Genomic DNA, 340,252 nt, shown 5'->3' with positions numbered 1-340,252 from the left:
CCCATTCGTTCAGGGTGATCTGCTGCGCGCCGATGCCCGCGGCGCACCAGGGCGCGTCCGCGCCGAACAGCCGATGGACCGTGTGGATGTAGTAATCGAAGACATCCCGATCGACCGGCATCGCGTTTTTCACCCCCATCACGAACTGGATGTAGGGCGTGCCGGACAGCTGCCCGCGATCGGCCATGTCCCGCGCCTTGAGGATGTGGCTCAGGTCAAAGGCCTCGATCTCGGGCTTGACGTCATGGGCCAGCATCTCGGCGGCCAGCCAATCGACCAGATCAGGCGGGTTTTCGTAGACACGGGTCGGAAAGTTGTTCGACCCCACCGACAAAGAGGCCATGTCCGGCCGCAGCGGCAGCATGCCGCCGCGTGTCTGCCCGGCCCCCGAGCGCCCGCCGGTCGAGAACTGAAGGATCATGCCCGGACAATGCTTTTCCAGACCCTCCTTCAGACGGGCGAATTTCTCCGGGTCAGAAGAGGGCGTCTCGTCTTCGTTGCGCACATGCGCATGCACGATGGTGGCCCCGGCCTCGAAGGCCTCGTGGGTCGATTCCACCTGTTCCGACACCGAAATCGGAACCGCCGGATTGTTCGCCTTCGTCGGCAAACTACCCGTAATCGCAACACAGATGATGCAGGGGTTTGTCATTGCATGGTTTCCGTGATCAAGGCGCGACCGGGGTCGCGGCACGTCTGGGTCTGTCGTCGTTCAAGTGGCCGTGTGGCCGTTGCTCGGGATCACTTCAGCCTTCGCCGCCCGTTCGATGGCGCTGCGCTCGTCAGCGGTAAAGAACATCCAGGCGGCGTCCGTAGCCTTGTGTTTCTTGCACCCCGGACAGGGGTTTTCTGGGTTCTTGCACATGGCTCCTCCTCCCGTGCATTGGTTTCCCTCAGGCCGCTTTGGCCTCCGAAACAGGCATCTTCTCCAGGGCGTCCGCAAAGAAGGGCCGGAACCCTTCAGGGTGTTCGCTCATCGGGAAATGCCCGAGTTCGTCCATCACCGCCAAGGTCGCGCCCGGGATCGCCTGTGCGGTCCGCGCGGCATCTTCCGGCGTGCAGGTCAGGTCATAGGCGCCGACGATGATATGCACCGGCGTCCGTGTGGTATCGATAGCCCCAAGGCGGGCGATCAGGCTGTCGTCCTTGGTGTAGAAGCTCAGGTCGCCCCGGAACACGCCCGGACCGCTTTGCATGAACATCCACAGCGTATTCCAGCGTTCGGAATTCGGCGCGTAGGGCGAGATATTGGCCGACACGAGCGCCGCGCCCATTTCCCCGCCATGGGCATCCGGACGGTGGAACCAGTCGATGTCATACCAGGCGGGCTGGAAATCCGACGCTTCGATGGCGATGAAGCCGCTGAATTTGTCGGGGTGCAGCGCCGCCAGTTGCAGGGCGATCCGCCCCCCCATCGAACAGCCCGCCAGCACCGGGCGATCCAGCCCCAGCCCGTCGATCACCGCAAGAACGGTTTCGATATAGGCCTCGGTCGTCAGCAGGTATTCCTGCGTCTCGAACCCTTCGGGCGGCAGGGATTTCCCGTGCCACGGCATGTCGAAGGCGATCAGACGGTTCGACGCGGTGATCTTCGCATCGTTCATCAGGTGGCGCCACTGGCGGGTATCGGCCCCGGCAGTGTGCAGGCAAAGAACGGGACGCCCCTGCCCGGCCTCTTCAAAATAGATGCGGCGCGGCGCGCCTGCGATGTCGACGGTCACGTAGCGACCGGTGATTGGCTCGATGCTCATGCTGCCAGCTCCTGTTCTGCGCGGGCGAGGCCAAGAACCTCTTTGATGAACCGCAGGTTCTTGACGAGGCTCAGGATGTCGCCGTCGATGCGGCCCCGACCGATCTTCACCAGCCCAAAGATGTCGTGAAATCCGGGTTCCGGCCGGGCCTGCCAGAATTTCCCGAGCGCCTCGGCATCGGTCCGCAGGGCAAACCGCCACGGTGTCTTGCGGCTGGGTCCCTCGGCCACAGACAGGATGCGGCCCTTTTCGAAGGTCAGGTAGTATTCGTCGCCGCCGATTTCGATCAGCACTGTCTCGGAAAACAGTCGGCCAAGTCGGATCAGATGCGGGGTCGCATCAAGGCGGGTCTGAATCTGCTTGAATGTTTCGAGCACGCTGGCCTCCCAATGCGGTCAAGTGTTGACGCTTTGGTGGCACGAACATTTGGCAAAGCGCCATGCCGATAGGGGTATGGGGCAATACCCATTCCTGTCGCCCGGCACGAACCCCTACGAAAACTGGCTAAATCAAGGTGTTCCCGACCTCGTGTCACTATCGGTATCACCCGATACCGGCACAGGCATTGGGCGACGGCCAGTCTTGGGCAAAGGCTGTGTCACGACGAGAGGCACCCGCGTCTCGGAACAGATACCAGACTGCCAGGAGGAGGATTTACTTATGGGCATCGTCAACCAAGACAACATCACTGAGGTCGTGATCGACAGCCTCGGCAAACATGGCGACATCACCGACCGCCAACGCGAGCTTGCGACCGGCCTGATCAAGCACATGCACGCCTTCATCAAGGACGTGAAACTGCAACACAGCGAATTCCTGGCCGCCTGCGACTACCTCGCACGTGCCGGCAAGCTGTGCAACGACAACCGCCAGGAATTCATCCTGCTGGGCGATATTCTGGGCATCGAGGTTCTGGTCGACATGATGACCAACCCGGTCGAAGGCAACGAAAGCGAATCCACCGTGCTCGGGCCGTTCTACCGCGAAAACCCGCCGGTCCTGCCCAAGGGCGCCTCGACCATCCAAAAGCACTTCGACAACGAAGAAACCGCCTATTACGAAGGCTTCATCAAGGATGAAAACGGCAACGGCATTGCCGGAGTGACCTTGGATGTCTGGGAAGACGCCCCGAACGGCATCTACGAAAACCTCGACCCCGATCAGCCGGAATACAACCTGCGTGGCCGGTTCGAAACCGACGAGAACGGCCATTACGCCTTTGTCGCCGTGCGCCCGGTGCCCTACCCGATCCCGGACGATGAAACCGCAGGCGAACTGCTGCGCTTCATGGGCCACCACCCGAACCGCCCCGGCCACATGCACTTTGTCATCTCCAAGGACGGTTTCCGCCCGCTGATCAGCCAGATCTACGACGCCGACAGCGCATGGCTGGAAGAGGACAGCGTGTTCGCCGTCAAGGAAAGCCTGATCGGCAAGTTCAAACCCGCAGCCGCTGAACTGGGCACCGACCTGCACTTCGAATTCGACTTTACCCTGAAGTCCGAAGCCGTCGCCCAGTCGGTCGCCGCCGAGTAAGACCAGAAATCTCCCTGAGGACTGGCCCCCGTGAAAACGGGGGCCTTTCTTTTTCAAGAGTATTGCATAGGGTTCGATCAGGGAGAGCGGGAAATGAACTTCAAGCAGCTGACCTATTTCATCGCAGTCGCTGAGGAACTGCACTTTGGCCGCGCCGCCGAAAGGCTGGACATGGCGCAGCCGCCGCTCAGCCGCCAGATCAAGCAGCTCGAGGAAGATCTTGGCGCGATCCTGTTCAACCGTGGCCGCAGCGCGATTACACTCACGCAGGCCGGGCAGCGGCTTCTGGAGCGCGGAAAGTCGATCCTGAACCAGCTCGAAGATACCCAATTGGAGGTGCGCCGCCTTGGACAGGGGGCCGAGGGGCGGCTGCGCATCGGTTTCGTCGGGTCTGCCACCTTTGGCATCCTGCCCAACATCATCCGGTCCTACCGCGCGAATTACCCGGAGGTGAACCTGAGCCTGAACCCGATGAACAACGCGGACCTGCACCGGGCGTTGGTGTCGCGCGAAATCGACGTGGTCTTTGCCCGGCCCACCCTCAAGGACCCTGAATTCCTGTCAAAACATCTGGTCGAGGAGAAGCTGATCCTCGCGCTGCCCGATATCGTGGATACGGGCGGGCGCACGGTGGCCAAGCTGGAACGGCTGATGACCCACAACCTGATCCTATATCCCGAACGGCCGCGGCCCAGCTATGCTGACATGGTTCTGAAGGCGGTCGAGGACGCGGGCTTTGAGGCGCCGATGCGGATCTGGTGTATGGACCTGCAAACGGCTCTGGGGCTGGTCGCAGTCGGCGAAGGGGTCTGCATCGTGCCCGAATCCGTTGCCAATGCCCCGCGCAAGGGCATGAAATTCCTAAAGATCGAACCCGAAATCGCGCGCACCGAGCTTTCGGTGAACTACCGCCTTGATGAACAGGGCGTCCATGTGAAGAACTTCGTCAACATCGCGCAAAAAGTGGCCCGCAAGCTGCTATAGCCTGCGGGCCTCCAATCAGACACCCAGCCAGGTGTGCTGCGCCTCGGTGTCGGCCTTGATGGCTTCGGGCGTGCCGGTCCAGACGACCTGCCCCTTGCTGACCACCACGACGTCATCCGCAAGCGATGTAGCAAAGCCGAAATTCTGCTCAACAATGATCATCGACAATCCAGCGGATTTGAGATCCTGAAGCTTGTCGTGGATCAGCTTGACGATGATCGGCGCAAGCCCCTCAGTCGGTTCATCGAGGATCAAAAGACGCGGGTTCATCAACAGCCCCCGTGCGATTGCCAGCATCTGCTGTTCGCCGCCAGACAATTGGGTGCCGCCGTTGTCCATCCGCTCGGCAAGCCGGGGAAAGACGTCCAGCACCCGCTCCATCGTCCAATCCGGGTCGGTCCCGCCAAACCGCTTGGCCGCGATTTCAAGGTTTTCGCGCACGGTAAGCGACGGGAATATGTCGCGGGTTTCGGGGACATAGGCGATCCCGCTTTTGGCGATGTCATAGGGCTGGGTGGCGATCGGTTTGCCGTCGAACAGGATCTCTCCCGCCCGGCGCGGCAGCAGCCCCATGATGGTTTTCAGCGTCGTGGATTTGCCGGCGCCGTTGCGGCCAAGGATGGCAAGCACCCGCCCCGCCTGTGCCGCAAGCGTCAGACCATAGAGGACCTGAGTTTCGCCGTATCCGGACTCGATATCCTTCAGGTCAAGCATCTTCCCAACTCCCCAGATAGATTTCCCGAAGCAGGCTTGATCCGCGGGCCTCGTTCGGGGCTCCGTCAAAGACGACCTCGCCATAATTGAGGACCGTGATCGTATCAGCCACGTCAAAGGCCAGGTCCATGTCATGTTCGATGATCAACATGGTCAGGTCGCGCGGCAGATTGTTCAGAAGGTCGTGAAACGCCTTCGACATCTCCGGCCCGACGCCGCTGGTGGGTTCGTCCATCAAAAGGACCAGCGGCCGGGTCGCAAGCGCCACGCCGACCTCAAGCTGGCGCCGGACGCCATAGCTGATCTCGGACACCTTGGCGTGGATAAAGGGCATCAGGTTGACCTGTTCGGCCACCTCTTGCACGATCTCGCGCACCTCGGGCCGGGCAAGGCTGTCCCCCCAAAGCCGGGTGGCGTGGCCGGTGTGAACGGCCGCCGCGAGGCCAAGGTTCTCCTCGACCGTCAGACCATCGAACAGCGTGTTCTTCTGATAGCTGCGCGACAGGCCGCGCCGCGCACGTTGCGCCACTGTCAGTGATGTCACGTCCTCTCCCGCCAGATGCACGGATCCGCTGTCGGGAGTCAATTCACCGACCAGCTGGTTGAACAGCGTGGTCTTGCCCGCCCCATTGGGTCCAAGGATCACGCGGCGCTCTCCGCGCTCCAGCTTGAGCGACACCTGGCGGGTGACGTGTACCGCGCCGAATTTCTTGTCCAGTTCCCGGGTTTTAAGCATCGGTCGTGACCTCCTTCTGGTCCTGTGAACGGGTCGCATCGGCTAGGCGGCGGTCCAGCCGCGCACCCCAGCGCTTTTCGATCCAGCCGAAAATGCCGTTGGACCGGCTCATGACGACACCGATTAAGATCAGCCCGACGGCAAGGTGCCAATAAGGGGTGATCCCGCTGATTTCATGTTTGAGAACCACAAAGGCGGCGGCGCCGACCAGCGGGCCGACCAGCGTGCCCAGCCCCCCAAGGATGACGACCACAAGCGCCTCGCCGGACACGGTCCATGTCAGCAAACCCGGCGAGATATACATGATATGCTGGGCGGCAAGCGTTCCCGCCAACCCTGCGATCATTCCCGACAGGCCAAAGACATCAGCCTTGACGCGCCAAACGGTCAGGCCAAGCGCGCGCATCCGCTGTTCGTTGTGCATGACACCCGAGAATGAGCGCCCAAGACCGGAGCGCAGGATCAGCACCGCCGCGCCATAGACCGCGCCCAGCAGGACAAGGCAGAACAGCGCAAAGGTCCGGCTGTCATTCAGGTTCAACCCGATGAGGCTGAGATCCAGGCGCCGGATGCCGCTAAGCCCGTCATCGCCCCCAAAGATCGGCGCCTCGAATACATAGGAATAGGCCATCTGGCCAAAAGCCAGTGTCGCCATGATGAAATAGATCCCGTGGCTGCGCGAACAAATCGCGCCGATGATCCAGGCAATCGCGCCCGACAGGGCAACGGCCCCGCCCATGGCAATCGGCGGCGCGATACCGGCCGAGGTCGACAGAATGGTGAAGGCATAGGCGCCGACCCCCATCAGGGCGCCGTGGCACAGCGAGACCATCCCCCCGAACCCGGCCACGATGTCCAGTGCCAGAACCAGCATGGCAAGGATCAGGATCTCGGTCAGGATTTCCAGCCCGAAGTACCCGGCCGTCAGCGCCTGAAACAGCGCCCCGGCCAAAAGCAGGGCCAGCGTGGCATAGCGAAGTGTCGTGTGGCGGAACATCGGATTATCCTTTCGCGGGGAACAGGCCGACAGGCTTGATCACGAGGACCGCTGCCAGAAGTGCGTAGATGAGGACCGAGGCCAGCTGTGGCGCAAGCACCGCCCCGAAGGTCTGGACAAAGCCGTAGATCAGCGATCCGGCGATCGCGCCCCGAAGCGACCCAAGACCCCCGATCACGATAACGATCAGCGTCGGGATCAGGATCTGGAGGCCCATGTCGGGCGTGACGCTCAGAAGTGGAGCGGCAACCGCACCCGACAGCCCGGCCAGCCCGCAGCCGACACAGAAGACGATGAAGAACAGGCGTTCGACATTGATGCCGAGACAGGCCGCCATGCAGTCATTGTCCACCCCGGCCCGGATCATGGCCCCGATCTGCGTGCGCCCGAGGACGAATGCGAGCGTGGCAAAGATCGCCACTCCGAGGGCGATGATGAACAGCCGATAGACGGGGTACTCGATACCGAGAAGTGTCAGTCGCCCGGACAGACTCGCCGGTACATCAATGGCCAGCGCAAGGTCGCCCCAGATGATCCGGGTCAGGTCCAGCAGCGCGAAGATCAATCCGAAAGTCACCAGGACCTGCGCCATCGGCCCCGCACGGCGCATCCGCCGGATCAGACCCGAGTAGAGCAAGACCCCCACCCCTGCCACGGCGACCGGGGCAAGGAAGAACCCCATCCAATAGCCGCCGACCGCAGCCAGAGAGGCCGCAACATAAGCCCCCATCGCATAGAGCGAGCCATGGGCAAGGTTGACGAAATGCATCAGGCCAAAAATCACGGTCAGGCCGATCGAAAGCAGGAACAGTAGCATGGACAGCTGGAGCGCATTGAGCGCTTGCAGCACCCAGAACCCAAGATCATGTGCCATTTGGCGTCCTCCGGAAAATTGGATGGCCCGACCGGGTGGAACCGGCCGGGCCATGGGATCAGTTGGAGACCGGCGCCATCACGCAGCCATTGACAGGGTCTGCTTCGGCGGGAAGCTGGGCAATCACCCGTTGGGTCAGCCCATTCTCACCGGCAACCGTTTCATAGACATAGATCGGCTGGATGACGTTGTTGGTGGCGGGATCGATGCGCAGCGCACCGCGCGGCCCGTCAAAGTTGACCTGACGCAGGGCATTGGCCAGAGAGTCGCGATCAGTCGCGCCGGATTGAACGGCCTCGACCAGGGCCCGGGCAGCGTCATAACCCTGAACGGCGAATTCGGACGGGACACGTCCGGTTTCGGCGACATAGGCGGCGACGAAGGCCTGGTTCGCGTCACTTTCAATGGTCGGTGCATAGTGCAGCGCGGTGATCACACCTTCGGCGGCTTCCCCCTGTGCATTGACGTAAAGCGGAGAAGTCAGGAAGCCCGAGCCATAGAGGGGAAGGGTCTCGTTCAGGCCGAAGCTGTCGTATTGCTTGACGAATGCGATAGCCTCGCCCCCGGCATAGAACACGAACACCGCGTCGGCGCCGCTGGCGCTTGCCTGTGCCAGATAGGGCCCAAAGTCCTGGGTCTTCTGGAATGGCGTATATTCCTGGCCGACGATCTCGCCTCCGGCGGCGGTGTAGGTTTCGGCAAATGCCTCGATCATCTGGCGACCGGCGGCGTAGTCGGGCGCAAGGGTGAACACCTTGCCGATACCCTGCTCGGCCATCCAGGTGCCCATCGGGCGGTTCACCTGCCCGTTCGAGAACGACATGCGGGTGATATAGGGGGAACAGGCGACGCCGGTCGCCTCGTCATTGCCCGCGTTTGCGACGATCAGCGGAACACCCGCGCCGTCGACGAAATCGCGCACGGCACCCAGAACGCCCGAGCTGACGATGCCTACCAAGACGTCAACCTCGTCTTGCAAGATCAGCTTGCGGGTCTTGGCAAGGCCGACCGGGGGACTGACCTCGGTGTCCTCGCGCACGATTTCGAAAGTGACACCGGCGTCGGTCGCGAAGTCCGCAAGGCCTAGATTGAACCCGGTTTCGATTTCTCCGCCCAGCGAGGCGTAGACACCCGAGAAGGGCAGCAATAGCCCAACCTTGATGTCTTCAGCAGCGGCAGGCAAAGCAAGGCCAGTGGCAAGCCCGAGGGCCGCCAGGATTGAACGTTTCATTTGTTGGATCTCCTCCAGTTGGTTATCGGCCCCTCCTCAGGGCCTATCCAAGATCGCCCCCACCGACCGGCACTGTGACGCCGGTGATGTAAGAGGCATCGTCCGAGGCGAGAAACAGGATCGGGCCTGCTTGCTCGTCGAGCGTTCCGTAGCGTTTCATGAAAGACGACTGGATCGTCTGATCGACGATGGTCTGATACCAGTCCTCCCGCTGTTCCTGTTCGGCGTTGGGGTTGCGGGGCACAACGCGGGGCGGTGCCTCGGTCCCACCGGGGGCGGTTGCGACGACGCGGATGCCGCGGTCTGCGACTTCCCAGGCAAGGCTCGCTGTGATCGCGTTCACCCCGCCTTTGGCCGCCGCATAGGGCACCCGGTTCAGACCGCGCGTGGCGATAGAGGACACGTTCACGATCACCCCCGCCCCTTTGGGCAGCATGTGTGTCAGCGCGGCCCGGCAACAATAAAGGGTCGGGAACAGCGAACGGCGCACCTCTGCGTCGATCTGGTCCGGCTCGTAGTGTTCGTAGGGCTTTGCCCAGATCGTCCCACCGACGTTGTTGACCAGGATGTCGATCTTGCCCCAGTGGTCCACGGCGGCCTGCATCGCGGCCTCGCATCCTGCCCAGGTTTCAAGATCGACCGATACCGCCTCGGCCATGCCGCCTGCGTCACGGATCGCGGTTGCGACCTCGTCCCGGGCGGGCGACCGGTCGACGATCAGAACCCGCGCGCCTTCGGCGGCGGCGCGCTCGGCGACGTGGCGGCCAATGCCCTGCGCTGCCCCCGTCACCACCATGACCTTGTCCTTGAAACGGGCGGTCATGCTGCGGCCACCGCTGCCTCGGTCGGGTTGAACTTTTCGAAGTAGAAGTTCGCGGGCTCGACGCCCAGGTTCCCGAAATGGTTGCGCACGGCATCCACCATCGGCGGCGGACCGCACAGGTAGACGTCACAGTCGCCTGCGTTCAGATCATCCGCCGTGACGTGATCGGTGACAAAGCCCTTGCGGTCGTGATCGTCCTCGGCCGCGGCAAGGATGGTGATGACGGTCACGGTGCTGATCTTGTCGGCAAGGGCGCGGACGCGGTCGAGTTCAACAAGATCCGCCGCCCGTGTCACCGCATAGAAAAGGGTAATCGGATGGTCGCTGCCCTGCTCTGCGGTCTGTTCGAGCATGGACAGGAAGGGCGCAAGCCCCGTGCCACCAGCCAGCCAGACCTGCGGGCGTTCGATCGGGCGCAGGTAGAAGGCGCCCATCGGCCCGGTCAGCGTGACAGCATCACCCGGCTTGGCGCGCTCGCCCAGATAGGTGCTCATGACACCGCCCGGCAGGTTGCGGATCAGAAAGCTGGCCTCTGTCTCTCCGGGCGCGGAGGAAAAGGAATAGGACCGGTGCACACCGGCGCCGGGCACAGAGATGTTCACATATTGCCCAGGAAGAAAGGCCAGCGGCCGTTCCAGGGAGACATGCAGCCCGAAAGAGGTTTCCGACAGGGCCTCTACCGCTGTCACCGCGCCGTCGACTGCCTCGGGCGCGGTCTTGCACAGGGCGGAAGACGCGGGCACCCGCAGGACACAATCGCTTTCGGGGATCATCTGGCAGGTCAGGACATAGCCCTCCTCTGCCTCCTCGTCGCTCATGGATTCGTCCATGTAGAATTCCAGCTCATACTCGCCTTTCTCGGCAAAGCACTTGCAGGTGCCACAGACGCCATCGCGGCAATCCATCGGCAAGTTGATCTTCTGACGAAAGGCAGCGTCGGTCACTTTCTCATCGTCATCACACTGGATGACTCGGGTGACGCCATCTTCGAAATTCAGGGCAATGTTAAAGGTCGTCATAGGCCAAGCTCCTCCCTTGACCGCGCAGCCAGCATCGGCTGCGCGGAGGTTTCTTCCTCCCGCTGGGGGTGGATCAGATGTGGTAGACGTCGATCACGTGATGGATGTGATCGTTCTTCAGGACCACCTTCTTGTCGGTGATCAGGGGCCGTCCCGACGCCATGTCGATGGTGTAGAACGAGGTGCCCCAGTGCTGGTCCGTTGCGCCATAGCGATAGCTGAGCGTCTGCCAGTTGAACCGCAATTTGATCTGGGTGCCGTCGCGGCCAAGGATTTCGATCCCGGACAGGTAGTGGTTGGTCCGGGGTTCCGGCAGCGAGGTGGCCGAGGACCGGTCGGTCTTGATGCGGAACACGCGGTCCTCGATCCCCTGCTTGTTGGGATAATACATCAATGACATCTCGTTCTGCGGGTCTTCGGTCAGCGTGTCATAGTCATCCCAGGCCGGCATCCAGAACGGACAGTCCTTGTGATAGAAGGTCAGCCAGGTATCCCAGTCGCGGTCGTCCAGCGCGCGCGCCTCGGCAAACAGGAAGGCCTGGATCTCTTCAAAGCTGATCGTGCTGGCGGCGGGGCGTTCAAGCATTGCGGTTGTCATTGTCTTTCCTCCTCATTCGGCCGCGACGGCGCTGCCGGGCGCGGTTTCACGCTCGCGGGCAATCGCGTCGGCCATACGTTGCGACCAGTTGGTGTGCTGAATGACGAACAGGCCTTCGTCCTCGGTCCGGGCACCCGACAGGACCGGGTTGATCCCAAGCGCCTTGGCATCCTCGTCCGGGCCTTCGATCCATTGGGTGGCACCGCGGGTCAGGTCGTTCCACTTGGCGTGGGCCGCCCCGGCATAGCCACGCTGGGTCGCGCGGAATTCCTCGGTGTCGTCCGGCGTCGCCATTCCGCTCGCATTGAAGAAGTCTTCATATTGGCGTATGCGGCGGGCGCGGGCCTCTTGGCTTTCGCCTTTCGGCGCGATGCAGTAGATCGTGACCTCGGTCTTGTCCACGCTGACCGGGCGGAACACGCGGATCTGGCTGGAAAACTGGTCCATCAGGAACACGTTCGGATAGAGGCACAGGTTGCGCAGGACGCCAACCATCCAATCGGCCTTGGTCTTGCCGTAGTTCTCGGTCCATTCGTCCTTGCGCGGATAGTTGGGGCGGTTGGTCGGATCGGCCCATTCGGTCCACAGCAGGATGTGCCCGTTCTCATAGGCATGGAAGCCGCCGCGCTGCTTGGCCCATTTGGACGCATCAGTCGCCTTGATGTTGTCTTCCTTGCCATCGTCGGTGCGGTGCGCGGTGGTGGCGACATAGTTCCAGTGCACGGCCGAGACGTGATAGCCATCGGCGCCGTTTTCGGCCTGAAGCTTCCAGTTGCCATCGTAGGTGTAGGTGGACGAGCCACGCAGCACCTCAAGCCCCTCATCAGCCTGATCGACGATCATGTCGATCATCTTGCGGGCCTCGCCAAGATACTCTTCCAGCGGCTTCACATCCGCGTTCAGCGATCCGAACAGGAAGCCCCGGTAGTTTTCGAACCGGGCGACCTTGGTCAGGTCGTGGCTGCCGTCCTGATTGAACTGTTCGGGATAGCCCGCGCCCTTGGGGTCCTTGACCTTCAGAAGCTTGCCGGTGTTCGAGAAGGTCCAGCCGTGGAACGGGCAGGTAAAGGTCTTCTGGTTGCGGCGCTTGAAGCGGCACAGCTGCGCGCCCCGGTGCGAACAGGCGTTGACCAGCGCGTGCAGCTCGCCGTCCTTGTCGCGGGTGATGACAACGGGTGTCCGGCCCATGGTCAGGGTGAAGTAATCGCCGGGGTTCGGGAACTGGCTTTCATGGGCCATATAGATCCAGTTGCCTTCAAAGATGTGCTTGATCTCAAGTTCGAACAGTTCTTCGTCGGTGAAGATGTCCCGGCGGCAGCGGAATACGCCGTTTTCCGGGTCGTCCTGAATGGCACCGTCAAGACGGGCCTCGAATTCATCGAGATTGGATTGGGTGAACATGGACGCTCCTCCTCCTGATTGCCTCGACGCTTCCTCTTGCGCCGCGGCTGGGTTTCCTTGAGCCGCGGGCTATGCGCCAGCGGCGGCTTTCATGGTCTTGCCGGTGTCGCGGCTGAAAAATGCGATCTTGTCGGGGTCCAGCGCTGCGCCGATGCCGGGCCCGTTGGGAACCTCGACGCAGAAATCGCGGTAGACGATCGGTTCGGCGAGAATGTCTTCGGTCAGCAGCAGCGGGCCGAACAATTCGGTGCCCCAGGCCAGAGTCTCGACCGTCGAGAAGAGCTGAAGCGCCGCCGCAGTGCTGAGCCCGGTTTCCAGCATGGTCCCGGCATAAAGCCCCAGACCAGCAGCCTGCCCGATGGCGATCACCTCGCTCGCGCGCTTCAACCCGCCGGACTGGCCGATCTTGACGGCGAAAACATCTGCCGCACGGGCGTTGGCGACCGACAGGGCGTCTTCGGGACCGTTCAGGGCCTCATCCGCCATCACCGCAATTTCGTAGCCCTGCGTCAGTTCCGCCATCGCGCGGCGATAGCGAGCCGGAACCGGCTGTTCGACCAACTCGCATCCTGCCTCTTGCAGGCCCTTCAGACCCCAGCGCGCATCTTGCAGCGACCAGGCGGTGTTCACGTCGACGCGGACACTGGCGGCATCGCCGACGGCCTGCTTGATACGAGCAACATGCGCCACATCCTCGCGCACCGACCGCTTGCCGATCTTCAGTTTGAAGATGTTGTGGCGGCGGGTTTCAATCATCTGCTGCGCCTCGGCGATGTCCGTGTCCGAATTGCCCGAGGCCAGCGTCCACGCCACCGGCAGACGCCCGTGCACGGCGCCGCCAAAAAGCTGCGAGACCGGCACGTCCAGCCGCTTGCCCAGCCCGTCCCAAAGGGCGATCTCGACCGCCGTCTTGGCGATACGGTTGCCCTTGACCAGCTTGTCGATCAGTTGGATCGCGCCGTTCACATCGTCGCCATTCCGGCCGATCAGCGCTGGCACAATATAGGTGTCGATTGCAGAGCGGATGCTTTCCGGGCTTTCCGGGCCATAGCTGAGGCCACCAATCGTGGTGCCTTCGCCGATGCCGACGGAGCCATCCGAAAACCGGATCGTGACCAGCACGGCGGTTTGGGTCCGCATCGTGGCCATGGAAAGGACATGGCCCCGGATGGTCGGGATATCGAGGATCATCGTCTCGATCTGGTCAATCTTGGTCACCGGGGTTCACCATGTGTCTGCATTTCGTTGATCTGCAGATTGCCCGTCGTGGCCGGAGTCTGTCGATGATGCCTGGGGTCTCGGGTGATACCTTAAGACGACGCCACAATGGGCGAGCTGATGCCTGTTGGCAAAATGCAATCGGGCGCCGGTGTTGCGGCGCCCAAAAAGCTGTTGGTCGATCTGGTCTGGAGGTCGGAAGGGCCTAGACCGCCCCTTGCACAGCGACGATCCCTGATGGCTCAAAAGACGCCCTGCCCGGCCGGTTCACCGCCTTTGACATCAATACTTTCTGGGCAACCATCTCCGCCGTGACCGCCGACAGGGTCCAGCCCAGATGCCCGTGCCCCGTGTTGTAGAACACCCGGTCGCGAACCCCCTGCCCCACCTTTGGCATCATATTTGGCATCATTGGCCGCAGCCCGGCCCAGGGGATCGAATGTTCGGTGCTGACCCCCGGGAAGAAGCGTTCGCACCATTTGACGAGGGGCCGAATCCGATCATCTCGGATATCAAGGTTGTAACCGTTGAATTCCGCCGTGCCGGCGATCCGGAACCGGTCCTTGCCAAGGCGGCTTGTCACGACCTTCGCCTCGTCATCCAGCAGGCTGATCCAGGGGGCCGCACTCTGGCTCTCCTCATCATCCAGCCGCACGGTGATCGAATACCCTTTGACCGGGTAGACATTCACCCGATCTCCCAGCTGCGCCGCAATGGCCCGGCTTTCGACGCCCGCGCAGACAACAACCGCATCAAAGGTTTCGATCTGACTTTCCGTGTTGCGGCTCCATGTGATACGGACCGCGTCCCGGTCAACCTTCAGCACGTCAACATCCGTCCCGAACCGCAGGACGGCCCCGGCCCGTTCGATCGATCTGGCAAGCCCCGTGGTGTAACGGTGAATATCGCCGGTAAAATCGCTTTCGGTGTAGTAGCCACCATAGAACTCTCCGCGAAGCGCAGGTTCGATTTCCCGCACTTCGTCAGGCGTGACCGCCCGCCGCTGCAACCCGCCTTCCGCCAAAAGTTTTGTGACGCGCGTCGCGTGATCGAATTCGGATCTATTCGTGTAGATGTGAAGAATGCCCCGGTCTTCACAGTCGAAATCGAACCCGTGCCGGTCCGCCTTTTCCCGAAGCAACCCGCGCGCTGCGATGGCCATGCGGGTGGTTTCGACCGTGTTCGCCCGATACTGCGGGATCGCGGCGATGAATTCCGCCATCCAGCTGTACTTGTGCCAGCTGGGCTTGGGGTTGACGAGCAGCGGAGCGCCGCGCGTCATCATCCACTTCATCCCCTTAAAGACGGTGGACCAGCGGTTCCAGGTTTCCGCATTCGAGGCGGACAGCTGGCCACCATTGGCAAAGGATGTCTGCATCGCCGCATAGCGGTTGCGATCGAACAGGGTGACGTCATAGCCCCGGTCCATCAGGCTCGAGGCGGTGGTAACGCCGGTGATCCCGGCGCCGATAACGGCAATTCTGGTCATGGTGTCCTCCCGCGACCCAAGGTTCGTCCTGCCGGATGACAGGTCCAATCCCCTCTGTTGCACGCGTCCTGGCCAGAGCCCTTCGCACACTTCAGATCGCCGCGCCGATCACAGTCCTTTTGCCTGAGAGGTTCCGGGGGGTTGCTCCTTCGGCGCCGAGATGCGGCCTCTCCTGTGATGGCTTCGCAGGCTGGTGTTGTTCTATTTGAAACTTAGTCTCATCGCAAGACTATTTTAACCTGCGATATTTTTGACCTGATCCTCCAGCGCCACGCGGTATTCTTCCGACGTCACCCATGCGCCCAGACGCGCAAGGACTTCGTTGAACGCCCGCAGTTCCTGTGCGGACAGGGGATCTGTCAGGGTGATCTCTAGACGGTCCGACAGCCGCCGCGCGATCTGGCGAATGTCCTTGCCCTTGGGGGTGGTCGACAAAAGGAACACCCGCGCATCCGAGGTCGAGTTTGTCCGCTCGATCAATCCGCCGCCAATAAGGTTTTGAATGATTCTCGAGGTCAGACTGCGTTCAAAACCAGTTATTTTCGCGATCTCCGCAAAGGTTGTGCCGGGCATGTCGTCAATAAGCCGGAGGACGCGCAGATCCCTGATCCGGCATCCGGTCTGGCTCAGGAAGATCTCGTCGTTGGCCTGGATTGCTTCCTGCGCCACGATGTTCAACCTGTAGGTCAGGCGTTCGTTCTTGAAGGTTCTTTCGCTTTGCATCGCTAGCACACCATTTTCCGATACCGACTTGGTATCACGTCATACCCTGATTTCCATCCAAATTAGTCTTAACAAGAAACTATCTTGCATGACAAGTATTTCCATGCAATATTCTCATGGTGAGACTAACCGGAGACCCTCGGACATGTTCGCGACCTGGTACCAGACGCAAAGCGAAACCTCTCAAGACTGGCTGCATCACCTGCACCGCCATCCCGAAACGGGGTTTGAAGAGGTCCGGACTGCGCAGTTCGTCGCGGACCGGTTGCGCGACTTTGGCTATCAGGTCGCAACCGGAATTGGCGGAACCGGCGTTGTCGGAACCCTGCATGGCGCCCAGTCCACCCCAGAAGAACCGGGCCGCTGCATCGGCTTCCGGGCAGAACTGGACGCCCTGCCAATGACGGAAAAGGCGCAGGTCTCCTATGCGTCCAACGACCCGGCCAAGTTTCATGGCTGCGGTCACGACGGCCATATGGTCACGGCGCTGACAGCTGCGGCCTATCTTGCGGAGAACCGCGATTTTGACGGCACGGTTCGGTTTATCTTTCAACCCGCCGAAGAGCTTCTGACCGGGGCGCGGGCGATGCTGGCCGATGGTCTGTTCGACCGCTTCCCCTGCGATGAAATCTACGCCTTGCACAACTCGCCCGATCTGCCGTCCGGGCAGGTGGGCGTGCCGTCCACGGCGGCGCTGTCTTCGGCGGACGACATAGACATCATCTTTCACGCAAATGGCGCCCACGGGTCCATGCCGCACACCGGCGAAGATGCCATCAACGCCGCCGCGCATCTCGTCACGTCTGTCCAGCAGGCAGCGACCCGCTTGGTCGACTCCCGCGCAGCCGGTGTAATCTCTTTCGGGGTCTTCCACGGCGGCACGGCACGCAACATCCTGCCTGAAACGGTCCGTCTTGAAGGAACGATGCGCACAACATCGGCCAAGGTCCGCGATCGTCTTGCGCAGCTTCTGGAGGATGCAGCGCGGGCCACGGAAGTGCTGTTCGGCGTCCGCATTGACGTCACTGTCAAGAAGGTCGCGCCGGTGACCCTGAACGACCCGGCCTGCGTCGCTGCCGTCGTCGCCTCAGCCAACCGCGTCCACGGTGTCGCGCGGGTAGTAGAGAACGCCCGCAGCCTTATGGCGTCCGAGGATTTCTCGGAACTTTCGTCAGTCGTTCCCGGTGCCTACTTCTTTGTCGGTCAGGACGGCCCCGCCCCACATCACCCCGAATTCGTGTTCGACACCGGCATTATACCGATCGGTGCCGAGATCTTTGCGGATCTGGCCAAACACAGAACCAGCCAGACCGCAAATTCCTATCAATTCCAGTAGACCCAACATATCATCCCAGGGAGGATCCAGATGATCACCGTTACCACCAAAATGCTCAAAGGCGCCGTTTCCGCCGCCGCCATGCTTGTCGCGACAACGCAGGCCGGCAATGCCGAGGTTCTGACCATGTCGTCCTGGGTGCCGCCGACCCACTTCATCCACACCGACATTCTGGTGCCCTTCACCGAGCGCGTGGCCGAAGTGACCGATGGCCGCGTCACCGTGATGATCCTGCCCGCCCCGCTGGCCAGCCCGCCGCAGCACTGGGAGCTTGCCCGCAATGGCGTGGCCGACATCACTTGGGGCAACTTCACCTATGAACCCGAACGGTTCGTCTCCGTGTGGTTCGCAGAATTCCCCAACGCCGGCACAAATGGCGAGGCCCAAAGCCGCGCACTCTGGCGGACCTATGAATCCTATCTCGCCGACAACGCGGCCTTCGACGGGGTCAAGCTTTTGGGTGTCGGCACGCTGGGCGGCGGGCAGTTGCACCATGCCAACGCCGACATGACCTCGCCCGCGGATGTGGCGAACCAGAAATTCCGCATGGGCGGGCCGATCCAGGAACAGCTCTTGACCGCGATGGGGTCCGTTCCCGTCGCCGCGCCGGCCACCAAAGCCTATGAAATGCTGGAAAGTGGCGTCGTGGATGGCTCGCTCCACTCGATGGAATCTGTCGTGAACTTCCGTCTGGAAGACAGCCTGACCCACCACACCCTGTTCCCGAACGGGTTCTACGATGCCACGTTCTTCGTCGCTATGAACCAGGGCAAATGGGACGGGCTGAGCGATCAGGACAAGGCCGCGATCGACGCGATCATCGGCGAAGAGCTGTCCGCCGTCTGGGGCGCCAACTTCGACGCCCAGAACGCTGCCGCGATGGAAACCCTCGGCGCGGCCGGTCACCAGATTGTCGAGGCTTCGCCCGAGTTGATCTCGGCGGTCGACACGATCTATGGCCAGATGATCGACGAATGGATCGAAGCCAGCAAGGCGGCCGGTGTCGCAGACCCCGAGGCAATGCTGGGCTTCTACAACGAGACCTACACCACGCTTTCGGCACAGTGATGGTCCGTTAAGATCGCAAGGGCCGGGAAACCGGCCTTTGCCCCTGAGGGAGGAGGAGGACGATCATGTTGACCCTGGCCTGGAAAATTCGCCGCGGTGTGGAGACAGTGATGGCGCTGTTTCTTCTCTCCATGGTCGCGCTGACATTCGCCGACGTGATCGGGCGACGCCTGATCGGCAAGCCGATCTATGGCGCGAATGACATCACCGAACACCTGATGGCGCTTGTGGTTTTTGCGGGACTTCCGCTGGTCACCGCCGCCGGGGCGCATCTGACCATCGACATCCTCGACAAGCTTGTCAGCAAGCCCTGGATGATCTGGTGGCGGGCCTTGATCGCGGTGCTTGTCACAGTGGTTCTGGCCACCATCGCCTGGCTGTTCGTCAAGCACGGCATGAATGCCGCACAAATCTCCGAAGTCAGTCAGGCCCTGCGCGTTCCGCGTGGCCCCTTGTACTTCTTCATGGCCGCCAGCTGCGGACTGTCCGCACTTGCCGCCCTGTCCATCAGCATCGTCGGCCCGATGATCGATCCCGAAGACACCCACGAGGAGGACGCGCTATGATCGTCGGCTCAATCGCCATGGCCACGGCCATTCTGCTGGCCTTCCTGCGGGTACCGCTCGCCTTTGCCCTGCTTGGGGTTTCGGTCGCCGGGATTGGCTTTGCCATCAACTGGAACATTGCCTTTCAACTGCTTCCGCTGACCATCTCCGACGCCGTGCTGTCCTATGACCTTGCGGTTGTGCCGATGTTCATCCTGATGGGGAACATTATCTCGCGGACCGGGATCGCGGCGGATCTTTTTCGCGCGGCCTATGCCTTTGTCGGTCACGTCCGCGGTGGGCTGGCTCTGTCGACCATGGTCGCCTGCTCCGGGTTCTCGGCTGTCTGCGGGTCCAGCTATGCGACAGCGGCAACGATGGCTAAAGTCGCCTATCCCAGCATGAAGAAATACAAGTATTCGGACGAACTGGCCTCTGGCACGATCGCCGCTGGGGGGACGCTGGGCATTCTCATCCCGCCGTCGATCATCATGGTCGTCTACGGGATTTTGACACAGACCAATATCGGTGACCTGTTCATCGCGGGCGTTGTGCCGGGCCTTCTGGGGCTGGGGCTCTATATGCTTGCGATCCGCGCCGTCGCCGCACGCAACCCCGATCACGCCCCGCAAGGCGAACGGACCCCTTGGGCTGAAAAGCTGCAGGCCCTGTCGGGCATCTGGCCCTTCGTGCTGCTGTTCGGGATGATCATCGGCGGTCTTTATGCCAAGCTATTTACCCCGACCGAGGCTGCGGGCATGGGTGCGGGTCTGGCGATCCTGATCGCGACCCTTCACGGGCGTCTAACCTGGCGGGTCCTGCGCAGCGTCATTGTTGACACGGCCTATACGTCGGTTTCACTCTACACCGTCTTGTTCGGCGCGCTGATGCTGTCAAAGCTTCTGACGCTCTCCGGGCTTGCCGCTGGCACTCTTGCCCTGGTTCAGTCAACTGGCCTCGAAGGCTATGCCCTGATCTTCGCCATTCTGTGCGTCTTCCTTGTGTTGGGATGCGTGATGGACTCCATGGCGATCATCCTGATCTTCGTGCCGCTGTTCTCGCCGATTGTCGTGGCGCAGGGGTTCGATCTGGTCTGGTTCGGGATCGTCGTCATCGTGGTCACCGAAATCGCGCTGATCACGCCGCCCGTTGGGATGAATGTGTTCGTCTTGAAGGCCGTCCTGCCGGAGGTTCCGATCGTGCGGATCTTCAAGGGCCTGATCCCCTTCATCGCGGTAGACGTGGTCCGCCTTGTCGCGCTCGTCGCTTTTCCGGCCATCACGCTTTGGCTGGGAAGCACGGTCGGCTAGCGACAATATTCGGAGCGAAGGGAAATCAAAAAGGGCGATCGAACGCGATAGGAAATAGGAAGCGGGCGCCGGTGGCTGCATGAAGACTTGGATGGAGAGAAATCCGGTTGATAAATCGGAGTTCCGTATGCCGGGCGCCTGCCACTGAACTGCTCGCATCGATTATGGGCAAAGTGGATCCGATGAACCCTAGGGCGGGTCACAACTTTGCGACGGGCGATCGCGCAGAACTTTGCAAAGTCGGCTCTTGGGCGTTGCAGCCTTAGGAGTTGCGTGCAACTTCCGGGGCGATGAAGCCAACACCATGAATGGCCGCTTCCAACGATCCGACCGGATATCCATGCAGGCGCAGCGAAATTCCGCTTCCCGCCCATAGAATCCTTTCACGGTTCGCCGATTCTGGGCTGGCGGTGTCATGGTTCCTCGCCGGTCTTGCGGAATTGATATCGCATCTGGGTTTTTGCGCGCAGGTTCTGGAACTCCGCCTTCGCCATTTTGTAATCGGGATGGTCTTCGTCGATGAGATGTAGATCGTAGGCGAGTGCACGAATTACGGATTCTTCAACCGCCATCAAGTCCTGTCGGTCTTCGATCCCCTCCATCACCTCGAACCTTTGCGCGTCGTTCAACTTGCCATAGTGCGCCTCTGTGGTCGTCATGGACTCGTGCCCGAAGTTTGCTGACAGGGCCTTGCGCTGTTCGGTGGTCAGGGGCCATCGATCCATTTCTGCCGCCATGCAGTGACGCGCCGAATGGGGCGCAAAGGTCTTGCCGATTGCCGTGCTGGCGCGGTTGAAGGCCTCCCTGAGAGCGGTCTCGGTTGCCATCGGCTCCCTCGAGCCAGGTGTCCTCCGGTGCCGGTCGAGGTCCTTTTCAGCCGGGAAGACGGCATCCTCCGGGCCAAATCCAAGGGCCCTCGTTTCCTCGGCCCAGATAAGAAAGACCTCTTGCAGCGGTTCCGTCCAGGGGAACCACTGCACCACAAAGGACTTGCCGTTCTTCGCCCGCATGGTCCGGGCGTCCTGTGTCACCCGCTTGTTCACCAGATCGACGTGCTGCCACCGCAGGGTGGTCAAGGCGGCAGCCCGCAGACAACTGATAAAGGCAAAAGCGACCATGGCCCGATCTCGGCGTTGAAGCAGCGTGGCAGAGGGCATCGACTGGACCATCTCGTTGGCCTCGTCGAGGGTCGGGTAGGGACGGGCGGCATTTATCGGCGCCTGTCCAAAGGCCTTGGGCAATGCGCAACCGTCTGCCAGACTTCCGCTTAGCCGGCGATAGCCCTTTTGACCACGCAGCCAGACCAGGAACATGTGCAGATAGGACATCTTGTGTCGCACCGTTCCGACAGACAGGGGCGGCCCGACATCTTCCCTGGCCCGCACGACCTGCCGATCCCGGAACCGCGCGACATCTTTGTCGGTGAGTTTGTCAAAGGGCTTGGCCTCCAGAAACGCCTCGAACTCCCGGATAGTGCACAGGTGCGCATCCGCGGTCTTGCCGTCATAGCGGCCGGCGTGAAGCTGCCAGTCATAGAGGATAGCGTCATTGACTGTGCCCCGAGGGCAAGACTCGATTTGCGGAATTGTCCCAATATCATCAGGGATCGGCCCCGCTTCTTTGACGATGTGATACAGGCTCGTATTGCGTTCACAGGCAATCCGGAGCTTGTTGCATTCCGTTTCGCTTACAATCTTGGTGGTACGCCCATCGCAGTCCGGACAGGTTGCAAGGGCCACACACCCGACCGTTTTGCCGGGCCAAAGCTCGAGATCGCTGGGCTCTGGAACGACCACCGCCTTGCAGTGAAGACACTTGAACTCCCCATGGCGCAAGGATGTCTTTGACCGGGCCTTCCTTTCCAGGTGGAACCGCGCGAGTTCACTGCCGCGAAACAGCTGCGGCCCCGGCCCCGACCCCGGGGACGGACGCAGGCCATCGCGGACCCAATTCGACAAGGTGTTCCGGCAGATTCCATAGAGCTTCAGGACATCATCGACCGAATAGACACGGTTCTGCTTGGGGCGCACCCCGCGATAGGCCCGACTCATTGCCGGCCCTCCGCCACTCGCGCCAGGAAGGCGCGGATCTCATCGATATGCCAACGCCGTGTCCGGCCGGTGAACCGGCGGGCTTCTGGCAGAATGCCGTCCTTCTCCCAGCGCCAGACTGTCGTCCGGCAGACACTGAGAACCTGCATCACCTGCCGGACGGTCAGATACGTGACCCCTTCGGGCAGCCCATGGAGCGCCGCGGGCCGCTCGCGCACTGGTTCGTCAGACACGTCAGCACTGCTGGCCGCCGGCGCAGCCTGAAAGTTCAGTTCAAATTGGGAAGTCTTCTTCTTGCACGACATGCTTGATCCCTCTCAGGAAGATCAAGCGCATCATGCGCTTTATGTATCTTGGCCGACTCCACGACGCATTCTCACAAACACCTCGCGCCAACCTGAACAAAAGAGAAACAACTTGAGCGGACACGTCAAGGGCCAATTTCACATCGACCAAGAAATGTGGGGCCACATGTGGGTCTGTCAAAATCACCCAGTGAAAAACCGAAACCAATCAATAAGTTAAAGGAAATAATGGCGGACCCAAGAGGATTCGAACCTCTGGCCTCTGCCTTCGGAGGGCAGCGCTCTATCCAGCTGAGCTATGGGTCCGCGTGCGCTGTCGTATAGGACAAGCCGCAGCAGGCCGCAATCGCAAAAACGGCGGGCATGGCAGGCAATTTCCTGTTGCCAGACACCGTGGCCGCACCACAATTGCCGTAACCTGACAAAGAGGTTTTCATGTCGTCATCGTCTTCGACCCGGCCCGTGCCCCTTTGGCTTCTGGTCGCCCTGCAAACTGCCGTCTCTGCGGCCTCGCTGACGGTCGAGATCGTGGCGGGGCGGGTTTTGGCGCCCCATGTGGGCATGTCGCTTTATACCTGGACCAGCGTAATCGCGGTGGTTCTGGCCGGGTTTTCGGCAGGTCACTGGTGGGGTGGACGGCTGGCCGAACGCCCGGCGCCCGACTCGCTGCGGGCGACGGGCTGGGCGCTAGTCTGGGCGGCGCTGACCACGGCGGTGGCGATCAGCCTGTTGCAGGTCGTTGCGGCGCCGGTTCTGGGTGTCGTCGGACACCCGGTCTGGGGGATCGCGATCCTTTGCACCCTTGTGTTCTTCCTGCCGTCCTATTTCGCCGGGGTCCCTGCCCCGGTGCTGGCACAGATCGCGGTTGCAGGAAATGACCGGTCCGGTCAGGCGCTGGGGGCGATTTTCGCGGCGGGCGCGATCGGGGCCATCGCGGGCACGCTGCTGGCTGGGTTCCTGTTCATCAGCTGGCTGGGGTCGGCCGGAACGCTGGCTGCCGTCACCGTCACCTATCTTGTCACGGCGGCCTTGTGTTTCCGGCTGGCCGGACGCGGGGCATGGACCTTGCCCGCGCTGGCGGGGATCGGCGCGGTGGTGCTGGCCGGAGTGGCGCTGGCGGCCCCTGCCCCCTGCGACCGGGAAAGCCGGTATTTCTGCATCCGGGTTCTGGATATGTCGGCCAGCCCGGACCGCCCCGTGAACCTGATGGTGATTGACCACCTGGGGCACGGGATGGGCGCGCGCGATCTTCCTCAGGTGATGTTCACGGAACATGCGGCCATGCTGAAGGCACTTGCCACCTTGCGCGCCCCGCGTGACGCCTTTACCAGCTTTCATATCGGCGGGGGCAGCTATTCTGTCCCCCGTGCCCTGGCCGATATGGGCGCCGGAGAGATCACCGTGGCCGAGATCGACCCCGAGGTGACCGAGGTCGCGGCCGAGGCCTTCTGGTTCGATCCTTCCAGCGCCACCATCTTTCACGAAGACGCCCGCCGCGCGCTTCTGACCCGGCCGGACCGGCACTACGACGTGATCCTTGGCGATGCCTTCACCGACGTGGCCGTCCCCGCCCATCTGGTCACGCGCGAATTCTTTGAACTGGTGCGGGACCGGCTGACCCCGGACGGGATCTACCTGATGAATGTCATCGACTACGAGGACCGGCTGGATGCGCTCGCCAGTATCGTCGCGACCCTTCAGGAGGTGTTCCCGGTGGTCGAGGTCTGGACCCATGCCGCCCAGCCCGATCCCGGCGCCCGGATGGTCTTTGTGGTCGTGGCGGGCCAAACCCCGACCGAGGCTGGCAGCTTCCGTGCACCGGCCCCGGACCAGATGGTCTTTGCCGCGCTCGACCCTGTCTTCCTGGCCGAGATTCTGAATGGCAAGGGGCTGGTCCTGACCGATGACTACGCGCCGATTGACCGCCTTGTCGGCCGGCCCGACTGATCCGGTAAGGTGGGTCAAGACCCACCTTACCCGGGGGCGCTTCGCCCCCCACCTGAAAGCTCATGGCCCCCAGAGGATATTTGGAACCCAATGAAGAATGGACTCTCATTTTGCCCCAAATACTCCGGGGTGAATGGCCCGAAAGGGCCAGAGGGGCAGCGCCCCTGAAACGTAAGGTGGGTTTTAACCCACCGCCCCCTAGCCGAACAACTCGTGGCACAGCTCCAGCGCGTCGATCAGCACATCCACCTCGGCCCGCGTGTTATAGAGCCCAAAGGACGCCCGGCAGGTCGCGCCGACCCCGAGGTGATCCATCAGCGGCATGGCGCAATGGGTGCCCGCGCGGACCGCGACTCCCTTCTTGTCCAGCACGGTCGAGATGTCATGCGCATGTGCTGCCCCGTCGAGCGTGAAGGAAAAGATCGCGGCCTTGTCTTCAGCCTGCCCCTGAATGTTCAGCCAGTTCAACCCCTTGAAGCGGTCTTCGGCATAGGCGCGCAGATCGGCCTCGTGCCGGGCGATGTTGTCCATCCCCAGCCCCATCAGGTAGTCCAGCGCCACGCCAAAGCCGATCTGGTTGACGATCGACGGGGTCCCGGCCTCGAACTTCATCGGCGGATCATTGTAGGTGACGGCATCGCGGCTGACCTCGCGGATCATGTCGCCGCCGCCAAGGAAGGGGCGCATTTCGGCCATCCGGTCGGGATGGACCCAGATCGCGCCGGAGCCGGAGGGGCCATAGAGCTTGTGCCCGGTGATCGGGTAAAAGTCGCATCCGATATCCTGGACGTCCACCGGCCCGTGCACCGCGCCCTGCGACCCGTCCACCAGAACCGGCACGCCCTTGTCCCGGGCGCCCGCGCAGATGGTTTTCACATCGACAATGGTTCCAAGCACGTTGGAACACTGTGTTACCGCGATCAGCCGGGTTTTCGGCCCGATGGCGTCCAGCACCTTTTGCGGGTCAAGGCTTCCGTCAGGCTCGGTCTCGACCCACTTCAGAACCACCCCCTGCCGTTCCCGCAGGAAATGCCAGGGCACGATATTGGCGTGGTGTTCCATCACCGACAGGATGATCTCGTCCCCGGCCTGAAGGCGCGGCGCGGCCCAGCTGTAGGCCACCATGTTGATGCCTTCGGTGGTGCCGGAATTGAGGATGATCTCGTCCTCGGACCGCGCGTTGAGGAATTTGGCGATCACCCCCCGGACGCTTTCGTATTTGTCGGTCGCAAGGTTCGACAGGAAATGCAGGCCCCGGTGGACGTTGGAATATTCCGCCTCGTAGGCATGGCGCACCGCGTCGATCACCACCTGCGGTTTCTGGGCCGAGGCCCCGTTGTCGAGGTAGACAAGCGGCTTGCCATTCACCTGCCGTGACAGGATCGGGAAATCGGCGCGGATCTTTGCGACGTCATACATGGAAAGTGCCTATTCGGTCGCCGCTTCGCGCAGGGACTGGATGAGAATGAAAAGAAAGCCCAGCGCCCAGACGACGCCGACCAGCGTGGCCTCTGGCCCCTGCCCGATGAAACCGCGCACCAGCCCGTACAGAAGCATCGCCGGCGCGCTGGCGAGGATCGACCAGAACAGCGCCAGCCGAACGCGGAAGGCCGGTACCTGCAATCCAAAGGCCCGCATCCCGCCCCACAGCGCGATCGCGACCAGATAGTAGAACAGCGGCCCAACGATCATCGTGCCCACCAGCAGCGGGCCGATCCCTTCGCCCATGTCGGTGCCGGTCAGATGCGCCTCTCGCGACAGGCGCGGCCATTGCGACACGAAGGCGATGAAGGACCCGGCCATGAGAAAGGCCAGCGCCCGGTCTTCCCGTTGCCCCATATCCAGAAGCCGGCGCATGACCACGCGGGGTCTGCGCCAACTTTGGAAGATGTCGGTGGAAACCGCCATGCTAGCGCCGCCGCGATAGCCAGCCGGACAGCCGGTCCAGCATGTCTTGGGCCAGACGCTCGTCTTCGATTTCCTCCAGCGCCTCGCCCAGGAACGACAGGGTCAGAAGGTCTGTCGCCTCGGCCACCGGTACCCCGCGCGACCGCAGGTAGAACAGCGCTTCTTCGTCGATCGCGCCGCTGGTGGACCCATGCGAACAGGCCACGTCATCGGCGTAGATTTCCAGTTCGGGCTTGGCAAGGAACTGGCTGTCCTCGTCCAGAAGCAGGGATTGCGAAATCTGGTAGCCATCGGTCTTCTGGGCGCCGGGCTGGACAAGGATCTTGGCCTGGAAGACACCCGTCGCGCCGTTGCGCAGCACCTTCTTGAACACCTGACGGCTTTCGCAATTCACCGCGTCATGGGTCACAAAGACCGTATCATCGTGGTGGAAATCCTTGCCGTCGCCGACACAGGCCCCGGCCACATGGGCCACGGCATCATCGCCGGTCAGTTCGACGAGGGTTTCGTTGCGGGTCAGCACACCGTTGAAGGTCATGGTAAAGGATTTGAACGTGCTTTCCTTGCCCAGCCGGGCATAGGTGCCGGTCACGGCGCGGCGTTCATGGTCCCGCCCCTGCGCCCGGACGTGGTGGAAGGCGCCGCCGTCGGCCACATCGACCTCCATCACCTTGGAAAACCGCGCCGCCGCCGGGCCGGTTTCCAGCAGGGTCAGATCGGCCCCCACCTCGACCCGGACGAGATGGTGAAGCATCGCGTCCGAGGATTCGGATTTATGCAGGTAGATCAGGTTGATCGGTTTCGACGCCTTGCCGGTGGCCCGGATCACCACACCATCCGCCGCAAAGGCCGTGTTCAGCGCGGCCAGCGGACGGTCGACCTTGGATTGGGCGTTGCGGGCTTCCAGCACGCCGTAGATATCCTTGGCCCAGTGAATGTCCTTGGTGCAGGCATCCGACAGACGTTCAATCTCGACCCCGGTCAGCGTCAGATCATCCGAGGCGGCGGCATCGAACACGCCATCGACAAAGACAATCTTCACCCGGTCGATCGCATCGAACAGCGGGCCTTCGTCGTTGTGAAACAGCGCGGCCTTGGGGGCCTCTGCCGCGACCAGCGACGCCGGGTCGGTGTATTTCCAATATTCGTCACGCCGGTGCGGCAGGCCCATGGCGGCCACGCGGGACAGCGCGGCCTTGCGCGCCTCGGTCGCCCAGCCTGCCCCTTCGGGCAGGGTCAGGGCGGCCAGCCGCGCCTCGGCCGCTTCGACCTTCAGCGGTTGCAGCTTGGTGGCGGACATCACGCCACCTCCGACAGAATATCGGCATAGCCGTTGTTTTCGACCTCAAGCGCCAGCTCGGGCCCGCCGGTTTTGACGATCCGGCCATTGGCCATGATGTGCACCACGTCGGGTTTGATGTGGTCCAGAAGCCGCTGGTAGTGGGTGATGACAAGGAAACCCCGGCCTTCGTTCCGCAGGGCGTTGACGCCATCGGCCACCAGTTTCATCGCGTCCACGTCAAGGCCCGAGTCCGTTTCGTCCAGAATGCACATCTTGGGCGCCAGCATGGCCATCTGAAGGATCTCGTTGCGCTTCTTTTCGCCGCCCGAAAAGCCGACGTTGACCGGACGCTTCAGCATCTCGGCGTCGATCTTCAGGGTCTTGGCGGTTTCGCGCACCAGCTTCAGGAAGTCGGCGGCGCTGATCTCTTCCTCGCCACGGGCCTTGCGCTGCGCGTTCACGGCGGTGCGCAGGAAGGTCATGTTGCCGACACCGGGGATCTCAACCGGATACTGGAAGGCCAGGAAAAGGCCCGCGGCGGCGCGCTCCTCGGGCTCCATCTCCAGCAGGTCGACGCCTTCAAGGGTGGCCGACCCATCCGTGACCTCGTAGCCGTCCTTGCCGGACAGGACGTAGGACAGGGTCGATTTGCCCGACCCGTTCGGCCCCATGATCGCGTGCACCTTGCCCGCCTCGACGGTCAGGTCCACACCTTTGAGGATCTGCTTGTCCTCTTCCTCAAGCTTGACGTGCAGGTTCTTGATTTGCAGCATTTTATTCTCCAGCGACTGGACGAAGGGCCGCGGCGCGGCCCGTGGTTTCGGAAAACGCCAAAAGGCCCGCCCGGACAGACCGGGCAGGCGCAGAAGGCAAAGGACGATAGGCGGCGCGTGCCGTCAGAAGACGAAGTAGTCGCCGCGATAGTGGAAGGAATTCGGTTCGGCCGTGGCCCAGATCTGGCGCACGTAGTCCTTGTCGAACAGGATTTCCAACTGGTCCGGGAACCAGAAGAAGAAGTTGTGATAGAAGGTGTACATCGCGAAGATGCCCACCGCCTGCGCCATGGTCAATTCCTTGCTGTCGAGGCTGAACAGCATCCGCAGCGCAAAGACGACGACCCCGGCGATCAAGAGGTCGTAGACGACGCTGGTCAGGTCCATGTCGGTAAAGCCCATGGTCCCGATCTGAAAGGTGGCGTAGCGGGCGAAGGCATAGGCGAAGACGCCCAGCGCGAAAGCCCAGACAAAGCTCATCGGATAGGCGAGCCGTTCGCCGAAGCTGTCCTTCGGGATCGCGCTCGTGACCTGCTTGCGCGCCTGTTTCGGTGTCGCAAGCCCGCCGCCCGGAACGGTCATGGTGCTGGTCTGGCCGGAATTGATCCGTGCCAGCCGGTCGTTGAAGGTGTCCTGCCCAGCCATTGGCATACCCCGCCTGTTGTTCGGTGCTACTCGCCCATAGCGGTAGCGGCCGAACCGGGCGGGAATGCGGCGACAACCGGGAAATTTCCGGCGCGGGCAATCGCGGCCCAAGGGGATATGTGGCGGTGTGGGTCACGGGATCAGGACAGACGCACGGCAGTGCCCGAGGCGGACACCATCAGCATGTTGTTGATCACCTCGTAATCGAGGTCGACGCCGATCACCGCATCCGCCCCAAGGCGGCGGGCCTCGTCCTCCATCTCGGCCAATGCGGTTTTTCGGGCCTTGCCCAACTCCTGCTCATAGGCCGCCGACCGGCCACCAACGATGTCGCGGACCTGTGCGAAGAGATCGCGGAAGATGTTCGCGCCCAGAATGGCCTCTCCGGTGACGATGCCCAGATAATCCCTGGCCGGACGGCCTTCGACGGTGGATGTGGTGGTGATGATCATGTTTTCATTCCAGCCAATAATAGAAGATACCGGCCGCGATCCCGGCCCAGACGAGGCAAAACCCCAGCCCGTAAATCTCGATCTCGCCCGGCGCGTAACGGTCCTTGGAGGCATTCGGAACCAACAGGCGCAGCACGAGGATCCGGCCCAGATAGAACAGCGCAATGAACGGGGCCAGGATCATGCCCAGAACGAACAGGATGATGCCGCCTTCGTCCATCACGCTTTCCTTCTGAAGATATTTGCAGTCATCGGCCCAACCCCTTTTCAAAACGGTCCTTTTGCATGGCCTTCAACTGCCGTTCTGTTTCCGCGTCCCGCAGCGCCTGTTGTTCAGCCTGCGCGACCGTGGCGCGCTGGCTCCGGCGCGCTGCCAGAAGTCGCGCCAAAGCGACGGAAGCCCCAAACCCCGCGAACATGCCCGCGACAATCACCAAGGGGGAGGACACTGGCAGGCCCGCCAGTTTGACAAGCACATAAAGCGCCGCGCCCGCGCCAAGGACAAAGGCAACGCCATAGAAAACCAGATCGCTGGACGCGGTATCCGTCCCGATCCGATTGTCGCGCTTCATGTTGCTGTCACGATGATACATTGCCATTGCCTAATAGGGTTCAGATGCCATCCAGAGTCGGTCTGTTCCCCGGTTCATGCCGACGAAGATACATATGGAGGGCGGCCTTCGTTAGTGTGAGTGGTGATGTTGATCATGCTAGAGTACCAACGCTATTGAAAAACCATCAACAACGTGACCGCGAGTACCAGTAGCGGCACGGCTGTCCACCAACCCGACACTTGGTCGAGTCCGACAAGGCGCCGACACCACTGAAAAGCGTCTATCAATCTCTGAAAGAACCATTCGAACACCACGTGAAAGATAACTTCCAAGACCCATCGCACCACGCGGCCCAATAGCCGGAAAATGACGTCGAGGCCGTCTGCGTCGATCAACCAACACTCCCCTCCAGCGAAATCGCCACCAGCTGCTGTGCCTCCAGCGCGAATTCCATGGGCAGCGCCTGCAGCACTTCCTTGGCAAAGCCGTTGACGATCAGGGCCACGGCCTCTTCCTCGTCCATGCCCCGCTGGCGGCAATAGAACATCTGTTCGTCATCCACCTTCGACGTGGTCGCCTCGTGCTCGACGCGGGAGGAGTTGTTCTTCACCTCGATATAGGGGACCGTATGCGCCCCGCATTTGTCACCGATCAACAGGCTGTCGCACTGGGTATAGTTGCGGCTGTTCTTCGCCTTCGGGTGCATCGACACGAGGCCCCGATAGGTGTTTTGCGCCACGCCCGCGCTGATCCCCTTGGACACGATCCGCGACTTGGTGTTGCGGCCAAGGTGGATCATCTTGGTGCCGGTGTCGGCCTGCTGGTGGTTGTTGGCGATGGCGATCGAATAGAACTCGCCCTGGCTGTCGTTGCCGCGCAGGATGCAGGATGGGTATTTCCACGTCACGGCAGAGCCGGTTTCCACCTGCGTCCACATCACCTTGGCCCGGTCGCCCCGGCAATCGGCGCGCTTGGTGACAAAGTTGTAGATGCCGCCCTTGCCGTTTTCATCGCCGGGGAACCAGTTCTGAACGGTGGAATATTTCACCTCGGCGTCTTCTTCGACGATGATCTCGACCACGGCGGCGTGCAACTGTGCGGTGTCCCGCTTGGGCGCGGTGCAGCCTTCAAGGTAGGACACATAGGACCCCTTGTCGGCGATGATCAGCGTGCGTTCGAACTGGCCGGTGTTTTCCGCGTTGATCCGGAAATAGGTGGACAGTTCCATCGGGCAGCGGACGCCGGGCGGCACATAGACGAACGATCCGTCGGAAAAGACGGCGCTGTTCAGCGTGGCGTAGAAGTTGTCCGACGGCGGCACGACCGAGCCGAGGTATTTCTTCACCAGTTCGGGGTGTTCGCGGATCGCTTCGGAGATCGAACAGAAGATCACCCCGGCCTTTTTCAGTTCGGCCTGAAAGGTGGTGCCGACCGACACAGAGTCGAACACCGCGTCGACGGCGACCTTGCGGCCCTCGACCGGCGCGTTCTCGGCCCCTTCGACCCCGGCGAGGATCATCTGTTCCTTCAGCGGGATGCCCAGCTTTTCATAGGTGGCCAGCAGCTTGGGATCGACCTCGTCCAGCGACTTGGGCTTGGTCTCCATGCTTTTGGGACGGGCGTAGTAATACAGGTCCTGAAAGTCGATCTCGGGATAGCTGACCATGGCCCATTTGGGTTCTTCCATGCCGGTCCAGCGCTCGAAGGCCGACAGGCGCCAGTCGGTCATCCATTCGGGTTCTTCGTTCTTGCCGGAAATCAGCCGGACGATATCGGGGTTCACGCCCTTGGGGGCGTAGTCCATCTCGATCTCGGTTTCCCAGCCGTACTTGTATTTGCCTGACAGCTTGGCGACGGCATCGACCGTTTCCTGATCGACGCCTTCCTTGACCTGGGTTTCGTCCATTGCAGCCATGTCGTCCCCTATTCACGCGGCGCGGGCGCGCCACTTTCCATATGCTTTGGTCCATGCGTCTGCGAAACGCAGGACATCTTCCTGTTTCGTGTCGATCCCCAGCGACAGGCGCAGGGCGCTGGCCGCTTCGGTCTCCGAGTATCCGAGGGTGCGCAGCACCCGGCTTTCCTTCACCTTGCCGCTGGAACAGGCCGACCCCGCCGAAACGGCAATGCCCGCAAGATCCATCGACATGACCTGCGTTTCGCCCTTCCATCCGGGGGTGATCGCACAGGTCGTGTTGGGAAGGCGGCTCGCGCCTTTCCCGACAAAAATAGTATGTTTCGCGGCAGCCTCAATGGCCATTTCTAGAATATTTCTAAGTTCCGCGATTTTCTCCCAGCGTCCGGCGGCCAGATCGGCTTGCGCGGCCTTGGCCGCCGCCGCCATCCCGATGATCCCGATCAGGTTTTCGGTCCCGGCCCGACGGCCCATCTCTTGCCCGCCGCCTTTCAGATGGGCGGCAAGATCGTGCCCACGCGGAATGACCAGCGCGCCGACGCCCTTGGGCCCGCCGAACTTATGAGCCGAAAGAAACACCATCTGCACCCCGGCCCAGCTGTAGGAAAACGGAACCCGGCCAAACCCTTGGGTGACGTCCGATACGGCCAGCCCCTGCGGCAATTTCTGCAAGACCCCGGTCTCAGAGTTCGCCAGTTGCAGCGCCGCGCCGCCCGGATCGGCCACCTCGACCCGGCCGCTGTGCTCCACGTTCAGTACCGGGTCGATCCAGCTGTAGACCGCGTCATGTTCGATGCCCGCGCCCTTCAGTCCCCGGCCCGCGCAGGCCAGCGCCGCCGCCTCGGTCGCGCCAGAGGTAAAGACGATATCGGCCTCGCCCGCGCCCAGCGCCTCGGCCAGATCGGACCGGGCCTTTTCCAGCGCGCCCTTGGCGGCCCGGCCTTCGGCATGGACGGATGACGGGTTACCGACGATATCCATCGCCGCGATCATCGCGGTGCGCGCCTCGGTCCGCAGGGGGGCCGTTGCATTATGGTCCAGATAGACCCGGGTCATTCGTCCACCACTTCGAACAGGGCGGGCACGGCGGGACAGGGGGCCAACTGGTTGCTGATCACATCCGACAGGCGGGCCTGATGCAGGAACACATAGACATGGGCCGACAGCCCTTCCCACAGGCGGTTGGTCAGTGACTGCGCCCGGCTTCCGGATGCCGCGCCGGACGCGCCCGCGCCCTTGTGCATGGCGCTGACGGTTTCATCGACCGCGCCCAGAATTTCGGACACCCGGATGTCAGAGGCGGGACGCGCCAGCTTGTATCCGCCGCCCGGACCGCGCACGCTGTCGACCAGCCCTTCACGGCGCAGTTTGACGAACAATTGTTCCAGATAGGGCAGCGAAATATCCTGCCGCTTTGAAATCTCGGCGAGGGTGACCAGCGACCCATCCGGTTGCAACGCAAGATCGGCCAGCGCAACCATGGCATAGCGACCCTTGGTACTTAGCTTCATTCCGACATCCCCCAGAGGGCCGAACCGGGCCCAAACCTTTGCAAAACGGCCCAAACCGGGCCAATTCCATTGACCTTCGGGCCGGGGCTGATTAACTCCGGTCGCAGACAGGGCGAGCTTCCGCCCGCGCCATAAATTAGAATCTTTCTAAGGTATCCGAGGATTTCCGTCAAGAATTCCCGGCCACCTGGAACCGCAAAGCAGGGACGCCCATGCCCGAAGTTATCTTCCCCGGCCCCGAAGGCCGGCTTGAAGGCCGCTACCATCCGCAAAAGGACCGCGACGCCCCGATCGCCATCGTGCTGCACCCGCACCCGCAATTCGGCGGCACGATGAACAACCGCGTGGTCTACAACCTGCATTACGCCTTTCACAAAATGGGCTTTACGGTGCTGCGGTTCAACTTCCGTGGGGTCGGGCGCAGCCAGGGCGAATACGATCAGGGTATCGGCGAATTGTCCGATGCCGCCTCGGCGCTCGACTACCTGCAGTCGATGAACACCAATTCCAAGCATTGCTGGGTTGCAGGCTTCTCGTTCGGGGCCTGGATCGGGATGCAACTGTTGATGCGCCGCCCCGAGATCACCGGTTTCATTTCGGTCGCACCGCCGGCCAACATGTATGACTTCAGCTTCCTTGCCCCCTGCCCCGCCTCCGGCCTGATCATCAACGGGACCGCCGACCGGGTCGCACCGCCTGCCGACACCGAAAGCCTTGTCGGCAAGCTGCACGAGCAGAAGGGCATCACCATCACCCATGAACAGATCGAGGGGGCGGGCCATTTCTTTGAAGATCCGCACATGGACACCATGATCGATCACGTTCAGGGCTACGTGCGCCGCCGCCTGACCGAAAACACACGCTAGGGGGCCGCGATGGGGCTTCTTGACGATATGGCCGACGACATCGCCCAGCTTGCGCTGGCCGATGAGGCAAAGACCGGCGACGACAAGATCGTTGACGAAATCGCGGCGATCCTGGGCACCTCGTCCCAGACGCTGGAAGAGGCCTACAAGACCGCGATCCGGGTCCGCCGCGCCGAAAAACGCGCGCGGGAACTGCTGGCGGACCGGGCCCGCAAGCGCAAGGCCGCGCAGGCAGAGGCCGATGGCTGACCGGGGCCGAATCGACGCGCAGCTGGCCTTCCTGACCGAGGCGGACCTGCTGAAAAGCGTCGACCGGGCCAATTTTCTGACCTGCGGCACGCGGTTGGAAAACAGCGCCGAACACAGCTGGCATCTTGCACTTTGGGCGCTGGTGTTTGGGGCCGACGCCCCGGCGGGCGTCGATGTGACCCGCGCGATCCTCATGCTTTTACTGCATGATCTGGTCGAGATCGACGCGGGCGACCATCCGATCAACATTGCCTTCGATCCGGCAGAGGTCGCCGCCAAGGAACGGGCCGCGGCGGACCGGCTGTTCGGCCTTCTGCCCGCCGATCAGGGCGCAGCGCTGCGCGGGGCTTGGGACGAATTCGAGGCCGCCCAGACCCCAACGGCACAATTCGCCAAGGCTCTGGACCTGTCGCAACCCATTTTCCAGATCATCCATGGGGTCAACGCCCCGGCCGACCACCCGCAGATCGCGCGGGACAACCTTGCCACCGGCCGCGCCGCGATCCTCCGCGATCGCTGGCCCGAGATGCACGCCCATGCCAGCGGCCTTCTGTCTGGCGCGGGCAGCCCGCTGCCGGACGACCACCCCCTTCCCGCCCGTCTACGCTTTCTGATCGAGGCGGACCGGCTGAAAACCGTCATCCGCGCGACCCGAAACTATCGCGGCGGACGGCGCGAGAATTCCGGCGAACACAGTTGGCACGTGGCACTGTTCGCCCATGTTCTGGCCGAACATGCCGCCCACCCCGTCGATCCGGGCCGGGCCGTGGCGATGATGCTGATCCACGATCTGGTCGAGATCGACACCGGCGATGTCCCGATCCATTCGGCAAACGGCAATGCCCACGGCGGGGCCGTTGTGATGGCCGCCGAGCAGGCCGCCGCCGATCGTATCTTTGGCCTGCTGCCTGACGCACAAGGCGCGGCCCTGCGTGCGCTTTGGGACGAATTCGAAGCAGCCGAAACGCCCGACGCCATCTTTGCCAAGGCCATCGACCGGGTGCAGCCCGTCATCGCCAATCTTGAAACCGGCGGCGGCACCTGGCCCGAATACAATGTCACCCCGGCGCAGCTTCAGTCGCGCGTCGGCGTCAAGGTGGACCGGGGCGCACCGGCCATCTGGGCCGCCCTGCGCGACCGGATCGACGCATGGTTTTCAATGGCGGCGGAATAGACATGGCCCCAACTTCCCTCGACCGCGCGGTCACCGCGCGGCTTCGCGCCCTGCTGGAGGGCGAGCCGGACAAGGATCACCTGAATGCGGCGCTGCGTCTTCTGGCGAAGTGGCGGGCGCAGCTTGTGTCGAACACGATCATCGGGCGCGATGGGCGCACCGTCCAGACCGGCCCGTTCAAGGGGATGGACTATGCCGTTGCTGCGTCAGAAGGCGGATTGGCCCCCCGGATGATCGGCTGCTACGAGGCCGGGATCGCGCCGGTTCTGGAACAGATCATCGCCGCCGCGCCCGCCCGGATCATCGACGTCGGCAGCGCCGAAGGCTATTACGCCGTGGGCCTTGCCCGCCGCCTGCCCGACACCGAAATCTGGGCCCGCGATGCCGACCCGAAAGCACGCGAGAAATGCGCAGCACTGGCACAGGCGAACGAGGTGGCTGACAGGGTTCTGATCGGCGCGGAAATCGGCGGTGCAGAGTTCGACATCTGCACCGCGGCCCCCACGGTCGTCATCTGCGACATCGAAGGGGCAGAGGATGAGGTGCTTGATCCCACCAAGGCCCCGGGCCTTCTGGCCGCCGATATTCTGGTCGAGGTGCACGAGGGCATGAAACCCGGCCTGTTGGACCGGATCGCCGCCCGGTTCCGGGACACCCATTCGATCACCCGGCTGGACCGGGCCGAAGATGCCGCCGCCCTGCCCGACTGGATGCAGGCCCTGTCCGATATGGACCGGTTGATCGCGCTGTGGGAATGGCGGGCGGGGCCGACCCCCTGGCTGTGGATGACGGCGAAGGACCGCGCCTGAAACAGGCTTGCCAAAGCCGCCGCGCTGGCCGACCCTGCGGGGCATGAGACTTCAGGGAAAAACAGCGATTGTCACCGGAGGCGGGTCCGGCTTTGGCGCCGGGATCGCCCGGAAATTTGCCGCCGGGGGGGCGCGGGTCATGGTGGCCGACATCAACCTGGATGCCGCCCGCGCCGTCGCCACTGAAATCGGCGGGCTGGCACGGGCGGTGGACGTGGCCGACAATGCCTCGGTCGCGATGTTGGCCTACGCGGCGGCGGACCATCTGGGCGATCTCGATATCCTTGTGAACAATGCCGGCGTCACCCATCTGCCGCAACCGATGGAGGAGGTCAGCGAAGCAGAGTTTGACCGCGTACTGGCCGTGAACGCCAAGTCTGTCTACCTGACGGCCCGCCATTTTGTCCCGGCGATGAAAACCCGCCGGGCTGGGGCAATCCTGAACGTTGCCTCGACCGCCGGGGTCAGCCCCCGGCCGAACCTGAACTGGTACAACGCCTCAAAGGGCTGGATGATCACCGCGACCAAGGCGATGGCCGTGGAACTTGCCCCCCACGGGGTGCGGGTCAACGCGATCAACCCGGTGGCGGGCGAAACCCCGTTGCTACCGTCCTTCATGGGGGGCGACTCGCCCGAGCTGCGGGCGAAATTCCTGTCGACCATTCCGCTGGGCCGGTTCTCCACGCCCGAGGATATGGGCAGCGCCGCCGCCTTCCTGTGTTCCGACGAGGCCAGCATGATCACCGGTGTCGCACTGGAAGTGGACGGGGGCCGCTGCATATGAGCCTCTGGTCCCGGCTGCGCGATATCTTCGCCCCGATTGGCGACGACCCCGAACTGCCCCCGCCCCCGGCGCCGGGCATGATGCGGCTTCATCTTTTCGCGGGCGATTTCGAAAGCGGCGACGCCGCCCGCGCCTATTGCTTCATGGCCCCCGACAAGGATCATCCCGAACCGCTGACCAATGACCTGCCGGGTGCCTTCGTCGATATCCGCTTCGTGACTGTTGCCCATGGCCCAGCGGCGGGGGACTTCATCCGCCACCGGTTCCCGCCCGATACTGCCGGAACTGTGCGCGACCGACTTGGGGCGGCCCGGACGCTGGTGGTTCTGGACGAGGCCGCCTTTGGCGGCTTCCCCTACGAGTTGAACGACACGCCGAAACTGGCCTACCTCGGTGCGTGGGAGGTGCCGGAATGATCCCCGGCCCCCGCAACCTGATCACCGATGTGGCGGGCCTGCGGGTCGGCAATGCGCAGGACATGGATCTGCGATCCGGGGTCACGGTCCTGACGGCCAATGCGCCCTTCACCGCCGGGGTCTGTATCATGGGGGGCGCGCCGGGCACCCGCGAAACGGATCTTCTGGCGCCAGACAGGACGGTGGAACAGGTGGATGCGCTGGTCCTGTCGGGCGGATCGGCCTTTGGACTGGCCGCCGCCGACGGGGTGATGGGCGCGCTCAAGGCGCAGAGGCGCGGCTTTGCCGTCGGGCCGCACCGGGTGCCCATCGTACCGGCGGCGATCCTGTTCGACCTGATGGGCGGCGGCGACCATGGCTGGTCAACATCGCCCTACCCCGCGTTGGGGGCAGCGGCCCTTGCCAATGCCGGGTCGAATTTCGGCCTTGGCACGACAGGCGCGGGCACCGGCTGCACCACAGCGACGCTCAAAGGGGGGCTTGGGTCTGCGTCGGCCATTGGCCCCGGCGGGGTGACGGTCGGGGCGCTTGTGGCGGTCAATGCGCTGGGGTCGGCCACCGTAGGTGGCGGGCGGCATTTCTGGGCCGCACCCTTTGAACAGGGGGATGAATTCGGCGGGCTTGGCCCGGCGGCAACCTATCCGGACGAGGTGCGGACCAAACTGGGCAGCCATCGCAATACCACCATCGCCATCGTTGCGACCGATGCGGCGCTGACGCAGGCGCAATGCACCCGGATGGCGACCGCCGCCCATGATGGGATGGCGCGGGCGCTGGTCCCCAGTCACACGCCGATGGACGGCGACCTTGTCTTCGCGGTCTCCACCGGAGCGCAGGAGGTGTCCGACCCGGTGAGTGATCCGCTGATGCTCGGGCATCTTGCCGCGACCTGCCTTGCACGGGCCATCGCGCGCGGGGTGCACGCGGCCCGGCCCCTGCCCGGCGATCCGCTGCCCACATGGTCCGGCCTGTCCCCTTCTTTGGGTGGGTAAATATCCCGGGGTGAATGGCCCGGAAAGGGCCAGAGGGGCAGCGCCTCTGAACCGTCACCATGGGTCTTGACCCATGGCTAGCCGAGGATTGCCTCGGTCAAGAGGCTGTCGGGGTCGGCCAGCGGTTCGATCACGTCGAAATGGTGCCGTCCGGGGTCGATCACACAGTCGCAGCCCCAATGCGCCGCCAGCCGTTGGGCCTGTTCCACGAACACCGGGCGTTCCGCCGACCCAACCCAGACCGTTGCCCGGATATCCGCCCGGTCCTGCCGGGTCAGGCTTTCGGGGTCCGCCGGTTCAATCTGCAGCTCCGCGTTCATCGAGGTGCGCCGCAGCGGGTCAAGGTCCGCCACCGGCGAGATCGGAACCACATGTTCCACCCGGTCGCGCCAGACCGGCGCGCGGTCGGTGCAGATCATCCGGCCGACAAGGTGCCCACCCGCGGAATGGCCCGCCAGCCGGATCGGCCCATCGATACGTCCCGCCACCAGCCCGATCGCCGCCTCCACATCCTGTGTGATCTGTCCGATGCGCACCTTGGGAGCCAGCCGGTAGGACGGCATCGCCACCACCCAGCCACGCGCCAGCGGCCCGGTCGCCAGATGCGACCAGAAGCTCTTGTCGAACCGCAGCCAATAGCCGCCGTGGACAAAGACCAACAACCCCTTCGCCGGGCCTTCCGGATGGAACAGATCAACTCGCTGGCGCGGATGATCGCCATAACTCAGGTCCAGTTCGGACCGGGCATGGCTGGCCCGGAACTCCGCTGCCAGCCCCCCCCATTTGTCGGGATAGTCCATGCCCCCCGGAATATAGGTCGCGTTTGCATATGCATCATCCAGCTCTGCCATTAGTCTTCCCCTCGTATTCCTCTGCGCGCCCGAATCTCTGGACCTTGGTCCGGTGACGTGCAAGAGATATGATCAAATTTTTCCGGAGGACAGAATGCTTGATCAGAAGACCGACCTCTCGTCGCTATTGAAAAACCCCGGCCTCCTGCGTGACAAGGCTTTCCTTGGCGGGGAATGGGTTTCCGCGGCATCCGGCAAGACCTTTGGCGTCACCAACCCGGCCCGCGGCGATGTCATCGCCGAGGTTGCGGACCTGTCGCGGGACGAAGTGGCGCAGGCCATCGACGCGGCGTATGTCGCGCAAAAGGACTGGGCCAAGCGGACGGGCAAGGAACGCGCCCAGATCCTGCGCCGCTGGTTCGACCTGATGATGGCCAATCAGGATGACCTTGCCACCATCATGACCGCCGAACAGGGCAAGCCGCTGGCCGAGGCCAAGGGCGAGATCGCCTATGCCGCGTCTTTCGTGGAATGGTTCGGGGAAGAGGCCAAGCGGATCTATGGCGAAACCATCCCCGGCCATATGGCCGACAAGCGGATTACCGTCATCAAGCAGCCCATCGGGGTTGCCGCCGGGATCACGCCGTGGAACTTCCCCTCGGCCATGATCACCCGCAAGGCGGCGCCTGCGCTGGCCGCCGGCTGCGCCTTCGTGCTGCGCCCCGCGTCCCAGACCCCGCTCTCGGCGCTGGCGCTGGCGGCTCTGGCCGAAGAAGCGGGCCTGCCCAAGGGCCTCTTGTCCATCGTCACCTCGAACGATGCGTCCGGAACCGGCAAGGAGTTCTGCGAAAACCACAAGGTGCGCAAGCTGACCTTCACCGGGTCCACCGAAGTGGGCCGCATCTTGCTGCGTCAGGCCGCCGATCAGGTGATGAAATGTTCGATGGAACTTGGCGGCAACGCCCCCTTCATCGTGTTCGATGACGCCGACATCGACGAAGCGGTGGCCGGGGCCATCGCCTGCAAATTCCGCAACAACGGCCAAACCTGCGTCTGCGCCAACCGGATCTATGTGCAGAAGGGCGTTTATGACGAATTCGCGGCCAAGCTGAAGGTCGCGGTCGAGGCGTTGAAGGTGGGTGATGGCCTGACCGAGGGCACCGCCCTTGGCCCGCTGATCGAAGCCGCCGCCGTGGAAAAGGTGCGCCAGCATCTGAAAGACGCGCTGGACAAGGGCGGCCAGATCCTGACAGGCGGCAAGGAGCACGAACTGGGCGGGCAATTCTTTGAACCCACCATCGTGACCAACGCCACCAAGGACATGATGGTTGCCAATGACGAAACCTTTGGCCCCTTCGCGCCCCTGTTCATGTTCGAGGATGAGGATGACGTGATCGCGCAGGCCAATGACACGATCTTTGGCCTTGCCTCCTACTTCTTCGCCAAGGACATCAGCCGAGTGACAAAGGTGTCCGAAGCGCTGGAATACGGGATCGTGGGCGTCAATACAGGCATCATCTCGACCGAGGTTGCACCGTTTGGCGGGGTTAAACAGTCCGGTCTTGGCCGTGAAGGCAGCCACCACGGGATCGAGGATTACCTTGAAATGAAATACATCTGCACCGGCATCTAGGCCTTCGCAGACCGATCATCTCGGGCGCGCCTTCGGGGGCGCCCGTTTTCGTTTCAGGTGGCGGGCCGTTGCCCCTGTTTACCGAATAGTAACCAAGTGCTTGGCCTGTGGCAGATGCGTTGCTAACCTGCCCCTTGGAACACCTGTCGGAAGCCGATGCGCCATACCCTGCCTCTTGCGCCCCAGTTCTATGTGACGGCGCCGCAACCCTGCCCCTACCTTGAGGGCCGGATGGAGCGGAAGTTGTTTACAGCGCTACAGGGGGAGCAGGCCGAACGGCTGAACGATCACTTGTCGAAACAGGGGTTCCGGCGGTCGCAGAACGTGTTGTACCGCCCGTCTTGCGCCGATTGCGCCGCCTGCCTCTCGGCCCGGATCCGGGTGGCCGATTTCGTGCCCAACAAGGGGCAGCGGCGCGTCGCCCGCCGCAACGCTTACCTTGCCCGCCGGGCCCGGTCGCCCTGGGCCTCGGACGAACAATACGATCTGTTCCGGCGATATCTGGACAGCCGGCACGCCGATGGCGGCATGGCGGACATGGATATGTTCGAATTCGCAGCCATGGTCGAAGAGACCCCGATCCGGTCCCGGCTGATCGAATATTCGGACCCCGCATCCGGCAACCCCGACGATCTGACTGCCGTCTGCCTGACCGATATCCTCGATGACGGGCTGAGCATGGTCTATTCGTTCTTCGACCCCGAGAAGGACAAGGACAGTCTTGGCACCTATGTGATCCTAGACCACGTGCAGATCGCGCGGGAGTTGGGCCTGCCTTACGTTTACCTTGGCTATTGGGTGCCGGGCAGCCCGAAGATGGGCTACAAGGCCAAGTTTTCCGCGCTTGAGGTCTTTCGCCGCGGGACGTGGCAACGGATGACCGACCCGGCCGATTTCGCCGATGAAACCCACCCGCTGTCCGTCGATCCGATTGCCGAACAAGTGGCAAAAATCACCCTGCCCGACACGCGGACGGTGCGCTAGCGGCGGCCCCCGACCCGCAGGCAACAAAGCGCCCCAAGCGCAGGTGTCGGCGTCGTCTTGATTTGCTGCAATTAGAAAGCGGGATTGTCTGAACAAAACTACGAAAGTCGGCTTTGGGCCCAAGTCCGACCTTTGGCAGGAGGCCCATCGGCAGACCGCGGGATGGCGATCAACGCCGGTGCTTTGCGCTTTATCTCTGCCACGTCCGCGCTCCGCATGAGCGATGCACCCAGTCAGGCAAAATCGCCAGCCCCGTGGGCGGTCTGGCGATGGGCCGGCACCTTCGGCGCTATTCGGCCCGGACTACAAAATGACCGTTTCGTCCTGAAAGGCCGTCAACTTGTTGCACTAGCCGAACGTTCCGCCCCAGAGGCGATCAGGCGTCGGAGCCGCCGTCGTCCCCGTCCGCGGCATCGTCAGACACGACATCCGTCGCCCCGTAGATCGATTCCGGGCTGACGATGGTTGGCGGCAGTTCCACCCCGCGCGGGCTGTAGGCCGGGCCAAGCAGGCGCAGGGAATCCTCTTCGGTGCGGATGTTCACCGTCGTCGGAACTTCGACCCGGTCGAACAGGTCGATGATGTCGTGGTTGAACAGCCGGATACAGCCCGCCGACCCCGAATTGCCAATCGACGGCAGGTCATTCGTTCCGTGGATGCGGTAGTGGGTGTCGCGGTTGCCGCGATAGAGATAGAGCGCCCGCGCACCCAGGGGGCTGGCCAACCCGCCTTCGACGCCACGGCGGAAGGGTCCATAGACCTCGGGCTGGCGGCGCAGCATGTTCGCGGTCGGGGTCCAGCCCGGCCATTCCTTCTTGACCCGGATCACAGTCGTCCCGCGCAGCGACAGACCGGCGCGTCCCACGGCGATGGGGTAACGCCATGCGGTGCCATCCTCGAGGATGAAGTAAAGGAACTTGGCCCATGGGTCGATTTCGATGCTGCCCGGCTCGCGCTCGCCTTCGTAGAAGACCAGTTGCCGCCGGTTGGGCCATTCCAGAAAACTGGGCGGGATCGGCGGCAGGCTGAAGCCGCCATCCTCGATCGGGCCGTAACCTTCCACCGGGATGAAACCGAACAGGTCCATCGCCTGCTGCGCCGACATCGGGCCCTCGCCGTCGGGGCCGACGACATCCTCGGGCACCGGGGTACAGGCGGTGGCGGCGGCAGATCCGGCAAGGGCAATGAAGGCGCGGCGGGTGGGTGTCAAAAACGGCATTAGATTCCCGGCAATAAGCAACGTTGAACGATCCTTAGCACCCTGAACGCCGGTTGCAAAACACTCCTGTCCCGCCGCGTCACAATGGCGTTATCCGACCACGTTGAATTCCGGCCCGTAGGGATACTTGGTGATATCCTCGTTGCCGTCTTCGGTGATGATCATGATGTCATGTTCGCGGTAGCCACCGGCCCCCGGCTGGCCTTCGGGGATGGTCAGCATCGGCTCCATGCTGATTACCATGCCCGGTTCCAGAACCGTGTCGATGTCTTCGCGCAGTTCCAGCCCGGCCTCGCGTCCGTAGTAGTGGGACAGCACACCGAAGGAATGGCCATAGCCGAAGGTCCGGTATTGCAGAAGCTGCCGTTCGGCGAAGAAATCGTTGATCTGCGCCGTGATGTCCGAACATTTCGCACCGGGCTTCAGCAGGCTGATCCCCAGTTCGTGGGCGGCGACGTTGGCCTCCCAGATCTTCAGGCTGGCCTCGTCCACCTCGCGCACGAACATGGTTCGTTCCAGCGCGGTGTAATAGCCCGAGATCATCGGGAAGGTGTTCAGCGACAGGATATCGCCGACTTGCAACTGCCGTGCGGTCACGGGGTTATGCGCCCCATCGGTGTTGATGCCCGACTGGAACCAGACCCAGGTGTCGCGGTATTCGGCCTCGGGGAAGCGTTTGGCGATCTCCAGTTCCATCGCGTCGCGGCCCGCCATGGCCACGTCAATCTCGCGCGCGCCGACGCTGATCGCGTCGCGAATGGCAAAGCCACCAACATCCGCCGTGGCCGCGCCCGCGCGGATCATCTCCAGTTCGGCCGCGGATTTGTGCATCCGCTGCACCATGGTCGCGGCGGCAATGTCGCGGGTTTCCGACGGCGACAGGAACTCATCCAGCAGCGCCTTTTGCGCAAGGCTGATGTGGTCGCCCTCGTAGCCGATGACCTTGCCGGTGCCGGTGACCGAGCGGATCGCCCGCCAGTAGTTGTTCCGCTTCCAGTCGGTATAGGTGATGTTGTCGCCGTGGCAGCGCCGCCAGGGCTGGGCCGCGTCGATGCCCGCGCTGATGGTCACGCTGTCGGTTGCGGTCACGACCAGCCCGTAGGGCCGCCCGAACGAACAGTACAGGAACCCCGAGTAATAGGCGATGTTGTGCATCGAGGTGAACACGGCGGCGTCGACCCCGGCGTCGGCCATGATCTTGCGCAGCCCGGCAAGGCGGGCATCATATTCGGATGCGGCGAACGGCAGGATCCGGTCGCCCTGGTGAAAACGGTAGAATTCGGGACGGTCCATGTTTGGCCCCCTTCTTAGCAAAGAGGTCCCGGCGTTCAGGACGGACATGCGTGGAATCACGGGGCGACGCCATCGCCCCACGCGCTGAAACCGTTAGCGTGGGCGAAACCGTTTTTCCAGTGTCTTGTTGCCATCGGACAAGGCCGCAAAGTAAGACCGGCTGGACCCCCGGCTATATGGTGCCTGTGACAGCTTGGTCACTGGCGTCCCGGGAAATTGTATACTATTGTATGCCAAACTTGATTCTGGCGAGGACATCATGGACGCGAACACCACCCCCGACATCATCTACACCAAGGTCGACGAAGCACCGGAACTGGCCTCGGCCTCGCTTCTGCCGATCATCCAGAGCTTTGCGAGCGCCGCAGGCGTGAGCGTGGGCACCAAGGACATCTCGCTTGCGGGTCGTATCCTTGCGACCTTCCCGGAGTATCTGACCGAAGAGCAGCGGATCAGCGACGATCTGGCCGAACTGGGCGAGCTGGTGAAGACGCCCGAGGCGAATGTGATCAAGCTGCCCAACATTTCGGCCTCGGTGCCGCAGCTGGTCGCGGCGGTCAAGGAATTGCAGGGTCAGGGATATGCCCTGCCCGATTATCCCGAAACCCCGGCCACCGACGAAGAAAAGGCCGTGCGCGCCAAGTATGACACCATCAAGGGGTCGGCGGTGAACCCGGTTCTGCGCGAAGGCAACTCTGACCGCCGCGCTGCCGCCGCCGTGAAGAAATTCGCCCAGGCCAACCCGCACCGGATGGGCGACTGGTCGGCTGACAGCAAGACGCGGGTCGCTGCGATGTCGGGCGGCGATTTCTACTCGAACGAGGAATCGGCCACCCTGCCCGCCGCCGCCACTGCGAAGATCGTGCTGGAAACGACGGACGGCGAAACCGTCCTGAAGGATGCGGTCAGCTACCCGGCCGGGACCGTGGTCGACGCGACCTATATGTCGGCGAAGGCGCTGGATGCCTTCCTTGCCGAAGAGATCGAAAAGACCAAGGCCGAAGGTGTGTTGTTCTCGCTGCACATGAAGGCCACGATGATGAAGGTCTCTGACCCGATCATCTTTGGCCACGCGGTCAAGGCCTGGCTGGCCCCCGTCTTCGAAAAATACGGCGACCGGCTGGCGGAACTCGGCGTGTCCGGCAACGCGGGCCTTGGCACCCTCTTGGAGAAGGTCAAAGACGAGCCGGAAATCCTCGCCGCGATTGAGGCGGTCAACGCCACCCGCCCGCCGATGTATATGGTCGACAGCGACCGGGGCATCACCAACCTGCACGTCCCGTCGGACGTGATCATCGACGCTTCGATGCCGGCGCTGATCCGCGCAGGGGGCAAGGGCTGGGGCCCGGACGGCAAGGAACACGATGCAGTCTGTGTCATCCCCGACAATTCCTATGCGCCGGTCTACGACGCCGCGATCGAATTCTTCAAAGCCAATGGCAAACTGAACCCGGCCACCGCCGGGACAGTGCAGAACCTTGGCCTGATGGCCCAGAAGGCCGAGGAATACGGCAGCCACCCGACCACCTTTGAAATCCCCGCCGACGGCGTGGTGAAGATGATCCTGGATGACGGGACCGTCCTGCACCAGCAAAGCGTCGAGGCCGGTGATATCTGGCGGTCGGCCAGCGCCCGCAAGGCACCGATCGAAGACTGGGTCAACCTTGCCATCGAACGGCAGCGGCTGACCGGCTACCGGTCGATCTTCTGGCTGGATGAAAACCGCGCCCACGACGCCGAGCTGATCGCCTATGTGAAACCGATCCTCGAAGCCAAGGGCGTGGCCGACAAGTTCGAAATCATGGCACCGCGCGAGGCGACCATCGCCAGCCTCGAAACCATCACCAAGGGCGAAAACACCATCGCGATCACCGGCAACGTGCTGCGCGACTACCTGACCGACCTGTTCCCGATCCTCGAACTGGCCACCTCGGCCAAGATGCTGTCGATCGTGAAACTGATGCAGGGCGGCGGGCTGTTCGAAACCGGTGCCGGCGGCTCCGCGCCCAAGCACGTGCAGCAGCTGCATGGCGAAAACCACCTGCGCTGGGACAGCCTTGGGGAATTCTGCGCCCTTGGCGAAAGCTTCAAGTTCCTGGCCGAGGCCAAGGGCAACCGCAAAGCCGCCGTTCTGGGCGACGCGGTCGAGGCTGCCACGCAGGGCGTGCTGGACCATGGCCGCAGCCCGGGCCGCAAGGTGGGCCAGCCCGACAACCGCGACAGCCACTACTGGTTCGCCCGCTATTGGGCCGAGGCGCTGGCCGCACAGTCCGACGACGCAGAGCTTGCCGCCCATTTCGCCCCGATCGCCACAGCCCTTGCCGAGAACGAGGCGACGATCATCGCCGAATTGCAGGCAGGCCGGGGACAGGCCGTGGATCAAGGCGGATATTACCACCCGGACGCGGCCAAGACCGCGGCGATCATGCGGCCGTCGGCCACGATGAACGCGATCATCGACTGATCCAACCGGACAATGACAAAGTCGGGGGCGCCTTCGGGCGCCCTTTCCCCTTCGCGGATGGTGGGTCAAGACCCACCTTACCCGGGGGCGCTTCGCCCCCCACCAGAAAATTCATGGCCCCCAGAGGATATTTGGAACCCAAAGAAGAATGGACCTCAGTCTAGCCCGCTTCTTTGGGTCTGAAATATCCCGGGGTGAATGGCCCGGAACGGGCCAGAGGGGCAGCGCCCCTGAACGTAAGGTGGGTTTTAACCCACCACCCCCCGCACCTTGCGCATTTCACGGGCCAAGGGCAGTCTGCCCCGACCAAAGCCAGAAGGTGTTCAGATGATTCCAGTGCGCGGTGTCGCGGGACAGAAAATCGGTGTTCTCGGGCTGGGCCGGTCGGGCCGGGCCACAGCGCGCGCGCTGATCGCGGGTGGGGCCGAGCCGATCTGCTGGGACGACAGCCAGACCGCCCGCGACGCGGCAGAGGCCGAAGGGCTGACCCTTGCCGACCTGAGCAAGGACAAGACCCTGTCGGGCCTCGCCGCGCTCGTCACCTCGCCCGGCATTCCGCATCTTTACCCCGCCCCGCATCCCGCGATTGCCGCAGCCCTGGTGGCGGGCGTGCCTGTGGACAATGACATCGGCTTGTTCTTTCGGTCCTTCGGGGGCGACGACTGGGACAGTTTCGACCAGACGCCCCGGATCGTGGCGATCACCGGGTCGAACGGCAAATCCACCACCTCGGCACTCTTGCACCACATCCTGTCAGAGGCGGGCCGCCCGACCCAACTTGCCGGCAATATCGGCCGTGGGGTGCTGGATCTTGACCCCGCCCGCGATGGCGAGGTGATCGTTCTGGAACTGTCCAGCTACCAGACAGACCTTGCCCGCGCCCTGACCCCGGATGTGGCCGTCTTCACAAACCTGTCTCCCGATCACCTTGACCGGCACGGCGGACCGGGCGGCTATTTCGCGGCCAAACGGCGTCTGTTTGCCGAAGGCGGACCGGACCGGGCCGTGATCGGCGTGGATGAGGCCGAAGGCCGCTATCTCGCAAACCAGCTTTCCGAGGGGCCGGGCGATGATCGGGTGATCCGCATCTCTTCGGGGCAAAAGCTGGCCGGAGAAGGCTGGACCGTCTTTGCCCGCAAAGGGTTCCTGTCGGAATACCGCAAGGGGCGGCAGGTGGCCTCAATCGACCTGCGGGCAGTGTCGGGCCTGCCGGGCGCCCATAACCACCAGAACGCCTGTGCCGCCTATGCCGCCGCGCGGACGCTGGGCATCGGACCGCGCCAGATCGAGGCGGCGATGAAAACCTATCCGGGCCTGCCGCACCGGTCACAACTGGTGGCCGAGGCCCGCGGGGTGCGTTACGTCAACGACAGCAAGGCCACCAATGTGGACAGCGCGGCCAAGGCGCTTGGCGCCTTTGACCGGATCCGCTGGATCTGCGGCGGCTTGCAGAAAGAGGGCGGTCTGTCCGGCCTTCTGCCCGCCACCGGTTCGGTCCTGAAGGCCTATGTCATCGGGCGTGAGGCAGAGGATTTCGCCCGCCAACTGACCGGTGTCGAGGCCGAGGTCTGCACCACGATGGACACCGCCGTCACCCGCGCCATGGCCGAGGCCGAAGCGGGCGATACGGTCCTTCTGGCCCCCGCCTGCGCCAGTTTCGACCAATACGACAACTTCGAACTGCGGGGCGAGGATTTCACCGCCCGCGTCCGGGCGGGCCTGTCCTGACCCGCCCGCGCTTTGGCTTGCCCCTGTCGGGGCCAACGGGATAGAGGGGGCCATGACCCTGACCAACACCCCCGACGTGACGCCCGCCCCCGCGCCCCAGACCGTGCGGGCGCTTTTGGCGTGGCTCTGGAGGGGGTTCCTGCATCGGCACAAGGGCACGCTGGGCGCGGCGCTGGTGTTCATGGTCATCGAAGGGTCGATGCTCGGGCTGATCAGCTATCTGATCAAGCCGATGTTCGACGATGTCTTCGTCGCCGGCAATATCGGGATGCTTTGGACCGTCGGCGGCGGAATTCTGGTGATCTTCGCGGTCCGCGCGGTCACCTCTGTCCTGCAACGGGTGCTGATGACGCGGGTGCAACAGCGCATGGCCGCCGACCTGAGGACTGGTCTGGTGGACAAGCTGATGCGGCTCGACAGCGCGTTTCATCAAAAGAACCCGCCGGGCTACCTGATCGAACGGGTGCAGGGGGATGTGGAATCCATCGGGCTGGTGTGGAACCAGCTCGCCACCGGGCTGGGGCGGGACGTGGTTTCGGTCATCGCGCTGTTCGGGGTGGCGCTTTGGATAGACTGGCTCTGGACCGTATTGGCGCTTCTAGGCATTCCGCTGCTGATCCTGCCCTCGCTGCTGGCGCAGGGCTTTGTCCGGCGGCGGGCGCGGGCGGCGCGGGAAGTGGCGGGCCGCATGTCGATCCGGCTGGACGAGATCTTTCACGGGATTGCCCCGATCAAGCTGAACCGGCTGGAACGCTACCAGTCCGACCGCTACCGCAGCCTTACCGAAGAGCGGGTCCGGTCCGAGGTTGGATCCGCCTTCGGGCAGGCGCTGATCCCGGCGCTGATCGACATCATGACCGGGATCGGGTTCCTGTGCGTGCTTTATTTCGGGGGGCTTCAGATCATCTCTGGCGACAAGACCGTCGGGGATTTCATGGCCTTCTTTACCGCAATGGCGCTGTCCTTCGACCCGCTGCGGCGACTGGGCAACCTGTCGGGGCAGATGCAGGCGGCCTCGGCCTCGATCGAGCGGATCAACGGGGTCTTTGCCGAACCGGTCGCGCTGAAAGACCCGGCGCGCGCCCTGCCCGCGCCCGTCGGCGCGCCCGAGATCGCGTTGCGCGATGTGACCCTGTCTTATGGCGACCAGACCGTGCTGCGGGGTGTGACCGTGACCGCCGGGGGCGGGCAGACCGTGGCGCTGGTGGGCGCGTCGGGGGCGGGGAAAAGCACCGTCTTCAACCTGCTGACCCGGCTTGTGGATGCGGACAGCGGCGCCGTCACGATTGGCGGGGTGGATACGACCGACCTGACGCTGTCCGACCTGCGCGGGCTGTTTTCGGTGGTCAGTCAGGATGCGGCCCTGTTCGACGATACCTTGCGCGAAAACATCCTGCTGGGTCGCACCGATATCACCGAGGAGCGGCTGCAGCAGGTGCTGGACGCAGCCCATGTCACGGAATTCCTGCCCAAGCTGCCCAAGGGCCTCGACAGCCCGGCCGGGCCGCGCGGGTCGAACCTTTCGGGCGGGCAGCGGCAGCGGATCGCCATCGCCCGCGCCCTGCTGCGCGACACGCCCGTGCTGTTGCTGGACGAGGCGACCAGCGCGCTGGACACCAGGTCTGAGGCGGTGGTGCAGGAGGCACTGGAAACCCTGTCCAAGGGCCGCACCACGCTGGTGATCGCGCACCGCCTGTCGACCGTGCGGGACGCCGACAAGATCGTGGTCATGGATCGGGGCCGCGTGGTGGACGAAGGCACCCATGACGCGCTTCTGGCCCGTGGCGGCCATTACGCGGACCTTTACCGGATGCAGTTCCGAGACGACGCCTAGGGGATGGTGGGTCAAGACCCACCTTACCCGGGGGCGCTTCGCCCCCCACCCGACAATTCACGGCCCCCAGAGGATATTTCTAACCCAAAGAAGAATGGACTCTCATTTTGCCCCAAATACTCCGGGGTGAATGGCCCGAAAGGGCCAGAGGGGCAGAGCCCCTCACGTAAGGTGGGTTTTAACCCACCATCCCGGGGCTGACAGGCGCCTGCGTCCACCCTATATCCCGATCAACGCGAAGGGAGCTGCCCCATGTCCGACACCCGCACCATTCTGGCGATCACCGGCGAGGATCGCGCCCATTTCCTTCAAGGTCTGGTCACCAATGACGTCGACAAGACCCGTGACGGCGGGATCGTCTACGCGGCCCTTCTGACGCCGCAGGGAAAGTATCTGGCCGATTTCTTCCTCAAGGGCGACGGAGACCGCATTCTGCTGGACGTCGATACGGCGCTTGCACCGGCGCTGGCGCAGCGTTTGTCGATGTACAAGCTGCGCGCCAAGGTCGGGATCGAGGAGACAGCGATGCAGGTTCGTCGCGGCACCGGCCCCGCACCCGAAGGAGCGGTCATGGACCCGCGCGACCCAGCCCTTGGCTGGCGTCTTTACGGTGCGGAAGGCGGGGACGACGGCACCGACTGGACCGCCCTGCGCGTGACCCGGATGGTGCCCGAAACGGGCGCCGAGCTGACACCCGACAGCTATATCCTTGAAATGGGCTTTGAACGGCTGCACGGGGTGGATTTCCGCAAGGGATGCTATGTCGGGCAAGAGGTCACCGCCCGGATGAAACACAAGACCGAGCTGAAAAAGGGGCTGGCCCAGGTTAGGGTCAGCGGCGAGGTCACCCCCGGCACCCCGATCATGGCAGGTGATCGCGATGCGGGCATTCTGCACAGCGTTGCGGGGGATCAGGCCCTTGCCTACCTGCGGTTCGACCGGGCCGGCGGCGCGATGACCGCCGGGGAGGCACAAGTGGTCTGGGAAAAGGACTAGCCCGACAGGATCGGCCGCAGGATTGCGGCCACGGCCTGCCAGCCTTGCTCCGATCCGGCCACCAGAAGCGGCCCGTGCCGATGTGCGGCGGTATAGTCCTCGCCGCTCAGCAGCCACGCCACGCCCCCGGCCCGACGCGCCGCATGCGCGCCCGCCAGATGGTCCCAGGGGTTCAGCATGGCGGACAGGACGAACTCAACCCGTCCCTGCGCCAAGAGCCGGTATTCATGGGCCGAACAGCGCAATGACTGCACCCGGCCGAACCGTGCAAATGCCGCGCCAAAGGCCGGTTGGACCTGTTTGGGGAACAGGAACAGGGGGATGAAGCCTGTCATCTCTTCGGCCCGCGCGGTGGTGGAGGTTGTCAGGGGCGTCCGGGTGCCATCGTCGGACAGGAACCATGCGTCGCCCCCCGCCTCGACCCAGTCGTCCATCAGCGGGTCATAGATCGCCCCCCAGACGGTTTGGCCCCGATATTGCACCGCGACGATGACCCCAAAGGTGGCCAACCCATTGGCAAAGTTCCATGTGCCGTCAACCGGATCGACCACCACGGCCCAGTCTGCCCGGTCCATCCGGTCCAAGAGTGCAGGGTCGGCCGAGACTGCCTCTTCCCCCACCACCAGCGCCTCGGGCCAGTCGGCCGCGATGCGGGCGGTGATCCGGGCCTCGGCCTCGCGGTCGGCAATGGTGACAATATCGGCTGGGCCGGACTTGGTCCCGATCTGGTCGGCAGTCAGGCGACGAAACCGGGGCAGGATGTCCTGCGCTGCCGCGTCGCGCACCGCAGACAGCAAAAGGGCGCGGCGAGCCTCTGTCAGCATCTCCGCGCCCTCCCTTGTCCGGTCCGAAGCCTTAGGCCCGTTCGGAATATTCCATCGATTCCGTGTTCACGATGATCTTTTCGTCCTGCGCGATGAAGGGCGGGACCATGATCCGCACGCCGTTATCAAGGATCGCGGGCTTGTAGCTGTTGGCGGCGGTCTGCCCTTTCACGACCGGCTCGGTCTCGGTCACGGTGCAGGTCACTTTCTGCGGCAGGGTCGCGTTCAGCGCCTCCTCCTCGTGGTATTCGATGACAACGGTCATGCCATCCTGAAGGAAGGGACGACGTTCGCCCAGAAGGTCAGCGGGCAGTTCGATCTGTTCGTAGGTGTCGGTGTCCATGAACACCAGCATCCCATCGGTTTCATACAGGAACTGCTGGTCCTTTTGTTCCAGCCGCACACGTTCGACCTTGTCGGCGCTGCGGAAGCGTTCGTTCAGCTTGGAGCCGCTGCGCAGGTTCTTCATCTCGACCTGGGCAAAGGCGCCGCCCTTACCAGGTTTGACGTGATCGACCTTCACGGCGACCCAGAGGCCCCCGTCGTGTTCAAGGATGTTTCCGGGACGAATTTCGTTTCCGTTGATCTTGGGCATGTTCGGACCTGTGGCAAAATTATGGCAAATTGGTTGTTTCGAGGGGTTTGAGACCTATATCTGGAGGCGTAGCAACCTGGGGCGACCCCAAATATGCCAAAAACGCCGGTTCAGCCATGCACTAGACGCATGGCTGCCATTCCAAAAGAGGCCCCCCGAATCGGATCAAAATAGGCATATTGCGCCTCACGCCTGAACCACAAGAGCAAAAACAACAAAGGACGCCAGATGAAGGATTTCGTTGACGGCACCGCGTTCAACAACGAACAAGGCAACCGCGCCCGCAAACTGTTTGCGGCCGTTGTGCTTGCCGCGCTTGATGACGCCATCGCCGACGACAAGAAGTACGGCAACGGCCCCGAACAGATCGCCCGCTGGGCGCGGTCGCGGGACGGTCGTGAAGTCTTGTCTTGTGCCGGGATCGACCCGAACGAGCGGGTTGTGAAGGGCCTTATGGAGTTTGTTTCCAAGGGCGTGCGCACCTCTGTTGCGCTGTCGCGTGAGGAAAGCGAGCGCCGCCACGCCGCCGAGCAGGCCGCGGAAGCCGCGTAAGTAGCGCTGCCCCGGCCCTTTTGTGGTGCCGGACCGAAGACGGGCCCCGATGGGGCCCTTTTTCGTTGGGCCGATGCCCTATCCCTTGCTGTAGAGGATATAGAGATCAGTGCGCCGGATTTCGGCCAGACCGTCAGTGCCCTCGGCCTCGATCGCCTTTAGAACCTGCGCCTGAACGTCCTGCACCACCGGGCAGATCGGGATCAGCAGGTAGTCGGCCGAAGCATATCCCGGCAGCCCGCCGTAGTACCAAGGCGCCCCGCCGACCAGCGGTTCGAAATCCCCGAACAGCCAGTATGACGAAAACAGGTCGGCCGCGAAGATCCGCTTGCCCCCGGCCAGCCCCGCCTCTTCCAAGTCGCGCGAGATGGCGTCGAAAACGGTCGGAAGCCCCAGTTCGACGTTGCAGGTGGCAAATGTCTCTCCCATGAACTGGGGCGGGTCTTCGCGGTGCTCGGCATTGGCGTAGGCGGCCAGCGCCATCCCCGGCGCGTCCAGCGCGACCCGGCCATCGACCCGTTCGACCCGCAGGGCCGCGCCTTGCAGGTCTTCGTGGATGCCGCCACGCGGCAACAGCGGCGCATAGGTCGACACATCCACGTTGAAATGCCGGAACGGGCTATAGGCAAGATTGAAGAAACTGGGCGCCCCAAGGGCAAGTGCCATGGCCGCGCAGATGTTCAGCGCCCCGCGCATGTTCCAGCCCATGGCGTTGGTCACCTCGCCCTGTGGGCGCAGGGCCAGCAGCAGAACCGCCAACAGCAAGGTCCACTGCGGGTCGTTCCCGAAGTTCTGGTAGGTCACATAGAAGAACCCCGGCAGAAGCGTCAGCAGGACCAGCCCGCCCACATCGGCTCGCGCCTGTCGCAGCAGGATCACCCCCATGATCGCCACAAGCGACCCGCCCAGATAGGCCGGCGCACCGACGACCGCCGAGAGCGGCTCGCCCGGCTGGGGCCGCACCTCGGACCGGGCCACGGTCAGCAGATCGCCCAGATAGGCCAGCCAGAAATCGGGCCCAAGCCAAAGGGTGATCGCCACGGCCGCCACCGCCCCGGTCAGAAGCGCCACGATCAGGGCGCGGGTCTGCTTCGTCAGGATCAGGGCAAGGACGACAGGAAGGGCGAAGGCCGCGAAATAGGTGACCTTGATCAGGACCATGACGCTGGCCATCAACCCGATGATAATCCCGTCGACCAAGGCGCTGCGCGGATGCACCGGCGGCACCAGCGCGGCAAGGATCGCGATGAACGCAGCCCCCCAGGCCCAGCGGTTGTAATGCATGGAGATCGACACGCTTCGCTGTGCCTCGCCATGAACCAGCGCCAGCATCAGCACCATGACAACGATCCCGAAGAAGGCGGCAAGGTAGGGCGACAGCCGCGACATGGCCACCCACCAGACCGCAGGCAGGAACAGGGCCGCCATCAGCACCTGCGACCAAAGCGTCGCCATCCCGATGCCCATCCCGGATTTCACGAACAGGGCGATAGGGGCAAAGGCCAGCCCCCCGATCGGAGTCATGAAATCGCGGTGCGGCACCTGACCCTCGGCCATCCGGAACACGATCTGCATCATGTGCAACGTGTCGCCTTCGTGTTTGCCGATGTAGAAGCCACCCTTCAGCACCGCCGCCCCGCCCAAAAGGACGAGGGTCGCCACAAGGATGCCCATCAAAACCGCGGGATTTGGTCTGCTCATGCCTGCCTCTTGGAACGTTTTGTCCATTTTTTCGCCACAATAACCGGGCAGAGACGGATTGTGTAAAGGAATACCGCCGCGGGTCCGAAAACCTCTTCGGGCGCGGCGGATGTGTCACAAGGGCCGAAGACACGGGCAGGAACGAGCAAACCGATGAACATGCAAACCTCGAACGTCATTGCACCGCCAGCACCGAAATCGCTGGAACAGATGCAATTGCCACTGGTCATGATGCGGGACATCCTGATCAAGACCATCTTCCGCAAGAACATCGATCAGGTCAGCGAACTTGCCCGCGCGATCTGTCTGCCGATCCCGGTGACGCAGGAACTGGTCGATCTGGCCCGCAGCCAGAAACTGGTCGAGGCGACGGGCACATTGCACGCCAATTCGGGCGGGGAAATGGGCTATCAGCTGACCGATGGCGGCAAGGCGCGTGCGCTCGACGCATTGGCACAGTCGGAATATTACGGCGCGATGCCGGTCCCGCTCGAGGTTTATGCCGAACAGGTCAAGCGCCAGTCGATCAAGAATATCCAGGTCACCCGTGACCAGTTGACAAGCGCGATGGGCCATCTCGTCCTGCCGCCGGAACTGCTCGACAACCTTGGGCCGGCGGTCTCGGCCGGTCGGTCGATCCTGATGTACGGCCCGCCGGGCAACGGGAAATCCTCGATCTCGAACGGGATCCGGGACTCGTTGGGCGACAAGATCTATATCCCGCGCGCCATCGAATACGCTGGTCAGGTGATCACGGTCTATGACCCGATCGTGCATTCGGCGGCCGAAGAACAGACAGACGACCCAAATTCGCTGCGTCGCACCGGCAACCGCTATGACACCCGCTATGTCCGCTGTGAACGGCCCACGGTGATCACCGGCGGTGAACTGTCGCTGTCGATGCTGGACCTTGTCTATAACCCGGTCGCCCGGACCTATCAGGCGCCACTGCAGCTGAAATCGACCGGCGGCATTTTCATCATCGACGACCTTGGCCGTCAGGAAGAACCGCCGCAGAAGATCGTCAACCGCTGGATCGTGCCGCTGGAAGAAGGGCGGGATATCCTTGCGCTGCAATCGGGCGAGAAATTCGAAGTGCCCTTCGACACGCTGGTGATCTTCTCGACCAACTTCCACCCGAACGAGATCTTCGACAAGGCCGCGCTGCGCCGGATCTTCTACAAGATCAAGATCGACGGGCCGTCGCAGCAGGATTTCCTGAAAATCTTCGCCATGGTCGCGCGCAAGAAGAAGATGCCGCTGGACGAGGCGACGCTGGTCCACCTTCTCAAGAAGAAGTACCCGACCATCGACAATATCTACGCCAACTACCAGCCGGTGTTCCTGATCGACCAAATGATTTCGATCTGCGAATTTGAAGGCATCCCCTATCAGATGTCGCCGGAATTGATCGACCGGGCCTGGGCCAACATGTTCGTCAAGGAAGAGACGATCGTTCACTAAGGAGGGTGGGTTAAAACCCACCTTACGTTGGAGGGGCTCTGCCCCTCTGGCCCTTTCGGGCCATTCACCCCGGAGTATTTGGGGCAAAATGAGAGTGCAGGCGTAAGGTGGGTTTCAACCCACCATCCCCCTTGCCCGGTCCAGGTCCGCGCCCCATAAACGCCCCATGACCGCCCTGCCCATCGACGCTGCCCTGCCCGAGCTGATCGCCGCCCTGAGGGGCGAAGGCCGTGCCGTGTTGCAGGCCCCGCCGGGGGCGGGGAAGACCACCCGTGTTCCCTTGGCCATGTTGGAGGCCGGGCTGGTGACGGGCCGCATTCTGATGCTGGAACCCCGCCGCCTTGCCGCCCGCGCCGCGGCCGAGCGGATGGCGGAAACGCTGGGCGAGCCTGTTGGTCAGACCGTTGGCTACCGGATGCGGGGCGAGGCGAAGACCAGTACCGCGACCCGGATCGAAGTGGTGACCGAGGGCATCCTGACCCGCATGATTCAGTCCGACCCCGAATTGCCCGGCATCGGCGCGGTCATATTCGACGAATTCCACGAACGGTCCCTGAACGCCGATCTGGGCCTTGCCCTGACATGGGAGATCCGGCAGGCGCTTCGCGACGACCTGATCCTTCTTGTCATGTCCGCGACCCTTGACGCCGCCCCGGTGGCAGAACTGCTGGACGGGGCCCCGATCGTCACCTCGGAAGGGCGCAGTTTCCCGGTCTCTGTCCACCACCTCGATACGCCCCTCCCCAAGACCCGCCGCTATGAAGAGGCCGTCGCCGAGCTTGTCGCCGATGCGGTCGGCCGGACCGAAGGCGGCGTTCTGGTTTTCCTGCCCGGAGAGGGCGAGATCCGCCAGGTTGAGGCGCTTTTGTCTGGTCGCCTGCCGCCCGACTGCCATCTGCGCCCCCTGTTCGGCGCCCTGCCCTTTGCCCAGCAACGCGCCGCCATCGGGCCGGTCTCCTCGGGTCGCAAGGTGGTCCTGTCGACGTCGATCGCGGAAACATCGTTGACCATTTCCGACATCCGCGTGGTGGTTGACGGCGGTCGCGCCCGCCGCGCCCGCTATGACCCCGGGTCGGGCATGTCCCGGCTGGTCACGGAACGGGTCAGCCGGGCCGAGGCAACGCAGCGGGCGGGCCGCGCGGGTCGGGTCGCGCCCGGCGATTGTTTCCGCCTGTGGACCAAGGGCGAGGACGGCGCCCTGCCCGCCTTTCCCCCGGCCGAGATCGAGGCGGCGGACCTTGCCGGCCTTGCACTGGAACTGGCGCTATGGGGGGCGGACGACCTTGCCTTCCTGACACCGCCGCCCGAGGGCGCGCTGGCCGAGGCGCGGTCGCTCTTGCGTGCGTTGGGGGCGTTGGACGGGCAGAACCGGATCACCGCGCATGGCCGGGCACTGGCCGCCCTGCCCCTGCACCCCCGCCTTGGCCATATGCTGCAGACAGCGGGCGCGCAGGCTGCCCCGGTTGCGGCGCTACTGGCCGAACGCGACCCGCTGCGCGGCGCGCCGGTGGACCTGTCCCTGCGGATGGCCGCGCTACGGGGGCGATATGACGGGCCGGGCACCGCCCATCCCCCGACTGTGGACCGCATCCGGGCCGAGGCGAAGCGTCTGGCCCGCGGCCTGCCCGAGGCCGCGCCCCTGACGCTGGCCGAACAGGTGGCGCTGGCCTACCCGGACCGGATCGGGTTGCGCCGCAAAGGCGACGCGCCACGCTATGTGCTGTCCGGCGGCAAGGGCGCGGTGATGGAGGAGGCCGACCCACTGGCAGGGCAACGCCTGATCGTGGCGACCGATCTGGATGGCAACCCGCGCGAGGCCCGAATCCGGCAAGCGGTGGCGATCACCGAGGCCGAGGTACGGGGGCTGTTCGCCGATCAGATCCACTGGGCCGAGGTCTGCGACTGGTCCCGCCGCGACCGCCGTGTCTTGACCCGGCGGCAGGAACGGCTGGGGGCGCTGGTGTTGGACGACCGGACATGGCCGGACGCCCCGGACGCGGCCATTGCCCGCGCCATGTGCGCCGGTGTGCGCGACCTTGGGCTGCGTCTGCCCCCGGCGGCCATGCGGTTCCGCGCCCGGGTGGAACTGGTCCGGGCTGGTGGGGCCGAGCTGCCCGCGATGGACGACGCCACGCTGCTGGCGGGGGTGGAGGACTGGCTTGCCCCCTATCTTGCCGGGGTCCGCACCGCCGAAGACTGGAAACGGTTCGACCCGCTGCCGGCCCTGCGCGCGATGCTGGACTGGGGCCAGATGCAGGCGCTGGATGCTGCCGCACCTGCCCATTTCGAAACCCCGCTGGGCCGAAAGATTCCCATCGATTATGACAGCGACCCGCCGCAGATCAGCCTGCGCCTGCAAGAGATGTTCGGCGTCACCCGGCATCCGACCGTTGGGCGGACCCCGTTGAAGGTGACGCTTTTGTCGCCGGGGCAGAAGCCCATTCAGGTCACGTCGGACATCCCCGGTTTCTGGGCGACCTCCTATGCGGATGTGCGCAAGGACATGCGGGGCCGATACCCCAAGCACCCCTGGCCCGAAGACCCGACCGAGGCCGATCCGACCCTGCGGGCGAAACCGCGCGGGACATAGGGACATCCCAACGAAAAAGGCGCGCCACAGATGCGACGCGCCTTCTCAATTCTGTCCGGTTGGATCAGCCCTTTTTCAGGCAGCGCTGGCCCAGAACCTCGGCAATTTGCACGGCGTTCAGCGCCGCGCCCTTGCGCAGGTTGTCCGAGACGCACCACAGGTTGATCCCGTTTTCGATGGTGCTGTCCTGACGGATGCGGCTGATGAAGGTGGCATAATCGCCGACACATTCGACCGGGGTGACGTAGCCACCGGCCTCGCGCTTGTCGATGACCATGATCCCCGGTGCTTCGCGCAGGATGTCGCGGGCCTCGTCCTCGTCCAGAAAATCCTCGAACTCGATGTTGATCGCTTCCGAATGGCCGACGAACACCGGCACCCGCACGCAGGTCGCGGTCAGTTTGATCGACGGATCGAGGATCTTCTTGGTCTCGGCGACCATCTTCCACTCTTCCTTGGTCGACCCGTCGTCAAGGAACACGTCGATATGCGGGATGACGTTGAAGGCGATCTGCTTGGGATAGACCGACGGGGCCACCTCCTGACCGGGGACATACATGCCCTTGGTCTGGTTCCACAACTCGTCAATCGCGTCCTTGCCGGTGCCCGACACGGATTGATAGGTCGACACGACCACCCGCTTGATCTTGGCCCGGTCGTGCAGCGGCTTCAGCGCCACGACCATCTGGGCGGTCGAACAGTTGGGGTTCGCGATGATGTTCTTCTTGGCATAGCCCTCGACCGCCTCGGCGTTCACTTCGGGAACGATCAGCGGCACGTCCGGGTCGTAGCGATACAGCGACGAGTTGTCGATCACCACGCAGCCCTGCCCTGCGGCCTTGGGCGCGTATTTCTTGGTCGCGTCCGAACCGATGGCGAACAGCGCGATATCCCAGCCGGTGAAATCGAAGGTGTCCAGATCCTGGGTCTTCAAAGTTCGGTCGCCAAAGCTGACTTCGGTGCCCAGAGATTTTCGGCTCGCGAGGGCCGCGATCTCATCGACGGGGAACTCGCGCTCGGCGAGGATGTTCAGCATTTCGTGGCCCACGTTGCCCGTGGCGCCAACGACGACGACTTTATAGCCCATTGGCATGGCTCCTTGGTTGAGAGACGCGCGGGCTATAGCCCGCCTTCGCGTCAAGGAAAAGGGCCAAAGGGGGTTCTGGGCCTAGTCTGTCCGGTCCTGCGACAAAAGGTAGACAGCCAGCCCGACAATCAGCGCCAGCCCGGCAAACAGGAACAGCGCCGCATAGGGTTCGGCCGCCGTCTGGGCACTGTCGGCACTGGTGGCATAGATCGGGCGGGTTACGAATTGAAACAGGCCGACGCCCCCAACCCCGAACAGGTTGATCAGCGTCACCCCGCGCCCGGTCAGATGCGCCGGGAAGAAGGCCTTGGCATGGGCAACCAGCATCGGGAAGGATGCCCCCGCAAAGCCGACAAGCGCCAGCAGCGCGACCGACACCCAAAGCCCCCGGTCCGGCATGGCATAAAGCGCGAGGCAAGCGACCGCGCCCAGCGCGTTGCCAGCGAAGATCACCCACTTTCGGGTGCCGAAGATCCGGTCCATCGGCCCATAGGCGAAGTTGCCCGCGATCATCGCCAGACCCATGATCAGGGTCACGGTCCCGATGGTGCCGACATCCGCCGCAAAGACATCCCGCGCATAGGGCGCGACCCACAGGCCCCGCAACCCCGCCGACGGGGCGTAGTTGACCAACATCATGATGAAGATCGGCCAAAGCGCGGGCATGGCCAGCAGGGTCAGGACCGACCCTTTCGCCGTGCTGACCACCTTTTCCGGGTCTTTCACAGTGACCCAGATGATCAGCGCGACCAGAAGTGTCAGCGCGGCGATGCCCATGACGGTTTCGCGCCATCCGAACAGGCCCACCGCCCAGGCCATCGGGGCTGCGGAAAAGATATTGCCAAGGCTGCCGATCCCGATGGTCATCCCCGCAAGCGTCGCGAAGACGGCAGGGGAATAGACACGGGCGAAAATGAAATAGGACGCCATCAGGACCGGCGAACAGCCGATCCCGATCAGCGCCATCGCAAGGCTGATGTGCAGGGGCGACTGGGCCATGGCGAACAGAACCGCCCCGCCCGCGCCGCCAATCGCCAGAAGAACCGTCGCGGTCATCCGGGGCCCAACCCGGTCCAGCGCGGCACCGACAGGGATCTGGAAGCCCGCGAAGATCAGGAACCAAAGGCCCGAGGCAAAGGCCAGATCTTCCGGCGTCGCGCCGATATCCGCCTCAAGCGCCGGGGCAAGCACGGCCAGAAAGGCACGATAAAACTGGCTGAGCACATAGCCCGCAATCAGCGACGCGATTCCGATTTTCATGTCTGGACCTCTTCCCTGCTCGTGGAACATGCATTGATGACCGGGAAAGGCAAGTGACAGTTCTTGCGGTCGGGCTGGCCGGGTTACTTCGCGTCGCGGTCCATGATCCACTGGACGGCGGGGTCGGCTTTGAACCGCCATTTGCGCAGGGGGCCGGCCATGACGTTGAGGTAGTACATCTCGAACCCGTAGGGGGCGCCGCAGGGGTGGTGTCCGCGCGGGACAAGCACCACGTCGCCATCCTTGACCGCCATGGTCTCGTCTAGCGTCCCGTCCTCGGTATAGACCCGCTGGATGCCGAAGCCGTCGCCGGGATTCAGCCGGTGGTAATAGGTTTCTTCAAGATAGGTGATGTCGGGATAATCGTCTTCGTCATGCCGGTGGCTGGGGTAGGACGACCAATGCCCGTCGGGGGTGAAGACCTCGGTCACCAGAAGGCTGTCGCAGTAGTCCTCGGCCTCCATCGCGATGTTGTTGATGTAGCGGGTATTCACGCCGGTCCCCCGCTGGGTCAGGGTAATCCCCTCGGGCCCGATCCTGCGCGCGGGGTGTCCGCCGTGGCCCGGGGCCGAACAGACCGCGACGGTGCAGTCGGTCTCGGCCACCAGCGACCAATCGCTGTCATTCGGGACATAAAGGCAATGCGGCGGGGTCTTTTCGAACACGTTCATCCGGTCGCCCAGCACGCCCCATTCGGTGCCCGCTGCAGTGATCCGCGCCTTTCCCTCGACCATCACAAGGATCACCTCGCGGTCGCCCGTCGCCTCTGCCGCCGTCTCGCCCGCGCGCAGCCGGTAGAGCGAGAAGCCAACATAGCGCCAGCCCGCGCTTTCAGGGGTGATCTGATGCACCTTGCCGTGGGTGCCGAAGGGCTTTTTCAGTAGGTCGGGCATGGTCGGGTCCTTGGGTGTTGATTGTCGGTTGCGGTGGGACGCCTTTGCACAAAGGTTTGAGCGCCCGCCCTCCGGGCCGGTCGGGCGATCATACCCGCCCCATGCAGCTTTCGCTGACGCTCAAGCCGGGCGGGTTTGACCCCATGATGTGACTACTGCGACGAAAACTGATTATCCCGCAATCTCCAGCCCCGCCTGGCCACAGACCTTGAGGATATGCTCGTATCCCATCTTTGAATAGTCGTAGGGCGGTGCCTTGGCCGGGTCCTGTTCCGCCTCGACCACGATCCAGCCGTGATAGTCGATGGATTTCAGGTGGTTGGCCACCGCCTGGAAGTCGATGCAGCCATCCCCCGGCACGGTGAAAGCCCCGGCGATCACCGCGTCAAGGAAGCTGCGGTCGTTGGCCCGCACGTCCGCCACCACATCGGGCCGGATGTCCTTGAAGTGGACGTGGTGCACCCGGTCGCCCCAGCGGTTCAGCGTGGCCATCACATCGCCGCCGCCGAACAGCAGGTGGCCGGTGTCGAAGCACAGGTTCACCTCGTCCCCCGACCCTTCCATCAGCCAGTTCACGTCGTCTTCGCTTTCGATGATCGAGCCCATGTGATGGTGATAGGCAAAGGGCATCCCCCTGTCTGTCATCCACTTGGCCACCTCGGTGATCTTGGCTGCATAAGCCAGAACCTCGTCCCGCGTCAGGCGAGGGCGGTTGTTGACCGGCACATCCTGCATCCCCTGCACGGTGTTGGAACATTCGGCATAGACGATGCAGGGGGCGTTCAGCGCGATGAACTGGTCCACCTGCTGGGTGATCGCGGCAATCTCGGTGGCGGTGTCATTGACCAGCGACGCGCCCGAACACCAGCCGCCGCACAGCGCGATGTCGTATTTCTCCAGATAGGCCCGCAGCCCTTCGGTGTCATGCGGCATACGCTGGCCGCGCTCCACCCCGGTATAGCCGATCTCGCGGGCCTCTTTCAGGGCCTGCTCCATCGTATAGGCGGCGGTGATGTCCGGCAGATCGTCGTTCTGCCACGCAATTGGGGATATCCCGATCTTTACGCTCATCTCTGGCGCCCTTCTACACTCTGTTCTGCGACTTGCGCTTGGTTTCAAAATTGGCCCGGGCCGCGTTGACCTGGGGTCGGACCGAGACTTCCGGCACGCCCACTTCCCACCATGTTCCGCCATGCGGGGTCGAGGGGTACGGGTCGGTATCCAGCACGATCGCATAGACCCCGTCGTGGTCCTTTGCCAGCGCCAGATGCTCCTCCAGTTCGGCAATCGACGCGGCCTTGACCGCCTTGGCCCCCATGGCGCCCGCATGGGCGACAAAGTCTATGTTCGACGGGTTTTCGTGAACCGTGTGATCCAGCAGGCAGTTGAACTCGGCCCCGCCGGTGCCCATTTGCAGCCGGTTGATGCAGCCAAAGCCCCGGTTGTCGGTGATCACCAGGGTGAACTTGATCCCCATCATCACCGCCGTCGCCAGTTCCGAGTTGGCCATCATATAGGTGCCGTCGCCGGTAAAGCAGACCACGTCGCGGTCCGGCTCGGCCATCTTGATCCCGATGGCGCCAGCAATCTCATAGCCCATGCAGCTAAAGCCGTATTCCATGTGATAGCTGCCCGGGCGGCCCGCTTTCCACAGCTTGTGCAATTCGCCCGGCATGGTGCCCGCCGCGCACATCACTACGGTGTCGGGCCCTGCCGACCGCTGCACCGCGCCCACGACCTGCATGTCGGTCGGCAGGGCGTTGGCGTCTTCGTCCGGCGCATCGGTCAGCGGATCGACCTTGGCGAACCAGTCCGCCTTGAGCGATGCATCGGGCGCCGTGAATGTCGTGCCCGCAATCTCTGCCGACAGCGCCTCCAACCCCGCCTTTGCATCACAGCAAAGCGGCTCCGCCCCGTGTTTCATCGCGTCATAGGCCTGCACGTTCAGGCTGACCAGCTTGCGCCCCAGGTTGGCGAACAGCGACCACGACCCGGTGGTGAAGTCCTGAAACCGAGTGCCGACGCCGATCACAAGATCGGCCGCCGCGCAGACGGTGTTGGCACTTTCCGCGCCCGTGACCCCGATTGGGCCAAGGTTCAGCGGGTGATCCCAGGGCAGTGCCGATTTGCCGGCCTGGGTTTCCACCACCGGGATCTGATGCGCCTCGGCAAAGGCGCGCAGGGCGTCGGTGGCGTGCCCGTAATGGGTGCCGCCTCCGGCGACGATCACCGGCGATTTCGCGGCCTTCAACAGGCCCGCCACCCGTGCCACCTCGGCCGGGTCGGGGCGCTGTTCCCGGCGGTGCCAGACCCGCTCGTCAAAGAAGGCTTCAGGCCAGTCGAAGGCCTCGGCCTGAACGTCCTGACAGAAGGCCAGCGTCGCCGGGCCGCACTCGGCCGGGTCGGTCATCACCCGCATCGCGCGCGGCAGCGCCGTCAGCAACTGTTCGGGCCGGGTGATCCGGTCAAAATAGCGGCTGACGGGGCGGAAGGTGTCGGTCGCCGTGACCGTGCCATCGGCAAAGTTCTCGGGCTGTTGCAGCACCGGGTCGGGGCCGCGATGGGCAAAGACATCGCCGGGCACAAACAGCACCGGCAGGCGATTCACATAGGCCAGCGCGCAGGCCGTCACCATGTTCGTCGCCCCCGGCCCGATCGACGAGGTCACCATCATCGCCCGGTCCCGGCGCAGCTGCTTTGCATAGGCAATTGCCGTATGCGCCATCGTCTGTTCATTGTGACCCCGGTAGGTCGGAAGCACATCGCGCATGCCGTGCAGCGCCTCGCCCAACCCCGCCACGTTGCCATGGCCGAAAATCGCCCAGCACCCGGCGATAAAGCTGTCGCCTTGCGGCGTCTTTTGCGCGGCAAGGTATTTCACCATCGCCTGCGCGGCTGTCAGCCGGATTGTCTTGCCCATTGCTGCTACTCCTTGTTCACCCCGGCGTCCGCCCGGGCCTTGTCCCAAATCTCGCACAGGCGCGCGAAGCGGCCCGCCATCTGTTCAACCGCCGCGGCGTCATCCATCGCGCCCGTCATCCAGGCGCGCGCCGCATCGCCAAAGATCGTCCGCCCCACGGCAAAGCCCTTCACCAAGGGCTGTTTGGCCGCCAGCGCAAAGCTTTGCGCCAGCTCCGCCTCGGGGGCGTCGAGCCCCAGAACCACGATGCCGCGCGTGTGCCTGTCATGCGCCTCGATCGCCGCCACCGCATTCTGCCAGGCGGCCTCGGTCTTGAATGGCTCCAGCTTCCACCAGTCGGGATAAACCCCGGCGGCGTAGAATTGTTCGATCAGGGTTGCCGTGGTCATGTCATCCACCGGGCCGACCTTCGACGGGATCACCTCCAGCAGGAACTCAAGCCCGTTGCGCCGCGCCGCCGTGAACAGCCGCTTGACCCGCGCCTCTTGCGTGGCCCGCGTCTCGGCATCGTCGTCGGGGTGGCAAAAGACCAGAAGCTTCACCACGTTTTCCCGCGCCCATTCGCGGAACTGGCCAAGATCGTCGCCCAGCTCAGGCTCGAACGCGATGGGGCGCGATCCGGGCAGTTCCGTCGGCCGCCCGATCCACAACCCCGTCCCCGAGGCCCGGTGCAACGCCCGCCGCCCGATCCGGTTGTCGCACAGGATGCCAAAGCCGCCCTGCCCGTCCTGCACCCGCAGGGCCGCCTCTAGGCACAGCTCCTTGAAGGCCGCGCCTTTAGCTGGGGTATAGCCCGCCATCTCTTCCAGCTGCAGGCGGTGGTCGAAGGCAAAGGTCTTGACGCTGTCCCAACGTCCCTTGCGGGTGGTGGACCAATGGATTTGCTCCAGGTCCGGGTCGTTGCGCAGGTCCGGGCGGACAACGCCGCGGTCCAGAAAGAACTCCAGCTCGGCCAAGGACGGATAGGCGGGCGTGCAGCCGTGGCGCGACACCGCGAAGGCCCCGCAGGCATTGGCGTATTTCAGCGCCGTTGGCCAATCCGCCCCGTCCAGCCAGCCCTTCAGAAGGCCCGACATGAACCCGTCGCCCGCGCCCAACACGTTGAACACCTCGATCGGAAAGCCCGGTCCGGTCTGCCCGTCATCAAGGCTGTCGGGGATCGCGCCCTCAAAGGCAACAGCCCCCGCCGCACCGCGCTTGCAGACCAGCACCGCCCCGGTGACGGCCCGCACCGCGCGCAGGGCCGCGATTGTGTCCGTGGTGCCGCCGGCGATGTGGAACTCCTCTTCCGTGCCGACGATCAGGTCGAACAGGTGCAGGGTCGATTGCAGCTTGGCCGTCACTTTGGCGCTTTCGACAAAGCGGCTTTCGCCGTCGCCATGACCCGCCACGCCCCAAAGGTTCGGGCGGTAATCGATATCCAGCGCGGTCTGCATCCCCGCCGCCCGCGCGATCCGCAGCGCCTTCAGCGTCGCCGCCTCCACCTTGGGGTTCGACAGATGGGTGCCCGTGGCCACAACCGACCGCGCCTCGCGGATGAAATCCTTCTCGATATCGTCTTCCGACAGGGCCATATCTGCGCAATTCTCGCGATAGAAGATCAGCGGGAACTGGTCCTCGTCCCGGATGCCCAGAAGGACCAGCGCGGTCAGACGGTCAGGGTCGGTCTTTACCCCCCGCACGTCCACCCCTTCGGCGGCCAGCTGCGACCGGATGAACCGGCCCATGTGTTCATCCCCTACACGGGTGATCAGCGCCGACCGCAACCCCAGACGCGCCGTCCCCGCCGCGATGTTCGTCGGGCTGCCGCCGATATACTTCTCGAAACTCCCCATATCCTCCAACAGCCCGCCGATCTGCGACCCGTAAAGGTCCACAGAGGAACGGCCGATCGTGATAACGTCGAGGGGTTTGGTCGCGTCGGTCATGTCGTTTCAGCCAGTGATTTCCGAAAGTTTCACCGCCCGGCCTTCGGCCACGGATTTCACGGCGGCATCGGCCAGCGCCAGCGCCATCATCCCGTCGTGCCCGGTGGTCGGCGTCGCCGCCCCATCGGCCACGGCAGCGACAAAAGCCGCGATTTCATTGGCATAGGCCGCGGTGTAGCGGGTCATGAAGAAGTTCAGCAGCGGCGGGCGGGCAAAGCCTGCGGTGCCCGCAAAGTCGATGTTCGCCTCGTGCTGGTTGCGCGCCGCCACCATCCCGTCAGACCCCAGAACCTCGATCCGCTGGTCATAGCCATAGGCGGCACGGCGCGAGTTGGTGATGATGGCCTGGCGGCCGCTGGCCGTCCGCAGGATCACGTTGACGCTGTCAAAATCACCCGCCGCGCCAATCGCGGGATCGGTCAGGACCGAAGCCGCTGCCATGACGGTGTCCACCTCTTCGCCCAGAAGCCAGCGGGCCATGTCGAAGTCATGGATCGTCATGTCGCGGAAGATGCCGCCGGACCGCTTGATGTAATCCACCGGTGGCGCGCCGGGATCGCGGCTGGTGATGGTAACCATTTCGACGGTGCCAACGCGGCCTTCGTCGATGGCGGCCTTCACGGCCATGAAATCCGGATCGAAGCGGCGGTTGAAGCCGACCATCAGCGTGGCGCCTTCGGCCTCGACCGTTTTCAGGCAGGCCTGCACGCGGGCCAGCGACAGATCGACCGGCTTTTCGCAGAACACCGCCTTGCCCGCCTTCGAGAACTGTTCGATCAGGTCGGCGTGGGTATCGGTGGGGGTGCAGATGATCACCGCATCCACGTCATCGCTGGCGGCGATATCGTCGATACTGCGGATATCGCAGCCATATTTGTCTTGCATGGCCTGCGCCGCGGCCGCGACCGGATCGGCGATCGCCACAAGGGTCGCCCCCGGAACGGTTGCAATTGCGCCCGCGTGAACCTGCCCGATGCGGCCCGCGCCCAGAACACCAAACCTGACTGTCATGTTGCTTTCCTTCATTCGGGCCTTCATTCGGGATAGGCCCCGGGGACAAATTGATCGAAGTCGATGACCGTGCCGGTCATGACCCCGGATTGAGAGCCGAGGAGATAGCTGGCCAGCCCGGCAAGATGGGCGGGCTTGACCAGCATCCCCATGGGTTGCGCGGCCTCGGCCTGTGCCAGCCAATCGTCGTCCGCGCCGTGCCATTTCTTCTGAACCGCGTCTTCGCCTTCGGTATCCATCCAACCCGGCGCGATGGCGTTTACCCGGATCCTGTCGGCCCGCAAGGCCATGGCGGCGTTCTTGGTGACATTGGCCATGGCCGCCTTGGATGCCGAATAGGGCGCAAGAAAGCTCTGGCCGACATGGGCGGCACTGGACAGGATGCTGACGCAGGTGGCCGGATGTCCGGCGGCGCGCGCCCGCTGCGCAAAGCGTTGGATTGCAAAGAAGGGCCCGCGGGCGTTTACGTTCATCAACTTGTCCCACAGGTCGGGCGTCGCATCGAGAACCCCGCCCCGGTCGGACAGTCCGGCAGCAAGGGCCAGCGCGTCCAGCTTGCCAAAGGTATCGGCGGCGAAATCCACCATCGCCTGCGCGGCCTCGGCATCGGCCATGTCGGCGCGAAAGAACCGGACATCGGCCCCACCCTTTGACATAGTCGCGGCGGCGGCTTCACCCTTGGCCGCGTCCCGGCCCACGATCACCACCTTTCGGCAGCCGTCGGCGATCAGGCGATCGGCGATGGCCCGGCCGACGCCCTGCGCCCCGCCGGTGACAAGGGCAACCGTATTGGCATGGGGAAGTTCGGTTTCGTTCGTCACTTGGACATCCTTTCAGGGACCGCCAAGACGGCGGAGATCACGGTCCTTCGACAAAGGCCCGAAGGAAAGCTTGGTCAGCCGGTCGAAGGGGTCAGGTGACCCCTTCGATATCGTATTCCGGTTGGGTCTTGGCCCCGGTGATATAGGCCACCACATCCTGCCCATCGGTTTCCGACTTGTTCAGGTTGGCCACGATCCGGCCCCGGCGGAAGACGATGATCCGGTCCACAAGATCCATGACCTGCCGCATGTTGTGGCTGATCAGGATCAGCGGCTCGCCCTGTTCCTTGAGCGTGCGGATGATGTTTTCCACCTGCGCGGTTTCCTGCACCCCAAGCGCGGCGGTGGGTTCGTCCATGATGGTCAGCTTCGAATGGAAACTGGCCGTCCGGGCAATGGCCACACATTGCCGTTGCCCCCCCGACATCCGTTCGATGGTATTGTTGATGTTGGGGATCTTCACGCCGGTCTTTTCAAGCGCCGCAAGGGTATCGGCGCGCATCGCCTTGTAGTCCAGCAGCCGGAACGGACCCAGCCAGTCCCACTTGGTCTTTTCGCGGCCAAGGAACAGGTTGTCGGGCACGTCCAGGTGGTCGGCCAGCGCAAGGGTCTGGAACACCGCCTCGATCCCGGCACGGCGGGCATCAAGCGGCCCGTCGAAATGCACCGGCTTGCCGTCAAAGATGATCTCGCCCCGGGTGCGTTGTTCCACGCCGGTGATCTGGCGCACGAAGGTGGATTTGCCCGCCCCGTTGTCGCCCATGATCGCCACGTGTTCGCCCTTGCGCAGGATGAAATCGGCCCCTTCCAGCGCGTGGACCCCACCGTAGTGCTTGGTCAGGTCACGTGTCTCAAGGATGATGTCGCCCATGTCGTGAAGTTCGATACCACTCATGTCTTTCTCCTCCCCGATCAGGACCGCGACGCGGCGCGTTGTTGCCGCCACTGGTCAAGAACCACCGCACCGATGATGATCCCGCCCATGGCCATGAGCTGGAAATAGGCGTCCAGTTTCACGTAGGTAAACCCGGACTGGATGACACCGAACACCATGGCCCCCAGGACGGTGCCGATGATCGACCCGCGCCCGCCGGTCAGGCTGATGCCACCGATGACCGCCATGGCGATGGCGAACAATTCGTAGAACAGGCCCATCCCGGATTGCGCCGTCAGGTTCTTGGAGCTCAGGACGATGGCCGCTATGGCCGCCAGCATGGAGGCGATCATGTAGACCAAGATCTTGTGCCGCTTGACATTGATCCCGGACATGCGCGCGGCATCTTCGTTCGACCCGATCGCATAGGTGTGCTTGCCATAGACGGTATAGCGCAGCAGGAAATGGCACAGCACTGCAAGAAGGGCGAACCAGATCACCGGCATCATTCCCGACCCGAGCCAGGCATAGCTTTCGGTGGGGAAGGAGACCGGCTGCCCCCGGGTCCACCACTGCGCGATACCACGACAGATCAGGAACATGCCCAGCGTGGCGATGAAGGGCGGGATGCGGGTGAAGGCGATGAACGCCCCGTTGATTGCCCCGATCATGGCGCCAAAACACAGGCCCACAATGATCGGCACGATGACCGGAAGGTCAAAGGCCCATGGTCCGAAAACCGCCTTGGGGTTGGGGTTGCCGTTCACCAGTTCGGTCTGGGCGAAGGACATCACGATCATCGCGGTCGCGGCCACCAATGGCCCCGACGACAGGTCGATCCCGCCCGAGATGATCACCTGCGTGACCCCCAGCGAAATGATCCCGATGATCGACACCTGAAGGATGATAATCTTCAGTCGTGCGATGTTCAGGATGGTTCCGTCCCGGTCGGTATTGAAATCGAACAGGAAGCTTTGGTTGTTCATGTAGGGCAGCACCTGCCCCATGAGTTCGAAAATAAGAACGATGATCACCAACGCCATGAAGATGTTGATCTCGTTTGGCCACGCCCGCTTGGACTTGTCGTAGGTCAGTCCGCCGACCCCGTGCGCTTGATCCGCCATTTTCGGCTCCCCTGAAGTCTTCATCCCTGCCCGGCCCTGATCCGCCGGAAGATTGCGGCAGGGCGCAGAAAACGCCCCGCCGCCAGTTCGTGCGGTTGCCCGCTTAGTTGCGCGACAGGAAGTCGGCGACGTTGGCCGGGGTCACCAGCTGGAACGGGATGTAGACCTTCTGGTCCACGTCCTCGCCACGGGCCAGCGCCAATGCTGCGTCAACCGAACCTTCGCCCTGACCGAAGGCGTCCTGGAACACGGTGGCATCCAGATCGCCGGCCTGCATGGCAACCAGCGCGTCCTGGGTGGCGTCGACGCCGACCACGATCACATCTTCCATGCTCACGCCCGAAGCCTTCATCGCCTGAATGGCGCCGATGGCCATTTCGTCGTTGTTGGCAAAGACGATGTCGAAGGATTCACCGGAAGACATCCAGTTGGTCATCAGGTCCTGCGCTTCGTCACGCGACCAGTTGGCGGTCTGACGGTCGATGATGTTGATGAAGTTGCACATGTCCATGCCGACGACATCGTCAACGTCCTTGGTCCGCTGCACAGCGGCCTGGTTCGACAGCTGACCCATCATCAGGTAGGCGTTTGCGCCACCCCCCAGACCGGCAGCACGGGCCAGTTTGCAGGCCTCGAACGCGGCAAGCGTGCCGGATTCGATTTCGTTCGACGCAACGAAAGCCTGGTTGTCGGGCAGCGTATCGACGTTCACCGGCTGACGGTTGACATAGACCAGCGGAATGCCAGCGGCTTCGGCAGCGGCGGTCATGGCTTCGGTGGCCGAGGTGTCCACGGCGTTGACGATGATCGCATCCACGCCCGAGGCGATGAAGTTGTTGATCTGGTCAAGCTGTTTGGCCACGTCGTCAGTCGCGTCTTCGACCTGCAGGTCGACACCGTCCAGACCGGCGGCATATTCGACCATGCCGTTGCGCATGACGGTCAGGAAGTTGTCATCGAAACGTGCGATCGACGCGCCGATGGTTTCTGCAAAGCTGGCGGTTCCAAGCACAGAGGCGAGGGCCGTCGCGGCGATAAGGGTCTTCTTCATTGGGTTCCTCCCATAAGCGGTGTCCGGCGCACCGTTTCCCAAGCCGGATGTCCCCGTTTCCCGGGGCTGAAACATCCCCGTCAGGCGTCCTCTGCGACCTGCGCGGAAATGAATTCGAAAGATCGCTTCAGGGCCGAATACGGGTCCGTCAGCGCATGTGTTTCAGGCGAAAAGCATTCGTAAGAGATCGGGCCCGCATAGCCCGCGGCCAGCAACGCCCCGATCTGTTCGATATTCCCAAGCCGGTCGTTTTCATCGACCAGCACCCGGTGTTCGTCTTCCATCTGGTCAACGGGCAGCGCCGGATCGACCACGCCCGATATATGCACGATCCCCGTTTCCGCCGGAAACAGCGGGCTTCCCCCAGCCAAGGTGTGGTGAAAGGTGTCATGAACGATCTTGAAGACATGACCGGCGTCCAGCGCATGGATCGTCTCGACCGTTTCCTGCTTGGACCGCAGCGACGACCGGCCAAAACCCAAGGGTTCGACCAGCGCGACAAGGCCCGCGTCTTCCAGCATCGGGCGGATCGCCTTGAGCGCGATGCGCAGGTTGGCGTGGCGTTCGCCGTTTCCGGTCTGAGTGCCGTCGTTGCGAGGGATCAGACTGATGGTTTCCGCGCCGCAGGCCTGTGCCGTCGCGATCAGTGCGCGCACTTCGGCGGCGATCGCATCGGACCAGCTGTTGAAGGGATAAACCTGGCTCAAGCCGACCAGACGCAGGCCCCGGTCCCGCGCCATCGCCCCGGCCGTGGCTGGATCGGCGCCATCGAACAGGGGACGGTCCAGATCGTTGCGCACCTCGACGCCGATGCACTCCAGCCGCGCCGCGAGGTCCAGAAAGGCGTCATAGGACAGCCCCGGAACGGTCATGTGGTTCAGCGCGGTGGTCAGCACCCGGGTCATCCTCCCCCGTGACGTGGCGTAACAAGCAAGGCAAATCAGTGCGCGCAGTCACCGATTCCGTCAATCACCGGTCCGGTCGATTCCCTCAAGCATGATGTTTTTCTGCGCATGCAAAATGATGTTTTTACATCATCAGATGATTTCCGGCAGGACGATGCGGGGATCAAGGAAATGCTGTTCGAAGGCAGTTTCGTTCGGCTCTGCCCGCGCCTTGATCGCCAGGTCGATGGTGCTTTGGCAAAGTTCCTGCAGGGGCGTGACAAGGACCATCTGGATATATCCGTCCAGCAGCGCCGCGCGGCTGTCAGGGGTTACCTCGTTCACCACAAGGCGCACTTTGCCCGGGGGTCGCGCCTCGCGCAGCGCGGCGATTGCCCCCTCCATGCCGCCGCCCGCCACATAGATCCCGCGCAGGTCAGGGTGACGATCCAACAGGTTCAACGTCGCCTCATAGGTCAGCTGTCTGGTCTCAAGGTTGACCAGCGCCTCGAGCGTTTCATAGCCCGGCGCATTCTCCCGCATGAAGGCACGGAACCCGACCTCGCGCAGATCATGGCCATGCCAGCGATTGCCGCCAACGAAGATCGCCACCTTGCCGGGCGAGGCTGTCTGGGTCAGCATCCAGGCCGCCTGCCTGCCGACCTTGATATTGTTCAACCCTATGTAACTTCTGCGAATTCCTTGCGCAAAATCATTCAAAAGCGAAAAGGTCGGCACCCCTTTCGACTTCAGGTCACCGACGGCCTTGTCCAGCGCCGGATGGTTCACCGCGATCCCGGCCACGGCATCCGATACCCGGCCAAGCTCTGACAAAAGCTCGGCAAATTCGGCGGGGGATTGTGACTGGGCAAACCGGATCGTGACAGACCCGCGAATGTCGGTCCGTGCCGCGATGGCCCGTTCCGCCTCTGCCCGGAAGGCCTTGTAGAAGGGTTGCTTTTCCTTCAAGAGCAGCAGCCCCAATCGCAGTTCCGGGACCGAGGCATCAAGACGGTAATTGAGCACCCCCCGCGCGTGATAACCCACCTCGCGCGCGGCTTCTGCGATCTTGCGCAGCGTTTCTTCGCGCACTTTGGTCCGGCCGTTCAGCGCCCGGTCTATCGTTGCCGTGCTCAGCCCGGATGCGCGGGCAACATCCTTGATCGTCGCGCGGCGTGCCATGTCATCCCCCTTGGGTTACCTAATTTCATCTGACCACGAATGATGTATTTTCGGCAAGTCACATTCAATTTGCCGCATCTTGTTGCAACGGGTTGCAAAATGGGCGAGGCCGCAGTCAGATGGCGCACCGCTGACAATGGAGCCCGGATGCCAGTTACCCTTCAGGATGTTGCACTGCGCGCCGGTGTGTCGAAATCCGCCGTGTCGCGCACCTTTACGCCGGGCGCCTCCGTTTCGGCCAAGACCCGCGCCAAGGTCGAGGCGGCGGCCACCGAACTGGGCTATTCCCCGAACGTCCTTGCCTCCAGCCTGACGACGGGAAGGACCAAGCTGATCGGGCTGATTTCCAACAACTTCGCCAACCCCTTTTTCCTTGAGATTTTCGACAGGTTCACCCGTGCGCTGCAGGCGGCCGAACTGCGCCCGCTTCTGGTCAACCTCAGTGACGAAGGCGATGCGGAACGCTCCTTGAACATGCTCCGGCAATACAATGTGGACGGGGTGATTGTCGCGTCGTCCAGCCTGCCGCCGGAGTTCGCGAATATGTTCCAGAAGGCCGGTCTTCCGGTCGTTCATGCCTTTGGCTGGTCGTCGCCCACCCGCCGCGCCGACCTTGTCAGTATCGACAATACCGAAGCCGGCCGGCTTGCCGCCCGAACCCTGATCGACCGCGGCTATGCCCGAGCAGGGTTTCTGGGCGGCCCGCGCACGGCGGCCACGACCGGCGACCGTTTGCAGGGCTTTACCGAAGGTCTGGCACAGGCCGGGATCACGCCGGTTGTGCGCTATGCCGGGGCCTATTCCTATGGATCGGGCCGCGCGGCAATGGCCGAGGCGCTGACCGATGCCGCCGGGGTCGAGGCGTGGTTTTGCGGCGATGACGTGATCGCCGTGGGGGCGATGGATGCGGTCCGGCAAGCGGGCAAATCCATCCCGGGCGATGTCGGACTGCTTGGGTTGAACGATATGGCCATGGCGGGGTGGGATCACGTGTCCCTGACCACCATCCGGCAACCGACCGAGGATATCGTCACCACGGCGGTCGGCCTGATCCGGGACCGGATCGCCGACCCGGACAGGGCGCCGCAGCGGCGGCTTTTGCCCTGCACCTTGGTCGAAAGGGCGACCTTGCGGGCCGCCCCCACCCGTCCCTAGCGGAACATCGGCGGCCGCGCGTCGACCCAGGTGCCGTCCGCCTTGCCGCTTTCCGCCACCGCAAAGACAGCCGCCATAGACCGCAGCCCGTCTTCGGCGCGCGGGTAAAGATCGGCGGCGGGGTCCATCGCCCGGCCTTCCTTCTCGGCCCGGATCGCCTCGGCCAGATCGGCATAGATGTTGGCGAAGGCCAGAGGCATCCCTTCGGCATGGCCGACGGTGACCCGGCTGGTGCGGTCGGCTTCGGGCGACAGCCCGCCCTCGCCCCGTTCGATCACCTGCAACCGCCCACCCAAGGGCATCCAATACAGTTGGTTCGGCTGTTCCTGCGCCCAGCGCAGCCCACCTTTTTCCCCGAAGACCTGAAGCGTCAGACCGTGCTGGCGGCCCAGCGCGATGGAGGATGTCCAGACCCGCCCAACGGCGCCCCCGTCAAACCGCAGGTTGACCATGGCATCGTCTTCCAGCTCGCGGCTGGCGATGCAGGACACGGTGTCGGCGCTCAGTTTTTCGGCCTCTTGCCCGATCACGAAGGACGCCATGTGCAGCGCGTGAATGCCGCAATCGGCGAACTGCGCGCTGACCCCGGCCTGCGCCGGGTCATACCGCCAACGGACGCGCGGGTTATCGGCATCCGCCGCATCGGCGTGGTGGCCGTGGGCGAATTCCGCCTTCACCAGCCGGATCGCCCCAAGATCGCCACGCGCCACCATCGCCCGCATGTGCCGGACAAGGCTGTAGCCCGTATACCCGTAGTTGACCGCGCAGATGCGCCCGGCGGATTTCGCCAGCTTCACGATCTCCTCGCCTTCTTCGACGGTCATCGTCATCGGCTTTTCGCACAGGACGTGGAACCCGGCCTCGAGATAGGCCTTGGTGATTTCGAAATGGGTCGCGTTCGGCGTGGCGACGGTGACAAGGTCGATCCGGTCGTCACGGCCCTTTTCGCCCTCCAGCATTTCGCGCCAGTCGCCATAGGCGCGGTCGGCGGCAAGGCCAAGCCGCTGGCCATAGTCGCGGCCCGCCTCGGGGCGGTGATCCAGCGCGCCTGCGTTGAATTCAAAATGCCCGTCAAGGCCCGCGCCCAGACGGTGTGCCGGACCAATTTGGCTGCCTTCGCCGCCGCCGATCATGCCCCAACGCAGTCTTGCCATTGCTGTCGTCTCCTGTGGTTGTCGGGGCCGGGCCTGTGTGCCGGGCACCCGGATTAGAGGGTTGTCTGAAACTCGCTGACGTCGACCCAGGCCTCGCGCGATTTAGACGCTTCGGCGGCGGCGATCACCTCGGCCACGGCAAGCCCGTCGCGGAAGGTCGGCCAGACCGGCGCGCCGGTTTCGATCGCGGTCAGGAAATCCTTGGCTTCGATGATGATCTGATCCTGATAGCCGGTGCCGTGCCCGGGCCCCTGACAGAACGGCAGGTAATCGGGATGGGCCGGACCGGTCAGGATTTTTCGGAACCCGCGCGTGGCCTCGGGCCCCTCGGCCAGATACAGCCAGACCGCGTTCTGGTCTTCCTGATCGAAGCGGATCGCGCCCTTGGTCCCACTGATTTCATAGGCATAGCCCATCTTGCGCCCGGTCGCGACGCGGCTGGAAAAGATATGCCCCATCACCCCGTTTTCGAACCGGCACATCAGCTGGGCCTGATCGTCGTTGTCGACGGTGCCGCCGGGCCGGTCCACATGGACGGTTTCATAATCCGCAAAGACCCGCGCAATCGGCCCCATCAGGGCCAGCGCGGCGTTGATCGGGTGCGGGGCCAGATCGCCCAGATTGCCGTTTGCCATGCCCCGGCATCGCCAGCTGAACGGTTCGTCCGGGTCCGACAGGAAATCCTCGGTGTGTTCCATGCGGAACCAAGTGACCCGCCCGATTGCGCCGTCGGCCAGCAATTGACGCACGAACTGGCTGGCCGGGGTGCGGATGTAGTTGAAGCCGATCATGTTCGGCACGCCTGCCGCCTCGGCCGCGGCAACCATGGCCCGCGAATCCTGGATCGTGTCGGCAAGGGGCTTTTCGCACAGCACCGGTTTGCCCAGCGCAAGGGCTGCCTCGGCAATGGCGCGGTGGGTTTCCTGTGGCGAGGCGATGACCACCGCCTCGACCGCCGGGTCATTGATCAGCGTCTGCCAATCGGCGGCCGCCCGGGCAAAGCCAAAGGCCGCCCGATAACGTTCGGCGCTTTCCAGCGATGAGGCCGCGATCATTTCCAGCCTTGGCCGCAGATGGGTGCCGAAGATCGCCCCGACCGAGGCCATGGCCACCGAATGGGCCTTGCCCATGTAACCGCCTCCGACGATCCCAATTCCGATTTCAGGCATGGCACCCTCCCCACTATTGCAACCGGTTGCAAAATATGTATCGTCGGCGCAATTCCAGTGCAACTCCAAACGAGCGTGCCCATGAAAGAATTGAAACGTCTCGCCGGAAAGGGCTTCCTTGTCATCGGACGGGCGGGGATGGACCTCTATGCCGATCCACCGGGAACGCCGTTGGAACAGGCGACGGCCTATACTACGGCCCTTGGCGGATCGTCGGCCAATATCGCGGCAGGGCTGTGCCGTCTGGGCTGCGATGCCGCGCTTGTCACCTGCGTGTCCGACGATGCGATCGGCCGATTCTGTCTGGCCCAGTTGGAGGCCTACGGTGTGAACCGCCGCTTTGTCCGGACGGTCGGGGGCGAGGCACGCAACTCTCTGGCGCTGGCCGAAACCCGCTGGGATGGGTTCCAATCGGTCCTCTACCGTAACAATGCCGCCGATTTCACGATGGACGACCGCGATGTGACCGGCCTGCCCTACGCGGGGTTTTCGGCCCTGGTGACCACAGGCACCGTCCTTGCCGCAGAGCCGTCACGCGGCGCGACCTTCCGGGCCTTCGATCTGGCCAAGGCCGCGGGCCTGCCGCTGATCTTCGACGTGGACTACCGCCCCTATTCCTGGCCCTCGGCCGAGGTCGCGGCAGAGGTCTATTCCCGCGCGGCCAGCCTGTGCGACATCATCATCGGCAATGATGTAGAGTTCAGCTTCATGGCCGGACCGGGTGGCGACGGGTTGGAAAAAGCCCGGTCTCTGGTGCAGGACGGGGCGCTGATCGTCATCTACAAGATGGGCGAAAAAGGCGCGATCACGATCACCCCCGAAGGCGAGACCCGCACCGGTATCTACGAGACGAAAGCCATCAAGCCCATCGGCGCGGGCGACAGTTTCATGGCCGGCTTCCTTGCCGGTCTGGCCGAAGGCGACAGCGTGGCCGGTGCGGTTCAGGCCGGGTCTGCCGCCGCTGCGCTGGTGGTGTCCCGCGTCGGCTGCGCCCCGGCCAGCCCGACCCGCGCCGAACTGACAGAATTCATGGCGCGCGCCCAGATGCGCCCCGCCGGATAGGAGAGAGACATGCATATCCCCCCCTTCGACAACGCCAACCAGCCGATCGTCGACACGGGTCACCCGCTGGTTCCGCTGAACTACTTCAACATCGTCAAGTTGCAGCCGGGCGAGACCTATGACTACCGCCTGCCCGGCTATGAAACCTGCATCGTGCCCGCGACCGGGACGGTGGACGTGGAAACCGGCGGCGAGGTCTTTGCCGAGATCGGCAACCGGGGCGCGGATGTCTGGGACGGCGAACCGGAAGGGGTCTATGTGCCCACCGACACCGGCGCCCGGATCACCGCCCGGACCGCGACAGAGGTCTTCATCGCCGGTGCGAAATTCGCCGAGACGCTGAAGCCTTTCGCTGTGCGCAAGCATCAGTTGGACGTGGTGCAATACGGGTCCGACGACACCAAGACCCACCGCAAGATCAAGCACATTCTTGGGGCGTCCTACCACGACCGGGTGGGCCGCCTGCTGGTGTCCGAACTGTTCACCGTGGGCGCGGGTGGCTGGTCCGGCTTTCCGTCGCACAAGCATGATACTGACCGCCTGCCGGATGAAACCCGCCACGACGAGACCTATAACTTCCGGTTCAAGCCCGACTATGGATCGGGCCTGCAGATGTTGCAGCGCGAAGACAATGAACCGGGCGACGCCTATCACGTCATGAACGGGTCCACCGTGCTGATCGACAAGGGCTATCACCCCTGCTGCGTCCTGCCCGGGTATGAAATGTACTATTTCACCATCCTTGGCGGTCTCAGCCAGCGGTCGCTGAAGCAGTATTTCCAGCCGACCCATGCTGAACAGCTGCACACCATTCCCGGCATCATGGACATGGTGGCCAAGTTCAAATGACGCGCGCGACGCTGGCAGAGGTGCTGCAACCGGCCCTGCGCGACGGTTACGCCGTTGCGGGCCTCGTCTGCCTTGGGTGGGAAGACGCCCGCGCCTATGTGGCGGCGGCAGAGGCCGAAGGCGCGCCGGTGATCCTTCAGGCCGGGCCGGGGGCACGGGCCCATATGCCCCTGCCCGTCTGGGCCGCGATGTTCCACGCGCTGGCGGATGCGGCGACGGTGCCGGTCGTGTCCCACCTTGACCACGGCAAATCGGCGGCGGAATGCCATGAGGCGATCGCGCTTGGCTTCACCTCGGTCATGTTCGACGGATCGGCCCTGCCGCTGGAGGACAATATCGCCCAGACCCGCGCCATCGTGCAGGCCGCCCATGCGGCGGGCGTGTCCTGCGAGGGCGAGATCGGGTTCGTCGGCTATGACAACGGCGCGGAGTCGCTGGGGACAGACCCGGCAGAGGCCGCGCGCTTCGCGGCGGAAACCGGGGTGGACGCGATGGCGATCTCCATCGGGAACGTGCATTTGCAGACCAGTCAGGCCGCCCGGATCGACCGTGCCCGGCTGGCCGGGATCGAGGCCGGAACCGATGTGCCGCTGGTGATCCACGGCGGGTCGGGCCTGCCCCACGACCTGCGCCGCACCCTCGCCCGCGACAGCGCGATCTGCAAATTCAACATCGGCACGGAATTGCGGATGACCTTTGGTCAGGCGCTGCGCGACACGCTGGCCGCCCACCCTGACCGCTTCGACCGGATCGGTATCCTGTCCGCTGTCGAAGAGCCGCTGACCGCGCGGGCGCGTGAGGTGATCCGGGGGCTGCAATAGAAGGGCGGAGCCAAGGACATCAAAGGTGGCTGTCGGTTTGCCGTCGGGACAGCGATGCCACTTATCGCGCCCCCGTTTCCCTTCGGTTCAGGCGGTCGCGACGACCACGTGCGACGTATGCGGGAACAGCATCGCGCCGTTCTGAACAAAGGGATCAAGCCCCGCGACAAAGGCTTCGATCGCGCGTTCGATCTGATCATTGCCCAGCCCTGATAGCTTGTCCCCGGTATGCATGCCACCCAAGGCTCCCCTCGTGAACGCCTGCACATCTGGATGGGACAACATCAAGGTTACGGATTCAATCTGAACACCCTCGAAACCGGCGTTTTCGAACAGCGCCCGCAGATCTTCACGATCTGGCAGACTGCAAATCGCACGCACGGCATCGGCGGCCGCTTTGCCGACATGCGCATCCAACGCCTCTGCCTGTGCCTTCAGCAATGGGTTTACCGCAAGTTCGCGCTGCACGCAGAAAGCAACAGGTGCTTTGGGTTTGAGCACACGCCTCAATTCGCTCAGCGCTTTGGGACGGTCCGGGAAGAACTGCAGGGCCTGCTGACAATAGGCCAGATCGAAACGGTTTTCGGAAAACGGCAGATTGGCGGCGTCGGCTTCAATCCAATCGACATCACCCGACAGCCCCTGGCTTTGAGACCGCGCAACGCCAAGCATCCCCGAACTGTGATCCGCGGCAACGATCTTGGCGACGTCTGGGGTTTGTTTGGCAACCTCTCGGGTGACGGCACCCGTTCCACAGGCCAGATCAAGGACATGGTCCCCCGGACGCGGCCCGACCCGGGCAACCAACTCTCTTGCCCATGGCTCGAATATGACTGGAACCAGAACCGACTGATATCTCTTGGCGAAACTGTCAGAGGTGCTCATCGTCGCCCCCATTGGAGGAAATGCCCAAAGAGGCCGCAGCCGACTGATGGACATTTTGGAAAGACCAACAACGTCTATGCTATACGAATAGGGGCCTCTTGTCCATTTTGGCCCTGCGCTGGCGCGGCCCGGGCTGGCCGCCGAAGACGCGATTGCCGCGCGGGCGCGCGGGGTGAACCGGGGCGGTGCGGGAGGAGGGCACGGACAGAAGGAAGGATGTAAGAAATCCAATCCGACTAGCGATTGGCTCGGTGCGGATCGCCTGATTTGATGAAGTTGTCGACATAGAACTGTGCGGGCCGAGCTGTTCCGAGAACATGAAGTCTGCCCGTTTCCCGCTCGACCAGAAAAGGTGCATTTCCGAACAAAGCGTCAGAAAAGCTGCCGCTTTCTATGAATTTCGCGCTTTGGTATCCAAAAACCCATCCAAAAGCGCCTTCGGCAATCGGCTCTTCAAGAAGAACGCAATCGAAACCTTCGATCTCGTTTCTAACCAGTTGTGCCGCTTCACTTCGGGAAATCATTTCTCGCTCGTCTTACTCCGGCAAGTATCGATCAAGTTGCCAATCAGCAGGGCACTTGTCATCGGTGTTGTGGCATTGCAGGTCTATTTCATTGCAACTTCCCGAACGACTCCACCGGCGTCCCGGCCGGGTCGGCATCAGGGTTTGTGTTGCCGGGCGGAGTCAAAGCGAAAACCATCTAGATCTTCGCGATCGACGCCGTGAAGGCTTCGAATTCCGCATCCGCGATGGGCACCAGATGCTCCTGCGCCGGGTAGGCGCCGCTGGCCACGTCCGCCTTGAACTCCGCAAAGGCAGCGATCCGTTCCTGTTGCAGCCGCGCGAATTCGGCGGCGAAGTTGCGGTAGGTCTTGGCGTGGCGCGGTGTCTTGTTGGTGCCGTGGCCCAGGACATCCTCGGCAAACAGGTATTGCGCGTCCGCATGCGCCCCGGCCCCCATCCCCAGCATCAACAACGGCGTGTTCTTGGCGATCACCTCCGCCACCCGGTCGGGGACAACCTCCAGCTCGGCCCCGAAACAGCCGATCTCTTCCAGCCGTTTGACATGGTCCCAGACGGCGCGGGCACTGTCGGCGGTCTTGCCCACGGCCTTGAACCCGCCGGTCCAGGTGCATTGGCTGGGGATCAGGCCCACATGGGCCACCACGGGAATACCGTTATCGCACAACGCCTTCTGGATATCAGTCGCGGCGGAACAATAAACACAATCCCCGCCAATATTCATCGCCCGGAAGGCGGCGCGCAGATAGTCCTCCGCCGTCACAAGCTCTCCGTAAAGCAGTCCAACCTGCACAAAGCAGTTCCCCGCCGCCTCGCGCATCTCCGGGGACCAGAGCGGGTCGATGATCGACAGCATGTCGATCCCGGCGGCGGCGGCGGCGCGGGCCTCCTCCGGGGTTTCGACGAACAGCATCGTCAGCTTGTCACCCCGCGCCTTGCGGGCGCGCAGATCGGCGACGGTGGGGCGGTTGTGATAAAGGCCCATTGTTCAGACCTCGATCCAGACGCGGCCACCTTCGACCTTGGTCTTGTAGGTGTTCAGGTTCACGCAGGCGGGCGCGCGCATCGCTTCTCCGGTCCGGTAGTCGAAGGTCGCGTTATGCTTGGGGCATTCGATTTCGTATTCCATGACCAGACCGTCCTCCAGATGCACATGTTCGTGGGTGCACAGGCCGTCGGTGCAGAAGAAGTCCCCGTCCGGGCTGTGATAGATCGCAAAGGTCCGCCCGGCGTGGTCGAACCGGATCAGGTCTTCTTCCTCGATGTCGTCGGTGGAACAGGCATCAATCCATTGGGCCATCTATGCGGTCTCCTTCTATTCGGCGGGCTGACCAAGGGCTTCGACATGGAAGTCCTCGCGGTAGGGTTTGGCGGTGGGCGGCAGCTCGCGCTTTAGGAAATAATCCTCGTTCAGAAGCTGGCGTTTGATGGCGGGCCACATCTCGCGGTAGGCGTCCAGAAACGACCGGTTGGGCGCGGGCAGGTCATGTTTGATCGCCGCGTGCAGGTCGGGCAGCCGGTGGTAGGGCACCATCGGGAACATGTGGTGTTCCACGTGGTAATTCATGTTCCAGTAGATGAAGCGGCTGATGGGATTCAGGTAGACCGTGCGGCTGTTCAGCCGGTGGTCGATCACGTTCTCGGCCAGCCCGCCATGCTGCATCAGCCCGGTCAGAACATGGTGCCACGCCCCGTAAAGCCGCGGCAGGCCGATCACCATCAGCGGCAGGATCGACCCCATCCAGAGCGCCAAACCGATCACCGCAAGGTAGACCGCCAGCCAGATCCGGGCCACGCGGATGACCTTGGGCTGTTCGGTCTCGGGGATCCATGTCGCCTCTTCGGGGTGAATTTTTCCGGCGGCATTCAACAGCATCCGACGCACCCCGTTGATGGTGTCGAAGATGCCGAAGAAATTGGCGAATATCCGGGCCAGTTCGGGGGGGCGCATAAAGACGATCTCGGGGTCGCGCCCGACGATGATCGTATCGGTGTGGTGCCGGGTATGGGACCAGCGCCACGTCACCGGATTGCGGATCATGCAGAAGCTGGCGATTTGGTACATCCAGTCATTGTAGTGGCGGGTCTTGAAGGCCGTGCCGTGGCCGCATTCGTGCCAACGGCTGTCCATGGCAGACCCGAAGAGCACGCCATAGGCCAGCCAGAATGGCGCCGACCACCAAGACGGCCAAAGCGCGATGCCGACCCCCGCAAAGAGGATCATGGCCCCGAACAGGATAATCGTATCGCGGATCGCAGGCCCGTCAGACCGTTGCATCAGCGCCTTCATCTCCTTGCGTGGCACATCCGTGTGATACCACTCCGCCGCCGCCAGCCCGGTTTCCACCGCCCGCCGCGCGTCCGGCCCCAACATGGAATAATCGCGTTTCGCCATCGTCCCGCCCCTTCGCGTTCGTCGGACAGAACCTAGCCACGGGTCGGCAACCCGATAAAGAAATTGCCGGGGCAATCACATCAGTTTACATCAATCTCACGCCGTCACCATGACGCGAAACCATCACGCAAGGATCGGCCGCCCATGCCCCAACGCCCGACGATCCAGGACCTTGCCCGCGCCGCCGGGGTGGGCACCGCCACCGTGGACCGGGTGCTGAACGGCCGCTCCAATGTCTCTGCCCGGTCCCGCGCCGCCGTGGCCGAGGCGGCAGAGCGGATCGGCTTTGTCCCCGCCAACGGGGCGCTGCCCAACCTGTCGGTTCGGCCCGTCACGCTGTCATTCGTGCTGCACAAGGGGTCGCAGGATTTCTACAAGGGCTTTGCCGCGACCATCGAAAAGACCTGTGCCGCCTGGCCCGGGGGCGGGGTACTGCCAGTGATCCGGTTTTCCCCCTCGCAATCGCCCGAAGATTTCACCCGAACCATTCGCGACGCGGCCAAGGACAGCGCGGCCATTGCCGCCACCGCGATCAACCACCCCTCCCTTCTGGACCTGACCCGGGAGTTGATGGCGAAGGGCACAGCTGTTTTCCCACTGTTGAACGATTTCGGGGGGCAGGCCTCTGCCGGGTATTTCGGAATGGACAACCGGCAGGTCGGGCGGCTGGCCGGCTGGATGATGGCGCGGGGGCTGCGTGGCCCGTCCCGGGTCGCGGTCTTTGTCGGCGGGGGGCGCTGGCACGGTCAGGCGCTGCGCGACACCGGATTCCGAGAGGTTTTGGGCAGAGAGGCGCCCGGGCTCACGCTGGCCGACACGGTGGTGAACCTTGAGACCCGGCAGCTGACCTATCAGGCGACGCTGGACCTTTTACACCGGCACCCGGACCTTGCCGGGCTTTATGTCGCCGGGGGCGGGATGGAAGGGGCCATTGCCGCCCTGCGCGAGGCACGCGCGCCCGGCGCGGTATCGCTGATCGTGAACGAACTGACCCCGGACAGCCGGGCAGCCCTGTCCGACGGATACGCCACCATGGTGGTCGCAACCCCGCTGGACCAGCTGTGCCAAGCGTTGATCGAACGCATGGTCACAGCGGCGCGCGGCAAGAAGGCTACAAAAACCGGCCCCAGGATCTTCGACCCACAGCTTTACCTGCCCGTCTCTTTCGAGGCGGGAAAGCGGTTCTAGAAAGGGGAAATGCTCTTGGAGGCGAGTACCGGAATCGAACCGGTGTACACGGATTTGCAATCCGCTGCGTCACCACTCCGCCAACTCGCCTCGGAGCAGGGGTGGGATAGCGTGGTTCGCGGGGCGGTGCAAGCGCCGTTTCGCTGGAAAATGCGGCCCTTTCCCCCGTTGCCCAGACCGCCCGAATATGGCATCACCGTTCCAAGCTAACTGAACGAAAGAGTTTAGACGTGGCCGATTATTCCACTCGCCGGACCATGATGGTCGACACACAGGTCCGCCCTTCGGACGTAACCAAGTTTCCCATCATCGACGCGATGCTCTCTGTCCCGCGTGAACTTTACGTTCCCGCCGACAAGCGCGAGGCGGCCTATGTGGGCGAAAACCTGTCGCTGGGCGGCAACCGCGTGGTCCTTGAACCCCGCACTTTCGCCAAGATGCTGGACGCGCTGGATATTCAGCCCGACGAGGTGGTTCTCGATCTTGGCTGCGGCCTTGGCTATTCCACGGCCGTTCTGGCTCGGATCGCCGAATTCGTTGTCGCCGTGGAAGAGGACGAGACCCGCGCGGACGAGGCGCAGACCGCCCTGTCGGAAAACGGAGTGGACAATGCCGCCGTCACCACTGGCCCGCTGACCGAAGGCGCGGCCAAGTCCGGTCCCTATGACGTGATCATCGTCGAAGGCGCGGTCGAACATCTTCCCCCTGCCCTGCTGGACCAGCTTCAGGATGGCGGCCGGATCTGCGTGCCCTTCGCCGAAGGCGCGCTGGGCACCGTTCGGGTCGGCTACAAGATCGATGGCCGGGTGAACTGGCGTTATTCCTTCAACGCGGGCGCCCCGGTCCTGCCCGGCTTTGAAAAGCACAGCGCCTTTACGCTTTGAACCGAAATCCGTTTCGACGGAACCAGCGTATCAGGGCGTAGCACACAAGCGACGGGCCGAAGAACAAGGGGACGGGAATGAGAATTGGACGCGGATTGACCCGGCTGGGTCTTGTTCTTGGCCTTGCACTTGCCGCCCCCCTTGCCCGGGCCGACAGTTTTGCCGCGGCCCTGACCGACGCCTACAACAACTCGGGCCTTTTGGATCAGAACCGCGCCCTTCTGCGTGTCGCGGACGAGGATGTGGCGATCGCCGAAGCGGCCTTGCGCCCGATCGTGTCCTGGGCCGCCTCTGCGACGCACAGCTGGCCTGCCCAGTCGCCGGACGCGGATGAAATCACCTTCAACTTGGGGATTTCCGCCGGCCTGACCCTCTATGACGGCGGGGCGTCGCAACTGGCCATCCGGGCACAGCAGGAAAATGTTCTCGCCACCCGGCAGGCGCTGATCAATGTGGAACAGCAGGTTCTGCTGCGGGCGGCCACGGCCTATCTTAATGTCCAGCGCGACAGCGAATTCGTCAACCTGCGCCGCAGCAACGTCCGCGTCCTGACCGAAGAATTCCGCGCCGCGCAGGACCGGTTTGATGTGGGCGAGGTGACCCGCACGGACGTGTCACTGGCCGAGGCCCGGCTTGCCGCCGCGCGCAGCCTGTTGGCAGCCGCCGAGGGCAACCTTGCCCGCTCGGTCGAGGAATTCCGCGCCGCCGTGGGCCGCCGCCCCGGCACGCTGTCGACAGCGCCTCGGGTGCCCCTGTCCCGGTCGGTGGAAGAGGCGAAGGCCTATGCGGTCCAGCGCCACCCCCAGATCCTTCAGGCCCAGCATGCGGTCACCGGGGCCGAGCTGAACATCCAGCGGGCCGAAGCCGCACTGCAACCCTCGCTCGACCTGAGCGGACGGTTGAATTTCGATCAGGATTTCAATGACAGCGGGTCGGTGTCGCTGACGCTGGGTGGACCGATCTATTCCGGTGGCGCGATCGAGGCGTCCATCCGGCAGGCCCGTGCCCGCCGCGATGCCAGCCGCGCGCAGCTTCACGTGACCGGCGCCGCGATCCAGCAGGGCGTCGGCAATGCCTATGCCATCTATTCTGTCGCCCGCGCTGGCCGCGAAGCCTATGAACGGCAGGTCCGCGCCGCCCGCGTTGCCTTTGAAGGCGTCCGGGAAGAGGCCAACCTTGGCGCCCGCACCACGCTGGATGTGTTGAACGCGGAACAGGAACTTCTGGACGCGCAGGCCAACCTTGTGTCGGCGCAGATTGATGAAATCCTTGCCGGCTATTCGATCCTGTCGGCCATGGGGCTTCTGACCGCCGAACAGCTGCGGCTGAACGTGCAGACCTACGACCCTGAGGCCTATTACAATCTGGTCAAGGACGCCCCGGCGGGTCTGTCGGCGCAGGGCCGCGCGCTGGACCGTGTGCTGGAATCGATCGGCGACTGATCGCCCAACCGGCTGCTTGCCGTCGACTGTGTTGTTCAAATTGCCCCTATCTGTTGTCTGGCCATGATGTTGCGGCTACACTTCGGGTCGAGGCCAAGCAGGTAATTCAATGTCCGATCCCGTCACCAACCTCGAAATCGAGGATGTTCTGTCTTCCATCCGCCGTCTTGTTGAAGACGGGGACTGGCAACGGCAGGAAGCGGAACGCCTTAAGGCTGAGGCCGCCGCGGCAAATCCCGATCCCGACGCGCAAGAGACCGCGGCGGAACGGTTTGTCCTGACGCCCTCGCTGCGGGTGTCAACCCGCGGGGCCGACGAACCCGAATCGGACGAACAGGATCAGGGTGGTGACGCCGACAGCGTGGAAGAGCCGGAGGAAGCCACCTATCAGCCCGAAGCGGAGATATCGGAAGCGGTCGATGACCGGACCGAAGGGTATGAAGCGGTCGAGGATGCCGGGGACACCAGCGCCGAGACCAATCACCGCGACATTGATTTCGCCGAGATCAACTGGGACGCCGACCCGGAACCCGAGGACGTCGACCAGATGGACGCGGAGCAGGAGCAGGACGACGATAGCGCCCTCCTGACCGAGGCCGAACCGGACCCGGCAGAGGATGGCCTGTCCGCCCGGCACCGTCTGATGGCCACCGTCGTCGAACTGGAGGCCGCCGTCAGCGGCCAGGTGGACGAGTGGGAACCTGATGGGTCGGAAGAAGACCGACCGGTCTGGACCACTGCCCCGCAGGAAACCCGGTTTCGCACCGTCGAGGAGACAGAAGCCCCCGTGCTGTCGCAGGAACCGGAGGTCATGTTCCACCATGTCGGCCCCGATCATGTGACCGAGGAACAGCTGTCCGACCTTGCCGAGGATCTTGGCGGCGACATGAACCCCGACCGGTCCCCCGGTGGCGGTCATGCCTTTGCCGGCGAAATGGACGAAGACCTTGACGCCTATGTGGCCGACAGCAACGTGATCGACGAAGACACATTGCGCCGGATCGTGGCCGAGATTGTCCGCGAAGAGCTTCAGGGCACCCTGGGTGAACGGATCACCCGCAACGTCCGCAAACTGGTCCGGCGCGAGATTTACCGCGCCCTTGCCAGCCAGGAATTCGAATAGCCCCCTGCCAACTGTGCCTGAAACATCAGTCCCATCTGCGTGAGCGCGCGGAAATGCCCCTCGTATCCCCGCGCCGAGAGGTCCATATTTCCTGTCGAACGGCTGTTGGCCCCTTGAACCGGGCCGGTAGCGCCACCATATCCATGTTAAACCCTTAAACATTGGGAGGGGACAGAACATGAGCAACTATGCAAATCTTCCGGCACCGTCGCCGGAACAGGGCCTGAACCGCTATCTTCAGGAAATTCGGAAGTTCCCGATGTTGGAACCCGAAGAAGAATACATGCTGGCCAAGCGCTGGGTGGACCATGAAGACAGCGGCGCGGCGCATCGTCTGGTCACCAGCCACCTGCGGCTCGCGGCCAAGATCGCCATGGGCTATCGCGGCTATGGCCTGCCTCAGGCCGAGGTGATCTCCGAGGCCAACGTCGGCCTGATGCAGGCGGTCAAACGCTTTGACCCGGAAAAGGGGTTCCGGCTGGCGACCTATGCCATGTGGTGGATTCGCGCCTCGATCCAGGAATATATCCTGCGGTCGTGGAGCCTTGTGAAACTTGGCACCACCAGCGCCCAGAAGAAACTTTTCTTCAACCTGCGCAAGGCGAAGGCCCGGATCGGTGCGCTGGAAGAAGGCGACCTGCGCCCGGAAAACGTGGCCCAGATCGCCCATGACCTTGGCGTGACCGAGGATGAGGTGATCAGCATGAACCGGCGCATGTCCGGCTCTGACGCCTCGCTCAACGCGATGGTGGGCAGCGACGGCGAAAGCGCGACCCAATGGCAGGACTGGCTGGAGGACGAAAGCGCCAATCAGGCCGAGGACTATGCCGAGCATGACGAGCTGGAGGCCCGCCGCGCCCTTCTGGCCGAGGCCATGGATGTGCTGAACGATCGTGAAAAGGACATTCTGGTCCAGCGCCGTCTGGCCGAGGAAACCGTCACGCTGGAAGACCTGTCCGCGCAATACGACGTCAGCCGCGAACGGATCCGACAGATCGAGGTGCGAGCCTTCGAAAAGCTGCAAAAACGGATGCAGGATCTAGCCCGCGAAAAGGGCATGCTGACCACGGCCTGATCCGCCTTTAGTTCTTGGAACCGCGGCCGCACCCAAACAGGGTGCGGCCGTTTTCTTTGGAGTTGCGTGCAATCTTTTGCAGGATCGGCCCTACGCGCCTGAGAACGCCGCGCCCGAACCGAGGGGCGGGAAGCAAAGCGCCCGCCCCGTGGGGGCGGTTCGGGCGCTGCCAAATCATAGATTTGGCTTTGCATTGGGCAAGTTCCGCGATCTGCGGCGGACCTCAATCCTGTTCCGCGCGGACTCTTGCAGCCATGGGATCTCCTCTCCCCAGAAATTGCCCCTCGCCACCCCCCTTTCCCCGGCCCGATGTCACCGCTAACCTGTCCGCAACAAGGGAGACATGCATGGAGCCGATCCGCTGGGGCATTCTGGGGGCCGCCAAATTTGCCCGCGACCATATGGCGCCGGCCATTCACGCCGCCCGCTGGGCGGATTTTGCCGCGCTGGCCACATCTGACCCGGCCAAGGCCGCACCTTTTGCCGCCTTCCGCCCCGGCCTGCGGGTTCACGGCAGCTATGACGCGCTGCTGGCCGACCCCGACATCGACGCGGTCTATATCCCCCTGCCCAACCACCTGCATCAGGAATGGGCGCTAAAGGCGCTGGACGCGGGCAAGCATGTGCTGGTGGAAAAGCCGCTTGGTATGGCAGCCAGCGACTTTGACCCGGTGATTGCCAAGCGGGACGCAACCGGGCTTCTGGCGGCAGAGGCCTATATGATCGTCCATCACCCGCAATGGCAACGCGCCCGCGATCTGGTGCAGGGCGGGGCCGTCGGACGGCTGGTCCATGTGGATGCGGCGTTTTCCTACAACAATGCCGCCGACACCGGAAACATCCGCAACAAGCCCGAAACCGGCGGCGGCGCCCTGCCCGATATCGGCGTCTATACTTTCGGCTCGGTCCGGTTTGTCACCGGGCAAGAGCCTACCGCGGTGCCGCACGCCCATATCCGGTTTGAAAACGGGGTGGATGTGTTCAACCGGATCGCCGCCGATTTCCCCGGTTTCACCTATTCGGCCATGGTTTCCATGCGCGCCTTCAACCGGCAAGAGGTGGTGTTTCACGGCGAAACCGGCGTGCTGCGGGTCGCCTGCCCATTCAACGCGAATGTCTTCGATCAGGCGGAACTGGTGCTGGAAACCGCCGGAAACACCCGCACGGTCGAACGATTCCCGGGTGTGAACCACTATGTCTTGCAGGTTGAAAACTTCGCCCGCACAGTGCGCGAAGGGGCCGCCTACCCCTGCCCGCTTGAATTCAGCCGGGGCACACAGGTGATGATCGACATGGTCTTTGACGCAGCACGGAATGGGGGCTGAGATGACGGAAGATGACAAGTTCGAAGGACGGATGAACGGGCCGCAGTTTGAGCCCGGCGAAAAGGACGGCCTGCTGATGCGGCTTGTCTACATGATCCTGATCGCGATCATGATTTCCTTGGCCCAGACGATCCTTGGGGTCGTGACCCTGATCCAGTTCGTCCTGATGGTGATCAACAACGGCAAGCCCAATGACCAACTGGCGGAATTCGGGACCTCTCTGGGGATCTGGATCGCCAAGTCGGCACGGTATCAGACGGCCGCGTCCGAGGTGAAACCCTGGCCCTGGACTGAGTTGGACTGACCAAGACCGCTTGACCTTGGGCACGGGCCGCGCGAAACCACGGCCATGCTGATTTACAAGATCCTGACCGCCGACCAGTGGACGGCGCTATGTGACACCGGCCGGTTCGACGGGGCCCCCGTCGATCTGGCAGATGGCTATATCCATACCTCAACCGCTGAACAGGCGCAGGAAACGGCGGACAAGCATTTCGCCGGTCAATCCGGTCTGGTGCTGGCCGCGCTGCGCGCCGATACCTACGGCGAGGATCTGGTCTGGGAGCCCTCGCGTGGCGGGGCGCTGTTTCCACATATCTACAACCGCCCGCTTCTGCGGTCAGAGGTGGTCTGGTTCCGCTTCGTGGCGCAGGACCTGTCGGGCCGCAACATCCTGAACCTGACATGAGTGTCTTGGAACGCCTCGGACTGGGGCTGATGCACCGGATGGACCCTGAAAGGGCGCATGGGTTGGCAATTTCCGCCCTGCGCGCGGGATTGGGACCGAAGGCCGGGCCGTTTACCAGCGACCGCCTGAAATGCCGCCTTGCGGGGCTGGACCTGCCCAACCCTGTCGGGCTTGCCGCTGGGTTTGACAAGAACGCCACCGCGCTCGCCCCGCTGTATCGCTGCGGCTTTGGCTTTATCGAGGTGGGCGCCGCAACCCCGCGCCCGCAGCCCGGCAACCCGCGCCCGCGCCTGTTCCGGCTGAGCGAAGACCGCGCCGCGATCAACCGGTTCGGGTTCAACAACGACGGGATGGAGGTGATCGGCGCGCGGCTGGCCGCCCATCCCCATGGTCGGACCGGGTTGAACCTTGGCGCCAACAAGGACAGCGACGACCGGGCGGCGGATTTCGCGCGGGTGCTTTCCCATTGCGGCCCGTATGTGGACTTCGCCACGGTCAACGTCTCCTCGCCCAACACCGAAAAACTGCGCGACCTTCAGGGCAAGGCCGCCCTGTCCGCGCTTTTGGCCGGGGTGATGGAGGCGAACGCGAAACTCGCCAAACCGCTGCCAATTTTGCTGAAAATCGCCCCCGATCTGGAGGTCGCGGATCTTGAGGATATCGCCGATGTGGCCAGCACCTCGGGCCTGTCTGCGATCATTGCCACCAACACCACCCTGTCGCGCGAAGGTTTGAAATCTGCAAGCCGGGACGAAAAAGGTGGCCTTTCCGGTGCGCCCTTGTTCGAAAAGTCCACGCGTGTTCTGGCCCGTCTGGCCGGGATGACCGACCTGCCGCTGGTTGGCGTGGGCGGTGTCGGCACAGCCGAACAGGCCTATCAAAAGATCCGGGCAGGCGCGTCGGCGGTGCAGCTTTACACCGCGCTGGTCTATGGCGGGATCAGCCTTGTGGACGAGATTACCCGCGGGCTGGACGCGCTTCTGGCGCGCGATGGATTCGCCAATGTGGCCGAGGCGGTCGGCACCGGCCGGAGTGACTGGACATGACCGAGATCTGGCACAACCCCCGCTGTTCTAAATCCCGCGAGACGCTGGCGCTTCTGGAAGATCGGGGCCTGACCCCGACCCAGCGCCGCTATCTGGAGGATGCCCCGACCGAAGCGGAACTGCGCGCGGTTCTAGAGATGTTGAGCCTGCCGCCCTCCGGCCTGCTGCGCAAGGGCGAGGCCATCGCGAAGGAGTTGGGCCTGAAGGACGCGGCGGAAGACGCGATCCTTTCCGCGATGGTCGCCCATCCGGTCCTGATCGAACGACCCGTGGTCATTCACGAAGGCCGCGCCCGGATCGGCCGCCCGCCCGAGGCGGTGCTGGAACTATTCTGAAAGGGCAGAATCAGGCCGGACGCTCGGCCACGCTCCGCTCGAGTGCGGGGTAGCGCGCGCCAAGCGTCGCGCCGCGCAGGGCAAAGCTGACGATCAGCCCGGCCCACAACCCGTGATTGCCCCACAGCGCCATCAACGGGATGACCGCCGCGAAATAGCCCAGCGCCGACAGGGCCATCATGTTGCGCATGTCCCGCGTGCGCGTTGCCCCGATGAAGATCCCGTCCAGCATCCACGGAACCAACCCGATCAACGGGGCGGCGACCATCCATGGCAGATAGTCGCGGGCAGCGGCCTGCACCTCGGGCGCGGTTGTCATGACATCGATCAGCCCGCCGCCTTGCATGGCAAAGACCGCGGCCATCCCAAGGCAGACCAGCCCGCCCCACAGGCCAGTCAGCAATGCACCCCGCCGTAGGCGCGCGCGGCTGCCCGCGCCCAGCGCCTGCCCGACAAGGGTTTCGGCGGCAAAGGCAAAGCCGTCCAGCCCGTAGGCGGTGATATGCAGGAATTGCAGAAGCACCTGATTTGCGGCCAGTTGTACATCGCCAAAGTCCGAACCGAAGAACAGGAAGCTGACAAAGATCGCCTGCAACAGGACCGACCGGATCAGGATGTCGCTGTTGACCTGCCCCATCCGCCGCAGTCGCGCCCGGTCAAAGACCCGGCCCCACGCCCGCCATTCCGGCGCCCGCAACAGATCGCGACACAACCAAAGGCCAAGCACCACGCCGCCCCATTCGGCCAGAACGGTCGCGCTGGCCACCCCTTCCACGCCCCAGCCCAGGCCCAGCACGAACCAGAGGTCCAGAAGGATGTTGATCCCGTTCATGCCGATCTGGATCACGAGAACCCCGCGCGTACGTTCCATCGCGATCAGCCAACCGGTGATCCCGTAAAGCGCGATCGCGGCGGGGGCGGACCAGACCCGGATGCCCATGTAGGACCGGGCCAGAGCCTCGACTTCCGGGCTGGCGGGGGAGACAGCGAAGCCAAGCCAGAAGATTGGCCCTTGCAGCAGGATCATCATCAGGCCCGCCGCCCCGCCGATCATCAGCGCACGGGTGAACAGGGCCGCAACCTCATCCCCGTCCCCGGCGCCGTTCGCCTGCGCGGTCAGCCCGGCGGTGCCCATCCGCAGGAATCCGAAGATCCAGTAGAAGGCGGTCAGGATAATCGCCCCGATCCCGACCGCGCCGATGGGTGCGGCCTGCCCCAATTGACCCACAACGCCGGTATCCACCGCGCCCAAGATCGGCACGGTTGCGTTGGAAATCACGATGGGGACGGCAATCGACAGAACCCGCCGGTGGGTGACGGGCCGGTATCCGACGCGGGCGGCCTTCACGGGTCTATCCGCGCGGCGGCATCAGGAAATGCCCGGTGGCCTGCGCGAAAAGGCGGCTCCGGTTGTCTTGCCAACCTTCGACATGGACGCTGGCATAGCGGCGGCCAGACCGGTTAATCCGCGCCCGCGCATAGGCATCGCGCGGCAGGCCAGACCGCAAGTAATCAACAGTAAAGTCGATGGTCTTGGGCAGACGCGGCAGGCTGTCTTCCAGTTGAAAATCCGCCCCATGCGACGAGGGGTTTTCCATATCCTCCCACATGATCGACCAGGCCAGTTCGATGATCGCGGTGATCTCAAGAAAGGCCGCAGTGACCCCGCCATGCAGCGCGGGCAGCATCGGGTTTCCGATCAGGTCGTCCTTGAACGGCAGGATCGCGGTCAACTCGTCCCCGCGCCGATCAAACTGGGCCCCAAGAAAGCCGATATAGGGCACCCCCTGCACCAGCCGCAGCAGCGCCGCGTCGCGCCGCTGCTTGACCACCTGAACGGGTTCGGGACGGCGGCTCATGTGCGGGGTCCTTTCGGTCGTTCCACGGTAAAGGCCCCGGTGGCGGTGGCCACGGGCCGGGATTCGTCGTCGTCCATCGCGACCGCCCGGACAAAGGCCACGGTGCGGGTGACATGATAGCAATCGGCGCGGGTCTTGATGGTCTGGCCCGGCGTGGCGGGGCGCATATAGTCGATCCGCAGGTCAAGCGTGGCCGTTCCCACCGCTGCCGCCGGATGCGCCATCACCGCGGCGCCACAGCAGGTATCCATCAGGGCGGACACCGCCCCGCCGTGCACGACGCCAGTTTCCGGATCACCGATCAGCCGGTCGTCATAGGGCATGGCGATTGTGGCGGTCCCCTCTCCGACCTCGGAGAGGGTCATGCCCAGTGCCCGGCTGTGCGGGATCGCTTCGATGAATTGCCGGGCCAGCCGTTCGCGGCGGGTGGTCATGTCGTCGGGTTCCGTGGTCATCTGCCCCTCTTCCATTGTCCCGCGCAAACTTGCCCCTTGAACCGCCTTCTGCAAGTGCTATAACTGCACTTGCGAATTATTCTCATTTTCAGGAGCGCAGGATGACCGACATGACAACCGGAATGACCAGCACGGGCGGGCGGATTGCCGTAGGCCGTATCGGTCCGTTCCGGCCATGGCGCATGGTTGTGGCCGCGATCCTGCTGGCGCTGGCCGTCGCCCCCGGAACGCTGGGCGAGCTGACCCGTAGCCTGATGGTGGATGCCTATGTGCAGGTGTCGGCTTTTGTCGCGGCGACGCTCTTGCTGTTCTACGGGGCGGAACGGGTGTTCCGGTTCGACATCGGCGAAAGCCTCAAGGGCGCGCGTGGCTGGCAGGTTCCGCTGGCTGCCTTGTTGGGCGCAACGCCCGGATGCGGCGGCGCAGTTGTGGTTGTTGCGGCCTATTCCTCGGGCAATGTGGGCTTTGGCGCGGTGGTTGCCACGCTGACAGCGACGATGGGCGACGCGGCCTTCCTGCTGCTGGCGACCCGGCCCGATGCGGCGCTGGTCGTTCTGCCCCTGTCCTTTACCGTCGGGATCCTCTCTGGCTGGCTGATCGATGCCTTCGCCCCCGACAAGCTGACCCCGCAATCCGGCACGGCCTGCGATCTGGCCCCCCGGATCGGGCAGGTCCGGCTGCGCGACTATGGCTATCTTCTGGTCGCCATTCCGGGCCTTGGCCTTGGCATTTCGCAACTGGCACAGGTCGATCTTTACGCGACCTTTGGCGCGCTGCCCCTGTGGATCGGCCTTGCCGGAACCGTGGTCGGCCTTGCGCTTTGGTCCACCTCGCCGGTCAATGCGATGACCCACAGCGCCGACAACCCGCTGACGCGCATGGCCGAGGAGACATCGTTCATCTCGGTCTGGGTGATCGGCGCCTATCTGGCCTATGACTATGTCGCCACTTTTGCCGGGCTGGACCTTGCCGCACTGTTCCAGTCGATCGGGCCGGTCCTGCCGTTGATGGGGATCGTCATCGGTCTGATCCCCGGATGCGGACCGCAGGTTCTTGTCGCCACCCTTTATATCAACGGGGTGATCCCCTTCGCGGCCCTGATCGGCAACGCGATTTCCAACGACGGCGACGCCCTGTTCCCCGCCATCGCGCTCAATCCCCGTGCCGCGGTCTGGGCGACGCTCTATTCCACGATCCCTGCCCTGATTGTTGCCTATGGGTTCTACCTTCTTGCGCCGGACTTCATGAACTGACCACGCATTGCGGTTGCCCCCTGCCCGGCTGGGCGCTAGATTTTCCCCAGCCGGAGGAGCGCGATGTCTGATACCCGTTTGTCGTTCAAGGAAATGTGTGCCCGGTTCGACGTGACCCCGCGCACGTTACGGTACTACGAATACATCGAACTTCTGGCGCCAGACCGCGAAGGCCGGTCCCGGTTCTATGGCCCGCGCGAGGTTGCCCGGATGACCCTGATCCTGCGGGGCCGCCGCTGGGGATTCAGCCTTGAGGACATCCGCCAGTGGCTTTTGATCTATGAACACGAAGGCACGCAGGTCCAGATGCGCACCTTCGTCGACATGGCCGACCGGCAACTTGCCGACCTGGCAGAGCAGAAGAAGAACCTTGAAGACATGATGGACGAGTTAAAGACCCTGCGGGATGACACCGCAAAGGGCATCGTCTGACGGCATCCGGGTCTGCCACCGCCCCCCGATCCACGACAAACAGCGACTGACCCCGGGTCAGCAGATTTCTGACGTCACGTTACGTTTACGTTAACGTCATCTGATCTTGTATGGTCGTCGGTGACTCATCACCTTCTGATCAATCAAACCCTCTGACCGTTAACCGGACACTTGATATGTCGACTGATGAAATGATGACTATCCGCGAGATGTGCGAGGCCTTCGAGGTCACGCCGCGCACACTGCGGTTCTACGAGGCGAAGGAACTGATCTTTCCGCTGCGGGAAGGCCAGAAGCGCCTGTATTCCAAACGCGACCGCGCCCGCCTGAAACTGATCCTGCGGGGCAAGCGGTTCGGCTTCAGCCTCGAGGAGATCCGGCAACTGCTGGACCTTTATCACATGGGCGACAGCCAGCAGACCCAGCTGGAACGCACCTATGACCTTGCCCGCCAGCACCTTGCCGACATGGAGGCCCAGAAGGCCGAACTGGAACAGGCAATCGGCGAATTGAAAGAACAGATGGCCTGGGGCGAACGCGAAATCGCCCGCCGCCGGACATCCGGCGCCGCCTGAACGACGACCAACGGAGAGACAACCGATGCCCAGCTACACCGCACCGACGAAAGACTACCAGTTCCTGCTGCACGATCTTCTCAAGGTCAGCGAACAGGATATTCCGGGGTTCGAAGACCTTGACCGCGATTTCACCAGTGCCGTTCTGGAAGAGGCCGGCAAGGTCGCGTCCGAGGTGCTTGCCCCGCTGAACGCGGTCGGCGACACCGAAGGCTGCACCCTTGAAAACGGCGTGGTGCGCACGCCCACCGGCTTCAAGGACGCGTTCAAGGCAATGAAGGACGGCGGCTGGACCGCCATCGACTGCGACCCGGAATATGGCGGTCAGGGCCTTCCCTACGTTATCCATACCGCCGCGCAGGAACCCTTCGTGTCGGCCAACATGGCCTTCAACATGTATCAGGGCCTGACCCACGGCGCCTATTCCGCGATCTTCCATCACGGGACGGATGCGCAGAAACAGACCTATCTGCCGAAAATGGTGACCTGCGAATGGACCGGCACCATGAACCTGACCGAACCGCATTGCGGCACCGATCTGGGTCTGATGCGCACCAAGGCCGAACCGCAGGGCGACGGCACCTACCACGTGACCGGGCAGAAGATTTTCATCTCGGCCGGTGAACACGACATGGCCGACAACATCATCCACCTTGTCCTTGCGAAGATTCCCGGCGGCCCCGAGGGGATCAAGGGCGTGTCCCTGTTCATCGTGCCGAAGTTCCTTGTGAACGAGGACGGCAGCCTTGGTGATCGCAACGGCGTGTCCGTCGGCAAGATCGAAGAGAAGATGGGCATCCACGGCAACGCGACCTGCGTCATGAACTATGACGGCGCTGTGGGCTATCTTCTGGGCGAAGAACACAAGGGCATGCGCGCCATGTTCACGATGATGAACGAAGCGCGCCTTGGCGTGGCCCTTCAGGGCTATGCACAGGCCGAAGCTGCCTATCAGAATGCGCTGGCCTATGCGAAGGACCGGCTTCAGGGCCGCGACGTCACCGGCGTGAAAAACCCCGATGGCCCCGCCGACCCGCTGATCGTGCACCCGGATATCCGCCGCAGCCTGATGGATCAGAAAAGCTTTGTCGAAGGGGCCCGGGCGCTGACCTTCTGGGGCGCAATGCTGATCGACCGGGCGCATAAGAACAAGGATGCCGAGGCCGATGGTCTGATTTCGCTGCTGACCCCGGTGCTGAAAGGGTTCCAGACCGACAAAGGGTTCGAGATGGCCATTCAGGCGCAGCAGGTCTATGGCGGCCACGGCTATATCGAAGAATGGGGCATGTCCCAGTTCGCCCGCGATGCGCGGATCGCCATGATCTACGAAGGTGCGAACGGCATTCAGGCGCTGGACCTTGTCGGTCGCAAACTGGCCCAGGATGGCGGCAAGCACGTCATGGCCTTCTTCGAGATGGTCAAGAACGAATGCAAGGCCCATGCGGATGATCCGCGCATGACGGACTTCGTCGAGCCGCTGAAGGCCGCATCGAAGCAATTGCAGCAGGCCGGCATGTTCTTCATGCAGAACGGCGTGAAAAACCCGAACGAAGCGCTGTCCGGGTCCTATGATTTCATGCACATGATGGGCCATGTCTGCCTTGGGCTGATGTGGACCCGTATGGCCAAGGCCGCCCATGACGCGCTGGACGCGGGCGCAGAGGACGTAACGTTCTACGAGACCAAGATCGCCACCGGGCGCTACTACATGGCCCGCCAACTGCCCGCCTGCGCCATGCATCTGGCCAAGATCGAAAGCGGCGCGGAAACGGTCATGGCCCTGAGCGCCGACCAGTTCTAGGCTGGCCCGGACGGGGGCGCATCCGCGCCCCTGCCCACCCCGGAGGAGGACAAGATGCCCAAACGCTTTCGCCTGACCCGCCGGTTCCCGGTCGCCATGACCGAGGACGGCTATCGCCGATTAAAGCGGTTCGCCGCCGAGGCCGGACTGGACGAGGGCGAGGCGCTGTCCTTCCTGTTCGAGAACTTCGACAGTGTCATCGACGCGGAGAAATTCGTGACGCGGTTGCGGATTTTCAATTCTGATCTGGAGGCACGAAAGCGATGAAACTCTACTGCTTCGGCGAAAGCGGCAATGCCTATAAGGCGGCGCTGACCCTTGAACTGGCGGGCGAAGACTGGGCCCCGGAATTCGTGGATTTCTTCCACGGCGCCACCCGCAGCCCCGAATTTCGGGCAATCAACGTCATGGGCGAGGTTCCGGTGCTGGTCGATGGTGACGCGGTCCTGACCCAATCGGGGGTCATTCAGGACTACATCAGCTCCAAGACCGGCAAGCTGGGTGGCAAATCGGCCGCCGAACGGCGCGAGGTTCTGCGCTGGATGTTCTTTGACAATCACAAGGTGTCGGGCGTTGCGGGCACGTTGCGGTTCAACATGAACTTCCTGCCCGAAGACAAGCGCAACACCGATGTGAACGGGTTCCTGTCGATGCGGCTGCATTCGGCCCTGAAGGTGCTGGACGCCCATCTGGACGGGCGCGACTGGGTCGCCTCCGATGACGTGACCATCGCCGATCTCGCGCTGTGCGGATACCTGTTCTACCCCGAAGCCTTCACATTCGACCGGGTGCAATACCCGGCAATCGACGCATGGCTGGGCCGGATCGAAGCCCTGCCCGGCTGGAAACACCCCTACGACCTGATGACCCGCGCCTTTCCCGGCGCGTGATGGAGGATACGATGTCTGAAGCCTATATCTATGACGCCGTGCGCACCCCGCGTGGCAAGGGACGCGCCGATGGCAGCCTGCACGAGGTGACCTCGCTGCGGCTGTCGGCCGGTGTGCTGAACGCCCTGAAAGACCGCAACGGGCTGGAGGGCCACGCGGTTGAAGACGTGATCTGGGGCAACGTGACCCAGGTCGGCGAACAGGGCGGCTGTCTGGCGCGCTCCGCCGTTCTGGCCTCGGACCTTGATCAGTCGATCCCCGGCCTTGCGATCAACCGCTTCTGCGCCTCTGGCATGGAGGCGGTGAACCTTGCCGCCAACCAGGTCAAGGGTGGCGCAGGCGAGGCCTATATCGCGGGCGGCGTGGAAATGATGGGCCGGGTGGCCATGGGCAGCGACGGCGCCGCGATTGCCGTGGACCCGTCGATCGCGATGGAAACCTATTTCGTACCGCAGGGCATTTCGGCCGACATCATCGCCACCGAATACGGGTTCTCCCGCGATGACGCCGACGCGCTGGCGGTCGAAAGCCAGAAACGCGCCGCCGCCGCATGGGCCGACCGCCGGTTCGACAAATCCATCGTCCCGGTGCGTGACATCAATGGCCTGACCATTCTGGACCACGACGAATACATGCGCCCCAGCACCGACATGCAAAGCCTTGGCGCACTGAAGGCCAGCTTCAAGGACATGGGCGAGGTGATGCCCGGTTTCGACAAGGTCGCGCTGATGAAATACCCGCACCTTGAGCGGATCAACCACATCCACCACGCCGGCAATTCCAGCGGGATCGTGGACGGCTCTGCCGGGGTGCTGATCGGCAACAAGGAATTCGGCGAGAAATGGGGCTTGAAACCCCGCGCCCGCATCCGCGCCACCGCCAAGATCGGCACCGACCCAACCATCATGCTGACCGGTCCGGTTCCGGTGACCGAGAAGATCCTCGCCGACAGCGGCATGTCGATTTCCGATATCGACCTGTTCGAGGTGAATGAGGCCTTCGCCTCGGTCGTTTTGCGCTTCATGCAGGCCTTCGATGTCGACCCGTCGGTCGTGAACGTCAACGGCGGCTCCATCGCCATGGGCCACCCGCTGGGCGCCACCGGGGCGATCATCATCGGCACCCTGCTGGACGAACTGGAACGCACCGGCAAGGGCACCGGCCTTGCCACCCTCTGCATCGCGTCCGGCATGGGCGCGGCCACTATCATCGAACGGGTCTAGAATGATCCTCCGAAGAGATAGCGTGCCTGAAACTGTCAGCAAGGCCAGCTACCCCGCCCCCTACACCCTGAAGGCGGGACGGATGTCTTGGCGCGCGCTTGGTGACGCTGGCGGACTCACACAATTTGGCATCTCGTTGGAAACGCTCAACCCGGGCGAGCAAAGCTCGCAAATGCATTGGGAAGATCGCGAGGACGAATTCCTCTATATGCTTGAGGGCGCAGTGACCGTGGTCGAGGATGGGGTCGAAACTATCATCGGGCCGGGCGACGCCTGTGCGTGGAAGGCCGGGACCAAGATCGCGCACATGCTTCGCAACGACTCCGACGCGCCAGCGATCTACCTGATCATGGGTACACGTGACCCGCAGAATACTTGCACCTACCCGGGCCTCGACCTGCTGGCTACGCCGACAGGATTCACGCACCTGGATGGAACCCCCTACCCCACGAAGGGAGAAAAAGAATGACCGATTTCACAATGGCAACCGACGCCGATGGCGTCGCCACGATCACATGGGACACCAAGGGCAAATCCATGAACGTCATGACGCTTGAGGCGTGGGACGATCTGGAGGCGCTGATTGATCAGGCACTGGCCGACGATGCGATCAAGGGCGTGATCCTGACCAGCGGCAAGCCCGGCAGCTTTGCCGGCGGGATGGACCTGAAGGTCATCGCCAAGATGAAGGAAATGGCCGGAGACGACCCGGCGCAGGGCCTGTTCGACGGGATCATGAATGCCCACCGCATCATGCGCAAAATCGAACGCGCCGGGATGGACCCGAAGACCCTGAAGGGCGGCAAGCCCATCGTCGCTGCCCTGCCCGGCACGGCGCTGGGGATCGGGCTGGAAATTCCGCTGTCGTGCCACCGGATCATCGCCGCGGACAACCCCAAGGCCAAGATCGGCCTGCCCGAAATCATGGTCGGCATCTTCCCCGGCGCGGGCGGCACCACCCGCCTGTCGCGAAAGATGGGCGCAATGGCAGCATCGCCACTGCTGCTGGAGGGCAAGCTGAATTCGCCCGAGGCCGCGAAACGCGCGGGCGTCGTGGATGAGGTTGTTGCACCCGTGAATCTGCTTCCACGGGCAAAACAGTGGGTTCTAGCGACCGCCGGTGAAATTCCAAACGGGAAGGTCGAAGTCTATCCTCGCACGCTTTCCGATCCGAGCGATCCCGAGTCTGACCCTGTCATGATGCCAATGGGCAGTGATTCCATCGTCAAGCCGTGGGACCAGAAGGGCTACAAGATGCCCGGCGGCGCGCCGTATCACCCGGCGGGATTCATGACCTTTGTCGGCGCATCGGCCATGGTCAACGGCAAGACCCAAGGGGTCTACCCGGCGGCCAAGGCGCTGTTGTCGGCGGTTTATGAAGGGGCGATGGTGCCCTTCGACACCGCCCTGAAGATCGAAGCACGCTGGTTCACCCATGTGCTGATGAACCCGTCCTCCTCTGCCATGATCCGTAGCCTGTTCGTGAACAAGGAAGCGCTGGAAAAAGGGGCCAACCGCCCTGCCGTGGACGACCAGAAGGTCACCAAGGTCGGTGTTCTGGGCGCAGGCATGATGGGCGCGGGCATCGCGCTTGTCTCGGCGCTGGCCGGGATCGAAGTGGTGCTGATCGATCAGGCGCAGGCCTCTGCCGACAAGGGCAAGGCCTATACCGAGGCCTATCTGGACAAGGGTATCGCCCGGAAAAAGGTGACGGCGGAGAAGAAGGATGCCGTGCTGGGCCTGATCACCGCCACCACCGACCTTGAGGCGCTGAAAGGCGCCGACCTGATCGTCGAGGCCGTGTTCGAAGACCCCGCCGTCAAGGCCGAGATCACCAAGAAGGTCGAGGCGATCGTTGGCGAAGACTGCATTTTCGCCACCAATACCTCGACCCTGCCGATCAGCGATCTGGCCAAGGCCAGCGTCCGGCCGGAACAGTTCATCGGCATCCACTTCTTCAGCCCCGTTGAAAAGATGATGCTGGTCGAGATCATCAAGGGCCGCGAAACCGGCGAGCGGGCGGTGGCCAAGGCGCTGGACTACGTCCGCCAGATCCGCAAGACGCCTATCGTGGTGAACGACGCGCGGTTCTTCTATGCCAACCGCTGCATCATTCCCTACATCAACGAAGGCATCCGCATGGTCGCCGAAGGGGTCGCCCCCGCGCTGATCGAAAACGCGGCCAAGATGGTTGGGATGCCGCTGGGGCCGCTGCAACTGGTCGATGAAACCTCGATCGACCTTGGCGTGAAGATCGCCAAGGCGACGAAGGCCGCGATGGGCGATGCCTATCCGGACGGGGCGGTGGACGAGGTGATTTTCTGGATGGCCGACGAGGGCCGTCTGGGGCGGAAATCCAGCGCGGGCTTCTACAGCTATGACGACAAGGGCAAGCGCACCGGCCTTTGGGACGGTCTGGCCGCGAAATACCCCGTGGCCGATGACCAGCCGGACCTGATCGAGGTGCAGGAGCGTTTGCTGTTCGCACAGGTGCTCGAGGCCGTGCGGGCGCTGGAAGAGGGCGTGTTGGAAGACATCCGCGAAGGCGATGTCGGCGCGATCCTTGGTTGGGGCTTTGCCCCGTGGTCGGGCGGCCCGTTCAGCTGGCTGGACATCATCGGCGCACCCTATGCGGCCGAACGCTGCGACCAACTGGCCGAAAAGTTCGGTCCCCGCTTTGCCACGCCCGCGCTGTTGCGCAACATGGCCGACGAGGGCGAGGAGTTTTACGCCCGGTTCGGTGCAGGCAAGCAAGCGGCCTGAGCGTCCTGAAACAAGAAAGGGCGGCACCCGCAAGGTGCCGCCCTTTTCATTTCTGCTATCTACGTCGGGCTACATATTTCCCGGCACCACAAGGTCCGGCGGCCGGTGCCCATCGTCGAAGGTCTTGATATTGATCAGAACCTTCTCACCCATCTCAAGCCGCCCCTCGACCGTGGCCGACCCCATATGCGGCAACAGGACCACGTTAGGCAGTTCCCGAAGGCGCGGATTGATCTCGGCCCCGCGTTCGAACACATCCAGCCCCGCGCCCGCGATCTCGCCCGTGCGCAGCATCCGGGTCAGGGCGTTTTCGTCGATCACCTCCCCGCGCGAGGTGTTCACGATCACCGCGTCGGGCTTCATCAGCTTAAGCCGCCGGGCGTTCATCAGGTGGAAGGTTGCCGGCGTATGCGGGCAGTTGATCGAAATGATGTCCATCCGCGACACCATCTGATCAAGGCTTTCCCACCATGTGGCTTCCAGCGCCTCTTCGATCTCGGGGCGCAGGCGGCGGCGGTTGTGGTAGTGGACCGACATGCCAAAGGCGCGGGCGCGGCGGGCCACTGCCTGACCGATCCGGCCCATCCCAAGGATGCCCAGACGCCGCCCTGCGATCCGCCCGCCCAGCATGGCGGTCGGCGACCAGCCTTCCCAGTCACCCGATTGCATGAGGGCCAGCCCTTCGGGAATGCGCCGCGTGACGGCAAGGATCAGCGCAAGGGTCATATCGGCAGTGTCGTCGGTGACTACACCGGGGGTGTTGGACACAAGGATGCCCCGCTGCCGCGCCGTATGCACGTCGATATGGTCAATCCCCGACCCATAGTTCGCGATCAGCTTGAGCCGGTCGCCCGCCTGCCCCAACAGGCCCGCGTCGATCCTGTCCGTCACCGTCGGAACCAGCACGTCAGCCGATTGCATCGCCGCAACAAGAGCATCACGCGACATCGGCGTGTCGTCCTCGCTCAGCCGCACGTCGAACAGTTCCTTCATGCGGGTCTCGACCGTCTCCGGCAACCGTCGCGTGACAACAACACTCAGGCGCTTCCCAGCCATTTCGCCTCACTCCCGCTTTGCAAGTCCTGCCTTCGGTGGCAGATTGCCTGCCAAGAACGCCCGGCACAAGAGCAGGCCGCACATCACGGGCGCATCAGACAGGACCTAGGGTGATATGACGCAGATTCGGGGCAAGTTCCGGCGCCTTTCCCGCGTGTTGGCGGTCAGTCTTGGGCTGTGCGCCCTGCTGACCCATGCGCAGGCACAGGACATCGACCTGCCGGCGAACGCTGTGATTGCCCCCGATGGCACCGCACGGGGACCGGAAACCAACCTGCCGCTGCCCCGGTTTGTATCTCTGAAAGCGTCGGAGGCGAACATCCGCCGGGGCCCGTCCCTGTCGCACCGGATCGACTGGATTTTCACCCGGCGCGACATGCCGCTGCAGATTGTCGCCGAATACGGCCACTGGCGCCGCGTGATCGACCGCGAGGGGATCGGCGGTTGGGTGCATTATTCGCTTCTGTCCGGGGTCCGCACGGTGATCGTGGATCAGGACCTGCTCCCGATCCTGAGCCGCGCCGAATCCGGCGCTCCCATCGTCGCACAGCTGGAGGCCGGGGTGATTGCCCGGATCGACGAATGCACCATCGACTGGTGCGACATCAGCGCAGGCGGCTATGATGGCTGGGCCCCGAAAACCGCGCTGTGGGGCGTCGCGGCCGACGAAATTCTTGACTGATCCGGAACCGGAATGAGCACCCCAGACGAAAACCGACTGAACCTGTCCGCCGGGGCGTTTTCCGTCACCGTGGCACTGGCGCTGGTGATCGCAAAGATCTGGGCGCTGCGCGAAACCGGGTCGCTGTCGGTGGCGGCGACGCTGGCGGACAGTGCCCTTGACCTGATGATGAGCCTTGGCGGGCTGGCGGCGATCATCTACGCGGCCAAGCCCGCGGACGATGACCACACGTTCGGCCATACCTCGGCAGAAGATCTGGCCGCGCTGGCGCAATCCCTGTTCATCCTCGGGTCGGCCGGGGTGATCGCCGCGGTGGCCGTCAGCCGACTACTGGCCGGGGACGTCCCCCTGCCCCGGCAAGAGGAGAAGGGCATCGCAGTGGTCGTCTTTTCGATCGTTGTGACGCTGGCGCTGGTCGCCTGGCAGCGCCGGGTGGCACGGACGACCGGGAACAAGGTCGTGGCCGCCGATAGTCTGCATTACATCGGCGACCTTGTGCCCAATGTCGGTGCCATCGTGGCGCTGTTCGCCTCGGCCCGGTTCGGGCTGGGGCAGGTGGACAGCGTCGTGGCGCTTGGGGCCGCGCTGTTTCTGGCGGTGGGCGCCCTGCGGATCGGGAAAGAGGCATGGGACGCGCTGATGGACCGCGCCGCGCCGCCCGAGATCATCACCGGGATCGAGAAGATCGCCGCCGATTTCCCCGGCGTGCACGGGTTTCACGACCTCAAGACCCGCCGCGCGGGCAGCCGGTTCTTCGTGAACATGCATATTGAATTGGACGGCGCGCAGAGCCTGACCGAGGCCCATGCCATCGGTGCCGCGCTGCGCCGCGCCATCGTGGCCGAATACCCGCAGGCCGATGTCCTGATCCACAAGGATCCCGTCGGCGTGGAACCCCACCCCGACGATCCCCGGCACCGGCAATAGATCCGGCCCTCAGGCCACGTCCAGCAGCCCCCGACCCTTCAGCAGCGGCTCCACCCCCGGCATCCGCCCCCGGAACCGGGTGTAGAGCTCTGCCGCGTCCTCGGACCCGCCGACAGACAGGATGTTCGCCTCCAGACTTTGGGCAAGACCCGCGTCAAAGGCGTTGCCAACCTCTTCGAAGGCGGCAAAGGCATCGGCATCCATCACTTCCGACCACATATAGCTGTAGTAGCCACTGGAGTAGCCGTCGCCGGTGAACACATGGGCGAAATGCGGGGTGGCGTGGCGCATCCGTATGGCGCGGGGCATCCCGATCATTTCCAGAACTTCGGCCTGTTTCTGCATCGGATCGGCAGGCGCGGGGCCGTTGTGAAACGCGAGATCGACAAGGGCCGAGGCGAGGTATTCGACCGTCTGGAACCCCATGTCATAGGTCGTGGCGGCCAGCAGCCGGTCCAGCAGATCGCGGGGCATCGCCGCGCCCGTTTCGGCGTGGGTCGCGAACTCTTCCAGCACCTCCGGCACCTCCAGCCAATGTTCATATAGCTGGCTGGGCAATTCCACGAAATCGCGCGCGACCGAGGTGCCGCTGACCGATTGGTAGGTCACGTTCGACAGCATCTGGTGCAGCGCATGGCCGAATTCGTGGAACAGGGTGCGGGCATCGTCATAGGACAAAAGCGCCGGGTCACCCGCTGGGGGTTTGGCAAAGTTGCAGACGTTCACGACGATGGGCCGGATATCGCCCGCCAACCGCTGTTGCGACCGCATCGCGCTGCACCATGCGCCCGACCGTTTCGATCCGCGCGCGAAATAGTCCCCGATGAATAGCGCCACATGGGTGCCGTTGCGGCTGACCTCCCAGGCGCGGGCGTCGGGGTGGTAGTGGGGCACATCGACCGGCGAAAACTCCAGCCCGAACAGGCGGTTGGCACAGGAAAAGGCCGCGTCGATCATCCGATCCAGTTGCAGGTAGGGTTTGATCTCGGCCTCGTTCAGGTCATGTTCGGCCACCCGCCGCTTTTCGGAATAATAGTGCCAGTCCCAGGGCTCCAGCGGGCCTGCGATACCGTCGGCGTGCAGCATCGCCTCGAGCACCTTGGCGTCCGCCTCTGCCGCCGCTTTTGCCGGGGTCCAGACCCGCATCAGCAGGTCTTCAACCGCCTCGGGCGTGCCCGCCATTTCCGGTTCCAGCTTGTAGGCGGCGAAACTGTCGTAACCCAAAAGGCGGGCCCGTTCCTCGCGCAGGGACAGGATTTCGGCGGCGATGGCGCGGTTGTCGGTGGCACCGCCCATAGCGCCCCGCGCGGTCCACGCCTCGTAGGCGCGGCGGCGCAGATCGCGGTTGGGGGAAAACTGCAGGAACGGCACGATAAGCGAGCGCGAGGTGGTCACAACCGGACCCTTGCCCTGGTCCGTGCCCGCCGCGCGGGCGGCCTGCTGGACAAAGCCGGGCAGCGGGGCAAGGTCGTCCTCTGACAGCTCCATGAACCAGCCGCGTTCATCCGCCAGAAGGTTCTGGCCGAATTGCGTGCCCAGTTCTGCCAACCGCCCTTTAATCGCGGTCAGCCGCTCTGCCTCTGCCCCTTCCAACAGGGCTCCGGACCGGACAAAGCTGCGCCGGGTCAGCATGAGAACCCGGGCCTGTTCCGGGGTCAGGTCCAGCGTATCCCGATCCTGCCACAGGGTTTCGATCCGGGCGAAGAGATCGCGGTTCGACGCGATCTCGGACGAATAGGCGGACAGTTTCGGGGCGAAGTCGCGCATCAGCGCCTCGCGCGCGTCGTTCGAATCCGCGCCCGCCTGCGCGTAGAAGGCCCCCAGCACCCGGTCCAGCATCCCGTCGGCAAGGTCAAGCGCCTCGACCGTGTTGGCGAAGCTGGGCGCGTCCGGATTGGCGGTGATGGCGGCGATCTTCTTGCGCGCTTCGGCCAGCGCGATATCCAGCGCCGGGGCGTAATCGGCATCAGTGATCCGGTCGAACGGGGGGAAGCCGAAGGGGGTGTCCCAGTCGGCGACAAGCGGGTTGGTCATGCGCGGGTCTCCTTTCCCTGAAACCTAGGGAGCCGCGCGCCAAAGAACCAGCCCTAGCCCGCCTTCTGGCGCAGATGTTTTTCCAGCCGCCGCAGGGCCAGCGACAGGCAGATCGTCATCATCAGGTAGATCAGCGCCACGACGTTATAGGTTTCGAAATAGCGGAAATTGCCCGCCGCCGTGACCTTGCCCAGTTGCGTCACATCGGTGACCCCAAGGACCGACACAAGCGAACTGTCCTTGACCATGGCCACGAAGTCATTGCCAAGCGGCGGGAGGATGCGGCGGAAGGCCTGCGGGAAGACGATCAGCCGGAACCGGTGCCACGGGCCAAGGCCCAGCGCCTCTGCCGCTTCGATCTGGCCCTTTTCGATGGATTGCAGGCCGGCGCGGAACACCTCGGCGATAAAGGCGGAATAGCCGATGGTCAGGGCTATGATCGCCCGCCACATCAGGCTGAAATCACGCGGCCGGATCGGATCCAGCCCGATTGCGTCACGGACCCCGTTCCAGCCCGCGACCAGCATCGGCGCAAGGACAAAGGCCACATAGAGAAGAAGGACGATGATCGGCACGCCCCGCACGATTTCGATATAGAACCGGGCGACCTGCCGCAGCACGAGGAACCGCGACAGCGACATGACCGCCAGCATCAGGCCCAGCGCCGAGGCCAGCGTGAAGCCGACCAGCGTCACGAAGATCGTGACCCGCACCCCCTTGCCCAGAGTTTGCAGAACCTGCGTGTAGACATCATCGGTCAGAACCTGCCACAGCATCCAGCCGCCAATGGCCACGGCCACCAGCAACCACCATGGAAAATCCTTGTCCTGCGGGGATTGGGGGATCATGCGGAATAGAGGGCGGACCGTGGCCCGCCCCGTCTGGCCCTACTGGCCCAGCTTGTATTCAAGGAACCACTTGACGTTGAGCGCCTCAAGCGTGCCATCCTCGGCCATCGAGGCGATGGCGGCGTTCATCGGTTCGACCAGATCAGAGCCTTTCGGGAAGATGAACCCGAAATCCTCGGTCCCAAGCGGCCCGCCGATGATTTTCAGCCCGCCGTCCGAGGCATCGACATAGCCGTTCCCGGCGGTGCCATCGGTCAGGACAAGGTCTACGTCGCCCGCACGCAGGGCCTGCACGGTCGCGCCGAAGGTTTCCATCAGCTTGATGCGCGGGTTGGCCTCGTCCCCGTCCAGCACGTCATAGACGCCGACGTAGAAGGGCGTGGTGCCCGGCTGGGCGGCCATCAGCAGATCGGGGTCGGCGGCAAAGGATGCGGCATCGGTGAACCGGTCCTCGTCGCCGCGCACCATCATGACCATCTGGCTGGTCATATAGCTGTCCGAGAAATCCACCACCTCGGCCCGGTCTTCACGGATGGTGATCCCGGTCATGCCCATGTCGTATTGGCCTTCGGACACGGCGGGGATCATCGCGTCCCAACTGATGTTTTCATAGGTGACGGTGATGTTCAGACGCTCGGCGATTTCGGCCATGGCGTCGTATTCCCAGCCGATGGCGTTCCCGTCGGCATCAAGGAACTGAAGCGGCGGATAGGCGTTTTCGGTCACAACAACCACTTCACGTCCGCCAAGATCGGGCAGGTGTCCGGCGGCAGAGCCGACAGTGGCAAGGCAGGCGAGGCCCGCAGCAAGGGCAGCAATGGATTTCATGGAACAGACTCCCTGTTGGTTTTGCGGGGAGTATGGCGCAGGCCACGCGAAAAGAAAGCCCCCCGCGCGGGGAGTTTCGGGGGCCGGCGAACCGGCCCCCGATCACGCGGTCATTCGGCCGCGTCGAGGTAGTCTTCCAGCGGCGGACAGGTGCAGACAAGGTTCCGGTCGCCATAGACGTTGTCCACCCGGTTGACCGGGGACCAGTATTTGTCCACGCGGAACGACCCTGCCGGGAAACAGCCGGTCTTGCGGTCGTAGGGACGGTCCCATTCGCTCACCAGATCTTCGACGGTGTGGGGCGCGTTGCACAGCGGATTATTGTCCTGCGGCCATTCGCCGTTTTCGACCCGTTCGATCTCGGACCGGATGTCCAGCATCGCCGCGATGAAGCGGTCCAGCTCGGCCTTGGTCTCGGATTCGGTCGGTTCGACCATCAGCGTGCCCGCCACCGGCCAGCTCATCGTCGGGGCGTGGAACCCGTTGTCGACCAGACGCTTGGCGATGTCGTCCACAGTGACATGGGCGCTGTCGGCAAAGGGGCGCGTGTCAAGGATGCATTCATGGGCCACCCGGCCCTGTTTGCCCTTGAACAGCACGTCATAGGCGCCTTCCAGCCGCTTGGCGATGTAGTTGGCGTTCAGGATCGCCACCTTCGTCGCTTGCGTCAGCCCCTGCCCGCCCATCATCAGCACATAGGCCCAGGAAATCAGCAGGATCGACGCCGAGCCCCACGGCGCGGCGCTGACCGGGCCGGTCTGACCGCCGGTTTCCGGGTGGCCCGGCAGGTAGGGCGCAAGATGCGCCTTGACCCCAATCGGTCCCATGCCGGGGCCGCCGCCGCCATGCGGAATGGCAAAGGTCTTGTGCAGGTTCAGGTGGGACACGTCGCCGCCGATCTCACCGGGTTTGGCAAGGCCAACCATGGCGTTCAAGTTCGCCCCGTCGATATAGACCTGTCCGCCGTGCGCATGGGTGATCTCGCAGACCGCGCGCACGGTGTCTTCGAACACGCCGTGGGTCGAAGGGTAGGTAATCATGCAGGCGGCCAGACGGTCGCCCGCCGCTTCGGCCTTGGCAGCGAAATCATCAAGGTCAATGTCGCCGTTGTCGGCAGACTTGACCACGACGACCTCCATCCCGCACATCTGGGCGCTGGCGGGGTTGGTGCCATGGGCCGACACCGGGATCAGGCAGATCTTGCGCTGATCGTCGCCATTGGCCGCGTGATAGGCCATGATCGTCAGAAGACCCGCATATTCGCCCTGTGCGCCCGAATTGGGCTGCATCGACATGGCGTCATAGCCGGTCGCGACACAAAGCTTGTCCGACAGATCCGCGATCATCTGCTGGTAGCCTTCGGCCTGATCCAGCGGCACGAAGGGATGCATGAAGGCAAACTCGGGCCATGTGATCGGCATCATCTCGACCGCGGCGTTCAGCTTCATGGTGCAAGACCCCAGTGGGATCATCGCCCGATCCAGAGCCAGGTCACGATCCGACAGTCGGCGCATGTAGCGCATCATCTCGGTCTCGGCCCGGTTCATGTGGAAGATCGGGTGGGTCAGGTAATCCGACGCGCGCTGAAGCTCTTCCGGGATCCGGTATTCGTGGACAAGGTTGTCATCCTTGGCGCCGATTCCGAAGGCGCGCCAGACCGCTTCGATGGTGCTGCGGCGGGTGCGCTCATCAAGGCTGATCCCGACCTTGGTGGTGCCGACCTTGCGCAGGTTCACCCCATTTTCGACGGCCAGTTGCATGACCGCGCCCTGCAGCGGGCCAACCTCGACCGTGATGGTGTCGAAGAAATGATCGGGTTCGACAGTGAATCCGGCGGCTTCTAGACCGCGCACAAGGCGGACGGTCTTGCGGTGGACCCGCTGGGCAATCGCCTTGAGCCCCTTCGGCCCATGGAACACCGCATACATCGACGCCATGACCGCCAGCAGCGCCTGCGCGGTGCAGACGTTCGACGTCGCCTTTTCGCGGCGGATATGCTGTTCGCGGGTTTGCAGCGACAGGCGATAGGCCGGGTGGCCGTGGCTGTCGACCGACACGCCGACGATCCGGCCGGGCATGTTGCGCTTGTAGGCGTCCTTGCAGGCGAAATAGGCGGCGTGCGGGCCACCATAGCCAAGCGGCACGCCAAACCGCTGGGTCGATCCAACGGCGATATCGGCCCCCATCGCGCCCGGTTCTTTCAGCAGCGTCAGCGCCAGCGGGTCGGCAATGACGATGCCAATCGCCTTGGCCGCGTGCAGCTTTTCGATATGGGCGGTGAAATCGCGGACATGGCCGTAGGTGCCGGGATATTGGAACACCGCGCCAAAGACCGCCTCGGCATCCATCTCATCGGGGTTGCCGACAATCACTTCGATCCCCAGCGGCGCGGCGCGGGTCTTGATCACCTCGATGTTCTGCGGGTGGCAATCCTGATCGACGAAGAAGGCCTTGGCCTTCGATTTGGCAACGCGTTCGGCCATGGTCATGGCTTCCGCCGCCGCCGTTGCCTCGTCCAGAAGCGAGGCGTTCGCGATCTCAAGCCCGGTCAGGTCGGTGATCATGGTCTGGTAGTTCAGCAAGGCCTCGAGCCGGCCCTGCGAGATCTCGGGCTGATACGGGGTGTAGGCGGTGTACCAGGCCGGGTTTTCCAGGATATTGCGCTGGATCGCGGGCGGGGTGACGGTACCGTAGTACCCCTGCCCTATCAGGCTGGTCAGCACCTTGTTCTTCTTGGCCACCTGACCGAGGAAGTGCAGCAATTCGCCTTCGGACTTCGGTTTGCCGAAATCCAGCGGTTCGGCCTGTCGCAGGCTTTTCGGGATCGTCTGGTCGATCAGGTCATCCAGGCTATCAGCGCCGACGACCTTCAGCATCTCGGCCATTTCCTCGGGCGAGGGGCCGATATGGCGGCGGTTGGCAAAATCGTAGGGAAGGTAGTCGGTCGGGGTGAAAGGCATCTGCGTCTCCATGATCCCAAGGGAAAGGGGAGCGGGCGCGGGCATCGCTCCCCCCGTGTCGGTGCAACTGTTGGCGGGGCTGACCTAGGCGATGAACTCTTTGTAGGCGGCCTCGTCCATCAGGTCGTCCAGCGCCGACATGTCTTCGATCTTCATCTTGAAGAACCAGCCATCGCCGGTCGGGTCTTCGTTCACCAGCGCGGGGTTGTCGGCCAGTGCTTCGTTCACCTCGACGATCTCGCCGTCCAGCGGGGCAAGAATGTCCGACGCCGCCTTGACGGATTCGATCACCACGACCTCGTCATCCTTGGCAACGGTGGTCTCGGCCTCGGGCAGTTCGACAAAGACGATATCGCCCAGCTGCTCGCTGGCATGGTCGGAAATTCCGACGACGACCAGATCGCCCTCGACGCGGAGCCATTCGTGTTCTTCAGTGTATTTCATTGGACTACTCTCCAGTTGGACAAATCAGCGTTTATAGGTGGCGGCGCGGAACGGCATGTCCGCGACGGTAACGGGAAGGCGCTTGCCGCGCACCTCGCCAAACAGGCGGGTGCCGGTGGCCGAATGGCTGGTCGCGACATAGCCCATGGCCATGGGCCGTTCGATCGAGGGGCCAAAGGCGCCCGAGGTGACAGTGCCGATCGGCGCGCCGCCCTCTTCCTCGGCGAATAGCTCGACCCCGGCCCGCATCGGCGCGCGGCCTTCGGGCAGCAGCCCCACGCGCAGGCGGGACGGGCCATCGGCCAGTTCTTTCAGGATACGCTCTGCGCCCGGAAACCCGCCTTCACGGGCGCCACCGGCACGGCGGGCCTTTTGCATGGCCCAGTTCAGGTTCGCCTCGACCGGGCTGGTGGTCGGGTCAAGGTCATTGCCGTAGAGGCACAGCCCCGCCTCCAGCCGCAGGCTATCGCGCGCGCCAAGGCCGATCAGTTCGACAGCCTCGTCCGCGATCAGGGCGCGGGTGATCTCCTCGGCCCGGTCGTTCGGGATCGACACCTCGTATCCGTCTTCGCCGGAATAGCCCGACCGGCTGACCCAGCAGTCGGCGCCCATGATGTCGACCGTCGCCACATCCATGAATTTCATCTCGGCCACGGCAGGGGCCAGCACGGCGAGCGCACGCTCCGCCTCGGGCCCTTGCAGGGCGATCAGGGCGCGATCGGTGATCGGGGTCACGTCGCAGGTGTCGGACAGATTGGCCTGCATATGGGCGATGTCGGCGTCCTTGCAGGCAGCGTTGACCACAACGAACAGGTGATCGCCCCGGTTGGCGACCATCAGGTCATCGTCGATCCCGCCGGCGTCATTGGTGAACAGGGCATAGCGCTGGCGGCCTTCCTTGAGTTCCAGCAGGGCCACGGGCACAAGCGTTTCAAGCGCCAGCGCGGCATCGGCCACATCGCCCGACTTCGGGCGCAGGATCACCTGCCCCATGTGGCTGACATCGAACAGGCCCGCCTTGGCGCGGGTGTGCAGATGTTCCTGCATCACGCCCAGCTTGTATTGCACCGGCATGTCATAGCCCGCGAAAGGCACCATCTTGGCACCCATGTCGCGGTGCAGCGCGTTCAGCACGGTTTGTTTCAGATCAGCCCCGGTCGTATCGGCCATGTCGCCCCTTCCCTTGGTTCAGCCGGGGCGGAATGCGACCGGCATCGGTTGCGGGCCAATGGCCCGGCGTTCGATGCCCCCTCTGTCCTTTCGCCTGAGATCGTTATCCCTTCGGCGGACGCGTCACACGCGCCTCTCTCCAGAGTTTGTCCTTCGCAGCACGGTCCTGTTGCCTGAGAGTTTACCGGGGCGGTTGCTCCTTCGGCACTGGTGATCCAGTTCTCCCATACTGCCCGTTCCGATTACGGGATTCGCCGGGCGTCCGTCCAGCGTTTTTTGCATACGATGGGATGCCGCCCGGAAAACCGGGAAAAATGGCGGTCAAGCGGGTGACTGACACACGATTTTCCCAGTAGGCAGACCAGCCCTGAATGATATAAACAAATAGCAATTCATGCATGGGAGGACGGACCGATGATCGTGACACGCCGTAGATTGCTGCAAACCGGTGGGGCCGCCATGGCCGCGGCGGGTGGGCTGGTGCCGGTTTGGGCACATGCCAGCACCCAGGTTGGGGCGATGCAGATCGACACCTTGTCGGACGGAAACCTTGTCCTGCCGCGCAACTTCATCCTTGGCGCGGTGCCCGAAGAGGAAGCCACGGCAATCCTCGATAGTTTTGACATCGCGGGCGACAGTTTCACCCCAGATTGTAACCTGACCCTGATGCGGGACGGGACCAACACGGTGATCTTCGACGCGGGATCGGGGCCGAATTTCATGCCCTCGGCGGGCAAGCTGATGGATGCTCTGGACGCGCTGGGGGTGGACCCGGCGGAGGTTACCCATGTGTTGTTCACCCATGCCCATCCTGACCACCTGTGGGGCGCGCTGGACGACTTCGACGAGCCCTTCTTTATGAACGCGTCCCATCTGATCGGCGCGGAAGAGCTGGCCTATTGGATGGACCCCGCGACCGTCGACACCATCGGAACCGAGCGGCAGGCCTTTGCCGCCGGGGCATCCCGCATTCTGGCCGCACTGGACGACTACGGTGTGATGGAAACCTTTGACGACGGGGCCGAGGTCCTGCCGGGGATCACCGCGCGGCAGTTTGGCGGGCATACACCGGGGCATATGGTGTTTGACCTGAATTCGGATGGCGCGGGGCTGACCGTGGTCGGCGATGTGATCGGCAATCACCACCTCGCCTTTGCCCGGCCCGGCTGGCCGTCGGGGTCGGATCAGGACCCGGAGGCCGGGATCGTGTCGCGCAGCGCGCTTTTGGCGGAACTGGCCGGCAGCGGGCGCAGCCTGATCGGCTACCACCTGCCCTTCCCCGGCATCGGCACCGCCGTGGCCGATGGGGACGGCTACCGCTTCGTCGCCGCCTAGGAGCCGGTCTTCATCTGACTGTTGAACTGTTCGTAGCTGGCCAGAAAGCTGCGGACCTGCTTACGCACGTCTTCATCCTCGCCGCGTCGCTGGGAATTCGGCGGGATCAGATCGTAGATGGAAAACGCAGCGCTGCGGGCCATGGTGGGCAGCTCATCGACCTCTGCATATCCCATGGACCAGCCGGGAAAGGCCCGCGCCTCTGCGGGTCCGGCCGTTAGGATCGCCACCGAGGTGTGTCGCGGGTCCATCATGATCTTGCTGAAACAGGCCATGACCTGCGCCATGTCCCCTTCCAGAACCTGGAAAAACCGCCCCTCGTGATACAGCAGAAGCCCGGTCAGGCCCTTGCTTGGATTGTTGCGCCGGGCCTTCTCAAGGATCGCCGTCAAATCCGCCTTTGACAGCCCCGGTTTTCCGTCACTCAGATAGACCAATCGGTGAATTGACGCAGGTTGTTTCATCTTCAGGTCCTTGGTCTTCATCCTGTTTCGTCATCCCGTGTCGCGACCCGCGTCCCGACAGTTCGCCCAGTCACGCACAAGACCGTTGAGAAATCGCTAATGGGGCCGCTTTGGCGGGCAACCTGCCTGCCCGCCTTGTGCTTTGGCGCCAAGGTGTCACAGTGTGCCGAAACAACCCGGAGCCCGCCAATGACCGCCCCGATCGACCTCTATTTCTGGCCCACACCGAACGGCTGGAAGATCTCAATCGCGCTGGAAGAAATGGGCCTGCCCTACACCACCCATCTGGTCAACATCGGCAATGGCGACCAGTTCGCGCCCGAATTCCTTGCCATTTCCCCCAATAACAAGATGCCCGCGATTGCCGACCCCGACGGGCCGGATGGCACGCCGATCTCGATCTTCGAGAGCGGGGCGATCCTGCAATACCTCGCCCGCAAGACCGGACAATTCTACGGCGAAACGGAGCGGGACCGCATCGCGGTGGACCAATGGCTGATGTGGCAGATGGGCGGGCTTGGGCCGATGGCCGGTCAGGCACATCACTTCCTGAAATACGCCCCCGCAATGGACCCGCCCAATGACCTGCCCTACGCCAAGGACCGCTATCGCGCGGAAACCGCCCGGCTTTATGGCGTGATGGACCGGCAGTTGGCGAACCACGAGTTCCTAGCCGGAGATTTCTTTTCCATCGCCGATATCGCCTGCTGGGGCTGGGCGTCGCTGTGGGAGGGGCAGGAACAGAGCCTGGACGACAAACCCCGGCTTGCCCGCTGGCTGGACACCGTCAGCGCCCGGCCCGGCGTGCAGCGCGGCCGCGCCCTTCATGCAGAGCTGCGATCGGACTTTCGCAAGGACAGATCCGGCCACGGCCACCTGTTCAAGCGCTGATCAGGCGTCCTTGTCGCCCTCTTCCGCGATCCCGTGATCTTCGAAAATCCGGTATTGCGACATGACAAAGGCGAAAAGCGCGATGGGCAGGCCAAAGGTCTTGACCGAAACCCAGACCGCATCTGACAGCGCAAAGGCAATGACCGTGTTCAACACCGCCAGCGCCACAAAGAAATGCGCAAATCGGCGGGTGAGGATGGTCCAGCCCTCGGGCGTCATCGGCAGGAATTCCTCCATCACATAGGCAAGATAGGATTTCCCGCGCCACAGCCCGACATAGAGGATGCCGGCAAAGGCAGCATAAAGGATGGTGGGTTTCAGTTTCAGGAACAGCTCGTCGTTCAGAAGCACCGTCAGCCCGCCCATGACCACGACGAGCACAAGGGTCATCACCTGCATCCGCGACAGCCGTCCGGTCAGCGCCCAAAGCGCGCCCATGCAGATGACAAGCAGCGGGACAAAACCCGCAGTGATCAGGATGAAGGGTTTCACCTCGCGCCCGAACAGGGGATAACTGTCCTCTTTCAACAGGAAGAAGGCCGCGAAGAAGGCCAACACGGGGCCGAAATCGAGCGCGGTTTTCAACCATCCCGGCACTTTGCGTTCCGCCATGACTACCGTCCTCCCAATTCGACCATCACCGCGCCCAGCGCGATCATTCCCATCAGCGCGAGCCTGCGCGGCCCGACCTTTTCGCCCAGAATGAACCAACCGATCAGGGCGGCGAAAACGGGCGATGTTTCGCGCAGCACCGCCGCCTCGCCCACCTTGTCCAGCCGGGTCGCCAGAAGCACCCCGCCAAAGCTGGCCCAAGCGATAACAGCCCCGATGGCCCCGCGCCAGACCAGTGTCCGTGCCGATCCGGCCATACCGAACCGCCGCACGTGATAGGCCGCGATCAGCGGCATATCGAGCGAGGTGATCACGAAGAACCACGCCAAAAAGGTGAAGGGGTTCGCCGCCAGCCGGATGCCCCATGCGTCATAGACCGTGTAAAGGGCCACCATCAGCCCCCCGGCCAATGCCCAGACCAGACCGATCCGCAGGCCGCGTCCATCAAGCTTTTCCTCGGACAGGTTGCGCAGCGCCAAAAGCAGCATCGCGCCCGACAGACAGGCCACCCCGGCCCATTGCAGGGCGGTGAAATGTTCGTGGAAGATTGCCGCTGCGGCCAGAACGGTCACAACCGGCCCGGTTCCCCGGATCACCGGATAGACCACCGTATAGGCCGCCCGTTCATAGGCCAGCGCGACAGTCATCTTGTAGAAGAAATGCAAAACGGCCGCGCCCAGCAGGATCAGGAATCCCTGCGCCGTCGGCCATGGCACCAGAAACAGCGCGATGGGCAGCGACAGACCCAAAAGCCAGACGTCGATCACCCCCCGGATGACGAAGGGATGATACCGCCCCTTTTGCAGGGCCCCAAACGCCGCGTGAAACAGCGCCGACGACAGGGCCAGCACAAGCGCCAGCTGCGCCCCTTGCGGGGTTCCGGCGATGGACAGGATCCAGTCGCCCATCCGCTAGCGCCCTGTCACAGGTTGCGCCCGACAAGGGCGTTGGCAAAGTCCTCGGGGTCGAAGGGCGCCAGATCGTCGATCTGTTCGCCCACCCCGATGGCGTGGATCGGCAGGCCGAATTTATCGGCCAGTGCCACAAGGACACCGCCCTTTGCCGTCCCGTCCAGCTTGGTCATGATCAGGCCCGACACATCCGCAAGTTCCTGAAACACCTTGACCTGGCTCAGGGCGTTCTGGCCGGTCGTCGCGTCCAGCACCAAGAGGGTGTTATGCGGCGCTTCGGGATCTTTCTTGCGGATCACGCGGACGATTTTCGCCAGTTCCTCCATCAGATCGGCGCGGTTTTGCAGCCGCCCGGCGGTGTCGATCATCAAAAGGTCGGCGCCGTCACGCTGCGCCTGATCCATCGCGTCAAAGGCAAGGCTGGCGGGGTCGGACCCTTCGGGCGCGGTCAACACCGGCACACCGGCCCGATCGCCCCAGACCTGAAGCTGTTCAACCGCCGCCGCGCGGAAGGTGTCGCCAGCAGCGATCACCACCTTCTTTCCCGCCGCCCGGAACTGGCTGGCCAGCTTGCCGATGGTCGTGGTCTTGCCGGAGCCGTTGACCCCGACCACCAGAACGACCTGCGGCGTCTTGGGGTAAATCGGCAGCGGGCGGGCCACGGGTTCCATGATCCGGCTGATTTCAGAGGCCATCAGCCCCTTGATCTCGTCCACGCTCAGCCGTTTTCCCAATCGGCCTTCGGCCATGTTGGCAGTGACGCGAAGGGCCGTATCAACGCCCATATCGGCGGTGATCAGAAGCTCTTCGAGCTGTTCGAGCATGTCGTCGTCCAGCGCCCGGCGGACAACGGTCTTTTTCTCGCCCCGGCCCAGAAGGCGGCCCAGAAGGCCCGGCTTTGCCGCCGGTTCCTCGGGTGCGTCGGCCAGCAGATCGGCGCGCGCGGGTTCCGGTTCCGGTTCCGGTTCCGGTTCCGGTTCCGGTTCCGGTTCCGGTTCCGGTTCCGGTTCCGGTTCCGGTTCCGGTTCCGGTTCCGGTTCCGGTTCCGGTGAAAGGCTTTGCATGATGGGGGCCGGGTCAAGCACGATGACGCCCGGCGACGGACCCTCATCGTCAATTTCGGGCTCGGGCTCGGGCTCGGGCTCGGGCTCGGGCTCGGGCTCGGGCTCGGGCTCGGGCTCGGGCTCGGGCTCGGGCTCGGGCTCGGGCTCGGGCTCGGGCTCGGGCTCGGGCTCGGGCTCGGGCTCGGGAAGGGGTGCGGCTGCCGGGGCGGCCGTGTCAACCACCTCCTCGGTGACGTCCTCTTCCTCGCCCCCGTCCGAAACGATTGCCTCCAGCCCTTCGTCGATCTTCGACGAGGACTTGAACAACCGCTCTTTCATCTTCTTGAAAAACGACATCCGCGCGCCCGTGTCCCATTGGTTTCCTTCCACCTAATCCGCAACGCGGCGCATTGGAAGGGTCAGGCGGCGACCGAGTGCGCGAAAACCCAGGCAAAACCCGCCTGCGCGCCCCAATAAAGCGACCAGACCGCATAGGGTGTCCAGCGGCGGGCCGGGTGGGCGGCGGTCAGAACAAACAACTCGAACGACAGGATCGTGTCGGACGCCATGAAGGCCAGCGCCGACAGGGCGACGGGCCACGGCAGCGAAAGCGCGAGCAAGCCCATCACCCCGATGATCGCGACATAGCCCATGACCGGCCAGCGCATCGGCCCGGTGCGCGACCACAAAAGCCCCGCCATCGCGGCGGAAAACAGACCCACGGCCGCGCCCGCGCCTGCCCCGGGCCAGCCGCCCCCGGCCTCGACCATCAGCCAGACATAGGCAAGATGGGCGAGGGCGAAGGCCACAAGCCCCGCCAGAAACGCACGCTCTCCGGGCCGGGACAGGAAGAAATCCCCGACCGCGCCCAGCGCGAGAGCCGCGACAAGCGCCACCGGCCCGCCCGCCAGACCGGCGGCAAGGGACAGGCCCGCGACCGACCCGGTCTTGACCACGGATTTCGGCCAGCTGTGCCCGGCAGCGCAATAGCGCATCAGGAACAGGGCCGATAACAGCGCGGAGGCGGCGAACACGAACATGCGGCAATCAGACACCACGGGGACAGTTCCGGCAATTGCAGACGCCGCGTCAGCCTGCCAGACTGCGCCCATGATCTTGTTCTCTGTTGCCAGCCTGACCCCTGCCGCCCTGATCGCCCTCGCCACGTTGTCGGGCGGCGGATGGGCCCTTGCCCTTCTGGCCTATATGGCGGTTTTCGTGCCCCTGCTGGACCTTCTGGTGGCCGGGGTCACCCCCCCGGCAGAGGCAGAGGAGTTCCCGGCGGCCAACGCGCTGTCGGTCGCGCTGGCGCTGGCGCATTTCGCGGGGCTGGCACTGGCGGTCTGGGCGCTTTCGGGGCCAATGCTGACGCTGTTGGAAAAGGTCGCGCTGTTTGCCGGTGCCGGGCTGTGGTTCGGGCAGGTCAGCAATTCCAACGCGCATGAGTTGATCCACAGGGGTGGCCGGGCGCTGCACCGGCTGGGCGTGGCGGTCTATGTCTCGCTGCTGTTCGGGCACCACGCCTCGGCCCATGTTCTGGTGCATCACGTCCGGGTGGCCACCCCGGACGACCCGAATTCGGCGCGGCTGGGCGAAGGATTCTATCGGTTTGCGCTGCGGGCCTGGATCGGGTCGTTTCGCGATGGGCGGCGGGCCGAAACCGCGCGGATGGCGCGTGCCGGACGCTCGATGTGGCGGCATCCCTATCTTGTCTATATCGGTGGGGCGCTTGCCACCTGTGCAATCGCGATTGCCATCGGCGGGGTCGGGGGGCTTCTGGCCCTGCTGTGTCTTGCCGGATATGCGCAGATGCAATTGCTTATGTCCGACTATGTGCAGCATTATGGCCTGTCCCGCGTGCCGCGCGCCGATGGCAAACCTGAACCGGTCGGCGACCGGCACAGCTGGAACAGCCCGCATTGGTATTCCTCGGCCCTGATGCTGAACGCACCGCGCCATTCCGATCACCACGCCCGGCCCGCGCGGCCCTACCCCGCGCTTGAACTGACAGATGGGCCACAACTGCCCCGGTCCCTCCCAGTCATGGCCGTGCTGGCCCTGTGGCCACGGAAATGGCGGCAGGTCATGGACCGGCGCGTTGCCCAACTCTCTGCCCATTCGGAAAGCTGACCCTATGATCCGTGCCACCCTTGCCGCCCTTCTTCTATTTGGAGTGCCCGCAGCGGCCCAAACCGCGCTGACCGCCGAAGAATTCGAGGCGATCAGCGAAGGCGAAACCTTCTACTTCGGGGTCGAGGGCGACGGGATCTACGGCATGGAGACCTATTATCCGGACCGCCGGGTGATCTGGACGTTTCTGGATGGGCGGTGCGAGGAAGGCATCTGGTACGACGACGCCGGAAACATCTGTTTTTCCTACGGTTTCGACCCGGAACCGCAATGCTGGCGGATGTTCAAGGTTGATGAGGGACTGATGGCGGTGTTCATGAACCGGCCCGAATCCGACACGCTGTATACCGTGACGCCAGCCCCCAACGCCGTGGTCTGTCAGGGGCCGGGGGTCTGATCGGTCAGAACAGCGTTCCCTGTTCCGGGGGCTTGGACGGGCTGGATTTCTTCGCAGGCGACGCCCCGCTGCCAACGGTGATCTTCCCATCCGCGAATTGGATTTCCAGCACCTTTGCCGCGCCCGCGGCCTTGGTGTCCTTCACCACCGCCCCGTCACCGCGCACCACGGCATAGCCGCGCTCCAGCGTGCGTTCATAGCCAAGGCTCTGGCGCAGACGGTCCAGCGCCTCCAGCCGGTCGCGATGTCGGGTACGGGTGGCGGCAATCGCCGCCCCGGCCCGGTCCATCAGATCGGCGGCCTTGCGGCGGGTCTCGTCAATCTCTTTGCGGCTGTCGCGCAATTGCCGTTGCAGGGCGGGGGCAAGCCGGCCCGACAGGCGATCCAGAACCCGCCGTTCCTGTGTGATCCGCCCCTGCAGGACTGAAGGACGCAAACTGCCCGCGACCCGACCCAGCAGGATCGCCTTTTGCGCGGTCGCCGCCCGAAGCGCATTCGGCAGCCGGTCCGAGGCCCGGTCCAACCGCTGGCGCGGGGTGTCCAAGAGGGCGTCGGCCCGTGGCAAGGCGCGGGACAGATCGCGCAGACGCTGGCCGCGCAACTGCACCCCCTGCCCCACCGCGCGGGTCAGCCGCGCGCCCATCTGGTCAACCGCCGCCGCAAGTTCGACCCGAACCGGCACGGCAAGTTCCGCCGCCGCTGTCGGCGTGGGCGCGCGCCTGTCCGAGACAAAGTCGATCAGGGTGGTGTCGGTTTCATGGCCCACCGCCGAAATCAGCGGAATCTCTGACGCCGCCGCCGCGCGGGCGACGATTTCCTCATTAAAGCCCCACAAATCCTCGATCGAGCCGCCACCGCGCGCCACGATCAGCAGGTCCGGGCGCGGCAGGGGGCCGCCGGGGGTCAGCCGGTTGAACCCTTCGATCGCCGCCGCGACCTGCGCCGCGCATTGCTGGCCCTGCACAGCCACGGGCCAAACCAGAACCTTGCGCGGAAACCTGTCACGCAGACGGTGCAGGATATCGCGGATCACCGCGCCGGTGGGCGAGGTGACAACCCCGATCACTTCCGGCAGGAAAGGGATGGGTTTCTTACGCTCTTCGGCAAACAGCCCTTCTGCGGCCAGCATGGCCTTGCGCTTTTCCAGCATCGCCATGAGTGCGCCCGCGCCGGCCGGGGTCACATCCTCGACGTTCAGCTGGTATTTCGACTGGGGACCGTAGGTGGTCAGTCGGCCTGTGGCGATGACCTCCATCCCCTCTTCCGGGCGATGCGACAGGCGGGCGACCTGCCCCTTCCAGCTGACACTGGCAATGACATTCCGGTCGTCCTTCAGATCGAAATACATATGGCCGGTGCGAGCCACGACGACACGTCCAACCTCACCGCGCACGCGGACATGGCTGAACTCGCCCTCAAGGGTGCGTTTTACCGCGCCTGTGATCTCGGACACGGTCAATTCCGGGCTGTTCGATCCACCGGGGCCTCCCGGGCCATCATCGTCAAGCAGGTCCATGCGCCACCCTTGTTATCCTTGCCCGCCGACCTTATGACGCGGGGCAACAAAGGCCAAGCGGGGGACGCCATGAACATTCTCATTCTCGGCAGCGGCGGGCGGGAACATGCGCTGGCCTGGGCCGTCCTGCAAAATCCGAAATGTGACAAGCTGATCGTTGCACCGGGAAATGCCGGGATCGCACAGATCGCCGACTGCGCGGACATCGACATCCTTGACGGGGACGTGGTGGCGCAATTCGCGGCCGAAAACGCGGTGGATTTCGTGATCGTCGGGCCAGAGGCCCCCCTTGCGGCGGGCGTGGCGGACCGGTGCCGGGCCGCAGGACTTTCCGTTTTCGGACCTTCGGCAGCCGCAGCGCGGCTTGAAGCGTCCAAATCTTTCACAAAAGCGATCTGCGACGCATCGAACGCCCCCACCGCCGCCTATGCCCGCTTTGACAGCGCCGACCCCGCCCGCGCCTATATCCGGCAACAGGGTGCGCCCATCGTGGTCAAGGCCGACGGGCTGGCCGCGGGCAAAGGCGTGATCGTCGCCATGACCGAGGACGAGGCGCTCGCCGCCATCGACGACATGTTCGGCGGCGAATTCGGCGCGGCCGGGGCCGAAGTGGTGATTGAGGAATTCATGGAGGGCGAGGAAGGCTCGCTCTTCGTCCTGGTGGACGGGGAAACCGTGCTGCCCATCGGCACCGCACAAGACCACAAACGGGTCGGCGAAGGCGATATCGGGCCCAACACCGGCGGCATGGGCGCTTATTCCCCCGCGCCGGTCCTGTCGGACGCGGTGGTGGACAAGGCGATGTCGGAGATTGTGAAACCGACGATGGCGGAAATGGCGCGGCAGGGGATGCCCTATCAGGGGGTGCTCTACGTCGGGCTGATGATCAAGGACGGGCAACCGCGGCTGGTGGAATACAACGTCCGCTTCGGCGATCCGGAATGCCAGGTGCTGATGATGCGGCTTGGCGCGCAGGCGCTGGACCTGATGCAGGCCACGGCCGAGGGGCGGCTGGCCGAAGCACAGGTCAGCTGGGCCAATGACCATGCGATCACCGTGGTCATGGCCGCCAACGGATACCCCGGCGCCTATGAAAAAGGCTCTGTCATCAAGGGGTTGGACGCCTTGCCTGAGGACAGCATGAACGTGGTCTTCCACGCGGGCACCACGGCGAAAGACGGGCAGATCACCGCCACCGGCGGTCGGGTTCTGAACGTCACCGCACGCGGCGCCACCCTGACAGAGGCGCGGGACCGGGCCTATACGATGGTCGACCAGATCGACTGGCCGGATGGGTTCTGCCGACGCGACATCGGTTGGCGGGCGCTTTAGAGCATTTCATCTTAACCTTGGATCGGTCGTTTGCTGCCTTTCGCCTGGGGCGCAAACGCGAACGCCGATATTGGGTGCTTCGATAATAAGTCGAAACGACTTAACCCCTTCTTTGGGTTGATAAATATCCCGGGGTGAATGGCCCGAAAGGGCCAGAGGGGCAGCGCCCCTGCCCCGTCCCCATGGGTCTTGACCCATGGGCAAAAGAATATGCCGCGCCCGGACGGGGCGCGGCATTCATTTTGACAACCCTTTGAATATCAGGCGGCGCGGCTGGTCAGCACGCTGTCGATTTCCTTGGCGGCGGCGGTTTCATCGTTTCCGGCCACCGCGGCAATCTCGCGGGTCAGACGTTCCAGCGCGGCCTCGTACAGCTGCCGCTCGGAATAGGACTGTTCGCGCTGGTCGTCGGCGCGGTGCAGGTCACGGACCACCTCGGCAATCGCGATCAGATCGCCCGAGTTGATCTTCTGTTCGTATTCCTGCGCCCGGCGGGACCACATGGCCTTTTTCACCTTGGCCTTGCCCTTCAGGGTCTTCATCGCATGGGCGACGACATCGGGCGACGACAGGCCACGCATCCCCACTTCGGTCGCCTTGTTGGTCGGCACCCGCAGGGTCATCTTGTCCTTCTCGAAGGAGATCACAAAGAGTTCCAGTTCGAACCCGGCGACTTCCTGCTTTTCGATCGACACGATCTTGCCCACGCCATGGGCGGGGTAGACCACGAAATCATTCGGGCTGTAATCGAACTTCTTCGACTTGCTCATATTCGTCCTTCCTATGGCGACCGGACAGGTATCGGCGACAAAATAACCGGCGGAGACAAATGACATCTCCGTCGGTTTCGCGCCTTATTGGTCAGGTCATGAATCCAGCAGCATTACCGGCATCATACCACAAAAATGGCACATCCGAAAGCGCCGCAGCGCAGCACCGGAAATACCCCATATATTGCGGGGGGTTAGGTCCGATTCCAAAATCTGGGGTGCGGCAGACCGCGAAACCCGCCGAATCGCTTAGCCACCTTCGCCGGGTTTTTCCGAGAAGATATCCAGTTTTCCCGGCTTACCGTCCATCTCGTCGGCATTGGGAAGCGGGTCTTTCTTGGTCACGATGACCGGCCACATTTCCGAATACTTGCGGTTGAATTCCACCCATTTTTCCATCTCCGGCTCGGTATCGGGCCGGATCGCATCGGCGGGGCATTCGGGTTCGCACACGCCGCAATCGATGCATTCATCGGGGTGAATCACCAGCATGTTCTCGCCTTCGTAGAAGCAGTCCACGGGGCAGACTTCCACGCAGTCGGTGTATTTGCAGGCAATGCAGTTGTCGTTGACGATATAGGTCATTCGGGGCCACCGGTTTCGTCCGTTTCGCGCCTAGCTAGGCCAAGCGCGGGCGTCATTCAAGATCGAAAGCCCCTTTCGCCCCCAACTGCGACGCCATGTTCCGCCGTTCTTTCTTTCCCGGGCGGCCCGTTCCATCGAACCCCGGATTGTGCGGAGATTTTTCCGCAGGCGGCGGCGACAGGTCCTCGTAAAGCGCCTGCGCCTCGCTTGCGGGGCCGCGCCGGACCCCGATTCCCGTAATCCGGACGACCTTGATGTCGTCTTCCTTGGCGAAGGTCAGCACATCGCCCGGGCCCACGGCCCGCGCCGGTTTCGACACCGGGGTACCATCCACCCGCACCTTTCCGGCCGAAACGATCGAGGCGGCCAGCGTGCGCGTCTTGAAGAAACGCGCATGCCAAAGCCACTTGTCGATGCGGATCGTGTCCCGCGGGCTGTCCGTCACGTCAGGCCGTCACTTCGTCTTGAAGCCTGACAGGGCAGCGGCGAAGGGGTTGTCCGGGTCGATCCGGGCCTCGCGCTTGGGCTTGGCCGCGAAGGTCTGGGGCTTCTGGTCGCCACGCGGGCCACCTTTGCCCTGCGGCTTGCCGCCCTTGCGCCCTTTCGGCCCGCCTTTCGGACGGTCGCCGCCACGCGCCTCTTGCGGGCGTCCGCCGGTCTTGCGCTGGCCGCGTCCGGCCCAGGTGAAGGTATAGAACACCTCCATCTCGGGTGCGGCATCTTCGGTCGGCACTTCGGCTGGGGCCTCTTGCGGGGCTTCCTGCGGGACTTCGACCGGCGCTTCCTGCGGCTGGTCCGCGGGCACCTCAACCGGGGTCTCGGCGGGGGTTTCGTCGGGCTGGCCCGGCAATTCCGGTTCGCCTGCGACGACCGGTTTCGCCTTTTCACGTTCGCCCTTTTCCGCCTTGTATCCAAGGCCTTGCATCAGATCGGCGAATTGTTCCAGCGTCATGCCGGTGATCGACAGCATGTCGGGGTTGGCTTCGAACCCGCCCTTGCTGTCCTTGTCGCGCAGCATGTCGGCCAGCCGTTCCAGCATGTCGATGCGGATCGCCCGTTCGCCCGCGGCGCGATAGCCTGCCATGGCGTAATACCCCGGCTCTGCCCCTTTCTGGGCGGGCACGGTCACAAGGCCCGGCGGCGGGGCTTCGGGGAAGTCCTGCAACCCCTTGGCCAGCGACCACAGCACAAGGCGCAGACGAGTCGGCGCGGGTTTCAGCAGCAGCGGCATGAAGACGGTGAACTGGCCAAAGCGGACGCCATGCTTGCGCAGCGCGCCGCGGGCATCCTGATCCAGATCGCGAACCTCGTTCGCCACCTCGCCACGGGGAATGATCCCGAACCCTTCGGACAGGCGGAAGGCAAAGCCACGGGCCAAGCCGGTCAGCGCCTCGTCACCCAGCATCGCCAGCATGGGTTCATAGAGGGCGGCAACCTTGCGGTCGATGAAGTGTTGCAGACGGCGGGTGACCTTTTGGGCCACGTCATCGCCGGCTTCCTCGTCGACAAAGGCCTGCACCTGCGGCTTCATCGGTTCCGGCCCGGCCACGAGCTTGCCCACGGCCTGATCGCCCCACATCAACCCACCCTGTTCGGTAAAGTCGATTTCCGTATCGGGGGCGTTGTAGAACCGGTCGGCCCGCAGGCTGAAATGCGGCGCAAGCGCCTGTACCGACGCCTGACGCAGGGTCTTTGCCTCGTCCGGGCTTCCGGTTTTGTCCATCCGGAAACGGAACCCTTCCAACCGCCCGACGAATTCGCCGTCGACGGTCACTTCACCCTGTTCGTTCACCTCGGCCACAAGGCCCTCCTTCTGTTTGAGCCGGCGAAGCAAGACAGATGTCCGCCGGTCCACAAATCTTTGCGTCAATGCCGCGTGCAGCGCATCTGACAAGCGGTCTTCTACCGCGCGCGTGGCCCCGCGCCAATGGGATTCGTCCGCAAGCCAGCCACGCCGTTGCGCCACATAGGTCCATGTCCGCACATAGGCCAGCCGTTTGGACAGCGTGTCGATGTCGCCATCGGGCCGGTCCACACGTTTGACCTGCCGGGCGAACCAGTCGCGCGGGATCTCTCCGTGCTGGTGCAGGAAGGTAAAGATGTCCCGCACAAGGTTGGCATGTTCGCCCCGGCTGATCCCCCGGAAATCGGGCACCCGGCAGACATCCCACAAGAGTTTCACCGACGGTCCGTCGCTGGCCCGGGCCATCACCTCGATATCCGCCGACATGGCCCTGAGCGCGGCAAGGTCATCGGATTCGCGCACCCGCGTGAACCATTCATTGTCGGTCTTCTGTTCCAGCGCGCCCAAAAGCTGGTTCACCGATCCAAACCGCAGCGAGGAATTGCGCCATTGCAGTTTCTTCACCGGGCGGAACTGGTGGTTCTCGATCGCCTCGACCACCGCCGGGTCAAGATCCGGCGCCTCTCCGGTCACGCCGAAGGAGCCGTGGGTCATGTGCCGCCCCGCCCGACCGGCGATCTGGGCCAGTTCGTCAACCGCAAGAGGCCGCATCCGCCGCCCGTCGAATTTGTCCAGCGCGGAAAAGGCGACGTGATTCACGTCCAGGTTGAGGCCCATCCCGATGGCATCGGTCGCGACAAGGAAGTCCACGTCGCCATTTTGATACATCTCGACCTGGGCATTGCGGGTCCGGGGGCTGAGCGCGCCCATGACCACCGCCGCGCCGCCCTTGGTCCGGCGCAGCAGTTCGGCGATGCCATACAGATTATCAACCGAAAACCCCACAATTGCCGATCTTCCGGGCATCCGGCTTATCTTTTTCGAACCTGCGTAGGTCAGGGTCGAAAACCGCTCCCGATGCAGGAACTGCACCTTGGGGACCAGTGCGGCGATGGCGGGGCGCATGGTCTCGGACCCCATGAACAGGGTCTCATGCAGGCCCCGGGCGTGCAAAAGCCGGTCGGTAAACACATGGCCGCGTTCGGCGTCGGCACACAGCTGAATCTCATCGACGGCCAGAAAATCGCAGCCCATGCCCTCGGGCATCGCTTCGACCGTACAGACCCAATATTGGGCGCGGTCGGGAACGATCCGTTCCTCACCCGTGACCAGCGCGACCACCGACGGGCCGCGCAGGGCGACGATCCGGTCATAGACCTCGCGCGCAAGAAGCCGCAGCGGCAGGCCGATCACCCCGGTCCGATGCGCAAGCATCCGTTCGATGGCGTAATGGGTCTTGCCGGTGTTGGTCGGCCCAAGCACGGCCGTGATCCGGGGGGCAGCAGGCATGAATGTATCCCGGACTGGCGGGGGGCAAACGGGCTAGAGCGCCCGCCCCTCGAACTGAAGTTTCAAACGATCCGCGGCCTCCTGGGCCAGCGCATTCGCCGGGTAGATATCCAGCACCCGGCCATAAACCTCAAGCGCCTCTTCGGGGCGCTCCAATTCTTCCAGCATGACCGCGAAGCCGCGCATCGCGTCGAAATGCCGGGGGTTGAGCGCGAGGGTCTGGCGCAGGTCATCCAGCGCCGGGCCGGGCAGGTCGAGAAGGTAGTAAGCGATGGCGCGGCAGGAATAGCCTTCGGCGAAATCCGGCGCATGGTCGATCACGGCGGTGCAATGTTCGGACGCGGCCAGCGGGTCGCCCGCGTCAATCGCCTCTTCCCCGCGACGCAGCAGCAGGTCGATGGCGGCGGATCCGCTCTTGCTCCACTCCGCCCGAATCTGATCCCCGATCCGGTCCGCATCGGCCCCTTGGGCCGCCTGCAAATCGTCGAACAACGCATCTAACGCAGCGTCATCCGCCATGGCGGGTAGGGAAAACCCGACTGCGACAACGGATGCCGCAACGATAGATTTGAAGTGATCGGTCAGAGTGCCCATAACGTCAATGTAACCTATGCCGCGCAGGGTTCCAGTACCCCAGCGGTCAAATCATCGAAAGGACGATACGGGATGAGCGAAATTCTGACTGCGGCAGTTGCTGCCCTGAACGACAAGATGGGCGGCGCGGGCTTTGACGGCTCTGCCAAGTTCAAGATCGAAGGCGAAGGCGCGATCATCATCGACGGCTCCGGCGCCCATGTCAGCGACGATGACGCCGACGTGACCCTGTCGGCCAGCGCCGAAACCTTTCAGGCGATCCTTGAAGGGGAAGAAAACCCGACGGCCGCCTTCATGACCGGTAAACTGACGGTGGATGGCGACATGGGCATGGCGATGAAACTGGCCGGGGTTCTGTCCTGATGCTGGCGGGCGCACCCCTGTTCGATACCGTGGCGGACGGGCCGGCCGGTGGTCACACCGACTGGCTGCGCACGTCTGACGGGGTGCGCATTCGCGTCGGCCATTGGACCGGGCCAGAGGCGCGGGGCACCGTCCTGCTGTTCCCGGGCCGCACCGAATACATCGAAAAATATGGGCGCGCCGCGCGCGATCTGCTGGATCGTGGCTTTGCGACGGTCGCTGTCGACTGGCGGGGTCAGGGATTGGCCGACCGGCCGGATCACAACCCGATGCAGGGGCATGTGCATCACTTCCTAGACTACCAAAAGGACGTCGCGGCGGTGCTGCGCTACGCCCGCGATCAGGGTCTGCCCGAACCCTTCTACCTGATTGCCCATTCCATGGGCGGCTGCATTGGCCTGCGCGCCCTTTATGACGGGCTGCCCGTCAAGGCCGCGGCCTTCTCGGCCCCGATGTGGGGGATCGGCATCGCGCCGGCCCTGCGCCCCTTTGCCTGGGTCGTGTCGGCCCTGTCCAAGCCGCTGGGGTTCAGCCATATGTTCCCGCCGGGCCAGAACGCCGACAGCTACGTCAACACCGCCGATTTCAACGAAAATTCCCTGACCACCGATCGCGAGATGTTCGACTACATGCTCGACCAGCTTCGGGCGCACCCGGACCTTGCTCTTGGCGGCCCGTCCCTGCGCTGGCTGGGTGAGGCTTTGGTGGAAATGCGGGCGCTGGCACGGAAACCCTCGCCCGATGTGCCGACGATCACCTTTCTTGGCTCGGCCGAGGATATCGTGGACCGAAGTCGCATCCGCGACCGGATGGGCCGTTGGCCAAATGGCACGCTGGTCGAAATCGACGGCGCCCGTCACGAGGTGATGATGGAAGGGCCCGAGATCCGGAAGATGGTGTTTGACCGGATCGCCAGCCATTTCAACGCCGCGCCCTGACCGCACCCCGAAACGACCGCATTTCCGCCATTGCGCGTGAGGGTGTTCGGCACCCTCATCCTCCCCACTCTCATTTTGCCCAAAATACTCCGGGGTGAATGGCCCAACGGGCCAGAGGGGCAGCGCCCCTCAAACGTAAGGTGGGTTTCAACCCACCCTCCCCGCCCCCCGGGGGTTTCATGTCGCCGGGCAAAGCACTATCTCTGACGTCAAACGTCATGACGAGGTATTCCATGCGCACCCCTACCCCCAATTTCGACAAAGACAGCCGCGGCGCCAACGCTTTGGGCCAATTGCCGGATTGGGACCTGACCGACCTATATGCCGATCCCGATGCGCCGGAACTGGCGCGCGATCTGGACTGGCTCGAAACCGCCTGTGCCAGTTTCGCCGCCGACTACGAAGGCAAGCTGGCCGATCTGGACGGCGCCGGGCTGGCCGAGGCGGTGAAGCGATACGAGGAGATCGACATCATCGCCGGGCGGATCATGTCCTATGCCGGCCTGCGCTATTACCAGATGACGATGGATGGCGAGCGGGCCAAGTTCATGTCCGACTGTCAGGACAAGGTGACCACTTTCACCACGCCGCTTGTCTTCTACAGCCTTGAATTCAATCGCCTACCGGACGAGGCGCTGGACGCGGCCTATGCCGCAAGCGCCGATCTGGCCCGCTATCGCCCGGTGCTGGACCGGATGCGGGCGATGAAGCCCTACCAGCTGTCGGACGAGCTGGAGAAGTTCCTGCACGACCAATCCACCGTCGGCGCCAGCGCCTGGAACAAGTTGTTCGATGAAACCATGGCCGGGCTGATGTTCACCGTCGACGGCGAGGAACAGAACCTTGAGGCGACGTTGAACCTTCTGACCGAACAGGATCGCGCCACGCGCGAGGCGGCGGCCCGCGAACTGGCCCGCGTCTTTGGGCAGAACGTGAAGCTGTTCGCCCGCGTTCACAACACTCTGGCCAAGGAAAAGCAGATCGAGGACCGTTGGCGCGGCTTCCCCACCCCGCAGACCGGCCGCCACCTGTCCAACCATGTGGAACCCGAGGTGGTCGAGGCGCTGCGCAACGCGGTGGTCGCCGCCTACCCGCGCCTGTCGCATCGCTATTACGCGCTGAAGGCGAAGTGGATGGGGCTGGACCGGATGCAGGTCTGGGACCGCAACGCGCCCCTGCCGATGGAATCCGACCGGATCGTGAATTGGGACGAGGCCCACAAGACCGTGATGGAGGCCTATGCCGGGTTCGATCCGCGCATGGCCGATCTGGCCGCGCCCTTCTTTGACAAGGGCTGGATCGACGCGGGCGTGAAACCGGGCAAGGCCCCCGGTGCCTTTGCGCACCCCACCGTGACCACCGTGCACCCCTATGTGATGCTCAACTACATGGGCAAGCCGCGCGATGTGATGACCCTGGCGCATGAACTGGGCCATGGCGTCCATCAGGTGCTGGCCGCCGGTCAGGGCGAACTGCTGTCCTCCACCCCGCTGACGCTGGCCGAAACCGCCTCGGTCTTTGGCGAGATGCTGACCTTCCGCAAGCTTCTGGCCGACGCCAAGGACGACGCGGAACGCAAGGTTCTTCTGGCGGGCAAGGTCGAAGACATGATCAACACGGTCGTGCGCCAGATCGCCTTTTACGATTTCGAATGCAAATTGCACGCCGCCCGCGCCGAAGGCGAATTGACGCCCGAGGATATCAACGCTCTGTGGATGTCCGTGCAGGCCCAAAGCCTTGGGCCGGTCTTCGATTTCATGGAAGGCTATGAGACCTTCTGGTCCTACATCCCCCACTTCGTCCATTCGCCCTTCTACGTCTACGCCTATGCCTTTGGCGACGGGCTGGTGAACGCGCTGTATGCCGCCTACGAGGAAAGCGACGGGGACTTCCAGGAGAAGTATTTCGACATGCTGAAGGCAGGTGGATCGAAGCACCACAAGGAATTGCTGGCCCCCTTCGGCCTTGATGCCAGCGACCCGGCCTTCTGGGACAAGGGCCTGTCGATGATCGAAGGGTTCATCGACGAGTTGGAGGCCATGGGCTGAGACCGGGGCAAGGTGGGTTTAAACCCACCTTACTTGGCCTCGCGCGGGTGGATCGGTCAGTCGTAGCAGACCACCTCGATCTCGACCCCGTTGTTTTCGTCGAAATAAAAGCGGCGGCCGGGTTCGTAGTCCGCATGGGAATGCGGCTCGAACCCTTCGGCACGAACGGCCGCCTCGGCCGCGGCCAGGTCGTCCACGACCACCCCGATATGGTTCAGCCCGCCCCGCATGAGATAGCTGTTGTCCGCTGGGGTCTGCGCCGCGCCGCCGTCCGGGCCGGTATAAAGCGCCAGATACTGGTCGCCGGTTCCGACATGGACGGTAAAGCCACCATTGATCGCGGTTCCTTCCCAGCGGGTTTCCCAACCGAACAGCCGATGCAGCACGGCCGCCGTGGCGCGTGGGTCGGCGACGGTCACGTTCACATGTTCAAGCCTTGCCATTGCGGTCCCCCTTTCGATCAAGCCCAAAGCGGACACAGCCAGCGGTCAGGTCGTGCCCCCACCCCAGCCCATCCCGTTCAAGATGGCGGACCACCGCAGGCGGCAGACATACCCGTTCCGAATTCCGTTTCCATGGCATGGTTCATTCCTTTCTTGCCTTGTGTTCAACCTTCGACTCAGGTGTAATTTCTAAAGTCCACTTTAGATCAAGGGGTTTTTCATGCAGGGCGGATTGACGATCGGCGATCTGGCGGAACGGACCGGGCTGGCCGTGTCGGCAATCCGGTTCTACGAAACCCACGGCATCGTGCAGCCTGTGCGCAACGCGGGCGGGCACCGCAGATACGGGCGGCCCGACATCCGGCGTCTGTCCTTTGCGATGATCGCGCAGAAACTGGGGTTCTCCCTGTCCGAGATCGCCGCGGAAATGGCCGACCTGCCCGCGCATCAGGCCCCCAGCAAGGCCGATTGGACCCGGGTGTCCGAACGGATGCGCGACGGGATCAACGACCGCATCGCCCAGCTTGAAAGGCTGCGCGACCGGTTGGACGGTTGCATCGGCTGTGGGTGCCTGTCGCTGGACACCTGCGCCCTTTACAATCCCGACGACACGCTTGCAGGCGAAGGTTCCGGCCCGCGCAAGCTGATCCGGGATTGACACCGGCCGAATGGGCTGGTCCCGTCCGCCCATGAAACTATCGAACCGTATCACTTCCATCAGCCCCGGCGGGTCCGACGGCTGGGGCGTCTTCTACCGCGCGCGGGCTATGCTGGCGGCGGGCACTCCCGTAACCGAACTGACCATCGGCGAACATGACGTGCGCACCGCGCCGGATATCCTTGACGCGATGAACCGGGCCGCGACGGGCGGGCACACCGGTTATGCCATCGTGCCGGGCACCCCGGCGCTGCGGCGGGCGGCGGCCGATCGGGTCACCCGCATGACAGGCGTGCCCACGGGCCCCGAAAACATCCTAATCACGGCGGGGGGGCAGGCCGCGCTGTTTGCCGCCCATCTGGCGACCTGCGGGGATGGCCAAGAGGGGCTGTTCATCGACCCCTATTACGCCACCTACCCCGGCACCATCCGGGCGGCGGGCGGCGTGGCCGTGCCGGTTCAGGCGCTGGCCGAGGACGGGTTTCAGCCCCGGCCCGACGCCATCGCGGCGCAGGCAGAGGGGGCCGCCAGCCTTCTGGTCAATTCGCCGAACAACCCGACCGGCGTCGTTTATTCCCGCGAAACGCTCGACGGGATCGCGGCGGTCTGCCGGGATCATGACCTCTGGCTGATCTCGGACGAAGTCTATGATTGCCAGGTCTGGGAGGGCGAACATATCTCTCCGCGTGCTCTGCCCGGAATGGCAGAGCGCACCATCCTTGTCGGGTCGATGTCGAAGAGCCATGCGATGACCGGCAGCCGGATCGGCTGGATCTGCGCCCCGGTCGAGGTCATCGACCATCTGATCAATCTGTCCACCAACACCAACTATGGGGTGGCAGGGTTTGTGCAGGATGCCGCCACCTATGCGCTGGGCCTGGGACCGCAGGCAGAGGCGCGGGTTGCGGCCCCCTTTGCCCGGCGGCGCGATATGACACTGGCGCTGATCGCGGGCCAAACCACCGTCCGTGCAGTCCCGCCGCAGGGCGCGATGTACACGATGCTGGATATCCGCGCGACGGGCCTGTCGGGCGAGGAGTTCGCCAACCGCCTGCTGGACGACGAAAAGATCGCTGTCATGCCGGGCGAAAGTTTCGGCACCGCGGCGGCGGGGCACATCCGGGTCGCCATGACCATCCCCGATTTGGCCTATGAAGATGCGCTGCGGCGGGTTCTGGCCTTCGCGGCGCGGCTGGCAGGGTGATTGCGCAGGATTCGGGCCGCGCCCAGTGATAGGGTCGGGGGATGGATGAAGATGCCCTTTATGACGCCTTTCTGGCCCGCGACGCCGCCCATAACGGGACGGTCTGGGCCGGTGTGACCTCGACCGGGATCTACTGCCGCTTCACCTGCACCGCGCGAAAGCCGCTGCGCAAGAACACGCGGTTCTTCAACAGTCCAGAGGCAGCCCGCGCGGCGGGGCTGCGGGCCTGCAAACGCTGTGATCCCGATAGTGCCTGAAGGTCAGGCGACCGAGGCGCGGATGGCGCGCATGTTGTCGCCGTAGACGCCGGGGTTATCCACGGACCCGCCCTTGAACACCGCCGACCCGGCAACCAGCACATCGGCGCCCGCCTCGACCACCAGCGGGGCGGTCTTCGGATCGACCCCACCGTCGATTTCGATATGCACCGGACGGTCACCGATCATCTGGCGCAGGGTCCGGATCTTGGCGGTCATGTCGATGAACTTTTGCCCGCCAAAGCCGGGGTTCACGGTCATCACGCAGATAAGGTCGGTCAGGTCCAGAAGATGCGCCACCGCCTCGGCCGGGGTGCCGGGGTTCAGGGCGACGCCCGCCTTCATCCCCGCGCCTCGGATCGCCTGCAGCGTTCGGTGGATATGAGGGCCTGCCTCGATATGCGCGGTCAGGATATCGGCCCCGGCTTCGGCATAGGCGTCGATATAGGGGTCCACCGGGGTGATCATCAGGTGCACATCCATCACCGTCTTCACATGCGGGCGGAACGCCTTCACGGCGGGCGGGCCGAAGGTCAGGTTGGGGACGAAATGGCCATCCATCACGTCCACATGGACCCAATCCGCACCCTCGGCCTCGATCGCGCGAATCTCGGCGCCGAAGTTGGCAAAATCGGCGGACAGGATGGACGGGGCGATTTTCACGGAACGATCGAAGGACATGGGCCATAGCCTCCCTTGGCAGCAGTTGCCGCCCCTCTAGCCCGAAAAACGGGCAAGGTCACGCATTCTTCGCACCTGCGGCAGAATGCCGGGCGCGGGTCGCGGGGAATATGCTATTTTGATCCCATGACCATACAGCTTTTGAAGACACAGGATATTTTCGGCCCCTCCGCCCGCTATCACCTGGCGCGGGCCGAGTTGGGCAAGGGCCGCCCAAGACACCTGCACGGGCATGATTTCCACGAACTTCTTTGGGTGCAGAACGGGGTGGTGCGGCACCATTTGCCAGATGGCCGCGAGGACCTGACCGAAGGCGCATTGGTCTTTGCGGGCCCCTTGCACCGGCATGGGCTGGAGGGCCGGGCAGAGGCGACATTGGTCGTGTCCCTGTCGCTGCACCCCGAGGTGATCGCCGATATCGGGCGGCGGCACCCGGATGTGTCCGGGCAATTCTTCTGGTCCGATGCACCCACCCCGATCCGCGCCCATCTCGACAGCCGACAGCTGGCCGACCTGAACCATGCCGCGCTACGTCTTGAGCGGGCGCAGGCACGCAGCGCGCTGGAACTGGAAACGTTTCTGCTGCCCCTGCTGGCCCGGCTTCTGGACGAGGTGCGCGCCCTGCCCCCTGACCTGCCGCTCTGGCTGGCGCAGGCCTGCGCGGCGGTTCAGGATCCGGCGGTGTTCCGCGACGGGGCGGCCGGGCTGGTCGCCCGCACTGGCAAGGTCCACGCCCATGTCAGCCGCACCATGCGGCGGCTGTTGAACCTGTCACCCTCGGAATATGTGAACCGGCTGCGTATGGAATTTGCCGCCCGCCGCCTTGCCGGCAGCACCGACCCCCTGCCCGAGATCGCCACGGATTGCGGCATCCCGAACATGAGCCATTTTCACAAGCTGTTCCGCGACCACCACGGGTTGACGCCCGCGGGCTATCGGCGCCGGTTCCAGCGCGATCTGATCCAGCCCTGACCCGTTACTTCCGCCGCCAAGTGTCCAGCCAGCGGCGCAGGCGCGACCGCCGTTCCGACAGCCCGGCGTTGACCTCGTCCATCTGGTGGCTGGCCTTGTCCATCATCGGGTCAAGACTGCGTTCGCGGAACTGCGCCCAGGCGGCCCGCAGGAACAGCCAGGCCACGATTAGGAAGATGAAGAAGCTGATGTTGAACCACGGGATCACCCGCACGTCCGGCCCTTCGACCGGGCGAATGCCAACCGCGTTGGGGTAGATGGAAAAGAACCGGTTGCGCCAACCATAGTGGGTGACGACGACCCATTGCGGTTCCGCCGCGGTGCTGACCAGCGATGCGGCCTCTGCCTGAAGGTCGGAGCTGTCGAATTTGAAATAGGGCGGCCAGATCCAGCCCGAATCTTCGTTGCGATAGACCATCACCCCGGTGGCATCACGCGGGATGAACCCCAAAAGGAACGTCTTTTGCCGGTCCGTGTTGATCAGGCGCAGATCGCGGGTGGACAGTTCGGTATTGCCGCTGTCGGCCTGCGCATAGAACCAACGGTTGAAACCGCTGAAATCGGTCCGGATCACCTCGGTCGAGGTGACGCGGGCGATATCGTGCTGTGGCAGGACATAGTGCAGCAAGCTGCCCAGAAGGATGACCGTGACAATCCGGAAAGTCATTCGAACATAGCGCATCGGTCGCCCTTTCAGTTGGCGTTGGTCAGGTAGAGGATCGCGACGATCGCGACCGTCGGCACGATATAGACCAAGACGATCAGCTTCTTGCGAAAGCCGCTTTCATATTTGGCCATGCCCTGTTCTACATAGGTATCCCGGTCGGCCTGTTCACCCCCGGGGTTGTCTGCATCCCACTGTTTTTCCAGCTTTTCACGCCGGACCGAGCGGGAATAGACCGAGATCGACAGGTAGATCACCGACAGGAACAGAAATCCGAAGACGACCAGTTTCACCAGTCCCATATCACGTCCTCCTTACCGCGCCCCATGGGCCGACCCGTTCAATGATATCCTCGCGCCGGGGTTTCGGCGGTTCCGGGTCTTGCATCGGGGCGTCATGCCCGAACAGTGCCGCCCGCGTGCCCGCCTTGTCCACCTGGTATTCCCGGTCGAGGAAATCGGCGACATAGGCCTGTTTTTCTTCCGGCCAGCGGGCATAGGCGGCATAGAACGCCTCTTTGTGACAGATGAACAATTGCCGGATATCCAGCGGGCACATCTCGGCCAGGAGCATGTTCACAAGGTCGGCGTCGGCGTGGCGGCTGGCGCGCAGGGTATAGAAATAGGCCGGGTGATCCGATGTGATCCGGGGCCAGGGCGCATCCTCTTCGGCCCAACGGGCAAGGGCGGCCAGACCCTGCCATTCCTCGGGCAGTTGGTCGGCGTATTTCCGGCCCAGCCGCCGCAGGTCGCGCCGGGTAGCGCCGGTCAGGTCCTCGCCCAGTTGCGCGGCCACTTCGGCGACAACGAAATCCATCTTTTGGTGCAGGATCGCGGCCACGTCGATGCCGCGCCCTTCGACGATAGGTTCGGCCAGCCGGTTCAGCGTCAGGAACTTGGCGATCCGGGCCCGGTCCGTGAAATCAAAGACGTAGGGCACCGGCAGGTCGCCCAGCGCGGATTTCTTGCCCGAGGTGATGACGGCGGGGTGGTCCACCCCCCGAAACACGTAGAGCCCGCCAAAATGCGAGGTCCAGAAATTGTCCTGTCGGAACTCTGCCACATCCAGATCGACCGGGTATCGGGACACGTCCCCGGTTTCCTTGGCCAGCTCGATCATATCGGCGATCAGGACATCGTCCCACCATGCGTCCTTGTCCGCCTTGAACCGGTCGATCAGCCGGCGCAGCTTGCGGGCGGTGGCAACGGTTCCGGCGGTCGTGTCCGCCTCGACCCGGATGGTGCGGATGTCGAACAGTTTCGCGGGGCTGTCCACGCGATAGACGGAATTGACCAGCTCGCCCGCCACCGCATCACGGGCGGTCAGCGCGAACAGTTGCGCGGCGTTGTCTTCGATGAACTGACGCAGGATGCCCCGCGCGGTCGAAAATTTCGCGTTCAGCAAGGGCGCGGTTTTCTGGTCCGTGGTCAGCAGGATGAACTGCCGGTTCACCCCATCGTGGTTCAGGTAAAGGTCGTCGCCCAACTCATCCGCCACCTCGGGCGAAAAGCCCGAAATGTCGATGTGAAAATCGGTCAGCGCCGTGGTCTTACCCGTCAGATGTTTCAGGGCACGGTTGTAGCGGTCCACCCAGACCGGGCTGTCCACCACGATCAGGTTGCCAAACATCAGGCCCTTTTCGATGAGACGTTTCAATAGAACACCACGTAAATTGGAGGCGCGACAGAACGTGCCGCAAGCAAGCAGGTTCCAGTTGCAGCGAGCAATGGCCAGCCGATATGCTGGCCCCTGCTAATGAACATGTCAAAGACCCCGGCCACAAGAAATCCGACGCCAAAGATCCCAAGTATTGCCATTGTCGGATCGACCCTCACGGTACCAACCGTGAGTAGGAGGATCGCTATCATCACCCATGTAAGGCTGGTCAGATGCCATGCGAACCGGATGACGATCCGGGCCAGCCAGTGTTCCAGAACCGCGTTGCCCCGCAATCGAAGCATCGGTGTAATCAGAAAGCGTTCTCCGGCAACTGAATGTGTGACGCTCGTCAACACGAGAAAGACAGCTCCGGCCAAAGTCCAAGATTGATATGCGGATGGGTCCGTCATCTTACCACGTCTCCTTGATCCAGTTCTTGGGCAGCCCGGCGATGGACAGCACCATGATCGGCCCCCATAGGAGGGCCGAGATCAGCGAGAGCCGCCCGAAATGCACGACGCCTGCGGCAAGCCCGGCCTCGAACAGGGCCGCCATGGGCATCCCCTGCCAGACATAAAGCCCCGCGAAGAACAGCGCGCCGAAGACCCCCATGACAATTGTGGACAGAAGCGCGATCAGCATCAGCGGTCGCAACCCTTCGGGGATCACCAGCGCCAGCAGGCGCGGCACGGCCCAGCCCAAGAGGGCCAGCACAGCCGCCGGGACAATCAGGCCAGAGGCGAAGGCGTCGGAGAGGTTGGTCACAAGTCTAGCCTCGCCCGGTCTTCGATGAATGATGTTCTTCGAAAGCTAGAACCGAGCCATATGCATCGACAACTCTGGCTTGGACCGCCAGCATCATTTTCGAACCTCGTTCGGGCCAGCCATGAGCCTCAAACATATACTTCATTCCGCCATAGCAGTCATTCGCAACTCTCGCGATTACTTTAGCATCCCAGCCGGGTTTGCGCTCGCTCACCCTTTCCCCTCCAGATACCGCCGTTTCGCTTCCTCCTGCCGCCCGAAGTCGCGCACCATGTTTTCAATCGCCACCTCGTCCGACTTGTCGGCATAGCGGAATTCGCTGTCGGCGTAGCGGTTCACCTCTTGCAGCACCATGTCGATGGTGATCGGCTGGCGCAGGTCTTCGATCATCGCCCTCTTGGTGTCGTAGTCGCGGAACAGGAACAGGTCGGGGTTTTCCATCCATTCGTCGGGCAGTTCGAAATCCATCGCCCGGACCTTGACCGCATCGGTGATGTTCTTGATCGCGCGGCCGGTGAAGCGTTCGTCGGCTTCCTGAATGGCTTTCAGATAGGTGCCCATCTTGGCGATCGTGTCCAGATCGCCGATCTGCGCCTGCACCCGTTCAAAGACCTTCGCCAGCCCTTCCTCGTGCGGGCGCGCGTGGCTTTCGAAACTGGCGGCGACGGCCTTCTTGATTTCCTGCGCGGCGAACAGCTCGTGATCGCCCAGCGGGATATCGTGTTTCTTGCCCATCAGAAGGGCAAGGATGTCGATGTAATCCTCGCGCGTCTGCGGCCCGTCCACAAGGAACCGGGCACCCGCCCGCTGGCGCAGGGCGTCGTCGACGTTCTCGGGGTAGTTCGAGAACATGCCGAAGGTGCAATTGCCCCTCACCACGGTATTGGCCCCGGCGAAGGCCTCCATGAATACGGCTGTCACCTCTTGCTGGCCGGCGCTGGACTGCCGGTCGCCCCGCTTGCCCGCGATCTGGTCGATATCGTCGATGGTGCCGAACCCGATGACGCCCGGGTCCAGCACGTTCTGGACAAAGGCCTTGGCGTTCTGGCCCGATTTGCCCTGATAGCTGTCGATATTGTCGATGCCAAAGTTCTGGTAGCGGAAGGCATAGCCCGCCACCTTGCAATAGTCGTTGATCAGCCCGGCCATCATTTGGATCAGGGTGGTCTTGCCCGTGCCCGGCTTGCCATCCCCCATGAAGGTAAAGATGAACCCGCCCAGTTCGGCAAAGGGGTTCAGCCGCCTGTCGAAGTCGTAGGCCATCAGCATCTTGGACAGCTTCATCGCCTGATATTTGGCGATGTGGTTGCCCACCACCTCGTTCGGCTTCTTGAAGGTCATGGTCAGGGTCGTGCCCTTGGCCTTGCGGGCGGGGGTGAAGCCCTGAATCGTCAGACCGTCGTCTTCGACCTTCCAGCTTGCGCCGGTAAAGGCGGCAAGGCCGTTCGCGGTGCTGGCCCGGGCGGCGACCTTTCCCATGACCTGTTCGGCGAAGGCCAGAACGGTTGCGGCGGTCTTCACGTCATCGGCCCCGTGGGTCGCGACGTCCTGATCCAATTCCCACAACACTCCGTGCAGGGCCAGTTGGGCGTTCTCGGTCAGGATCTCATCGACCTCGCCCACTTCGACCGTATCCTCGCCCGCGTGATCGGCCAGCAGGAAGGATGTCGCATTGGCGAATGTATACAAGACGGCCAGCGCCTCGGCGCTCAGGCCTTCCGAAAACTCCGCCTTCTTGCCTGCAGGCAGCGCGCCTTCAAGGTTCTGGCGCTTGAGGTCCGACAGACCGGTGCGGTCGGAATACTGTTCGCCGATGGCCAGCGCGATGGCCAGGGCCCGGCGCAGCCCCTGTAAAACATGGGCCTGAACCGGGCTGGTCAGGGCATCGCCCCCATCCGCCCCTTCGATCCGGGCGATCAGTTGGACACCTTCGCTGCGGGCGGTTCGGCGGGTGACAAGGCCGGGGGTGGTGGACCGGAAGGCGCGACGGCTGCCGATCCCGGACGACCGTTCCGGGGCGGCGGCCGCCTCGGCCGGTTTGGCGATGCGGGGCGCATGATCGAAGCCTTCCAGCATCGACAGGGCCGCCGGGTAATGCTTGCGGATATCGTCCTCGCGCAGTTCCATCTGGTCGCTCGTCTGGCTCATCTTTCCTCCGTCAGGGTGGGTTGAAACCCACCTTACCTTTCCGCCACTTGCGTAAGGTGGGTCTCGACCCACCCAGTTCCGATACCCATTCGTAAGGTGGGTCTTGACCCACCTTACCTGTAGCTCAGCACCCTGCCCTGCGGGTTCACCACGAATTTGCGCACATCCCGAAACCCCGGCGGGTTCCGTTCGGCCAGGGCCTGAAACGGACGCTGCGGCATGATCAGGGCCCGCTCCATCGCCGTGGCCCCGGTTTCCGCCCCCTTCCCGACAAAGGGGTCCAGCGCGAAGATCTCGCGCTCGGAGGTGCTGAACCAGCCGTCCTTGACCCGCTCCACGCTTTGGCTCAGCAGGTCTTCCTCGGTCCAGACCAGCGCCCAATCCTCGCCCTCGGGCGCGCGGGCGGCTTCCAGCACCTCGCGGATCGGGCCCGCCTGCCGGGTGAAGGCATGGGAATACATCGGGCCAAGGTGGATGCGGCGCAGACGTTTGGGGTGCAGGTCGTGGAAATCCTCGTCAAATCCGCGGGCAATGGTCAACAGCTTCAGCGAGGTCAGCGACTGCGCCATCAGATGCGCCTGTGCCTCGGGCCAGCGGCGTTCGTCCTTGGGCAGGCCGATCCGACCCGTATCCTCGACCTCCATCAGATAAAGCGTCGGCAGGTTGTTGGTGGCATCATAGACCGCCCAATGGATCAGGAACCGGCGGCGGCCCTCGGAAAGGTTTTCCAGCCAGACGACATCCGGATCGTTGCGGGCAAGGAATTGCCCGCCCTTGGCCAGTTCCTGATAATAAAGCCGCTGCGACAGGGCATATTGCAACTTTACCGGAACCGCCTGTTCGCCGGTGATGACCCGGACCATCTGGTCCTTCAGCGCCTCTTCGCCCGGCATTTCGGACAGATGCTTTTTCGCCTGAAGCGCGTCATTGGCCATTTCCAGAAGTTCGGTGAAGACCGGAAAGCCGCTTTCGACACGGTCAAAGGTCAGGGCGCCCGCATGGGCGAAGCGGCCCGCGAAATGGTATTTATGCGCCAGCGTCCGAAAGGTCAGGTTCAGGCCGACAAGATAGCGGGCAATCGCCGCGATCTCGGGCTTGGAAAACCGCCCCTCGCTGTCCAGCACCGCCGCCACCCGGCCCAGATAGCCGGTGATCTTTTCGAACTTCCCGAAATAGCGCCGGGTAACGCGGGTGTCTTCAAGGCGGAAATGATCGTCGGCGAGGTCAGTCAAAGTCATAAACCTCACGGAACCTGAACCAAGCTACGCTCAAACCCAGCCACAGGAGCACCGTCAGCCCCAATACAAACGGCATTGGTAGAAATTGCTGAAAACTCAGCGGGATAACAACAGGCCAGACGGCTGAAAAATATGGAAGTTTTGCAAACCAAAGCATTCCCAAAGTTCAGGCCCCATAGATATTCTTGTCGTGTTTCTCGACGATCTTCTGGAACCTGCGGACGAAGCGTTCGTCAGCCTTGGCCTTTTCTTCCAGCACCTTGCGGGCAAAGACCATCTGGTCTTCGTGGGCTTCCAGCATGTCGGCCATGCGGGCGTTGGTGGCCGATCCGATCGCGGCCATGGCGGTTTGCGCCTCCTGGTCGGTCTTGACCCCGATCTCGTTGATCCGGTGGGCCACGTCCTGCTGCTGCGCCGTTTTCAGCGACTTGGTCAGCGCGTCATACAGAACCACCCGCTGCTTGGTGTCAGTGTTCAGCTTGTTGATCAGCACCATCTGGGTCGCCGCCTGATTCTGAAGGCTGTCGATCCAGGTCTTGCCCTTCTCGATATAGCGTTCCAGCGTCTGCGACTTGGCCAGATGCACCTGTTCGGCCTGCACCAGCTCGTTGTATTTCGCGTTCAGGGCGGCCAGTTCGCTTTCCAGCTTGGTGCGGGCGGCGGCGTCCTGTTCGACGGAAATCTTGTTTTCCAGTTCGATGATCTTCGGGTCCATACCCAGAATCTCGGCGCGGACGGCCTCCAGCTCTCCGACCACGGCCTCGCGCTCTTCCAGCGTGCCGGTCAGGTTGCCTTCAACCTTGGTCTTCTGTTCGTTCAGCACCGCCAATTGCCCCTCCAGCAATTGCTGGATCACGTTGGACTTGGAAATCAGGTCCTGCAGCTTGTCATCCACGCTTGCGGCGCGGATGCGTTCCTGCCGCATGCTGTCGGCCTTGGCGCCGGAAAAGATCCCGACAAAGGTTTCCCAGCCGGTCTTGGTCCGCATCTCGTCAAAATCTTTCGAGAACCCGGCGGTGACATCGTCCAGACCCATGATCAACTCGGCGATATTGGCATTCATCGCTTCGGTGTGGGCGTGCACCTCTTCCAGCGTGGCGTTTTCGATATCCACGGAAATATCGGTCCCCGCTTCCATCTTCTGGCGGGCCACTTCGATCCGGCTGGTCATTTCGGCAATCTTGGCCTGTGCATCCTGCACCTGAGCCTGGCTGTCGCGGATCTGGGCATCGAAATCGGACATCTGGAAAACTCCCTCAAAGCATCACTGTTACCGACGTCAGATAGGTAATGTTAAATGAATTTACATACCCGGCGCGGCGGTTTCGACCAAGTGTTGCAAATGCACACATGCTTGGGAAGAGGGGAAGCGCCCTTGCCTCCCCTCAAGGTCGAAACGACCCGACAAAAGGTCAGGCGGCGGTGGCCGGATGCAGCGCCCGCCGCGTGGCCGTGATCGACAACGCCGCCTCGGCCGCCTCACGCCCCTTTTTCACAAAATGATCGCGGTAGATGGCGATGTGATGGGGCGTTTCCTGAAAATGGTGCGGGGTCAGCGACACCGACAGAACCGGCACCCCGGTCTCTAGTCCCGCCTGCATCAGCCCGGAAACCACGGCCTGCGCCACGAAGTCGTGCCGGTAGATGCCGCCGTCGACCACCAGTGCCGCACAGGCCACGGCGGCGTAGCGGCCGCTGCGGGCAAGGTCACGGGCCAGAAGCGGCATCTCGAAGGCGCCGGGCACGTCGAAGACATCGACCGGCGTGTCCTTTGGCAGCGCGTCGCGGAAGCCGACAAGGGCCTGATCCACGATCTCGGCGTGCCAGTTTGCCTTGATGAAGGCATATCGGGTGTGTGTCATTTGGCAGATCTCCTTTCGCAACAGACACGTCACCCAAGGCGATCCCATGGGGCAGCCCTCCGCGGGCGCGGCGGGGCTGTCCATGCTCTCTTTCATCCGGACTATGACCGTCGGCTCAGGCCTCTCACCTGATCTGCTGACCCTCCGGCGAACCGAAGGCGCTCGCGGGCTCGTGGCCTTGCGCCACATACCGCCGGTGGGGAATTCCGCCCCGCCCTGAGAACACCGGCAATCTAGAAGAACGTCCCGGTCAGGCAAGTGAAATCGTGCTATCCTCGCCCCTAGCCAAGGGGGTGCTTCATGACTTTTGACAGAGAGCTCATTTCGAACGGCAATCCGATGGAAGCGATTGTCGGCTTCTCGCGCGCGGTCCGGGTTGGTCCATTCGTGTCCGTCGGGGGCACGGCACCGGTGGGGGAGGACGGCAAGACTGTGGGCATAGGTGACGTCGCCGCCCAGACCCGACGATGCATCGAGATCATCAAGGCGGCGCTTGAACAGGCCGGGTCGGGTCTGCACCACGTGATCCGCACACGGGTCATCCTGACCGACATCAACGATTGGAAAGCCGCCATAGACGTGCGCAAGGAATATTTCAGGGACGTCCGCCCGGTCGATACGATCATGGCAATTGACCGTTTCGTGAATCCTGAATGGCTGGTCGAGTTCGAGGCGGACGCGATCATCAGCGACTGGACCGCCTAGGCCACCGGCGTCAGCACTACCCAGTTTTGGGCGTCAGCTATGCTCTTCGGCAGCGGTCGCCGCCAAGGCCCGGTTGTAGGCCCGTAGCGCATCGACCTGGAACAGGGCGCCCCAAAGCTCCGGCGCCTCGCCCTGCCCGCCCAGTTTGACCACCGGCAGGAAGGGCACACCGACCTCCTCGAACAGCGGCATCGCCTTTTCCAGTGTCGCGCCCGCGTCAAGGTATTGGCCCTGTTCAATCATCGCCCAGCAGGTGCCCTCATCCGCGCCGCGCGGGGCGTCCTTGGCCCGCATGACGCTGGCCACCTGGAAGGTCGCCAGAAGATAGGCCTGCGGCCCGGCGGCCAGATGCACGCCGCGCCGTTCCAGCTGGGTCAGGAAGAAGGACCGGTCCACCAGCCGCGACGACAGGGCCGTCGACAGGGACACCGCGACCATGACCGCAAGGCCGGTCTGCCAGTCGCCGGTCAGTTCGAAAACGATCAGCGTGGTGGAGATCGGCGCCCCAAGGACCGCCGCCGCGACCGCGCCCATCCCGGCAAGGGCATAAAGCGTGGGCGAGCCGGAGAAATCCGGGAAGATCGCCGTGGCCACCATGCCAAAGGCAAGCCCTGTCAGCGCCCCGACCATCAGGGAGGGCGAGAATACCCCGCCCCCCATGCGACCGCCCATGGTGATTGCCGTGGCGATGATCTTGATGATGACAAAGACGATCGCCTGCCAGAACAGCAACCGCCCCGACAGGGCCTCGGACGTGGTGCCATAACCGACACCAATGATATGCGGGAAGGCAATCGCGATGGTCCCCAGAAGCACCCCGGCGATCATCGGGCGCAGGTAGCGCGGCAGGCGCAGCCGGGCCTGAACCGCGCTGGCGAAATCCTCGGCCCAGAAAATCGACAGCATCATGATCGTCGCCACCAACCCGCAGACCAGCCCAAGGATCAGAAAGGCCGGAAGTTCGACGTAGAACGACAGGGTCGTCATTTCCAGCAGGTAGTATTCGGTCACATCCCCCATGATCAGGCGGCTGATGACCGTGGCGGCCACGGCCGCGATCACGATGGGGGCGAAGGCGTGCACGGCGAAATGGCGCAACACCACCTCGAGCGCGAAAAGCGCCCCGGCGATCGGGGCGTTGAAACTGGCGGCCACCGCGCCGGCGACGGCACAGCCTAACAGATCGCGCCCGGTGATCGCGTCGGCCCGCATCCATCTCATCACCTTGGTCGACACCACGGCGGCAAGGTGGACGACCGGGCCTTCCCGCCCGCTCGACCCGCCGGTGGAGAGGGTGATGAAACTGGCCGCGGCAGAGGCAAGACCCGCCTTTACCTCGACCCGACCTTCGTTCAGGGCCGCACCTTCGATCACATCCGCAACCGCCCTGACCCGCGCCTCTGGCGTGAACCGGTCAAGGATCAGCCCGACGATCAGCCCGCCCGTGGCGGGGATCAGGATCAGCCAATACCAGTCGATCTGGGCCGCGACCCGGTGGATGCGGGCGGTGTTTTCGGTGCCGTAGACAACGGACTGAAGCTGATCGACCCCAAGGCGGAACACCAGCGCGGCGAAGCCGGCGGCAATGCCGACCGCAAGGGCGATAAACCAGAATTGCACCTGGCTTGGCCCCTTCTGACGCAGCACGCGCAATGCGTGGGCCAGCGTGGCCTGCGCCCGCCCGGCAACCGCCCGTATCTCTGCGACAATCGGCTCTGCCATCGCCTCCCGCCTTCCCCGCAGGGTCCGGCTGGCCTATGGTCCGGCCAGCCAAAGGGACTTTCCGCCATGACACTCGACGCCGCCCTTCCCGCCTTGTCTTCCCTCTTAGGGGATCGGTTGTGCCGGTCCAAGTCCGAACTGGACCACCACGGCCAATCCGAAAGCCACTTTCCCCCGACCCCACCCGAGGCGGTCGCCTATCCCGAGACAACCGAAGAGGTCGCGGCGCTGGTGAAAATCTGCGCCAACCATGGCGTCCCGGTGATCGGCTGGGGCGCGGGCACGTCGCTGGAAGGACACGCGTTGGCGGTACAGGGCGGGATCGTTGTGGACTTTGCCCGGATGGACCGGATCATCGCGGTGAATGCCGAGGATATGGATGTGCGGGTCCAGCCGGGCATCACCCGCGAGGCCCTGAACGAGGCGCTTCGGGCCACCGGCCTGTTCTTCCCGGTCGATCCCGGCGCCAATGCCTCGATCGGGGGGATGGCCTCGACCCGGGCGTCGGGGACGACCGCCGTGCGCTATGGAACCATGCGCGACAATGTCATGGGGCTGGAGGTGGTTCTGGCGGATGGGCGGGTCATTCGCACCGGCACGCGGGCGCGGAAATCCTCGTCCGGCTATGACCTGACCGGGCTGTTCGTGGGGGCCGAGGGGACGCTGGGGCTGATCACCGAATTGACCCTGAAACTTCGTGGCCAACCCAGTGCGATTTCCGCCGCCGTCTGCGCCTTCGGTGAAATGGACCGGGCCGTGGCAGCGGTGATCGAAACCATCCAGTCCGGCGTGCCCATGGCCCGGATCGAATTCGTCGATGCGGCGACGGCACGGGCGGTGAATGCCTATTCCGGGGCGGACTTCCCGGAAAAACCTCACCTGCTGGTCGAATTTCACGGGTCCGAGATCGGGGTGGGCGAAGACGCCGAAATCTTCCGTGCCATCGCCGAAGACAACGGCGCCGAAGGGTTTGAATGGGCGCGGCAGACCGAAGACCGCACCCGACTGTGGAAAATGCGACACGAAGCCTATCGGGCGATCCTTGCTTCGCGCCCCGGTGCGCGGGCAATCGTCACGGACGTCTGTGTGCCGATCTCGGCGCTGGCCCAGGCGGTGTCGGAAACCCAGGCGGATATCGAAGCCTCGCCGGTCGAGGCCCCGATCCTGGGCCATGTGGGCGACGGGAATTTTCACGCGATCCTGCTGATCGACCCCGACGACACGGCCGAGGTTCACGCGGCCGAAACCCTATCGGCCCGGATGGCGCAGCGGGCGCTGCGGCTGGGCGGGACCGTGACTGGGGAACATGGCATCGGTATGGGAAAACTAGGTTACATGGCGGCCGAACATGGCGAGGGTTGGCAGGTGATGGGCAGCATCAAAGCCGCACTGGACCCCGGTAACATCATGAACCCCGGCAAGCTTGTTCCCCCAAATAACGGCGCGGTGGGTTAAGACCCACCTTACGTTCAGGGGCGCTGCCCCTCTGGCCCGTTCCGGGCCATTCACCCCGGGATATTTGTTGTCCCAAAGAAGGGGCTGGACTCAGCGTCCCTTTTTCTTTGGGTTAGAAATACCCTCGGGGGGTTCGGGGGGCGAAGCGCCCCCGGGTAAGGTGGGTTTTAACCCACCATCCCCCTAGACAGCGCGAAGCAGGGCCTTGGCGGCGGCTTTCGCCTCTGTCGTGATCTGGTCCCCAGACAGCATCCGGGCGATTTCCTCGATCCGGTCCGTCGGACCAAGCGGCACGACGGTGGACAGGGTTTCAACCTCGGTCTGCTGCTTTTCGACCCGCCAGTGATGCCCGCCAAGGGCCGCCACCTGCGGGCTGTGCGTGACCACCAGAACCTGACCGTCCCGCGCAAGCTCCGCCAGCCGCCGCCCGACCGCATCTGCCGTGGCCCCTCCGACGCCCCTGTCAATCTCGTCAAAGATCAGGGTCAGGCCCGACGCCCCCTGTGTCAGACAGACCTTGAGTGCCAGAAGGAAGCGGCTGAGTTCCCCGCCAGACGCGATCTTGTTCAGGGGACCGGCGGGCGCGCCGGGGTTGGTGGCCACGGTAAAGGCAACTTCGTCACGGCCCTCTGGCCCGGCCTGCCCCGGTGTGATCACGGTGGCGAAAACCGCCCGTTCCATTTTCAACGGGGCCAGTTCGGCGGCCATCTCGGCGTCAAGCCTTGCGGCGGCCTCGATCCGCGCGTCATGCAGGCGGGTGGCGGCGGCGTCATAGGTTGCCTGCGCCCTGGCCACCGCTTCGGCCAGCGCCCGCAGATCGCCTGCGCCGCCGTCGATCACGGCAAGGCGGGCGCGCAGGTCATCCGCGAAGCCCGCAAGATCATCGGGCAGGACCCCATGCTTACGCGCCAGCCCACGGATGGCGAACAGCCGCTCTTCTGCGTGCTCCAGTTCGGACGGGTCGAATGCCAGTTGATCGAGGAACCGCTCAACCCCGGACTGCGCCTCGCCCAATTCGACCATCGCCCGATCGAGGGCCGCCAGCGCGGGGTCAAGCTGCCCCTCTGCTTCGGCCACGGCGCCGTCCAACCAGCGGCTGGCGTCGCCCAGCATCCCCTCGGCCCCATCCAACCCAAGCGCCTGATATGCCTTCTGAATATCCTCGCGGATCTTCTCGGCCCCTTGCATCAGGCGGCGGCGGGCATCCAGATCTGCCTCCTCCCCCGGTTGGGGATCGAGCTTGTCCAGTTCGGCCACCGAATGGCGCAGGAAATCCTCTTCAGCCTTGACCTCGGCCAGCCGGCCCTCGGCCGCCGCAAGCGCCCTTTGCGCCTCGGACAATGCCCGCCAGGCTGCGCGGGTCTGCGCAATCTGTGGCTCGGTCCCGGCGAAGGCGTCCAGCAGGTTCCGGTGGCCCCGCGGGTTCAGCAGGCCCCGGTCGTCATGCTGACCGTGCAGTTCGACCAACACATCGGACAGTTGGCGCAGCACCTCGCCGGTTGCACGAATCCCGTTGACCCATGCCGTCTTGCGTCCGTCGCGGCTGTTGACCCGGCGCAGGATCACCTCGCCCTCCTCGGCACTGATCCCGGCCTCGTCCAGTACCGCCATCGCGGGGTGCCCCGGCCCAAGGTCGAACACCGCTGTCACCTCGCCCTGATCGGCACCGGCGCGGACCAGTTCGGCCCGCCCGCGCCAGCCCAGCACGAACCCCAGAGAGTCCAGAAGGATTGATTTCCCGGCCCCGGTTTCACCGGTCAAGACGTTCAGGCCCGGCTGGAATTCAAGCTCCAGCCGGTCGATGATCAGCATGTCCCGGATATCCAGGGTGCGCAGCACGAAAGCCTCCGGTCCGCAAATCTCGCGCCTTGTGTTTTGGATCAAGCGATGGGCACTTGCAAGGCACCTTGGCCCCGCCTGTCTAGCTGCCGGTGGTGGGCCCGACCCGCCAGTAGGAATAGCGGCTGCCATCCGAATAGGTACGGTCCGCCCGCATCACAAAGCCGCCATCGTCCAGTACGACAACGCTGCGCAGGTAGGGCAAAAGTACCCCATCGGGTCCGAAATAGGCGAGTTCGGCGATATAGCCCTTTTCGGTCGGCGTGTTGCGCCGCACCAGCCGGGTGCCCAGTTCCTCGGGCTGGTCGCCGACGATCTGAACGTATTCGCAGGTGCCTTCGACCCGGCGGCAATCATGAGGGATGAAGCGGATAATCGCGCCGTCCGGTCCATCGGCCTGAAGCACATTGCCGTCGGCATTGGTGATCATCCGATCAGTGACAACGACATCACCGCCCTGCACCTCTGTCCGTTCCTCGCGCCAGGTTCCATCCCCAAGCGCGAACAGCCGCTGCTGTATGATCAGCCCGCTGGAATTTTCGAACTCAAGAACATGGGTGGCGCCGACGCTGGTCATCTGCATCCGGATGTCTTGCGCCGCCACCGGACCCGCAAGACCCACAACCACGGCTGCGAGGAAGATTGCCCGGGTGGCCCGGATCAAAGCCACTCGCCCCGGACCATCTGCCGGTAAATCGCGGAAAGCCAGTTGTTGCCCAACGACCGCGGTTCCAGCCCCTCGCCAGTCAGAAGCGCATAGCTGTCCTGATACCATTCGGTCGACTGGAAGTTGTGACCAAGGATCGCGCCAGCGGTCTGCGCCTCGTCCGTCAGGCCAAGCGACAGGTAAGATTCCACGAGGCGATGCAGCGCTTCGGGGGTGTGGCTGGTGGTCTGGAAATCTTCGACCACGACGCGGAACCGGTTGATCGCCGCCGTGTAGTGGCCGCGCTTCAGGTAGTAGCGCCCGATTTCCATTTCCTTGGCGGCCAGATGGTCAAAGGCCAGGTCGAACTTGAGGATCGCCGAGCGGGCATATTCGCTGTCGGGATAGCGTTCGATCACAACGCGCAGCGCCTGAAGCGCCTGGAAGGTCAGGCCCTGATCGCGGCCGACCTCGTCAATCTGGTCATAGTAGGACAGCGCCAGAAGATACTGGGCATAGGCCGCGTCCTCATCCGCCGGATAGAAGTCCAGGAACCGCTGTGCCGCGCCACGGGCACTGGGGTAGTCTCCGTCCCGGTGGTAGGAATAGGCCTGCATGATCAAACCGCGCTTGGCCCATTCCGAATAGGGATAAAGCCGTTCGATCTCGCCAAAGTAGAAGGCGGCGTCATCCGCCTGCCCCTTCTCCAATTCGTATTCGCCGCGCTGATAGATTTCTTCGGCGGAATAGGCGTCAATCGCTCCTTCGCGGCGCGTATCGAATCCCGAACAGGCGGCGGTCAGTGTAAGCGAAAGTAGGGCCGCGCCCAGAATCGCCTTGCCTCCTGCATTTCCGATCCGGCTCGACATGCGCTTGCCCCCGACACACTTCCTTTGTTCCCGAAACGCGCACACGCCCCGGATTGCCCTTGGTCTAGCACAGAAAAATGGGGGGCAAAATGCCTTTTGGCACCCATCGGCACGACGCGGCCAGCGGGGCCACGACAGCAAGGGTCAGGCGACGTGCCCGAGGTCCGAGAAATGCACGCCGACACCCGGCAAACGGGCGGCGATGCGGGCATCGCAGGTGACCCAATCCCAGGCTTCGGGATGGTCGAACAGGGCGCGCAGCAGCTTGTTGGTCAGGGCGTGCCCGGCCCGGCTTCCGGTGTAGCGGCCAAGGATCGGCGCACCTGCGGTGTAAAGATCGCCGAGCGCGTCAAGCATCTTGTGGCGCACTGCCTCGTCCCGGTGGCGCAGCCCGCCAGGCGACAGAACCTCGGCCCCGTCAACCACAACCGCATTGTCCAGCGACCCGCCAAGGGCCAGCCCGGCCGCATGCATGGCATCGACGTCCGACTGGCGGCAGAAGGTCCGGCTGTCGCAGAGTTCACGAACGAAGGCCCCGTTGGCCATGTTCAGGGTCTTTTCCTGACGGCCGATCGCGGCGTCGGCAAAATCAATCCGGAAGTCGATCTCAAGGCTGTCGGAGGGCGACAGGCGCGCAACGGCGTCGCCATTCGATACTTCGATCGTCAACAGCACGCGGATCGCACGCAGCGGTGCAGCAAGCGACGTGGTGCCGGCGGCGACAAGGCCACGCACGAATTCGGCGGACGATCCATCAAGGATCGGAACCTCTGGCCCGTCAATGTCGATCAGCACGTTGTGCAACCCGCTTCCAGCCAGCGCCGCCATCAGATGTTCGATGGTTGCCACGGACACACCCGCCTCGTTCACAACGCGGGTGTTGAGCGGTTCCTGCGACACGAAATCCCAACGGGCCCGAACCAGCGCATCGGCGCCAACCACATCCGTACGCCGGAAGACAATTCCGTGGTGGGCGGGGGCGGGGCAGACACGCAGCCGCGCAGGCTGGCCACTATGAAGGCCAATGCCTTCAAAGGTGACAGGCTGGGAGATGGTGGTTTGCAAGGGTCGCCCCGGATTCGTTTCGGTTGCCCATGACCTAAGCAAGTGGGGCCGGTCGCTCAACTCACTCTTTATAACGGGATGAAACATTCGAAACGAATTTGTTGCAATGGGCGTGATCACCCCGTCAACCCACTGACTTAAAACGAAAAAGGGCCGCACGTTGGCGGCCCTTCGTCGATCTGACGTTGCGTTCCTAGTTGGCCTGACGGCGCAGGAAGGCGGGAATCTCGATCTTTTCCTGCTCCGGATCAACCTCGGGTTCGTCCCGGAAGGCGTGAACCTGCGGCTGCGACCGTTGCGGCTGTTGGGGGGCCTGTTCGGTGCCATGCCCGGTCATCCGGTTGATCAGCGAGTTAATCCCGAAGCGCGGCTTTTCCGGTTCGGCCCGCTGTTCGGCAACGGGGCTGCGGGGCGCGGCAGAGGGGGCCTTGTGAACCGCTGCCTGAAGACGCGCCAGCGCCTCGGGCGAGGGCGTGCCGGGCGCCGGGGCGCGCGGCGCGACAAAGCTGTCGGCGGTGCGGTCCATCGACGGTTCCGGACGCGGGCGATAGGCCGGCGGCGGCAGGTCGTCTTCGGCCACGTCCTCAGCCTCAAGCTCTGCGGTCAGCTGTTCTTCGAATTCGTCGAACATGTCCTCCGGTTCCGGTGCCTTGGCGACCAGTTCCTGCGCGTCATCGAACAGGCTGGGTTCTTCCATCACCGGGGCAGCAGCCGCGGCGACCGGCGCCGGTGCCGGAGCGGGGGCAGCGGCCTTCGGCGCTTCGCTCGAGACGGTCTGGGTCAGCGGCTCGGACATCTTGCGGCGGGGAACCGGGATTTCCTGACGCACTTCGCTGGCGTCAATGCCGGTGGCAACGACGGACACGCGCATGCAGCCTTCCATATCCGGGTCAAGCGTGGAGCCAACGATGATGTTGGCATCCTGATCGACCTTTTCGCGGATCTTGTTCGCGGCTTCGTCCAGTTCGAACAGGGTCAGGTCGTAGCCGCCGGTGATGTTGATCAGAACGCCCTTCGCCCCTTCAAGGCTGATTTCGTCCAGAAGCGGGTTGGCGATCGCCTTTTCGGCGGCGTCGATGGCGCGGTTTTCGCCCTGCGCTTCGCCGGTGCCCATCATCGCCTTGCCCATCTCGTCCATCACCGCGCGGACGTCGGCAAAGTCGAGGTTGATCAGGCCCGGACGGACCATCAGGTCGGTCACGCCCTTCACACCCTGGTACAGCACATCGTCGGCAAGGGCGAAGGCTTCGGTGAAGGTGGTGTTTTCGTTGGCCAGACGGAACAGGTTCTGGTTCGGAATGATGATCAGCGTGTCCACGACCTTCTGAAGGGCATCAACGCCCTCTTCGGCCTGGCGCATCCGCTTGACGCCTTCGAACTGGAACGGCTTGGTCACAACGCCGACGGTCAGAACGCCCAGTTCACGGGCGGCCTGCGCGATGATCGGGGCCGCGCCGGTGCCGGTGCCGCCCCCCATACCAGCGGTGATAAAGCACATATGCGCGCCCGCCAGATGGTCGACGATCTGTTCGATGCTTTCCTCGGCGGCGGCTGCGCCAACCGTGGCCCGTGCGCCCGCGCCAAGGCCCTCGGTCACCTTCACACCCATCTGGATGCGGGCCTGTGCCTTGGATTGCTGAAGGGCCTGCGCGTCGGTGTTGGCCACCACGAACTCCACGCCGTCGAGTTGTTTCTCGATCATGTTGTTCACTGCGTTGCCGCCAGCGCCGCCAACGCCAAACACGGTGATCCGGGGCTTGAGTTCCTCTTGCCCGGGCATGGAGAGATTCAGTGTCATGCTCTGTCCGCCTGTCTGTTTCGGGCCCGTCCCATCGGGCGTTCTTGCCTAAATTGCTGCGATCCTAACGGCTTGTTGGACCGAGGTCACGAAAAAATGCGCCAAAACCTACCAAATATGGCGGTTTTCAGCGTCCTTTTCGCCGGATTTCGGGCAATCGGCAAGATGTTGCGTATTACCAGTTGTCCTTAAACCAACGAACGGCGCGCCGAAGCGACCGGGCCGGGTAGTTTTCGGTCGGAATCTCGAAGTCCCACCACTCGTCCTGAGGGTGCGCGGCAAAGAGCGTCAGGCCAACGGCGGCGGCAAATGCGGGGCCGGTCGCGGCCTGCGGAAGCCCCTGAACACGCAGCGGACGGCCAAGGCGGACGCGCTGGCCAAGGATGCGGCTGGCCAACCCGTCAAGGCCGGGGATCTGACTGGCCCCGCCGGTCAGCACGATCTGCTGGCTGGGCAGGTATTCGAACCCGGCGGCATCCAGACGGGCACGCACCTCCTCCAGGATCTCTTCGACCCGGGGGCGCATGATGCCGATCAGTTCGGCCCGGCTGACGGTGCGCCGGTCGCGTTCCCAATCGCCGGTATCGCCGCCGATCTCGATCATTTCGCGGTCGTCCATGCCGGTGGCCACTACGCCGCCGTAGAAGGTCTTGATCCGCTCTGCGGTTGCCAGCGGAACCTGAAGGCCCATGGAAATATCGCTGGTCACATGATCGCCGCCCATGCGGACGCTGTCGGCATAGATCATGTGCTTCTTGATGAAGATCGACAGCGACGTCGCGCCGCCACCCATGTCGATACAGGCCGCGCCCAGTTCCTGTTCATCCTCAACGAGCGACGAAATGCCGGACACATAGGCCGAACTGGCCAGTCCGGCGAGTTCGAGATCGCAGCGTTTGATGCAATACAGAAGGTTCTGGATCACCGTAGCGTCAACCGACAGAAGATGCAGATCGGTCGCCAGCTGGTTGCCGATCTGGCCGCGCGGATCCCCAAGTCCCGACCGGTGATCCAGCGCAAAGTTGATGGGCTGGGCGTGGAGCACCTCGCGTCCCGCACCGATGTCGGGCACGTCGCAGGCGGCCAGTACCCGGCCGATATCGGCGTCGGTGACAACGGTGCCCTCAACCGAAACCTCGCCCTCGAGCCCGTAGGACCGGGGCCGCGCGCCCGAGAAACAGGCGATGACATGGTCGACCTTCACGTTGGCCATCTTCTGGGCCGCGTGAACCGCGGTGCGGATCGCCCGCTCCGTTTCCTGCATCGCGTCCACTTCTCCAAAGCGGACCCCGCGCGACCGCGTGGTCGCCGCGCCAATCACCCGGAACGACGATTGCCCGGCCATGGAGCCGACCCCGTCACTGTCGCGGAACCGTTCCGGCCCGTCGAAGCGCAGCACAAGGCAGGCGATCTTGGATGTCCCCACATCCAGAATCGCGACCACGCCGCGCTGCATCGCCGCCTTGCGCATATTCCGCATGGCCCGTTGGGTTTCGTATAGCTGCCTCATCAGTTTCCTGCCCCCGATACCGAAGCATTTAGCCGTCGCATTTCGACGGTTGCCTGTTCTCCCAGCCTTATGGTCGGCCGGTCCTCGTTACGCATGTCCACGACCAGAACGTCGCGATCCAGCAAATCCTGTGTCTGGGCCATCAGCACGACCCGTTCGAATGCCTGCAACGGGCGGTCCGCGGGCAGCAGAACCCGCTGATCCCGGTCCAGAACCACGTCCCAGCGCCGTTCGCCCATCCGCACCAGCCCGCGCACACGGGGGGCCACGGGGCCCGCCGCGTCGATCAGGGCCAGGGCCTCGGTCACGTTCTGCCGCGCGCCATCGCCCGCGATCAGCGGCAGGTCGGCCCGGTCGGCCCGCTGCGCCAGCGGCCCGATGATCGCGCCACCCGCGTCGATCAGGTCCAGCCCGTCGTTGCGCCGCCAGACGGCGACCGGCACGCGCGGGGTCACATCGACCTGAAGAATGCCGCCGGGTTTCACCCGCAGTGTGGCCCGTTCAACCGCACCTACGGCCTCGACGGTGTCGCGCATCTCTTCCAGGTCCAGCTCAAAAGACGACAGCGGAAAATCGACCGGTAGAACCGTGCGGATCTCCAGTTCCAGCGCTTCGCTCGCCCCGTCGATGGCCATGGCGTTGACCATGAATTCGGGGCGCGTTTCTATTGAGGTCCGGATGTCCTGATAGGTCGTCGCGACCAAGTCCCGGTTTTCGGCCTTGCCGAACCAGGCCGCCGCGATGACGGCCAGCACCGCCATCGGAACACCGATCCGCAGCGACCGGCGAACGCCCGGCGTCAGCATCAGCCGCTGATAGCGGTAGCCCCAGCGGGACGGCGCCGGGTCGCGGCGCGGGGTCTGCTGGCCTAGCGGTCGCATGAGGCATCCTCTACCAGCCAGGCGCAGAGCGTCGGAAAGTCGATGCCGCAGTGGGCCGCCTGTTCGGGGGCAAGCGAGGTGGGTGTCATCCCCGGCTGGGTGTTGGTCTCCAGCAGGATCAGCCCGTCCAGCCCGCGCGTGTCGTCCCAGCGGAAATCGGTCCGCGACAACCCGCGCAGGCCCAACGCCTGATGCGCCCGCAGGGCATAGTCCATGCAGGCATCGAAAATCTCGGTCGGAACATCGGCGGGCACCACGTGGCGCGATCCGCCGTCGGCGTATTTCGCGTGATAGTCATACCAGCCATCGGTGATGATATCGGTCACCGTCAGTGCCCGGTCGCCCATCACCGATGCGGTCAGCTCGCGCCCCGGTGCATAGGTTTCGACCATCAGGCTGGCGGGCAGATCGGGGGCAAGCGTCGGCGGGCCGTTGGCGGCCTCGCGCACGATATAGACCCCGACAGACGACCCTTCGGCATTGGGCTTGACCACATAGGGCGGGGCCATGACATGGGCGGCTTCAATCTGGTCGCGGGTCGACAGAATGCTGTCAACGACCGGCAGGCCAGCGGCGCGGTAGGCCGCCTTGGATTTCTGCTTGTCCATCGCAAGGGCAGAGGCCAGCACGCCCGAATGGGTATAGGGAATGCGCAGCCATTCAAGGATGCCCTGAACGCAGCCATCTTCGCCCCAGCGCCCATGCAGCGCGTTGAACACCACATCAGGGCGGTCGGCGCGCAGCCGTTCGGCAAGGTCGGGGCCCGCGTCAATCTCGGTCACGGTGAAGCCCGCGGCACGCAGCGCGACGGCACATTCCCGGCCCGAGCTGAGGGAGACCTCGCGCTCGGCCGATGGGCCGCCCATCAAAACTGCAACCTTGCGGGTCTCGCTGCCCGACATGCCCTACTGCCTCGCCACGCGGACCGTTTTGCCGGTCCGTCATTGAAAATTGCCGCATTGTCGCGCGGCGGATCATTCGATCTTTTGCAACGGGGAAGTGGCCCCGCCTGTTATTCTGCCTCTGGGGCCGGTTCGCCGACCCTCATGATTTCCCATTCTAGCGTGATACCGCTTGAATCGTAAACCTTTTTCCGCACGTCTTCGCCCAATCCTTCCAGATCAGCCGCCGTCGCGCCGCCCGCGTTGGTCAGGAAGTTGGAATGCTTGGTGTTCATCACCGCCCCGCCCCGCGTGGCGCCCCGCATCCCGGCATCGTCAATCACTTTCCACGCTTTCAGGTCATGCGTGTCATCCGCCCTGCCGGTGCTGGAAAACCCGGCCGGGTTGCGGAACGTGGACCCGGCGGTGCGGTCTTTCGTCGGCTGGGTCGCATCGCGCTTGGCCAACTGGTCGTCCATCCGCGCGGCCAGTTCTGCCGGATCGCCGGCAGGTGCGTCAAAGACCGCGCCGATAACAACCGCCCCGTCGGGCAGGTCCGATTGCCGGTAGCGCAGGTTCAGGGCGGCGGCGGGAAGGGTCAGGCGCTGGCCTTGCCGGGTGATCACATCAACCTCGCGCAGCACATCCGCGACATAGTCGCCATAACAGCCCGCGTTCATCCGCACCGCGCCGCCGATGGACCCCGGGATGGTGCGCAGGAAGGTCAGGTTCAGCCCCGCCTCTGCCGCCTTGCGGGCGACATGGGCGTCGAGTGCTGCCGCCCCGGCCCGCACGGTGGCGCCTTCAATGTCGATCCCGTTGAACCCACGGCCCAGCCGGATCACCACGCCACGAATACCGCCATCGCGCACGATCAGGTTGGACCCGACCCCCATCGGGAAGACCGGCACCGCCGGGTCAAGCGCGGCAAGGAAATCGGCCAGATCATCCGCATCGGCAGGCTGAAACAGCACATCCGCAGGCCCGCCCACCCGCATCCACGTCAGGCTGGCAAGGTCGCGGTCGCGGGTCAGGGTGCCGCGCACGGGCGGAAGATCGAAAGTCACGGGGTGGGCCTGCTACTCGTCATGGTTTCGGGCGGAATAACGGTTCGCCCCCCGGCAGGCAAGCTAGCGCGCGACCTTCCGCCGAAGCCAGCGGCCCAGATAGATCACCGGCCAGCGCAGGACACTTGCCCCGGCGGCCAGAACGACCAGCCCGATGAACGGCCCGTTTTCATAGGTGACCCAGCCCAGGATCGGCACACCCACGGCGATCAGCACGTAGGCCCTGCTCCAGTGGTTGTCGCGGCTGGGGACCAGTGCGGCGACATTGGCAAGGATGAACCAGAGGAAGGCGGCGATCAGGGAATAGGTCATCTGCGAAGCTCTGGCGGTAGTTGCGGATTGCGGCCCCGAACCCGGGCCCAGAGATAACGAAGCGGGTTTCGGAACATGGAAACGAAACCTGCCGCCCCCAATGCCCCGATCCAAAGCCCATGGTCAACCGATAACCAGACCAAAATGACAGGCGCTAACACCAGTAGGGTCAATCCGGGCCACATTTGCCGCCGCAGCGGCAAAAGCGCGGTGATCGTGCCTAGGATGACCCAAAAGGCGGCGGCGATCAGGGAATAGCTCATGCCAGCGCCCCCCACAGCCAAAGGATCAGCGCGCCCAGCGCCATCAGCAGCCCTGCCACCGGCACCCATGCCCCCACCCGGAACCGTGCGGCGGGCGTGTGCCGCTTGATCAGGATCAGCGACAGGTTGACGAGGACAAAGACCGACAACAGGACAAGCGATGTCATACCGGCCAGTTGCCCCACCGGCAGGACAAGCGCCGCGCCGATCACGCCACCGCCGATCAGTATCGTGGCAAGATGCGGCGTTCCGAACCGCGCGCCAACGCCCGAGAAGACCCGCAGGCTTCCGTGCCTGCGCCCCAGACCGTACAAGACCCGCGCCGCCATGACGATCTGCGCCAACACCCCGTTCACCGCCGCCGCGACCGCGATGGCCGACAGGAAGGCCGCCGGGTTGCCGGTTCCGACCTGCCAGACCAGCGCCAGCGGCTGTTGACTGGCCGACAACGCCTCGATCGGCACTGCCCGAACGGCGGCGTAGGACACCGCCGCGTAGAGGACAGCGGTGATCGCCAGCGCCCAAAGGATCGCGCGCGGCATCGTGCGGTCCGGGTCGCGGGTTTCTTCGGCCAGGTTCACGATATCCTCGAACCCGATGAAGGCGAAGAAACACAGGGTGACCGCAGCGAAGATACCGGGCCAATAGGGCGCGGGGGCCGCCGCCCAATCGACCGAGACGGGATCGGCCCCCAGCCCCGCCCAGATGACAAGAGCCAGCCCCAGCACCTCGGCCAGAGTAAAGACCGCCGCGACGGCAAGGCTTTCCAACACGCCGACGATGGCAACGGCGGCGATCAGGACGCCCCCGGCGATGATCGCCATTTCGGGCGAGATCCCGACGATAGATGTCAAATACCCTGCCCCGCCCCGCAGGACCGCCGCCGCTGACAGCATCCCGGACAGCACGATGGCCAGCCCGACGATCAGCCCCAGCCAGCGCAGCCCTGTTCCCGCCTCGACAAAGGCGACCTCGCCTGCGGCTTCGGGCATCCGGACCGAAAGTTCGGCATAGGACAGGGCCGAGGGCAGCGCGACAAGCCCTGCCAGCAGGAAGGCGACCGGCGCATAGATGCCCGACAGTCCCGCGACCTCGCCCACAAGCACATAAATGCCCGCGCCCACCATCACGCCCACGCCATAGGCCGTCAGCAGCCCGGGGCCGATCCGGCGTTTCAGGGTGGCGTCTGGCATGGCTGTCCCTTTCGTTGTGCGTGTCCTAGAACGATATCCGGGCGACGATCCGTCGAAGTGGTCGCATCATCGCCAGCCCCCCGCCCAAAGAGCCGAGACCCAGCATCGCCTCGCCCGGATGGGATTGGAAATGCAATAACATCAGCCCCGCGAAGGCAATTGCGAAGAAGATGAGCCCGCGCCGGATGTGTCGGGCGATGGACATGGCCGAGATCAGAACGATGACCGCGGCGATGATCCAGACCCAGTTCATTTTTCCAGACGGGCGGGCAGGTTGTTTGCCCAGGCGCTGATTGTCCCGGCCCCAAGGCAGACCACCATGTCGCCGGGACGGGCCTGTTCGCGGACCAGCCGTTCCAGATCGTCCTCAGACAGGATTGCGCGGGCATGCCGGTGCCCGTGCCGCACTAGACCTGACACCAGATCGTCCCGCGACGCGCCGGGGATCGGGTCTTCACCCGCAGCATAGACCTCGGCGATGCCGACCACATCGGCCTCGTTGAAGCAGCCGCAGAAATCTTCGAAAAGCGACGACAGGCGGGAATAGCGGTGCGGCTGGTGCACGGCGATGACCCGCGCGGCACTGTCCACGCCCACGGCCTGCCGCGCGGCCTTCAGCACGGCGGCGATTTCAACCGGGTGGTGACCATAGTCGTCAATGATGGTCACGCCGCCCACCTCGCCCACGCGGGTAAAGCGGCGGTTGACCCCGCCGAAATTTGCCAGCGCCGTGCGGATTTCATCCTTCTTCATCCCAAGGTGCCGGGCCACGGCCACCGCCGACAGGGCGTTAGACACGTTGTGGTCACCGGGCATCGGCAGGGTGCAGCCCTCGATCACCGCGTCTTCGCCCTGAAGCGCGATGTCGAAATGGGCGATCCCCTTCTGATAGGTCAGGTTCACCGCCCTCACGTCTGCCTGCGCGTTGAACCCATAGGTGACGACGCGGCGGTCGGTGATCTTGCCGACCAGCGATTGCACTTCGGGGTGGTCGGTGCAGCAGACGGCCAACCCGTAGAACGGGATGTTCGACACGAAGTCGTAGAAGCCCTTGCGCAGGTTATCGAGGCTGCCCCAATGCTCCATATGTTCGGGGTCGATGTTGGTCACGATGGCGATGGTCGCCGGAAGGCGGTTGAAGGTGCCGTCGCTTTCGTCGGCTTCGACCACCATCCATTCGCCTTCGCCCACGCGGGCGTTCGATCCGTAGGCATGAATGATGCCGCCATTGATCACGGTCGGGTCGAAATTCCCGGCGTCCAGAAGGGCCGATACCATCGTCGTGGTCGTGGTTTTGCCGTGCGTCCCGGCCACGGCCACGTTGGATTTCAGGCGCATCAGTTCGGCCAGCATCTCGGCCCGGCGGACGACGGGAAGGCCCTTGCGGCGGGCCTCGTCCAGTTCGGGGTTGCCCGGTTTGATGGCGGATGAGATCACGACGACCTCGGCCCCTTCAAGGTTCTCGGCCCGCTGGCCTTCGAAGATCAGCGCGCCCATCTTTTCCAGCCGGTCGGTGATCTTGGACCGTTTCAGGTCCGACCCCTGCACCACGTATCCGTGGTTCAGCAGAACCTCGGCGATGCCGGACATGCCGATCCCGCCGATGCCCACGAAATGGATCGGACCCACGTCAAGCGGAAGTTTGGTGGCGGCGGCGTTCATGTCAGGCGTCTTTCGTCTGTCCGGCCAGCCCTTCGACAAGGGCAACCAGCCGGTCGGTTGCATCGGGAATGCCGCAGGACAGGGCGGCGGCGGCCATCTGGTTGGCCGCAGCGGGCTGACCAAGGATCAGCGCGATCTGCGCCGAAAGGCTTGCCGCGTCAAGGCGGCTTTCGGGGATCAGGATCGCCGCGCCCGCGTCTGTCAACTGCTGGGCGTTGGCGGTCTGGTGATCGGCGGTTGCGGCGGCGAACGGGATCAGGATCGATGGGCGCCCGATGACCGAGATATCGGCGACCGAGGAGGCCCCTGCCCGGCTGATGACCAGCTGCGCCTCGGCCATGCGTTCGGGGATATCGGTGAAGAAACTTTGCACGTCAGCCCGAATGCCCGCATCGGCATAGGCGGCGGTCACGCGGTCCATATCCTCGGGCCGGGCCTGATGGCTGACCCGCAGCTGGCTGCGAATGCTGTCGGGAAGGGCCGTGATCGCAGCGGGCACCACATCGGACAGGATGCGCGCGCCCTGACTGCCGCCCATGACCAGCATCGACATCGGATAATCGCCGGGCGCGATATAGGGGGCACCCGCGCGGGACAGGATCGCGCCACGGACCGGGTTGCCCGTATGGGTGCCCCCGATCCCGTTGGGCAGGACTGTCGGCCATGTGCCGCAGGCCACCAGATCGACCCGCTTCGCGAAGACCTGATTGACGCGGCCCAGAACCCCGTTCTGTTCGTGGATCATCCGTGGCGTCCGGGTGATCCATGCCGCCGCCACCGCCGGGATCGACGGGTAGCCGCCAAAGCCCACGACGACCGCAGGCCGGTCCCGCAGGGTGCGGAAGGTCGCGCCAAGGATGCCGCCAAGGATGCGAAGCGGTGCCAGCGCCTTTGCCGCGATCCCGCCGCGCGCAAAGGTGGCGCTGGCGACCTGGGTGATCTCGACCCCTGCCGGGAACCCGCCGGTATAGCGCGCGCCGCGCGCGTCCGTGGACAGACGCACCCGCCACCCCTTGGCCAGCATCGCCTCGGCCAGGGCCTGCGCCGGGAACATATGTCCGCCGGTGCCGCCCGCCGCGATAACCAGTAAAGGGGCCGCCATGTGTGATCCTTTCAGATATCTCCCCGGCCGGTCCGGCCGGAAACCCTAGTGCCTGCGCGACAGCAGATCGCCCATCTGCCCTTGCGGCCGTGTGCGGGTAAAGGCCAGAAGCATCCCGACCGCAACCCCACCCGCGATCAGCGACGACCCGCCGTAGCTGACGAAGGGCAGGGTCATCCCCTTGGCCGGCAGAAGCCGCACCGCGACGCCCATGTTGATCATCGCCTGAACGCCAAAGGCACAGGCCAGCCCGGTGCCCGCCAGCCGGATAAAGGGATCGCGCTCCTTCATCAGCCGCAGAAGCGACCGGAAGACGATCACGGTGTAAAGCGCGATGATCGCGATGACGCAGATCAGCCCGTATTCTTCAGCCGCGACCGCGATGATGAAATCCGTATGCGCATCAGGCAGCGACCATTTCACCTGCCCCTCGCCCACGCCGACTCCGAAAAACCCGCCTTCGCGGATCGCATTCGTCGCATAACCGATCTGGGTGGTCGGGTCGATCTCCGGGTTCAGGAACCCGTCGATCCGGCGGGCGAAATGCTCCGAGTTGGAATAGGCAAAGCTGCCCGCAAGAATGACCATCCCCGCGATCCCGAACAGCAGCAGCATTGGCGCCCCGGCCACGAAATACATCACGCCCCAGGCAAACAGCACCAGTGCCGCCTGACCAAAGTCCGGTTGCAGCGCAAGGATCGTCACGATGATGACCGTGATCGCAAAGGAATAGGCCTTGCCCGGCGGGCCGCCCAATTCAAAGCTGGCCGCCATGAACCATGCAGCGACCACGACAAAGACGGGTTTCAGGAACTCGGACGGCTGGAAGCTGGCAAAGCCCAGCGAATACCAGCGCACCGCGCCCTTGCCGAAATCGGTTCCGAAGGCGGGCAGCAGGGCCAGCGCCGCAAAGGCCGCGATGAACCCCAGGACGGCAAGCCGACGCACCATCAGCGGCGACATCATCGAGGTGATCATCATCACAAGGATCGCCGCGCCGCCGAACACCGCCTGACGGGTCACGTAATAGAAGGGTTCCAGCCCGTTGCGGGCCGCCAACGGCGGGGAAGACGCCAGCCCCAGCAGCAATCCGATCCCGAACAGCGCAAGGACGCAGGACATTGTCCATTTGTCGATCGTCCGCCACCAGCGTGGAAGAATGGGTTCGCCCGCCTGCACGGGGATCGTGCCATGAACCATTTCCGTCATGGGAATACCGCCTTGGGTGTCTCTGCCTCTGCCTGCCCGGGTTTTCCCCGGATCTGGCGCAAGGGTAACGGCAAGTGATTCGGATTTCCAGCGAAATGAATGAACAGGCGATTCCCCGCGAATCGATTTTCGGCCCTGCCCCCCTTGCCAGCCTCTCGCCGCCGTGGTCTTGGACGGGGATGAAGGTGAACACGCTGATCCTTGGGGCCGGGGCCGCCGGCCTGTTCTGCGCCGCCCATGCCGGGCCGGGGGCGCTGGTGATCGACCATGCGAAACGTCCGGGCGACAAGATCCGCATCTCAGGCGGCGGGCGCTGCAACTTCACCAATCTTGACGTGACAGCCGCGAATTTCATCTCGGACAACCCGCATTTCGCCAAATCCGCACTGGCCCGATACAGCCAGTGGGATTTCATCGACCTCGTGTCGAACGCCGGAATCGCCTGGCATGAAAAGACGCTGGGACAGCTGTTTTGCGCTGGCAAATCGCAGGCGATCATCGACCTGCTCTTGTCCATGGTTGACCGCGCGAATGCCGACCTGTGGCTGGAAACGGGGATCGAAAGGGTCGAGCGCACCGATACAGGGTTTCGCGCCCTCCTGACCCGCGGGCGCGACGGGGTGGTGGTCGAGGCCGCGAACCTTGTCGTGGCCACGGGCGGCAAGTCCATCCCCAAGATGGGGGCGACCGGGCTGGCCTATCAGATCGCCCGCGACTTCGGCGTGCCGGTCACGGACACGCGGCCCGCGCTGGTGCCCTATACATTTTCCGACGGACGCTTTGCCGGGATCTCGGGCGTCGCCCTGCCGGTGACGGCCCGCGCCAACCGGGGCCCCACCTTCCCCGAGGCGATGCTGTGCACCCATCGCGGCCTGTCCGGCCCCGCGATGCTGCAAACCTCCTCCTACTGGCGCGAGGGCGAGGCGGTGACCATCGACCTGAGCCCCGGCACCGATCTGGCCGCCGCGTTGAAGGCCCGCAAGGCCGCCGCCGGGGGGAAGCCGGTCGGGACCATCCTGGCCGATCACCTGCCCGCACGCTTTGCCGATCTTCTGGCGGGAGAACTGGGGCTGACCGACAATCTTGCCGATTGGTCCGACGCAAGGATCGACGATCTGGCCGCCCGGCTGCACGGCTGGCAGGTGGTGCCCACCGGGACCGAAGGCTACCGCACGGCCGAGGTGACCCTAGGCGGCGTGTCGACCGAGGCGCTGTCATCCAAGACCATGGGTGCGACGGATATCCACGGCCTTTATTTCATCGGCGAATGCGTGGATGTGACAGGATGGCTGGGCGGGTATAACTTTCAATGGGCGTGGTCGTCGGCCCATGCGGCGGGCACCGCGATCGCGCAATCCTGACGGGGGCGAACACATGACAGCATTCGTGGCACTTCTGCGCGGGGTCAACGTCGGCGGCGGCAACAAGGTGCCCATGGCCGATCTGCGCGATCTCTGCGCCGAACTGGGCTGGACCAGGGCGCGGACCTACATCGCCTCCGGCAATCTGGTGTTCGAGGCCGAGGGCGATCCGGCGACGCTGGCCGAAGACCTGCGGCGCACGATGGTGGAACGGATGGGGGTCGATGTGCCGATCATGGTGCTGCCGGGTGCGGCCCTGCGATTGGTGCTGGACGATTGCCCGATTGCGCCTGCGGCGGGGAACCAGTTGCACGGGGCCTTCCTCTGGGCCGACCCGCACTTCGATGACGCGCTCTATGCCCAGCTTCGCACACCGACCGAGGAGATCCGCCTGCAGGGCCGCGTCGCCTGGGTCCATACGCCCGACGGGTTCGGGCGGTCGAAACTGGCGGAGAAGCTGCCCAAGGTTCTGGGCGTCGATTTCACCGCCCGCAACCTCAACACCATCCGCAAGCTTGTCGAAATGCTGGACGGGTAGCCGCCCCGGTGCTATGACCCATCTCATGAAGAGCACCTGCATCATCATTTGCTGCATTATTCCCTGCTGACACCAGTCACGCGGGCCGCTCTTTCACGTTTCACTTCTGACGGTAAGTTGCTAAGCCCGCGGGCGAAAACCGCGCGTGAGTGAGACATGACGACGATCAAACTGCACAACACCAAGACCCGCAAGAAAGAGGTCTTTGCCCCGATCGACCCGGACAATGTGCGGATGTATGTCTGCGGGCCGACGGTCTATGACCGGGCGCATCTGGGCAACGCGCGGCCGGTTCTGGTGTTCGACGTGCTGTTCCGGCTGCTGCGCCATGTCTATGGCACGGACCGCGTGACCTATGTCCGCAACTTCACGGATGTGGACGACAAGATCAACGACACCGCCCGCAAGCGCAAAGAAGTCGGAGCCAAGGGCACGCTGGAAGAGCTGATTGCCGAGCGGACCGAGGAAACCATAAGTTGGTATCACGCCGACATGGACGCGCTGGGGGCGCTGCGGCCCACGCAGGAGCCCCGCGCGACCGACTGGATCGGCGCGATGATCGCGATGATCGAAGATCTGATCGCCAAGGGCCATGCCTATGCCGCCGAAGGCCATGTGCTGTTCGCGGTGGACAGCTATGCCAACTACGGCGCGCTGTCGGGCCGGTCGGTCGACGACATGATCGCGGGCGCGCGGGTCGAGGTTGCGCCCTACAAGCGCAACCCGATGGATTTCGTCCTCTGGAAACCGTCGGACGCCGAAACCCCCGGCTGGGACAGCCCCTGGGGCCGTGGGCGGCCGGGGTGGCACATCGAATGCTCGGCCATGTCATTTGAACTTCTGGGCGCGTCCTTCGACATCCACGGCGGCGGCAACGACCTGCAATTCCCGCACCACGAAAACGAGATCGCCCAGTCGAAATGCGCCCACCCCGAGGGCGATTTCGCGAATGTCTGGATGCACAACGAGATGCTTCAGGTCGAGGGCAAGAAGATGTCCAAGTCCCTGGGCAATTTCTTTACCGTGCGCGACCTGCTGGATCAGGGGGTGCCGGGCGAGGTGATCCGCTTCGTGATGCTGGGCACGCACTACCGCAAGCCGATGGACTGGACGGAGAAGAAGCGGGACGAGGCGGAGAGGACGCTGCGACTATGGCGGAATTTGGCGAATACTGCGCAGCCCGGAGGGAGAGTATCTCCCGAAGTATTGGCGGCTCTTGCCGAAGACCTCAACACTTCGGGCGCAATCTCCGTCCTACACAAGCTGGCCAAAGGAATTAACTCGCGTCAGCGCCATGATGTGGACCAAGCCGAACTAGACGATTTTGCAGCATCGGCGGGCCTTCTAGGTCTACTTGAAGATAGTTATTCAATGGGTTCTTGGGTCTTCGGCAAGGAGATCGGGACAGTCCTGTCAGATATGAATCTCTCGCGAATGGCTGGGATGATGACCGAAGTCCGAGCCAGAGCCATGCAAACCAAAGACTTCTCGGAGGTAGACCGCCTCAAGACTGCACTCCTCGACGCGGGCGTCGAGGTCCGCATGTCCAAGGAGGGGGTCGAACTCGTCCCGGGCCCCGGCTTCGACCCCGCCAAACTGGAGGGCCTCCTATGACCCGCATCCCGACACAGGACAGCCCCCGACCGCGGGTGGGGGTGAAGCCCCCGCCCGGGGGGGCGGTCGGGGGCTGTCCGGTCCGCTGCGCGACCCGGACGAGACCGATTGAACCGACGGGACTGGGCATTGGGGCAAAGACACAGGCCGAAGGAGCAGGGAAATGACCAAGGATCGGCTGTATATCTACGACACCACCCTGCGCGACGGGCAGCAGACGCAGGGCGTGCAATTCTCGACCGCCGAAAAGACCCGCATCGCGCAGGCGCTTGACGGGTTGGGCGTGGACTATATCGAAGGTGGCTGGCCCGGGGCGAACCCCACCGACAGCGACTTTTTCGCCGATGCCCCCAAGACCCGCGCCACCATGACCGCCTTTGGCATGACCAAGCGGGCAGGCCGGTCGGCGGCCAATGACGAGGTGCTGTCGGCGGTGATGAACGCCGGCACCCCCGCGGTCTGCCTTGTGGGCAAGACCCATGATTTCCACGTGACCGCTGCCCTTGGCATCACGCTGGAGGAAAACATCGACAACATCCGCGCCTCTGTCGCCCATCTGGTGGCCGAGGGGCGCGAGGCGCTGTTTGACGCCGAACATTTCTTCGATGGCTACAAGGCGAACCCCGACTATGCGCTCGACTGTCTGCGGGCGGCGCTGGACGCGGGCGCCCGCTGGATCGTTCTGTGCGACACCAACGGCGGCGCCCTGCCGACCGAGGTAGGCCGGATCGTGGGTGCGGTGATCGCGGCAGGCCTCCCCGGCGACAGGCTGGGCATTCACACCCATGACGACACCGGAAATGCCGTGGCCAATTCGCTGGCCGCGATCGAGGCGGGCGCGCGGCAGGTGCAGGGCACGTTGAACGGGCTGGGCGAACGCTGCGGCAACGCCAACCTGACCAGCCTGATCCCGACGCTTCTGCTGAAGGAGCCCTTTGCCAGCACGCTGGATACCGGGATCGACGCCGATGCGCTGATGGACCTGCGCCGGGTCAGCCTTATGCTGGATGACATCCTGAACCGGGTACCGGTGAAGCAGGCCCCCTATGTCGGCGCCTCGGCCTTTGCGCATAAGGCCGGGCTGCACGCCAGCGCGATCCTGAAGGACCCGACCACCTATGAACACGTTGACCCGGCCTTGGTCGGCAACACGCGGATCATCCCCATGTCCAATCAGGCCGGGCAGTCGAACCTGCGCAAGCGGCTGTCGGACGCCGGGTTGACCGTGGACAAGGACGAAGCCGCCCTGCCCCGCATCCTTGACGCCATCAAGATGAAAGAGGCACTTGGTTACAGCTATGACACCGCGCAGGCGTCGTTCGAACTGCTGGCGCGGGAAGAACTGGCGCTTCTGCCGCATTTCTTCGAGGTGGAACGCTACCGCGTGATTTCGGAACGCCGCCGCAACGCCAAGGGCAAACTGGTGGTGGAGTCAGAGGCCGTGGTGACCGTCCAGATCGACGGGGAAACCCGGACGAGCTTCTTCAAGAACGAACATGCCAGCGACCTGTCGGACGACGGGCCGGTGAACGCCCTGTGGCAGGCGCTGAAGTCCGACCTTGGCCGGTATCAGGAACAGATCGACGATATGCGCCTCGTGGACTTCAAGGTGCGCATCACCAACGGCGGGACCGAGGCGGTGACGCGCGTCATCATTGATTTTCAGGACGGCGCCGGCCGCCGCTGGGCCACGGTGGGCGTCAGCGCGAATATCGTCGACGCGGCCTTTGATGCGCTGCTGGACGGGATCAATTGGAAGCTGGTGCAGGGCGGGGCTGCCGCGTGAGCCTGAACGCCTGCGCCGCGCTGGTCGAACGGGGCGATCCGGACCGGTTCCTTGCCGCGATGGCGGCACCGCCTGCCGCGCGGCGCGTGCTGTTTCCGCTTTATGCCTTCAACCTCGAGGTCGCCCGCGCGCCCTGGGTGACCGAAGAACCGATGATCGCAGAGATGCGCCTGCAATGGTGGCGCGACGCGCTGGAAGAAATCCGCGACGGCAAAAAGCCCCGCGCGCATGAGGTCGTGGGGCCATTGGCCCAGATCCTGACCCCGGAAACCGCTGCCGTTCTGGACCGGATGGTCGTGGCCCGCCGTTGGGACATCTACAAGGAAGCCTTCGAGGATCAGGCCCATTTCGACGAATACCTTGACCATACCGGCGGGGCGTTGATGTGGGTGGCGGCGCGCTGTCTTGGGGCGCATGTCACGGCGGCACCTGCGGTCACCGAACTGGGCAAGGCAACCGCGCTGGTGCGGTTCCTTCAGGCCGTCCCCGACCTGGAATCCCGCAAACGCATCCCGCTGGTCGATGGCCGGGCCGAGGCGATTGCAGACTTGGCACGAAAGGCACTGGACGCGGCATTCGCCCGGAACATCCGCCATCATGCGGGAATTCCGAAACCCGCCCGCGCCGCCCTGAAAGAAGCATGGCAAACCCGGCCCCTGCTTGAGCAGATAATCCAAAGTCCCGAGCGGGTTGCCCAGGGCGCGGTGGGCCTGAGCCCATTTTCCAAGAAACTTCGATTGCTCTTGGCACAGTGACCGTCTCGGGGCGGTGGGTTGAAACCCACCTTACGGTCAGGGGCTCTGCCCCTCTGGCCCGTTCCGGGCCATTCACCCCGGGATATTTATTGACCCAAAGAAGGGGGCTGGGCTCACTGTCCACTCTTCTTTGGGTTGGAAATATCCTCTGGGGGTCATGAGTTTTCAGGATGGGGGGCGAAGCGCCCCCGGGTAAGGTGGGTCTTGACCCACCGTCCCCGAATGGTCAGGCGACCGACTTCGGTTTCATCACCAGCCAGATAAGCGCCCCGCCCGCCAGTGCAAGGAACGGCGCCATGGCGAGGTTCACGGCCGTCCAGCCTTCGATCGGGCTGCCGCCGGAACAGTTCATCAGCCCGCCCGACGCCATCGAGGCCACGGTGACCCCGCCGAAGACGAACAGATCGTTGAACCCCTGAATCACCCCGCGTTCATGCGGGGCGTGGGATTTGGTCAGCAGGGTCGTCGCCCCGATGAACCCAAAGTTCCAGCCGATGCCAAGAAGGACCAGCGCGACAAAGAAGTTCTCAAGCGTTACCCCGGTCAGCGCCACCGCCCCGGCCCCGGCAAGGATCACAAGGCCCAGCGCCATGATCCGGGTGGTGCCGAACCGCGCGATCAGATGGCCGGTGAAGAACGACGGGATATACATCGCCAGCACGTGGGCGGTGACCACATCCGCCGCATCGCCGGTCTCGAACCCGCATCCGACCACCGCCAACGGGGTCGATGTCATGACAAGGTTCATCAGCGCGTAGGACACCATACCCACGACCATGGCCACCACAATATGGGGATCGCGCAGCATCTGGCCACGGGTGCGGCTGGCGGGTGCGTCTGCCTGTATCGGCTGGCCCCGCGTGCCCTTGGGCAGTCGCAGGCCGAAAAACAAAAGCGACCCGAACAGGTTCAGCGCCACAACCGCAAGGTAGGACCCGAGGTAGAGGACGACAAAGCTTTCGGCCACCAGCTTGTTCAACTGCGGCCCGATGATCGCTGCCGCCAGCCCGCCTGCCATGACGTAGGAAATCGCCTTTGGCTTATAGGCGTCCGAGGCCATATCGGTCGCGGCAAAGCGATAGAAGCCCTGCGCCGACATGTAGATGCCGATGAAATAGGACCCGATCAGCAAGGTGACGAACGACCCTGTGTAGAGGCCCAGCGCCGACACCGCCGCGCCAAAGGCCGCCGCCAGCGCGCCAAGCACAAAACCGAACCGGCGGCCCCGCGCCTGCATCAGCGGCGACAGCCAGGGCGCGGTCGTCATCGACCCGAAGACGATCAGCGAGATCGGCAAGGTCGCAAGGCAGGCAATCGCCGTGCCCTGCACCATCTGCTGCCCGGCAAGTCCACCGATGGTGAAGATCATGGGCATCTGCGCGCCAAGGATGGCCTGCGCCAGAACCAGAACGATCACGTTGCGTTTCGCGATCCGGTCCGTGTCGGGGATATGGGTCATGTCCGTCATGGCGAAATCGGTAGTCCCCGGCGCCGGGAATGGCAATGGACATATTCGCGCGGGCGCATGGGTGATTGCGCCGCCGCACAGCCCATGCCACAGACGATCCATGACTGTCGGACGGATCATCGAAACGGGGGCCTGCGTGGCCGAGGGCGCCGACTGGCTGGCAGCGCAAGTGCCGGAATTCGCCCGCATCCTGCCGCTGTGCACCCCCCTGCCCCTGCGCCGGTCGCCTGCCGGATTTGGCGCGCTCTTGTCGGCCATCGTGGGCCAGCAGGTCTCGACCGCCTCTGCCGCCGCGATCTGGGGACGGCTGGACGGCGCGGGGCTGACAACGGAACCTGCTGTCCTTGCGGTGACCGAGGAAGACCTGCGCGCGCTTGGCTTGTCCCGCCCAAAGGCCCGCTATGCCAAGGCGCTGGCCGAGGCGGGCGTGGATTGGGACGGGTTGGCCCATCTGCCTGACGATCAGGTGATCGCCACCCTGACCGCGATCACCGGGATCGGGCGTTGGACGGCCGAGATATACGCCATGTTCGCGCTGGGCCGGGCCGATGTCTTTGCCGCGGGCGATCTGGCGCTGCAGGAATCCGCGCGGATCGTCTTTGACCTGCCCGACCGCCCCTCGGAAAAGGCCCTGCGCGGCATGGCCGCCGACTGGTCCCCTTGGGCGGCAGTTGCGGCCCGGCTTCTCTGGGCCTACTACAGGGTCGCGAAACAAAGGGAAGGCATTCGATGACACGGGCACTGACAGCGGGCCGCCGCGACCCCATTTCCGGAGAGATGCGCAGCGCGGTCATCTTCCTGCACGGCTATGGCGCCAATGGCGCGGACCTTCTCGGGCTGGCCGACCCTCTGGGCGAACATATGCCCGACACCCTGTTTCTGGCCCCCGACGCGCCCGAGGCCTGCGCCGGGGCGCCCTTCGGGTTCCAATGGTTTCCGATCCCGTGGATTGATGGTTCGTCCGAGGAAGAGGCAGAGGCCGGATTGCGCCGCGCCGCCGAAGATCTGAACGCCTTTCTGGACGGGGTGATGGTCGACGAAGACCTGCTGCCCGAACAGGTCATGCTGTTCGGCTTTTCCCAAGGCACGATGATGTCGCTGCACGTCGCCCCGCGCCGTGAAGACCCGGTGGCGGGCATCTGCGCCTTTTCCGGGCGGCTGTTGCAGCCCGAGCTTCTGGCGGACGAGGCGACCTGCCGCCCGCCCGTTCTGCTGGTTCATGGCGATCAGGACGATGTTGTGCCGGTGCAGTCCCTGCCCGAGGCGGCAGAGGCCCTGCAAGGCGCGGGCTGGGAAGAGGTCTATGCCCATGTGATGAAGGGCACCGCGCACGGGATCGCGCCGGACGGGCTGTCTGTCGCGCTGGCCTTCATGCGCGACCGGCTGGGATACTGAACACGGCAGGGCATGTCGCGGATGGGCTTGACCGGGCGGATCGCCCGGCCCCTCATGCGCCCATGACATTGCATTTCACCCCGGCCGAATATGCCGCCCGCCAAGCCCGCGCCACCGAAGCCCTTCAGGCCGAAGGGCTGGACGCGATCCTGATGTTTGCCCCGGAAAGCCATTTCTGGATCAGCGGCTATGACACCTTCGGCTTTGCCATGTTCCAATGCATGGTGCTGACCGCGCGGGGCGATCTGCATCTGCTGACACGGATGCCGGACCTGCGGCAGGCGCGGCTGACCTCGACCCTGACGGACGATCAGATCCACATCTGGACCGAGGTCGAAGGCGCGAACCCCGCCGACGATCTGGCCCGGCTCTTGGCCGATCTTGGCGTGTCGGGGCAGATCGGGTTCGAAAGCCAGACGGCGGGGCTGACCGACTACAACGGCCAACGGCTGCGCGCGGTCCTTCCCGGCCTGACCGACGCCTCCGACCTGATCCGGGGCCTGCGCCGCCACAAATCCCGGGCCGAGATCGACATGCACCGCCGCGCCGCCGCCCTCTCGGACGATGCGCTGGACGCCGCACTGGAGATTACCCGCGCAGGCGCCTTTGAAGGGGACATTCTGGCCGCGATGCAGGGGGCCGTGTTCAAGGGCGGCGGCGATTATGCGGGGAACGAGTTCATCATCGGGTCCGGTCCCGGCGCGCTTTTGTGCCGTTACTATTCCGGACGGCGACATCTGGATCCGCAGGACCAGCTGACGCTGGAATGGTCGGGCACCTATGCCCGCTATCACGCGGCCATGATGCGGACCATCGTGGTCGGAGAGGTCTCGGAGGCGCATCGCCGGATGCACGCAGCCACGGTCGAGGCGATCGAGGCCTGCGAGGCCGCGATCCGGCCCGGCGCGCCCATGGGCGATGTGTTCGACGCCCATGCGCGGGTCTTCGATGCGCACGGGCTGCATCACGCCCGGCTTCAGGCCTGCGGCTATGGGATGGGGGCGGTCTATAACCCGATCTGGGTGGACTTCCCGATGTTCTACGAAGGCAACCCGCTGCCGATGCTGGAGGGGCAGGTCTTTTTCCTGCACATGATCCTGATGGACAGCCACAGCGGCGCGGCGATGACCCTTGGCCATTCGGTGCTGGTGGGGGATAAGGGGGTCGAACGGCTCTCGCGCCACGATCTTGGACTTCTGATGTGCTGACCCGGCTGCGCCACCTCTGGACCCACCACCGTTTGCTGACCCTGCTGTTTGCCGCCGCCCTCGCGGCCACGGCGTTTTTCGGAGTGCGAACGGTGCGGCAGGCGATCTATTGGGCGGACCCGGCGCATCTGGACCAACCGCTCGAACCCTGGATGCCGCCCAATTATGTCGGCATGTCCTACGGGCTGCCGCCAGAGGTGTTGATCCCGATTTTGGGTCTGGACGCAGACGGCCCGCGCCAAAGGATCACCATGGGCGAGGTCGCGGCGGCGCAGGGGATCACCCTGAGAGAGCTTCAGTCCCGGATCGAGGCCGCGGCACAGGCGCACCGGGCCGCGCGGGGCGACTGATGGAAACGGTCCTGTCGTTGATCACCACCTATGGGGTGGCCGCGCTGTTTCTTGGAACGTTCCTCAGTTGTCTTGCCTTGCCGGTTCCATCCTCGCTGATGATGCTGGCGGGCGGGGCCTTTGCTGCGTCCGGCGATCTGGACCTTTACACCGTGACCGGGGCGGCCTGGGTCGGGGCGGTGCTGGGGGATCAGGTCGGTTACGGGATCGGGCGGATCGGCGGGCGGCACCTGTCGGGCTGGATGGCGCGGCACCCGAAACGCGGCGCGATCCTGCAAAAGGCGCAGGACAAGACCCGCGAATGGGGCGGTATCGGTGTTTACTTGTCGCGCTGGCTCTTCTCACCGCTTGGTCCTTACGTGAACCTAGCCGCCGGGATCGCCGGGATGCGCTGGCCCCGGTTCTTCGGCTGGGACATGGCCGGAGAGGCGACATGGGTCGCCGTCTATGTAGGTCTGGGGTTCGTTTTCGCCGGTCAGATCAGCGCCATCGCCGATATCGCCGGAAACCTGTCCGGGCTTCTGGCCGCCGGGGCCGTTACAATCGGGCTGGGGATATGGCTGTGGCGGAGGGCCGATCACGCCCAATCCCAGCGCACCCGCTAGCTCGCCCCCCCTGCGCCGATCCGCCAACTTTGGGCATTTGGCCCGATATGGTATGATGGCCCCAATCAGTCGGAGGGGGACAGATGCGCACGATCACAGCAATTTTCCTGAGCCTGGCGCTGTTTGTCGCCCCGGCCGTTGCGCAGGACTGGCCCGCCGAGGCCCGGCAGGCCATGGAAAACGCGGGCGCACGGCTGTCGGCGGCGACCACCACCGCCGAACGGGCAGCGGCGCTGCGCGAGATCGAGAGGATCGCCGCCGCCCACCCGGACGCCCCCGACGCGCGGATCACGGCCTCGCTTCTTGGGCAGCAAGCGACGATCGAGGCCGGCCCCGCCGCCATGCTTGAGGCGCTTGGAACCTTGGCCGCCTCGGGCGAGATCACCGATGTTCAGGCCTATGGCGACATCCTTGCACCGCTTCTGGAAACCGTGGGGGCCATGCAGGAGGACGGAACCCTTCTTCCCTCTGCCGCCATTGCCTTAGACGACGCGATTTCCAACCTGAACAGCGCGGCGTCTAAGGCCGGACTGCCCAGCGTCGCCGACGCAATTTCCGAGGCAAGCGGGCTTGAGGGGCTGGGCGGAACCGCGACCGATATCCTCAGCAAACTGGCCGCGGCCGCCAAGGTCGCCCGCGACGCGCCGAACCTTGCCGAAATGGACGCCGCCGCGACAAAGGATTTCCTGAAAACCATGGTCAGCATCGCCCCGCCGATCCCGGCGTTCGGCGTCAATCAGCTTGGCTACGAGATGTTCATCGACACACTGGCCTGGAACAACGAAATGTACGGGGAATCGACTAAGGCGATGAACCTCGTCGCCAATGCGATCGAAACGGGCCAGTTCGATCACGCGGCCTATCAGCAGATCAGCGACAACCTGAACCGTCTGTCGAAAGGGCCTTGGGACAGCAACCTCGCCAAGGGCGTGCTGCAAAACATCTGCGAAGCGATCCCGGTTCTGGGGGCATGGTGCGGCGATGCCTTCAAACTCGCCGAAGAGCTGGTCGCCGGGACGACCGACTGCAGCGCCATCACCTGCGATTGCCAGAACGTCGGGGGCGGGTTGCTGAGCGGTCCGCTGATCGTGCAATGCGAGATCCATCAAGCCGATCTGATCAGCCAATGCCAGGCGGACCCAACCGCGCCGCTGTCCTGCCTTGCCGATGCGAAGGGACCGGGCGCAAGTCACTAGCGGAATGCGCGTCCGGGGATGGCCAGATGGGCAATGCCGCCCTTGCGGCGGCAGGCCCGCGCCCCATATCTGACCCATGGTAAAATTTCTGCCCATCCTTCTTGCCGTCCTCTATGGCGTCGTGATGTACCGGTTCTCCGCCTGGCGGCTTCGGGCCGAGCTGGACGCGCGGTCGACGGAATTGGTGGACCCGGCCCTGAAGCCGGTGATCGACCGGATGGCGCGAGCGCTGGACCTGCCCCGGATCAAGGTTCACATCTATGAAATCGACCCGGTCAACGGGCTGGCCGCCCCCGATGGGCGCATCTTCATCACCCGGGGGTTCTACGAGAAATTCCGCAAGGGCGAGGTCAGCGCCGAAGAGATGGCCAGCGTCATCGCCCATGAGCTTGGCCATACCGCGCTTGGCCACACCCGCCGCCGGATGATCGACTTTTCCGGCCAGAACGCGCTGCGCACCGCGCTTGCCGTGGTGCTGAACCGGTTTCTGCCGGGGCTGGGGCCGATGGTGGCGGGGTTCGTGATGTCACTGGTGATGGCGCGGCTGTCCCAGTCGGATGAGTTCGAGGCCGACGCCTATGCCTCTGCCCTGATGACCAAGGCCGGCCTTGGGACCGCGCCACAGAAATCCCTGTTCCGCAAGTTGGAGACGCTGACCGGCGCGCGCGGCGCGGCAATGCCTGCCTGGCTTTTGTCGCACCCCAAGTCTGACAAGCGGATCGCCGCGATCGAAGCGAACGAGGCCAAGTGGGGCGTCTGACCGAGGGGTGGTGGGTTAAAACCCACCTTACAATTCAGGGGCGCCGGGCAAGAAGAGCGATGAAAAAGTAAGGTGGGTTTTAACCCACCACCCCCTGCCCGAGGGCCTTTCCAAGACGCGGCAGGCGGGCCTTTTTCATCAGCGCCCGGATCGTCCAGTCTTCGCCCGAAAGCCGCCTTGCCGTGGCCAGAACCCCTGCCCCGACCTGCCGCAGGACCGGTTCATGATCCGGCCAGAGGTGCATCAGAAACTCGTCCGGGGCCCGCCGGGCCAGCCCTTCCTCGGCCAGGGTGGCGCGGGGGAAGTCGGCGGCGTTCAGTGTCAGGATCATGTCACAACTGCCCGCCACGGCGGCGGCCAGAACGTGCACATCGTTTGGATCGGGTAACCAGAACCGCCGCTCCATCCCGTCAGGCACGCGAACGGCGGCCTCGGGGAAGCGGGCGGTCAGGCTGGCGATTTCGCCCCGCGCGATCTCCTCGGCCCCGGGGCCAAGCTTGATCGTGGCCCGCGCCCATTCTTCAAGGATGCGGTCCGACCAGCGCGGCTGATAGACGCCCGTCTCTGCCACCCCGATCAGCACCTCGCGCATCACCGTCGGATACAGTACGCAGGCGTCCAGCAGCACCCTCATAGCCGGAAGAACACAGCCTTGAGATAACCGCTTTCGGCCAGTTGCGGCAAAAGCGGGTGGTCCGGCCCGGCAAACCCGGTGTGGACGATGGTGCCGCGCCGCCCGGCCTTGCCAATGCCGCGGGCACTGGCGTTGCGGAACTTGGTCAGGTCGGCGGCGTGGGAACAAGAACACAGCCCCAGATAGCCGCCCTCGGCCACCAAAGGCGCGGCCAGTTTCGCCACCCGTTCATAGGCCCGCAGACCGGCCTCCAGCGCCTTCTTGGACGGTGCAAACGCGGGTGGGTCGCAGATGACCACGTCAAAGGTCTGCCCTTCGTCGGCCAGCGCGGTCAGCGTATCGAAGGCATCGCCCTGCCGGGTCTGAAACCGGTCCGCGACGCCAGAGGCGGCGGCCCCCTGCGCGGCAAGGTCGAGCGCCGGAGCCGATCCGTCGACCGCAAGGGCGCTGTCCGCGCCATTGGCCAGCGCGGCAAGGGAGAACCCGCCGACGTGGCTGAACACATCCAGCACCCGCGCCCCGCGCGACAGGCTGGCGGCAAAAGCGTGATTGGGCCGCTGGTCGAAGAACAGGCCGGTTTTCTGGCCGCCCATCACATCGGCCATATAGGTGGCCCCGTTCATCGGCACCGGGATTGGGGCGTCGGGCGCAGTGCCCAGCGCGACACGGGTTTCCTCGGGCAGGCCTTCCAGCGCGCGGGCGCGGCCGGTGCCGTTCAGGACCACGGTCGTTACTCCGGCCACCCGTGCAAGCGCCGCGACCAGCAGATCGGCCCGCGCGTCGGCCCAGGCGGCGTTGGGTTGGACCACTGCCACATCCCCGAACCGGTCGATGATCACGCCGGGCAGGCCATCGGCCTCGGCATGGACCAGACGATAGAAGGGCGCGTCATAGATCCGGTCCCGATGCGCCAGCGCCCGCGCAATGCGGGCGGCGAACCAGTCTTCGTCGATTACGGCCTGCGGATCGCGGTCCAGCATCCGGGCGATGATCTTGCTTTCGGGCGTTACGGCGACCAGCCCCATGGGCTGCCGGTCCGCCGATTCCAGAACGGCAACAGACCCGGGCGCAAGCGCGCGGGTCCGGCGATCGGTCATCAGTTCATTGGCGTAGACCCAAGGGAACCCGTGCCGGATGGCGCGGGCATCTGCCTTGGGCATGAGACGGATGGTGGGATAGGAGGGGTGCGTCATGGCCCCCTCCTAATGGGTTTCCGGGACTAGCGGAAGACGCCTGTTTGCAGCATCGCCTGCGAGACGATCAAGTCGTCGTCGCCGGGCACCGGGACCGGGGCAACCTCGGCCGGGCCAGCGCCAAGTTCGCGGGCAAGAACGGTGGTCAGGAAGTCGGTCATCCGGACCTTTTCGGTCTGGCCTGCGTGTTCCAGCGCAAGGGCGGCTTCGCCACCGGGTGCGGGAAGATTGGCCACGACCTGACGCGGCCCTTCGATGATCGCCCCGGTTTCCGCATGGCGGACCGTCAGCGTGAAGACAACGTTATAGACACCGCCCACCGAGAACCGGGTCCGCTCGGTCACGCCGTGGAACCGGTTCAGCACCACTTCGGCCACGACCGGGATATCGCCTTGCAGGGTTTCGGCATGACGCGCGGCGGCCGTTTCGAAAAGCTGGGCCAGCTGCATGTGCCGGTTGCCGATCGGATCACCGCGCCAGACAATATCGGCCATCGGGTAATACCCGTTGCGTTCCGATGCCTTCAGGTTCGACGGGACCATGGCGACCACATTGGTCACGGTATAGGACCGTTCAATGTCCGCAGGCGCCGCAAGCGGTTCGCTGACAGGCTGGTTTCGTGTTACAGTATCGACCGAGGAACAGCCGGCCACGCCAAGGCCAAGGGCTGCGAGTGCAACGATGCGCAGAAGTTTCATTTCTGTCCTCCGGGGCTTCTGCCCCAAGTTGTTGGCCCCCCAATCGGCTGACTTCATCCTTCCGCTTGGAACGGGGCAGGAATGTGGCCAAGCCGGTCCAATTTGATGAAAAGGCAGGGAATGTGAGTCTTTTGGGCAACGATTCAGCCCCACCCCTGCGGCAAAACTGACCGGCCCCAAGACGAAATCACGGGTTGTTAGCGCTAACAAGACCTGCTAGACCCGGCCCGAATTGACCCGAAGGACCTATGAAATGCCGCTGAATGCCACCATCGCCGCCGTGACCGACAGGATCCGCGCCCGCAGTGAACGCACGCGGAAAACCTATCTCGACACCATGGCCCGCGCTGCCGCCGAAGGCCCGCGCCGGGCGCATCTGTCCTGTGGCAACCTTGCCCATGCCTATGCCGCGATGGGCGATGACAAGCCGACCCTGAGCGCCGACAAGGCTCCGAATATCGGGATCATCACCGCCTATAACGACATGCTGTCGGCGCATCAGCCCTATGAACGTTATCCCGACCTGATCCGGGCCGCTGCCCGGGCCGCTGGGGCGACCGCGCAGGTCGCGGGCGGGGTGCCTGCGATGTGTGACGGGGTCACGCAGGGGCAAACGGGGATGGAGCTGTCGCTGTTTTCCCGCGACGTGATCGCGCTGTCCGCCGGGGTGGGCCTGTCGCACAATGTGTTTGACGCCGCCCTCTACCTTGGGGTCTGCGACAAGATCGTGCCGGGGCTGATCATTGCCGCCGCGACCTTCGGCTATATCCCCTCGGTGTTCCTGCCTGCGGGGCCGATGCCGTCGGGCCTGCCGAACGACGAAAAGGCCAAGATCCGCCAGAAGTTCGCGACCGGAGAAATCGGCCGCGAAGAGCTGATGAAGGCGGAAATGGCCAGTTATCACGGGCCGGGCACCTGCACCTTCTACGGCACCGCCAACACCAACCAGATGCTGATGGAATTCATGGGGCTCCACCTGCCGGGGTCGTCCTTTGTCAACCCGAACACGCCGCTGCGCGATGCGCTGACGGTGGCGGGCGCCGAGCGGGCGCTGGAGATCACCGCGTTGGGCAACGACTTCCGCCCGGTTAGCGACATTCTGGACGAAAAGGCATTCGTGAACGGGATTGTCGGGCTGATGGCGACCGGCGGCTCGACGAACCTTGTTCTGCACCTGCCCGCCATGGCCCGGGCCGCCGGTGTGATCCTTGACCTTGAGGATTTCCATGACCTGTCCGAGGTCACACCGCTGATGGCAAAGGTCTATCCCAACGGGCTGGCCGACGTGAACCATTTCCACGCCGCTGGCGGCCTGGGTTATATGATCGGCGATCTGCTGAACGCCGGTCTGTTGCATCCCGACACCAAGACCGTGGTCGGCGACGGGCTGGAACATTACACGCAAGAGCCGCAGTTGAAGGACGGGCGCGTGACCTATGTGCCGGGCACAAAGGTCAGCCTGAATGACAAGATCCTGCGCCCCGCGTCGGACCCGTTCCATGCCCATGGCGGCCTGACCCAACTGTCGGGCAACCTTGGGCGCGGGGTCATCAAGACTTCTGCCGTGGCCGAGGAACGCCATATTGTCGAGGCAAAGGCCCGCGTGTTCCACGATCAGGCCGACGTAAAGACCGCCTTCAAGAACGGCGAGTTTACCGAGGACACCATCGTGGTGGTCCGCTACCAGGGCCCGAAATCCAACGGGATGCCGGAACTGCATTCGCTGACGCCGACGCTTGCCGTGTTGCAGGACCGGGGGCTGAAGGTCGCACTGGTGACCGACGGGCGGATGTCGGGCGCGTCCGGCAAGGTGCCCGCCGCGATCCATGTCTGCCCTGAGGCCGCCGATGGCGGGCCGCTGGCGCTGGTGCAGGATGGCGACGTGATCCGGCTTGATGCCACCAAGGGCACGCTGGACGTACTGGCCGACCTGACCGGGCGGACCCCGGCCCCCGCCGATCTGACCGGAAATGGCAACGGCGTCGGGCGCGAACTGTTTGAAACCTTCCGCCGGAACGTCGGGCTTGCCGCCGACGGCGCCTGCACGATCCTTTGACATTGGAGACCGAGATATGACAACTCAACAGGCATCTGAACTGGCCCGCAAAGTCTGCGAACTGGCCCCGGTCGTTCCGGTCCTTGTGATCGACGATGCAGGTCAGGCCGAAGGGCTGGCGCGCGCGCTGGTCGCGGGCGGGCTTCCGGCGCTGGAAGTGACCCTGCGCACCCCCGCCGCGCTGGAGGCGATTGCAGAGATGGCAAAAGTCGAGGGCGGCGTTGTCGGCGCGGGCACCCTTCTGACCTCCGCAGATGTGGAAGCCGCGAAGCGAGCCGGGGCCAGCTTTGGCGTCTCGCCGGGCGCGACCGACCGTCTGCTGGACGCCTGCGAAGCGAATGAATTGCCGCTGCTGCCCGGCGCGGCGACCTCGTCCGAGGTGATGCGTCTTCTGGAACGCGGCTACACCGTGCAGAAATTCTTTCCGGCCGAGGCCAACGGCGGCGCACCGGCGCTCAAGGCCATTGGCGCCCCGCTGCCGCAGGTCAAGTTCTGCCCGACCGGCGGGATCAGCCTGAAGAATGCGGGCGATTACCTTGGGTTGTCGAACACGCTCTGCGTCGGCGGCAGCTGGGTCGCCCCGAAAGACATGGTCACGGCAGGCGACTGGGACGGGATCACCGCACTGGCCGCCGAGGCGGCCCGCCTGCCCCGCTGAATGATCGGTCAAGGTGGGTCAGGACCCACCTTGCGCCCACCGTTCGCGACGTTCTGCCTTATATCCTAATCCCGGGCCCGCGCGGCCCGTCCACCCCTGCGGCGTGGCGCGTTGGCTTTGTCCAGCGCGGCCTTCAGGGTTTCGGTCATCGGGTGGTCCGCCGGTTCGTCGGCATAGCGTGCCAGAAGCGCACGGACCATCTCGTCCGTATTGGAATCCACCGGGATGCCCAGCGCCCAGTCGAAGAAGATCGACCGGCATTCCGGCGCGCTGATCCCTTCGATCCGGTAGGCTTCGCGGATCAGGCCCCGCGGATCAATCGGATCCTTGGCTCTTGTCATCATTCGTCTCCCGCGCGACCCCAGACAGGAGCCGCGAAATGACCGCGTCCGCCGTTTCTGCGACCGTCCCCATTGCGGCCAGCAAGCGATCCGTTGTCTCATACCCTGTCTCCCGCAAGATAAGCCTGCGCCCAGCTTCGCCAAGCTCTTCCGGTTTTAATTCCCCGCCCGTCAGCAATCTTGCAGAGGCTTGCAGCTGCCAGAAAAGCCCTGCCGCGGTCGAAAGCGCCTCTGCATCCGCGTCACTCAGGCGTCCAGAACCGACACCAGCGGCCAATTGGGCCCTTATTTCACGGGCCGGGCTGCCGGATTGCAGGGTAACAGTCTGGGCGGCCAGTTCCACGTCCTGCAGCCGCCCCGGCCCGATCTTGGCGTCCCAGTCCCCCTGTGGCGGTTTCGCGGCGGCAATCCGCGCCCGCATATCGGCCACATCGGCCAGCACGGTTTCCCCGCCAGCCTTGTCCTGCAGCAGGGCCTGCCGGAAGGTTTCGACCTCGGCCCCGAGGTCCATATTACCCGCGATCGGGCGGGCGCGGGTCAGGGCAAGGTGTTCCCATGTCCAGGCCTCTGTGCGCTGGTAGTCCTGAAAGCTTGCAAAGGATGTGGCAACCGGCCCCTGCCGCCCGGACGGGCGCAGCCGCATGTCGACCTCGTACAATCGTCCGTCCGACATCGGCGCGGTAACCGCCGTCACCAAGGCTTGTGTCAGTCGGGCATAGTAGGGCCGGGTCGCCAGCGGGCGGCGCCCCTCTGATCCTTCCACGCCGTCGGCATCATAGATCATGATCAGGTCAAGGTCCGACCCGGCGTTCAGCCGCGCGGCCCCCAGCGACCCCATCCCAAGCATGACCCCGCCCCGCCCCGGAGGCGCACCATGCTTGGCGCTGAAATCCTCGACCACGACCGGCCAAAGTCCGGCAATCGTCGCCTCGGCGATATCGGCGTATTGGCGCCCGGCCTCGGTCGCGTCGATCAGACCTCGCAGGTGATGAACCCCGACCCGGAAATGCCATTCCTTCATCCAGCGGCGGGCCATGTTCAGCCGGTCTTCGTAATCCGCCGCCTCTGACATGGCGCGGGTCAGGCTGGCCACCAGCCCGTCGGCCCCCGGCCAGTCGGAAAAGAATCCGCCGCCGATCACCATGTCGAAGACATCGGCGTTGCGCGACAGATAGGCCGCCAGCGCGGGCGCGGTGGCGCAGACATCGACTACCAGCCGGGTCAGTTGCGGGTTTGCCTCGAACAGGGAAAACAGCTGCACCCCGGCGGGCAGGCCCGCAAGGAACCCGTCGAAATTCAGAAGCGCCTCTTCCGGCTTTGCCGCCTCGGACAGCGCGCCCATGATCTCGGGCCGAAGGCGATTGAAAATCTCGACCGCGCGGGCGGACCGCAACGCCGGGTAGTTGGGCCAGCGGGCGGTAATCTCGGCTCCGAAGTCCTCTTTCGGGGTGCGGGCATGGCCGGGGGCGAAGAAGCCTTCGGTCAGGGCGTGCACATCCTCGATGCGGTCGGTCAGTTCGCGGCGCAGCCCGCTGACATCCCGGCCCATGAAGGCTGCAAGCCGCGCCCAGCCTTCCTCGTTCGCGGGAAGGTGATGGGTCTGTTGATCGGCGACCATCTGGACCCGGTGTTCGACCTCGCGGTGGAACCGATAGTGGTCATAGAGCTTGGCCGCGTGATCTTCGGGCACCCAACCGGACGCCGCGAGCTTCTCAAGCCCCGCCTTCGTCCCCCGAACGCGCAGCTTGGGGTCGCGGCCACCTGCGATCAACTGCCGGGTCTGGGTGAAGAACTCGATCTCGCGGATGCCGCCGCGGCCAAGTTTCATATTGTGCCCGTCCAGCGACAGCGGACCGTGCAGCCCCTTGTGATCGCGGATGCGCAGACGCATGTCGTGGGCATCCTGAATCGCTGCGAAATCAAGGTGTTTGCGCCAGATGAAAGGCCGCAGGGTTTCGATGAACCCCGCGCCCGCGTGGATATCGCCCGCACAGGGACGGGCCTTGATATAGGCCGCCCGTTCCCACGTCCGGCCAACCCCTTCGTAGTAGCTTTCCGCCGCCCCCATCGACAGGCAGACCGGCGTGACAGAGGCGTCGGGCCGCAGCCGCAGGTCGGTGCGGAAGACATAGCCCTCGGCCGTCACATCGGCCAGAATCCCCGTCATCAGCCGGGTGATCTTGACGAAGCCCATCCGCGCCTCGTCATAGGTGTCTTCGGTCAGCCGGTCCTGATCGAACAGCATGATCAGGTCGATGTCGGAAGAGTAATTCAACTCTCCCGCGCCCATCTTGCCCATTGCCAGCGCGACCATGCCACAGGCGGTCTCGGCGTCGTCTTCGCTGAAACCGGGCAGTTTCTTGCGCCGGATATGGGCGGCGGTCAGGCGCCGCAGACAGACATCGACCGCAGCATCAGCAAAGTCCGTCAGGGCCTGCGTGACCTGTTCCAATGGCCAGACCCCGCCAAGATCCGCCAGCCCCGCCAGAAGCGCGACCCGGCGCTTGGCGCGGCGCAGATCGGGGGCGAGGCTGTCGTATGGGGTCGCGGCGACCTCTGCCAGCAGGGCGTCCATCGCCCCCTCGGGGTCGTCGAAGGCGGGGCGAATCCAGTCCCCCTCGCGCGAGAGCAGACCAGACAGATAGGGGCTGCACCCGGCCGCCCCGTCGATCAGCCCCTGAACCGGAGCCGAAAGGTCGGAAAACTGCGCCCGCGCCTCTGCGCCACGGTCGGTGTCAAAAGGATCGGGGCTGCGGGTCAGGCGGGATTCGAATGTCATGGGCACAGGATGGAACGCGGCTCGGGGGGCGTCAATCTGGCTTGAGTTCGTCGGGCCGCTGGGGTTCAGTCGGGGCAAGATTGAAAGAGGCTGTGATGAGCAAGAGTTTGAAACGGGTGCGGGCGGCATTGCGCGACGCCGGGCTGGCGGCGGAGCCGGTCGAAATGGCCGATACGACCCGCACGGCGGAAGACGCCGCGGCGGCGGTCGGCTGCGCGCTGGACCAGATCGTCAAATCCATCGTCTTCCGGGGCGAGACCAGTGGGCAGGTCGTTCTGTTCCTGACTGCGGGCGGCAACCGGGTCGATCCGGCGAAGGTGGGTGCGGTCGCGGGCGAACCGCTGGGCCGCGCGGATGCGGATTTCGTGCGGGCGACAACCGGCTTTGCCATCGGCGGGGTCAGCCCGGTCGGGCACCTGACACCACCCCGCATCTACATGGATCCGCGCCTGTTCGACTTCGATCAGGTCTGGGCCGCGGCGGGCACCCCACGCCATGTTTTTCCCATCGATCCGGCGGATTTGCCCCGGATCACGGGTGCGGAACAGGCCGATTTCACGGTGTGACGGAAGATTTTATTCGCGCCTTTACAAAGGCTTGAGTTGCCTTCACCCTGCTTATGTTAAAAACTTTTACATCAACCCTTGCAGGCTGGGGGTATGGTTCCGATATGCTGTAATGTGAAAGCCATTCACATAAACCCATAACCCGCAAGGAGCCCCCGATGTCTGACGCCTCTCTCCACCCGCCGTCCCGGCCCTACGCCCCCGCGCAGGATGCCCCCGGATTCTTTACCCGCGCCGAACGCTGGCTGGATGACCGTGGCAAGGGCGCCTGGATCGCCGCCATGGTGCTTGGCTTCATCTTCTTCTGGCCTGTCGGCCTTGCCCTTCTTGCCTACATGATCTGGAGCAAACGCATGTTTTCCCGCAGCTGTGCCCATTCCCGCAACCACATGACCAAGACGCATTTCCGCGCCGCTTTCAAATCCTCGGGCAACACCGCCTTTGACGCCTACAAGTCCGACACCCTTCGCCGGCTGGAAGACGAGCAGCGCAGCTTCGAAGAATTCCTGGAGCGCCTGCGCGAAGCCAAGGACAAGTCCGAGTTCGACCAGTTCATGAACGACCGGGCCAAGCGGTCGACCGCCGATGTCGACGATATCGACGACGCCGCAGGCGAACCCAAGTGATCCCTCTGGGCGCCCCCCGCATGGGGCGCCCGCCGTTCTGACGCATTTCAAGGACCACACCCATGTCTGCCGCTGATTACTCTGCTTCCCTTGGCCTTCCCGACCCCGCGCACCAGCCAGAGGTCTACGCCGGCGTCCTGTCCAAGCGCCTGATCGCCTGGATCGTCGATGCGACCATCGTTGCCATTCTCGCCGGTCTCGCCCTGCCCTTCACTGCCTTTGTCGGGGTACTGTTTTTCCCGGCGATGATGCTGGTGATCGGGTTCTTCTACCGCTGGTGGACGATCGCCGGAACCGGCGCAACATGGGGGATGCGGCTGATGGCGGTCGAGTTGCGCAACACCAACCGCCAGAAGCTCGATAGCGGCGAGGCGTTTCTGCACACGCTGGGTTTCACGGTGTCGATCACGGTCGCGCCGCTGCAACTCGTGTCCATCGTGCTGATGCTCTTGTCGGATCGCCGTCAGGGTCTGACCGACATGGTGATGAACACCGCGATGGTGAACCGGCTGGCCCGCTGACCCCTTTGCATCCCCGAAATGGCCCGGTCCTTGCGCCGGGCCATTTTCGCGCGTGGCGAATCTGTTTCCCGGCCCCTAGTATGCCGACATGACAGACACCCCAGATATTGCGCGCGCACCGGCCTTTCTTGGCGTTGAAACCTCGGCCACCGGACGGCGCTGGATCGGCCCCGGCATCGAGGATGACCGCCAGTCAGAGGCGATGGCCCAGCAAACCGGCCTGCCCCTGCCCCTGTGCCGGACCCTCGTCCGGCGCGGGGTTTTGGCGCAGGAGGCGGACAGCTATCTTTCGCCCACCCTGCGGGATCTCTTGCCCGATCCGCTGACGCTGAAGGACATGGGCAAAGCGACAGAGCGGTTCCTGCACGCCGTAGATACCCGCGAGAAGATCGCCATCTTCGCCGATTATGACGTCGATGGCGGCACATCCGCAGCGCTGCTGATTTCCTGGCTGCGGGACATGGGGCGGCAGGCGACCCTTTATATCCCCGACCGGATCGACGAAGGCTATGGCCCGAACGAACCGGCGATGGAGGATCTTGCCCGCACCCATCCCCTGATTGTCTGCGTGGACTGCGGGACGCTGTCGCACGGGCCGATTGCCGCGGCCAAGGGGGCGGATGTGGTTGTTCTGGACCACCACCTTGGCGGCGAAACCCTGCCCCCTGCCGTGGCCGTGGTGAACCCCAACCGGCAGGACGAAAGCGGCGATCTTGGCCATCTCTGCGCCGCGGGGGTCGTGTTCCTGATGTTGGTCGAGGCGAACCGGCAATTGCGGGCCAAGGGTGTGACCGGGCCGAACCTGATGGACCTGCTGGACCTCGTGGCGCTGGGCACCGTTGCCGATGTCGCGCCCCTGATCGGGGTGAACCGGGCCTTTGTCCGGCAGGGGCTGGCCGTGATGGGCCGCAGGCAGCGGCCCGGCATCGTGGCCCTGTCGGACGTGGCGGGGATGGATACGGCGCCCAACAGCTATCACCTCGGGTTCCTGCTGGGACCGCGGGTGAACGCGGGCGGGCGGATCGGCAAGGCGGACCTTGGCGCGCGACTTCTGGCCACCGCCGACCGGGCCGAGGCACAGGCGCTGGCCGAAATTCTGGACGGGTTGAACAAGGACCGGCGCGAGATCGAAAACACCGTGCGCGACCTGGCCCTTGAACAGGCCGAGGCACGGGGCATGGATGGCCCGCTGGTCTGGGCCGCGGGCGATGGGTGGCACCCCGGTGTCGTGGGCATTGTCGCCAGCCGGTTGAAAGAGGCCACCAACCGGCCCGCCATCGTGATCGGGTTCGACGGGGACGAAGGCAAGGGATCGGGCCGGTCCGTCTCGGGGATCGACCTTGGGGCCGCCATTCACCGGCTTGCGGCCGAGGGGCTGCTGATCAAAGGCGGCGGCCACCGGATGGCAGCGGGGCTGACCGTGGCACGGGACAAGCTGGAGGCGGCGATGGACCGGTTGGGCGACTTGCTGGCACGGCAGGGCGCGGACCGGATCGGCCCGGCGGACCTGCGGCTGGACGGGCTGTTGATGCCGGGCGCGGCGACCGTGGACCTTGTCGAACAGATTGAACAGGCTGGGCCCTTCGGCGCGGGCGCCCCTGCCCCACGCTTTGCCTTTGCCGACATGCAGATCAGCTTTGCCAAGCGGGTCGGCGCCAACCACCTGAAATTCAGTTTCACCGACGGGCTGGGCACGCGGATCGACAGCATCGCCTTCGGCGCCTTTGACGGACCGCTTGGGCCCATGATCGAAGGGCACAACGGGGCGCGGTTCCACCTTGCCGGTCGGCTGGAGATCAACCACTGGCAGGGCCGGTCGTCGGTGCAGTTGCGGCTGGAAGATGCGGCCCCGGCGGGCTGATCCGAAAAAGTTTCGGCGGGTCGGATTTTTCTGTCCGAATCCTCTTGCGCGGGTCGCCGGGTTTAATTAGAAGCCGCCTCACCACAGAGTGGCCCGTTCGTCTATCGGTTAGGACGCCAGGTTTTCAACCTGGAAAGAGGGGTTCGATTCCCCTACGGGCTGCCACTTTTCCCGAAATCACCGACCAGATCGTACCCGGCGACCCGCCGCTTGTTGCCTGTTGCCCTGTCAGCGGGGCGATTGCATGGGTCGCGGCTTCTTGGCATACTCGGACCAAGAAGACCGGGCACGGCCCGGCGATGTCCGAGCAGCAGAAAGTTATGCAAGATGCGGTTTTCCCTGGCAATTCTGGCAATCGCGGTCCTGTCGTCCTGTGGTGGCGGAAGGCCCGGAACCCCCAGTGCAACCGGCGAAATCAGTCAGGCCTGCATGGCGGGCGGGCGGTCGGCGGCGAACCGCCAGCTGTGTTCCTGCGTGCAGGCTGCTGCCAACCAGACCCTGTCGACCCGGGAACAGTCCCGCGCGGCGGAATTCTTTGGCGACCCGGATAAGGCACAGGACACCCGCACCGCCGACGGCCCGTCGGCAGAGGCGTTCTGGGCCCGCTACCGCAACTTTGTCACGACTGCCGAGGCGATGTGCCGTAGCTGAGGATCAGCCCGTCGGCGCAGGTCTCGATCAGGTTCAGGCAGCCTTCGAAATCGCGGGTGTAATAGGGATCGGGAACGATGTCCCCTGCCCCCTCTGGCCCGAAATCGGTGAAAAGCTTCACAGGGGTCGTCCGACCCATCGGGCGTTGCCGTTCGACAGCTTCAAGGTTTTCGCGGTCCATCACAACGATCAGGTCGAACCGGTCGAAATCACCGGGACGGAATTGTCGCGCGCGCAGATCCGAAATATCGATCCCCCGCGCGAGCGCCGCCTTCTGCATCGGCGGGTAAGGGGTTTCGCCCACATGCCAATTGCCGGTTCCGGCGCTGTCGGTGTCCCAGTCGGGCGCGCGGGTCCGCACCACCCCTTCGGCAGCAGGCGACCGGCAGATATTCCCAAGACAGACAAACAAGACCCGCATTCGTCTCCCTCCAAGATTGCGCCCCGACCATGGCCGGATCGTCCCCAGATCACTTATTGACCGATGGACGACACGTCAAAGGTAGCACGGCGCCGCCCCGCCCGCGACTGATTTGCTGTCGAAGGCGGGGCGGTGGGTGGTCTAGTTTCCGTGGTTCATCGTCCCGCCGTGCCCCATCGGCATGCGATTGTTATCGACGACCGGGGTAACGGCAATCTCCTCTCCGGTGTCGAGGACAAGAATGATCTCGATCTCTTCCCCATCGATGAACGGGGTGCTGACGCCCATGAACATGACGTGATTGCCGCCGCGTTCCAGCACCAGTTCGCTGCCGGCGGGAAGGTCGAACCCTTCTTCGACGTGCCGCATACGCATCACACCGTTGCCTTCGTCGACATGGGTGTGCAGTTCGGTCCGCGCCGCAAGGTCAGAGCGGACACCGACGACCCGCAGGTCGGTTTCGCCAGTGTTTTCAATGACCATGAAGGCCGCGCCGTTTGGCCCGCCAGAGGAGATGGCATAGGCATCGTGCACTTCGACGTCAGCGGCAAAGGCGGGGAGTGCCAGAAGGGTGGCGCTGACCGCGCCAATTAGGGTGGATTTGAAGGACATCGCTGTCTCCTGTCTGTTGTCTGAAATCTTGGAAGGGAAGTCAGACAAAAACAGGCGGGCCGCGGGCCGACGGGCACGGTGCCACAACAGGGGCGGCAAGGGTGGCGACGTCGCCGCCAAACCGGAACGGCCGCAGTGTCAGATCGACCGCGCCGGTTGCGGGTGGGTGCTGCGTGTCGGTGAAATGAAGGATGCAATCGGGACAGAAATGCGCGGCGGCGCCCTGTTCGACGGGTTGCCCATTGGCGTCCAGCGCCACGGTCACCGCCTGTCCGCCGATGCACAGAACCGCCTCGCCCACGGCGGGGGCCTGCCCACGCGCCGCCGCCATCTGCTGGGTCGTCACCAGCAGGGCAAGGGCCATCAGGACAGCCACGAAGGGGCGCATCAGTTTCATGGGCTAACCGCTAGCACCTGCACAGGGCGGGGAAAAGCGCCAGAAGGTCGCGGCGGCGGAAATGCGAACGCCCGGCGCGGGGGCCGGGCGGTGCAATTCGATCTGTCGATGATCGGATCAGTTGGCGGCGGCGGCCGCGATCATCTTCTTGACCTTCAGGGCCTGGGTCGACAGCTGGTCATCCTTGGCTTTGGCAAGGAAGGCGTCCAGACCACCCCGGTGGTCAACGGTGCGCAGCGCGGCCGAGGACACGCGGAACCGGAACGACCGGCCCAGAGCATCGGATTGCAGGGTTACGTCCTGCAGGTTCGGCAGAAAGCGGCGGCGGGTCTTGTTGTTGGCGTGGCTGACATTGTTGCCAGTCATCGGGCCTTTACCGGTCAGTTCGCACTTGCGCGACATGGGTCTATTCCTTTGTTGTTGTCCCGGCCCCCGGGGCCGGCTTTGTGTTGGCGGGCAATGCCCATCAGGGGCCAGCACATGCAGGCCCCGTCACAAGGGCGGGGCAATAGGCAGATTCCTCTGGTCCGTCAAGCGGGAAAGGCGTTTGGTCTGGTGTTCGGCACCTGACGATGGATACTCACCTTTCCTCTGACACGGCCTCGATTACGCGTCGGGTCCGGGAGGCCGGGCTGCGAGACGAAACGTCGTTCGCGCCAAAAGGGTCAATCTCCGCTCAAGAAAGGACCACACCCGCTGACGACATCCGCTTTTCAGCAACATTCGTCGATGCGGCTGCGAGAGTTCCGTCCTTCACAACGGTAACGTCATAGCCTCGGCTTCTGGCCGCCAGCGCCGTCTTCTGTACACAATAGTTAAAGTCCAAACCAACGAGGCGCAGTTTGCCGATGTTGAGGCGCTCCAAAAGAGCATCCAGTTCGCCGGTTTCAAAGGCATCCTGCACACGCTTTACAACGACATGTTCGGGAAATGACGAGAATTGCTCGGCAAGTTCGGTCCCTTCACTGCCTTCTATGGCCTGACCTTTCATCGTGAGGGTCGCCAGAGCCTTCGTGGAGGGGATCGACCATTCCTGGCGAACGGCAATAACGGGATGGCCTTGGGCCCTTGCAGAATTTACTTCCTCAAGAATGGTGCTTGCAGCGGCTTCTTTTGCAGCGTCAGAGTAAGGACCGCGTTCCCAGAATACGGACTGTAAATCAATCAGCAGAAGCGCCGATCCTGTTCGTTCCGGTATCGGTGTTCCGACGCTGACCGAACCGATGCGCCGAATACCGTTGCCGAGCCAGAGTATGATGAAAAGGACTACGGCACCCAAACCAATTCCGAACGTCATTCGCTCTCTCCCGCTCGTTTTTTCAAGCTGTCCGTCACTGCGGATACGACCGCAAGCGCTGTAGCAACGTCTTCATTGCTTAGATTTTCACCTAGCTCCTCCACGAGTTTCATTTCCTTTGAGATGATCTCTTCGATGACAGCGCTGCCGCGATCGGTCAAAGCAAGGATAGGTGAGCGCTTGTGGCGAGGATTTGAGCGTTGCTCGATGAAACCTGAAGCCAGCGTCTCGTTGCACATGATCTGGACGTATTGCCGTTTGATTTCGAGCCTTGCCGCAAGCTCTGGGACTGTCTGGTCTCCGTACTTGTCCAGTATCTCCAGCACGGCCCGCATCCGGACGGACAGGTTGGTTCCGATCAGACCGGCTTCAACGCAGGCTTCTGCCGCCTGCATCAAGGGGCGCGACATCCAAATCAGTCGGTGAAGGTGTTCTGCTTTCATGTTGACATTATACATGTCATTTTGACAAGCTCAATGTCAATTTTTACGAAAGCTGACATTGGTGCACCTTGAAGCATCTGGCAGACCGGGCTCAAAGCCGCGATCGGACTGTTTCTCTCAAGTCTCCTGTGCGCGTGTTCGACACCCTGCCATTCTCAGACATGTTGTGCCCGAAGGTGACCCCTAGCTGTCACTTGCCAGAACGGCGGCGGCGGCGCGGGCGGGGCTCAGTTCTCCACGCAGGACGGCGGCTTCGGCGTCGCGCATCCGGGCGGCCAGCGCCCCGTCCCCGGCGATCCGGGCCAGAAGCTGCAGGCGCACCTCCTCCTCGAACCAGTGGCGGGCCTGTTCCGTGCGGCGGCGGGCAAAATGCCCCTGATCGCGGCGCCAATCGGTCAGCGCTTGCATCTCGGCCCAGGCGTCGGACAGACCCGTGCCTTCGACGGCAGAAACGGTCAGCGCCTTGGGGAACCCGTCCGGGTCTTGCGGCCGTTTGCGCAGAAGACGCAGGGCACCGGCATAATCGGCGCAGGTGCGCATCGCTTGCGGTTTCAGATCGCCATCGGCCTTGTTCACCAAGATCATGTCGGCGATTTCCATGATCCCGCGCTTGACCCCCTGCAATTCGTCGCCGCCCGCCGGGGCCAGCAGCAGCAGGAACAGGTCGCACATCTCGGCCACCATGGTTTCCGACTGGCCCACGCCCACGGTTTCGATCAGCACCACGTCGAACCCTGCCGCCTCGCACAGGGCCACCGCCTCGCGGGTGCGGCGGGCCACCCCGCCCAGCTGGCTTTGCGATGGCGAGGGGCGGATAAAGGCATTCGGGTCGCGCGACAGGCGTTCCATCCGGGTCTTGTCGCCAAGGATCGACCCGCCGGTGCGGGCGCTGGACGGATCAACGGCCAGAACCGCGACCCGCAGCCCCTGCCCCGTCAGATGCAGTCCGAAGGCTTCGATAAAGGTCGATTTCCCGACCCCCGGCGTGCCCGACAGGCCGATCCGCAGCGCCTGCCGGTCATGGCCCACGGCCTCCAGCAGGGCCATGGCCTGATCGCGGTGGTCGGCGCGGCCGCTTTCAACAAGGGTGATCGCGCGGGCAAGGGCGCGACGGTCCCCGGCGCGCAGCCGGTCAGCAAGGTCTTGGATATCCGGGGTCTTGGTCATGTGCCCTTCTTAAGGGCTGGGTCGTCCCTGTCCAGTGGCGGCATCACCTCAGGCAGAAAGACCCGCCTGCGCCATCAGTGCCGCCGCCTCTGCCTCTTCCAGACGTTCGCGGCCCCGGCCCATGACCGGCACCTTTCCCACCTCCAGCAGCAGGGGCGCGGCAAGCGGGGTGACGCGCCCGGCCCGGATATGGTCGACCCGGCCCGCCGTCCGCGCGAGCATCTCCTCGATCCGGCCAAAATCGACCAGCCCGCGCATCGCCTCTTCTTGCGTGATCCGCATCATCAGGTGGTCGGGATCGTAGCGGCGCAGGGTGTCATACAGGATATCGCTGGAAAACGTCGCCTGTTTTCCCGATTTGCGGTTCTGCGGCAGGTTCCGTTCGATCAGCCCCGCGATCGTCGCCACCCCGCGAAAGGTCCGCTTCATCACGGCGTTGCCGCCCAGCCATGTGTCCAGCCCGTCGCGCAGCCCCTCGGCCCGGAACAGGGGCGCGGGGTCGTCCACCGGGTCCAGCCCCCAGATCAGAGTGGCATAGTCGCTCGACACGAAGCCAAGCGGTCCAAGCCCCAACTCCTCCATCCTCTGGGTCAGCAAGAGGCCAAGGGTCTGCTGAGCGTTCTTGCCGGCAAATCCGTAGACACAGGTATGCGCCCGCCCGTCATGCGGGAAACTTTCGACAAGGATACGGTCGGCTTCGGGCATCCGGCTGACCTGCCGTTGCAGTGACAGCCATTCCGCAGTGTGACGCGGCAGGTCGGGCCAGCTGTCCTGCGCCAAAAGATCAAGGATGCGGGCCGAAAGCTGTGTGGTGGTCGCGAATTTCGTACCGCTGAAGACCGCCAGCCGGGGTTTCTTGGCCGAAGACCGGCTGACCTCGACCACCATCTCGCGCAATGCGTCATAGCGCACGATTTGCCCGCCGATCAGGAAGGTGTCGCCGGGCGAAAGGCTGGCGGCGAAACTTTCCTCGACCTCGCCCAGCGGCTTGCCCGCGCCGCGCATCCGCACCTTGAGCGTTTCGGTGTCCTGAATGGTGCCAAGGTTCATGCGGATCCGCTGGGCCGCGCGCGGGTCGCGCAATTGCCACATGTTGTCGGGTCGCTGCTTCAGCCGCTGCCAGCGGTCATAGGCCCGCAGCGCATAGCCCCCTGTCGCCACGAAATCGAGGCAATCGTCGAACTCTGCCCGGGTCAGCCCGGCATAGGCCCCGACCGTGCGGACCTCGGCCAGCAGGTCGGCCTCGTCAAAGGGTCCGGCACAGGCCCGGATCAGGATATGCTGGCAGAGCACGTCGCGCGGCCCCGGCCCTTTGGGATCGCCGTCCAGATCGCCATCGCGGGCGGCCTCGAGCGCGGCACGGCATTCAACCACCTCGAACCGGTTGGCGGGCACCAGCCGCGCCTTGGACGGCGCGTTGTAGCGGTGATTGGCCCGCCCGATCCGCTGGATCAGCCGTTTGACGTTCTTGGGCGCACCGACCTGCACCACAAGGTCCACATCGCCCCAATCGATCCCAAGATCCAGCGACCCGGTGCAGACGATGGCCCGCAACGCGCCCGCGACCATCGCGGCCTCGACCGCCTCGCGCTGGTCGCGGCTGAGGCTGCCGTGGTGGATGCCGATGGGCAGGCCGTCGTCATTGGCCAGCCAGAGATTGTGAAAGAAGATTTCGGCCTGGGCGCGGGTGTTGTGAAAGATCAGCGTCGTCTTGTGTTGCCGCACCAGATCAAGGATCGCCGGGATCGCATAGGCCCCACCACCCCCGGCCCAGGGCGGCGGGTCGTCGGTTTCCAACATGGCGATATCGGGCGGCGGGCCGGGGTCGGCCTGAATGATCTCGCAGGGGTCCGGGTGACGGGCAAGTTGCGCCGCAAGGCCCGCCGGGTCTTCGACAGTGGCCGAAAGGCCCACCCGGCGCAGCCCCGGCGACAGGGTTTCAAGCCGCGACAGCGCCAGCATCAGCTGATCTCCGCGTTTGGATTCCGCCAAGGCGTGAATCTCGTCCACGATGACCCGCTTCAGCCCGGCAAAGATCCGGTGCGCGTCTTCGTAGGAGGTGAGCAGCGCAAGGCTTTCCGGGGTAGTCAGAAGGATATGGGGCGGATCGGCGCGCTGCCGCTTTTTCTGGGTGGCGCTGGTGTCGCCGGTCCGGTCCTCGATCCGGATGGGCAGGCCCATATCCTCGACCGGAGTGCGCAGGTTGCGGCGGATATCAGCGGCCAGAGCCTTGAGCGGTGAGACATAGAGCGTGTGAAGGCCCTGATGCGCCCCGTCCGCCAGTTCCACCAGCGAGGGCAGGAACCCGGCCAGCGTCTTGCCCCCGCCCGTCGGCGCGATCAGCATCAGCGCCGGGGCGGCGGCGCGGTCCAACATGGCCTGCTGATGCGGGTGGATGGCCCAGCCCCGGCGGGCGAACCACGACTGGAAGAGGGGCGGAAGGGCGGTCATGCCCCTGAAAGTGACCGGGCGGGCGGCAAGGTCAAGGGCGGATCGACCTGCCCCCTTGCCTGCGCCGCGCCGGGCGGGCATCACCGGGGCATGGCCCATGCATTCACCCTTGCCGGAACCCCGCTTCACGCCCTGCCCAGCGGGGCGCTTTGGCTGCCGGATCATGCGGGCTTGTGCGTGTCGGACCTGCACCTTGGGAAATCCGAACGGATCGCGCGGCGCACCGGCGGGCTGTTGCCCCCGTATGAGGTGCAGGCCACGCTAGACAAGCTGGAGGCGGACATCGCGGCCCGCGACCCCGAAACGGTGATCTGCCTTGGCGACAGTTTCGACGATCTGTCCTCGGCCGACGCGCTGGAACAGGATGCCGTGGATCGCTTGGCGACGCTACAGGCGGGGCGGCGCTGGGTCTGGATCGAAGGCAACCATGATCCGGGGCCCGTGGCATTGGGCGGCACACACCTGAATGAACTGACCCTGGCCGGGTTGACCTTTCGGCACATTGCCCTGCCCCATGCGGCCCCGGGCGAGGTGTCAGGCCATTATCACCCCAAGCACCGGATCAGCGGCGGTTGGCGGCCTGCGTTCCTTTTTGACCGCATGCGGCTGATCCTGCCGGCCTATGGCACCTATACCGGCGGGCTGCGGTCATCCGACCGGGCCTTTGCAGGGTTGTTTCATTCCCCCGCCGTGGCGGTCATGACCGGGCCCCGTGCCTTGGCCGTGCCCTTCTCTCCGCCCGTTTCCGGATGATCCACCGGTTCAGCTGAAAGATTGAACAACCCACTCTCGACAAGCTCGGGCTTGTATTTGCGGCTAACCGGGATTTCCGTGCCGTCGGTCAGCATCAGGAAATCCCGTCCGGATCGGCGAAACGCCCCCGATACGGCCGCGTCGGCCACCCAATGGGACCGGTGCGTGCAATGACCGGGTATGCCTTCCATCTCGGCGATGGCGTCGGCAAAGCGCATCAACAGCCGATGATAGGCGCCGTCTTCCATGAAGACCTCGACATAATGGTCATCGACCGACAGCCGTTGGATCTTGCCTGTGACCCCTTCGGGCAGACGATCGGCCAGACGTGGCCGGAACGGCGGTTCCGGCGCGCCGATGCCAAGGATGAAATATCCCAGAACCGACATGATCGCGCAGACCGCACCGATCAGGATGAACAGTTCAAGGACCACCATACTCGGGGCCATGTTAACCCCGATCATCGCGTCCGTTACATAATAGATGATCGGCGCATAGAGCGCCGCGAAGCCAAGAATCCGGATCGCTTCAAGACGCGCGAAGCCAACCTCGGCGCCGAACGCCCGATCCGTTGCGCGGCGCACCCAGTAGCCCAAGGCCACCGATATCGCGATCAGCCCAAACCAATAGACGGCGCGGGTCCAAAACGGCATCGACGTATAGGTGTCGAATGGGCCGGTAACAGTCGCGGCGATGGACGCCGCAAGCCATGCGATGACCACCCTACGCGCACTCAGACATTGCCAAACTGGCGAAAGCAACGAAAACAAGAACTCCTCCATCCGGTCTGCGCCGGTTGGAGGGGTCGATATCAACTCGACCGCGGCCTGAAAACCTGCCGAGGTCGAAACAGTTCCCAGCGTTGCACGAATGTGTCACGCGGCATCACCCCGGCAACTCTGTGCCGGGAGGACGCATGGTTGCGTTTCATATCAGGCAGTTAGCCCTTCAGGCTCGGCCAGCCCATGGGCCCGGCAGCAGGCGGTCAGGGTGTTGGCCAGAAGGCAGGCAATCGTCATCGGACCGACCCCGCCGGGCACTGGCGTGATTGCCCCGGCCACCTCGGCGCAGCTGTCATAATGGCAGTCGCCGACAAGACGGGCCTTGCCCCCTTCTGCGGCAGGCGGCAGGCGGTTGATGCCCACGTCAATCACGGTCGCGCCCGGCTTGATCCAGTCGCCCGGCACCATTTCCGGGCGGCCCACGGCGGCCACGACGATATCGGCACCACGCACCACATCGGCGATGTCCTTGGTGCGGCTATGGGCGATGGTCACGGTGCAGCTGTCGCCCAGCAGAAGCTGGGCCATCGGCTTGCCCACGATGTTCGAGCGGCCGATCACCACCGCGTTCATCCCCGACAGCGACCCGTGATGGTCGCGCAGCATCATCAGACAGCCCAGCGGCGTGCAGGGCACCATGGATTTCTGTCCAGTGCCCAGAAGGCCCACATTGGAAATATGGAACCCGTCCACGTCCTTCGCCGGGTTGATCGAGTTGATCACCAGATCCGAATCCAGATGGCCGGGCAGCGGCAGCTGCACAAGGATGCCATGCACCGCCGGATCGTTGTTCAGGGTGTCGATCAGCGCCAGCAGGTCCGCCTCGGATGTATCGGCGTCCAGCTTGTGTTCGTAAGAGTTCATCCCGACTTCGACGGTCTGCTTGCCCTTGGACCGGACATAGACCTCGCTGGCCGGGTCTTCGCCCACCAGAACCACGGCAAGGCCGGGGGTGATCCCGTTTTCTTCTTTCAGGCGCGCCACATGGGCGGCGACGCGGGCGCGGACATCGGCCGCAAAGGCCTTTCCGTCGATGATTTTGGCAGACATTCCCTTGCCTCCTCTTTCTTCTGGCGGATGCCACGGGGCACCCTGAAATTGGTCGCCCGAACTGAAAAGGGGCATGGCACCTTTTGCGCCATGCCCCCTGTTCAGATCAAGCCGATCGTCAGAACAGACCTTCGATCAGGCCTTCGTCATTCAGCCGGATATTTTCGGCCGACGGGACGCGCGGCAGGCCCGGCATGGTCATGATCTCGCCGCAGATGACGACAACGAAACCGGCCCCGGCGGACAGGCGCACCTCGCGGATCGGAACGGTGTGGCCGGTGGGGGCACCGCGCCAGTTCGGATCGGTCGAGAAGCTGTACTGCGTCTTGGCCATACAGATCGGCAGGTTGCCATAGCCCTGTGCTTCCCATTCCTTGAGCTGGTCACGGATCTTCTTGTCCGCAATTACCTCGTCGGCGTGGTAGATGCGCTTGGCGATGGTGTCGATCTTCTGGAACAGCGGCATGTCGTCGGGGTAGAGCGGGGCAAAGTTCGCCATGCCCGCATCGGCCACTTCGGCCACGCGCTTGGCCAGCTCCTCGGTCCCTTCCGAGCCCTTGGCCCAGTGCTGGCACAGGATCGCTTCGGACCCCTGTTCCTTCACATAGGCTTTGACGGCTTCGATTTCGGCATCGGTGTCGGTGACGAAATGGTTGATCGCAACGATCACCGGCACACCGAAGGATTTGACGTTGGCGATGTGACGGCCAAGGTTCGGGCAGCCCTTCTTGACGGCATCGACGTTTTCCCCGCCCAGGTCAGCCTTGGCAACGCCGCCGTTCATCTTCATCGCGCGGACAGTGGCCACGACGACGACCGCATCGGGGGCAAGCCCGGCCTTGCGGCACTTGATGTTCATGAACTTCTCGGCGCCAAGGTCGGCCCCGAAGCCGGCTTCGGTCACGACGTAGTCGGCGATCTTCAGCGCGGTGGTGGTCGCGATGACAGAGTTACAGCCGTGCGCGATGTTGGCGAAGGGGCCGCCATGCACGAAGGCCGGGTTGTTTTCCAGCGTCTGCACAAGGTTCGGCTGCATCGCATCCTTCAGAAGGACGGTCATCGCGCCATCGGCCTTGATGTCGCGGCAGTAGACCGGCGACTTGTCGCGGCGGTAGGCAACGATCATGTCGCCCAGACGGCGCTGCAGGTCTTCCAGCGAGGTTGCAAGGCAGAGGATCGCCATGACCTCGGAGGCCACGGTGATGTCGAACCCGGCTTCGCGGGGGAAACCGTTGGACACGCCGCCAAGGCTGGCGGTGATCTGACGCAGGGCGCGATCGTTCATGTCGACAACGCGGCGCCATGCGACCCGGCGGATGTCGATATCAAGCTCGTTGCCCCAGTAGATGTGGTTGTCGATCATCGCCGACAGCAGGTTGTGGGCGCTGGTGATCGCGTGGAAGTCGCCGGTGAAGTGAAGGTTCATGTCCTCCATCGGGACAACCTGCGCATAGCCACCGCCAGCGGCCCCGCCCTTCATCCCGAAGTTCGGCCCGAGGGACGCTTCGCGGATGCAGACGGCGGCTTTCTTGCCGATCCGGTTCAGACCGTCGCCAAGACCCACGGTGGTGGTGGTCTTGCCTTCGCCCGCCGGGGTCGGGTTGATCGCGGTCACAAGGATCAGTTTGCCGTTGGGCCGGTCCTGAACACTGTTTATGAAATCCTGGCTGACCTTGGCCTTGTCGTGGCCGTAGGGCAGAAGGTCGTCCGAGCCGATACCCAGCTTGGCGCCGATTTCCTGAATCGGGCGCTTCTTGGCCTCGCGGGCGATTTCGATGTCGGTCTTGTAGCTCATGATGGTCGTATCCCTGTGTCCGCAGACAGTTGCGTCGCCCATTGCATACAAAGAAAGCGACGCCCCCTGCACCGCGATTGCGACATTTCTACGCTGGGAATCGGCGGTTCCCGCCCTGTCTGTTGCCGAAAGGAAACCGTCAGGAGGGAATGAACTGATAGATTTTTTCTATTGAAGGCTGTGGATGCCCCCGCGCGGTTCAAAACCGAAAAGGGCGAAGAATCAGCCGGGCATCCAGCCGCGCTGATCGGGGATATGCAGGCGCAGCTGATCGCCCAGCCGCAGCAGTCCGGGCCGTTCGACCCAGGCCGTCACACCTCGCTTGCCTTCGGCCGCGGGCTTGAACGCCTTGCCGTGTCCGGGGGCGGCCTTTTCGATGGTCAGGGCCGGGAACTGGCAGGGCCGGTTCTGCATATCCACGGTCAGGGTTGCGCCGCTGTCGGCCTGAAGCCGCGAGGACGGGGGCAGGTGCGAAAAGTCCGGCAGACCTTCGACGACGATCGAAGCGCCGACAAGCGCCGGGTCGATTTGGTCCAGCCCGAGTGTTGCGGCGATTTCCGCCAGTTCCTCGGCGCTGACGACAGACAATTGCCGGGTGTTCCGGATCTCGGTTCCCTTGGGGTATTGCGACTTGACCCGGCTGCACGAGGGTCGGGTTTCACCCGCGTGCACATCGTCCGGGTTCCCCGCCCAGGTCAGCGCCATTTCGGTCAGCGGGTGGCTGTCCAGTTCCGGCGCGTCGCGGTGGTGCATCACCCCCAGCCAGGTGATCGTTCCATAGTGGTCGGTCGGGACGAGGGCGGGCATCGGCGGCTCCTGTTTGGTTTCGCGAAAGCAGACGAAAGCCGGGCAAAGGTGTCAACCCGGATCACGCGCCTCGACGACCGACACTTAAAGCCTTTCGAGTCTGCATTGCATTGCTTGTTCGCTGCCTTTCGCTGCGCTCATACGGGAAAGGCGATTCCGTGTGTTTCAACGAAATCTCGAAACGCTGTGGAACAGCCGCCAGGCGCAAACGGAAACCCCGAAACCTTGCGTAGGTTTCGGGGTTCCAATCGTTCCGGACCGGCTCGCTTATGCGGTGGGTTCCGGCTCCATCCCGCCATCGCCGTCCTTGGGCTTGGACTTCTTGCGGGACTTCGCTTTGGGGATCGCGACGACCGACGGCTTCTCTTCGGCCTCGGCGGCATTGCCGCCATCGCTGTCGTCGGGGTGCGGGGGTTCGCCGCGCATCACCCGTTCGATCTCTTCGCCGGTCAGGGTTTCATATTCCAGAAGGCCCTGCGCCAGACGGTCCCATTCGTCCTTCTTTTCGGTCAGGATCTGGAAGGCGCGATCGTAGGCTTCGCCGATGAAGCGCTTCACCTCTTCCTCGATCATTTCCTTGGTATGGGCCGAGACCGAGAAACCTGCGGTGTTCCCCTGATAGCCTTCATGGGCTTCGGCATAGTCGATGTTGCCGACCTTGTCGGACATGCCCCAGCGCAACACCATGGCCCGGGCCAGCGCGCTGGCCTGCTGGATGTCACCGGCGGGCCCGTTCGACACGTCGTCTTCGCCGTATTTCAGGATTTCCGCAGCCTTGCCGGCCATGGTCATCGCCAGCTTCTGTTCGCATTCGGATTTGTGCCAGTTCAGGCGGTCAATCTCGGGCAGGGACACCACCATGCCCAGCGCGCCACCGCGCGGGATGATCGTGGCCTTATAGACCGGATCGCACTTGGGTAGGGTCAGACCGACTACGGCGTGGCCTGCCTCGTGATAGGCGGTCTTTTCCTTCTGGTCCTGTGTCAGCACCATGGACCGCCGTTCGGCGCCCATCATCACCTTGTCCTTGGCGTTTTCGAAATCGACCATGGTGACAAAGTTGCGGCCGATGCGGGCGGCCATCAGCGCCGCCTCGTTCACGAGGTTGGCAAGGTCGGCGCCGGAAAAGCCGGGCGTGCCGCGGGCGATGATCCGCAGGTCCACATTCGGGCCAAGCGGCACCTTGCGGGCGTGCACGTTAAGGATCTTTTCGCGGCCCTTGATATCCGGGTTCGGCACCGTGACCTGACGGTCGAACCGGCCCGGACGCAGCAGCGCGGGGTCCAGAACGTCACGGCGGTTGGTGGCGGCGATGATGATCACACCCTCGTTCGCCTCGAACCCGTCCATTTCGACCAGAAGCTGGTTCAATGTCTGTTCGCGTTCGTCATTGCCGCCGCCATAGCCGGCCCCACGGGCGCGGCCCACGGCGTCGATCTCGTCGATGAAGACGATGCAGGGGGCGTTCTTCTTGGCCTGTTCGAACATGTCGCGGACGCGGGACGCGCCGACACCGACGAACATTTCCACGAAGTCAGAGCCCGAGATGGTGAAGAAGGGCACGCCCGCCTCGCCCGCGATGGCACGGGCCAGCAGCGTCTTACCGGTGCCCGGAGGGCCAACCAGGAGCGCCCCTTTGGGGATCTTGCCGCCAAGGCGCGAAAACTTCTGCGGGTTGCGCAGGAATTCGACGATCTCTTCCAGTTCTTCCTTGGCCTCGTCGATCCCGGCCACGTCGTCAAAGGTGACGCGCCCGTGCCGTTCGGTCAGCAGCTTGGCTTTGGACTTGCCAAAGCCCATGGCGCCGCCCCGGCCACCGCCCTGCATCCGGTTCATGAAGTAGATCCAGACGCCGATGAGCAGAAGGAAGGGCAGAAGCGACAGAAGGAAGGTCTGGAACGTGCTTTGTTCCTGGCTTTCCGCCGAGAAGGGCACGCCACGGTCGGTCAGTTCGGCGATCAGGATACCGGTGGTTTCCTGCGACGCGGGCATGATCGTGGTGAATTTGCCGGAGGCCGTGGTATACACCACCTGCTCTCCGTCGATCGTGACATTGGTCACGCTGCCATCACGCACTTCGGACAGGAACTCCGAATAGGCGGGCATCCGGCTTTGGACGGTATTGTTGTCGCCGCTGAATACGCTGAACAGGGCGAGGATCATCAGAAACAAGACGACCCAGAAGACAAGATTGCGCGCGTTGCCCAAGGGGGAACTCCTTTGAAATCCGCTTTTCCGGGGCGAGAGTCGCGCCCCGTGCTTGCGACTTAAAATAGGGATCGCGCGGGGTTGTTCAATGCGAATGCAGAAATGACATGAAATCCGCGACAATCCGCACCGACCATTCGGGATTGAAACCCGCCAGCGGGGCGGCGATCAGGGTCTCTTTGTCCCAGATCGCGGGGCTGGACAGCAGGCTGTCGCGCGGCCGGCCGGTGTCGCGCCAATCCGGGCAATCCCTGACGGCCTCGCCCAGCGCCCGAACCTCCAACCCCGGCGCATGGGGACCATCAACCGCCCAGCGGCCATCCCAGACCCCTGTTGTCGGGCAGGTGGTGGCCCGCACGGCGTTCCATTCCCGGCTGATACGGATCACCCCGTCGCGTTCGGTCACAAGACAGCCCGCCAGCGTATGCTTGCCCACCAGCGACAGCCCGGCGGACAGCTCCACCAGTGCCGACCAGCGCGGCGGGTAATCGCCGCGCCCGACCCAGCGCAGCCCGGCGACCAGCAGCCGGTTGATGATCTCGGGGTGGATCGGCGGGCGGGACCGGCGCGGGATCAGGACGTCGCCCCCGTCGATGGTCACGTGGGCACGCGCGGCCTCGGACGTGTAATGGGTCAGCGCGGACCGCGCCCCGCGCAGGGCATCGGCGGAATGGAACAGCTCCTCCACCCCGATCCCCAACTCTGTCAGGGCCGACAAGGCCTTGCGCGTCCGGGCCCGGTCGAACCGGTCGTCTTCATTGGTCGGATCGTCGATCCACGGCACCTCGTGCCGGCGCAGGTAGTTCCGCAGGTCCGCGCGGCTTTGCTGCCACAAGGGCCGCGCCCAGCGCATCCCGTCCCGTTCGAACTGCACGTCCATCGCTGCCAACCCGTCCAGTCCCGATTTCCGGGCCAGCCGCATCAGGAAGGTTTCGGCGATGTCGTCGGCGGTATGGCCCAAAAGGACTCCGCCAATCCCCCTGCCCTTCGCCCAAGCGCCGATAAGGCGGATGCGGGCACGGCGGGCGGCGTCCATCACATTGCCGCGCCCGTCCCAATCGTCCCAGCGCAGGATCGCGTGATTGATCCCCAGCCCTTCGCAATAGGCAGCAACAGCGCGGGCCTCGTCCGCACTGTCAGACCGCAATCCGTGGTCGACGGTCACCGCCTCCAGCACCTTGTCGGTGCCGTGCAAGACCTCGTAGGCAACGTGCAGCAGCGCCATGGAATCGCCGCCGCCCGAAACCGCGACGGCAATCCGTTCCGGCATTGTTGGAAAGAGGGCGGTGCCGACGAAATGGCGCAACTGGGCGTCAAATGCGGCGGTGTCGTCGGCTGTAGCGGTCACTGGCACCCAAAGGTGCGGCGGGCGGTATCCGCGTCAAAGCTTGCCTCGCTTCCGGGGAAGCGTGTGCCGACCTCTGCCAGGGTAATGCAGGCATCCTGCACCTGCCCGATCGCACCAAGCGCAAAGCCCAGCTTGAACAGGGCGTCTGGCGCGGTGTCCCCGGCCTGATCGGTCGAGAAACTTTCCAGATAGGCGCGGGCGGCGTTGGTCATCTCGCCCATGCTTTCCAGCGCCTCGCCCCGCAGGTAGTGGGCGCGGGCGTTCAGCGGTCCGCCCGGGTAGGTCTGGACAAAGGCCGCAAACTGGTCAGCGGCGCCGCGAAAGTCACCCGCCGAAAGGGCGGCCTCCGCCCGTTCGAAATCCGACTGTTCGTTGATCGCCAAAACCGGGCCACCATTGTCAGGTTGGGCCGTGGGCACCGACACCGCGTTGTCGATGCCGCCAAGGCTGGGCGTGTCGCCCAGCGCGCCGATATCGCAGCCCTCTTCCAACTCACACAGCCGGAATTCAAGGTCGCCGATCCGGTTGGTCCCATCGGCGGTGATCCGGTTGATCCGGAATTCCAGCTCTTCGGTTTTCGAGGTCAGCAATTGCAACTGCGCCTCGATACTGTCGAGCCGTTCCAGCGGGGTATTGCCGCCGATCTGGGTGGTGGGGGCGCCGGTGGTGGACAGTTCGACTTTCAACCGCTGGATTTCGACATAAAGCACCGAAAGCTCTTGCCGGATATCGGCAAGGGTCTGGTCCTGCGCGGCGACCGGGGCTGGCAGGGCCAGCCCGGTCATGATGGCGATTGCGGCTGCGGTGGAACGGAACATGGCGGCCCCCTTTACGAAACGATCAGCTTAGCGACCCGATCGAGATCACTGTCACGGCCCGACGGTTCTGGGTGTAGCAGCTTTCGTCCGAACAGACAGCAATCGGGCGTTCCTTGCCGTAAGACACGGTGCGGATGCGGGACGCCGGGACGCCCTGCGAAATCAGGTATTCGCGGACCGCGTTCGCGCGGCGTGCGCCAAGGGCAAGGTTATATTCGCGGGTGCCCTGTTCGTCAGCGTGGCCCTCGATCACGGCAAGGTAGTCAGAGTTGGTCAGCAGCCACTGGGCCTGACCGTTCAGGGTGACCATCGCTTCGGGCGTCAGGGTCGACTGGTCAACGGCGAACAGCACGCGGTCGCCGACGGTCTGGCTGAAATAGGCCGGGCTGGTCGGGTCATTCACGCCGCCCATGGCCCCGTCGGCGCCATTGGCGTTCAGGTCAACGGTATTGCCTCCGCCAAAGCGGTTGGGATTGGTACAGGCTGCGGTGGAGAGGGCCACAAGAAGCAGGGCCGCTTTCATCAGGGTGCGCATGGGTAAAGTCCTTTTGGGTCTTATTGGTGCTCGATTGGCGGAAAGATAGCACGGGCCGCCCCCCATGGGAATGCGGCCCGACGATGGCTAGCGTTGCAGCGGGCCCCAGCTGGGGTCAGAGGCGAAAGACGGGGTCGCGACCTGCCGCAGGTTCCGCCCGGAGATATCGACCGAATACAGCGACGGCGCCCCGCTGGCCCCCTGGGTTTCGCGGAAGAACATGATGACCCGTCCGTTCGGCGCCCAGGTCGGCCCTTCGTCAAGGAAAGAGGACGTCAGCAGACGCTCTTCCGACCCGTCAGTGCGCACGACACCGATGTGGAACCGTCCGGCGTTCTGCTTGGTAAAGGCAATCAGGTCGCCGCGCGGGGACCAGACCGGCGTGCCATAGCGGCCGTCGCCAAAGGAAATGCGCCGCGCCTCGCCGCCATCGGCGGACATGATATAAAGCTGCGGGCTGCCGGACCGGTCACTTTCGAAGACGATCTGGCTGCCATCGGGCGAAAAGCTGGGGGCGGTTTCGATCGACGGTGCGCTGGTCAGGCGGGTGTTCTGGCCCGTTGCCAGATCGGTGCGCCAGATATCGGTATTGCCGCCGTTGGACAGGCTGTAGATCACCTGCCGGCCATCGCGGCTGAACCGGGGCGAGAAAGACATCTCGCCCGGCGCGGTCGTGATTTGCTGCCGCCCGACATTGGCCACGTCCAGCACGTTGATCCGGGGAAAGCCGCTTTCAAAACTGGTGTACAACACACGGTCGCCCGTGGGCGAGAACCGGGGCGCAAGAACAAGGGCCGCGCTGTCAGTCAGGTATTGGATATTGGCCCCGTCATAGTCCATGATCGCTAGCCGTTTCTGCCGGTCGCCCTTGGGCCCGGATTCAGACACAAAGACCACGCGGCTGTCGAAATAGGCCCCTTCGCCGGTGACCCGGGTGTAGACCGTATCGGCCACCTTATGGGCCATCCGGCGCCAGCCATCGACAGACCCCACGAATTGCAGACCGTCGCCCATCTCGGTCCCCGAGAAGACATCATAAAGCCGGAACTTCACCACCACCTGATTGCCCGAAACGGACACCGCCCCGGTGATCAGCGCCTGCGCGTTGATCGCGCGCCAGTCGGCGTAGGACACCGATTGGGCAAAACTGGAATGCTGGCTGATGAAGGCAGAGGCCGGGATCTGCCGGAACAGCGCCGTGTTGACCAGATCGTCGGCCACCACCTGGCTGATCTGCGCCGCCATCTGTTCAGAACCGGCGGTTTCAGCCTGAAACACCGGCAGGGCAAAGGGCAAGGGTTCGATCACCCCATCGGTGATGGTCAGCCGCAGGGGGCCGTTCTGCGCCATGACGGGCGCGGCAAGGGGGCCTGCAAGCATAAGGGCAAGAAACAGGGCCAGTAGTCGTTTCATCATTTCGGTCCTCGGGTCCGGGATCGGGTCCAGTCAAAGCCTGTGTCGGCATTGACATTCAATAACAACGCACCTGTCGGTGCAGGGGGAAAATGCGCGGAAGCTTGCCGTATCCGCATCAGCGTAGCCTCATGCCGGTGGGGTCAAAGGTGATTTCCACCTCTTTCCAGTGGTCGTATTTGTCGGCGGGCAGGTCATAGCCGCCGCTGCCCTGACAGCGCAGAATGGCGCGGCGGGCGGTCTGATAGGCGGTTTCGGCCTGCGCCGCTGTCCCACCGGTTGACGACAAAAGCCGCACAGTGTTGCCGACGACCTTGCCGTCCTGCCCCAGATCAAAGCCGACCGTCACCGTCACCCGCGCCCATTCGGCACCCGGATCGACGTTCCAGCACCCGTTGACGGCGACGCGGAACGCCTCGCGCTCTGATCCGGTCATCGGTGGGCCTGCGGGGGCCGAGGTCGGCTGCGGGGCACTGGCCAGCGCATCGGCAAGGGCCGCCGCGACGGCATCCTCCTGCGGCGCTTCGTTCGCCGGGGCCGGGGCCTCGGCGGTCCGGGTTTCGGGTTCCGCCGGTTGCGGGGCGGGCCGGTTCGGGCGGCTGCGCGGCCGGACCGAGGTTTCGACCGCACCGGACGGGGTTTCCGCCTCGGTCACGATTTCGGGGGCGGCCTCTTGCGGGGCGGTTGCCTCTTGCGCTTCCTCTGCCACCTCGGGGGTTTCCTGCGCGTCCGGCGCAACCTCGACCTGCACCTCGGGCGCGGTTTCGGCCTCGGGTGGCGGCGGCGGGGCGGGCGTGTCGGCGATGCGCGGCGATGGGCGGGGGACCGGACGCGGGCTTTCGGTCAGATCAGCGGCAGAGGGCGGCTCGACCGGCTGTACAAGGTCGGGCACGTTTTCCTGCACCTCGGCCGGGGGTGTCGGCGGGGCAGGCGGCGCGGGCGGCGGCGCCTCCTCTGCCGGGGCCTCGGTAGGGGATGGTGTATCCTGCGCCGGGGCGACATCGGGTTCGGTCGCGGGGGGGGTCGGCGTCTCTTCGATCGCCGGCACGGCGGGGGCATCGGGCGCGTCGGGCAGCGGGTTGGGCGTGGTGGCCCGCACCAGTTGGTCATACTCCTCGCCCGACACCATGGCGACCTCGATCACCTCGAAGTCCAGCGGCTCATGATTCAGCCCCCAACCGATCAGCAGCCAGCTGATCAGCGCGACATGGCTGACGCCCGAGATATACTGACCGGGTGACACGGCGCGGCCGCCCTATCCGTCCGACCCCGTACGGGTCGCGGCATCGGTGACAAGCCCGATGTTGGTGAAGCCGGCGGCATTCAGAAGGCCCATGACATGGGCCACCCTGTCCCAGCTGTTGGCGGCATCAGCCCGGACGAAGACCCGGTCGCTGTCGCGTTCGGCCAGTACCGCCTGCAACTTCGCGACCAATTCGGCCTCGGCCGTTTCCGTGGTCTGGATGGCAAGGGTGCCATCGGCGGCAATGGACACGGTCAGCGGTTCTTCCTGATCGGGCGGCAAGGCGGCGGCCTGGGTGTCAGGCATGTTCACCTCGATCCCAACGACCGACAGGGGGGCTGCCACCATGAAGATGATCAGAAGCACCAGCATCACGTCGACGAAGGGCGTGACGTTAATCTCGGACATGGGCCGGTTGCGGCGGCGACGGCGGCGGTGATTGCCCCCGTCATCCTGCTGGTTCTGTATCGCGGCGCCCATCGGTCAGCTGTCCAGCTGGCGCGACAGGATGGTAGCGAATTCGTCGGCAAAGGCCTCGTAGCCCGCGACGATGCGGTCCTGATCGGCGCTCAGTTTGTTATAGAAGATCGCCGCCGGGATCGCTGCCAGAAGCCCAAGGCCCGTTGCCAGCAGCGCCTCGGAGATACCGGGAGCGACGACCGCAAGGTTGGTGTTCTGCTGTTCGGCGATTTCGATGAAGGAATTCATGATCCCCCAGACGGTCCCGAACAGGCCCACGAAAGGCGCGGTCGAGGCGACGGTCGCCAACACCGGCAGGCCCTTTTGCAGGCGTTCGCTTTCCTTGGCGATGGCCACGTCCATGCTGCGGTCAATCCGGCCCTGTGCCCCCGCAATCAGCCCGCCATCCTGCCGGTGGCTGCGGCGCCATTCCAACATGCCCGAGGCAAATATCTTCTGGCTTTGCCCGGTGGGGCTCGTCCCGATCTGGTCGAACAATTCGTCCAGCGGCTCGCCCGACCAGAAGGACCGGTCGAAGACCGCCGCCTCGGCCCGGGCCTTGCGATACTGGATGATCTTGTCGATCACCACGGCCCAGCACCAGACAGAGGCGAGAACCAGAAGGATCATCACCAGTTTGACGATAAGGGTCGCGCGGGCAAAAAGCGCCCACATGGTATAGTCGGTTGCAACGTCCATAAGCCTGCTCGCTCGATTGTGTCCGGTGCTTTGACGTGCGCCGGTTCGTGTTTCTTGGCAGATTTACAGCATTTCGCCGCACAAAGCCAATAGAGCCGCGTTCACGTCCGCGTTTCAGCAGGTTTCAACCGGCGGGGCTTCGGCGGAATGCCGCCGGATCAGTGCAGCGGCTGGCGCAGGATGGCCGGAATGCGGGCGGGTGCCCCGGTCGGGCCGATGGCCACAAGGGTGACGATGGCCGCAAACAGGCGCTCTCCGTCGCGCAGGACGGTCTGGCGCAGCACCATGCGCGCGCCGGTCATCTGCTCCAGCTCCGTCTCGACCACCAGTTCGTCGTCGAACCGCGCGGGGTGAAGATAATCCGCCTCGACCCGCCGGACGGCGAAAACGATCCCCTCTTCCGCCTTCAGCCGTGCCTGATTCACCCCCAGTTCCCGCACCCATTCGGTTCGGGCCCGTTCGATGAATTTCAGGTAATTCGCGTAATAGACGATGCCCGCAAGGTCGGTGTCTTCATAGTAGACGCGAACAGGGAAACGGTGGGTCATGCGCTGGCCTTCGGTTGCAGTTCCCCGACGCTAGGGGCCGGGGGTCAGCCCGTCAACGGATAGCTGGCCAGCGGGGTATAGAGGGGGGCATCGTCCCGCAGGGTCGACTGGAACAGCGTCAGTTCATGCACATCGAAGGGCGGCAGCCGCACCCCGGCGTTGCGGGCGATAAACGCCTCCAGCCGTGTGCGCTCGGCCGGGTCGACCCGGCCCGGCAGGCGCGACAGGGTGATATGGGGGCGGAATTTCTCGTGTCGCAGGTCGATCCCGGACATGCGCACCATACGGCGCACCCGGTCCCGCAGGGCAACCAGCGCCGGGTCCGGGTCGATGGCGGCGAACAGGACGCGCGGCTTGTCGCCACCGAACAGGTCCACCCCCTGCCCCGTCAGGGTCAGCGGGCCGGTGCCGATCCCCTCCAGCCGCAGGTGCAGTTCCTCCAGCTTGTCCTCGGGCTGTTGGCCCAGATAGGCCAGCGTGATGTGATAGTTTTCGGGCGGCACGACGCGGCCGATGTCCAGCCTGTCGGCCATGCGGGTCACGGCGGCGATAGTCGCATCCGGCAACGGCAGGGCAAGGAACGCGCGGATCATGCCGCCCCCCCGGTCAGCGTCCGGGCATACAGGCGCAGGGCCAGCGACGGATCATTGCTGGCCGCAGGCAGGGTCGGGTCATAGGCCGCGCGGATCACCGCGCCCACCTCGGGTTTCAGCACCGCGACCCCCTTGGCCAGTGCCAGCGGCGATGTTTCGGCAAAGGCCCGGTCGCCCCACAGAAGGATCATCTGCGCCGCCTGGCTCAGGCACAGCGCATCGGCAGGCATATCCGCCACTGCCCCGGCCACGCGAATGAAGACCACGCAGACCTTGATCGCGCCCGCCTCGTCCATGCGGAAGGTGCGGTATTGGGTGGCTTCGGCTGCGATCAACCGATCCACCAGCCCGTCCAGCCCCGGCACCAGATCGCCAAGGTTCGGAACCCCTGACAGCTCTGCCCAGTCGCGGCAGAAGAACACCATCAGGTTCGCGCCCAGTTCGGGATCTGTCTCGGCCATCTTGTGGCCGGCAAGGGTGACGACGGCCTCAACCGCGCCCTTGAAAACCTCCAGCGTCTGGTCCTCGACCCCGAAGACCACGGGAACGATCGGGCGACCCCAGCGGGCGAAACGAAAGGCACCGTCGGCACCGGTGAACAGGGCCGCGACGGCCTCGGGGGTCAACAACTCTTCAGACATGGGACGGGTGCTAGCAAAGCGGACGGCGAGTCGCCAGATGGTCCGCGTCTAAACAGGGCGGTAGCAAGAGCGCGCCCGCGCCATCTTTGCTACTCAAACAACCCCGCCTGCCCCTTTGGCGCGTCCAGCCCAAGGTGCCGCCACGCGGCCTGTGCCAGCATTCGCCCGCGCGGCGTCCGCTGGATCAGCCCTTGTTGCAGCAGGTAGGGTTCGATCACCTCTTCCAGCGCGTCGCGGCTTTCCGACAAGGCGGCGGACAGGGTTTCGATCCCGACCGGGCCGCCGCCGTAGCTTTCGGCGATCAGGCGCAGATACCGGCGGTCGGCCCCATCAAGGCCAAGCTTGTCCACCCCCAGCCGGGTCAGCGCCCGGTCGGCGATTGCGCGGGTCACCCGCCCGTCCCCTTCGACCAGCGCGAAATCCACCACCCGGCGCAACAGCCGCCCGGCGATCCGGGGCGTGCCCCGTGCCCGTGCCGCGATTTCATGGGCGCCGTCCGGGTCCGCGGGCGACCCCAAGAGGCGGGCACCGCGGGTGACGATCTCGTGCAGTTCATCCACCGAATAGAATTGCAGCCGGGTCGGGATGCCAAACCGGTCGCGCAGCGGGGTGGTCAGCAGGCCCAGCCGGGTCGTGGCCCCGACAAGGGTGAAGGGCTGCAATTCAATGCGCACCGTCCGCGCGGCCGGCCCTTCGCCGATCACAAGATCCAGTTCAAAATCTTCCAGCGCGGGATAAAGAACCTCTTCGACCGCCGGGTTCAGCCGGTGAATTTCGTCGATGAACAGGACATCCCGCGCCTCAAGGTTGGTCAGGATCGCCGCCAGGTCGCCCGCCTTGGCCAAAACCGGCCCCGATGTCATCCGAAAGTTCACGCCCAGTTCGCGCGCCATGATCTGCGCCAGTGTGGTCTTGCCCAGTCCGGGCGGCCCGTGGAACAGCGTGTGGTCCATCGCCTCGCCGCGCATCTTGGCGCTTTCGATGAAAACGCGCAGGTTCGCCCGCGCCTCGGCCTGTCCGATGAATTCCTCAAGCGCCTGCGGACGCAGGGCGCGGTCGGTCTCGGGCGGGCCGTCTTCGGGGCGGCGTTCGGGGCGCAGGGTCGGGTCCGGGTCGGTCATATCCATGCCCTACCCCTTCGGCGCCAGCAGCTTCAAGGCCGCGCGGATCAGCGCCGATGTATCGGCGTCCGGGTTGTCACCCAAGGCCTGCGCCACCGCGCCCGCCGCGTCGGACGGGCCGTAGCCAAGGTTTTGCAGGGCCGACAGCGCCTCGGGCTGGGCCATGCTGGCAGGGGAAGGCTTTGTGGCGGGTTTCGCGGCGGACCTTGGGGCGGAAGCGCTGGGTTCGATCACCGCGTCATCCGCCGTTGCCTCGGCCAATGACCCGCTCATGGCCATGACCGATGGGGCCTTGTCTTTCAGTTCCAGAATGACCTTCTGGGCGGTCTTGGGGCCAACCCCCTTGGCCTTGGAAATCGCCGACCAGTCGCCCAGCGCAATGGCGCGGCTTACCCCGTCGGGGCCTAGCGTGCCAAGGATGGCCAGCGACGCCTTCGGGCCGATCCCCTGCACCCCGGTCAGCAGACGATGCCATTCCTTTTCCACGAGACTCGGAAATCCAAACAGCTGCATCAGGTCTTCGCGCACCAGAAGATCGGTATACAGCGCCACCGCCTCGCCCGCGCGGGGCAACCCGGCCATTGTCCGGTCCGAGACATAGACGATATAGCCCACGCCGCGCACGTCGATCAGGACGTGATCGGTGGCCCGATACTCCAGACGGCCCGAAACCTTGCCGATCATGCGCTGGCCCTTTGGATGGCGCGGGAGAGGTGGCCCGCCGATTGGCAATGGTGCGCGTGACAAATGGCGATGGCAAGCGCGTCCGCCGCATCCGGTCCGGCGATCTGCACCCCGGGCAATTGCAGCCGCACCATGTGGTCGATCTGGCGCTTGTCGGCATGGCCCACCCCGACGACCGCCTTCTTCACGGCGTTGGGCAGGTATTCTCCGACACTCAGCCCAGCCTGCGCGGGGACCAGCATGGCGATCCCGCGCGCCTGACCCAGTTTCAGCGTGGCCACGGCATCCTTGTTCACAAAGGTCTGTTCCACGGCGGCAAGATCGGGCGAATAGGTCCCAAACACCTCGGTCAATTGGGAATGAAGCGACAAAAGACGACTTGCCAGATCGGCCTTGCCATCAGACGTGCAGGTGCCGTTTGCCACATGCGACAGCCGCGATCCGGCCACGTCGATGATTCCCCAGCCAAGGTTTCGTAACCCCGGATCGATCCCGATCACCCGCATCCCTGCCCGCCCTTGTTGTCCTTCTTGCAACACCGATAGCACAAAAGGCGAACAAACGCCAAGACAGATAAAATTGTCCGAACCCCTTGCCGATCGGAAAAGCGACACAATCGAGGTCGAAAATCGCCATCCGAAATGACGGAAACGACATTTTCGCCCCCGGCGAAGCCCCTTTATTTATTGGACTTTATGGCAATTCAGAGGAATGCGCGCATTGCATGGCACATATGCAAAACGATCTCTGGTTTTTCGAAATCTGCCCGCCTATTTGCCGCTCATCGAACAAATCGCGCTGCAGTGCAGCAGCGCCCCGCTTAAAGGATTAAGAAATGGTCGCTATCGACACGAACCGCTCCGCCGCCCCGCAGATGGTCAACCGCGCCATCGCTGGTCTTTACAATGCCGCCGAAACCCTGCGCGCCTGGAACGACGCCCGCGTCACCCGCAAGGCCCTGTCGCAGCTGTCCAACCGTGAACTGGACGATATCGGCCTGTGCCGCGGCGACATCGAAGACATCGCCCAGAAGGGCCTGCGCTTCTAATCGCAGATATCTATCCCTGTCCCAGGACAGGGAATAGCGAAAAGGCCGCATCCAACAGGATGCGGCCTTTTTCGTTTAGTACGGTCGTGGACTGGCCCGCGAACCGGGCCAGTTGGTCAGAGGAAGGATTTGATCTGTTCGGCCATCCAGAGGGTCGCCGGGTCGGCCTGCATGATCCAGGCGCCTGCCTGCTCAAGGATCGAACCCTGCTGAAGCTCGGCTACGCGCTCGCTATAGGTGATGCCGCCAAGGTTCACGTAAAGGAACGCTTTGAACAGCATTGCCGCGCCGGCGAGGATCATCAGGCCACGAAGCGGGAAACTGGGGGTGCGGCGACGGGCCTTCGCGACGACGAGCCCATCCGGACCCACGACATAACGAACCCCATTGCGCTGGCGACCAGCGGTTTTCTCAAGGCGACGAATACGTCTATCGAACTGGAGCTGGGATTGTCCCATGGCAGCCTCCGTATGAGGCCCCCACCTCATGTTGTCCAAAATCCTGCCTGAATGTGTCAAAACTAAGGCGCGGGCCCAAAAGCCCCCTTGGTTTCAAACCATTTTAGGAGATTTTGAGGAGTGTCAGGGTCGTCCAGTCAACAATCTCTTCCCGATGGGCAGGATTGAAACCGTGGCGTGAATAAACCTCGATTACCTCGTCCGCCTGTTCGTTCAAAATGCCGGACAGAATCGCGTGACCACCGATTCCCGTGTTCCGTCCCATGTCCGGGGCGATGGCGATCAGCGGACCTTTCAGGATATTCGCGAAGACAAGATCATAGGGGGCCGCGTCCGTGATCTCGGCCGCGTCAAATCCGGGCGCCACGACACAGGCCAGCCGTCCGTCCAGCCCGTTTGCCCGCGCATTGGCAAGCGCCACATCGACCGCGACCGGGTCGATATCGCTGGCGATAACCTGTTCGGGCCAGATCCGCGCGGCGGCCATCGCCAGAACGGCGGTGCCACAGCCGATGTCGGCGACCCGGTGCTTCACCTGTCCCGCCGCAATCAGCCGGTCCAGCGCCCGCAGACAGCCGAGCGTGGTGCCATGGTGCCCGGTGCCAAAGGCCATCGCGGCGTCGATCAGCAGGGGCACCGCATCGGCGGGCACCTTGTCGGCGTCATGGCTGCCATAGACAAAGAACCGCCCGGCCTCGACCGGGGCCAGTTCACGGCGCACCTTAGCGACCCAATCCTGATCCGGGACATCGGACACCACCCAATCTTTTGCCCCGTGGACCGCGGCAAGCAGGGCAAGCCCGGCCAGGTCCGGCGCTTCGACGAAATAGGCGGCGACCTCATATTGGCCCGACCCGTCTTCGATCTCGAAGGTGCCGACGCCGGTCGGTTCCGGCATCAAGGCCTCGCAGGCTTCGGCAAGGGCTTCGGCGGCATCCAGTCCGGCAACGGTGGTCAGGGCAGTAAAGGTCGACATGGGAAAGCTTTCGGTCAGGCCGCCGCCGCGGGCGCGGGACGGGTCAGGATGGTTTCAAAGCCCGGTTCGGGATGGCGCGGGATCAGCAACGCCAGAAGCAGGGACACAATCGCCATGCCCGCCGCCGCCACGAAGACCGCCACGGGTGAAACAAGCCAGAGGTAGCCGAGCATCGCCGGCAGGAACACCGCCGCGATATGATTGATGGTGAAGGCCACGGCGGCGGTTGGCGCGATGTCACCCGGATCGGCGATCTTCTGGAAATAGGTCTTCAGCGCCAGCGCCAATGCAAAGTACAGATGGTCCAGAACATACAGCGTCGCCGCCACGACCACCCCCCAGCCGAACCAATAGACCCCGCCATAGGCAAGGAACACCGTTGCCAGCCCGACATATTCAAAGACCAGCGCCCGCCGCTCGCCCCAAAGGGTCACGACCCGCCCCATCAGCGGCGCAAAGATCATGTTGGCGACAAGGTTGATGAGATAGAGCGCGGTCACCTCGTGGACCTTGAAGCCGAATTTCTCGACCATCATGAAGCCCGCGAAGACCACGAAGATTTGCCGCCGCGCGCCCGACATGAATTGAAGCGCATAATAAAGCCAGTACCGCCGCCGCAGGATCATCTTCTTCACCTGCGGGTTCGGGGCCTCGAACTGCGGATAGGCGAGGTAGCAGAAGATCGCGACCAGCGCGGTGAAGCCGCCGGAAATCATGTAGACGGTGTTATAGGTCAGCCCCAGCGCGTCCCAGGTCAGGACGATCAGCCCGTAGGCCACGAGGGTCGCCCCCGATCCGGCAGCGAGTATCCAGCCCAACATCTGCGGCGCGCGCAGCTTGTCGATCCATTGAAGTTGCAGCGACTGGTTGACGGTTTCGAAATAGTGGAACCCGATCGACGACAGCATGGTGATGGTCAGGATACCGCCCATCGAGGGAAACCACGCCGTGATCCCCGTCGCCACCCCAAGAAGCAGCAGGGCGACGGTGCCCAGAACCTGTTCGCGCATCACCATGATGATCGCAATCACGCCGATCGCAAAGAAACCGGGGATTTCGCGCACCGTATGCAACCAGCCGATATCTGACCCGTCGAAATCCGCAACTTCGATGACAAAGTTGTTTAAAAGCGCCGACCATGTCGAAAAGGCCACCGGCATGGCCATGGCCATCAGGAACAATAGCGTCACCGGCCGTCGCCAGAACGGCAATTCACGGGCATCAGCAAGTTTCACGATCCGGGCCATGGCGGGGGATTACGTTGTTTTTGCCTGCTTGGCGAGCGTGAATGCGTGACACCGCCGGCAATTTCATCAACACATTCTGATTTATATCAAAGACCAGTTCGAAGGACAGGCAGATAGCTTCGCGCGGAACCGATTGACCGGAGGCGCGCCATGGACCTGATTGCATTGACCGACTGGCTGGGAGAGTCCCCCGTTGCCGCCCTGTTCGGCCTTGCCACGGGGCTGACCTTTGGGGTGGCCGCACAGAGGTCGCGGTTCTGCCTGCGGGCGGCGACCGTGTCCTTTGCGCGGGGCAGGCTGGATGACAAGGTCGCGGTCTGGCTGCTGACCTTTTCAACCGCGGTGGTCTGGGTGCAGGGGGCCTATCTGCTGGGGCTGATCAACGTGCCAGAGGCGCGGATGATGGCCGTCACCGGCAGCTGGTCTGGCGCGATCATCGGCGGGCTTATGTTCGGTGTGGGCATGGTCTTGGCGCGGGGCTGTTCCGGACGGCTGCTGGTTCTGGCAGCAACGGGAAACCTGCGGTCGGTGGTCTCGGGGCTTGTTTTCGCGGTGGTGGCGCAGATGACGATGGGGGGCTGGCTGAAACCCGTCCGGGACAAAATCGCCGGCCTATGGATCACCGACGGGGGGCGCAACCTTGACCTTCTGGCCGCGCTTCACCTGCCGAACTGGGGCGGGTTGGCATTCGGGGTGGCGACTGCGCTGCTTGCGCTTGAAATCTCGCGCCGGAACCGGATCGGCGCGTCGCGGCTGATCTTCGGGGCCGGTGTGGGCTTTGCCGTGGCCCTGGGATGGGTCCTGACCTCGGCGCTGGCCCGGATATCCTTTGACCCGATGCCGATCGAAAGTGCCACCTTTACCGGTCCCTCGGCCAATACGCTGATGTTCTTTCTGGATCGTAATGCCGTGCTGGAGTTCGATATCGGGCTGGTCCCCGGCGTCTTCATCGGGGCCTTTCTTGCCTCGCTCTGGGCGCGGGAATTCCGGTTTCAGGGGTTCGAGGGAGAGGCGAACATGCGCCGCGCGCTGACCGGGGCCGCCCTGATGGGGTTCGGCGGGATGCTGGCGGGTGGCTGCGCCATTGGCGCGGGCGTCACCGGCGGGTCGATCTTTGCGGGCACGGCCTGGGCCGCGCTGACCGCCTTCTGGATTGGCGGGATGATCACCGATTTCGTGGTCGACCAGAAGGGCGGGGCCGCCGTCAGCCGCCCAGCCTGAGGATCGCATCGGCAATGTCCTGCGCCTCGATCCCCATCTGCGCGAGCTGACCCGAGGGCGAGACATGGTAGGAACAAAACCACAGCCCCGGCAGGCCTGAGGGCCCGCCACTGACCAGCGGGCGGCCGTCGAAATCCAACGCCTCTGGCAGGGCGCCCAGGATCGGGCGCAGGTCCTGCCGGTATCCGGTGGCCAGCAGGATCGCGTCATAGTCCTGCGCGGACCCATCGGCAAAGGTCACCCGCCCGCCGTCAATCCCGGTTATCCCCGGCCGAACGCCAATGTGTCCCGCCTTGATCGCCGCAAGCGTGCCCATGTCGATCAGGGGGATCTTTCCCTCCTCGATGATCTGCGACAGCGGCCCTTTCGGCGGATCTTGCAACCCATAGTCCGAAGGCCGCCCGATCTTCATCCGCACGACAGGCTGGGTCAGCGCATCTGCCACCGTGTAGGGAAAGATCTTGCGCAGGATGCCAAAGCTGGTGATCGGAATGCCGAACAGCTCTTTCGGCAGAATATTCACCGGCCCGCGCACCGACATCTCCACGCTGGCGCCGCCTTCGGCCAGATCAACCGCGATATCCCCGGCTGAATTGCCAAACCCCACGACCAGAACCCGCTTGCCCGCAAAGCCATCGGCATTGCGATAGTCCGAGGAATGCAAAGCCGGGCCGGGAAAGCCGTCTATTCCCGGCAGGGGTGGCCGCTCAGGGATCATGGCGATCCCGGTGGCGAAGATCAGGTGGGGGGTCTCGATCACCTCGTCGCCCAGATGCACCGCCCAAGCCCGCCCGCACCGGTCCGCCCGCGTGACCTCGGCCCCCAATCGGGGGCCAATGCGGAACTTGGCGGCATAGCCTTCAAGATAGTCGATGACCTGCGCGCGGGTGGGATAGCGGGGGTAATGGGCGGGCATCGCCATCCCCGGCAGCCCGGACCGCCCGCGCGAGGTATGCAGGACCAGCCGGTCGTAGTGATGCCGCCAGCCGCCGCCCAGCCGGGGGGCTTTGTCCAACACCAGCGGGTCCAGCCCGCCCTGTTTCAGGCAGGCCGCGACCGCCAGACCGGCGGCCCCTGCGCCGACGATGATAGGTTGCCGTGTCATACGGCCCATCCTGACCAGATCGCGCCGAAACCCCTAGTAGAAACTTTGCGGGTCGATATCGATTTGCAGGCGCAGGTTGTTGGGCAGCCGGAACTGCCCGGCCCATTCGGCCAATGCGGACTGCAATGGCGCGCCCTTTTCGGCCTTTACCAGAAGCCGGACCCGGTGCCGCCCCCTTATCCGGGCGATCGGCGCGGGCGCGGGGCCAAAGACCTGCGCCCCGATCCGGCGCAGCGGGCCATCGCGCCGGGCCATTTCGCCGCCCAGATCGAACACCGCCTGCACATCGGGCGAGGACAGGACGATCCCCGCCATCCGGCCATAGGGGGGCACGCCCGCAGCCTTGCGCTCTGCCGCCTCTGCCGCCCAGAAGTCCTCTTCGTCGCCCGACAGGATGGCGCGGATCACCGGGTGATCGGGCTGATAGGTCTGCAACAGCGCCTCGCCCGGGGTTTCGGCACGACCCGCACGGCCCGCCACCTGACGCATCAGCTGGAAGGTGCGTTCGGCGGCGCGCAGGTCGGACCCCTGAAGGCCAAGGTCAGCGTCGATCACCCCCACCAGTGTCAACAGGGGAAAGTTGTGCCCCTTGGCCACCAGTTGAGTGCCGATGATGATATCGGCCTCGCCCTTTGCGATCTCTTCGATCTTTTCCTTCAGGGCGCGGCCCGATCCGAACAGGTCCGACGACAGGACCGCGATCCGGGCATCAGGGAACAGGGCCGCAACCTCTTCCGATATCCGTTCCACCCCCGGACCGACCGGGGCCAGCTTGCCCACCGCCTCGCAGGACGGGCAGGCCTCGGGCATGGGTTTGGTTTCGCCGCATTGGTGGCACATCAACCGTTTCAGGAACCGGTGTTCCACCATCCGGGCGTCGCAGTGATCGCAGCCGATCTGGTGACCGCAGGCCCGGCAGATGGTCACCGGCGCATAGCCGCGCCGGTTCAGGAATACCAAGGCCTGTTCCCCCCGCGCGATCCGCGCAGCGATCCCGTCCTGCAGGGTTGGCGAAATCCAGCGGCCCTGCGGCACGTCTTCGACCCGCATGTCGATGGCCCGCATGTCGGGCATCACGGCGGCGCCAAAACGACTGGTCAGATCAAGGCGGCGGTATTTCCCTGCCTCGACATTGGCCCAGCTTTCCAGACTGGGCGTGGCCGAGGCCAGAACCACCTGCGCCTCGTTCAGGCTGGCCCGCAGCACGGCCATGTCGCGGGCGTTATACACCACCCCGTCTTCCTGTTTGTACGAGGTGTCGTGTTCTTCATCCACGACGATCAGGCCCAGATTGCGGAACGGCAGATAGAGGGCCGACCGCGCGCCCACGACCATCTGCGCCGCGCCCTGCCCCACCATCTTCCAGCAGCGGCGGCGTTCGGTCAGGGTCACACCGGAATGCCATTCGGCGGGCTTCATGCCAAAGCGGGCCTCGACCCTTGTTATGAATTCCGAGGTGAGCGCGATTTCCGGCAACAACACCAACGCCTGCCGCCCCTGCCGCAGGCATTCGGCCACCGCTTCCAGATAAACCTCGGTCTTGCCCGACCCGGTGACCCCTTTCAGCAGGGTCGTCCCGTAGCGGCCCGACCGGACCCCATCGCGCAGAACGGCGGCCCCGGCGGCCTGATCCTCGGTCAGCGTCTTGCCGCCATAGTCCGGGTCCAGCGCCGGATAGGGGGTGTCGCGGGGGGTGTCTTCCTCTGACACCGCGCCCTGTTTGACCAATCCTTTGACCACGCTGGTCGAGACGCCCGCCATTTCGGCCAATTCGCCAAGGGTAAAGGACAGCCCACCGTAGTCGCGCAGAACCTCAAGCACCTTGGCGCGGGCATCGGTCAGCCGGTCGGGGTCGGCGTCGCCCAACCGGTAGACCTTGCGCATCGACGGCGCGTCGCCCAGCCCCGGCGCGCGGGTCGCAAGGCGCAGCATGGCGGACATCGGCGTCAGCGTGTAATCGGCCACCTTGCCCAGAAACAGGCGCATCTCTTCGCGCATCGGGGCCACGTCCAGCACCCGGATCACGCTGCGGACCTTGGCGATATCGAAGTTGCCCTGCCCCGGTCCCCAGACGACGCCCAACACCTTGCGCGGGCCAAGCGGCACCTCGACAAACGCCCCCAGCCAACAGCCGCCTTCGGGGGCCTTGTAGTCCAAAAGCCGGTCCAGCGGCTGCGCGGTCAGCACGCCGACAAGATCGCCTTCATGGAAAAAGTCCTGCGACATGGGATCGGTTCCTTGGGCGCGAAACGCGCGCGGGCCGGGTTTTGGCCCAATAAGCCGGGGGCGGGTCCGGGTGTAAAGGCCCCCATAGCCGCTTTCATCGCCCGTCCGTTTGCGCTAAAGGACCGACGAACCGTTGCCCTACAGGAGACTGCCATGAAATTCTTTGTAGATACCGCCGATATTGATGCCATTCGCGAGCTTAACGACCTTGGCATGGTCGATGGCGTGACCACCAACCCCTCGATCATCGCGAAATCGGGCCGCAATATCCTCGAAGTGACCAAGGAAATCTGCGACATGGTCGACGGTCCGGTTTCGGCCGAGGTTGTTTCGCTGAAGGCGGACGACATGATCGCCGAAGGCCGCAAGCTGGCCAAGATCGCGCCGAACATCGCCGTCAAGGTGCCGCTGACCTGGGACGGTCTGAAGGCCTGCAAGGTGCTGTCGGACGAAGGCAACATGGTCAATGTGACCCTGTGTTTCTCGGCCAATCAGGCGCTTCTTGCCGCCAAGGCCGGCGCGACCTTCATTTCGCCCTTCATTGGCCGGATGGACGATATCAACCTTGATGGTCTCGACCTGATCGAAGACATCCGCACCATCTATGACAACTACGGGTTCGACACGCAGATCCTTGCCGCGTCGATCCGGTCGGCCAACCACATGTCGGAATGCGCCAAGATCGGCGCCGATGTGGCCACCGCCCCGCCGTCGGTGATCAAGGCCATGGCCAACCACGTTCTGACCGACAAGGGTCTTGCCGGCTTCATGGCCGATATCGAAAAGGCCGGAATCAAGATCCTGTAAGCCAAATATCACTTTTCGAACCATCGGCTGGCAGATGCCTGCAATAAGGTCGAAAAAGTTGAGGAAATCCGAGGCGGGGCCTGTTATGGTCCCGCCAATTCTTTTGCGAGTCACCGAATGAACACCAAGCCGAACATCGACGAAACCCTTCGCCGCCGCATCATCGAAGAGCCGGAAACCCTGCTGGACGATGCCGATATCATGCGCGCGCTGGTCAGCGCGAACGAGAAATCGCTGGGCGGCAACATCGTCGACCTGCGCGGCATTGCGATGTCGCGGCTTGAATCGCGGCTCGACCGGCTGGAAGACACCCATCGCAGCGTGATCGCCGCCGCCTATGAGAACCTTGCCGGAACGAACCAGATCCACCGCGCCGTGCTGCGGCTGATGGATGCCACCCGGTTCGAGGTGTTCCTGCGCGATCTGGGCGGTGACGTGGCCGATATCCTGCGCGTCGATTCGATGAAGCTGGTTCTCGAATCGGCGGCCAATACCGATGACCCGGCCGTGAAACGGTTCGAAGGGGTCCTGTCGATGGCCGCGCCGGGTTTTGTCGAAACCTACCTGACCGCCGGGCGGCCCGTGGGCACCCGACAGGTGACGCTGCGCCAGATCGCATCGGACGATGTCGCGCTTTATGGCGACAAGGCCGGGTTCATCCATTCCGAGGCCTGCCTGAAGCTGGACCTTGGGCGGGGTCGCCTGCCGGGGATGCTTGTCATGGGGGCCGAAGACCCCCATCAGTTCACGCCGCAACAGGGCACCGATCTTCTGGCGTTCTTCGCCGGGGTCTTTGAACGGGCCATGCGGCGGTGGCTGTCCTGATCCGGTGATCTCCCCGGCGCTCAGTTCCGCGCTTGACGATTGGCTGGATCACGCGCGCGCGCTGAACGACGCCTCTGACAACACGATCAAGGCCTATCAGTCCGACGTTCTGGGCTTTCTCGCCTTCATGCAGTCGCATCATGGCGAAACACAGGGCCTTGGCCCGATTTCCAGAATCAAGGTCAGTGACATGCGGGCCTGGATGGCCTCGGAACGGGGGCGCGGCGTTGCGGCCCGGTCGCTGGCCCGGTCCCTGTCGGCGGTCAAATCCTTCTATCGCTGGCTGTCGGACCGGGAAGGCTTTGAACCCACCGCCGTTCTGTCCACGCGGTCGCCAAAGTTCCAGCGCAAGCTGCCCCGCCCGCTGTCGGAAGACGCCGCCCGAACGATGATCGACACGGTCGAATTGCAAGCGCGTGACCCATGGGTCGCGGCGCGGGATATGGCCGTGGTGACGCTGCTGTATGGCTGCGGGCTGCGGATATCCGAGGCGCTGTCGCTGACCGGGGCCGACGCCCCCCTGCCCGAAGTGCTGCGGATCACCGGTAAGGGCGGCAAGGAACGGATTGTCCCGGTCCTGCCCGCCGCACGGGCGGCTGTGGACAGCTATGTCGCCGCCTGCCCGTTTGAGGCAGAGCCGGGGGCACCCCTGTTCCGGGGGGTGCGCGGCAAGGGGTTGAACCCACGCGCGGTGCAAAAGGTGATGGAACAGGCGCGGCTGCAACTGGGCCTGCCCGCCACGGCGACGCCGCACGCGATGCGGCACAGTTTCGCCACCCATCTGCTGAACGCGGGCGGCGACCTTCGGGCCATTCAGGAACTTTTGGGGCACGCGTCCCTGTCCACCACACAGGCCTATACGGCGGTGGATACAGCGCGTCTGATGGAAGTCTACGAACGCGCCCACCCCAAGGGGTGACCCCGGCGACCAGGCGCCAGGGCCGGTTCCTTAGGCCATCAACGCGCGGGCCTCGTCCGGGGACAGGGCTTCGGGCCGGGTGCAGGTCGTGGTCATGGTCACCCATTCGCGGGTTTCCCCCGACTTCAGGATCGCGGTCATCACCTCGACCACATGCACGGCAAGGTCGATGTTGCAGCGGTGTTCGCGCCCTTCGTCGATGGCCGCAGCCATATCGGCCAGACCGGCACAGCGGTAGTTCGCCCGCATCTCGCCATTGCCCATTTCCATGTTGGGCACGCCGAAAGGATGGTCCCACGCGTCCAGCGGCGCGGTCTTTCCATCCGGGCCGGTAAATTCCACATCGCCGCCGAAGAAATTCGGATCGGGTACGTAGAGCGACCCTTCGGCACCGTATAGCTCCATCTCGGCATGGCGGTGGGCCCATACGTCCCAGCTCATCCCAAGGGTGACGATGGCGCCGTTTTCAAACTCCAGCAGGGCATGGATGTTCGTGGGGGTATCGACGGGGACGGTTTCGCCGTTGCGCGGGCCATTGGAAATGGTCCGCGTGGGGAAACTGGCGGCCGTCATGCCCGACACGGCCCGCACCGGCCCGATCATCTGGACAAGGTTGGTGATGTAATAAGGGCCCATGTCCAGAACCGGCCCGGCACCGGGCTGAAAGAAGAAGTCCGGGTTCGGGTGCCAGTTTTCCATCCCATGGTTCATGAAATGGCAGGTGCCGCCGACGATGCGGCCGGTCTTGCCACTGTCCACGGCGGCGCGACCCAATTGGTGTGCCCCGCCAAGGAAGGTATCCGGGGCAGAACCGACCCGCAGCCCCTTCTCGGTGGCCAGCGCGCGCAGGTCTTCCGCCTCTTCCAGCGTCAGAACCAGCGGCTTTTCCGAATAGGCGTGTTTGCCCGCCTCAAGAATTTGCCGCGTGACCTGATAGTGCACCGCCGGAATCGTCAGGTTCACCACCATGTCGATGTCATCGGCGGCCAGCAGCCCCTCGACCGTTTCGGCGCGGACGTTGAACGCCTTGGCCTGCGCCTTTGCGGCCTCTGTGTTGATGTCTGCCACGGCCCGCACTTCAAGCGATTTGAAGGTCGGCGCCAGTTTCAGATAGGCGGTAGAGATATTGCCGCAGCCAATAATCCCGATCCCAAGTCTTGCCATCTCAGCCCCCTAGAATTTGGATACGGTTTCGAACGACCGGCTGGCAAAGCGCTGCTGGTCGGACGGGTTGTCATGCTCAAGAACCCAGCGCGTCACGCCGGTTTCCTTGAGCGCCGGAACGATGCGGGAATAGTCGATGACCCCGTGGCCCAGATCGGCCCAGCCGTCTTCGTCCGCGTTGTCGCCAGCGGCGGCGCGGTCCTTTACATGGGCAACCACCACGCGACCCTTGTAGCGGTTCAGCCAGTCCACCGGGTCCTGCCCCGCGACGTGAATCCACGCGAGATCAAGTTCGAACATGATGTCGTCCGAGGCGGCGGCGATCTCTTCGATCGGAAGGCAGCCATCGGCGGTCGGCAGGAATTCAAAGTCGTGATTGTGCCAGCCATAGGTCAGACCGGCGGCAACGATCGGCTTGCCCGCTTCGGCCAGACGGGCGGCGAAAGCCTGCCATCCGGCGCGATCCGTCGGGCGGTCGTCGGGCATCAGGTAGGGCACGATCACCGTGTGGGCGCCAAGCGTGTTGGCAATGTCGATCACCTTGGCCGGGTCACTTTCGACCAGATCAAACCCGAAGTGCGCGGTGGGCATCGACAGCCCGTATTGATCCATCAGGGCACGGGTTGCGGCCGGGTTTTCGAACAGGGGGCCGAACCCCTCTACCTCTTTGATGCCCAGTTCGGACAACATGGCGAAGGTCTCTTCTACCGGCCAATTGCGGGTGGAAAACATCTGGAATGAGATCGAAGGCATCATGCGTCCTTTGCTGGTTGCGCCATCGTGGCAGAGTGAAGATCGCGCAGGCTGAACCGCGCGATAGCATCCGGATCGTCGGGGGTGAAGGTCACCACGGCCGGGTGTCCAGGAAACAGGGTGAAGGCATTGGTCGAAAACCGGCCGGGGACATCGGCCTCGACCGTGACGAACAGGGCCAGCGCCTGGGCCGAGACGGTCACGGTGTTGCCGTCCTGCGACAGCGAAAGCCGGGGATCCTGCAGGTCATAGGATTTGAGGGGCTTCGGCGCAAAGATGTCGCCGCCCCGATGACCAGCGTCGGTGTCCCAGACGAAGGTCAGCAGTTCGTCCGGTCCCAGCGCGTCCCGGTCAAGGTCCAGCAGCAGTTCCGCCGCGCCGCCGACACTTGCCCGCCCGGTCCCGATCTCGCGCGTGGTTCCATCCAGCGCGGCGGCATATGCGGTGACGGTCACCTGCACATCAGTGCCGGTGTCATTCACGCCCCGCAGCAGGATCCGCCCGCCTTCCGGCATCGCGACGACATTGACGGGCGCATAGAACCGCTGCGCGTAGTAATGCAGCATCTTCCAGCCGCCGCCGTAGTCGAGCGAGGACCAGGAACAAACCGGCCATGTATCGTTCAGCTGCCAATAGAGCGTGCCCATGCAATAGGGTTTCAGGCCACGCCACTGGGTCACGGCGGTCTTGATCGCCTCGGCCTGTTGGATCTGGCTCAGCCAGACGAAATCGGAAAACCGCTCCGGCCAGCGGAAATAGCGGAACATGGTTTCAGCAATCCGCGCATTGCCGCCTGCGTTCTTCTGGTGGCTTTCGAACACGGGGCTGGCGATATTGCGGTCCTTCGGGTCGGTGAAGGTTTCGATCACCGGCATCGACGGGTAGGACTGGAACCCGAATTCAGAGCAGAACCGCGGTTTCACATCGCGGTAATGGTCGAAGTCCCGGCCCTCGTGCCAGACCGACCAGAAATGCATGTCCCCCTGCCCGTCCACATGCCAGCCGTCGCGGAAATCCATCACCCCCAGCGATGGCGACGACGGCCACCAATTGGCGGAAGGGTCAACGGCGCGCAGCCCGGTTTCAATGGTCCGGTTCAGGCGGTCATAGTTGACGATGTAGCGGTCCCGGTTTTCCCGCGCCTCGGGATACCAGTCGAGCGCGCCGACCAGTTCATTGTCGCCGCACCATAGGGCCAGACAGGTCCGGTGTTGCAGGCGGGCGACCTGTTCGGCCACCTCGGCCCGGACCTCGGACAGGAAATCGTCGGTCGAGGGATAAAGCGAACAGGCAAACATGAAATCCTGCCAGACCAGCAGACCCAGTTCATCGCAGGCATCATAGAAGTCTTCGGCCTCGTATCGGCCGCCGCCCCAAACCCGGATCATGTTCATATGCGCGTCGCTGGCGGATTGCAGCAGGGCGCGGGTTTTGTCCGGGGTGATCCGCCCATGCAGCGCATCGGCAGGGATCCAGTTGGCCCCCTTGGCAAAGACGTCCCGGCCATTGACCCGGAACCTGAACGACGCCCCGTCGCTGTCCGGTTCAGTGACCAGTTCGATCTTGCGCAGGCCGATCCGGCGGGTGGCTGCGACCGCGCCGATGACCACGGTCAGGTCGTGCAACACCTGCGCGCCCTGCCCGTTCGGCCACCACAAAACCGGGTCGGGGATGGTCAGCGTCGCCTCTGCCACGCCGCCCGCGATGGTGGCTTTGGCCGTCTGGCCGCACAGGATGATTTCGGCCTCTTGGTCGTCACAGCCCGTGGCCTGCACCTTGACCGTCACCGTGGCCGCGCCCTCTGCGTGGTCTTGCCAGACCAGAACCCCGTCAATTCGGGGGGCGGCGGCGGGCTCCAACCGGATGTCCCCGGAAATGCCAAAGGACGCGAGCGCGATATTCCAGTCCCAGCCGAAATCGCACTGCACCTTGCGCAGGGCATTGCCATAGGGGATCTGGTTGTTGTTCTTGCTCCACGGCACCGGGAACGGCAGCAGGTCGTGCCGGGCTTTCCCTTCGCGCAAGGCCGATTTGAACGTGATCTCGACCTCGTTTTCGCCGGCCCGGGCCGCGCCGGTCAGGTCCACGCGATAGGTTCGGTGCACGTTTTCCGCCGAAAGGACCAGCTGGCCGTTCCAGCGCACCTCGGCCACCGTATCCAGCCCCGAGATCACAAGATCGACCGCCGGATCGGCAAGCACCACCTGCCGCCGCGCGGTCCAGTCCCGTTCGCAGATCCAGCGCAGGTCGTATTCGTTCCGGCCCCAATAGGGATCGGGGATCAGCCCGGCCCGTTCCAGCCCGGAAATCCCGTCGCCGGGCAGGTCGATGTCACAGGCGTGGTCGCCCGTGTCATCGGCCAGGGTCCAGCGCCCGGCAAGTTGGGTGATATTGGTCATGGGGCCGGGTCCGGGTCTTAGAGACGCAGTTCGCTGTCGGGATCGAACAGGGATGCGTCCTTGGGGTTGATGCCGATCTCCACCGTGTCGCCCTTGCGGACCACGGCCTGCCCATCCATGCGGATATGCACCGGGGTGCCCGCAATCGAGGAATAGATCAGCGTGTCGGCCCCCATAGGTTCGACCAGATCGACGGTGACCTGCGTCCGGATCGGGGCAGAGGCCAGCGCGTCGCCCGTGGCGATATGTTCAGGACGAACACCAAAGATCGCCGCGCCCTCGCGCTTGGTCCCTTCGGCGAAGTCGTAGCCGTCAACCGGGATCACCATATCACCGGCGCGGAAGGTGCCGCCGGACAGGTCCCCCTTGATGAAGTTCATCGACGGCGAGCCGATGAAATCGGCGACGTAAAGGTTCTGCGGCCTGTTGTAGATTTCATGCGGGCTGCCCAGCTGCATGATCTTGCCGCCTTTCATGATCGCGATCCGGTCGGCAAGGGTCATCGCCTCGATCTGGTCATGGGTGACATAGATCATCGTGTTCTGAAGCTGGCCGTGCAGGCGCTTGATCTCGACCCGAAGATCGGCGCGCAGTTTGGCGTCGAGGTTCGACAGGGGTTCATCGAACAGGAAGACATCAACGTCCCGCACCAGCGCCCGGCCGATGGCGACCCGCTGCCGCTGACCACCCGAAAGCGCGCCCGGCTTGCGGTTCAACAGCGGTTGGATTTGCAGGATCTCGGCAGCGCGGGCAACGCGCGCGTCGATTTCGTCCTTCGGCATCTTGGCGTTACGCAGCCCGAAGGACAGGTTTTTTTCCACAGTCATTTGCGGGTAAAGCGCGTAGGACTGGAACACCATGCCGATGCCGCGTTCCGACGGTTCGGCCCAGGTGACGTTCTTGCCATTGATGTGGATCTGGCCGCCGGTCACGTCCAACAGGCCCGCGATGCAGTTCAGAAGCGTGGATTTGCCACAACCCGACGACCCGAGCAGCACGATGAATTCGCCCTGCCCAATGTCCAGGTTCAGGTTTTGCAGCACCTTCACGCTACCGAAGCTGAGGTCCAGGTTCTTGATTTCAACAGAGTTCATGAGTTCAGCCTTTCACGGCGCCGGCAGCGATGCCGCGGACGAAAAGTTTGCCAGACACGAAGTAGATGATCAGGGGGACAAGCCCCGTCAGCAATGTCGCGGCCATATTGACGTTGTATTCCTTGATGCCCTGCACCGAGTTGACGATGTTGTTCAGCTGAACGGTCATCGGGTAGGTTTCGGGCTTGGTGTAGATCACACCAAACAGGAAATCGTTCCAGATACCTGTCACCTGAAGGATCATTGCCACAACAAAGATCGGCAGGGACATGGGCACCATGATCCGCAGGTAGATGCCCCAGAACCCGGCCCCATCGACGCGGGCGGCCTTGAACAACTCCTCGGGGATCGAGGTGAAATAGTTGCGGAACAGAAGTGTCAGGATCGGCATCCCAAAGACCGTGTGCACCAGCACCAGCCCCCAGATCGACCCCATCAGCCCGATCTCGCGCAGCATGATCACAATGGGATACAGCATGGTCTGATAGGGGATGAAGGCCCCGATGATCAGGATGGTGAAGAACACCTCGGACCCTTTGAACCGCCAGTTGGCCAGCGCGTAGCCGTTGACGCTTGCGATCGCGATCGACAGGACGACCGAGGGGACAAGGATCTGCACCGAATTCATGAACCCGCGGCTAAGACCGTCGCAGTTGATCCCGGTGCAGGCCTCGGCCCATGCCTTGACCCAGGGTTCATAGGTGATTTCCATCGGTGGGCTAAAGATGTTGCCCAACCGGATTTCCGGCATCCCCTTCAGCGAGGTCACGACCATCACGTAAAGCGGCAGCAGGTAATACATCGAAACGACGATCAGCGTGCCGTAGAGGAAGATGTTGCGGCGCGAAAAGCGGCGGCGCGGTTTCGGGCCGCTCGGCCCTTCGAGGACGGGTGCGTTTGCGGTCATGTCAGCCACGCTTCTTTCCTCCGAATTCAAGGTAGGCCCAGGGGACAAGGATGATGATCACCGACACCAGCATCATGGTGGAGGCGGCAAAGCCCTGCGCGAGGTTCTGGGCGCGGAACATATATTCGATCACGTATTTGGCGGGCACTTCCGACGACAGGCCGGGGCCACCGTTGGTTTGCGCGACCACAAGATCGTAAAGCTTGATGATGCCAGAGGCGATCAGCACCAGCGCAGTCACGAAGACCGGGCGCATCATCGGAATGATGACCTGAATATAGGTCTTCCAGGCAGGGATGCCTTCGACACGGGTGGCTTTCCAGATGTCTTCGTCGATCCCGCGCAGACCGGCCAGCATAATCACCATGATAAAGCCGGACCCCTGCCAGATCCCGGCGATCAGGATCCCGAAGATCACGATATCGGGGTTGTTCAGCGGGTCGAAGACAAAGCCTTCCCAGCCCCAGTCGCGCACAACGCCCTGAATGCCGAAATCGGGGTTCAGGATCCACTGCCAGGCAAGGCCGGTGACGACGAAGGAGAGGGCAAAGGGATAGAGGAAGATCGTGCGGAAGGCCCCTTCGAACCGGATCTTGCGGTCCAGAAGTGCCGCCAGCGTAAAGCCGATCAGCAGCGACAGGATCATCGAACAAGCGCCGTAAATCGCCAGATTCTCGATCGAGATCATCCAGCGACTGGACGACCAAAGCCGTTCGTATTGGTCGAGCCCAACGAAATTCAGTTTCGGCAGCAGCCGCGAGTTGGTGAAGGAATGGACCACGGTCCATGTCGTTCCGCCCACGAAGACCACTAGCGCGGTCACGATCATGGGGATCGACGCCAGTTTGGCATTCAGATTGCGGAATAGCTGGTTCGGCCGCCTGGACGCGTCCATGTCAAAGCCCCCCGATGTTAATGAAGTGAATGGAAGGGCCCGGCGCGCGGCCGGACCCTTCGGATGTCGGCGCCGGATCAGTCGGCGTCGGCGATGATGGCGGCGTAACGGGCCTGAGCGTCTTCCGCGCTCATGTCCGAGGACCAGAATTCGGCCATCAGTTCTTCGATCTGGGTCGAGGTGTCGGGGCTGAGGTTCATGTCACCCGACGGCAGCACGCCGCCGCTGGCGAGGATGTTCAGACCCTTCTGCATGCAGTCGTTGGCCGACGACATGTCGATATCGCCACGCACCGGCAGCGAACCCTTGGCGAGGTTGAAGGACACCTGCACTTCCGGCGAGATCAGCAGCGAGGCCAGTTCCAGCTGGGCCGCGCGCACTTCCGGATCGTCGATGGCCGGGAAGTAGAAGGCGTCGCCGCCGGTATCCAGAACCTCGTTGAAGCCAAGGCCCGGCAGACAGCTGTAGTCTTCGCCAGCAACTTCACCGGCGACCTGGAATTCACCCTGTGCCCAGTCACCCATGATCTGGCCACCGGCGGTGTCGGTGATCACCATATTGGTGGCAAGGTTCCAGTCCTGAACGTTGCTGTCACGGGCCAGTTCACGGGCATCCGCTGCCGCAGCGAAGACGCGGGCGTATTCGGGGCCAGCGGCTACTTCGGCGTTCTTGTCGCGGTTCACGGCCAGCCAGGTATCGACACCGGCCAGACCAACGGCCAGCGCGCCAAAAGCGATGGACTGCTGCCAGCCCTGCTGACCCATGGCCAGCGGGACGATCCCGGCTTCTTGCAGCGCGGGGGCGCCGGCAACGAATTCATCCCAGTTGGTCGGGACCGGGACACCGGCCTTTTCAAACGCGCCGTGGCTGATCCAGATCCACTGGGCCGAGTGGATGTTCACCGGCACGCAGTAGATGCGGCCTTCGAAGGTGCAGGCATCCAGAAGCGACGGCGGGTTCACGATGTCGGCCCAGCCTTCCGCCTCGGCCACTTCGGTCAGGTCGGTCATCAGACCGGCTTCGATCAGTTCTTCTGCCTGACGGCCGTGGTTCAACTGGGTTGCGGCCATCGGGTCACCACCAAGGATGCGGCTGATGATGATCGGGCGGGCGGTGCCGCCGGACCCGGCGATCGCGCCGTCGATCCAGTTGTGCTCGGTCCGGGTGTTCAGCGCTTCGGCGAACTTGGACACCGCAGCAGCTTCGCCGCCAGAAGTCCACCAATGGGTGACTTCAAGGTCCACCGCAGAAGCGCTGGTTGCGCTAACAATCGCGGTCGCAGCAAGCAGTTTGGTAGTGAGTTTCACGATTCTATCCTCCCTGATCTAAATCGTTACAGAAATTCCTATAACGTTTTAGTTTCGCAAATCAAGACTGTTTGACACTCGCTATCCTGATAAAGTTCAGTATCCGAAATCGCTGTATCGCCCCCTGTTTTTCCGGGCTATCCAGCGACAAACAAAGGACTTCCACCCGCGCAACCCGCCTTGAGGAGAGGCGTCGCCGGGGGGAACAGGAAGGAAGAAGACGCGTGGCACGCGAATCGAAAGCATCAGGAGGACACGCGGTCGCGGTCGCCGATTCGGGCGCGAAACCCACCCTCAAGACGATCTCGCAGATCAGCGGGCTTGCCGTCGCGACCGTGTCCCGCGCCCTGAGCGATGCGCCCGACATCAAGGAAGACACCAAGGTTCTGGTGCGGCGGATTGCCCGCGAGATTGGCTATGTCCCCAACCGGGCGGGCGTGCGCCTGCGCACCGGGCGGACAAACGTGATCAGCCTTGTCCTGCCCACGGAACGGGCGGTGATGAGCCACGCCGCAGAGCTGATCGCCTCGCTGGCCGCTGAATTGCGGGGAACCCAGTTTCACCTGACCATCACCCCCTACTTCAACGATCAGGATCCGCTGGAGCCCGTCCGCTATGTGGTCGAAAACCACACCGCCGACGCGGTTATCCTGAACCAGATCACGCCCGAGGATCCGCGCGTCCGCTATCTGGTGGACAACAAATTTCCCTTTGCCACCCACGGGCGGTGCAACCTGTCGGGCAGCCACCCCTATTTCGACTTCGACAACGGAGAATGGGCACGGATCGGTGTGCGGCAGCTCAAGGCGCGCGGATGCCGACAGATCGCCCTTATGGCGCCGCCGACGGATCAGACCTATTCCCAGCTGATGATTTCGGCGGCAAAGGACGAGGCCGCCAAAGTTGGAATTCCGCTGCATGTTGCCGTCAACGCGACGTCGGACAGCTCGATCGAAGAGATCCGCGTCAGTGTCCACCAGCGGCTTCAATTGTCGCCGGACGTGGGCGGCTATATCTGTGCGTCGATGCGCGCTGCCATGTCGGTTGTCGCCGCGGCAGAGGAATTGGGCCGCACCGTCGGCGAGGACATCCAGATCTTCGCCAAGGAAGCTGCCCCTGTCCTGCGGCTGTTCCGCAAGAACATGATCGTCACGACAGAGCACGTCGGGCAGGCCGGCCAATTCCTTGCCCGCGCCGCCATGCAGGCGATCCGTGAACCGGACAAGCCACCAATGCAGGGGCTGGAAGTTCCCACCGAAGACGAACTTGCCACCTGACAGGCTGAAACACGGTTGCGGGGCTGGCCGGTTTCCGCCATGACGGATTCATGACACTTGCCCACAAAGCCCTCGCCGTTCACCTGCTTACCGCGACAGGTGCCGTTTTCGCCATGCTGGCAATGCTGGCCGCCGTCGACGAAAAATGGAGCCTGATGTTCCTTTGGCTGGTCGTCGCCTTCTTCGTCGACGGGATCGACGGACCGCTGGCACGCAAATATGACGTCAAGACCAATGCGCCGATCTTTGATGGCGTCCTTCTGGACCTGATCATCGACTATCTGACCTATGTCTTCGTCCCGGCCTATGCGTTGTTCAAATCCGGGCTTCTGCCCGGCTGGACCGGCTGGTTCGCGATCATCGTGATCACCTTTGCAAGTGCGATGTATTTTGCCGACAGCCGCATGAAGACAAAGGATTATTCCTTCTCCGGCTTTCCGGGGTGCTGGAATCAGGTGGTGCTGGTTCTGTTCGCGCTTAGCCCGTCGTTCTGGGTCATCCTTGCGCTTGTGGCGCTGTTGGCCGTCGCGATGTTCCTGCCGATCAAATTCGTCCACCCGACCCGCACGGCCCGCTGGCGCACCATTACCCTGCCGATGGCGCTGGCCTGGACCTTCTTTGCGGGCTGGGCGGCCTGGGTCGATTTCCACCCCGAAAGCTGGGCGCATTGGGGGCTTGTGATCACCTCGGTATATCTGGTGGGCGCGGGCGCGATGCAGCAAGTCATCTACGGCAAGGAAGGCTAGATCCGGGTCAGGATCACCCCGATCAGGATCAGGGCCCCGGCGGCAATCTTGCCAAGGTTCAGCCGTTCCCGGAACAGCAAGACCCCAATGACCATCGCAAACAGGATCGAGGTTTCGCGCAACGCCGTGACCAGCGCGATCGGCGCCTGCGTCATGGCCCAGACGGCAATGGCATAGGCCCCGTAGGACCCCGCTGCCGCCACCCCGCCGATCATCCAGCCCCGGGCCGTGACCCGCGCGATACCCGGCCCCCGCAGGGCAATGCTGATTGGCGTGAAGAACAGCATATCCAGCGCGAACATCCAGCCGACAAAGGCCACCGGGTCGCCCCCGATCCGTGCGCCCATCCCGTCGATCAGGGAATAGCCCGCCGTCGCCACGGCCGAGGCCAGCGCGAAGGGCAATAGCCGCCTGCTTTCGCCCGAGGTGAACACCCCGCGCGCCATCAAGGCAATCCCGCCGCCAAGGATGAGAATCCCGAGAAGTTCCGCGCCCGTCAGCGCGTCGATACCCCAGGTCGCCGAGACCAGAAGAACCATCATCGGGGCCGCACCGCGGGCGATGGGGTAAACCCGGCTCAGGTCGCCCTGTTCATAGGCAAAACCAAGGAACAGCTTGTAAGCCGCGTGCAGCACGCCCGAGGCCAACAACCACGGCCAGACCTCGGACCCCGGAAAGGGCCGCGTCAGCGCGATGATCAGCCCGGCACTGCCCTGTATCACCGTCATGACAAGCACGCCCGAAATCTTCGACGCGCCGAATTTGATTACCGCGTTCCAGCTTGCATGCAGCAGGGCGGCGGCCAGAACGGCAAAGAATACGGTCGGGGTCATCACGGGGTCCAGATCAGGAATGGACAAGCGATAGGGGGCAATTCCGGTCAGATCAACAGGCCCGCCGCGCCTTCAAGTTGCAAAAGGGCAACCTTGGCCTCGATTCCGCCGCCACCCGAAAACCCGCCCGGACCGTTTTCTCCGGCAGTCAGAAGACCGTCACGTGGCGCAACTTTCAACGTTCGGGTTTGGCGTTCTTTCGCCGCACCGGTTCGGATCAAGCCAGATCGCCGATACGACCTTCGATCGCGGCGGCGACGAAATCATCGGGGTCAGCGGTGAATGCCGACCAGAGCCGAAAATGATCTGTGTCGCGGAAGTGTATCCGCTGCAGACCCCGATGAGAGATCTGGATGATATCGGCTTCTGGCACTGCCATCAGAATGGGAGAATGCGTTGCCAGGATTACCTGCGAGGTTGCTTCCGACTGGATTTCGCTCAGGAAACGCAGAAGCTCGGCCTGTTTGCGCGGAGACAAAGCTGCCTCGGGCTCATCAAAAAGGAAAACGCCCTGTTCGCTCATCCGGTCAAGGATCATCTCGACGAACCCTTCACCATGTGAAAACCCAAGGTAGTTCTTCGCTGTCAAACTACCGACAGCAGCAAAACCCTGCGCCTTGAGAAACCATCCCCGGCCTACCTTTGGCAGCCACCCAGCGCGAAGATGCGCGGCCAGTGCTTCGGCGTCTTCGGCGTCTTCCGACAGATCGTTGCCTTTCCATGCCCCTCCGCCTGATGCCCCAAACCCGGACAGCGCGGCAATGGCTTCAAGCACGGTTGACTTTCCAGATCCGTTTTCACCCACAATGATCGTAACCGGTTGTTCGAAAAGGAGTTCGAAGTCGGGATCAAGCCAAGGGAGCGTGAACGGATATCGCTCCGGCAGCGGCACCTCAGGCTCCCGCAGCCGGATTGATCGCAAGAAAGGCGCGGGCAAGCGCGTTTCGCGTCGCCCGCGCACCATGACCTAGCCCAATGCCTCGTCGCAGCGGGCGCAGGTGCCCGCGTGGCTGTGGCGGCCCACGTCGGGCAGGATCTTCCAGCAGCGCTGGCATTTCTCGCCCTCGGCCTTTTCAAAGACCACGCCGATCCCGTCGACTTCCGGCAAGCGGAAGGCTTCGGCGGGGGCCGGGTCGGTGGTGACCGAAATGGCCGAGGTGATGCAGAGATCGTCAAAGGCGACGGTCTTCAGCACCTCGACCGTTTCCGCGTCCACATGGACCACCGGGGCCGCTTCCAGCGAAGCGCCGATGACCTTTTCGGTCCGCTGCACCTCGAGCGCGCCGGTGACAACCCGGCGGGCGCGACGCACCTTGGCCCATTTCGCGGCCAGCGGTTCGTCCAGCCAGTCGGCGGGGGTGTCCGGGATATCCACAAGGTGGACCGAGCTGTCGTCACCCGGGAACCGTTCCAGCCAGACCTCTTCCATGGTGAAGGTCAGGATCGGGGCGAGCCAGGTCGTCAGCCGGTGGAACAGGATGTCCAGAACCGTCCGCGCGGCGCGGCGGCGCGGCGTGTCCCCATCGCAGTAAAGTGCATCTTTGCGGATGTCGAAGTAGAAGGCCGACAGGTCCACGGTCGCAAAAGTGAAAACCGCCTGGAACACGCCCTGGAAGTCATAGGCGGCGTAGCCGCTGCGAACCTTGTGGTCCAGTTCGGCCAGACGGTGCAGCACCCAGCGTTCCAGTTCCGGCATCTCCGCCGGGTCGATCCGGTCGCTTTCGGAGAAGTCGGCAAGGCTGCCCAGCATATAACGCATGGTGTTGCGCAACCGGCGATAGCTGTCGGCGACCCCTTTCAGGATCTCCGGCCCGATCCGCAGGTCGGCGGTATAGTCCGACTGCGCCACCCAAAGACGCAGGATATCGGCGCCATATTGTTTGACGACCTGTTCCGGCGCGATGGTATTGCCCAGCGACTTGGACATCTTCATGCCCTTTTCATCGAGCGTGAAGCCATGGGTCAGCACGCCGCGATAGGGCGCGCGCCCCTTGGTGCCGCAGGCCTGCAGCATCGAGGAATGGAACCAGCCCCGGTGCTGGTCGGTCCCTTCCAGATACAGGTCGGCCAGCCCGTCGTCAGACCCGTCTTCCCGATCGCGCAGGACAAAGGCGTGGGTCGAGCCGGAGTCGAACCAAACGTCAAGGATATCAAAGACCTGTTCAAAGTCATCGGGGTTGACGATACCGGACAGGAACCTGTCCTTCGCCCCGTCGGCATACCAGCAATCGGCGCCTTCGGCCTCGAACGCCTCGGCGATGCGGGCATTCACCGCCGGATCGCGCAGCAGGAACTCCGCGTCCGTGGGCAATGCCCCCTTCTTGGTGAAACAGGTCAGCGGCACGCCCCAGGCCCGCTGCCGCGACAGCACCCAGTCGGGCCGCGCCTCGATCATGGAATAGAGGCGGTTGCGCCCGGTCTGCGGCGTCCATTGCACCAGCTTGTCGATGCTGGTCAGCGCCCGCTCCCGGATCGTGGTGCCATAGTCGTCCTGCCCATCGCCGACGGGCCGGTCGATCGCGGCGAACCATTGCGGCGTGTTGCGGAAGATGACCGGGGCCTTCGACCGCCAGGAATGCGGATAGCTGTGGGTCACGCGGCCACGTGCGATGATACCCCCCGCCTCGACCAGCTTGTCGATGACGGCGGGGTTGGCCTTGCCCTCTTTGCCCTTGGCATCAAAGACCTGAAGCCCGGCAAAGAACGGCACATGCGGCAGGAACTCGGATTCCTCGCCGACGTTGTGGGTCATCCGGTCCATCCAGCCCCGCTTGACGAAGCAGTCATAGTCGTCGGCACCGTGGCTGGGGGCCGTGTGGACAAAGCCGGTGCCCGCGTCGTCGGTGACATGGTCGCCGTCGATCATCGGAACATCGTAGTCCCAAAAGCCGTTCGCGCCCTCCATCCCTCGGAAGGGGTGGGCCAGCGTCAGTGCGCCCAGCTCGTCGGCGGTCACATCGCGGACGCGGGTAAACTCGGTGACGCGCGATTTCGTCAGCGCATCCTCGGCCAGCGCGTCGGCAAAGACATAGAGGTCGCCCGGCGCGGTCCAGCTTTCGTCCTGCGTGCCATCCACCCGATACAGCCCGTAGGCGATGGAGGGGTTATAGGCCACAGCCTTGTTCGACGGGATGGTCCAAGGGGTGGTGGTCCAGATCACGACACGGGCCTGAAGCAAGTCCGTATCAAGACAGGCGCCCGTGTTCGGGAAGTCCGCCGCAGAGGCGACCCGGAACGGCACCCAGATCGTGTGCGACTTGTGATCGTGGTATTCGATCTCGGCCTCGGCCAGCGCGGTCTTTTCGACCGGCGACCACATTACGGGCTTGGAGCCCTGATAAAGCGTGCCGTTCATCAGGAACTTCATGAATTCCTCGGCGATGACGCGCTCGGCGTGGAAATCCATCGTCAGGTAAGGCCGATCCCACGTGCCGGTGACGCCCAGACGTTTGAATTCCTCGCGCTGCACGTCGATCCAGCCCTCGGCGAACTTGCGGCATTCCTGCCGGAAGTCGATCACCGGAACCTCGTCCTTGTTCTTGCCCTTGGCGCGATACTGTTCCTCGATCTTCCATTCGATGGGCAGGCCGTGGCAATCCCAGCCGGGGATATAGCGGGCATCGCGGCCCATCATCTGCTGCGACCGGACGACCATGTCTTTGAGGATCTTGTTCAGCGCGTGCCCGATGTGCAGATGCCCGTTGGCATAGGGGGGGCCGTCGTGCAGGGTGAAGGGCTTGCGCGACCCGTCCTTGGCCTTCTCGCGCAGCTTTTCATAGATGCCGATCTGCGCCCAGCGCTCCAGCCAGCCGGGTTCGCGGTTCGGCAGGCCCGCGCGCATCGGGAAATCGGTTTTCGGAAGGTTCAGCGTGTCTTTGTAGTCGGGGGTATCGGCGCACATGGGTGGCGTCCTTTGTCCTTGATCGGAAAGGGTCTGGTTGGGGCGGTGCGAGGTCTCAGACACCTTTGCCCGGCGTCTCTGGCTGTCAGAGCGCCGGGTGAATAATTCGAATGATGATCGGGGTCCGTTGCATCATGGGCAGGCTTATAGGCGCGGCGGGCCAAGGGGACAAGGGGCGCGGGCCTGCGTCAGCCTGTCGTGTTGCCGCGCCCGGAAAAGAGGCAGAGCCTGCCCCGCGAAAGGACCTGTGATGACCGCAACACTCCCCCCGAGGTTCGATGTGACGCCCGACCAGATCAACCAGGTCGTCGCCACGTTCTATGACAGCGTCCGCCGCCATCCGGGCCTTGGCCCCGTCTTTGCCGCCCATGTCACCGACTGGCCCACGCATGAGGCCAAGATCGCCCGGTTCTGGCGCAACGCGATCCTGTTCGAACGGTCCTATGACGGCAACCCGATGCAGGTGCACCGGGCCGCCGGAAACGTCCGCCCGCCGATGTTCGATGTCTGGCTTGGCCTGTTCGACAGCGTGCTTCGGCTGGAACTGCCCGAAGACACCGCCGCCGCATGGTCGGCCCTTGCCCACCGGATCGGGCGCGGGTTGCGACTGGGGCTGGAGGCCGATCTGCCGGGCGCCGTGCCGCGCCTGAAATAGTGCCTTTGCGTGAACCAAGCCGCCCGCTAGGGTTGCACGAAAAGGGGTGAGCGATTGAACAGGTTATCCATTGGCATTGCGGGCGGGGGGATTGGCGGACTGGCCGCTGCCGCACTTCTGTCCGACCTTGGCCATCGCGTCACCCTGCTGGACCAGTTCGATACCCCCGCGCCCGTCGGATCGGGTCTTGTGATCCAGCCTGTCGGTCAGGCGGTGCTGGACATCGTCGGGGCCGGACCCGCCGCGCGCGGCTGGGGCCGCGCCGTGCACCGGATGCTGGGACATGAAGGCGAGGCCGGGCGCATTGTTCTGGATGTGTCTTATGACCGGTCGGGCAAGGGCTGGCACGGGTTGGCCATTCACCGGGCCGCGCTGTTTAAGGCCCTGTTCGATGCCGCGATGGCGCGGCCCCTGACCCTTGTGACCGGGGTGCGGATCGCCGGACGAGATGAAAAGAGCTTGCTGGACACCTCGGGTCGCCGACACGGCCCGTTCGACCTGATCGTCGATGCAACCGGTGCTGGGTCGGCCCTATCCCCGCTGCGGTCGCGCCCCCTGCCCTACGGCGCGATTTGGGGCGTCGTGGACTGGCCCGCGACCAACCTGCCAAGCGACGAATTGCGGCAATGCTACCGCCGCGCCAGCCGGATGATCGGGGTTCTGCCGATTGGCTTGCTGCCGGGGGACACAACGCGAAAGGCCGCCGTCTTCTGGTCGCTGCCCGCGGGTGGCCATGCCGATTGGCTGGTCGGCGGGATCGACAGCTGGAAGGCCGAGGCGATCGGGCTTTGGCCCGAGGTCGCGCCCTTCCTTGGCCAGATCACCGACCCGGCCCAGATGACCATGGCCCGCTATTCCCATGGCACCCTGCGACAACCCTTTGCTGACGGGATCGCCCATATCGGCGACGCGGCGCACCGCACCTCGCCGCAGCTTGGGCAGGGGGCGAATATGGCGCTCTTGGACGCGCTGGCCCTTGCGCGGGCGCTGGAGCGGCACCGCCATTGCCTTCCCGACGCGCTGCGGGCCTATGGACGGGGGCGGCGCTGGCATGTGGCCACCTATCAGGGGATGAGCGCGGCCTTCACCCCGCAATACCAATCTGACAGTCGCAGCCTGCCCGTGCTGCGCGATCACCTGTTGGCGCCGCTGTCGCGCGTCTGGCCGATCCCGCCGGTTCTGTCGGCGCTGGTGCGGGGCACGATGCTGCCCGCGCTGGGAAGCCTTGGCCCGGTCAGCCCGACCGCCCGAACAACCCAGTCAACGCCCGCTTCACCACCCCGCTGACCGAGGGGCGCTTGCCCGCTGAAAACGGCAGCGGACGGCAGACCTCCATCGCGGCAACGCCGACGCGGGCGGTCAGGGCGCCGTTGATCACCCCCTCGCCAAAGCGGCGCGAGACCTTGGACAATACCCCGCCCCCGGCGACCGACCCGATCAGGTCGTCGCCCACGGCCACAGCCCCGGTCGCCACAAGATGGGCAAAGACCGCGCGGGTCAGTCTCCAGCTGCCCAAGGTGCCGGACCGACCGCCGTAGATCTCGGCGATCCGGCGGATCATGCGCAGGTTCGCCGTCAGCGCCGCGAACAGGTCGGCCAACGCCAGTGGCACAATGGCCGTGACCGTGGCGACCTGACGGGCGGCGGCCTCCACCTCGGCCCTTGCGCGGGCATCAAGTGGCTCCAGAACCGTATCTTCCGCCAGCCGCAAAAGCCCGTCGGCATCCAGAACATCCCCCTGCCGCTCTGCCAGTCGGGCGCGGCCCCAGTCTGTGTCGGGCCGCCGGTCGTAAAGGCGGGTCAGATCACCCACCACCCCACGCGCCGCGGCAAGCTGGCCGCTGGCAAGCGCCGCATCGGCGGCCTTTTGAATGCGGTCCACTCGGCGCAACCGCCCAAAGGCCGCCAGTTCGCGCAGGGCGACCAGCGCAAGGATCGCCAGCACCACGACCAGAAGCACCGTCGCGATCCCGCCAAGGATCGGCGACCGCGCGATCAACCCGGTGACATAGTCATAGGCGGCCAGCGAGGCGGCGAATGTCAAAAGCGACAGAAGGCTGCCCCAGAACCACCGGACCAGCCGCGACGGCCTGCGCCCGGCAAGGGCGGCAACCTGTTGCATCGCAACCCCCTGCGGCACATCGGTCAGATCGGGCACCGGCGCGGCTTCTTCCACCTTCGGCGCGGGCGCACCCTCCTCCATTTCGATCAGGACCGGCCCCTTTGCGGCCTCGCGCGTCTTTGTCATAGCCGATCTCCGATCAGGAACTGGGCTGCCTTATCAAGCCGGATATGTGGCGGGCCATCGCCCGGTTTCAGGGTCAGGGGCTGGGGCGCGAATTGCATCACGGCATAGTCCTCGTCCAGCCACGCCTTGGCCCCGTCACGCGCCGGAGACAAAAGATGGGCCGGGTCTTCAGGCAGTGCGCCGGGGTGGAAGGCCGCGACCTTGCCGCTGTCAAGCAGACGGCCCCGGACCACATCCAAGGGGGCGCCGCCGTGATCCACCCGATCCTCGACTGTGGTGCGCAGGGCCGCGATGGACATTGCGGCGGTGTCAGCGCCGGCGAAATCGGCGCGGTCCTTCGCCTCGCGCAGCAGCGCCTCGGTGATGGCGGTCAGCTGCGGGTGTTGGGCGTGGTGCAGATGGTCTGCCTTGGTCGCAGCGAACAGGACCTTTTCAACCCGTCGCCCGCGCAGCAGCCGGGTCAGCCATGCGTTCCGCCCCGGCCGGAATGCCGAGAGGATTTCAGCCATGGCGTGGCGCAGGTCTTCGACCGCGCGCGGCCCGGCGTGGACCGCCCCCAGCACGTCCACCAGAACGATCTGCCGGTCGATCCGGGCAAAATGATCGCGGAAGAAAGGTTTGACCACGTTCTTCTTGTAGCTTTCAAACCGCCGTTCGAATTCGCGATACAGGCTGCGCCGCCCGGTCCCCGGCGTGGCCGGCAGGGGCGCAAAGGTCAGCACCGGTGACCCTTCCAGATCACCGGGCAACAAAAACCGCCCGGGCGAGCAATCCGAATATCCCGCATCCCGCGCGACATGAAGGTGCGCGGTGAAGGCATCGGCCAGCGATTGGGCCACGGGTTCATCAAGGTTGGCGGCGGGATCTATTGCCGCCAGCGCGGCGCTGACCTCCGCCCCGCCGGGCCGGTCGCCGATCCGGGACAGAACCCCGGCGGACCAATCGGCAAAGCTTTTGTCCAGAAGGGACAGGTCCAGAAGCCATTCACCGGGGTAGTCGACGATATCCAGATGCACGGTCCGCGGCCCGGACAGGCCGGACAAAAGCCCGGTCGGCTGAACCCGCAGCGACAGGCGCAGTTCGCTGATCCGGCGGGTGCCGTCGGGCCAGCGCGGCTCTGGCGCGGTGAGCCGGGCAAGGTGGTCTTCATAAGGAAAACGCGGGATCGTGTCGTCCGGTTGCGGCTGAAGATAGGCTGTGCGGATCGCGCCGTTGGCGGCGGCGACAAGCTGCGGCATCCGGCCCCGGTTCATCAGGTTGGCGACCAGCGAGGTGATGAACACCGTCTTACCCGCCCGCGACAAGCCAGTGACGCCCAGCCGGATAACAGGGTCCGAAAAGGGGGCTGTCAGGGTCTCGGCCACGGCGTCCACCGTCCGGCTGATCCCGTCTGCAATCGTGCCAAGTGCCAAGTTGCGCCCCTTTCGGCCTGTGTTCCGCCCAAGATAGGCATCTCCCCCGACCCTGTGTAGGGATTGATTTCGCGCCCACCTCCCCCTATGGCGCAGAAATGCCCCGCTATGCCCTTAAAATCGAATACCACGGCGCGCCCTTTGCGGGCTGGCAGCGTCAGGCCGACCAGCCATCGGTTCAGGGCGCGGTCGAGGCCGCGCTGGCGCGGCTGGAGCCGGGTGAGCATACCATCGCCGCTGCTGGCCGGACCGATGCAGGCGTTCACGCCACCGGGCAGGTCGCCCATTGCGATCTGGCCCGCGACTGGGACCCGTTCCGCCTGTCCGAGGCGCTGAATTTTCACCTCAAGCCCGCCCCGGTCGCCATCGTGGCCTGCGCCCCCGTGGCCGATGACTGGCACGCCCGGTTTTCCGCGGTCGAGCGGCGCTATCAGTTCCGGCTGGTCGCCCGCCGCGCGCCATTGGTGCACGAGGCCGGGCTGGTCTGGCAGGTCAAAAACCGGCTGGACCGGGCGGCGATGCAGTCCGGGGCCGACCGGCTGATCGGGCTGCATGATTTCACCACATTCCGGTCGTCGATCTGTCAGGCGGCAAGCCCTGTGAAGACGCTGGATGAATTGCGGGTCGAGGAAATTGCGCGGTCCGATGGCGGGCAGGAGTTTCAGTTCCATCTGCGCGCCCGGTCGTTCCTGCACAATCAGGTCCGCAGCTTCGTCGGCACGCTGGAACGGGTCGGCGCGGGGGCATGGACGCCCGACGATGTCACCGCCGCGCTTGACGCCCGGGACCGCGCGGCCTGCGGCCCTGTCTGCCCACCGGAGGGCCTGTATCTTGCCGGGGTGTCCTACCCCGTTGATCCCTTCGCCGCCTGAACTGACAGCCGCCGATCTTCACCATTTTGTGGTCGGCAAAGCCTTGCCGATGGGGGTTTCCCCATTTTCTTCGGCTCTACATAGGGTATCAAGGCCACAAGGGTCCGAAAGTGGCCCAAGGCACCGGACGGAGCGGAATATTTGGCACGATTTGCCCCCATGCTTGCACTTGCCGCGGGTCTGATGACCGCGGCCCCCCTGCCCGCGCAGGATGTGCAGTTTCGTCTGACCACCGAAGATGCGGGTCTAAGGGGCACCTTGCGGCTGGCGTCGCTGACCGCGGAACTGGCGGCAGAGGGCACGGGAACGCCGCAGGACATCGTGGCGGCGGCGCAGGCCGATTATCGGCGGATGCTGACCGGTCTTTATGCCGAAGGCTATTATGGCGGCGCGGTGTCGATCCTGATCGACGGGCGCGAGGCGGCGGGGCTTGCCCCGCTGGATGCGCCCGCCACCATTGGATCGGTCGAAATTCGGGTGACGCCGGGACCGCGCTTTCGCTTTGGTCAGGCGGAAATTGGCCCGCTTGCGCCGGGCACCACCCTGCCCGAAGGCTTCCGGCCCGGCGCGGTTGCCCGGTCCGACATGGCCCGCGCGGCAGCGATTGCCGCCGTCGATGGCTGGCGCGACGCGGGTCATGCCAAGGCAACCCCGGACAGTCAGGACATCACGGCGGTCCATGCCGAAAACCGGCTGGATGTGTCTATCGGGATCGACCCCGGCCCGCGCCTGACCTTCGGCCCGCTGATCCCATCAGGCAATGTCGCCGTCCGGTCGGAGCGGATCGTCGAAATCGCGGGCCTACCCGAAGGCACCGTTTTTTCGCCCGAGGAAGTCTCGCTTGCCGCCCAGCGGTTGCGCCGCACCGGCGCGTTCAGCGCCGTCACCCTGACCGAGGCGGAAAACTACACCGCCGACTACTCCCTTCCGATCACCGCGCAACTGGCCGAGGAAAAACCGCGCCGGTTCGGATTTGGCTTGGAATATTCCACGGTCGAGGGGCTGGGCCTGTCCGGCTACTGGATGCACCGCAACCTGTTTGGCGGGGCGGAAAACCTGCGGGTCGAGGCCGATATCTCGGGTCTGGGCGGGGAAACCGGCGGCACCGACTACCGGCTTTCTGCGGATTTTCGGCGTCCCGGCACGCTGCACCCCGACAACGATCTCCTCATCGGGGCCAGCATTGAACGGCTGGACGAACCCGACTTCTTCCTTGACCAGATCGCGCTGGAGGCCGGGTTTGCCCGCCGGGTCAGTGCCCAGCGCACGGCCAGCGGGGCCATCGGCTTTGTCGCGGCCACGGTCGAGGATGATCTGGGCAGCCGCAGCTACCAGCTTTTGACGCTACCTCTGACCGGCACCGAAGACCGGCGCGACGATCCGCTTGATCCCGCTTCGGGCTTTTACCTGTCGTTGGATATCACCCCCTTCCTTGGCTTTGGCGACGCAGGCAGCGGCGCGCGGATCTATGCGGACGGGCGGGCCTACCGTAGTTTCGGGGCCGACGACCGGGTGACATTGGCGTTTCGCGGGCAGTTGGGCTCGGTCCTTGGCACCGGCCTGTCCGACAGCCCTTCGGACTACCTGTTCTATTCCGGCGGCGGCGACACCGTGCGCGGCCAGCCCTATCAATCGCTCGCCATCGACCTTGGTGGCGGCAATGAAATCGGCGGCCTGTCCTTTGCCGCCGCCTCGGTCGAGGCGCGGGTCAGCGTGACTGACAGGATCGGTCTTGTCGGCTTCTACGACGCGGGCTTTGTCGGCGACACGGCGACCCCGTTCGACAGTGGAGACTGGCACGCGGGCGCGGGCGTGGGGATCCGATACAACACCGGGTTGGGTCCGATCCGGGTGGACCTTGCCACCCCGGTCACCGGGCCAGACGCGGGCGACAGCCTGTCGTTCTACGTTGGCATCGGGCAGGCCTTCTGATGCGGCGCGCGGTATTTGCCCTTTGCGTGGTGGCCAGCCCCGCCCTGTCGCAGGATACGGCAGAGGCGGACAAGGGCTATATCACCACCTTCCTTGAAGAAAACCTGTCCGGCGCGGGCCGCGTCATCACCATCGACGGGTTCGAAGGCGCGCTGAGCGCCGAGGCCACGATTGCCAGCCTGACCATCGCCGACGATGTCGGGGTCTGGCTGCGGATGGAGGACCTGACGCTGGACTGGTCCCGTTCGGCGCTTCTGGCGGGACGGGTGGATATCACCGAACTGTCCGCCGGGCTGATCGCGATTGACCGGCTGCCCAACACGGACCCCGACGGCCCAACGCCCGAGGCAACCCCCTTTGCCCTGCCGGACCTGCCTGTCTCTATCGACATCGAAACCCTTGCCGCCACCCGGATCGAACTGGGCGCCCCCATTCTGGGTGAGGCGGTGGCGGTGGGGTTGAACGGCGCTGTTTCCCTTGATGGCGGCGCCGGCAGCGCGCAGGTGAGCGCCGCGCGGCTGGACGATGGGCAAACCGGGCAGTTTGACATCGACGCGGCCTTTTCCAATGAAACCCGCCAGCTTGACCTGTCGCTGATCCTGAACGAAGGCCCCGGCGGCATCGCGGCGCGGCTTCTGGACCTGCCGGGGCTGCCCTCGGTGGGGCTGGAAATCGTGGGCAGCGGACCCCTTGCCGGGTTCGGCGCGGACCTACGGCTGCAAACCGATGGGGCGCCGCGCCTGACCGGCCGGTTCGACATGACGACCGGTGCCGCAGATGCTGAAACGCCGAATGCGCAGACCTTCGCATTGGACCTGTCGGGGGATGTGACGGCGCTGTTCCTGCCCGATTATCGTGATTTCTTTGGGCCAGAGGTCAGCCTTGAAACCCATGTGACCCGGTTTCCGTCCGGGGCGGTGGACCTTGAACGGCTGCACCTGTCGGCCCGAACGCTGGACCTGACCGGCACCGCCCAAATCGGCGCTGAAGGCTGGCCCAGCGCCTTTGATCTCTCCGGCACCCTGGGCGATGGAACCGGCGCGCCGGTCCGTCTGCCCCTCTCGGGCGACCCAACAACCGTGACCGGCGGCACGCTGTCCCTGTTCTTTGACGCGGCGCGAGGTGACGAATGGGGCCTGACCGCGGACCTGAGAGGGCTGTCGCGCCCCACCCTGTCCGTTGACACTGTCCGGCTGTCTGGCGGCGGCATCATCGAAACCGGAGAGGGCACGGCATTGGGCCGCCTGACCGCCGATCTGGCCTATGACGCACAGGGCGTGTCCCTTGCCGATCAGGGGATGCAACAGGCGCTGGGCGATGGTCTTTCGGGGGTTCTGTCGCTGCGCCATGCAGAAGGCGAACCAACTTTCATCGACGAATTGACCCTTGACGGCCCCGGCATCGCCCTTTCCGCGCGGGCCGAGATCGCGGGCGCCGATGAGGATTTCGCCATCGACAGTTCGGTCAACCTTGCCGCCCGCGACATGGGGCGGTTCGCCTCTCTGCTGGGGCAGGACATTGGCGGGGCAGCGGACGTGACAATCGTGTCGCGCGTGATCCCGACATCGGGTGCGATCCGGGCCTTTGTGACCGGGGATACCGCAGACCTTCGGGTTGGATTTGCGCAGGTCGATCCCCTGCTGGACGGGGCCGGGCAACTGTCGGTCATGGCGGTGCGGGACGCCGATGGTGTGCGGCTGGACGGGCTTTCGATCACGACCCCTCGGGCCGAGATCACCGGTTCCCTGTCGCTGACCAGCGCCGAGACCAACGCCGATATCCGCATGGCACTGGCCGACATCGCCGATATCGACGCGCGGCTGGAAGGACCTGCCGTTCTGACCGCGACCGCCCGGCGCGCGGCCAGCGGTCTGGGCCGGATCGAGGCGGAGCTGCAATCGGGTGCTGACCGGGTCACAGTTCTGGCCGACCTGCCGGACACCGAAACCGGGGCGCCGATCCGTGCCGACATCGCGGCCAGCCTGACCGATCTGAGACGACTGGCCGGGGTCACGGGGCAAGACCTTTCTGGCGCGATAACTGCCACGCTCTCAGGCACGCTGTCCGAAGATTTCAGCACCTTCGACATGGCGCTTTCTGCAGAAACCCGATCCCTGCAAAGCGGGATCGCTGTGATCGACCCGCTGCTGCGCGGCGCGGGCCGGGTTTCGACCCGGATCAGCCGGGCGGCCTCGGGGCGGATCGACCTGCCCGAGATCGAGATCGTGACCCCGGCGGCCAGCCTGTCGGCCACCCTGTCAACCTCGGCCGAGGGCGCGGGAACGGGCCGGTTCGACGCACGACTTGCCGATGTGGCACTTCTGGCCCCGGATTTTAGTGGCCCGGCCAGCGCAACAGGCAGCGCCCAACGCGGGGCCGACGGGGTCTGGACGATCACCGCCGATGGCACCGGGCCGGGGGGCACGACCATGGCCCTGTCCGGCACCGCGACCGAAGACCCGGTCCTGAACCTGTCAGCGACGGGATCGGCCCCGCTCGGCCTGTTGAACGGGATGCTGGCCCCGCGCCGGCTTGGCGGGATCGCCCGCTATGACCTGCGGCTGTCCGGCCCGCCGGCATTGGCCTCCCTGTCAGGCACCGTCACCACCGACGCCGCCCAGTTGTCGGCCCCGACCCTTGGCCAATCCATCAACCAGATCGCGGCCACGGTCGACCTGTCGAACGGGTCGGCCCGCATCGACCTAGCCGCCGCGCCGGAGACCGGCGGCCAGCTTGCCCTGCGCGGGACGGTGGGCCTGTCCGCGCCGTTCAACGCTGCCCTGACGGCGGAGGCAGTGAATTTCGTCCAGCGCGACCGGCAGCTTTACGAAACCACGATCAGCGGGGCACTTGGAATCAACGGCCCGCTGGCAGGCGGCGCACGGATCGACGGTCGGCTGACCCTTGGGGAAACCAACCTGCGGGTGCCCTCGTCCGACTTTGGCACCTTGGGTGCCCTGCCAGAAGTGGCGCATGTGGGGGCACCGGCGGCGGTGCGGCAGACGCTGGACCGGGCCGGGCTGACCCTTCAGGGCACGGAACCAGCAACGGGCGGCAGCGGTGGCCCCGCCTATCCCCTTGATATCGTGGTCGAAGCGCCGTCGCGCATCTTTATTCGGGGCCGGGGGCTGGACGCGGAATTGGGTGGCAGCCTGCGGCTGACCGGAACCACCGCGCTGGTCATCCCGCAGGGTCAGTTCAACCTGATCCGGGGGCGGCTGTCGATCCTGCAACAGCGGTTCGACCTGACCGAAGGCTACGCCGCAATCCAGGGCGATTTCGTACCCTATGTCCGGCTTTTGGCCAGCACCCGGGCGGCGACGGGCACCTTGATCAATGTCATCATCGAAGGGGTGGTGACTGAACCGGAGGTCAGCTTTACCTCTTCCCCGGAAATGCCGCAGGATGAAATTCTGGCTCAGCTGATCTTTGGCCGCGACCTGAGCGAGATTTCCCCGTTTCAGGCGGTGCAACTGGCCGGTGCAATCAGCACGCTGGCCGGGCGCGGCGGCGCGGGGTTCGTGGACAATCTGCGGGCCGGCATCGGGCTGGATGATCTGGACGTCACCACCGATGCGGACGGCAATGCCGCCGTGCGGGCGGGGAAATATATCTCGGAAAACGTCTATACCGACCTGACCGTGACCGGCACGGGCGAAACCCGGATCGACCTGAACCTTGACCTGACGCCCGACATCACGGCCAAGGGCGGCGTGTCGAGCGACGGGGAAACCTCGCTCGGGATCTTCTTCGAACGGGATTACTAGGCAGCAAGACCGGGCCGCGCCCGTCCCGGGGTGGGCGCTTTGTTACGTTGGGCCTATGCAGTTCATGGTGCCATCCACCGCCAACGCTGGTGCAATTCGGAACCCCGCAATGCGCCCGCCCTGGGGGCGGGACGGGCGCAGCCCGGGCTGGTCGCCCGGGCCAGAGGGCCGCTCCAATCAGGCCCGCGACACTGCCTTGATCTCAAGGAAATCCTCGATCCCGAACAGACCGCCTTCGCGGCCCTGCCCGCTCATCTTGTAGCCGCCGAAGGGGCTGCCCCAGCTGATGTCGCTATCGTTGACATGCACATCCCCGGCCCGAAGCGCGCGAACCAGCCTGTCGGCGCGGGCGGTATCGCCCGTCTGGACATAGGCGGCCAGACCATAGGGGGTGTCATTGGCGATGCGCACCGCCTCTTCCTCGGTCTCGAACCGCAACATGGCAAGGACAGGGCCGAACACTTCTTCTCGGGCAATGGTCATGTCGTTGGTTACATCGGCAAAAACGGTCGGACGGCAATAGTAGCCCGCGTTCAGCCCATCGGGCTTGCCCGTGCCGCCCGCGATCAGCCGCGCGCCTTCGTCGATCCCGGCCTGGATCAGCCCTTGCACCTTGTCCCAATGCATCTGCGAAATCAGCGGGCCGATGTGATCCCCCGGCTGGGTCGGATCACCGACCTTCTGGGCCAGCGCGGTTTCGCGGGCCACCTCGACCGCGCGGTCATAGACCGAGGCCTCGACCAGCATCCGGGTCGGCGCATTGCAGGACTGGCCGGTATTCTGAAAACAATGGCGCACGCCTCGGGCCACGGCCTCGTCCACATCGGTATCGGCGAACACGAGGTTCGGGGATTTGCCGCCCAGTTCCAGCGTGACCCGCTTTACCGTGTCGGCGGCATCCTTGATGATCGCGGTGCCCGCGCGGGTGGACCCGGTGAAGGACATCATCTGCACGTCCGGGTGGCGGGACATGGCCGCGCCCACCTCGGGTCCTTCGCCGTTCACAAGGTTGAAGACACCGGCGGGCACCCCGGCCTCGTGCAGGATCTCGGCATAGATCATCGCGTCCCACGGGGTCAGTTCGGAGGGCTTAAGCACCATGGTGCAGCCCGCCGCCAACGCCGGAAGAACCTTCAGCACGACCTGATTGACGGGCCAGTTCCACGGGGTGATCAGCCCGCAGACCCCGATCGGTTCACGCAGGATCTGGTCACCGTTCAGGTAGGTGCTGTCGAACTTCAGGGCCTTGAGGGCCTCGACCACCCCGTCCAGATGGCCCTTGCCCACAGCCGCCTGCGCGCCCCAGGACAGGTCCCGCGGGGCGCCCATTTCCTGCATCACCGCATCTGCGATTTCATCATAGCGGGCGACATAGGCGGCGCGGATATCGGCCAGAAGGCCCAGACGGTCGTCCTTGGTCGTCTGCGAAAACGCGGGGAAGGCGGCGTTGGCGGCGGCCACCGCGCGGTCCACATCGGCGGCGGACCCAAGGCTGATCACGGCGATCTGTTCCTCGGTCGCCGGGTTCAGGACCGGAAAATCGTTCGGGGTGATCGGATCCACCCATTCGCCGTTGATATAGAACTTGCGCAGGTCTTTCATGGCGCACCTCCCTGGGGCGTTTGGAATTAGAGTTTGTCCCGAAGCGAGAACCAGACCATCGCCAGCACCAGAAGCGGCCAGCGCATCAGAACCCCGCCCGGGAACGGCGTTGTGGGCACCTGTGCCATAAGGTCGAACCCTTCCGCTTGTCCGGCAACGGCATCGGCTGCCAGTTTCCCGCCCATCGTCGCCATGGCGACCCCGTGCCCGGAATAGCCAGACGCCGACAGGATGTTGCCGCGCAGTCGTTCAAAATGCGGCATCCGGTTCATGGTGATCCCCAGCGTTCCGCCCCAGGCATGGCTGATCCCGACACCCCTTAGCTGGGGATAAATCTCCTCCATCGGGCGGCGGACCTTGGCGGCGATATCCTTGGGAAACCGGTAGCCATAGCTTTCCGTGCCGCCAAACAGCATCCGGTTGTCTTCGGACAGGCGGAAATAGTTGATCACGAATTTGCTGTCGGCCACGGCGAGCCGGTCCGGCAGGATCGTCGCGACAAGATCATCGGGCAGCGGATCGGTCGCCACGATGAAGTTGTTGATCGGCATCACCCGCGACGCTACCCGGCCCTGAAGGTTGCCCAGATAGCCGTTGCAGCCAAGGATCACATGATCGGCGGTGATTTTCGCCTGTTCCGTGGAGACGGTCGCGGGCGCGGCCTCGGTCAGGTCGGTCACGCGGGACATTTCGAAAATGCGAACCCCGGCGGACCGGCAGGCGCGGGCAAGCCCAAAGGCAAACCGCAATGGGTGGATATGCCCCGCGCCCATGTCCAGCGTGCCGCCGTGGTAGGCCTCGCTTCCGACCAGCTTGCAGGTTTCTGCCCTGTCGAGGGTGCGGATGGCCGAATAGCCGTAGTCGTCTTGCAGTTTTCGCGCATAGGCGTGGGAATGGGCGACAAAGCGTTCTTTGTGGTCGGCGTGGATGATTCCGGGGACAAAGGTCGCGTTGGCATCATGCCGCGCGTCCAGATCGCGGATCAGCTGGACCGACTCCTGCGCGATGTCCCACAGGCCCCGCGCCACTTCGCGCCCGACCATGGCTTCCAATTCATCCTGATCCAGCCTTTGACCGCCCGACACCTGCCCGCCGTTGCGGCCAGAGGCCCCCCAGCCAACCCGATGCGCCTCCAGCAGGATCACGTCATAGCCACGTTCGGCCAGATGCAGGGCTGCGGACAGGCCGGTGAACCCACCGCCAACGACGCAGACATCGCAGGCCAGATCCCCCACCGCCACGGGTTGCGGCGCGGGCTGTTCTGCGGTGTCTGCGTACCAGGACCGGGGAAATTCCCCGGTCCGGTCGTTGGCGGTCAGGATATCCATTGCTGGTCTCAGGCGGCGGGCTTGAGCATATCGTCCGCCTTGAGCCCTTCGTAGGTTTCGTCCAGCGCCTTGCGGGCGCGGGCCGCAAGGATATCGACCTCTTCGTGGGACAGGGTCAGCGGCGGCGACACGATCATCCGGTCGCCCACATGGCGCATGATCAGGTCATTGCCAAAGCAGCGTTCGCGGCAGCGCCAGCCGACCGTTCCGGCATCATAGGCGAAGGGCGCGCGGCTGCCCTTGACCGGCACCAGCGCGAGCGAGGCCATCATGCCGACGATCTTGGTTTCGCCCACCAGCGGGTGATCGCCGAGGCTGTGCCACGCCTTGGCCAGATACGGACCGATGTCGTCACGGACCCGCTCGACGATGCCTTCATCTTCGATAATCCGCAGGTTTTCCAGCGCGACGGCGGCGGCAACGGGGTGGCCGGAATAGGTATAGCCGTGGTTGAAATCCCCGGCAGAGCCGATCACGCCCGCGACCTCGTCCGACACGACAGACCCACCAATGGGCAGGTAGCCGGACGACAGGCCCTTGGCGATGGTCATGATGTCCGGGCGCAGATTGTAGGTCTGGGAGCCGAACCAGTTGCCGGTGCGACCGAACCCGCAGATCACCTCGTCCACGATCAGCAGGATCTCGTACTTGTCGCAGATGCGCTGAATTTCGGGCCAGTAGGTTTCCGGCGGGATGATCACGCCGCCGGCGCCCTGCACCGGTTCGCCGATAAAGGCGGCAACGCGGTCTTCGCCCAGTTCAAGAATGGCCTTTTCCAGTTCCTGTGCGCGGGCAAGGCCGAAATCTTCGGGGGTCATGTCGCCGCCTTCGGACCACCAGTTGGGCTGGTTGATGTGGTGGATGCCCTGAATGACGCCACCCTGCTTGTGCATCCCGGCCATGCCGCCAAGGCTCATCCCGGCCATGGTCGACCCGTGGTAGGCGTTTTTGCGGCTGATGACGATCTGTTTTTCCGGCTTGCCTTTGGCCGCCCAGTAATGGCGCACCATCCGCAGGTTGGTGTCGTTGGCTTCCGATCCCGACCCGGCAAAGAAGACGTGGTTCAGGTCGCCCGGGGCAAGCTGGGCGATCTTCTCGGCCAATTGGATTGCGGGGACGTGGGTCGTCTGGAAGAAGGTGTTGTAATAGGGCAGATCCATCATCTGCCGGGCGGCGACCTCGGCCAGTTCCTTGCGACCATAGCCGATGTTGACGCACCACAGACCGGCCATCGCGTCCAGAATGCGGTGGCCTTCGCTGTCGGTCAGCCAGTTGCCTTCGGCGCGGGTGATGACGCGGGCGCCCTTCTTGGCCAGATCCGCATTGGCGGTAAACGGGTGCATATGGTGGGCGGCATCCAGCGCCTGCAACTCGGCAGTGGGAGAGTTGATGGAAATCGTCGTCATGGGCTGGTCCTCGCCTCGTCTTGCGGGAAATGTGCCGTCTTGGTCAGGCACGTCCGTCGGTGTCAGAAAGTCCGGCGGCCTGTCGCGCACCGGGATCGAGCACAGAATATCGGGGTCCGTGGGGGAGTCAATATTTTTGATCAAATTATTCACCCAGAAGGTTCAACCCGGGCCGGAACCCAGCTGAACCGCAGTGCAATCCGTAGTGATTTCGCCGAAATACCGAATCTCCGCACCGCGCGATCAATGGCGATCCCAGCCTTGAACCGACACCGATTCGGCTGCGCGGCAAAGGACGCGGACGCCATCTATCAATTAATTGAACACAACGCGCGATTTCCGGGCGGTCTTGGCATAAGCCCCCGGCCTCGCAGCAGTTTTCGGGTTCCCCTCTTGCAAATCGCCTGCGGTCATGGCCCGATGATTTCCGGATGATCCGAAGATAAATGTTGCCAAACAGACAACGTTTGATCAAATTTACCGGCAGGACGCCAAGAAACCACTCACAAAGATCACCAGGGAGACCCAATATGAAGATGACATGGCTGCCGATGGCCGCGGCCCTTGCCGCTGTCGCTGGCGCGACCACCGCGGAAGAGGTGCGCGTCTACAACTGGTCCGACTACATCGACGAAGAGCTGCTGACCAAATTCGAAGAAGAAACCGGGATCGACCTGATCTACGACGTCTTCGACAGCAACGAGCTTCTGGAAACGAAAATGCTGGCCGGCGGGTCGGGCTATGACGTTGTGGTTCCCTCGGGCACCTTCCTTCAGCGCCAGATCGAAGCCGGCGCGTTCCAGCCGCTGGACCCCGCCAAGCTGCCGAACCTTGGCAACATGTGGGACGTGATCGAGGAACGCACCGAACAGTACGATCCCGACAACGCCTATTCGGTCAACTACATGTGGGGCACCACCGGCATCGGCTATAACATCGGCATGGTGCAAGAGGCGCTTGGCGAAGATGCGCCGCTGAACAGCTGGTCGCTGGTCTTTGATCCGGCCAACATGGAAAAGCTGGCGGATTGCGGCGTCTACTTCCTTGACGCCCCGGCCGAGATGATCCCGGCGGCACTGCTGTATATCGGCGAAGACCCGGACAGCCACGACCCGGACGTGATCGCCAAGGCCGAAGAGGTCTATGCGGCGGTGCGCCCCTACATCCGCAAGTTCCACAGCTCCGAATACATCAACGCGCTGGCCAACGGCGAGATCTGCGTGGCCGTCGGCTGGTCCGGCGATGTGTTCCAGGCGCAATATGCCGCCTCCGAGGCCGAGAACGGCCACGAGATCGACTATTCGATCCCGGTGGAAGGCGCACAGATGTGGTTTGACCAGATGGCGATCCCGGTCGATGCGCCGAACCCGGATGCGGCCCATGTGTTCATCAACTTCATCATGGACGCCCAGAACTCTGCCGCCGCCACCAACTATGTCTGGTATGCCAGCGGCAACGAGGCCGCGCAGGAATTCATCGATGCGGAGATCCTTGAATACCCGGCCGTTTACCCGGACGCCGAAACGCTCGGCAAACTGTTCACCACCACGCCCTATGACGCAGGCGTGCAGCGGGTTGTCACCCGCCTGTGGACCCGGATCAAGTCGGGCACCTGATCCGACCTGACCAACAGCGCCCCGTGCCGGTTCCGGCGCGGGGCTTTTCATTCCTCCGGACCCGAGATTTCCATGGCCCAGCCCGCGAAAAACCAGACCGTCTTTGCCCCCTGGCTGGACGACAGCCAGAAACCGTTGATCGAATTCTCCAATGTGACCAAGCGGTTCGGGGATTTCACCGCGATCGATCACCTGAACCTTTCGATCTACGAGAAAGAGTTCTTCGCCCTGCTTGGCCCGTCGGGCTGCGGCAAGACCACGCTGATGCGAATGCTGGCAGGGTTCGAAACGCCCTCGGACGGCACGATCCGGCTGGGTGGCGAAGACATCGCCGCGGTGCCGCCGAACAAGCGCCCGGTGAACATGATGTTCCAGTCCTACGCGCTGTTTCCGCACCTGTCGGTCTGGGACAACATCGCCTTTGGCCTGCGCCGGTCCACGATGCCGAAAGACCAGATCGGCGCCCGCGTCGAAGAGATGCTGCGCCTGACCCGGCTGGAGAAGTTCGCCCGCCGCAAGCCACACCAGATTTCCGGCGGCCAGCGCCAGCGCGTGGCGCTGGCCCGGTCGCTTGCCAAGGCCCCGAAACTGCTTTTGCTGGATGAACCGCTTGGCGCGCTGGACAAGAAGCTGCGCACGGAAACCCAGTTCGAGCTGATGGACATTCAGGAAAAGACCGGCACCACATTCGTGATCGTGACCCACGATCAGGAAGAGGCGATGACCGTCGCCAGCCGCGTTGCCGTCATGGACCACGGGCAACTGATCCAGGTCGCGACCCCGGCGGATATCTATGAATATCCGAATTCAGTCTATGTTGCCGACTTCATTGGCGATGTGAACCTGATCGAAGGCACCGTGACCGCCGTCAACGAAGGCACCTGCGAGGTCAGCTATGCCGAAGGCGCGGCCCCGATCAAGGCGGCCACCCCCGAAAGCGGCGTGCTGGGAACCAAGGTCGCCTTTGCGATCCGGCCCGAGAAGATCGTCGTCGGCACCGAACCCGACCCGACCCGCGCCAACGCGGTGAAGGGCAAGATCGAGGATATCGGCTATCTCGGCAATATCTCGACCTACCACGTCCGGCTGGACAGCGGGCAGCTGATCTCGGCGCAGATGACCAACTCGCGCCGCTTGGCGCGCCGGGATTTCACATGGGAAGACGAAGTGTGGCTGTCGTGGACCGACACCGCCGGCCTCGTCCTGACGCGGTAGGGGGATCATGCAATGAACCTGCGCCGTTTTTCACTGATCGGGGTTCCCTACCTCTGGCTTGTGCTGTTCTTCCTCGCGCCGTTCCTGATCGTGCTGAAGATCTCGCTGTCGGACTATGCGGTGTCGATCCCGCCCTACACACCGACGCTGGATGTTTTCGGGGGATGGGCGTCGATTTCGGACTTCTTTTCGAAGCTGGATTTCGACACGTTCAAGTTTCTGACGACCGATGATCTGTATTGGAAGGCCTATCTGTCCAGCCTTCAGATCGCCGTCGTCGCCACCCTGATCACGCTGTCCGTCGGGTTTCCCATCGCCTATGGCATGGCCCGCGCCCCGGAAGAATGGCGCGCGACCCTGATGATGTTGGTGATCCTGCCGTTCTGGACCTCGTTCCTGATCCGCGTCTATTCGTGGATGGGCATCCTTGGCAAAGAGGGGTTCCTGAACGGGGCGCTGCTGTGGCTGGGGATCATCGACGACCCGCTGACGATCCTGAACACCAATGTCGCCGTCTATATCGGCATCGTTTACACCTACCTGCCCTTCATGATCCTGCCGATCTACGCGACGCTGGACAAGCTGGACGTGTCGCTGCTGGAAGCCGCCGAGGATCTGGGCTGCACCCGCACCTCGGCCTTCTGGCTGGTGACCGCGCCCATGTCCCGGCCGGGCATCATCGCGGGCTGTTTCCTTGTCTTCATCCCCGCGCTTGGGGAATTCGTCATCCCCTCGCTTCTGGGCGGGTCGGGGACGCTGATGATCGGCAAGGTTCTGTGGGAAGAGTTCAGCTCCAACCGTGACTGGCCGGTGGCCAGCGCCGTGGCGATCATCCTGCTGCTGATCCTGATCATCCCCATCATCCTGTTCCAGAAAAACCAGGAACGTCAGGCGGAGGCAGACCAATGAGACGGTTCAGCTGGTTCAACGCGACCTCGCTCACGCTTGGGTTTGCCTTCCTCTACATCCCGATGATCCTGTTGGTGATCTACAGCTTTAACGGGGGCCGCAACGTGGCCGTCTGGGGCGGGTTTTCGACCAAGTGGTATGGCGAGTTGGTCAAGAACGAGGCGTTTCTGGATGCCGCTCTGGTCACGCTGAAGGTCGGGCTGATGTCGTCGACGCTGGCAACGATCCTCGGGACGATGGCAGCCTATGTTCTGGTACGGGGCGGCAAGTTCTATGGCCGGACCCTGTTCTCCGGAGCGATCTACGCGCCGCTGGTCATGCCCGAGGTCATCACCGGCCTGTCGCTGCTTCTGCTGTTCATCGCGGTGGGGTTGGATCGCAGCGTGACCACCATCGTGCTGGCGCATACGACCTTCTCCATGTGCTATGTCTCGGTCGTGGTGTCGTCGCGTCTGGTGTCCTTTGACCAGTCCCTTGAGGAGGCGGCGCTGGATCTTGGCTGTACCCCCTTCGATGCCTTCAAATCCGTCACCCTGCCGATCATCGCACCCGCGGTGATCTCGGGCTGGCTTCTGGCCTTTACCCTGTCGCTGGATGACCTTGTGATCGCGTCCTTCGTGTCCGGCCCATCGTCCACCACCCTGCCGATCAAGATCTGGTCGGCCGTGCGTCTGGGCGTCAGCCCCGAGATCAACGCCCTGTCCACCATCATGATCGGGATCGTGACGGTCGGGGTGCTGATCGCCGCCTTCATGAACAAGCGGGCGGTGGTGCAGCGCCAGAAGGACGAACAAAAGGCCGCCGCTGCATGACACCTTTCGACGCCGAATGGGCCGCCCATGTCGCGGCCCACGGCACCCCGGACCGGATCGAAGCGATCCTGCCCGACATCAACTGTATCCCGCGCGGCAAATGGCTTCCGGGAACCGAGGCTGGGAAACTGGCCAAGGGCGGGCTGCGCCTGCCGGAATCCACCTATGCGCCGAACATCTTCGGGGAAGAGGTGGACGACAGCGGCCTTGGCAGCGTGAAGGGCGACCCGGATGGGGTGCTTCTGCCCATTCCCGGCACGCTGCTGCCGGTGCCCTGGTCGGATGGAAACGTCGCGCAGATGCTGGTCGAGATGGTGGATGACACGGGCGCGCCGTCTGCCCTGTCGGCCCGTGGGCACCTTGCGCGCATGGTCGGCCGGTTCGCGGCGCGGGGCCTGCATCCGGTCGTCGCGACCGAGTTGGAATTCTACGTCTGCCGGCCGCGCGAAGAAACCAGCGACGCGCCCGAGCCGCCCTCTGGCCTTGGCCGGGCGCGCAACTATGACATGGGCGCATTGGACCGCACCGAAGACCTGATGGCCGAGATCATCGCCGCCGCGCAGGCGCAGGGGCTGCCGACCGATACGCTGACCGCCGAATACGGGCCGGGACAGTTCGAGATCAATTTCCTGCATACCGCCGATGTGCTGGCCGCCGCCGACATGGCGGTTCTGTTTCGCAGGCTGGTGGCTGGTGTGGTCGGGTCGCATGGGCTCGAGGCGACGTTCATGGCCAAACCCTATGCCGATCATCCCGGCAATGGGATGCATGCGCATGTGTCGGTCCTGAACGATGCGGGCGACAATGTGTTTGCCGCCGATGACGGGGTCGGCCCCCTACTGGGCCATGCCGTGGCCGGGGTTTTGGCCACCATGCGCGACCTGCAACTGGTCTTTGCCCCGCACCTGAATTCATTCCGCCGGTTCCAGCCCAACAGCTTTGCCCCGACCAGCCCCGACTGGGGGATCGACCACCGGGGCGTCGCCGTGCGCCTGCCCGAAACAACGGGCAAGGCCGCGCGTCTGGAACACCGGATCTGTGGCGCGGATGTGAACCCCTACCTTGCGCTGACCGGAATTCTGGGCGGGATGCTACATGGGATCGAACAGGGGCTGGTGCCCCCTGCCCCGCTTGGCGCGGGTGAGGTTTCGGACAAGCCGCCGCTGTCCCATGACTGGCTGGACACGATCGCCGCCTTCCGCACCTCGCCCATCGCCCGCGACATCTGGGGGGAAGAGTTCCACAGCGTGTTATGCGCGGTCAAAGCGGACGAGGCGGCACAGCTGACCCGCATCATCCCGCCCGCGGAATACCGCACCTATTTGGGGCGCATTTGACATGACCGTCATCGCGGGGATTGCCAAGGACCGGATCGACAGCTTTGCCCGGGCCGAAACGCAGGCCTATCTTGCCGCGCGGCCCAAAACACAGGCCGCCCATGCGGCGGGCGCGTCCGGCTTTCTTGACCGGGTGCCGATGCATTGGATGACCGACTGGCCACAGCCCGTGCCGATGCTTGTCGAGGTGGCAAAGGGCGCGCGGCTGACCGATATCGACGGCAATCGGGTCGATGACTTCTGCCTAGGCGACACCGGGTCGATGTTTGGCCATTCCCCCGCCCCCGTGGCCCGCGCAATCCGGGCGCAGGCGGGGCACGGTCTGACCTACATGCTGCCGACCGAGGCCGCCTATGAGGCCGCGCGTCTGTTGTCAGAGACCTTTGGCGATATGCGCTGGCAAATCGCCCTGACGGCGACAGATGCCAACCGCTTTGCTCTGCGGGTCGCGCGTGCCGTCACGGGCAGGGCAAAGGTTCTGGTTTTTAACGGCTGCTACCACGGCACCGTGGACGACGCGATGGTCGAACTGCGGGACGGGCAGACCGTCAACCGGCCCGGCCTGATGGGGCAGGTCGAAGACCTGACCGCCAAGGCCGCGGCCTGCGAATTCAACGACCTTGCCGGGGTGGAAGACGCGCTCAAGTCCGGCGACATCGCAGCGATCCTAACCGAACCTGTGATGACCAATTCCTGCATGGTGCTGCCCGATCCAGGGTTCCACGACGGATTGCGCGAACTGGCCGACCGCCATGGCGCGGTGCTGATCATCGACGAAACCCATACGATTTCCAGCGGTTGGGGCGGATATACCCGGGTGCACGGGCTGCGCCCGGATATCTTTGTCGCGGGCAAATGCGTGGCTGGCGGGATGCCGACGGCAGTCTGGGGGCTGACACCCACACTGGCCGATCGCTATGCAAAGGCGAACGCGGCCCGCGCTCCCGGCCACAGTGGCATGGGCACGACCCTGTCGGCCAACCCGATGCAATTCGCCTGCCTGTCCGCCAATCTGGCCGAGGTCATGACCCCCGCCAATTACGCTCGGATGGAACGGGGCGCTGCGCGTCTTGACCGGGGCCTGTCACGGGTGATCGCGGCGCATGGGCTGCCCTGGCATGTTGTCCGGGTTGGCGCGCGTGTGGAATTCATCTGCGCACCCGGCCCCCTGCGCAACGGGACCGAGGCCGCCGCCGCCCACCAGCCCCGGCTGGAGGCCGCGCTGCACATGGGCCTTCTGAACCGGGGCTGCCTGATCGCGCCCTTCCACAACATGATGCTAATCTCCCCCGTCACAACGGCTGCGCAGATCGACCGGCTGGTCGCTGCCTTCGCCGATGTGGTGGACCAACTGACGAAAGACTGACCGATGACCTGCCCCTCTGGCGCCACCCTGTCCGAAGCCCAGACGTTTCTGGGCGCCCACCCCGAGATCGAAGCGGTGGACCTGATCCTGACCGACAGCAACGGGATCGCGCGAGGCAAGATCATCCGGCGGCACGAACTTGAAAGTCTCTATACCTCGGGCCGTCATATGCCGATTTCGATCCTGGGTCTGGATATCGTGGGCGAGGACGTGCACGAAACCGGGCTGATCTGGGATCAGGGCGATGGCGACCTGCGGGCATGGCCCATCCCCGGCTCGCTGGTCCCGCTGCACGGAACCATGCCGCCCCGGGCCGAAGTTCTGATGTCGCTCTACGATCTCGACGGCACGCCGATGACGTCCGACCCGCGCCACGCGCTGGCCCGGCAGGTGGCGGCAATGGCGCAGGAGGGCCTGCATCCGGCCGGCGCGTTCGAGTTGGAGTTCTTCCTGCTGGCCAATGAGCCCGACGCCGATGGCCGCCCCCGCCCGGCGGGCGACGTTCTGGACGGGCGACGGGGCAGCCGCAAGACCGAGGTCTATTCCGTCGACCACCTGCACGGCATGTGGCCGCTGTTTTCCGATATCTACGCGGGGGCCGAAAAGGCCGGGATCACGGCCGAAACCGCGATTTCGGAATATGCGCCGGGGCAATACGAACTGACCCTGAATTACCGCAAGGACGTGATGCAGGCCGCCGACGACCTGATCCGGCTGAAACGGATCGTGCGGGCGCAGGCCCGGGCGCATGGCGTCACCGCCTGCTTCATGGCCAAGCCGAACGAGGATTACGCCGGATCCGGCATGCATTTTCACGTCAGCCTGCTGGACGACGCCGGGCGCAATGTCTTTGTCGAAGAGGTCGAAGGGAATTGGACCGACACGATCCGCCACGCCATCGGCGGGCTGCGGCAGACAATGGGGGAATCGATGCTGGTCTTCGCCCCGCATGGCAACAGCTGGCGCCGGTTTTCCTCGCAAAGCTATGCGCCTGTGTCGACGACCTGGGGGGTGAACAACCGCTCTGTCGCGCTGCGCATTCCCGCAGGGTCCAAATCCGCCCGCCGGATCGAACACCGCCCATCCGGGGTAGACGCCAACCCCTATCTTGTGGCCGCGACCGTGCTGGCGGGCATCCGCAAGGGGCTGGCCGAACGGATCGACCCCGGCCCCGAAACCACCGGCAACGGATACGAGGAAGATGGCGGCCTGCCCATGCCCCGCGACTGGGCCGAAGCAATCCGCGCGGCGCAGGGATCGGCCTTTTTGAAGGACGCCTTGGGCGAAGAGATGCACCGCACCTTCACCGCCGTGAAGGCCGCCGAATATGCGCGGGTGCAGCGGACGATTTCGAACGTGGACTACGACCTGTATCTGCATACCGTTTAGGCAACGAAGCCCGCGCAGGGTCGCCCTAGCTGGCCGCGCCCCCGGCTGTGACCCAATCCATCAGCGCGTCGCTATCAGGCAATAGGTCCTCGGCCAGCCCCTGCGCGAAAGCGTCAAAGGCGGGCCGGTTTTCATCCGCAACGGCGGTCAGTACGGGGATCCCCTCGGCCAGTGCCGCGCCGATCAGGGGGCGAAATCCGCGCCCCTCCGCCTCTTCCTTGCCGAATTTGTTGACCACGATCAGCCCCGGCCTCTTGGCGATCTGCCCCTCGACATAGGCCACTGCCTCGGCCAGACCGGCGGGGTCGAGCCTGCATCCGCCAGCCCCCGGCCCAAGGTTCTGACTGATCCGCACCCGGCCACCGCCGGGCAGAAGGGTCAGGTCCATGTCCCGATGCGCCGTGTCCGCGCCGGCCGTATTCACCTGCACCGCGCCCGCGACGGAAATCCCCCGCGTGCCCAGCCCGTCGGCCACAGCGGCAAGCAACGGGTCGGCCCCGTCCGCTGTCGCCTCTATCCTGATGACGCCCAACCGCATGGCCGGTCCCCTTGCAACCTGTCCCTTCGGCTTACAGTATGCGCAAGGACTGGCAAAGCGACAGGATGTCCCCCTTGGGAAATGACAGGAATCTGCGGGTCGGCGGGGTGATCCTTGCAGGCGGGCGCGGCACCCGGATGGGCGGCGCCGACAAGGGCCTTCTGGCTCTGGCCGGGCGGTCGCTGCTGGCTCATGTGGCGGACCGTCTGGCCCCGCAATGCGCGGCGCTGGCAATCAACGCCAATGGCGACCCAGCGCGGTTCGCGGCGTTCGACTTGCCGGTTCTGCCCGACACGATCGACGGGTTCGCGGGCCCGCTGGCCGGGGTTCTGGCCGGTCTGGACTGGGCAACGGCAATGGGGGTCGACGGTATCCTGACCGCTGCGGCGGACAGCCCCTTCCTTCCGTCCGACCTTGGCGCGCGGCTGGTCGGCGACGGGGTCGCCCTTGCCGCCGATGCAGAGGGCAATTTGCATCCGACCTTTGGCTATTGGCCGACTTCTGCGCGGGACGGGCTTCGCGACTTGCTGAAGACGGGCGAGCGCAAGGTCCGGCTGGTCGCGGACCGGCTGGGCGCGGTGACTGTCCCCTTCCCCGCCGCCGACCCGGACCCGTTCTTCAACATCAACACGCCCGAGGATCTGGCCAGCGCCGAAAGGATGATCCAGCGATGAAGGTCTATGGGATCACCGGCCGCAAGAACTCGGGCAAGACCGGTCTTGTCGAACGGCTCGTCGCGCATTTCACCGCGCAGGGGCTGCGGGTATCGACGGTCAAGCACGCCCACCACGAGATCGACATCGACCATCCCGGCCGCGACAGTTTCCGTCACCGCGCGGCGGGCGCGGCGGAGGTGATTGTCGCCTCCCCACACCGATGGGCCCTGATGGGAGAACTGCGCAGGGCGTCGGAACCGCCGCTGGACGCGCTTCTGTCCAAACTGTCGCCGGTGGATCTGGTTCTGATCGAGGGCTACAAGGTCGCGCCCCATCCGAAGATCGAATGCCACCGGGCCGAGACCGGGCAGCCGCTCTTGTCGCCGGAAAACCCGACGATCCGGGCCGTGGCAAGCGACAGTGGCGTTGCATCCGCCCTGCCCCGGTTCGACCTGGACGACACAGCCGGGATCGCAGGGTTCATCGCGGCAGAGCTGGGCCTGTGACCCCCGACCGCGTCGCCATCGTCGATTGGTCGGCGGCGGGCGTGCCGAAACGGGGCAAGGACTCGATCTGGATCGGCGTCGCGGACCACAAGGGCGTAACCGCCACCAACATCCCGACCCGGATCGCGGCTGAACAGACCCTCGCCCACCTGATTGCAGAGAGCCGGGCCGATGGGGTGGGACTCTTGATCGGGGTCGATTTCAACCTTGGCGCCCCGGCGGGGCTGGCCCGGCATCTGACAGGACAGCCGAGCGCGCTGGCGCTCTGGGATTGGCTGGCGGCCCGCGTGACCGACACGGACCGGAACCAGACCAACTATCGCGCTGTTGCGGCGGCGATCAACGCGACCTTGCCGGGGGATGGGCCGTTCTGGGGAAATGGCGCCAAGGCGGAGGTGCCGGGCCTGCCGCGTCGCAAACCCGCCCTGCCTACGGGATTGGCCGAGCACCGGGAAACCGACCTGCGCGGAAGGGTCAAGGGGCTGTCCCCGAAACCGATCTGGCAACTGGCCGGGGCCGGGGCGGTTGGGGCGCAATCCCTGACCGGCATTCCGATGCTCGCCCGGCTGCGCCGCCTGCCCGGCGTCGCGGTCTGGCCGTTCGAGGATTGGGCCGACGCCCCGGTTGTTCTGGCAGAGGTCTACGCCAGTCACCTGATGGAGCACGTCCGGCCGATGGTCGCCGGGGGGATGGTCGCGGATGCAGCGCAGGTGCAGGTCATGGCGCGCGCGTTCCTTGGGGCGGCGCGGGCCGGGAATTTGCCCGCGATGATGCGGCCTGAGGCGCCGCGCGACAACCTGCTGGACGAAGGCTGGACGCTGGGGGTCGGCCATATCGGGGCGCTGGAGGACGGGTTTCGGAGAGGTGTTTCGGTGCCGCTTCGACCCTAGCCGACCGCGGGTGGCGCGGAACGCGCCGCCCATGGGGGCGGTCGGCGCGTGGCCAATCTGGCGATTGGCCGGGCCTTTCAATTCGGCCTAAGGGATACCGCGCCGGATCAGATGCACTTGCGCGCCCTCTTCCTCGGTCATGCCCAGATACTCGTGCCCGGCCTGCCCGCAGAAATGCGGCATGTCCACCACGGCCACCGGATCGGTCGCCAGAACCCGCAGCACTTGCCCCGGCTGTATGCGTTCCAACCCCTTGCGGGCCTTCAGCACCGGCAGCGGGCAAAGCAGGTCACGGGCGTCGATTTCGGCGTCATGGGTCATGGCTGCCGCGATACCGGAAGCCCCCGGCAAAGCGCAAATGAAAAGGACCGCGCGGACGTCCCGCACGGCCCCGCGTTGATCCGTCCGGGGGTCAGGCCGCGGCGACCGCCCGCTTGGTCATCACCTTGACCAGATGCGCCCGGTAGTCCGGGGTGCCGTGGACATCGCCCATCATCCCGTTGGAGGACACAGACAGCCCGGCGACCGCATCGGCCGAGAAATCGGCCGACAGCGCCGCCTCTGCCTCGGTCCAGCGGAACACGCCGCCCTCGGAGGCACCGGTCACGGCCACCCGAACCCCGTCCGCGTATTTCGCGACGAAAACGCCGGTCAGCGCGAAGCGCGACGCGGGCTGCTGGAACTTCATATAGGCCGCGCGGTCCGGCACCGGAAAGCGAACCTCGGTGATGATCTCGCCTTCATCGAGGGCGGTGGTGAACAGCCCCTGAAAGTAGTCATCCGCCGCCATTTGCCGGGCATTGGTGACGATGGTCGCCCCCGATGCCAGCGCCGCCGCCGGGTAGCAGGCCGCCGGATCGTTGTTGGCAAGGCTGCCGCCGATGGTGCCCCGGTTGCGCACCGCCGGATCGCCGATACCGCCCGCAAGGGCGGCAAGCGCCGGGTAATGCGCCGCCGCCTGGGCCGCGACAGTGGCGTGGGTGGTGCCCCCGCCGATGCACAGTGCCCCGTCATCCGCCACGCAGACCCCCTTCAACTCCGGGATCGCCGTCAGGCTGACCAGCTTTGACGGCATTGCCAGCCGTTGTTTCAGCGTCGGAATCAGGGTCTGCCCGCCGCCCAGCGCCTGCGCGTCCTCCGCGCCAAGGGCGGCGACGGCATCGGCGATGGTGGTGGGCCGTTCAATGTCAAATGCATACATGGGTGGTCCCTCCTTCTCAGGCGTTGTTCATCGCAGCCCAGACGCGCGACGGCGACACGGGCATATCGATATGGGTGACGTTGTGACCGCCGGATTGCAACGCATCGATCACGGCGTTGACGACCGCCGGCGGCGACCCGATGGCCCCGGCCTCGCCACAGCCTTTCACGCCCAACGGGTTGTGGGTGCAGGGCGTCACGCAGGAATGGTCCACCGTATAGAACGGCAGATCATCGGCGCGCGGCATGGCATAGTCCATGTAGCTGGCCGAGGTGAGCTGGCCGTTTTCGTCATAAACGGTGTTTTCCAGAAGCGCCTGACCGATCCCCTGGCCAATCCCGCCGTGCACCTGCCCCGACACGATCATCGGGTTGATCACATTGCCGAAGTCATCACAGGCGGTGAACCGTTCGACCGTGACCTTGCCGGTTTCCGGGTCCACCTCGACCTCGCAGGCATAGCCGCCGGCCGGGTAGGTGAAATTGGCCGGATCGTAAAAGGCGGTTTCCTCCAACCCCGGTTCGACACTGTCCAGCGGGAAGTTGTGCGGGATATAGGCCTTGAGCGCGACCTCGCCAAAGCTCACCGATTTGTCGGTGCCCGCGACGGTGAAATTGCCCTCGGCGAATTCCACGTCCGCCTCGGACGCTTCCAGCATATGCGCGGCGATCTTCTTGGCCTTGGCGATCACCTTTTCGGTGGCCCGCACCACGGCCGAGCCACAAACAGCCAGCGACCGTGACCCGTAGGACCCCATGCCAAAGGGGATCTTCGAGGTGTCGCCATGCACGATATCGACTGAGGCCGGGTCGATGCCCAGCATTTCGCCCACGACCTGCGGAAAGGCGGTTTCATGCCCCTGCCCGTGGCTGTGCGCGCCCACCATGACAGAGATATTGCCGGTCGCATTCACCCGGACGGTTGCCGCGTCATAGAGGCCGACCCGGCTGCCCAGGATGCCGACAAGGTTCGACGGGGCGATGCCGCAGGCTTCGATATAGGAATTGATGCCAAGACCGCGCAGCTTGCCGGCCGCTTCGGATGCCTTGCGCCGTTCGGCGAAGCCACCGAAATCGGCCAGCTCTTCCAGCTTGTCCATCAACGCGTCGTAGTTGCCGATGTCGTATTCCAGACCGGCGGCGCTGGTGAACGGAAACTGGTCCGGCTTGACGAAGTTCTTGCGGCGGATCGCGATGGGATCAAGGCCAAGTTCGCGTGCCGCCTTGTCGATGACCCGTTCGATGGAATAGGTCGCCTCGGGCCGGCCCGCGCCGCGATAGGCGTCCACCGGGGCGGTGTTGGTGAACACGGCCTTCACGTTCACATAGACGTTCGGGACGGTATAGTTCCCGGCCATCAGCGTGCCATGCAGGAAGGTTGGCGTCGCGGTCGAGAAGTTCGACAGATAGGCGCCGACATTGGCCATGGTTTCGGTGCGGAAGGCGATAAAGGTGCCGTCCTTTTCGCAGGCCAGTTCAATCTTGGTCACATGGTCGCGCCCATGGGCATCGGTCAGGAAGCTTTCCGACCGGGTCGCGGTCCAGCGGACCGGGCGGCCCAGCTTTTTCGCCGCAGCCAGCACAAGCGCCTCTTCACCGTAGTGATAGATTTTCGAACCAAAGCCGCCGCCCACGTCCGGGGCGATGACCCGCAGCTTGTTTTCCGGGATGCCCAGCACGAAGGCCGAGATCAGCAGCCGGGTCAGGTGCGGGTTCTGCGATGTGGTATAGAGCGTGTAATCGCCGGTGCCGGGGTCATAATCCCCGGTCGAGGCGCGGGGTTCCATCGCGTTGGGCACCAGCCGGTTGTTGACCAGTTCCAGCGTGGTGACATGCGGGGCGTTCCTGATCGCCTCGTCTGTGGCGGCGCGGTTGTCTTCGATCCAGCCCCAGTCGAAACACTGGTTGGTTGCGATCTCGTCATGAACGAAGGGCGCCCCGGCAAGGGCCTGCGCCATGTTGGTGACGGCCGGCAGTTCCTTGATGTCGGCGGCAATCGCCTCGGCCGCGTCGCGGGCCTGTTCGGCGGTTTCGGCGATGACAGCGGCGTAGGCGTCGCCCACATGGCGGACCTTGCCATGGGCCAGAACCGGACGCTTGGGTTCCTTCATCGGCTCGCCATCACGGCTGTTGATCAGCCAGCCCGCCGGGTTGCCACCGACGTCGACGAAATCCTCGCCGGTGAAGATGGCCAGAACGCCCGGCATCTTTTCCGCGTCCGAGGTGTCGATGGACAGTATTTCGCCATGCGCCACCTGACTGCGGACAAAGGCGGCGTGGGCCTGTCCGGTCAGTTGAATGTCATCGGTGTATTTCCCGCGTCCGGTCAGAAATCGGACGTCTTCGCGCCGCTTGGTGCTGGCGCCAATGCCGGTATCCTTGGGCATCTTGTGGTTCCTCCCTGTCAGGGTGGTGGGTTGAAACCCACCTTACGAAATTGGGTCGCGGGGCATGTAAGCTGGGTCTTGACCCACCATCCCCGCCGGTTCGTCTTTTGTTATTCCGCGGCCACCGCCGAGACGTCCTGTCCGCTGGCGGCCATGATGGCCTTGACGATGTTGTGGTAGCCGGTGCAGCGGCAGATATTGCCTTCAAGATAGTGGCGCACCTCGGCCTCGGTCGGCTTGGGGTTGTCCTTCAGCAGCGCCGCCGCAGACATGATCATGCCCGGCGTGCAGAACCCGCACTGAAGCCCGTGGTGATCCTGAAACGCCTGCTGGATCACCGACAGCGACCCGTCGGGGTTGGCCATGCCTTCCACCGTGACCACCTCGGCCCCCTCGGCCTCGGCGGCGAACATCGTGCAGGCCTTGACCGCCTCGCCGTTCACATGGACGACACAGGCGCCGCATTGGCTGGTGTCACAGCCCACATGGGTGCCGGTCAGGTTCAGCTCCTGCCGCAGGAAATCGACAAGAAGCGTCCGGCCCTCCGCCTCGCCGGACCGTTCCCTGCCGTTCACGGTCATCTTGATCGTTGCCATTTGTTCCTCCCTTGGAAAATGGATCTTGTTGGGGTCAGCGGCCCAGTGCGCGGGCGAACCAACCTTTCTTCTTGGTGTCTTCGTCTGTCTCTTCGGCGGGTTCGTCTTCGGACGGGCCTTCGACCGCCGCCTGGAACCGTTCAAAGAATTCGTCGGCCAGCTTGCGGGCCACCCCGTCGATGATCCGGCTGCCAAGCTGGGCCAGCTTGCCACCGACCCGTGCCTCGACCGCATAGGTCAGAAGGGTGCCGCCCGCTTCGGGTGTCAGCCCAACCTTGGCGCCGCCCTTGGCAAATCCGGCGGCCCCGCCCTTGCCCTCGCCCGAGATGGTGCAGCTTTGGCCCGGAACGATGTCCGACAGGGTCACGGCACCTTTGAAGGTCGCCTTGACCGGGCCGATCTTCTGGGTCACCACCGCCTCGAACCCGTCTTCGACGCTGCCCGTCAACTCCTGACAGCCGGGGATGCATTCCTTCAGAACCTCCGGGTCCAAAAGGGCCGCCCAGACGATCTCTGGCGCGGCGGATATCTGCCTTGTGTCGTTCAGCTCCACGGTCTTCTCCCTATTCGTTGGCAACAGGCTAGGGGATTCGGGGCGCGTCTGGCTATTCGACCAATGGCCTAGTCCGCCCTTCGACCAATGTGCCGTTGGCCTTGGCGCGGAACCTGCCTAGACTTGCCCAAAGAAGACAAAAGGGGAGGACCAGCGCATGGTGACCGGACCGGCCACGGCGGGATTCAGTTCCGCCCTGATCATCGACGATCACCCGCTGTTCTGCGATGCGCTGGCGATGACGCTTCCGGCGGTGGCGGGGATAGGACGGGTGGACACGGCGGTGACGCTAGAGGCCGCGCTAACCGTCCTGTCGGACACTCCGCTGCCGGATGTGATCGTGCTGGACCTGAACCTGCCCGACGTCAGCGGGCTGGACGGGCTGGTACGGCTGCGCAACGCGGTCGATGGCCGCCCGATCCTCGTGGTGTCCTCCATGGCCGACCATCGGATGATCGGCGCGGCGATCCGGGCGGGGGCCGCGGGGTTCGTGCCCAAGCATTCCCAGCGCGATGTCTTTCGCGCCGCGTTCGAGGCGCTGGCCGGCGGGCGGCAATTCGTCCCCGAAGGCGTGCCCCTGACCGGCGGCACGGACGCGCCGGCCTCCGATCAGGAGGACGCGGTGCAGCGCCTGTCCCTGCTGACCCGGCAACAGGCGCGCATTCTGCAACTGCTGTGCGAAGGCAAGCTGAACAAGCAAATCGCCTTTGACCTGTCGATCGCGGAAACCACGGTCAAGGCCCATGTCACCGCGATCATGCGCAAGCTGGGGGTGCAAAGCCGGACCCAGGCAGTTCTTCTGGCACGCGAGGCGAGTTTTGCCAGCGTCCTTCAGGATGACGGCGGGCCATGACCTCGGCCACGGACCCTCAGATCCTTCGTCAGGCGCAGGTCGCAGCGCATGACCCGGACCCCGTCGGCGCGCTGTCGCAGGGGCTGGGCAACGGGCCTTTTGCGCTGGTCGCGCTGTTTGTCAGCCCCGAGGCCGATTTTCACGCGGTGAGCCGCGCGGCCTGGGACCTTTGGGGCGGGATGGACACCACGGTCATCGGCTGCACGACGGCGGGCGAAATCGGGGCGGAGGGATATGCCGAAGGGACGATCCTTGCGCTTGGCCTGCCGCGCGCCCATTTCGCCACCCTGCCTGTCGTGATCGAAGACCTGTCCGGGATCGACCCGCAGGATATCGTCGCCGGGATGATCCGCCGCCGCGCCCGGCTAACCGCCGAGGAACCGCTGTGGCGCCACGAGTTTGCCTTTCTCATGATCGACGGCCTGTCAGTGCGGGAAGATGCGCTTGTCTCGGCCCTGTCCGGGGGGCTTGGTCCGGTCCCCCTGTTCGGCGGTTCGGCGGGGGACGGCGACCGGTTCGGGGAAACCTTCGTGTCCATCAATGGCGCGGTTCTGACAAACGCGGCGGTCCTGTGCCTTGTGCGCAGCGATTGCCCGGTCAAGGTGTTCAGCCTTGACCACCTGCGGCCCACCGACACGCGGATGGTCGTGACCCGCGCCGACCCGGCCCGCCGGATCGTGCAGGAAATCAACGCCGAACCGGCCGCCCGCGAATATGCCCGCCTGCTGGGGAAAGACCCAGAACAGCTGTCGGCCTTCACCTTTGCCGCCCATCCCGTCGTGGTCCGCTTTGGCGGCGAACATCACGTCCGGTCGATCCAGCGGGTTCTGGAAAACGGCGATCTGGTCTTCTATTCGGCCATCGACGAAGGTCTGGTCCTGACCCTTGCCGAACCCGACGACATGCCCGACCACCTGTCCCGCGAAATGGCCGCCCTGTCCAAGGGTGGCACCAGGCCCGAAGCGATCTGGGCCTGCGACTGCATCCTGCGCCGGATCGAGGCAGAACAGAAGCAGCAGGGCGCGGCGCTGTCGGCGATCATGGCGCAGCACCGGGTCGTCGGGTTTTCCACCTATGGCGAACAGGTCGGCGGGATGCATGTGAACCAGACTATGACCGGCGTCGCGATCTACCCGCCCGACGGCCCCGAGGTCTGACAGATGCCCGCCCGCGACCTGATCAACCCGTCGGACCCGCCAGAGCGTCAGATCGACAAGCTTTTGACGATCTGTTCCGCGCTCATGACCCGGATCGAACGCGGGTCGGATGATGCGGGGGCCGCCTATGCGCAGTTCCAGCGTGCCGTCCTGCTGGAAGATCAGGTTCGGCAGCGGACCCGCGATCTTGAACAGGCGCTTGGCCTGTTGAATGCGTCGAACGCCCAGCTTGCCCTTGCCAGCGCCGAGGCCGAACGCGCCCGGTCCGATCTGGCCGAGGCGATCGAGACCCTGCGCGAGGGGTTTGCCTTGTTTGGCCCGGACGGGGCGCTGGTCCTGTGCAACAGCCGCTTTGGACAGGGGATGCCTGACCTGCGGCCGCACCTTCTGCCGGGTCTGCATTTCGACCGCTACATCGACCTTGCAAGTCAAAGCCCGGCCCTTGCCTTGCCGGACGGGCAGACCCCGGCAAGCTGGGCCGCGAGCCGCAAGGCCCGCCAGTCGGACGATCATGTCGTCTTTAACGTGGCCCTGACCGGCGACCGCTGGATGCAGGTCAGCCAGCACCGGACAGAGGACGGGCGCACAGTCATCATTCAAACGGATGTTTCCGACATCATCCGCATGGAACGGCTGGAACGCAGCCGGGAACTTGACGATCAGGCCCGGATGGTCCGGGTGACGCTTGACCACATCAACGAGGGCGTGGGCATCTTCGACACCGGCGCCCGCCTGCTGGGGTTCAACGCGCGGCTGGATGAATATCTGGCCGTCGGCCTGCGGATCGGATCGGGGGTCGAGCGGATGCTGTCCGCCCTGCCGCCCGAGGATGCCGAAGCCTGTCTGGGCTGGATTGCAGAGGGGGCCGGGCGCGGGCCGCTGCGGCTGGAATTCAGGCGCGGCGCATCGCGGGTCTTTGCCCTGTTCGCGCGGGAAATCCCCGATCAGGGATTCGTCGTGTCCCTGACCGACGTCACCACCGAACGCGAGGCGGCGCGCGCCCTGTCGGACGCCAACGAGCGGCTTGAGGAACGGGTCACCGAACGGACGCTGGAACTCGAAGATGCGCTTGGCGTGGCCGAACGGGCCATCGCGACCCGGTCCCGGTTCGTGGCTGCGGCCAGCCATGACCTGTTGCAGCCACTGTCTGCCGCCAAGCTTTATCTTTCCTCGCTTCAGGCGGATCTGACTGGCAGCCCGCAGGCCGGGGTTCTGGGAAAGGCCCAAAACGCGCTGGACAGCGTCACCGGCATGATCGAGGCACTGCTGGACATTTCCCGGCTCGAGGCGGGGCGGGCCGCCGTCGACCTGGCCGAGATCGACCTGGGCGCGCTTCTGCGCCAGCTGGCCGACGAATTCGCCCCCGCCGCCGCCCGCAAGGGGCTGGACCTGCGGATCGTTCCCACCTCGGTGCAGGTTCGGTCCGACCCGACCTATTGCCGGCGCATCCTGCAAAACCTTCTGTCCAACGCGATCCGCTACACACCATCGGGAAAGGTGGTCGTCGGGGTGCGTCGGCAGCGGGCGACCGTCCGGGTCGAGGTATGGGATACCGGCCCCGGCATCGCCGCCGAGGATCAGGAAGCGATGTTTCAGGAATTCAAACGCGGCACGGGTCAGGGCGCGACCGAGGGCCTTGGGCTAGGGCTTGCCATCGTGGACCGGGCCTGCGCGACGCTGGGCCATCCCCTGTCGATGGACTCGACGCCCGGCCATGGCACCGCGTTCCGCGTGACCATGCCGGTGGTCAAGGGCGCGGGCCGCCGCGCAAGCGACACCGCCGCACGCGCCCCGAACAACCGCTGGCGCCACGACGGGCTGGTGGTCTTGCTTATTGAAAACGACCCGGACATGCGCCGGGCATTGGCCCTTTTGCTGGAAAAATGGCACGCGCAGGTTCTCGATGTCGCCTCTGGCGCCGAGGCTAAGGCCCTGATGGAGGAAATCGACCTGATCCCGGACGCGATGCTGGTCGACTACAAGCTGGCCGGAGAGGAGCGGGGCACCGACACCATCCGCGATCTTCGCGCCGCGGCGGGCCCGATCCCGGCAAGGATCATCACCGCGCGGCGCACGGCCGAGGTGCAGGCCGCCGCCGAAGCGGTCGGGGTCGGCATCCTGACCAAGCCGATCACGCCGGTCGATCTGCATCTGTTTCTGGAAACCGCCGGAATCAGCCGCCGCTAGGCCCCGGGCTTCGAAAACCGCCCTGAACCCGTCGCGTTCCGACTTGCGCCGACTCGGGCCAAGGACTAGGGAGGGCGCACTTCGGTCCGGGCCAGCCCGGATAAAAGGGAACGTGGTGCGGGATTTTCCCAATTCCACGACTGCCCCCGCAACTGTAGGCGGAGAGCGAAGCCGATAAAGACCACTGGGGCACCAACCCTGGGAAGGTTCGGCCAAGCGCAGACCCGCAAGTCAGGAGACCTGCCGAGGTGATCACCCTGTCCGGGCGCGGGGCGCGCCAAGGACAACGGACCTTTCCGTAGTGGTGGCATTTCACCGTCTGCGGCAGGGTCAATCCCTCCGACGACATTGCATTTGCACGACCCGTGCCGGGAATACCGGCGCGTCACGAGGGACAAAGACCCATGAAGACCACCGTCACGGCGACCGCGCTCGCCACCCTTCTCACCACTCCGGCACTTGCCCAAGACGTCGAATTCTTCGCGCTTGATGAAATCGTGTTCTCGGCCAACCTGTTTCCGGTCAGCGCCGACCGCACCGGCGCCCGCGTCGACGTGATCGGCGAAGACGATCTTGAAGGCAGCGAAGGCGCCCGCCTGTCCGACGTGCTGGACACCCGTCCCGGCATTTCGATCACCACCGCCGGGCCAATCGGCGGCGAGGCAAAGCTGCGCCTGCGCGGGCTCGATGCCAAATACGTCCCCGTCTACATCAACGGGATCGACATGACCGACCCGTCGCTGACCCAAAGCTACTTCAACTTCGGCACCCTGACCGGCGCGGGCCTGTCGCGGGTCGAGGTTCTGACCGGATCGCAATCCGCCCTTTACGGGTCCGAGGCGATCGGCGGCGTGATCTCCATCGAAACCGCGTCTGCCCCCGAAGAAATCGGCGCCGAGGGCAAGGCCGAGATCGAGGCGGGCAGCTATGAGACCTACCGCGCCAGCCTGTCCTACGGCATCCGCACCGACCGCAGCACCTTTGCGGTTTCCGCCAGCCGGATCACGTCCGAGGGTTTCTCGGCCGCAAACGAAGCCGACGGCAACACCGAGGCCGACGGGCATGACGCCACGATGATCACGCTCAAGGGCACCTACCAACTGACCGATACCGTCGAAATCGGGGGCAGCCTGTTCTACTCCGACAGCCGGACCGAACAGGACGGCTATGCCTCGACCTTCCCCTGGGCCTTCGGCGACACCGACGACTACGATCAGGTCCGGACCGTCGGCGCGCGGGCCTTCGCCACGGTCGAGGCTTTTGGCATCGACAACGAATTCGCGGTCAGCCGCACCATGATCGACCGTGAGTATCCGCTGAGCAGCTACAACACCCGGTTCGACGGCGACCGGACCGAATATAGCTACAAGGGCACCGCCGAGATCGGCGAAGATGCGACGCTGGTGTTCGGGCTGCAAAGCTCGACCGAAGGGTTTGTCAGCGACACCGACAGCGGCGAACACCGCATCAATTCCGTCTTTGCGGACTACTCGCGCGCGTTGACCGGCGATCTCGATCTTGCCGTGTCGCTGCGCCATGACGACCATTCCGAATTCGGCGGCGCCACAACCGGCCGCGCAGCACTTGCGTGGCGTCCGTCCGAAGGCACGGTTGTCCGCGCCAGCGTCGGCACCGGGTTCCGCGCTCCGTCGCTTTATGAACTCTACTCGACCTTCTACGGCAACCCGGCGCTGGAACCCGAAACCAGCCAAAGCGCCGAACTGGGAGTCGAGCATGATTTCGGCAATGGCCTGACCGTGCAGGGCACCGTTTTTGCCAGCGAGATCACCGACCTGATCGCCTGGACCGACGGTGGCACGCCTTGGCCGACCACCGATGACGACATGTATTATCAGGTGCCGGGCACGTCGCGCATTCAGGGCATCGAACTGTCTGCCGATTATGACATGGGCAACGGCACAACCCTGTTCGGCAACTACACCCGCACCATCGCCACCGATGGCGCAGGCGACAGACTGGTCCGGGTTCCGGGCCACGATCTGACACTTGGCGTCAAGGCCGAGTTCGGGATGGGCATTGCCGGCGGGCTGACCCTGCAGCGGGTCATGGACCGTCTGGACGTGTCGGGGCCGATGCCCGACTACACCCTTGTGAACGCGGCGTTCAGCTATGACCTCAACGACCGGACCGAGGTTCGCGTTCGCGTCGATAACCTGCTGGATACCGATTACGAAAGCGTGGACGGCTACGGCACCAGCGGAAGGGCGATCTATGTCGGTCTTGCGACCATATTCTAAGCCCGCATTCGCGGCGGTCTTGGCGGCGGCGGTTTCCACCGCCGCCCCCCTTTCCGCGCAGGACATCGACCCGCCCGCGCGGGTGGTGTCGATGAACCTGTGCACCGACCAACTGGCCATGCTGCTGGCCGCCCCCGGTCAGCTTCTGTCTGTCAGCTATGTTGCGCTTGACCCCCTGTCGTCAGCCATGGCGGACGAAGCGCAGGACTACGTCATCAATCATGGCGGGGCAGAGGAGATCTACCTGCTCCAACCCGATCTGGTTTTGGCCTTCGAATGGTCGGACCCGATCGCCATTTCGATGCTGCGGCGGCTGGGAATCCGCGTCGAACAGGTGCCCAACGCCTATTCACTGGCCGATATCGGCCCGAATATCCGGCTCGTGGGCGGGCTTCTGGGTCGCGCGGCAGAGGCCGAGGCGATGGCCACGGCCTATGAATCCCGGCTCGCCGAATTGACGACCCCGGATGAAACCGGCCCGCGCGCGGCCTTTTACGGGGCCAACGGCGTGTCCTCTGGCACATGGTCGATGTCGCACCAACTTGTGACCGCTGCCGGGTTCCACCATATCGCCGACGAGCTTCAGATCACCGCCGCCGGGCAACTGCCCTTGGAAATGTTGGTTCTGGCCGATCCCGATATCGTCTTTTCCCCCGAACTTTACGCAGGCGCGAGCCAGGCCGAATCCATCCTTGACCACCCGGCCTACCGCGCCGTGGCAAAGGATGCCGGGGCCTTTACCACCTCGGCCACCTGGGATTGCGGCACGCCCCTTGTGATCGAGGCACTGGAAGACCTGCACGCCGCCCGCGACCGCATCTTGCAAGAGGAGACCGCCGAATGAGTTTTCGCGGCTTGATGATCCTTCTGACCGCCCTTTGCGCGGTCCTGTTCGCGGCATCGCTTCTGATCGGCCCTGCGGGGTTTGGCATTGGCGAAAGCCTGTCTGCCCTGTTTGGCGGACAAGGCGATGCGATCACTCTGGTGATGCAGGAAATCCGCCTGCCCCGCGCCCTTCTGGGGGTCATGGTCGGGGTCAGCCTTGGCATGTCGGGGGCGGCCTTGCAGGGGTATCTGCGCAACCCGCTCGCCGAACCGGGGCTGATCGGCGTGTCATCCTCGGCCGCGTTGGGGGCGGTGATCGCCATGCAGACCGGCTTTGCCAAGACCGTCGCCTTTACCCTTCCGATCCTCGGGATCACCACGGAACTGACCATGGGCCTGCCGCTGGCGGGTCTGGCCGGCGCGGTGGTGTCGGTCCTGCTGATCCTGTTCTTGTCCGGGCCGCGTGGCAATTCCCTGACGCTGATCCTTGCCGGGATCGCGATCAGCGCCCTTGCCGGGGCCCTGACCTCGCTGGTGCTGAACCTGTCGCCCAACCCCTACGCGATCTATGAAATCGTGTTCTGGATGATGGGGTCGCTGGCCAACCGATCGTTCAGCCATGTCTGGATCGCCCTGCCCTTCATGGCCGTGGGCTGGGTCATGCTGGCCCGGCTGGGCCGCGGACTGGACGCGCTGACCCTTGGCGAAGACGCGGCAGAGGCCTTGGGCATCCGCCTGACCCGGTTGCGTCTGACCATGGTGATCGGGGTCGCGGCCTGTGTCGGCGCGGCCACCGCCGTGTCCGGGGCCATCGGCTTTGTCGGGCTGGTGGTGCCGCATATCCTGCGGCCACTGGTTCAGGCGCGGCCCTCGGCGCTCTTGTGGGCCTCGGCCCTTGGCGGGGCGGCGATGGTGCTGGCGGCGGATGTCTTTGTCCGGGTGATCCTTCCGGAACAGGACCTGAAGCTTGGGGTTCTGATGGCCTTGATCGGTGCGCCCCTGTTCCTGCACCTTCTATACAAGACGCGGAGGGCCATGGCATGAGCCGCCTGAACGTTCAGAACCTTACCGTCCGGCGCGGGCAATGCCCTGTGGTGGACAATGTCAGCCTGTCCGTCGGCGCGGGCGAGGTGGTTGGCCTGATCGGCCCCAATGGCGCGGGCAAGACCACGCTGTTGCGGGCGATCCTGTCGCTGCTGCCATTCGAAGGCACATCATCGCTTGCCGCGCTCGACCCTCGGGCGCGGGCGCGAGCGGCGGCATGGATGCCGCAGGCGCGTGAAATCGCCTGGCCGGTGCCGGTCGAAACGCTGGTGATGCTGGGCCGGGTGCCGCACCTTGCAGGCGGCGCCAAACCGTCCGAGGCGGACCACGCGGCTGTCGCGTCGGCCATCGCGGCGATGCACCTTGCGGGCTTTGAAACCCGCCCGGCCACGGAACTGTCGGGCGGCGAACAGGCCCGCGTGCTGATTGCCCGCGTGCTGGCACAGGACACGCCACTGATCCTTGCGGACGAACCTATCGCGGGCCTCGACCCGGCCCATCAGATCAGCACGATGGAGGTTTTCCGGCGTGAGGCTGCGGCGGGCAAAACCGTCATTGCCTCGATCCACGATCTGGGGTTGGCGGCGCGGCATTGCACCCGGCTGATCCTGATGGACAAGGGCAAACTGGTCGCTGACGGCACCCCCGAAGAGGTGCTGACCGCCGACAATATGGCCCGCGTGTTCCGGATCAACGCGCATTTGTCCTCTGATGCATCGGGGCTTCTGTTCCAGCCTCTCAGCGTTCTGGCATGACCTACGCGCCGGACCGCATCGTCTGCCTGACCGAAGAAACGGTCGAAACCCTTTACCTTCTGGGGGAAGAGGACCGGATCGTCGGGGTATCGGGCTATGCGGTGCGTCCGGCGCGAGTGCGCAAGGAAAAGCCGCGTGTCGGGGCCTTTACCAGCGCGGATGTGCCAAAGATCCTGTCACTGAAGCCCGATCTTGTCCTGACCTTCAGCGACCTACAGGCCGATATCGCCGCCGATCTGATCCGGGCGGGCGTGCAGGTTCACGCCTTCAACCAGCGCGATGTCGCGGGCATCCTGCGGATGATCCGCACCCTTGGCGCGCTGGTCGGCTGCCCGGACAAGGCCGAACAATTGGCGCGGGAGTTTGAGGCGCGGATCGCCCGGCTGCGGGCCACGCCGCGCCCGTCGTCACCGCGCGTCTATTTCGAGGAATGGGACGATCCGGCGATCACCGGTATCGGCTGGGTCTCCGAACTGATCGAGATCGCGGGCGGGACCGACTGTTTCGCCTACCTGCGCCGCGAACAGGCGGCGAAGGACAGGATCATCCCGCATGATCTGGTCATCCCCGCCGCGCCCGACGTGATCATCGCCAGTTGGTGCGGCAAGAAGGTGCGCCCGGAAAAGATTGCCGCGCGACCCGGTTGGGATGCCATCCCTGCGGTGGCGTCCGGGCGGATTGTCGAGATCAAATCGCCGCTGATCCTGCAACCGGGACCGGCGGCCCTGACGGACGGGCTGGATGCCATTGTCGCCGCCCTTTGGGGTGACGCGGCAGAGAGAAGGGAAAGCGCATGAGCGGACTGGCGGATATCCTTGCCAAAGGCGGGCTGGCGATCTGGGTGATCGGCCTTTTGTCGGTGCTGACCGTGGCGCTGATCCTTTGGAAGCTGTGGCGGCTGTGGCTGGCGGGCACATGGTCGGGTGGGGCCGCGACCAATCAGGCGATTGATGCCTGGGAAACCGGCGACACCTCCGCCGCGCTGACGCTGTTGCGGGGGCGTGCCTCGCTTCGGGCACGGCTGGGCCATGCGGCCATGTCCGCGCAACTGTCGGACAGCTTTGACGAGGCCGAGGCGCGCGAGGAAACCACCCGGGTCGCCAAACGCCTTCTGGCAGAGGCGCGGCGCGGATTGCGGGCGCTGGACCTGATCGCCACCATCGCCCCGCTTCTCGGCCTTCTGGGCACGGTCATGGGCATGATCTCGGCCTTTCAGGCGCTGCAGGTCGCGGGCACCAGCGCCGATCCGGCCACCCTTGCCGGCGGCATCTGGGAGGCCCTGTTGACCACCGCCGCCGGGATGGCCGTGGCGATCCCCGCCTCGATGGCGCATGTCTGGTTCGAGGCGCAGGTCGACCGCGTTCAGGCCGATATGGAAGACGCCGCGACCCGTATCTTTACCCGCGCGCCGGTGTCCGCAGCGGGATGAGCTTTGCCTTCGGCATAACCCGGCCCAGACGCCGCCCCAGCCTCACGCCGATGATCGACGTGGTGTTCCTGCTGTTGGTGTTCTTCATGCTGGTGGCGCGGTTCGGGCAGGATGGGGCACTGGCCCTGTCGCTGCCGGCCGCAGCCGACAGCGCCGCCTATTCCGGCCCGCCACGGCTTGTGGATATTGGCCCGGACGGGCTGCGCCTGAACGGCATCGCGGTCGGCGCAGAGGCGCTGACTGACGAATTGGCCGCGCTGACCGAGGCACCGACCGACACCATCGTCCTGCGGGCCGTGGAGGGCGCAAGCCTGCAACGGTTGGTGACGGTGATGCAGGCCCTGCGGGACGCGGGGTTCACCGCGCTGGCGCTGGTCGAATGATGGATTTCGCCCCCATCCGCCCCGCACGGCCCCGCGCCGAAAGCATCGTTCCGATGATCAACGTGGTGTTCCTGCTGCAAATCTTCTTTCTGATGACCGCGCAGATCGCCCCGCCCGATCCGGTGGACGTAACCCCGCCCGAGGCATCGGCAGAGGCGGCAGTGAGGCAGCCCGGCATCCTGTTCATCGGGCCGGACGGCACCCCCTATTTCAACGGTGCGATTGGCGATGCGGCCCTTGCCGCGCTGGAGGGACGGGACGACGCGCCCCTGCCGATCCGCGCCGACGCCGCCCTGCCCGCCGCCGATCTTGCCGCGCTTCTGCCCCGGCTGGCCGCCGCGGGCGTGTCGCAAATCGACCTGTTGACGGTGCAGCCATGAAGCGGTTGATCGAATTGGGATTGTTTCTGGGACTGTCGTCGGGACTGCACGCGGCGGCAATGATGACCCTGCCCGATCTTGGGGCCGAAGCCGCCGGCGCGGGCGGGGCCGACCGGCTGACGGTGGAATCGGCCAGCGCCTCGGTCGCAGCACTTGTGCAGGACTGGACCGCCCCGCCCGAGGTGTTCCTTCCCGACGCCCCCGCCATGCCGCAGGTCGCGCCGCTGGATATCGTCGCCCAAGTTCCTGACCACATGCCGACGCCGACGGCGGTACCGGCCCTGCCGGACGTCGCAACCATCGACAGCGCGCCCGTCGCCCCGCCGACCCCGGCCCGGCCGATCGAGGTGCCGACTGCCGCGCCCGCCGGGCTGGCCCTGCCGATGATCGACGACAGCGCCGCGCGCCGGTCGGACAGCCCGGACCGCCCGCCGGAATTTTCGCCCCCACAGATGCCCGCGCCGCTTTCCCCGGTCGAGGAATTCGCCGCGCCGGACAATCCCGAACCGCCGATGTCCGACCTTGCCGTCGCCACCTCTCCCCGGCCCGAGGCCCGGCCGAACCGACCTGCCCCATCGGCCCCGTCGGTCCCGCAACGCGAACAGCGCGCGCAGGGCAACGGTGGCGGCGAGGCGCAGGGGAATGCGCAATCGCAACCCGCTGCCGCGACACTATCCGCCAGCGAGCGGCGCAGCCTGATCGGCAATTGGGGCGGGCAGATCCAGAATCGCGTCGCCCGCAATCAGCCCCGTGTCCGGGGCAGTGGCGTTGTCACGGTCGCGCTTCGGATTGGACGCGACGGCGGGCTCTTGGGGGTTTCGGTCGCGCAATCTTCTGGCAACCCCGCGCTGGACGATGCCGCCCTGACCGCCGTGCGCCGTGCGGGTCGCTTTCCGGCGGCGCCAGCGGGGCTGACCGACCCGTCCTACGGGTTCACGATTCCGATCCGGTTCCGTTAGCCCGGGCCTGAACCGAGTTACCCAGAAATCCGCGCCCGTCCCGCACAAGCGCGGCCCCGGCGCGTTTCACCAGATCGCCATGCCCCCGGTCCATCGCATGATCGACCAAGCCGTTCACATACCACGGCAAGGCGCGGCGGGCGCGATACATCCGGTAAAAGGCGGCTTCGTCCAGATCACCCCGCACCGCCATCTGCACCAGCGGTTTCAGCAGGTTCGCGCGGCGCAGGAACAGGGCCGATTTGTGATTGGCATACCATGCCTTCAGGTGGACGATGTTCGGCCCCTGATACTGCTGCCCGTGCAGGCGGTCCGGTTCGAACAGAGGATCATAGAGGACATAGACCTTGCCCGCCTTGTCCAGCTCCTCGGTCGCATTGCGATAGCGGCCCGACCAGTCCTGCGCCCGGCCGGATTTGAACCGCTCTTCCCAAGGCACCAGCGCCTTGTCCAGCGTGTATTGCGGGGAAAAGGCCAGAACCGTGCAGCCGGGGATGAGGCGGGCAAAGGCCGTGGCCGCATAGCCGCCCATCGAGGTGCCGGTCAGCGCAACCCTTTTGAAACGCTTGAAGAAACCGGACCGGGCAAGGTTTTCCATGAAGTTGAACAGCCCTTCGTCGCGATACCAGTTCTTGGCGAAACTCATCACGCCAAGATGCGACCAGCCTTCAGAGCGGTAAAAACTGTAGCCCCAGCTTTCCCGTGACAGGGCGGTATCCTTCACGTTCGACAGGTTGTCGAAGGAAATGATCAGCTGTAGCGGATCGCGGGCGGCGAAATGGGCGGCGAAGTTCTCGTCCGACTGGTAGAACCCCCGGCGGTGTTCGGACCGGCGCAGATCGGCCAGCCATTGCGGGGCCGCGTCCTCTGGCCCGACCGGTTCGGTCAGCCCGTCGTCATCCTCGGTCTCCTCGGCCTTCGGGTCCGGCAGCGTCGCGGCAAGAAGGCGGGCGGCCAGCGCCTCGTCCGCCTCGGCCAGTTCGCCAAGGGCGTCGGCGATCCGGTCGCGGTGCAGGGCAACACAGGCGTCATGCGCCCGCGCAACGGGTTTGTGATCCTTGCGGATCGCCCGAACCTCGCGCCGCAGGGCGCCGACCATGGGTTTCAAGCTGGTCTCTTCGACCTCGTTCGAATTGAAGGCGTCAAAGTCTGACGGGTCCGGCCCGTCCTCTTCGGCCCGGTCCATCATCCGGGCGATGAACGTCTGGCTGTCGCGGATCGCATAGCGGTTCATCTGGCACAGGTCATAGCCAACCGTCGCCTCGGACGCGGCCCAGCCTTTATCCAGGAAGTGCCGGGTGATATCCTTGCCCGATCCGTTCAGCCAGCGGGGTGGGGTTTCGGCGGCGATCAGGTCAGGTGGCAGGATCGGTCGATGGACACCGGGGCGCTGCGCGACAGCGGGCCGGAACAGCGTGCGCAGGGCATAGTGGCGGGCAGTCGGTGGCGGGGACATTGGCGCGGCGCGGGTGAAGGTCTGCGTGACCAAACGGTCGTCAAAAGCTGCCTCGCCCCCATTGCCAAAGACCCGCCATGTGGCTGAGATCAGATCGGCCGGACCGGCAGCGGTCAGAAGATCCTCCAGCCGCCCCTCGCCCGCGTGGACGGTAAGGAATTCACAGGTATCGGCGACCAGCACCCATTCGGCCCCGGTGATCGCCTCCATCGTCCAGGCACGGCGAAAGGCCCGCGCCTGCGGATCATCGGGAAGCCCTGCCATCCGGTGCGCGTTGGGCACATGGTGGATCAGCCCGGCAGCCTGCATGGCATCACAAAGGGCCGCAGACCCATCTTCCGGCCCGTGGGTGAACAGGACGATGGTGTCAAAGCCGATCATCCGGTGGTAGGCGACCCACTCCAGAAGAAAGGGGCCGTCGCCAGCCGTGCTTGCCACGATGGCCCGTGATCCTGTCATGCTCTGCGCCTCACCATGTTACCCATACCCAATCGCCACCACTTTCCGTCCGCGCGCATCCCTCAGGTGACCCGCGACCGGGTCTGGTATTTCGGATCTTTCCACGCCTCTGTGTCCAGCACATCGGCCATGATCTTTGCCGCGGCTATCACATCGCCTTCGTCGATATACAGAGGGGTGAAGCCGAACCGCATGATATCAGGCGCCCGGAAGTCGCCGATCACGCCCCGGTCGATCAGGGCCTGCATCGCGGCATAGCCGTTTTCGAAAGCAAAGGATACCTGGCTGCCCCGCTGCGTGGCATCGCGGGGCGAGGCAAGGGTCAGCGTGGGGCAACGCGCCTCGACCTCGGCGATGAACAGGTCGCCCAGCCGCATCGACGCCGCCCGCAGGTCGCCCATATCCACCCCGTCCCAGACCGTCAGCGCCTCTTGCAGGACCGACAATTGCAGGATCGGCGGGGTGCCGACGCGCAGCCGCTCGGTCGACATGGCCGGGCGATAGCCCAGTTCCATCGCGAAAGGCGCATCATGGCCCAACCAGCCGGACAGGGCCGGGTCGATCCCATCGACGATATCGGGACGGGCATAGATGAAGGCGGGCGCACCCGGCCCGCCATTCAGGTATTTGTAGCTGCAGCCCACCGCGAATTCGGCCCCCGACCCGGCGATATCAAGGTCCAGCGCCCCGGCGGAATGGGCAAGATCCCAGATCATCACCGCACCCGCCGCATGGGCCGCTTCGGTGATCGCCATCATGTCGTGCATCCGGCCCGACCGGTAATCGACATGGGTCAGCATCACCACGGCGACATCTTCGGTAATGGCGGCGGCGACATCCTCGGGCGCGGGGGTGCGCAGCGCGTACCCCTTGCCGATGGTCCCGATCAACCCCTGCGCCATGTAAAGATCGGTCGGAAAATTGCCATTGTCGGACAGGATGACCCGCCGGTCCGGGCGCATCTTCAAGGCCGCATCCAGCGCCTGATAGACCTTGATCGACAATGTGTCGCCGGTCGCGACCGACCCTTCCGGCGCGCCGATCAGCGCTGCGATCCGGTCGCCCACCACGCGCGGCAGGTCCATCCATCCGGCGCTGTTCCAGGCCCGGATCAACTGCTGGCCCCACTCCTGCCCGATCACCTTTGCCGCGCGGTCCGCGGCGCCACAGGGCAAGACCCCAAGCGAATTGCCATCCAGATAGATGACCCCCTCTGGGATATCGAACAGGTCTTTTCTCGGCAGGGTCACACCCATCTCACAATTCTCCCCGGACATTCCACAATTCGGGGAACAGCTCGACCCCAAGCATCCGGCGCAGGTATTGCACGCCAGAGGTTCCGCCGGTGCCGCGCTTGAACCCGATCACCCGCTCCACCGTGGTGACGTGGTTGAACCGCCAGCGGCGGAAATAGTCTTCAAGGTCCACCAGTTTCTCGCCCAGTTCGTACAGGGTCCAGTAGCGGTCCACGTCGCGGTAGACGGTTGCCCAGGCCTCCTGAATCTCGTCTTGCGCCTCATGCGGGGCGTTCAGCGTCGGGGCGGGCATCCGGTCCAGGCTGCCATAAACCCCCTGAAACAGATAGGCGACGACGTCATCATAGAAACTGGGGCGGGCCAATTCAGCGGCAAGCCAGTCATGCACCTTCGGCACATGGGCATGAGGGCGCAACATGTTGGCGTTGCGGTTGCCCAGAATGAATTCGATCATCCGGTATTGGTAGGATTGGAACCCGGAGGAATTGCCAAGGGTTTCCCGAAACCGCGTGTAATCGGCAGGTGTCATGGTGCGCAGCACGTCCCACGCACTGTTAAGCTGTTCGAAGATGCGGCTGACACGGGCCAGCATCTTGAACATCGCGGGCATCTCCCCGGTCTCAAGCGCCACGCGCGCGGCGGACAGCTCGTGGATCGCCAGTTTCATCCACAGCTCGCTGGTCTGGTGCTGGATGATGAACAGCAATTCATCATGGGCGGGGCTCAGCGGGGCCTGAAGCGACAGGATATCGTCGATCTTCAGGTAGTCGCCATAGGACATCGCCTCGTCAAAGCGCATCTTCGCGCCATCGCTTTCCGGGTCGAATGCCTCTGTGGTCATCGCCGTCTCCCTCGTGCTGGACTTGCCGGTGCCAATCTTGGGCAGCGGGCAGCAAAGCACAACCGGAAAGACGGGGGCTAACGCAGAAGTCCGGCGGCGCGGGAATACCTGTCGACGCAGCGCAGGATGTGCCGTTCGATCAGCGCCTCCGCCCCGGTCGGCATTTCCCCGAACTCCAGTCCGGTAAAGGCTTGCGAGACAAGCGTTTCGGGCAGGGTCAGCCGGGACAGCACGGCCAGCATATCCGCTAAAGCCTGCGCGACAACCGGATCGGACCAATAGTAGCGGATCCGGTCGCTGTAGCTGTAGATCTTCAACAGATCGACCACCTCGGCGCCGCCAGAGTAATAGGCGTTCCAATGGGCGGGCTCGGCGGCCATCCGATCGGTCAGAACCGCGCGGATATCCGGGCCATCATAGTCCGGCAGCTGCGCGGCCAGACCGGCCAGCGCCCAGACCGCCTCGCGAAACCGGAAGGTCAGTTCGGGGCCGACCTTCAGAAAGAAGAAATGCCCGGCGACTAGGTCTGACAGGGCGCCGGTCGATTGGTAGTCCGTCGAATGCGCCTCGAACGTCAGGCCCGGTTCCTGCGTGATGGCATCGCTTAGCGGGCGGGCCTTTTCTGGCACGAACGGGTAGACCGTCGTATGGCCGAAATCGACACCGGGCTGGGTCACGACCGATACGATCCGGCCCCAGGCGTCATCCAGCCCGCGCGCGGCCCAGGCGGCACGGTGCGTCTCGATCGTGTCGCGAAACCGCGGCACCGAAGTGACGTCCAGCGCGTCGGGTTCCTCGGTCTCGCCCCCGGGGATCGGCACCTCGGTCCCGATCACATAGATCAGGCGGGCCGGGTCCGGAGCGTGGGCCTCGGCCACGGCGCAAAGATCGGCGGCGCGTTGTGCGATCTGCTCGAAACTCGGCGGGGCTTCGCCGCCACAGGCCATGCTGGCGTCAAGGTGGATCTTGGTGAACCCAGCCTCGACATAATCCCGGACAAGGGCGCGGGCCTTGTCCATGGCCTTGTCCAGTGGTGCATCCCGCCATGGGTTCGGCCCAAGGTGATCGCCACCCAGGATCAGCTGGCCTTGCGGCACGCCCGCCGCCTCGGCCATCGACCCGACCCAGCCGATAAAGTCGCGCGGGGTCATGCCGGTATAGCCGCCCTCCTGATTGACCTGATTGCAGGTCGCCTCGATCACCGTCGGAACGCCGGCGTGGGCGGCATGGGACAGGATCGCCCGAAGAACATGATCATTGGCCGTGCAATAGCACGGCAGCCCCAGCCGCTCACCCGCCCGGTTGCGGGCAATCAGGTCATGAACTGGGATCATGTCTTCTTCCTTCTTTGGGTCACAAATATCCCGGGGTGAATGGCCCGACCGGGCCAGAGGGGCAGCGCCCCTCCCGCGCGGGCCGCAGGCCCGCGCCCCCGGCGACGCCGAAGGCGGCGCAAAACCTTCTCAGGTCACAACATCGGGCGCGCTGCGCCCCGTATGGGCCGATATCCCTGCGATTTCATCTGCCGCGGCGATGATCGGGGCCAGCGCCTCTTGCGGGTCACGGGTCATGCGGGCGGGATCGGTTTCCCTGTCTTCCAGATAGACCCGCAGCGTCGCCCCTTCGGTGCCGGTGCCCGACAGCCGGAACACAACCCGCCCGCCCGAGGTGAAGGTGATCCGCACCCCCTGCCCCGCCGAATGGGACCCGTCCACCGGGTCGTCGTAGGAAAATTCGTCCGCCGCCGCGACAGTGACCGGCCCGACCGACTGCCCCGGAAGCTCTGCGAACCGGGCGCGCAGCCCGTCCATCAGCGCGTTTGCCTTCTCGGTCTCGACTGCCTCGTAATCGTGGCGGCTGTAGTAGTTCCGCCCGAATTCGGCCCAATGGTCCGCCATGAGGTCTGCCACCGGTTTGCCCGTCGCGGCAAGGATGTTCAGCCACAGAAGGACCGCCCAAAGACCGTCCTTTTCACGCACGTGGTTCGATCCGGTGCCGGCGCTTTCTTCACCACACAGGGTCGCCCGGCCCGCGTCCAGCAGGTTGCCGAAGAATTTCCAGCCAGTCGGGGTTTCAAAGCAGTCGATCCCCAGCTTTTCCGCCACCCGGTCCACCGCGGCCGATGTCGGCATCGAGCGGGCCACGCCCGCAAGCCCCGCCGCATAGCCGGGGGCGAGCGTCGCCTTGGCCGCAAGCAGGGCCAGACTGTCGGACGGGGTCACATAGCAGCCGCGACCGACGATCATGTTGCGGTCGCCGTCCCCGTCCGAGGCTGCGCCGAAATCCGGTGCATCCGGGCCCATCATCGCGTCCATCAGGTCCTTGGCCCAGATCGGGTTCGGGTCTGGATGCCCGCCGCCGAAGTCGGGCAGCGGCGTGCCGTTGACCACGGTGCCTGGGGCCGCGCCAAGGCGGCGTTCAAGGATCTCGGTCGCATAGGGGCCGGTCACGGCGTGCATCGCATCAAACCGCATCCGGAACCCGCCCGCGAACAGGGCGCGGATCGCGCCGAAGTCAAACAGGCTCTCCATCAGGGCGGCATAATCGGTGACCGGGTCCACCACCTCGACCACCATGCCGGCCAGGTCGCTTTCGCCAAGGGTCGCCAGATCGGCGTCATGGGCCTCGGCGATCCGGTATTCGGTGATGCTCAGGGTTCGGTCAAAGATCTTGTCGGTCACGCCTTCGCTGGCGGGGCCGCCGTTGGGGCCGTTGTATTTCAGGCCGAAATCCTCGTCCGGGCCGCCCGGATTGTGGCTGGCCGACAGGATCAGCCCGCCGTCCGTTCCACGCTTGCGGATCAGGTGCGATGCGGCGGGCGTGGAGAGGATGCCCCCCTGCCCGACAATGCAGCGCGCCGCGCCATTCGCCGCCGCCATCCGCAGGATCACCTGAATGGCCCGGTCGTTGAAATACCGCCCGTCGCCCCCGACGACGAGCGTCTTTCCCGCGACCCCGCCGATCCCGTCAAAGATCGACTGCACGTAGTTTTCAAGGAAGTGCGGACCCATGAAAACACGGGTCTTCTTGCGCAGCCCGCTGGTTCCGGGTTTCTGCCCGGCGATCGGTTGTGTCTGAACGATGGTCATTTCCGGGGTCCTTCCTGTCACTGATCGCGTTCAAGGGTGAAGGCCACGACACTATGCGCCGCAACCTTCTCTTCGTCCATGGCCGGGCGGGCGGTCTGGGTGGCGGTGGACGAATCCAATCGCCGCATCCAGCGTTGCCCTTTGGGGCTGTCCGGCATGGTCACATCCAGCGCCTCGCCCACGTTGAAGACCGCGAACACCGCGCCTTCGCGTTTCGTGTATTCGGGCGAGCCAGAGGCCATGCGCATTTCCACCGTCAGGTGCCGCAGGTCCGGGTCCGACCAATCGCCATCCATCAGGGGCGATCCATCCGCCTTGCGCCAGAACAGGTCCGGTGCCCCATCGACAAGCCGGGTTGTCGCATGCAGGAACCGGGGCTGGCCCAAAATCGGGGTCATCTTGCGAAAGGCGATGGCGGATTTGCAGAAGGCCTGCATGTCCTTGTCCGCGCCAGCCCAGTCCAGCCACCCGATCTCGTTGTCCTGGCAATAGGCGTTGTTGTTGCCCGACTGTCCGTTGCCAAATTCGTCGCCCGCAAGGATCATCGGCGTTCCCTGGCTCAGCATCAGTGTGGCGATCATGGCGCGGCGGCGGCGGGCGCGCAGCGCGACGATGTCGGGATCGTCGCTTGGCCCTTCGACACCGCAATTGTCGGAACAGTTGTTGGAATGGCCGTCCTTGCCGTCCTCGCCATTCGCCTCGTTGTGTTTGTGGTTGTAGCTGACAAGGTCCATCAGGGTGAACCCGTCGTGGGCCGTCATGAAGTTGACCGAGGATGTCGCGGGCCGCCCGTCATGGTCGAACCGCAGGGCCGATCCTGCCACCCGGCTGGCCAGTTTGGACGACATTCCGGCATCCCCGCGCCAGAACCGGCGGACCTGATCGCGATACTTGTCGTTCCATTCGTGGAACGGCACCGGATAGGCGCCAAGCTGATAGCCCCCCGGCCCCACGTCCCACGGTTCGGCGATCATCTTGACCCGGTTCAGGACCGGATCCTGCTGAATCGCCCGGAAGAACGGCCCGTCCCGGTCAAAAGCCCCGCGCGTACGCCCCAGCGTCGAACACAGGTCAAACCGGAACCCGTCCACATGCATCGCCTCGACCCAATAGCGCAAGCTGTCCATCACCAGACGCAGGGTGAACGGGTTGTCGAGGTTCAGCGCATTACCCGTGCCACTGTCGTTGACGTAGTAGCGCGGGTCTTCGGCCAGCCGGTAGTAGCTTGCATTGTCCAGCCCGCGGAACGACAGGGTCGGCCCCAGTTCGCTGCCTTCGGCGGTGTGGTTATAGACCACGTCAAGGATCACCTCGATCCCGGCGGAATGGAACCGGGCGACCATCTGCTGGAACTCGGCGATATCGCCATAGGACATGTAGCGCGGGTCGGGGGCGAAGAACCCGTAGGTCATGTAACCCCAGTAATTGGTCAGACCCCTGTCCACCTGAAACCGATCGTTCAGAAAGGCCTGCACCGGCAGCAATTCCACCGCCGTGACCCCAAGATCGGTCAGGTGGTCCAGCATCTGGTTCGACGCCATCCCAAGGAAGGTGCCCGAATGCTGGATGTCGCGGCGGGTCGCGGTCTGCCCCTTTACATGCGCCTCGTAGATCACCGTGTCGGACATCGGAGTTCTGGGCGGCGCGTCCTTGCCCCAGCCGAACGACGGGTCGACGACCACGCATTTGGGCATGTAGGGGGCGCTGTCGCGCAGATCCTTGGACAGGTCCGCGGCGTTCGACGTCACATCGTAGCCGTGCAGCGCATCGTGCCAGATCGGATGGCCCGTCACCTTCTTGGCATAGGGGTCCATCAGCAGCTTGTGGTGATTGAACCGGTGTCCCTCGTCCGGCCGATAGGGGCCGTGGGCACGGTAGCCATAAAGCTGCCCGGGCCGCATTCCCGGGAAATAGCCATGCCAGACATGGCCCGACCGTTCCGGCAAGTCGATCAGGAACACCTCGTGCCCGTCATCATCGAACAGGCACAGGGTCATTCGCGTCGCGTGTTTCGAAAACACCGCGAAATTCACACCCTCGCCATCGAAGGTCGCGCCAAGGGGATACGGCTCTCCGGCCCGGATTGCGTAATTTCCTGCCATGGTCAGGCCAACAGATCCTTGTAAAGGGCCGCATACCGCGCGGCCGAGGTGCCCCAGCCGACCGGTTGCGCCATCGCGTTCTTTTGCAGCGCGTCCCATGTGTCCGGATCGGCGAACAGATCGCACAGGCGGGTCAGCGCATTGGTCAGCGCGCCCGCCGTGATCGGATGGAACTGCACCCCGGTCGCCACGCCCTTGGCCATCGCGGCGGGCGAGGCGTTGATCACCGTATCGGCCAGCCCGCCGGTCAGGGCGACCAGCGGCACCGTGCCGTAACGCAGCCCATAAAGCTGGGTCAGCCCGCAGGGTTCGAACCGGGACGGCACAAGGATTGCGTCCGACCCAGCGATCAGCCGGTGCGACAGGCCTTCATCATAGCCGATCCGCACCGCGACGTTTTCGTGATTGGCGGCCTGACGGAACGCCTCTTCCAGCGCGGCGTCGCCGCTGCCCAGAAGCGCCAGTTGTCCGCCCCGTTCCAACAAGGCCGGCAGCGCCTCGATCAGCAGGTCGAGGCCCTTCTGTTCGGTCAGACGCGAGACGACGCAGCACAGGGGGCCATCGGCGTCAGGCAGGCAGAATTCTTCCCGCAGCGCCGCCTTGGCCTTGGCCTTGCCCTTGGGGGTTTTGTAGGGCGCAATCTGACTGTCGGTCGCGGGGTTCCAGACATCTTCGTCGATGCCATTCAGGATGCCCGACAGGTCGGCGCGGCGGTCGCGCATCACCCCATCCAGCCCCATCCCGAATTCGGGCGTCATCAGTTCTTCGGCATAGGTCGGGGACACCGTGGTCAGCCGGTCCGCCCCCATCAACCCCGCCTTGAGGGCCGAGATATTGCCCCAGTATTCAAACCCTTCCGGCGTAAACCGGGCCGGATCCAGCCGAAGCTGGCGCAGCTTGGCCGCCGGCGCGATGCCGTGGAAGGCAATGTTGTGGATCGTCATCACCGTGCGGACGCCTTTGGCCCCGGCGTCGTGGAGGTATTCGCACATCAGCCCCGCCTGCCAGTCGTGGCCATGCAGGATGGCCGGATGCCAGCCGCCGATGCCATGCGCGGCGATCCGGGCCGCGACCCAGGACAGGGCGGCGAACCGTTCCGGGTTGTCCGACCAATCGCCGCCATGGGGCGCAAGATAGATGCTGCCGGGCCGATCATAAAGATGTGGCGCGTCAAGGATCAGCAGGTCCAGCCCTGCCACGGTCGCCTCGCGCACCTTGGCCGGGCCGCCAAACAGATCGTCGATTTCCATCGCCACGTCGGCCCCGGCCGCGGCGGCCATGACCACCGGGTATCCAGGCAGAAGGGTGCGCATCCGCACCCCTTCCGATGTCAGGGCCCCTGGCAGGGCACCGGCCACATCGGCCAGCCCCCCGGTCTTTACCAGTGGCGCACATTCCGAAACGACAGAAAGGACGTCGATCATTTGGAGGCTGCTCTCTTGTCCAGCATGTCTTGGGTGATCAGCGTGGTGCCCTTGGGCGTCACGCGGAACCACTTTGCATCTTCTGTCGGGTCTTCGCCGACCACAAGCCCTTCGGGGATGATAACCCCCCGGTCAATCACGCATTTCCGCAGCCGGGCGTGCCGGTTCACGGTCACATAAGGCAGGACGACCGCGTGGTCGAGGACGGCGTAGGAATTGGTGTGCACCTCGGTGAACAGAAGCGAATTGCGCACCTCGGTCCCCGAAATGATGCAGCCGCCCGACACCATCGACGAAATCGCGACCCCACGGCGGTCTTTTTCGTCGTGGATGAATTTCGCGGGCGGAACGCTTTCGGCATAGGTCCAGATCGGCCACTCCGGGTCCCAAAGGTTCAGTTCCGGGGTGAAGTTGGTCAGGTCGATGTTCGCCTCCCAGAAGGCATCGACGGTACCCACGTCCTTCCAATAGGCGCTTGCCTCGGGGTGGCGCACGCAGCTTTCGGTGAACCGGTGGGCCACGGCCTTGCCGTTCTTGACGATCTCGGGGATCAGGTCATTGCCAAAATCATGGCTGGAATTCGGATCTTCGGCGTCTTTCAACAGCAGTTCACGCAGGAACTTCCAGTTGAAGACATAGATCCCCATCGAGGCGAGCGCCTGATCCGGGTCTTCCGGGGTCGCGGGCGGATCTTTGGGCTTTTCAAGGAAAGAGGTGATCTGCCCGGTCGCATCGGTCGCCATCACGCCAAAGGCGGTGGCCTCCATCCGCGGGACAGTCAGGCAGCCGATGGTCACGTCGGCCTTGGACTCGACATGCTGTTGCAGCATCAGTTCGTAGTCCATCTTGTAGATGTGGTCGCCCGCAAGGATCACGATGTAGTCGATGTTGTAGCTGTCGACGATGTCGATGTTCTGGGCCACGGCATCGGCCGTGCCGCGATACCACATGCCTTCGTCCACCCGCTGCGAGGCGGGCAGGATGTCTAGGAATTCATTGCGTTCGGCCCGGAAAAAGCTCCAGCCTCGCTGCACGTGGCGGATCAGGCTATGGGCCTTGTATTGGGTCGCCAGCGCGATCTTACGGATACCGGAGTTCATCGCGTTCGACAGGGCAAAGTCGATAATCCGGGTCTTGCCGCCGAAATAGACGGCCGGTTTCACCCGGCGGTCAGTCAGTTCATGAAGCCGGCTGCCGCGACCCCCGGCAAGAACAAAGGCCATCGACCGTTGGCTCAGACGTCGTGTGGTAGGTTGCATGTCTCTCTCCCCTTCTTCAGCCTTTTGCGGCCCGGAAAACAACCGCCGACAGGGGCGGCAAGGTGACTTCGATGGATGCGGGGCGGCCATTGGCGGGCGTATCCGTCGCAACGACCCCGCCCAGATTGCCCCGGTTGCCGCCGCCATAGATGCTGGCGTCGGTATTCATGATTTCGTCCCATTGTCCGGTCAGGGGCACCCCAATCCGGAAACTGCTGCGCTCTACGGGCGTCAGGTTCAGGGCGACCAGAACCGGCGGGTCGCCCGCCTCGCCCTTGCGCATGAAGGTCAGGACCGACTCTTCGCTGTTGCCACCGTCGATCCATTCGAACCCGGCGGGATCGCAATCGTTCACATGCAGCGCCGGAACATCCCGATATAGTTGGTTCAGATCGCGGATCAGGCGCTGGATGCCGGCATGGGCCGGATCGGCCAAACTGGCCCAGTCGATCTGTTCGTCATGTTTCCATTCATGGGCCTGCGCGATTTCGCAGCCCATGAACAGCAGCTTCTTGCCGGGGAAAGTCCACATGTAGCCGTAGTAGGCCCGCAGGTTAGCGAATTTCTCCCAGCCGTTGCCGGGCATCTTTTCCAGCATCGACCCTTTGCCATGCACCACTTCGTCGTGGCTGATCGGCAGGATGAAGTTTTCGCTGAAGGCCCAGTCGATCGGGAAGGTCAGCAGATGGTGGTCATACTTGCGATAGATCGGGTCTTTTTCGATGTAGCGCAGGGTGTCGTTCATCCACCCCATGTTCCATTTGAACCCGAAACCAAGGCCGCCCACGTCCACCGGCCGCGACACGCCCGGAAAGCTGGTGCTTTCCTCGGCCACGGTCATGATCCCGTCGTGGCGGCCATAGGCTTCGACGTTCATCGCCTTCATGAAGTCGATGGCTTCGTAGTTTTCGCGGCCACCGTCCTTGTTCGGAATCCATTGGCCATCGTCGCGGGAATAGTCGCGGTACAGCATGGATGCCACCGCATCCACCCGCAGCCCGTCGATGTGGTATTCTTCCAGCCAATACAGGGCGTTGGCCACAAGGTAGTTCTTCACCTCGGTCCGGCCATAGTTGTAGATCAGCGTGTTCCAGTCCTGATGGAACCCCTCGCGCGGATCGGCGTGTTCATACAGCGCGGTTCCGTCGAACCGGCCCAGTCCATGCGCGTCGGCGGGGAAATGTCCCGGCACCCAGTCGATCAGCACCCCAAGGCCTTCGGCATGGGCGGCCTCGATCAGATCGCGGAATTCGTGCGGCGGACCAAAGCGGATGGTCGGGGCATACATGCCCACCGGCTGATAGCCCCATGACCCGTCGAACGGGAATTCCGAGACCGGCAGGAATTCAAGGTGGGTAAATCCCATGTCCTTGGCGTAGGCCACAAGTTCCTTGGCCAGCTCCTTGTAGGACAACGGGCGGCCACCATCGTCATAGCGCCGCTTCCACGACCCGAGGTGCACCTCGTAGATCGAAATCGGGGCGCGCCGGTCGTTCGCCGCCGCGCGGGTCTTCATCCATTTGGCGTCTTTCCAGCCATAGCCCGCGATGTCCCGCACGACCGAGGCGGTTTCGGGCGGATGTTGCGCGCCAAAGCCCGTCGGGTCTGCCTTCAGATGCAGGCCGCCGTGGGGGTCGATGATTTCATATTTATAGGTTGCCCCATCGCCCACGCCCGGCAGGAAGATTTCCCAGACTCCGGTGTTGCCGACCCGGCGCATCGGGTTGCCGCGCCCGTCCCAGCCGTTGAAGTCGCCCACAATCGATACCCGGGCGGCATTCGGGGCCCAGACGGCGAAATGGGTGCCCGCGACCTTTTCATGGGTCATGACATGGGCGCCCAGCGCCTCCCACAGGCGATAATGGGTGCCTTCGCCGATCAGGTATTGATCCAACTCGCCCATGACCGGACCGAACCGGTAGGGGTCTTCAAACCGGTGTTCGGACCCATCCGCGTAGGTCGCCGCAAGGCTATAGGTCTTGCCCCGAATCTTTCCGGAAAACACGTCGCCCCCCAGTGCGGTAAGGGTCGTCGTTGTCTTGCCGCAGATCGCATTCACGGCGGTCGCGCCGGGCAAAAAGGCGGTCACCCAATTGGCCCCACCATCGCGGTGCAGACCCAGCACGTCGAACGGCCGGTCATGCCGCCCGGCAGACAGCCGGTCGATATCCTCCTGCGTCAGGAATGCGGGCCCGTTTTTGGCGGCCATTATTGATTTCCTCCCGTTGCGTCACAGCATGTACCATGTCGCCGCTGTTAGCGTTAACATGATTTTTGGAGTCAATATAGACCGAAAGGATAGCGCGATAGCCCCCCAACCGGAAACCCGCCTTGCACCATGCGCATAGGGTGGGGTCGGTTCAGATCACGGCGCGTTCAAGGATCGGACGGCCCTCGGCGATCCGGTCATAGGCGAAAGGCGACAGATCGAAGGTGCGATATCCGCCATAGGTGATCAGCTCTGACATGCCGCGCCCCATGGCGGGGGACTGCTGCAAACCGTGCCCGGAAAATCCGTTCTGGAACAGGAAGTTTTCAACCCGGTCGTGCGGACCCAGAATGGCGTTCTGGTCCAGCAGGTTATAGGCATATTGCCCGGTCCATTCGTTGATCACCCGGATCGCTTCGAACTGCGGGATGCGGCTGGCGATGGCGGGCCAGACGGTATTTTCCCACAATCCGTGGTCCATCGTGAAATCGGCAGGGTCTGCGGCCGGGTCCGGGTCGCCCTTGCTGCCCGCCAGATAGGTTGTCGGTCCGTCCTGCCGCACATGAACGCCCGAGGGGTCGATCGTCAGCGGCAGGTCCATGTCGATCGGGTTCTCGGCGGTGAAGACCCAGGTGTAGCGCTTGCGCGGCTCTACCGGGATGTCGATCCCCGCCATGGCGGCGGTACGGGCCGCGCGGGGACCCGAGGCGTTGACCAGATGACCGCAGGACACGACCTCTCCGCAGGCGAGGGTCACGCTGTCCACCCGTGTCCCGGCGGCGTTCAGGGTCATGCCCGTCACCTCGGCCGCGACATATTCCGCGCCCTGTTCCATCGCCTTGCGCCGGAACCATTCGAACAGGGTGCCCCCATCCCAATACCCTTCGTCGCGGGTGTTGATGGAGCCAAGGACGATATCGTCCAGCTGATAAAACGGATAGCGCGCGGCAATCTGGTCGGCGGTCAAAAGCTCGGTTTCGGCCCCGGCGGCCAGTTGCACCTGCTGGTTGGCGCGCAGCACATCGGCAAAGCCTTCACTGTCGGCAAGGTAAAGGTAGCCGTAATTCTGCACCGTCAGGTTCGGCACCCGATCGTCACCGCCCATGTTGGCGCGCAGGTCGCGAATGAAATCGGCGGTGAACTGCGACATGCGAATGTTCAGGTCCATCGAGAACTGCTGCCGGATGCAGGAATTCGTGTGGGCCGTGGAACACCACGCATAGCTGGGGTCGCGTTCAAGGACGAGGATCGACCCGTCGAAATCCGGGTTCTGTGTCAGCCACCAAGCGGTCGACGATCCCATGATCGCGCCGCCAATAATCACCACGTCATAGGACGACCGGCGGGGCGACGCCCCGAATCCCTTTGCCGCCATCAGAACACCTCTCCCATGCGCGCGCGGGCCAGAATGGCGTCAATCTCGGCCCGATCAAGCCCGTAGTCACGGGCGGCGACCTCGGCGCTGATATAGCCCAGTGCAAGGTCGCGGCGGACCTGTGCCGGATCGCGTTTGGACGCGGGGCCATAGCCCGCCCCACCGGGGAAGGCCATCAGAACGCGGCGGCCGTGCGGAACGAATTGCTTGCCCTTGCCCTTCATCGGGGTGCCGTCGTCCTGACCGATTGTCGTGGGGGCGCCTTCGGCCCCGCCGCGCCGGCCGCGGGCCGGGTGGTTGACCCTGTCGAACATCGCCTGAATGTCAAACTCGTGGCCGTCGCGCGCGCCAACTTCCATGAATTGACCCAAGCCGCCGCGCGACTTGCCCGCGCCGCCGCTGTCGGGCCGCAGTTCCTTGCGCCAGATGATGACCGGGCCGACCTGCTCGGTCGCCTCGACCGGCATGGTCATCACGCCGGACGGAAAGGCGGTGGCGTTCATCCCGTCCAGCGTGGGCCGCGCCCCCGATCCGCCAGAGTTGAAGGTCAGCACCTCGGCCCGGACGGCCGATTTCGGCGCGGGGGCGTCGGTGCGCGGGCGCAGCGAGACCTGGAAGTTGCACAGGCACCCCGCCCCTTCGGCAGGCACCGTATCGGGCAACAGCTTGTCCAGCGCGTCATAGACCGTGTCCGGGACCATGTGACCGATCACATGGCGCAGGGCCACGGGGGCCGGATGCCGGGCGTTGACGATGCTGTCCTCGGGCGCGACCACCTCGAACGGGGCGAGGCTGGCAGCGTTGTTCGGTATCTCCGGAGCGATGGCGCATTTCAGCGCATAGCAGGCGTAGGCCTTGGTATAGACAAGCGGCACGTTGATGCCCTTCTTGTCCAGCCCGCTTGTCCCGTCCCAGTCACACAGGATGCGATCCTTTTCGATGGTCAGCCGCACCTTCAGGTCCACCGGGTTGGAATAGCCGTCGATCCGCATGTGCCCATCGGCCACGCCCGGTTTCAGGGCGTTGATCCGGTCCAGCGTGGCGCGGCGCGAATTGGTCAGGATGAAGTCGGAAATCCCGGCCAGATCCGCCAGCCCGAATTCCTGCATCATGTCGATCAACCGGCGATGACCAATGTCGTTACAGGTCGCCAGCGCGTAGATGTCCCCAACCAGCTGATCTGGTTCGCGCACATTGCCCCGGATGATCCGAATCAGGGTCTGGTCCACCTTGCCCCGGTCCGCGAATTTCATGATCGGGATATAAAGGCCTTCCTCGTAGACCGAGTTCGCATCGGCGCCAAACCCGCGCCCGCCGATATCGACGATATGGGCGGTGCAGGCAAAGAACCCCACATGCCGGCCCTGGTGGAAGGAGGGCGTGACCACGGTGATATCGTGCAGGTGGCCGGTGCCTTCCCACGGGTCGTTGGTGATATAGATATCGCCTTCGGCCATGTTGTCGGCGCCGATCCGGCGGATGAAATGCGGCACCGCGTCGGCCATGGCGTTGACGTGGCCGGGGGTGCCGGTCACCGCCTGCGCCAGCATTTGGCCCGCCTCGTTATAGACCCCGGCGGACAGGTCGCCCGCCTCGCGGACCGAGGTTGAGAAGGCGGTGCGCACCAGCGCCTGTGCCTGTTCTTCCACGACGGAGATTAGGCGGTTCCACATGACCTGATAGGCGACTTTGGACGGTTGGGTCATGGCTCAGGCCCCTTTCACGTTCAGGTCGATGGTACCGTCCGACAGGGCGCGGGCCCGGCGGCTGGACGGCACGACCACGGTCGTTTCATCTTCGGTGATCAGGGCGGGGCCGTCTGCGTGGCTGCCCGGCTGCATTCCGGCGCGGGGATAGATGGCCGCAGTGTCCGCCCGGCCCAGTGCCGCATCGAACAACTCGCGCTGCCCCGTCGCGGCGGGCTGGCCCGCGTCGGCCACATCGGCGGCGGGATCGACCGGGGGCAAGGGCGTGGTGGCGTTGACCGACCACACGGTGATTTCCGCCTCCATCCCATCGACGGACCGTCCGAACAGCTTGGCATAATCCTCTTCGAACAGCCGCAGGAAGGTGGCGGCGTCCGGGGCATGCGCCTGTTCGGGGGTCAGGGGCACGGGAATTTCCCAGCCCTGCCCGGAATAGCGCATATAGACCTTATGTTCAGTCAGGATATCGGCCTTGGCATCGCAGGACCGGACAAATCCCTGCGCCTCCTCCTCCATCTCGGCGAACAGCGCCTTGACCCGGTCGGGATCGAAGGCGCCGATCTTCATGAAAACGGACCGGTTTGCCTCGAAACTGAAGGGCGCGCGCAAGAACCCGATGGCAGAGCCGACCCCGGCCCCCTGCGGGATCAGGCAGCGGTCGATGCCCAGCTTTTCGCACAGGCGGGCGGCGTGCAGGGGGGCCGCGCCGCCGAAGGCGATCATCGTGTATTCGCTCAGATCCTCGCCATTTTCGACGGCGTGCACGCGGGCGGCATTGGCCATGTTTTCGTCGACCACTTCGGCCAGGCCCCAGGCCGCTTCGACCGGGTCCATATCCAGACGGTCGCCCAGATGGGCCGTGAGCGCGGCGCGCGACCTGTCGGGATACAGCGGGATCGTCCCGCCCGCGAAATTGTCAGGGTCCAGTTTGCCAAGGACCAGATCAGCGTCGGTCACGGCTGGCTTGTCCCCGCCCCGGCCATAACAGGCCGGCCCCGGTTCGGACCCCGCGCTTTCCGGGCCGACCCGAATCTGCCCCATCAAGTCCACATGGGCGAGCGACCCGCCGCCCGCGCCAATTTCCACCATGTCGATCACCGGGATCGAAATAGGCATCCCCGACCCTTTCTTGAACCGGTAGGTGCGGGCGACCTCGAACACGCGGGCAGTTTTCGGGGCGCGGTTTTTGATCAGGCAGATCTTGGCCGTGGTGCCGCCCATGTCGAAGGACAGAACCTTGTCCAGCCCGTGCCGTGCGGCGATGTCGGCGGCAAAGACCGCGCCACCCGCCGGACCGCTTTCCACCAGCCGCACCGGGAAATCGGCGGCGGTGTCGATATCTATGATCCCGCCACCCGAATGCATCAGGAACACCGGGCAATCGGCCCCCTCCGTCGCCAGACGGCCCTTCAGCCGCCCAAGGTAGGACTTCATCAACGGCTTGATATAGGCGTTGGCGATGGTCGTGTTGAACCGTTCGTATTCCCGCATCTGCGGGCTGACCTGCGACGATATGGAGACCATCACGCCGGGCAGCTTTTCCGCCAAAACCTCGGCCACCATCCGTTCATGGGCGTCGTTCACATAGGAATGCAGCAGCCCCACCGCGACGCTGTCATAGCCGGCGGCGGCAAGATCATCGGCCAGCGCCTCGACCTCGGCCCGGTCCAGGGGGATCAGGACATTGCCCTGCGCATCCATCCGCTCGGCCACGGTATATCGGCGGTTCCGGGGCAAAAGCGGCTCTGGCAGGGTCAGGTTCAGGTCGTATTGCTCAAACCGGCTTTCGGTCCGCATCTCGATCACGTCGCGGAACCCTTGGGTGGTGATCAGCGCGGTCTTTGCCCCGCGCCGTTCGATCAGCGCGTTGGTGGCAAGGGTCGTGCCGTGGATGATCTGGCCGATTTGGTCAGGGGTGATCCCGGCCTTGGCGCAGACCCGGTGCATCCCCTCGATGATCGCGTCTTCGGGCGCAGAATAGGTCGTCAGCACCTTGGTAGAATACCGGTCCGCGCCCACGTCCAGAACCACGTCCGTAAAGGTTCCGCCGATATCCGCGCCCAGCCGTATTCCGTCCCGTGCCATTGTCACCCTCGCAATTCGATTCCGGAGTAGACTAGCCGCATTGTTCGATCAGGAAAAATCCACATTGCGGATTGCCGCAATCAGGAATGCTTATCCTTCCGGCGGGAACAGCCCCTGCGCGATGTCTGCGGCGGTACGAATGTAGGGCGGCGTCGGGTCATTGTTCCACCGGGCGGCAAACGCCAGGTCTTCGGGGGTCCAGCCATAGTCGATCCGGCGCAGACGCCCCGCCGCGATCGGATCGGCCACCATGGCGGCGGGCAGACAAGCCAGACCCAGCCCGTCCATCGCCAGATGCAGGCAGGCGGCGATATTGGACGAGGGGACCAGACGGGCCGGACAGCCCGCGTCGCGGAAATGCTGTTCCAATTGCAGGAACGGGGCGGTGCCCCGGGCGTGGGTCAGGATCGGCTGTGCGGCCAAATCCCGCGCGGTCAGCGGGTCTGGCAGGCCGGGCTGACCCGCTGCCACGACCCAGACATAGGGCGACTGGCCCAGCGGCAGCTCGCGCCGGGCGGCGATGTCGAAGGGGCCGCTTTGAAAGGTCAGGTCCAGGTCCCGCTCGGCCAGCGCACGGGTCAGGTTCGCGCTCAGGTCCACGGTCAGTTCCACATCGACCGCCGGAAACGCCTCTTTGAAGCGCATCAGGAAGGGACGCAGCCATGTCTGCGCGACCAATTCGCTGACCCCAAGGCGCAGGACACCATCGAACAGATCGGCCCGGCCGTTCGCCTGCACCATATCATCCACCGCCCGCAGGATCGCGCGGCCATGGGGCAACAGGGCCGCCCCCTTGCGGGTCAGCAGGACAGAGCCTGCATCGCGGTCAAACAGCCGGTCGCCCAGCTGGTGTTCCAACTGCGATATCCGGTTCGAGATATTCGGTTGCGTGGTGTTCAGCCGCTCTGCCGCGCGGCGGAAATTGCCAAGGTCCGCGACGGTCACGAAGGCCTGAACATGCTTGAAGTTAAACTGCGCCATGGGCCGATCTGGAACGAACGCGCGGGCAGGCGCAAGCGCTTTCGCCCCTTCCCCGATGGCCCGCGCTGCACTATAGGGCGGCCATGTCCCAGAACCCGCCCAATCTCCGCCCCGACCTTGCGCCCCGCGCCCGGATCACGGAAACCGCCCGCCCCGGCCAGCCAACCATCGGCATGGTCAGCCTTGGCTGCCCCAAGGCGCTGGTGGACAGCGAACGCATCCTGACCCGGCTGCGCGCCGAAGGCTATGCGATCAGCCCCGATTACGCCGGGGCCGACGCGGTGATCGTCAACACCTGCGGGTTTCTGGACAGCGCCAAGGCGGAAAGCCTTGAAGCGATCGGCGAGGCGCTGACCGAGAATGGCAAGGTGATCGTCACCGGCTGCCTTGGGGCGGAACCGGAATATATCACCGGGGTGCATCCGCGCGTTCTGGCCGTGACCGGGCCGCACCAATACGAACAGGTGCTGGACGCGGTGCATGGGGCCGTACCGCCCGATCCGGACCCGTTCATCGACCTGCTGCCTGCCTCCGGCGTCAGCCTGACGCCGCGCCACTACAGCTATCTGAAAATTTCCGAAGGCTGTAACCACAAGTGCAAGTTCTGCATCATCCCCGACATGCGCGGACGGTTGGCGTCGCGTCCGGCCCATGCGGTGATCCGCGAGGCGGAAAAGCTGGTCGAGGCGGGGGTGAAGGAACTTCTGGTGATCAGCCAGGACACCTCGGCCTATGGGGTGGATATCAAACATGCCGAGGACCGGGGACACCGGGCCCATATCACCGATCTGGCCCGCGATCTGGGGTCGCTGGGGGCGTGGGTGCGGCTGCACTATGTCTATCCCTACCCGCATGTGCGCAACCTGATCCCCCTGATGGCCGAGGGGCTGGTGCTGCCCTATCTGGACATCCCGTTCCAGCATGCCCACCCCGAGACGCTGCGACGGATGGCGCGGCCCGCGGCGGCGGCGAAAACGCTGGACGAGATTGCGGCGTGGCGGCGGGATTGCCCCGATATCACCCTGCGGTCCACCTTCATCGTCGGCTACCCCGGCGAGACAGAGGAAGAATTCCAGACCCTGCTGGACTGGCTGGACGAAGCGCAGCTGGATCGGGTCGGCTGCTTTCAATACGAAAACGTCGCCGGGGCCCGGTCCAACGACCTGCCCGACCATGTGCCGGACGAGGTCAAGCAGGACCGCTGGGATCGGTTTATGGAAAAATCACAGACGATTTCCGAGGCGAAACTGGCCGCCAAGGTTGGAAAAGTCCTGGACGTGATCGTGGACGAGATCGACGAAGACGGCATCGCCACCTGCCGGACCAAAGGCGACGCCCCCGAGATCGACGGCAACCTGTTCATCGACGAGGGGACAGAGGGGCTGTCCGTCGGGGAGATCGTTCAGGTCGAAGTTGACGAGGCGGGGGAGTATGATTTGTGGGGGAGAATGAAAAGCTATGATTGATCGAAGCGCCTTGTCTCATGGCTTTTCCAAAGACCGTCTACCCAGTTTTCCGTGCTCAAAATGCAACCAAGGTACCTTGATTCCGGATGGTGAAGTTGAAGCAATTCATCCGGAATTCTCCATGGCGGTACAACGCGAAGATTGGTCCGATATCGAGATGATAGAGTTGCGGATATCGACAAGGCTCAAATGCTCCAACCCAAACTGTCGCGAAGTCGGATTTCTCTACTGCCACGGACAGGTCGAGTACTCCTTCGACGATCCCGAAGGATATGAAACTTGGTTCCGAATTGCAGCAATTAAGCCCACTGTTTCCATCATTTCATTGCCCGAGAGCTTGCCTCCTCGAATAAGAAAGAAACTTGAAGAAGCATTTGATGCCTTTTGGATCGGAAAAGGCCTTTCTGCAAATTGTCTTCGTAGCGCAATTGAAGAAATGCTGACTCATTTTGGCGTGCCCGACAACAAAGACGGCAAGTGGATTTCACTTGGAAACCGCCTGCATCAGTTCGCATTGGTCAAGAAGGAGGATGCCGAATTTTTGCGCCTACTTAGACCGATTACCAACCAAGGCAGCCATGGTGACGAGGTTAATCTGGATACACTCTTGGATGTTTTTGAGGCGCTCGAGATCTATCTGCAGCGAGCATTCTCTGGCCAGGAAGAGCGATTTGAACAACTGAAACAACGTATCAAGGATGACAATGAACGAGCTGGGTTCCAGTGACTATTGGCAGAATCTTTGTGTAACTATCGCGGCTAAACGCACCTCGATCTGTTAGGCCGCGCCCGGCCCGGGGTGGGCGCTTTGTCCGGTTTGGGCTTGGGGGCTTTATGGTGCCACCCCGCCCGAACGATTCTGCCATTTGTGCCGTCGCAATGCGCCCGCCCATGGGGCGGGGCGGGCGCGGCCCGGGCTTGTCGCCCGTGCCATGGGATGCTTTGAGGGGCCGACGAGGTCAGATAACGGTTCATGCCACTTGCCCGATCTGGCGTTCTGCCGCAGACTTCTTCCCATGAAGAAGCTCATCCTGCCCCTCTCCGCCCTCCTCCTCCTTGCGGCCTGCGCCACGGTGCCGCCTGCGGTGGAAGGGTCGCGCGGGTTCTTCTGGGGGCTGTTCGACGGGGCCGTGGCCCCCATCGCCTTTGTCGTCAGTTGGTTCTCCGACACCGTGGGCATCTACGGGGTTCCCAATTCCGGCGGCTGGTATGACTTCGGCTTTCTTCTGGGCCTGACCTGCTGGGCCGGTGGCGGGGCCGCGGCATCGCGCAGACGGGACTAGAGCCGCTCCAGATAGATCCGCACGGCGTCCTGCACGTGGCGGAACCGGTCGCCGCCCAGATGCTTGCCCCCGAACCAGCGGGTGACGCAGATCAGGTGCCCCTCCAGCCCCTCGCGTTCCAGCATCCGGACGATCACCATTCCGGCCCCGGCCTCGCCGTCGTCGTTCTTCAGCGGGCCTTCGGGCAGCAGCACCGCCCATGTGTTATGGGTCGCACGCGCGAATTTCTTCTTCCGGCACAGCTCCTTGATCAGCGCCCGCGCCGCCTCGGCCGAGGCACAAGGCGCGCCCGACACGGCGTATTTCGACCCCCGGTCGCTGATGATGTTGTCCAAAATCCGCATGGCCGGACCCTGCCCCGGACCCTTGACCCACATCAAGGCGAAAACGCCCCTTCGCTGCTAGGGGTTCGGGACCGTGAACAGAGAGGATCCCGCATGACGACAGCCCCAAAGACCGACGCCGCCAAGCCCGAAGCCGCCGCGCAAAAGCCCGCCGCCCGGACCACCCCCGCCCGCCGCGCCAAGCTGGCGCGCAAACCCTATGAGGAAGAAAAGGCCAAGCTGCAGGCCGAACTTCTGAAGGTCCAGCATTGGGCACAGGAAACCGGCCAGAAATTCGTGCTGCTGTTCGAAGGCCGCGATGCCGCGGGCAAGGGCGGCACGATCAAGCGGTTTACCGAACACCTGAACCCGCGGGCCGCGCGGGTGGTGGCCCTGAACAAACCGTCGGACGGCGAAAAGGGACAGTGGTTCTTTCAACGCTACATCGAACATCTGCCGACCTCGGGCGAAATGGTGTTCTATGACCGCAGCTGGTACAACCGCGCGGGCGTCGAACGGGTCATGGGGTTCTGCGAGCCCAATGAATACCTTGAATTCATGCGCCAGACCCCGGAGCTGGAACGGATGCTGGTCCGGTCGGGTATCCGGCTTTACAAATACTGGTTCTCGGTGACGCAGGACGAACAGAAGCGCCGCTTCGACAGCCGCGCCACCGACCCGCTGAAACAGTGGAAACTGTCCCCGATCGACAAGGCCAGCCTGAACATGTGGCCCGACTATACCGAAGCGAAAGAGGCGATGTTCTTCTATACCGATACCGCCGATGCGCCCTGGACCGTGGTCAAGTCGAACGACAAGAAGCGCGCCCGGCTCAACTGTATGCGCCACTTCCTTTCGACGCTGGATTACCCCGGCAAAGATCCCGAAATCGCCCGTGCGCCCGACCGCGACATCGTCGGTCCGGCCGCCAAGGTGATCCATAAGGACGGGCATATTCTGGGCAAGGCGCTGCACCCCGACACTCGCCACGCGCGGGACTGAATGAAAACAGGCGCCCGGGTGGCCGGGCGCCTGTCCTCCTCCTGCCGATGGCGGCCTCCTCAGCCCGCCATCAGCTCGGTCCAGAGCGCCCGGTTGGTGCAGAACTCCGGCGGCGCATCGGCGCGGTCATGTTCCAGAAGCCACTTGCGGCAGCTTTCCGGCTCGGGGCAGCCGCGGCAGCGGGTGATCGCATCGGCGTAATCCGCCTCGGTCAGGATGCCTTCGCGGATCGCGGCCTGAAGATCGACGCCACAGGTCTTGCCCATTGCAACGGTCTTCCAGAAATGGGTGCGCAGGTCGCCAAGGGTTTGCATGTCACTCTCCGGTCTTGAACGGGCCGACCCTGCACCGGTCCCGCGCGCCGGTCCTTGCGCCAGATCAAACCGGCGCCCCGGTCCACCAGGCGATCAGAACAAATACCCAGGCCACGCCGACCCCGATCCCGCAGATCGCTACAGCCGCCGATCCGGCGTCCTTGGCCTGCCGGGCGGCATCGCGTTTCTCGGTGGAAATGTCGTCGACGATCCGCTCCAGCGCCGTGTTCACGCATTCCATCGCCAGCACCATGATCCCGCCCATCAGAAGAAACCCCCGCGTGGTCAGCGACAGCGGCAGAACAAAGGCCAGCACCCCGAAAACCACATTCAGCCAGATCCACTGGTGAAACGACCCTTCGGTCTTCCAGACATGGGCCGCGCCACGCCAGGACCAGACGATCCGCCATTTCACCTTGTCCAACTCGCGCAGGATCATGATCCGCCCCCATTTGCCCCTCTGCGCCCAGTGAACCCGGCAAAACCCCGCCGATGCAAGACAAAGGTGACGCCGGGTGAGGCTCGACAGGGTCGGTCCGGGCCTTAACCTGACCGTTACCCGAAACTGGCAAGGTCAGGACCCGGACAAAATGAACCAAAGGTGGCGCCTGATGTCGGATTACCCCGCCTACGCCCGGTCCGAACGGATCGCCGATGCGGTGATCCATGCGCTTGGGGTCGGCTTTGCGCTGACCGGGACGATACTGCTGGTCGTGTTCGGCGCGGTTTGGCTGGGCGCGGGTCAGGTGGCGGCGCTGTCGGTCTATGGCGGCGCGCTGATCCTATCGTTCGGGGCCTCGGCCATTTACCACTTCACCCCCTGGGAAGCGGCCCGTCCAACCCTGCGGCGGATCGACCATGCTGCGATCTATGTGAAAATCGCCGGCACCTACACGCCGCTCGTCGTGCTGCTTGGCACCGGGTTTGGCTATGTGATCCTGGGGATCGTCTGGGGGCTGGCAATTGCCGGGGCCGTGATGAAGCTGTTTTTCTGGCGACGTCCCGGCAAGGGCGGGCCACTCCTCTACCTCGCGCTGGGTTGGATGAGCGTGTTTCTGGTCTGGTCCCTGTTCCCGCTCCTGCCGCTTGCGGCCTCGGTGCTGATCGGCGTGGGTGGGCTGCTCTATTCGGCGGGGGTGATCTTCTTCAACTGGGACAGCCTGAAGTTTTCGCTGGCGATCTGGCATGGCTTCGTGCTGGTGGCCTCCGGCTGCTTTTTCGCCGCCATCGCGTTGGGCGCTTTCGTAACGGCCTGACCCCTTCTTTGGGTCGATAAATATCCCGGGGTGAATGGCCCGAAAGGGCCAGAGGGGCAGCGCCCCTGCCGCGCGGGCCGCAGGCCCGCGCCCCCGGCGACGCCGAAGGCGGCGCAAAGCCTCCGGTACTCAATGCCGCCTCAATAGGTCGCGACGGTGCGCTGAACCACGGCATAGCGCTCGGCGTTGGCCGGATGGGTGCCAAGGAACCGATCCCCCGGATCGGGCAGGCGAAAGAAGAACTCCGCCCCTTTCAAAGGGTCAAACCCGGCCCGCAGGGTGATGATCGCTCCGAGTTGGTCCGCTTCCAGCTCGTGCTCCTTGGAATAGCTGCGCGCCGCGATCGTTGCACCGATCCGCTGCGCCCGGCTCAGATCCTCCGCCCGGGCGACCCCGAATATCCCTGCAAGCCCCCCGGCCAGAACCGCCCCCGCGGCCGCGGTCTGCTGCTGCCGACCAAGATGGTCGCGAATGTGGTGGGCTGCCTCATGTCCCAGCACAAAAGCCAGTTCGTCCGGGTTGCGGACCTCTGCCAGCATGGCAAGGGTCAGGATGATCATCGGTCGGCCCGCGGCATCGGTGGTCTGGAATGCGTTGGCGGGCAGGTTGGGCCGGTCGTCGACAAGGATCAGGAAATCGCAGTTCCGCAGTCCCGGTTGTCGGCTGCATTCCGCTTCCGCCACCGGCTCGACGGCCTCGGCCACCGCGATGGCCATGGCCACGATCTCTGCCGCCCGCTGGCTGGCCGGAGCCGGATCGGGCGCCACCGGCGCGGGTCGTGGCGGCATCACCTCTGTCGTCGTGCAGGCCGAAAGCCCCAGAAGGATCGCCGCCCCGAAGACCAAACCGCGCATTGCCGCCTCTCTCTTCTGCACCCTCTGTCGCGAAACCTACCATCCCGCGATCGGGCCACCAGCCCCAAGCGCGCGCCCCTGTCGCACATCCGCGTGATTTGCCGCCTTGCAACCACGCGGCGCGGCGCTAGGCTAGGCCCATGTTCAGCATCGAGCACGACTTTGACGCGACCGTCGTCACACTTGTCGACGAAGGGCCCGTCCCACTGAAGGAAGACGTTGTGATCAACGCCTTCGACGATTGCGTGACCATCGAGCAATATGATGCCCGACAGGACAAGGTGGTGACCATCACCCTGTCGCTGACCCAACTGACCGATCTGGAAGCGGCGCTTGACCTGCCCGAAGGGGTGTATCGGCTGCGCCGCGATGAAAAGGGAAACCCCGAATGAAACTTCTGCGCGTTGGCCCCAAGGGGGCCGAAAAACCGGCCCTGCTGGATGCTTCGGGCGTGGCCCGTGACCTGTCGGGCGTGGTCGTCGATATTGCTGGCGAGACCCTATCCGATACCGGGCTTGACCGGCTGCGCGCGCTGGATCCCTCCAGCCTGCCCGCCCTGCCCGCCGATGCCCGCATCGGGGCCTGCGTCACCGGCATCGGCAAGGTGATCGGGATCGGGCTCAACTTCTCGGACCATGCCGAAGAGATGGGCATGGACCTGCCCGCCGAACCGATCACCTTCATGAAGGCGGTGACATCGGTCTGCGGACCGGACGACGCGGTCGAGATCCCGCGCGGCTCTGTCGCCACCGATTGGGAGGTGGAACTGGGCGTGGTGATCGGCACCCGCGCAAAATACGTGACCGAGGCAGAGGCGCTGTCCCATGTGGCGGGGTATTGCACGCTGAACGATGTATCCGAGCGCGACTTCCAGATGCGCCGGTCCGGCCAGTGGGTGAAGGGCAAATCGCATGACACCTTCTGCCCCATCGGCCCCTGGCTGGTGACCCGGGACGAGGTGCCTGACCCCCAGAACCTGAAGATGCGCCTGAGCGTCAACGGAAAGGTGATGCAGGACGGATCGACCGCGACGATGTATTTCGGCGTGTCCACGATCATTTCGCATTTGTCGCATTTCATGACACTGGAACCGGGCGACGTGATCGCCACCGGCACCCCGCCGGGCGTGGGATCGGGCAAGAAGCCACCGGTCTACCTAAAGGCGGGTGACGTCATGGAATTGGAGGTCGAAGGTCTGGGCCACCAGCGCCAGACCTGCGTGCCGGCCTGAGTACCGCGATGGTGGGTCAAGACCCACCTTACGTTTTCAGGACAGGGCCCAAAGTTTCGCGCGGGGCGGGCCGATGTTGTAGGGTGGGTCTTGACCCACCTTACCGGGCGGGGTTCACCCCTCGGGGACAGCGGCGCGCGCCGCGCTCCACCCCTTGCGGAAGGCCTTGGGCGAGACCCCAAATTTCTTGCGGAACTGCACTGACAGGTGATCGGTCGAGTTGAACCCGGTCGCCGCCGCGATTTCCGTCACCGACATGTTGGTTTCGTTCAACAGCGCATGGGCCCGGCTGATCCGCAGGTCATAGTAGAACCGACTGGGCGACACATTGGTGTATTTCTTGAACAGCCGCTCCAACTGGCGCCGCGACACGTCCAGTTGGTCGCAGATATCCTCGATCTGAAGCGGGTCTTCGAGCCGGTCTGTCATCAGCTGGATGGCGTTCAAGAGGTGCTGGTTGCGGCTGCCGATCGCCACAGACAGGGCCGATTTCTGCGGCGCTTTCCGGTTCGACGCGCGGGCATGGATGCACATGTCGGCCACGATCACCGCCAATTCCCGGCCATGGTCGTTTTCGATGATTTCCAGCATCATGTCTGTGGCTGCCGACCCGCCCCCGCAGGTCATCAGCTTGTCTTCGATTTCATAAAGGTTCTGGGTCGGTTCCAAATCGGGGAAATGTTCCCGGAACGACGGCTGGTTTTCCCAGTGCAGGGTGAAGGGCCGGTCCCCGATCAGCCCCGCCTGCGCCAGCGCAAAGGCCCCCGAACAGATCCCGCCCATCGTCGCCCCGAAACTGCGCTGCCGTCGCAGCCAGGCAAGGTCGATGGGCTGGGCCGCCTCGTTCGGTTCCACCCCGGAACAGACAAAGACCGTATCCTTGCCCCCCAGTTTCGGCAGCCCCATGTCGGGCGTGATCCGGACCCCGTTGGAACAGCGCACGGCCACCCCGTCGGCGGTCACCGTGTACCAGCGATACAGCATCCGCTTGGTGACCTGATTGGCAACGCGCAGCGGCTCTACCGCCGAGGAAAAGGCAAGCATCGTCAGCTTGGGCAAAAGCAGGAAGTGGAAGTCGCGTGGAGGGCCGTCATAGCTGACGTTCAGGCTGGCCGCCCCTTTCGGGATGAAATCGTCTAGGTCCATCGTCGTCCCGTCGCGCTGCGCCTCCGGCTGGCCCGGTCTATAGACGTTCTGGCCAATCCCTGAAAGCCCCTGCCCGCCTAGAGAATCCGAAACACCTTGTCGCGCGCGTTCGCCCCGCGGATCAGTTCAAGCCGGGTTTTCGGCAGGCCCAGCGCCTTGGACAGCAGCTTGACCACCGCCTTGTTGGCCTTGCCGTCCTCGGGCACGATGGTGACATAGACCCGGATCGCGCCGTCCTCGGCCACGATCCTGTCGCGCGCGGCCTTCGGGGTCACGCGCACGGAAATCTCGGCGCCCTCGTGGGCAAGGTGGGACAGGTCCGGCAGGCTCATCCCTTGCCCTTATCCCGGATCGGTGGAACTGTCACCGCCGACACGGGATCAAAGGGGCAAACCATGGCGACAGGGTTCTTCTGGGACGAGAAATGTTTCTGGCATTCGGGCGGCAACTATGCCGAAAACCTGCCTGTCGGCGGGCTGGTGCAACCGGTCGTCAATGGTGGCCTGCCCGAGACGCCGGAATCCAAGCGCCGTTTGAAGAACCTGATCGAGGTGACGGGACTGGCCCGCGACCTGGTCCTGCAGGGAGCCGATCCGGTGACCACCGACGATCTGCTGCGGGTTCATCCCCAACGCTACCTGACCGAGTTCAAGCGTCTGTCCGACACGGGCGGCGGAGAACTTGGGCGGCGCACCCCCTTTGGCCCCGGTGGCTACGAGATGGCGGCGCAGTCGGCGGGCCTTGCCAAAGCCGCACTGTTTTCGGTCCTGCGCGGCGATCTGGACAACGCCTATTCCCTGTCGCGCCCGCCCGGGCACCATTGCCTGCCCGAATATCCCAACGGATTCTGCCTGTTCGCCAATATCGCCATCGCGATCGAGGCCGCCCGCGCCGCGGGACTGGCCAAACGCTATGCCGTGCTGGACTGGGACGTGCACCACGGCAATGGGACCGAGGCGATCTTTTACGACCGGGCCGATGTGCTGACCGTGTCGATCCATCAGGACCGGAACTACCCGTGGGACACCGGCGCGTTCGAGGACCGGGGCGTGGGCGCGGGCGAAGGGACCAATCTGAACATCCCGCTGCCCGCCGGGTCGGGCCACGCGACCTATCTGGACGCGATGGATCGGCTCGCCCTGCCCGCGATCCGAGATTTCGCCCCGGATGTGCTGATCATCGCCTGCGGGTTTGACGCCGCCGCGATGGACCCGCTGGGCCGGATGCTGTGCCACATGGGCAGCTTCCGGGCGATGACCCGGCAGGTGATGGACCTTGCCGCCGACGTCTGCGGCGGTCGGTTGGTCATGGTCCACGAAGGCGGCTATTCCGAAACCTATGTTCCGTTCTGCGGCCATGCGGTTCTGGCGGAAATGTCGGGCAGCGCCATCGACGCGCCAGACCCCTTTGGCGACATCTGGGACATCCGCCAGCCCGACGCCCGGTTTGAAGAATTCACCAAGGGGTTGATCGGCGATATGGCATCGGCGCTCGCCTGACCCTATCTAGGGGCTGACCACTTAGACGAAGGACCGCAGATGCCCGACCGGAACCAACCCGCCCTCGATTTCCTGCTGACCCGCCGGTCCTATCCGGCCAAGATGATGACCGGGCCGGGGCCGGACGAGGCCGCGCTGGCGGAAATCCTGACGGCGGCGCTGCGGGTGCCGGACCATGGTAAGCTGGAACCCTGGCGGCTGGTGGTGCTGGAAGATGCAGCCCTGACCCGGATCGCGGCCGAGATCGAGGCGCGTGGCCCCGCCGCGGGCGTCGACGCTGACAAGATCGCCAAATCGGCGGGCACCTACCGGGGATCGCCGCTGGCGGTGATGGTGGTGTCGGCCCCCGTGCCGTCCGACAAGATCCCCGAGATTGAACAGGTTCAATCGGCGGCCGCGCTTTGCCTTGGGCTGGTCAATGCGGCCACGGCGGCGGGCTGGGGGGCGAACTGGCTGTCGGGCTGGTTCAGCCATGACCGGACCTTCACGACCGAGGTTCTGGGCATCGGGACCGGCGAAACCGTTGCCGGGCTGATCCACATCGGCACCCCCGGCCCCGCCGCGCCCGACCGGCCCCGCCCGGACCTGTCAAAGATCGTCAGCCGGGTTTCCGAATGATCCTGTCCGATTTCCTGAAAGCCGTGGGGCAACTGCCCGACGGCCGGTTTCAGCGGGTGCTTTGGCTAGGCATCGCCCTGACCATCGCGCTTTTGTATGGGGCCTATGCGGGGCTGTTGTGGCTGGTCTCGCTGATCGACCCGCAGGCCATTACCCTTCCGGGGGTCGGAGAGATCACGTGGATCGGCGATCTTCTGTCCTGGGGGTCGCTGTTCTTCATGCTGTTTCTGTCGATCTTCCTGATGATCCCGGTCGCCTCGGCCATAACGTCGCTGTTTCTGGACGACATCGCGCAGGCGGTAGAGGACGCGCATTACCCGCACCTGCCCCGCCCCCCGCGCGTGACATTCTGGGAGGGGGTGCGGGATTCCGTCAATTTCCTCGGCGTGCTCCTTGGGGCGAATATCCTTGCGATCTTCGCCTATGTGATCCTGCCCTTCGCCGCGCCGGTCATCTTTTACGGGCTGAACGGGTTCCTGCTGGGGCGGGAATACTTCCAACTGGCCGCGATGCGGCGCGAAGGGCGCGACGGGGCCAAGGCGCTAAGGTCGCGGCATTTTGGGGAAATCTGGCTTGCGGGGTGCCTGATGGCCGTGCCGCTGACGATCCCGCTGGTGAATCTTCTGGTCCCGATCCTTGGGGCCGCGACCTTTACCCATCTTTACCACCGGTTGGCGGCAAAGGTGGGTTGAAACCCACCTTACGGTGTTGCGCTGAAACGTAAGGTGGGTCTTGACCCACCCCAACGAAGCGTCAGTCCGTCTGCACCGATTGCGGCGTGGACATCCGGTGGAACCAGTCGAGGTCGCGCACGCTGATCACCCCCGACAGGATCGTCCCGGCGATCACCAGCCAGATCGGCACCGCGACGATGGTGACGATCTTTGCCTTGCGCTTGAAGTTGAAATCCGCCGGGGCCGAGGAATGGGTGCCGGGCACCACCTCTCCGCGGTCGCCCTGGGTTTCCAGCCGCAGCGGCAGCACGATGAACAGCACCATGAACCAGATCACGGCCAGAAGGACGAGTGCCGATGTAATGCCCATTACGGGGTTCCTTTCGTCGGTTCGATGGGGGCCTTGGGCCCTAGACCTGTTCTAGCTCGACCAGGCAGCCGTTAAAGTCTTTCGGGTGCAGAAACAGGACCGGCTTGCCATGGGCGCCGATCTTTGGTTCGCCGGTGCCCAGAACCCGGGCGCCGGTTGCCTTCAGATGGTCGCGGGCGGCGATGATATCCTCGACTTCGTAGCAGACATGATGAATCCCGCCCGAGGGGTTCTTTTCCAGAAACCCCTTGATCGGGCTGTCGTCGCCCAGCGGATACAGAAGTTCGATCTTGGTGTTGGGAAGTTCGATGAACACCACCGTGACCCCGTGATCGGGTTCGTCCTGCGGTGCGCCGACCTTGGCCCCCAGCGCGGTGCGATATTGAGCCGATGCGGCGTCGAGGTCCGGAACGGCAATGGCGACGTGATTCAGGCGACCGATCATGGAAATATCCCTTTCGCAGCTTTGCGCCGGTTATTCCCCGGCAGGCGCGGTGACGCAACGGGCAAAGCGTCGCGGGGCGCGCGCAGGCGTTAACCCCGCGTTCACCAAGCCTGTGCATCAATCTGTCCAGTTCAACAGCTGCCTTCCAGAGGACTGGACCATGGACAACCTTGACGACTTTCTTGTAATGCGGCCGCCGACCGCCAACCGCCCGTTGCTGGGGCTGACGGTTCTGGTGGTGGAAGACAGCCGCTTTGCCTGCGACGCGATCCGCCTTTTGTGCCAGCGGTCGGGCGCGCGTATCCGGCGGGCCGACAGCCTTGCTCACGCCCGCCAGCACCTGAAGGTCTATCGCCCCTCCGTCGTCATCGTCGACCTTGGCCTGCCCGACGGCCCGGGCGAAGGGTTGATCCACGACCTGACCCACGGGACGCCGCGGGTTGACGTGGTGCTTGGCACCAGCGGCGACCCGGATGCCGCCGACCGGGCCATTGATGCCGGGGCGGATGGGTTCATCGCCAAGCCTGTCGCCTCTTTGTCCGCGTTCCAGAATGCGATCCTGTCGCTTCTGCCCAGGGACCGGCAGCCGCCCGGCCCGCGCCTTGTCCGGGACGAGGTGATTGAACCCGACCCGCTGGCCCTGCGGGATGATCTGGCCTTGGTCGCGGATGTTCTTGCCGACAGGGGAACCCTGTCGTCCGACACGGTCGCATACCTGTCGCAATTCGTGGGCGGCCTTGCCCGGACCGCCAACGATATCGACCTTGGCGAAGCCGCTGGCCGCCTTGGCCAGTCCCGTAGTGACCCTGTCCTGATCGCCGCCGCCCGCGCCGACCTGTCAAAACTGGTCACCGCCCGGCTGGGTGCGTCAGGGCCGATCTAGCCCGCCCTAGCCGGCTACGCGCCCCAAACGGCGTCGACGCAATATTGCCCCGAAAACGATCTGCGGCGGTCAATCTCCTGTCACCGCCGGGTCGAATTGGGGTGCGATCCCCAAGAATAAGCGGAATTGACCAAGATCCGTGAACAATAAGCGTAACGAGTAGAGGACAGAGCAATGACCCCTTTTCTGCAAACCTTCGTGAAATCCGAAGACGGCAATACGACCATCGACTGGATGGTTCTGACCGCCGGACTGTTGCTTCTGAGCGTGGCCGTGGCAACGGCCATCGGCGGCCCGACCACCGGAATCGCCGACGAGACCGCAGCGGTCATCTCGACCCTGTAAGGCTATCTGACGATCCCGGGATCGGCCCCAAGGTCGACCCCGGGAAAGATCATTCCCGCAAGCGTGGACGGCTTGACCCCGTAAAGCCCCCGCAGGACCCAGGCGGCATAGGCCCGCACATCGCGCGTCGGCATCAGATCCCGACCATCGTAAAGGTCGAAATCGGATAGGCCCGGCCAGTCGCCTAGTACCCTGCCGCCCCGCAGGGCGCCCCCGGCATAGATCATCGCCCCGCCGGTGCCGTGATCCGTGCCAAGGGTTCCGTTTTCCCGCACTGTGCGCCCGAACTCCGTCAGACACAGAATCGCGGTCCTGTCCCAATGGTCGGCCAGACCGACCCGCAGGGTCAGCAGGACCGCCGCCAACCGATCCAGCGCGCGCGGCAGATGCTGGCCCTGCCGGTTGTGCGTGTCCCATCCGGCCAGCGAAAAGCTGGCGATGCGGGACGCGCCCCGGAGCCGCCCGGCGGCGAATTCGGCCAACCGGATATGGTCGCCGCGCAGGGCGATCTCTCCCATCATCGGGTCGGCGGCGATCTGGTCCTCCAGCGCCTCGGTCATCTCCGCCTCGGCGTCGATCTGCTGGGCGATCTCGATCGCCTCGGCGCTGGCCTGTTCAAAAAGCGGGTCACCGTCATGCACCAGTTCGATCAGGCGGCGGGTGCGGGGGTTCAGGTCCAGCTGCGCCTCGGGCGCCCAATGCGCCACCTCTGCCGCGCCTGCCAAGATCAGCATCCTGTCGCGCCCGATGGCATAGGCGGTGTCGGATTGCGCGCCCGGCACGACCTGTACCAGCCGGTTCAGCCAACCGTCCCGCAGATCGCCCTTCGGGTCGGCCACCCCGGCCTCGAGCACATCCTGCCCATCGAAATGGGACCGGACATCGCGATAAGGGGTCGAGGTCGCGTGGGCAAAGCCAAGATCGCCCGCGTCCCACAGCGGACGCAGCGGTGCGAGGGCCGGGTGCAGCCCGAAGAACCCGTCAAGGTCGGCCCCGCCCCCGGCGGCGAGCGTCGGCCGAAGCCCTGCATAGAACGGATCGCCGTAGGGGCGCAGCACGTCCAGCCCGTCCATCGCCCCGCGCAGCACGATCACGACCAGCCGGTTGTCACCGGGCACATCGGCAAAGGCGACCGGCGTCATCAGGGGCGAGGCCGCCGCCGAACAGCCCAGCGCCGCGCCACCCAGCAACATGTCCCGTCTGGAAAGTGCCATGGCCTATCTCCTCTGAAACGCGGCGGAACACAGGATCACGGCCACCCCGTCGCGCCGGTTGGGGGCGTCGCGCGCGGCCTGCACCACGGCTGGCGCGGGATTAGGGCCAAGGGCGTCCGTCACGAAATGCATGGGCATTGGCAACCGATCGACCATGCGGCGCGGCACGGACAGCGCCCAGTTGATCCGCGCCGCCATGCCCTGCGGCGTGACCCAGGCCTCTGGCTCTTCCGGCCAGCCGTCCGGGCCGACAGGGTTTTCCCACGGCTGCCCCATCAGACCCAATGGCCGTACGAAATCCCGCCGCAAGATGCGCGGGCCCAGCCCCGTGATTGCCGCGCCCGACACGCCCAAGGCCCGCAGGGAGGCGGCGATGAAGCTGAACGGGTCTTTCACCTTGGCTCGCTCCGCCGCCCAGGCCGCCGGATGGTCCAGAAGGGTGCGGACAAGAGACAGAAGATCGCCGCCGGTCGCCATGAAATCCTCGGCCAGCGCCGCGACAAGATCGGGTGCGGGCCGGTCCGATACGAAATGAACGGCAAGTTTCTGCGCGATGTGCCGGGCCGTTTCGGGCCGGGCGGCGATATCGAACAGAGCACGCCGGATCTCGGCCAGTTGCGGGGTCGGGCCATAGGTCTGGCCCAGAACCACCTCTTCGCCCGGTTCCGCCGCCTCGGTTCGGAACCAGAAGGCGCGATCTTCGTCCAGCGTCAGCCCGGTGAACAGTTCCGCAAGTTGCCGCACGTCATCCTGGGCGTAGCCGCCCGCGACACCCATGGTGTGCAGTTCCAGCACTTCACGGGCAAGGTTTTCGTTCAACCCCCGGCGCCCGCCCCCCCCAACGCGGCTGTCCGGGCCAACGGATTGGGTCTGATCGAGGTAGAGAAGCATCATCGGATGCAGCGTGACCACCATCAGCATATCCACGAAGCGGCCGGTGACATGGGGGCGGATCGCCGTTTCGACAAATGGGGTGACAAGGTGGGACGATCCCCCGACCCGCGCGGTGACGGTAAAATGATCGGCCCAGAACCGGACCAGCCGTTCGCGCAGCCCGTCTTCGCCGTCAATCGCGCGGGCCAACGTCGCGGCAAGGGTCTGCTGTTGTAGCACCTGCGCCGCGCGCAGCATGTCCCGGCGCTCTTGCTCAAGCTGCTCTGCCTGGTCGTCCTGCCCCGCGCGGCGGGCGGCGTTGCGGTCGCGTGACACCGCGGTCAATTGCCCGAGAGAGGGGTAGGCCGCGTCATAGGTTGGGATCGGGAAGCGGGCTGCGGCAAGATCGGGACCGGCCAGCCGCACCATCATGTCTTCCACTCCGGTCGGCAGGGGCTGTTGTGGCGACAGACCCATCCCAAATCTGGTTTCCGCGATAACCGGATCGAACATCTGCCGCACCCGCCTGTAACTGCCTGGACCTACCCTAGCCCATTCCGGGCGCTGCTTCGCCCGCCATCGTTAGACTTGGCGACGTTCCGCCCGGGATCAACCCCGGCGACTAAAAGGTGAAGCCGTCGGGATAGGCGTGCAGCCCGTCCACATCCGCCTTGCCGACCGCGACACCCGCCTGACGAAGCCCGGCATAGCCAGCGGTTAGGTGAAAGATCATGTTGGGAAAGGCAAACCTGAGCAGGTAGTCGGCAAGGGTCTGTTCGAGGTTCGCAAATCCCGCCACATGCGTGACCGGACCGCGCAGGTCGGCCCCGGTCAGGCCGTCCAGCGCCGCGCGGGTTTGCCGGGCCATCGCCCGCAACTGTGGCGCGGTAAATTGATCGGGAAACGCGGGCATCGTCCTGCCCGCCGGTTTCAGTGCGGCCCGCGCCGCAAACCCCAGCGCCACGGCGAAATGCTGACCCGCGGGGAAGGTGCCGGGCCATGGCACCACCTCCAGCGCCCCCTCCACCGTTTCGGACTTGATCACCAGATGATCCACCCGGTCGATGTAATGGCGCAGCGTTGCGAGCAGATCGTCCATTCCGGCCCTCCAACGAAAAAGGGCGGCCCTTCGGCCGCCCCTGTCTTTAAGCTTCGGGCGGCAGGACCCGCAGCCGCAACTCGCGCAGCTGTTCGTTGCTGGGATCGCTGGGCGCGTTCATCATCAGGTCTTCGGCCCGCTGGTTCATCGGGAACATGATGACCTCGCGGATGTTGACCGTATCGGCCAGCAGCATGACGATCCGGTCGATCCCGGCGGCGCAGCCACCGTGCGGCGGGGCGCCGTAGTGGAACGCCTGGAACAGGGCGCCAAAGCGGTTCTTGACCTCTTCCTCGCCATAGCCCGCAATTTCGAAGGCCTTCAGCATCACGTCGGGTTTGTGGTTACGGATCGCGCCCGAGACCAGTTCATAGCCGTTGCAGGCAAGGTCATACTGAAAGCCTTTGACTTCCAGCGGATCGCCCATCAGCGCCTCCATCCCGCCCTGTGGCATGGAGAAGGGGTTGTGTTCGAAGTCGATCGCGCCGGTTTCCGCGTCCTTTTCGTAGATCGGGAAATCCACGATCCAGGCAAAGGCGAAGCGGTCCTTGTCGGTCAGCCCCAGTTCCTCGCCGATGACATTGCGGGCCTTGCCGGCGACGCCTTCAACGGTCTTTGGTTTGCCGCCAAGGAAGAAGGCCGCATCGCCGACGCCAAGGCCAAGCTGCTGGCGGATCGCCTCGGTCCGTTCGGGGCCGATGTTCTTGGCCAGCGGGCCTGCGGCTTCCATCTGGCCATCGGTTTCCCGCCAGAAGATATACCCCATCCCCGGCAGGCCCTCTTTCTGGGCAAAGGCGTTCATCCGGTCGCAGAACTTGCGGCTGCCGCCGGTGGGCGCCGGGATCGCGCGGATCTCGGTGCCGTCCTGCTCCAGCAGCTTGGCGAAGATCGCAAAGCCGGAGCCGCGGAAGTGATCCGAACAATCCTGCATCTTGATCGGGTTGCGCAGGTCGGGCTTGTCCGTGCCATACCATTTGGCGGCATCGGCATAGGAAATCTGCGGCCAGTCGGCATCAACCTTGCGACCGCCGCCAAACTCCTCGAACACGCCTTGCAGGACCGGCTGGATCGTGTCGAACACGTCCTGCTGGGTGACAAAGCTCATTTCAAGGTCAAGCTGGTAGAAGTCCGTCGGCGACCGGTCGGCGCGCGGGTCTTCATCGCGGAAGCAGGGCGCGATCTGGAAATACTTGTCATAGCCCGAGGCCATGATCAGCTGTTTGAACTGCTGCGGGGCCTGCGGCAGCGCATAGAACTTGCCCGGGTGCAGACGCGACGGCACAAGGAAGTCGCGCGCGCCTTCGGGGCTGGAGGCGGTGATGATCGGGGTCTGGAATTCGCGGAACCCCTTGTCCCACATCCGCTTGCGCATCGAGGCGACGACATCGGAGCGCAGGGTCATGTTGCGCTGCATGTTTTCGCGCCGCAGGTCGAGGTAGCGATAGCGCAGCCGGGTTTCTTCCGGGTATTCCTGATCGCCGAACACCATCAGCGGCAGTTCCTGCGCGGCGCCCAGCACTTCGAGGTCGCGCACGAAAACTTCGATCTCGCCGGTCGGGATCTTGGGGTTCACCAGTTCCGGGGCCCGCGCCTTGACCGTGCCGTCGATGCGGATGCACCATTCGGACCGCACCTTTTCCACCTCAGCGAAGACCGGGCTGTCGGGGTCGCACAGCACCTGGGTAATCCCGTAGTGGTCGCGCAGGTCGATGAACAGGATCCCGCCGTGGTCACGAACCCGATGGACCCAGCCCGACAGGCGAACGGTATCGCCCACGTTCTTGGCGGTCAGATCGGCGCAGGTATGAGAGCGATAGGCGTGCATTTTCGGGCGTTCCTTGGGTTTCGGGCGTCTTTTGTCGGCGTCACGCCGATACACTCGGTTGCGCGACCATTGTCAAGCAATCGGGACGATCCGGGCCGGGATCAGCCCGCGCAGGGCGTTGCCCATCCAGATGCGGCGCGCGGCTGTCAGGTCAGCGGGGGTCAAGACCCGTTCCTGCCACCCGTCGGCCAGACAGGTTTCGCGCAGGATACCGGGCAGCAGGCCCGAGGAAAGGGGCGGCGTGACCCGCGCCCCATCGGCCAGTTCGGCGAAAAGATTGGTGATCGTCCCTTCGCAGACCTCGCCCCGTTCGTTCAGGAACAGGGCCTCATCGACGTCGGCGGGCAGGTCCGCCCGGGCGGCATCGTAAAGCACCCTTTGCGTGGTCTTGTGCCGCAACCATGGATCGTCCGACTGCAACCGGTCCGGGTGGATCGCCACCCGCCATTCTGCCGGCGCGGGCGGCAGCGGGGCGGTGGTCAGGTCAAATTGCCCGACCGCATCCAGTGTCAGGCGACAGCGGGTCGCGGCATCGACCGTTAGGCTCATCGCCTGCCGTGCCGCGCCCGCGTCGAACGGATAGCCCAGCGCAGCCGCCCCCCGCGCCATCCGCGCAAGGTGCCGGTCGGCGTGGGCAACACCCCCACCGGGATCAGCGCGAAAGGTTTCGATCAGCTGTGTTCCGTCTGGAACGCGGCCGCGTAACGGGCTTTCCACAGGGCTTCCTCGTATTCGCTGGGGGCGGTGGAATCCCAGACCACCCCGCCGCCCACGTTCAGGCGGGCCTTGCCATCTTCAACCATCATGGTGCGGATCGCCACGTTGAATTCGGCCCGGCCATCCGGCGCGGCCCATCCGATCGACCCGCAGTAGATGTCCCGCGCGGTCCCTTCCAGCGCCCGGATGATCTCCATCGAGCGCAGTTTCGGCGCGCCGGTGATCGACCCGCAGGGGTAAAGCGCGCGGAAGATGTCGCCCAGACCGGTGCCCGGCTGCAATTGCCCGGTCACACGGCTGACCATCTGGTGGACGGTGGCATAGGTTTCGACCTTGAACAGTTCCGGCACCTTGACGCTGCCCACCTCGGCGATGCGGGACAGGTCATTGCGCAACAGGTCCACGATCATCAGGTTTTCGGCCCGGTTTTTCGTGTCGCTCCACAGAAAGGCGCGGTTGGCGGCGTCTTCGACATCCGTTTCCCCGCGCGGCATGGTCCCCTTCATCGGTAGGGTTTCCAGCTTGCCGCCCGCGTGGATGCGGAAGAACAGTTCCGGGCTGCGGGACAGAAGCGCCGGGCCGCTGTCCTGTTCGATCAGCACCCCGTGACCCACGGCCTGCCGGTCTGTCAGGGCAGCATAGATCGCCTCGGGCGTGCCGGTCACGTCGGCGCTCAGCGGGAAGGTCAGGTTGGCCTGATAGACATCCCCGGCCCCGATCCAGTCGTGCAGCCGCCGAAAGGCATAGGCATAACGATCCGCATCCCAGTCCGGGCGCGGGGCGGTCAGGCTGGCCGGGCCGCGTTGCAGGGCGGTCGCCTCCTCTGGCCCGCGATAGGCCCCAAACCGCAGCAAGGGCACCCGGCGGTCTTCGGGGATCAGCGGCAAAAGGCGCGGTTCCAGCGCATAGCCAAGTTCATAGCTGGCGTAGCCCGCGATCCACAGCCCGTCCGACAGCGCGGCATCCAGCGCGGCGAGGGCCATCGGCACACCTTCGGGCCTGTGCGCCTCGATCAGACGTTCGGGCGCGTCGAACCGGGCGGCTGCACCGCCTGTTTCCTGCTCTGGTCCGCGATCAAAGCGAATCCGCACCGCAACACCCTCTCGTCGATCCTTCTTCTGGTTGCCTACTTAAGTTGACCCTGCCGCTTAGGACAGGGCAGAAAACGTCCAATCGGCCACAAAAGGCGGACCGAAGGGGCAGAGATGGGCAAAAACAACGGGGCGGTCTTCGCCTTGATCGCGATCTTCGCCGGGTTCGCCGCGTTCTCTTTTGCGGTTTTCGGATTTGGCCACTCCCCCGACCTCATGGCGACCTGGCTGGCCGGGTATTTCCACCAGATCGGCGCGACCGATCAGGTCTATGCCGGGTATGACGGGCTTTATACCATGTTGCCGCCATCCGACTGGTGGCCCTACCTGCAATCGCAGGGGCGGGACCAATCGGTCTTCCCTTATGTCTACCCTCCGATCTGGGCGGTGGTGACCGGCTGGCTGACCCCGTTGGTCGGGTTGGATGCGTTCCAAGTGGTGGCCAGCCTGGTCAACCCGGTGCTGATGGCGGGAATGATCGCCCTTGCCGGGCGGGCCACGGGTGCGCAGGGTTGGGCGCTTGTCCGCTTTGTGGTTCTGGGGCTGGGGATCATGATGGTGACCCTGCCCGGTTCCGTTGCGCTGGAACAGAACCAGCCGCAGATCCTTGTCAGCTTCCTGATTGTCGCGGCCATCGAACGGGATCGGGCCGGGGCAGTGCGCACCGCCGGGGCCGCGCTGGCGCTGGCCGCCGCGATCAAGCTTTACCCCGCGCTTCTGGTGGTGCTGTGGCTTGCCGCGCGCCGCTGGGGCAGTGTTGCCAGCTTTGCCATTGTGGGCGCATCCCTTGGCACCCTGTCCATCCTGCTGGCGGGTTGGCCCCTGCACGAGGTATTCCTGTCCGATGTTTCGGCGATCCGCAACACCGCCCTTGTGACGTCGTTCACCTACGGGATCGACCCGGTGATCGCCCAGATCGCCCATGCGGACCAGTTGCAGTTCGTTCCCGGCCTCGACAACCTTCCAGACGCGGCCAACCAGTTGGGATGGTCGGTCATGGCCAAGGGGGCGGTCTGGTCGGGCCTGTCCACGGTCGCGCTTGTGGCGCTTGCCGCCTTTGCGGCGCTCCGGGCGCGGGGCGGGGCAGACCTGCTGTTCTGGCCCTTCGTCCTTGTCGCGCTGGCGCTGATCTCGCCGCTCAGTTGGGGGTATCACTACCTGCCCGCGCTGGCCTTTCTGCCGGATCTCCTGAACCGCTATGGTCCGCGCCGGGGCGGGTTGATCGTTCTTGCCGTTGTCGCGCCGGTCACCCTGCCCGTGCTTGGCCTTTTGCCTTTGCCCGCATCCGGCCTGTTGCTGCCGCAGATCGTCGGCACGGTTGCCATGGCCGGCTTGGGTTTGGCCTTCCTCCTTGCCCCTCCTGCGGCGAAAGACTGAAGTTTCCGCAAGAATGGGGCGATTGAGGCCTTGCGCCCCGCCACTCCATCCCTATAACCCACGACAATTTGGGCGCGCCCTGCCCCCGGACAGATTCCTCCGGGTGCGGCGGGTGGCCCGCTGCCACATATCACGACGGAGAGTCCCATGCCGAAAAGAACCGACATCAAGTCGATCATGATCATCGGAGCGGGACCAATCGTGATCGGGCAAGCCTGCGAATTCGACTACTCTGGTGCACAGGCCTGCAAGGCCCTGCGTGAAGAGGGGTATCGGGTGATCCTCGTCAACTCCAACCCTGCAACGATCATGACCGACCCGGGGCTGGCCGACGCCACCTATATCGAACCGATCACCCCCGAGGTCGTCGCCAAGATCATCGAGAAGGAACGCCCCGACGCTCTGTTGCCCACCATGGGCGGGCAGACCGGTCTGAACACCTCGCTCGCGCTGGAAGAAATGGGTGTGCTGAAGAAATTCGGCGTGCAGATGATCGGCGCCAACCGCGACGCCATCGAAATGGCGGAAGACCGGAAACTGTTCCGCGAGGCGATGGACCGGATCGGTCTGGAAAACCCCAAGGCCACCATCATCACCGCCCCGAAAAAGCCCAACGGCAACGCCGACCTTGAAAAGGGCGTGCAGATGGCGCTGGAAGAGCTGGAGAACATCGGTCTGCCCGCGATCATCCGCCCGGCCTTTACTCTTGGCGGCACCGGCGGCGGCGTGGCCTACAACCGCGAAGAATACATCCACTTCTGCCGCTCAGGCATGGATGCCAGCCCGGTGAACCAGATCCTCGTCGACGAAAGCCTGCTGGGCTGGAAGGAATTCGAGATGGAGGTCGTCCGCGACAAGGCGGATAACGCGATCATCGTCTGTTCCATCGAAAACGTGGACCCGATGGGCGTCCACACCGGCGACAGCATCACCGTCGCCCCGGCCCTGACCCTGACCGACAAGGAATACCAGATCATGCGCAACGGCTCGATCGCCGTGCTGCGCGAGATCGGTGTCGAGACCGGCGGGTCGAACGTGCAATGGGCGATCAACCCCGAAGACGGCCGGATGGTCGTGATCGAAATGAACCCGCGCGTGTCGCGGTCGTCGGCACTGGCCTCCAAGGCGACCGGTTTCCCGATTGCCAAGATCGCGGCCAAGCTGGCGGTCGGCTATACGCTGGACGAGTTGGACAACGACATCACCAAGGTGACCCCCGCGTCCTTCGAACCGACCATCGACTATGTCGTAACCAAGATCCCCCGCTTCGCGTTCGAGAAATTCCCGGGGTCCGAACCGCACCTGACCACCGCGATGAAATCCGTGGGCGAGGCGATGTCCATCGGCCGCACCTTCCATGAGTCTGTGCAAAAGGCGCTCGCGTCGATGGAGACCGGGCTGACCGGCTTTGACGAGGTCGAGATCCCCGGCGCGCCGGACAAGGCCGCGGTGATCAAGGCCCTGTCGGTGGCCACCCCCGACCGGTTGCGCACCATCGCCCAGGCCATGCGCCACGGGCTGACCGATGACGAGATCATCGGCGTCACCGCCTTTGACCCGTGGTTCCTTGCCCGCATCCGCGAAATCATCGAGGCCGAGGAAGTGATCCGCAAGGATGGCCTGCCGGTGACCGAAGAGGGCCTGCGCCGGGTCAAGATGATGGGCTTTACCGATGCCCGCCTTGCCAAGCTGACCGGCCGGGACGAGGCCAACGTGCGCCGCGCCCGCCAGAACCTTGGCGTCAACGCCGTCTTCAAACGGATCGACACCTGCGCCGCCGAATTCGAGGCCCAGACCCCCTATATGTATTCCACCTACGAAGCTCCCGCGATGGGCGACGTGGAATGCGAGGCCCGCCCCAGCGACCGCAAGAAGGTCGTCATTCTTGGCGGCGGCCCCAACCGGATCGGTCAGGGGATCGAGTTCGACTATTGCTGCTGTCACGCCTGTTTCGCCCTGACCGATCAGGGCTATGAAACGATCATGATCAACTGCAACCCGGAAACCGTGTCGACCGACTATGACACGTCGGACCGGCTGTATTTCGAACCGCTGACCTTTGAACATGTGATGGAAATCCTGCGGGTCGAGCAGGACAATGGCACCCTGCACGGGGTCATCGTCCAGTTCGGCGGCCAGACCCCCCTGAAGCTGGCCAACGCGCTGGAAGAGGCGGGCATCCCGATCCTGGGCACCACGCCCGACGCCATCGACCTTGCCGAAGACCGCGAACGGTTCCAGGACCTCGTGAACCGGCTTGGTCTGAAGCAGCCGCACAACGGCATTGCGTCGACCGACGAACAAGCCTTTGAAATCGCCAAGGATATTGGCTTTCCGCTAGTGATCCGCCCGTCTTACGTTCTGGGCGGCCGGGCGATGGAAATCGTCCGCGACATGGATCAGTTGAAACGCTACATCCGTGACGCGGTGGTCGTGTCCGGCGACAGCCCGGTGCTTCTGGACAGCTACCTGTCCGGCGCGGTCGAGGTGGACGTGGACTGCCTGTCCGACGGCAAGGACACCCATGTTGCGGGCATCATGCAGCACATCGAAGAGGCCGGGGTCCATTCCGGCGACAGTGCCTGCTGCCTGCCGCCCCATTCCCTGTCCGACGAGATCATCGCCGAGATCCGCCGCCAGACCGAGGCGCTGGCCAAGGCACTGAACGTGATCGGCCTGATGAACGTGCAATTCGCCGTCAAGGATGGCGATGTCTACCTGATCGAGGTGAACCCGCGTGCCTCGCGCACCGTGCCCTTCGTCGCCAAGGCGACCGACAGCGCGATTGCGTCGATCGCCGCGCGGCTGATGGCGGGTGAACCGCTGTCGAACTTCCCGCTGCGCGCGCCCTACCCCGAGGCCGAAGACCCGATGACCGTGCTGCCGCTGGGCAACCCGTTCACGCTGGCCGATCCGAACACCCCGTGGTTCAGCGTGAAAGAGGCCGTGATGCCCTTCGCCCGCTTCCCCGGTGTGGATACGATCCTTGGGCCGGAAATGCGCTCTACCGGCGAGGTTATGGGCTGGGCCCGCAACTTTGCCCGCGCCTTCCTCAAGGCACAGCTGGGCGCAGGCACCCACCTTCCGACCGAGGGCACCGTCTTCCTGTCGATCAAGGACGCCGACAAGGGCCCGATGATGCTGGAATGCGCCCAGATCATCGAAGGTCTTGGCTTCAAGATCATCGCAACCGCCGGCACCGCCAAATGGCTGACCGAAAACGGAATTTCCGCCGAAAAGGTCAACAAGGTCTATGAAGGCGGGCGCACCATCGTCGACCGCCTGAAGGACGGCGAGGTGCAGCTGGTGTTCAACTCCACCGAAGGGGCGCAGGCGGTCGAGGACAGCCGCGATATCCGGGCCGTGGCGCTTTATGACAAGATCCCCTATTTCACCACCGCCGCCGCGTCGCATGCCGCCGCGCTGGCGATGCGCGAAGGCAAGGAAGGCGAACTGCGGGTGCGGGCGCTGCAGGGGTAAATCTGCGACCGATCTGACCAACAAAGACAGCCCGCGCCCCGGCGCGGGCTGTTGACGTTCTTGCGCCTGAAAGGATGCGTTATACGGTTTTCGTCCCCTGACCTTTTGGCTGGATCGGGACTTATCCCCAAGAAATTGCTTTACAGATCAGCGCATAGGCCCCACCATATCTCGTAGGGGCGGCGTGGTCATAACACCCTCCCTAGAGCAGTCAACGAGCGCTTGGGTGCTGCCTCATACCGAGCGCCAAGACCGGGGGTACGTGCGATGGCATTGTCCGAGAGCTTTCTCGATACAGGCGACATTCATCCAATTGATCTGGTGGAACATATTGCCGAACACCACGACTGGGAGTTCGACAGGCTGGCCTATGACCAGATCGCAATGCAGGTCGAGGGCCAGTGGCGGACCTATTCGCTGACGCTTGCCTGGTCCGACTATGACCAGACCCTGCGCTTGATCTGCACTTTCGAAATGGAACCGCCCGAGCATCGGACCGCTGCCCTCTACGAGGCGCTGAGCCGGGCCAATGAACATTGCTGGGCAGGGGCCTTTACCTGGTGGCCCGACCAGAAGCTGATGGTGTTCCGCTACGGCCTGATCCTTGCGGGCGACCAGATCGCCAGTCCCGAGCAGATCGACACGATGATCGGCGCGGCGGTGATGAGCTGTGAGCGGTTCTACCCGGCCTTCCAACTGGTGACCTGGGCCGAACGGACCCCGGCAGAGTCGATGGACGTCGCCATCGCCGAGGCCTACGGCACCGCCTGATCGGCGCAGGGGCGGCGCGCGATGCCCGCCCCGCCTTGCACCCCCTTGGGCCGCTGGCTAACGTGCCCGCAAAGCGACGCGCGCAAAGGGGATTTCCAATGAACATGGATGACGTGGCACGCCGGGGCCTTGTGCTTTTGGGCTGTGGCAAGATGGGGTCGGCAATGCTGGCTGGCTGGCTGAAAGGCGGGCTGCCGGCGGCATCGGTCTGGGTCATCGACCCCTACCCCAGCGACTGGGTCACCGCGCAGGGTGTGCATGTGAACGCCGACCTTCCCGCCGATCCGGCGATTGCGCTGATCGCGGTCAAGCCGCAGATGATGGGCGATGCGCTGCCGTCCATGCAGGCGCTTGGCAACGGCACTACCCTGTTTGTGTCGGTCGCCGCCGGGACCCCGATTGCAACTTTCGAAACCGTTCTGGGGGACCGGACCCCGATCATCCGCGCCATGCCCAATACCCCCGCTGCCGTTGGCCGGGGGATTACGGCGATCATCGGCAACGGAATGACGGGTGCGGGCCATCTGGATCTTGCGCAATCGCTGCTGGAGGCGGTGGGACAGGTTGTCCGGTTGGACAGCGAGGACCAGATGGACGCGGTTACCGGGGTGTCCGGGTCCGGCCCGGCCTATGTGTTCCACCTGATCGAAACGCTGGCCGCCGCCGGGGTGGCGCAGGGGCTGTCCCCTGAACTGTCCATGCAGTTGGCCAAGGCCACCGTCGCGGGCGCAGGCGCCTTGGCCGAGGCGGCCGAGGAAGACCCGGCGCAATTGCGTGTCAACGTTACCTCGCCCAACGGCACGACACAGGCCGCGCTGGAGGTTCTGATGAATGAGACAGATGGCTTCCCCGCCCTTCTGACCCGCGCGGTGGCGGCGGCCACCAACCGGTCAAAGGAGCTGGCCCGTGGCTGACGCGATCACATTCGACGATTTTCTGAAGGTGGATATCCGGGTGGGCCGTGTCCTGCGGGCCGAGCCCTTTCCCGAGGCACGCAAGCCCGCGATCAAGATGTGGGTGGATTTCGGGGCCGAGATCGGCGAACGCAAGACCTCGGCCCAGATCACGGCCCATTACAGCCCGGAGGACCTGATCGGAAAACAAGTGATCGGCGTCGTGAATTTCCCGCCCCGCCAGATCGGCAAATTCATGTCCGAAGTGCTGGTGCTGGGTCTGCATGATGCCGATGGCGGGGTTGTCCTGCTGTCGCCCGACAAGGAGGTGCCCGAAGGGGCGCGAATGTGCTGATGAAGAAACTGCTGATCACGCGGCGCATCGCCGAACCGGTGCTGGATCAGGCCCGCGCCCGGTTTGACGTGACCCTGGGCGATGGCGCCCTGACCGAGGACCAGGCGGCGGCCGCGCTAGCGGCCTATGATGCGATCCTGCCGACGCTGGGCGATGCCTTTACCGCGCAGGCGTTCGAGGAGGCGGGGACAAACCCGCGCTGCAAGATCCTTGGCAATTTCGGGGTCGGCTACAATCATATCGACGCGCGGGCCGCCGCCGCCCATGGGGTGATCGTGACCAACACACCCGACGTGCTGACCGACGCGACCGCCGATATTGGCTGGACCCTGATCCTGTCCACCGCCCGTCGCGCGGGCGAAGGCGAGCGAATGCTGCGGGCCGGGAAATGGGGCGGCTTTGGCCCGAAATCCATGCTGGGGACCCATGTGACTGGCAAAGTGCTGGGCGTCGTCGGCATGGGCCGGATCGGGCAGGCCGTGGCCCGGCGCGGGCATTTCGGCTTTGGCATGGAAGTTCTGTATTACAACCGATCCCCCAAGACGGTCGATTTCCCTGCCCGGCAGGTCGACGGCCTGCATGATCTGATGCGGGCCGCCGATTTCGTGGTGGTCACCGTGCCCGGCGGGGCGGAAACGACCCGGCTGATTGATGCGGCGGCACTGGCGGCGATGAAGCCCACGGGGATCTTCGTCAATATCGCACGGGGCGAGGTGGTGGACGAGGCGGCCCTGATCGAGGTGCTGGAAGCGGGCGGGATCGCGGGCGCCGGGCTGGATGTCTACGAGAAGGAACCGCATGTGCCAGAGCGGCTGCGGGCGCTGGAAAACTGCGTGCTGCTGCCGCACCTTGGGTCGGCGACGGTCGAGACACGTCAAGCGATGGGTCAGATGGCACTGGACAATATCCTTGCCTGGGACGAAGGGCGCGACCCGCCGCAGCGGGTCAACTGACGCCCTGATATCAGAGGATTCAGGGGGGAGGTCTTGCGCCGCCTGCGACGTCGTCTTCGAATGTTTTGCGCCGCCTGCGGCGTCGCCGGGGGGCGCGGGCCTGCGGCCCGCGCAGGGGCTCTGCCCCTCTGGCCCGTGACCGGGCCATTCACCCCGGGATATTTATCGACCCAAAGAAGGGGTTATGCGGCGGGACTGTCACCCACGGCCGCGCGCCAATGCCTGCGACACAGCGAGACATAGCGTTCATTGCCCCCGATCGCGACCTGATCGCCACCGGTCAGGACCTTGCCCTCCGCATCCTTGCGCACCACCATTGTCGCCTTCTTGCCGCAATGGCAGATGGTCCGCACCTCGCGCATTTCGTCGGCCAGCGCCAGAAGCGCGGCGGAGCCGGGAAAGAGGTTGCCCAGAAAATCGACCCGCAGCCCGTAGCACATGACCGGCACCGACAAGTCGTCGACGGCGCGGGCCAGTTGCCAGACCTGATCCGCCTCCAGAAACTGCGCCTCGTCCACGAAGACGCAGGCGCAGGGGCCCTCGGCCAGCCGCGCGGCGATCTTGGCAAAGAGGTCTTCGCCCGGGCCATAGGTGTCCGCCTCAGCCCCGATGCCGATCCGGCTGGCGATCCGGCCCTCGCCGGCCCGGTTGTCAAATTGCGCGGTGAGAAGATAGGTTTGCATCCCCCGTTCCACATAGTTGTGCGAGGCCTGCAAAAGCACCGTCGATTTACCGGCGTTCATGGTGGAGTAGTTGAAGTAGAGCTTTGCCATGCCCCGTCGTAGCCGCAGAGGACCGCCAACCGCAAGACGCAAGCGCCATTCAAAAAACCGGGCCGGAGATCCCACATGCGCCTTCCATCAGGAGGGCACAGGATGGGGTTGTGGGATCCCCGACCCCCAGCCCCCGAAGAGGCTGGAACTCGTTAAGCTTCCCGCAAGGCGAGACAGGTTTATCAATGACAAACGCATGTCAGACCATTAATGGGAAAAGGTGTGGGGGCTTCCCCTGACGCGGGAGGCGAATGAGAGTGGGTGAGTTAATGAGCCGGGCAGTTGGCAGCTATTTGAAGAAACATACCGAAGCACTGGTCAAGGACGTAGGCATCGAAGCGGCCTGCGAACTGACGGGCAAATCCAAGGCGACGCTGGGCCGATACTATTCGGACTCGGACGAACATTCGGACCGGTTCATCCCGGTCGATGCGGTTGCCGCGTTGGAGGCTGGGGCATCCTACCCGCATGTGACCGCGGCGCTGGCCGAATTGCGCGGCATTTCCCTGACCTTCGACAGCGAACATCGCAATTCCGAAGGTGGGATCAATTCCGACGTCATCACCCTGTCGCAGCGGTTCGCGATCCTGATGGCGGAATACAACCAGTCGATCGAGGATGGGGTGATTTCCGTGAACGAGGCCAAGCGGCTTTTGCGGGAAACGACGGCCCTTCAGAAGGTGCTGGTGGACATGAAGCTGCACCTCGAGGACGAGGTTACCTGACCCATCTGAACGAGAGGGTCAGGCACGGGGGCCTGTGGCAACGTGGGGCTATGCCCGTTCGACGATGACCGACCCGACGGAATAGCCCGCCCCGAAGGAACAGATCAGTCCCCGGTCGCCGGGGGCAAGGTCGCCGGAATGCAGGGCAAAGGCGATGATCGACCCGGCAGAGGACGTATTGGCGTAGTCCTGAAGGATATTGGGCTGTTCGCCCCGTTCTGGCGTCCGGCCAAGCACCTTCTTCCCGATATAGTCGTTCATTGTCTTGTTGGCCTGATGCAGCCACAGCCGTTTCAAACTGTCCGCTGTCACGCCTTCGTCCTGCATGTGCCCGGCGATATGGGCTGACACCATCGGCAGCACCTCTTTGAACACCTTGCGGCCTTCCTGCATGAACTGCATGTCGCGCCGATCTTCCATCTGGTCATGGGCGCGGCGCAGGAAGCCATTGTTGTTGCGGATGTTGTTGGAAAACTGGGTCGCGCAGCGGGTGGACAGAATGCGATAGCGTGGACCGCTCAACCCCTCGTCCCGTTCCAGCAGAACCGCCGTGGCGACATCGCCAAAGATGAAATGGCAATCCCTATCCCGCCATTCGAGGTGGCCCGAGCAAATCTCGGGGTTGACCACCAGCGCGCGGCGGATGCTGCCCGCGCGGATCATGTCGGCGGCGGTCTGGATGCCGAAAGTGGCCGAGGAACAGGCCACGTTCATATCAAAGGCGAAGCCGCTGGTGCCCAACAGAGACTGGATTTCCACGGCAATCGCCGGATAGGCCCGTTCGTGGTTCGAGGCGGCGCAGATGACCGCGTCCACCGCGCCCGGATCGACCCCGGCCATGTCCAGCGCCTTGCGGCAGGCATCAACCCCCATCTCGGCCATGATCGACGGGGCGTCGTCGGGCCGGGCGTCAAGGCGCGGGCACATCCTGTCGGGGTCCAGCACCCCCGCCTTGTCCATCACATGCCGCCGTTCGATGCCGGAGGCGTTGAAGATGAACTCGGCCGAGGATTGGGGTTTCGCCGCCACCTCCCCCGCCGCGATGGCATCGGCATGGGCGGCGTTGAACCGGTCCGCATAGGCGTTGAAGGCCGCGACCAGCTCGTCATTTGTGATAACCTCGGGCGGGGTGAACAGCCCCGAACCGGTAATGGCTACGCCGTGCATCCCACGCCCCCTGTTTGACCTTGCGGAAAGGTGGGCGCGCGCCGGGGCAAAGGCAAGCCTGACGGAACGTCAGGAAAGACCGCGATTTGCCCCGTTTTCCCTGCCCCGGCGGCCCTTCGCCCCATTGCGCCGCGCCGCAGCGCCGCTATAGTGCCGCTTCCTTTCAGACGGGGGCGAATATGGCGCAGGTCAAGGTCGGGATCATCATGGGCAGCCAGTCGGACTGGGCCACGATGAAGGAGGCCGCAACCATTCTGGACGAATTGGGCGTGGCCTATGAGACCAAGATCGTCTCGGCGCACCGCACCCCGGACCGGCTGTGGAACTATGGGAAAGAGGCCGCGGGCCGTGGCCTTCAGGTGATCATCGCAGGGGCTGGCGGGGCAGCTCACTTGCCCGGGATGATGGCGTCGAAAACCCGCGTCCCGGTGATCGGCGTGCCGGTCCAGACACGTGCCCTGTCCGGTGTCGACAGCCTGTATTCCATCGTGCAGATGCCCAAGGGGTTCCCGGTTGCCACCATGGCAATTGGCGCGGCAGGGGCCGCCAATGCGGGCCTCATGGCCGCAGGTATCCTTGCCCTGCAGGACCCCGCCCTTGCCGACCGGCTGGACGCGTGGCGCGATGCCCTGTCCGCCTCTATCCCTGATGAGCCGTCCGATGACTGAAATGCTGCCCCCCGGTGCAACCATTGGTATTCTGGGCGGCGGCCAGCTGGGCCGGATGCTCTCGGTGGCCGCCTCGCGGCTTGGGTTCAAGACCCATATCTTTGAGCCGGGCGCGAACCCGCCCGCCGGTCAGGTGGCTGATGCGGTAACCACCGCCGCCTACGAGGATGAAGCGGCGCTGCGGGCCTTTGCGGGCGCTGTCGATGTCATCACCTACGAGTTCGAGAATATCCCGACCTCGGCGCTGGACCTGCTGGAATCGCTGAAACCGATCCGTCCGAACCGCAAGGCGCTTGCCGTCAGCCAGGACCGGTTGACCGAAAAGGCGTTCCTGACCGATCTGGGGCTTCAGACCGCCCCCTTTGCCGCTGTCGACGATGCCCAGGATATGGCAGAGGCCATTGAAGAAATCGGCACGCCCGCGATCCTGAAGACCCGCCGTTTCGGCTATGACGGCAAGGGGCAGGCGCGGATCAGGTCGGCAGAGGATGGCCCTGACGCGCTGGACGCCATGGCCGGTGCCCCGTCGATCTACGAGGGGTTTGTCGACTTCAGCCACGAGGTCTCGGTGATCGGCGCGCGTGGTCTGGACGGGGCGGTTGCCTGTTTCGACCCCGGTGAAAACGTCCACCGCGACGGCATCCTGCACACCACCACCGTGCCCGCCCGCCTGTCGCCGTCACAGCGGACCGACGCGGTTCTGATCGCCGCGAAGATCCTGAACGCGTTGGATTACGTTGGCGTCATGGGGGTAGAGCTGTTCGTGACGCCTGCGGGGCTGATCGTGAACGAGATCGCGCCGCGCGTGCACAATTCCGGCCACTGGACCCAGAACGGCTGTGCGATCGACCAGTTCGAACAGCACATTCGCGCGGTTGCGGGCTGGCCCCTTGGCAACGGCAGCCGCCATTCCAACGTGGTGATGGAAAACCTGATCGGCGCGGACGTGGACCGTATCCCCGAG

The 340,252-nt window shown here is 64.3% G+C and carries 328 protein-coding genes, 3 tRNA genes, 1 pseudogene and 4 riboswitches (1 of these 336 cut by a window edge); of the genes and pseudogenes, 138 read left to right on the top strand and 194 right to left on the bottom strand.

From position 1 onward, the window contains the following. From EU803_RS13605 to EU803_RS13595, 4 genes are all read right to left on the bottom strand, one after another. Positions 1–652: 3-keto-5-aminohexanoate cleavage protein (locus EU803_RS13605; RefSeq protein ID WP_129683696.1), on the bottom strand; the 652-nt coding region annotated here is incomplete at its 3' end. Between the two features lie 60 nt (positions 653–712). Continuing rightward, a complete protein-coding gene (locus tag EU803_RS18615) occupies positions 713–865 on the bottom strand; it encodes a hypothetical protein (RefSeq protein WP_165352837.1) in 153 nt (50 codons plus the stop codon). A 28-nt stretch (positions 866–893) separates the two neighbouring features. Continuing rightward, a complete protein-coding gene (locus tag EU803_RS13600; protein WP_129683694.1) occupies positions 894–1,751 on the bottom strand; it encodes an alpha/beta hydrolase in 858 nt (285 codons plus the stop codon). Continuing rightward, on the bottom strand, positions 1,748–2,128 hold the full coding sequence (locus EU803_RS13595) for a hypothetical protein (RefSeq protein WP_129683693.1): 381 nt from the start codon (positions 2,126–2,128) through the stop codon (positions 1,748–1,750). Before EU803_RS13595 ends, EU803_RS13600 begins: the two co-directional genes overlap by 4 nt. A gap of 283 nt (positions 2,129–2,411) precedes the next feature. Between EU803_RS13595 and EU803_RS13590 the strand changes: the two genes are divergently transcribed. Continuing rightward, entirely contained in the window at positions 2,412–3,287 is an 876-nt protein-coding gene (locus tag EU803_RS13590; RefSeq protein ID WP_129683691.1) for a dioxygenase, read from the top strand. 93 nt (positions 3,288–3,380) lie between these two features. Beyond that, positions 3,381–4,271 (top strand): LysR family transcriptional regulator, encoded by an 891-nt coding sequence (locus EU803_RS13585; protein ID WP_129683689.1) that lies wholly within the window; start codon positions 3,381–3,383, stop codon positions 4,269–4,271. A 15-nt stretch (positions 4,272–4,286) separates the two neighbouring features. Here the strand turns inward: EU803_RS13585 and EU803_RS13580 are convergent, their stop codons facing one another. The 12 genes from EU803_RS13580 to EU803_RS13525 all read right to left on the bottom strand — a co-directional run bounded on the left by EU803_RS13580 (position 4,287) and on the right by EU803_RS13525 (position 16,094). After that, on the bottom strand, positions 4,287–4,985 hold the full coding sequence (locus EU803_RS13580; RefSeq protein ID WP_129683687.1) for an ABC transporter ATP-binding protein: 699 nt from the start codon (positions 4,983–4,985) through the stop codon (positions 4,287–4,289). After that, positions 4,978–5,721, bottom strand: coding sequence for an ABC transporter ATP-binding protein (locus EU803_RS13575; RefSeq protein WP_129683685.1), 744 nt, complete (start codon positions 5,719–5,721; stop codon positions 4,978–4,980). The genes EU803_RS13580 and EU803_RS13575 overlap by 8 nt, the downstream gene beginning before the upstream one ends. Beyond that, on the bottom strand, positions 5,714–6,718 hold the full coding sequence (locus EU803_RS13570; RefSeq protein ID WP_129683683.1) for a branched-chain amino acid ABC transporter permease: 1,005 nt from the start codon (positions 6,716–6,718) through the stop codon (positions 5,714–5,716). The genes EU803_RS13575 and EU803_RS13570 overlap by 8 nt, the downstream gene beginning before the upstream one ends. 4 nt (positions 6,719–6,722) lie before the next feature. Then, the gene (locus tag EU803_RS13565; protein ID WP_129683681.1) at positions 6,723–7,592 is read right to left on the bottom strand and encodes a branched-chain amino acid ABC transporter permease; all 870 of its coding nucleotides are present in this window, start codon (positions 7,590–7,592) and stop codon (positions 6,723–6,725) included. Between the two features lie 58 nt (positions 7,593–7,650). Then, on the bottom strand, positions 7,651–8,823 hold the full coding sequence (locus EU803_RS13560; RefSeq protein WP_129683679.1) for an ABC transporter substrate-binding protein: 1,173 nt from the start codon (positions 8,821–8,823) through the stop codon (positions 7,651–7,653). A 43-nt stretch (positions 8,824–8,866) separates the two neighbouring features. Further along, complete coding sequence (gene benD, locus EU803_RS13555) at positions 8,867–9,646, bottom strand: benzoate diol dehydrogenase BenD (protein ID WP_129683677.1); 780 nt, start codon at positions 9,644–9,646, stop codon at positions 8,867–8,869. After that, positions 9,643–10,665, bottom strand: coding sequence for a benzoate 1,2-dioxygenase electron transfer component BenC (gene benC, locus EU803_RS13550; protein WP_129683675.1), 1,023 nt, complete (start codon positions 10,663–10,665; stop codon positions 9,643–9,645). The genes benD and benC overlap by 4 nt, the downstream gene beginning before the upstream one ends. A gap of 73 nt (positions 10,666–10,738) precedes the next feature. Beyond that, positions 10,739–11,263, bottom strand: coding sequence for a benzoate 1,2-dioxygenase small subunit (gene benB, locus EU803_RS13545; protein ID WP_129683673.1), 525 nt, complete (start codon positions 11,261–11,263; stop codon positions 10,739–10,741). 12 nt (positions 11,264–11,275) lie between these two features. After that, positions 11,276–12,664 carry a benzoate 1,2-dioxygenase large subunit gene (gene benA / locus EU803_RS13540; RefSeq protein WP_129683671.1) on the bottom strand — a complete coding sequence of 463 codons (1,389 nt, stop codon included), beginning with the start codon at positions 12,662–12,664 and terminating at the stop codon, positions 11,276–11,278. 69 nt (positions 12,665–12,733) lie between these two features. Then, entirely contained in the window at positions 12,734–13,882 is a 1,149-nt protein-coding gene (locus EU803_RS13535) for a muconate/chloromuconate family cycloisomerase (RefSeq protein ID WP_129683669.1), read from the bottom strand. A 205-nt stretch (positions 13,883–14,087) separates the two neighbouring features. Then, complete coding sequence (locus tag EU803_RS13530; protein WP_129683667.1) at positions 14,088–15,371, bottom strand: D-amino acid dehydrogenase; 1,284 nt, start codon at positions 15,369–15,371, stop codon at positions 14,088–14,090. 101 nt (positions 15,372–15,472) lie between these two features. After that, positions 15,473–15,556: riboswitch (glycine riboswitch) on the bottom strand. Positions 15,557–15,605: 49 nt separating this feature from the next. Continuing rightward, a complete protein-coding gene (locus EU803_RS13525) occupies positions 15,606–16,094 on the bottom strand; it encodes a MarR family winged helix-turn-helix transcriptional regulator (RefSeq protein WP_129683665.1) in 489 nt (162 codons plus the stop codon). 145 nt (positions 16,095–16,239) lie between these two features. On the opposite strand from EU803_RS13525, the gene EU803_RS13520 reads away from it, so the two are divergent. The 4 genes from EU803_RS13520 (at position 16,240) to EU803_RS13505 (ending at position 20,353) form a co-directional block, all read left to right on the top strand. Further along, positions 16,240–17,430: an amidohydrolase gene (locus tag EU803_RS13520; protein ID WP_129683663.1), complete on the top strand. Its 1,191-nt coding sequence runs from the start codon at positions 16,240–16,242 to the stop codon at positions 17,428–17,430. A gap of 30 nt (positions 17,431–17,460) precedes the next feature. Beyond that, entirely contained in the window at positions 17,461–18,498 is a 1,038-nt protein-coding gene (locus tag EU803_RS13515; protein WP_129683661.1) for a TRAP transporter substrate-binding protein, read from the top strand. Positions 18,499–18,563: 65 nt separating this feature from the next. Further along, positions 18,564–19,064: a TRAP transporter small permease gene (locus tag EU803_RS13510; protein WP_129683659.1), complete on the top strand. Its 501-nt coding sequence runs from the start codon at positions 18,564–18,566 to the stop codon at positions 19,062–19,064. Next, positions 19,061–20,353 carry a TRAP transporter large permease gene (locus EU803_RS13505; protein WP_129683657.1) on the top strand — a complete coding sequence of 431 codons (1,293 nt, stop codon included), beginning with the start codon at positions 19,061–19,063 and terminating at the stop codon, positions 20,351–20,353. Before EU803_RS13510 ends, EU803_RS13505 begins: the two co-directional genes overlap by 4 nt. 413 nt (positions 20,354–20,766) lie before the next feature. Here the strand turns inward: EU803_RS13505 and EU803_RS13500 are convergent, their stop codons facing one another. The 3 genes from EU803_RS13500 to EU803_RS13490 form a co-directional block, all read right to left on the bottom strand. Next, on the bottom strand, positions 20,767–22,404 hold the full coding sequence (locus EU803_RS13500; RefSeq protein ID WP_129683655.1) for a tyrosine-type recombinase/integrase: 1,638 nt from the start codon (positions 22,402–22,404) through the stop codon (positions 20,767–20,769). Beyond that, a complete protein-coding gene (locus EU803_RS13495) occupies positions 22,401–22,709 on the bottom strand; it encodes a helix-turn-helix domain-containing protein (protein WP_129683653.1) in 309 nt (102 codons plus the stop codon). Before EU803_RS13495 ends, EU803_RS13500 begins: the two co-directional genes overlap by 4 nt. A gap of 229 nt (positions 22,710–22,938) precedes the next feature. Continuing rightward, a tRNA-Arg gene (locus tag EU803_RS13490) sits at positions 22,939–23,015 on the bottom strand. 129 nt (positions 23,016–23,144) lie between these two features. Between EU803_RS13490 and EU803_RS13485 the strand changes: the two genes are divergently transcribed. Continuing rightward, on the top strand, positions 23,145–24,656 hold the full coding sequence (locus tag EU803_RS13485; protein ID WP_129683651.1) for a fused MFS/spermidine synthase: 1,512 nt from the start codon (positions 23,145–23,147) through the stop codon (positions 24,654–24,656). A gap of 198 nt (positions 24,657–24,854) precedes the next feature. Here the strand turns inward: EU803_RS13485 and EU803_RS13480 are convergent, their stop codons facing one another. The 11 genes from EU803_RS13480 to EU803_RS13430 form a co-directional block, all read right to left on the bottom strand. Continuing rightward, complete coding sequence (locus tag EU803_RS13480) at positions 24,855–26,075, bottom strand: cysteine desulfurase (protein WP_129683649.1); 1,221 nt, start codon at positions 26,073–26,075, stop codon at positions 24,855–24,857. A 9-nt stretch (positions 26,076–26,084) separates the two neighbouring features. Next, complete coding sequence (locus EU803_RS13475) at positions 26,085–26,564, bottom strand: hypothetical protein (protein ID WP_129683647.1); 480 nt, start codon at positions 26,562–26,564, stop codon at positions 26,085–26,087. A gap of 1 nt (position 26,565) precedes the next feature. Continuing rightward, positions 26,566–27,864: a SufD family Fe-S cluster assembly protein gene (locus EU803_RS13470; RefSeq protein WP_129683646.1), complete on the bottom strand. Its 1,299-nt coding sequence runs from the start codon at positions 27,862–27,864 to the stop codon at positions 26,566–26,568. Then, positions 27,864–28,619, bottom strand: a complete 756-nt coding sequence (gene sufC, locus EU803_RS13465) for a Fe-S cluster assembly ATPase SufC (RefSeq protein WP_129683644.1) — start codon at positions 28,617–28,619, stop codon at positions 27,864–27,866. Before sufC ends, EU803_RS13470 begins: the two co-directional genes overlap by 1 nt. Before the next feature lie 123 nt (positions 28,620–28,742). Continuing rightward, positions 28,743–29,264, bottom strand: coding sequence for a hypothetical protein (locus EU803_RS13460; RefSeq protein ID WP_129683642.1), 522 nt, complete (start codon positions 29,262–29,264; stop codon positions 28,743–28,745). Between the two features lie 140 nt (positions 29,265–29,404). After that, positions 29,405–29,716 (bottom strand): heavy metal-binding domain-containing protein, encoded by a 312-nt coding sequence (locus tag EU803_RS13455; protein ID WP_129683640.1) that lies wholly within the window; start codon positions 29,714–29,716, stop codon positions 29,405–29,407. Positions 29,717–29,720: 4 nt separating this feature from the next. Beyond that, on the bottom strand, positions 29,721–29,936 hold the full coding sequence (locus EU803_RS13450; RefSeq protein ID WP_129683638.1) for a hypothetical protein: 216 nt from the start codon (positions 29,934–29,936) through the stop codon (positions 29,721–29,723). Positions 29,937–29,964: 28 nt separating this feature from the next. Next, a complete protein-coding gene (locus EU803_RS13445; RefSeq protein WP_207209201.1) occupies positions 29,965–30,309 on the bottom strand; it encodes a hypothetical protein in 345 nt (114 codons plus the stop codon). A gap of 352 nt (positions 30,310–30,661) precedes the next feature. Further along, positions 30,662–32,185, bottom strand: coding sequence for a Fe-S cluster assembly protein SufB (sufB, locus tag EU803_RS13440; RefSeq protein ID WP_129683634.1), 1,524 nt, complete (start codon positions 32,183–32,185; stop codon positions 30,662–30,664). A 12-nt stretch (positions 32,186–32,197) separates the two neighbouring features. Then, a complete protein-coding gene (locus EU803_RS13435; RefSeq protein ID WP_129683632.1) occupies positions 32,198–33,241 on the bottom strand; it encodes an aminotransferase class V-fold PLP-dependent enzyme in 1,044 nt (347 codons plus the stop codon). Beyond that, complete coding sequence (locus EU803_RS13430; protein ID WP_129683630.1) at positions 33,238–33,696, bottom strand: Rrf2 family transcriptional regulator; 459 nt, start codon at positions 33,694–33,696, stop codon at positions 33,238–33,240. The genes EU803_RS13435 and EU803_RS13430 overlap by 4 nt, the downstream gene beginning before the upstream one ends. Before the next feature lie 212 nt (positions 33,697–33,908). Here EU803_RS13430 and EU803_RS13425 point away from each other — a divergent pair, with 212 nt between their 5' ends. The 7 genes from EU803_RS13425 to EU803_RS13395 are packed head-to-tail and all read left to right on the top strand — an operon-like array spanning position 33,909 to position 38,986. Further along, positions 33,909–34,562, top strand: a complete 654-nt coding sequence (locus tag EU803_RS13425) for an alpha/beta hydrolase (RefSeq protein WP_129683628.1) — start codon at positions 33,909–33,911, stop codon at positions 34,560–34,562. Positions 34,563–34,571: 9 nt separating this feature from the next. Continuing rightward, on the top strand, positions 34,572–34,811 hold the full coding sequence (locus tag EU803_RS13420; RefSeq protein WP_129683626.1) for a hypothetical protein: 240 nt from the start codon (positions 34,572–34,574) through the stop codon (positions 34,809–34,811). Next, on the top strand, positions 34,804–35,985 hold the full coding sequence (locus tag EU803_RS13415; protein WP_129683624.1) for an HD domain-containing protein: 1,182 nt from the start codon (positions 34,804–34,806) through the stop codon (positions 35,983–35,985). Before EU803_RS13420 ends, EU803_RS13415 begins: the two co-directional genes overlap by 8 nt. A 2-nt stretch (positions 35,986–35,987) precedes the next feature. Continuing rightward, positions 35,988–36,794, top strand: coding sequence for a hypothetical protein (locus EU803_RS13410; RefSeq protein WP_129683622.1), 807 nt, complete (start codon positions 35,988–35,990; stop codon positions 36,792–36,794). A gap of 43 nt (positions 36,795–36,837) precedes the next feature. After that, the gene (locus tag EU803_RS13405) at positions 36,838–37,578 is read left to right on the top strand and encodes a glucose 1-dehydrogenase (RefSeq protein ID WP_129683620.1); all 741 of its coding nucleotides are present in this window, start codon (positions 36,838–36,840) and stop codon (positions 37,576–37,578) included. Further along, positions 37,575–37,994 carry a hypothetical protein gene (locus tag EU803_RS13400; protein ID WP_129683618.1) on the top strand — a complete coding sequence of 140 codons (420 nt, stop codon included), beginning with the start codon at positions 37,575–37,577 and terminating at the stop codon, positions 37,992–37,994. The genes EU803_RS13405 and EU803_RS13400 overlap by 4 nt, the downstream gene beginning before the upstream one ends. Further along, entirely contained in the window at positions 37,991–38,986 is a 996-nt protein-coding gene (locus tag EU803_RS13395; protein ID WP_129683616.1) for a P1 family peptidase, read from the top strand. Before EU803_RS13400 ends, EU803_RS13395 begins: the two co-directional genes overlap by 4 nt. Before the next feature lie 77 nt (positions 38,987–39,063). On the opposite strand, the gene EU803_RS13390 is transcribed toward EU803_RS13395, so the two are convergent. Beyond that, positions 39,064–39,837 (bottom strand): alpha/beta hydrolase, encoded by a 774-nt coding sequence (locus tag EU803_RS13390; protein ID WP_129683614.1) that lies wholly within the window; start codon positions 39,835–39,837, stop codon positions 39,064–39,066. A 94-nt stretch (positions 39,838–39,931) separates the two neighbouring features. Here EU803_RS13390 and EU803_RS13385 point away from each other — a divergent pair, with 94 nt between their 5' ends. Then, entirely contained in the window at positions 39,932–41,410 is a 1,479-nt protein-coding gene (locus EU803_RS13385) for an NAD-dependent succinate-semialdehyde dehydrogenase (protein ID WP_129683612.1), read from the top strand. Positions 41,411–41,566: 156 nt separating this feature from the next. Further along, positions 41,567–42,394 carry an arginyltransferase gene (locus EU803_RS13380; RefSeq protein WP_129683610.1) on the top strand — a complete coding sequence of 276 codons (828 nt, stop codon included), beginning with the start codon at positions 41,567–41,569 and terminating at the stop codon, positions 42,392–42,394. A gap of 376 nt (positions 42,395–42,770) precedes the next feature. Here the strand turns inward: EU803_RS13380 and EU803_RS13375 are convergent, their stop codons facing one another. Then, positions 42,771–43,613: a L,D-transpeptidase gene (locus EU803_RS13375; RefSeq protein WP_242494368.1), complete on the bottom strand. Its 843-nt coding sequence runs from the start codon at positions 43,611–43,613 to the stop codon at positions 42,771–42,773. A 90-nt stretch (positions 43,614–43,703) separates the two neighbouring features. Next, positions 43,704–44,906, bottom strand: a complete 1,203-nt coding sequence (locus EU803_RS13370; protein WP_129683608.1) for an aminopeptidase P family protein — start codon at positions 44,904–44,906, stop codon at positions 43,704–43,706. 259 nt (positions 44,907–45,165) lie between these two features. Here EU803_RS13370 and EU803_RS13365 point away from each other — a divergent pair, with 259 nt between their 5' ends. The 4 genes from EU803_RS13365 (at position 45,166) to EU803_RS13350 (ending at position 51,928) form a co-directional block, all read left to right on the top strand. Next, positions 45,166–47,370, top strand: a complete 2,205-nt coding sequence (locus tag EU803_RS13365) for an NADP-dependent isocitrate dehydrogenase (RefSeq protein WP_129683606.1) — start codon at positions 45,166–45,168, stop codon at positions 47,368–47,370. A 327-nt stretch (positions 47,371–47,697) separates the two neighbouring features. Beyond that, positions 47,698–49,098, top strand: a complete 1,401-nt coding sequence (gene murD, locus EU803_RS13360) for a UDP-N-acetylmuramoyl-L-alanine--D-glutamate ligase (protein WP_129683604.1) — start codon at positions 47,698–47,700, stop codon at positions 49,096–49,098. A 52-nt stretch (positions 49,099–49,150) separates the two neighbouring features. Further along, positions 49,151–50,932 (top strand): ABC transporter ATP-binding protein, encoded by a 1,782-nt coding sequence (locus EU803_RS13355; protein WP_129683602.1) that lies wholly within the window; start codon positions 49,151–49,153, stop codon positions 50,930–50,932. Positions 50,933–51,184: 252 nt separating this feature from the next. Then, positions 51,185–51,928 (top strand): folate-binding protein YgfZ, encoded by a 744-nt coding sequence (locus EU803_RS13350; protein WP_129683600.1) that lies wholly within the window; start codon positions 51,185–51,187, stop codon positions 51,926–51,928. On the opposite strand, the gene EU803_RS13345 is transcribed toward EU803_RS13350, so the two are convergent. Together EU803_RS13345 and efp are read right to left on the bottom strand one after the other, a co-directional pair. Then, positions 51,925–52,752 (bottom strand): inositol monophosphatase, encoded by an 828-nt coding sequence (locus EU803_RS13345; protein WP_129683598.1) that lies wholly within the window; start codon positions 52,750–52,752, stop codon positions 51,925–51,927. The genes EU803_RS13350 and EU803_RS13345 overlap by 4 nt on opposite strands. Positions 52,753–52,783: 31 nt before the next feature. Then, positions 52,784–53,347, bottom strand: a complete 564-nt coding sequence (efp, locus tag EU803_RS13340; RefSeq protein WP_129683596.1) for an elongation factor P — start codon at positions 53,345–53,347, stop codon at positions 52,784–52,786. Between the two features lie 228 nt (positions 53,348–53,575). Between efp and EU803_RS13335 the strand changes: the two genes are divergently transcribed. Continuing rightward, the gene (locus EU803_RS13335; RefSeq protein WP_129683594.1) at positions 53,576–53,899 is read left to right on the top strand and encodes a DUF6280 family protein; all 324 of its coding nucleotides are present in this window, start codon (positions 53,576–53,578) and stop codon (positions 53,897–53,899) included. A 78-nt stretch (positions 53,900–53,977) separates the two neighbouring features. Here EU803_RS13335 and EU803_RS13330 read toward each other — a convergent pair whose 3' ends face one another. Beyond that, positions 53,978–55,600 carry a DUF2029 domain-containing protein gene (locus EU803_RS13330; RefSeq protein ID WP_129683592.1) on the bottom strand — a complete coding sequence of 541 codons (1,623 nt, stop codon included), beginning with the start codon at positions 55,598–55,600 and terminating at the stop codon, positions 53,978–53,980. 153 nt (positions 55,601–55,753) lie between these two features. On the opposite strand from EU803_RS13330, the gene EU803_RS13325 reads away from it, so the two are divergent. After that, positions 55,754–57,064 carry an ATPase gene (locus EU803_RS13325; protein ID WP_129683590.1) on the top strand — a complete coding sequence of 437 codons (1,311 nt, stop codon included), beginning with the start codon at positions 55,754–55,756 and terminating at the stop codon, positions 57,062–57,064. A 166-nt stretch (positions 57,065–57,230) separates the two neighbouring features. Then, positions 57,231–59,654 carry an ATP-dependent helicase HrpB gene (gene hrpB, locus EU803_RS13320; protein WP_129683588.1) on the top strand — a complete coding sequence of 808 codons (2,424 nt, stop codon included), beginning with the start codon at positions 57,231–57,233 and terminating at the stop codon, positions 59,652–59,654. A 64-nt stretch (positions 59,655–59,718) separates the two neighbouring features. On the opposite strand, the gene EU803_RS13315 is transcribed toward hrpB, so the two are convergent. The 13 genes from EU803_RS13315 to EU803_RS13255 all read right to left on the bottom strand — a co-directional run bounded on the left by EU803_RS13315 (position 59,719) and on the right by EU803_RS13255 (position 74,689). After that, positions 59,719–60,741 carry an aspartate-semialdehyde dehydrogenase gene (locus EU803_RS13315; protein WP_129683586.1) on the bottom strand — a complete coding sequence of 341 codons (1,023 nt, stop codon included), beginning with the start codon at positions 60,739–60,741 and terminating at the stop codon, positions 59,719–59,721. Between the two features lie 81 nt (positions 60,742–60,822). Then, positions 60,823–62,001, bottom strand: coding sequence for an MFS transporter (locus EU803_RS13310; protein ID WP_129683584.1), 1,179 nt, complete (start codon positions 61,999–62,001; stop codon positions 60,823–60,825). A gap of 83 nt (positions 62,002–62,084) precedes the next feature. Next, positions 62,085–62,894 carry a 5-deoxy-glucuronate isomerase gene (gene iolB, locus EU803_RS13305; protein ID WP_129683582.1) on the bottom strand — a complete coding sequence of 270 codons (810 nt, stop codon included), beginning with the start codon at positions 62,892–62,894 and terminating at the stop codon, positions 62,085–62,087. Between the two features lie 171 nt (positions 62,895–63,065). Continuing rightward, on the bottom strand, positions 63,066–63,965 hold the full coding sequence (gene iolE / locus EU803_RS13300) for a myo-inosose-2 dehydratase (RefSeq protein WP_129683580.1): 900 nt from the start codon (positions 63,963–63,965) through the stop codon (positions 63,066–63,068). A gap of 13 nt (positions 63,966–63,978) precedes the next feature. Further along, positions 63,979–65,814, bottom strand: a complete 1,836-nt coding sequence (iolD, locus tag EU803_RS13295) for a 3D-(3,5/4)-trihydroxycyclohexane-1,2-dione acylhydrolase (decyclizing) (protein ID WP_129683578.1) — start codon at positions 65,812–65,814, stop codon at positions 63,979–63,981. Between the two features lie 5 nt (positions 65,815–65,819). Beyond that, positions 65,820–67,742, bottom strand: a complete 1,923-nt coding sequence (iolC, locus tag EU803_RS13290) for a 5-dehydro-2-deoxygluconokinase (protein WP_129683576.1) — start codon at positions 67,740–67,742, stop codon at positions 65,820–65,822. A 6-nt stretch (positions 67,743–67,748) separates the two neighbouring features. Next, the gene (gene iolG, locus EU803_RS13285; RefSeq protein WP_129683574.1) at positions 67,749–68,753 is read right to left on the bottom strand and encodes an inositol 2-dehydrogenase; all 1,005 of its coding nucleotides are present in this window, start codon (positions 68,751–68,753) and stop codon (positions 67,749–67,751) included. Positions 68,754–68,776: 23 nt separating this feature from the next. Continuing rightward, positions 68,777–69,574 (bottom strand): oxidoreductase, encoded by a 798-nt coding sequence (locus tag EU803_RS13280; protein ID WP_129683572.1) that lies wholly within the window; start codon positions 69,572–69,574, stop codon positions 68,777–68,779. Positions 69,575–69,665: 91 nt separating this feature from the next. Next, a complete protein-coding gene (locus tag EU803_RS13275; protein WP_129683755.1) occupies positions 69,666–70,445 on the bottom strand; it encodes an ATP-binding cassette domain-containing protein in 780 nt (259 codons plus the stop codon). Between the two features lie 41 nt (positions 70,446–70,486). Then, positions 70,487–71,572, bottom strand: a complete 1,086-nt coding sequence (locus tag EU803_RS13270; RefSeq protein ID WP_129683570.1) for an ABC transporter permease — start codon at positions 71,570–71,572, stop codon at positions 70,487–70,489. Between the two features lie 103 nt (positions 71,573–71,675). Continuing rightward, entirely contained in the window at positions 71,676–72,623 is a 948-nt protein-coding gene (locus EU803_RS13265) for a sugar ABC transporter substrate-binding protein (protein WP_129683568.1), read from the bottom strand. Between the two features lie 80 nt (positions 72,624–72,703). Next, positions 72,704–73,528: a TIM barrel protein gene (locus EU803_RS13260; protein WP_242494366.1), complete on the bottom strand. Its 825-nt coding sequence runs from the start codon at positions 73,526–73,528 to the stop codon at positions 72,704–72,706. A 132-nt stretch (positions 73,529–73,660) separates the two neighbouring features. Further along, positions 73,661–74,689: a LacI family DNA-binding transcriptional regulator gene (locus EU803_RS13255; protein WP_129683566.1), complete on the bottom strand. Its 1,029-nt coding sequence runs from the start codon at positions 74,687–74,689 to the stop codon at positions 73,661–73,663. 147 nt (positions 74,690–74,836) lie between these two features. Here EU803_RS13255 and EU803_RS13250 point away from each other — a divergent pair, with 147 nt between their 5' ends. Beyond that, positions 74,837–75,844 (top strand): LacI family DNA-binding transcriptional regulator, encoded by a 1,008-nt coding sequence (locus EU803_RS13250; RefSeq protein ID WP_129683564.1) that lies wholly within the window; start codon positions 74,837–74,839, stop codon positions 75,842–75,844. On the opposite strand, the gene EU803_RS13245 is transcribed toward EU803_RS13250, so the two are convergent. Together EU803_RS13245 and EU803_RS13240 are read right to left on the bottom strand one after the other, a co-directional pair. Beyond that, positions 75,841–76,998: a Gfo/Idh/MocA family oxidoreductase gene (locus EU803_RS13245; RefSeq protein ID WP_129683561.1), complete on the bottom strand. Its 1,158-nt coding sequence runs from the start codon at positions 76,996–76,998 to the stop codon at positions 75,841–75,843. The genes EU803_RS13250 and EU803_RS13245 overlap by 4 nt on opposite strands. A 53-nt stretch (positions 76,999–77,051) precedes the next feature. Further along, positions 77,052–78,167, bottom strand: a complete 1,116-nt coding sequence (locus tag EU803_RS13240) for a Gfo/Idh/MocA family oxidoreductase (protein ID WP_129683559.1) — start codon at positions 78,165–78,167, stop codon at positions 77,052–77,054. A gap of 81 nt (positions 78,168–78,248) precedes the next feature. On the opposite strand from EU803_RS13240, the gene iolC (EU803_RS13235) reads away from it, so the two are divergent. Genes iolC (EU803_RS13235) through EU803_RS13225 form a run of 3 tightly spaced genes read left to right on the top strand, consistent with a single transcriptional unit; the run spans position 78,249 to position 80,899 of the window. Continuing rightward, on the top strand, positions 78,249–79,229 hold the full coding sequence (iolC, locus tag EU803_RS13235) for a 5-dehydro-2-deoxygluconokinase (RefSeq protein ID WP_129683557.1): 981 nt from the start codon (positions 78,249–78,251) through the stop codon (positions 79,227–79,229). A 9-nt stretch (positions 79,230–79,238) separates the two neighbouring features. After that, complete coding sequence (locus EU803_RS13230; protein WP_129683555.1) at positions 79,239–80,078, top strand: 5-deoxy-glucuronate isomerase; 840 nt, start codon at positions 79,239–79,241, stop codon at positions 80,076–80,078. Continuing rightward, entirely contained in the window at positions 80,075–80,899 is an 825-nt protein-coding gene (locus tag EU803_RS13225; RefSeq protein ID WP_129683552.1) for a class II fructose-bisphosphate aldolase, read from the top strand. The genes EU803_RS13230 and EU803_RS13225 overlap by 4 nt, the downstream gene beginning before the upstream one ends. Positions 80,900–80,986: 87 nt before the next feature. Here EU803_RS13225 and EU803_RS13220 read toward each other — a convergent pair whose 3' ends face one another. The 5 genes from EU803_RS13220 to EU803_RS13200 all read right to left on the bottom strand — a co-directional run bounded on the left by EU803_RS13220 (position 80,987) and on the right by EU803_RS13200 (position 84,703). Then, the gene (locus EU803_RS13220; RefSeq protein ID WP_165352835.1) at positions 80,987–81,784 is read right to left on the bottom strand and encodes a class I SAM-dependent methyltransferase; all 798 of its coding nucleotides are present in this window, start codon (positions 81,782–81,784) and stop codon (positions 80,987–80,989) included. A 236-nt stretch (positions 81,785–82,020) separates the two neighbouring features. Further along, positions 82,021–82,308, bottom strand: coding sequence for a YrhB domain-containing protein (locus tag EU803_RS13215; RefSeq protein WP_129683549.1), 288 nt, complete (start codon positions 82,306–82,308; stop codon positions 82,021–82,023). 178 nt (positions 82,309–82,486) lie between these two features. Next, complete coding sequence (locus EU803_RS13210) at positions 82,487–83,293, bottom strand: 3-methyl-2-oxobutanoate hydroxymethyltransferase (protein WP_129683547.1); 807 nt, start codon at positions 83,291–83,293, stop codon at positions 82,487–82,489. Between the two features lie 3 nt (positions 83,294–83,296). Then, a complete protein-coding gene (locus tag EU803_RS13205; RefSeq protein WP_129683545.1) occupies positions 83,297–83,608 on the bottom strand; it encodes a MocE family 2Fe-2S type ferredoxin in 312 nt (103 codons plus the stop codon). Between the two features lie 15 nt (positions 83,609–83,623). Then, the gene (locus tag EU803_RS13200) at positions 83,624–84,703 is read right to left on the bottom strand and encodes a fatty acid desaturase family protein (RefSeq protein ID WP_129683543.1); all 1,080 of its coding nucleotides are present in this window, start codon (positions 84,701–84,703) and stop codon (positions 83,624–83,626) included. 144 nt (positions 84,704–84,847) lie between these two features. Here EU803_RS13200 and EU803_RS13195 point away from each other — a divergent pair, with 144 nt between their 5' ends. Beyond that, positions 84,848–85,891 carry a LacI family DNA-binding transcriptional regulator gene (locus tag EU803_RS13195; RefSeq protein ID WP_129683541.1) on the top strand — a complete coding sequence of 348 codons (1,044 nt, stop codon included), beginning with the start codon at positions 84,848–84,850 and terminating at the stop codon, positions 85,889–85,891. A gap of 16 nt (positions 85,892–85,907) precedes the next feature. Here the strand turns inward: EU803_RS13195 and EU803_RS13190 are convergent. Next, a tRNA-Cys gene (locus tag EU803_RS13190) sits at positions 85,908–85,981 on the bottom strand. A 140-nt stretch (positions 85,982–86,121) separates the two neighbouring features. On the opposite strand from EU803_RS13190, the gene EU803_RS13185 reads away from it, so the two are divergent. The 9 genes from EU803_RS13185 (at position 86,122) to arsC (ending at position 93,809) form a co-directional block, all read left to right on the top strand. After that, positions 86,122–86,775 (top strand): protein-L-isoaspartate O-methyltransferase, encoded by a 654-nt coding sequence (locus EU803_RS13185; RefSeq protein WP_129683539.1) that lies wholly within the window; start codon positions 86,122–86,124, stop codon positions 86,773–86,775. Between the two features lie 77 nt (positions 86,776–86,852). After that, positions 86,853–88,217, top strand: coding sequence for a TolC family outer membrane protein (locus tag EU803_RS13180; RefSeq protein ID WP_129683537.1), 1,365 nt, complete (start codon positions 86,853–86,855; stop codon positions 88,215–88,217). A 109-nt stretch (positions 88,218–88,326) separates the two neighbouring features. Beyond that, entirely contained in the window at positions 88,327–89,340 is a 1,014-nt protein-coding gene (locus tag EU803_RS13175; RefSeq protein ID WP_129683535.1) for a hypothetical protein, read from the top strand. Between the two features lie 178 nt (positions 89,341–89,518). Then, entirely contained in the window at positions 89,519–90,415 is an 897-nt protein-coding gene (gene rpoH, locus EU803_RS13170; protein ID WP_129683533.1) for an RNA polymerase sigma factor RpoH, read from the top strand. Positions 90,416–90,762: 347 nt separating this feature from the next. Then, on the top strand, positions 90,763–91,740 hold the full coding sequence (locus EU803_RS13165) for a Gfo/Idh/MocA family oxidoreductase (RefSeq protein ID WP_129683531.1): 978 nt from the start codon (positions 90,763–90,765) through the stop codon (positions 91,738–91,740). Between the two features lies 1 nt (position 91,741). Continuing rightward, a complete protein-coding gene (locus EU803_RS13160; RefSeq protein WP_129683529.1) occupies positions 91,742–92,044 on the top strand; it encodes a DUF4389 domain-containing protein in 303 nt (100 codons plus the stop codon). A 45-nt stretch (positions 92,045–92,089) separates the two neighbouring features. Beyond that, positions 92,090–92,428 (top strand): DUF952 domain-containing protein, encoded by a 339-nt coding sequence (locus tag EU803_RS13155; RefSeq protein WP_129683527.1) that lies wholly within the window; start codon positions 92,090–92,092, stop codon positions 92,426–92,428. Beyond that, the gene (locus EU803_RS13150; protein WP_129683525.1) at positions 92,425–93,474 is read left to right on the top strand and encodes a quinone-dependent dihydroorotate dehydrogenase; all 1,050 of its coding nucleotides are present in this window, start codon (positions 92,425–92,427) and stop codon (positions 93,472–93,474) included. Before EU803_RS13155 ends, EU803_RS13150 begins: the two co-directional genes overlap by 4 nt. Continuing rightward, positions 93,471–93,809 (top strand): arsenate reductase (glutaredoxin), encoded by a 339-nt coding sequence (arsC, locus tag EU803_RS13145; protein WP_129683523.1) that lies wholly within the window; start codon positions 93,471–93,473, stop codon positions 93,807–93,809. The genes EU803_RS13150 and arsC overlap by 4 nt, the downstream gene beginning before the upstream one ends. A 10-nt stretch (positions 93,810–93,819) precedes the next feature. Here arsC and EU803_RS13140 read toward each other — a convergent pair whose 3' ends face one another. The 3 genes from EU803_RS13140 to EU803_RS13130 are packed head-to-tail and all read right to left on the bottom strand — an operon-like array spanning position 93,820 to position 96,123. Next, positions 93,820–95,157 carry an MATE family efflux transporter gene (locus EU803_RS13140; protein WP_129683521.1) on the bottom strand — a complete coding sequence of 446 codons (1,338 nt, stop codon included), beginning with the start codon at positions 95,155–95,157 and terminating at the stop codon, positions 93,820–93,822. Between the two features lie 4 nt (positions 95,158–95,161). Beyond that, on the bottom strand, positions 95,162–95,668 hold the full coding sequence (locus EU803_RS13135) for a PaaI family thioesterase (protein WP_129683519.1): 507 nt from the start codon (positions 95,666–95,668) through the stop codon (positions 95,162–95,164). Further along, complete coding sequence (locus EU803_RS13130; protein ID WP_242494365.1) at positions 95,665–96,123, bottom strand: PaaI family thioesterase; 459 nt, start codon at positions 96,121–96,123, stop codon at positions 95,665–95,667. The genes EU803_RS13135 and EU803_RS13130 overlap by 4 nt, the downstream gene beginning before the upstream one ends. A gap of 101 nt (positions 96,124–96,224) precedes the next feature. On the opposite strand from EU803_RS13130, the gene EU803_RS13125 reads away from it, so the two are divergent. From EU803_RS13125 to EU803_RS13085, 9 genes are all read left to right on the top strand, one after another. Beyond that, positions 96,225–97,376, top strand: coding sequence for a putative manganese transporter (locus tag EU803_RS13125; protein WP_242494364.1), 1,152 nt, complete (start codon positions 96,225–96,227; stop codon positions 97,374–97,376). A 63-nt stretch (positions 97,377–97,439) separates the two neighbouring features. After that, the gene (locus EU803_RS13120; RefSeq protein ID WP_129683517.1) at positions 97,440–97,808 is read left to right on the top strand and encodes a MerR family DNA-binding transcriptional regulator; all 369 of its coding nucleotides are present in this window, start codon (positions 97,440–97,442) and stop codon (positions 97,806–97,808) included. Positions 97,809–97,984: 176 nt separating this feature from the next. Next, a complete protein-coding gene (locus tag EU803_RS13115; protein WP_207209200.1) occupies positions 97,985–98,383 on the top strand; it encodes a MerR family DNA-binding transcriptional regulator in 399 nt (132 codons plus the stop codon). 25 nt (positions 98,384–98,408) lie between these two features. Beyond that, on the top strand, positions 98,409–100,184 hold the full coding sequence (locus EU803_RS13110; protein WP_129683515.1) for an acyl-CoA dehydrogenase C-terminal domain-containing protein: 1,776 nt from the start codon (positions 98,409–98,411) through the stop codon (positions 100,182–100,184). Between the two features lie 54 nt (positions 100,185–100,238). Further along, complete coding sequence (locus EU803_RS13105; RefSeq protein WP_129683513.1) at positions 100,239–100,451, top strand: hypothetical protein; 213 nt, start codon at positions 100,239–100,241, stop codon at positions 100,449–100,451. Next, the gene (locus tag EU803_RS13100; RefSeq protein WP_129683511.1) at positions 100,448–101,074 is read left to right on the top strand and encodes a glutathione S-transferase family protein; all 627 of its coding nucleotides are present in this window, start codon (positions 100,448–100,450) and stop codon (positions 101,072–101,074) included. The genes EU803_RS13105 and EU803_RS13100 overlap by 4 nt, the downstream gene beginning before the upstream one ends. Positions 101,075–101,085: 11 nt before the next feature. Next, on the top strand, positions 101,086–102,297 hold the full coding sequence (locus tag EU803_RS13095; RefSeq protein WP_129683509.1) for an acetyl-CoA C-acetyltransferase: 1,212 nt from the start codon (positions 101,086–101,088) through the stop codon (positions 102,295–102,297). Positions 102,298–102,319: 22 nt separating this feature from the next. Beyond that, positions 102,320–102,766, top strand: a complete 447-nt coding sequence (locus tag EU803_RS13090; RefSeq protein WP_242494363.1) for a cupin domain-containing protein — start codon at positions 102,320–102,322, stop codon at positions 102,764–102,766. Further along, positions 102,763–105,060 (top strand): 3-hydroxyacyl-CoA dehydrogenase NAD-binding domain-containing protein, encoded by a 2,298-nt coding sequence (locus tag EU803_RS13085; RefSeq protein WP_129683505.1) that lies wholly within the window; start codon positions 102,763–102,765, stop codon positions 105,058–105,060. The genes EU803_RS13090 and EU803_RS13085 overlap by 4 nt, the downstream gene beginning before the upstream one ends. A 69-nt stretch (positions 105,061–105,129) precedes the next feature. On the opposite strand, the gene EU803_RS13080 is transcribed toward EU803_RS13085, so the two are convergent. Beyond that, positions 105,130–106,116 (bottom strand): D-glycerate dehydrogenase, encoded by a 987-nt coding sequence (locus EU803_RS13080; RefSeq protein ID WP_129683503.1) that lies wholly within the window; start codon positions 106,114–106,116, stop codon positions 105,130–105,132. A gap of 115 nt (positions 106,117–106,231) precedes the next feature. On the opposite strand from EU803_RS13080, the gene EU803_RS13075 reads away from it, so the two are divergent. Both EU803_RS13075 and EU803_RS13070 read left to right on the top strand, forming a co-directional pair. Then, on the top strand, positions 106,232–106,798 hold the full coding sequence (locus EU803_RS13075; RefSeq protein ID WP_129683501.1) for an SH3 domain-containing protein: 567 nt from the start codon (positions 106,232–106,234) through the stop codon (positions 106,796–106,798). Between the two features lie 12 nt (positions 106,799–106,810). Further along, on the top strand, positions 106,811–107,725 hold the full coding sequence (locus EU803_RS13070) for a cation diffusion facilitator family transporter (protein ID WP_129683499.1): 915 nt from the start codon (positions 106,811–106,813) through the stop codon (positions 107,723–107,725). A 9-nt stretch (positions 107,726–107,734) separates the two neighbouring features. Here EU803_RS13070 and EU803_RS13065 read toward each other — a convergent pair whose 3' ends face one another. The 6 genes from EU803_RS13065 to gcvT form a co-directional block, all read right to left on the bottom strand. After that, positions 107,735–109,759 (bottom strand): M3 family metallopeptidase, encoded by a 2,025-nt coding sequence (locus EU803_RS13065; protein ID WP_129683497.1) that lies wholly within the window; start codon positions 109,757–109,759, stop codon positions 107,735–107,737. Positions 109,760–109,812: 53 nt separating this feature from the next. Continuing rightward, a complete protein-coding gene (locus EU803_RS13060) occupies positions 109,813–110,607 on the bottom strand; it encodes an amino acid ABC transporter permease (RefSeq protein WP_129683495.1) in 795 nt (264 codons plus the stop codon). A 39-nt stretch (positions 110,608–110,646) separates the two neighbouring features. Continuing rightward, positions 110,647–111,435, bottom strand: coding sequence for a transporter substrate-binding domain-containing protein (locus tag EU803_RS13055; RefSeq protein WP_129683493.1), 789 nt, complete (start codon positions 111,433–111,435; stop codon positions 110,647–110,649). Between the two features lie 110 nt (positions 111,436–111,545). After that, entirely contained in the window at positions 111,546–114,395 is a 2,850-nt protein-coding gene (gene gcvP, locus EU803_RS13050) for an aminomethyl-transferring glycine dehydrogenase (protein WP_129683491.1), read from the bottom strand. Positions 114,396–114,479: 84 nt separating this feature from the next. Beyond that, positions 114,480–114,839, bottom strand: a complete 360-nt coding sequence (gene gcvH / locus EU803_RS13045) for a glycine cleavage system protein GcvH (protein WP_129683489.1) — start codon at positions 114,837–114,839, stop codon at positions 114,480–114,482. Between the two features lie 24 nt (positions 114,840–114,863). Then, positions 114,864–116,009 (bottom strand): glycine cleavage system aminomethyltransferase GcvT, encoded by a 1,146-nt coding sequence (gene gcvT, locus EU803_RS13040; RefSeq protein ID WP_129683487.1) that lies wholly within the window; start codon positions 116,007–116,009, stop codon positions 114,864–114,866. Positions 116,010–116,160: 151 nt separating this feature from the next. Further along, positions 116,161–116,246, bottom strand: a riboswitch (glycine riboswitch). A 177-nt stretch (positions 116,247–116,423) separates the two neighbouring features. On the opposite strand from gcvT, the gene EU803_RS13035 reads away from it, so the two are divergent. Next, positions 116,424–117,344: an MBL fold metallo-hydrolase gene (locus tag EU803_RS13035; protein WP_129683485.1), complete on the top strand. Its 921-nt coding sequence runs from the start codon at positions 116,424–116,426 to the stop codon at positions 117,342–117,344. On the opposite strand, the gene EU803_RS13030 is transcribed toward EU803_RS13035, so the two are convergent. Further along, the gene (locus EU803_RS13030) at positions 117,341–117,808 is read right to left on the bottom strand and encodes a BLUF domain-containing protein (protein ID WP_165352834.1); all 468 of its coding nucleotides are present in this window, start codon (positions 117,806–117,808) and stop codon (positions 117,341–117,343) included. The two genes, EU803_RS13035 and EU803_RS13030, sit on opposite strands and share 4 nt — an antisense overlap. Before the next feature lie 189 nt (positions 117,809–117,997). Here EU803_RS13030 and EU803_RS13025 point away from each other — a divergent pair, with 189 nt between their 5' ends. After that, positions 117,998–118,699, top strand: coding sequence for a glutathione S-transferase N-terminal domain-containing protein (locus EU803_RS13025; protein ID WP_129683482.1), 702 nt, complete (start codon positions 117,998–118,000; stop codon positions 118,697–118,699). Here the strand turns inward: EU803_RS13025 and EU803_RS13020 are convergent, their stop codons facing one another. The 4 genes from EU803_RS13020 to EU803_RS13005 all read right to left on the bottom strand — a co-directional run bounded on the left by EU803_RS13020 (position 118,700) and on the right by EU803_RS13005 (position 122,305). Next, a complete protein-coding gene (locus tag EU803_RS13020) occupies positions 118,700–119,311 on the bottom strand; it encodes a septation protein IspZ (RefSeq protein ID WP_129683480.1) in 612 nt (203 codons plus the stop codon). It lies immediately after the preceding gene. Positions 119,312–119,313: 2 nt separating this feature from the next. After that, positions 119,314–120,219, bottom strand: a complete 906-nt coding sequence (locus EU803_RS13015; protein WP_129683478.1) for a DMT family transporter — start codon at positions 120,217–120,219, stop codon at positions 119,314–119,316. A gap of 14 nt (positions 120,220–120,233) precedes the next feature. Continuing rightward, on the bottom strand, positions 120,234–121,622 hold the full coding sequence (gene ftsY / locus EU803_RS13010; protein ID WP_129683476.1) for a signal recognition particle-docking protein FtsY: 1,389 nt from the start codon (positions 121,620–121,622) through the stop codon (positions 120,234–120,236). A gap of 62 nt (positions 121,623–121,684) precedes the next feature. Further along, positions 121,685–122,305 carry a lysoplasmalogenase gene (locus EU803_RS13005; RefSeq protein WP_129683474.1) on the bottom strand — a complete coding sequence of 207 codons (621 nt, stop codon included), beginning with the start codon at positions 122,303–122,305 and terminating at the stop codon, positions 121,685–121,687. A 70-nt stretch (positions 122,306–122,375) separates the two neighbouring features. Here EU803_RS13005 and EU803_RS13000 point away from each other — a divergent pair, with 70 nt between their 5' ends. Both EU803_RS13000 and EU803_RS12995 read left to right on the top strand, forming a co-directional pair. Continuing rightward, positions 122,376–123,395, top strand: a complete 1,020-nt coding sequence (locus EU803_RS13000; protein ID WP_129683472.1) for an alkane 1-monooxygenase — start codon at positions 122,376–122,378, stop codon at positions 123,393–123,395. 4 nt (positions 123,396–123,399) lie between these two features. Next, positions 123,400–123,792 (top strand): hypothetical protein, encoded by a 393-nt coding sequence (locus EU803_RS12995; RefSeq protein WP_129683470.1) that lies wholly within the window; start codon positions 123,400–123,402, stop codon positions 123,790–123,792. A gap of 4 nt (positions 123,793–123,796) precedes the next feature. On the opposite strand, the gene xseA is transcribed toward EU803_RS12995, so the two are convergent. Continuing rightward, positions 123,797–125,308 (bottom strand): exodeoxyribonuclease VII large subunit, encoded by a 1,512-nt coding sequence (gene xseA / locus EU803_RS12990; RefSeq protein WP_129683468.1) that lies wholly within the window; start codon positions 125,306–125,308, stop codon positions 123,797–123,799. Positions 125,309–125,377: 69 nt separating this feature from the next. Between xseA and purD the strand changes: the two genes are divergently transcribed. Then, a complete protein-coding gene (gene purD, locus EU803_RS12985; protein ID WP_129683466.1) occupies positions 125,378–126,640 on the top strand; it encodes a phosphoribosylamine--glycine ligase in 1,263 nt (420 codons plus the stop codon). Between the two features lie 260 nt (positions 126,641–126,900). On the opposite strand, the gene EU803_RS12980 is transcribed toward purD, so the two are convergent. The 5 genes from EU803_RS12980 to EU803_RS12960 all read right to left on the bottom strand — a co-directional run bounded on the left by EU803_RS12980 (position 126,901) and on the right by EU803_RS12960 (position 131,842). Next, entirely contained in the window at positions 126,901–127,410 is a 510-nt protein-coding gene (locus tag EU803_RS12980) for a CarD family transcriptional regulator (protein WP_129683464.1), read from the bottom strand. 249 nt (positions 127,411–127,659) lie between these two features. Then, positions 127,660–127,995, bottom strand: coding sequence for a ferredoxin FdxA (gene fdxA, locus EU803_RS12975; RefSeq protein ID WP_129683463.1), 336 nt, complete (start codon positions 127,993–127,995; stop codon positions 127,660–127,662). A gap of 52 nt (positions 127,996–128,047) precedes the next feature. Beyond that, the gene (locus EU803_RS12970; protein ID WP_129683461.1) at positions 128,048–128,440 is read right to left on the bottom strand and encodes an RNA-binding S4 domain-containing protein; all 393 of its coding nucleotides are present in this window, start codon (positions 128,438–128,440) and stop codon (positions 128,048–128,050) included. Positions 128,441–128,449: 9 nt separating this feature from the next. Continuing rightward, positions 128,450–131,248 carry a helicase-related protein gene (locus EU803_RS12965; protein ID WP_129683459.1) on the bottom strand — a complete coding sequence of 933 codons (2,799 nt, stop codon included), beginning with the start codon at positions 131,246–131,248 and terminating at the stop codon, positions 128,450–128,452. Positions 131,249–131,281: 33 nt separating this feature from the next. Next, complete coding sequence (locus EU803_RS12960; RefSeq protein WP_129683457.1) at positions 131,282–131,842, bottom strand: hypothetical protein; 561 nt, start codon at positions 131,840–131,842, stop codon at positions 131,282–131,284. 72 nt (positions 131,843–131,914) lie between these two features. Here EU803_RS12960 and EU803_RS12955 point away from each other — a divergent pair, with 72 nt between their 5' ends. The 3 genes from EU803_RS12955 (at position 131,915) to EU803_RS12945 (ending at position 135,191) form a co-directional block, all read left to right on the top strand. Beyond that, positions 131,915–132,205, top strand: a complete 291-nt coding sequence (locus tag EU803_RS12955) for an SCP2 sterol-binding domain-containing protein (protein ID WP_129683455.1) — start codon at positions 131,915–131,917, stop codon at positions 132,203–132,205. Continuing rightward, positions 132,205–133,143: an alpha/beta hydrolase gene (locus EU803_RS12950; RefSeq protein ID WP_129683453.1), complete on the top strand. Its 939-nt coding sequence runs from the start codon at positions 132,205–132,207 to the stop codon at positions 133,141–133,143. Before EU803_RS12955 ends, EU803_RS12950 begins: the two co-directional genes overlap by 1 nt. 233 nt (positions 133,144–133,376) lie before the next feature. Then, positions 133,377–135,191: a M3 family oligoendopeptidase gene (locus tag EU803_RS12945; RefSeq protein ID WP_129683451.1), complete on the top strand. Its 1,815-nt coding sequence runs from the start codon at positions 133,377–133,379 to the stop codon at positions 135,189–135,191. A 56-nt stretch (positions 135,192–135,247) separates the two neighbouring features. On the opposite strand, the gene EU803_RS12940 is transcribed toward EU803_RS12945, so the two are convergent. Beyond that, positions 135,248–135,634: a VOC family protein gene (locus EU803_RS12940; RefSeq protein WP_129683449.1), complete on the bottom strand. Its 387-nt coding sequence runs from the start codon at positions 135,632–135,634 to the stop codon at positions 135,248–135,250. A gap of 220 nt (positions 135,635–135,854) precedes the next feature. Here EU803_RS12940 and soxR point away from each other — a divergent pair, with 220 nt between their 5' ends. The 3 genes from soxR to EU803_RS12925 are packed head-to-tail and all read left to right on the top strand — an operon-like array spanning position 135,855 to position 137,753. Continuing rightward, entirely contained in the window at positions 135,855–136,292 is a 438-nt protein-coding gene (soxR, locus tag EU803_RS12935; protein ID WP_129683447.1) for a redox-sensitive transcriptional activator SoxR, read from the top strand. 31 nt (positions 136,293–136,323) lie between these two features. Beyond that, on the top strand, positions 136,324–137,496 hold the full coding sequence (locus EU803_RS12930; protein WP_129683445.1) for an aminotransferase class I/II-fold pyridoxal phosphate-dependent enzyme: 1,173 nt from the start codon (positions 136,324–136,326) through the stop codon (positions 137,494–137,496). Positions 137,497–137,537: 41 nt separating this feature from the next. Further along, positions 137,538–137,753 carry an Ada metal-binding domain-containing protein gene (locus tag EU803_RS12925; RefSeq protein WP_129683443.1) on the top strand — a complete coding sequence of 72 codons (216 nt, stop codon included), beginning with the start codon at positions 137,538–137,540 and terminating at the stop codon, positions 137,751–137,753. 3 nt (positions 137,754–137,756) lie between these two features. Here EU803_RS12925 and rpe read toward each other — a convergent pair whose 3' ends face one another. Continuing rightward, complete coding sequence (gene rpe, locus EU803_RS12920; RefSeq protein ID WP_129683441.1) at positions 137,757–138,434, bottom strand: ribulose-phosphate 3-epimerase; 678 nt, start codon at positions 138,432–138,434, stop codon at positions 137,757–137,759. A 126-nt stretch (positions 138,435–138,560) separates the two neighbouring features. On the opposite strand from rpe, the gene EU803_RS12915 reads away from it, so the two are divergent. Continuing rightward, complete coding sequence (locus EU803_RS12915) at positions 138,561–139,406, top strand: helix-turn-helix transcriptional regulator (protein WP_129683439.1); 846 nt, start codon at positions 138,561–138,563, stop codon at positions 139,404–139,406. A gap of 4 nt (positions 139,407–139,410) precedes the next feature. Here the strand turns inward: EU803_RS12915 and EU803_RS12910 are convergent, their stop codons facing one another. From EU803_RS12910 to EU803_RS12870, 9 genes are all read right to left on the bottom strand, one after another. Next, positions 139,411–140,088 carry a DUF1523 family protein gene (locus EU803_RS12910; RefSeq protein WP_129683437.1) on the bottom strand — a complete coding sequence of 226 codons (678 nt, stop codon included), beginning with the start codon at positions 140,086–140,088 and terminating at the stop codon, positions 139,411–139,413. An 11-nt stretch (positions 140,089–140,099) separates the two neighbouring features. After that, positions 140,100–140,372 (bottom strand): hypothetical protein, encoded by a 273-nt coding sequence (locus EU803_RS12905; protein WP_129683435.1) that lies wholly within the window; start codon positions 140,370–140,372, stop codon positions 140,100–140,102. Position 140,373: 1 nt separating this feature from the next. After that, positions 140,374–141,726 (bottom strand): DUF6638 family protein, encoded by a 1,353-nt coding sequence (locus EU803_RS12900; RefSeq protein ID WP_129683433.1) that lies wholly within the window; start codon positions 141,724–141,726, stop codon positions 140,374–140,376. Continuing rightward, a complete protein-coding gene (locus EU803_RS12895; protein WP_129683431.1) occupies positions 141,723–142,031 on the bottom strand; it encodes a hypothetical protein in 309 nt (102 codons plus the stop codon). The genes EU803_RS12900 and EU803_RS12895 overlap by 4 nt, the downstream gene beginning before the upstream one ends. 109 nt (positions 142,032–142,140) lie before the next feature. Further along, positions 142,141–142,494: a hypothetical protein gene (locus EU803_RS12890; protein WP_129683429.1), complete on the bottom strand. Its 354-nt coding sequence runs from the start codon at positions 142,492–142,494 to the stop codon at positions 142,141–142,143. A gap of 210 nt (positions 142,495–142,704) precedes the next feature. Next, positions 142,705–144,642 (bottom strand): ATP-binding protein, encoded by a 1,938-nt coding sequence (locus tag EU803_RS12885; protein ID WP_129683427.1) that lies wholly within the window; start codon positions 144,640–144,642, stop codon positions 142,705–142,707. 113 nt (positions 144,643–144,755) lie between these two features. Further along, positions 144,756–145,874, bottom strand: a complete 1,119-nt coding sequence (locus tag EU803_RS12880; RefSeq protein WP_129683745.1) for a hypothetical protein — start codon at positions 145,872–145,874, stop codon at positions 144,756–144,758. Between the two features lie 172 nt (positions 145,875–146,046). Next, the gene (locus EU803_RS12875) at positions 146,047–147,123 is read right to left on the bottom strand and encodes a hypothetical protein (protein ID WP_129683425.1); all 1,077 of its coding nucleotides are present in this window, start codon (positions 147,121–147,123) and stop codon (positions 146,047–146,049) included. Positions 147,124–147,292: 169 nt separating this feature from the next. After that, positions 147,293–147,742, bottom strand: coding sequence for a 6,7-dimethyl-8-ribityllumazine synthase (locus tag EU803_RS12870; protein ID WP_129683423.1), 450 nt, complete (start codon positions 147,740–147,742; stop codon positions 147,293–147,295). An 80-nt stretch (positions 147,743–147,822) separates the two neighbouring features. After that, positions 147,823–147,970, bottom strand: a riboswitch (FMN riboswitch). 72 nt (positions 147,971–148,042) lie between these two features. On the opposite strand from EU803_RS12870, the gene EU803_RS12865 reads away from it, so the two are divergent. Then, positions 148,043–148,447 (top strand): RidA family protein, encoded by a 405-nt coding sequence (locus EU803_RS12865; RefSeq protein WP_129683421.1) that lies wholly within the window; start codon positions 148,043–148,045, stop codon positions 148,445–148,447. 33 nt (positions 148,448–148,480) lie between these two features. Here the strand turns inward: EU803_RS12865 and EU803_RS12860 are convergent, their stop codons facing one another. After that, the gene (locus tag EU803_RS12860; protein ID WP_129683420.1) at positions 148,481–150,169 is read right to left on the bottom strand and encodes a chloride channel protein; all 1,689 of its coding nucleotides are present in this window, start codon (positions 150,167–150,169) and stop codon (positions 148,481–148,483) included. Between the two features lie 66 nt (positions 150,170–150,235). Here EU803_RS12860 and EU803_RS12855 point away from each other — a divergent pair, with 66 nt between their 5' ends. After that, on the top strand, positions 150,236–151,624 hold the full coding sequence (locus tag EU803_RS12855) for an FAD-linked oxidase C-terminal domain-containing protein (protein ID WP_129683418.1): 1,389 nt from the start codon (positions 150,236–150,238) through the stop codon (positions 151,622–151,624). Between the two features lie 183 nt (positions 151,625–151,807). Here the strand turns inward: EU803_RS12855 and recN are convergent, their stop codons facing one another. The 16 genes from recN to ftsW all read right to left on the bottom strand — a co-directional run bounded on the left by recN (position 151,808) and on the right by ftsW (position 167,921). Beyond that, positions 151,808–153,463, bottom strand: coding sequence for a DNA repair protein RecN (gene recN, locus EU803_RS12850; RefSeq protein ID WP_129683416.1), 1,656 nt, complete (start codon positions 153,461–153,463; stop codon positions 151,808–151,810). An 82-nt stretch (positions 153,464–153,545) separates the two neighbouring features. Then, complete coding sequence (locus EU803_RS12845; protein ID WP_165352833.1) at positions 153,546–154,133, bottom strand: hypothetical protein; 588 nt, start codon at positions 154,131–154,133, stop codon at positions 153,546–153,548. Further along, on the bottom strand, positions 154,124–154,978 hold the full coding sequence (locus EU803_RS12840; protein WP_129683412.1) for an outer membrane protein assembly factor BamD: 855 nt from the start codon (positions 154,976–154,978) through the stop codon (positions 154,124–154,126). The genes EU803_RS12845 and EU803_RS12840 overlap by 10 nt, the downstream gene beginning before the upstream one ends. 144 nt (positions 154,979–155,122) lie before the next feature. Then, complete coding sequence (lpxC, locus tag EU803_RS12835; protein WP_129683410.1) at positions 155,123–156,043, bottom strand: UDP-3-O-acyl-N-acetylglucosamine deacetylase; 921 nt, start codon at positions 156,041–156,043, stop codon at positions 155,123–155,125. Positions 156,044–156,236: 193 nt separating this feature from the next. Beyond that, positions 156,237–157,841 carry a cell division protein FtsZ gene (gene ftsZ, locus EU803_RS12830; protein WP_129683408.1) on the bottom strand — a complete coding sequence of 535 codons (1,605 nt, stop codon included), beginning with the start codon at positions 157,839–157,841 and terminating at the stop codon, positions 156,237–156,239. 175 nt (positions 157,842–158,016) lie between these two features. Beyond that, a complete protein-coding gene (gene ftsA / locus EU803_RS12825; protein ID WP_129683406.1) occupies positions 158,017–159,351 on the bottom strand; it encodes a cell division protein FtsA in 1,335 nt (444 codons plus the stop codon). Continuing rightward, complete coding sequence (locus EU803_RS12820) at positions 159,351–160,232, bottom strand: cell division protein FtsQ/DivIB (protein WP_129683404.1); 882 nt, start codon at positions 160,230–160,232, stop codon at positions 159,351–159,353. Before EU803_RS12820 ends, ftsA begins: the two co-directional genes overlap by 1 nt. Further along, complete coding sequence (locus EU803_RS12815; protein WP_129683402.1) at positions 160,220–161,134, bottom strand: D-alanine--D-alanine ligase; 915 nt, start codon at positions 161,132–161,134, stop codon at positions 160,220–160,222. Before EU803_RS12815 ends, EU803_RS12820 begins: the two co-directional genes overlap by 13 nt. A gap of 110 nt (positions 161,135–161,244) precedes the next feature. After that, entirely contained in the window at positions 161,245–162,180 is a 936-nt protein-coding gene (murB, locus tag EU803_RS12810) for a UDP-N-acetylmuramate dehydrogenase (protein ID WP_129683400.1), read from the bottom strand. Between the two features lie 63 nt (positions 162,181–162,243). Continuing rightward, complete coding sequence (locus EU803_RS12805) at positions 162,244–162,492, bottom strand: DUF2484 family protein (RefSeq protein ID WP_129683398.1); 249 nt, start codon at positions 162,490–162,492, stop codon at positions 162,244–162,246. Then, positions 162,489–162,755 (bottom strand): DUF2484 family protein, encoded by a 267-nt coding sequence (locus EU803_RS12800; RefSeq protein WP_129683396.1) that lies wholly within the window; start codon positions 162,753–162,755, stop codon positions 162,489–162,491. The genes EU803_RS12805 and EU803_RS12800 overlap by 4 nt, the downstream gene beginning before the upstream one ends. Next, entirely contained in the window at positions 162,752–163,948 is a 1,197-nt protein-coding gene (locus EU803_RS12795) for an amino acid permease (protein WP_129683394.1), read from the bottom strand. The genes EU803_RS12800 and EU803_RS12795 overlap by 4 nt, the downstream gene beginning before the upstream one ends. A gap of 25 nt (positions 163,949–163,973) precedes the next feature. Further along, entirely contained in the window at positions 163,974–164,201 is a 228-nt protein-coding gene (locus tag EU803_RS12790; RefSeq protein WP_129683392.1) for a hypothetical protein, read from the bottom strand. Continuing rightward, positions 164,198–165,610 carry a UDP-N-acetylmuramate--L-alanine ligase gene (murC, locus tag EU803_RS12785; RefSeq protein WP_129683390.1) on the bottom strand — a complete coding sequence of 471 codons (1,413 nt, stop codon included), beginning with the start codon at positions 165,608–165,610 and terminating at the stop codon, positions 164,198–164,200. Before murC ends, EU803_RS12790 begins: the two co-directional genes overlap by 4 nt. Before the next feature lies 1 nt (position 165,611). Then, positions 165,612–166,712 carry a UDP-N-acetylglucosamine--N-acetylmuramyl-(pentapeptide) pyrophosphoryl-undecaprenol N-acetylglucosamine transferase gene (locus EU803_RS12780; protein ID WP_129683388.1) on the bottom strand — a complete coding sequence of 367 codons (1,101 nt, stop codon included), beginning with the start codon at positions 166,710–166,712 and terminating at the stop codon, positions 165,612–165,614. A gap of 45 nt (positions 166,713–166,757) precedes the next feature. Further along, positions 166,758–167,921, bottom strand: a complete 1,164-nt coding sequence (gene ftsW, locus EU803_RS12775) for a putative lipid II flippase FtsW (RefSeq protein WP_129683386.1) — start codon at positions 167,919–167,921, stop codon at positions 166,758–166,760. A 179-nt stretch (positions 167,922–168,100) separates the two neighbouring features. On the opposite strand from ftsW, the gene EU803_RS12770 reads away from it, so the two are divergent. The 5 genes from EU803_RS12770 (at position 168,101) to EU803_RS12750 (ending at position 173,975) form a co-directional block, all read left to right on the top strand. After that, positions 168,101–169,282: an NAD(P)/FAD-dependent oxidoreductase gene (locus EU803_RS12770; protein ID WP_129683384.1), complete on the top strand. Its 1,182-nt coding sequence runs from the start codon at positions 168,101–168,103 to the stop codon at positions 169,280–169,282. 13 nt (positions 169,283–169,295) lie between these two features. Continuing rightward, on the top strand, positions 169,296–169,820 hold the full coding sequence (locus EU803_RS12765; protein ID WP_129683382.1) for a DUF1697 domain-containing protein: 525 nt from the start codon (positions 169,296–169,298) through the stop codon (positions 169,818–169,820). Positions 169,821–169,976: 156 nt separating this feature from the next. Beyond that, the gene (cysS, locus tag EU803_RS12760) at positions 169,977–171,434 is read left to right on the top strand and encodes a cysteine--tRNA ligase (RefSeq protein WP_129683380.1); all 1,458 of its coding nucleotides are present in this window, start codon (positions 169,977–169,979) and stop codon (positions 171,432–171,434) included. 163 nt (positions 171,435–171,597) lie between these two features. After that, complete coding sequence (cimA, locus tag EU803_RS12755; protein ID WP_129683378.1) at positions 171,598–173,220, top strand: citramalate synthase; 1,623 nt, start codon at positions 171,598–171,600, stop codon at positions 173,218–173,220. Then, entirely contained in the window at positions 173,217–173,975 is a 759-nt protein-coding gene (locus tag EU803_RS12750; protein WP_129683376.1) for a squalene/phytoene synthase family protein, read from the top strand. Before cimA ends, EU803_RS12750 begins: the two co-directional genes overlap by 4 nt. A gap of 226 nt (positions 173,976–174,201) precedes the next feature. On the opposite strand, the gene EU803_RS12745 is transcribed toward EU803_RS12750, so the two are convergent. Next, on the bottom strand, positions 174,202–175,443 hold the full coding sequence (locus tag EU803_RS12745) for an MFS transporter (RefSeq protein WP_129683374.1): 1,242 nt from the start codon (positions 175,441–175,443) through the stop codon (positions 174,202–174,204). Between the two features lie 100 nt (positions 175,444–175,543). On the opposite strand from EU803_RS12745, the gene EU803_RS12740 reads away from it, so the two are divergent. The 7 genes from EU803_RS12740 (at position 175,544) to EU803_RS12710 (ending at position 180,957) form a co-directional block, all read left to right on the top strand. Continuing rightward, positions 175,544–176,176 (top strand): DNA-3-methyladenine glycosylase, encoded by a 633-nt coding sequence (locus tag EU803_RS12740; protein ID WP_129683372.1) that lies wholly within the window; start codon positions 175,544–175,546, stop codon positions 176,174–176,176. Then, positions 176,173–176,838, top strand: a complete 666-nt coding sequence (locus EU803_RS12735) for a prolyl oligopeptidase family serine peptidase (RefSeq protein ID WP_129683370.1) — start codon at positions 176,173–176,175, stop codon at positions 176,836–176,838. Before EU803_RS12740 ends, EU803_RS12735 begins: the two co-directional genes overlap by 4 nt. Positions 176,839–176,900: 62 nt before the next feature. Beyond that, the gene (locus EU803_RS12730; RefSeq protein ID WP_129683368.1) at positions 176,901–178,046 is read left to right on the top strand and encodes a Xaa-Pro peptidase family protein; all 1,146 of its coding nucleotides are present in this window, start codon (positions 176,901–176,903) and stop codon (positions 178,044–178,046) included. Further along, a complete protein-coding gene (locus tag EU803_RS12725) occupies positions 178,040–178,396 on the top strand; it encodes a hypothetical protein (protein ID WP_242494362.1) in 357 nt (118 codons plus the stop codon). The genes EU803_RS12730 and EU803_RS12725 overlap by 7 nt, the downstream gene beginning before the upstream one ends. Beyond that, entirely contained in the window at positions 178,396–179,001 is a 606-nt protein-coding gene (locus EU803_RS12720) for a VTT domain-containing protein (RefSeq protein WP_129683366.1), read from the top strand. Before EU803_RS12725 ends, EU803_RS12720 begins: the two co-directional genes overlap by 1 nt. Positions 179,002–179,084: 83 nt before the next feature. After that, positions 179,085–180,197, top strand: a complete 1,113-nt coding sequence (locus tag EU803_RS12715) for a hypothetical protein (protein ID WP_129683364.1) — start codon at positions 179,085–179,087, stop codon at positions 180,195–180,197. 76 nt (positions 180,198–180,273) lie between these two features. Then, on the top strand, positions 180,274–180,957 hold the full coding sequence (locus EU803_RS12710) for a M48 family metallopeptidase (protein WP_129683362.1): 684 nt from the start codon (positions 180,274–180,276) through the stop codon (positions 180,955–180,957). Between the two features lie 79 nt (positions 180,958–181,036). Here the strand turns inward: EU803_RS12710 and EU803_RS12705 are convergent, their stop codons facing one another. The 3 genes from EU803_RS12705 to EU803_RS12695 are packed head-to-tail and all read right to left on the bottom strand — an operon-like array spanning position 181,037 to position 183,482. Further along, the gene (locus tag EU803_RS12705) at positions 181,037–181,591 is read right to left on the bottom strand and encodes a PIN domain-containing protein (RefSeq protein WP_129683360.1); all 555 of its coding nucleotides are present in this window, start codon (positions 181,589–181,591) and stop codon (positions 181,037–181,039) included. After that, complete coding sequence (locus EU803_RS12700; RefSeq protein WP_129683358.1) at positions 181,588–182,784, bottom strand: class I SAM-dependent rRNA methyltransferase; 1,197 nt, start codon at positions 182,782–182,784, stop codon at positions 181,588–181,590. Before EU803_RS12700 ends, EU803_RS12705 begins: the two co-directional genes overlap by 4 nt. Before the next feature lie 26 nt (positions 182,785–182,810). Then, positions 182,811–183,482: a DUF6778 family protein gene (locus EU803_RS12695; protein ID WP_129683356.1), complete on the bottom strand. Its 672-nt coding sequence runs from the start codon at positions 183,480–183,482 to the stop codon at positions 182,811–182,813. 253 nt (positions 183,483–183,735) lie between these two features. Here EU803_RS12695 and edd point away from each other — a divergent pair, with 253 nt between their 5' ends. After that, a complete protein-coding gene (gene edd / locus EU803_RS12690; protein WP_129683354.1) occupies positions 183,736–185,538 on the top strand; it encodes a phosphogluconate dehydratase in 1,803 nt (600 codons plus the stop codon). A gap of 16 nt (positions 185,539–185,554) precedes the next feature. Next, positions 185,555–186,196 (top strand): bifunctional 4-hydroxy-2-oxoglutarate aldolase/2-dehydro-3-deoxy-phosphogluconate aldolase, encoded by a 642-nt coding sequence (gene eda / locus EU803_RS12685; RefSeq protein ID WP_129683352.1) that lies wholly within the window; start codon positions 185,555–185,557, stop codon positions 186,194–186,196. 65 nt (positions 186,197–186,261) lie between these two features. On the opposite strand, the gene EU803_RS12680 is transcribed toward eda, so the two are convergent. Further along, positions 186,262–186,537, bottom strand: coding sequence for a hypothetical protein (locus EU803_RS12680; protein WP_129683350.1), 276 nt, complete (start codon positions 186,535–186,537; stop codon positions 186,262–186,264). Next, complete coding sequence (locus EU803_RS12675; RefSeq protein ID WP_129683348.1) at positions 186,512–189,316, bottom strand: glutamine-synthetase adenylyltransferase; 2,805 nt, start codon at positions 189,314–189,316, stop codon at positions 186,512–186,514. Before EU803_RS12675 ends, EU803_RS12680 begins: the two co-directional genes overlap by 26 nt. 95 nt (positions 189,317–189,411) lie before the next feature. Between EU803_RS12675 and EU803_RS12670 the strand changes: the two genes are divergently transcribed. The 6 genes from EU803_RS12670 (at position 189,412) to EU803_RS12645 (ending at position 193,541) form a co-directional block, all read left to right on the top strand. Then, the gene (locus tag EU803_RS12670) at positions 189,412–189,882 is read left to right on the top strand and encodes a YbaK/EbsC family protein (RefSeq protein WP_129683346.1); all 471 of its coding nucleotides are present in this window, start codon (positions 189,412–189,414) and stop codon (positions 189,880–189,882) included. Between the two features lie 158 nt (positions 189,883–190,040). Continuing rightward, complete coding sequence (locus tag EU803_RS12665) at positions 190,041–190,508, top strand: DUF2852 domain-containing protein (protein WP_129683344.1); 468 nt, start codon at positions 190,041–190,043, stop codon at positions 190,506–190,508. Positions 190,509–190,570: 62 nt separating this feature from the next. Then, positions 190,571–191,029 (top strand): RDD family protein, encoded by a 459-nt coding sequence (locus tag EU803_RS12660; protein ID WP_129683342.1) that lies wholly within the window; start codon positions 190,571–190,573, stop codon positions 191,027–191,029. Positions 191,030–191,117: 88 nt separating this feature from the next. After that, positions 191,118–192,890: a single-stranded-DNA-specific exonuclease RecJ gene (gene recJ, locus EU803_RS12655; protein WP_129683340.1), complete on the top strand. Its 1,773-nt coding sequence runs from the start codon at positions 191,118–191,120 to the stop codon at positions 192,888–192,890. Positions 192,891–192,980: 90 nt separating this feature from the next. Continuing rightward, positions 192,981–193,055, top strand: a tRNA-Glu gene (locus tag EU803_RS12650). A 162-nt stretch (positions 193,056–193,217) separates the two neighbouring features. Then, entirely contained in the window at positions 193,218–193,541 is a 324-nt protein-coding gene (locus tag EU803_RS12645; protein WP_129683338.1) for an arginine transporter, read from the top strand. Here EU803_RS12645 and EU803_RS12640 read toward each other — a convergent pair. The 8 genes from EU803_RS12640 to EU803_RS12605 all read right to left on the bottom strand — a co-directional run bounded on the left by EU803_RS12640 (position 193,510) and on the right by EU803_RS12605 (position 200,329). After that, on the bottom strand, positions 193,510–193,962 hold the full coding sequence (locus EU803_RS12640) for a low molecular weight protein-tyrosine-phosphatase (protein ID WP_129683336.1): 453 nt from the start codon (positions 193,960–193,962) through the stop codon (positions 193,510–193,512). The genes EU803_RS12645 and EU803_RS12640 overlap by 32 nt on opposite strands. Positions 193,963–194,103: 141 nt before the next feature. Continuing rightward, positions 194,104–194,574 (bottom strand): copper chaperone PCu(A)C, encoded by a 471-nt coding sequence (locus tag EU803_RS12635; protein ID WP_129683334.1) that lies wholly within the window; start codon positions 194,572–194,574, stop codon positions 194,104–194,106. Between the two features lie 40 nt (positions 194,575–194,614). Next, positions 194,615–194,971, bottom strand: coding sequence for a hypothetical protein (locus tag EU803_RS12630; RefSeq protein ID WP_129683332.1), 357 nt, complete (start codon positions 194,969–194,971; stop codon positions 194,615–194,617). A gap of 117 nt (positions 194,972–195,088) precedes the next feature. Further along, a complete protein-coding gene (rpmB, locus tag EU803_RS12625; protein WP_129683330.1) occupies positions 195,089–195,373 on the bottom strand; it encodes a 50S ribosomal protein L28 in 285 nt (94 codons plus the stop codon). Positions 195,374–195,647: 274 nt separating this feature from the next. Beyond that, entirely contained in the window at positions 195,648–196,268 is a 621-nt protein-coding gene (locus EU803_RS12620; RefSeq protein WP_129683328.1) for an isochorismatase family cysteine hydrolase, read from the bottom strand. Further along, a complete protein-coding gene (locus tag EU803_RS12615; RefSeq protein WP_242494361.1) occupies positions 196,265–196,711 on the bottom strand; it encodes a MarR family winged helix-turn-helix transcriptional regulator in 447 nt (148 codons plus the stop codon). Before EU803_RS12615 ends, EU803_RS12620 begins: the two co-directional genes overlap by 4 nt. Before the next feature lie 183 nt (positions 196,712–196,894). After that, positions 196,895–197,878 carry a methylmalonyl Co-A mutase-associated GTPase MeaB gene (gene meaB, locus EU803_RS12610; RefSeq protein WP_129683327.1) on the bottom strand — a complete coding sequence of 328 codons (984 nt, stop codon included), beginning with the start codon at positions 197,876–197,878 and terminating at the stop codon, positions 196,895–196,897. Positions 197,879–197,926: 48 nt separating this feature from the next. Continuing rightward, positions 197,927–200,329 (bottom strand): ligase-associated DNA damage response DEXH box helicase, encoded by a 2,403-nt coding sequence (locus EU803_RS12605; RefSeq protein WP_129683325.1) that lies wholly within the window; start codon positions 200,327–200,329, stop codon positions 197,927–197,929. 90 nt (positions 200,330–200,419) lie between these two features. Between EU803_RS12605 and pdeM the strand changes: the two genes are divergently transcribed. Beyond that, positions 200,420–201,082: a ligase-associated DNA damage response endonuclease PdeM gene (gene pdeM / locus EU803_RS12600; RefSeq protein ID WP_129683323.1), complete on the top strand. Its 663-nt coding sequence runs from the start codon at positions 200,420–200,422 to the stop codon at positions 201,080–201,082. Here the strand turns inward: pdeM and EU803_RS12595 are convergent. The 18 genes from EU803_RS12595 to ruvC all read right to left on the bottom strand — a co-directional run bounded on the left by EU803_RS12595 (position 201,007) and on the right by ruvC (position 218,332). Beyond that, positions 201,007–201,804 (bottom strand): LytTR family DNA-binding domain-containing protein, encoded by a 798-nt coding sequence (locus EU803_RS12595; RefSeq protein WP_165352832.1) that lies wholly within the window; start codon positions 201,802–201,804, stop codon positions 201,007–201,009. The genes pdeM and EU803_RS12595 overlap by 76 nt on opposite strands. A gap of 210 nt (positions 201,805–202,014) precedes the next feature. Next, positions 202,015–202,914: a bifunctional methylenetetrahydrofolate dehydrogenase/methenyltetrahydrofolate cyclohydrolase FolD gene (gene folD, locus EU803_RS12590; protein ID WP_129683320.1), complete on the bottom strand. Its 900-nt coding sequence runs from the start codon at positions 202,912–202,914 to the stop codon at positions 202,015–202,017. A 118-nt stretch (positions 202,915–203,032) separates the two neighbouring features. Continuing rightward, positions 203,033–204,709, bottom strand: a complete 1,677-nt coding sequence (locus EU803_RS12585) for a formate--tetrahydrofolate ligase (protein WP_129683318.1) — start codon at positions 204,707–204,709, stop codon at positions 203,033–203,035. A 222-nt stretch (positions 204,710–204,931) separates the two neighbouring features. Continuing rightward, positions 204,932–205,516, bottom strand: coding sequence for an MOSC domain-containing protein (locus EU803_RS12580; protein ID WP_129683316.1), 585 nt, complete (start codon positions 205,514–205,516; stop codon positions 204,932–204,934). 267 nt (positions 205,517–205,783) lie between these two features. Then, positions 205,784–207,724 (bottom strand): ATP-dependent zinc metalloprotease FtsH, encoded by a 1,941-nt coding sequence (gene ftsH, locus EU803_RS12575; protein ID WP_129683315.1) that lies wholly within the window; start codon positions 207,722–207,724, stop codon positions 205,784–205,786. A gap of 85 nt (positions 207,725–207,809) precedes the next feature. After that, complete coding sequence (gene tilS, locus EU803_RS12570) at positions 207,810–209,072, bottom strand: tRNA lysidine(34) synthetase TilS (RefSeq protein ID WP_242494360.1); 1,263 nt, start codon at positions 209,070–209,072, stop codon at positions 207,810–207,812. Further along, entirely contained in the window at positions 209,069–209,890 is an 822-nt protein-coding gene (gene ybgF / locus EU803_RS12565; protein WP_129683313.1) for a tol-pal system protein YbgF, read from the bottom strand. Before ybgF ends, tilS begins: the two co-directional genes overlap by 4 nt. 22 nt (positions 209,891–209,912) lie before the next feature. Then, a complete protein-coding gene (pal, locus tag EU803_RS12560) occupies positions 209,913–210,425 on the bottom strand; it encodes a peptidoglycan-associated lipoprotein Pal (protein ID WP_129683311.1) in 513 nt (170 codons plus the stop codon). 87 nt (positions 210,426–210,512) lie between these two features. Next, positions 210,513–211,841: a Tol-Pal system beta propeller repeat protein TolB gene (gene tolB, locus EU803_RS12555; protein WP_207209199.1), complete on the bottom strand. Its 1,329-nt coding sequence runs from the start codon at positions 211,839–211,841 to the stop codon at positions 210,513–210,515. A gap of 115 nt (positions 211,842–211,956) precedes the next feature. Further along, complete coding sequence (locus tag EU803_RS12550) at positions 211,957–213,081, bottom strand: energy transducer TonB (protein ID WP_129683307.1); 1,125 nt, start codon at positions 213,079–213,081, stop codon at positions 211,957–211,959. Positions 213,082–213,093: 12 nt separating this feature from the next. Next, positions 213,094–213,561: a protein TolR gene (gene tolR, locus EU803_RS12545; RefSeq protein WP_129683305.1), complete on the bottom strand. Its 468-nt coding sequence runs from the start codon at positions 213,559–213,561 to the stop codon at positions 213,094–213,096. Between the two features lie 3 nt (positions 213,562–213,564). After that, positions 213,565–214,239: a protein TolQ gene (tolQ, locus tag EU803_RS12540; protein ID WP_207209198.1), complete on the bottom strand. Its 675-nt coding sequence runs from the start codon at positions 214,237–214,239 to the stop codon at positions 213,565–213,567. Between the two features lie 158 nt (positions 214,240–214,397). Next, a complete protein-coding gene (ybgC, locus tag EU803_RS12535; protein WP_129683303.1) occupies positions 214,398–214,787 on the bottom strand; it encodes a tol-pal system-associated acyl-CoA thioesterase in 390 nt (129 codons plus the stop codon). Between the two features lie 44 nt (positions 214,788–214,831). Continuing rightward, positions 214,832–215,380 carry an RNA 2',3'-cyclic phosphodiesterase gene (gene thpR / locus EU803_RS12530; protein ID WP_129683301.1) on the bottom strand — a complete coding sequence of 183 codons (549 nt, stop codon included), beginning with the start codon at positions 215,378–215,380 and terminating at the stop codon, positions 214,832–214,834. After that, the gene (locus tag EU803_RS12525; protein ID WP_129683299.1) at positions 215,377–216,021 is read right to left on the bottom strand and encodes a hypothetical protein; all 645 of its coding nucleotides are present in this window, start codon (positions 216,019–216,021) and stop codon (positions 215,377–215,379) included. Before EU803_RS12525 ends, thpR begins: the two co-directional genes overlap by 4 nt. Before the next feature lie 89 nt (positions 216,022–216,110). Beyond that, positions 216,111–217,142, bottom strand: a complete 1,032-nt coding sequence (gene ruvB / locus EU803_RS12520; protein ID WP_129683735.1) for a Holliday junction branch migration DNA helicase RuvB — start codon at positions 217,140–217,142, stop codon at positions 216,111–216,113. Positions 217,143–217,151: 9 nt separating this feature from the next. After that, on the bottom strand, positions 217,152–217,826 hold the full coding sequence (ruvA, locus tag EU803_RS12515) for a Holliday junction branch migration protein RuvA (RefSeq protein ID WP_129683297.1): 675 nt from the start codon (positions 217,824–217,826) through the stop codon (positions 217,152–217,154). Next, positions 217,823–218,332 carry a crossover junction endodeoxyribonuclease RuvC gene (gene ruvC, locus EU803_RS12510; protein WP_129683288.1) on the bottom strand — a complete coding sequence of 170 codons (510 nt, stop codon included), beginning with the start codon at positions 218,330–218,332 and terminating at the stop codon, positions 217,823–217,825. Before ruvC ends, ruvA begins: the two co-directional genes overlap by 4 nt. 368 nt (positions 218,333–218,700) lie before the next feature. Between ruvC and EU803_RS12505 the strand changes: the two genes are divergently transcribed. Continuing rightward, complete coding sequence (locus EU803_RS12505) at positions 218,701–218,874, top strand: DUF1127 domain-containing protein (protein ID WP_242494371.1); 174 nt, start codon at positions 218,701–218,703, stop codon at positions 218,872–218,874. A 116-nt stretch (positions 218,875–218,990) separates the two neighbouring features. Here EU803_RS12505 and EU803_RS12500 read toward each other — a convergent pair whose 3' ends face one another. The 3 genes from EU803_RS12500 to EU803_RS12490 all read right to left on the bottom strand — a co-directional run bounded on the left by EU803_RS12500 (position 218,991) and on the right by EU803_RS12490 (position 221,555). Beyond that, positions 218,991–219,332, bottom strand: a complete 342-nt coding sequence (locus EU803_RS12500) for a hypothetical protein (RefSeq protein ID WP_242494359.1) — start codon at positions 219,330–219,332, stop codon at positions 218,991–218,993. Positions 219,333–219,435: 103 nt separating this feature from the next. Next, complete coding sequence (locus EU803_RS12495; RefSeq protein WP_129683284.1) at positions 219,436–220,308, bottom strand: 50S ribosomal protein L11 methyltransferase; 873 nt, start codon at positions 220,306–220,308, stop codon at positions 219,436–219,438. A 14-nt stretch (positions 220,309–220,322) separates the two neighbouring features. Then, positions 220,323–221,555 (bottom strand): MFS transporter, encoded by a 1,233-nt coding sequence (locus EU803_RS12490; RefSeq protein ID WP_129683282.1) that lies wholly within the window; start codon positions 221,553–221,555, stop codon positions 220,323–220,325. 150 nt (positions 221,556–221,705) lie between these two features. On the opposite strand from EU803_RS12490, the gene EU803_RS12485 reads away from it, so the two are divergent. Next, entirely contained in the window at positions 221,706–222,776 is a 1,071-nt protein-coding gene (locus EU803_RS12485; protein WP_129683280.1) for a YeeE/YedE family protein, read from the top strand. Here the strand turns inward: EU803_RS12485 and EU803_RS12480 are convergent. Both EU803_RS12480 and EU803_RS12475 read right to left on the bottom strand, forming a co-directional pair. Beyond that, on the bottom strand, positions 222,760–223,881 hold the full coding sequence (locus tag EU803_RS12480) for an NAD(P)/FAD-dependent oxidoreductase (RefSeq protein ID WP_165352831.1): 1,122 nt from the start codon (positions 223,879–223,881) through the stop codon (positions 222,760–222,762). The genes EU803_RS12485 and EU803_RS12480 overlap by 17 nt on opposite strands. Positions 223,882–223,914: 33 nt before the next feature. Beyond that, positions 223,915–226,107, bottom strand: coding sequence for a primosomal protein N' (locus EU803_RS12475; protein WP_129683276.1), 2,193 nt, complete (start codon positions 226,105–226,107; stop codon positions 223,915–223,917). Between the two features lie 153 nt (positions 226,108–226,260). Here EU803_RS12475 and fsa point away from each other — a divergent pair, with 153 nt between their 5' ends. From fsa to EU803_RS12460, 3 genes are all read left to right on the top strand, one after another. Next, on the top strand, positions 226,261–226,914 hold the full coding sequence (gene fsa, locus EU803_RS12470; protein ID WP_129683274.1) for a fructose-6-phosphate aldolase: 654 nt from the start codon (positions 226,261–226,263) through the stop codon (positions 226,912–226,914). A gap of 117 nt (positions 226,915–227,031) precedes the next feature. Further along, positions 227,032–227,739, top strand: coding sequence for a DUF484 family protein (locus EU803_RS12465; protein WP_129683272.1), 708 nt, complete (start codon positions 227,032–227,034; stop codon positions 227,737–227,739). A gap of 4 nt (positions 227,740–227,743) precedes the next feature. Then, a complete protein-coding gene (locus EU803_RS12460) occupies positions 227,744–228,658 on the top strand; it encodes a tyrosine recombinase XerC (RefSeq protein WP_129683270.1) in 915 nt (304 codons plus the stop codon). Positions 228,659–228,688: 30 nt separating this feature from the next. Here EU803_RS12460 and EU803_RS12455 read toward each other — a convergent pair whose 3' ends face one another. From EU803_RS12455 to EU803_RS12425, 7 genes are all read right to left on the bottom strand, one after another. Further along, positions 228,689–229,822: a Gfo/Idh/MocA family oxidoreductase gene (locus tag EU803_RS12455; RefSeq protein ID WP_129683268.1), complete on the bottom strand. Its 1,134-nt coding sequence runs from the start codon at positions 229,820–229,822 to the stop codon at positions 228,689–228,691. Between the two features lie 9 nt (positions 229,823–229,831). Then, positions 229,832–230,575 (bottom strand): sugar phosphate isomerase/epimerase, encoded by a 744-nt coding sequence (locus tag EU803_RS12450; protein ID WP_129683266.1) that lies wholly within the window; start codon positions 230,573–230,575, stop codon positions 229,832–229,834. Next, complete coding sequence (locus EU803_RS12445) at positions 230,575–232,974, bottom strand: glycoside hydrolase family 2 protein (RefSeq protein ID WP_129683264.1); 2,400 nt, start codon at positions 232,972–232,974, stop codon at positions 230,575–230,577. The genes EU803_RS12450 and EU803_RS12445 overlap by 1 nt, the downstream gene beginning before the upstream one ends. Positions 232,975–232,991: 17 nt before the next feature. Continuing rightward, positions 232,992–234,068 (bottom strand): ABC transporter ATP-binding protein, encoded by a 1,077-nt coding sequence (locus tag EU803_RS12440; RefSeq protein ID WP_129683262.1) that lies wholly within the window; start codon positions 234,066–234,068, stop codon positions 232,992–232,994. A 4-nt stretch (positions 234,069–234,072) separates the two neighbouring features. After that, entirely contained in the window at positions 234,073–234,975 is a 903-nt protein-coding gene (locus EU803_RS12435; RefSeq protein WP_207209197.1) for a carbohydrate ABC transporter permease, read from the bottom strand. A gap of 1 nt (position 234,976) precedes the next feature. Further along, on the bottom strand, positions 234,977–235,870 hold the full coding sequence (locus EU803_RS12430) for a sugar ABC transporter permease (RefSeq protein WP_129683258.1): 894 nt from the start codon (positions 235,868–235,870) through the stop codon (positions 234,977–234,979). 77 nt (positions 235,871–235,947) lie between these two features. Further along, positions 235,948–237,177: an ABC transporter substrate-binding protein gene (locus tag EU803_RS12425; protein ID WP_129683256.1), complete on the bottom strand. Its 1,230-nt coding sequence runs from the start codon at positions 237,175–237,177 to the stop codon at positions 235,948–235,950. 224 nt (positions 237,178–237,401) lie between these two features. On the opposite strand from EU803_RS12425, the gene EU803_RS12420 reads away from it, so the two are divergent. Together EU803_RS12420 and EU803_RS12415 are read left to right on the top strand one after the other, a co-directional pair. Beyond that, positions 237,402–238,454: a LacI family transcriptional regulator gene (locus EU803_RS12420; protein WP_129683254.1), complete on the top strand. Its 1,053-nt coding sequence runs from the start codon at positions 237,402–237,404 to the stop codon at positions 238,452–238,454. A gap of 50 nt (positions 238,455–238,504) precedes the next feature. After that, positions 238,505–239,200: a CDP-alcohol phosphatidyltransferase family protein gene (locus EU803_RS12415; protein WP_129683252.1), complete on the top strand. Its 696-nt coding sequence runs from the start codon at positions 238,505–238,507 to the stop codon at positions 239,198–239,200. On the opposite strand, the gene EU803_RS12410 is transcribed toward EU803_RS12415, so the two are convergent. The 4 genes and pseudogenes from EU803_RS12410 to ileS all read right to left on the bottom strand — a co-directional run bounded on the left by EU803_RS12410 (position 239,197) and on the right by ileS (position 243,934). Beyond that, complete coding sequence (locus EU803_RS12410; RefSeq protein WP_129683250.1) at positions 239,197–240,033, bottom strand: DMT family transporter; 837 nt, start codon at positions 240,031–240,033, stop codon at positions 239,197–239,199. The two genes, EU803_RS12415 and EU803_RS12410, sit on opposite strands and share 4 nt — an antisense overlap. A gap of 47 nt (positions 240,034–240,080) precedes the next feature. After that, positions 240,081–240,176 (bottom strand): annotated as a pseudogene (locus tag EU803_RS18810) (cysteine methyltransferase); the annotation flags it as partial. Between the two features lie 74 nt (positions 240,177–240,250). Further along, positions 240,251–240,925, bottom strand: coding sequence for an AAA family ATPase (locus EU803_RS12400; protein WP_242494358.1), 675 nt, complete (start codon positions 240,923–240,925; stop codon positions 240,251–240,253). Positions 240,926–241,000: 75 nt separating this feature from the next. After that, on the bottom strand, positions 241,001–243,934 hold the full coding sequence (gene ileS, locus EU803_RS12395; RefSeq protein WP_129683246.1) for an isoleucine--tRNA ligase: 2,934 nt from the start codon (positions 243,932–243,934) through the stop codon (positions 241,001–241,003). A gap of 250 nt (positions 243,935–244,184) precedes the next feature. Here ileS and EU803_RS12390 point away from each other — a divergent pair, with 250 nt between their 5' ends. Then, entirely contained in the window at positions 244,185–244,589 is a 405-nt protein-coding gene (locus EU803_RS12390; protein WP_129683244.1) for a group III truncated hemoglobin, read from the top strand. Between the two features lie 54 nt (positions 244,590–244,643). Further along, positions 244,644–245,876, top strand: coding sequence for an NAD(P)/FAD-dependent oxidoreductase (locus EU803_RS12385; RefSeq protein ID WP_129683242.1), 1,233 nt, complete (start codon positions 244,644–244,646; stop codon positions 245,874–245,876). Here EU803_RS12385 and EU803_RS12380 read toward each other — a convergent pair. Continuing rightward, complete coding sequence (locus EU803_RS12380; RefSeq protein ID WP_129683240.1) at positions 245,824–246,837, bottom strand: TIGR01620 family protein; 1,014 nt, start codon at positions 246,835–246,837, stop codon at positions 245,824–245,826. The genes EU803_RS12385 and EU803_RS12380 overlap by 53 nt on opposite strands. Continuing rightward, entirely contained in the window at positions 246,834–248,249 is a 1,416-nt protein-coding gene (locus EU803_RS12375; protein WP_129683238.1) for a YcjX family protein, read from the bottom strand. Before EU803_RS12375 ends, EU803_RS12380 begins: the two co-directional genes overlap by 4 nt. A gap of 98 nt (positions 248,250–248,347) precedes the next feature. Between EU803_RS12375 and truA the strand changes: the two genes are divergently transcribed. The 3 genes from truA to EU803_RS12360 all read left to right on the top strand — a co-directional run bounded on the left by truA (position 248,348) and on the right by EU803_RS12360 (position 254,820). After that, positions 248,348–249,121, top strand: a complete 774-nt coding sequence (gene truA, locus EU803_RS12370; protein WP_129683236.1) for a tRNA pseudouridine(38-40) synthase TruA — start codon at positions 248,348–248,350, stop codon at positions 249,119–249,121. A 183-nt stretch (positions 249,122–249,304) separates the two neighbouring features. Beyond that, the gene (locus EU803_RS12365) at positions 249,305–251,053 is read left to right on the top strand and encodes an autotransporter assembly complex family protein (RefSeq protein WP_242494357.1); all 1,749 of its coding nucleotides are present in this window, start codon (positions 249,305–249,307) and stop codon (positions 251,051–251,053) included. Continuing rightward, positions 251,053–254,820 carry a translocation/assembly module TamB domain-containing protein gene (locus EU803_RS12360; protein ID WP_129683232.1) on the top strand — a complete coding sequence of 1,256 codons (3,768 nt, stop codon included), beginning with the start codon at positions 251,053–251,055 and terminating at the stop codon, positions 254,818–254,820. Before EU803_RS12365 ends, EU803_RS12360 begins: the two co-directional genes overlap by 1 nt. 177 nt (positions 254,821–254,997) lie before the next feature. Here EU803_RS12360 and EU803_RS12355 read toward each other — a convergent pair whose 3' ends face one another. Genes EU803_RS12355 through EU803_RS12345 form a run of 3 tightly spaced genes read right to left on the bottom strand, consistent with a single transcriptional unit; the run spans position 254,998 to position 259,156 of the window. After that, complete coding sequence (locus tag EU803_RS12355) at positions 254,998–256,422, bottom strand: aldehyde dehydrogenase family protein (RefSeq protein WP_129683230.1); 1,425 nt, start codon at positions 256,420–256,422, stop codon at positions 254,998–255,000. Positions 256,423–256,448: 26 nt separating this feature from the next. Next, on the bottom strand, positions 256,449–257,750 hold the full coding sequence (locus tag EU803_RS12350; protein ID WP_129683228.1) for an FAD-binding oxidoreductase: 1,302 nt from the start codon (positions 257,748–257,750) through the stop codon (positions 256,449–256,451). Between the two features lie 8 nt (positions 257,751–257,758). Next, positions 257,759–259,156 carry an aspartate aminotransferase family protein gene (locus EU803_RS12345; protein WP_129683226.1) on the bottom strand — a complete coding sequence of 466 codons (1,398 nt, stop codon included), beginning with the start codon at positions 259,154–259,156 and terminating at the stop codon, positions 257,759–257,761. Between the two features lie 530 nt (positions 259,157–259,686). On the opposite strand from EU803_RS12345, the gene EU803_RS12340 reads away from it, so the two are divergent. The 7 genes from EU803_RS12340 to EU803_RS12310 all read left to right on the top strand — a co-directional run bounded on the left by EU803_RS12340 (position 259,687) and on the right by EU803_RS12310 (position 267,800). Continuing rightward, a complete protein-coding gene (locus EU803_RS12340) occupies positions 259,687–260,772 on the top strand; it encodes a polyamine ABC transporter substrate-binding protein (protein WP_129683223.1) in 1,086 nt (361 codons plus the stop codon). Between the two features lie 72 nt (positions 260,773–260,844). Beyond that, entirely contained in the window at positions 260,845–261,987 is a 1,143-nt protein-coding gene (locus EU803_RS12335; RefSeq protein WP_129683221.1) for an ABC transporter ATP-binding protein, read from the top strand. A gap of 12 nt (positions 261,988–261,999) precedes the next feature. Then, positions 262,000–262,896, top strand: coding sequence for an ABC transporter permease subunit (locus tag EU803_RS12330; protein ID WP_129683219.1), 897 nt, complete (start codon positions 262,000–262,002; stop codon positions 262,894–262,896). Next, positions 262,893–263,708, top strand: a complete 816-nt coding sequence (locus tag EU803_RS12325) for an ABC transporter permease subunit (protein WP_129683217.1) — start codon at positions 262,893–262,895, stop codon at positions 263,706–263,708. The genes EU803_RS12330 and EU803_RS12325 overlap by 4 nt, the downstream gene beginning before the upstream one ends. After that, the gene (locus EU803_RS12320; RefSeq protein WP_129683215.1) at positions 263,705–265,045 is read left to right on the top strand and encodes a glutamine synthetase family protein; all 1,341 of its coding nucleotides are present in this window, start codon (positions 263,705–263,707) and stop codon (positions 265,043–265,045) included. Before EU803_RS12325 ends, EU803_RS12320 begins: the two co-directional genes overlap by 4 nt. A gap of 1 nt (position 265,046) precedes the next feature. Continuing rightward, entirely contained in the window at positions 265,047–266,411 is a 1,365-nt protein-coding gene (locus EU803_RS12315; protein WP_129683213.1) for an aspartate aminotransferase family protein, read from the top strand. A 3-nt stretch (positions 266,412–266,414) separates the two neighbouring features. Further along, complete coding sequence (locus EU803_RS12310; RefSeq protein WP_129683211.1) at positions 266,415–267,800, top strand: glutamine synthetase family protein; 1,386 nt, start codon at positions 266,415–266,417, stop codon at positions 267,798–267,800. 25 nt (positions 267,801–267,825) lie between these two features. Here the strand turns inward: EU803_RS12310 and EU803_RS12305 are convergent, their stop codons facing one another. Then, positions 267,826–268,338 (bottom strand): DUF2478 domain-containing protein, encoded by a 513-nt coding sequence (locus tag EU803_RS12305; RefSeq protein WP_129683209.1) that lies wholly within the window; start codon positions 268,336–268,338, stop codon positions 267,826–267,828. Between the two features lie 65 nt (positions 268,339–268,403). On the opposite strand from EU803_RS12305, the gene mobA reads away from it, so the two are divergent. Genes mobA through EU803_RS12290 form a run of 3 tightly spaced genes read left to right on the top strand, consistent with a single transcriptional unit; the run spans position 268,404 to position 270,390 of the window. Continuing rightward, positions 268,404–269,012, top strand: a complete 609-nt coding sequence (gene mobA / locus EU803_RS12300; protein WP_129683731.1) for a molybdenum cofactor guanylyltransferase MobA — start codon at positions 268,404–268,406, stop codon at positions 269,010–269,012. After that, the gene (gene mobB, locus EU803_RS12295; RefSeq protein WP_129683207.1) at positions 269,009–269,500 is read left to right on the top strand and encodes a molybdopterin-guanine dinucleotide biosynthesis protein B; all 492 of its coding nucleotides are present in this window, start codon (positions 269,009–269,011) and stop codon (positions 269,498–269,500) included. Before mobA ends, mobB begins: the two co-directional genes overlap by 4 nt. Continuing rightward, on the top strand, positions 269,497–270,390 hold the full coding sequence (locus EU803_RS12290; RefSeq protein WP_129683205.1) for a molybdopterin guanine dinucleotide synthesis: 894 nt from the start codon (positions 269,497–269,499) through the stop codon (positions 270,388–270,390). The genes mobB and EU803_RS12290 overlap by 4 nt, the downstream gene beginning before the upstream one ends. Before the next feature lie 87 nt (positions 270,391–270,477). On the opposite strand, the gene EU803_RS12285 is transcribed toward EU803_RS12290, so the two are convergent. From EU803_RS12285 to EU803_RS12265, 5 genes are all read right to left on the bottom strand, one after another. Continuing rightward, on the bottom strand, positions 270,478–270,711 hold the full coding sequence (locus EU803_RS12285; RefSeq protein WP_129683203.1) for a sulfurtransferase TusA family protein: 234 nt from the start codon (positions 270,709–270,711) through the stop codon (positions 270,478–270,480). 91 nt (positions 270,712–270,802) lie between these two features. Next, on the bottom strand, positions 270,803–271,591 hold the full coding sequence (locus tag EU803_RS12280; protein WP_129683202.1) for an FAD binding domain-containing protein: 789 nt from the start codon (positions 271,589–271,591) through the stop codon (positions 270,803–270,805). A 16-nt stretch (positions 271,592–271,607) separates the two neighbouring features. Continuing rightward, entirely contained in the window at positions 271,608–273,977 is a 2,370-nt protein-coding gene (locus EU803_RS12275) for a xanthine dehydrogenase family protein molybdopterin-binding subunit (protein WP_129683200.1), read from the bottom strand. 110 nt (positions 273,978–274,087) lie between these two features. Continuing rightward, positions 274,088–274,573 (bottom strand): (2Fe-2S)-binding protein, encoded by a 486-nt coding sequence (locus tag EU803_RS12270; RefSeq protein ID WP_129683198.1) that lies wholly within the window; start codon positions 274,571–274,573, stop codon positions 274,088–274,090. A gap of 34 nt (positions 274,574–274,607) precedes the next feature. Beyond that, positions 274,608–275,126, bottom strand: a complete 519-nt coding sequence (locus EU803_RS12265; RefSeq protein ID WP_129683196.1) for a carbon monoxide dehydrogenase subunit G — start codon at positions 275,124–275,126, stop codon at positions 274,608–274,610. Between the two features lie 157 nt (positions 275,127–275,283). Here EU803_RS12265 and EU803_RS12260 point away from each other — a divergent pair, with 157 nt between their 5' ends. The 12 genes from EU803_RS12260 to EU803_RS12205 all read left to right on the top strand — a co-directional run bounded on the left by EU803_RS12260 (position 275,284) and on the right by EU803_RS12205 (position 287,356). Beyond that, the gene (locus tag EU803_RS12260; RefSeq protein WP_129683194.1) at positions 275,284–275,979 is read left to right on the top strand and encodes a response regulator transcription factor; all 696 of its coding nucleotides are present in this window, start codon (positions 275,284–275,286) and stop codon (positions 275,977–275,979) included. Further along, the gene (locus tag EU803_RS12255; RefSeq protein WP_129683193.1) at positions 275,976–277,136 is read left to right on the top strand and encodes an FIST N-terminal domain-containing protein; all 1,161 of its coding nucleotides are present in this window, start codon (positions 275,976–275,978) and stop codon (positions 277,134–277,136) included. Before EU803_RS12260 ends, EU803_RS12255 begins: the two co-directional genes overlap by 4 nt. A gap of 3 nt (positions 277,137–277,139) precedes the next feature. Next, positions 277,140–279,323, top strand: coding sequence for an ATP-binding protein (locus EU803_RS12250; RefSeq protein WP_129683191.1), 2,184 nt, complete (start codon positions 277,140–277,142; stop codon positions 279,321–279,323). 65 nt (positions 279,324–279,388) lie between these two features. Then, positions 279,389–279,586, top strand: a riboswitch (cobalamin riboswitch). A 141-nt stretch (positions 279,587–279,727) separates the two neighbouring features. Beyond that, positions 279,728–281,581, top strand: coding sequence for a TonB-dependent receptor (locus EU803_RS12245; RefSeq protein WP_129683189.1), 1,854 nt, complete (start codon positions 279,728–279,730; stop codon positions 281,579–281,581). Then, positions 281,556–282,425, top strand: coding sequence for an ABC transporter substrate-binding protein (locus EU803_RS12240; protein WP_129683187.1), 870 nt, complete (start codon positions 281,556–281,558; stop codon positions 282,423–282,425). Before EU803_RS12245 ends, EU803_RS12240 begins: the two co-directional genes overlap by 26 nt. Continuing rightward, on the top strand, positions 282,422–283,450 hold the full coding sequence (locus tag EU803_RS12235) for an iron ABC transporter permease (protein ID WP_129683185.1): 1,029 nt from the start codon (positions 282,422–282,424) through the stop codon (positions 283,448–283,450). Before EU803_RS12240 ends, EU803_RS12235 begins: the two co-directional genes overlap by 4 nt. Next, complete coding sequence (locus tag EU803_RS12230) at positions 283,447–284,205, top strand: ABC transporter ATP-binding protein (protein WP_129683184.1); 759 nt, start codon at positions 283,447–283,449, stop codon at positions 284,203–284,205. Before EU803_RS12235 ends, EU803_RS12230 begins: the two co-directional genes overlap by 4 nt. Continuing rightward, positions 284,202–285,002, top strand: a complete 801-nt coding sequence (locus EU803_RS12225; RefSeq protein ID WP_129683181.1) for a cobalamin-binding protein — start codon at positions 284,202–284,204, stop codon at positions 285,000–285,002. The genes EU803_RS12230 and EU803_RS12225 overlap by 4 nt, the downstream gene beginning before the upstream one ends. Beyond that, a complete protein-coding gene (locus EU803_RS12220) occupies positions 284,999–285,634 on the top strand; it encodes a MotA/TolQ/ExbB proton channel family protein (RefSeq protein WP_129683179.1) in 636 nt (211 codons plus the stop codon). Before EU803_RS12225 ends, EU803_RS12220 begins: the two co-directional genes overlap by 4 nt. Further along, positions 285,631–286,017 (top strand): biopolymer transporter ExbD, encoded by a 387-nt coding sequence (locus EU803_RS12215; protein ID WP_129683177.1) that lies wholly within the window; start codon positions 285,631–285,633, stop codon positions 286,015–286,017. The genes EU803_RS12220 and EU803_RS12215 overlap by 4 nt, the downstream gene beginning before the upstream one ends. Then, a complete protein-coding gene (locus EU803_RS12210) occupies positions 286,017–286,397 on the top strand; it encodes a biopolymer transporter ExbD (RefSeq protein WP_129683175.1) in 381 nt (126 codons plus the stop codon). The genes EU803_RS12215 and EU803_RS12210 overlap by 1 nt, the downstream gene beginning before the upstream one ends. Beyond that, positions 286,394–287,356 (top strand): energy transducer TonB, encoded by a 963-nt coding sequence (locus EU803_RS12205; RefSeq protein WP_129683173.1) that lies wholly within the window; start codon positions 286,394–286,396, stop codon positions 287,354–287,356. Before EU803_RS12210 ends, EU803_RS12205 begins: the two co-directional genes overlap by 4 nt. On the opposite strand, the gene EU803_RS12200 is transcribed toward EU803_RS12205, so the two are convergent. The 13 genes from EU803_RS12200 to EU803_RS12140 form a co-directional block, all read right to left on the bottom strand. After that, positions 287,331–289,271, bottom strand: a complete 1,941-nt coding sequence (locus EU803_RS12200) for a glycosyltransferase family 2 protein (protein ID WP_129683171.1) — start codon at positions 289,269–289,271, stop codon at positions 287,331–287,333. The genes EU803_RS12205 and EU803_RS12200 overlap by 26 nt on opposite strands. Before the next feature lie 62 nt (positions 289,272–289,333). Then, positions 289,334–290,527 (bottom strand): kynureninase, encoded by a 1,194-nt coding sequence (gene kynU, locus EU803_RS12195; RefSeq protein WP_129683169.1) that lies wholly within the window; start codon positions 290,525–290,527, stop codon positions 289,334–289,336. A 1-nt stretch (position 290,528) separates the two neighbouring features. Beyond that, positions 290,529–291,368, bottom strand: coding sequence for a tryptophan 2,3-dioxygenase family protein (locus EU803_RS12190; RefSeq protein WP_129683167.1), 840 nt, complete (start codon positions 291,366–291,368; stop codon positions 290,529–290,531). A gap of 77 nt (positions 291,369–291,445) precedes the next feature. Continuing rightward, entirely contained in the window at positions 291,446–292,702 is a 1,257-nt protein-coding gene (locus EU803_RS12185) for a class II D-tagatose-bisphosphate aldolase, non-catalytic subunit (protein ID WP_129683165.1), read from the bottom strand. A gap of 129 nt (positions 292,703–292,831) precedes the next feature. Continuing rightward, positions 292,832–294,457 (bottom strand): alpha-D-glucose phosphate-specific phosphoglucomutase, encoded by a 1,626-nt coding sequence (locus tag EU803_RS12180; protein WP_129683163.1) that lies wholly within the window; start codon positions 294,455–294,457, stop codon positions 292,832–292,834. Positions 294,458–294,474: 17 nt separating this feature from the next. Continuing rightward, positions 294,475–296,559 carry a glycogen debranching protein GlgX gene (gene glgX, locus EU803_RS12175; protein WP_129683161.1) on the bottom strand — a complete coding sequence of 695 codons (2,085 nt, stop codon included), beginning with the start codon at positions 296,557–296,559 and terminating at the stop codon, positions 294,475–294,477. A gap of 2 nt (positions 296,560–296,561) precedes the next feature. Continuing rightward, positions 296,562–297,983, bottom strand: a complete 1,422-nt coding sequence (gene glgA / locus EU803_RS12170) for a glycogen synthase GlgA (protein WP_129683160.1) — start codon at positions 297,981–297,983, stop codon at positions 296,562–296,564. After that, a complete protein-coding gene (gene glgC / locus EU803_RS12165) occupies positions 297,980–299,242 on the bottom strand; it encodes a glucose-1-phosphate adenylyltransferase (RefSeq protein ID WP_129683158.1) in 1,263 nt (420 codons plus the stop codon). The genes glgA and glgC overlap by 4 nt, the downstream gene beginning before the upstream one ends. A gap of 16 nt (positions 299,243–299,258) precedes the next feature. Further along, positions 299,259–301,451: a 1,4-alpha-glucan branching protein GlgB gene (glgB, locus tag EU803_RS12160; RefSeq protein WP_129683156.1), complete on the bottom strand. Its 2,193-nt coding sequence runs from the start codon at positions 301,449–301,451 to the stop codon at positions 299,259–299,261. Positions 301,452–301,602: 151 nt separating this feature from the next. Then, positions 301,603–302,826 (bottom strand): FAD-binding oxidoreductase, encoded by a 1,224-nt coding sequence (locus EU803_RS12155; protein WP_129683155.1) that lies wholly within the window; start codon positions 302,824–302,826, stop codon positions 301,603–301,605. Next, entirely contained in the window at positions 302,826–304,532 is a 1,707-nt protein-coding gene (locus EU803_RS12150; protein ID WP_129683154.1) for a hydantoinase B/oxoprolinase family protein, read from the bottom strand. Before EU803_RS12150 ends, EU803_RS12155 begins: the two co-directional genes overlap by 1 nt. 3 nt (positions 304,533–304,535) lie before the next feature. Beyond that, a complete protein-coding gene (locus tag EU803_RS12145; RefSeq protein WP_129683729.1) occupies positions 304,536–306,617 on the bottom strand; it encodes a hydantoinase/oxoprolinase family protein in 2,082 nt (693 codons plus the stop codon). 90 nt (positions 306,618–306,707) lie between these two features. Beyond that, a complete protein-coding gene (locus tag EU803_RS12140) occupies positions 306,708–307,598 on the bottom strand; it encodes a LysR family transcriptional regulator (protein WP_129683153.1) in 891 nt (296 codons plus the stop codon). Positions 307,599–307,681: 83 nt separating this feature from the next. Here EU803_RS12140 and rimO point away from each other — a divergent pair, with 83 nt between their 5' ends. From rimO to EU803_RS12125, 3 genes are all read left to right on the top strand, one after another. Beyond that, complete coding sequence (gene rimO, locus EU803_RS12135) at positions 307,682–309,064, top strand: 30S ribosomal protein S12 methylthiotransferase RimO (RefSeq protein ID WP_129683152.1); 1,383 nt, start codon at positions 307,682–307,684, stop codon at positions 309,062–309,064. Continuing rightward, positions 309,057–309,791: a DUF4145 domain-containing protein gene (locus tag EU803_RS12130; protein ID WP_129683151.1), complete on the top strand. Its 735-nt coding sequence runs from the start codon at positions 309,057–309,059 to the stop codon at positions 309,789–309,791. The genes rimO and EU803_RS12130 overlap by 8 nt, the downstream gene beginning before the upstream one ends. Before the next feature lie 289 nt (positions 309,792–310,080). Then, positions 310,081–310,347, top strand: a complete 267-nt coding sequence (locus tag EU803_RS12125) for a lipoprotein (RefSeq protein ID WP_129683150.1) — start codon at positions 310,081–310,083, stop codon at positions 310,345–310,347. Here EU803_RS12125 and EU803_RS12120 read toward each other — a convergent pair. Then, on the bottom strand, positions 310,344–310,691 hold the full coding sequence (locus EU803_RS12120) for a YigZ family protein (protein WP_129683149.1): 348 nt from the start codon (positions 310,689–310,691) through the stop codon (positions 310,344–310,346). The genes EU803_RS12125 and EU803_RS12120 overlap by 4 nt on opposite strands. A 93-nt stretch (positions 310,692–310,784) precedes the next feature. Between EU803_RS12120 and ppk2 the strand changes: the two genes are divergently transcribed. Beyond that, the gene (gene ppk2 / locus EU803_RS12115; protein ID WP_129683148.1) at positions 310,785–311,672 is read left to right on the top strand and encodes a polyphosphate kinase 2; all 888 of its coding nucleotides are present in this window, start codon (positions 310,785–310,787) and stop codon (positions 311,670–311,672) included. Positions 311,673–311,731: 59 nt separating this feature from the next. Here ppk2 and EU803_RS12110 read toward each other — a convergent pair whose 3' ends face one another. Together EU803_RS12110 and EU803_RS12105 are read right to left on the bottom strand one after the other, a co-directional pair. Next, entirely contained in the window at positions 311,732–311,986 is a 255-nt protein-coding gene (locus EU803_RS12110) for a DUF6455 family protein (RefSeq protein ID WP_129683147.1), read from the bottom strand. A gap of 64 nt (positions 311,987–312,050) precedes the next feature. Beyond that, positions 312,051–312,425, bottom strand: coding sequence for a diacylglycerol kinase (locus EU803_RS12105; RefSeq protein WP_347400085.1), 375 nt, complete (start codon positions 312,423–312,425; stop codon positions 312,051–312,053). Between the two features lie 172 nt (positions 312,426–312,597). Between EU803_RS12105 and EU803_RS12100 the strand changes: the two genes are divergently transcribed. Beyond that, positions 312,598–313,242, top strand: a complete 645-nt coding sequence (locus EU803_RS12100) for a hemolysin III family protein (RefSeq protein WP_129683146.1) — start codon at positions 312,598–312,600, stop codon at positions 313,240–313,242. Positions 313,243–313,382: 140 nt separating this feature from the next. Here the strand turns inward: EU803_RS12100 and EU803_RS12095 are convergent, their stop codons facing one another. Further along, the gene (locus tag EU803_RS12095) at positions 313,383–314,096 is read right to left on the bottom strand and encodes a M48 family metallopeptidase (RefSeq protein ID WP_129683145.1); all 714 of its coding nucleotides are present in this window, start codon (positions 314,094–314,096) and stop codon (positions 313,383–313,385) included. Between the two features lie 140 nt (positions 314,097–314,236). Between EU803_RS12095 and EU803_RS12090 the strand changes: the two genes are divergently transcribed. Continuing rightward, positions 314,237–314,488, top strand: a complete 252-nt coding sequence (locus tag EU803_RS12090; RefSeq protein ID WP_129683144.1) for a hypothetical protein — start codon at positions 314,237–314,239, stop codon at positions 314,486–314,488. Further along, the gene (locus EU803_RS12085; RefSeq protein WP_129683143.1) at positions 314,485–315,327 is read left to right on the top strand and encodes a fumarylacetoacetate hydrolase family protein; all 843 of its coding nucleotides are present in this window, start codon (positions 314,485–314,487) and stop codon (positions 315,325–315,327) included. The genes EU803_RS12090 and EU803_RS12085 overlap by 4 nt, the downstream gene beginning before the upstream one ends. Positions 315,328–315,441: 114 nt before the next feature. On the opposite strand, the gene EU803_RS12080 is transcribed toward EU803_RS12085, so the two are convergent. After that, positions 315,442–316,473 carry a GlxA family transcriptional regulator gene (locus EU803_RS12080; RefSeq protein WP_129683142.1) on the bottom strand — a complete coding sequence of 344 codons (1,032 nt, stop codon included), beginning with the start codon at positions 316,471–316,473 and terminating at the stop codon, positions 315,442–315,444. 77 nt (positions 316,474–316,550) lie between these two features. Further along, entirely contained in the window at positions 316,551–316,805 is a 255-nt protein-coding gene (locus EU803_RS12075) for a DUF167 domain-containing protein (protein WP_129683141.1), read from the bottom strand. A gap of 63 nt (positions 316,806–316,868) precedes the next feature. On the opposite strand from EU803_RS12075, the gene EU803_RS12070 reads away from it, so the two are divergent. The 3 genes from EU803_RS12070 to EU803_RS12060 are packed head-to-tail and all read left to right on the top strand — an operon-like array spanning position 316,869 to position 319,282. After that, on the top strand, positions 316,869–317,972 hold the full coding sequence (locus EU803_RS12070; protein WP_129683139.1) for a class II histone deacetylase: 1,104 nt from the start codon (positions 316,869–316,871) through the stop codon (positions 317,970–317,972). 39 nt (positions 317,973–318,011) lie between these two features. Then, positions 318,012–318,590, top strand: coding sequence for a nitroreductase (locus EU803_RS12065; RefSeq protein WP_129683137.1), 579 nt, complete (start codon positions 318,012–318,014; stop codon positions 318,588–318,590). Beyond that, complete coding sequence (locus EU803_RS12060; RefSeq protein ID WP_129683135.1) at positions 318,587–319,282, top strand: EI24 domain-containing protein; 696 nt, start codon at positions 318,587–318,589, stop codon at positions 319,280–319,282. The genes EU803_RS12065 and EU803_RS12060 overlap by 4 nt, the downstream gene beginning before the upstream one ends. A gap of 61 nt (positions 319,283–319,343) precedes the next feature. On the opposite strand, the gene EU803_RS12055 is transcribed toward EU803_RS12060, so the two are convergent. Both EU803_RS12055 and mce read right to left on the bottom strand, forming a co-directional pair. Continuing rightward, positions 319,344–319,634 carry a DUF1467 family protein gene (locus EU803_RS12055; protein ID WP_129683133.1) on the bottom strand — a complete coding sequence of 97 codons (291 nt, stop codon included), beginning with the start codon at positions 319,632–319,634 and terminating at the stop codon, positions 319,344–319,346. Positions 319,635–319,674: 40 nt separating this feature from the next. Beyond that, positions 319,675–320,079, bottom strand: a complete 405-nt coding sequence (mce, locus tag EU803_RS12050) for a methylmalonyl-CoA epimerase (RefSeq protein WP_129683131.1) — start codon at positions 320,077–320,079, stop codon at positions 319,675–319,677. Between the two features lie 160 nt (positions 320,080–320,239). On the opposite strand from mce, the gene EU803_RS12045 reads away from it, so the two are divergent. Together EU803_RS12045 and EU803_RS18610 are read left to right on the top strand one after the other, a co-directional pair. Further along, the gene (locus tag EU803_RS12045; protein WP_129683725.1) at positions 320,240–320,962 is read left to right on the top strand and encodes a response regulator; all 723 of its coding nucleotides are present in this window, start codon (positions 320,240–320,242) and stop codon (positions 320,960–320,962) included. A 174-nt stretch (positions 320,963–321,136) separates the two neighbouring features. After that, positions 321,137–321,307, top strand: coding sequence for a hypothetical protein (locus EU803_RS18610; protein ID WP_165352830.1), 171 nt, complete (start codon positions 321,137–321,139; stop codon positions 321,305–321,307). Positions 321,308–321,309: 2 nt separating this feature from the next. On the opposite strand, the gene EU803_RS12040 is transcribed toward EU803_RS18610, so the two are convergent. The 6 genes from EU803_RS12040 to EU803_RS12015 form a co-directional block, all read right to left on the bottom strand. Continuing rightward, positions 321,310–322,521 carry a DUF1501 domain-containing protein gene (locus EU803_RS12040; RefSeq protein ID WP_129683129.1) on the bottom strand — a complete coding sequence of 404 codons (1,212 nt, stop codon included), beginning with the start codon at positions 322,519–322,521 and terminating at the stop codon, positions 321,310–321,312. Between the two features lie 3 nt (positions 322,522–322,524). Then, on the bottom strand, positions 322,525–323,907 hold the full coding sequence (locus tag EU803_RS12035) for a DUF1800 domain-containing protein (protein ID WP_129683127.1): 1,383 nt from the start codon (positions 323,905–323,907) through the stop codon (positions 322,525–322,527). Between the two features lie 109 nt (positions 323,908–324,016). Continuing rightward, positions 324,017–324,493 (bottom strand): DUF1993 family protein, encoded by a 477-nt coding sequence (locus EU803_RS12030; RefSeq protein ID WP_129683126.1) that lies wholly within the window; start codon positions 324,491–324,493, stop codon positions 324,017–324,019. A 46-nt stretch (positions 324,494–324,539) separates the two neighbouring features. Next, the gene (aspS, locus tag EU803_RS12025) at positions 324,540–326,318 is read right to left on the bottom strand and encodes an aspartate--tRNA ligase (protein WP_129683124.1); all 1,779 of its coding nucleotides are present in this window, start codon (positions 326,316–326,318) and stop codon (positions 324,540–324,542) included. A gap of 72 nt (positions 326,319–326,390) precedes the next feature. Further along, positions 326,391–327,035 (bottom strand): aminotransferase class IV family protein, encoded by a 645-nt coding sequence (locus EU803_RS12020; RefSeq protein WP_242494356.1) that lies wholly within the window; start codon positions 327,033–327,035, stop codon positions 326,391–326,393. Further along, positions 326,990–328,126: an aminodeoxychorismate synthase component I gene (locus EU803_RS12015; RefSeq protein ID WP_129683122.1), complete on the bottom strand. Its 1,137-nt coding sequence runs from the start codon at positions 328,124–328,126 to the stop codon at positions 326,990–326,992. Before EU803_RS12015 ends, EU803_RS12020 begins: the two co-directional genes overlap by 46 nt. A gap of 114 nt (positions 328,127–328,240) precedes the next feature. Here EU803_RS12015 and EU803_RS12010 point away from each other — a divergent pair, with 114 nt between their 5' ends. The 6 genes from EU803_RS12010 (at position 328,241) to EU803_RS11985 (ending at position 335,955) form a co-directional block, all read left to right on the top strand. Continuing rightward, positions 328,241–329,503, top strand: coding sequence for a glycosyltransferase family 87 protein (locus tag EU803_RS12010; protein ID WP_129683120.1), 1,263 nt, complete (start codon positions 328,241–328,243; stop codon positions 329,501–329,503). A gap of 147 nt (positions 329,504–329,650) precedes the next feature. Continuing rightward, positions 329,651–332,983 (top strand): carbamoyl-phosphate synthase large subunit, encoded by a 3,333-nt coding sequence (gene carB / locus EU803_RS12005; protein ID WP_129683118.1) that lies wholly within the window; start codon positions 329,651–329,653, stop codon positions 332,981–332,983. A gap of 267 nt (positions 332,984–333,250) precedes the next feature. After that, on the top strand, positions 333,251–333,754 hold the full coding sequence (locus EU803_RS12000) for a YbjN domain-containing protein (RefSeq protein WP_129683116.1): 504 nt from the start codon (positions 333,251–333,253) through the stop codon (positions 333,752–333,754). Between the two features lie 98 nt (positions 333,755–333,852). Further along, positions 333,853–334,668: a pyrroline-5-carboxylate reductase gene (gene proC / locus EU803_RS11995; protein WP_129683114.1), complete on the top strand. Its 816-nt coding sequence runs from the start codon at positions 333,853–333,855 to the stop codon at positions 334,666–334,668. Then, the gene (locus EU803_RS11990) at positions 334,661–335,002 is read left to right on the top strand and encodes a tRNA-binding protein (RefSeq protein ID WP_129683112.1); all 342 of its coding nucleotides are present in this window, start codon (positions 334,661–334,663) and stop codon (positions 335,000–335,002) included. The genes proC and EU803_RS11990 overlap by 8 nt, the downstream gene beginning before the upstream one ends. Further along, entirely contained in the window at positions 335,002–335,955 is a 954-nt protein-coding gene (locus EU803_RS11985; protein WP_207209196.1) for a D-glycerate dehydrogenase, read from the top strand. Before EU803_RS11990 ends, EU803_RS11985 begins: the two co-directional genes overlap by 1 nt. Positions 335,956–336,137: 182 nt before the next feature. On the opposite strand, the gene EU803_RS11980 is transcribed toward EU803_RS11985, so the two are convergent. Continuing rightward, entirely contained in the window at positions 336,138–336,728 is a 591-nt protein-coding gene (locus EU803_RS11980; protein ID WP_129683110.1) for a thymidine kinase, read from the bottom strand. 269 nt (positions 336,729–336,997) lie between these two features. Here EU803_RS11980 and EU803_RS11975 point away from each other — a divergent pair, with 269 nt between their 5' ends. Next, on the top strand, positions 336,998–337,453 hold the full coding sequence (locus EU803_RS11975; protein WP_129683109.1) for a hypothetical protein: 456 nt from the start codon (positions 336,998–337,000) through the stop codon (positions 337,451–337,453). 48 nt (positions 337,454–337,501) lie between these two features. Here the strand turns inward: EU803_RS11975 and EU803_RS11970 are convergent, their stop codons facing one another. Next, positions 337,502–338,620 carry a beta-ketoacyl-ACP synthase III gene (locus tag EU803_RS11970; RefSeq protein WP_129683107.1) on the bottom strand — a complete coding sequence of 373 codons (1,119 nt, stop codon included), beginning with the start codon at positions 338,618–338,620 and terminating at the stop codon, positions 337,502–337,504. A 179-nt stretch (positions 338,621–338,799) separates the two neighbouring features. On the opposite strand from EU803_RS11970, the gene purE reads away from it, so the two are divergent. Together purE and EU803_RS11960 are read left to right on the top strand one after the other, a co-directional pair. After that, on the top strand, positions 338,800–339,288 hold the full coding sequence (purE, locus tag EU803_RS11965; RefSeq protein ID WP_129683105.1) for a 5-(carboxyamino)imidazole ribonucleotide mutase: 489 nt from the start codon (positions 338,800–338,802) through the stop codon (positions 339,286–339,288). Further along, on the top strand, positions 339,281–340,252 hold the 5' portion of the coding sequence (locus EU803_RS11960; protein ID WP_129683103.1) for a 5-(carboxyamino)imidazole ribonucleotide synthase. 102 nt of this gene lie beyond the right edge of the window; the window shows 972 of its 1,074 coding nt (coding positions 1–972); the start codon lies at positions 339,281–339,283; its stop codon lies beyond the right edge, outside the window. The genes purE and EU803_RS11960 overlap by 8 nt, the downstream gene beginning before the upstream one ends.

This window comes from Loktanella sp. IMCC34160, from assembly GCF_004145845.1.
In the GTDB taxonomy this organism is placed as follows: domain Bacteria; phylum Pseudomonadota; class Alphaproteobacteria; order Rhodobacterales; family Rhodobacteraceae; genus SELP01.
This window is presented reverse-complemented; position numbering and strand designations above follow the sequence as displayed.

What these genes read in the sequence shown, in the direction of transcription:
- EU803_RS12950 (WP_129683453.1), top strand. Translation starts at nt 132,205, where the DNA reads ATGCTGGCGGGCGCACCCCTGTTCGATACCGTGGCGGACGGGCCGGCC.
- benD (WP_129683677.1), bottom strand. Translation starts at nt 9,646, where the DNA reads ATGACCGCCCGTTTCAAGGACAAGGTCATGGTGGTGACGGGGGCAGCG.
- EU803_RS12410 (WP_129683250.1), bottom strand. Translation starts at nt 240,033, where the DNA reads ATGACCCCGACCGTATTCTTTGCCGTTCTGGCCGCCGCCCTGCTGCAT.
- EU803_RS13395 (WP_129683616.1), top strand. Translation starts at nt 37,991, where the DNA reads ATGATCCCCGGCCCCCGCAACCTGATCACCGATGTGGCGGGCCTGCGG.
- EU803_RS13315 (WP_129683586.1), bottom strand. Translation starts at nt 60,741, where the DNA reads ATGGGCTATAAAGTCGTCGTCGTTGGCGCCACGGGCAACGTGGGCCAC.
- EU803_RS13420 (WP_129683626.1), top strand. Translation starts at nt 34,572, where the DNA reads ATGGGGCTTCTTGACGATATGGCCGACGACATCGCCCAGCTTGCGCTG.
- sufC (WP_129683644.1), bottom strand. Translation starts at nt 28,619, where the DNA reads ATGCTGCAAATCAAGAACCTGCACGTCAAGCTTGAGGAAGAGGACAAG.
- EU803_RS13070 (WP_129683499.1), top strand. Translation starts at nt 106,811, where the DNA reads ATGAGCACCCCAGACGAAAACCGACTGAACCTGTCCGCCGGGGCGTTT.
- EU803_RS13485 (WP_129683651.1), top strand. Translation starts at nt 23,145, where the DNA reads ATGTCGTCATCGTCTTCGACCCGGCCCGTGCCCCTTTGGCTTCTGGTC.
- EU803_RS12945 (WP_129683451.1), top strand. Translation starts at nt 133,377, where the DNA reads ATGCGCACCCCTACCCCCAATTTCGACAAAGACAGCCGCGGCGCCAAC.
- EU803_RS13125 (WP_242494364.1), top strand. Translation starts at nt 96,225, where the DNA reads ATGACCGACATGACAACCGGAATGACCAGCACGGGCGGGCGGATTGCC.
- EU803_RS12885 (WP_129683427.1), bottom strand. Translation starts at nt 144,642, where the DNA reads ATGAGCCAGACGAGCGACCAGATGGAACTGCGCGAGGACGATATCCGC.
- EU803_RS13570 (WP_129683683.1), bottom strand. Translation starts at nt 6,718, where the DNA reads ATGTTCCGCCACACGACACTTCGCTATGCCACGCTGGCCCTGCTTTTG.
- xseA (WP_129683468.1), bottom strand. Translation starts at nt 125,308, where the DNA reads ATGGACCTGCTTGACGATGATGGCCCGGGAGGCCCCGGTGGATCGAAC.
- EU803_RS12260 (WP_129683194.1), top strand. Translation starts at nt 275,284, where the DNA reads ATGGTGACCGGACCGGCCACGGCGGGATTCAGTTCCGCCCTGATCATC.
- EU803_RS12085 (WP_129683143.1), top strand. Translation starts at nt 314,485, where the DNA reads ATGAAACTTCTGCGCGTTGGCCCCAAGGGGGCCGAAAAACCGGCCCTG.
- EU803_RS12670 (WP_129683346.1), top strand. Translation starts at nt 189,412, where the DNA reads ATGAGCAAGAGTTTGAAACGGGTGCGGGCGGCATTGCGCGACGCCGGG.
- iolG (WP_129683574.1), bottom strand. Translation starts at nt 68,753, where the DNA reads ATGACAGTCAGGTTTGGTGTTCTGGGCGCGGGCCGCATCGGGCAGGTT.
- EU803_RS12415 (WP_129683252.1), top strand. Translation starts at nt 238,505, where the DNA reads ATGACACTTGCCCACAAAGCCCTCGCCGTTCACCTGCTTACCGCGACA.
- fdxA (WP_129683463.1), bottom strand. Translation starts at nt 127,995, where the DNA reads ATGACCTATATCGTCAACGACAACTGCATTGCCTGCAAATACACCGAC.
- iolE (WP_129683580.1), bottom strand. Translation starts at nt 63,965, where the DNA reads ATGAGCGTAAAGATCGGGATATCCCCAATTGCGTGGCAGAACGACGAT.
- tolR (WP_129683305.1), bottom strand. Translation starts at nt 213,561, where the DNA reads ATGGGCGCCGCGATACAGAACCAGCAGGATGACGGGGGCAATCACCGC.
- EU803_RS12705 (WP_129683360.1), bottom strand. Translation starts at nt 181,591, where the DNA reads ATGAGGGTGCTGCTGGACGCCTGCGTACTGTATCCGACGGTGATGCGC.
- EU803_RS12660 (WP_129683342.1), top strand. Translation starts at nt 190,571, where the DNA reads ATGTCTGCCGCTGATTACTCTGCTTCCCTTGGCCTTCCCGACCCCGCG.
- soxR (WP_129683447.1), top strand. Translation starts at nt 135,855, where the DNA reads ATGCAGGGCGGATTGACGATCGGCGATCTGGCGGAACGGACCGGGCTG.
- ruvB (WP_129683735.1), bottom strand. Translation starts at nt 217,142, where the DNA reads ATGACCGACCCGGACCCGACCCTGCGCCCCGAACGCCGCCCCGAAGAC.
- EU803_RS12070 (WP_129683139.1), top strand. Translation starts at nt 316,869, where the DNA reads ATGGCGACAGGGTTCTTCTGGGACGAGAAATGTTTCTGGCATTCGGGC.
- EU803_RS12895 (WP_129683431.1), bottom strand. Translation starts at nt 142,031, where the DNA reads ATGCTTCGATTGCGGGGCAACGCGGTTCTGGAACACTGGCTGGCCCGG.
- EU803_RS12720 (WP_129683366.1), top strand. Translation starts at nt 178,396, where the DNA reads ATGGAAACGGTCCTGTCGTTGATCACCACCTATGGGGTGGCCGCGCTG.
- carB (WP_129683118.1), top strand. Translation starts at nt 329,651, where the DNA reads ATGCCGAAAAGAACCGACATCAAGTCGATCATGATCATCGGAGCGGGA.
- EU803_RS13405 (WP_129683620.1), top strand. Translation starts at nt 36,838, where the DNA reads ATGAGACTTCAGGGAAAAACAGCGATTGTCACCGGAGGCGGGTCCGGC.
- EU803_RS13030 (WP_165352834.1), bottom strand. Translation starts at nt 117,808, where the DNA reads ATGAAACAACCTGCGTCAATTCACCGATTGGTCTATCTGAGTGACGGA.
- EU803_RS12505 (WP_242494371.1), top strand. Translation starts at nt 218,701, where the DNA reads ATGGTCAACCGCGCCATCGCTGGTCTTTACAATGCCGCCGAAACCCTG.
- EU803_RS12340 (WP_129683223.1), top strand. Translation starts at nt 259,687, where the DNA reads ATGAAGATGACATGGCTGCCGATGGCCGCGGCCCTTGCCGCTGTCGCT.
- eda (WP_129683352.1), top strand. Translation starts at nt 185,555, where the DNA reads ATGACAACTCAACAGGCATCTGAACTGGCCCGCAAAGTCTGCGAACTG.
- EU803_RS13270 (WP_129683570.1), bottom strand. Translation starts at nt 71,572, where the DNA reads ATGGCGGATCAAGCGCACGGGGTCGGCGGACTGACCTACGACAAGTCC.
- EU803_RS12745 (WP_129683374.1), bottom strand. Translation starts at nt 175,443, where the DNA reads ATGACGGACATGACCCATATCCCCGACACGGACCGGATCGCGAAACGC.
- EU803_RS12110 (WP_129683147.1), bottom strand. Translation starts at nt 311,986, where the DNA reads ATGCAAACCCTTGGCGACCTGCGCACCCATTTCTGGAAGACCGTTGCA.
- EU803_RS12065 (WP_129683137.1), top strand. Translation starts at nt 318,012, where the DNA reads ATGCCCGACCGGAACCAACCCGCCCTCGATTTCCTGCTGACCCGCCGG.
- EU803_RS13115 (WP_207209200.1), top strand. Translation starts at nt 97,985, where the DNA reads ATGTCGACTGATGAAATGATGACTATCCGCGAGATGTGCGAGGCCTTC.
- EU803_RS13500 (WP_129683655.1), bottom strand. Translation starts at nt 22,404, where the DNA reads ATGAGTCGGGCCTATCGCGGGGTGCGCCCCAAGCAGAACCGTGTCTAT.
- ybgC (WP_129683303.1), bottom strand. Translation starts at nt 214,787, where the DNA reads ATGACCCACCGTTTCCCTGTTCGCGTCTACTATGAAGACACCGACCTT.
- EU803_RS13515 (WP_129683661.1), top strand. Translation starts at nt 17,461, where the DNA reads ATGATCACCGTTACCACCAAAATGCTCAAAGGCGCCGTTTCCGCCGCC.
- EU803_RS12585 (WP_129683318.1), bottom strand. Translation starts at nt 204,709, where the DNA reads ATGAGCTACAAGACCGACATCGAAATCGCCCGCGAGGCCAAGAAGCGC.
- EU803_RS13265 (WP_129683568.1), bottom strand. Translation starts at nt 72,623, where the DNA reads ATGAAGAAGACCCTTATCGCCGCGACGGCCCTCGCCTCTGTGCTTGGA.
- EU803_RS13205 (WP_129683545.1), bottom strand. Translation starts at nt 83,608, where the DNA reads ATGGCCCAATGGATTGATGCCTGTTCCACCGACGACATCGAGGAAGAA.
- mobB (WP_129683207.1), top strand. Translation starts at nt 269,009, where the DNA reads ATGAAGGTCTATGGGATCACCGGCCGCAAGAACTCGGGCAAGACCGGT.
- EU803_RS12940 (WP_129683449.1), bottom strand. Translation starts at nt 135,634, where the DNA reads ATGGCAAGGCTTGAACATGTGAACGTGACCGTCGCCGACCCACGCGCC.
- murC (WP_129683390.1), bottom strand. Translation starts at nt 165,610, where the DNA reads ATGAACGCCGCCGCCACCAAACTTCCGCTTGACGTGGGTCCGATCCAT.
- EU803_RS12140 (WP_129683153.1), bottom strand. Translation starts at nt 307,598, where the DNA reads ATGGCGCAGTTTAACTTCAAGCATGTTCAGGCCTTCGTGACCGTCGCG.
- EU803_RS12125 (WP_129683150.1), top strand. Translation starts at nt 310,081, where the DNA reads ATGAAGAAGCTCATCCTGCCCCTCTCCGCCCTCCTCCTCCTTGCGGCC.
- glgA (WP_129683160.1), bottom strand. Translation starts at nt 297,983, where the DNA reads ATGATCGACGTCCTTTCTGTCGTTTCGGAATGTGCGCCACTGGTAAAG.
- EU803_RS12770 (WP_129683384.1), top strand. Translation starts at nt 168,101, where the DNA reads ATGAAGGTGAACACGCTGATCCTTGGGGCCGGGGCCGCCGGCCTGTTC.
- EU803_RS12715 (WP_129683364.1), top strand. Translation starts at nt 179,085, where the DNA reads ATGCGCACGATCACAGCAATTTTCCTGAGCCTGGCGCTGTTTGTCGCC.
- EU803_RS12905 (WP_129683435.1), bottom strand. Translation starts at nt 140,372, where the DNA reads ATGGGACTGGTGAAACTGGTCGTCTTCGGATTTCTGTTCCTGTCGGTG.
- EU803_RS13025 (WP_129683482.1), top strand. Translation starts at nt 117,998, where the DNA reads ATGACCGCCCCGATCGACCTCTATTTCTGGCCCACACCGAACGGCTGG.
- EU803_RS13460 (WP_129683642.1), bottom strand. Translation starts at nt 29,264, where the DNA reads ATGGCTGGGCAGGACACCTTCAACGACCGGCTGGCACGGATCAATTCC.
- purE (WP_129683105.1), top strand. Translation starts at nt 338,800, where the DNA reads ATGGCGCAGGTCAAGGTCGGGATCATCATGGGCAGCCAGTCGGACTGG.
- EU803_RS12240 (WP_129683187.1), top strand. Translation starts at nt 281,556, where the DNA reads ATGTCGGTCTTGCGACCATATTCTAAGCCCGCATTCGCGGCGGTCTTG.
- EU803_RS12185 (WP_129683165.1), bottom strand. Translation starts at nt 292,702, where the DNA reads ATGATCCCAGTTCATGACCTGATTGCCCGCAACCGGGCGGGTGAGCGG.
- EU803_RS13385 (WP_129683612.1), top strand. Translation starts at nt 39,932, where the DNA reads ATGCTTGATCAGAAGACCGACCTCTCGTCGCTATTGAAAAACCCCGGC.
- EU803_RS13130 (WP_242494365.1), bottom strand. Translation starts at nt 96,123, where the DNA reads ATGACCACGGAACCCGACGACATGACCACCCGCCGCGAACGGCTGGCC.
- iolB (WP_129683582.1), bottom strand. Translation starts at nt 62,894, where the DNA reads ATGCCCGACCTACTGAAAAAGCCCTTCGGCACCCACGGCAAGGTGCAT.
- EU803_RS12105 (WP_347400085.1), bottom strand. Translation starts at nt 312,425, where the DNA reads ATGATCCTGCGCGAGTTGGACAAGGTGAAATGGCGGATCGTCTGGTCC.
- EU803_RS13410 (WP_129683622.1), top strand. Translation starts at nt 35,988, where the DNA reads ATGGCCCCAACTTCCCTCGACCGCGCGGTCACCGCGCGGCTTCGCGCC.
- EU803_RS12210 (WP_129683175.1), top strand. Translation starts at nt 286,017, where the DNA reads ATGGATTTCGCCCCCATCCGCCCCGCACGGCCCCGCGCCGAAAGCATC.
- EU803_RS12960 (WP_129683457.1), bottom strand. Translation starts at nt 131,842, where the DNA reads ATGGGCACTCTGACCGATCACTTCAAATCTATCGTTGCGGCATCCGTT.
- EU803_RS12980 (WP_129683464.1), bottom strand. Translation starts at nt 127,410, where the DNA reads ATGAGCAAGTCGAAGAAGTTCGATTACAGCCCGAATGATTTCGTGGTC.
- EU803_RS13365 (WP_129683606.1), top strand. Translation starts at nt 45,166, where the DNA reads ATGGACGCGAACACCACCCCCGACATCATCTACACCAAGGTCGACGAA.
- EU803_RS12315 (WP_129683213.1), top strand. Translation starts at nt 265,047, where the DNA reads ATGACCGTCATCGCGGGGATTGCCAAGGACCGGATCGACAGCTTTGCC.
- iolC (WP_129683576.1), bottom strand. Translation starts at nt 67,742, where the DNA reads ATGACCGACGCGACCAAACCCCTCGACGTTATCACGATCGGCCGTTCC.
- EU803_RS12465 (WP_129683272.1), top strand. Translation starts at nt 227,032, where the DNA reads ATGAACACCAAGCCGAACATCGACGAAACCCTTCGCCGCCGCATCATC.
- EU803_RS12455 (WP_129683268.1), bottom strand. Translation starts at nt 229,822, where the DNA reads ATGGCAAGACTTGGGATCGGGATTATTGGCTGCGGCAATATCTCTACC.
- EU803_RS12805 (WP_129683398.1), bottom strand. Translation starts at nt 162,492, where the DNA reads ATGACCTATTCCCTGATCGCCGCCTTCCTCTGGTTCATCCTTGCCAAT.
- EU803_RS12435 (WP_207209197.1), bottom strand. Translation starts at nt 234,975, where the DNA reads ATGACCGCAAACGCACCCGTCCTCGAAGGGCCGAGCGGCCCGAAACCG.
- EU803_RS12865 (WP_129683421.1), top strand. Translation starts at nt 148,043, where the DNA reads ATGACTTTTGACAGAGAGCTCATTTCGAACGGCAATCCGATGGAAGCG.
- EU803_RS13510 (WP_129683659.1), top strand. Translation starts at nt 18,564, where the DNA reads ATGTTGACCCTGGCCTGGAAAATTCGCCGCGGTGTGGAGACAGTGATG.
- EU803_RS12875 (WP_129683425.1), bottom strand. Translation starts at nt 147,123, where the DNA reads ATGTCCGATTTCGATGCCCAGATCCGCGACAGCCAGGCTCAGGTGCAG.
- EU803_RS13065 (WP_129683497.1), bottom strand. Translation starts at nt 109,759, where the DNA reads ATGACCAACCCGCTTGTCGCCGACTGGGACACCCCCTTCGGCTTCCCC.
- purD (WP_129683466.1), top strand. Translation starts at nt 125,378, where the DNA reads ATGAACATTCTCATTCTCGGCAGCGGCGGGCGGGAACATGCGCTGGCC.
- tolB (WP_207209199.1), bottom strand. Translation starts at nt 211,841, where the DNA reads ATGATGAAACGACTACTGGCCCTGTTTCTTGCCCTTATGCTTGCAGGC.
- proC (WP_129683114.1), top strand. Translation starts at nt 333,853, where the DNA reads ATGAACATGGATGACGTGGCACGCCGGGGCCTTGTGCTTTTGGGCTGT.
- EU803_RS13435 (WP_129683632.1), bottom strand. Translation starts at nt 33,241, where the DNA reads ATGACCCGGGTCTATCTGGACCATAATGCAACGGCCCCCCTGCGGACC.
- EU803_RS13225 (WP_129683552.1), top strand. Translation starts at nt 80,075, where the DNA reads ATGACGCGCGCGACGCTGGCAGAGGTGCTGCAACCGGCCCTGCGCGAC.
- EU803_RS12735 (WP_129683370.1), top strand. Translation starts at nt 176,173, where the DNA reads ATGACACGGGCACTGACAGCGGGCCGCCGCGACCCCATTTCCGGAGAG.
- EU803_RS12870 (WP_129683423.1), bottom strand. Translation starts at nt 147,742, where the DNA reads ATGACACACACCCGATATGCCTTCATCAAGGCAAACTGGCACGCCGAG.
- EU803_RS12820 (WP_129683404.1), bottom strand. Translation starts at nt 160,232, where the DNA reads ATGCGACCGCTAGGCCAGCAGACCCCGCGCCGCGACCCGGCGCCGTCC.
- EU803_RS13505 (WP_129683657.1), top strand. Translation starts at nt 19,061, where the DNA reads ATGATCGTCGGCTCAATCGCCATGGCCACGGCCATTCTGCTGGCCTTC.
- EU803_RS13200 (WP_129683543.1), bottom strand. Translation starts at nt 84,703, where the DNA reads ATGGCGAAACGCGATTATTCCATGTTGGGGCCGGACGCGCGGCGGGCG.
- EU803_RS12615 (WP_242494361.1), bottom strand. Translation starts at nt 196,711, where the DNA reads ATGAAAGCAGAACACCTTCACCGACTGATTTGGATGTCGCGCCCCTTG.
- EU803_RS12095 (WP_129683145.1), bottom strand. Translation starts at nt 314,096, where the DNA reads ATGCGCGGTTTGGTCTTCGGGGCGGCGATCCTTCTGGGGCTTTCGGCC.
- edd (WP_129683354.1), top strand. Translation starts at nt 183,736, where the DNA reads ATGCCGCTGAATGCCACCATCGCCGCCGTGACCGACAGGATCCGCGCC.
- EU803_RS12430 (WP_129683258.1), bottom strand. Translation starts at nt 235,870, where the DNA reads ATGGACGCGTCCAGGCGGCCGAACCAGCTATTCCGCAATCTGAATGCC.
- EU803_RS12475 (WP_129683276.1), bottom strand. Translation starts at nt 226,107, where the DNA reads ATGTCGCAGGACTTTTTCCATGAAGGCGATCTTGTCGGCGTGCTGACC.
- EU803_RS12150 (WP_129683154.1), bottom strand. Translation starts at nt 304,532, where the DNA reads ATGACCCAACCGTCCAAAGTCGCCTATCAGGTCATGTGGAACCGCCTA.
- EU803_RS13020 (WP_129683480.1), bottom strand. Translation starts at nt 119,311, where the DNA reads ATGGCGGAACGCAAAGTGCCGGGATGGTTGAAAACCGCGCTCGATTTC.
- EU803_RS12500 (WP_242494359.1), bottom strand. Translation starts at nt 219,332, where the DNA reads ATGGGACAATCCCAGCTCCAGTTCGATAGACGTATTCGTCGCCTTGAG.
- ppk2 (WP_129683148.1), top strand. Translation starts at nt 310,785, where the DNA reads ATGACGACAGCCCCAAAGACCGACGCCGCCAAGCCCGAAGCCGCCGCG.
- EU803_RS12620 (WP_129683328.1), bottom strand. Translation starts at nt 196,268, where the DNA reads ATGACGTTCGGAATTGGTTTGGGTGCCGTAGTCCTTTTCATCATACTC.
- EU803_RS12390 (WP_129683244.1), top strand. Translation starts at nt 244,185, where the DNA reads ATGACCGCAACACTCCCCCCGAGGTTCGATGTGACGCCCGACCAGATC.
- fsa (WP_129683274.1), top strand. Translation starts at nt 226,261, where the DNA reads ATGAAATTCTTTGTAGATACCGCCGATATTGATGCCATTCGCGAGCTT.
- EU803_RS12310 (WP_129683211.1), top strand. Translation starts at nt 266,415, where the DNA reads ATGACCTGCCCCTCTGGCGCCACCCTGTCCGAAGCCCAGACGTTTCTG.
- benA (WP_129683671.1), bottom strand. Translation starts at nt 12,664, where the DNA reads ATGTTCACCCAATCCAATCTCGATGAATTCGAGGCCCGTCTTGACGGT.
- EU803_RS12630 (WP_129683332.1), bottom strand. Translation starts at nt 194,971, where the DNA reads ATGAAACTGATGCGCCCCTTCGTGGCTGTCCTGATGGCCCTTGCCCTG.
- EU803_RS12680 (WP_129683350.1), bottom strand. Translation starts at nt 186,537, where the DNA reads ATGACAAGAGCCAAGGATCCGATTGATCCGCGGGGCCTGATCCGCGAA.
- EU803_RS12605 (WP_129683325.1), bottom strand. Translation starts at nt 200,329, where the DNA reads ATGACCGCCCTTCCGCCCCTCTTCCAGTCGTGGTTCGCCCGCCGGGGC.
- EU803_RS12635 (WP_129683334.1), bottom strand. Translation starts at nt 194,574, where the DNA reads ATGTCCTTCAAATCCACCCTAATTGGCGCGGTCAGCGCCACCCTTCTG.
- EU803_RS12490 (WP_129683282.1), bottom strand. Translation starts at nt 221,555, where the DNA reads ATGGCCCGGATCGTGAAACTTGCTGATGCCCGTGAATTGCCGTTCTGG.
- EU803_RS12090 (WP_129683144.1), top strand. Translation starts at nt 314,237, where the DNA reads ATGTTCAGCATCGAGCACGACTTTGACGCGACCGTCGTCACACTTGTC.
- EU803_RS18615 (WP_165352837.1), bottom strand. Translation starts at nt 865, where the DNA reads ATGTGCAAGAACCCAGAAAACCCCTGTCCGGGGTGCAAGAAACACAAG.
- EU803_RS12215 (WP_129683177.1), top strand. Translation starts at nt 285,631, where the DNA reads ATGAGCTTTGCCTTCGGCATAACCCGGCCCAGACGCCGCCCCAGCCTC.
- EU803_RS13310 (WP_129683584.1), bottom strand. Translation starts at nt 62,001, where the DNA reads ATGAAAATCGGAATCGCGTCGCTGATTGCGGGCTATGTGCTCAGCCAG.
- EU803_RS12930 (WP_129683445.1), top strand. Translation starts at nt 136,324, where the DNA reads ATGAAACTATCGAACCGTATCACTTCCATCAGCCCCGGCGGGTCCGAC.
- EU803_RS12155 (WP_129683155.1), bottom strand. Translation starts at nt 302,826, where the DNA reads ATGGCGGCAAAGGGATTCGGGGCGTCGCCCCGCCGGTCGTCCTATGAC.
- EU803_RS13415 (WP_129683624.1), top strand. Translation starts at nt 34,804, where the DNA reads ATGGCTGACCGGGGCCGAATCGACGCGCAGCTGGCCTTCCTGACCGAG.
- EU803_RS12330 (WP_129683219.1), top strand. Translation starts at nt 262,000, where the DNA reads ATGAACCTGCGCCGTTTTTCACTGATCGGGGTTCCCTACCTCTGGCTT.
- EU803_RS13005 (WP_129683474.1), bottom strand. Translation starts at nt 122,305, where the DNA reads ATGTTCGTGTTCGCCGCCTCCGCGCTGTTATCGGCCCTGTTCCTGATG.
- EU803_RS12055 (WP_129683133.1), bottom strand. Translation starts at nt 319,634, where the DNA reads ATGGGCATTACATCGGCACTCGTCCTTCTGGCCGTGATCTGGTTCATG.
- EU803_RS13450 (WP_129683638.1), bottom strand. Translation starts at nt 29,936, where the DNA reads ATGGACGAAGGCGGCATCATCCTGTTCGTTCTGGGCATGATCCTGGCC.
- EU803_RS13520 (WP_129683663.1), top strand. Translation starts at nt 16,240, where the DNA reads ATGTTCGCGACCTGGTACCAGACGCAAAGCGAAACCTCTCAAGACTGG.
- ftsW (WP_129683386.1), bottom strand. Translation starts at nt 167,921, where the DNA reads ATGACGGAAATGGTTCATGGCACGATCCCCGTGCAGGCGGGCGAACCC.
- EU803_RS12285 (WP_129683203.1), bottom strand. Translation starts at nt 270,711, where the DNA reads ATGACCCATGACGCCGAAATCGACGCCCGTGACCTGCTTTGCCCGCTG.
- EU803_RS12925 (WP_129683443.1), top strand. Translation starts at nt 137,538, where the DNA reads ATGGATGAAGATGCCCTTTATGACGCCTTTCTGGCCCGCGACGCCGCC.
- EU803_RS12350 (WP_129683228.1), bottom strand. Translation starts at nt 257,750, where the DNA reads ATGGATATCCTGACCGCCAACGACCGGACCGGGGAATTTCCCCGGTCC.
- EU803_RS12040 (WP_129683129.1), bottom strand. Translation starts at nt 322,521, where the DNA reads ATGGCACTTTCCAGACGGGACATGTTGCTGGGTGGCGCGGCGCTGGGC.
- EU803_RS12780 (WP_129683388.1), bottom strand. Translation starts at nt 166,712, where the DNA reads ATGGCGGCCCCTTTACTGGTTATCGCGGCGGGCGGCACCGGCGGACAT.
- EU803_RS13580 (WP_129683687.1), bottom strand. Translation starts at nt 4,985, where the DNA reads ATGCTTGACCTGAAGGATATCGAGTCCGGATACGGCGAAACTCAGGTC.
- EU803_RS12380 (WP_129683240.1), bottom strand. Translation starts at nt 246,837, where the DNA reads ATGACAAAGACGCGCGAGGCCGCAAAGGGGCCGGTCCTGATCGAAATG.
- EU803_RS12235 (WP_129683185.1), top strand. Translation starts at nt 282,422, where the DNA reads ATGAGTTTTCGCGGCTTGATGATCCTTCTGACCGCCCTTTGCGCGGTC.
- EU803_RS13075 (WP_129683501.1), top strand. Translation starts at nt 106,232, where the DNA reads ATGACGCAGATTCGGGGCAAGTTCCGGCGCCTTTCCCGCGTGTTGGCG.
- EU803_RS12075 (WP_129683141.1), bottom strand. Translation starts at nt 316,805, where the DNA reads ATGAGCCTGCCGGACCTGTCCCACCTTGCCCACGAGGGCGCCGAGATT.
- EU803_RS11980 (WP_129683110.1), bottom strand. Translation starts at nt 336,728, where the DNA reads ATGGCAAAGCTCTACTTCAACTACTCCACCATGAACGCCGGTAAATCG.
- EU803_RS12440 (WP_129683262.1), bottom strand. Translation starts at nt 234,068, where the DNA reads ATGAACTCTGTTGAAATCAAGAACCTGGACCTCAGCTTCGGTAGCGTG.
- EU803_RS13400 (WP_129683618.1), top strand. Translation starts at nt 37,575, where the DNA reads ATGAGCCTCTGGTCCCGGCTGCGCGATATCTTCGCCCCGATTGGCGAC.
- mce (WP_129683131.1), bottom strand. Translation starts at nt 320,079, where the DNA reads ATGATCGGTCGCCTGAATCACGTCGCCATTGCCGTTCCGGACCTCGAC.
- rimO (WP_129683152.1), top strand. Translation starts at nt 307,682, where the DNA reads ATGTCCCAGAACCCGCCCAATCTCCGCCCCGACCTTGCGCCCCGCGCC.
- rpoH (WP_129683533.1), top strand. Translation starts at nt 89,519, where the DNA reads ATGAGCAACTATGCAAATCTTCCGGCACCGTCGCCGGAACAGGGCCTG.
- glgC (WP_129683158.1), bottom strand. Translation starts at nt 299,242, where the DNA reads ATGCAACCTACCACACGACGTCTGAGCCAACGGTCGATGGCCTTTGTT.
- rpe (WP_129683441.1), bottom strand. Translation starts at nt 138,434, where the DNA reads ATGTCCTTCGATCGTTCCGTGAAAATCGCCCCGTCCATCCTGTCCGCC.
- EU803_RS13425 (WP_129683628.1), top strand. Translation starts at nt 33,909, where the DNA reads ATGCCCGAAGTTATCTTCCCCGGCCCCGAAGGCCGGCTTGAAGGCCGC.
- EU803_RS13000 (WP_129683472.1), top strand. Translation starts at nt 122,376, where the DNA reads ATGATCTTGTTCTCTGTTGCCAGCCTGACCCCTGCCGCCCTGATCGCC.
- recJ (WP_129683340.1), top strand. Translation starts at nt 191,118, where the DNA reads ATGACAGACACCCCAGATATTGCGCGCGCACCGGCCTTTCTTGGCGTT.
- pal (WP_129683311.1), bottom strand. Translation starts at nt 210,425, where the DNA reads ATGCGCACCCTGATGAAAGCGGCCCTGCTTCTTGTGGCCCTCTCCACC.
- EU803_RS12965 (WP_129683459.1), bottom strand. Translation starts at nt 131,248, where the DNA reads ATGCCTGCTGCCCCCCGGATCACGGCCGTGCTTGGGCCGACCAACACC.
- EU803_RS13370 (WP_129683608.1), bottom strand. Translation starts at nt 44,906, where the DNA reads ATGGACCGTCCCGAATTCTACCGTTTTCACCAGGGCGACCGGATCCTG.
- cimA (WP_129683378.1), top strand. Translation starts at nt 171,598, where the DNA reads ATGACCAAGGATCGGCTGTATATCTACGACACCACCCTGCGCGACGGG.
- benB (WP_129683673.1), bottom strand. Translation starts at nt 11,263, where the DNA reads ATGACAACCGCAATGCTTGAACGCCCCGCCGCCAGCACGATCAGCTTT.
- EU803_RS13575 (WP_129683685.1), bottom strand. Translation starts at nt 5,721, where the DNA reads ATGCTTAAAACCCGGGAACTGGACAAGAAATTCGGCGCGGTACACGTC.
- EU803_RS12220 (WP_129683179.1), top strand. Translation starts at nt 284,999, where the DNA reads ATGAGCGGACTGGCGGATATCCTTGCCAAAGGCGGGCTGGCGATCTGG.
- EU803_RS13215 (WP_129683549.1), bottom strand. Translation starts at nt 82,308, where the DNA reads ATGATTTCCCGAAGTGAAGCGGCACAACTGGTTAGAAACGAGATCGAA.
- EU803_RS13120 (WP_129683517.1), top strand. Translation starts at nt 97,440, where the DNA reads ATGTCTGATACCCGTTTGTCGTTCAAGGAAATGTGTGCCCGGTTCGAC.
- EU803_RS13135 (WP_129683519.1), bottom strand. Translation starts at nt 95,668, where the DNA reads ATGAGCCGCCGTCCCGAACCCGTTCAGGTGGTCAAGCAGCGGCGCGAC.
- murD (WP_129683604.1), top strand. Translation starts at nt 47,698, where the DNA reads ATGATTCCAGTGCGCGGTGTCGCGGGACAGAAAATCGGTGTTCTCGGG.
- truA (WP_129683236.1), top strand. Translation starts at nt 248,348, where the DNA reads ATGCCCCGCTATGCCCTTAAAATCGAATACCACGGCGCGCCCTTTGCG.
- EU803_RS13560 (WP_129683679.1), bottom strand. Translation starts at nt 8,823, where the DNA reads ATGAAACGTTCAATCCTGGCGGCCCTCGGGCTTGCCACTGGCCTTGCT.
- EU803_RS13110 (WP_129683515.1), top strand. Translation starts at nt 98,409, where the DNA reads ATGCCCAGCTACACCGCACCGACGAAAGACTACCAGTTCCTGCTGCAC.
- EU803_RS11985 (WP_207209196.1), top strand. Translation starts at nt 335,002, where the DNA reads ATGAAGAAACTGCTGATCACGCGGCGCATCGCCGAACCGGTGCTGGAT.
- EU803_RS13335 (WP_129683594.1), top strand. Translation starts at nt 53,576, where the DNA reads ATGAAGGATTTCGTTGACGGCACCGCGTTCAACAACGAACAAGGCAAC.
- meaB (WP_129683327.1), bottom strand. Translation starts at nt 197,878, where the DNA reads ATGACCAAGACCCCGGATATCCAAGACCTTGCTGACCGGCTGCGCGCC.
- EU803_RS12225 (WP_129683181.1), top strand. Translation starts at nt 284,202, where the DNA reads ATGACCTACGCGCCGGACCGCATCGTCTGCCTGACCGAAGAAACGGTC.
- EU803_RS12955 (WP_129683455.1), top strand. Translation starts at nt 131,915, where the DNA reads ATGAGCGAAATTCTGACTGCGGCAGTTGCTGCCCTGAACGACAAGATG.
- glgX (WP_129683161.1), bottom strand. Translation starts at nt 296,559, where the DNA reads ATGGCAGGAAATTACGCAATCCGGGCCGGAGAGCCGTATCCCCTTGGC.
- EU803_RS13255 (WP_129683566.1), bottom strand. Translation starts at nt 74,689, where the DNA reads ATGGCACGCCGCGCGACGATCAAGGATGTTGCCCGCGCATCCGGGCTG.
- ruvA (WP_129683297.1), bottom strand. Translation starts at nt 217,826, where the DNA reads ATGATCGGCAAGGTTTCGGGCCGTCTGGAGTATCGGGCCACCGATCAC.
- EU803_RS13495 (WP_129683653.1), bottom strand. Translation starts at nt 22,709, where the DNA reads ATGTCGTGCAAGAAGAAGACTTCCCAATTTGAACTGAACTTTCAGGCT.
- EU803_RS12345 (WP_129683226.1), bottom strand. Translation starts at nt 259,156, where the DNA reads ATGACGACGATTTCCATCAACTCTCCCACTGCCGAGTTGCAGGCGCTG.
- EU803_RS13600 (WP_129683694.1), bottom strand. Translation starts at nt 1,751, where the DNA reads ATGAGCATCGAGCCAATCACCGGTCGCTACGTGACCGTCGACATCGCA.
- arsC (WP_129683523.1), top strand. Translation starts at nt 93,471, where the DNA reads ATGACCGAGATCTGGCACAACCCCCGCTGTTCTAAATCCCGCGAGACG.
- aspS (WP_129683124.1), bottom strand. Translation starts at nt 326,318, where the DNA reads ATGCACGCCTATCGCTCTCATACCTGCGCCGATCTGACCGCCAAGAAC.
- gcvH (WP_129683489.1), bottom strand. Translation starts at nt 114,839, where the DNA reads ATGAAATACACTGAAGAACACGAATGGCTCCGCGTCGAGGGCGATCTG.
- EU803_RS12695 (WP_129683356.1), bottom strand. Translation starts at nt 183,482, where the DNA reads ATGAAACTTCTGCGCATCGTTGCACTCGCAGCCCTTGGCCTTGGCGTG.
- EU803_RS13015 (WP_129683478.1), bottom strand. Translation starts at nt 120,219, where the DNA reads ATGGGCGACTGGATCCTGTCCATCGCCGGAACCCCGCAAGGGGCGCAG.
- EU803_RS13240 (WP_129683559.1), bottom strand. Translation starts at nt 78,167, where the DNA reads ATGCCTGAAATCGGAATTGGGATCGTCGGAGGCGGTTACATGGGCAAG.
- EU803_RS12245 (WP_129683189.1), top strand. Translation starts at nt 279,728, where the DNA reads ATGAAGACCACCGTCACGGCGACCGCGCTCGCCACCCTTCTCACCACT.
- EU803_RS12305 (WP_129683209.1), bottom strand. Translation starts at nt 268,338, where the DNA reads ATGCGGTTGGGCGTCATCAGGATAGAGGCGACAGCGGACGGGGCCGAC.
- EU803_RS12335 (WP_129683221.1), top strand. Translation starts at nt 260,845, where the DNA reads ATGGCCCAGCCCGCGAAAAACCAGACCGTCTTTGCCCCCTGGCTGGAC.
- ftsA (WP_129683406.1), bottom strand. Translation starts at nt 159,351, where the DNA reads ATGAGGCAGCTATACGAAACCCAACGGGCCATGCGGAATATGCGCAAG.
- EU803_RS13175 (WP_129683535.1), top strand. Translation starts at nt 88,327, where the DNA reads ATGTCCGATCCCGTCACCAACCTCGAAATCGAGGATGTTCTGTCTTCC.
- EU803_RS12910 (WP_129683437.1), bottom strand. Translation starts at nt 140,088, where the DNA reads ATGCGCTATGTTCGAATGACTTTCCGGATTGTCACGGTCATCCTTCTG.
- benC (WP_129683675.1), bottom strand. Translation starts at nt 10,665, where the DNA reads ATGACGACCTTTAACATTGCCCTGAATTTCGAAGATGGCGTCACCCGA.
- EU803_RS12230 (WP_129683184.1), top strand. Translation starts at nt 283,447, where the DNA reads ATGAGCCGCCTGAACGTTCAGAACCTTACCGTCCGGCGCGGGCAATGC.
- EU803_RS13445 (WP_207209201.1), bottom strand. Translation starts at nt 30,309, where the DNA reads ATGTATCATCGTGACAGCAACATGAAGCGCGACAATCGGATCGGGACG.
- EU803_RS11975 (WP_129683109.1), top strand. Translation starts at nt 336,998, where the DNA reads ATGAGCCGGGCAGTTGGCAGCTATTTGAAGAAACATACCGAAGCACTG.
- mobA (WP_129683731.1), top strand. Translation starts at nt 268,404, where the DNA reads ATGTCCCCCTTGGGAAATGACAGGAATCTGCGGGTCGGCGGGGTGATC.
- EU803_RS12840 (WP_129683412.1), bottom strand. Translation starts at nt 154,978, where the DNA reads ATGTCGAGCCGGATCGGAAATGCAGGAGGCAAGGCGATTCTGGGCGCG.
- iolC (WP_129683557.1), top strand. Translation starts at nt 78,249, where the DNA reads ATGAAAGAATTGAAACGTCTCGCCGGAAAGGGCTTCCTTGTCATCGGA.
- EU803_RS12485 (WP_129683280.1), top strand. Translation starts at nt 221,706, where the DNA reads ATGGACCTGATTGCATTGACCGACTGGCTGGGAGAGTCCCCCGTTGCC.
- EU803_RS12325 (WP_129683217.1), top strand. Translation starts at nt 262,893, where the DNA reads ATGAGACGGTTCAGCTGGTTCAACGCGACCTCGCTCACGCTTGGGTTT.
- ybgF (WP_129683313.1), bottom strand. Translation starts at nt 209,890, where the DNA reads ATGTTCCGTTCCACCGCAGCCGCAATCGCCATCATGACCGGGCTGGCC.
- EU803_RS12145 (WP_129683729.1), bottom strand. Translation starts at nt 306,617, where the DNA reads ATGGCACGGGACGGAATACGGCTGGGCGCGGATATCGGCGGAACCTTT.
- EU803_RS12205 (WP_129683173.1), top strand. Translation starts at nt 286,394, where the DNA reads ATGAAGCGGTTGATCGAATTGGGATTGTTTCTGGGACTGTCGTCGGGA.
- thpR (WP_129683301.1), bottom strand. Translation starts at nt 215,380, where the DNA reads ATGATCCGCGCGTTCCTTGCCCTGCCGTTGCCGGATGCGACTATCGCC.
- EU803_RS13525 (WP_129683665.1), bottom strand. Translation starts at nt 16,094, where the DNA reads ATGCAAAGCGAAAGAACCTTCAAGAACGAACGCCTGACCTACAGGTTG.
- EU803_RS13260 (WP_242494366.1), bottom strand. Translation starts at nt 73,528, where the DNA reads ATGACCCGGGTGCTGACCACCGCGCTGAACCACATGACCGTTCCGGGG.
- EU803_RS13480 (WP_129683649.1), bottom strand. Translation starts at nt 26,075, where the DNA reads ATGTATGACGTCGCAAAGATCCGCGCCGATTTCCCGATCCTGTCACGG.
- EU803_RS13565 (WP_129683681.1), bottom strand. Translation starts at nt 7,592, where the DNA reads ATGGCACATGATCTTGGGTTCTGGGTGCTGCAAGCGCTCAATGCGCTC.
- EU803_RS12100 (WP_129683146.1), top strand. Translation starts at nt 312,598, where the DNA reads ATGTCGGATTACCCCGCCTACGCCCGGTCCGAACGGATCGCCGATGCG.
- ftsZ (WP_129683408.1), bottom strand. Translation starts at nt 157,841, where the DNA reads ATGACACTGAATCTCTCCATGCCCGGGCAAGAGGAACTCAAGCCCCGG.
- EU803_RS13470 (WP_129683646.1), bottom strand. Translation starts at nt 27,864, where the DNA reads ATGTCCGCCACCAAGCTGCAACCGCTGAAGGTCGAAGCGGCCGAGGCG.
- EU803_RS12995 (WP_129683470.1), top strand. Translation starts at nt 123,400, where the DNA reads ATGATCCGTGCCACCCTTGCCGCCCTTCTTCTATTTGGAGTGCCCGCA.
- EU803_RS18610 (WP_165352830.1), top strand. Translation starts at nt 321,137, where the DNA reads ATGACCCCTTTTCTGCAAACCTTCGTGAAATCCGAAGACGGCAATACG.
- EU803_RS12080 (WP_129683142.1), bottom strand. Translation starts at nt 316,473, where the DNA reads ATGGACCTAGACGATTTCATCCCGAAAGGGGCGGCCAGCCTGAACGTC.
- EU803_RS12060 (WP_129683135.1), top strand. Translation starts at nt 318,587, where the DNA reads ATGATCCTGTCCGATTTCCTGAAAGCCGTGGGGCAACTGCCCGACGGC.
- EU803_RS12645 (WP_129683338.1), top strand. Translation starts at nt 193,218, where the DNA reads ATGCGGTTTTCCCTGGCAATTCTGGCAATCGCGGTCCTGTCGTCCTGT.
- EU803_RS13330 (WP_129683592.1), bottom strand. Translation starts at nt 55,600, where the DNA reads ATGAGCAGACCAAATCCCGCGGTTTTGATGGGCATCCTTGTGGCGACC.
- EU803_RS13165 (WP_129683531.1), top strand. Translation starts at nt 90,763, where the DNA reads ATGGAGCCGATCCGCTGGGGCATTCTGGGGGCCGCCAAATTTGCCCGC.
- EU803_RS13055 (WP_129683493.1), bottom strand. Translation starts at nt 111,435, where the DNA reads ATGAAATCCATTGCTGCCCTTGCTGCGGGCCTCGCCTGCCTTGCCACT.
- EU803_RS13085 (WP_129683505.1), top strand. Translation starts at nt 102,763, where the DNA reads ATGACCGATTTCACAATGGCAACCGACGCCGATGGCGTCGCCACGATC.
- EU803_RS13585 (WP_129683689.1), top strand. Translation starts at nt 3,381, where the DNA reads ATGAACTTCAAGCAGCTGACCTATTTCATCGCAGTCGCTGAGGAACTG.
- tolQ (WP_207209198.1), bottom strand. Translation starts at nt 214,239, where the DNA reads ATGGACGTTGCAACCGACTATACCATGTGGGCGCTTTTTGCCCGCGCG.
- rpmB (WP_129683330.1), bottom strand. Translation starts at nt 195,373, where the DNA reads ATGTCGCGCAAGTGCGAACTGACCGGTAAAGGCCCGATGACTGGCAAC.
- EU803_RS12665 (WP_129683344.1), top strand. Translation starts at nt 190,041, where the DNA reads ATGTCTGACGCCTCTCTCCACCCGCCGTCCCGGCCCTACGCCCCCGCG.
- EU803_RS13455 (WP_129683640.1), bottom strand. Translation starts at nt 29,716, where the DNA reads ATGATCATCACCACCACATCCACCGTCGAAGGCCGTCCGGCCAGGGAT.
- EU803_RS12000 (WP_129683116.1), top strand. Translation starts at nt 333,251, where the DNA reads ATGGCATTGTCCGAGAGCTTTCTCGATACAGGCGACATTCATCCAATT.
- EU803_RS13350 (WP_129683600.1), top strand. Translation starts at nt 51,185, where the DNA reads ATGTCCGACACCCGCACCATTCTGGCGATCACCGGCGAGGATCGCGCC.
- EU803_RS12275 (WP_129683200.1), bottom strand. Translation starts at nt 273,977, where the DNA reads ATGCCCAAGGATACCGGCATTGGCGCCAGCACCAAGCGGCGCGAAGAC.
- EU803_RS12730 (WP_129683368.1), top strand. Translation starts at nt 176,901, where the DNA reads ATGACATTGCATTTCACCCCGGCCGAATATGCCGCCCGCCAAGCCCGC.
- EU803_RS13105 (WP_129683513.1), top strand. Translation starts at nt 100,239, where the DNA reads ATGCCCAAACGCTTTCGCCTGACCCGCCGGTTCCCGGTCGCCATGACC.
- EU803_RS12700 (WP_129683358.1), bottom strand. Translation starts at nt 182,784, where the DNA reads ATGACGCACCCCTCCTATCCCACCATCCGTCTCATGCCCAAGGCAGAT.
- kynU (WP_129683169.1), bottom strand. Translation starts at nt 290,527, where the DNA reads ATGGGTGTGACCCTGCCGAGAAAAGACCTGTTCGATATCCCAGAGGGG.
- EU803_RS12740 (WP_129683372.1), top strand. Translation starts at nt 175,544, where the DNA reads ATGACTGTCGGACGGATCATCGAAACGGGGGCCTGCGTGGCCGAGGGC.
- EU803_RS12795 (WP_129683394.1), bottom strand. Translation starts at nt 163,948, where the DNA reads ATGCCAGACGCCACCCTGAAACGCCGGATCGGCCCCGGGCTGCTGACG.
- EU803_RS12640 (WP_129683336.1), bottom strand. Translation starts at nt 193,962, where the DNA reads ATGCGGGTCTTGTTTGTCTGTCTTGGGAATATCTGCCGGTCGCCTGCT.
- EU803_RS13390 (WP_129683614.1), bottom strand. Translation starts at nt 39,837, where the DNA reads ATGGCAGAGCTGGATGATGCATATGCAAACGCGACCTATATTCCGGGG.
- EU803_RS13155 (WP_129683527.1), top strand. Translation starts at nt 92,090, where the DNA reads ATGCTGATTTACAAGATCCTGACCGCCGACCAGTGGACGGCGCTATGT.
- EU803_RS13530 (WP_129683667.1), bottom strand. Translation starts at nt 15,371, where the DNA reads ATGACCAGAATTGCCGTTATCGGCGCCGGGATCACCGGCGTTACCACC.
- EU803_RS12280 (WP_129683202.1), bottom strand. Translation starts at nt 271,591, where the DNA reads ATGTATGCATTTGACATTGAACGGCCCACCACCATCGCCGATGCCGTC.
- EU803_RS12255 (WP_129683193.1), top strand. Translation starts at nt 275,976, where the DNA reads ATGACCTCGGCCACGGACCCTCAGATCCTTCGTCAGGCGCAGGTCGCA.
- EU803_RS12045 (WP_129683725.1), top strand. Translation starts at nt 320,240, where the DNA reads ATGGACAACCTTGACGACTTTCTTGTAATGCGGCCGCCGACCGCCAAC.
- EU803_RS13150 (WP_129683525.1), top strand. Translation starts at nt 92,425, where the DNA reads ATGAGTGTCTTGGAACGCCTCGGACTGGGGCTGATGCACCGGATGGAC.
- EU803_RS13230 (WP_129683555.1), top strand. Translation starts at nt 79,239, where the DNA reads ATGCATATCCCCCCCTTCGACAACGCCAACCAGCCGATCGTCGACACG.
- EU803_RS13195 (WP_129683541.1), top strand. Translation starts at nt 84,848, where the DNA reads ATGCCCCAACGCCCGACGATCCAGGACCTTGCCCGCGCCGCCGGGGTG.
- glgB (WP_129683156.1), bottom strand. Translation starts at nt 301,451, where the DNA reads ATGGCCGCCAAAAACGGGCCCGCATTCCTGACGCAGGAGGATATCGAC.
- EU803_RS13210 (WP_129683547.1), bottom strand. Translation starts at nt 83,293, where the DNA reads ATGGGCCTTTATCACAACCGCCCCACCGTCGCCGATCTGCGCGCCCGC.
- EU803_RS12320 (WP_129683215.1), top strand. Translation starts at nt 263,705, where the DNA reads ATGACACCTTTCGACGCCGAATGGGCCGCCCATGTCGCGGCCCACGGC.
- EU803_RS13380 (WP_129683610.1), top strand. Translation starts at nt 41,567, where the DNA reads ATGCGCCATACCCTGCCTCTTGCGCCCCAGTTCTATGTGACGGCGCCG.
- EU803_RS13245 (WP_129683561.1), bottom strand. Translation starts at nt 76,998, where the DNA reads ATGGCAAGACTGCGTTGGGGCATGATCGGCGGCGGCGAAGGCAGCCAA.
- EU803_RS13345 (WP_129683598.1), bottom strand. Translation starts at nt 52,752, where the DNA reads ATGCTGACAGAGGCTCGCCGCGCCCTTTTGCTGTCTGCGGTGCGCGAC.
- EU803_RS12010 (WP_129683120.1), top strand. Translation starts at nt 328,241, where the DNA reads ATGGGCAAAAACAACGGGGCGGTCTTCGCCTTGATCGCGATCTTCGCC.
- EU803_RS13060 (WP_129683495.1), bottom strand. Translation starts at nt 110,607, where the DNA reads ATGATCCCCCAATCCCCGCAGGACAAGGATTTTCCATGGTGGTTGCTG.
- ileS (WP_129683246.1), bottom strand. Translation starts at nt 243,934, where the DNA reads ATGTGCGCCGATACCCCCGACTACAAAGACACGCTGAACCTTCCGAAA.
- EU803_RS13160 (WP_129683529.1), top strand. Translation starts at nt 91,742, where the DNA reads ATGACGGAAGATGACAAGTTCGAAGGACGGATGAACGGGCCGCAGTTT.
- EU803_RS12355 (WP_129683230.1), bottom strand. Translation starts at nt 256,422, where the DNA reads ATGAAAGACCTGCGCAAGTTCTATATCAACGGCGAATGGGTGGATCCG.
- EU803_RS12030 (WP_129683126.1), bottom strand. Translation starts at nt 324,493, where the DNA reads ATGGACGATCTGCTCGCAACGCTGCGCCATTACATCGACCGGGTGGAT.
- EU803_RS13375 (WP_242494368.1), bottom strand. Translation starts at nt 43,613, where the DNA reads ATGCCGTTTTTGACACCCACCCGCCGCGCCTTCATTGCCCTTGCCGGA.
- EU803_RS12800 (WP_129683396.1), bottom strand. Translation starts at nt 162,755, where the DNA reads ATGAGCTATTCCCTGATCGCCGCCGCCTTTTGGGTCATCCTAGGCACG.
- efp (WP_129683596.1), bottom strand. Translation starts at nt 53,347, where the DNA reads ATGCCCAAGATCAACGGAAACGAAATTCGTCCCGGAAACATCCTTGAA.
- EU803_RS13275 (WP_129683755.1), bottom strand. Translation starts at nt 70,445, where the DNA reads ATGGGCGACATCATCCTTGAGACACGTGACCTGACCAAGCACTACGGT.
- EU803_RS13180 (WP_129683537.1), top strand. Translation starts at nt 86,853, where the DNA reads ATGAGAATTGGACGCGGATTGACCCGGCTGGGTCTTGTTCTTGGCCTT.
- EU803_RS12200 (WP_129683171.1), bottom strand. Translation starts at nt 289,271, where the DNA reads ATGACAGGATCACGGGCCATCGTGGCAAGCACGGCTGGCGACGGCCCC.
- pdeM (WP_129683323.1), top strand. Translation starts at nt 200,420, where the DNA reads ATGGCCCATGCATTCACCCTTGCCGGAACCCCGCTTCACGCCCTGCCC.
- EU803_RS11970 (WP_129683107.1), bottom strand. Translation starts at nt 338,620, where the DNA reads ATGCACGGCGTAGCCATTACCGGTTCGGGGCTGTTCACCCCGCCCGAG.
- EU803_RS12180 (WP_129683163.1), bottom strand. Translation starts at nt 294,457, where the DNA reads ATGACCATCGTTCAGACACAACCGATCGCCGGGCAGAAACCCGGAACC.
- gcvT (WP_129683487.1), bottom strand. Translation starts at nt 116,009, where the DNA reads ATGGCCGATACGACCGGGGCTGATCTGAAACAAACCGTGCTGAACGCG.
- EU803_RS13035 (WP_129683485.1), top strand. Translation starts at nt 116,424, where the DNA reads ATGATCGTGACACGCCGTAGATTGCTGCAAACCGGTGGGGCCGCCATG.
- EU803_RS12035 (WP_129683127.1), bottom strand. Translation starts at nt 323,907, where the DNA reads ATGTTCGATCCGGTTATCGCGGAAACCAGATTTGGGATGGGTCTGTCG.
- EU803_RS12675 (WP_129683348.1), bottom strand. Translation starts at nt 189,316, where the DNA reads ATGACATTCGAATCCCGCCTGACCCGCAGCCCCGATCCTTTTGACACC.
- EU803_RS12120 (WP_129683149.1), bottom strand. Translation starts at nt 310,691, where the DNA reads ATGCGGATTTTGGACAACATCATCAGCGACCGGGGGTCGAAATACGCC.
- EU803_RS12580 (WP_129683316.1), bottom strand. Translation starts at nt 205,516, where the DNA reads ATGCCCGCCCTCGTCCCGACCGACCACTATGGAACGATCACCTGGCTG.
- EU803_RS13095 (WP_129683509.1), top strand. Translation starts at nt 101,086, where the DNA reads ATGTCTGAAGCCTATATCTATGACGCCGTGCGCACCCCGCGTGGCAAG.
- sufB (WP_129683634.1), bottom strand. Translation starts at nt 32,185, where the DNA reads ATGGCTGCAATGGACGAAACCCAGGTCAAGGAAGGCGTCGATCAGGAA.
- EU803_RS12765 (WP_129683382.1), top strand. Translation starts at nt 169,296, where the DNA reads ATGACAGCATTCGTGGCACTTCTGCGCGGGGTCAACGTCGGCGGCGGC.
- EU803_RS12495 (WP_129683284.1), bottom strand. Translation starts at nt 220,308, where the DNA reads ATGTCGACCTTTACTGCCCTGACCACCGTTGCCGGACTGGATGCCGCC.
- EU803_RS12450 (WP_129683266.1), bottom strand. Translation starts at nt 230,575, where the DNA reads ATGCCTTCGATCTCATTCCAGATGTTTTCCACCCGCAATTGGCCGGTA.
- EU803_RS13250 (WP_129683564.1), top strand. Translation starts at nt 74,837, where the DNA reads ATGCCAGTTACCCTTCAGGATGTTGCACTGCGCGCCGGTGTGTCGAAA.
- EU803_RS13430 (WP_129683630.1), bottom strand. Translation starts at nt 33,696, where the DNA reads ATGAAGCTAAGTACCAAGGGTCGCTATGCCATGGTTGCGCTGGCCGAT.
- EU803_RS12270 (WP_129683198.1), bottom strand. Translation starts at nt 274,573, where the DNA reads ATGGCAACGATCAAGATGACCGTGAACGGCAGGGAACGGTCCGGCGAG.
- ftsY (WP_129683476.1), bottom strand. Translation starts at nt 121,622, where the DNA reads ATGTCGTTTTTCAAGAAGATGAAAGAGCGGTTGTTCAAGTCCTCGTCG.
- hrpB (WP_129683588.1), top strand. Translation starts at nt 57,231, where the DNA reads ATGACCGCCCTGCCCATCGACGCTGCCCTGCCCGAGCTGATCGCCGCC.
- folD (WP_129683320.1), bottom strand. Translation starts at nt 202,914, where the DNA reads ATGTCTGCCAAAATCATCGACGGAAAGGCCTTTGCGGCCGATGTCCGC.
- EU803_RS12710 (WP_129683362.1), top strand. Translation starts at nt 180,274, where the DNA reads ATGGTAAAATTTCTGCCCATCCTTCTTGCCGTCCTCTATGGCGTCGTG.
- EU803_RS12250 (WP_129683191.1), top strand. Translation starts at nt 277,140, where the DNA reads ATGCCCGCCCGCGACCTGATCAACCCGTCGGACCCGCCAGAGCGTCAG.
- EU803_RS12480 (WP_165352831.1), bottom strand. Translation starts at nt 223,881, where the DNA reads ATGACACGGCAACCTATCATCGTCGGCGCAGGGGCCGCCGGTCTGGCG.
- EU803_RS13355 (WP_129683602.1), top strand. Translation starts at nt 49,151, where the DNA reads ATGACCCTGACCAACACCCCCGACGTGACGCCCGCCCCCGCGCCCCAG.
- EU803_RS13100 (WP_129683511.1), top strand. Translation starts at nt 100,448, where the DNA reads ATGAAACTCTACTGCTTCGGCGAAAGCGGCAATGCCTATAAGGCGGCG.
- ruvC (WP_129683288.1), bottom strand. Translation starts at nt 218,332, where the DNA reads ATGCGGGTGATCGGGATCGATCCGGGGTTACGAAACCTTGGCTGGGGA.
- gcvP (WP_129683491.1), bottom strand. Translation starts at nt 114,395, where the DNA reads ATGCCTTTCACCCCGACCGACTACCTTCCCTACGATTTTGCCAACCGC.
- EU803_RS12190 (WP_129683167.1), bottom strand. Translation starts at nt 291,368, where the DNA reads ATGACCACAGAGGCATTCGACCCGGAAAGCGATGGCGCGAAGATGCGC.
- EU803_RS13220 (WP_165352835.1), bottom strand. Translation starts at nt 81,784, where the DNA reads ATGAGCACCTCTGACAGTTTCGCCAAGAGATATCAGTCGGTTCTGGTT.
- EU803_RS13080 (WP_129683503.1), bottom strand. Translation starts at nt 106,116, where the DNA reads ATGGCTGGGAAGCGCCTGAGTGTTGTTGTCACGCGACGGTTGCCGGAG.
- EU803_RS12790 (WP_129683392.1), bottom strand. Translation starts at nt 164,201, where the DNA reads ATGAACTGGGTCTGGATCATCGCCGCGGTCATCGTTCTGATCTCGGCC.
- EU803_RS13590 (WP_129683691.1), top strand. Translation starts at nt 2,412, where the DNA reads ATGGGCATCGTCAACCAAGACAACATCACTGAGGTCGTGATCGACAGC.
- EU803_RS12130 (WP_129683151.1), top strand. Translation starts at nt 309,057, where the DNA reads ATGATTGATCGAAGCGCCTTGTCTCATGGCTTTTCCAAAGACCGTCTA.
- EU803_RS12860 (WP_129683420.1), bottom strand. Translation starts at nt 150,169, where the DNA reads ATGGCAGAGCCGATTGTCGCAGAGATACGGGCGGTTGCCGGGCGGGCG.
- cysS (WP_129683380.1), top strand. Translation starts at nt 169,977, where the DNA reads ATGACGACGATCAAACTGCACAACACCAAGACCCGCAAGAAAGAGGTC.
- EU803_RS12360 (WP_129683232.1), top strand. Translation starts at nt 251,053, where the DNA reads ATGCGGCGCGCGGTATTTGCCCTTTGCGTGGTGGCCAGCCCCGCCCTG.
- EU803_RS12915 (WP_129683439.1), top strand. Translation starts at nt 138,561, where the DNA reads ATGACCATACAGCTTTTGAAGACACAGGATATTTTCGGCCCCTCCGCC.
- EU803_RS13475 (WP_129683647.1), bottom strand. Translation starts at nt 26,564, where the DNA reads ATGGCGGTTTCCACCGACATCTTCCAAAGTTGGCGCAGACCCCGCGTG.
- EU803_RS12445 (WP_129683264.1), bottom strand. Translation starts at nt 232,974, where the DNA reads ATGACCAATATCACCCAACTTGCCGGGCGCTGGACCCTGGCCGATGAC.
- EU803_RS12815 (WP_129683402.1), bottom strand. Translation starts at nt 161,134, where the DNA reads ATGTCGGGCAGCGAGACCCGCAAGGTTGCAGTTTTGATGGGCGGCCCA.
- iolD (WP_129683578.1), bottom strand. Translation starts at nt 65,814, where the DNA reads ATGGGCAAGACAATCCGGCTGACAGCCGCGCAGGCGATGGTGAAATAC.
- EU803_RS12525 (WP_129683299.1), bottom strand. Translation starts at nt 216,021, where the DNA reads ATGTCTGAAGAGTTGTTGACCCCCGAGGCCGTCGCGGCCCTGTTCACC.
- EU803_RS13325 (WP_129683590.1), top strand. Translation starts at nt 55,754, where the DNA reads ATGAACATGCAAACCTCGAACGTCATTGCACCGCCAGCACCGAAATCG.
- EU803_RS12855 (WP_129683418.1), top strand. Translation starts at nt 150,236, where the DNA reads ATGACACTCGACGCCGCCCTTCCCGCCTTGTCTTCCCTCTTAGGGGAT.
- EU803_RS12365 (WP_242494357.1), top strand. Translation starts at nt 249,305, where the DNA reads ATGACCGCGGCCCCCCTGCCCGCGCAGGATGTGCAGTTTCGTCTGACC.